440 protein-coding genes, 2 tRNA genes, 1 other RNA gene, 5 pseudogenes and 1 riboswitch (2 of these 449 cut by a window edge) are annotated in these 461,373 nt (G+C 42.0%); of the genes and pseudogenes, 349 read left to right on the forward strand and 99 right to left on the reverse strand.

Annotation, left to right across the window (positions count from 1 at the left end; translation table 11 throughout):
* The 4 genes from MGG13_RS03085 to MGG13_RS03100 form a co-directional block, all read right to left on the reverse strand.
* Positions 1-548, reverse strand: partial view of a peptide MFS transporter gene (locus MGG13_RS03085; RefSeq protein WP_239035337.1) — the 5' end (the start) only. Its footprint begins 955 nt before the window's first position; only the first 548 of its 1,503 coding nucleotides appear in the window; its start codon is at positions 546-548; the stop codon falls past the left edge of the window.
* A gap of 133 nt (positions 549-681) precedes the next feature.
* Positions 682-2,154: a peptide MFS transporter gene (locus MGG13_RS03090; protein ID WP_239035660.1), complete on the reverse strand. Its 1,473-nt coding sequence runs from the start codon at positions 2,152-2,154 to the stop codon at positions 682-684.
* A 116-nt stretch (positions 2,155-2,270) separates the two neighbouring features.
* Complete coding sequence (gene queF / locus MGG13_RS03095; RefSeq protein ID WP_239035338.1) at positions 2,271-2,765, reverse strand: preQ(1) synthase; 495 nt, start codon at positions 2,763-2,765, stop codon at positions 2,271-2,273.
* Between the two features lie 49 nt (positions 2,766-2,814).
* Positions 2,815-3,663 carry a DMT family transporter gene (locus tag MGG13_RS03100; RefSeq protein WP_239035339.1) on the reverse strand — a complete coding sequence of 283 codons (849 nt, stop codon included), beginning with the start codon at positions 3,661-3,663 and terminating at the stop codon, positions 2,815-2,817.
* A 306-nt stretch (positions 3,664-3,969) separates the two neighbouring features.
* On the opposite strand from MGG13_RS03100, the gene nrdI reads away from it, so the two are divergent.
* The 3 genes from nrdI to nrdF are packed head-to-tail and all read left to right on the forward strand — an operon-like array spanning position 3,970 to position 7,414.
* Positions 3,970-4,347: a class Ib ribonucleoside-diphosphate reductase assembly flavoprotein NrdI gene (nrdI, locus tag MGG13_RS03105; protein ID WP_133430845.1), complete on the forward strand. Its 378-nt coding sequence runs from the start codon at positions 3,970-3,972 to the stop codon at positions 4,345-4,347.
* Positions 4,319-6,424, forward strand: coding sequence for a class 1b ribonucleoside-diphosphate reductase subunit alpha (gene nrdE / locus MGG13_RS03110; RefSeq protein ID WP_239035340.1), 2,106 nt, complete (start codon positions 4,319-4,321; stop codon positions 6,422-6,424). Before nrdI ends, nrdE begins: the two co-directional genes overlap by 29 nt.
* 24 nt (positions 6,425-6,448) lie before the next feature.
* Positions 6,449-7,414, forward strand: coding sequence for a class 1b ribonucleoside-diphosphate reductase subunit beta (nrdF, locus tag MGG13_RS03115; protein ID WP_239035341.1), 966 nt, complete (start codon positions 6,449-6,451; stop codon positions 7,412-7,414).
* A 175-nt stretch (positions 7,415-7,589) separates the two neighbouring features.
* Here the strand turns inward: nrdF and rpmG are convergent, their stop codons facing one another.
* Entirely contained in the window at positions 7,590-7,739 is a 150-nt protein-coding gene (gene rpmG, locus MGG13_RS03120; RefSeq protein WP_096076614.1) for a 50S ribosomal protein L33, read from the reverse strand.
* 17 nt (positions 7,740-7,756) lie between these two features.
* A complete protein-coding gene (locus tag MGG13_RS03125) occupies positions 7,757-8,950 on the reverse strand; it encodes a GTP-binding protein (protein ID WP_239035342.1) in 1,194 nt (397 codons plus the stop codon).
* Positions 8,951-9,148: 198 nt separating this feature from the next.
* Here MGG13_RS03125 and MGG13_RS03130 point away from each other — a divergent pair, with 198 nt between their 5' ends.
* Positions 9,149-9,862: a FixH family protein gene (locus tag MGG13_RS03130; protein WP_239035343.1), complete on the forward strand. Its 714-nt coding sequence runs from the start codon at positions 9,149-9,151 to the stop codon at positions 9,860-9,862.
* A 24-nt stretch (positions 9,863-9,886) separates the two neighbouring features.
* Here the strand turns inward: MGG13_RS03130 and MGG13_RS03135 are convergent, their stop codons facing one another.
* The 3 genes from MGG13_RS03135 to MGG13_RS03145 are packed head-to-tail and all read right to left on the reverse strand — an operon-like array spanning position 9,887 to position 12,299.
* Positions 9,887-10,834 carry a cation diffusion facilitator family transporter gene (locus MGG13_RS03135; protein WP_420827903.1) on the reverse strand — a complete coding sequence of 316 codons (948 nt, stop codon included), beginning with the start codon at positions 10,832-10,834 and terminating at the stop codon, positions 9,887-9,889.
* A gap of 35 nt (positions 10,835-10,869) precedes the next feature.
* Positions 10,870-11,790 carry a UDP-N-acetylmuramate dehydrogenase gene (gene murB, locus MGG13_RS03140; protein WP_239035344.1) on the reverse strand — a complete coding sequence of 307 codons (921 nt, stop codon included), beginning with the start codon at positions 11,788-11,790 and terminating at the stop codon, positions 10,870-10,872.
* Between the two features lie 44 nt (positions 11,791-11,834).
* Entirely contained in the window at positions 11,835-12,299 is a 465-nt protein-coding gene (locus tag MGG13_RS03145; RefSeq protein WP_239035345.1) for a GrpB family protein, read from the reverse strand.
* 77 nt (positions 12,300-12,376) lie between these two features.
* Between MGG13_RS03145 and MGG13_RS03150 the strand changes: the two genes are divergently transcribed.
* Entirely contained in the window at positions 12,377-13,267 is an 891-nt protein-coding gene (locus MGG13_RS03150) for an EMYY motif lipoprotein (protein WP_239035346.1), read from the forward strand.
* A gap of 9 nt (positions 13,268-13,276) precedes the next feature.
* On the opposite strand, the gene MGG13_RS03155 is transcribed toward MGG13_RS03150, so the two are convergent.
* Entirely contained in the window at positions 13,277-13,477 is a 201-nt protein-coding gene (locus MGG13_RS03155; protein WP_239035347.1) for a hypothetical protein, read from the reverse strand.
* A gap of 101 nt (positions 13,478-13,578) precedes the next feature.
* Between MGG13_RS03155 and ytxJ the strand changes: the two genes are divergently transcribed.
* Positions 13,579-13,899: a bacillithiol system redox-active protein YtxJ gene (gene ytxJ / locus MGG13_RS03160; protein WP_239035348.1), complete on the forward strand. Its 321-nt coding sequence runs from the start codon at positions 13,579-13,581 to the stop codon at positions 13,897-13,899.
* 54 nt (positions 13,900-13,953) lie between these two features.
* Entirely contained in the window at positions 13,954-15,021 is a 1,068-nt protein-coding gene (locus MGG13_RS03165) for a glycerate kinase (RefSeq protein WP_239035349.1), read from the forward strand.
* A 28-nt stretch (positions 15,022-15,049) separates the two neighbouring features.
* Here the strand turns inward: MGG13_RS03165 and pepT are convergent, their stop codons facing one another.
* From pepT to MGG13_RS03190, 5 genes are read right to left on the reverse strand one after another with little or no spacing between them, the layout of a single operon-like run.
* Positions 15,050-16,273, reverse strand: coding sequence for a peptidase T (gene pepT, locus MGG13_RS03170; protein WP_239035350.1), 1,224 nt, complete (start codon positions 16,271-16,273; stop codon positions 15,050-15,052).
* Positions 16,274-16,300: 27 nt separating this feature from the next.
* A complete protein-coding gene (locus MGG13_RS03175) occupies positions 16,301-16,783 on the reverse strand; it encodes a threonine/serine exporter family protein (protein WP_208001740.1) in 483 nt (160 codons plus the stop codon).
* Entirely contained in the window at positions 16,765-17,514 is a 750-nt protein-coding gene (locus tag MGG13_RS03180) for a threonine/serine exporter family protein (RefSeq protein WP_239035351.1), read from the reverse strand. Before MGG13_RS03180 ends, MGG13_RS03175 begins: the two co-directional genes overlap by 19 nt.
* Positions 17,515-17,561: 47 nt before the next feature.
* Positions 17,562-18,623, reverse strand: a complete 1,062-nt coding sequence (gdpS, locus tag MGG13_RS03185; protein WP_239035352.1) for a GGDEF domain-containing protein GdpS — start codon at positions 18,621-18,623, stop codon at positions 17,562-17,564.
* Complete coding sequence (locus MGG13_RS03190) at positions 18,616-19,485, reverse strand: YitT family protein (RefSeq protein ID WP_239035353.1); 870 nt, start codon at positions 19,483-19,485, stop codon at positions 18,616-18,618. Before MGG13_RS03190 ends, gdpS begins: the two co-directional genes overlap by 8 nt.
* A gap of 165 nt (positions 19,486-19,650) precedes the next feature.
* Between MGG13_RS03190 and MGG13_RS03195 the strand changes: the two genes are divergently transcribed.
* Positions 19,651-20,694 (forward strand): glycosyltransferase family 4 protein, encoded by a 1,044-nt coding sequence (locus MGG13_RS03195; protein ID WP_133430826.1) that lies wholly within the window; start codon positions 19,651-19,653, stop codon positions 20,692-20,694.
* Here MGG13_RS03195 and MGG13_RS03200 read toward each other — a convergent pair whose 3' ends face one another.
* Positions 20,695-21,324 (reverse strand): YigZ family protein, encoded by a 630-nt coding sequence (locus tag MGG13_RS03200; RefSeq protein ID WP_133430825.1) that lies wholly within the window; start codon positions 21,322-21,324, stop codon positions 20,695-20,697.
* A gap of 122 nt (positions 21,325-21,446) precedes the next feature.
* Here MGG13_RS03200 and MGG13_RS03205 point away from each other — a divergent pair, with 122 nt between their 5' ends.
* From MGG13_RS03205 to whiA, 21 genes are all read left to right on the forward strand, one after another.
* Positions 21,447-22,304: a DegV family protein gene (locus MGG13_RS03205; RefSeq protein WP_133430824.1), complete on the forward strand. Its 858-nt coding sequence runs from the start codon at positions 21,447-21,449 to the stop codon at positions 22,302-22,304.
* A gap of 69 nt (positions 22,305-22,373) precedes the next feature.
* Entirely contained in the window at positions 22,374-23,588 is a 1,215-nt protein-coding gene (locus MGG13_RS03210) for a DEAD/DEAH box helicase family protein (RefSeq protein ID WP_239035354.1), read from the forward strand.
* A 176-nt stretch (positions 23,589-23,764) separates the two neighbouring features.
* Positions 23,765-24,244, forward strand: a complete 480-nt coding sequence (locus MGG13_RS03215; protein WP_239035355.1) for a ComF family protein — start codon at positions 23,765-23,767, stop codon at positions 24,242-24,244.
* A gap of 65 nt (positions 24,245-24,309) precedes the next feature.
* Positions 24,310-24,864 (forward strand): ribosome hibernation-promoting factor, HPF/YfiA family, encoded by a 555-nt coding sequence (hpf, locus tag MGG13_RS03220; protein ID WP_133430821.1) that lies wholly within the window; start codon positions 24,310-24,312, stop codon positions 24,862-24,864.
* 114 nt (positions 24,865-24,978) lie between these two features.
* Positions 24,979-27,510, forward strand: coding sequence for a preprotein translocase subunit SecA (secA, locus tag MGG13_RS03225; RefSeq protein ID WP_239035356.1), 2,532 nt, complete (start codon positions 24,979-24,981; stop codon positions 27,508-27,510).
* Positions 27,510-28,611 (forward strand): peptide chain release factor 2 gene (gene prfB / locus MGG13_RS03230; protein WP_239035357.1). Its coding sequence is split into 2 segments (ribosomal slippage): positions 27,510-27,581 and positions 27,583-28,611, totalling 1,101 coding nucleotides; the frame shifts between segments, so codons are not numbered across the junction. Before secA ends, prfB begins: the two co-directional genes overlap by 1 nt.
* A 51-nt stretch (positions 28,612-28,662) precedes the next feature.
* Complete coding sequence (gene cccB / locus MGG13_RS03235; RefSeq protein WP_239035662.1) at positions 28,663-28,983, forward strand: cytochrome c551; 321 nt, start codon at positions 28,663-28,665, stop codon at positions 28,981-28,983.
* 109 nt (positions 28,984-29,092) lie between these two features.
* Positions 29,093-30,025 (forward strand): C40 family peptidase, encoded by a 933-nt coding sequence (locus tag MGG13_RS03240; RefSeq protein WP_239035358.1) that lies wholly within the window; start codon positions 29,093-29,095, stop codon positions 30,023-30,025.
* Between the two features lie 159 nt (positions 30,026-30,184).
* A complete protein-coding gene (locus tag MGG13_RS03245) occupies positions 30,185-30,619 on the forward strand; it encodes a CHAP domain-containing protein (protein ID WP_165983029.1) in 435 nt (144 codons plus the stop codon).
* Between the two features lie 81 nt (positions 30,620-30,700).
* Positions 30,701-31,240, forward strand: a complete 540-nt coding sequence (locus tag MGG13_RS03250; protein ID WP_239035359.1) for a TlpA family protein disulfide reductase — start codon at positions 30,701-30,703, stop codon at positions 31,238-31,240.
* Between the two features lie 9 nt (positions 31,241-31,249).
* On the forward strand, positions 31,250-31,480 hold the full coding sequence (locus MGG13_RS03255) for a DUF2198 family protein (protein WP_239035360.1): 231 nt from the start codon (positions 31,250-31,252) through the stop codon (positions 31,478-31,480).
* Positions 31,481-31,584: 104 nt separating this feature from the next.
* Positions 31,585-33,561, forward strand: a complete 1,977-nt coding sequence (gene uvrB / locus MGG13_RS03260; protein WP_239035361.1) for an excinuclease ABC subunit UvrB — start codon at positions 31,585-31,587, stop codon at positions 33,559-33,561.
* 4 nt (positions 33,562-33,565) lie between these two features.
* Entirely contained in the window at positions 33,566-36,394 is a 2,829-nt protein-coding gene (gene uvrA, locus MGG13_RS03265) for an excinuclease ABC subunit UvrA (RefSeq protein WP_239035362.1), read from the forward strand.
* A gap of 89 nt (positions 36,395-36,483) precedes the next feature.
* The gene (gene hprK / locus MGG13_RS03270; RefSeq protein WP_133430812.1) at positions 36,484-37,410 is read left to right on the forward strand and encodes an HPr(Ser) kinase/phosphatase; all 927 of its coding nucleotides are present in this window, start codon (positions 36,484-36,486) and stop codon (positions 37,408-37,410) included.
* 1 nt (position 37,411) lies between these two features.
* Positions 37,412-38,254 carry a prolipoprotein diacylglyceryl transferase gene (gene lgt, locus MGG13_RS03275; protein WP_239035363.1) on the forward strand — a complete coding sequence of 281 codons (843 nt, stop codon included), beginning with the start codon at positions 37,412-37,414 and terminating at the stop codon, positions 38,252-38,254.
* Positions 38,232-38,705, forward strand: a complete 474-nt coding sequence (locus MGG13_RS03280) for an acyltransferase (RefSeq protein ID WP_239035364.1) — start codon at positions 38,232-38,234, stop codon at positions 38,703-38,705. Before lgt ends, MGG13_RS03280 begins: the two co-directional genes overlap by 23 nt.
* An 8-nt stretch (positions 38,706-38,713) precedes the next feature.
* Positions 38,714-40,126 (forward strand): tetratricopeptide repeat protein, encoded by a 1,413-nt coding sequence (locus MGG13_RS03285; protein ID WP_239035365.1) that lies wholly within the window; start codon positions 38,714-38,716, stop codon positions 40,124-40,126.
* Positions 40,127-40,180: 54 nt separating this feature from the next.
* Positions 40,181-41,116, forward strand: a complete 936-nt coding sequence (gene trxB / locus MGG13_RS03290) for a thioredoxin-disulfide reductase (RefSeq protein WP_133430808.1) — start codon at positions 40,181-40,183, stop codon at positions 41,114-41,116.
* An 81-nt stretch (positions 41,117-41,197) separates the two neighbouring features.
* Positions 41,198-42,100, forward strand: coding sequence for an RNase adapter RapZ (gene rapZ / locus MGG13_RS03295; RefSeq protein WP_133430807.1), 903 nt, complete (start codon positions 41,198-41,200; stop codon positions 42,098-42,100).
* Entirely contained in the window at positions 42,087-43,067 is a 981-nt protein-coding gene (locus MGG13_RS03300; RefSeq protein ID WP_133430806.1) for a gluconeogenesis factor YvcK family protein, read from the forward strand. The genes rapZ and MGG13_RS03300 overlap by 14 nt, the downstream gene beginning before the upstream one ends.
* A gap of 14 nt (positions 43,068-43,081) precedes the next feature.
* Positions 43,082-44,032, forward strand: a complete 951-nt coding sequence (gene whiA / locus MGG13_RS03305) for a DNA-binding protein WhiA (protein WP_133430805.1) — start codon at positions 43,082-43,084, stop codon at positions 44,030-44,032.
* An 18-nt stretch (positions 44,033-44,050) separates the two neighbouring features.
* On the opposite strand, the gene MGG13_RS03310 is transcribed toward whiA, so the two are convergent.
* The 3 genes from MGG13_RS03310 to clpP all read right to left on the reverse strand — a co-directional run bounded on the left by MGG13_RS03310 (position 44,051) and on the right by clpP (position 46,955).
* Positions 44,051-44,779 carry a hypothetical protein gene (locus MGG13_RS03310; RefSeq protein WP_239035366.1) on the reverse strand — a complete coding sequence of 243 codons (729 nt, stop codon included), beginning with the start codon at positions 44,777-44,779 and terminating at the stop codon, positions 44,051-44,053.
* Between the two features lie 64 nt (positions 44,780-44,843).
* Positions 44,844-46,223, reverse strand: coding sequence for an alkaline phosphatase (locus tag MGG13_RS03315; RefSeq protein WP_338041222.1), 1,380 nt, complete (start codon positions 46,221-46,223; stop codon positions 44,844-44,846).
* A 138-nt stretch (positions 46,224-46,361) separates the two neighbouring features.
* Entirely contained in the window at positions 46,362-46,955 is a 594-nt protein-coding gene (gene clpP / locus MGG13_RS03320) for an ATP-dependent Clp endopeptidase proteolytic subunit ClpP (RefSeq protein WP_239035367.1), read from the reverse strand.
* Between the two features lie 147 nt (positions 46,956-47,102).
* Between clpP and MGG13_RS03325 the strand changes: the two genes are divergently transcribed.
* From MGG13_RS03325 to ssrA, 14 genes are all read left to right on the forward strand, one after another.
* Positions 47,103-47,174 (forward strand) — tRNA-Arg (locus MGG13_RS03325).
* A 106-nt stretch (positions 47,175-47,280) separates the two neighbouring features.
* Positions 47,281-47,583, forward strand: coding sequence for a hypothetical protein (locus MGG13_RS03330; RefSeq protein WP_239035368.1), 303 nt, complete (start codon positions 47,281-47,283; stop codon positions 47,581-47,583).
* Positions 47,570-47,815, forward strand: coding sequence for a glutaredoxin family protein (locus MGG13_RS03335; protein WP_239035369.1), 246 nt, complete (start codon positions 47,570-47,572; stop codon positions 47,813-47,815). Before MGG13_RS03330 ends, MGG13_RS03335 begins: the two co-directional genes overlap by 14 nt.
* A gap of 113 nt (positions 47,816-47,928) precedes the next feature.
* On the forward strand, positions 47,929-48,969 hold the full coding sequence (locus MGG13_RS03340; protein ID WP_239035370.1) for a sugar-binding transcriptional regulator: 1,041 nt from the start codon (positions 47,929-47,931) through the stop codon (positions 48,967-48,969).
* 16 nt (positions 48,970-48,985) lie between these two features.
* Positions 48,986-49,999 carry a type I glyceraldehyde-3-phosphate dehydrogenase gene (gap, locus tag MGG13_RS03345; protein ID WP_239035371.1) on the forward strand — a complete coding sequence of 338 codons (1,014 nt, stop codon included), beginning with the start codon at positions 48,986-48,988 and terminating at the stop codon, positions 49,997-49,999.
* A 100-nt stretch (positions 50,000-50,099) separates the two neighbouring features.
* Positions 50,100-51,290 (forward strand): phosphoglycerate kinase, encoded by a 1,191-nt coding sequence (locus MGG13_RS03350; RefSeq protein ID WP_239035372.1) that lies wholly within the window; start codon positions 50,100-50,102, stop codon positions 51,288-51,290.
* Positions 51,291-51,302: 12 nt separating this feature from the next.
* Positions 51,303-52,052 (forward strand): triose-phosphate isomerase, encoded by a 750-nt coding sequence (gene tpiA / locus MGG13_RS03355; protein ID WP_239035373.1) that lies wholly within the window; start codon positions 51,303-51,305, stop codon positions 52,050-52,052.
* Positions 52,049-53,584, forward strand: coding sequence for a 2,3-bisphosphoglycerate-independent phosphoglycerate mutase (gene gpmI / locus MGG13_RS03360; protein WP_239035664.1), 1,536 nt, complete (start codon positions 52,049-52,051; stop codon positions 53,582-53,584). Before tpiA ends, gpmI begins: the two co-directional genes overlap by 4 nt.
* A 72-nt stretch (positions 53,585-53,656) precedes the next feature.
* On the forward strand, positions 53,657-54,961 hold the full coding sequence (gene eno, locus MGG13_RS03365; protein ID WP_133430795.1) for a surface-displayed alpha-enolase: 1,305 nt from the start codon (positions 53,657-53,659) through the stop codon (positions 54,959-54,961).
* A 98-nt stretch (positions 54,962-55,059) separates the two neighbouring features.
* Complete coding sequence (gene secG / locus MGG13_RS03370; protein ID WP_133430794.1) at positions 55,060-55,293, forward strand: preprotein translocase subunit SecG; 234 nt, start codon at positions 55,060-55,062, stop codon at positions 55,291-55,293.
* A 93-nt stretch (positions 55,294-55,386) separates the two neighbouring features.
* Positions 55,387-56,127: an alpha/beta hydrolase gene (locus MGG13_RS03375; protein WP_133430793.1), complete on the forward strand. Its 741-nt coding sequence runs from the start codon at positions 55,387-55,389 to the stop codon at positions 56,125-56,127.
* 15 nt (positions 56,128-56,142) lie between these two features.
* Positions 56,143-58,452, forward strand: a complete 2,310-nt coding sequence (gene rnr / locus MGG13_RS03380) for a ribonuclease R (protein ID WP_239035374.1) — start codon at positions 56,143-56,145, stop codon at positions 58,450-58,452.
* A gap of 10 nt (positions 58,453-58,462) precedes the next feature.
* Entirely contained in the window at positions 58,463-58,924 is a 462-nt protein-coding gene (gene smpB / locus MGG13_RS03385; protein WP_133430791.1) for an SsrA-binding protein SmpB, read from the forward strand.
* Positions 58,925-59,009: 85 nt separating this feature from the next.
* Positions 59,010-59,369: a transfer-messenger RNA gene (gene ssrA / locus MGG13_RS03390) on the forward strand.
* A 110-nt stretch (positions 59,370-59,479) separates the two neighbouring features.
* Here the strand turns inward: ssrA and MGG13_RS03395 are convergent.
* Positions 59,480-59,821, reverse strand: a complete 342-nt coding sequence (locus tag MGG13_RS03395) for a DUF1801 domain-containing protein (protein WP_239035375.1) — start codon at positions 59,819-59,821, stop codon at positions 59,480-59,482.
* A gap of 197 nt (positions 59,822-60,018) precedes the next feature.
* Here MGG13_RS03395 and MGG13_RS03400 point away from each other — a divergent pair, with 197 nt between their 5' ends.
* The 3 genes from MGG13_RS03400 (at position 60,019) to MGG13_RS03410 (ending at position 62,446) form a co-directional block, all read left to right on the forward strand.
* Positions 60,019-61,017: a M23 family metallopeptidase gene (locus MGG13_RS03400; RefSeq protein WP_239035376.1), complete on the forward strand. Its 999-nt coding sequence runs from the start codon at positions 60,019-60,021 to the stop codon at positions 61,015-61,017.
* A 96-nt stretch (positions 61,018-61,113) separates the two neighbouring features.
* On the forward strand, positions 61,114-61,839 hold the full coding sequence (aroD, locus tag MGG13_RS03405) for a type I 3-dehydroquinate dehydratase (RefSeq protein WP_165983027.1): 726 nt from the start codon (positions 61,114-61,116) through the stop codon (positions 61,837-61,839).
* A 67-nt stretch (positions 61,840-61,906) separates the two neighbouring features.
* Entirely contained in the window at positions 61,907-62,446 is a 540-nt protein-coding gene (locus MGG13_RS03410) for a nitroreductase family protein (protein ID WP_239035377.1), read from the forward strand.
* 25 nt (positions 62,447-62,471) lie between these two features.
* Here MGG13_RS03410 and MGG13_RS03415 read toward each other — a convergent pair whose 3' ends face one another.
* Positions 62,472-62,795 (reverse strand): thioredoxin family protein, encoded by a 324-nt coding sequence (locus tag MGG13_RS03415; protein WP_133430786.1) that lies wholly within the window; start codon positions 62,793-62,795, stop codon positions 62,472-62,474.
* A gap of 135 nt (positions 62,796-62,930) precedes the next feature.
* Here MGG13_RS03415 and MGG13_RS03420 point away from each other — a divergent pair, with 135 nt between their 5' ends.
* The 13 genes from MGG13_RS03420 (at position 62,931) to MGG13_RS03480 (ending at position 73,638) form a co-directional block, all read left to right on the forward strand.
* Complete coding sequence (locus MGG13_RS03420; protein ID WP_239035378.1) at positions 62,931-63,284, forward strand: Spx/MgsR family RNA polymerase-binding regulatory protein; 354 nt, start codon at positions 62,931-62,933, stop codon at positions 63,282-63,284.
* 67 nt (positions 63,285-63,351) lie between these two features.
* Positions 63,352-63,732 carry a glycine cleavage system protein GcvH gene (gene gcvH, locus MGG13_RS03425; RefSeq protein ID WP_133430784.1) on the forward strand — a complete coding sequence of 127 codons (381 nt, stop codon included), beginning with the start codon at positions 63,352-63,354 and terminating at the stop codon, positions 63,730-63,732.
* Positions 63,733-63,802: 70 nt separating this feature from the next.
* Positions 63,803-64,186 (forward strand): toprim domain-containing protein, encoded by a 384-nt coding sequence (locus tag MGG13_RS03430; protein ID WP_133430783.1) that lies wholly within the window; start codon positions 63,803-63,805, stop codon positions 64,184-64,186.
* Complete coding sequence (locus MGG13_RS03435; RefSeq protein ID WP_239035379.1) at positions 64,146-64,445, forward strand: thioredoxin family protein; 300 nt, start codon at positions 64,146-64,148, stop codon at positions 64,443-64,445. The genes MGG13_RS03430 and MGG13_RS03435 overlap by 41 nt, the downstream gene beginning before the upstream one ends.
* A gap of 36 nt (positions 64,446-64,481) precedes the next feature.
* A riboswitch (SAM riboswitch) is annotated at positions 64,482-64,582 on the forward strand.
* Between the two features lie 67 nt (positions 64,583-64,649).
* Positions 64,650-65,675 carry a methionine ABC transporter ATP-binding protein gene (locus MGG13_RS03440; RefSeq protein WP_133430781.1) on the forward strand — a complete coding sequence of 342 codons (1,026 nt, stop codon included), beginning with the start codon at positions 64,650-64,652 and terminating at the stop codon, positions 65,673-65,675.
* Positions 65,668-66,363 (forward strand): methionine ABC transporter permease, encoded by a 696-nt coding sequence (locus MGG13_RS03445; protein ID WP_420827904.1) that lies wholly within the window; start codon positions 65,668-65,670, stop codon positions 66,361-66,363. The genes MGG13_RS03440 and MGG13_RS03445 overlap by 8 nt, the downstream gene beginning before the upstream one ends.
* Positions 66,364-66,388: 25 nt before the next feature.
* Positions 66,389-67,210, forward strand: coding sequence for a MetQ/NlpA family ABC transporter substrate-binding protein (locus MGG13_RS03450; RefSeq protein WP_133430780.1), 822 nt, complete (start codon positions 66,389-66,391; stop codon positions 67,208-67,210).
* 207 nt (positions 67,211-67,417) lie between these two features.
* Positions 67,418-68,191: a Fe-S cluster assembly ATPase SufC gene (sufC, locus tag MGG13_RS03455; protein ID WP_133430779.1), complete on the forward strand. Its 774-nt coding sequence runs from the start codon at positions 67,418-67,420 to the stop codon at positions 68,189-68,191.
* Positions 68,192-68,203: 12 nt separating this feature from the next.
* Complete coding sequence (gene sufD / locus MGG13_RS03460; protein ID WP_239035380.1) at positions 68,204-69,499, forward strand: Fe-S cluster assembly protein SufD; 1,296 nt, start codon at positions 68,204-68,206, stop codon at positions 69,497-69,499.
* Positions 69,500-69,517: 18 nt separating this feature from the next.
* Positions 69,518-70,753, forward strand: coding sequence for a cysteine desulfurase (locus MGG13_RS03465; RefSeq protein ID WP_239035381.1), 1,236 nt, complete (start codon positions 69,518-69,520; stop codon positions 70,751-70,753).
* Positions 70,743-71,177 carry a Fe-S cluster assembly sulfur transfer protein SufU gene (gene sufU / locus MGG13_RS03470; protein WP_239035382.1) on the forward strand — a complete coding sequence of 145 codons (435 nt, stop codon included), beginning with the start codon at positions 70,743-70,745 and terminating at the stop codon, positions 71,175-71,177. Before MGG13_RS03465 ends, sufU begins: the two co-directional genes overlap by 11 nt.
* A 12-nt stretch (positions 71,178-71,189) precedes the next feature.
* Positions 71,190-72,587: a Fe-S cluster assembly protein SufB gene (gene sufB / locus MGG13_RS03475; protein WP_133430775.1), complete on the forward strand. Its 1,398-nt coding sequence runs from the start codon at positions 71,190-71,192 to the stop codon at positions 72,585-72,587.
* 124 nt (positions 72,588-72,711) lie between these two features.
* Positions 72,712-73,638: a magnesium transporter CorA family protein gene (locus MGG13_RS03480; protein WP_133430774.1), complete on the forward strand. Its 927-nt coding sequence runs from the start codon at positions 72,712-72,714 to the stop codon at positions 73,636-73,638.
* Positions 73,639-73,668: 30 nt separating this feature from the next.
* Here the strand turns inward: MGG13_RS03480 and MGG13_RS03485 are convergent, their stop codons facing one another.
* The gene (locus MGG13_RS03485) at positions 73,669-74,427 is read right to left on the reverse strand and encodes an ABC transporter permease (protein WP_239035383.1); all 759 of its coding nucleotides are present in this window, start codon (positions 74,425-74,427) and stop codon (positions 73,669-73,671) included.
* Complete coding sequence (locus tag MGG13_RS03490) at positions 74,424-75,140, reverse strand: ABC transporter ATP-binding protein (protein ID WP_239035384.1); 717 nt, start codon at positions 75,138-75,140, stop codon at positions 74,424-74,426. Before MGG13_RS03490 ends, MGG13_RS03485 begins: the two co-directional genes overlap by 4 nt.
* Before the next feature lie 63 nt (positions 75,141-75,203).
* Between MGG13_RS03490 and MGG13_RS03495 the strand changes: the two genes are divergently transcribed.
* The 5 genes from MGG13_RS03495 (at position 75,204) to MGG13_RS03515 (ending at position 79,621) form a co-directional block, all read left to right on the forward strand.
* Entirely contained in the window at positions 75,204-76,052 is an 849-nt protein-coding gene (locus MGG13_RS03495; RefSeq protein WP_239035385.1) for a DUF72 domain-containing protein, read from the forward strand.
* A 10-nt stretch (positions 76,053-76,062) separates the two neighbouring features.
* Positions 76,063-76,881 carry a sulfite exporter TauE/SafE family protein gene (locus MGG13_RS03500; RefSeq protein ID WP_239035386.1) on the forward strand — a complete coding sequence of 273 codons (819 nt, stop codon included), beginning with the start codon at positions 76,063-76,065 and terminating at the stop codon, positions 76,879-76,881.
* A gap of 13 nt (positions 76,882-76,894) precedes the next feature.
* A complete protein-coding gene (locus MGG13_RS03505; protein ID WP_239035387.1) occupies positions 76,895-78,208 on the forward strand; it encodes a bifunctional metallophosphatase/5'-nucleotidase in 1,314 nt (437 codons plus the stop codon).
* A gap of 61 nt (positions 78,209-78,269) precedes the next feature.
* The gene (gene lipA, locus MGG13_RS03510) at positions 78,270-79,175 is read left to right on the forward strand and encodes a lipoyl synthase (protein ID WP_133430768.1); all 906 of its coding nucleotides are present in this window, start codon (positions 78,270-78,272) and stop codon (positions 79,173-79,175) included.
* Entirely contained in the window at positions 79,175-79,621 is a 447-nt protein-coding gene (locus tag MGG13_RS03515; RefSeq protein WP_239035388.1) for a YutD family protein, read from the forward strand. Before lipA ends, MGG13_RS03515 begins: the two co-directional genes overlap by 1 nt.
* A gap of 22 nt (positions 79,622-79,643) precedes the next feature.
* Here MGG13_RS03515 and MGG13_RS03520 read toward each other — a convergent pair whose 3' ends face one another.
* On the reverse strand, positions 79,644-79,907 hold the full coding sequence (locus MGG13_RS03520; RefSeq protein WP_133430766.1) for a DUF3055 domain-containing protein: 264 nt from the start codon (positions 79,905-79,907) through the stop codon (positions 79,644-79,646).
* A 76-nt stretch (positions 79,908-79,983) separates the two neighbouring features.
* Here MGG13_RS03520 and MGG13_RS03525 point away from each other — a divergent pair, with 76 nt between their 5' ends.
* From MGG13_RS03525 to MGG13_RS03535, 3 genes are read left to right on the forward strand one after another with little or no spacing between them, the layout of a single operon-like run.
* Positions 79,984-80,421: a DUF86 domain-containing protein gene (locus tag MGG13_RS03525; protein ID WP_133430765.1), complete on the forward strand. Its 438-nt coding sequence runs from the start codon at positions 79,984-79,986 to the stop codon at positions 80,419-80,421.
* A complete protein-coding gene (locus MGG13_RS03530) occupies positions 80,408-81,196 on the forward strand; it encodes a TIGR01457 family HAD-type hydrolase (RefSeq protein ID WP_239035389.1) in 789 nt (262 codons plus the stop codon). Before MGG13_RS03525 ends, MGG13_RS03530 begins: the two co-directional genes overlap by 14 nt.
* Positions 81,193-82,146 carry a 2-hydroxyacid dehydrogenase gene (locus MGG13_RS03535; RefSeq protein ID WP_239035390.1) on the forward strand — a complete coding sequence of 318 codons (954 nt, stop codon included), beginning with the start codon at positions 81,193-81,195 and terminating at the stop codon, positions 82,144-82,146. The genes MGG13_RS03530 and MGG13_RS03535 overlap by 4 nt, the downstream gene beginning before the upstream one ends.
* Before the next feature lie 43 nt (positions 82,147-82,189).
* Here the strand turns inward: MGG13_RS03535 and MGG13_RS03540 are convergent, their stop codons facing one another.
* The 4 genes from MGG13_RS03540 to MGG13_RS03555 all read right to left on the reverse strand — a co-directional run bounded on the left by MGG13_RS03540 (position 82,190) and on the right by MGG13_RS03555 (position 87,318).
* Complete coding sequence (locus MGG13_RS03540; protein ID WP_239035391.1) at positions 82,190-82,861, reverse strand: helical membrane plugin domain-containing protein; 672 nt, start codon at positions 82,859-82,861, stop codon at positions 82,190-82,192.
* Positions 82,861-85,818 carry a formate dehydrogenase subunit alpha gene (gene fdhF / locus MGG13_RS03545; RefSeq protein ID WP_239035665.1) on the reverse strand — a complete coding sequence of 986 codons (2,958 nt, stop codon included), beginning with the start codon at positions 85,816-85,818 and terminating at the stop codon, positions 82,861-82,863. The genes MGG13_RS03540 and fdhF overlap by 1 nt, the downstream gene beginning before the upstream one ends.
* Before the next feature lie 160 nt (positions 85,819-85,978).
* Complete coding sequence (gene bioB / locus MGG13_RS03550) at positions 85,979-86,986, reverse strand: biotin synthase BioB (protein ID WP_239035666.1); 1,008 nt, start codon at positions 86,984-86,986, stop codon at positions 85,979-85,981.
* A gap of 89 nt (positions 86,987-87,075) precedes the next feature.
* A complete protein-coding gene (locus MGG13_RS03555) occupies positions 87,076-87,318 on the reverse strand; it encodes a NifU family protein (RefSeq protein ID WP_133430760.1) in 243 nt (80 codons plus the stop codon).
* 81 nt (positions 87,319-87,399) lie between these two features.
* Here MGG13_RS03555 and MGG13_RS03560 point away from each other — a divergent pair, with 81 nt between their 5' ends.
* Positions 87,400-87,717 carry a YuzD family protein gene (locus MGG13_RS03560; RefSeq protein ID WP_239035392.1) on the forward strand — a complete coding sequence of 106 codons (318 nt, stop codon included), beginning with the start codon at positions 87,400-87,402 and terminating at the stop codon, positions 87,715-87,717.
* A gap of 48 nt (positions 87,718-87,765) precedes the next feature.
* On the opposite strand, the gene MGG13_RS03565 is transcribed toward MGG13_RS03560, so the two are convergent.
* Positions 87,766-88,830 carry an NAD(P)/FAD-dependent oxidoreductase gene (locus MGG13_RS03565; RefSeq protein WP_239035393.1) on the reverse strand — a complete coding sequence of 355 codons (1,065 nt, stop codon included), beginning with the start codon at positions 88,828-88,830 and terminating at the stop codon, positions 87,766-87,768.
* Between the two features lie 110 nt (positions 88,831-88,940).
* On the opposite strand from MGG13_RS03565, the gene MGG13_RS03570 reads away from it, so the two are divergent.
* From MGG13_RS03570 to MGG13_RS03600, 7 genes are all read left to right on the forward strand, one after another.
* Entirely contained in the window at positions 88,941-89,177 is a 237-nt protein-coding gene (locus tag MGG13_RS03570; RefSeq protein WP_133432399.1) for a YuzB family protein, read from the forward strand.
* 11 nt (positions 89,178-89,188) lie between these two features.
* Positions 89,189-89,545 carry a HesB/IscA family protein gene (locus MGG13_RS03575; protein ID WP_239035394.1) on the forward strand — a complete coding sequence of 119 codons (357 nt, stop codon included), beginning with the start codon at positions 89,189-89,191 and terminating at the stop codon, positions 89,543-89,545.
* Positions 89,546-89,654: 109 nt separating this feature from the next.
* Positions 89,655-90,872 (forward strand): NAD(P)/FAD-dependent oxidoreductase, encoded by a 1,218-nt coding sequence (locus tag MGG13_RS03580; protein ID WP_239035395.1) that lies wholly within the window; start codon positions 89,655-89,657, stop codon positions 90,870-90,872.
* A gap of 129 nt (positions 90,873-91,001) precedes the next feature.
* Positions 91,002-91,322 carry a YuiB family protein gene (locus MGG13_RS03585; protein WP_133432396.1) on the forward strand — a complete coding sequence of 107 codons (321 nt, stop codon included), beginning with the start codon at positions 91,002-91,004 and terminating at the stop codon, positions 91,320-91,322.
* A gap of 11 nt (positions 91,323-91,333) precedes the next feature.
* Entirely contained in the window at positions 91,334-92,299 is a 966-nt protein-coding gene (locus MGG13_RS03590) for a hypothetical protein (RefSeq protein WP_239035396.1), read from the forward strand.
* 66 nt (positions 92,300-92,365) lie between these two features.
* Complete coding sequence (locus tag MGG13_RS03595; protein ID WP_239035397.1) at positions 92,366-93,676, forward strand: Na+/H+ antiporter family protein; 1,311 nt, start codon at positions 92,366-92,368, stop codon at positions 93,674-93,676.
* A 16-nt stretch (positions 93,677-93,692) separates the two neighbouring features.
* The gene (locus MGG13_RS03600) at positions 93,693-94,088 is read left to right on the forward strand and encodes a PaaI family thioesterase (RefSeq protein WP_239035398.1); all 396 of its coding nucleotides are present in this window, start codon (positions 93,693-93,695) and stop codon (positions 94,086-94,088) included.
* Between the two features lie 299 nt (positions 94,089-94,387).
* On the opposite strand, the gene mnhG is transcribed toward MGG13_RS03600, so the two are convergent.
* The 8 genes from mnhG to kapB all read right to left on the reverse strand — a co-directional run bounded on the left by mnhG (position 94,388) and on the right by kapB (position 100,543).
* Entirely contained in the window at positions 94,388-94,729 is a 342-nt protein-coding gene (mnhG, locus tag MGG13_RS03605) for a monovalent cation/H(+) antiporter subunit G (protein ID WP_133432392.1), read from the reverse strand.
* A complete protein-coding gene (locus tag MGG13_RS03610) occupies positions 94,710-94,994 on the reverse strand; it encodes a Na(+)/H(+) antiporter subunit F1 (RefSeq protein ID WP_133432391.1) in 285 nt (94 codons plus the stop codon). Before MGG13_RS03610 ends, mnhG begins: the two co-directional genes overlap by 20 nt.
* Positions 94,991-95,470 (reverse strand): Na+/H+ antiporter subunit E, encoded by a 480-nt coding sequence (locus MGG13_RS03615; protein ID WP_133432390.1) that lies wholly within the window; start codon positions 95,468-95,470, stop codon positions 94,991-94,993. Before MGG13_RS03615 ends, MGG13_RS03610 begins: the two co-directional genes overlap by 4 nt.
* The gene (locus MGG13_RS03620) at positions 95,470-96,939 is read right to left on the reverse strand and encodes a Na+/H+ antiporter subunit D (RefSeq protein WP_239035399.1); all 1,470 of its coding nucleotides are present in this window, start codon (positions 96,937-96,939) and stop codon (positions 95,470-95,472) included. The genes MGG13_RS03615 and MGG13_RS03620 overlap by 1 nt, the downstream gene beginning before the upstream one ends.
* Complete coding sequence (locus tag MGG13_RS03625; RefSeq protein WP_239035400.1) at positions 96,929-97,270, reverse strand: Na(+)/H(+) antiporter subunit C; 342 nt, start codon at positions 97,268-97,270, stop codon at positions 96,929-96,931. The genes MGG13_RS03620 and MGG13_RS03625 overlap by 11 nt, the downstream gene beginning before the upstream one ends.
* Positions 97,270-97,698 (reverse strand): Na(+)/H(+) antiporter subunit B, encoded by a 429-nt coding sequence (locus tag MGG13_RS03630; protein WP_133432387.1) that lies wholly within the window; start codon positions 97,696-97,698, stop codon positions 97,270-97,272. Before MGG13_RS03630 ends, MGG13_RS03625 begins: the two co-directional genes overlap by 1 nt.
* Complete coding sequence (locus MGG13_RS03635) at positions 97,679-100,048, reverse strand: Na+/H+ antiporter subunit A (RefSeq protein ID WP_239035401.1); 2,370 nt, start codon at positions 100,046-100,048, stop codon at positions 97,679-97,681. Before MGG13_RS03635 ends, MGG13_RS03630 begins: the two co-directional genes overlap by 20 nt.
* A gap of 120 nt (positions 100,049-100,168) precedes the next feature.
* Positions 100,169-100,543 (reverse strand): sporulation phosphorelay system protein KapB, encoded by a 375-nt coding sequence (gene kapB, locus MGG13_RS03640; RefSeq protein ID WP_133432385.1) that lies wholly within the window; start codon positions 100,541-100,543, stop codon positions 100,169-100,171.
* A 61-nt stretch (positions 100,544-100,604) separates the two neighbouring features.
* Here kapB and MGG13_RS03645 point away from each other — a divergent pair, with 61 nt between their 5' ends.
* The 8 genes from MGG13_RS03645 (at position 100,605) to MGG13_RS03680 (ending at position 107,739) form a co-directional block, all read left to right on the forward strand.
* Complete coding sequence (locus tag MGG13_RS03645; RefSeq protein ID WP_133432384.1) at positions 100,605-101,198, forward strand: peptidylprolyl isomerase; 594 nt, start codon at positions 100,605-100,607, stop codon at positions 101,196-101,198.
* Between the two features lie 98 nt (positions 101,199-101,296).
* Complete coding sequence (locus MGG13_RS03650) at positions 101,297-101,503, forward strand: hypothetical protein (protein ID WP_133432383.1); 207 nt, start codon at positions 101,297-101,299, stop codon at positions 101,501-101,503.
* Complete coding sequence (locus tag MGG13_RS03655; RefSeq protein ID WP_133432382.1) at positions 101,487-101,741, forward strand: DUF1871 family protein; 255 nt, start codon at positions 101,487-101,489, stop codon at positions 101,739-101,741. The genes MGG13_RS03650 and MGG13_RS03655 overlap by 17 nt, the downstream gene beginning before the upstream one ends.
* A gap of 60 nt (positions 101,742-101,801) precedes the next feature.
* Positions 101,802-102,170, forward strand: a complete 369-nt coding sequence (ygs, locus tag MGG13_RS03660) for a S1 domain-containing post-transcriptional regulator Ygs (protein ID WP_208001775.1) — start codon at positions 101,802-101,804, stop codon at positions 102,168-102,170.
* A gap of 167 nt (positions 102,171-102,337) precedes the next feature.
* Positions 102,338-103,882, forward strand: coding sequence for an L-glutamate gamma-semialdehyde dehydrogenase (pruA, locus tag MGG13_RS03665; RefSeq protein ID WP_133432380.1), 1,545 nt, complete (start codon positions 102,338-102,340; stop codon positions 103,880-103,882).
* Between the two features lie 57 nt (positions 103,883-103,939).
* The gene (locus tag MGG13_RS03670; RefSeq protein ID WP_239035402.1) at positions 103,940-105,133 is read left to right on the forward strand and encodes an ornithine--oxo-acid transaminase; all 1,194 of its coding nucleotides are present in this window, start codon (positions 103,940-103,942) and stop codon (positions 105,131-105,133) included.
* Positions 105,134-105,234: 101 nt separating this feature from the next.
* Entirely contained in the window at positions 105,235-106,479 is a 1,245-nt protein-coding gene (locus MGG13_RS03675) for a Glu/Leu/Phe/Val family dehydrogenase (RefSeq protein WP_133432378.1), read from the forward strand.
* A 99-nt stretch (positions 106,480-106,578) separates the two neighbouring features.
* The gene (locus MGG13_RS03680) at positions 106,579-107,739 is read left to right on the forward strand and encodes an iron-containing alcohol dehydrogenase (RefSeq protein ID WP_239035403.1); all 1,161 of its coding nucleotides are present in this window, start codon (positions 106,579-106,581) and stop codon (positions 107,737-107,739) included.
* A gap of 64 nt (positions 107,740-107,803) precedes the next feature.
* On the opposite strand, the pseudogene MGG13_RS03685 reads toward MGG13_RS03680, so the two are convergent.
* Positions 107,804-108,157: pseudogene (locus tag MGG13_RS03685) on the reverse strand (argininosuccinate synthase domain-containing protein); the annotation flags it as partial.
* A 438-nt stretch (positions 108,158-108,595) separates the two neighbouring features.
* Between MGG13_RS03685 and MGG13_RS03690 the strand changes: the two are divergent.
* The 10 genes from MGG13_RS03690 (at position 108,596) to MGG13_RS03735 (ending at position 122,331) form a co-directional block, all read left to right on the forward strand.
* Complete coding sequence (locus MGG13_RS03690; RefSeq protein ID WP_239035404.1) at positions 108,596-109,942, forward strand: glucose-6-phosphate isomerase; 1,347 nt, start codon at positions 108,596-108,598, stop codon at positions 109,940-109,942.
* 91 nt (positions 109,943-110,033) lie between these two features.
* A complete protein-coding gene (locus MGG13_RS03695; RefSeq protein ID WP_133432374.1) occupies positions 110,034-110,627 on the forward strand; it encodes a TVP38/TMEM64 family protein in 594 nt (197 codons plus the stop codon).
* Entirely contained in the window at positions 110,624-111,106 is a 483-nt protein-coding gene (lepB, locus tag MGG13_RS03700) for a signal peptidase I (RefSeq protein ID WP_133432373.1), read from the forward strand. The genes MGG13_RS03695 and lepB (MGG13_RS03700) overlap by 4 nt, the downstream gene beginning before the upstream one ends.
* Before the next feature lie 10 nt (positions 111,107-111,116).
* Complete coding sequence (lepB, locus tag MGG13_RS03705; RefSeq protein WP_165983135.1) at positions 111,117-111,677, forward strand: signal peptidase I; 561 nt, start codon at positions 111,117-111,119, stop codon at positions 111,675-111,677.
* Between the two features lie 55 nt (positions 111,678-111,732).
* Positions 111,733-115,098, forward strand: coding sequence for a helicase-exonuclease AddAB subunit AddB (addB, locus tag MGG13_RS03710; RefSeq protein ID WP_239035405.1), 3,366 nt, complete (start codon positions 111,733-111,735; stop codon positions 115,096-115,098).
* Positions 115,088-118,531, forward strand: a complete 3,444-nt coding sequence (addA, locus tag MGG13_RS03715; RefSeq protein WP_239035406.1) for a helicase-exonuclease AddAB subunit AddA — start codon at positions 115,088-115,090, stop codon at positions 118,529-118,531. Before addB ends, addA begins: the two co-directional genes overlap by 11 nt.
* The gene (locus MGG13_RS03720; protein ID WP_239035407.1) at positions 118,528-119,463 is read left to right on the forward strand and encodes a hypothetical protein; all 936 of its coding nucleotides are present in this window, start codon (positions 118,528-118,530) and stop codon (positions 119,461-119,463) included. The genes addA and MGG13_RS03720 overlap by 4 nt, the downstream gene beginning before the upstream one ends.
* A gap of 14 nt (positions 119,464-119,477) precedes the next feature.
* Positions 119,478-120,377 (forward strand): fumarylacetoacetate hydrolase family protein, encoded by a 900-nt coding sequence (locus MGG13_RS03725; protein ID WP_133432368.1) that lies wholly within the window; start codon positions 119,478-119,480, stop codon positions 120,375-120,377.
* Between the two features lie 89 nt (positions 120,378-120,466).
* Positions 120,467-120,844 (forward strand): YisL family protein, encoded by a 378-nt coding sequence (locus MGG13_RS03730; RefSeq protein WP_239035408.1) that lies wholly within the window; start codon positions 120,467-120,469, stop codon positions 120,842-120,844.
* 107 nt (positions 120,845-120,951) lie between these two features.
* Complete coding sequence (locus MGG13_RS03735; RefSeq protein ID WP_239035409.1) at positions 120,952-122,331, forward strand: alpha-amylase family glycosyl hydrolase; 1,380 nt, start codon at positions 120,952-120,954, stop codon at positions 122,329-122,331.
* A 415-nt stretch (positions 122,332-122,746) separates the two neighbouring features.
* Here the strand turns inward: MGG13_RS03735 and MGG13_RS03740 are convergent, their stop codons facing one another.
* Together MGG13_RS03740 and MGG13_RS03745 are read right to left on the reverse strand one after the other, a co-directional pair.
* Positions 122,747-124,063: a CoA-disulfide reductase gene (locus tag MGG13_RS03740; protein WP_239035410.1), complete on the reverse strand. Its 1,317-nt coding sequence runs from the start codon at positions 124,061-124,063 to the stop codon at positions 122,747-122,749.
* A gap of 1 nt (position 124,064) precedes the next feature.
* Positions 124,065-124,907 carry a Cof-type HAD-IIB family hydrolase gene (locus MGG13_RS03745; RefSeq protein ID WP_275416165.1) on the reverse strand — a complete coding sequence of 281 codons (843 nt, stop codon included), beginning with the start codon at positions 124,905-124,907 and terminating at the stop codon, positions 124,065-124,067.
* Positions 124,908-124,982: 75 nt separating this feature from the next.
* On the opposite strand from MGG13_RS03745, the gene MGG13_RS03750 reads away from it, so the two are divergent.
* Entirely contained in the window at positions 124,983-125,291 is a 309-nt protein-coding gene (locus tag MGG13_RS03750; RefSeq protein WP_133432364.1) for a metal-sulfur cluster assembly factor, read from the forward strand.
* A 34-nt stretch (positions 125,292-125,325) separates the two neighbouring features.
* On the opposite strand, the gene MGG13_RS03755 is transcribed toward MGG13_RS03750, so the two are convergent.
* The gene (locus MGG13_RS03755; protein ID WP_239035411.1) at positions 125,326-126,021 is read right to left on the reverse strand and encodes a Crp/Fnr family transcriptional regulator; all 696 of its coding nucleotides are present in this window, start codon (positions 126,019-126,021) and stop codon (positions 125,326-125,328) included.
* Between the two features lie 162 nt (positions 126,022-126,183).
* Between MGG13_RS03755 and clpB the strand changes: the two genes are divergently transcribed.
* On the forward strand, positions 126,184-128,772 hold the full coding sequence (gene clpB / locus MGG13_RS03760) for an ATP-dependent chaperone ClpB (protein WP_239035412.1): 2,589 nt from the start codon (positions 126,184-126,186) through the stop codon (positions 128,770-128,772).
* A 39-nt stretch (positions 128,773-128,811) separates the two neighbouring features.
* Here clpB and MGG13_RS03765 read toward each other — a convergent pair whose 3' ends face one another.
* Complete coding sequence (locus MGG13_RS03765; protein ID WP_133432361.1) at positions 128,812-129,003, reverse strand: YjzD family protein; 192 nt, start codon at positions 129,001-129,003, stop codon at positions 128,812-128,814.
* An 82-nt stretch (positions 129,004-129,085) separates the two neighbouring features.
* Here MGG13_RS03765 and MGG13_RS03770 point away from each other — a divergent pair, with 82 nt between their 5' ends.
* From MGG13_RS03770 to fabF, 3 genes are all read left to right on the forward strand, one after another.
* A complete protein-coding gene (locus tag MGG13_RS03770) occupies positions 129,086-130,078 on the forward strand; it encodes a BMP family ABC transporter substrate-binding protein (protein ID WP_239035413.1) in 993 nt (330 codons plus the stop codon).
* Between the two features lie 67 nt (positions 130,079-130,145).
* Positions 130,146-131,087 (forward strand): beta-ketoacyl-ACP synthase III, encoded by a 942-nt coding sequence (locus MGG13_RS03775; protein WP_133432359.1) that lies wholly within the window; start codon positions 130,146-130,148, stop codon positions 131,085-131,087.
* A 9-nt stretch (positions 131,088-131,096) separates the two neighbouring features.
* Positions 131,097-132,335: a beta-ketoacyl-ACP synthase II gene (fabF, locus tag MGG13_RS03780; RefSeq protein WP_239035414.1), complete on the forward strand. Its 1,239-nt coding sequence runs from the start codon at positions 131,097-131,099 to the stop codon at positions 132,333-132,335.
* 44 nt (positions 132,336-132,379) lie between these two features.
* Here fabF and MGG13_RS03785 read toward each other — a convergent pair whose 3' ends face one another.
* Positions 132,380-132,751 (reverse strand): DUF3899 domain-containing protein, encoded by a 372-nt coding sequence (locus tag MGG13_RS03785; protein WP_239035415.1) that lies wholly within the window; start codon positions 132,749-132,751, stop codon positions 132,380-132,382.
* 433 nt (positions 132,752-133,184) lie between these two features.
* Here MGG13_RS03785 and opp3b point away from each other — a divergent pair, with 433 nt between their 5' ends.
* From opp3b to MGG13_RS03810, 5 genes are all read left to right on the forward strand, one after another.
* Positions 133,185-134,111 (forward strand): oligopeptide ABC transporter permease, encoded by a 927-nt coding sequence (gene opp3b / locus MGG13_RS03790; protein WP_239035416.1) that lies wholly within the window; start codon positions 133,185-133,187, stop codon positions 134,109-134,111.
* Positions 134,111-135,163 (forward strand): oligopeptide ABC transporter permease, encoded by a 1,053-nt coding sequence (opp3C, locus tag MGG13_RS03795; protein ID WP_239035417.1) that lies wholly within the window; start codon positions 134,111-134,113, stop codon positions 135,161-135,163. The genes opp3b and opp3C overlap by 1 nt, the downstream gene beginning before the upstream one ends.
* Before the next feature lie 17 nt (positions 135,164-135,180).
* The gene (locus tag MGG13_RS03800) at positions 135,181-136,254 is read left to right on the forward strand and encodes an ABC transporter ATP-binding protein (RefSeq protein WP_133432354.1); all 1,074 of its coding nucleotides are present in this window, start codon (positions 135,181-135,183) and stop codon (positions 136,252-136,254) included.
* A complete protein-coding gene (locus MGG13_RS03805; RefSeq protein ID WP_239035418.1) occupies positions 136,254-137,411 on the forward strand; it encodes an ABC transporter ATP-binding protein in 1,158 nt (385 codons plus the stop codon). The genes MGG13_RS03800 and MGG13_RS03805 overlap by 1 nt, the downstream gene beginning before the upstream one ends.
* Before the next feature lie 244 nt (positions 137,412-137,655).
* Positions 137,656-139,323: a peptide ABC transporter substrate-binding protein gene (locus MGG13_RS03810; RefSeq protein WP_239035419.1), complete on the forward strand. Its 1,668-nt coding sequence runs from the start codon at positions 137,656-137,658 to the stop codon at positions 139,321-139,323.
* 67 nt (positions 139,324-139,390) lie between these two features.
* Here MGG13_RS03810 and trpS read toward each other — a convergent pair whose 3' ends face one another.
* Entirely contained in the window at positions 139,391-140,383 is a 993-nt protein-coding gene (gene trpS / locus MGG13_RS03815; RefSeq protein ID WP_239035420.1) for a tryptophan--tRNA ligase, read from the reverse strand.
* 262 nt (positions 140,384-140,645) lie between these two features.
* Between trpS and spxA the strand changes: the two genes are divergently transcribed.
* The 4 genes from spxA (at position 140,646) to pepF (ending at position 144,726) form a co-directional block, all read left to right on the forward strand.
* The gene (gene spxA / locus MGG13_RS03820) at positions 140,646-141,041 is read left to right on the forward strand and encodes a transcriptional regulator SpxA (protein ID WP_133452341.1); all 396 of its coding nucleotides are present in this window, start codon (positions 140,646-140,648) and stop codon (positions 141,039-141,041) included.
* A gap of 100 nt (positions 141,042-141,141) precedes the next feature.
* On the forward strand, positions 141,142-141,816 hold the full coding sequence (gene mecA, locus MGG13_RS03825) for an adaptor protein MecA (RefSeq protein ID WP_133432350.1): 675 nt from the start codon (positions 141,142-141,144) through the stop codon (positions 141,814-141,816).
* Between the two features lie 72 nt (positions 141,817-141,888).
* The gene (locus MGG13_RS03830; RefSeq protein WP_239035421.1) at positions 141,889-142,860 is read left to right on the forward strand and encodes a competence protein CoiA; all 972 of its coding nucleotides are present in this window, start codon (positions 141,889-141,891) and stop codon (positions 142,858-142,860) included.
* Positions 142,861-142,911: 51 nt separating this feature from the next.
* Entirely contained in the window at positions 142,912-144,726 is a 1,815-nt protein-coding gene (gene pepF, locus MGG13_RS03835; protein WP_133432348.1) for an oligoendopeptidase F, read from the forward strand.
* Positions 144,727-145,110: 384 nt separating this feature from the next.
* On the opposite strand, the gene MGG13_RS03840 is transcribed toward pepF, so the two are convergent.
* The 3 genes from MGG13_RS03840 to MGG13_RS03850 are packed head-to-tail and all read right to left on the reverse strand — an operon-like array spanning position 145,111 to position 146,903.
* The gene (locus tag MGG13_RS03840) at positions 145,111-145,890 is read right to left on the reverse strand and encodes a DsbA family protein (RefSeq protein WP_239035422.1); all 780 of its coding nucleotides are present in this window, start codon (positions 145,888-145,890) and stop codon (positions 145,111-145,113) included.
* Between the two features lie 14 nt (positions 145,891-145,904).
* On the reverse strand, positions 145,905-146,273 hold the full coding sequence (locus tag MGG13_RS03845; protein WP_420827905.1) for a globin domain-containing protein: 369 nt from the start codon (positions 146,271-146,273) through the stop codon (positions 145,905-145,907).
* Between the two features lie 39 nt (positions 146,274-146,312).
* Positions 146,313-146,903: a CYTH domain-containing protein gene (locus MGG13_RS03850; protein ID WP_239035423.1), complete on the reverse strand. Its 591-nt coding sequence runs from the start codon at positions 146,901-146,903 to the stop codon at positions 146,313-146,315.
* A gap of 116 nt (positions 146,904-147,019) precedes the next feature.
* Here MGG13_RS03850 and MGG13_RS03855 point away from each other — a divergent pair, with 116 nt between their 5' ends.
* The 7 genes from MGG13_RS03855 to MGG13_RS03885 all read left to right on the forward strand — a co-directional run bounded on the left by MGG13_RS03855 (position 147,020) and on the right by MGG13_RS03885 (position 154,048).
* On the forward strand, positions 147,020-147,364 hold the full coding sequence (locus MGG13_RS03855) for a UPF0738 family protein (RefSeq protein WP_133432344.1): 345 nt from the start codon (positions 147,020-147,022) through the stop codon (positions 147,362-147,364).
* Between the two features lie 14 nt (positions 147,365-147,378).
* On the forward strand, positions 147,379-148,002 hold the full coding sequence (gene yjbM, locus MGG13_RS03860; RefSeq protein WP_133432343.1) for a GTP diphosphokinase: 624 nt from the start codon (positions 147,379-147,381) through the stop codon (positions 148,000-148,002).
* 11 nt (positions 148,003-148,013) lie between these two features.
* Positions 148,014-148,811 (forward strand): NAD kinase, encoded by a 798-nt coding sequence (locus MGG13_RS03865; protein ID WP_133432342.1) that lies wholly within the window; start codon positions 148,014-148,016, stop codon positions 148,809-148,811.
* Between the two features lies 1 nt (position 148,812).
* Positions 148,813-149,658: an RluA family pseudouridine synthase gene (locus tag MGG13_RS03870; RefSeq protein ID WP_239035424.1), complete on the forward strand. Its 846-nt coding sequence runs from the start codon at positions 148,813-148,815 to the stop codon at positions 149,656-149,658.
* A gap of 36 nt (positions 149,659-149,694) precedes the next feature.
* Positions 149,695-151,527, forward strand: coding sequence for a cation:proton antiporter domain-containing protein (locus MGG13_RS03875; protein WP_239035425.1), 1,833 nt, complete (start codon positions 149,695-149,697; stop codon positions 151,525-151,527).
* Between the two features lie 122 nt (positions 151,528-151,649).
* A complete protein-coding gene (fabI, locus tag MGG13_RS03880; RefSeq protein ID WP_239035426.1) occupies positions 151,650-152,420 on the forward strand; it encodes an enoyl-ACP reductase FabI in 771 nt (256 codons plus the stop codon).
* A gap of 179 nt (positions 152,421-152,599) precedes the next feature.
* Positions 152,600-154,048: an IS1182 family transposase gene (locus tag MGG13_RS03885; protein WP_239035427.1), complete on the forward strand. Its 1,449-nt coding sequence runs from the start codon at positions 152,600-152,602 to the stop codon at positions 154,046-154,048.
* A 132-nt stretch (positions 154,049-154,180) separates the two neighbouring features.
* Here the strand turns inward: MGG13_RS03885 and MGG13_RS03890 are convergent, their stop codons facing one another.
* Positions 154,181-154,678: a 2'-5' RNA ligase family protein gene (locus MGG13_RS03890; protein ID WP_239035428.1), complete on the reverse strand. Its 498-nt coding sequence runs from the start codon at positions 154,676-154,678 to the stop codon at positions 154,181-154,183.
* Positions 154,679-154,718: 40 nt separating this feature from the next.
* Positions 154,719-155,420 (reverse strand): alpha/beta hydrolase, encoded by a 702-nt coding sequence (locus MGG13_RS03895; RefSeq protein ID WP_239035429.1) that lies wholly within the window; start codon positions 155,418-155,420, stop codon positions 154,719-154,721.
* Positions 155,421-155,523: 103 nt separating this feature from the next.
* Here MGG13_RS03895 and MGG13_RS03900 point away from each other — a divergent pair, with 103 nt between their 5' ends.
* Positions 155,524-156,636 (forward strand): AI-2E family transporter, encoded by a 1,113-nt coding sequence (locus MGG13_RS03900; RefSeq protein ID WP_239035430.1) that lies wholly within the window; start codon positions 155,524-155,526, stop codon positions 156,634-156,636.
* Here MGG13_RS03900 and ltaA read toward each other — a convergent pair.
* Both ltaA and MGG13_RS03910 read right to left on the reverse strand, forming a co-directional pair.
* The gene (ltaA, locus tag MGG13_RS03905; protein ID WP_239035431.1) at positions 156,631-157,830 is read right to left on the reverse strand and encodes a lipoteichoic acid biosynthesis MFS flippase LtaA; all 1,200 of its coding nucleotides are present in this window, start codon (positions 157,828-157,830) and stop codon (positions 156,631-156,633) included. The genes MGG13_RS03900 and ltaA overlap by 6 nt on opposite strands.
* Complete coding sequence (locus MGG13_RS03910) at positions 157,808-158,974, reverse strand: diglucosyl diacylglycerol synthase (RefSeq protein ID WP_133432784.1); 1,167 nt, start codon at positions 158,972-158,974, stop codon at positions 157,808-157,810. The genes ltaA and MGG13_RS03910 overlap by 23 nt, the downstream gene beginning before the upstream one ends.
* Before the next feature lie 201 nt (positions 158,975-159,175).
* Between MGG13_RS03910 and MGG13_RS03915 the strand changes: the two genes are divergently transcribed.
* From MGG13_RS03915 to MGG13_RS03935, 5 genes are read left to right on the forward strand one after another with little or no spacing between them, the layout of a single operon-like run.
* On the forward strand, positions 159,176-160,651 hold the full coding sequence (locus tag MGG13_RS03915) for a UDP-N-acetylmuramoyl-L-alanyl-D-glutamate--L-lysine ligase (protein WP_239035432.1): 1,476 nt from the start codon (positions 159,176-159,178) through the stop codon (positions 160,649-160,651).
* On the forward strand, positions 160,632-160,871 hold the full coding sequence (locus MGG13_RS03920) for a YueH family protein (protein ID WP_133432786.1): 240 nt from the start codon (positions 160,632-160,634) through the stop codon (positions 160,869-160,871). The genes MGG13_RS03915 and MGG13_RS03920 overlap by 20 nt, the downstream gene beginning before the upstream one ends.
* A 10-nt stretch (positions 160,872-160,881) precedes the next feature.
* On the forward strand, positions 160,882-162,444 hold the full coding sequence (locus MGG13_RS03925; RefSeq protein WP_239035433.1) for a peptide chain release factor 3: 1,563 nt from the start codon (positions 160,882-160,884) through the stop codon (positions 162,442-162,444).
* Between the two features lie 16 nt (positions 162,445-162,460).
* Positions 162,461-163,927 (forward strand): S1C family serine protease, encoded by a 1,467-nt coding sequence (locus MGG13_RS03930; RefSeq protein ID WP_239035434.1) that lies wholly within the window; start codon positions 162,461-162,463, stop codon positions 163,925-163,927.
* A gap of 4 nt (positions 163,928-163,931) precedes the next feature.
* Positions 163,932-165,284, forward strand: a complete 1,353-nt coding sequence (locus MGG13_RS03935; RefSeq protein ID WP_239035435.1) for a TrkH family potassium uptake protein — start codon at positions 163,932-163,934, stop codon at positions 165,282-165,284.
* On the opposite strand, the gene MGG13_RS03940 is transcribed toward MGG13_RS03935, so the two are convergent.
* On the reverse strand, positions 165,271-166,737 hold the full coding sequence (locus MGG13_RS03940; protein WP_239035436.1) for an ATP-binding protein: 1,467 nt from the start codon (positions 166,735-166,737) through the stop codon (positions 165,271-165,273). The two genes, MGG13_RS03935 and MGG13_RS03940, sit on opposite strands and share 14 nt — an antisense overlap.
* A gap of 108 nt (positions 166,738-166,845) precedes the next feature.
* On the opposite strand from MGG13_RS03940, the gene MGG13_RS03945 reads away from it, so the two are divergent.
* Positions 166,846-167,634, forward strand: coding sequence for a bifunctional UDP-sugar hydrolase/5'-nucleotidase (locus MGG13_RS03945; RefSeq protein WP_239035437.1), 789 nt, complete (start codon positions 166,846-166,848; stop codon positions 167,632-167,634).
* A gap of 10 nt (positions 167,635-167,644) precedes the next feature.
* On the opposite strand, the gene MGG13_RS03950 is transcribed toward MGG13_RS03945, so the two are convergent.
* The 3 genes from MGG13_RS03950 to MGG13_RS03960 are packed head-to-tail and all read right to left on the reverse strand — an operon-like array spanning position 167,645 to position 168,921.
* On the reverse strand, positions 167,645-168,235 hold the full coding sequence (locus MGG13_RS03950; protein ID WP_239035438.1) for a hypothetical protein: 591 nt from the start codon (positions 168,233-168,235) through the stop codon (positions 167,645-167,647).
* Positions 168,228-168,407 carry a YkvS family protein gene (locus MGG13_RS03955; protein ID WP_133432792.1) on the reverse strand — a complete coding sequence of 60 codons (180 nt, stop codon included), beginning with the start codon at positions 168,405-168,407 and terminating at the stop codon, positions 168,228-168,230. Before MGG13_RS03955 ends, MGG13_RS03950 begins: the two co-directional genes overlap by 8 nt.
* Before the next feature lie 43 nt (positions 168,408-168,450).
* On the reverse strand, positions 168,451-168,921 hold the full coding sequence (locus tag MGG13_RS03960) for a sigma-70 family RNA polymerase sigma factor (protein ID WP_239035439.1): 471 nt from the start codon (positions 168,919-168,921) through the stop codon (positions 168,451-168,453).
* A 211-nt stretch (positions 168,922-169,132) separates the two neighbouring features.
* Here MGG13_RS03960 and MGG13_RS03965 point away from each other — a divergent pair, with 211 nt between their 5' ends.
* Positions 169,133-169,588, forward strand: coding sequence for a competence protein ComK (locus tag MGG13_RS03965; RefSeq protein ID WP_165983157.1), 456 nt, complete (start codon positions 169,133-169,135; stop codon positions 169,586-169,588).
* 118 nt (positions 169,589-169,706) lie between these two features.
* The gene (locus MGG13_RS03970) at positions 169,707-170,153 is read left to right on the forward strand and encodes a MarR family winged helix-turn-helix transcriptional regulator (RefSeq protein WP_239035440.1); all 447 of its coding nucleotides are present in this window, start codon (positions 169,707-169,709) and stop codon (positions 170,151-170,153) included.
* Between the two features lie 61 nt (positions 170,154-170,214).
* Here the strand turns inward: MGG13_RS03970 and MGG13_RS03975 are convergent, their stop codons facing one another.
* The 3 genes from MGG13_RS03975 to MGG13_RS03985 all read right to left on the reverse strand — a co-directional run bounded on the left by MGG13_RS03975 (position 170,215) and on the right by MGG13_RS03985 (position 175,833).
* Positions 170,215-173,916, reverse strand: a complete 3,702-nt coding sequence (locus tag MGG13_RS03975) for an N-acetylmuramoyl-L-alanine amidase (RefSeq protein ID WP_239035441.1) — start codon at positions 173,914-173,916, stop codon at positions 170,215-170,217.
* 217 nt (positions 173,917-174,133) lie between these two features.
* Positions 174,134-174,607, reverse strand: a complete 474-nt coding sequence (locus MGG13_RS03980) for a DUF2538 family protein (protein WP_239035442.1) — start codon at positions 174,605-174,607, stop codon at positions 174,134-174,136.
* A 14-nt stretch (positions 174,608-174,621) separates the two neighbouring features.
* A complete protein-coding gene (locus MGG13_RS03985) occupies positions 174,622-175,833 on the reverse strand; it encodes an LCP family protein (protein ID WP_239035443.1) in 1,212 nt (403 codons plus the stop codon).
* Positions 175,834-176,089: 256 nt separating this feature from the next.
* Between MGG13_RS03985 and MGG13_RS03990 the strand changes: the two genes are divergently transcribed.
* From MGG13_RS03990 to MGG13_RS04035, 10 genes are all read left to right on the forward strand, one after another.
* Positions 176,090-177,346: a nucleotide sugar dehydrogenase gene (locus MGG13_RS03990; protein WP_239035444.1), complete on the forward strand. Its 1,257-nt coding sequence runs from the start codon at positions 176,090-176,092 to the stop codon at positions 177,344-177,346.
* A 94-nt stretch (positions 177,347-177,440) separates the two neighbouring features.
* Complete coding sequence (locus MGG13_RS03995) at positions 177,441-178,250, forward strand: ABC transporter permease (protein WP_239035445.1); 810 nt, start codon at positions 177,441-177,443, stop codon at positions 178,248-178,250.
* Positions 178,251-178,268: 18 nt separating this feature from the next.
* Entirely contained in the window at positions 178,269-179,201 is a 933-nt protein-coding gene (locus MGG13_RS04000) for a hypothetical protein (RefSeq protein ID WP_239035446.1), read from the forward strand.
* The gene (locus tag MGG13_RS04005) at positions 179,201-181,900 is read left to right on the forward strand and encodes a glycosyltransferase (RefSeq protein WP_239035447.1); all 2,700 of its coding nucleotides are present in this window, start codon (positions 179,201-179,203) and stop codon (positions 181,898-181,900) included. The genes MGG13_RS04000 and MGG13_RS04005 overlap by 1 nt, the downstream gene beginning before the upstream one ends.
* A gap of 8 nt (positions 181,901-181,908) precedes the next feature.
* Complete coding sequence (locus MGG13_RS04010) at positions 181,909-183,633, forward strand: hypothetical protein (RefSeq protein WP_239035448.1); 1,725 nt, start codon at positions 181,909-181,911, stop codon at positions 183,631-183,633.
* 12 nt (positions 183,634-183,645) lie between these two features.
* Positions 183,646-184,998: a glycosyltransferase family 4 protein gene (locus tag MGG13_RS04015; protein ID WP_239035449.1), complete on the forward strand. Its 1,353-nt coding sequence runs from the start codon at positions 183,646-183,648 to the stop codon at positions 184,996-184,998.
* Complete coding sequence (locus MGG13_RS04020) at positions 184,979-185,896, forward strand: ABC transporter ATP-binding protein (RefSeq protein WP_420827906.1); 918 nt, start codon at positions 184,979-184,981, stop codon at positions 185,894-185,896. The genes MGG13_RS04015 and MGG13_RS04020 overlap by 20 nt, the downstream gene beginning before the upstream one ends.
* 30 nt (positions 185,897-185,926) lie before the next feature.
* Positions 185,927-188,395: a heparinase II/III domain-containing protein gene (locus tag MGG13_RS04025; protein ID WP_239035451.1), complete on the forward strand. Its 2,469-nt coding sequence runs from the start codon at positions 185,927-185,929 to the stop codon at positions 188,393-188,395.
* An 86-nt stretch (positions 188,396-188,481) separates the two neighbouring features.
* Positions 188,482-190,467, forward strand: coding sequence for an acyltransferase family protein (locus MGG13_RS04030; protein WP_239035452.1), 1,986 nt, complete (start codon positions 188,482-188,484; stop codon positions 190,465-190,467).
* A 152-nt stretch (positions 190,468-190,619) separates the two neighbouring features.
* Positions 190,620-191,795, forward strand: a complete 1,176-nt coding sequence (locus MGG13_RS04035; protein ID WP_239035453.1) for a glycosyltransferase family 4 protein — start codon at positions 190,620-190,622, stop codon at positions 191,793-191,795.
* A 29-nt stretch (positions 191,796-191,824) separates the two neighbouring features.
* On the opposite strand, the gene galU is transcribed toward MGG13_RS04035, so the two are convergent.
* Positions 191,825-192,697, reverse strand: a complete 873-nt coding sequence (gene galU, locus MGG13_RS04040; RefSeq protein WP_239035454.1) for a UTP--glucose-1-phosphate uridylyltransferase GalU — start codon at positions 192,695-192,697, stop codon at positions 191,825-191,827.
* A 229-nt stretch (positions 192,698-192,926) separates the two neighbouring features.
* On the opposite strand from galU, the gene MGG13_RS04045 reads away from it, so the two are divergent.
* From MGG13_RS04045 to MGG13_RS04105, 13 genes are all read left to right on the forward strand, one after another.
* Positions 192,927-194,756: a polysaccharide biosynthesis protein gene (locus tag MGG13_RS04045; RefSeq protein WP_338041228.1), complete on the forward strand. Its 1,830-nt coding sequence runs from the start codon at positions 192,927-192,929 to the stop codon at positions 194,754-194,756.
* Positions 194,757-194,797: 41 nt separating this feature from the next.
* Positions 194,798-195,475 (forward strand): YveK family protein, encoded by a 678-nt coding sequence (locus tag MGG13_RS04050; RefSeq protein ID WP_239035455.1) that lies wholly within the window; start codon positions 194,798-194,800, stop codon positions 195,473-195,475.
* 9 nt (positions 195,476-195,484) lie between these two features.
* The gene (locus tag MGG13_RS04055) at positions 195,485-196,168 is read left to right on the forward strand and encodes a CpsD/CapB family tyrosine-protein kinase (protein ID WP_239035456.1); all 684 of its coding nucleotides are present in this window, start codon (positions 195,485-195,487) and stop codon (positions 196,166-196,168) included.
* Between the two features lie 43 nt (positions 196,169-196,211).
* Positions 196,212-197,513, forward strand: a complete 1,302-nt coding sequence (locus tag MGG13_RS04060; protein ID WP_239035457.1) for a lipopolysaccharide biosynthesis protein — start codon at positions 196,212-196,214, stop codon at positions 197,511-197,513.
* A complete protein-coding gene (locus tag MGG13_RS04065) occupies positions 197,500-198,654 on the forward strand; it encodes an O-antigen ligase family protein (RefSeq protein ID WP_239035458.1) in 1,155 nt (384 codons plus the stop codon). Before MGG13_RS04060 ends, MGG13_RS04065 begins: the two co-directional genes overlap by 14 nt.
* Positions 198,644-199,843 (forward strand): glycosyltransferase family 4 protein, encoded by a 1,200-nt coding sequence (locus MGG13_RS04070; protein ID WP_239035459.1) that lies wholly within the window; start codon positions 198,644-198,646, stop codon positions 199,841-199,843. Before MGG13_RS04065 ends, MGG13_RS04070 begins: the two co-directional genes overlap by 11 nt.
* Positions 199,844-199,867: 24 nt before the next feature.
* Entirely contained in the window at positions 199,868-201,001 is a 1,134-nt protein-coding gene (locus tag MGG13_RS04075; protein WP_239035460.1) for a DegT/DnrJ/EryC1/StrS family aminotransferase, read from the forward strand.
* Between the two features lie 21 nt (positions 201,002-201,022).
* Positions 201,023-201,454 (forward strand): GNAT family N-acetyltransferase, encoded by a 432-nt coding sequence (locus MGG13_RS04080; RefSeq protein ID WP_239035461.1) that lies wholly within the window; start codon positions 201,023-201,025, stop codon positions 201,452-201,454.
* 2 nt (positions 201,455-201,456) lie between these two features.
* Positions 201,457-202,065, forward strand: coding sequence for a sugar transferase (locus tag MGG13_RS04085; RefSeq protein WP_239035462.1), 609 nt, complete (start codon positions 201,457-201,459; stop codon positions 202,063-202,065).
* Positions 202,066-202,082: 17 nt separating this feature from the next.
* Entirely contained in the window at positions 202,083-203,132 is a 1,050-nt protein-coding gene (locus tag MGG13_RS04090; RefSeq protein ID WP_239035463.1) for a GNAT family N-acetyltransferase, read from the forward strand.
* Positions 203,133-203,435: 303 nt separating this feature from the next.
* Entirely contained in the window at positions 203,436-204,233 is a 798-nt protein-coding gene (locus MGG13_RS04095; protein ID WP_239035464.1) for a tyrosine-protein phosphatase, read from the forward strand.
* A gap of 49 nt (positions 204,234-204,282) precedes the next feature.
* Positions 204,283-204,807 (forward strand): YdcF family protein, encoded by a 525-nt coding sequence (locus MGG13_RS04100; protein ID WP_239035465.1) that lies wholly within the window; start codon positions 204,283-204,285, stop codon positions 204,805-204,807.
* Between the two features lie 18 nt (positions 204,808-204,825).
* Entirely contained in the window at positions 204,826-205,920 is a 1,095-nt protein-coding gene (locus tag MGG13_RS04105) for an acyltransferase family protein (protein WP_239035466.1), read from the forward strand.
* Positions 205,921-205,963: 43 nt separating this feature from the next.
* Here the strand turns inward: MGG13_RS04105 and MGG13_RS04110 are convergent, their stop codons facing one another.
* The 3 genes and pseudogenes from MGG13_RS04110 to istA all read right to left on the reverse strand — a co-directional run bounded on the left by MGG13_RS04110 (position 205,964) and on the right by istA (position 208,684).
* Positions 205,964-206,629, reverse strand: a complete 666-nt coding sequence (locus MGG13_RS04110; RefSeq protein ID WP_338041250.1) for a S1 family peptidase — start codon at positions 206,627-206,629, stop codon at positions 205,964-205,966.
* A gap of 50 nt (positions 206,630-206,679) precedes the next feature.
* Positions 206,680-207,435, reverse strand: a complete 756-nt coding sequence (gene istB / locus MGG13_RS04115) for an IS21-like element helper ATPase IstB (RefSeq protein ID WP_239035468.1) — start codon at positions 207,433-207,435, stop codon at positions 206,680-206,682.
* Positions 207,432-208,684 (reverse strand): annotated as a pseudogene (istA, locus tag MGG13_RS11385) (IS21 family transposase). The gene istB and the pseudogene istA overlap by 4 nt, the downstream one beginning before the upstream one ends.
* Before the next feature lie 119 nt (positions 208,685-208,803).
* On the opposite strand from istA, the gene MGG13_RS04130 reads away from it, so the two are divergent.
* The 4 genes from MGG13_RS04130 to MGG13_RS04145 all read left to right on the forward strand — a co-directional run bounded on the left by MGG13_RS04130 (position 208,804) and on the right by MGG13_RS04145 (position 214,650).
* Positions 208,804-209,718, forward strand: coding sequence for an acyltransferase family protein (locus MGG13_RS04130; protein ID WP_275416166.1), 915 nt, complete (start codon positions 208,804-208,806; stop codon positions 209,716-209,718).
* A 381-nt stretch (positions 209,719-210,099) separates the two neighbouring features.
* A complete protein-coding gene (locus MGG13_RS04135; protein WP_239035472.1) occupies positions 210,100-210,792 on the forward strand; it encodes a WxL domain-containing protein in 693 nt (230 codons plus the stop codon).
* 66 nt (positions 210,793-210,858) lie between these two features.
* On the forward strand, positions 210,859-211,851 hold the full coding sequence (locus MGG13_RS04140; RefSeq protein ID WP_239035473.1) for a WxLIP family cell surface protein: 993 nt from the start codon (positions 210,859-210,861) through the stop codon (positions 211,849-211,851).
* A gap of 6 nt (positions 211,852-211,857) precedes the next feature.
* The gene (locus tag MGG13_RS04145; protein WP_239035474.1) at positions 211,858-214,650 is read left to right on the forward strand and encodes an Ig-like domain-containing protein; all 2,793 of its coding nucleotides are present in this window, start codon (positions 211,858-211,860) and stop codon (positions 214,648-214,650) included.
* 40 nt (positions 214,651-214,690) lie between these two features.
* On the opposite strand, the gene MGG13_RS04150 is transcribed toward MGG13_RS04145, so the two are convergent.
* Entirely contained in the window at positions 214,691-215,095 is a 405-nt protein-coding gene (locus MGG13_RS04150) for an RrF2 family transcriptional regulator (RefSeq protein WP_133431124.1), read from the reverse strand.
* A gap of 173 nt (positions 215,096-215,268) precedes the next feature.
* Here MGG13_RS04150 and MGG13_RS04155 point away from each other — a divergent pair, with 173 nt between their 5' ends.
* The 3 genes and pseudogenes from MGG13_RS04155 (at position 215,269) to MGG13_RS04165 (ending at position 217,786) form a co-directional block, all read left to right on the forward strand.
* On the forward strand, positions 215,269-216,417 hold the full coding sequence (locus MGG13_RS04155; RefSeq protein ID WP_239035475.1) for a globin domain-containing protein: 1,149 nt from the start codon (positions 215,269-215,271) through the stop codon (positions 216,415-216,417).
* Positions 216,418-216,588: 171 nt separating this feature from the next.
* Positions 216,589-216,894, forward strand: coding sequence for a DUF3243 domain-containing protein (locus MGG13_RS04160; protein WP_239035476.1), 306 nt, complete (start codon positions 216,589-216,591; stop codon positions 216,892-216,894).
* Between the two features lie 56 nt (positions 216,895-216,950).
* Positions 216,951-217,786: pseudogene (locus MGG13_RS04165) on the forward strand (manganese catalase).
* A gap of 271 nt (positions 217,787-218,057) precedes the next feature.
* Here the strand turns inward: MGG13_RS04165 and folD are convergent.
* Complete coding sequence (gene folD / locus MGG13_RS04170; RefSeq protein WP_239035477.1) at positions 218,058-218,906, reverse strand: bifunctional methylenetetrahydrofolate dehydrogenase/methenyltetrahydrofolate cyclohydrolase FolD; 849 nt, start codon at positions 218,904-218,906, stop codon at positions 218,058-218,060.
* A gap of 203 nt (positions 218,907-219,109) precedes the next feature.
* Between folD and purE the strand changes: the two genes are divergently transcribed.
* The 11 genes from purE to purD are packed head-to-tail and all read left to right on the forward strand — an operon-like array spanning position 219,110 to position 230,205.
* The gene (gene purE, locus MGG13_RS04175) at positions 219,110-219,592 is read left to right on the forward strand and encodes a 5-(carboxyamino)imidazole ribonucleotide mutase (RefSeq protein WP_239035478.1); all 483 of its coding nucleotides are present in this window, start codon (positions 219,110-219,112) and stop codon (positions 219,590-219,592) included.
* A complete protein-coding gene (gene purK, locus MGG13_RS04180; protein WP_239035479.1) occupies positions 219,579-220,688 on the forward strand; it encodes a 5-(carboxyamino)imidazole ribonucleotide synthase in 1,110 nt (369 codons plus the stop codon). The genes purE and purK overlap by 14 nt, the downstream gene beginning before the upstream one ends.
* Complete coding sequence (gene purC, locus MGG13_RS04185; RefSeq protein WP_239035480.1) at positions 220,689-221,387, forward strand: phosphoribosylaminoimidazolesuccinocarboxamide synthase; 699 nt, start codon at positions 220,689-220,691, stop codon at positions 221,385-221,387.
* Positions 221,388-221,389: 2 nt separating this feature from the next.
* Positions 221,390-221,641: a phosphoribosylformylglycinamidine synthase subunit PurS gene (gene purS, locus MGG13_RS04190; protein WP_133429445.1), complete on the forward strand. Its 252-nt coding sequence runs from the start codon at positions 221,390-221,392 to the stop codon at positions 221,639-221,641.
* Positions 221,641-222,303, forward strand: a complete 663-nt coding sequence (purQ, locus tag MGG13_RS04195; RefSeq protein ID WP_133431116.1) for a phosphoribosylformylglycinamidine synthase subunit PurQ — start codon at positions 221,641-221,643, stop codon at positions 222,301-222,303. Before purS ends, purQ begins: the two co-directional genes overlap by 1 nt.
* A 3-nt stretch (positions 222,304-222,306) precedes the next feature.
* Positions 222,307-224,484 (forward strand): phosphoribosylformylglycinamidine synthase subunit PurL, encoded by a 2,178-nt coding sequence (gene purL, locus MGG13_RS04200; RefSeq protein WP_239035481.1) that lies wholly within the window; start codon positions 222,307-222,309, stop codon positions 224,482-224,484.
* Positions 224,463-225,881, forward strand: a complete 1,419-nt coding sequence (purF, locus tag MGG13_RS04205) for an amidophosphoribosyltransferase (RefSeq protein ID WP_239035482.1) — start codon at positions 224,463-224,465, stop codon at positions 225,879-225,881. The genes purL and purF overlap by 22 nt, the downstream gene beginning before the upstream one ends.
* Positions 225,882-225,883: 2 nt before the next feature.
* The gene (purM, locus tag MGG13_RS04210) at positions 225,884-226,909 is read left to right on the forward strand and encodes a phosphoribosylformylglycinamidine cyclo-ligase (protein ID WP_239035483.1); all 1,026 of its coding nucleotides are present in this window, start codon (positions 225,884-225,886) and stop codon (positions 226,907-226,909) included.
* Between the two features lies 1 nt (position 226,910).
* Positions 226,911-227,474: a phosphoribosylglycinamide formyltransferase gene (gene purN, locus MGG13_RS04215; RefSeq protein WP_239035484.1), complete on the forward strand. Its 564-nt coding sequence runs from the start codon at positions 226,911-226,913 to the stop codon at positions 227,472-227,474.
* Positions 227,475-227,484: 10 nt separating this feature from the next.
* Positions 227,485-228,963, forward strand: a complete 1,479-nt coding sequence (gene purH / locus MGG13_RS04220) for a bifunctional phosphoribosylaminoimidazolecarboxamide formyltransferase/IMP cyclohydrolase (RefSeq protein ID WP_239035485.1) — start codon at positions 227,485-227,487, stop codon at positions 228,961-228,963.
* Between the two features lie 9 nt (positions 228,964-228,972).
* The gene (purD, locus tag MGG13_RS04225) at positions 228,973-230,205 is read left to right on the forward strand and encodes a phosphoribosylamine--glycine ligase (protein ID WP_239035486.1); all 1,233 of its coding nucleotides are present in this window, start codon (positions 228,973-228,975) and stop codon (positions 230,203-230,205) included.
* Between the two features lie 393 nt (positions 230,206-230,598).
* On the opposite strand, the gene MGG13_RS11325 is transcribed toward purD, so the two are convergent.
* Entirely contained in the window at positions 230,599-230,727 is a 129-nt protein-coding gene (locus tag MGG13_RS11325; protein WP_275416167.1) for a hypothetical protein, read from the reverse strand.
* Between the two features lie 139 nt (positions 230,728-230,866).
* Between MGG13_RS11325 and auxA the strand changes: the two genes are divergently transcribed.
* The 5 genes from auxA to ptsP all read left to right on the forward strand — a co-directional run bounded on the left by auxA (position 230,867) and on the right by ptsP (position 236,134).
* On the forward strand, positions 230,867-232,144 hold the full coding sequence (auxA, locus tag MGG13_RS04230; RefSeq protein WP_239035487.1) for a lipoteichoic acid stability factor AuxA: 1,278 nt from the start codon (positions 230,867-230,869) through the stop codon (positions 232,142-232,144).
* 168 nt (positions 232,145-232,312) lie between these two features.
* Positions 232,313-233,473, forward strand: a complete 1,161-nt coding sequence (locus MGG13_RS04235; protein ID WP_239035488.1) for a class I SAM-dependent rRNA methyltransferase — start codon at positions 232,313-232,315, stop codon at positions 233,471-233,473.
* 55 nt (positions 233,474-233,528) lie between these two features.
* Positions 233,529-234,056 (forward strand): DUF697 domain-containing protein, encoded by a 528-nt coding sequence (locus tag MGG13_RS04240; RefSeq protein WP_239035489.1) that lies wholly within the window; start codon positions 233,529-233,531, stop codon positions 234,054-234,056.
* A gap of 102 nt (positions 234,057-234,158) precedes the next feature.
* Entirely contained in the window at positions 234,159-234,425 is a 267-nt protein-coding gene (locus tag MGG13_RS04245) for a phosphocarrier protein HPr (protein ID WP_133451149.1), read from the forward strand.
* On the forward strand, positions 234,425-236,134 hold the full coding sequence (gene ptsP / locus MGG13_RS04250; protein WP_239035490.1) for a phosphoenolpyruvate--protein phosphotransferase: 1,710 nt from the start codon (positions 234,425-234,427) through the stop codon (positions 236,132-236,134). Before MGG13_RS04245 ends, ptsP begins: the two co-directional genes overlap by 1 nt.
* A gap of 189 nt (positions 236,135-236,323) precedes the next feature.
* Here the strand turns inward: ptsP and MGG13_RS04255 are convergent, their stop codons facing one another.
* Together MGG13_RS04255 and MGG13_RS04260 are read right to left on the reverse strand one after the other, a co-directional pair.
* The gene (locus tag MGG13_RS04255; RefSeq protein WP_239035491.1) at positions 236,324-237,097 is read right to left on the reverse strand and encodes a metallophosphoesterase; all 774 of its coding nucleotides are present in this window, start codon (positions 237,095-237,097) and stop codon (positions 236,324-236,326) included.
* Positions 237,090-237,314, reverse strand: coding sequence for a glutaredoxin domain-containing protein (locus tag MGG13_RS04260; protein WP_239035492.1), 225 nt, complete (start codon positions 237,312-237,314; stop codon positions 237,090-237,092). The genes MGG13_RS04255 and MGG13_RS04260 overlap by 8 nt, the downstream gene beginning before the upstream one ends.
* A gap of 173 nt (positions 237,315-237,487) precedes the next feature.
* On the opposite strand from MGG13_RS04260, the gene MGG13_RS04265 reads away from it, so the two are divergent.
* The 3 genes from MGG13_RS04265 to MGG13_RS04275 are packed head-to-tail and all read left to right on the forward strand — an operon-like array spanning position 237,488 to position 240,522.
* Positions 237,488-238,837, forward strand: coding sequence for a cytochrome ubiquinol oxidase subunit I (locus tag MGG13_RS04265; protein ID WP_133431102.1), 1,350 nt, complete (start codon positions 237,488-237,490; stop codon positions 238,835-238,837).
* Positions 238,837-239,856 (forward strand): cytochrome d ubiquinol oxidase subunit II, encoded by a 1,020-nt coding sequence (locus MGG13_RS04270; RefSeq protein WP_133431101.1) that lies wholly within the window; start codon positions 238,837-238,839, stop codon positions 239,854-239,856. The genes MGG13_RS04265 and MGG13_RS04270 overlap by 1 nt, the downstream gene beginning before the upstream one ends.
* Positions 239,857-239,859: 3 nt before the next feature.
* Positions 239,860-240,522: a potassium channel family protein gene (locus MGG13_RS04275; RefSeq protein WP_239035493.1), complete on the forward strand. Its 663-nt coding sequence runs from the start codon at positions 239,860-239,862 to the stop codon at positions 240,520-240,522.
* A 30-nt stretch (positions 240,523-240,552) separates the two neighbouring features.
* On the opposite strand, the gene rnjA is transcribed toward MGG13_RS04275, so the two are convergent.
* Positions 240,553-242,229 (reverse strand): ribonuclease J1, encoded by a 1,677-nt coding sequence (gene rnjA, locus MGG13_RS04280; protein WP_133431099.1) that lies wholly within the window; start codon positions 242,227-242,229, stop codon positions 240,553-240,555.
* Positions 242,229-242,441: a DNA-dependent RNA polymerase subunit epsilon gene (locus MGG13_RS04285; RefSeq protein ID WP_133431098.1), complete on the reverse strand. Its 213-nt coding sequence runs from the start codon at positions 242,439-242,441 to the stop codon at positions 242,229-242,231. The genes rnjA and MGG13_RS04285 overlap by 1 nt, the downstream gene beginning before the upstream one ends.
* A gap of 176 nt (positions 242,442-242,617) precedes the next feature.
* Between MGG13_RS04285 and MGG13_RS04290 the strand changes: the two genes are divergently transcribed.
* Positions 242,618-243,391, forward strand: a complete 774-nt coding sequence (locus MGG13_RS04290) for a Cof-type HAD-IIB family hydrolase (protein WP_239035494.1) — start codon at positions 242,618-242,620, stop codon at positions 243,389-243,391.
* 196 nt (positions 243,392-243,587) lie between these two features.
* Here MGG13_RS04290 and def (MGG13_RS04295) read toward each other — a convergent pair whose 3' ends face one another.
* Positions 243,588-244,142 (reverse strand): peptide deformylase, encoded by a 555-nt coding sequence (gene def, locus MGG13_RS04295; protein ID WP_239035495.1) that lies wholly within the window; start codon positions 244,140-244,142, stop codon positions 243,588-243,590.
* A 112-nt stretch (positions 244,143-244,254) separates the two neighbouring features.
* Here def (MGG13_RS04295) and MGG13_RS04300 point away from each other — a divergent pair, with 112 nt between their 5' ends.
* The 13 genes from MGG13_RS04300 (at position 244,255) to MGG13_RS04360 (ending at position 256,053) form a co-directional block, all read left to right on the forward strand.
* Entirely contained in the window at positions 244,255-244,890 is a 636-nt protein-coding gene (locus MGG13_RS04300; protein WP_165983044.1) for a YkyA family protein, read from the forward strand.
* 171 nt (positions 244,891-245,061) lie between these two features.
* Positions 245,062-246,177, forward strand: coding sequence for a pyruvate dehydrogenase (acetyl-transferring) E1 component subunit alpha (gene pdhA / locus MGG13_RS04305; protein WP_133431094.1), 1,116 nt, complete (start codon positions 245,062-245,064; stop codon positions 246,175-246,177).
* A 3-nt stretch (positions 246,178-246,180) separates the two neighbouring features.
* The gene (locus MGG13_RS04310) at positions 246,181-247,158 is read left to right on the forward strand and encodes an alpha-ketoacid dehydrogenase subunit beta (RefSeq protein ID WP_133431093.1); all 978 of its coding nucleotides are present in this window, start codon (positions 246,181-246,183) and stop codon (positions 247,156-247,158) included.
* A gap of 76 nt (positions 247,159-247,234) precedes the next feature.
* Complete coding sequence (locus MGG13_RS04315) at positions 247,235-248,536, forward strand: dihydrolipoamide acetyltransferase family protein (protein ID WP_133431092.1); 1,302 nt, start codon at positions 247,235-247,237, stop codon at positions 248,534-248,536.
* 3 nt (positions 248,537-248,539) lie between these two features.
* The gene (gene lpdA / locus MGG13_RS04320) at positions 248,540-249,946 is read left to right on the forward strand and encodes a dihydrolipoyl dehydrogenase (RefSeq protein WP_133431091.1); all 1,407 of its coding nucleotides are present in this window, start codon (positions 248,540-248,542) and stop codon (positions 249,944-249,946) included.
* Positions 249,947-250,012: 66 nt separating this feature from the next.
* A complete protein-coding gene (locus MGG13_RS04325; RefSeq protein ID WP_133431090.1) occupies positions 250,013-250,294 on the forward strand; it encodes a UPF0223 family protein in 282 nt (93 codons plus the stop codon).
* A 106-nt stretch (positions 250,295-250,400) separates the two neighbouring features.
* Positions 250,401-250,943, forward strand: a complete 543-nt coding sequence (locus tag MGG13_RS04330; RefSeq protein ID WP_133431089.1) for a helix-turn-helix domain-containing protein — start codon at positions 250,401-250,403, stop codon at positions 250,941-250,943.
* 9 nt (positions 250,944-250,952) lie between these two features.
* Complete coding sequence (locus MGG13_RS04335) at positions 250,953-252,041, forward strand: ABC transporter ATP-binding protein (protein WP_239035496.1); 1,089 nt, start codon at positions 250,953-250,955, stop codon at positions 252,039-252,041.
* On the forward strand, positions 252,038-252,841 hold the full coding sequence (locus tag MGG13_RS04340; protein ID WP_133431087.1) for an ABC transporter permease: 804 nt from the start codon (positions 252,038-252,040) through the stop codon (positions 252,839-252,841). The genes MGG13_RS04335 and MGG13_RS04340 overlap by 4 nt, the downstream gene beginning before the upstream one ends.
* Complete coding sequence (locus tag MGG13_RS04345; protein ID WP_133431086.1) at positions 252,841-253,644, forward strand: ABC transporter permease; 804 nt, start codon at positions 252,841-252,843, stop codon at positions 253,642-253,644. The genes MGG13_RS04340 and MGG13_RS04345 overlap by 1 nt, the downstream gene beginning before the upstream one ends.
* Positions 253,641-254,714 (forward strand): ABC transporter substrate-binding protein, encoded by a 1,074-nt coding sequence (locus MGG13_RS04350; RefSeq protein ID WP_133431085.1) that lies wholly within the window; start codon positions 253,641-253,643, stop codon positions 254,712-254,714. The genes MGG13_RS04345 and MGG13_RS04350 overlap by 4 nt, the downstream gene beginning before the upstream one ends.
* Positions 254,715-254,787: 73 nt before the next feature.
* Positions 254,788-255,606 (forward strand): DUF4064 domain-containing protein, encoded by an 819-nt coding sequence (locus tag MGG13_RS04355; protein ID WP_133431084.1) that lies wholly within the window; start codon positions 254,788-254,790, stop codon positions 255,604-255,606.
* 30 nt (positions 255,607-255,636) lie between these two features.
* Positions 255,637-256,053 carry a hypothetical protein gene (locus MGG13_RS04360; RefSeq protein ID WP_239035497.1) on the forward strand — a complete coding sequence of 139 codons (417 nt, stop codon included), beginning with the start codon at positions 255,637-255,639 and terminating at the stop codon, positions 256,051-256,053.
* A 31-nt stretch (positions 256,054-256,084) separates the two neighbouring features.
* Here MGG13_RS04360 and MGG13_RS04365 read toward each other — a convergent pair whose 3' ends face one another.
* Positions 256,085-256,675: a DUF1054 family protein gene (locus MGG13_RS04365; protein WP_239035498.1), complete on the reverse strand. Its 591-nt coding sequence runs from the start codon at positions 256,673-256,675 to the stop codon at positions 256,085-256,087.
* A gap of 85 nt (positions 256,676-256,760) precedes the next feature.
* Between MGG13_RS04365 and MGG13_RS04370 the strand changes: the two genes are divergently transcribed.
* Positions 256,761-257,582 (forward strand): inositol monophosphatase family protein, encoded by an 822-nt coding sequence (locus MGG13_RS04370; protein WP_239035499.1) that lies wholly within the window; start codon positions 256,761-256,763, stop codon positions 257,580-257,582.
* Here the strand turns inward: MGG13_RS04370 and MGG13_RS04375 are convergent.
* Positions 257,564-258,442, reverse strand: coding sequence for a hypothetical protein (locus MGG13_RS04375; protein ID WP_239035500.1), 879 nt, complete (start codon positions 258,440-258,442; stop codon positions 257,564-257,566). The two genes, MGG13_RS04370 and MGG13_RS04375, sit on opposite strands and share 19 nt — an antisense overlap.
* Before the next feature lie 152 nt (positions 258,443-258,594).
* Positions 258,595-258,780 carry a YlaF family protein gene (locus MGG13_RS04380; RefSeq protein WP_133431079.1) on the reverse strand — a complete coding sequence of 62 codons (186 nt, stop codon included), beginning with the start codon at positions 258,778-258,780 and terminating at the stop codon, positions 258,595-258,597.
* A gap of 95 nt (positions 258,781-258,875) precedes the next feature.
* Here MGG13_RS04380 and typA point away from each other — a divergent pair, with 95 nt between their 5' ends.
* Positions 258,876-260,720 carry a translational GTPase TypA gene (typA, locus tag MGG13_RS04385; protein ID WP_133431077.1) on the forward strand — a complete coding sequence of 615 codons (1,845 nt, stop codon included), beginning with the start codon at positions 258,876-258,878 and terminating at the stop codon, positions 260,718-260,720.
* 1 nt (position 260,721) lies between these two features.
* Positions 260,722-261,048, forward strand: coding sequence for a YlaH-like family protein (locus MGG13_RS04390; RefSeq protein WP_133431076.1), 327 nt, complete (start codon positions 260,722-260,724; stop codon positions 261,046-261,048).
* Positions 261,049-261,317: 269 nt separating this feature from the next.
* Here MGG13_RS04390 and MGG13_RS04395 read toward each other — a convergent pair whose 3' ends face one another.
* Positions 261,318-261,794 carry a hypothetical protein gene (locus tag MGG13_RS04395; protein ID WP_239035669.1) on the reverse strand — a complete coding sequence of 159 codons (477 nt, stop codon included), beginning with the start codon at positions 261,792-261,794 and terminating at the stop codon, positions 261,318-261,320.
* Between the two features lie 122 nt (positions 261,795-261,916).
* On the opposite strand from MGG13_RS04395, the gene MGG13_RS04400 reads away from it, so the two are divergent.
* The 3 genes from MGG13_RS04400 (at position 261,917) to MGG13_RS04410 (ending at position 266,956) form a co-directional block, all read left to right on the forward strand.
* Positions 261,917-262,189 (forward strand): Fpa/YlaN family protein, encoded by a 273-nt coding sequence (locus MGG13_RS04400; protein WP_133431074.1) that lies wholly within the window; start codon positions 261,917-261,919, stop codon positions 262,187-262,189.
* 46 nt (positions 262,190-262,235) lie between these two features.
* Positions 262,236-263,426 carry an FtsW/RodA/SpoVE family cell cycle protein gene (locus MGG13_RS04405; RefSeq protein ID WP_239035501.1) on the forward strand — a complete coding sequence of 397 codons (1,191 nt, stop codon included), beginning with the start codon at positions 262,236-262,238 and terminating at the stop codon, positions 263,424-263,426.
* Between the two features lie 104 nt (positions 263,427-263,530).
* On the forward strand, positions 263,531-266,956 hold the full coding sequence (locus MGG13_RS04410; RefSeq protein ID WP_239035502.1) for a pyruvate carboxylase: 3,426 nt from the start codon (positions 263,531-263,533) through the stop codon (positions 266,954-266,956).
* A gap of 28 nt (positions 266,957-266,984) precedes the next feature.
* On the opposite strand, the gene MGG13_RS04415 is transcribed toward MGG13_RS04410, so the two are convergent.
* Positions 266,985-267,896 (reverse strand): COX15/CtaA family protein, encoded by a 912-nt coding sequence (locus MGG13_RS04415; protein WP_133431071.1) that lies wholly within the window; start codon positions 267,894-267,896, stop codon positions 266,985-266,987.
* A 276-nt stretch (positions 267,897-268,172) separates the two neighbouring features.
* On the opposite strand from MGG13_RS04415, the gene cyoE reads away from it, so the two are divergent.
* The 7 genes from cyoE (at position 268,173) to MGG13_RS04450 (ending at position 274,716) form a co-directional block, all read left to right on the forward strand.
* Complete coding sequence (cyoE, locus tag MGG13_RS04420; RefSeq protein ID WP_420827915.1) at positions 268,173-269,084, forward strand: heme o synthase; 912 nt, start codon at positions 268,173-268,175, stop codon at positions 269,082-269,084.
* 31 nt (positions 269,085-269,115) lie between these two features.
* Positions 269,116-270,180, forward strand: coding sequence for a cytochrome c oxidase subunit II (coxB, locus tag MGG13_RS04425; protein ID WP_133431068.1), 1,065 nt, complete (start codon positions 269,116-269,118; stop codon positions 270,178-270,180).
* Positions 270,181-270,202: 22 nt separating this feature from the next.
* Complete coding sequence (ctaD, locus tag MGG13_RS04430) at positions 270,203-272,104, forward strand: cytochrome c oxidase subunit I (RefSeq protein WP_239035504.1); 1,902 nt, start codon at positions 270,203-270,205, stop codon at positions 272,102-272,104.
* Positions 272,104-272,733 (forward strand): cytochrome c oxidase subunit 3, encoded by a 630-nt coding sequence (locus MGG13_RS04435; protein ID WP_133431063.1) that lies wholly within the window; start codon positions 272,104-272,106, stop codon positions 272,731-272,733. The genes ctaD and MGG13_RS04435 overlap by 1 nt, the downstream gene beginning before the upstream one ends.
* A 1-nt stretch (position 272,734) precedes the next feature.
* A complete protein-coding gene (locus MGG13_RS04440; RefSeq protein WP_239035505.1) occupies positions 272,735-273,163 on the forward strand; it encodes a cytochrome C oxidase subunit IV family protein in 429 nt (142 codons plus the stop codon).
* Between the two features lie 128 nt (positions 273,164-273,291).
* A complete protein-coding gene (gene ctaG, locus MGG13_RS04445; RefSeq protein WP_133431061.1) occupies positions 273,292-274,245 on the forward strand; it encodes a cytochrome c oxidase assembly factor CtaG in 954 nt (317 codons plus the stop codon).
* 9 nt (positions 274,246-274,254) lie between these two features.
* The gene (locus MGG13_RS04450) at positions 274,255-274,716 is read left to right on the forward strand and encodes a DUF420 domain-containing protein (RefSeq protein WP_133431060.1); all 462 of its coding nucleotides are present in this window, start codon (positions 274,255-274,257) and stop codon (positions 274,714-274,716) included.
* 69 nt (positions 274,717-274,785) lie between these two features.
* Here MGG13_RS04450 and ytvI read toward each other — a convergent pair whose 3' ends face one another.
* Both ytvI and MGG13_RS04460 read right to left on the reverse strand, forming a co-directional pair.
* A complete protein-coding gene (gene ytvI, locus MGG13_RS04455) occupies positions 274,786-275,835 on the reverse strand; it encodes a sporulation integral membrane protein YtvI (RefSeq protein WP_239035506.1) in 1,050 nt (349 codons plus the stop codon).
* 50 nt (positions 275,836-275,885) lie between these two features.
* On the reverse strand, positions 275,886-276,245 hold the full coding sequence (locus tag MGG13_RS04460) for a YugN family protein (protein ID WP_133431058.1): 360 nt from the start codon (positions 276,243-276,245) through the stop codon (positions 275,886-275,888).
* Between the two features lie 119 nt (positions 276,246-276,364).
* Here MGG13_RS04460 and MGG13_RS04465 point away from each other — a divergent pair, with 119 nt between their 5' ends.
* From MGG13_RS04465 to MGG13_RS04480, 4 genes are all read left to right on the forward strand, one after another.
* A complete protein-coding gene (locus MGG13_RS04465) occupies positions 276,365-277,264 on the forward strand; it encodes a CAP-associated domain-containing protein (RefSeq protein WP_239035507.1) in 900 nt (299 codons plus the stop codon).
* Complete coding sequence (locus MGG13_RS04470) at positions 277,239-277,706, forward strand: YlbF/YmcA family competence regulator (RefSeq protein ID WP_133431056.1); 468 nt, start codon at positions 277,239-277,241, stop codon at positions 277,704-277,706. The genes MGG13_RS04465 and MGG13_RS04470 overlap by 26 nt, the downstream gene beginning before the upstream one ends.
* 11 nt (positions 277,707-277,717) lie before the next feature.
* Positions 277,718-278,254: a methyltransferase domain-containing protein gene (locus tag MGG13_RS04475; protein WP_239035508.1), complete on the forward strand. Its 537-nt coding sequence runs from the start codon at positions 277,718-277,720 to the stop codon at positions 278,252-278,254.
* Between the two features lie 256 nt (positions 278,255-278,510).
* A complete protein-coding gene (locus tag MGG13_RS04480; protein WP_133431054.1) occupies positions 278,511-279,848 on the forward strand; it encodes a sodium-dependent transporter in 1,338 nt (445 codons plus the stop codon).
* A gap of 136 nt (positions 279,849-279,984) precedes the next feature.
* Here the strand turns inward: MGG13_RS04480 and mprF are convergent, their stop codons facing one another.
* The 3 genes from mprF to MGG13_RS04495 all read right to left on the reverse strand — a co-directional run bounded on the left by mprF (position 279,985) and on the right by MGG13_RS04495 (position 284,077).
* Positions 279,985-282,480: a bifunctional lysylphosphatidylglycerol flippase/synthetase MprF gene (mprF, locus tag MGG13_RS04485; RefSeq protein ID WP_239035509.1), complete on the reverse strand. Its 2,496-nt coding sequence runs from the start codon at positions 282,478-282,480 to the stop codon at positions 279,985-279,987.
* Positions 282,480-283,079: a C39 family peptidase gene (locus MGG13_RS04490; RefSeq protein WP_239035510.1), complete on the reverse strand. Its 600-nt coding sequence runs from the start codon at positions 283,077-283,079 to the stop codon at positions 282,480-282,482. Before MGG13_RS04490 ends, mprF begins: the two co-directional genes overlap by 1 nt.
* Before the next feature lie 86 nt (positions 283,080-283,165).
* Positions 283,166-284,077, reverse strand: a complete 912-nt coding sequence (locus MGG13_RS04495; RefSeq protein WP_239035511.1) for a glycerophosphodiester phosphodiesterase family protein — start codon at positions 284,075-284,077, stop codon at positions 283,166-283,168.
* Positions 284,078-284,162: 85 nt separating this feature from the next.
* Between MGG13_RS04495 and MGG13_RS04500 the strand changes: the two genes are divergently transcribed.
* The gene (locus MGG13_RS04500; RefSeq protein WP_133431050.1) at positions 284,163-284,399 is read left to right on the forward strand and encodes a DUF2129 domain-containing protein; all 237 of its coding nucleotides are present in this window, start codon (positions 284,163-284,165) and stop codon (positions 284,397-284,399) included.
* Here MGG13_RS04500 and MGG13_RS04505 read toward each other — a convergent pair.
* A complete protein-coding gene (locus tag MGG13_RS04505; RefSeq protein WP_239035512.1) occupies positions 284,394-284,780 on the reverse strand; it encodes a DUF7147 family protein in 387 nt (128 codons plus the stop codon). The genes MGG13_RS04500 and MGG13_RS04505 overlap by 6 nt on opposite strands.
* A gap of 29 nt (positions 284,781-284,809) precedes the next feature.
* Here MGG13_RS04505 and rsmD point away from each other — a divergent pair, with 29 nt between their 5' ends.
* Positions 284,810-285,355, forward strand: a complete 546-nt coding sequence (rsmD, locus tag MGG13_RS04510) for a 16S rRNA (guanine(966)-N(2))-methyltransferase RsmD (RefSeq protein ID WP_239035513.1) — start codon at positions 284,810-284,812, stop codon at positions 285,353-285,355.
* Entirely contained in the window at positions 285,345-285,833 is a 489-nt protein-coding gene (gene coaD, locus MGG13_RS04515) for a pantetheine-phosphate adenylyltransferase (RefSeq protein ID WP_133431047.1), read from the forward strand. Before rsmD ends, coaD begins: the two co-directional genes overlap by 11 nt.
* On the opposite strand, the gene MGG13_RS04520 is transcribed toward coaD, so the two are convergent.
* On the reverse strand, positions 285,808-286,863 hold the full coding sequence (locus MGG13_RS04520; RefSeq protein WP_239035514.1) for a tRNA(Met) cytidine acetate ligase: 1,056 nt from the start codon (positions 286,861-286,863) through the stop codon (positions 285,808-285,810). The genes coaD and MGG13_RS04520 overlap by 26 nt on opposite strands.
* 123 nt (positions 286,864-286,986) lie before the next feature.
* On the opposite strand from MGG13_RS04520, the gene MGG13_RS04525 reads away from it, so the two are divergent.
* The 32 genes from MGG13_RS04525 (at position 286,987) to MGG13_RS04680 (ending at position 319,898) form a co-directional block, all read left to right on the forward strand.
* Positions 286,987-287,481: a YceD family protein gene (locus MGG13_RS04525; protein WP_133431045.1), complete on the forward strand. Its 495-nt coding sequence runs from the start codon at positions 286,987-286,989 to the stop codon at positions 287,479-287,481.
* A gap of 21 nt (positions 287,482-287,502) precedes the next feature.
* Entirely contained in the window at positions 287,503-287,676 is a 174-nt protein-coding gene (gene rpmF, locus MGG13_RS04530; RefSeq protein WP_133431044.1) for a 50S ribosomal protein L32, read from the forward strand.
* Positions 287,677-287,793: 117 nt separating this feature from the next.
* Positions 287,794-289,368 (forward strand): bacillithiol biosynthesis cysteine-adding enzyme BshC, encoded by a 1,575-nt coding sequence (gene bshC, locus MGG13_RS04535; protein WP_239035515.1) that lies wholly within the window; start codon positions 287,794-287,796, stop codon positions 289,366-289,368.
* Positions 289,369-289,504: 136 nt separating this feature from the next.
* The gene (mraZ, locus tag MGG13_RS04540) at positions 289,505-289,936 is read left to right on the forward strand and encodes a division/cell wall cluster transcriptional repressor MraZ (protein WP_239035516.1); all 432 of its coding nucleotides are present in this window, start codon (positions 289,505-289,507) and stop codon (positions 289,934-289,936) included.
* 10 nt (positions 289,937-289,946) lie between these two features.
* Complete coding sequence (gene rsmH, locus MGG13_RS04545; RefSeq protein WP_239035517.1) at positions 289,947-290,882, forward strand: 16S rRNA (cytosine(1402)-N(4))-methyltransferase RsmH; 936 nt, start codon at positions 289,947-289,949, stop codon at positions 290,880-290,882.
* A gap of 11 nt (positions 290,883-290,893) precedes the next feature.
* Positions 290,894-291,271 carry a cell division protein FtsL gene (ftsL, locus tag MGG13_RS04550; protein WP_133431040.1) on the forward strand — a complete coding sequence of 126 codons (378 nt, stop codon included), beginning with the start codon at positions 290,894-290,896 and terminating at the stop codon, positions 291,269-291,271.
* The gene (locus MGG13_RS04555) at positions 291,258-293,558 is read left to right on the forward strand and encodes a penicillin-binding protein (RefSeq protein WP_239035518.1); all 2,301 of its coding nucleotides are present in this window, start codon (positions 291,258-291,260) and stop codon (positions 293,556-293,558) included. Before ftsL ends, MGG13_RS04555 begins: the two co-directional genes overlap by 14 nt.
* 15 nt (positions 293,559-293,573) lie before the next feature.
* On the forward strand, positions 293,574-294,542 hold the full coding sequence (mraY, locus tag MGG13_RS04560; protein ID WP_239035519.1) for a phospho-N-acetylmuramoyl-pentapeptide-transferase: 969 nt from the start codon (positions 293,574-293,576) through the stop codon (positions 294,540-294,542).
* Position 294,543: 1 nt separating this feature from the next.
* Positions 294,544-295,896 (forward strand): UDP-N-acetylmuramoyl-L-alanine--D-glutamate ligase, encoded by a 1,353-nt coding sequence (gene murD / locus MGG13_RS04565; protein ID WP_239035520.1) that lies wholly within the window; start codon positions 294,544-294,546, stop codon positions 295,894-295,896.
* Positions 295,878-296,768: a cell division protein FtsQ/DivIB gene (locus tag MGG13_RS04570; RefSeq protein ID WP_239035521.1), complete on the forward strand. Its 891-nt coding sequence runs from the start codon at positions 295,878-295,880 to the stop codon at positions 296,766-296,768. Before murD ends, MGG13_RS04570 begins: the two co-directional genes overlap by 19 nt.
* Positions 296,769-296,869: 101 nt before the next feature.
* Entirely contained in the window at positions 296,870-298,219 is a 1,350-nt protein-coding gene (ftsA, locus tag MGG13_RS04575; protein ID WP_133431035.1) for a cell division protein FtsA, read from the forward strand.
* 29 nt (positions 298,220-298,248) lie between these two features.
* On the forward strand, positions 298,249-299,412 hold the full coding sequence (ftsZ, locus tag MGG13_RS04580; protein WP_239035522.1) for a cell division protein FtsZ: 1,164 nt from the start codon (positions 298,249-298,251) through the stop codon (positions 299,410-299,412).
* A 67-nt stretch (positions 299,413-299,479) separates the two neighbouring features.
* On the forward strand, positions 299,480-300,235 hold the full coding sequence (gene pgeF / locus MGG13_RS04585) for a peptidoglycan editing factor PgeF (RefSeq protein ID WP_239035523.1): 756 nt from the start codon (positions 299,480-299,482) through the stop codon (positions 300,233-300,235).
* Positions 300,232-300,882: a YggS family pyridoxal phosphate-dependent enzyme gene (locus MGG13_RS04590; protein WP_239035524.1), complete on the forward strand. Its 651-nt coding sequence runs from the start codon at positions 300,232-300,234 to the stop codon at positions 300,880-300,882. Before pgeF ends, MGG13_RS04590 begins: the two co-directional genes overlap by 4 nt.
* Before the next feature lie 9 nt (positions 300,883-300,891).
* On the forward strand, positions 300,892-301,383 hold the full coding sequence (locus MGG13_RS04595) for a cell division protein SepF (RefSeq protein WP_133431031.1): 492 nt from the start codon (positions 300,892-300,894) through the stop codon (positions 301,381-301,383).
* Positions 301,380-301,673 (forward strand): YggT family protein, encoded by a 294-nt coding sequence (locus MGG13_RS04600; RefSeq protein ID WP_239035525.1) that lies wholly within the window; start codon positions 301,380-301,382, stop codon positions 301,671-301,673. Before MGG13_RS04595 ends, MGG13_RS04600 begins: the two co-directional genes overlap by 4 nt.
* 58 nt (positions 301,674-301,731) lie before the next feature.
* Complete coding sequence (locus MGG13_RS04605) at positions 301,732-302,502, forward strand: YlmH family RNA-binding protein (RefSeq protein ID WP_239035526.1); 771 nt, start codon at positions 301,732-301,734, stop codon at positions 302,500-302,502.
* A 20-nt stretch (positions 302,503-302,522) separates the two neighbouring features.
* Entirely contained in the window at positions 302,523-303,026 is a 504-nt protein-coding gene (locus MGG13_RS04610; RefSeq protein ID WP_239048057.1) for a DivIVA domain-containing protein, read from the forward strand.
* 216 nt (positions 303,027-303,242) lie between these two features.
* Entirely contained in the window at positions 303,243-305,966 is a 2,724-nt protein-coding gene (gene ileS, locus MGG13_RS04615; RefSeq protein ID WP_239035528.1) for an isoleucine--tRNA ligase, read from the forward strand.
* 257 nt (positions 305,967-306,223) lie between these two features.
* A complete protein-coding gene (gene lspA, locus MGG13_RS04620; RefSeq protein ID WP_239035529.1) occupies positions 306,224-306,715 on the forward strand; it encodes a signal peptidase II in 492 nt (163 codons plus the stop codon).
* Entirely contained in the window at positions 306,702-307,607 is a 906-nt protein-coding gene (locus MGG13_RS04625) for an RluA family pseudouridine synthase (RefSeq protein ID WP_239035530.1), read from the forward strand. Before lspA ends, MGG13_RS04625 begins: the two co-directional genes overlap by 14 nt.
* Before the next feature lie 190 nt (positions 307,608-307,797).
* Positions 307,798-308,322 (forward strand): bifunctional pyr operon transcriptional regulator/uracil phosphoribosyltransferase PyrR, encoded by a 525-nt coding sequence (gene pyrR, locus MGG13_RS04630; protein WP_239035531.1) that lies wholly within the window; start codon positions 307,798-307,800, stop codon positions 308,320-308,322.
* A gap of 99 nt (positions 308,323-308,421) precedes the next feature.
* A complete protein-coding gene (locus MGG13_RS04635) occupies positions 308,422-309,729 on the forward strand; it encodes a uracil-xanthine permease family protein (RefSeq protein ID WP_239035532.1) in 1,308 nt (435 codons plus the stop codon).
* 11 nt (positions 309,730-309,740) lie between these two features.
* On the forward strand, positions 309,741-310,619 hold the full coding sequence (locus MGG13_RS04640; RefSeq protein WP_239035533.1) for an aspartate carbamoyltransferase catalytic subunit: 879 nt from the start codon (positions 309,741-309,743) through the stop codon (positions 310,617-310,619).
* A 1-nt stretch (position 310,620) separates the two neighbouring features.
* Complete coding sequence (locus MGG13_RS04645) at positions 310,621-311,901, forward strand: dihydroorotase (protein WP_239035534.1); 1,281 nt, start codon at positions 310,621-310,623, stop codon at positions 311,899-311,901.
* Positions 311,894-312,988: a carbamoyl phosphate synthase small subunit gene (locus MGG13_RS04650; RefSeq protein WP_239035535.1), complete on the forward strand. Its 1,095-nt coding sequence runs from the start codon at positions 311,894-311,896 to the stop codon at positions 312,986-312,988. Before MGG13_RS04645 ends, MGG13_RS04650 begins: the two co-directional genes overlap by 8 nt.
* The gene (gene carB / locus MGG13_RS04655; RefSeq protein ID WP_239035536.1) at positions 312,981-316,154 is read left to right on the forward strand and encodes a carbamoyl-phosphate synthase large subunit; all 3,174 of its coding nucleotides are present in this window, start codon (positions 312,981-312,983) and stop codon (positions 316,152-316,154) included. The genes MGG13_RS04650 and carB overlap by 8 nt, the downstream gene beginning before the upstream one ends.
* A gap of 9 nt (positions 316,155-316,163) precedes the next feature.
* The gene (locus MGG13_RS04660) at positions 316,164-316,922 is read left to right on the forward strand and encodes a dihydroorotate dehydrogenase electron transfer subunit (RefSeq protein WP_239035537.1); all 759 of its coding nucleotides are present in this window, start codon (positions 316,164-316,166) and stop codon (positions 316,920-316,922) included.
* A complete protein-coding gene (locus MGG13_RS04665) occupies positions 316,919-317,839 on the forward strand; it encodes a dihydroorotate dehydrogenase (protein WP_239035538.1) in 921 nt (306 codons plus the stop codon). The genes MGG13_RS04660 and MGG13_RS04665 overlap by 4 nt, the downstream gene beginning before the upstream one ends.
* Positions 317,839-318,537, forward strand: a complete 699-nt coding sequence (gene pyrF, locus MGG13_RS04670) for an orotidine-5'-phosphate decarboxylase (protein ID WP_133431016.1) — start codon at positions 317,839-317,841, stop codon at positions 318,535-318,537. Before MGG13_RS04665 ends, pyrF begins: the two co-directional genes overlap by 1 nt.
* Positions 318,531-319,142 (forward strand): orotate phosphoribosyltransferase, encoded by a 612-nt coding sequence (gene pyrE / locus MGG13_RS04675; RefSeq protein ID WP_133431015.1) that lies wholly within the window; start codon positions 318,531-318,533, stop codon positions 319,140-319,142. The genes pyrF and pyrE overlap by 7 nt, the downstream gene beginning before the upstream one ends.
* Positions 319,143-319,202: 60 nt before the next feature.
* Complete coding sequence (locus tag MGG13_RS04680) at positions 319,203-319,898, forward strand: hypothetical protein (RefSeq protein ID WP_239035539.1); 696 nt, start codon at positions 319,203-319,205, stop codon at positions 319,896-319,898.
* A 36-nt stretch (positions 319,899-319,934) separates the two neighbouring features.
* Here MGG13_RS04680 and MGG13_RS04685 read toward each other — a convergent pair whose 3' ends face one another.
* Together MGG13_RS04685 and pulA are read right to left on the reverse strand one after the other, a co-directional pair.
* Entirely contained in the window at positions 319,935-321,581 is a 1,647-nt protein-coding gene (locus MGG13_RS04685) for a phospho-sugar mutase (protein ID WP_239035540.1), read from the reverse strand.
* Between the two features lie 12 nt (positions 321,582-321,593).
* The gene (gene pulA / locus MGG13_RS04690) at positions 321,594-323,630 is read right to left on the reverse strand and encodes a type I pullulanase (protein WP_239035541.1); all 2,037 of its coding nucleotides are present in this window, start codon (positions 323,628-323,630) and stop codon (positions 321,594-321,596) included.
* Positions 323,631-323,823: 193 nt separating this feature from the next.
* On the opposite strand from pulA, the gene glgB reads away from it, so the two are divergent.
* From glgB to MGG13_RS04720, 6 genes are read left to right on the forward strand one after another with little or no spacing between them, the layout of a single operon-like run.
* The gene (gene glgB, locus MGG13_RS04695) at positions 323,824-325,761 is read left to right on the forward strand and encodes a 1,4-alpha-glucan branching protein GlgB (protein WP_239035542.1); all 1,938 of its coding nucleotides are present in this window, start codon (positions 323,824-323,826) and stop codon (positions 325,759-325,761) included.
* Complete coding sequence (locus tag MGG13_RS04700) at positions 325,758-326,906, forward strand: glucose-1-phosphate adenylyltransferase (protein WP_239035543.1); 1,149 nt, start codon at positions 325,758-325,760, stop codon at positions 326,904-326,906. Before glgB ends, MGG13_RS04700 begins: the two co-directional genes overlap by 4 nt.
* Positions 326,906-328,012 carry a glucose-1-phosphate adenylyltransferase subunit GlgD gene (glgD, locus tag MGG13_RS04705; protein WP_239035544.1) on the forward strand — a complete coding sequence of 369 codons (1,107 nt, stop codon included), beginning with the start codon at positions 326,906-326,908 and terminating at the stop codon, positions 328,010-328,012. The genes MGG13_RS04700 and glgD overlap by 1 nt, the downstream gene beginning before the upstream one ends.
* Positions 328,013-328,025: 13 nt before the next feature.
* Positions 328,026-329,423, forward strand: a complete 1,398-nt coding sequence (locus MGG13_RS04710) for a glycogen synthase (protein WP_239035545.1) — start codon at positions 328,026-328,028, stop codon at positions 329,421-329,423.
* Positions 329,424-329,434: 11 nt separating this feature from the next.
* The gene (locus MGG13_RS04715) at positions 329,435-331,837 is read left to right on the forward strand and encodes a glycogen/starch/alpha-glucan phosphorylase (RefSeq protein WP_239035546.1); all 2,403 of its coding nucleotides are present in this window, start codon (positions 329,435-329,437) and stop codon (positions 331,835-331,837) included.
* Positions 331,838-331,888: 51 nt separating this feature from the next.
* A complete protein-coding gene (locus tag MGG13_RS04720) occupies positions 331,889-332,257 on the forward strand; it encodes a YbaN family protein (protein ID WP_239035547.1) in 369 nt (122 codons plus the stop codon).
* A gap of 153 nt (positions 332,258-332,410) precedes the next feature.
* On the opposite strand, the gene MGG13_RS04725 is transcribed toward MGG13_RS04720, so the two are convergent.
* Positions 332,411-334,072 carry an Rqc2 family fibronectin-binding protein gene (locus tag MGG13_RS04725; protein WP_239035548.1) on the reverse strand — a complete coding sequence of 554 codons (1,662 nt, stop codon included), beginning with the start codon at positions 334,070-334,072 and terminating at the stop codon, positions 332,411-332,413.
* 130 nt (positions 334,073-334,202) lie between these two features.
* Between MGG13_RS04725 and gmk the strand changes: the two genes are divergently transcribed.
* From gmk to MGG13_RS04785, 12 genes are all read left to right on the forward strand, one after another.
* Entirely contained in the window at positions 334,203-334,826 is a 624-nt protein-coding gene (gene gmk / locus MGG13_RS04730) for a guanylate kinase (RefSeq protein WP_133431005.1), read from the forward strand.
* On the forward strand, positions 334,826-335,020 hold the full coding sequence (rpoZ, locus tag MGG13_RS04735; protein ID WP_133431004.1) for a DNA-directed RNA polymerase subunit omega: 195 nt from the start codon (positions 334,826-334,828) through the stop codon (positions 335,018-335,020). Before gmk ends, rpoZ begins: the two co-directional genes overlap by 1 nt.
* Before the next feature lie 73 nt (positions 335,021-335,093).
* Positions 335,094-336,284, forward strand: coding sequence for a bifunctional phosphopantothenoylcysteine decarboxylase/phosphopantothenate--cysteine ligase CoaBC (coaBC, locus tag MGG13_RS04740; RefSeq protein ID WP_239035549.1), 1,191 nt, complete (start codon positions 335,094-335,096; stop codon positions 336,282-336,284).
* Complete coding sequence (gene priA / locus MGG13_RS04745; RefSeq protein ID WP_239035550.1) at positions 336,274-338,652, forward strand: primosomal protein N'; 2,379 nt, start codon at positions 336,274-336,276, stop codon at positions 338,650-338,652. Before coaBC ends, priA begins: the two co-directional genes overlap by 11 nt.
* A 98-nt stretch (positions 338,653-338,750) precedes the next feature.
* A complete protein-coding gene (gene def, locus MGG13_RS04750) occupies positions 338,751-339,236 on the forward strand; it encodes a peptide deformylase (RefSeq protein WP_133431001.1) in 486 nt (161 codons plus the stop codon).
* A complete protein-coding gene (fmt, locus tag MGG13_RS04755) occupies positions 339,229-340,155 on the forward strand; it encodes a methionyl-tRNA formyltransferase (protein ID WP_239035551.1) in 927 nt (308 codons plus the stop codon). Before def (MGG13_RS04750) ends, fmt begins: the two co-directional genes overlap by 8 nt.
* Complete coding sequence (gene rsmB, locus MGG13_RS04760) at positions 340,148-341,452, forward strand: 16S rRNA (cytosine(967)-C(5))-methyltransferase RsmB (protein ID WP_239035552.1); 1,305 nt, start codon at positions 340,148-340,150, stop codon at positions 341,450-341,452. The genes fmt and rsmB overlap by 8 nt, the downstream gene beginning before the upstream one ends.
* Positions 341,452-342,543: a dual-specificity RNA methyltransferase RlmN gene (gene rlmN / locus MGG13_RS04765; protein ID WP_133430998.1), complete on the forward strand. Its 1,092-nt coding sequence runs from the start codon at positions 341,452-341,454 to the stop codon at positions 342,541-342,543. Before rsmB ends, rlmN begins: the two co-directional genes overlap by 1 nt.
* Positions 342,544-342,548: 5 nt before the next feature.
* Entirely contained in the window at positions 342,549-343,286 is a 738-nt protein-coding gene (locus MGG13_RS04770; protein ID WP_239035553.1) for a Stp1/IreP family PP2C-type Ser/Thr phosphatase, read from the forward strand.
* Positions 343,286-345,238 (forward strand): Stk1 family PASTA domain-containing Ser/Thr kinase, encoded by a 1,953-nt coding sequence (pknB, locus tag MGG13_RS04775; protein ID WP_239035554.1) that lies wholly within the window; start codon positions 343,286-343,288, stop codon positions 345,236-345,238. The genes MGG13_RS04770 and pknB overlap by 1 nt, the downstream gene beginning before the upstream one ends.
* A gap of 128 nt (positions 345,239-345,366) precedes the next feature.
* Entirely contained in the window at positions 345,367-346,275 is a 909-nt protein-coding gene (locus MGG13_RS04780) for a hypothetical protein (protein ID WP_239035555.1), read from the forward strand.
* Positions 346,268-347,548 carry a cytochrome P450 gene (locus MGG13_RS04785; RefSeq protein WP_239035556.1) on the forward strand — a complete coding sequence of 427 codons (1,281 nt, stop codon included), beginning with the start codon at positions 346,268-346,270 and terminating at the stop codon, positions 347,546-347,548. The genes MGG13_RS04780 and MGG13_RS04785 overlap by 8 nt, the downstream gene beginning before the upstream one ends.
* A gap of 37 nt (positions 347,549-347,585) precedes the next feature.
* On the opposite strand, the gene MGG13_RS04790 is transcribed toward MGG13_RS04785, so the two are convergent.
* Positions 347,586-347,891 (reverse strand): rhodanese-like domain-containing protein, encoded by a 306-nt coding sequence (locus MGG13_RS04790; RefSeq protein WP_239035557.1) that lies wholly within the window; start codon positions 347,889-347,891, stop codon positions 347,586-347,588.
* Between the two features lie 142 nt (positions 347,892-348,033).
* Here MGG13_RS04790 and MGG13_RS04795 point away from each other — a divergent pair, with 142 nt between their 5' ends.
* Positions 348,034-350,037, forward strand: coding sequence for a KUP/HAK/KT family potassium transporter (locus tag MGG13_RS04795; RefSeq protein ID WP_239035558.1), 2,004 nt, complete (start codon positions 348,034-348,036; stop codon positions 350,035-350,037).
* A gap of 37 nt (positions 350,038-350,074) precedes the next feature.
* Here the strand turns inward: MGG13_RS04795 and MGG13_RS04800 are convergent, their stop codons facing one another.
* Together MGG13_RS04800 and MGG13_RS04805 are read right to left on the reverse strand one after the other, a co-directional pair.
* On the reverse strand, positions 350,075-350,767 hold the full coding sequence (locus MGG13_RS04800) for an ABC transporter ATP-binding protein (RefSeq protein WP_239035559.1): 693 nt from the start codon (positions 350,765-350,767) through the stop codon (positions 350,075-350,077).
* Position 350,768: 1 nt separating this feature from the next.
* Positions 350,769-351,788 carry an ABC transporter permease gene (locus MGG13_RS04805; protein WP_239035560.1) on the reverse strand — a complete coding sequence of 340 codons (1,020 nt, stop codon included), beginning with the start codon at positions 351,786-351,788 and terminating at the stop codon, positions 350,769-350,771.
* An 80-nt stretch (positions 351,789-351,868) separates the two neighbouring features.
* On the opposite strand from MGG13_RS04805, the gene MGG13_RS04810 reads away from it, so the two are divergent.
* From MGG13_RS04810 to MGG13_RS04830, 5 genes are read left to right on the forward strand one after another with little or no spacing between them, the layout of a single operon-like run.
* Positions 351,869-352,525, forward strand: a complete 657-nt coding sequence (locus MGG13_RS04810; protein ID WP_239035561.1) for a response regulator transcription factor — start codon at positions 351,869-351,871, stop codon at positions 352,523-352,525.
* Entirely contained in the window at positions 352,518-353,840 is a 1,323-nt protein-coding gene (locus MGG13_RS04815) for a sensor histidine kinase (RefSeq protein WP_239035562.1), read from the forward strand. Before MGG13_RS04810 ends, MGG13_RS04815 begins: the two co-directional genes overlap by 8 nt.
* Positions 353,841-353,871: 31 nt before the next feature.
* Positions 353,872-354,744, forward strand: coding sequence for a ribosome small subunit-dependent GTPase A (rsgA, locus tag MGG13_RS04820; protein ID WP_239035563.1), 873 nt, complete (start codon positions 353,872-353,874; stop codon positions 354,742-354,744).
* Positions 354,741-355,388 carry a ribulose-phosphate 3-epimerase gene (gene rpe, locus MGG13_RS04825; RefSeq protein ID WP_239035670.1) on the forward strand — a complete coding sequence of 216 codons (648 nt, stop codon included), beginning with the start codon at positions 354,741-354,743 and terminating at the stop codon, positions 355,386-355,388. The genes rsgA and rpe overlap by 4 nt, the downstream gene beginning before the upstream one ends.
* 2 nt (positions 355,389-355,390) lie before the next feature.
* On the forward strand, positions 355,391-356,029 hold the full coding sequence (locus tag MGG13_RS04830) for a thiamine diphosphokinase (protein WP_239035564.1): 639 nt from the start codon (positions 355,391-355,393) through the stop codon (positions 356,027-356,029).
* Between the two features lie 47 nt (positions 356,030-356,076).
* Here MGG13_RS04830 and rpmB read toward each other — a convergent pair whose 3' ends face one another.
* The gene (rpmB, locus tag MGG13_RS04835) at positions 356,077-356,265 is read right to left on the reverse strand and encodes a 50S ribosomal protein L28 (protein WP_133451977.1); all 189 of its coding nucleotides are present in this window, start codon (positions 356,263-356,265) and stop codon (positions 356,077-356,079) included.
* Positions 356,266-356,463: 198 nt separating this feature from the next.
* On the opposite strand from rpmB, the gene MGG13_RS04840 reads away from it, so the two are divergent.
* From MGG13_RS04840 to ffh, 14 genes are all read left to right on the forward strand, one after another.
* Positions 356,464-356,838: an Asp23/Gls24 family envelope stress response protein gene (locus MGG13_RS04840; RefSeq protein ID WP_239035565.1), complete on the forward strand. Its 375-nt coding sequence runs from the start codon at positions 356,464-356,466 to the stop codon at positions 356,836-356,838.
* 14 nt (positions 356,839-356,852) lie between these two features.
* Complete coding sequence (locus MGG13_RS04845) at positions 356,853-358,490, forward strand: DAK2 domain-containing protein (protein WP_239035566.1); 1,638 nt, start codon at positions 356,853-356,855, stop codon at positions 358,488-358,490.
* 168 nt (positions 358,491-358,658) lie between these two features.
* Positions 358,659-360,695, forward strand: coding sequence for an ATP-dependent DNA helicase RecG (gene recG / locus MGG13_RS04850; protein WP_239035567.1), 2,037 nt, complete (start codon positions 358,659-358,661; stop codon positions 360,693-360,695).
* A gap of 10 nt (positions 360,696-360,705) precedes the next feature.
* Positions 360,706-361,326, forward strand: a complete 621-nt coding sequence (locus tag MGG13_RS04855) for a class A sortase (RefSeq protein WP_239035568.1) — start codon at positions 360,706-360,708, stop codon at positions 361,324-361,326.
* A 94-nt stretch (positions 361,327-361,420) separates the two neighbouring features.
* Entirely contained in the window at positions 361,421-361,990 is a 570-nt protein-coding gene (gene fapR, locus MGG13_RS04860; RefSeq protein ID WP_420827907.1) for a transcription factor FapR, read from the forward strand.
* Positions 361,987-362,964 (forward strand): phosphate acyltransferase PlsX, encoded by a 978-nt coding sequence (gene plsX / locus MGG13_RS04865; protein ID WP_239035569.1) that lies wholly within the window; start codon positions 361,987-361,989, stop codon positions 362,962-362,964. The genes fapR and plsX overlap by 4 nt, the downstream gene beginning before the upstream one ends.
* Positions 362,957-363,850 carry an ACP S-malonyltransferase gene (fabD, locus tag MGG13_RS04870; RefSeq protein WP_239035570.1) on the forward strand — a complete coding sequence of 298 codons (894 nt, stop codon included), beginning with the start codon at positions 362,957-362,959 and terminating at the stop codon, positions 363,848-363,850. The genes plsX and fabD overlap by 8 nt, the downstream gene beginning before the upstream one ends.
* Positions 363,850-364,584 (forward strand): 3-oxoacyl-[acyl-carrier-protein] reductase, encoded by a 735-nt coding sequence (fabG, locus tag MGG13_RS04875; RefSeq protein ID WP_239035571.1) that lies wholly within the window; start codon positions 363,850-363,852, stop codon positions 364,582-364,584. The genes fabD and fabG overlap by 1 nt, the downstream gene beginning before the upstream one ends.
* Before the next feature lie 21 nt (positions 364,585-364,605).
* Positions 364,606-364,839, forward strand: a complete 234-nt coding sequence (locus MGG13_RS04880; RefSeq protein ID WP_133430970.1) for an acyl carrier protein — start codon at positions 364,606-364,608, stop codon at positions 364,837-364,839.
* 89 nt (positions 364,840-364,928) lie between these two features.
* Complete coding sequence (rnc, locus tag MGG13_RS04885; RefSeq protein WP_239035572.1) at positions 364,929-365,654, forward strand: ribonuclease III; 726 nt, start codon at positions 364,929-364,931, stop codon at positions 365,652-365,654.
* A 1-nt stretch (position 365,655) separates the two neighbouring features.
* Positions 365,656-369,180 carry a chromosome segregation protein SMC gene (gene smc, locus MGG13_RS04890; RefSeq protein ID WP_239035573.1) on the forward strand — a complete coding sequence of 1,175 codons (3,525 nt, stop codon included), beginning with the start codon at positions 365,656-365,658 and terminating at the stop codon, positions 369,178-369,180.
* Positions 369,177-370,364 (forward strand): signal recognition particle-docking protein FtsY, encoded by a 1,188-nt coding sequence (gene ftsY / locus MGG13_RS04895; protein ID WP_239035574.1) that lies wholly within the window; start codon positions 369,177-369,179, stop codon positions 370,362-370,364. Before smc ends, ftsY begins: the two co-directional genes overlap by 4 nt.
* The gene (locus tag MGG13_RS04900; protein WP_239035672.1) at positions 370,351-370,680 is read left to right on the forward strand and encodes a putative DNA-binding protein; all 330 of its coding nucleotides are present in this window, start codon (positions 370,351-370,353) and stop codon (positions 370,678-370,680) included. The genes ftsY and MGG13_RS04900 overlap by 14 nt, the downstream gene beginning before the upstream one ends.
* Before the next feature lie 11 nt (positions 370,681-370,691).
* The gene (gene ffh / locus MGG13_RS04905; protein ID WP_239035575.1) at positions 370,692-372,044 is read left to right on the forward strand and encodes a signal recognition particle protein; all 1,353 of its coding nucleotides are present in this window, start codon (positions 370,692-370,694) and stop codon (positions 372,042-372,044) included.
* Between the two features lie 85 nt (positions 372,045-372,129).
* Here ffh and MGG13_RS04910 read toward each other — a convergent pair whose 3' ends face one another.
* On the reverse strand, positions 372,130-373,089 hold the full coding sequence (locus tag MGG13_RS04910) for an IS30 family transposase (RefSeq protein ID WP_239035576.1): 960 nt from the start codon (positions 373,087-373,089) through the stop codon (positions 372,130-372,132).
* Positions 373,090-373,574: 485 nt separating this feature from the next.
* On the opposite strand from MGG13_RS04910, the pseudogene MGG13_RS04915 reads away from it, so the two are divergent.
* From MGG13_RS04915 to MGG13_RS04930, 4 genes and pseudogenes are all read left to right on the forward strand, one after another.
* Positions 373,575-373,694 (forward strand): annotated as a pseudogene (locus tag MGG13_RS04915) (Signal recognition particle GTPase); the annotation flags it as partial.
* A gap of 211 nt (positions 373,695-373,905) precedes the next feature.
* Positions 373,906-375,384 (forward strand): aldehyde dehydrogenase family protein, encoded by a 1,479-nt coding sequence (locus tag MGG13_RS04920; protein ID WP_420827908.1) that lies wholly within the window; start codon positions 373,906-373,908, stop codon positions 375,382-375,384.
* A gap of 166 nt (positions 375,385-375,550) precedes the next feature.
* Positions 375,551-376,354 carry an SDR family NAD(P)-dependent oxidoreductase gene (locus MGG13_RS04925; protein WP_239035577.1) on the forward strand — a complete coding sequence of 268 codons (804 nt, stop codon included), beginning with the start codon at positions 375,551-375,553 and terminating at the stop codon, positions 376,352-376,354.
* Between the two features lie 93 nt (positions 376,355-376,447).
* Positions 376,448-377,497: an LLM class flavin-dependent oxidoreductase gene (locus tag MGG13_RS04930; protein ID WP_239035578.1), complete on the forward strand. Its 1,050-nt coding sequence runs from the start codon at positions 376,448-376,450 to the stop codon at positions 377,495-377,497.
* Between the two features lie 139 nt (positions 377,498-377,636).
* On the opposite strand, the gene acsA is transcribed toward MGG13_RS04930, so the two are convergent.
* Positions 377,637-379,349, reverse strand: a complete 1,713-nt coding sequence (acsA, locus tag MGG13_RS04935; RefSeq protein WP_239035579.1) for an acetate--CoA ligase — start codon at positions 379,347-379,349, stop codon at positions 377,637-377,639.
* Positions 379,350-379,450: 101 nt separating this feature from the next.
* On the opposite strand from acsA, the gene MGG13_RS04940 reads away from it, so the two are divergent.
* The 14 genes from MGG13_RS04940 (at position 379,451) to MGG13_RS05005 (ending at position 393,114) form a co-directional block, all read left to right on the forward strand.
* Positions 379,451-380,083: a GNAT family N-acetyltransferase gene (locus tag MGG13_RS04940; protein ID WP_239035580.1), complete on the forward strand. Its 633-nt coding sequence runs from the start codon at positions 379,451-379,453 to the stop codon at positions 380,081-380,083.
* Positions 380,084-380,093: 10 nt separating this feature from the next.
* Positions 380,094-380,729: a CBS and ACT domain-containing protein gene (locus MGG13_RS04945; RefSeq protein ID WP_133432023.1), complete on the forward strand. Its 636-nt coding sequence runs from the start codon at positions 380,094-380,096 to the stop codon at positions 380,727-380,729.
* Positions 380,726-381,865, forward strand: coding sequence for an acetoin utilization protein AcuC (locus tag MGG13_RS04950; protein WP_133432024.1), 1,140 nt, complete (start codon positions 380,726-380,728; stop codon positions 381,863-381,865). Before MGG13_RS04945 ends, MGG13_RS04950 begins: the two co-directional genes overlap by 4 nt.
* A 105-nt stretch (positions 381,866-381,970) precedes the next feature.
* A tRNA-Leu gene (locus tag MGG13_RS04955) sits at positions 381,971-382,053 on the forward strand.
* A gap of 241 nt (positions 382,054-382,294) precedes the next feature.
* Positions 382,295-383,878, forward strand: coding sequence for a ribosomal protection-like ABC-F family protein (gene abc-f / locus MGG13_RS04960; protein WP_239035581.1), 1,584 nt, complete (start codon positions 382,295-382,297; stop codon positions 383,876-383,878).
* A 152-nt stretch (positions 383,879-384,030) separates the two neighbouring features.
* Positions 384,031-386,871 (forward strand): YhgE/Pip domain-containing protein, encoded by a 2,841-nt coding sequence (locus tag MGG13_RS04965; RefSeq protein ID WP_239035582.1) that lies wholly within the window; start codon positions 384,031-384,033, stop codon positions 386,869-386,871.
* A 94-nt stretch (positions 386,872-386,965) separates the two neighbouring features.
* Positions 386,966-387,493 (forward strand): tyrosine-type recombinase/integrase, encoded by a 528-nt coding sequence (locus tag MGG13_RS04970; protein ID WP_239035583.1) that lies wholly within the window; start codon positions 386,966-386,968, stop codon positions 387,491-387,493.
* Between the two features lie 11 nt (positions 387,494-387,504).
* The gene (gene mbhE, locus MGG13_RS04975; RefSeq protein WP_239035584.1) at positions 387,505-389,850 is read left to right on the forward strand and encodes a hydrogen gas-evolving membrane-bound hydrogenase subunit E; all 2,346 of its coding nucleotides are present in this window, start codon (positions 387,505-387,507) and stop codon (positions 389,848-389,850) included.
* Entirely contained in the window at positions 389,837-390,262 is a 426-nt protein-coding gene (locus MGG13_RS04980) for an MnhB domain-containing protein (RefSeq protein WP_133432029.1), read from the forward strand. Before mbhE ends, MGG13_RS04980 begins: the two co-directional genes overlap by 14 nt.
* Positions 390,259-390,588 (forward strand): Na(+)/H(+) antiporter subunit C, encoded by a 330-nt coding sequence (locus MGG13_RS04985; protein WP_133432030.1) that lies wholly within the window; start codon positions 390,259-390,261, stop codon positions 390,586-390,588. The genes MGG13_RS04980 and MGG13_RS04985 overlap by 4 nt, the downstream gene beginning before the upstream one ends.
* Positions 390,581-392,026 carry a proton-conducting transporter transmembrane domain-containing protein gene (locus MGG13_RS04990; RefSeq protein WP_239035585.1) on the forward strand — a complete coding sequence of 482 codons (1,446 nt, stop codon included), beginning with the start codon at positions 390,581-390,583 and terminating at the stop codon, positions 392,024-392,026. Before MGG13_RS04985 ends, MGG13_RS04990 begins: the two co-directional genes overlap by 8 nt.
* Positions 392,026-392,511: a Na+/H+ antiporter subunit E gene (locus MGG13_RS04995; RefSeq protein ID WP_239035586.1), complete on the forward strand. Its 486-nt coding sequence runs from the start codon at positions 392,026-392,028 to the stop codon at positions 392,509-392,511. The genes MGG13_RS04990 and MGG13_RS04995 overlap by 1 nt, the downstream gene beginning before the upstream one ends.
* Positions 392,508-392,792: a Na(+)/H(+) antiporter subunit F1 gene (locus MGG13_RS05000; RefSeq protein ID WP_239035587.1), complete on the forward strand. Its 285-nt coding sequence runs from the start codon at positions 392,508-392,510 to the stop codon at positions 392,790-392,792. The genes MGG13_RS04995 and MGG13_RS05000 overlap by 4 nt, the downstream gene beginning before the upstream one ends.
* Positions 392,770-393,114: a Na+/H+ antiporter subunit G gene (locus MGG13_RS05005; protein ID WP_133432034.1), complete on the forward strand. Its 345-nt coding sequence runs from the start codon at positions 392,770-392,772 to the stop codon at positions 393,112-393,114. Before MGG13_RS05000 ends, MGG13_RS05005 begins: the two co-directional genes overlap by 23 nt.
* Before the next feature lie 34 nt (positions 393,115-393,148).
* Here MGG13_RS05005 and nagA read toward each other — a convergent pair whose 3' ends face one another.
* On the reverse strand, positions 393,149-394,288 hold the full coding sequence (gene nagA, locus MGG13_RS05010) for an N-acetylglucosamine-6-phosphate deacetylase (RefSeq protein WP_239035588.1): 1,140 nt from the start codon (positions 394,286-394,288) through the stop codon (positions 393,149-393,151).
* 120 nt (positions 394,289-394,408) lie between these two features.
* On the opposite strand from nagA, the gene nagE reads away from it, so the two are divergent.
* The 9 genes from nagE (at position 394,409) to MGG13_RS05055 (ending at position 403,108) form a co-directional block, all read left to right on the forward strand.
* Positions 394,409-395,857, forward strand: coding sequence for an N-acetylglucosamine-specific PTS transporter subunit IIBC (nagE, locus tag MGG13_RS05015; protein WP_239035589.1), 1,449 nt, complete (start codon positions 394,409-394,411; stop codon positions 395,855-395,857).
* A gap of 496 nt (positions 395,858-396,353) precedes the next feature.
* A complete protein-coding gene (gene rpsP / locus MGG13_RS05020; protein ID WP_133429287.1) occupies positions 396,354-396,629 on the forward strand; it encodes a 30S ribosomal protein S16 in 276 nt (91 codons plus the stop codon).
* Positions 396,630-396,634: 5 nt separating this feature from the next.
* Entirely contained in the window at positions 396,635-396,862 is a 228-nt protein-coding gene (locus tag MGG13_RS05025; protein ID WP_133432037.1) for a KH domain-containing protein, read from the forward strand.
* A 42-nt stretch (positions 396,863-396,904) separates the two neighbouring features.
* Entirely contained in the window at positions 396,905-397,405 is a 501-nt protein-coding gene (gene rimM / locus MGG13_RS05030) for a ribosome maturation factor RimM (RefSeq protein ID WP_133432038.1), read from the forward strand.
* On the forward strand, positions 397,402-398,127 hold the full coding sequence (gene trmD / locus MGG13_RS05035; RefSeq protein ID WP_133432039.1) for a tRNA (guanosine(37)-N1)-methyltransferase TrmD: 726 nt from the start codon (positions 397,402-397,404) through the stop codon (positions 398,125-398,127). The genes rimM and trmD overlap by 4 nt, the downstream gene beginning before the upstream one ends.
* Positions 398,128-398,266: 139 nt before the next feature.
* A complete protein-coding gene (rplS, locus tag MGG13_RS05040) occupies positions 398,267-398,614 on the forward strand; it encodes a 50S ribosomal protein L19 (protein WP_224184546.1) in 348 nt (115 codons plus the stop codon).
* Between the two features lie 134 nt (positions 398,615-398,748).
* The gene (locus MGG13_RS05045; protein WP_239035590.1) at positions 398,749-398,943 is read left to right on the forward strand and encodes a hypothetical protein; all 195 of its coding nucleotides are present in this window, start codon (positions 398,749-398,751) and stop codon (positions 398,941-398,943) included.
* A gap of 158 nt (positions 398,944-399,101) precedes the next feature.
* Positions 399,102-401,294: an ABC transporter ATP-binding protein gene (locus MGG13_RS05050; protein ID WP_239035591.1), complete on the forward strand. Its 2,193-nt coding sequence runs from the start codon at positions 399,102-399,104 to the stop codon at positions 401,292-401,294.
* Entirely contained in the window at positions 401,291-403,108 is a 1,818-nt protein-coding gene (locus MGG13_RS05055; RefSeq protein WP_239035592.1) for an ABC transporter ATP-binding protein, read from the forward strand. The genes MGG13_RS05050 and MGG13_RS05055 overlap by 4 nt, the downstream gene beginning before the upstream one ends.
* Before the next feature lie 41 nt (positions 403,109-403,149).
* Here MGG13_RS05055 and MGG13_RS05060 read toward each other — a convergent pair whose 3' ends face one another.
* From MGG13_RS05060 to MGG13_RS05075, 4 genes are read right to left on the reverse strand one after another with little or no spacing between them, the layout of a single operon-like run.
* On the reverse strand, positions 403,150-405,753 hold the full coding sequence (locus tag MGG13_RS05060) for a YfhO family protein (RefSeq protein WP_239035593.1): 2,604 nt from the start codon (positions 405,751-405,753) through the stop codon (positions 403,150-403,152).
* Positions 405,750-408,326 (reverse strand): YfhO family protein, encoded by a 2,577-nt coding sequence (locus tag MGG13_RS05065; protein WP_239035594.1) that lies wholly within the window; start codon positions 408,324-408,326, stop codon positions 405,750-405,752. Before MGG13_RS05065 ends, MGG13_RS05060 begins: the two co-directional genes overlap by 4 nt.
* A complete protein-coding gene (locus MGG13_RS05070; RefSeq protein ID WP_239035595.1) occupies positions 408,316-408,699 on the reverse strand; it encodes a GtrA family protein in 384 nt (127 codons plus the stop codon). Before MGG13_RS05070 ends, MGG13_RS05065 begins: the two co-directional genes overlap by 11 nt.
* Positions 408,692-409,627, reverse strand: a complete 936-nt coding sequence (locus MGG13_RS05075) for a glycosyltransferase family 2 protein (protein WP_239035596.1) — start codon at positions 409,625-409,627, stop codon at positions 408,692-408,694. Before MGG13_RS05075 ends, MGG13_RS05070 begins: the two co-directional genes overlap by 8 nt.
* Before the next feature lie 87 nt (positions 409,628-409,714).
* On the opposite strand from MGG13_RS05075, the gene ylqF reads away from it, so the two are divergent.
* The 27 genes from ylqF to MGG13_RS05210 all read left to right on the forward strand — a co-directional run bounded on the left by ylqF (position 409,715) and on the right by MGG13_RS05210 (position 440,162).
* Positions 409,715-410,590, forward strand: a complete 876-nt coding sequence (gene ylqF / locus MGG13_RS05080) for a ribosome biogenesis GTPase YlqF (protein WP_239035597.1) — start codon at positions 409,715-409,717, stop codon at positions 410,588-410,590.
* Positions 410,577-411,332: a ribonuclease HII gene (locus MGG13_RS05085; RefSeq protein WP_239035598.1), complete on the forward strand. Its 756-nt coding sequence runs from the start codon at positions 410,577-410,579 to the stop codon at positions 411,330-411,332. The genes ylqF and MGG13_RS05085 overlap by 14 nt, the downstream gene beginning before the upstream one ends.
* An 81-nt stretch (positions 411,333-411,413) precedes the next feature.
* A complete protein-coding gene (sucC, locus tag MGG13_RS05090; RefSeq protein WP_239035599.1) occupies positions 411,414-412,583 on the forward strand; it encodes an ADP-forming succinate--CoA ligase subunit beta in 1,170 nt (389 codons plus the stop codon).
* Between the two features lie 17 nt (positions 412,584-412,600).
* Positions 412,601-413,509, forward strand: a complete 909-nt coding sequence (sucD, locus tag MGG13_RS05095; RefSeq protein ID WP_133432049.1) for a succinate--CoA ligase subunit alpha — start codon at positions 412,601-412,603, stop codon at positions 413,507-413,509.
* A gap of 156 nt (positions 413,510-413,665) precedes the next feature.
* Complete coding sequence (dprA, locus tag MGG13_RS05100; RefSeq protein ID WP_239035600.1) at positions 413,666-414,511, forward strand: DNA-processing protein DprA; 846 nt, start codon at positions 413,666-413,668, stop codon at positions 414,509-414,511.
* Between the two features lie 70 nt (positions 414,512-414,581).
* Positions 414,582-416,657, forward strand: a complete 2,076-nt coding sequence (gene topA, locus MGG13_RS05105; protein WP_239035675.1) for a type I DNA topoisomerase — start codon at positions 414,582-414,584, stop codon at positions 416,655-416,657.
* 88 nt (positions 416,658-416,745) lie between these two features.
* Entirely contained in the window at positions 416,746-418,050 is a 1,305-nt protein-coding gene (gene trmFO / locus MGG13_RS05110; protein WP_239035601.1) for an FADH(2)-oxidizing methylenetetrahydrofolate--tRNA-(uracil(54)-C(5))-methyltransferase TrmFO, read from the forward strand.
* A 60-nt stretch (positions 418,051-418,110) separates the two neighbouring features.
* Complete coding sequence (gene xerA / locus MGG13_RS05115) at positions 418,111-418,983, forward strand: site-specific tyrosine recombinase/integron integrase (protein WP_239035602.1); 873 nt, start codon at positions 418,111-418,113, stop codon at positions 418,981-418,983.
* Between the two features lie 14 nt (positions 418,984-418,997).
* On the forward strand, positions 418,998-419,522 hold the full coding sequence (hslV, locus tag MGG13_RS05120; protein ID WP_133432054.1) for an HslVU peptidase proteolytic subunit: 525 nt from the start codon (positions 418,998-419,000) through the stop codon (positions 419,520-419,522).
* Between the two features lie 9 nt (positions 419,523-419,531).
* A complete protein-coding gene (hslU, locus tag MGG13_RS05125; RefSeq protein WP_133432055.1) occupies positions 419,532-420,917 on the forward strand; it encodes an ATP-dependent protease ATPase subunit HslU in 1,386 nt (461 codons plus the stop codon).
* 13 nt (positions 420,918-420,930) lie between these two features.
* On the forward strand, positions 420,931-421,704 hold the full coding sequence (gene codY, locus MGG13_RS05130; RefSeq protein WP_133432056.1) for a GTP-sensing pleiotropic transcriptional regulator CodY: 774 nt from the start codon (positions 420,931-420,933) through the stop codon (positions 421,702-421,704).
* A 153-nt stretch (positions 421,705-421,857) separates the two neighbouring features.
* Positions 421,858-422,628 (forward strand): 30S ribosomal protein S2, encoded by a 771-nt coding sequence (gene rpsB, locus MGG13_RS05135; protein ID WP_239035603.1) that lies wholly within the window; start codon positions 421,858-421,860, stop codon positions 422,626-422,628.
* 126 nt (positions 422,629-422,754) lie between these two features.
* Positions 422,755-423,636: a translation elongation factor Ts gene (tsf, locus tag MGG13_RS05140; protein WP_133432058.1), complete on the forward strand. Its 882-nt coding sequence runs from the start codon at positions 422,755-422,757 to the stop codon at positions 423,634-423,636.
* Positions 423,637-423,785: 149 nt separating this feature from the next.
* The gene (gene pyrH, locus MGG13_RS05145; RefSeq protein ID WP_239035604.1) at positions 423,786-424,505 is read left to right on the forward strand and encodes a UMP kinase; all 720 of its coding nucleotides are present in this window, start codon (positions 423,786-423,788) and stop codon (positions 424,503-424,505) included.
* A 17-nt stretch (positions 424,506-424,522) separates the two neighbouring features.
* Positions 424,523-425,080, forward strand: a complete 558-nt coding sequence (gene frr / locus MGG13_RS05150; protein ID WP_133432060.1) for a ribosome recycling factor — start codon at positions 424,523-424,525, stop codon at positions 425,078-425,080.
* Positions 425,081-425,191: 111 nt separating this feature from the next.
* On the forward strand, positions 425,192-425,941 hold the full coding sequence (locus tag MGG13_RS05155; protein WP_239035605.1) for an undecaprenyl pyrophosphate synthase: 750 nt from the start codon (positions 425,192-425,194) through the stop codon (positions 425,939-425,941).
* Positions 425,938-426,726 carry a phosphatidate cytidylyltransferase gene (locus tag MGG13_RS05160; protein WP_239035606.1) on the forward strand — a complete coding sequence of 263 codons (789 nt, stop codon included), beginning with the start codon at positions 425,938-425,940 and terminating at the stop codon, positions 426,724-426,726. The genes MGG13_RS05155 and MGG13_RS05160 overlap by 4 nt, the downstream gene beginning before the upstream one ends.
* An 8-nt stretch (positions 426,727-426,734) precedes the next feature.
* Entirely contained in the window at positions 426,735-427,865 is a 1,131-nt protein-coding gene (dxr, locus tag MGG13_RS05165) for a 1-deoxy-D-xylulose-5-phosphate reductoisomerase (RefSeq protein WP_239035607.1), read from the forward strand.
* A gap of 3 nt (positions 427,866-427,868) precedes the next feature.
* Entirely contained in the window at positions 427,869-429,149 is a 1,281-nt protein-coding gene (gene rseP / locus MGG13_RS05170) for an RIP metalloprotease RseP (protein ID WP_133432064.1), read from the forward strand.
* A 14-nt stretch (positions 429,150-429,163) separates the two neighbouring features.
* Positions 429,164-430,867, forward strand: a complete 1,704-nt coding sequence (locus MGG13_RS05175) for a proline--tRNA ligase (RefSeq protein WP_239035608.1) — start codon at positions 429,164-429,166, stop codon at positions 430,865-430,867.
* 30 nt (positions 430,868-430,897) lie between these two features.
* Positions 430,898-435,250 (forward strand): PolC-type DNA polymerase III, encoded by a 4,353-nt coding sequence (locus tag MGG13_RS05180; RefSeq protein ID WP_420827909.1) that lies wholly within the window; start codon positions 430,898-430,900, stop codon positions 435,248-435,250.
* A 113-nt stretch (positions 435,251-435,363) separates the two neighbouring features.
* Positions 435,364-435,831, forward strand: a complete 468-nt coding sequence (gene rimP / locus MGG13_RS05185; RefSeq protein WP_239035610.1) for a ribosome maturation factor RimP — start codon at positions 435,364-435,366, stop codon at positions 435,829-435,831.
* Positions 435,832-435,846: 15 nt separating this feature from the next.
* Positions 435,847-436,908 carry a transcription termination factor NusA gene (gene nusA / locus MGG13_RS05190; protein ID WP_133432068.1) on the forward strand — a complete coding sequence of 354 codons (1,062 nt, stop codon included), beginning with the start codon at positions 435,847-435,849 and terminating at the stop codon, positions 436,906-436,908.
* Between the two features lie 11 nt (positions 436,909-436,919).
* A complete protein-coding gene (rnpM, locus tag MGG13_RS05195) occupies positions 436,920-437,204 on the forward strand; it encodes an RNase P modulator RnpM (protein ID WP_239035611.1) in 285 nt (94 codons plus the stop codon).
* Positions 437,201-437,530: a YlxQ family RNA-binding protein gene (locus tag MGG13_RS05200; RefSeq protein WP_133432070.1), complete on the forward strand. Its 330-nt coding sequence runs from the start codon at positions 437,201-437,203 to the stop codon at positions 437,528-437,530. Before rnpM ends, MGG13_RS05200 begins: the two co-directional genes overlap by 4 nt.
* A complete protein-coding gene (gene infB / locus MGG13_RS05205) occupies positions 437,527-439,698 on the forward strand; it encodes a translation initiation factor IF-2 (protein ID WP_239035612.1) in 2,172 nt (723 codons plus the stop codon). The genes MGG13_RS05200 and infB overlap by 4 nt, the downstream gene beginning before the upstream one ends.
* A gap of 104 nt (positions 439,699-439,802) precedes the next feature.
* A complete protein-coding gene (locus tag MGG13_RS05210) occupies positions 439,803-440,162 on the forward strand; it encodes a hypothetical protein (RefSeq protein WP_239035613.1) in 360 nt (119 codons plus the stop codon).
* A gap of 36 nt (positions 440,163-440,198) precedes the next feature.
* Here the strand turns inward: MGG13_RS05210 and MGG13_RS05215 are convergent, their stop codons facing one another.
* Genes MGG13_RS05215 through MGG13_RS05225 form a run of 3 tightly spaced genes read right to left on the reverse strand, consistent with a single transcriptional unit; the run spans position 440,199 to position 442,581 of the window.
* Positions 440,199-441,089 (reverse strand): metal ABC transporter solute-binding protein, Zn/Mn family, encoded by an 891-nt coding sequence (locus tag MGG13_RS05215; protein WP_239035614.1) that lies wholly within the window; start codon positions 441,087-441,089, stop codon positions 440,199-440,201.
* Positions 441,086-441,904, reverse strand: coding sequence for a metal ABC transporter permease (locus MGG13_RS05220; RefSeq protein WP_239035615.1), 819 nt, complete (start codon positions 441,902-441,904; stop codon positions 441,086-441,088). Before MGG13_RS05220 ends, MGG13_RS05215 begins: the two co-directional genes overlap by 4 nt.
* Positions 441,901-442,581: a metal ABC transporter ATP-binding protein gene (locus MGG13_RS05225; RefSeq protein WP_239035616.1), complete on the reverse strand. Its 681-nt coding sequence runs from the start codon at positions 442,579-442,581 to the stop codon at positions 441,901-441,903. Before MGG13_RS05225 ends, MGG13_RS05220 begins: the two co-directional genes overlap by 4 nt.
* Before the next feature lie 111 nt (positions 442,582-442,692).
* Here MGG13_RS05225 and MGG13_RS05230 point away from each other — a divergent pair, with 111 nt between their 5' ends.
* From MGG13_RS05230 to pgsA, 19 genes and pseudogenes are all read left to right on the forward strand, one after another.
* A complete protein-coding gene (locus tag MGG13_RS05230; protein ID WP_239035617.1) occupies positions 442,693-443,328 on the forward strand; it encodes a metal-dependent transcriptional regulator in 636 nt (211 codons plus the stop codon).
* Positions 443,329-443,436: 108 nt separating this feature from the next.
* Entirely contained in the window at positions 443,437-443,856 is a 420-nt protein-coding gene (locus MGG13_RS05235; RefSeq protein WP_133432077.1) for a hypothetical protein, read from the forward strand.
* A gap of 133 nt (positions 443,857-443,989) precedes the next feature.
* Positions 443,990-444,664 (forward strand): nuclease-related domain-containing protein, encoded by a 675-nt coding sequence (locus MGG13_RS05240; protein WP_239035618.1) that lies wholly within the window; start codon positions 443,990-443,992, stop codon positions 444,662-444,664.
* 475 nt (positions 444,665-445,139) lie between these two features.
* Entirely contained in the window at positions 445,140-445,484 is a 345-nt protein-coding gene (gene rbfA / locus MGG13_RS05245; RefSeq protein ID WP_239035619.1) for a 30S ribosome-binding factor RbfA, read from the forward strand.
* A gap of 62 nt (positions 445,485-445,546) precedes the next feature.
* Entirely contained in the window at positions 445,547-446,443 is an 897-nt protein-coding gene (truB, locus tag MGG13_RS05250; RefSeq protein ID WP_239035620.1) for a tRNA pseudouridine(55) synthase TruB, read from the forward strand.
* A gap of 19 nt (positions 446,444-446,462) precedes the next feature.
* A pseudogene (locus MGG13_RS05255) lies at positions 446,463-447,426 on the forward strand (bifunctional riboflavin kinase/FAD synthetase); the annotation flags it as partial.
* Between the two features lie 81 nt (positions 447,427-447,507).
* Positions 447,508-447,777, forward strand: a complete 270-nt coding sequence (gene rpsO, locus MGG13_RS05260; RefSeq protein ID WP_099577738.1) for a 30S ribosomal protein S15 — start codon at positions 447,508-447,510, stop codon at positions 447,775-447,777.
* A gap of 101 nt (positions 447,778-447,878) precedes the next feature.
* On the forward strand, positions 447,879-450,008 hold the full coding sequence (gene pnp, locus MGG13_RS05265) for a polyribonucleotide nucleotidyltransferase (RefSeq protein ID WP_239035622.1): 2,130 nt from the start codon (positions 447,879-447,881) through the stop codon (positions 450,006-450,008).
* Positions 450,009-450,056: 48 nt separating this feature from the next.
* Positions 450,057-451,205 carry a M16 family metallopeptidase gene (locus MGG13_RS05270; RefSeq protein ID WP_239035623.1) on the forward strand — a complete coding sequence of 383 codons (1,149 nt, stop codon included), beginning with the start codon at positions 450,057-450,059 and terminating at the stop codon, positions 451,203-451,205.
* A gap of 57 nt (positions 451,206-451,262) precedes the next feature.
* Positions 451,263-451,514, forward strand: coding sequence for a hypothetical protein (locus tag MGG13_RS05275; RefSeq protein WP_133432084.1), 252 nt, complete (start codon positions 451,263-451,265; stop codon positions 451,512-451,514).
* 105 nt (positions 451,515-451,619) lie between these two features.
* A complete protein-coding gene (rnjB, locus tag MGG13_RS05280; protein WP_133432085.1) occupies positions 451,620-453,293 on the forward strand; it encodes a ribonuclease J2 in 1,674 nt (557 codons plus the stop codon).
* Between the two features lie 59 nt (positions 453,294-453,352).
* Positions 453,353-455,578, forward strand: a complete 2,226-nt coding sequence (locus MGG13_RS05285) for a DNA translocase FtsK (RefSeq protein ID WP_239035624.1) — start codon at positions 453,353-453,355, stop codon at positions 455,576-455,578.
* Positions 455,578-456,288: a GntR family transcriptional regulator gene (locus tag MGG13_RS05290; RefSeq protein WP_239035625.1), complete on the forward strand. Its 711-nt coding sequence runs from the start codon at positions 455,578-455,580 to the stop codon at positions 456,286-456,288. The genes MGG13_RS05285 and MGG13_RS05290 overlap by 1 nt, the downstream gene beginning before the upstream one ends.
* A gap of 4 nt (positions 456,289-456,292) precedes the next feature.
* The gene (yfmF, locus tag MGG13_RS05295; RefSeq protein ID WP_239035626.1) at positions 456,293-457,519 is read left to right on the forward strand and encodes an EF-P 5-aminopentanol modification-associated protein YfmF; all 1,227 of its coding nucleotides are present in this window, start codon (positions 456,293-456,295) and stop codon (positions 457,517-457,519) included.
* Entirely contained in the window at positions 457,516-458,787 is a 1,272-nt protein-coding gene (gene yfmH / locus MGG13_RS05300) for an EF-P 5-aminopentanol modification-associated protein YfmH (protein WP_133432089.1), read from the forward strand. The genes yfmF and yfmH overlap by 4 nt, the downstream gene beginning before the upstream one ends.
* On the forward strand, positions 458,780-459,466 hold the full coding sequence (gene ymfI, locus MGG13_RS05305; RefSeq protein ID WP_239035627.1) for an elongation factor P 5-aminopentanone reductase: 687 nt from the start codon (positions 458,780-458,782) through the stop codon (positions 459,464-459,466). The genes yfmH and ymfI overlap by 8 nt, the downstream gene beginning before the upstream one ends.
* 7 nt (positions 459,467-459,473) lie before the next feature.
* Positions 459,474-460,259, forward strand: coding sequence for a YmfK family protein (locus MGG13_RS05310; RefSeq protein ID WP_208001765.1), 786 nt, complete (start codon positions 459,474-459,476; stop codon positions 460,257-460,259).
* A 14-nt stretch (positions 460,260-460,273) separates the two neighbouring features.
* The gene (locus MGG13_RS05315; RefSeq protein WP_239035628.1) at positions 460,274-461,092 is read left to right on the forward strand and encodes a helix-turn-helix domain-containing protein; all 819 of its coding nucleotides are present in this window, start codon (positions 460,274-460,276) and stop codon (positions 461,090-461,092) included.
* A 14-nt stretch (positions 461,093-461,106) separates the two neighbouring features.
* Positions 461,107-461,373: the 5' portion of a CDP-diacylglycerol--glycerol-3-phosphate 3-phosphatidyltransferase gene (gene pgsA, locus MGG13_RS05320; RefSeq protein ID WP_239035629.1), read on the forward strand. 303 nt of this gene lie beyond the right edge of the window; the window shows 267 of its 570 coding nt (coding positions 1-267); its start codon is at positions 461,107-461,109; its stop codon lies beyond the right edge, outside the window.

A 461,373-nucleotide genomic window follows, 5' to 3' on the forward strand; every position in this document is an offset into this window, starting at 1 on the left:
TTGTAGTTTTTCTGCAGAGCACCTACAATGAATGGTGAAACAAGTGCGCCCATATTAACGGACATGTAGAAGATAACAAATCCCGCATCCATACGGTCGTCGCTCTTATGATAAAGACCGCCTACTACGTTCGAAATATTGGGTTTCATCAACCCGGAACCAATGATAATCAGGAACATAGAGGCTAAGAATGACGGCACACCAAACGGCAGACTCATGGCGATGTGTCCTGCCATTATCAGAACAGCTCCGTACATCAGTGAGCGTCTTGATCCTAGTACACGGTCAGCGAGCCAGCCACCGAAGATACCCGTCATAAAAATTAGTGCACCATACATCGATGCAATACTCGATGCAGTCGTCTGATCCATTCCCAGACCGCCGTTCACTACTTTGTCGTACATATAGTAGACGAGAATGGCGCGCATACCATAGTAACTGAATCGTTCCCAGAATTCTACGAAAAATAGAATGCCAAGTCCTTTTGGATGACCAAAGAATCCCGTCTGAGGGACACTGTTGACCATTTCTTCTCTAGTGTGTTTCATACTTCCAACCCCTGTCTTTATGATTAATCATATTGTAGCGATGAACTATCGAAAGAACAATAGTTGTGTAAAAAGTTGGAATACTGAAATAATTTAAGTCAAACTAAAAAGAGCTCTTTTTGAGCGCTTTAAATTAGTGGATACCATGCATGAGTTTTTTTATAAATGGACTGAACAGCATAACGATGATGCCGAGTCCAATTGCAATAGCACCGAAATAACCGAAGTAATGGGCAGAATCAATGCTTGTATAGACGTTAACGAGCTGAGCGTTCAAGCCTTGCGCCATCGTATTAGACAAGAACCAGATACTCATCATCTGAGCAGTGAAAGCTTGAGGCGCGAGTTTAGTCGTCGTTGATAATCCGACAGGTGACAGGCAGAGTTCTGCTACAGTAACAAGGAAGAAGCTGAGAACAAGCCAGAACGGATTGATGAGCTCAATACCTGAAATCAACGGGAAAATCATGACCAGGAAGCTTGACCCGGCAAGTAATAACGCGATACCAAACTTGATAACTGTCGGTGGATTGTAACGGCCGAGGCGTACCCAGAGTGATGCAACAAGTGGTGCCAGCGTCACAATGAACAATGGATTGAGTGACTGGAACCAGGCTGCAGGAATCGTGAAGTCAATCAGACCATTTGTGACAATCCCAAGGTCAAGCTGTGTTCGTTTATCAGAGAAGTTAGCGAGTACAGTCGAACCTTGCTCCTGTATCATCCAGAACATCACGGAAGCCAGGAATAACGGGATGTATGCAAGGAGACGTGATTTCTCGATTTTAGTTGTCTGACGTGAAAGAAACATCGTCGCAAAATAGATGACAGGTAAAATTACCCCTAAAATAGAGATAGTTAAGCTGATAGTCTGTAAATCCAGTTTATTGAGCTTATTTAAAACAAATAGATAAAGAATAATAGCAACAAAGAGCACACCTACATATAACCATGTTTTCTTTTTTGTTTCCGGTGTAATCGGATTCGGTACATTCAAGCCTGACAGACCGAGCGTCTTTTTCGCTGTCAGCACGTAAACGACAAGTCCGAAGAACATACCAATAGCAGCTGCCGCAAATCCGGCATGGAAGCCAATACGCGTCTGAAGGAGCCCGACAAGCAGAGGAGATAAGAATGCCCCTAAGTTAATAGACATGACGAATAACGTAAATGCAGAATCAACTTTTGAGTCGTTCTTCAGATAAAGTTCACCGACGTTGGATGAAATATTCGGTTTCAGTAAGCCGGTACCAATGATCAGAAAGAATAAAGCAACTAAAAAGAGTGTGAACTGATTAGGTAATGACAGTAAAATATGACCGATCATAATCAATATGGCACCGATTAAAATAGAGTGCCTTGTACCGAGTAAACGGTCAGCAATCCAGCCGCCGATAATACCACTCATATAAATCAGTGCGCCGTAAATAGAGACGATTTGTAAGGCTGTGCCTTCTTCAAGTCCGAAGCCGCCTTTTGAAACTTCATAATAAAGGTAGAATGCGAGAATCGCCTTCATACCATAGTAACTGAAACGTTCCCAGAATTCTGTCACCATTAAAGTGAAGAGTCCTTTAGGATGTCCGAAGAAACCCGTTCTTGGCATACTGTTGACGATTTCTTCACGCGTGTGTTGTGCCAAATCAATCTTCCTTTCCACAATAAAAAAATAAAAACAATGTATCTAATATACACTGTTTTTAATTCTCTGACAATTCAAATTTATCTATTAGTAATCGTTTCCGGATATAAATCATGGTTCATCAGTCGGTAGTTTGCTATTTCTTCATATTTAGTACCTGGGCGTCCGTAATTAGTGTAAGGATCGATTGAGATACCGCCACGTGGTGTGAACTTACCCCATACTTCAATATAATGAGGATCCATGAGTTCGATTAAATCATTCATAATAATATTCATGCAGTCTTCATGGAAGTCACCATGGTTACGGAAGCTGAAAAGATACAGCTTCAAGGATTTAGATTCTACCATCTTAATGTTTGGAATATAGCTGATATAAATGGTCGCGAAGTCAGGTTGACCCGTTATAGGGCATAGACTCGTGAATTCCGGACAGTTGAACTTGACGAAATAGTCACGGCCCTGATGCTTGTTATCAAATGACTCTAATATAGATGGATCGTATTCATATAAGTATTGATTGTTCTGATTGCCAAGCAGTGTAATATCCTGCAGTTCATCTTTAGAACGTGTCATAATATGACCTCCTTCATTAATCGTACTGATACTACTATAAATCTGTTGTTTACTCAAGCTTTGCTTTTCTGAACATATAATAGCTGGCGCCAAAGACGATGAAGTAACCGAGGAAGCTTAACATATCCGGTATTTGATTGAACAGGACGAAACTGATGATAGCGCTGAAGAGTACGGTTGCATAAAAGAAAATGGAGATATCTTTTGCGGGCGCATACTGATAGGCAATCGTGATACCGAACTGACCGATTGTCGCAAAAATACCGGACAGAATAAGATAGAACGTCTGAGTCATGGTCATCGGATGGAAGTCAGTCAGCACAAAGGGCAGCAGTACAATGGTTGAGAAGAAAGAAAAATAGAATACAGTCGTATAGAACTTTTCTCGTGGTCCCAGTACTCGTAAAGTAGTATAAGCAAAACCGGCAAACAGCGCCCCGGCTACACCAATAAGTGCATAGAACATATCGCTTGAGAAGCTCGGCTTAATAATGAAGAGAGAACCAAGAAAAGCGATGATGATGGCCGTGATCTGGTAAGGTTTGATCTTTTCTTTTAAAAACAGTGCACAAAGTAGAATGGTGAAGAACGGACTGAGTTTATTCAGCATATCTGAGTCGCTCAGCACCATGTGATCAATCGTAATATAATTCAGGACAACACCCACCAGCCCGAACGTGCTTCTTGCGATAAGAAGCGGCTGATTTTTCAGCTGGCCGAAGAGACGCTCCTGATACTTGATAACGAAGTAAAGCGGAATGATCATACCGACGATATTCCGGAATAATGTTTTCTGCAGGACGGGGATATCACCAGACAGTTTAACAAATGCACCCATCAGACTAAATCCGAGTGAGGCGATGAGCAGCGCAAGGATACCTTTTTGTATATTGTTCATGTTGACGACCTTTCAAATAGGATAATTCATTTTAACATACGCACTGTTTAAGTCTTAAATCGTGTCATCAAAATGTAATAATTTTTCAAAGCTATGTGTAGCAACAGGTTAAGAATTTCAGCTAAAAGTCAAGAGCCTAAATTAATAAATTTCTGGGTATAATCGATTGAAAGAGCGAACAAACGTGCTATAATATTTCATATATCTTGTGGTGCTTATGAGGATAAAACACAATATATTGTGTTTTATCCTTATATACCCTACATATTCAGTTTTAGAGCGTTTTTTACATAGGAAGTGATAAATGTGAAAGTAATCTACTATTCGCTCACGGGCAATGTGAGACGTTTCTTGCAAAAATCAAAATTTACTGGCGAATCATTGCTGGATATCCAGTCGATTGATGAGCCTTTTATTGTGGTAACAGGGACAATTGGTTTTGGTGAAGTACCGGATCCAGTTCGTCAGTTTTTAGAACGTAACAGCCGATATCTAGTAGCAGTCGTGAGCAGCGGCAACCGTAACTGGGGACAGAATTTTGCACGATCAGGTGATCTGATTGCAGCTGAATATCATGTTCCACTGCTTATGAAATTCGAACTCCATGGCAATGCGCATGATGTACAATTATTCAACGAAAAGGTGGATGAAGTAAATGAAAGTCTTAGACGACAAACAGTATAACCATATTGAACTTAATAACCAGGTGACAAAGCGTCGTGCAGACGGTTTCTTTGATATCGAAAAAGACCAGGACGCACTTGCCGTCTATTTAGAGGAAGTAAACGAAAAGACCATTCATTTTGATTCACCCCTTGAACGTCTTCATCATTTAGTCGACAATCAGTTCTACTATAATCTGTTTGAAGATTATTCAGAGGCTGATCTTGTAGAGATTATTGCTTATGCAGAGAGTCTGCCTTTTAAGTTTGCAAGCTATATGTCAGCAAGCAAGTTCTTCAAGGATTACTCGCTGAAGACAAATGATAAAAAATCTTACCTTGAAGATTATAAAGAACATGTGGTTATCGTCAGCCTCTACCTTGCGAAAGGTCATAAAGAGAAAGCGAAGGAACTCATCAATGCGATGGTTGAACAGCGTTATCAGCCGGCAACACCGACCTTCCTGAATGCAGGCCGTGCACGCCGCGGGGAACTCGTATCCTGTTTCCTGCTTGAAGTAGATGATTCACTGAACTCTATCAATTATATCGATTCAACAGCTAAACAACTTTCTAAGATTGGCGGCGGCGTAGCCATCAATTTATCCAAACTACGCGCACGGGGTGAAGCGATTAAAGGCATCAAAGGTGTCGCAAAAGGCGTACTCCCTGTCGCAAAAGCATTGGAAGGTGGCTTCAGCTATGCCGATCAGTTAGGTCAGCGTCCAGGTGCTGGTGCTGTCTATCTCAACATCTTCCACTATGATGTTCTTGAGTTTTTAGATACGAAGAAAGTAAATGCCGATGAAGATTTACGTCTTTCTACTATTTCAACAGGACTGATTGTGCCGTCCAAGTTCTTTGATCTGGCAAAAGAAGGCAAGGACTTCTATATGTTTGCACCACATACAGTAGAAGCGGAATATGGCCAGACACTGGATGATATCAACTTAGATGAAATGTACGACGAACTCGTGGCAAATCCTAACGTCATGAAGAAATCGAAGGATGCCCGCGAGATGCTGAACACAATCGCACAGACTCAGCTGCAGTCCGGTTACCCGTATTTAATGTTTAAAGACAATGCCAACAAAGTGCATGCGAACAGTAATATCGGACAGATTAAGATGAGTAATCTCTGCACGGAGATCTTCCAGCTGCAGGAGACGTCTGTCATCAACGACTATGGCACAGAAGATGAGATTAAGCGTGATATTTCATGTAACTTAGGCTCACTCAACATCGTCAACGTCATGGAATCCCGTAAAGTGCGCGAATCAGTGCATACGGGGATGGATGCATTGACAACAGTCAGTGACGAAGCGGACATCAAGAATGCCCCCGGTGTCGCAAAAGCGAACCGTGAACTGCATTCTGTAGGCCTTGGTGTCATGAATCTGCACGGTTATCTTGCAAAAAATAAAATTGCTTATGAATCAGACGAAGCAAAAGATTTCGCCAATACATTCTTTATGATGATGAACTTCTATTCAATTGAGCGTTCTATGGAAATTGCAAAAGAACGTCGGGAAGTCTATGCAGACTTTGAAAAGTCAGATTACAAATCAGGACAGTACTTCGATAAATATGTCAGCGCAAGCTTTGCACCGAAATCAGAGAAAGTACAGGCACTTTTTGAAGGCATGCATATCCCGACTCAAGAAGACTGGCAGGCATTAAGCGAACAGGTTAAAGAACATGGACTCTTCCATGCATACCGCTTAGCGATTGCACCGACACAAAGTATTTCTTATGTTCAGAACGCGACAAGTTCTGTTATGCCGATTGTGGACCAGATTGAACGTCGTACGTATGGTAATGCTGAAACGTTCTATCCGATGCCGTTTTTATCACCGGAGACCATGTGGTTCTACAAATCAGCATTCAGTACAGACCAGATGAAACTGATCGATTTAATCGCAACAATCCAGCAGCATATTGACCAGGGTATTTCGACGATTCTGTTCGTCAACTCTGAGATATCTACGCGTGAACTCTCACGACTATACGTTTATGCCCATCATAAAGGACTTAAATCACTTTACTATACACGTAACAAATTACTGAGCGTTGAAGAATGTACAAGCTGTGCGATCTAACTAATTAATGCAAGGATGGATAAGATGAAAGCAGTAAACTGGAATACGCAGGAAGACATGACCAACATGTTCTGGCGTCAGAATATCTCACAGATGTGGGTGGAAACAGAATTTAAAGTCTCAAAAGATATCGCCAGCTGGAAAGAGCTGACGGAAGATGAAAAGTATACATTCAATCATGCTTTAGCAGGTCTGACGGGTCTCGATACACAGCAGGCAGATGACGGCATGCCGCTTATTATGATGCATACAACTGACCTTCGTAAAAAGGCAGTCTACTCATTTATGGGCATGATGGAGAATATCCATGCGAAAAGTTATTCTCACATCTTCACGACTCTTCTGCCGACGAATGAAACAGATGAACTATTGAACGAATGGGTACCAAGTGAACCTCATTTAACTTACAAAGCGAATCGCATTTTAGAGAAATATCATAAACTGTGGACAAAAGAAGCGAGTATTTATGATCAGTACATGGCACGTGTAGCATCTGTATTCCTGGAAACATTCTTGTTCTATAGCGGTTTCTACTATCCGTTATATCTGGCAGGACAAGGTCGCATGACAACGTCAGGTGAAATCATCCGTAAAATTCTGCTGGATGAATCTATTCACGGTGTCTTTACAGGACTTGATGCACAGAGCTTACGCAATGAGCTGTCAGATGATGATAAGCTGAAAGCGGACAAAGAAATGTATGCGATGCTGGATGATTTATATCGAAATGAAGAGTCTTATACACGTGAATTATATGACCGTGTCGGGCTGATAGAAGATGTACTGAATTATGTTCAATATAATGGTAATAAAGCACTCGCTAACTTAGGATTTGAACCTTACTTTGAAGAACGCGGCTTCAATCCGATTATCGAGAACGCACTGAATACAAGCACGAAGAACCATGATTTCTTCAGCGTTAAAGGCGACGGTTACGTGCTCGCGTTAAACGTCGAAGCGCTGACAGACGAAGACTTTATATTCGAATAAAAATGAACCCATCACAACGAAGCAAGTTGTGATGGGTTTTTGGTTATAGAGAAGAGTAAAGTCCAGCAAAGTGGATCTGCTGGACTTTACGCAGTACAAAGAGGCTCCTTAAGAAGAGCAAAGTCCCGCAAAACGGATCTGCTGGACTTTACTCAATCTAATCTTATTACTTTTCTTATTTTGTTTCTCTGTGCAGCGTGTATTTCTTTAAGCGTGGGCTGTATTTCATCAGTTCAATACGTTCAGGGTTATTACGTTTATTCTTTTTCGTGATATAGTTGCGGTCTCCACATTCTGTACAAGCTAAAGTTACATTTACTCTCATTTTAATTGCTCCTTTTTTTATAATGTTAGATCTGCATTTGTTTCTTCTACGGTATAAGCAGGCAGAGGGTCTGGCATCTGTGACCAGTCCTGTGCCATCTCTTCATCTGTCAGAAGGGCAGCATCCAGCGCCTTCGTAATGGCTGACTGGTCCATTTCAATCCCGATGAAGACGAGTTCAGTCTGACGGTCACCATAGACCTTATCCCATCTCGCAGCTAAAGTAGGGTCTTCCTGCATTTCAAGCGCGATATCTTCATCGCTATATGTCGCTATCCATTCACCAGCACCTTGCAGCTGAATAGAGCTCCCTGCCTGTGATAGTAAGCCGCACATCTCATTTCTTGTCGCGAGCCAGTAAAATCCTTTAGAACGCACGACAGTAAGCGGGAAGTTCTTCAGAAATGCCATAAAACGTTCGGCATTGAAAGGTCTCTTCCTGCGATATACAAAAGAGGCGATGCCATATTCTTCTGTCTCTGGTGTATGTTCTTCGTTCAGTTCATTAATCCAGCCGGCGCTCTGACTTGCTTTCTCAAAGTCAAAAAGTTTCGTATTCACTATGAGATTAAGGTCGATAACCGAGTTCTGTGTCTCATAAACCTGTGCCTCTGGATTCAGCTGCTTAAGTAGTCTTTTCAATTCTTCGCGGTCATCTTCTGATATTAAATCAATCTTGTTCAGCAGGATGACATTCGCAAATTCTATCTGATCGATAAGTAAATCGATGACTTCGCGGTCATCTGTTTCATTATTACCTAGTTTGCGGTCTGCGAGTGATTCTCCTGACGCAAAATCATGCCAGAACTGATTCGCATCTACAACTGTTACCATTGTATCAAGTACAGTGTTCTCTGATAATTTGATGCCGAGTACCTCGTCTTCAAGTGTCAGTGTCTGGGCGACAGGTAATGGTTCAGAAATTCCGGTTGATTCAATAACGATATAATCAAGCTGATGCGACTGCACAAGTTTATCTATTTCAATCAATAAATCTTCGCGTAGTGTACAGCAGATGCAGCCATTCTGGAGTTGAATCATTTTTTCGTCACTTCGTTTCATAACGGCAAGTTCAGCATCGATATTGACTTCACTCATATCATTGACGATGACGCCGATACGCATATCCTGTGTGTTGGTCAGAATATGATTGAGCAATGTCGTTTTACCTGCTCCGAGAAAACCGCTGAGTACTGTAATAGGGACAGTCATTTAACCACCTCCAATTCGTAATAGTTACGATTTATTATATTACGCTATATCTTTGTAAAAGTAAAGAGACTGTTTTAATTTTGTCAAAAATGGAAACAATCCCATTTATGCCGGCTACTGTCACGATTTCGACATTGATTAATAGGAGCTGAATCAAGATAATAGGAATTGACTGACAAACAGAAAGGAAGTTATGAAATGAAGAAACTAGCAGTAATTCTCTCGGCGGGCCTTGTACTTGCAGCTTGCGGCCAGACAGAAGAAAAGCATGACCACGCCAAACAGGAGACCGCATCAGTTGAGCCTGTTAAAGTAGACTTGAGCGTCCCTGAAAAAGGAAAAGCAGGCGAGGAAGTTAAACTGACAGCAAAAGTCACTCAGGATGGAAAAGCGATCAATGATGCAGACGAAGTCATGTTTGAAATCATTAAAGATGGTGACAAAGATAAATCTGTGAAAAAAATGGTGAAAGAAGCTAAAGACGGCATCTATGAACTTTCTTATACATTTGATGAAGACGGCAGCTATCAGGTCATCAGCCATGTCACAGCTAAAAGCCAGCATACAATGCCGGACAAGACAATCACAATTGGCAATGCGAAACATAGTGAACACGCTCACCACGAAGGGTCTGTTCATGTGATGCCGATTAAAGCAGTGAAAGGTGAACCCGCTGACTTAATGATTCATGTTAAAGATGAAGAGGGTAAAGCGAAAGAGAAACTCATGACACGTCTGGAAGTGATGATGCCTGACGGTAAAGCCAAATGGGTTGATTTGAAAGAGACAAAAGCAGGACAGTATGAAGGTCAGGAGACATTTGACCAGGCAGGGAAGTACACAGTGACTGCACATGCTGAGAATAAAGAAGGTTTCCACGTCCATTCAGACGCTACTTTCACAGTAAAATAAAGAGACAGGCAGCTGCCTGTCTCTTTATTTGATTTGTTCGAAATAAGGATCATCTAAATGATTGGCCTGCAGGTGTTCGACCTGCAGCGTTGTGTGATCAAGGCTGTAAGTTTCTTTCAGCATTGCAGCCAGTTCATTGATGACTCTGTAGTTTTCAGCGTCACTTCTATTATCCACGACGACGTGAGCTGATAAATTGTAGTGACCTGTTGTAATCGCAGATAAATGGAACTCGTGAACATCCAGGACATTCGGATGCTCTTTCATGCGGGCAATAATCTCATCTGTGTCTAATTCATCAGGCACTTTTTCCATCAGAATATCCCAGGCGTTTTTAACAATCTTGTATCCGCCACGGAAGATGATCAATGAAATCAAGATACTTAAGATAGGATCGATCAGAACCCAATGCGTGAAATAAATGACCACGACTGCGACTATGACGCCGACAGAATTTAAAAGGTCTCCGATAAAGTGCCAGAGCGCACTCTGAACATTGATATTGTCTTCGCCTTTCAGGGAACGTGCGAGGATAATCGTCAATATGATGTTGACTACGAGGCCGATAAGAGAAATGGTCAGCATCAGTTTCACGTCGACATCCTGTGGATGCAGAATACGCATAATACCTTCGTAACAGATTCCGAGAGCGATGACGACAAGGGCAAGACCATTGAGCAGGGCCGCCAGAATTTCCAGTCTTAAGTAACCGAACGTATAGCGGGCAGTAGGTGCTTTTGCTGCAAAATAAATCGCGATCATCGACAGCCCGAGCGCCAGAACATCGCTTAACATGTGTGCAGAGTCGGACAAAAGCGCAAGTGAGTTCGACAGGATACCGCCGACCACTTCAACAATCGTAAAAAATAAAGTAATTAAAAGAGACGCCCAAAGGGTCTTTTTAGACCCTTGCTGTTCTTTCAGATGTTCAACGTGATGATAATACTGAGGCTGACTGTATGTTTTTCTCATCGTTATTCTCCTTAATTTTGAAGAAAAGCAGCAGATTAGTCTGCTGCTTGTTCACCTATAATTCTGACTTCCGGCTGCAATTCTACGCCAGCGTGTTCAAGTACGGTTGCCTGGACATACGCAATCATCTCTTCATAATCCGTTGCGGTGCCGTTGTCGACATTGACAATGAAACCAGCGTGTTTTGTACTGACTTCGACACCGCCGATACGATGACCTTGCAGTCCAGCCTGCTGAATCAGCTGACCGGCGAAATGCCCAGGTGGTCTTCTGAAGACACTGCCGCATGAAGGATATTCAAGAGGCTGCTTTTCTTCACGTCGTTGAGTCAAGTCATCCATTTTAGCCTGAATAACGGTTAGGTCGCCGCGTTGTAAGTTAAAGGTAGCTTCAAGGACGACAAGATGCTGACTCTGGATGGAACTTGTTCTGTAATCCAGTTCCAGTTCTTCTTTAGAGAGAGTCAGGATGTCACCTTCTTCGTTCACGACTTTAGCATGATCGATGCAATCCTTTATCTCACCACCATATGCACCTGCATTCATATAGACAGCACCGCCGATAGAACCGGGTATGCCACAGGCAAATTCAAGACCTGTCAGATGATGGTCCCGCGCAATTCTTGAGACATCGATAATAGCTGCACCGCTTCCTACGATGATCTGATCATATTCAACTTGGACATCTGTGAAGTTGAGGAGACTAAGAACAATACCGCGGATACCGCCGTCGCGGATAATGATATTTGAACCGTTTCCGAGAAAAGTGACCGGGATATCGTGTTTTCTGGCAAACTTCATAACGGCACTGACTTCTTCGTAACGAGTAGGTGAGATATAGAAATCGGCATGGCCACCGGTTTTAGTATAGGTATATTTCTTCAGGGATTCGTTTACTTTGATCAGCTCACCTGGAATGAGCGTAGACAGTTCTTCTAGTAATGTATTTTCAATCATGGCGTTCGCCCTTTCGTACAATCTTAATAATCATTATAGCAATTTTAATGCTTATTTGCGATATGTAGTCTAAACCAGTCTGCTTTAGCGGATTCATAGTCTTTCTGAGAAAGATGTCTGACACTTTCTTTGAATGTTCTGAATGCCTCCGCTAAAGTCTCGGACTCGGTCAGCATGTTCTGAGCCTCCAGGTAAATGCGGGTTTTAGTACTTTGATCTTCTACGATGTGAAGTCGGCATTTTTCCCTTAAAGAAACCAGATCATGGAATTCACTGAAGACGCATTTTTTGTGATAAGGGTGGTGGAGTCGATAAAAACCCGATTGGTTGAGTCTCTTCTCATCCAGTGTGGTCATAGCATGTAGATTTGGTACAATGACCAGTATGTCCATAATGCCTTCTTCGCCTAAAGCAGTACTGCCGATATGTCGCACATCTATTACTGGAGAATCAAGAAGATTCAGCAGCAAGCGGCGTTTATCATTAAATTGTTTCTGAATATCAGTCATGAAATAACCTCTGTCATAATTTAGTATTTATATTGCTGAACGGTTTAGTTATAATAGGGAGAGCAAGGAGTAGATATATGAATATAAAATTCTATGGTCTTATACTGTTCGCTATTATTTTTTTAGTGGGATGCGGCAATAGTCTGCATGCCGATATAAAAGATTATAAGATGCAGATGAAAGATGTTCAATCTGAAGAAAAGAAATTAGTGAAATATATCGATGCGCTGGCACTGGATAAAGTCGATCAGCTGATGGGTTCAGAAGTAACAGACCAGAAAAAGAAAAATTTGCAGGAAAAAGAGCAGGCCATCGAAGAAAAAGTCCTGCCGCAACTCGCAGTATATGAAAATAAGATGAATAAAGTAAAAGTGGATAATCCTGAAATACAGGAGGTCCATGATATTTATATCAATAACTTTGATGAGAAAAAGACGTTTATCAACAACATCCATGCTTATATCTCACTTTATAATGATTCAATAGAGTCTAACGAAGAAATTCTGGGTTATACTCAAATATTTGAAAAAAATAAAAAAACAAGTGAGAAATATGCTGCACTCGCTTCAGAGAATAAATCGGAATCGAAGGACTATAATAAACTCACTCAGACCATCAATAAAAACAATGAAGAGCTAAAAACACATGTAGAAGAATTGATGAATACTTCAGATACATCAAAGCGGATGGCCTTTATTGATAGCAAGCTGATTCCGTTGATCAACGGTCATATCCAGATGCTCAATCAAATGCATATGACTTCTGAGAATACGCTGCATTTAAGACAGGCACAGCTTGAGATCTATTACAGCTTAATCAGCTATTATAAAGAGCGTAAAACAGCGATGCAAATAGAAGAAAAACTGAGAAAACTACCTGTTCAGACCATCCTGTCAAAAGCCAGGGAAATTAAGACGGTAGATGATAAATACTATCAGACATTAAAAAAACTTGAAGAGCAGAACTAACTCTTCAAGTTATTTATTCCTTAAGTTAGACAAGTAAATATTGCGAGCAATCACAGTTACAACCCAGATACCGAACGCAATAATAATCACCCATGATAAAGTGGCGTTTTTCTGAAAGTCTATGACGAACAGGCAGACCGCAATCAGCAGACATGTATTAATCGTGTCAAGCATACTCCAGCGTTTAACAGGAAGTGGGGGCTTGGCCATAATATCCCTCCTTTTTTATTTAGATTATAACATGACTATTTAAAGCGACGTGGGGTATTAAATAAATAAGATAAAGAGTTAACCAATGAAGAGGTGAAAGAATGGTTATTAAATTAAATAGTATTGAACAATTCGAACAGACCATCCAGGATCATGATAAAGTCTTTGTGATAAAGCATTCCCTGACATGTCCGATTTCCTTGAATGCTTATGATCAATTTAACAATTTTCTGTATGAGCGTGATATGGACGGGTATTATCTGACCGTGCAGGAAGCGAGAGAACTTTCAAATTATATCGCTGAAAAGACCGGTATCAAACATGAATCACCACAAGTCTTCTACTTTGTAGACCAGCAGGTTGCATGGCATGACTCACACAATCATATTACGGTGTCTTCATTATCAGCAGCAGAAGAATAAAAAGGGATAACTGATAGCTTAGCTATTGGTTATTTATTTTTAAAGGAGATTATGATGAATATATTAGTTGCGATAGATCGTTTCGAAGATATATTAACTTCAGGAGAAGCGTCCAGTTATATTGAAGAAGGTGTGAAAACAGTATATCCTAATGCAAATGTGATCAGTGTGCCTTTGTTTGATGGTCAGAAACACTTAATAGAAGGAATATTATCCTGGCAGCAGGGCATCAAGTACAACTGGCAGATTCAAGATGCCAATCTCAGACAGCGAGAGGTGACAGCAGCCGTTATCCATGACTGTCTCTATATTGACTGTTCGCGTGTATTCAGCCAGACAGCTGATCTGCTGGATACTTCTTCGTATGGACTCGGTCAGATGATATTAAATGGTCTAGATCTTGGCTATCGTTCTTTTACCATTGCGCTAGGGGAGTCACAGGTTTATGACTACGGTATCGGAATGCTTGAGAAACTCGGTGCTGTTTTCTTTGATATAGATGACCATAAAATGACGGGTCCGCTTTCTTCAGCACATATCAAACACGTCAGAAGAATAGATTTGAGTGGACTGGATGACCGACTGTCAGAGAGTACATTTAAAGTCATCAGCGATCTTGATTATTATCTTTTTGGTAACAAAAGCCAGGTGGCAGATTCTATACTAGAAGATGCTGTAAAAATGACCATTGATAATAACATCTGGTATTTAAATGAGCAGTATAAAAAAGCGGGTCTGTCTGTTAATCCGAAAAATGGCGGCCATGCAGGTGGACTGAGAAGTATTTTTGAAAGTCTGTTTGATGCACGGATTCTATCGTCAAAAGACATGATTTTTGAGGAAACCAGTCTGAAGGACCTTCTTGATGAGGCAGATGCTGTCATATACGGCGGAGGAACCGTCAGACCATCTGAAAGTTCACTTGTCGCCCAGGCGATCACTCAAAAAGCAGGTCCTCAGCTTTATATTTACTTATCGGCCGGACAGCAGTTTGCGCCGCCGAGTGAAGCCGTGCATTTTCTGAATATCTATCCGGATATGTCAACCGACACGGATAAACTAAAGCTTGGGATACAGCTGCAGAACAGTATTAAAACAATACTTGCTATAGCAAAAAAATAGAAGCCACTGACTGATCAGTGGCTTCTTTTTATGCGCGTTCTTCAAATTTTCTGATGATACCGACGATATGATGAACTGATTTCTCCATATCATCGATTGAAACGTATTCGTAAGGGCCATGGAAGTTTTCAGCCCCTGTGAACAGGTTAGGGGTCGGCAGTCCCATATAAGAAAGCTGTGAACCATCTGTTCCACCGCGAATCGGTTCGACAATCGGTTCAATATCAAGTTCCTTCATCACTTCAAGCGGGATGTCAATCAACTCTGGGTAAGGCTTGATTTTCTCACCCATATTGAAGTACTGGTCGTGAATGTCGATCTGAACAGCATCTTCTCCGTATGTCTCTGCAATTGTTTTAGCTGCTTGTGTCATTGTTTCTTTACGTGCATTGAATTTTTCTTTATCGTGGTCACGGATAATGTAAGAGAGAGAAGCAGCCTCGACAGAACCAGTCATCTCAACCAAATGATAGAATCCTTCGTAGTTCTCTGTCCGTTCAGGTACTTCGTCTTCTGGCAGCTGGTGATGAAAGGCCATAGCCAGTGCTTGTGCATTCACCATCTTATCTTTCGCAGAACCCGGATGCACATTAACGCCTTTAAATTGGACGTCCACACCCGCTGCATTAAAGCTTTCAAACTGCAGTTCACCACGACGACCCCCGTCAATCGTATAGGCAAATTCAGCGCCAAAACGTTCAACGTCGAAGTGGTGAGGACCACGACCGATTTCCTCATCTGGTGTAAAGGCGAAGCGGATAGTCCCATGCTTGATTTCTGGATGATTCTGCAGGTAGATAATGGTTTCCATGATTTCCGTGATACCTGCTTTATTATCAGCACCGAGTAACGTTGTGCCGTCAGTTGTCATCAAAGTATGGCCAGTGTAGTACTGAAGTTCTGGAAACTTATCTTTAGAGATGACTAATCCACTTTTTAAGGTGATATCAGCGCCGTCATAAGACTCGATCATCTGTGGTTTAACGTGTGTACCTGTAAAATCTGTCGCTGTATCCACATGTGCCAGGAGACCGAGAACCGGTACTTTTTTATCGGTATTCGACGGCAGTGTCGCCATCAAATAGCCTTGATCATCGACTGAGACTTCAAGACCTAGCGCTTTAATCTCACTTTCCAGTAAGCGCAGTAAATCCCGCTGTTTCTCTGTAGATGGTGTTGTCGTGCTTGCGGCATCTGATTGTGTATCGATTTGAACGTAACGACTTAGACGGTCGATTAATGCTTGTTTCATTTGAACCCCTCCCTTGTTATCCCCTTATTATAACGAATTTTGTCTTCTGCGAACATATCTGCGCGCTCTGAAGAAGGAATGGAAAATCATTTCAGCGACGATCAGCCCGAAAGCGATAGCACCGGATATCAGTGCAACCTTAATACCATTCTGAATGGCTGTATCATAGTCATTGATGATCAGATTTTTTGTTGCGTCATAAGCAAGGCCACCTGGGACAAGAGGAATGATACCGGCCACATAGAAGATGATGACCGGCTGTTTATAATACCGGCTCATCAGATGGGCCATGACGCCAAGAAGAAGCGCTCCCGCAAATGAAGCGGTCACAGCTGAGACGTCGTAAGTGAAGAGGACATAGTAGACTATCCAGCCGACTGCACCAACAAAGCCACATGGCAGCAGGAGCTTCCTAGGTGCATTGAAAACAATTGCGAAGAAAATAGTCGCAAAGAAGCTCGTGATAAACTGCAGGATGAACCAGAGAATTTCTAAAGTAAAATCAGACATACTGCAACCCCCGTTCCTATTGCGAATGCGGTCAGACTGGCTTCGACGCCTTTAACGGCACCGGCGAGAAGGTGCGCTGCCATGAGATCCCGAATGGCGTTCGTAATGAGAACCCCCGGCACAAGCGGCATCACAGCAGAAATAATCACTTTATTCAAGGAGACACCGCCTAAAAAATTGACTGCGAGTAGAGCGGTCATCGCAATAACAAATGCGCCGGCAAATTCAGCGAAGAATTTCAAGCGGGTATGCTCCTGAATGAATTCAGCAACCATCAGCCCGATACCTCCCGCTATAACACTTGGAACGATATCTCTGAAATCTCCGTTGAACATAATCAGAAACAGGCCGCTGACAATAGCCGCTGATAACATGCGCAGCCAGTAAGGAAAGTGCTTATTGGAGTCAGATAGATCCTGAAGCGCATCATGTGCGGTCTCGAGTGACAATATATCCGCTGTAATGGCACGTGATATTTCATTCGTTTCTACGATTTTTTCGAGGTCTGTCGTTCTTGATAAGACCCGAAGCAGCCTTGACGGAGACTCTGTAGAAGCAGAGAAAATGATGGCGGTAGGTGTGACAAAGCTATGGGTGGAATGAAGCCCATAGTGTCTCGCAATTCGTGTCATAGTATCTTCGACGCGGTACGTTTCTGCACCGCTTTCAAGTAAGATCTTACCGGCGAGTAAAACAACGGCGACCACTTTGTTTTCATCTATCTGATTCATTTTGACCTCCTTGTTCATAAAAAAAATAACAGAAAGGAGACTTTCTGTTATTTAATAATTGGATTGAACATCACTGTGTCGCGTCCTTGTTCTTTAGCAGCATGAAGCGTATCATCTGCATCTTTAAAGATTTTGCGATGCGATTTGATATCCTTTTCTTGAAGATACCCAACACCGATGGATACAGTCAAGGAAATTGTTTCTTTATTGGGTAAATGAAAGGCAGAATTTTTGACGCCTTTACGAATACTCTCAGCGAGCTTGATCGCAGCGTCAAGAGTGACATCTGTCAGAATAACGGAAAATTCTTCACCGCCGTTACGATAAGCTTTCATGGTTCTAGGGATATAGTTTGTCAGGACCTGTCCCATCTGTCTTAAAACGGCGTCTCCTGCATTATGGCCGTAAGCATCATTAACGTCTTTAAAGCCGTCGATGTCTATCAGTAAAAGAGCAATCGTGCGGTGCTCAGCTTCGTAGCTCAGTTTATTAAGTGAGCGGTCAAATTCTCTGACGTTGCCGAGCCCTGTCAAATAATCCATCGTCTTTTCATTTTCATAGCGCTGAATCAATTGAGAAATTCGCCATATATCCACAAACATCAGGCTGCTGCAGATTGACAGAATAAAAGAAGAACAGAATATGAGAATGAAATACTCTAACGGGTTATTTAAATCTCTGAAATACAGACTTGCTGCAATAATAGCGAGACTGATAGCTGTCAGCCACTGGATGCTGACAAAGTGTGAATAGGACAGAAACGGGCCTATCATCCCTGTGACAGCTGCAATGATAAGGAGGATGATCGCAATATCCAGATCGTAGCCGAGCCAGAAGACAGCAACCAGACTAGTCACGACAGCACCGACCATCGTATAGACAAAGTTAGTGTAGCGAGCAAGAAATAATAAAGGAACAAATGCAAGAACAAAAGTGACCTCATCGAACTGAAGTGGATTAGTCAATAACAGACAGCTGATAAATGTCATCAGCATGGTTATATAGTTTTTTGAAAAGACGATTTCTTTTTCTTCAAAAAACTGCAGGCGGTGAAAAAGATAGAATCCACTGATTGTAATGGCAACGTTAAATATCAGGCTCTCAATCATGTGGCACATCCTTAGTCATAAAGTTTTTCTCTTTTGAGAATCCACGGCCGATGATATCAGAGGCACTGAGGAAGACGGTGAAGGCATCAATGCTTTCGTCATTGATGACCTGCTTGAAATAAATCGCTTCCCGTTGCTCCATGACAGAAAACAGTAACGCTTTCTCTGCACCGGTGAAACCACCCATGGAATTGATTTTCGTATAACCCCGTTCTACAGTGTCATAAATCAGCTGGCCGACAACAGCTTCCTGGTCTGTGATGATGAAGACGAGCTTGTTATCGCCTGCTTTCAGTTCGACGAAATCAATGACCTTGCTTGTCACATAAATTGACATCAAAGCATAAAGGGCAGACTCAAAGCTCAGAACAAATGCACTCATCAGTACAACGACCGCATCAACGATCAGCTGGCAGAAACCGCTGGATAACGACGTATATTTTTTGACGATCTGAGCAAGGGTTGCGGTGCCTCCTGTTGAGCCTTTACCCCGGTAAACGAGGCCGAGCCCAATACCGAGAACGATACCCCCGTATATCGCACCAAGCAGTGAATTATGCACTCCGTGAACAACAAAATCTTTCGAGATAAAAATAAAGAAGGGGATCAGGAAAGTCGCAATAGCTGTCTTCAGACTGAACGAACGTCCGAGAATAATCCATCCGGCAATAAAGATGGGAATATTAATGAGAGCCTGTGTCAAATAAGGCTGAATATGAAACGCATTATAAAGGATGGTACTAACACCAGATATACCACCTGCTGCTATCTCAGAAGGGAGCAGGAAAAAGTTATAGCTGATACCGACTAAAATAGAGCCCATAATCATATAGAAGTAATCTCTTAAAACCGGATTTTTCATATAATCCTCCTTCTTAAAAATTGTATTTTTTCATTAACCGTCTTATTATGAGTCATAAATGACCATTCGTCAATGTGGCCAGGCGTCTTAATAAATATTTAATATAATTCCTAGTTGAATACGATTATGCTATATTTAAAGATAAGATAAACCTCGAGGTGGTCTATGTTTACCTTAAAGCTGATTCTTATTACAGCAGCTATTTCATTCTGTCTGACACCGCTTTTAATCTGGGTCTCGCCCTATATCGGTGCAATGGACAAACCTAATATACGTAAAGTTCATAAAGCGCCTGTTTCCGTTATCGGTGGACTGGCACTTCTTATCTCATTTTTAATCGGTATTAAAATTGCGCAGCCGATAGAAGAGGAGATCGTACCGTTAGTGATTGGTGCTATCCTCATCAATTTGCTCGGCCTTATTGATGATATATTTGATTTAAAACCTATCGTTAAACTGATCGGTCAGATTTTAATCAGTCTGGTCGTTGTCTATCACGGGATTACGATTGACTTGATCACGTTACCGTTTGGTGTCATTATCCAGTTCGGTGTTCTCAGTGTCCCTGTGACGATTCTCTGGATAGTCGCCGTGACAAATGCCATCAATTTAGTGGATGGACTCGATGGACTGGCGTCGGGTGTCTCCATGATTGCACTTGGTACTATCGGTCTCATTGCTATTTTTCAGGGCAACATTTTTATTTTAATGATCTGTAGCGTACTGATTGGTTCTCTGCTCGGTTTTATTCGCTATAATTTTTATCCGGCTAAGATCTTTCTAGGTGACAACGGCGCTTTGATGCTCGGCTTTATTATCGGTGTCCTCAGTCTGCTTGGGTTCAAGAATATCACGCTGATCTCGCTCTTATTCCCGATTATTATTTTAGGTGTGCCGTTCATCGATATGGTATTCGCGATGATCAGACGTTACATGAAAGGACAACCGGTCATGCAGGCGGATAAGTCTCATCTGCATCATAAATTACTCGATCATGGATACTCACATCCACAGACCGTTATCCTGATTTATTCTATAGCACTGCTATTCAGTTCGGCATCTGTCATTCTCTATCTATCAACTAATGTGGGCGCTATAGTCATGACACTACTTATTTTATTTACAATTGAAATGATTGTTGAGTTTACCGGATTAATTGATGATAACTATAAGCCGTTCATCAAGCTCTGCCGAAAAATCATTAAATAGCTAGATTGGAAAAGGAAGCATGAGTTCTGCTTCTTTTTTTATTTGCCCTTGTCCCTGTGTATTCTCACTGACAAAGTTTTCGAATTTTTCTGTGTCTTCAGCAGTCACATGGATGCTGTAAGTCACTTTGTCTGTATACGTCTGACCGACAACTTCATAAGGCTGGTCCGCTATATCGTATTCAAAACGGCCCGTCTGATCATAGTTTAAAGTCACTTCATAAAGTATGGCATTCTGGATTCTTACTTTACCGGCTGCTTTGATGGCGTCTGTTACACCTGACTGATAAGCACGAATGAGCCCGCCTGTACCGAGTTTGATGCCGCCAAAGTAACGCGTGACAATAGCGACAACATTATGGACATCTTCTTTTTTGAGTGTCTCAAGCATAGGAACGCCTGCTGTACCAGAGGGTTCACCGTCATCACTTGCCTTCTGTATCTGATGCTGATCACCTATTGTGTAGGCAGAGCAGTTATGATTCGCGGACTTATGCAGCGATTTGATTTCAGCTATTCGCTTCTTCGCTTCTTCCTCGTCCTCTACTTTAAATAAGTAAGTAATAAAACGTGATTTACTGATCAGTTCTTCTGTTTCAAAGTCCTGTTTAATCGTAATATAGTTCTCCATTAAGCATTCCTCCATATTCTTTTTCAGTATAGTCAACTTGCAACACATCAACAATGCTTTAACTTTATTTTTAGGATAAAAATGGTATGATACATTTGTGGGGAACTGTAAGGAGGGAAGTCATGAAGATTGCAGTATTAACAGATTCAACCGCAAATATCAGCGACGAAATGAAAGAACGTTATCACATTCATGAAGTTTATCTGAATGTCTTATTTCATGGACAGGCTTACCGTGAAAATGTAGATATGTCCAAGGAGGAATTCTACAGCAGAATGCGTACAGAAAGTGAACTGCCGACGACCAGCCAGCCAGCGGTCGGTGAGTACGTGGATAAACTGGAAGAACTGAAAGCAGCAGGTTACACAGATGTTATCGCTGTGCATTTATCCAGTGGTATCAGCGGTACGTATCAGAGTGCTATTACAGCAGGTGATATGGTGGAAGGCATCAACGTTCATGCCGTGGATTCAGAAATTTCATTGACACCACAGGCTTTTCTGTGCTTCAGAGCTGCTCAGATGATTGAAGAAGGCGCTTCTATTGATGAGATAGTGGCAGAACTTCAGTCGATGGTTAGAAATCATGTCGCCTATTTCATGGTCAATGATCTGAAGAACCTTAAAAAGGGTGGCCGTTTAACAGGGGCTCAAGCCTTTGTTGGCAGTATGCTGCAAGTTAAGCCGATTCTGCATTTTGTAGAGACTAAAATAGTTGCTGCAGAAAAAGTCAGAACGAAAAAGAAAGCACTGAAACGCATTGAAGAATTGATGGCGGAATTTCTGGACGGTGAAACAACAGCAACAGGGTGTGTTCTACATGCGAATGCAGAAGAAGAAGCGCTTGAATGGCTGAAAGATGTTCAGAAGAGATTCCCGGATATTCATTTCATCGTAGCAGATGTAACGCCGGTTATCGCGACTCACTTAGGTGAAGGTGCGATGGCACTTGGCATGGTTAAACGTGATTTAAAATTGTAAACTGTTTTTATTCTTAATATTTTATGACAGCACACTTATTTAAGTGTGCTTTTTTATTTGGAGGAGAAAATGGGCTTGCTTATAGAAGGGAAAGCAATTCAAGGTGTAAAAGATGAACGCTGTCACTACTGTATGAATGAAGAAAAGGAACTGTTTCATCAGTTCTATCATCACCGCTTTGAAAAAGAAGTCATTTACTGCCGGGCCTGCATTCGCATGACATACTCTTCAACGGAGACATTCTATGATTTACTAGAGCTGCCTGATGTTGTTGATGATGTCGAATATCAGCTGGACTTTGAGCTGACCGACCAGCAGCAATACGCCAGTCATGAAATAGTGGAAACAGTGATAAAAGGAGGCAGAAAGCTACTTCATGCGGTCACGGGTGCAGGGAAGACGGAGATGATTTTAGAAGGAATAAAAGTAGCGCGGCAGAACGGGCAAAGCGTTGCACTGGTCTCTCCGCGTGTAGATGTCGTCAAGGAGCTTTTTCTGCGGATGAGTGATTACTTTAATACAGAGATAGATGTTCTTTATCAGGGACAGACACTTAAGTACAGCAGTACTTTTGTCATCAGTACCGTCCAGCAGCTGGTCAAGTATCAGCACCATTTCGGACTGGTGATTGTCGATGAAGTGGATGCATTTCCCTTACCGATGGATGAACGACTTCAAAAGACGATAGAACGTGCCGCTGAAAAAGACGCCGCTATTATTTATCTGACAGCGACGCCCCCAAAGAAGATGCAAAAGGATATGCAAGATGTGACAGTTGTTCTGCCCGCAAGATATCATAGGAGACCTTTGCCTGTTCCGAGTTACAAATATCTGTCGAAGAGGCGGCTGATGAAAGGAGGATTGACTCCTTTTCTGAAACGACGGCCTGACACTTATCTGCTGGTCTTTTTCAACAATATCTCGGATATGGAGAAAGCAACAGAAGTATATAGCGACTTTAGTCCGGTGACAGTTTATGCTTCTGATGCCTTGAGACATGAAAAAGTTGAAGCCATTCGGGCTGGACATCACGCCATCATATTTACGACAACCATCCTGGAACGCGGCTTTACGATGGCAAATCTGGATGTCTACGTCATAGGGGCAGAATCCTATACAGCTGAATGTCTGGTCCAGATGTCCGGACGGGTCGATCGCAAGTTTATACCTTATGACGGAACGGTCAAATTCTTTCATGATGGTGTCTCAAGAGATATGCAGCTAGCTGTAAAGGAAATCAGGACGATGAATCTGAATGCGAAGAAAAGAGGGTGGATCGACTGAGGTGCCTGATCTGTTTTCAGCAAGTAAATGAAACCTTGTTCCTTAGCAACTACTTTCAAGCGCCGCAAATCATCTGCAGTGAATGCGAAGCATCTTTTGAAAAAATACAAGGACCGCGTTGTACGCACTGTCATAGACTCCTGATCGATGAGGAAACCTGCAGAGACTGTCTGTTCATGCATCAGTATTTTCAGCCGCTGGACCGGATTCAGGTGTTATATGATTACAATGATTTCATGAAAGAGGTGATCCATTCATATAAAGGTAGAGGGGATATTAAGCTCGCTCAAATATTCGCCTATTTGCTTCGTGGCCATGTATCCTACATGAAATCGTTTGACGCCGTTATCGCATTACCTACTAGCGCGGAGAAACTAAAGACGCACGGCTTCAGTCAAATGGAAGAAATTCTGTCACATCTGCCGGTGACACTTTGTCACTCTCTGACAATGGCAAGTCGGATAAAGCAGTCTGAACTGACTAAAAAAGAACGGCTGAAACAAGTGAATCCTTTTACGGTCTCGAGCCAGATCCACGGTCGTGTTCTTCTTATCGATGACATCTATACGACAGGCCTGACTGTGCATCATGCAGCCGAGATTCTTCGGTCACAAGGTGTTCATACGGTTGAAGTGTTAGCGCTTGCAAGACCTTGATAATATGCTAAAATAAAGGTAGGAAGAAACACCACAGAATAGGTTTCATAAGGAGTTGTTTCATTATGATCAGATATGAAATTCACGGAGAGAATATTGAAGTAACAGATGCAATCCGTAACCACATCGAGGAGAAATTGAGTAAACTTGAGCGTTACTTTGCTAATGTGCCGGATGCGAATGCACATGTCAAAGTTAAGACTTACCAAGATTCTCGCTCTAAAATTGAAGTCACTATCCCGCTTAAAAATGTGACGCTTCGCGCAGAAGAACGTCATGATGATTTATATGCGGCAGTCGATCTGATTGTTGAAAAATTAGAACGCCAGGTCAGAAAACACAAAACAAAAGTCAATCGTAAATTCCGCGAAAAAGGAATTGAAAAAGATGTTTTCCCTGTCTTCCCTGAAACAGAAAAAGAAGAGGAAGAACCTGAAATCGAAATCATCCGTTCTAAACAGTTCGATTTAAAACCGATGGACTCTGAAGAAGCGGTACTTCAGATGAATATGCTGGGTCATGATTTCTACATCTTCAATGATGCAGAGACAAACGGAACTAACATTGTCTACCGTCGTAAAGATGGTAAGTATGGTTTAATCGAAACATCAGCTGAATAACTTGAATCCCCTCTTAATTGTAAAGAGGGGATTTTTCATGCCGTTATGTTTTTATAACAATTAAATAAATGGTATTATTAATTGTTGTAGATGGTAACTAAAGGAGAGAAAAACATGGGATTCATTAAAAAGATGTTTGACGGCAATAAACGTGAAGTAAAATCATTGTCTAAAATTGCAGATCAAGTTGATGGTTTCAAAGATGTCATGGCAGCAAAAACAGATGATGAACTGAAAAACATGACCGTTATGTATCAGAATGAACTGAAAGAAATAGAAGATTATAGAGCACAGCAGGATTATCTCGATCGCATTTTACCGGAAGCTTTCGCGGTGGTGCGCGAGGCATCGATGCGTGTCCTTAAAATGTTCCCTCACCCTGTACAGATCATGGGTGGGACTGTTCTTCATCGCGGGGATATCGCAGAGATGAAGACCGGTGAAGGTAAGACACTGACGGCTACAATGCCCGTCTATTTAAATGCACTGACAGGACGAGGTGTGCATGTAGTTACCGTCAATGAATACTTATCAAGCACGCAGTCTGAAGAAATGGCACAGCTTTATAATTTCCTCGGCCTGTCTGTCGGTCTTAACTTAAATAGTAAGACAACGGCTGAGAAACGTGAAGCTTACGCGGCTGATATTACATACAGCACGAATAATGAACTCGGCTTCGACTACTTACGGGATAACATGGTGACGTATAGTGAAGAACGGGTCATGCGTCCACTTAACTTTGCCATCATCGATGAGGTCGATTCTATCCTGATTGATGAAGCGAGAACGCCTCTGATTATCTCTGGTCAGGCTGAGAAGTCAACAGGTATGTATATTCAGGCAAATGTCTTCGTTAAGATGCTGAAACCTGATGTGGATTATAACTATGATGAAAAAACAAAAGGCATCCAGTTATCAGAAAGCGGTATTGATAAAGCAGAGAAAATGTTCAAAGTGGATAACTTATATGACGTGAAAAATGTCAGCCTGATGCATCACATCAATATTGCACTGAAAGCTCATCGCTCTATGCTGAAAGATGTGGATTACGTCGTTGAAGATGGTGAAATTGTTATCGTCGACCAGTTCACTGGACGTACAATGCCTGGTCGCCGTTTTTCTGATGGTGTCCATCAGGCCATTGAAGCAAAAGAAGGCGTGGAGATTCAAAACGAATCTAAAACGATGGCTTCAATTACATTCCAGAACTTCTTCCGTATGTATAACAAACTGTCCGGTATGACAGGGACAGCGAAAACAGAAGAAGAGGAATTTATCAGTATTTACAATATGGTTGTCACACAGATTCCAACGAATAAACCAATTGCGCGTGAAGATAATGCCGATTTAATCTTCGCATCAGAAAAAGGGAAACTTGGAGCTGTAGTTGAAGAAGTGATTGCCCGTCATAAAGCAGGACAGCCCGTTCTGTTAGGTACTGTAGCAGTTGAAACGAGTGAATATATTTCAGATCTGCTTAAAAAGCGTGGCATCCGTCATAATGTACTGAATGCCAAAAATCATGAGCGAGAAGCAGAGATTGTAGCGAACGCGGGCCAAAAAGGCGCTGTGACGATTGCAACGAACATGGCTGGTCGTGGTACAGATATTAAACTCGGTGAAGGTGTTCAGGAAATCGGTGGGCTCGCAGTTATCGGTACAGAACGTCACGAATCTCGTCGTATCGATGATCAGCTTCGTGGTCGTGCAGGTCGTCAGGGAGACCCAGGTTTCAGTCGTTTCTATCTGTCACTGCAGGATGAACTTATGGTCCGTTTCGGTTCTGAGCGTATGCAGAATATGATGACGCGTCTCGGCATGAATGACGAGGTACCGATTGAATCTAAAATGGTGTCACGTGCTGTAGAATCTGCTCAGAAACGAGTAGAGGGGAATAACTATGACAGCCGTAAACGTGTCCTTGAATATGATGATGTACTGCGTAAACAACGTGAAATTATCTATAAAGAACGTAATGACATCTTAGAGCAGGAAGACTGTTCAGCTCAGGTTCATTCAATGATTCAGGAGTCAGTCCGTCGTGCAGTTAACGCGCATTTCACAGGGGAAGACGGTCGGCAGGACTACGAAACATTCATCAATTACATTGAAGACATGTATATTCCTGAGGGCGACTTAAAAGAAGAAGAAATTGCCCGCCGTGATAACGATGAAATATATAATGTCGTCATGGATCATATTGATGTACAGTATAAACGCCAGGAAGTTCAACTGGGCGAACAGATGCATGAATTTGAGCGCATGATTCTCCTTCGTACGATTGATATGAAGTGGACAGATCATATCGATACGATGGATCAGCTGAGAACAGGTATCCATTTACGTTCATACGGTCAGATCAACCCGCTACGTGAATATCAGAATGAAGGTCTCACAATGTTTGAAGATATGCTTGATAACATTGAAGATGACGTTTCTAAATATGTACTTAAATCCATCATCGATAAAGGTGAGCAGGTAGAGCGTGAACAAGTGGCTCAAGGCGAAGCCATGGTCGCAAATGATGGTAAAGAAAAAGTGAAGAAACAGCCTAAGCAGGCTGAGCCGACTATCGGACGAAATGAACCTTGTCCATGCGGCAGCGGCAAAAAATACAAAAACTGTCACGGAAGAGATGAGAATTAATGGAAGCATTCGAAATCAAGAATACTCTTTCATCAATAGATGAAAAATTAAATAGTTTCAGGGGGTCTCTTTGACTTAGAGGAAAAAGAGACGAATATACAGGAATACGATGAAATGATGGCTGATCCAGGCTTCTGGGACGATGCAAACAAAGCTCAGGACATCATCAATAAAAGTAATGCCTTAAAAGAAGTGGTCAATGGCTATCAAGCGCTGGCTGAAGAAAAAGAAAATATTGAAGTCATGCTTGAGATGGTTAAAGAAGAAAGTGATGAAGAGATGGAAGCGGAAATCGCTGAAAACTTAAGAAGTCTCAGCGAGGATGTCGATCAGTTTGAACTGAAGATGCTGTTAGATGGTGAATATGATGCTAACAATGCCATCCTTGAACTTCATCCAGGTGCCGGAGGTACGGAGTCGCAGGACTGGGGTGCCATGTTATTACGCATGTACCAGCGTTTCAGCGATAAACAAGGTTTTAAAGTAGAGACCATTGATTACCAGCCGGGAGACGAGGCAGGTATTAAAAGTGTGACGCTATTGATCAAAGGACACAATGCTTATGGTTATTTAAAAGCCGAAAAAGGCGTCCATCGTCTTGTGCGTATATCACCATTTGATTCATCTGGCCGGCGTCATACATCTTTTGCTTCATGTGAAGTGGTGCCTGAATTTGATAACGATAATATTGAGATCGAGATTAATCCGGAAGATATCAGTGTGGACACGTACCGTGCGACAGGCGCAGGTGGGCAGCACATCAATACGACTGACTCCGCCGTTCGTATTACCCATCAGCCGACCGGTATTGTGGTGACTTGTCAGAACGAACGTTCACAGATCAAAAACCGTGAACAGGCGATGAAGATGCTGAAAGCGAAGCTCTACCAGCGTAAACTGGAAGAGCAGGAAGCAGAGATGCTTGCTATACGTGGTGAACAGAAAGAAATTGGCTGGGGTTCTCAGATTCGTTCATACGTCTTCCACCCGTACTCAATGGTCAAGGACCACAGGACAAACGCTGAAACAGGAAACACATCAGCCGTCATGGATGGCGACATCTCACTTTTTATTGATGCTTACTTAAAAAGTCAGCTGTAATGGTTTAGCAGATGTATTATAATGGTAAGTGTAAATAATAAGGGGGAATTGCTGATGAAAAAATGGTTAGTAGGTACAGTTTTAGCAGGAACGCTAGCTCTTGCAGCGTGTGGCAACGGAGAAGAGACGAAAACAGCAGATAATAGTAACGCAGATTCTGGATTAACAGCGTTCCAGAATAATTCATGTGTCGGCTGTCATGGTAAAGACTTAGAAGGTGCAAGCGGCCCGAACCTCACTCAGGTAGGCGCTAAATACTCTAAAGCAGAAATTGCAGATATCATCAAAAATGGTAAAGGCAATATGCCTAAAGGTCAGGCTCAGGGCGAAGACGTCGATAAAATTGCTGAATATTTAAGCAAACAGAAGTAATATTACAGTTATATAAAGATATCATTGAGTCTATATCTTTACAGGTTCCCCTGTGCTATATTTGAATCAAATTTGTGAATTTGATTTAAAGGCGGGGGAATTTTTTTATATGAAGAAAGTAATCTTAACACTGACTTTAGCAACAACATTATCAGTGACATCTATAGCCGGCGCAGATGCAGCTGAAAAAGCGCATGCCGGAGAATATAAAGTGAAAAAAGGCGATACATTATTAAAAGTAGCTGATAAATATGAAATTTCTACGTTACGTCTCAAAAAATGGAACAACCTTAAATCAAATCAATTAAAACCAGGTAAAATCTTAATCGTTGATGAGAAAAAAGTGAAAAAGTCACATGAATTTAAAACGATGCTGGATCCAAAAATCGATATTGTCAGAACTGAAAAAAAGTCTGAAGCTAAAATTACAGAACCCGCTGCAGAAGGACGATACCAGGCCGCTGAACCAACCATCACCGTTAAATCAGAACCTGAACAAGCAGCAGCGCCTGTTATGAGACCGCATGATGAAGAAGTCAACGTCATCTCCCCGGAAACTTATGATTTTGAATCAGCAGAATCTGACTCACCGATCATCAGACCACACGATGAAGAGAACAATTTTATCTCACCTGAAACATATCATTTTGATGCCACAGATACTGAAACAAAACTCGAACGGTCAGAAGTCAAAATAACTTCTTCAAACCGCATTGCTCAGATTGCACTGAAAATTGCAGCCAATAAGTCTTATGTCTATGGTGCCAATTCATCTACACAAGTCGATTGTTCTTCTTTTGCTCAACAAGTTTTCGCTGCTATGGGTAAATCTCTGCCACGGACGACTTACCAGCAGATGGCAGTTGGAAAACGAGTCACTTCTCCAGTTGCAGGAGATCTTGTCTTCTTTAATGAGGGCAGTCACGTAGGTATCTATATTGGCAACGGCCAGATGGTGGATGCTCTAAATTCGAAAGAAGGCGTTAAGCAGCGTGCAGTCAGTTATATTAACGGTAGTGTGACAGGTTATTATAGATATTAAAAGACGGCGAAAGCTGTCTTTTTTGTTTAATTTTATAGAAATATGTCTATAAGTATATATTAGGTAACAGTTATATTACGCTTAAGTAACATCGGATTTTGCTCTCATTTTCTATGCTATTATCATCTTACTAAGAAAATGTTGGAGGAACAATTCACGATGAAAAAAATGATGCTGTCGATCTTAACTGTCCTTATGTTACTGACTATCTCTACTGCTGTTGAACAGCCTACTGCTCAAGCTTATTCAAATCCTGTAAAATATAAAGCGGCTAACTACTACACATGGGGCAGCTGTGCATACTACGCATTCAATCGTCGTGCTCAACTCGGACGCTATGTTTCCAACCAATGGGGCAATGCAAGAAACTGGGCATACAATGCATCACGCTACGGTTATACGGTGAGCCGTAAACCTATTAAAGGTTCTGTCCTTGTTTCACAATTAGGCTACTATGGTCACGTAGCAGTTGTTGAGAAAAAATATACAAATGGTTCAATTGTTGTATCAGAAATGAACTATCCACGTCAGGGCGTTAAAACATACCGTACAATTCCTAGCTATCAAGTACGTAATTTCCAATATATCTATTAATTTTTAGAAAGGATAAACGAATTTGTTTATCCTTTTTTTTATGGATTCTTGTTATAATAGCGAAGGAGAAGGAGGCAGAATATGAAAAGAATCTTGATGTGGGTATTGAGCGGTATTTTTATGCTGCTGGCGGCATACAGTGTATATACTGTCATCAATCAGGATACGACAGAGTTGAAAGTCAGCGGACAAGCGCATTACATAAACGACCGCAATATCAGCAAGGAGCCGGTGCAGAGTTTGGAAGGAGAGAAACTGAACTTAGGCCGTGAACTGACAGCTGACATTAATATCATTAATTTCTGGGCCTCCTGGTGTGAACCATGTAATAAAGAAATGCCTGAACTGATCAAATACAATCAGCAGAAGCCGAATCACATTAAGCTGATAGGAATGAACGTCCAGGATAAAGAAAAGGGACGAGACGCGTTTCTTAAGAAGTATCAGCCTGATTACTCGATTGTTACTGGTATTGAGGATATGGTCAAAGATTACAAAATCTATAATATACCGACAACTATTTTTGTGAGTAAAGAGGGTAAGGTCCTCTCGACTTATGTCGGCGAACTGGATGCCAGTAAACTGGAGACTCTTGTTCAGGAAGTGGAAGGGAGATCATAGATCAGTATTATGATATGGTATATACTTGCTTCTTTTCTGCCGGCTATCATGGTGATTATGTTCAGTATGATGATAAAAAATAAATATACAGGATTAGCGTTAGCCGCTTTAGTGATAGGGGTATCTGTCTACAAAGGCTTTTTTCATTCAGAAATGATTGTGTTTCTTGATACTCTCTCGCTGATGCTGGGCTATTTTGCAGTTGATCAGCTGAAGCTGGATCAAACGATTCATTATTAATAGACACGGTCGCAAATGCGAACGTGTTTTTATTTTGAGAGCGAACAGATGTTTGTATTTTTAAGGTTATATTTGCTAAAATAGATACGTTAAGGAGGGGTTACATGGAACATCATCCATTTAAACTACAGTCAGAATTTAAGCCCGGCGGGGATCAGCCGGCAGCGATTAAAAAGCTTGTAGCCGGTATTAAAGAAGGTAAACGTTATCAGACATTGCTCGGTGCAACAGGTACAGGTAAGACGTTTACAATGAGTAACATCATCCAGGCAGTCGGCAAACCCACATTGATTATTGCGCATAATAAGACGCTTGCAGGTCAGCTGTACAGTGAGTTTAAGGAGTTTTTCCCTGATAACCGCGTTGAATATTTTGTCAGCTACTACGATTACTATCAGCCGGAAGCGTATGTTCCCTCTACAGATACATTTATAGAAAAAGATGCCTCAATTAACGATGAAATCGATAAATTACGTCACTCAGCGACAAGTGCACTTTTTGAGCGGGATGATGTAATCATCATTGCATCGGTGAGTTGTATTTACGGTCTCGGTAACCCGGAAGAATACAAGGATATGGTGGTCAGCGTAAGAACAGGTATGGAGATGGATCGTAATGCGCTGCTCCGTAAGCTTGTAGATATTCAGTACACAAGAAACGATATTGACTTTCAGCGCGGGACATTCCGTGTACGCGGGGACGTCGTCGAGATATTTCCTGCCTCACGTGATGAGCAGTGTGTGCGCGTCGAGTTTTTCGGTGATGAAATAGATAGAATACGTGAGATCAACTATTTAACAGGTGAAGTGCTGAAAGAGCGTGAACACTTCGCTATCTTCCCGGCCAGTCACTTCGTTACACGAGAAGAAAAAATGAAAGTAGCCATCGAACGTATTGAAAAAGAGCTGGAAGAACAGCTGAAAGTATTTCGCGCCGAAAATAAACTGCTGGAAGCCCAGCGTCTCGAGCAGCGTACAAACTATGATATTGAGATGATGCGTGAGATGGGTTTCTGTTCAGGTATCGAGAACTATTCTGTACATTTAACACTGCGCCCAAAAGGCTCGACGCCTTATACACTACTGGATTATTTCGGAGATGACTGGTTGATCATGGTCGATGAGTCGCACGTCAGTCTGCCGCAGATTCGCGGTATGTATAACGGTGACCAGGCGCGTAAAAAGGTACTGGTGGATCATGGTTTCAGATTGCCAAGCGCACTGGATAACCGTCCTCTTAAATTTGATGAATTTGAAGAAAAAGCACAGCAGTTTGTCTATGTTTCTGCGACGCCCGGTCCATTTGAAATTGAACATACTGACGAGATGGTTGAACAGATTATCCGTCCGACAGGATTGCTTGACCCTATTATTGAGGTTCGACCTTCACAGCATCAGATTGATGACTTGATGGAAGAAGTTCGCGTGCGTATCGAACGCAAAGAACGTGTCCTGATTACGACACTGACTAAAAAAATGAGTGAAGACTTGACCGCTTACCTGAAAGAAGCAGGCATTAAAGTCAACTACCTGCATTCAGAGATTAAGACGCTGGAACGAACAGAGATCATCAGAGATTTGCGTCTTGGTGTCTATGATGTCCTCATTGGTATCAATCTGCTTCGTGAAGGTCTGGACATACCGGAAGTGTCACTGATTACCATTCTGGATGCTGACAAAGAAGGATTCCTGCGTTCAGAAAGATCACTTATTCAGACAATTGGACGAGCTGCGCGTAATGAAAACGGGAAAGTCATTATGTATGCAGATAAAATCACTGACTCGATGCGTACAGCTATAGATGAAACACAGCGTCGACGTGATATTCAGGAAGCCTATAATAAAGAACACGGTATTACACCAACAACAATTCATAAGAAAATCCGTGATGCTATCAGCGCTTCTGTTGAAACCGATGAATCAGTGAAAGAAACTAAACCGAAGAAAAAGCTGACGAAAAAAGAACGTGCAACCCGTATGGAACAAATCGAACACGAAATGAAAGAAGCGGCAAAAACACTGGACTTCGAACGTGCGACAGAGCTGCGTGATATTCTATTTGAACTGAAAGCAGAAGGGTGAACTTATGAAAAATAAAGAAATTGTCGTTAAAGGAGCAAGAGCTCATAACCTTAAAGATGTAGATATAAAAATACCGCGCGATAAGCTTGTCGTGATGACAGGCTTATCTGGCTCGGGTAAGTCCAGTCTTGCATTCGATACAATTTATGCAGAAGGCCAGCGTCGTTATGTAGAATCATTAAGTGCTTACGCCAGACAGTTTTTAGGACAGATGGATAAGCCTGATGTTGATACGATTGAAGGCTTATCCCCAGCTATCTCAATCGATCAGAAGACGACTAGTAATAACCCGCGAAGCACAGTATCAACCGTGACAGAAATCTATGACTATCTACGTCTGTTGTTTGCTCGAATCGGGACACCTTATTGTCCGGTCCATAACATCAAGATAGAATCTCAGACCATACAGCAGATGGTAGACCGTATTATGGAGCTTGAAGAACGTACTAAAATACAAGTGCTGGCTCCCATTGTTTCCGGTCGTAAAGGTGAACATAAGAAGCTGATTGAAGACATCGGTAAGAAAGGTTATGCCCGTCTACGCATTGATGGTGAGATGGTGGAAATCGGAGATGACATTAACTTAGCGAAGACATCAAATCATGATATCGATGTCATCATTGACCGATTAGTCGTCAAACCGAATATTGAGAGCCGTTTAGCGGACTCTCTGCAAAATGCACTGGAACTTGCTGAAGGCAATGTGGTGATAGATGTCATCGGCGAGAAAGAAATGAAGTTCTCTGAAAATCATGCCTGTCCTAAATGTGGTTTTTCTATAGATGAGCTGGAACCAAGGATGTTCTCGTTCAATAGCCCGTTCGGTGCCTGTCCTAGCTGTGATGGTCTTGGGACAAAGCTGACGGTCGACCTCAGTCTCGTGATACCGGATGAATCCATTAGTCTCGCTGATGGCGCTCTCGTACCTTGGCAGCCGATCAGCTCGGAATATTATCCGTCTCTTCTTAGACAGACAGCCAAGCATTTCAAAATTGATATGAAGAAGCCGTTTAATAAACTGACCAAAAAAGAGCGTGACATTATCTTCTACGGTTCACCGGAGCAGATAACTTATAAATTCAGACAAGATAATGGTGTCAGCCGTTCAAGAACAATGGCCTATGAAGGAATCGTCAACAATATCGACCGTCGTTTCCATGACAGTCCTTCTGATTTTACACGTGAGCAGATGCGTAAATATATGACAGAAGAGGTCTGTGAGACATGCGAAGGCTACCGTCTGAATGAACAGGCGATGGCTGTTAAGATTAACGGCGAGCATATTGGCCAGGTTGTTAAACGTTCAATCGGTCAGGCTCTTAAATACTATGAAGAGATTGAACTGACAGAAAAAGAGAAGATGATTTCCAATTTAATCATCAAGGAAATCACTTCCCGACTTTCTTTTCTGAATAATGTCGGACTGGAATATTTGACGATGGATCGCCGTGCGGGGACATTGTCAGGTGGTGAGGCGCAGCGTATCCGCCTTGCAACGCAGATTGGTTCACAGCTGACAGGTGTCCTTTATATACTGGATGAACCGTCTATCGGCCTGCATCAGCGCGACAACGACCGACTCATCTCTTCGCTCGAATCTATGCGTGATTTAGGTAATACACTCATTGTTGTTGAACATGATGAAGACACGATGCTTGCCGCAGATTACCTCATTGATATCGGACCGGGTGCGGGTGTTCATGGCGGACAAATTGTAGCGGCCGGCACTCCAAAACAGGTGATGAAGAACTCAAAATCACTTACCGGTCAGTATTTAAGCGGTAAGAAACAGATTGATGTGCCTGATACACGCCGCGAACCAGACGGACGATATATTAAAATCAGAGGTGCACGTAGTCATAACTTAAAAGACATCGATGTTGATATTCCGCTAGGTGTCATGACAGTAGTGACCGGCGTATCCGGATCAGGAAAAAGTTCTTTAGTGAATGATGTATTATTTAAAGGACTGGCACAGGAAATCTATAAGACTAAGGGAAAACCTGGTGCCCACGATTCGATAGAAGGCATTGAACATATCGATAAAATCATCGATATTGATCAGTCACCGATTGGACGTACTCCGCGTTCAAATCCTGCCACTTATACAGGTGTATTTGATGACATCCGTGATTTATTCAGCCAGACAAATGAAGCGAAGCTCCGCGGTTATCAGAAAGGCCGTTTCAGTTTCAATGTCAAAGGTGGACGATGTGAAGCTTGTAAAGGTGACGGTATCATTAAGATTGAGATGCACTTCCTGCCTGACGTCTACGTACCTTGTGAAGTCTGTCATGGTAAACGTTATAACCGTGAAACTCTGGAAGTCACATACAAGGATAAAAGCATCGCAGATATTCTGGAGATGACAGTGGAAGACGGCTATCATTTCTTCGAGAATCATCCGAAGATCAGTCGCAAATTGAAGACAATAGTGGATGTCGGACTAGGGTATGTGGCGATGGGTCAATCAGCCACGACGTTATCGGGTGGTGAAGCACAGCGCGTTAAACTGGCATCAGAACTTCATCGTCGTTCAAATGGGAAGACGCTGTATATTTTAGACGAGCCGACAACAGGTCTTCACGTCGACGATATTGCCCGTTTACTTAAAGTCCTGCATCAGCTGGTCGAAAATGGTGATTCTGTCATCATCATCGAGCACAATCTCGATGTCATTAAAACGGCTGACCACATTATTGATCTAGGACCAGAAGGAGGCGACGGCGGGGGTACGATTCTCGCAGAAGGAACGCCTGAGATGATAATGGAAGTGAAGGAATCCTACACCGGTCAGTATTTGAAAAAAGCAATAGAGCGCACGAAGAATTAAGTATAAATCCGCATTGAACGATGCGGATTTTTTGTTTGATTGTATTTCAGTTGGAAGTTCATTAAAATTAAAGCATGGAGGATTATCAAATGAATAGTGCTGAACTACAGAACCATTTTAATTTTAAATTAGTAGCCGGAGAAAAAGGGCTCGGTCGAACCATCAGCAACACGGATATTTCAAGACCCGGACTCGAGATGGCAGGGTATTTCTCCCATTACTCATCTGACCGTATACAGCTCTTAGGGACTACGGAAACTTCTTTCTTTGAGATGCTCAGTAAAGAAGATAAAGCAGAGCGCATGAACAAGCTTTGTCGTAAAGAAACACCGTGTATTATCATTGCACGGGGCATAGAAGCACCGGAAGAGCTGGTTGATGCCTGTAATCGGCGCGATACACCTCTTTTCAGCTGTGAAGATGCGACAACGAATTTAATCAGTCGCTTAACAAGTTACCTTGAAACACAGCTTGCGCCTGCGACAAGTCTGCACGGTGTACTGGTCGATGTATATGGTATTGGTGTCTTAATCACGGGTGACTCGGGCGTCGGTAAAAGTGAAACTGCACTGGAACTTGTTAAAAGAGGACATCGTCTTGTAGCCGATGATAATGTAGAAATCAAAGAAGTATCGCGTAATATTCTGATGGGCAGTCCGCCAAAACTCATTGAACATCTGCTTGAAATCAGAGGACTCGGAATCATCAATATCATGACATTGTTCGGAGCAGGCTCTATTCTGCCCGAGAAACGTGTGATGCTGAACATCAATTTAGAGACTTGGGACCGTGACAAGATGTATGACCGGGTAGGACTAGTAGAGGAGACTTTATCTATTCTTGATTCTAAAATCACCAAGAAAACGATACCGGTTAAACCTGGGCGGAACCTCGCAGTCATCATTGAAGTAGCGGCTATGAACTACCGTCTGAATAAAATGGGTGTGAACACGGCAGAAGAATTCAACAATCGTCTGAATCAGCAAATAAAAAAACAGTCATTGAAGGAGAACTAATATGTTATTTTCAATCGATCCTATTGCATTTCATGTCGGCTCATGGCCGGTGCGCTGGTATGGTATCATCATTGCGGCAGGTATCCTGCTGGGCTTTCTAGTCGCAAATCGCGAAGCGAAGAAACATGGTATGGCAGAAGATGACCTGATTGATTTAATTGTCTGGCCGATTATCGTCGGCATCATCTGTGCCCGCATTTATTATGTCGGTTTTGAGTGGCACTACTATAAAGAGCACCTTGCGGAGATACCGATGATTATGAATGGTGGGATAGCGATTCACGGCGGGTTGATCGGTGCACTGACAACCGGATATTTCCTTGTCAAAAGACGCAACCGCTCATTCTTCCATATGGCAGACTTGATTGCACCAAGTATTATTCTCGCGCAGTCTATGGGTCGCTGGGGTAACTTTATGAACCAGGAGGCACATGGGGGACCTGTATCTCGTTCGTTTCTTGAGAACCTGATGATTCCTGACTGGATCATCAATCATATGCAGATAGACGGTCTCTACTATCAGCCTACTTTTCTGTACGAATCACTGTGGAGTCTGCTTGGCTTTATCACGCTGCTACTGATCAGAAAACATCTGAGAATCGGTCAGACTTTCTTACTCTATGCCATCTGGTATTCAGTCGGTCGTTTCTTTATTGAAGGCTTAAGAACAGACAGTCTGATGCTGACAGAGCATCTGAGAATTGCTCAAGTGATTTCCCTTGTCATTATTGCGGTCAGTATCATCACATGGATTTACAGAAGTATGAAATATCGTCTGCCGAAATATGGCGACCTTAACTATATTTTACGGAGCAGTAACGATGAGACGCACCGAGCGTCATAAAGTCTCGGGGCCAAATCCGTTATGGAATGTCTATGAAAGACTGCCCTTTGGTCGTACTTTCTTCAATACATTGATCATAGAAATAGGGAGATACTGTCCTTCGATGTCATTGAAGAAGAAATTGTATAAATTAACGGGAATGACGATTGGACATGAGACTTCGATTGCCTATAAAGTGACCCCTGACATTATGTATCCCGAAAAGATTACAATCGGTACAAACTGTGTCATTGGCTTTAATGCGACGATTCTCTGTCATGAATATCTCATAGATGAGTACAGGATAGGTGAAGTCATCATCGGCAATGAAGTCTTGATTGGTGCTGGGGCACTGATACTACCCGGTGTGACAATCGGTGATAGAGCTGTAATAGGCGCAAATACAGTCGTGACAAAAGATGTGCCCGCTAGAACCTTTGCATATGGTAATCCGATGCAGATAAGAGAGTAGGAAACAACATGAACGAAAAAATAGTCAGTCTACCTGTAGATGCGGACGACTACGCACATATTGCTCAAAAGAAAATAAGGCAGCAGTTATATCAGGATGCGATTCCTTATCTGGAGAAAGCCATTAGACTGAACAGCCGGCAGGACTATTATATCGACCTAGCGACTTGTTTAGTGAAAGCAGGAAAGACAGAGGAAGGCGTCCACATCCTGTTCGAAAGAATTGTTAAAGAAGAGGACTTTGCAGTTTATTTTTATCAGCTCAGTCAGATTTACACGGAAATACGTGAACCGAATAAAGCATTTCTATACGGTTTATACTATGTTCAGCTGACAGATGATCAGGATTATTTTGATACACTTAAAACAACATTTGAGGTCACTTATACGAGTCAGACAGCTGTGGAAGCGGAAAGTACGCTGTATGTCGCACAGCAGTTATTTCAGTATTTGTTTTCACATGGACGAATTGATGAATCAATCGACTGGTTAAGCAGCCAGCCGGTCCATATTCAGGAACGTAAAGAGATGCGCAATCTAAAAGCAATGGCCTATCTTTTTATGTCAAAGTACAATGAGGCAGAAGCACTTCTGGAACAACTGCTGACCGAGGACGAAACCGATATTCATGCGCTTTGTCACTATACACTGCTTCTTTATAATACGCATCAGCATGAGAAGTTTAATCATTATCTGCAGCGACTGAATAAGCTGCATCCTATCAATGAGGATGAGTCATTTAAACTGGGAATCGTCCTTAGTTTCCTGAAACAATATTCCGCATCGCAGCAACTGTTATTGCCTATCTATAAGAAAAAGAACTTAAAGAATGCACAGCTGCTTCACGCGCTAAGCTTCAATTATTTTGCATTAGGTCAGGAAAAAGAATCTGAAGAAATGTGGCGTAAATTACAGTCCTTTTCGAAAGCTTCTCCAAGTCCGAAAGAAGTTCATGAAACCAGCCAGTTCATAGAAAAGGATATCGTACCTTTACTTCACAGCGATGACAGACATGCTAGAATAGTCGGCCTTTTCAAGTTGTCACAGCTGCCTTATAAAGAAGCGATTATTTCAAAGGAACTGTGGGATCAGCTGGAACAGATGGGCGATTATGAAAAACTGTATTTGTCCTATATATTTAGCGAACTACAGCTTGTAAAACTTGATTTTATTCATCAAGGGTTAGTGTTGTTATGGCAGCTCAACCAATCTACAGAGCTGCTTCTCAGCTGGGTGGATAAGGCACAGGCATTGATTGAACTGAACGAGCTGAAGGAAGTTTCGGCGTATACAGCTGCGTGTTATTACTTATACATGAAAAGAACGGCTGCGATATCCGTTCAGCACTGTGCAGAACTCTTTCATCTCACCCGTTATCGCTTAAATAAAGCACTCAATTTCTATAAGCAAAATAATATTTAAATCAATGAATTTAGTTTATTCTTATATTACTAAACAAACTTTAAGGAGGATATTATGACTGAACAAAAACAATACGATGTAATTATTATCGGAGCAGGTCCAGCTGGGATGACAGCAGGCTTATACGCGGCACGTGCCAACCTTTCTGTTGTGATGGTGGAACGCGGTATGCCTGGCGGACAGATGGCCAACACAAATGATGTGGAGAACTTCCCAGGTTTTGATCTGATCACTGGTCCTGATCTCTCAACAAAAATGTTCCAGCATGCACAGAAGTTCGGTGCGGAATACGCATATGGAGATATTAAAGGAATCCGTGTAGAAGGCGATAACAAAATTGTCTCACTAGGCGACAAAGAACTTGTTGGTAAAGCAGTGATTATTGCGACAGGTGCAGAATACAAAAAAATTGGTGTACCAGGTGAAACAGAACTGGGTGGCCGCGGCGTTTCTTATTGTGCAGTCTGTGATGGTGCATTCTTTAAAAACCGTAACCTGATTGTAATCGGTGGCGGTGACTCAGCTGTTGAAGAAGGCGTCTACTTGACGAAATTCGCAGATAAAGTAACGATCGTCCACCGTAGAGACGAGTTACGTGCACAGAAAATTCTGCAGGAACGTGCTTTTAAAAATGAAAAAGTCGATTTCATCTGGAATTCAACTCTGAAATCAATTAATGAAAAAGACGGTAAAGTAGGTAGTGTTACTCTTGTTGATAAAGAAGGTACAGAGTCTGAAGTTCAAGCTGATGGTGTCTTCATTTATATTGGTATGCAGCCGCTGACAGGTCCGTTCGTTGACCTTGGTATCACAAACGAAGCAGGTTATATTGTTGCGAACGATCAGATGGAAACAGCTATCCCAGGCATTTATGCAGCAGGCGATGTACGTGTAAAAACATTACGTCAGATAGTGACGGCAACAGGTGATGGCAGTATCGCAGCGCAAAATGCACAACATTACATCGAAGAACTTAATGATAAAAAGTAAATGATTCAGTTCAGATGCGTCCGAATGGGCGTGTCTATTTTTATGAAATTGTGTAAAATGAATAAATAAGGAGGGGACGGCTTGAACTCAGAAGAAGGCATTAAAAAACTGATTGTAGTGACAGGTATGAGCGGGGCAGGTAAATCGGTAGCAATCCAGAGTCTGGAGGACCTGGGTTATTTCTGCATTGATAATTTGCCGCCTATCTTACTGCCTAAGATTGTAGAACTGATGCATGAAAACAATGATTCACTATCTAAAGTGGCGATCGGCATCGATTTAAGAGGTAAAGATTTCTTCGACAACTTATCAAATGAACTGCAGCAAGTGACGAATCTAACGGATATTGTCGTCCAGATTCTTTATTTAGATGCAAAAGACCGTGTCCTCGTCACACGTTATAAAGAAACGCGACGTAATCATCCTTTATCAGAAGGGGGTTCGCCGCTGCCAGCTATTCAGCAGGAACGTCAAATGCTGGCAGATTTACGTGGCATGGCCACTCATATGATAGATACTACAGAAATGAAGCCTAAGGCACTTCGCAGTCATATACTAGAGCTTTTTAATAATGGCAAAGACAATATCTTTAAGATTAATGTCATGAGCTTCGGGTTCAAGCACGGGATTCCGATAGATGCAGATCTTGTATTTGATGTCAGATTCCTGCCGAACCCTTACTATATCGAGACGCTAAGACCATTAACTGGATTGGATGCGTCAGTTTATGATTATGTGATGAAATGGAAGGAGACGACTATATTCTATAATAAACTGATGGACTTGCTGAAGTTCATCATGCCCGGCTATATGCGGGAAGGAAAGTCACAAGTCGTCATCGCAATTGGTTGTACAGGAGGACAGCACCGCTCAGTGGCTCTCGCAGAAAGAATCAGTCATGATTTAAAGGAATTCTTTGATTTTGAACTCAGTACATCTCACCGTGATGCGATGATAGAAGGTAAGATCAATGAGAAGGCTTAGAATTTGTCTGATCGGAGGAGGGACAGGTCTGTCTGTTCTTGCTCGTGGTCTAAAGGCTTACCCAGTTGATATCACGGCTATTGTGACTGTAGCTGATGACGGAGGAAGCACCGGGAAAATAAGGAATGAGATGAATATACCAGCACCCGGAGATATTCGCAATGTCCTGGCGGCTTTAAGCGATGTCGAGCCGTTACTTGAAAAACTGTTCCAATATCGATTTGATTCTGATAATCTGGGGCGACATCCCGTCGGTAATCTCATGCTGGCAGCGATGACTGATATTACTGATGACTTCGGTCATGCAGTAAGAGAGCTAAGTAAAATACTGAATGTTAAAGGAACGGTTATTCCTTCTACTAATACAAGTCCTATTTTAAATGCGGTAATGGAAGATGGCGAAATCGTAGTCGGAGAGTCATTGATACCGACCAAAAATAAAAGAATTGATCATGTCTTTTTGACACCTGCTAAAATACAACCAATGGCTGAAGCAGTAGAAGCGCTGTATGATGCTGATTTAATCGTAATGGGTCCAGGCAGTCTTTATACGAGTATTATGCCTAATATACTCTTGCATGAGATAGCAGAAGCACTTATCAAAAGCACAGCTAAAAAACTGTATGTGTCGAACATCATGACGCAGCCAGGAGAAACAACAGATTACACGGTTTCTGATCACATCAATGCAATTCATAAGCACGTCGGAGCGAGTTTCATTCAGTTTGTCATTGCGAATCAAAAGACATTGAATGAAAAGATATCCTCAAATTATGAACGCCGGAATTCTGCTTTCGTCCATTGTGATACAGAGAAAATTGAAGCACAAGGTATCGAAATATTGACTGATGATCATCTGGTCCTCGTCAATGAGGATTATGCAGTGCGTCACGATAACTGTGTCCTTGCAGAAATGATCTATGAACTGGTTCTATCTGAAGTAAGTACAATTCAGGTAGATGAATAGAAAGGAAGAGTAACGTGTCATTTGCATCTGAGATGAAAAATGAACTGACAAGAATAGAAGCAGATGACTGCTGTAGCAAGGCGGAGCTTGCAGCACTCATTCGCATGAATGGTAACTTAAGTATTTCAAACCGTGAATGGGTGATCAATGTTCAATCAGAAAATGCAGCGATAGCACGCCGCGTATTTTCTTTGATTAAAAAGATATTTGGAGTTGAAATCGAGCTCCTGGTCCGCAAAAAGATGAAGCTGAAGAAAAACAATGTCTATATCTGTAGAATCAAGACAAAAGCTAAAGATATCCTGGGAGAACTCGGAATACTTGTGGACGGCAGCTTTACACATGAGATAGAAGATCACCTTGTCAAAAATGACTGCTGTAAGAGAAGTTACTTAAGAGGAGCTTTTCTGGCGGGAGGATCAGTCAACAACCCTGAAACTTCGTCTTATCATCTGGAGATTTTCTCGTTATATGAAAGTCATTCACGTGACTTAACGAAACTGATGAATGAGTATCAGTTAAACGCCAAAACATTGGAACGTAAAAAAGGCTACATTTCCTATATGAAAGAAGCGGAGAAGATTTCTGACTTCTTAAGTCTGATTGGGGGATACCAGGCACTCCTTAAATTTGAGGATGTACGTATCGTGCGGGATATGCGTAATTCAGTTAATCGACTCGTAAACTGTGAGACGGCTAATCTGAATAAAACTATTAGTGCAGCGATGAGACAGGTTGAGAATATAGAATTGATTGAGCAGGAGATTGGACTGGAAGAATTGCCGGACCGTTTACGTGAAATTGCTAAACTGCGTATTATCCACCAGGATATCTCTCTCAAAGAGTTAGGAGAAATGGTCTCAACAGGCGTGATTTCGAAGTCCGGCGTTAATCATCGGTTAAGAAAGTTAGACGAAATAGCAGAGAAACTTAGAAGTGGTGAACAAATAGACCTAAAAAAATAACAGATGCCGAAGCATCTGTTATTCTTCTTTTCTAAAGACATCGAAAGGCTTGAAGTGTTCTTCTGGAATCGTCAGACTACCTGGTGTTTTATTGTTAACAGAATGAATAGCGGTATGCATGAGCATCTCACGTTTATAGTCATATTGTCTTTTACCAAAACTATTGGCATACTTCACGTAATCCTGATATTTAGGATCTTTTTTATCCAGAGAGTTTAAATATTTCTGATCATCTTCATGCATTTTAAATACTGGATACTTGTTTTCGTTATCACCTGTCTTGATAACATCAACATGTTTAGGATCTGCAGTGATAAAAGTACCGTTTTCCAGCATGTACATTGTCATATTGTCGAACTTCACATCGAGAATGGCATGAAATTCCTGGCCTTCTCCTGCTGGTTTAGTAGGAATACCATGTCCTGTATCTTCTGTGTATAAAACAGTATCGTTATCTTTGACTTTTATCGTCTTATCGATTGTTTCTATTGTCAGTTTAGTCATCGGATATGTTTTTTTAACGCCCGGCTTCAGACTTTCAGTATCCTTGAAGGCTTTGTCTTCATGGTCATGAATATCTTCTTCCTGTGTTTTCTTTGTTTTTTCCTCGGTAGAAGGTTGTTCTGTTGTTTCAGAAGTCGCTTTTTCTTCAGTTGACAGTTGATCCTGTTTGCTTGTAGAATCATCTTTTTGAGCGCAGCCTGTAAGTAATCCCGCCGCGAGCAATATGTATAAATACTTTTGCATCATAATACTCCTTTAAAAAGAAATAGCCCTCTATTACTTCAATAGAGGGCTTTTTAAATATTGATTATTTAATCAGCTTGAAGATTTGTTTAGCGTTGTCTGTATTCTCGATGTTACCTCTCCATAAGCTGCTTGATGGACCGTAACCATATACGTTTACGTCTTCACCAGTATGACCACCAGTAGTCCAGCCAGTTAAGCTGCGAGCATTGACAGGTGCTTCAATCGCATTTTCGATTTTAGTAGCATCTTTAGCAGCAACAGCATCTTTGATAGCTGCCATTTCTTCTGCTTTTAATTCAAAGCCAACATTTGCTTTAATGATTTCTTCTACGTTAGCGCCGTCTTTCATTAATTGAGCACGTAAGTATTCAGGTGTATGTTTCATTTGTTTGATTGGTTGAGTGAACCAGTTGTAGATACCGTTAGCACCGATTGAGAAACCACCAGTAGAGTGGTCAGCTGTAGCGATTACTAAAGTGTTACAGTCTTTTTTAGCAAAGTTGATTGCTTCTTGGAATGCTAAGTCAAAGTCTCTCATTTCGCTCATTGCACCAGTTACGTCATTAGCGTGACCTGCCCAGTCAATTTGAGAACCTTCTACCATTAAGAAGAACCCTTTTTTGTTTGTGTCTAATTTTTTGATAGCTGTTTTAGTCATGTCTTTTAATGAAGGCATGTTAGCATCCCGGTCGATCATTTTAGGCATACCACCTGGTGAGAATAAACCAAGGATCTGCTTATCTTTAGAGTTAGACGCTGCTTTTAATAAACCTTTTTTATTACCAACATATTTGTAACCATCATTTTTGAATTCTTTGATTAAGTTTCTGTCTTTACGTTGGAAGTAATCTTTACCACCACCGAGGATGATATCTACTTTATGTTTACCGTTAACCATTTCATCATAGTAATCATCAGCGATAGCTGGCATGTTTTTACGAGATTCATCGTGTGCACCGTATGCAGCTGGAGTTGCGTGTGTTACTTCTGAAGTTGCAACTAAACCAGTTGATTTACCGACTTCTTTAGAGCGTTCAAGAACTGTCTTAACTTCGGCTTTGTTGTTATCAACAGCAATAGCGTTGTTATAAGTCTTAACACCAGCACTCATTGCTGTAGCAGCAGAAGCAGAGTCAGTGATGTTTTCGTGATCGTCTTCAGCGATAGTACGTTGAGTACCTACTAAATAATGGTCGAATGATACAAGATCCATTCTTTTAGTTGTCGGGTTATCCATCATATAACGGTGAGCAGTAGTAAATGAAGGACCCATACCATCACCAATCATGAAGATGATGTTTTTAGGTGTTTTCTGCTGGCTACATGGAGTTACTTTCTTCGTAGCAGCTTCTACAGTATGTACACCAGTAGAAGTTGGCATTGATGATAAGAAAAGACCTGCAATTACAGATGAAGCAATAACTTTATTAAATGATTTCACAATGAATCCTCCTAAATTAAAATTACATTCTAAATTTATCAGTAAAATGTAAAGCTAAAAGACTATTCTTGTAAATTATATGTAAAGTTAATGTAAATAAAAAAGCACTGAGCATTTGCTCAGTGCTAAACTAAAATTCTATTTTTCGTCTGCTGTTGGATGCATTACGTCATCAATCAGACCATATTCTTTTGCTTCTTCAGCGCTTAAGAAATTATCGCGATCTGTATCTTTCTCGATTTTTTCAATCGGTTGACCTGTACGTTCTGAAAGAATACGATTTAATTTTTCACGTGTCTTTAAGATATGACGGGCAGCGATTTCAATCTCAGTCGCCTGACCTTGTGCACCACCAAGTGGCTGGTGGATCATCACTTCTGCATTAGGAAGTGCAAAACGTTTACCTTTCGCACCTGCAGCGAGTAAGAATGAACCCATCGAAGCAGCCATACCGATACAGATGGTCTGAACATCTGGCTTAATGTGCTGCATTGTATCGTAGATTGCCATACCTGCAGTCACACTGCCGCCTGGCGAGTTAATATAAAGGTAGATATCTTTTTCAGCATCCTGCGCCTGTAAGAATAATAATTGAGAAACGATAGAGTTAGCAACGTTGTCGTCAATCTGAGAACCGAGCATGATGATACGGTCTTTCAGAAGGCGAGAGTAGATGTCATATGCGCGTTCACCGCGGTTAGTAGATTCAATAACTGTTGGAATTAAATTCATAAATAAATCCTCCTTTAAGGTTTGATAATAATATACTATAGATGGTCAAAAATAGTCAAAAGATAGAGCTTATTTTTAATGAGATGTAAGACTTGTATTATTTCATATTTAAATATATAACAATACACGCTATAATATAACTTACTTGCCCTCGTGGTGTAATGGATAACACGTAAGATTCCGGTTCTTGAAATGGGGGTTCGATTCCCTCCGAGGGCGTTCATATTTTAGTATTAAAAAATCTGTCTTTTGCGGCAGATTTTTTTGTATATATCACTGAATAATAGGGTATATATGAGCTAATAGATTCTAGGAGGACAGCCATATGATAAAAGACCGTTTAAAATTTATCATTTTATATGAACTTAAGAAAGGTACTGTACTTGCAAATTTCTTTGGCTGGATTGATACAGACTTGATTAAAGAGTCTTTTATTGAAATGAAAAAAGATGGATTTATTTCTGGTGAAGTAATTGTTGATGATCTTGTGGTTCTTAAGGATATAGAAATTACAGAAGAAGGACGACTTGAACTTGAAGAAATGCTTAAAAATCCTGACTATGAGGAAGGCTACCATCTCTGCTGCGAAAATAACCGCTTGAAGGACTGGGTTTATGGCAAAGCATAAATATGAATTAAAATTATATACTCAGCCGAACTGCTCTTTATGTGAAGAAGCAAAACGACAACTTGAGTTTGTAGATTTAGATATCACATATGAAGAAATTGATATAATTGAAGACGATGAATTAATGATGGCCTACCAGATACGTGTACCGGTTCTGACTTATCAGGATAAAGTAGTGCAGGAAGGAATCATTGATTTTGTCACAGTAACTGAAAACCTCGAACAATATTAAATATTGTTCGAGGTTATTTCTTGCAAATAAAAGTTTATCTTGCTAACATATAGGTGTAACATACTTTGTCCCAACTGGGACGTTTTATGTCTCATTAAGTTGGAGGAAGTCGAATGGATCAAATTTTCGCCGTTCAACAGAGACTGGTTCCAGATTTGATTGAAAAAATGCAACGTCGTTTCAATGTACTGTCTATGATTCATCTTGAACAGCCTATTGGCAGACGTGCTTTAGCAGAGCGACTCCATCAGACTGAAAGGACTTTAAGAAGTGATGTTGAGAGCCTTAAAGCTGAACATCTGATAGATATTCATCCTAAAGGCATGACCATTACGACTGAAGGGCTGGAAGTTTTAACGTTACTCTCAGGGCATATGGAAGTTTACAATGATTTGTCTGCTCTTGCAGCAGAAATCGGTAAACTGACAGGCATCAGAAAATTGATTGTTGTTAAAGGTGATGCAGATGACAGTCAGGAAACTTCGATTAATCTCGGAGTTGAAGCGGGCCGTTATCTCCAGTCATTGCTCGGACCGGATACGAAAGTAACGGTTACTGGAGGATCCAGTACAGCGAGTATGGCGAGCCATCTTGCACATGTTCCATATGATGTCACCTTTACACCTGCAAGAGGGGGTCTTGGTGAAGATATGATTCATCAGGCTAACTTTATCGTCGCTAAAATGGCGGAATCAACAGGTGGTCATTATGAGGCTCTTTATGTGCCGGATCAAGTCAGTGAACAGACTTATCGGAACTTGATTGAAGAACCTTCAATACGTTCAGTGCTCAATCAGATTAGATCAGCAGATATCGTGGTTCATGGTATCGGTAACGCAGCTAAAATGGCAGTCAGAAGAAAAACCGATTCAGATATTCAGAAATTACTGCTTGAAAATGAAGCAGTCGGTGAAGCTTTTGGTTACTATTTTGATAAAAAGGGTAATATTGTGTATAAGGTGCGAACAATTGGTCTGCAGCACGAGGATGTCATCAATAAGAAACATATTATTGCAGTGGCAGGTGGGAGCAGTAAAGTCGATGCGATTGCAGCCTATTTAAAAAATGCACCGAAACAGACAACACTTATTACAGATGAAGCAGTAGCAAAACAGTTATTAAAGGCATTTGCCTTTGACAATAATATAAATTAAAAGGAGGCCATTATTCATGGCAGTTAAAGTAGCAATCAACGGTTTTGGACGTATCGGTCGTTTAGCATTCAGAAGATTACAAGAAGTAAAAGATATCGAAGTCGTAGCAGTAAATGATCTGACAGATGACGATATGCTTGCACATCTTTTAAAATACGATACAACACAAGGCCGCTTCAAAGAGGAAGTACGTGTCGTTGAAGGTGGTTTCCTTGTCAATGGTCGTGTAATCAAATCATATGCTAACCCTAAAGCAGAAGAACTTCCATGGGGAGACCTTGGTATTGATGTCGTATTAGAATGTACAGGTTTCTACACAAGTGAAGAAAAAGCACAAGCGCACATTAAAGCAGGCGCTAAAAAAGTATTAATCTCAGCACCGGCAACTGGTGATCTTAAAACAGTTGTATACAACGTTAACCATGACATTTTAGACGGTTCTGAAGAAATCGTTTCAGGTGCTTCTTGTACAACAAACTGTTTAGCACCAATGGCTCAAACTTTAAATGATAAATTCGGCATCATTGAAGGTTTAATGATGACAGTTCACGCATACACTGGTGACCAGAATACACTTGATGCACCACATGCTAAAGGTGACTTCCGTCGTGCGCGTGCAGCTGCACAGAACATCGTCCCTAACTCAACAGGTGCTGCTAAAGCGATCGGTTTAGTTATCCCTGAATTAAAAGGTAAATTAGATGGATCAGCACAACGTGTACCAGTAGCAACAGGTTCTATCACTGAGTTAACAACTATCTTAGAAAAAGAAGTAACGGTTGAAGAAATCAACCAGGCAATGAAAGAAGCATCTAATGAATCATTTGGTTACACAGAAGACCAAATCGTATCTTCTGACATCATTGGTATCACTTACGGTTCATTATTTGATGCGACACAGACTCGTGTTATGACTGTCGGTGAACACCAAATGGTTAAAACAGTTTCATGGTATGACAACGAAATGAGTTACACTGCTCAATTAGTTCGTACTTTACAACATTTAGCTGAACAAGCACAGCAAGCTTAATCTAGTTAAGCGTAAGCAGGAGAAGATACGCTTCTCCTGCTTATTTTTTTCTAATAAATTGTTATACTGATACTGACACCAATTTTGAGGAGGAATAGTAATGGCAAAGAAGATTGTTTCAGATTTAGAATTGAAAGATAAAAAGGTTCTGGTTAGAGCAGATTTTAACGTCCCTATGAAAGACGGCGAAATCACGAATGACAATCGTATCGTTGAAGCGTTACCTACTATTAAATACATCATTGAGCAAAGCGGTATTCCTGTTATTTTCTCTCATTTAGGTAAAGTAAAAACAGAAGAAGACAAAGAAAAATTATCACTTCAACCTGTTGCACGTCGTTTAGCTGAGTTACTTGGTACAGAAGTCGGATTTACGAACGTCACGCGTGGTGAAAAATTAGAAGCTTCTATTCAGAATCTCACACCTGGCGATGTATTCTTAGTTGAAAATACACGATTTGAAGACGTTGATGGTAAAAAAGAAAGTAAAAATGATCCTGAACTCGGTCAATACTGGGCATCTCTTGGCGATGTATTCGTTAATGATGCTTTCGGTACTGCTCACCGTGAGCATGCCTCTAACGTAGGAATCGCCGCTCATTTAGAATCAGCTGCCGGCTTCCTGATGGAAAAAGAAATCAAGTTCATCGGTGGCGTTGTAGAAAATCCTGAGCGTCCGTTCGTCGCGATTTTAGGTGGTGCAAAAGTATCAGATAAAATCGGTGTGATCGAGAATCTGTTACAAGTAGCGGATAAAGTTCTGATCGGTGGCGGCATGGCGTATACGTTCTTTAAAGCACAAGGAAAAGAAATCGGTAAATCTTTACTGGAAGAAGATAAAATTGAACTTGCTAAAGATTTATTAGAACGCGGAGAAGGTAAGATTGTTCTGCCAGTAGATGCGAAAATCAATGCTGAATTCTCGAATGAAGGCGATATTCAGGAAGTATCAGTAGACGAAATTCCAGCAGATAAAATGGGACTGGACATTGGCTCTAAAACAGTAGAACTTTTCAAAGAACAGCTTGAAGGGGCTAAAACAGTTGTATGGAACGGGCCGATGGGTGTGTTTGAAATGAGCAATTTCGCTCAAGGTACAATCGGTGTTTGTGAGGCCATTGCGAACTTAGAAGGAGCGACAACGATTATCGGTGGTGGCGATTCTGCAGCAGCAGCAATGGAACTCGGCTTCGCTGACAAATTTACGCACATTTCTACAGGTGGCGGCGCGTCGCTTGAGTATTTAGAAGGTAAAGAATTACCAGGTATTAAATCGATTTCAGATAAATAGGAGTGTTTAATAATGAGAAAACCAATTATTGCAGGTAACTGGAAGATGAATAAAACAGTAGCGGAAGCTAAAGATTTCGTTCAGAACTTACCGCAGTTACCTTCTGCAGAAGAAGTAGATACTGTAATATGTGCGCCTGCTATCCAGCTGGATGCGCTTGTAAGTGCGAACGTTGAAGGATTAAATATCGGGGCACAAAATGCTTACTTCGAAGAAAGTGGTGCATTCACAGGAGAAACGAGTCCAGCTGCGCTTAAAGACTTAGGCGTTAAATACGTTGTGCTTGGTCACTCAGAACGTCGTGAGTACTTCCACGAAACAGATGAAGATGTGAATAAAAAAGCGCTTGCTGTTTTCAAAAATGATATGACACCGATTATCTGTGTCGGTGAAACGTTAGAGCAGCGTGAAGGAAAAGAGTTTGAAACAGTCATCTCTAAACAGGTTTCTGCAGCACTTAAAGGTTTTACTGAAGAGAAGGTTAAACAGGCTGTAATTGCCTACGAACCTATCTGGGCAATCGGAACAGGCAAATCGGCAACATCACAGGATGCACAGGACAGTTGTCAGTTCGTACGTTCAGTTGTAGAGAAAGACCTCTCTAAAGAAGCAGCTGAAGCAGTGCGTATTCAGTATGGTGGTTCTGTAAAACCTGACAATGTTAAAGAATATATGGCACAGCCTGATATCGACGGAGCTTTAGTCGGTGGTGCTTCTCTTGAAGTAGATTCATTCGTTAAATTGTTAGAAGGTGCAAAATAATGACTCAACCAACAGCGCTTATCATTTTAGATGGTTTTGCTAATCGAGACGAAATCAAAGGGAACGCTGTTAAGCAAGCGCATAAACCTAATTTTGATCGCTACTTCAACAAGTACCCGCATAATCAGCTGAAAGCTTCAGGTCTTGATGTTGGACTGCCTGAGGGTCAGATGGGTAACTCTGAAGTAGGACATCTGAATATCGGTGCTGGTCGAATCGTCTATCAGTCTTTGACGCGTATCAATAAATCGATTGAAGATGGCGACTTTTTTGAGAATCAGGTACTGCTCGATGCGATGAAGCACGTTAAAGAACATGACAGCGTTCTGCACTTAATGGGACTGTTATCTGATGGCGGCGTACACAGTCATTATCATCATCTCTTTGCCCTGTTAGAAATGGCTAAAAAGCAAGGCGTAGAACATGTCTACGTCCATGCCTTTCTTGACGGTCGTGATGTCGGTCAGGAAACGGCGCTTCAATACATTGAAGATACTGAAGCGAAGTTCAAGGAACTCGGAATCGGACAGTTCGCTTCTGTTTCTGGCCGTTATTATGCGATGGACCGTGACAAACGCTGGGAACGTGAACAGCTGGCATACGATGCGATGACTTACGGTAAAGGTAAAGAATACAAGACTGCTGCAGAAGGTGTTAAAGCAAGCTATGCAGAAGGTGTGACAGATGAATTCGTTGTACCTTTCGTTGTGAAAGATCACGAAGTGGGACATGAGAATACAGGAGTCAATGACGGTGATGGTATGATTTTCTTCAACTTCCGTCCTGACCGTGCGGCGCAGTTATCAGAAGTCTATACGAACGAAGAATTTGTCGGATTTGAAATGGACCGTCGCTTAATCGGTATTAAATTTGTGACGTTCACTAAATATAGCGACACAATTAAAGCAGATGTAGTCTTCGAAAAAGAAAATCTGGTCAATACAATCGGTGAAGTGGTGGCGAATGCAGGTAAAAAACAACTGCGTATCGCTGAAACAGAAAAATATCCGCATGTGACTTACTTCATGAGTGGCGGGCGAAACGATGAGTTCGCTGAAGAGCGTCGTGTACTGATTAATTCACCAAAAGTCTCAACTTATGATCTTAAGCCTGAAATGAGTGCCTATGAAGTCAAAGATGCACTGCTTGCTGAACTGGATAAACAAGACCTTGATCTGATTATCCTCAACTTTGCTAATCCGGATATGGTCGGTCACAGCGGTAAACTTGAACCGACAATCAAAGCGATTGAAGCTGTAGACGAATGCCTGGGTACTGTAGTGGACAAGATCATTGAACAAGGTGGTCGTGCCATTATTACAGCAGACCATGGCAACTCAGATGAAGTGATTACGATGGATGACCAGCCGATGACAGCTCACACAACGAACCCGGTTCCGGTTATCGTCACAGATGAAACGATGACGCTTAGAGAAGGTGGTCGCCTTGCGGATCTCGCACCGACGTTACTTGATCTGATGAATATCGATCAACCAGCTGAAATGACTGGAGAATCACTGATTCAGAAGTAAAAGATATTAGTTGATTAAATACAGTGAATATTCAATAATATAAGAGAAAATACATTCAAAGGAGTTTTAACTATGCCAATTATTACAGACGTATATGCACGCGAAGTCCTTGACTCACGTGGTAATCCGACAATCGAAGTAGAAGTATTAACTGAAAGCGGTGCATTTGGTCGTGCACTTGTACCATCAGGTGCATCAACTGGTGAACATGAAGCAGTTGAATTACGTGACGGCGATAAAGAACGCTATTCAGGTAAAGGTGTAGAAAAAGCTGTTGAAAATGTAAACGAAATTATTGCTCCAGAAATCATCGAAGGTGAATTCTCTGTACTTGAGCAAGTGTCTATCGACAAAATGATGATCGCGTTAGACGGCACGCCGAACAAAGGTAAACTTGGTGCCAACGCAATTTTAGGTGTATCTATGGCTGTTGCTCGTGCAGCTGCTGACTATTTAGGTCAGCCATTATACAAATACTTAGGCGGCTTCAACGGTGTTCAGTTACCAGTTCCAATGATGAACATTGTAAACGGTGGTTCTCACTCAGATGCACCAATCGCTTTCCAGGAGTTTATGGTATTACCAGTAGGCGCTGAAACATTTAAAGAAGCTTTACGCTGGGGCGCTGAAATCTTCCATAACTTAAAATCAATCTTAAAAGAACGTGGACTTGAAACTTCAGTGGGCGATGAGGGTGGTTTTGCACCTCGTTTCGAAGGAACAGAAGATGGTGTTGAAACAATCTTAGAAGCAATCAAAAAATCAGGTCTTGAACCAGGACAAGATGTTTACCTTGGCTTTGACTGTGCAGCTTCTGAATTCTACGAAAACGGTGTTTATGACTACGCGAAGTTTGAAGGCGAAGGCGGCGCGAAACGTTCTTCTGCAGAACAAGTAGATTATTTAGAAGAATTAGTTAACAAATATCCAATCATCTCTATTGAAGATGGTATGGATGAAAACGACTGGGATGGCTGGAAAGCTTTAACTGAACGTTTAGGCGACAAAGTACAACTTGTAGGTGACGATCTCTTCGTTACTAACACTGAAATCCTTGCTCGTGGTATTGAACAAGGTGTCGGTAACTCTATCCTCATTAAAGTGAACCAGATTGGTACATTAACAGAAACATTCGAAGCGATTGAAATGGCTAAGAAAGCTGGATATACAGCTGTTGTTTCTCACCGTTCAGGTGAAACAGAAGATACAACAATTGCAGATATCGCTGTAGCGACAAATGCAGGTCAGATTAAAACAGGTTCTTTATCAAGAACAGACCGTATTGCGAAATACAATCAATTACTTCGTATCGAAGATGAGTTATATGAAACTGCTAAGTTTGAAGGCATTAAATCTTTCTACAACTTAAATAAATAGTCATGCTTAAAGACACGGGACGCCGTGTCTTTTTGTGTTTTCATTTTGAGAGTTTCATGGTAAAATAGGGCAAGTGACTATTAGTAGGAGGACCCTATATGCATACAGTGCTTACCGTTTTATTGGTCATCGTTTGTATCGGATTGATTACTGTTGTTTTACTGCAGGAAGGTAAGAGTAATGGTTTATCTGGTGCTATCAGTGGCGGTGCAGAAACATTATTCGGCAAACAGAAGACACGTGGTGTCGACTTAATTTTACTGCGTACAACGATTGTTCTGTCAGTATTATTCTTCTTAATTATGCTGGCATTAACTTATTTCAACATGTAGATGATAAGTCCGGTGATTCACCGGGCTTTTTTATTTTGAATAGGACTTAAAAACACATACAATAGAATTAATACATTAAAAGGAGTTATCATCATGAAAATTCGATTACCTGAACCATTTTTCTTTGAGGAAGGCCCACGTGCTGTGCTTCTTTTGCATGGCTTTACAGGCAACTCTTCTGATGTCAGACAATTAGGGCGTTATCTGCAGAAGAAAGGGTATACGTGTTATGCACCGCACTACGAAGGTCATGGCGTACCACCTGAAGAACTGCTTGCTTCTAGTCCGCATGTCTGGTGGGGACAGGTGCTTGATGCTTATGACTTCCTGAAAGAGAAAGGGTATACTGATATTGCTGTAGCAGGACTTTCTTTAGGTGGCGATTTTGCACTTAGACTTTCTCAGAATAGAGATGTCAATAGTGTCGCTACAATGTGCTCTCCAATGTATATCAAGACAACCGGTAACATGTTTGAAGGCGTCCTTGAATATGCCAGAGAATTCAAGAAACGTGAAGGCAAAGATGCTGAGCAGATAGAGAGAGAAATGGCCGCTTTTCATCCGACCAGTCTGCTTGAGGATCTTCAGCAGACCATCGTCAAAGTTCGTGAAACAGTCGATAATGTCTTTGCACCGCTCTTTGTCGCACAAGGCCGGCTGGATACAATGATTAATCCGGACTCTGCTAATATTATTTACGAGGAGTCATCGAGTGACGTGAAAGAGATTCACTGGTATGAAAACTCAGGGCACGTCATTACTATAGATAAGGAAAAAGAACAGCTCTTCGATGATTATTTTGCATTTTTAGAAGGGCTGGAATGGTCTCACTAACGAAAGGGGAAGACTATGACACAAACAGATATTTTAAACATTTTACAAACAAGAAAAGGCGAGACACTTGCAATCAGCGATATCGAGCAGGCGCTTGCGCTTTCTAATGCAGATGAATTCAAGGAACTCGTCAAGATGCTCGTTGAACTAGAACAAAAAGGAAAAATTAAACGGACGAAAGAAGATCGTTATATGCTGATTGACTCTGAGTATGTTGAGGGGATTGTCAGTCAGAATAAAAAAGGTTTTGCTTTTGTGCGTCCGACAACTGAAGGAATTGAAGATATTTTTATTCCACCCAATGCGATCAATCAGGCAATGGACGGGGATACGGTACTTGTCAAAGTTTCTAAAGGGCGTGACGGCCGTGAAGAAGGCGTTATCAAGGAAATTACCAACCGCGCGATTACGACTGTAGTAGGTACGTATACGGAAGCAAAGCACTTCGGTTTTGTACTGCCGGACGATAAACGGATTACACAGGATATCTTCATTCCGAAGAAACGTAACTTAGGCGCGGTTGAAGGGCATAAAGTACTGGTCGAACTGACTGCTTACCCTGACGGCAACAGTAATCCTGAAGGACATGTCACTGCAATCCTGGGACATAAAAATGACCCGGGCGTCGATATTCTGTCCATCATCTATCAGCACGGAATCAATATAGATTTCGCACCAGATGCCATTAAGGAAGCAGAACGTGTGCCGGACGCTATTAGTCCTCAAGATATCAAGGGACGCAGAGATTTAAGAGATAAACTGACAATTACGATAGACGGCGCTGACGCAAAAGATTTAGATGATGCCATCAGCCTTGAACGGAAAGGTGAGAACTATCTTCTGACAGTCAGTATTGCTGATGTCAGTCATTATGTGACAGAAGGTTCTGCACTGGACAGAGAAGCTTATGAGCGTGGTACTAGTGTCTATTTAGTGGACCGCGTGATTCCGATGATTCCGCATCGCCTGTCGAACGGTATCTGTTCACTTAATCCGCAGGTCGATCGTCTGACGATGAGCTGTGAGATGGAGATTACGCCGCAAGGTGAAATCATTAACCATGACATATTCCAAAGTGCCATCTATTCAGATGAACGTATGACTTACAGTGATGTCAACGAGATTCTGGATGGAGATAAAGAACTGCGAGAGAAATATGCTCATATTGTTCCGATGATTGAAGATGCACAGGAACTGAATACGATTCTAGCTGCCATGCGTAAGCGCCGCGGTGAAGTTGACTTCGATTTCAAGGAAGCGAAGATTCTGGTCAATGAAGACGGTGTGCCATTTGATGTAGCGATTCGTGAACGCGGCAAAGGTGAACGTCTGATTGAGTCGTTCATGCTGGCAGCAAACGAAACGATTGCTGAACACTTCCATCATATGAAAGTTCCTTTTATCTACCGTATACACGAAGAGCCGAAAGCGGATAAAATTAAACGTTTCTTCGAGTTCATCGCGAATTTCGGTATCATGGTGCGGGGTGGTACAGAGAACATTCATCCGAAAACACTCCAGACCATTGCTAAAGAAATCAAAGGAAAGCCAGAGGAAATGGTGATTTCAACGCTGATGCTTCGCAGCATGCAGCAGGCGAAGTATTCTGAGCAGTCTCTCGGCCACTTCGGTCTGTCAGCCCAGTATTATACCCATTTCACATCGCCGATCCGTCGTTATCCTGACTTGATCGTACATCGTCTGATTCGTAAATATCTCATTGAAAAATCAATGGACGATGCTGCACAGGATAAGTGGGAAGATCTGCTTGTCGAAATCAGTGATCACACGTCTAAACGTGAACGTCGTGCAGTAGATGCAGAACGTGATACAGATGATCTCAAAAAAGCGGAATATATGCTGCAGCATGTCGGCGAGGAATTCGAAGGCATCATCTCATCAGTTGCGAACTTCGGAATGTTCGTGGAACTCGAGAATACCATTGAAGGTATGGTTCATAATACGAACATGACTGATGACTATTATCACTTCGATGAACGCCAGATGGCATTAATCGGAGAACGTGGTGGTAAAGTCTTCCGTATTGGCGATAAAGTGAAAATTAAAGTGCTCAGTGTCAATATTGATGAGCGCATGATTGACTTCAGCATCGTCGGAATGGAACCAAGACAGGTTGAACGTAAATCACGCGGTACAGTTATACGCACTGAGAAAAAAGCTGGTCGTGATGACAACCGTAAACCTCGTGGCAAAGGACGAGGTAAAGGAAGAAATAACAGAAGCGGCAGCAGTAATAATGGTAATAAAAAACCATTCTACAAAGCGAAAGCTGTAAAAAATGCAGGACGTGGCAAGAAGAAATAGAGGTGAAAGTATGCCAAAAGGTGACGGCAAAACACTCGCTCAGAATAGAAAAGCGAGCCATGACTATACGATAGAAGAAACAATCGAAGCGGGCATTGAACTGAAAGGGACAGAAATCAAATCTATCAGACGGGGCAGTGCGAACTTACGTGATTCATATGCACGTGTGTATCAAGGTGAAATGTATGTCTACAACATGCATATTGCGCCTTACGAAGAAGGAAACCGTTTCAATCACGATCCGCTTAGAACGCGTAAACTGTTGCTCAAGCGTAAGCAGATTGATAAACTGTTCGGAGAAACAAGAGAGCAGGGGTATGCGCTCGTACCCTTAAAACTCTATATCAAGAACGGTTACTGCAAGATGCTTCTAGGACTCGCTAAAGGTAAAAAAGATTATGATAAACGTCATGCCTTAAAAGCGAAAGAAGCTAAGCGCGAAGTAGATCGTGCAATGAAAGGAAGATACTAAAAAAGTGTGATGCAAGTTATTTGCATCACACTCTTCATTTTGTTACACTATATGTTGCTAGTTTAATATAACAACTTTCTATCCAGGGGGCGTTACGGATTCGACAGGGGTCACTTGGGTTAGTATAGCGTGCCGGAGGGTTGTCTTCGTCATCAACACAACAGTTATAATAACTGGCAAAACAAACAATTTCGCAGTAGCTGCCTAATCGCACTCTGCACCTCTCTCAAGCATCGCCTATGTGCCTGATGTAGAGGTTCAACCTTAAGTAGGATACGCTGTTCACTTCCGCCTGGAGTCTGAACAGAAGAGATCAATCGGGCTAGCCATCAAGTCGGGTGTCCATTCTCAGCTTGCTGGCGAACAAACAATAATGTGACTACGCACGTAGAAGTATTAACTGCAGGATCTTTGGACGCGGGTTCGACTCCCGCCGTCTCCATTACTTAAGTCGCTCATTATGAGCGGCTTTTTTTCATGGTGTCATAACGTACAATCCATTCCTCTGCAGACATCTTGCCAGCAAGTTCACCTATTAAATCGTAAGGAATCTTTTTAACGTTCGTAAAGCGAATGCAACTTTTTTCCCATATTCAGTTTAGTGGGGTCTCTCTTAGCATATTCATCCTGGAACCATTTCAGAAGATCAACATCTGCATAGAGACCCATATGATAGATGGCGATATGTTTCTTTTGTGCGACAACGTAAAGAAACGGTAATGGTTTTTCAGGCGTACAGTGGTAACCAGGTGGATAGATGGAGTGAGGTACGACATAGCTAACACCTCCATAATCTTCCATTTTAGTGAATTCACGAGGGATGTGCTGATCGATTTTTTCAATTATTTTAGTAAATGCTTCCAATCTATCAACATCAACCATATGATAATAATCCATAAATGTCTCCTTCTCTCCTTTAGTATACTTATTATACTTTTATTGTCTGAATAATTACAGCTTGTCATTCTGTTGTTATGTTTTTAACGGCTTTGTTACGATTTTAAGAGATGGCTACAAAGCAATTACATGTGTTTATTTCAAACTGTTATACTGCTAAAGTTAATTTATCACGAAATTCGAAAGGAAATGAACTTATGAAAAAATTAATGGCAGCTTCAGCTCTTGGTGTAGGATTCGCACTTTATTCAGCAGGAGGTTATGACGTTCAGGCAGATGAAATCGTTCACGAGGCCGTGAAAGGATATTCATATGAATACGGTTCGTACTATACAAAAGATATGCAAGGAGATTATCACCATACTAAAGATGGTAAATGGGACCAAAGTATGTTTGATGATAAAGAATGGTATTTCTATTTAACAGATCACAATAATAAAAAGCATTATTTTTATTTCCCGAAAAGCGAACTGAAAATGTTTATTCCGGATAATAACTATTCAGCATCTCAATCTTATCAATCAATCGAAAAAGAGGGCTACGATATTACGCAGCCGAGCCGTAATGTGAATATGACTCAGATTCCGACTTCTGTGAATGTCAATGAAGAAAAAACAGAACAACCAGTGGCTGAACGCCATACAAACGTAAGTCCTTCAGCTCAGTCATATAATGAGTCTGCAGCCCGACCAACAACTCAAACACAAAACACTGCTTCAACACAAGCAAACGCAACTCAACCACAATCTCAAGCTTCTTCATCACAGAAGACAGCTGAAACAGCTCAAACTGATAACGCAAAAGCAACGAGCAGCTGGCTGAAGAGCTATAGTAAAATGCAGCCATACGGTCAATATTACGGCGGCGGGGCACATTATGGTGTTGACTATGATATGCCTGTGAATACACCTGTTTACTCTCTGACTGACGGCACGGTTATTCAAGCGGGCTGGAGTAACTACGGTGGTGGTAACCAGGTTACAATTAAAGAAGCGAACAGCAATTATTACCAGTGGTACATGCACATGAATTCACTGAATGTCTCTGCAGGACAATCTGTCTCTGCAGGGCAGCAGATCGGTTTATCAGGCAGCACAGGTAATTCTACTGCACCGCATCTGCATTTCCAGCGCATGGCAGGTGGGGTCGGCAATGAGTACTCAGTCGATCCGACAAACTATGTCAATCAACAATAAAATGATCAGAGCTCTGAACTTAGTTCAGAGCTCTTTTATTCGTTTACTTCATGTATTTGAATGGTATATATTTATAATGAGAACGGAGGGAACGTTATGGACAAAGTGAATGTGAAATCTAAAATAGTGGTGACCTTATCCGCTGATAAGAACCAGTGGGAAGACCTGTACAAAAAAGTAGAAGATAATGAACTCTTTATTGACATTATCGAGTATAGAGCGGATTTATGTGGCGGAGAAGAGACTTCAGATTATCTGGAAGACTTGCAAACATTAAAAGAGAAATTCAGTAATCTGCCTATCATCTTTACTTATCGCACACATGGCCAGGGGGGTAAAGGCGAGCTCGAACCTAATGAATACTACGCACTCAATCGTTCCATTATTGAAGCGGGTGGTATCGATATTATTGATATCGAACTTTTCCTGTATGAAGATTTACGTAACGAACTGATTGAACTGGCGCATGACAAAGGTATTCAGGTGCTGGTTTCTCATCACGAGATGGATCACACCCCTAGCTTAAAGGAAATGAAAGCTCTTTATCAGCATATGCAGCAGCTGAATGTGGATTACAGTAAGCTTGCGGTCATGCCTGAAGACGGGCGAGATGTCCTTAAGCTTCTGACAGCTGTCTACGAAACAAAGCAAGACTCTGATCATCACATCGTCGGAATAGCGATGGGTGAACAAGGCAAACTCAGCCGTTTGGCAGGAGGCGCATTTGGCTCTGCCCTGACTTATGGCCATATCGGTCAGGAAGCAGCTCCGGGACAGCTTCATGTTCAGCAGCTGAAAGCACTGATGGAGATTTATCAGTAAGCATTTACAAAATAATAGCCCTTCTCTATAATTGATAATAGTTATCAACTAGGGGAGGGCTTTTCTCATGTCTATTCAAGACTTTATTATCAATAGAAGAAGTATCAAGAAATTTGAGCAAGATAGTTATTTTGAGGATGCACAGATTCAGCAGGCGATTGAGCTGTCAGCTTATGCGCCTAACCATGGTATGCGTGAACCATGGCGCATTATATGGGTGAAAAAAGACCGCTTATCAGAATATGGGCGACTCTTTGCTGAAGTCAACTTTAAAAATGATAATGAAAAAGGACAGGCTTTTACGGCGATGGCTCAAAAGCTCGGTGGTATACTCATTATTGCAGGTCCGGTAGACCGCAGACAGAAACAGCGCCTTGAAGACGTGCTCGCTATCGGGGGCTATATGCAGACATTATCGTTACTGCTCTTTGACGCAGGAATCGGCAGCTGTATCAAGACACCGGCCAGTATGTTTGAGCCTAAGTTTAATGCAGCGCTTGGCATTCATGATGATGAAATGATCTATGGATTAGTGTATTTGACAGAACTGCCTGAGCAACTGGAAGACAAGCCACGTAAAAACAGTAACTTAATCAGTGAGTTCTAATGAAAAAAGCCGGCATAGCCGGCTTTTATTTTTCGATATGTTCTGCTAAGAATGCTTTAACTTCTTCAGGTGTCTTCGCATTGGCTGAGTGCAGGTGCGCTTGTTTTACGCCATTCTTAAAGATCAAAAGGCTTGGAATGCCCATGACATCATTTTCTGTAGCTGCTTCAGGTACTTGGTCGCGGTTAATTTTATACCATGTAATATCGTGGTACTCATCAACGATTGGATCAATCCAGTAATCCATTCTTGAACAATCCGGGCACCAGTCAGCAAAGAATTTTACGATAATCTGTTCATCCTGGTTAATAATCTCTTCGAATTCTGCATATTGACTTATTGTTCTCATAGTCATGCTCCTTTTTGTATTTGTATTTAGTATATACCATCATCACTCAAAAAATAAACGATGAGCTTAAGAAGCATTTGTTCTATTGTCAAAATATTGGTACTATTGTTTTATCTTACTGTATGGAGGAAGACGATGCTAAAATTTTATCAGTTACCTAATTGTTCAACATGTAGAAAAGCAGCTCAATTTCTTCAGGAGCATGGTGTCAGTTTTGAACCGGTCAATATTGTTGAACTGACACCGACTGCTGCTGAATTCAAGAAGTTGGTTGACGATACAGGTGTTGATGTCGATCAGTTATTCAATCGTCAGGGCGCCAAGTTCCGAGAGCTTGAATTAAAAGAAACATTGGAAACGTTATCACTGGAAGAAAAATTAAATCTGCTTGCATCGGACGGTATGCTTGTTAAAAGACCCCTTGCGACTAACGGGAAGCAGATAACACTTGGATTCAAGGAAGAACAATATCGTCAGATTTGGCTATAAAAAAAGTTGAATAACCCGTCATGCTATGTCATTATTAGAGTGTAATCATTATTAGGAGGGGATTTTTGTGGCAACTATTGAAGGCTTAAAATATTCTAAAGATCACGAATGGGTAAAATCAGAAGGAAACGTAAAAACAATCGGTATTACTGACTTCGCTCAATCAGAACTTGGAGACATCGTATTCGTTGAACTTCCAGAAGTTGGCGATGAAATTTCAGCAGGACAACCTTTCGGTAGCGTTGAATCTGTTAAAACAGTATCTGAATTATACGCTCCACTTAGTGGTAAAGTTGTAGAAGTAAACAGCGAACTTGAAGATTCTCCAGAATTCGTTAACGAATCTCCATACGAAAATGCTTGGATGATCAAAGTTGAGACTGAAAGTGACGATGAATTAAATGAGTTACTTGATCAAGCTCAATATGATGAAATGATTAACGCTTAAATGCTATAATTTCCTTGATAAGATTCTTATCAAGGATTTTTTTTATAATTGCATATGAAAAGGTGATGAGATGTCTGTAATCAGTAAAGTCATAGTTGTGGAAGGCAAGTCTGACAAGAAAAAGTTACAACAAGTTTTATCTGAACCTGTACATATTATTTGCACGAACGGCACGATGGGAATCAGTAAAATGGATGAAATGCTCGATGAACTGACAGGTCATAATGTCTACGTGATGACCGATGCTGATAAAGCTGGAAAGAACATTCGCAGCTGGTTCAAACGTCATTTAAGTGAATGTAAGCATATCTATATCGATCCGACTTATGGTGAAGTCGGCCGCTGTCCTGTTGATTACCTTGCCAAAAAATTAATGAAACATGAGTTTGAAGTGAAAGGTCTGGAAGTAGAAGATGAAAGTCAGCGAGTATTTGCCTTCAGCCCCGTCTGGTGATTATGTGATATTCGGCTACACGCCGCTCTGTGGCACTTGTAAAGTTGCAGAGCGCATGATAGATATCATTCCAGAGCTGATTGAAGTCAATATCATGAAAGTAGATTTAAATTTTGCGGAGTCTCTGGCGCAGAATTATCAGTTGATAAGTGTCCCTGTTCTTCTCATTGTCAAAGATGATGAAGTTGTGGAGACAGTCTACCGATTCGAATCTGTCACAAATATTTATGAAATTATTCGGAAAGTATTGACGATTTAAATATTGTAGTCTAATATGTATAACAATTGAATATAACTCTTATCAAGAGTGGTGGAGGGATGTGCCCTATGAAGCCCGGCAACCGTCTTATGACATGGTGCCAATTCACATAAAGCATGAGCTTTAGAAGATGAGAGACGATGAACTCATTGCGTCTTTCTCTTTACGGGAAAGACGCTTTATTCATTTAAAGGAGGTACGTAAGTGATTACGTTAAATCAAGTAGTTAAGCAGTTTGCAACGAAGAAAGGAACGATTACTGCCGTTGATGATGTCAATCTGACGATCAACGAAGGTGAAATATATGGTGTCATTGGTTTTTCAGGCGCAGGTAAAAGTACGCTAATCCGTATGTTTAATGGTCTTGAAAAACCGACGACAGGTGATGTGGTTGTCGGTGGCGATAACATAGCAGAACTCAGTCCGACTGACCTTAGAAAGAAAAGACAGAAGATCGGTATGATTTTCCAGCATTTCAATCTGCTCTGGTCACGTACTGTATTCGATAATATCTCATTTCCACTTGAAATCGCCGGCGTCTCTAAATCGGAGCGTACGGCACGTGTCAATGAACTGATTCGTATGGTGGGGCTTGAAGGACGTGAAAATGCTTATCCTTCTCAGTTATCAGGTGGACAGAAGCAGCGTGTCGGTATTGCCCGTTCACTTGCGAATAACCCGACTGTCCTGCTCTGTGATGAAGCGACGAGTGCACTCGATCCGCAGACGACAGACGAGATTCTGGATCTGTTAGTCAACATCAATCGCCAGCTCAACCTGACCATTATTCTGATCACGCACGAGATGCAGGTCATCCGTAAAATCTGTCATCAAGTCGCTGTCATGGAAAATGGTCGTGTCGTGGAACAGGGACCTGTCATGCAGGTGTTTGAAAACCCACAATCCAGCGTCACGCAGCGTTTTGTCAAAGACGATCTGAAAGATGCTGAAGTCGAAGCCTCTATCGATGAAATCATGGCGCATTATCCGACAGGTGCAATCCTTCGACTGAAGTTTGTCGGTTCTTCTACGGGGCAGCCGATTGTCAGTCGTATGATCAGAAAATACGATCTGGATGCGAATGTACTTGCAGGGAACATCAAGCATACGCAAAACGGCTCTTTCGGCCATTTGATTGTACATGTTCCTGCACTGACTGCAGACGTCGAGAGAATGTTCGATGAGTTAAAGGTGCATGGTGTAGAAGCGGAGGTGGAAAGACGTGGATAATACAATGATGGACACGCTGAGAGAAATGTTCAGCTTTGAAAATGTGGTCTGGCCGGATGTCTGGGTCGCAGTCTATGAAACTCTTTATATGACGATTATCTCGGCCATCTTTACGTTTGTATTTGGTCTGATTATCGGAACGGCGTTATTCCTTGCGTCACGCAGTAAATCAAAAGGTGCTAAGATTTTCTATAACATCATGGCATTTTTCGTCAACTTGTTCCGGGCGATTCCGTTTATTATCCTGATTCTGCTCCTCATCCCGTTCACAAATGTCCTGATGGGCACGATCAGTGGGGTTAAAGGTGCACTTCCAGCCTTGATCATCGGTGCTGCACCGTTCTATGCTCGTCTTGTTGAAATCGGTATGAAAGAAATCGATAAGGGTGTCATTGAAGCAGCAGAAGCGATGGGCGCAAGCCGCTGGACATTGATCTGGAAAGTACTGCTTCGTGAATCGATGCCTGCACTTATTTCAGGTATCACTGTCACGACGATTTCGCTTGTCGGTGCAACGGCTATCGCCGGCGTCATCGGTGCAGGCGGACTCGGTAACCTTGCTTATTTAGTTGGTTTTACCCGCAGTCAGAATGATGTGATTTTAGTCTCAACTGTCTTTATTCTGCTGATTGTCTTTGCAATACAGTTTATCGGTGACTTCCTTGCGAAGCGCACGGATAAACGTTAAATATAAAAAACAAAGGAGAAAAACGATGAAGAAATTTTTAGTATTTGCACTCACTCTGTTATTCGCTGTTGTTCTGACAGCATGTGGTTCAGACTCAAAGGAAAGTGGTAAAGAAGATAAAACAATTAAAGTAGGCGCTTCACCAGCCCCTCACGCAGAACTGCTTGAACAAGTTAAACCAATCCTTGAAAAAGAAGGCTACAAGCTTGATATCAAGATCATCAACGACTACACAACACCTAACCGCCTGTTAAATGATGGTGAATTAGATGCTAACTTCTTCCAGCACACACCATACTTAGATACTGAAACAAAAGAAAAAGGCTACAAATTAGAATCAGCTGGTAACGTGCACATCGAACCGATGGCTGTATACTCTAAAAAGTATAAATCATTAGACGAATTACCAGATGGCGCTGAAATTTTCGTATCAAACAACCCAGCTGAAGAAGGTCGTTTCTTATCATTCTTCACTAAAGCAGGCTTAATTAAATTAAAAGAAGGAACAGACCCGGTTAAAGCGACATTCAAAGATATCGCTGAAAACAAAAAGAATCTGAAATTCAACAACAAGCAGGCAGCTGAATTCTTACCGAAATCATTTAACAATGGTGAAGGAGATGCGGTCATCATCAACTCTAACTTCGCTCTTGATAACAAACTGAACCCGGTTAAAGATTCTATCGCACTTGAAGATAAAGACTCACCATATGCTAACTTAATCGCTGTACAGAAAGGTCATAAAGACGATGCTAAAATCAAAGCACTTGTCAAAGCCCTTCAATCTGATGACGTTAAGAAATTTATTGATGAGAAATATAAAGGTGCAGTTATTGCTGCAAACTAATAGTTAACACTCAGCCTTGTGCTGAGTGTTTTTTATTTTCAATCACTCCACCACGATTCTCAATGAAATGGTCTCAATCCATTTAACAATCATTCTATTTACGTTATAATAATTGAGTAAATGAATTTAAGAGTCTTTGACTGTAAATTAAAATCATTATAAACTATTAAGAGTTTAAAATAATTATAATTCGTGGAGGGTACACAAATGGCATCAGTATTAGAGATTAAAGATTTACACGTTTCAATCGAAGGAAAAGAGATTTTAAAAGGTGTAAACTTAACAATCAAACAAGGTGAAGTTCACGCTATCATGGGACCAAATGGTACAGGTAAATCAACTCTATCATCAGCGATCATGGGTCATCCAAAATATGAAGTCACTCAAGGCGAAGTCTTACTTGATGGCGAAAATGTTCTTGAAATGGAAGTAGATGAACGTGCGCAGGCAGGTCTTTTCCTTGCGATGCAATATCCATCTGAAATCTCAGGTGTGACAAATGCAGACTTCTTACGTTCAGCGATTAACTCTCGTCGTGAAGAAGGTCAGGAAATCAACTTAATGCAGTTCATTAAAAAAATGGATAAACAGATGGAATTCCTTGAAATGGACCCTGATATGGCAACACGTTACTTAAATGAAGGATTCTCTGGCGGGGAGAAAAAACGTAACGAAATTCTTCAATTAATGATGTTAGAACCTAAATTTGCTATCTTAGATGAAATTGACTCAGGACTCGATATCGATGCGCTTAAAGTCGTATCAAAAGGAATCAATGAAATGCGCGGCGAAAACTTCGGTTGCTTGATCATCACTCACTATCAACGTCTTCTGAACTACATCTCACCAGACTTCGTACACGTGATGATGCAAGGTCGCGTCGTTAAGTCAGGCGGAGAAGAACTTGCTCAGCGTCTTGAAGCAGAAGGTTATGACTGGATCAAACAAGAATTAAACATTCAGGATGAAGCAGCTGAATAAGGAGGAACTGAAATGAGTGACATCAACTTAGAACAAATCAAAGGTTTATCACAATCAAAAAATGAACCTTCATGGATGACGGCTATTCGTGAAGATGCGTTTAACCGTTTAGATTCTATCGATATGCCTAAACCTGATAAAACGAGACTGGACCGCTGGAATTTTGACGTGACTTACCACGCAACAGATAGCGATACTTTTGACGGGACAGACGCTCTGCCAGAAGAAGTGAAATCAATCATTGATGTTGAAGCGGTAGAAAACCTGTACGTTCAACATAACAACACGCCTGCTTTCCTAAAAGTAGACGACAAATTAGCAGAGCAGGGTGTCATCATTAAAGACATTCATTCTGCGATGGCAGAGCACTCTGAACTTGTTCAGAAGTACTTCATGACTGAAGGCGTTAAAGTCGATGAACATCGTTTAACGGCTCTTCATGCAGCACTGCTGAACGGTGGACTCTTCATCTACGTACCTAAAAATGTGGTCATTGAGTCACCCATTCAGATGGTTGTCTTACATGATGATAAAGAAGCGAACCTTTTCAACCATTTACTGATTGTAGCGGATACAGGTTCTGAAGTGACTTATGTCGAGAACTATTTATCAACAGTAGAAGAAGCAGCTGGACAACTGAACGTGATTTCTGAAGTTATCGCGAATGATAATGCTAAAATCACTTACGGCACGGTTGATTTCTTAGCGAAAGGCTTTACTGGACATGTTATCCGTCGCGGTATTGCACATAAAGATGCAACGATTGACTGGTCACTTGGTCTGATGAACGACGGTGACACAATCAACGATAATACGACTTACTTAATGGGTGATAACTCAACAAGTAACTTAAAAACTGTTGTAGTCGGTCGCGGTGAACAGAAACTGAACTTTACCACTCAGATTATTCAATATGGTAAAAACTCTGTCGGTCATATTCTGAAGCACGGTGTCATGAAAGATGCCGCATCATCAATCTTTAATGGTATCGGTTATATCAAACATGGTGCAACTAAAGCAGATGCTCAGCAGGAATCTCGTGTACTCATGTTATCAGAGAAATCACGCGGGGATGCGAACCCAATCCTGTTGATCGATGAAGATGATGTAACAGCAGGACACGCAGCATCAGCAGGACGCGTGGATCCTATGCAGCTCTTTTATCTTATGAGCCGCGGTATCTCTCAAGCAGAAGCAGAGCGTTTAGTGATTCACGGTTTCTTAGCACCGGTTGTTAATGAATTACCGATTGAAGCGGTACGTCGTCAGCTGACAGATGTTATCGAGCAGAAAGTAGCGATTAAATAACAGAAAGGTCCTGATCTAATGGCACCATTCGATATTAATAAAGTTAAAGCGGATTTTCCAATCTTGAATGAAACAGTGAATGGACAACCGCTCGTCTATCTTGACTCATCGGCGACTAGTCAGAAGCCGGTGCAGGTCATTGATAGAATCAACCAGTATTACAATCATGAAAATGCGAACGTTCACCGCGGTGTTCACACACTCGGCACACGTGCAACAGATGGATACGAAGGTGCACGTGAAGCGGCCCGCCGTTTCATCAATGCACAGTATTTTGAAGAAGTCATCTTCACTCGTGGCACGACGACAGCGATCAACACAGTCGCACATAGCTATGGTGATATGGTGGTTGAAGAAGGCGACGAAATCGTTATTACACAGATGGAGCACCATGCGAATCTTGTACCATGGCAGCAGCTTGCTAAACGACGTAAAGCCGTCTTAAAATATATTCCGATGCAGGAAGACGGCACACTTGATTTACGTGACGTTGAAGCGACGATTACAGACCGAACTAAAATTGTCTCTGTTGCGCATGTGTCTAATGTGCTCGGTACTATCAATAACATTAAAGCGATTGCTAAACTCGCACATGATAAAGGCGCTATTATGGTCTCAGACGGTGCTCAGGCTGTCCCTCATATGACAGTAGATGTGCAGGATTTAGATGTTGACTTCTATGCATTCAGTGGCCACAAAATGGTCGGTCCTACAGGTATTGGCGTCTTATACGGACGTAAGTCATTACTGAACAAAATGGAACCGATTGAATACGGCGGCGATATGATTGACTTCGTAGGTCTGCAGGACTCAACGTGGACCGAACTGCCGACTAAATTTGAAGCAGGAACACCTTTGATTGCTGAAGCAATCGGTTTACATGCAGCAATCGACTATTTGGAATCAATTGGTCTGGATGAAGTTCTGAAATATGAACATGAACTGACTTCTTATGCCTATGACAAAATGTCTGAGATTGAAGGACTTGAAATCTATGGGCCTGGTCCAGATAAGCGTGCAGGGTTGATTACTTTCAACCTTGCAGGCGTTCATCCTCATGACCTTGCGACAGCACTTGATTCTGATGGCATCGCTATCCGTGCAGGCCATCACTGTGCACAGCCTCTTATGAAATGGCTGAATCAGTCTTCTACTGCACGTGCAAGTTTTTATATTTACAACACGAAAGAAGAAATTGACCTGCTAGTGGATAGCCTGAAAAAAACAAAGGAGTTTTTCAGCTATGAGTTTTAACAATTTAGATCAACTTTATCGCTCAGTGATCATGGATCATTACAAAAATCCTCGTAATAAAGGGGTTATTGAAGATGGTTCACTGACGATTGATATGAACAACCCGACTTGTGGAGACCGCATTCGTCTGACGCTTGACGTGGAAGGCGATATTATCAAAGATGCAAAGTTTGACGGCGAAGGATGTTCTATTTCAATGTCCAGCGCTTCAATGATGACCGAGACGATTAAAGGTCATACCATCAGTGAAGCATTAGCAATGGGGCATGAATTCAGTCAGATGATGCTTGGCAACGATTATGAAATTACAGAGGAAATGGGTGACATCGAAGCATTATCAGGTGTCGCAAAGTTCCCTGCGCGAATTAAATGTGCCACTCTTGCCTGGAAAGCACTTGAAAAAGGAACAAAAGAAGAAGAATAAGGAGTGAACCAAATGGCTAAAAAAGCACCAGATGTGGGCGATTACAAATATGGTTTCCATGATAAAGATGTATCGATTTTCCGTTCAGAACGTGGTCTGACAGAAGAAATCGTGCGTGAAATCTCTAAAATGAAAGAAGAACCTGAATGGATGCTCAACTTCCGTTTAAAATCTTTAAAACAGTTCTACAAAATGCCGATGCCGATGTGGGGCGGCGATTTATCAGAGCTGAACTTTGATGAAATCACTTACTATGTTAAACCATCAGAACATACAGAACGTTCTTGGGATGAAGTACCTGAAGAAATCAAACAGACGTTTGATAAATTAGGGATTCCTGAAGCAGAACAGAAATATCTTGCAGGTGTCTCTGCACAGTATGAATCTGAAGTTGTTTACCATAATATGCAGGAAGACTTAGAAGCGCAAGGCATTATCTTCAAAGATACTGACTCAGCATTACGTGAGAATGAAGACATCTTTAAAGAACACTTTGCATCAGTTATTCCGCCTGCAGATAATAAGTTTGCAGCGCTGAACTCAGCAGTATGGTCAGGTGGATCATTCATCTATGTACCGAAGAATGTTAAACTTGATACACCGCTTCAAGCTTACTTCCGTATCAACTCAGAAAATATGGGGCAGTTTGAACGTACGCTGATTATTGTAGATGAAGGCGCAAGTGTACATTACGTAGAAGGCTGTACAGCTCCTGTTTATACAACGAATTCATTACACTCAGCTGTCGTTGAGATCATCGTTAAGAAAGACGCATACTGCCGTTATACAACCATTCAGAACTGGGCAAACAACGTCTTCAATCTCGTTACAAAACGTACATTCGTTTACGAAAACGGTACGATGGAATGGATTGATGGTAATATCGGTTCTAAACTGACGATGAAATACCCGGCATGTTATTTACTTGGCGAAGGCGCACGTGGTATGACGTTATCAATCGCTTTAGCAGGTAAAGGACAAGTTCAGGATGCGGGTGCGAAAATGATTCATAAAGCACCCAATACATCTTCAACAATCGTCTCTAAATCAATTTCTAAACAAGGTGGTAAAGTCGTTTACCGCGGTATCGTTCACTTCGGCCGTGATGCTGAAGGTGCACGTTCTAATATTGAATGTGACACATTGATCATGGATAACGCGTCAACTTCTGATACCATTCCTTACAACGAAGTCATGAACGACAACATCTCTTTAGAACATGAAGCGAAAGTTTCTAAAGTATCTGAAGAACAGTTATTCTATCTCATGAGCCGTGGTATCTCAGAAGAAGAAGCAACTGAAATGATCGTTATGGGCTTCATCGAACCATTCACAAAAGAATTACCGATGGAATATGCAGTAGAGATGAACCGTCTCATCAAGTTCGAGATGGAAGGGTCAATCGGTTAATCCATACAAAAAAGACGAGTATCCTACTCGTCTTTTTTTAGTTTGTGAAAAATATGGTATCTTTATTAGCGAAATTGCGTTAAGATTTTTATGTTAACGACGACAGAAAGAAAGGAGACATCTTATGATTCAAACATTTATTAATTCAGAAGAGGGAACAATCATTAAGGCAGAACGATTCCAGCCGAATAACTGGATCAACATGACACAACCATCCCGAGATGAGATGGAAGAAGTAGCGGAGTATTTTAATATCCCGATAGAATTTCTGGAAGATCCGCTTGATCCTGAAGAAAGTGCCCGTATTGAATATGATGAAGAAACAAATAGTACATTGATCATCAATGACTTCCCGATTATAGATGAAAACATCAAGCAGACTTTATCATATATCACTGTACCAATCGGGATTATCTTAAGTAAAGGGTATATCATCACGATTTGTTCTCGTGAACATGAGATGTTCAACAAACTGATGAATCGTCGTTTTGATCTGCGCATGAAGTCGAGATTCCTGCTGGAAGTGCTGTTCACCGTCGCGACGATGTACAATAATACACTGAAGCGTCTGAACCGTGAACGTCTCCGGATTGAGAGTAACTTAAGAACGTCACTGACGAATAAGCAGCTCTATGAACTGATGGAGCTTGAGAAAAGTTTAGTATACTTCCTGACCTCACTGACGGCCAACGGAGATACGATTAAACGGATATTCCGTTCCCGTTCAATCAAGCTTTATGATGATGATAAGGAACTCCTTGAAGACTTGATGATTGAGAATACACAGGCTTTAAGCACAACCGAGCTGTATACGAATATCCTTGAGAGTATCGCTGGCTCTTATTCTTCACTTATCGGTAATGAAATGAATAATATCATGCGGCTTCTCACTTTAGTGACAGTGTTCCTGACTTTACCGACACTTGTCTTCAGTTTCTTCGGTATGAACGTTGATCTGCCGGAGTTGACGTGGTTAGGCACAGTATCAGTTGCACTCATTCTGATGGCGTTGACTTATGTATTTCTCGTCAAGAAGAACATCTTTAAATAGCAGAAGGACTGAACAAAATAGTTCAGTCCTTTATTTTTGATATTCACCTAGATATTGTTCTTTTTCATTGAACAGTGTCGGATAGCTTAAGAAGCCAACCATCACACTTGATAAGGTGGCTGCAGTTAACAGCAGGAAAAGAATGAGCAGCTGGAACTGAACGGCTACAATAGGGTCTGCCCCACCTATAATCTGCCCGCTCATCATACCCGGAAGTTGTACAAGACCCATCGTTTTCTGGCTTTCAATCGTCGGTATCATCGAGCTTTTAATAGCGGACAACAGACTTCTATGAATCGCCTGTTTATTCGTACCTCCGAGTGATAAGATTAGTTCAATCTGTTCATCGTTATTGCGAATTTCACTTAAGAAGCGATTCAGGAACAGAAGAGATAGAACCATAGAGTTACCGATAACCATACCGCTGATAGGAATGACATATCGTGCTTCAAACGGAATGATATGGAAGCCGAGCATGATGCCCATCGTTATCACTTCCACCGTGACCAGTGTCACAACTATTTTCCATGTGATGCCTTTGATGCCCTTGCCTTTTTTAATGATATTCTGGGTCGCTGCTGTGATCATCAGCAAAATCATCAGCAGAATATAGATGGGATGATTACCTTCAAAGACAAATGTCAGAATATAGCCGACGATAAAGAGCTGAATAGTACTGCGTATAGTTGCAATGACAATATCTTTTTCAAGACCGAGTTTCAAGTAAGCGCTCAGGACTAAAGGAATAATGACGAAGATGATCGTCAGACTAAGCTGTAGAATGGTCATAGTTCTTCTCCTTCAATAAATTCTCTGACCGCTGGAACGTCACTATGCAGCAGCGTATTAGAGTCACCTGTATGTTCTACACGACCGTCTTTCAGCATAATATAGCGGTCTGTCGCACGGACTGCCTGATCAACGTCATGCGTAATCCAGATAATGGTGACTTGCTGACTCTTATGAATAGAATGGATAAGTTTTTCCACTTCTTTCACACTTCTTGGATCCAGGCTCGAAGTGATTTCATCGAGCAGAAGAACGCGTGGTTGATTGACGAGTGTGCGTGCGATAGACAGACGCTGACGCTGGCCCCCTGATAATGATTTGATGTCCTGTGTCAATGGCACATCTTCTAAATCAACCTGCGCGAGGAGACGGACCGCTTCTTCTTCTTTTAGTGCATCTCCAGCAATGGTTCTTGGGAGATTAAGATTATCAAAGACAGTACCTGGCAGCATCGGCGCACTCTGCAGAGCCATGCCGGCATGGCGTCTAAGGTCCAGCAGGTTCATAGTGGATACAGGTTTGTCATTGAAATAAATTTCTCCTGAAGTCGGGCTATGCAGTCCGTTCAGTAGTTTAAGTAGAGTCGTTTTGCCTGCACCTGATGGCCCGATGAGTGCGGTGATTGTAGCGGAAGGAAACAGGCAGGAAATGTCATGCAGAATATGATGATCATTACGAATAACATTAATTTTCTCAAGTTGGATGGTCGTCATTTTAAGGTTCCTTTCTAGGGAGTGTCATGCCTACTTATGATATGATTAGGCTAGGTGATAATGATGATAAATATAGGATTAACCGCCTGGTCGGATCATGATACATTATATCCTGAACTGGCGAATAAAAAAGATAAATTATATACATATGGCAGTTATTTTCCGACTGTAGAACTGGATGCGAGTTATTATGCCGTGCAGCCAGAACGAAATATACGTAAATGGATCAGTGAGACGCCGGACCGTTTCAAGTTCGTCGTTAAAATCCACCAGGCATTGACTGGACATGCAGAAGTAGAGCAGTATGCAGATTCAAGAATCCAGCTGATTGAACAGTTTAACTTGATGGTGGGTCCGTTGATTGAAGAAGACCGGCTCGCTATGGTACTGGTTCAGTTCCCACCCTGGTTTGACTGTAATACCCAGAACATTAATTATATACTATATTTGAAGCAGCACTTGCGAGAAATGCCTATCGCTATCGAATTTCGTCATGATAGCTGGTTTACGGGGGAGATGACAGAAAATACACTGCATTTTCTTTATGAGAATAAACTGATTCATTCTGTCTGCGACGAACCGCAGAGTGGTCACGGTTCAATTCCGATGGTGAATAGGGTGACGCACCCGATTTCGCTTGTCAGACTGCATGGCAGAAATGTTGCAGGCTGGACAAAGAAAGATATGTCGGATCAGGAATGGCGGGATGTTCGCTATTTATACGAATATAATGAGGAAGAATTGCAGGGTCTGGCAGCGAAGTTCAGAATACTCGATCAGAAAGCAGAAGAAGTGTATGTCATCTTCAATAACAACTCAGGTGGACACGCAGCAGGTAATGCCTTGCGGATGAAAGAGATTCTGGGAATTGATTATGATCATTTGAATGCACAGCAGCTGTCGCTGTTCTAAGGAGGACAAGATGTCTATCGTACTACTTATATTACTTGGCGTCGGCTCAGCTATTCTTGGCTCTTTAGTTGGGCTTGGCGGTGGCATTATTATCGTACCGTCTCTGATCTTTTTAGGAGGGGCAAGGCTCTTAGCGGGCATCACCCCGCAGACAGCGATTGGGACGTCGACCGTCATCCTCATTGCGACCGGATTATCTGCTTCAATCGGTTATATTAAAGCAAAACAAGTCGATATCAAGTCAGGATTTCTGTTTTTAATTGGTATTATTCCAGGCGCAATCGTAGGTGCATACCTCAGTCATTTTCTGACATTAAAAAGCTTTAATCTCTACTTCGGATTGTTGATGATTTTCATGAGTATCGTGCTGATGTTCCGGGATAAAATTAAACCGATCAAGCTTTTTCAGAATCCAGAACGCATGCGCACGTTCACTGATGCGAAAGGGCAGACCTATGAATACAGTATTGCATCTGTTCCTGCGGTCATTGCAACGTTTTTTGTCGGCTGTCTGACCGGTTTGTTTGGTATTGGGGGCGGCGCACTGGTGACACCGCTGATGATTATCGCGTTCAGATTCCCGCCGCATATCGCAGTCGGCACCAGTATGCTGATGATCTTATTCTCCAGTCTGTCTGGTGCTATCAGCCATATCGTACTGGGCAATGTTATCTGGCATTATGCGATTATTCTGATCATTTCCAGTTTTATCGGTGCGACAATTGGTGTACAGATCAATAGACACGCAAAATCAGAGACAGTCGTTCTGATGCTGAGACTTATCATGCTGGCACTCGGTGTCTATCTGATCATAAAAAGCATGATTTAAAGGGGAGATTAAAATGGAAATCAAACTTTATCATACAAATGATATTCACAGTCATCTATCGACATTCAATAAAATCATCCGCTACTTGAAGGACCGGCCAGATGATAGTTATTATGTCGATCTTGGTGATCATGTAGACAGAAGTCATCCTTATACTGAAGGGACACTTGGTAAAGGAAATGTTGAGCTGCTGAATGAAGCGCATGTCAAAGTAGCAACTGTCGGGAATAATGAGGGCATCACGTTGACGCATGATGACTTCAATGCGCTTTATGATCAAGCAGACTTTGAAGTGACATGCTGCAACTTGTTCGATATGGAAGGACGATTACCCCGTCATATCAAACTTAATGTCATCGATGAGTTTAATGGAATTAAGCTCGGTTTTATCGGTGCGACAGCAGAGTTCACACCTTTTTATAAGGCGCTCGGCTGGCAGGTTACAGAGCCGCTGGAAGCCATTCGCGAGCAGGTAGAAGCAATTCGTAGTGAATGTGATGTTGTCATCATCTTGAGTCATCTGGGTATGTTCGCTGATCGTCGTATTGCTGATGAAATCCCGGGTATTGATCTCATTCTTGGTGCTCATACCCATCATCATTTCGAAAAAGGTGAACGGGTCAATGGTGTCCTGATTGGTGCGGCAGGTAGATATGGTGAATACATCGGTGAAATCAAGCTGAAATTTGAGGAGGGTCATCTTGTTCAAAAGGACGCGAGACTGATTGAAACAGATGAACTGGCGAATAGTGAAGATCATTATTATGAGGATGGCCGTGCACTTCTCAGCGAAGTCATCCATCAAAGTCCGGTCAGTCTGCCGAGACGACTGTATAGTGCATCATACGCGACAGCACTCCTGGCAAATGAGCTGAGAGTGGAACTGGATGCAGACTGCGCATTGATTAATTCAGGGCTGATCGTGCAAGGTTACGAAGGCGGCAGTTTAACCAAATATGACCTGCATAAGATGCTGCCGCATCCGATCAATCCTGTTAAAATCACGCTGTCCGGACGAGAACTGAAAGAAGTCATCGCCATGAGCAGTAAGCATGAGTTCCGTGATGAAATCGTCAAAGGATTTGGCTTCAGAGGCGACGTCTTCGGTATGTATGTGACGGATCATATCGGTTATATTCAGTCTGAACGAAAGTTTTTTGTAGGCGATCAGCCAGTAGATGACCACAAGTCTTATACACTGGCGACCCTTGATATGTACACGTTTGGACGTTTTTTTCCGCAGTTCGTTCAAAACGAAAAAGAATACTTTATGCCTGAGTTTCTGCGGGATGTCATGGAGCTTGCACTTAATAGAAGATTTTCATGAGCCGGACATTTTATTTTAAATGACTTTGAGTTATAATTAATGGATATCGGAGGGATGTATTGTGGCGACAAGAAATGAAGAGATTTTGAGAAAACCTGAATGGTTAAAAATAAAGCTTAATACGAACCAGAACTATACAGGACTTAAGAAAATGATGCGTGAGAAAAACCTGCATACGGTATGTGAGGAAGCAAAATGTCCGAACATCCATGAGTGCTGGGGTGAACGTCGTACTGCGACTTTCATGATTCTCGGTGCAGTCTGTACACGTGCGTGCCGTTTCTGTGCAGTTAAGACGGGTCTGCCGAACGAACTTGACTTAAATGAACCGGAACGTGTAGCAGAATCAGTAGAACTGATGAACTTAAAACACGTGGTTATCACAGCGGTTGCCCGTGATGACTTAAAAGACGGTGGTTCTGAAGTCTATGCAGAGACGATTCGTAAAGTACGTGAACGCAATCCTTATACAACAATCGAAGTGCTTCCATCAGATATGGGCGGCAGCTTTGATAACTGGGAGCGCCTCATGAATGCGCGTCCTGATATTCTGAATCATAATATCGAAACAGTCCGCAGATTGACGCCAAGAGTTCGTGCGCGTGCAACATATGACCGCTCTCTTGAAGTACTGCGTCGTTCTAAAGAACTGCAGCCGGATATTCCGACTAAATCAAGTCTGATGGTCGGCTTAGGAGAGACTTGGGACGAAATCCTTGAAGTAATGGATGACCTGCGTGCAAATGACGTGGACATCATGACAATTGGTCAGTACTTACAGCCTTCTCGTAAACATATCAAAGTTCAGAAATATTATTCACCGCTTGAATTCGGTAAACTGCGTAAAATCGCGATGGATAAAGGTTTCAAACACTGTCAGGCTGGTCCTATGGTACGTAGTTCTTACCATGCAGACGAGCAGGTAAATGAAGCAGCGAAACAACGTCAGGCACTCGGAGAAGCTTAATGAATGTGAGAGCAGGCGATCACTATTTTGAGATAATGGTCGATCATAAGAATGCTTTCAATCAGGAACAGTTTGAGACGCGCTATTCAGAAGTACTTGATAAATATCCTATTATAGTAGGAGATATCGGTTATGAGCAGCTGCGTCTGAAAGGTTTCTATGAAGATAAAAATAAAAAAGCGGATATCAACCGTAGATTTTCAAGCATCCAGGATTATCTGCTCGAATACTGTAACTTCGGCTGCGCCTATTTTGTCTTAAGACGACTGACGGCCCATGAAGTGGTTCGTAATGAAGCTGAAGATGTCGAAGTTGAAGTTAAGGAAACTTCAGTAGAAGAGCTGGAGATGGATGCAGTCAAAGTAGAAGAGCCGGTGGAACATACACCGGCTCAGGAGACTGAGGATCTATCGACTGGTAAAACACTAAAAGATTTTTTAAAGTAACTGCCTAGGCAGTTACTTTTTTTTAATGTATGACGTCATTTAAAAATTCTGTTACTTCTTCGGCTTCAGCTTCACTGATACCGAGCACATAAGCAATATAACCTTCTTCCTCCAGATCATCACGACCGATTATACCGAATTTATTGGACTGTGTATTCAACACAATGGTTTTGCCATAATGCCGGTCAGTCTGGATAAGTGTTAAATCGTGACGAGATTCGCCGAGAAAACTGACGAAGCGGACATTCGCCTTCTCTGAGTCATCATATAAGAACATATCTATCATAATATCCCTCCGTCTCAAGTATATCAGTAATGAAGGTGATAAGAAAATTTGTTAAACTAGGGATGGAGGCGATAACATGTATTTTGTAGACAGAGATGAACTCGCATTAAAACTCAATTATATTACCCGGCTGACAGCTGATTTCACCGCTGCAGAAGGCTACGCGCTTGAACGTATCTGTCATATGCTGATTGAAAGCACGGTCGATGTCGGCAATATGATGATAGATGGCTTTATTATGCGTGACCCGGGCAGTTACCAGGACGTGATTGATATCATGGAGATGGAGAAAGTGATCACAAGTGAGGATGCTAAGAAGATATCAGCGACGTTGCCGATGAGACAGTGGATGGTTCGTGACTATACACAAATTGACCATAGCAGACTGAAGTCAGCTTTCAGTGACAATCTTGACGCTTATCAAAACTTTCAGCATGCCGTAGAATCATTTATTGAACGCGAACTTGGACCTGTGTCGGCATTCGGAAAAGGAGGCAGCCATGAAAAAGTATAAAGGGTATCTGCTGGATCTTGACGGGACGATGTATGCGGGAACACGCGTGATAGAAGGGGCAAAGGAATTTATTGACTATCTCTATCAAAATGAGCTGCCTTATTTATTTGTGACGAATAATGCTTCAAAAACACCAGACGAAGTAGCAGCGAAACTGACAGGCATGGGTTTCCCGTGCACGGCTCAGAACGTGGTGACGTCTGCCATGGCAACAGCGATGTATATTGCTGATGAAAAGCCAGGCGCTCGCGTTCACTGCGTCGGCGGAAAAGGAATCAGACAGGCGCTCACTGACGAGGGGCTTGAAATAGTGGACGACATCGAAGCAGATTATGTGGTCATCGGTCTCGATGTAGATATCACTTATGACAAGCTTGCGAATGCAGCACTTGCCATCCGTAATGGTGCGACATTTATTTCAACAAATCCGGACCGTACTTTGCCGAGCGAGCGAGGACTGCTGCCTGGGAATGGTGCACTAACCAGCGTGCTGACAGTAGCGACAGATGTAGATCCTATCTTCATCGGCAAGCCGGAAGTGCATATCATGGATAAAGCGGTAGAGATGATTGGACTGCCAAAAGAAGATCTCGTCATGATAGGGGACCTTTATATGACAGATATTCTGTCGGGTATCAATAGTGGGATTGATACGCTGCATGTCCAGACCGGTGTCTCTACATATGATGCGGTGATGGCAGAAGAAGTGCCGCCGTCATATTCTGTCAAAAACTTGAATGATGTCATTAAGATCTATCAGGAGGGAACAGAATGAAAGTTTTAGTTACGAGACAAATACCAGAGCGTTTTATTGAAGACCTGAAAACAGTCGCAGATGTTGAGATGTATCATGAAAAACTCAAGGCGATGCCAAGAGAAGAACTGCTTAATGAAAGTCAGGACGCAGATGTAGTGATTACGATGATGAGTGACCAGATTGATCAGGAGTACTTGGATCATTGTCCTAAGCTGAAGGCTGTCATTAATCTCGCAGTCGGTTACGATAACATCGATGTAGATTATGCCAGGGATAAAGGCATCATCGTCTGCAATACGCCTGATGTTCTGACTGAAACTACAGCGGAGCTCGGTTTTACCCTGATGCTTGTAACAGCGAGACGCATCATTGAAGCGGCACATTTAGTGGAGTCAGGAGAGTGGAAAGGCTGGGAGCCGTACTTGATGGCAGGAAAAGATGTCTACAGAAAATCAGTCGGTATATACGGCATGGGTTCTATCGGTACTGCCTTTGCCAGACGCTGCAAAGGATTTGATATGGATATTATGTATCATACCCGTTCAAGACATGAAAAAGCTGAAAAAGAACTGGGCGCGAAATATGTGTCATTCGATGAGCTCTTAAAGGCAGATTATGTCGTCTGTACAGCACCCCTCACAAAAGAAACAGAAAATATCTTCAGTAAAGAAGCATTTCAGAAGATGAATGATGACACAATCTTCATCAATATTGGCCGCGGCGGCCATGTCGTCGAAGAAGATTTACTCGAAGCTGTCCAAAATGGTGAGATTTTAGCGGCTGGACTTGATGTGCTGCGTCAGGAGCCGATCAAAGAAGGACATCCTTTCTTGAAAGAAAAGAATATCGTTGTCTTACCGCATATCGGCAGTGCGACCGTGGAAACACGCGACGCCATGATTCAGCTTTGCGTGGATAATGCAAAACACATTGTAAACGGCGAAGAACCTAAAACGCCTGTAAAATAAAAATAACCTGGAACTTAAAGTTCCAGGTTATTTTTTATGACTATTATTTTTTAAGAAGTAATGCACCGACAGAAAGTGCAGCACCTGCAGCCATGCCGAGCATCTTCACTTTAGGATTTGCAGCAGTGCGGTTGTCTTCACGTGTGCGGGCAGCCTTGCTTGGAAGTTCAATAGATGATGCTTTGTCTAAATCACCGACATCTGTCTGAACTGGATCGATGATACCTTGCTCTTTTTTGAGCTGTTCAAAGCTTGTACCGAATCCTTTAACAAACTTCGTTAGAACGATAGACCCTTCAACGAAATCTTTATTTGTCAGTACATTGAGAAGGCCTAACCAGCCGAGTGGTTTACTCTGGTTATATTCAGTCGATAATTTCAGACCTTTATTGAACTTTAAGATCATCGGTTCAATCTCATCAAAGTTGAATTTACCGAGTCCTTGAACAAGTAAGAGACCATTACGGATCGCTTTATCTGTTTCTGTCTCGTTAACTGCTTTTAACACACGAGTCAGAATCGGATCGCTTTTAGCAAGTCCAGCATTTAAGGCGTTGATGACTTCGTGGTCATCCAGCTGGTCAAGAAGGCGGAACAGTTTGTGCAGTGTGTCTTTATGCATGATCAGCTGATCTTTTAGTTCACGTAGTTCTTTTGCGCGAACGGCTTCAACATCGACTTCTGTTCTTCTGATTACTGTAGTAGCTTGAGCCATTACTTACCACCTCTTCTTTCTTTAACGATTGTACCAGGGAAGACATAATCACGACGTTCCCATTTCTTCTGAACATTGACGCCCATCTGAGGTACGCGATGACCATAACGGAAGTTTGTTTTAGGGAGTGGTGATTTACCACCTTTATCTAAAATAATCAATTTCGCTTTTGTTTCTTTGTATGCTGGTGTTGATGTATCTTTATCAGCGATAGAACTTGAAAGTAAGTTGATGGCTGCGTCGCCTGAATCGTTCATTGGTAAGTAAACCTCTTTACCATAAACGCGGTCAGTGACAATTGTCTTCACATCGACACGGCCGTATGGAGACTGCAGACGTACTAGTGTACCATCTTCTAAGCCGCGTTCTGCTGCAAGTTCATGAGAGACCTCAAGGAAAGCACCGGGTGTTTCAAGTACAAGTCCTTCGACTTTATAAGTCATATTACCTTCATGGAAGTGTTCAAGCAGACGTCCGTTGTTGACGTGAATATCATATTCTGCCGGATATTCTGTTGGTTCTGTCCAGTCAACTGGTGCGAAACGAGCTTTCTTATCATCGAACGGGAAGCCGTCTGTGAAAAGAAGAGGTGAGTCAGTACCATCTTCGTGTACTGGCCATTGTAAACTCTTGAAGCCGTCAAGGCGTTCATAGTTAACACCTGAATAAATAGGTGTCAGTGCAGCGATTTCGTCCATAATCTGACTTGGATGTGTGTAGTTCCAGTTTGCACCGAGTAAGTTAGCGATTTCCTGGATGATAATCCAGTCAGGTTTAGAACCTTCAAGCGGCTCCATGACTTGATACAGACGCTGAATACGACGTTCTGTATTAGAGAATGTACCTGTTTTTTCGAAACTTGGTGCAGCTGGTAAGACAACATCTGCATATTCTGCTGTTTTAGAGAAGAAGATATCCTGTACAACCATGAACTTCAGTTTTTCGAAACCAGCACGGACGTAGTTGACGTTAGAGTCAACGATACCCATGTCTTCACCTTTTAAGTACAGGATATCAAGTTCGCCGTCATGCATCGCATCAACCATCTGGTGGTTGTTCTGTCCTTTTTCAGGATTCAGTTCACGACCCCATGCTTTGCTGAACTTAGCAAGCGCTTCTTTGTCGTCAATTTTCTGGTAGCCTGGTAAGTGAGTTGGCATACTACCCATGTCACTCGCACCTTGTACGTTGTTGTGGCCGCGAAGCGGATAAGCACCAGCACCTGGCTTCATGTAGTTACCTGTTGCAAGTAAGAGGTTAGAGATCGCTGTAGAAGCGTCACTACCGCCACGTTGCTGTGTGATACCCATTGCCCACATGACAACTGTTGATTTTGCTTCATGAATCATATTAGCGACTTTAATAATTTCTTCTTTAGTCAGACCTGTATGCTGAACCGCATAGTCTAATGTATATTTCTCAAGACCTTTAACCAGTTCATCAAAGTTGTTGACGTGTTTTGCGATGAACTCTTTATCATGCCAGTCATTGTCGATGATATATTTAGTGACCGCATTTAACCAGACTAAGTCAGAAGCTGGGTTAGGACGGATGAACATATCAGCACGTTCAGCCAGTTCATGTTTACGGATATCAGAGACAAGAATCTTAGACCCGCGCACTTTTTGTGCACTTTTCACACGCGTTGCGATTACTGGGTGAGCTTCTGCAGTATTTGTACCGATACCGATGATCAGTTCTGCACTGCCGATATCTGTGATAGAACCAGAGTCACCGCCGTAACCGACTGTACGCCATAAGCCCATTGTAGCTGGAGACTGACAGTAACGTGAACAGTTATCGACGTTATTTGTACCGACAACAGCACGAGCGAGCTTCTGCATTAAGTAAGATTCTTCGTTTGTACATTTAGAAGAAGTGATAAACGCTAAACGTTCTGGTCCGCGTTTTTCAATTGTTTCTTTGAAGTTCTTAGCAATCAGCTCGTAAGCTTCTTCCCAAGATGCTTCGCGGAATTCGTTGCCTTCACGTACTAAAGGTTTTGTTAAGCGCTCACCTGAGTTGACGAAATCCCAACCGAATTTACCTTTGACACATGTAGAAATCTGGTTTGCAGGAGATTCAGGCGTTGGTTCTACTTTTAGAATGTCACGGCCTTTAGTCCAGACTTCGAATGAACAGCCGACACCACAATAAGTACAGACTGTCTTTGTTTTTTTGATGCGGTCTTCACGCATTTCTGCTTCGATATCAGAAATAGCCATAAGAGGTGTGTAACCCGTTTCAACGGCTTTAGTGACTTCTACAGCCGGGCGGAATGCATCTTTCAGCATGCCCGTTAAGAAACCAGCTTCGCCTTCCATGCCGACTTCCATCATGGCATTACATGGACAAACAGTTGAACAGTGCCCACAGTTGACACAAGATGATTCGTCGATAAGTGTAGAACCGTTTCCGTCCCAGATGACGCGTGGACGTTCAAGTTCCCAGTCAATCATTAATGTTTCATTAACCTGTACATTTTGACAAGCCTGTACACATCGACCGCAGAGGATACATTGGTCAGGATCATAGCGGTAGAATTTACCGCGATTGACAGGTGCACCTTTAGGAGACTGATGTGTCGCCTGGTGATCGATTTTTAATTTTTTAACCGTATTATGGACTGTACAGTTACCGTTGTTAAAATCACAGACTGTACAGTAAAGTTCGTGGTTGCGTAAAACGCGGTCCATTGCGATCATCTGTGCTTCGAATGCTTCGCTTGTACCTGTTCTGACGACGTCGCCTTCATTTAACTGAGTACTACATGAACGCACGAGTTCCCCGTTAACCTCAATAATACATGCGTCACATGTTTCGATTGCTCCAAGATCCGGATGATAACACAGAGCAGGTACTTCAATACCTTTGAATCTTAAATAGTCTAGAAGATTGGCTTCCGCTGGCACTGCCATTAGCTGGCCATTTAAAGTGATTTGGATTGTTCCAGTCATAACTTCACTCATGTAATAACCCCTCTCAAAATTGATGAAAAACTTTATGCCTACCTTAATTATAAGTTTTTACAGGATTTATACAATGTAAACCCTTAAATTAATTAAAATTTCACCAAATATATGGATTCAAAAGAAAAAGAATGGAACATTCCATTCTTTAAAGGGTTTTAACTATAGAGGGGTCTGTATGAAAAGCATTGGTTTCTATTTCAAAACCTAAGTCCTGAATCATCTGGTAATCCTCTTCATTAGGCTGACCATTTGTCACAAGATAATCGCCTACAAAGATAGAGTTGGCGATATAAAGACTGAGAGGCTGCAACGAACGTAAGTTCACTTCACGGCCGCCGGAAACGCGGATTTCCTTCGTCGGATTGATCAGACGGAAAAGTGCCAGGATCTTCAGACAGCGGTTAGGTGTCAGTTCATCTTTATCCTGGAACTTCGTCCCTTTAATGGCATGGAGGAAGTTCACTGGAATACTGTCTGCGTCTATTTTTTTAAGTGCAAAAGCCATATTGACAATGTCTTCATCTGTTTCACCCATTCCGCAGATGACGCCGGAACAAGGAGAAATGTGATGTGCCTTCATGATTTCGATCGTCTTGACCCGGTCCTGATAACTATGCGTCGAAACAACCTCATCGTGGTAGCGTTCGCTCGTATTGATATTATGATTGTAGCGGTCCACACCTGCATCTTTCAGTTTCTGCGCCTGGTCTTCTGTCGACAGTCCGAGACAGGCACATATTTTCAGCGAAGGATGGAGTGACTTGATCGATTTCACTGCATCTGTGACCCGGTCGACTTCCCGGTTCGTCGGTTTACGGCCGCTCATAACAATGCAGTATGTACCGATCTGGTTGTTGACGGCCGCTTCAGCACCTTCTATTAACTTCTCCTCATCCACAAGTGCATACTGACTGCAGCCGGTATCAGCTTTGACAGACTGACCGCAATATCCGCAGTCTTCAGCACAAAGCCCGCTTTTTGCGTTTAAGATCATATTCAATTTAACAGCATTCCCGTAGTAGTGGTGACGAATCTGATAGGCATCATCAATTAAAGCAAGTATTTTTGAATCAGGTGTCTGTAGTACGTTGAGTGCTTCTTCCTTTGTTAAAGTGTAGCCATTCATTACTTTTTCAGCATATTGCATCATAATCCCCCTAAATGTAAACATAAAATAATAATAGGTTAACATTTAGTGTTTGACAATAAGAGAATAAAAAAAGACCACTCCGAAGAGTAGTCTTAAAATACTTGTTCAACTTCTACGATGCCAGGCACTTCTTCTAACAGCGCACGTTCGATACCTGCTTTAAGCGTAATAGTAGAAGAAGGGCATGTACCACATGCACCTAGTAAACGTAGTTTAACGATACCATCTTCTACGTCAACAAGTTCGCAGTCACCGCCGTCACGTAAAAGGAATGGACGTAATTTATCAAGCACTTCACTGACTTGATCAAATTGAGTTTGTTGTTCAGTCGTCATAGTAGACTCCTTTCTTTATTCACTTACTGTATAGTATAATCACTATAGCATAGTTTATACAATTATTTAAGGGGGTTGCACATGGAACAAGTAAAAGTAAATATTTACGGTGCAGATGTTGTCTGCGCAAGCTGTGTCAATGCACCAACATCTAAAGATATCTACGACTGGGTACAGCCGAACTTAAAGCGTAAGTTCGATCATCTGGATTTTACTTTCAACTATATCGATATCAATGATACTGAAACTCACTCAGATTATGATCAGTCTATCGTTGAGCGAATTCAGGACGATGAACTTTTCTATCCACTCATTACAATGAATGATGAAATTGTTGCGGATGGCTATATTCAACTGCCACAGCTGACGAAGTATGTTGAGCAGCATTTCGTGAAATAAAATATAAAAGCATCGGCTCTTTTGATAGGAAAAGAGCTGATGCTTTTTTTAACCGTTATGATACTTGTAGAGCCATAGGACGCCTGACTTCATTAAACGAGCGATACGACCTGTGACTGTACGGTCCATCAGGAATGCGAATCCTTCTTTTTCACCGAGGGAACCCAGGAAGCCCTGCAGTTTCAGTTCCGGCATGGTTTCAGGTAATTCTTCACCGTTCCATTCTTTTTTGAGGATATCTACAATTTGTTCTGCCTGCACTTCTGCAAGCTGTGCACTTGGTGCATGAGGGAGCAGCGCACAGTCACCAACCACATAGACATTGCGATGAGTCGGAATCTGATGATATTGATTGATGCGGACGCGACTGCCTTCGCCGAATTCGACTGGCAGATTGCGGACGATTTCTACCGGCTGGATACCTGCTGTCCAGACACAAAGGTCGACATCATATGTCTCATCGTTGTTATACAGTTTTCCAGGCTCTACTTTTACGACATTAGAATGAGGAATGACTTCAACATTATGCTGATCAAACCATTTCTTGACGTAATTACTCAGTTTTTCTGGGAATGCTGGCAGGATACGTTCACCGCGGTCGAAGAGTTTGATATTCAGGTCAGAACGTGATTCTCTCAACTCACTTGCAAGTTCAATACCGCTTAATCCAGCACCGACGACGCCTACAGTGTTTCCTGAAGGAAGGTCGGCGATTGCGCTGTAAGTGTCACGCGCCTGCATGATTGACTGAATACTATATGTAAATTCATCAGCGCCCGGCACATTATGATATTTATCCTCACAGCCAAGACCGATAATCAGTTCATCGTAATCGACGTGGGTTTCGCCCATAGAGACGATCTGTTTATCCAGATCGATAGAAGTGATTTCTCCGTATGCAAAATTAAGGCGTGCATCTTTAGGAAACTCCACACGGACGTCTTTATCAGATTCAGTTCCTGCTGCCAGCGCGTAAAATTCTGTCTTTAAACCATGGAAAGGTGCGCGGTCAATCAGTGTGATTGAATATTCGTCTGGTAAGGCATCTGGAAGCAGACGCTGCATCACGCGCATATTGCCGTAGCCGCCGCCAAGTAAAACAAGATTCTTCATTTATAATCCCCTTTTCTTACATGAGTCAAAATCCTATTTTTTTATGTACGCTTAAATTATAATATATTATACGATTGAATAGTAGAAATATCTGAAAATAGAGGTGAGCCATGAATCCGATCGTCGAATTCTGTATCTCAAATCTTGCTAAAGGCGGTCAGGTTGTATTTGATGCGCTCGAAAAAGACCCTAATATTGACTGTCTGGAGTATGGATGTCTGACTTACTGCGGACAATGCAACAACGAACTTTATGCATTGGTGAACGGAGATTATGTAGCAGGGGAGAACCCGGAACAACTCCTTGCCAATATTTATAAACATATAGAAGAAACATGGATGTTTTAGGAGGTAGAAAAATGTCAATTACATTAACAGAAGCGGCTGCTTATGAAGTGAAAGATATGATGGAGAAAAACGGTATGCCGGACGGCTATTTAAAGATTTCAGTAAAAGGTGGCGGCTGTACAGGTCTGTCGTATGGTATGAGCGCAGAAGAAGCGCCAGGAGAAAATGACGAAATTTTGACATTTTATGGTGTTAAAGTACTCGTTGATCAAACAGATGCACCCATATTAAAGGGGACAATTGTCGACTTTAAACAATCACTCATGGGCGGCGGTTTTGCCATTGATAATCCGAATGCCATTGCTTCATGTGGCTGTGGCAGCTCTTTTAGAACTCGTGAAGTAGCGGGAACACCGGAAAACTGTTAGTTTTATATGTTGAATATTCCAGATTTTAATATTATCATTATAGTGGAATGATTTAAATTCAATATGTGATGAAAATCACAATAAAATAAAAATAAGATGGGTGAATATAATGGGCTTTGAAAGAAAAAAAGTTGTTGTACTTGGTGCGGGTTACGCCGGCTTACAAACAATCACAAAATTACAGAAAAAAGTTTCAGCACAGGATTGTGATATCACTTTAATCAACAAAAATGATTATCACTACGAAGCAACTTGGTTACACGAAGCATCTGCAGGTACATTAAAAACTCAAGATGTACTTTATCCGATTGCTAGCGTAGTAGACGCTTCTAAAGTTGATTTCGTAAAAGCAGAAGTGACTAAAATCAACCGTGACGAAAAAACTGTTGAAACAACTAACGGTATCTTCCATTTCGATATCTTAGTTGTAGCACTTGGTTTCGAATCAGAAACGTTCGGTATCAGCGGCATGAAAGAACATGCATTCCAAATTGAAAACGTGAATACTTCTCGCCGTATCGCAAAACACATTGAAGAACGTTTTGCTCATTACGCACAAAGCACAGACAAAGACGACAAAGATCTTGCTATCCTTGTAGGTGGTGCTGGTTTCACAGGTATCGAATTATTAGGTGAGTTAACTGACCGCGTACCTGAGCTGTGCAAAAAATATGGTGTTGACCCAGCTAAAGTTAAATTAACTTGTGTAGAAGCAGCGCCTAAAATGTTACCAATGTTTTCAGATGAACTGGTTAACTACGTTGTAGAATACCTTGAAGCTCGCGGTGTTGAGTTCAAAATTGCAACACCAATCGTTGCTGCAAATGAACATGGTTTCGTTGTGAAAAACGGCGAACAGGAAGAACAGCTTTATGCTAACACAGTCATCTGGGCTGCAGGTGTACGTGGTAGCAAATTGATGGAAGAATCATTCGAAGGCGTAAAACGTGGACGTATCGTTGTACGTGAAGATAACCGTATCGATGGTTACGATGATATCTTTGTTATCGGTGACTGCTCAGCAGTTATGGCAGGCGAAGGCGACAACAAACGCCCTTATCCGACAACTGCTCAGATCGCTATGCAGCAAGGTGAATTCACTGCTGACGCAATCATTAAGTTACTCAACAACCAGCCGCTTGGTACATTCGTCTATAACGAAAGAGGTACAGTTGCATCTCTTGGCGCTAACGACGGCGTTGGTGTTGTAATGGGTAAAGAAATCACTGGTAAAAAAGCAGCATTCATGAAAAAAGTAATCGACACACGTGCTGTTTTCAAAATCGGTGGTGCGGGCTTAGCGCTTAAAAAAGGTAAATTCTTATAAGTTCCAGTGAAACAGGACTCTTTCTAAGTGTCCTGTTTTTTTGTTTTGAGAGAAGTCTTTTAAATACCTCATTAATATTTCATGCTATAATAGGTGCAATGACTTTTTTTGTAACATGAGGAGGAAACAATGACTGCCTTAGTCCAGTTAATTATCAGTGTCGTACTATTTTTCGTATTATTCTTCGGGATTGCCTTTATATTAAACATGCTGCTTAAATCAACATGGATCATGACTGCTTTTTATCCATTTGTGGTCTTCGCTATTGTGGATAAGATTTCGACAGCAGACTACATCTTGAAACCACGTTATGCGTTCAGCCAGCTATGGCGCGGTCTGACTCATCTTTTACCAGCTGATATCATCATGCTTTCTGCAGGATTAGTAGGTGCTGTCACAGCCGGTATTGTAATCAGAAACTTACGTCGTAGCGGTTATACGATGTTCTAGGAGTGATGAATATGACTAACCCACAGGCACATATAGAGTCAGTCTATATGTGCTTTTTACCTTTTCAATATAATCAGTGGCAGCAGACAGGTATTCACTGGATTGATGAACAGATAGAGCGCGCTTATCACAACAAGGAAAAAGAACTGGATGTCCATTGTGACAAGATGCGACTTATAGGTATTGCAGCGGGTAATCCAAAACGATACACCACTGAAGATGAACTGCTCCTGCATGACAGAATCATGACATATCCTTCAGATATAGAGCTGACTGCTGATTTGTCGACTCTTGCTCATTATATGGATGTATCAGGATTGTACTGGACGATTAAGAACAAGTGGCCACATGCAGAAGTCTTAGGTTATCACGAAGAGCTGCCTGAACAGAAACTTGAAGCTCATGAACTTAGCGAGCATGAGATGTATCAGATGTTACCCCTGACCTATTATCACCATAAAGTCAAAATCACTGAATGGCGTACAGATGAACATGCAAAACAGGTCGTGATTGTGCTGCATCCTGATTTATTTCAGTCCGTGCTGCTCGCAGCAACTGCAGATACAGTTGTCCTGACAGTAGAGTATGAAGACCAGGTGAGTGAAGAAAGACGTATCGCACGAAATGGTAAAAACGTTACCCTTCAGTCAGTGCGACTGGCCATCCTTGATGATTTGATTCATTACGGTCTGCAATATAACACTCAGCCTGTCGTGCTTGAATATTTACCTGAGGATAGTCAGAAAATCACGTTTTACGGCATGAAACGTCCGAGCAGTGCAGCGCTCCGATATCGTATGCAGAATCCTCACTATCAGCTCTTTGCATCAAAATATCGTCAGTCATCTATTCTTTCTTATGACTATTTAGCAGATCAATTTGGAGAAACATTCACTATAGCAGAAATGACACACTTACTACCCCTTAAATATCAGGTCGAACTGATCCGAGAAATAATAACAGTTGACAAAGTATAAATTTTCATTTACTTTAGTATGGTAGTACTTTACCAAGATAAAGTAAATCATAAAAGGGGTGTTAAAATGAATGCTGTTTTAATAGCAGTTATTGTGATGATTGTCCTCAGTCTCTGCAGGCTGAATGTCGTGTTGTCATTATTTATCGGTGCATTAGTAGGGGGTCTGACTGCCCATATGAGCCTTGCTGATACCATCAGCTATTTTACGGCAGGCATTGGCGATGGTGCAGAAGTGGCACTCAGTTACGCCCTTCTGGGAGGCTTTGCTGCCTTAATCTCATATAGCGGTATCACAGATTATTTCGTAGAACGCATTATCCGCGTGATTAAGCAGGACAGTACAGTCAAAACGAGAGTCTGGACAAAAGTAGTGATAGTGGTCAGTTTACTGATTCTTGCATGTATGTCACAGAATATTCTACCTATCCATATCGCATTCATACCGATTGTCATTCCGCCGCTCTTAAGTTTATTCAATGAACTGAAGCTGGATAGAAGAATGATAGCTGTAGTTCTGACATTCGGACTTTGTTTTCCTTATACATTGCTGCCGTTTGGTTTCGGTCACATCTTTCACGAGATTATCAAGAAGGGGTTTGATCAGGCAAATTATGCCATCCAGTTTGATGATATCTGGAAAGCCATGCTGATTCCGTCTATGGGCTTTGTGTTCGGTTTAGTGACTGGAATTTTTCTTTACCGTAAACCACGCGATTACAGGCAGTCTGCCAGTGAAACTTTTGAAGTGAAGGAAATCAGTCGCTATACGGTCTTTGTTACTATCTTTGCCATTGTCACGACATTCATTGTTCAGCTACTGACTGAATCGATGATCTTCGGCGCATTAGCGGGAATTCTTATATTTTTCCTGTTCCGTGTCTATGACTGGAAAACCCTTGATAATGAACTCGTTTCAGGGATTAAGATTATGGCTTATATCGGTGTTGTGATGCTGACAGCGAACGGCTTCGCCAATGTGATGAATCATTCCGGCCAGGTAGAATCTCTTGTGCATGGCATGGTGAATATCACGAATGGTGACAAATCGCTCAGTATTATCTTCATGCTGATTGCAGGACTCATCATCACATTGGGTATCGGTTCTTCATTTGCAACGATTCCCATTATTGCAGCGCTGTTCATTCCTTTTGGTCAGCAGATCGGGCTCAGCCCGCTCGCACTGATCAGTATTATCGGGACAGCAGGTGCACTAGGAGATGCCGGCAGTCCGGCCAGTGATTCTACACTTGGTCCGACAGCAGGACTCAATATGGACGGTCAGCATGACCACATCTGGGATACATGTGTACCGACATTTATGCTCTTTAATATCCCGCTTCTTGTTTTCGGCTATATTGCAGCCATGGTACTATAGTAGATGAGGTGAGAGGATGAATTTTGAAGCATTGTTTGAACAGCAGAATATGCTTTCTCATTTTGAGATGCAGCTGGAAGAAAGACAGCCCGGTGAACTCTGTATCAGCATGCCTGTCACAGACAAAGTGAGACAGCCATTCGGCTTTCTGCACGGCGGTGCGACAGTCGCTTTATGCGAGACAGCAGCTTCTCTAGGCGCAGCTGACTTAATAGATTTGAATCAGTCGCTTGCCTTCGGACTTGAAATCAATGCGAATCATATCTCTTCAGTGAGAGAAGGACGAGTCTATGCGAAAGCGACCGTACTGCATCATGGAAAATCGACTCAAGTATGGGAAGTACGCGTGACTGCTGAGGAGCGCTTAGTATCGATAGCGCGCTGTACAATAGCTGTTAAAGATAAAAGATAAAAAAATGCGATTCACCATGATGGTGAATCGCATTTTTTGTTGTTGATATAGGTGATCAGAGAAAGTTATCAGCGATAAAAGAGGTTTATCGCCAGTAACTCCATGAAAAGGCATCAAATCATCAAGTTATCAGCGATAAGAGAGATTTGTCACCAGTAACTCCATGAAAAGGCATCAAATCTTCAAGTTATCAGCGATAAAAGAGAATTATCGCCAGTAACTCCATGAAAAGGCACCAAATCTTCAAGTTATCAGCGATAAGAGAGATTTGTCGCCAGTAACTCTTCAACTAAAAAATCCTACTCTGCATCCTTTAAGTCATCACGAACTGTTTTATCCGTATATTTGACGCCGTCATGATAAGCCGTCCGCATAAGCAGGTGTCCACCAATCGGACCAGTCATAAAGATAAACAGGACGGCCAGCAGAAGAGCAGGCTGAAAGAAATGATCTTTTGCCAGAAAGAAGAACATGACACCAATCATGATGAACATGACGCCAAGCGTTGCGGCTTTACTCGCAGCATGCGCGCGTGTATAAACATCTGGCAGGCGGAATAAACCGATAGCAGCGACTAAACTGAGTAATGAACCAATCATAATAAAAACTGCAGCTATGATGTTAAGAATCATCTCGTTCATATTCAATGATCTCTCCTTTATCCATGAATTTGGCAAACGAAACAGTTCCAAGGAATGAAAGGACAGCAAGCAGCATGATGATGCTGATATAGTACTGCGTATTCAGTATAATCGAGAAAAGTGCGACAACCGCCATAAGTGCAATGCCTATTGCATCAAGCGCTACGACACGGTCAGCCATCGATGGGCCTTTAATCGCACGATACAGAAATCCGAGTATACTGACTGATACGATGACGAGTCCAATTGCTGCGATATAGTTCATCTTACACCGACCTCCTTGATAGCAGCTTCAAATGAAGTGCGTATTCCTTCTATTTCGTCCTCAAGATTTGAGAAATCTATCGCATGAATATACAGTGTCTTTTTATCGTCACTGACTGCTGTCACGACTGTGCCTGGTGTTAAGGTTATAAGGAGTGACAAAAGCGAGATTTCCCAGTCTTTCGTCAGTTCTGTCGGATAGGCGAAAAATGCAGGTTCGATATCGATTTTTTTAGCCAGTACAATTTTCAAGACATCCAGGTTAGCCTTGAACAACTCGACCAGGAATATAAACCCTAAGCGAAGTGCTTTTGCAAAAGGTCTTAAGTAAAAGCGGCCTGGCAGGAACTTACGCATGACATAAACAGCAAATAAGCCGAAAAGGTAACCAAGTACGATATTGCCGAACGAAAATGATAATGTAATCAGGCACCATAATACGGTGAGAAGTATATTGATCAATGCTTGTATAGCCATTACTTCACCTCCAGTATTTTCGTATATTCAGATGTGTCCGTCAAAGTGACTGCAGCCTGATGGAAGAGCGGGAACAGTTGGTCCGCATAGAAGCCAAAAGCAACCGCAAGCATTGTTACAAGGAAGCTGACGACCATCATTTTCATATAAGGAGGATGCTGAATAAGAGCGCCCGGTTTTCCCCAGAATACGTTGATGAAGATTCTGATGACCGAGTAGAGTACGACAAGACTACTCAGTAGTACGATAACTGCCGCTATAATGTGCTGCTCCTGGAACAGTGCTTTGACGATATAATACTTACCATAAAAACCACTGAGCGGCGGTATTCCTGCAAGCGATAGTGCTGCGATGAAGAAAGTCCAGCCGAGTAATGGATATTGTTTAATCAGTCCGCCTGTTTTATCAAACGTCGTCTGCCCCGTGATACGTATAATCACACCGACGAGCATAAAGAGCGCCGCCTTGATGATAATGTCATGGAATACGTAGTAAATCGCACCGAGCATACCGTCAACTGTTAAGAGGCTGACGCCTGTGATAATGACGCCTATCGCGATCATGATGTTATAAATAATGATTTTCTTCATATCGCGGTAAGCAAGCGCACCGATACAGCCTGATATGATAGTCAGGAGCGCCAGTACTAAAAGGATATTTCCTACTGTCTCCGTCGGGAAGAAAAGAGAGTAGGTTCTCATAATGGCGTAGACACCGACTTTAGTCAGCAGCGCACCAAATATCGTCAAAATCGCGATAGGTGGCGCATAGTAGGCGCCCGGCAACCAGAAATAAAGAGGGAACATACCCGCTTTAGTTGCAAACACAAAGGTAAAGAGTATCGCACAGATCGTGATAATTGAATGATCGCCTAACTGAGCAAGCTTAACGCTGATATCAGCCATGTTCAAAGAACCGACAACCGAGTAAAGCATCGCTACAGCCAGTACAAAGAATGACGAGGAAATAACATTGACGAGAATGTATTTAATGCTTTCCTGCAACTGAATCTTTGTGCCGCCGATAATCATCAGAACATAAGAACTCATCAGGAAGACTTCAAAGAAAACAAATAAGTTGAAAATATCTCCTGTAGAGAATGCCCCATTCAATCCTGCCAGCATAAACATGAGAGAAGAATAATAGTAATAGCGTTCTCTTTCAAATGACACAGATTGATAAGAATAGACGATGATAAAAATCATCATGAGTGAAGAGGTAAATACAAATGCCGCTGACAGATAATCGACAGTAAGCGTAATGCTGTAAGGTACTGGCCAGCTGCCGAGTTCCAGAAACTGAATGCCGTGCTGCATGACATTCCAGAGGTTAAAACTGGCACAGACAAGAGTGATTAAAGCCCCGGCAAAGACCACCATTCGTTTAGTGAGCGCTTGTTTGCCTAGAAAAATCAGAATGATGGAGATAATAGCAGGGATGACGATCGGTAGTACGAGACTATTGCTCATCTGGCACACCTCGCATTTCTTCCAGATTATCTGTACCCAGTTCCTTGTAACTTCTGAACGCGAGCACGAGTATAAATGCTGTTATCGCGAAACTGATAACGATGGCCGTCAGAATGAGAGCCTGAGGAATAGGATCAACATATCGTTTAATCTCTTTACCATAGATCGGAATCGCGCCTTCTTTCAGTCCACCCATAGACAAGAGGAGCAGATTGACTGCATGGGTCAGAATAGACGTACCGATAATGACACGTAGCAGGCTTCTGGACAGAATCAGATAAACGGCCGCTGCAACTAAGATGCCGGCTAATATAATCATGACTATTTCCATTATTCGTTCTCTCCAATCGTCAGGATGATGGTCATGCAAGTACCGATAACAGCCAGCATGACGCCTAAATCAAATAGCATCGCTGTGTGCCAGTGAATCGCCCCGAATACAGGCAGATGCAGATCACCGTAATAGTGTTTAAAGAAAGGATCACCCTTTAATACAGCAATAAACGGTGTAATAAAGCAGAATGTTAACCCCCATGCGATGACAATTTTAAAGTCAATAGGGAGAAGCTGGTTCAGCGTCTTAATATCATAGGCAATTAATATCAGCAGGAGCGCCCCAGAGACAAGTAGACCGCCTACAAATCCTCCGCCGGGTGAATAATGGCCACCCAGGAAGATTGAAAGACTGAACATGATGATGATAAAGAAGATGACGAGCGTGCTGAACTGCAGAATGACATCATTTCTCTGTTTGTTCATGCGAGTCATCCTTTCTGTAACGTAATTTAATCAGTGTATAGATTCCGATGCCCGCTATACCGAGTACCGTTGATTCGAAGAGTGTATCAAAACCGCGGAAATCTACGAGTATGACATTGACCATATTTTTTCCTGCGGCGAGGTCATAGACGTGTTTAATATAGTATTCATTGATTGAAGGATAGAAGCGATGACCGTAAGAGACCAGTCCTATCACCGTAACGGCTAAACCTGTCATAATGGCGATTAGTGCATTGCTCAGTTTAAAGCGGGCAGTCTCACCGTAAAGCTTAAGTTTAGGAAGGTGATAGAAACACATCAGAAACAGGGCAGTCGAAATCGTTTCAATCGTCAATTGTGTCAATGCAAGGTCAGGTGCATTGAAGAAGACAAAGAATAATCCGATAGAATAACCGATGGTGCTCAGCATGATAATGCTGAAGATACGTGATTTTGCTTTTAATATCATCACTGTGGCAATCAGGATGATGGCCACAAGAAACATCTCATAGATACGAATATCTGCGAGCTGCCACTTGCCGAAATCAATCGGCTGAAGGACGAATGTGACAGCCGTCAGAATAGTCAACGTGCAGAAAATGAGAATGACATGGAACCTGCTGCCAGATTTAATGACTTTATGATTCAGATAATAAGTAGAAGTTTCAGTTTTCTTCAAGGCTGCCTGATAAAGGTGGTTAAAAGTGACATGCTCAGGCTGAAGCTGATAGATACGCTTCCATTTAGAATAGAAGTAGACCATGGCACTACCAAGAAGAATAATCACAAGGGTCGTCAGCAGTGCAGGATTGAACCCATGCCAGTGTGTAATATGAATATGTTCAACCGGTTTATTTAAGATAGCATGACTGGCTGATTCTATTATCGGCGTCAGGATATTCGGCATAAGTCCGGTAATCACGACGATAGTCACAAGGACAAGAGGTGACAGCAGCATCATAATCGGTGCTTCATGTACTTCTTTTGGCAGGTCACGTCTCTCGCCGAAGAAGACATCTTTAATCATTTTGACTGAGTAGATGAACGTGAACAGACTGCCGATAATAATGAGTGCCAGCAGAACGAATACCATCAGAGGATTGAATAAATCCGTATAACGTGTATCGAACATGCTGGTTAAGAACATTTCTTTAGACAGGAAGCCGTTAAAAGGAGGCAGACCTGCCATACTGAGCGCACCAATGACTGCTGCTGTAAAAGTAATCGGCATCACCTGCAAGAGACCGGACAGCTTACGTAAGTCACGAGTCCCTGTTTCATGGTCGATAATACCGACAACCATAAACAGCGCGCCTTTGAATGAAGCATGGTTAAAAATGTGGAAGACACAGGCTGCGATACTGAGATAGAAAATTTCGTCATGCTGGAAATGCAGGCTGATGCCTCCTACTCCGAGCAAGGTCATCATCAGTCCGAGCTGGCTGACAGTACTGTATGCGAGAACACCTTTTAAGTCACGCTGCTTCACAGCATTGAACGATGCCCAGAAGAGTGTCACAGCACCCGCAAAAGTGACCGCATAGATCCAGAGCGATGAGACAGCAAATATAGGAGTGAAGCGAGCCACTAAATAAATCCCGGCTTTAACCATCGTCGCTGAGTGCAGGTAAGCACTGACGGGCGTCGGCGCTTCCATCGCATCTGGCAGCCAGATATGGAACGGGAACTGTGCTGATTTCGTAAAGGCCGCAAGCAGGATGCAGCACAGTGCAACCGTAAACAGCGGAGAAGCAGCAATCGTTTCCCGCATTGTAAACATTTCACGGATGCTGAAAGTATGTGTAATGGCAACGAGTGACATCAAACCACCAAGAAGCATGAGACCCCCAAAGACAGTGATCAGCATTGATTTCAGCGCGCCCTGAATGGATTTTTCTTTCTGATTCCAGAAAGCGATGAGCAGAAAACTCGAAATACTGGTCAGTTCCCAGAACATATAAAGTGCGAGAACATTGTCGCTTAAGACAACACCGAGCATGGCACCCATAAAGAGCATCAGATAACAGTAGAAATGACCGAGCGCTTCTTTACGTCCGAGATAATGGATGGAATAGAAGACGACGAGTGTACCGATCACTGTGATCAGCATGGTAAATAGAAAACTGAAGCCATCAAGATTAAAGTCGAGGTTCAGTCCTACTCTCGGCATCCAGTTAAATGAACTGACGGTCTGACCTGTCAGTTTTGCGCTGATCAGTATAAGCGCAGCTGACATCGGAAACAAGAGCGCGATATAACCTGGATGGAGTCTTTTGAGATAAGAATAAATAATAGGTACGATAACGGCACCTAGAAAAGGCAGAAGAACTGCGAGCTGTAACAAATGCATATTTGACCTCCTTAGCATAGTCATCAGTATACAGAAAAAAGAGTCGCCTTCAAACAAGGGGGAAACGAATTATCCGCTGTTCTTAAATAGGAAGAAAGCGAATGGACGTTCACAAAAATGTCAAAAAGTAATGTGGTTATAATGATGATATTCTTCTTTAAGATTGCTTAACGCTTTGAGCGCCTGCTGATTGTAATCACTATTTTCAGCTGTTAGTTTTTCCTCAAGACGACCGACAGCTTCCTTAAGTGATAAGTTATAATCAGGAACCTCTCCGTCGTATGGTTTAAGTAGATTAGGATGCACGATGCGTTTTTCTTTAAAAGCGAGCGCTTTACGTTCATGGAAGAAAACATCGGTCTCACCAGGCGCATGCAGGTCTCCTTGTTTAGGGTGGTGGACAACCGCAAGGACTTGAACGAGTGCCCCATTCGGATGTTCTCCAATCTCTTCTACTATATAGCGTCCTGTTTTGAACGGGAGTTGATAATACATATTCATCATCCTTTATGTTAATATATTATGGTACTTATCATATCACGAAGGAGTGTTCATCATGACACAATTTCCGCAATTAAATACTGAGATTGCAGAAAACGAACGCGCAGTTAATTTAGTAACTTCAATGGGAACAATGAAAATCAAGTTATTCCCTGAACTTGCTCCTAAAACTGTTGAAAACTTTATCGGCCTTGCTGAGAAAGGTTATTACGAAGGAATTACTTTCCACCGCGTCATCAATGATTTCATGATTCAAGGTGGCGACCCATCTGGTACAGGTATGGGCGGCGAAAGCATCTACGGTGATTCTTTTGAAGATGAATTCTCGATGGAAGCATTCAATCTTTACGGCGCACTGTCAATGGCAAATGCTGGACCTAACACAAATGGTTCTCAGTTCTTCATCGTTCAGATGAAAGATGTCCCAGCTCAAATGTTATCACAATTAAAGCAAGGTGGCTGGCCAGAAGAAATCGTTGATGCTTACGGTGAAAAAGGTGGTACACCTTGGTTAGACCAGAAACATACTGTTTTCGGTCAAGTTATCGAAGGATTAGACGTTTTAGAAGCCATTGCTGCTGTTAAAGTAGGACCACAGGATAAACCGGTTGAAGATGTAACAATTGAAAAAGTTGAAATCCTCAAGTAATCCCGAGTAAATCAATAAGTCATGAAATGTTCATGACTTATTGATTTTTTTTTAATTATAGCGTGCTATAATTTTTAGGGATTAGGAGATGATGAATCATGATGGAATTTCTATATTTTCCGGAAAATAAAATGGAATATATCCCTGCAGTCATTACACTGGCTATTTTTATGATACTGGCATACGTTACATTCCGTTATTTTAGAAATCATGCTTCAAAAGAAGAAGCAAAGATGGAAGCATTCGAACAGGATGTCCTGAGAAAACTTGAGAACAAGGAACTGAAAAATGAACGCAGTATTTAATATCGAACTTTATAAATTACTTGCAGACTGGAATCCGATGCATTTCGAAGATCCGACGATGGGTGACCATGAAATCTATGACTGTATGGACCTGATTCATCAGAAAAAGAGCAGAGAAGAAACGATTGAAGGCATTCAGTCCATTTATCGTTATGCGTTTGATAGTGCACCAGCTGAAGCAGACGTGAACCGGGTTCTTGACCGTGTCGAGCTGCTTAACCAGACGTGCGAACTCTAGTTACTTCCGTCCTCTTTATGATACACTGATAGTATTGATTAAAGAGGTAAAGGAGGGATGATGATGACGAAATATCACAAGGGTCAGTTCGTCAAAGTGAAAGTCACGGGAATCCAGCCGTACGGTGCATTTGTAGAAACTCTGGACCACGTTGAAGGACTTATTCACATCTCAGAAGTCATGAACGATTATATCCATAATTTAAACGTCTTCTTATCAGTAGGGCAGATTGTGAAGGCAAAAGTACTTGATGTGTCGGCTGATGGTAAACTCAATCTGACACTCAAAGAGAATGACTATTTCAGACGTCAGGAACGAAAAAAAGAAAAGAAATCTGTTCTGGATGAAATCAATCAGGAACAGACGATTGGTTTTGAATCACTGCGGCAGAAGCTGCCAGAATGGATTAACAAATCAGATAAATATTAAGGACATGACTGAATATAGGTCATGTTCTTTTTTTGTATGTTTAACCTAAAATAAGCATAAATATTTTTCTTCACAATTTATTGCAAAGGACTTGAAAGTAAGACACTTTTTGTTCATTATTAAGGATGTAAGGGTTTTCTATGAACCTAATTTTAGGAGGGACAATAATGATTCCATATAAACACGAACCATTTACTGATTTTACTGTTGCAGAAAATCAGGAAGCAATGAAAAAAGGCCTTGAAACAGTTAATAACTACTTAGGTCAGGACTATCCACTGATCATTGGTGGCGAACGCATCATGACAGAAGATAAAGTTCGTTCATACAACCCATCTAAAAAAGATGAAACAATCGGATACATCTCTAAAGCAACACAAGAACATGCTGAAAAAGCAATGGCTGTCGCTAAAGAAACATTCGAAACTTGGAGAAAATCTTCTCCTGAATTCCGTGCAGACGTATTATTCCGCGCAGCTGCAATCATCCGTCGCCGCAAATGGGAATTCTCAGCACTTCTGATTAAAGAAGCAGGGAAACCTTGGAACGAAGCAGATGCTGATACAGCAGAAGCAATCGACTTCCTTGAGTTCTATGGCCGCGAAATGTTACGTCTTAAAGACGGCGTTAAAGTAGAAAGCCGTCCAGGTGAATTCAACCGTTATGATTATATTCCATTAGGTGTAGGTGTTGTTATCTCACCTTGGAACTTCCCGTTCGCAATCATGGCAGGAACAACTGTAGCGCCGCTTGTAACAGGTAACACAGTACTTCTTAAACCATCTTCAAACACATTAGTGGTTGCTTACAAATTCATGGAAGTGTTAGAAGAAGCGGGTATGCCTAAAGGTGTTGTTAACTTTATCCCAGGTTCTTCACGTGACATCGGTGACTTCATTGTTGACCATGTTGACACTCGTTTCATCTCATTCACTGGTTCACGTGATGTAGGTGTCCACATCTATGAACGCGCTGCAAAAGTACACGAAGGTCAATTAAACCTTAAACGTGTAATCGCTGAAATGGGCGGTAAAGATACAATCGTTGTTGACTCAGAAGCAGATCTTGAACTGGCAGCTGAATCAATCGTGAAATCAGCGTTTGGTTTCTCTGGTCAGAAATGTTCAGCCTGCTCACGTGCTATCATCGTTGAAGATGTCTACGATGAAGTAGTGGCTAAAGTTAAAGAAAAGACAGAAAAATTAACAGTGGGTAATACTGAGACAAATGAACACTTCATGGGTCCAGTTATCGATGAATCTTCTCTTAACAAAATCAAAGAATATATTGAAATCGGTAAACAAGAAGGTGAACTTCTTGTCGGTGGTACAACAGACGAAGAAGAAGGTCACTTCGTTCATCCAACAGTCTTTGTTGGACTCAATCATGATGACCGCATCATGCAGGAAGAAATCTTCGGACCTGTTGTCGGTATCGCTAAAGCGAAAGACTTCACAGAAGCGATTAAATTCGCGAACAATACAGATTACGGTTTAACAGGTGCTGTTATCACAAATAACCGTGAGCATTTAGAAGAAGCACGTCGTGACTTCATGGTAGGTAACCTTTACTTCAACCGTGGCTGTACAGGCGCAATCGTTGGTTACCAGCCATTCGGTGGCTTCAAAATGTCAGGTACGGACTCTAAAGCGGGCGGTCCTGATTACTTAGTCCTTCATATGCAAGGTCGTACATCATCAGAAATGCTTTAATAAAAAAACTACAGTAGTGCTTTTTGAGCACTACTGTTTTACTAAAAGGGGATTATTATGACTAAATCAACTGAAATCATTGAACAGACAAATCATTACGGCGCACCTAACTATCATCCACTTCCGATCGTTATTTCTGAAGCTGAAGGTGTCTGGGTAAAAGATCCTGAAGGCAATAAATATATGGATATGTTATCTGCTTATTCAGCAGTTAACCAAGGTCACCGTCATCCAAAAATCATCCAGGCTTTAAAAGATCAGGCCGATCATGTGACACTGACTTCTCGTGCATTCCATAGTGATCAGCTCGGACCATGGTATGAAAAGATCTGTAAACTGGCAGGTAAAGATATGGTACTGCCGATGAATACAGGTGCTGAAGCAGTTGAGACTGCGATTAAGGCGGCACGTCGCTGGGCATATGATGTCAAAGGTGTAGTGAAAGACCAGGCAGAAATCGTAGCGATGAAAGGTAACTTCCACGGTCGTACAATGGCTGCAGTTTCTTTATCAAGCGAAGCAGAATATCAGCGTGGTTATGGCCCGTTGCTTGGCGGCTTTAAGCTTGTAGACTTCGGTGATATCGAACAGATTAAAGCAGCAATTACACCGAACACAGCTGCAGTTTTACTTGAGCCTATCCAAGGTGAAGCGGGTATCAATATTCCTGCTGACGGCTTCCTGAAACAAGTGCGTGAAGTTTGTGACGCTAATAATGTTCTGTTTATTGCTGATGAAATTCAGGCAGGTCTTGGTCGTTCTGGTAAACTTTTCGCGACGGACTGGGATAATGTCAAGCCTGATATGTACATCTTAGGTAAAGCACTTGGCGGCGGTGTCTTCCCGATTTCATGTGTATTAGCTGACAAAGAAATCCTTGAAGTCTTCAATGCGGGATCACACGGTTCTACATTCGGTGGTAATCCACTTGCTTGTGCCGTTTCTATCGCAGCACTTGATGTCTTAGTTGATGAAAAATTATCTGAGCGTTCACTTGAACTGGGTGAATACTTCAAAGCAGAACTTCAGAAAATTGATAATCCAATCATTAAAGAAGTACGCGGTAAAGGACTCTTCATCGGTGTTGAATTAACTGAAAATGCTCGTCCATACTGTGAACAGTTGAAAGAACTAGGTCTCTTATGTAAAGAAACACATGACACAGTGATCCGTTTTGCACCACCTCTTATCATTTCTAAAGAAGAACTTGACTGGGCATTAGAACGCGTGAAACAAGTATTTGCTAAATAGGTTGGTAGCGTTTTCAAAAAATATGAGTTAAGCCTTTTATTGTGAATTAAATATGTTACAATAATTGAGAACTAAAGTATTGAAAAAGAGGCGAAGAGGATATGGCAGAGCACGAAAACTTAGTAAAATCATCACAGATCATCATAAAAGATGCACTTGATAAATTAGGTTTTGATGAGGGAATGTACGAATTAGTGAAGGAACCGATGCGTTTATTAACAGTACGTATACCGGTCCGTATGGATGATGGGACAGTGAAAACTTTCACTGGTTACCGTGCGCAGCATAATGATGCTGTAGGTCCCACTAAAGGGGGCGTACGTTTCCACCCTGACGTAGATGAAGATGAAGTAAAAGCATTATCAATGTGGATGACATTGAAGTGTGGTATCGTCGACTTACCTTATGGTGGGGGTAAAGGCGGTATCGTCTGTGATCCTCGTCAGATGAGTATTCATGAGGTAGAACGTTTATCACGTGGTTATGTCCGCGCGATTTCACAGATTGTAGGACCGACTAAAGATATTCCAGCGCCAGACGTCTTCACTAACTCACAGATCATGGCGTGGATGATGGATGAATACAGCAAAATGGATGAGTTCAACTCACCAGGATTTATTACAGGGAAGCCGATTGTACTGGGTGGTTCTCAAGGTCGTGACCGTTCTACAGCACTTGGTGTAGTCATCGCGATTGAAGAAGCAGCTAAACGTCGAGGTAAAACGATTAAGGATTCACGTGTTGTTATCCAAGGGTTTGGTAACGCAGGTAGCTTCTTAGCGAAATTCCTCTACGATGCAGGTGCTAAAGTCATTGCAATCTCAGATGCACACGGGGCACTTCACGACCCGAATGGATTAGACATTGATTATTTACTCGATCGTCGTGACAGCTTCGGAACAGTCACTAATTTATTTGAAGATACTATCTCAAACAAAGAATTATTTGAACTGGACTGCGATATCTTAGTGCCGGCTGCAATCTCTAACCAGATTACAGAAGACAATGCACATGATATTAAAGCGGAAATCGTTGTAGAAGCGGCTAATGGCCCGACAACGATGGAAGCGACTAAAATCCTGACTGAACGCGGCATTCTGCTTGTTCCGGACGTACTGGCAAGTGCAGGCGGCGTCACGGTTTCTTACTTCGAGTGGGTACAGAATAATCAAGGTTATTACTGGACTGAAGAAGAAGTAAACGAAAAGCTACGCGAAAAATTAGTGCGTGCATTCGATAACATCTACTCTCTTGCGCAGACTAGAAATATTGATATGAGACTTGCTGCTTATATCGTCGGTATCAAACGTACAGCTGAAGCTGCACGATACCGCGGATGGGCATAATATAAAAGGACTCCTTTTGGGGTCCTTTTTTTGAGCAGTTTATTTCTTAGTTTAAGGTGAACCGTCTACAATAGAAGTACTTATTAGAGGAGGTTTATGATGAATTCATTTACATTTTACAATCCGACACAGCTTGTGTTCGGTAAAGACAGTATCGAAAAACTGCCACAAATGATCAGTCAGTTTACTGAAGGCAAAAAAATACTGGTGACTTATGGCGGCGGCAGCATCAAAAAGTCGGGACTACATACGAAAATGTTGAATTTACTGGCAGACTACGAAGTATATGAATTCGGAGGCATTGAACCGAATCCACGTCTCTCTACAGTGAAAAAAGCAGTAGCGATTGTTAAAGAAAAAGAGATTGATTTTATCCTTGCTGTAGGGGGCGGCAGTGTCATTGACGGCACAAAATTAATTTCTGCTGCAAGCAAACTGGACAACGATCCATGGGATATCGTGACGCGTAAAGTCACACCGACTGCAGTAGTGCCATTCGGTACTATCCTGACGATTTCTGCAACAGGCTCTGAGATGAACTCAGGATCAGTGATCACAAACTGGGAAACGAATGAGAAGCTAGGCTGGGGTTCGCCTCTTGTCTTTCCTAAATTCTCACTGCTGAACCCTGAAATTTTGTATACATTACCTGAAAATCAGACGGTAAACGGTATCGTCGATTCAATGAGTCATTTGATTGAACAGTACTTCAATGAAGCGGATAACAGTGCGATTGGCGATGCGATGATTGCCGGTGTGATGAAACAAATTATGTCAGCAGGACGTACTGCCTTATCACAACCGGATAATTACGAAGCGCGTGAGACATTAATGCTCGGCGCGACAGTCGCTTTAAACAGCTTTATGCGTATGGGTTATAACGGTGACTGGGCAACGCACAACTTAGAACATGCTGTCAGTGCGGTACATGACATTGCCCACGGTGCAGGACTAGCGATTCTATTCCCGGCATGGATGAAGTATGTCAGTCAGCATCAACCTGCGCGTTTTGCACAGTTTGCAGAAGATGTCTTTGACGTCGATCAGAATCTTTCTGAAAGTGAGAAAGTTGAGGCAGGTATTAAAGGACTTGAAGATTACTGGCAGTCTATCGGTGCACCGAGCAGACTCAGTGATTTTGAGATTACTGCAGAGGATTTTGAAACCTTTGCAGATAAGACCTTATTCAATGGACCATTCGGTAACTTCTATCAGTTAGATAAAGAAGCAGTGATGGAAATCTATAAGCTCGCTGAATAAATTAAAAGGGAAGGCACTATAAGAGTGCGTTCCCTTTTTTGAGTTGTGCTAACACAGCCTCTGTGCCTGTACATCCATGTGCAATATAGGTCGCACCTTTCTCCTGCGCCACTTTCACGAGCTCCTTAGCAATAAGGGGGCGGCTCAAGGCAGAGACGAGCGGATAAGTCTGCTCATACAGGCTGTTTCCTTTAATGGCGTAGCTTAAATAATCCTGAGCAAACGTTTCTACTTTATCGTGCATGATTGATTCTGAAGCGCCTACCTTTAAAGCTTTCTCCTTAATAAGTGTCAGATCTTTATTTTCTCCGACATTCAGGCAGCAGGCGATGACCTCATAGCCCTGATTGACTAACCACTGGATAGCGACACTAGTATCAAGACCTCCGGAATAGGCAAGTACAACTTTTTCAGACATAAATAAAACCTCCATACATTTTTATAAGTATTAATAATAATGATTTATTATGCAATAATGACTAACATATTATATTGTTTTAGTTCAAGTATTTTTATTCTAATTTATGAATATATATTAGTTTTAATCATGTTGATGGCGAATATTATAAGAGTGGTGTCAACCGCGCCACTCACGGACATAATCCAGATTGAGTGTCGTCAACCGCGCCACTCACGGACATAATCCAGATTGAGGGGCGTCAACCGCGCCACTCGCGGGCCAAATTCTATTTGAGTGGCGCTAACCGCGCCACTCACGAACAGAATCCAGTCTGAGTGGCGTCACCTAAGTCAATCAATCTGTTACCAAATCGCCATATTCTCGTTCTACATTCATTGAGAAGTCCATAAGTTTCAAGTAAAATGAAAGGGAATTCAATTACAGGAGGCTATTCAGATGACACATATCAAATTTGATTATGAAACAGCTCTAACATTTCTCGGCCAGCACGAACTGGATCAGATGAGAGACCTTGTCAAAAATACGCATCATACCATTCACGAAGGTTCAGGTGCCGGTAGTGACTACCTAGGATGGGTAAACCTGCCCGAGGATTATGATAAAGAAGAGTTTGCACGCATCAAAGAATCTGCAGAAAAAATCAAGTCAGATAGTGAAATCCTGCTTGTCATCGGTATTGGTGGTTCTTACTTAGGAGCCCGTGCCGCTATTGAGATGTTATCAGGTACATTTGATAACTTTGCACCTCAAGAAGGTCGTCCGCAGATTATTTTTGTCGGTCATCACCTCTCTTCAACTTACGTCAGTGACCTGATTCAGTATATCGACGGAAAAGATTTCTCAATCAATGTCATTTCTAAGTCAGGCACAACGACTGAACCGGCTGTCGCATTCCGTATCTTCAAGAAAATCTTAGAAGAGAAATACGGCAAAGAAGAAGCTAAATCCCGTATCTATGCGACAACTGATAAAGCGAAAGGCGCTCTTAAATCACTGGCAGATACAGAAGGATATGCAACGTTTGTTGTACCGGATGATGTCGGTGGCCGATACTCTGTTCTGACAGCTGTAGGCTTACTGCCAATAGCGGCAGCAGGTATCTCAATCGATGAGATGATGCAAGGTGCAGCAGCTGCTCGTGCAAATCTCTCTAGCTCAGAACTTGAAGATAATATCAGCTATCAATATGCAGCGATTCGTAACATTCTGTATAACAAAGGCTACACGATTGAAATGCTGATCAACTATGAACCAAGCCTGATGTATTTCAATGAATGGTGGAAACAGTTATTCGGCGAATCAGAAGGTAAAGACTTTAAAGGCATCTATCCATCAAGTGCGAATTTCTCTACTGATCTTCACTCACTTGGTCAGTATGTTCAGGAAGGACGCCGTGATATCTTCGAGACTGTCGTAAAAGTCGCATCACCACGTGCTGACATCACGATCGAGAAAGACGAAAACGACTTAGATGGACTGAACTTCTTAGCTGGTGAAACACTGGACTTCGTTAACACGAAAGCTTTCCAGGGTACGCTTCTTGCTCATACTGATGGCGGTGTACCGAACTTAGTAGTGGAAGTACCTAAACTCGATGCTTTTACTTTTGGTTATCTTGTATACTTCTTCGAACTCAGCTGTGCAATGAGCGGTTATCTGCTCGGTGTGAATCCATTTAATCAGCCGGGTGTGGAAGCATATAAACAGAATATGTTCGCACTCCTCGGGAAACCTGGATTTGAAGATAAGAAAAAAGAACTTGAAGAACGTCTCAATCAATAATATTCATCAGAAAACCGCGTATAGCGGTTTTCTTTTTATTTTCAGGTGGATAGTATAAACTAGTAATAAATACTTAAAAGAAGGTCAATTCATGTTTCATGATTTATTTACACCTGAGACGCTGCAGTTCTGGGTAGAACAGCATCCGCTATGGGGCTTGTTTCTCGGTTTTTTCCTGCCTTTTGCTGAAGCCTTTCTGCCTGTCCTGCCGATTGTGGTATTTGCCGTAGTGAATGCCAATGCATTTGGGCTGCCGCTCGGATTTTTTCTGACTTGGTCAGGTGCTGTATTAGGCGCTTATGCTGTCTTCATGGTTGTCAGGCGATATGGTCAGAGTCGTTTCGTTAAAAAACTGAATCGTCATCCGTATGTTGAAAAAATGATGTGGCGGATTAATGAGCAAGGCGTCATACCCCTTTTTGTACTGCTCTGTTTTCCGTTTACCCCATCGTTTTTGATCAATATTGTCGGCGCACTATCTAACATTAAGCAACGTCATTATTTACTGGCAACGATGACTGGAAAAGCGGTTATGCTTCTGCTTCTGAGTTACATCGGTTCTGATTTAAGATCATTTATTACTCAGCCGCTTAAATCTGTTGCCGTGATTGTGATACTTGCTGCACTCTGGTTCATCGGTAAGAAAGTAGAAGCGTATTATCATGCGCATGGGGGCCGGAAATGAAGAAATGGCTCTGGACTATCATCAGCTTTCTCATCTTCCTCGTGATTTTTCGTTCTTTTCTTCTGACATCGTACATAGTGGACGGCCAGTCCATGGAACCTGCACTTCCGGACGGTGAACTGGCATTTGTAAATGTGATAGGTGATGTCGTAAAGCCTGTAGAAACCCATGATATTATTTTTTTCAAAGTCAACAATCAGACGTTTGTCAAAAGAGTGGTCGCAACGCCGCATGACTATCTGTCTGTTCATCGTCAATATCTGTATGTCAATGGAGAAAGGTATTCAAAGCAGCGTGCAGATTATCAGGACCTGCTGAATATCAATGGACAATACGGGCAAGTCCTCCCTGAAAAATGTTATATTGTATTAGGAGACAATCTGAAAGAGAGTGTCGATTCAAGAACATTTGGCTGTGTGAATGAAAATGAGATTATAGGTAAAGTCATAGGTCACTTTGACCTGAAATTTAATGAATGAGGTGTCTTGTTTGAAAAAGGAGATTTTTGAGTGGCTGATTGCGATCATTGTTGCGGTCGCACTTTACTTTGTCATCCATCAGTTTTTATTCTTAGTTTATACGATTAATGGGGATTCGATGCATCCCACACTGAAAAATGGTGAGAAGGTCATCGTCAATAAAATAGGTTATACAATCGGAGAGATACATAAAGGTGATGTCGTTGTCTTCCATGCGGATAAGACAGATGATTATGTTAAACGCGTTATCGGTACAGGTGGCGATAAAGTCAGCTATAAAGACGATGAGCTCTATGTCAATGGTAAGAAAGTAGATGAGCCTTATTTAGATGAAAATAAGCTATCTAAGACAAACGTTCAGCTCACTGAAAACTTCTCTGTGAAGGATATTACTTCTCCGTCCGTAGATACGATTCCAGACGGTAAGTTACTTGTCCTGGGTGATAACCGTGAAGTCAGTAAGGATAGCCGGTACTTCGGTCTGATTGATGAAGATCAGGTCGTCGGTGAAGTAGCGCTTCGATTCTGGCCGTTCAATGTATTTCATTACAATTTTGATCCAGCTCAATAAGAACCAAACACTTTTTATATCCGTATAAAAAGTGTTTTTTAATAAGGGGGATATTATGTCAGTTCAGTTATTACTCGGTCGACGAGGCAGCGGCAAAACACATCGCATCATGGAATCGGTTAAAAATGCGATCCGTGAAGTGCCGCTCGGAGATCCGATTATTATTATCACACCGAAGCAGAGTACTTATACTTTTGAACAGCAGTTAGCCCGTGACCCTGAAATCAAAGGGAGTCTTCGCGCCTCAGTATACGGTTTTGACCGCTTATCATGGCGTATTTTAAGTGAGGAGGGCGGCCTGACTGAAGATATGATCTCAAGCTCCGGCGTTGAGATGCTGGTGCATATGATTTTAAAAGAACAGCAGGAACATTTAGAGTTGTTCCGTTCATCTGCACGTTTTTATGGTTTCAGTCAGAAAGTGACAGAAGCCATCAAAGACTTTAAGAAGTATGATGTCAGCGCAGAGATGCTTGAAAACTTCAGTATGGACGATTCATTTCCAGTCAGAACGCAGCACAAATTACATGATATATCATTGATATACAAGTTGCTTGAGACTGAACTTTCGGGACATTACACACAGGCAGAAGATATCCTGCATTTTCTTTATGACAGAATCCCGAATTCTGAAACGATTCGTAAAGCTGATATATATATCGATGGGTTTCATAACTTTACTGCACTTGAATACCAGGTCATTCAGCAGCTCGCTAAATATGCTAAATCAATGACGCTGACATTGACGGTTGATTTAACAGCCATGAATGAAACGTTCAGAAAGACATTTGAGACCTATAACTTACTGACAGAAACCTTTCATGCAGCGGATGTCACCGTGCATGTTGAGCAGCTGGCGGACACTGCACGGTTTAAAAACCCTGCGCTCGCTCTGATTGAAAAGCAGTTTGATGCGCTCCTCCCTGCAACAGGTCAGGCAGAAGGTATGACGATTAGTGAAGCGGCCAGTATGCGCAAGGAAGTTGAACATGTCGTCAGAACCATCCATAGACAGGCACGAACAGGCCGTTATCGTTATGCGGATACAGCAGTCCTTTACCGGGATGACAACTATATCAATCTCTTTAAAGAATATTTCTCAAAATACCATATTCCATTTTATACAGACAAGAAAGAACAGATGATTCATCATCCGGCAGTCGAACTGGTGCGCTCTTTACTCGATTTCATCAGTCAGCCCTGGCAGACGGAGCATCTGTTCAGAGTATTAAAAACGGGACTTCTGTCGCGCCGTTTTGATATGGAGAATGATCAGCTGCTGATTGATATGCTTGAGAATACAGTCATAGAACGCGGACTGTCTTTTAATCGCTGGCTTGAAGACGCGCGGTTCTTCTATGATAAGCGCAAACCATACGGCGAAGAAGAATGGCAGCAGATGAATCAGTTCAGAACGTATATCACACCGCTGATGACCCGGATTCTGAGTCTTCAGGATGTGACGAATGCGCATGATTTTGCGCTCGAGCTCTATCAGTTTTTAGAAGAAATTAAGCTGCCTGATTATTTGATGGCTGAAAAAGACCGACTTGCTAAACAGGGTCTGAATAGTGAAGCACTTAAAAACGAGCAGGTTTATACAGGTATTATCAGTCTTTTAGATGAACTGGTGGAGATGCTTGCAGATAAAGCGACCGACTTTCAGACGATGAAGGACATGCTGGATGTCGGTCTGACGACGCTTGAGTTTTCCAGTATCCCGCAGGCACTGGACGAAGTACAGCTTCTCAATATGGATCTTGCGCGTATTGAAAACACGCCATGTGTCTTTGCTGTCGGATTCAATGAGGATGTTCTTCCTAGAGCGAATAAAGACAATGCACTGATCACGGATCAGGAAAAATCATTTGTGGAAGCAGCAGCTGACGTCAGACTGGCGCCATCAAGTCTTGCGCTGACAATAGATGAAAGTTTCGTTGCGTATCAAGTGCTGACCCATGCGTCAGAAGCGCTGCATATCACTTACAGTCTGATGGATGAAGGCGGAAGTGCGAGACAGCCGTCCAGCTACATCAGTCAGCTGAAGGCCATATTCCCTGACCTTAAAGTAAGGCATCTAAGCGCTGAACAGGACCCCGAAACGTTAATTGAAACGATTGCAGCTGGCGTCAGTCACGTTATTGAACAGCAGGATAATCCTGAATGGCAGTATGTACAGGAATGGATGAATCAGTTTGCTGTCTTCCGCAGCATCATCAGTCTGCGGGATTATCGTAATCAGACTGTTCAACTGGATGAAGCGCGGACTCAAAAAATATACGGTAACGAAATCAAGGCAAGCGTTTCTCGATTTGAGACCTATAACAATTGTCCGTTTAAACATTTTGCAGCACACGGGCTTGCACTCAACATCAGACAGCCCTTTGAGTTCCAGAACTTCGAGCTCGGTAATATTTTCCACCATGCACTTAAAATGATTTCCGAGGAAATCAAGGACAGAATTGTCACAATGGATAAAAAAGAGCTGCAGCAGTACGTCGAAGTGACCTTGCAGAGTCTAATTCCGGATGTTCAGTACCAAGTGCTTTATTCTAAAGCATATTATCAGTATATGGTGCGTCAGATCACTAAAATTCTGACGGAGACTCTATCTGTTATTCAGCTGCAGCAGTCCCGCACACATTTCCGCATGTCGCGTTTTGAGCAGAGTTTCTCAGGCGATCCAGTACGAAAAGAACAGTTCCGGGCAGCTAAAATATATACGGAGCAGGGTGTGCCGATTTCTATCAGAGGACAGATTGACCGCATTGATCTTTTAAAGGGAGATGACCGGGATTATGTCAGTATTATTGACTACAAATCGTCTGGACATGCGCTTCATTTAAACGAAGTTTACTACGGGAAGCAGATGCAGATGCTGACTTATATGGATGTTGTGCTGCAAAATGCTGACCAGCTGACGCCTCATACGCTGGATCCAGCGGCGATGCTTTATTTCCATGTTCAGCAGCCCTATCTGAAGTATGGACTTAAAAACGAGACTGCGGAACATGCGAAGCGCTATATAGAAGCTTATAAGCTGGAAGGATTTGTCGTGGACGATCTGGATATAGCTGCAAAACTGGATACTGAACTGGAGGCAGGCGTTAAATCGAGTGTCATTCCAGTCACTATGACAAAAAAAGGTGTTTTCGACAGTCGATCAAAACGTCTGACTAAAGAAGAGATACATGCACTTATTGATATCAATAGAAACAATTACGTCCAGACAGCGACTGCAATTATGGACGGTGAGACTAAGGTAGCACCACTTGAATTCAATAAGCAGCTGCCTTGTCAGTTCTGTAACTTCAGGTCAACGTGTCATATCGATCCATTAGTCAACGGTGACGATGTCAGACATGTCGATGAAAAGATAGATGTCAAAGCACTTTTGAAAGGAGAGACAGATGAGAACTAAACCAATCGATGCCCAGTGGACAGATGCACAGTGGCAGGCCATTATAGCTGGCGAGTCAGATGTCCTCGTTGCAGCAGCAGCGGGAAGCGGTAAAACAGCTGTACTCGTCGAAAGAATTATCCAGAAGATTATTCATGAAGAGATGGGACTGGATGAACTTCTCGTCGTCACATTTACAAATGCCAGTGCCAAAGAAATGAAGGAAAGAATCCATCAGGCGATCAGGCGGGAAGTCATCAACCATCCGACTGATCATCTCAAAGAACAGCTTGTTAAAATCCATGCCGCCGAGATTTCAACATTGCATAGATTTTGTCTCAATCTGATTGAACAGTATTATTATACGATAGATTTAGATCCTGTATTCAGGACGGCGAGTGATGAAGAAGGAACACTTCTTTTGATGCAGTCACTCGATGAAGTCATGGAGAAGCACTATGAATCGCCAACTGATGCTTTTCTGAAGACGAATCTTCATCTGTCAAGCGACAGGAGTGATCAGTCTCTCCGGGATGCAGTACAGAAGCTCTATTATTTTGCAGTGGCAAATCCAGCACCGAAAGAATGGCTGATGCACCTGCCGGACCTTTATAGAGAGATATCACTCAGTCATCCGATAATCGAAGCAATGCAGGCATCTGTCATTACAGAAGTCGAACGTGCACTGACGCTTTTCAGAGAGGCGGCAGCTGAACTGGATAGTCCGGTCTACGAAAAACAATATTTAAAAGCTGAAGCTTATATTGATCAACTGGAGCAGATCAGCGGCGGGTTTACGCAACTCTATCACCGTCTGACTGAACTCGAAAACTGGTCGACGCCGCCTTTCAGATTTAAAAAAGATCTTGAAGATATGCGTCTTGATGCGGATGAAGAAGATCGCATTAAAGCACAGTTCAATCAGGCGAAGGAAATTTTGAATGCGGTTAAGACAGATTATTTCTTCGCGCTGCCTGAAGACATGATACAGGACATACATGAGATGGCAGATGAGATGACATTGCTCGGTCAGCTGACGAATGAGCTGATTGAGACATTCAGCCGTAATAAGCGTGAGCGGAAGATACTGGACTTCACAGATTATGAACATCTGGCGCTTGATATCTTACTGAAAAACGGACAGCCGACGCCGATTGCCCTTAACTTGCAGCAGAAGTATCAGGAGATTCTGGTCGATGAGTACCAGGATACTAACCGCGTGCAGGAAACGATTCTGCAGAGCATCAATAACGGGCATCTATTTATGGTAGGGGACGTCAAGCAGTCCATCTATAAATTCCGTCAGGCAGAACCCGGTCTTTTCCTTGATAAATATAAACGTTTTGATGGAACAAATGGGCAGGTCATCGATCTATCACGTAACTTCCGTTCACGACGTGAAGTGATTGAAGACACGAACGGCGTGTTCAGCAGAATAATGGACGAGGCAGTCGGTGAAGTCGATTACGATGAACGCCAGCAGCTGTACTTCGGTGCAGCATTCGATGACGCGCCTCATCAGACGGAACTGAATGTCATCATCAAGAATGATGAACCGCTCGAGAGTGAATGGATCGCCCGCAAAATTATGGATATAGTCGCGCATGGCGAAGTTTATGATAAAGGACAATATCGACCGGCGTCTTTCCGAGATATTGTCATCCTGCAGCGGCAAGTCTCAAATACTGCAGCACTGCAGCAGACCTTTAAAAAATACGATATTCCGTTTCATGTCAACAGCCGTAGCGGCTATTTTGAAACAGATGAGATACGGACGATAATCAGTCTGCTACGCATCATTGATAATCCGCTGCAGGATAATCATTTAGTTGGTGCCCTGCGTTCACTCCTGTTTCAGTTCAATGAAGAAGAACTCGTCGACTTGAGACAATCCAGCCAATATTTTTACCAGGATATGCTGGAGTACGCAGACACTTACCGGACCCCCCTTGCTGAAAAAGTAAAACACTTTATCAAGTTGCTGGACCATTATCGCAGTGCAGCCAGAACGATAGGTGTCAGACAGCTGCTTGAAATGATTTATGAGGAACAGTATGTCGTCGAAAAATTCTCAATGCTCGTCGGTGGTGAGCAAAGACGCGCCAATCTGTTAGGACTGCTGGCTAAATCTGAGGATTTCGAACGCTCAAGCTACAGGGGTCTGTTCCAGTTCATCAGATATGTGGACAATATGATTGATAAAAATAAAGATTTCGGTGAAGTGAACATCTTATCTGAAGAAGCGGATGTCGTCAGACTGATGACGATTCACTCGAGTAAGGGACTGGAATTCCCGTACGTCATCTATTCAGAGCTCGGTAAAAAATTCAATATGATGGATTTATCAGGAGCTGTCATCCCTAATCAGAAGCTCGGCGTTGCGATGACTTATTATGATCAGACGCATCATTACAGCTATCCGACGCTTTTCAGTCAGTACTTTAAGAAGGAAGGACGCCGCGAGAGCATCTCTGAATCAATGCGACTGATGTATGTTGCGTTTACACGTGCGAAAGAGCAGCTGATTCTGGTCGGTTCAGCGACAGAAAAAGAACTTGAAGCGTGGCAGCAGCAGGATGCAAAAGATGAGTTTTTCAGACTGAATGCGACGAAACCACTTGAACTGATTGTGGCAACACAGGCACTGGATATGAAGATTATTCGTGAGCTGGATGATGTAACGCATGACGCAGTGGTCACTGATACCATTACAACACCGCGTTCACCTGACTGGCTCGTTGAAAGAGCAGATTATCAGTATCCTTACCTTGAACTCAATAAGCTGCCGACGAAAGAGTCTGTCTCAGATATTAAGCGTCAGACTGAAGTCGATGATGATGCGACCACCTGGACACTCGTCAACCAGTATCAGCTGGAGCGTGCGAGCTACGAGCGGCCAAAATTTATGTCTGAAGTGAAGAAGACGGCAGCAGAACGGGGTACACTGATGCATACGGTCATGCAGCATTTTCCATACGATGGTGCTGTTAAAAATAAAGCTGATATTGATAGTCTGCTGCAAGCGCTCATTGATAAAAAAATCATCTCAGAAGATGATAGCAGACTCATCGATCAGGAAGCGCTTATTCGTTTTTCTGCGTCAGAACTATACCAGAAGATGTCTGAAGGAGAACGCTATACTGAATTACCGTTTGTTATCGGCAAATCCTATCTGACGGGGCAATTGATAGAAGGAGCGCCGGTCGAACCGCTTGTTCAGGGGATGATTGACTGTGTCTATAAGCTTGAGGGGCAGTACTACTTTGTCGATTTTAAGACAGACCGTCTGATTCCGAGACTGGGCGGCTCTATGCATGATGCAGCACTAGAGGCGCGAAAACGATATGCGGTTCAGATGTATTACTATCAGAAAGCTCTTGAAGAAATGCTGAAACAGCCGGTTAAAGGCTATCTTTATTTCTTCGATTACATGGAACTCGAGGTTGAATCATGAAACATGTGTTAGTGTTAATCGGTTTACTAGCTTTAATATTAGAAGGCAGCCTGAAAATGGCGCACCCTTTTATGATGACGGTACCTGCTGAATACTTTGAGCAGCCTGAACGCTCGACGTTCCTGCTCACTGTTATTCTGGCATTTGGGGTTGGACAGGCCGTTATTCCGCTTGTCTTGAAACAGATAGACGTGTCTATACGCATGATTTCCATGATCATTGCGTTCGGATTATTAGATAAATGGCTGTTCAGCTCGATGGGCTATATACTTGCACTCGGTCTTGGACTACTGCTTGCACGGTTAATCAAAAAAAGCTGGGTGGGCTATTTGCTTCTTGGTATCGGCGTTTTTATAGTCGCAGTCCCTTTGCTGATTTTATTCTTTTCAAGTGAAACCTTTATGGACGCGGCAAAGTTCCAGGAGATTGTCTCACTTTACAGGTCTCATGACTATTTAAGTTATGTGACGCATAGCTTGATGACGGATTACACAGTCATCATTGCGACGGCTTTATTTATCATCACGCCTTTACTGCTGATTGATTTCAGCAGCATGAAGTACAGAGTCTTACCTGGAATTGTCCTGTTTTCTGCCGGTACGATACTGAAGACACTGATGACCCAGACGGAATCTGTTCTTGCTTTCTCTATATTGGCCATGATCGGTGGCCTTCTACAGGGGATTGCGCTTTATCTGATTCTGCGCGGGACTGCTAATCTGGCTGTTGTACCCGCTATCATCATTAGTTCCCTTATGATGATGCTTGCCTTTACAGCGCTCGGTATCGGAGACTATAAAAATCTCGCAGTAGAAGTGGTTCTGATGCGTGGCGTCGTGATATTTGTTGTCGCTGTCATTATCTATTTTGTATTTCAACGGAAAATGCATGCGAATAATTCAAATATTCTGTATAATGAAGAACAAACATAGAAGGAGTGACCACAATGAAATTTCTTTCATTCGAGTATCAAGGTAAAGAAACATACGGCGTTAAAGTAAAACGCGAGGAAGCAGCATGGATTTTACCGAAAGTGTTTGAAGCATTTGGGGATGCTGACTATCCGAAAACATTGCTTGAAGGGTTACAGAAAAATGCAGAAATAGATTTTCAGGAAGCGGTACGCCAGGTGGTATCTAAAGCAGAAGAGCAGGGCGATAAAGAGAGCTACAAAGCACCGTTTGCTGATATCAAATTCCTGCCTCCAGTAACACCGACGAACAACGTCATTGCGGTCGGTCGTAACTATCAGGAACATGCGAAAGAGCTGAATAATGAAGTGGACCGTCTCTACGTATTCACTAAAGCACCATCAAGCTTAGTAGGTGATGGGAACACGATTCCACTACACGCAGATGTGACAAGTCAGCTGGACTACGAGGGCGAACTTGGTATTGTTATCGGTAAATACGGTCACAAGATTCCAAAAGGTCTTGCACTTGATTATGTTTATGGTTATACCATCATCAATGATATTACAGCACGTGATCTTCAGAAGGAGCATCTGCAGGCTTTCTTAAGTAAAAGTTTAATTGGCGGCTGTCCGATGGGTCCATACATCGCTACAAAAGATGAACTGCCGAATCCTGAGAACGTCAACATCGTAACGAAAGTCAATAACGAGATTCGTCAGGACGGTTCAACTTCAGATATGATTCTGAAGATTGACGATCTGATTGCAGAAGTTTCTAAATACGTAGCGCTTCACCCGGGTGATATTATTGCGACAGGTACACCAAGTGGCGTGGGCGCAGGCATGAATCCGCCGGTCTTCCTGAAGTCAGGAGATGAAGTCAAAGTTTCTATTGATGGTATCGGCACATTAGTCAATACGATTGCTGAATAAGTGAGAAGAAAGAAAAGAGCGTTTAGCTCTTTTCTTTTTTGGACATGAATATGTTAAACTGATAGTAAATACATGAAAGGAGGATACAGATGTTACATCTTCATATTTTAAGCTGGATTCTAGCTATCATTCTTTTCTTTGCTGCTTATCAGAACTTCTCTGATCGTCAAGGACCAAGTCAATACTTCAAACCGCTTCATATGGTACTGCGAGTCTTTTTATTACTGACACTGATCAGTGGCGGTGTCGTGTTCTTCCAGACAATGGGCGGCGGTATGGCAGCTCAGTATGGCATTAAATTTCTGCTGGGTCTGATTACAATCGGTCTGATGGAAATGACACTCGCTAAAAAGAAAAAGAAGAAACCTTCTCGTACTTTCTTCTATTTAGTTATTTTATTCGCATTACTGACAATCGGCATGGGTATCTGGTTACCTATGGGACCTATTTCAGCAATGTTCAACTAAGCTGATTCTTCGGAATCAGCTTTTTCTTATGAACTTTTTATGAATTAAGCCACAATTTCTGTCTCTTCAAGTATAATTTAAAGTATTAAGCGAATAGAGGGATAGAAATGAAGAAAATGATATTACTGCTGATGGCAGGCCTAATGGTTGCGCCGGCTGCACAAGCACAGGAGAAATCGCAGCCGAGAGTTTATAGTTTAGTCGTTGACCGTTTCTTAAATGGCACAGAAAAAAACAATGCACACATACATAATAATGATGACGATCAACTGCCCTATGGGGGGGATTTTCAAGGGATTGAAAGCAAACTGGATTATATCAAAGATATGGGCTTTAACGTCATCCATATCTCACCGATATTCAAGCATGAACAGAATGATTATCTGGGTTACAAAGTCACGAGCTATGACAAGATTGATGATGTCTACGGCGGCGATCAGCACTTCAAGGAGCTGATCAAAAAGATTCATGAGAAGAAAATGAAAATCGTTGTTGATATGCCGGTCGTCGCAACTAATGATTTTACTGCAGTAAAGACGCCTGTGATGAATGATATCCAGAAAGAATATTACGGCGATACTAAGATTATTGATCTGAAGAATGCTGCTAACCAGCAAAAATATAAGGCAAAAATGGCTGCCTTCGTCAAAGATTATCAAGTAGACGGTCTATCTATGTATACGCTGCAGGATGGCATTGACGCGGATAAAGTGATGCCTGACCTGCCGATGAATATGGCTATTCTGAACAAAGACATGACAGCAGAAAACTTTGATTATGTACAAAAAGAAGAAACGACTTTAAAACTGGCAAACGGATTTAAGAAAACAGATCAGCCATTACCGGATTCATTCGCTCAAAATGAACTGCTCGCAGCAGATAACTTCTTTATGCCACGTTTTACAAAGTATGCCGCGGATGAAAACATGTTTCCGGGTACACGCATTAAGTTACTGCTCAGCTATCTTCTCAGCCAGAAACAGCCGATGAGTATGACTTACGGCACAGAGATTGCGATGAATGGTGGCAAGATGCCTGAAATGCACCAGCTGCTGGATTTCCGAACAGAAAAAGAAGTGACCGACTATTTGAAGGCAACTTCAGGAGTATTTGATAAATACCGTGAAATGTTTGAGGGTAAGATGCAGGTACTCATGAATAAAGCTGGTCATCAGGTCATTCACTATGATACGGGGAAAGTGGACTTTATTTATAATCTGAATAACACAGATAAAGCGACTAAAGTTGAGCTTGGCACTGATGTCGTACCTAAAGGGAAGATGTTAAGTGGACTCTTGATCGGTGACTCCATCCATGAAAAAGAAGGTAAGTTTGAGCTCATCACAAACCGTGAAGAAGCAGAACTGTATGCGATCATTGATGATAGAGGACTGAACATTGGTTACATTATTGCTTCAATCGGTGTCGTTGTTGCATTTACCCTGTTTATCATACTGGCCGCAAGAAAACCGAAGCGGAATAGATAGGTGTTTAGTAGGAGTTACTGGCGATAAACAGGATTTTTCGCTGATAACTAAGGCTAATCGTTGAAAATACATGAGTTACTGGCGATAAATGTGATTTATCGCTGATAACTATGGCTAAACGTTGAAAATACATGAGTTACTGGCGATAAACAGGATTTATCGCTGATAACTATGGCTAAACGTTGAAAATACATGAGTTACTGGCGATAAACAGGATTTATCGCTGATAACTATGGCTAAACGTTGAAAATACATGAGTTACTGGCGATAAATAGGATTTATCGCTGATAACTATGGCTAAACGTTGAAAATACATGGGTTACTGGCGATAAATGTGATTTATCGCTGATAACACCCCGCACAACAAATTGAAGACCGCGAGCCCTCACCGGACTCGCAGTCTTCTTCATATCTATTATTTTGCACGATAGCCTATCATATTGACGATATCTTTAGGTGCTGAGAAAGGCGGTGCATAGGCGATTTCGATATCTTTTAAGTCGTCAATCGTCATTTTAGCAATTATCGCAGTTGCTATGACATCCACTCGTTTATCAACACCTTGCTTACCGAAGAAGCAGGCACGTAAAATCTGACGTGTCTCTTTATCGTAATAGACTGATATATGCATCGGATGTGAGCGCGGCATGTATCTTGCCTGTGGATATTGATCGAAGGATACATGTGCTGCACCATATTCTTTCGCTTCTGCTTCACTGATACCTACACTTGCAATGGCATGGTCAAAGAAGCGGATAATATTTGTGCCAAGAAGGCCATTGAATACTTTCATTTTACCCGCAAGATTTCCCGCGATCAGATTTGCTGCGCGGTGCGCTCCCCATGCAAGTGCGACGGTTGTTTTGGCGCCAGTATGCATATAGAATGTTTCAATTGCATCTCCAAGTGCATAAACATCCTGACTGGATGTCTGGAAATACTCATCTGTCACAATATAACCTTTGTCATTCAGGACAAGGTGACTATTTTCTAAGAAATCGGTATTCGGCGTAATCCCTACTGCTTCGATGACGAGGTCATAGTCTTCAGAAAAACCGGATTTAAATGTAACAGTCCTGCCTTCTATAGTAGCTACTTCATCATTTAACTGGGTCTTAATGGACTCTTCCTTCAGACAGTTCATTAAGTGCGGTAAAAACTGTGCATCCATCGTTTTAAGCAAGCGTTCACTTCGGTGGAGAAGTGTAACGTCAAGTCCGCGATTTTTTAAGTTCTCAATCATTTCGAGACTGATATATCCTGCACCGATGACAAGTGCTTTTCGAACATCATATTGCTCAATATGCTGTTCAATGATATCTGTATCTTCCAGTGTTCTCACCGGGAATGTGATGTCAGAACCTTTAAGCTGAGGTAAACGAACGGCTTTACAGCCGGGACTTAGGATGAGTTTGTCATAGTTCTCTTCTGTCGTAGCATTTGTCAGATGATTGTGAACGATCACAGATTTATTCGCTGTATCAACAGCGGTTACTTCATGGTAGAGATGAACCGCAATTTCTTTTCGTTCCTTGAAAGAATCTGCTGAAGCCTGTACAAGTTTCGAACGGTCTTCGATTTCATTGCCGAGATAATAGGGGAGTCCGCAATTGGCAAAACTCATATCGCGACCCTTTTCATAAACAACGATCTCTGCGTCTGGCAGCTCACGTCTAATCTGTGAGGCCACGGTTGCGCCACCTGCGACTGCGCCTACTACGATGATTTTCATATTAAGTTCTCCCTTCAAGATTAAAGTAACGAGCTAAAAATACACCGATGCCATCTTCATTGTTGGAAAGTGTGACTTCATCAGCCCGCAACTTCAGTTCCTGGATGGCATTAGCCATGGCAATACCTGTGCCGGCATACTCTATCATCTCGAAATCATTGTCTTCATCGCCAAACGCGATGATATGTTCCTGTTTAATACCTAATGTTTCAGAAACATATTGAATACCGACAGCTTTATTGATTCCTTTTTTGACGATCTCGATGACAGGGTAAGGTGCACCCCAGCGACGATGTTCCAGTTGTTCTGCATAGACATCGCTTAAGTGCTCACGGATAGCAGGGACATGTTCTTCTTCTGCCTGGATCAGAATACTAGTTGGTTCCTCCTGCAATGTGAAATTTAAGTCACCATTTTGAACGACTGGATTACCCATCGTGAAGCCGTGGAACAAGTATTCATCGTGGTAATGGAAATAAATATGGTCTTTCACTTCAGCGATGATATTCTGGATGTTCAAGTCTTCCAGCTGTTCGAATATAGCTTTTGCGATTGATAAATCGAGCGGTTCATGCACAACTTTAAAAGTATCGTCTTTTGGATGATGGATAAAAGCACCATTGAAGTTGACGATCGGTGAATCCAGGCCGAGTTCATTGTAATAAATTTCACTGGCGCGATAGGGGCGACCGGTTGAGATCATCACTTCATGCCCTTGCTCTTTTAATTGCTGAAGAATATTTTTAGTATAAGGTGAAACAGTTTTTTCATCTGTAAGTAAAGTGCCATCGAGATCGAGGCAGATTAAGTGTTTAGCGTTCATCAGTTCAATCCTTTCTGCCATCTATCATATCATTTAATTGGCGATAGTTAAGGAATTTGTTATAGTTAGAGAAAGTGAATGGAAGGAGTGAATAGCATGGAAGAAGCAATGAAAGATAGTATTCTCGGTGCACTGGAAAACGTTATTGATCCAGAGCTTGGAATTGATATCATTAATTTAGGACTTGTTTATCACGTCGATATGGATGATGACGGTATCGTCACTGTTGATATGACTTTAACATCTATGGGCTGCCCAATGGGACCTCAGATTATTGATCAGGTGAAGACAGCACTCGGCGAATTACCAGAAATTAAAGGTGTCGAAGTGAATATCGTCTGGAATCCACCTTGGAATAAAGAAATGATGAGCCGTTACGCTAAGATTGCACTTGGTGTCAGCTAATCAGAAACCCGCAGATTATTTTCTGCGGGTTTTTTTATTCGATTCTGCAGATATTAATTGGACAGCTTTCACAGCTGATTTCATCTTTGAGGTACTGGATGTTTTTAAGCATAATGTACTTACCTTTAACACTGATGATATCATCAGTCTTCAGCTGACTGATGACCCTGTTTACACCTTCTCGGGTCGTGCCGCACAGATTCGCAAGGTCATTATTTGTCATTTCAACATTCAGCAGAATACCTTCTTCTTGCTTAACGCCGTACGTATTGCTGAGTCTGATCAATGTTGAATAGAGCGCTCCTTTTTTGCCGAGGGTAAATAAATCACGCATCTTATATTCATTTTTGCTATTTTCATTCTGCTGCCAGAGCATCCATTCATACTTCATGACTTCATCAGCTAGTAAAGCGGTCTCGAAAGTCTTCAGTTCAATTTTGCGGACAGTGGCAGCTGACTTCACTTTAGCGAAGAGTGAATGTTTCTTAGGACCACATAACAGCGTCACAGCGCCAAAAATAGAACGGCTTGACAGCATCTTCATGGATAGTTCCTTACCATCTTCGACCATACGGTTAATGAGGACGATGCCGCTTTTGATGACATAGATATAGTCCGCCGGGTCTTCTGCCTGATAAATATACTGCCCTGCTTTAAAGGATTCTTCTTTACCGTTATCCAGAATATAGTTGACGACGTTCGTGGCTTCATGAAAATTGATTTGTACCATACTATTCATCCTTGTCCGCTTTTTTTCTATTATAGCATAGACGTTTTTCATAATATGGCACGATTTAAATTTTTCCGATATGAAAAGCATGATGTTTGTCACACGCATAAAATGGATATATAATATTATTAAAGGTCAAATATAGTCAAATGAGGTGGCAATATGAACGCAGATAAAATGACTTACAATGTCCAGACCGCTGTTGAAGCAGCCCAAAGTGATGCCGTAGAACGGAAAATGCAGACCATTGAACCTGAAAGTATTTTACTGCATTTTGCTAAAGATACGGATAGTATGCTGTCCACGGTTTTTGAAAGAGCGAACCTGAACTTAAAAGAATATACCGCTAAACTGGAAGAAAGATTGAATAGTCTGCCCGCAGTCAGTGGTGATAATATGCAGTACGGTCAGTATTTAAGCAATGACTTGAACCAGCTGATACAAAAATCTGAGCAACTGCAAAAAGAAATGTCAGATGACTATTTATCAGTGGAACATCTCATACTGGCAGCCGTTCAGTCTCATGGACTGACACGCGAGTTTGTCGGCAGCAAATCAGAAGTCATTAAAGAAATCATTAATCAGATCAGAGGAGGAAACCATGTGACATCACAAAATCCTGAAGTTCAATATGAAGTACTGAAAAAATATGGGAGAGACTTAGTTGAGGAAGTCCGTAACGGTAAAATGGATCCGGTTATCGGACGAGATGAAGAAGTTCGTAACGCGATTCGTATTTTAAGTCGTAAGACCAAGAATAATCCTATCTTAATCGGGGAACCGGGTGTCGGTAAGACTGCCATAGTCGAAGGACTGGCACAGCGTATCGTTCGTAAAGACGTGCCGGAATCACTTCTGAACAAAACTATTTTTGAACTGGATCTCAGTGCACTAGTTGCAGGCGCTAAATTCCGCGGTGAATTTGAAGAACGTTTAAAAGCCGTGTTAAAAGAAGTGAAGGAAAGTGAAGGACAGATTATTCTGTTCATTGACGAGATTCATATGATGGTCGGCGCCGGTAAAACAGAAGGGGCGATGGATGCCGGCAATATGTTAAAACCGATGCTTGCACGCGGAGAACTTCACTGCATCGGTGCGACTACGCTGAATGAGTATCGTCAATATATCGAGAAGGATTCTGCTTTAGAGCGTCGTTTCCAGAAAGTACTGGTAGCAGAACCGGACGTTGAAGATACTGTCTCTGTTCTTCGTGGCCTGAAAGAAAGATACGAAGTATATCACGGTGTTCGTATTCAGGATAGAGCACTCGTTGCGGCAGCTGAACTGTCAGACCGTTATATTACTGATCGATTCCTGCCGGATAAAGCCATCGACTTAGTTGACCAGGCCTGTGCGACGATCCGTACAGAGATGGGATCTAATCCGACTGAACTGGATGCAGTCAATCGTCGAGTACTGCAGCTCGAAATTGAAGAAAAAGCATTGAAAAATGAAGAAGACAGTGCCAGCCGTATGCGTCTTGACGAACTGCAGAAAGAGCTTGCTGATGAGAAAGAGAAACAGCAGATTCTTGCGGCTAAAGTGGAAAAAGAGAAATCACAGATCCAGGTCTTACAGGAAAAACGCTCTGAACTGGATCAATACCGTACACAGCTGGAAGAAGCGCAGAATAACTATGATTTAGCGAAAGCTTCAGAGCTCCAGTATGGTAAGATCCCAGAAATCGAAAAAGAACTGGCACAGCTTGAAGAAGATTTTCAGGAAGAGACGAAAGGTAAGGACCGTCTGATCCGTGAAGTCGTGACAAATGAAGAGATCGGCTACATCGTATCGCAGTGGACAGGTATCCCAATCTCTAAACTAGTGGAAACAGAAAAAGAAAAACTGCTGAAACTATCCGATATTCTGCATGAACGTGTTGTCGGTCAGGACGAGGCAGTCGATTTAGTGGCAGATGCCGTCGTGCGTGCACGTGCTGGCATAAAAGATCCAAACCGTCCGATCGGCAGTTTCCTGTTCCTGGGTCCTACTGGGGTCGGTAAAACAGAGCTTGCCAAAGCACTGGCTAGTACGATGTTTGATTCAGAGAAACATATGATTCGAATCGATATGAGTGAATATATGGAAAAACACGCAGTGGCGAGACTTATCGGCGCGCCTCCAGGTTACATAGGTTATGAAGAAGGCGGACAGCTGACTGAAGCGGTTCGACGTCAGCCCTATTCAGTGATTCTGCTTGATGAAGTCGAAAAAGCCCATAGTGATGTCTTCAACGTACTTCTGCAGCTTCTGGACGAAGGCCGTCTGACAGATGCTAAAGGGCGTATCGTAGACTTTAAAAATACGATCATCATCATGACGAGTAACATCGGTTCACAATACTTGTTGAATGGTATTGAGGACGGTGAGATTACAGATGAAGCGCGCAGTCAGGTCGATGAAGCGCTGCATAGTTACTTCAAACCGGAAATCTTGAACCGTATGGACGATATCGTGCTCTTCAAAACACTCAGCGCAAATGATATCACTTTCATCGTCGACAAATTTGTTGATCAGCTGAACCGTCGTCTGATGGATCAGCACATGTCAGTGACAGTGGATCGATCCGTTAAAGAATGGGTGGCAAAAGAAGCTTATGCGCCAGAATTTGGTGCTCGTCCACTTAAGCGTTTCGTGCAGAGACATATTGAGACGCCTGTCGCTCGTCTTTTACTGCAGAACAGTCTTGCAGAAGGCGCACATATCAATATCACGATGAAGGAAGGCCAACTTGATTTAGAACTTCAATAAAAAAAGCACAGTAGCTTAAAAATAAGCTACTGTGCTTTTTTAGTGATGATCGGTTGGAATCGGATCATTTGGAATTAATGCAGCTACGATAAGCGCCAGAACAGCGAAAACAACCGCCATGACATTTGCAGTCATCAGATGAAGTTCATTGCCGCCACCTAAGCTCATCAGTACGAAATTGATCATATGGACGAGGATAAAAGCCCATACAAACGTCATAATATAATGCATGTTAAAATCCCCCAATAATTGTTATACTATTGATTATAGAAGAGTTTATAGAAAAAGTATACCCTTACATGAGAGGCGAAATATGAAAAAAATAAGTCTGTTGGTAGCACTAGTTGCTATACTTTTGGTCACCATCTTTTTTTACAGTCGACCCCAGCATCGATTGACGACAATTGGGTTTCTATTTCCGGATTCCATGTATGACCAGACATGGGGAACAGAAGGATACAAAGGAATGCTTGAAATTGCTCAGTCATATGAAACAGCATTCTTTTATGAACAGAATATCAATACGAACGAAGAAATCAAGACTGCTGTCAAACGGATGGCAGACCGAAATGTCCAGGTTCTCTACGGACAAGGTATGGAATTTTCGGATGCATTTAATGAGGTCGCTGCAAAATATCCTGATATTCATTTTGTCGTATTTAACGGTGAATCTAAAGCGGACAATGTCACCATCATTAATATTGATGCCTATACAATGGGCTATTTCGGTGGCATGACTGCAGCACATCATTCTAAGACAGGTCATATCGGTGTCATCGGTTCTTTTAAATCTCAACCAGAGATAGAAGGCTTTAAAGACGGTGCGATATTTGAAAATAAAAATATAAAACTGCATGAATATTACGTCAAGACCTTCAGCTACGACAGCCGGGGTACTGATATTGCAGAGAATTTCATCAAAAATAAAAAAGTAGATGTGCTGTTTCCAGCTGGCGATGGCATCAATGCCGATATCATGTCATATGCAAGAGATCATGATACCAACGTCATCGGTTTTATCAGCGATCAGAGTAACTACGGTCCACAAGTATTGATGAGTACTCAGGTGAAGATCCCAGCCGCTTATGTCAAAGTAGCAAAACTATATGAAGAAGGAAACTTAAAAGGTGGAAAACTGAACTGGGGCATTAAAGAGAACCTGGTGGGCGTGGGTAAACTTTCCAGACGAATGGATAATCAGTTTACGACCCAGTTAAAGAAAGACCTTGCACACTACAAAGAAACAAACTTACTGCCGAGTGGAGAGACGCCTCCTGCTGAACATGATGCCTACCGTCAAGATTGAAATTCAGCTAATTCTGTGATAAATTAGTACCTGGTTATAATAACAGATTATAAGTAGGTGGATAGCGTTGGATATAGGTATAGTCGGTATTGGTGGCTACGTTCCAGAAAAACGGATGACCAATCAGGATTTTGAAGCGTTTCTAGATACATCAGATGAATGGATTACCAAGATGACGGGTATAAAAGAAAGACGGTTTGCAGCAGTGGACGAGGATACGAGTGATCTCGCTTTTATCGCTGCAGAACGAGCGATTAAAGACGCAGGTATCGCTAAAGATGAAATAGATATGGTGCTCGTTGCGACGGCAACAGGTGACCACAAGTTTCCTTCAGTTGCTTGTCAGCTGCAGGAACGTTTAGGACTGAGACAAGTACCTGCAATGGATCAGCTGGCCGCCTGTACAGGATTCATCTATTCGATGGTCACAGCACAGCAGTTCATCCAGACAGGGGTCTGTAAATATGTCTTAGTCATCGGCGCAGAAAAATTGTCGAAAATTGCAGACATGACAGATCGCAATACTGCGATTCTCTTCGGTGACGGCGCGGCTGCAGTCGTGATGGGCCAGGTCAGCGCAGGACGCGGTATCCGGAACTTCCAGCTCGGCAGTGATGGGATAGGTGGGGAATATCTATATGACAGAAAAGAAGACCACCTGCTCGAGATGAACGGCCGGGAAGTCTTCAAGTTTGCTGTCAGAATAATGGGGGACATGGCGCAGAAGACAGTCAAAGAAGCGGGACTTGAACCAGAGGATATCGATATGTTCATACCCCATCAGGCGAATATCCGAATCATGGAATCAGCACGCCAGAGACTCGGAATTGATAAAGAGAAAATGAGTGTGACAGTCGACCGTTATGGTAACACATCTGCTGCATCCATCCCTCTGTCCTTGATTCATGAACTCGAAAAAGGTACGGTAAAAGAAGACAGTAAAATTGTACTCGTAGGATTCGGCGGCGGACTCACATACGGCGCCATTACACTGGTCTACGGTAAATAGGAGGATAATATGAAGAGAAGAGTAGTGATTACTGGAATAGGTGCTTTAAGTCCGCTAGGTAACGATGCATCAACCACTTATGAAAATGCGATTAAAGGTGTAAATGGGATTGATTATATTACAAGACTTGATGTCTCAGATTTCAGCGTTAAGATTGCCGGAGAATTAAAAGATTTCAATATCGAAGACCATCTGGAGAGAAAAGAGGCACGTAAGATGGACCGCTTTACACAGTACGGTGTGGTAGCTGCTCGTGAAGCGCTTAAAGACAGCGGGCTTGAAATAACAGATGAAAACAGTGACCGTATCGGTGTATGGGTCGGTTCGGGTATCGGCGGGATGGAATCGTTTGAGACCGCTTATGATCAGATGTTAAAACGTGGACCGAACCGGATCAGTCCGTTCTTTGTGCCGATGCTCATCCCTGACATGGCTGCAGGACAGATTTCGATTGATCTGGGCGCAAAAGGACCGAATGGCTGTACAGTTACAGCGTGTGCGACAGGGACGAACAGTATCGGTGACGCCTACCGCATCATCCAGTACGGTGATGCAGACGCAATGATCGCAGGCGGAGCCGAAGCCCCGATCACAAAAATGGGCATCGCAGGCTTTATAGCCAATAAAGCACTGTCAACAAACAATAATCCGGACGAGGCATGTCGACCTTTCCAGGAAGGACGAGACGGTTTCGTGATGGGGGAGGGTGCAGGTGTTGTCGTTCTAGAAGAACTGGAACATGCGAAAAAACGTGGCGCGCACATCTATGCTGAAGTTGCTGGCTACGGCAACAATGGTGATGCCTATCATATTACAGCGCCCGCACCAGAAGGAGAAGGCGGCGCACGTGCGATGAAAATGGCGATTAAAGATGCAGGCATCACACCTGACCAGATCCAGTATTTGAATGCACATGGTACAAGCACACCGATCGGTGATCTATATGAAACAGAAGCGATTAAAACTGTATTCGGTGAAGCAGCGAAGAATCTGAAAGTATCCTCGACGAAGTCAATGACAGGTCACCTGCTCGGTGCGACTGGTGCAATCGAAGCTATTCTGACAGCACTGGCGATTCATAATGGAACCGTTCCACCGACAATACATCAGGACCAGCCAGATCCGGCATGTGATCTTGATTATATTCCGAATGAAGCGATTGAGATGGACATTGAATATGCTCTATCCAACAGCTTAGGCTTTGGTGGTCATAATGCAGTCCTTGTACTGAAGAAATATCAAGACTAATTTAAAAAGCGAAGCTGCAAGTCTAGACTTGCAGCTTCGCTTTTTTATTTGATGAGATATGACAATGCGAGTGAAATAACAATACCTACCAGGGCGGTTAAAATCATCGGCACAGTAAACGCATATTTTTCATTACGGATTCTGACTTCCTTCTGGTTATATAAGTCATCATCAGCCATCGTATCTTTCAGACGCTTCGGCGCAGTGACGTAGTGGAAACGTCTGAAAGAATGCCCCATAATACTGAATGCGCCGTCTGAGAACAAATATATGAGTAAACCTATACAGAACATCAATAGCGCATACATGAACAATGTATCAAAAAAATGAATCATACTGAAACCATAAAAAAACAAAGAAACAATACTTAAAAACAATAATATCGAAATAAATAAACTATAGAATTTGAACTTCACTTATAACCCTCCACTTATATCCTCATTAGTATTGTACAGTAAAATCGGATTGATGTATAACAGATAAATATTTCATTTACCAAATCATTGAAAATAGCCGACTATTTTAGTATGAATATGTATTAATAAATATAATAATGAATATTAATAAATTCAACATCGCTTTAACGCAATGAAATAGGATAATTTTATACATATTAAAGAGAATTCTGAATAAAAAATGTATTGCAAAAAGTAAGAAATTATCATTATAATGATGCTAAGGCTTTAGAGAAGTAAAGGTTAAGAGGCAAATTGTATTATAACAATAAGTGTGATTTGCAATAAATTATCAGAATAATTTTTTTATTTTCAAAAAGTTATATGAATTTTGTGAAAACTTAGTTATGATAATTGTTAAGTAAAGCTTAACCTAAAAAAAGGAGGAAAAATAATGTTAAAGTTTGTTCTAAAAAGATTAGGCTACATGTTTATCACTTTGTTCATAGTAGCTACTGCAACTTTCTTCTTGATGAAGTTAATGCCAGGGTCTCCCTATAACGATGAAAAACTGACGCCTGAGCAAAAAGCAATTGTTAATGAAAAATACGGCCTTAACGATCCGGTTGGTGTCCAATATGTCAACTATTTAAAAAATGTGGCAACAGGTGATTTAGGAAATTCATTCCAATATGATAATCGTTCTGTTACTGAACTTGTTATTCCACGTTTAGGACCCTCAGCAGAAGTAGGGCTTTATGCACTTATATTAGGGGTTGTCGTCGGCATCATATTAGGTGTAGTCGCAGCCGTCAAACAGAATACATGGATCGATTATCTCGCGACTATATTCTCTGTTATTGCTATTTCAGTTCCTTCATTCGTATTAGCAGTTCTTCTTCAATATTTCTTCGCTGTAAAATGGCAGATCTTTAAAGTTGCGGGTTGGGAAGGACCAATGTATGCGGTCTTGCCTGCTCTAGCACTATCAGCTGGTGTTACAGCAACCATCGCCCGTTATATCCGTTCTGAGATGATTGAAGTACTGAGCTCAGACTATATCACGCTTGCAAAAGCAAAAGGGAATTCAACTAACAAGGTTTTATATGGTCACGCATTACGAAATGCTTTAATTCCAATCATTACATTAATCGGACCGATGACTGTCGGTATCCTTACCGGTGCACTGACTATTGAAACTATTTTTGGTATCCCGGGTATTGGTGACCAATTCGTACGTTCTATTCAGATGAATGACTATCCTGTCATTATGGGTCTGACAATCTTCTTCAGTTTCTTATTTGTAGCAGTCTTATTAGTAGTTGATATTCTGTACGGCATTATCGATCCACGTATTCGTGTACAAGGAGGTAGAGATTAATGGTAAACGAAAGAGAAACTTATACGCATGCTGATGTTGATCAAAATTTATCAACAAGCCGCGCTCAGCCTTTTGTACTGGCGAATCGTGACGAAATCTATGAAGACAAGATTGAACGTGAAAGTCGAACATTCTGGCAGGATGCATGGCTGCAGTTAAAATCCAATAAAGCAGCTATCGCGGGTCTGATCGGCCTTATCTTAATTCTTTTAATGGCGCTTATCGGTCCAATGATCAGCGGCCATACTTTTAAGGCACAAAACGTCGATCATGCGAACTTACCACCTAAAATTGAAGCTTTAAAAGATATCCATTTCCTACCGTTTGATGGTCGTGATAAAGATAACTTTGATATGTATGAAGCGAAAAATGTCAAAGAAAGCTACTGGTTCGGTACAGATGACCTTGGCCGTGATATCTTCACTCGTGTCTGGGAAGGAACAAAAGTATCGATACTGATTGGAGTTGTTGCAGCATTCCTTGATGTGGTCATCGGTATCACTTATGGTGCGATTTCCGGTTTCTTTGGAGGTACAGTTGATAATGTCATGCAACGTATCATCGAAATCATCGCCTCTATACCTAACCTGATTATCATGATTTTATTCGTTATCATTTTCGATGCAAGCATCATGACCATTATCCTGGCCATGTCTCTGACAGGCTGGATAGGGATGAGCCGTATCGTTCGTGGACAGTTCCTGAAACTGAAGTCACAGGAATACGTTCTTGCTTCTCGTACTTTAGGGGCATCTAATTCAAGCTTAATTTTCAAACACATTTTACCTAATACACTAGGCCCTATCATTGTTACTGCAATGTTCTCAGTACCTGGTGCGATTTTCTTCGAAGCTTTCTTAAGCTTTATCGGTTTAGGTATTCCTTCACCGGCAGCGTCTTTAGGTTCATTAGTCAATGATGGACGTAAAATGTTATTAATCCATCCATATCAGATGTTTATTCCATCAGCAGTATTAAGTTTATTGATTCTTTGCTTCTACTTATTTGGTGATGGTGTACGTGATGCACTCGATCCGAAAATGCGTAAATAATAAAGGAGGAAATATAAATGGCACAAAGAATTTTGGAAGTGAGAAACCTGAAAGTTTCCTTCGATATCCATGCAGGAGAAGTGCAGGCTGTACGTGGAGTAGACTTTCACCTTGATAAAGCGGAAACGCTGGCAATCGTAGGCGAATCAGGTTCGGGTAAGTCAGTTACAACTAAAGCTATTATGCGATTATTGCCTACACCACCAAGTCGTATTAAAGAAGGACAGATTCTTTTTGATGGTAAAGATTTAGCGAAGCTATCAGAAAAAGAAATGCAAAAAGTACGTGGCCGTGACATTTCAATGATTTTCCAGGATCCGATGACTTCATTGAATCCGACGATGAAAATCGGTAAGCAAGTGATGGAACCCTTAATCAAGCATCAAAAGTTATCGAAAGCAGATGCTAAAGCTCGAGCAATTGATATTTTAAACTTAGTTGGCTTACCTAATGCAGAAGGTCGTTTTAATAACTATCCTCACCAATTCTCGGGAGGTCAGCGTCAGCGTATCGTTATAGCGACAGCACTTGCATGTGACCCGAAAGTGCTAATTGCTGACGAACCGACGACCGCACTTGATGTAACGATTCAGGCACAGATTCTTGAACTGATGAAAGACTTACAGAAAAAAATTGATACTTCAATCATCTTCATTACTCATGATTTAGGCGTCGTTGCTAACGTTGCTGACCGCGTAGCAGTCATGTATGGTGGACAGATTGTTGAAACAGGTACAGTTGACGAGATTTTCTATGATCCGAAACATCCATATACATGGGGCCTGCTATCTTCTATGCCAAGTCTTGACACTGCACAGGATACACAGCTTAAAGCGATTCCAGGTACTCCACCAGACCTCATCAAACCACCTGTTGGAGATGCATTTGCACGTCGTTCTGATTATGCACTTCAGATTGATTTTGAACAGGAGCCACCTTGGTACCAGGTATCACCGACTCATTTCGTCAAATCATGGTTAATGGATCCACAGGCACCTCAAGTGGACCCGCCAGAAATGGTTAAAATGAAGCAGAGAAAACTTCCTGGCCAGTTCGATCAGCCAAGACAAGTAGAGGGGGTAAGCTTCTAATGAGAGAAGAATATAAACAGGATCTGCATCCTGATACACTTAAAGAACACAGCATTGAAGATGGGCCATTAGTCGTCGATGAATCTCAGATTACTGAAACGACAGCTCAGTACTCAGATAGAGAGCTGAACAAGACTGAACTGACTGAAGATGAACTCAGAGCATCTGGTTACACAACGCATTACGGTGCTAATAAGGAAAAACTGATTGAAGTTAAAAACCTGAAGCAATATTTTAATGTGGGAAAATCTAATGAAGTTAAAGCGATTGATGATATTTCATTTGATATTTATAAAGGGGAGACACTTGGCTTTGTAGGAGAATCAGGCTGCGGGAAGTCAACAACAGGGCGTTCTCTCATCAAACTTTATGATGCAACAGGTGGTAAAGTGTACTTTGATGGCACTGATATCCAGTCTATTAAACGCAAGAAAGACTTGCTGCATTTCAATCGTCGTATGCAGATGATCTTCCAGGATCCTTATGCATCTCTTAATCCAAGACTTAAAGTCATGGATATTATTGCTGAAGGCATTGATATTCATAAACTTGCTAAAAATAAACAGGACCGTGCAAACCGTGTCTATGAATTATTACAGACAGTTGGACTTAATAAAGAACATGCCAACCGTTATCCACACGAGTTCTCTGGTGGCCAGCGTCAACGTATTGGAATTGCCCGTGCACTCGCAGTTGAACCTGATTTTATCATAGCTGACGAGCCGATTTCAGCACTAGACGTGTCTATCCAGGCTCAAGTTGTCAACTTGATGCAGGAGCTCCAAAGAGAACGCGGCATCACATTTATGTTTATTGCTCATGACTTATCGATGGTAAAATACATCTCTGACCGTATTGGTGTTATGTACTTCGGTAAATTAGTTGAAATTGGTCCAGCAGATGCTATCTATAACAATCCACTTCATGAGTATACAAAATCGCTGCTTTCAGCTATTCCACTTCCAGACCCTGAAAGTGAACGTACGCGTGTCAGACATACTTATAATCCGGATGTTCATGCCTATTCAGCGGATGATGTGCTTGAGCTTCGTGAAGTAGCACCTGATCATTATGTCTATTGTTCACCAAGTGAATACGAAAAACATAAGGCTAATTATAATCATCATAAAGGCACAACAGCTGTCGGCCAGTTATAAGATCGAAACCATACTTTGAGTATGGTTTTCTCTTATAGGTTTATTAACTATTTTATATAAAAATTAAAATTTACAGATGTTAATAGAGTAAAACAGTGTAAAAAGTGAATTAATATAAATTATTAAAAAAGTCAAAATATTTAAAAAAAGTATTGCAACATGTAAGTTATTAAAATATAATTAATAAAAATCTTCTGAAAATTCAGTACAGATTGATTTTCATTAAACAATAGGGGGCAAATTCATGAAGAAGCAAAGTTCATTATTCTTAGCATCATTAATCGCAGTTTCAGGTTTTACAGCAGCTTGTACAGGTGGTGGCAACGATTCTAAGGATAGCAAATCCACTGGGGATTCTGGTAGCGGCGGTGGAGAAGAGCAAGTATTAAACTTTTCTTCTAGTTCAGACATCCCATCACTTGATTCGTCATTAGCGACTGACCAGGTTTCTTTTGATACATTCAACCAAGTAATGGAAGGTCTCTACACTTTAGATAAAGATGATAAAGCGGTACCAGGTGTAGCCGAAGGGGACCCTGAAATTTCTAAGGACGGCAAAACCTGGACAGTTAAACTACGTAAAGATGCTAAATGGTCAAATGGAGACCCTGTAACAGCTAAAGATTTTGTTTATGCGTGGCAACGCACATTAGATCCTAAGACAGCGGCAGAATATGCATATATCATGATGGACCTTAAAAATGCTGCTGCAGTCAATGAAGGTAAAATGAAACCTTCAGAACTCGGCGTTAAAGCAGTAGATGACAATACACTTGAAATTCAATTGGAAACAGCTGTCCCATACTTCAAGGAATTACTCGCATTCGGTTCATTCTTACCGCAAAACGAGAAATTTGTTAAAGAGCAAGGTTCTAAATACGGAACGACTAAAGACACAACTCTTTATAACGGACCTTTCGTCTTAAGCGAATGGAATACAGAGAAAAACTTCCAATTTAAGAAAAATGATAAATATTGGGACAAAGATAAAGTTAAATTAACAGAAGTCAACTATCAGATTGTTAAAGATGCTCAAACAGCGCTTAACATGTACACAACTGGTGATATTGATGCAGTTGGTTTAACGGCTGAGAACGTTGATAAATACAAATCAGACAAAAACTTCTCTACGGAACTTGATGCCTCAACATATTTCGTTCGTATGAACCAAGGTAAAAATAAAGACTTGGCAAACAAAAACTTACGTCTTGCTTTAGCGAAATCTATCGATAAAGAAAAGTTGACAAAAACAATTCTGAACAATGGTTCTGTTGCCATTGATACATTGATGCCTAAGGATTTCGTGAAAAATGAAGCAGGAGAAGACTATATCTCAGGTGTTAAATCTCCACTTAACTATGATAAAGCAGAAGCACAAAAATATTTAGAAAAAGCGAAAAAAGAACTTGGGAAAGATAAATTCGAATTTGAATATTTAACATTTGATGCTGACACAGCTAAAAAAGCTGGTGAGTACGTTAAAGAGCAAGTTGAAACTTCATTACCAGGCGTCACGCTCAAAATTAAACAGCAACCATTCAAACAGAAACTTGAGTTAGAATCTAAAGGTAACTACGAGCTTGCGTTCGGCGGCTGGGGTCCTGACTATCCAGACCCAATGACATTCCTTGATATGTTCGTCACTAAAGGTGCTCACAACCAGACAGGCTGGTCTGATAAAGAGTATGATAAAATGATTAATGATGCTAAAGGTCCATTACTGCAGGATACTGAAAAACGCTGGACAACTTTACAGGAAGCTGAAACAAAATTCCTGGATAATGCTGTTATCATTCCGATGTATCAGGCAGGAGTAGCTCGTTTACGTCAAGATTACGTTAAGAATCTTGTCACTCATAAATTCGCTGGTGACACTACACTTAAAGAAACTTACATCGAAGGCAAAAAATAATACGAAAAGGAGCAATCAGCTGATTGCTCCTTTTTTAAATGAAAAAACACGGTCAGTTGACCGTGTTTTATTTTCGTTTACGTCCGAGTCCCATCGCATTTTCCATTTTCTTCAGCATCTTGTTTGCTTTAAAGCTTGCTTTTTCAGCACCGCGGTCCAAGATGGTATCCAGTTCTTCCGAGTCCATATAATACTGATATTTCTCCTGGAACTGAGTGATGAAGTCTGCAACGACTTCAGCGAGATCACCTTTGAAGTCACCATAGCCTTTTCCTGCGTATTTTGCTTCAAGTGCCTCAATCGTTTCACCACTGAAGATGGAGTAGATAGTCAGTAGATTTGAAATACCCGGTTTATTCTCTGTATCAAATCTGACGATACCTTCAGAGTCTGTGACAGCACTTTTAATTTTCTTCGCAACTGTTGCCGGTGGATCAAGAAGGGAGATAAAGCCTTTTGTGTTGCTGTCAGACTTACTCATTTTCTTAGTCGGTTCCTGCAGGCTCATGACACGTCCGCCTACTTTTGGCATACGTACTTCCGGAATTGTGAAGATATCGTTATAGCGCGCGTTAAAACGTTCAGCGAGATCTCTCGTGAGTTCAAGGTGCTGCTTTTGATCATCGCCGACAGGAACGATTTTAGTGCCGTATAATAAAATATCAGCAGCCATCAGTGGCGGATAAGTGAGAAGACCTGCAGGGATGCCTTCTTTACGGTCTTTTGCTTTATCCTTATATTGCGTCATACGTTCCAGTTCTCCGATAGTCGAAATAGAAGTCAGCATCCAACCTGCCTGAGCGTGTGCCGGTACTTCTGACTGGATAAAGAGTGTCGCTTTATCAGGATCGATACCGCTTGCGAGATATAGTGCAGCAAGGGAACGGATATTTTTGCGTAGTGCGAGTTTATCTTGAGGTACTGTTATAGCATGCTGGTCGACGATGCAGAAATAACAGTCATAATCGTCCTGGATATCGACGAACTGTTTTAATGCACCAATATAGTTACCGATAGTCGGTATACCACTCGGCTGAATGCCTGAAAATAAAGTTTCCATAGAGAGTCTCCTTTTCAAACTGTTTGTTATATTGTACACTATTTCAGCCTGCCGTTAAATATGACGACTTTGCGAAATATTCTCAGGAAAATGAAAATTAATTCATTTTTCTCATTTAATTCTCATTTTCGTTCATTATAATAAAGTCATAAGGTTAGCAGATGAAATTTCTAACATCAGGTTTAATCACTTGACACAAGGGAATAGAGAATTAATTGATTCATCACTAATCTAAATTAAAATTATTAGGAGTGTGAGATGTATGGTAACATTATTTACTTCACCTAGTTGCACATCTTGCCGTAAAGCGAAAGCATGGTTACAAGAACATGATATTCCGTATACGGAGCGCAATATTTTCTCAGAAAATTTATCAATTGATGAAATAAAAGCAATTTTACGCATGACAGAAGACGGGACAGATGAGATTATCTCAACGCGTTCTAAAACGTTCCAGAAATTAAATGTAGATATCGATGCACTTCCTCTGCAGGAACTTTATCAGATTATTCAGGACAACCCAGGATTATTACGTCGTCCGATTATCTTAGATGAAAAACGTCTGCAGGTCGGTTATAACGAAGATGAAATTCGTCGTTTCTTACCACGTAAAGTCCGTACATTCCAGCTTCTTGAAGCTCAACGTATGGTTGACTAAGCTACCTCTTTAGAGGTAGCTTTTTTTAATCAAATTGTTAGGTTTTTACGGATGAGTATAATACAATAGTGATACTACTCATCAGTAAGGAGGTATTGGGATGAGAATAGAACGCATTAATGAGTCAACGATTAAATTTTATCTGACTTACCGTGATATCGAAGAACGCGGTTTCAGGCAGGATGACCTGTGGATGAACCGTCGTAAAGGGGAAGAGTTCTTCTGGTCTATGATGGAAGAAATCAATGAAGAAGAGGAATTTGTTGTAGAAGGACCTCTATGGATACAAGTCCATGCTTTCGACAAAGGAATTGAATTCGTTGTGACGAAGTCAAAACAGGACGATTTCATGCATCTGCCTGAAGAAGAGACAAGTGATCAGCTTGAATATCAAGTCAATGAATACTTAAATAAAGCGCTGGAACATGACCACGGCGTTGCAGATTTATTAGATAGAGCTTCACAGGATAACAAACGTAAGAAAAGCCGTGAATTAGTCGCGGAGTTTGCCAGTCTTGAGGAAGTCATCCAGTTCAGTCATGCAGATAGTATAGAAGTAGATATGGAAGACCTGCTCTATATGCATGACAATAAATATTACTATTACGTTCATTTTGACAGCCGTGCAACGGAAGATGCCATGGACAGCTATGTCTCCCATCTTTTTGAATATGCGAATCCTTCTAAAATGAATCATCCAATGCTGGAGGAATACGGTAAAGTCATTATGAGTCATAATGTTCGTCGTCAAGTGAGACACTATTTCTCAGTGTAATTTACACAAACTATAGAATCTTTAAAAATAATATTGTCCACTCTCTACGATTATTTAGTAGGGGGTGTTTTTATGTTGATCGCTGTCACAGAAGAAGGAATCTACACTCAGGCACATCAGGCAGATTTAAAACTGCATTACCGCTGTCCTGTATGTTTGAAACCCGTGACTTTAAAACAAGGACGTTACAAAATTGCGCATTTCTCGCACCAGCGTGTCATTGACTGTCATAAATCAACTTATAAGACAGAGTCGCTTGCTCATCTGCAGGGAAAGCATCATCTCTATGATATGGCGAGAGCTTATCAGGTGGATATGGAATATTTTCTAAGTGAAATCGAACAGATACCGGATATCCTGGTGGACAGGACACTCGCTTTAGAATTGCAGCTCTCTGTCATTCCAGTCGATGCAATATTACGTAGAAGTGCAGGTTACAGGCGATTGAACATGGATGTCATCTGGATAGCAGAAGATGAGGCTCTATCACGGAATGACTGCATGCTGAAGCTGACGGCATTTCAACGTGCGCTGGTCCAGACTGAGCGTATGCAGCTTTTCAGTTATAACAAAAGCGAGGATCAGTTTTACTGCTATCAGTTAGGTGATATAACACCGACACTTTCTGTCACATATGAGAGGTACAGTGTCTCGTGTTTTGAAGCATTCATGATAGACCGGGTAGTTACGAGACAATCTCATCAGCTGACGAAACAGCAGCAGAATATGTTTATCAGACGATGTCTGCAGCTGAAAGATGTGAGGGAACCAACACTGAGTGCTCTGTACCAGTTAGGTATCAATCACCGCACGCTGCCTCAGTCTATCGGAATCGTCGTGCCACATCAGTTCTATATCAGGACGCATCCGATTACATGGCAGAGTATGCTCCTGCTGCTACTGAAGAATCAAACATATACGGTAGAACGTTTAGCTGACAAACTGGATTTTTACGGTGTTCATACGCTGTTATCTGAGTATGAGATTGTGTCTGAACTGGTTGCACAGTATTTAGCTGCTTATAAGAAATTATACGTGCATTAATGACTGAAAAGTGAGAAAATTATAATAATCTAAATTTTTGGAGGAAAGTATATGGCTGAACTAATTACTAGAGCAGAACAGAAGTTAGAAAACACATGGGACTTAACGACGATTTTTAAAGACGATGCCGCTTTTGAAGCTGCATTTAAAGATACTGAGAGTTATATCGGTCGTGAGGAGGAAGTAAAGGGTCGCCTGGGAGAGAGTGCAGAGACATTGTATCAGGCCCTTTTACTCGATAGTGAAATCGATGAGAAGTTAGGCAAGGTCTATACATATGCACACTTAAAGCACGATCAGGATACATCAGATGCGCATTATGCAGGGATGGAACAGCGTGCGGCATCACTTGCTGCAAAGTTATCAAGTGCCTGGAGTTTTATGATGCCTGAACTGATGACAATCGATGAAAAAACGATTGAGAGCTTTGTAGAAGAAAAGCCGGAACTCGAGCGCTACAAATTTGATTTAGAACGCATCATGAAGAAAAAAGCACATGTCCTTTCTGATAAAGAAGAAAAGATTTTAGCTGAAGCAAGTGAAGCACTGTCCACACCAAGCAATGTCTTCGGTATGTTCAATAATGCTGACTTGAAGTTTGAAGATGTCGCGGATAAAGATGGTCAGCTGCATCCGTTATCTCAAGGGACCTACAGCAAGTATATGGAATCAGAAGACCGCGTGCTCCGAAAGAATGCATATAATGAAGTCTACCGTGCGTATGGTCAGTTCAACAATACATTGTCACAGACATTAGGAGGTAAAGTGAAGTCTGCTTTATTCTCAAGTAAAGTCAGAAACTATGACTCACCACGCCAGCAGGCACTGAGCAATAATGATATTCCTGAAGCAGTCTATGATAATCTGATCAAAACGATTCATGATCATCTGCCGCTATTACATCGTTATACAAAACTGCGTAAAGAACTGCTCGGCTTAGAAGACATGAAAATGTATGACATGTATACACCACTTGTGCAGGATGAGAAGTTTGAAGTCACTTATGAAGAAGCGAAAAAATGGGTGCTGGAATCACTTGAACCGATGGGGAAAGAGTACACAGATGTCATTGAAGAAGGCCTGAACAATCGCTGGGTAGATGTTTATGAGAATAAAGGCAAACGAAGCGGTGCCTATTCATCTGGAACATATGGTACAAATCCTTTTATTCTGATGAACTGGACAGATACAGTAAACAATACATTTACATTAACACACGAATTCGGTCACTCAGCACATAGCTATTTCTCTCGTAAAAACCAACCGTCCAATATGTCCGGATATTCTATCTTTGTAGCTGAAGTAGCATCTACTTGTAATGAAGCGTTACTCGCACATCACATGTATCAGAAACTAACAGATGAGAAGAAGAAACTGTATCTCCTCAACTATCAGCTGGAAGGCTTTAAAGGAACAGTTTTCAGACAGACAATGTTTGCGGAGTTTGAACACTTGATCCATACACTGGCACAAAATAATGAACCGTTGACAGGTGAACGCCTCAATGCTGAATATGCCAAGTTAAATCAGAAGTATTACGGTGAAGCCGTAGAAACAGACGACAATATTTCTAAAGAGTGGAGCCGTATCCCGCACTTCTACTACAACTATTATGTCTATCAGTATGCAACAGGTTATAGCGCTGCATTAGCATTAAGTAACCAGATATTATCAGAAGGAAAGCCTGCAGTAGAACGTTACATCAATGAATTCTTGAAAGCTGGTAGTTCAGACTATCCGATTGAAGTATTAAAGAAAGCAGGCGTTGATATGACAACGAGCGAACCTATAGAACAGGCCTGCAAAGTCTTTGAAACACGCTTGGATGAGTTTGAAAAATTAATCAAAAAAATGTATAACAGATAATAAAACGTTTTCATTATGACAATAATGTGAAGTTGGATATATATCGTTGCGATGATTTAAAAATCATGATATATTACCAATATGAAATTTATCACATACCAAACATACCCCTTTGTTTGAGTGAAAATTTCTCCCATCCCCTTTGTTTAAAATGCCGTGTATACAGACACGGTATTTTTTTATGGCTTTTTTTAAGAGGGAGGTAGTGGGGTGACTTAATATAAGCAAAAAGCAATGTAGCGCATGAGCAACGTCCCGGAAACAGGATCTGCGGGACGATACGTAGAAAATAAGCAGTGAATCACATGAATAAAGTCTAGCAAACAAGATCTGCTAGACTTTACAGCCTCTTCATACAAAAAGAGTGACCTCTCATCTGAAAGGTCACTCTTTTTTTCGCCAGTATTTATTCTCGTTATAACAGATTTCTTCTATTTTACTCATTAACTTCAGTTTCTTTAGTTCACGGTCGAGTATTTTCTTTGGCCATTCGTAAATAATCTCAAGTTCTGTTTCACTTACAAGTTCATGCTGTGTGATATAGTCGAAAATAGTAGGAGGCAGCTCCTTCTCGATATCCATTTCGATGAGCTCATTGATAATATACGTGTAAATGGCGTAAGGCTGGACCCCTTCTACTTTAAGTCCATCGTCCTCGTAATTCTCATTGAAAAACACGAGAGTAGGAGACATCGTCACTTCCATTTCACGCGCGATATGCTGATCGATTTTTAATGAGTTCGTGACGTGTGTACTTCTTATATCCTCGGCATACGTATCCAGATCAAGTCTGGCTTTTTCTGCCGACTGCATCAGAAGGTCGCGCGTAATAATATCATTCTTTGTCATCGTCTCGTTTTGCAGGTAACGCAGAAACATGGATGCTTTTTTACGTCCCTGTAGTTCTGCTGCCTTATAAGCGAGTGCGATATTATCGTCTTCCGTCGTACTCTGTGCCTGACATTTCGTCAATATACGCAGAGTAGGCAGTAAGATATGTTTAATCTCAATATACTGGTTATATTCAATTTGCAGTTTACGAAGAATACACTTCAGTTCCCAGCTGTCCTTACAGAATGGATCGAAAAAAGAATAGATTTCAATCTTCTTTAAAGGCTGAAGCGGAATATTCGTCTGACATTCTATAAGCTGTAAAGGTTTCATGCTATCACCTACATTTAGTCTTCAGAATTCACCATATGTGTGGCTGTCATTTCGAGACGCTCCAATATAAATGCTCTGAGTTCACTGTCCATATCGAAATCATTCAGTGCTCGGGTCATATTGTCGACCCAGGCATCACGTTCGAATGTCGTGATTTTAAAAGGAAGATGGCGCATTCTGAGCATAGGATGACCATGCTCTTCGGTATAGAGCGCAGGTCCTCCTAAAAACTGTGTTAAAAATTGCTTCTGTTTGCGGGCAGTCTCTGCAAAGTCACCTGGGAAAAGGTGGTTGATTCTGGAATCAGCCTCTACATAAGAGTAGAAACGATCGATTACAGCTTCAAGCGTTTCCTGTCCGATTGCTTCATAAGGTGTGACCATAATTTTCGTCCTTTACTTTAATATATCACTTATATGGAATTATGAAAGTGATTTGCTTGTAAGCGCTTTATGTCTCGCATAAAACCGCTGTATTTTATTAAGTGGTTTCTTCGACTGAATGCCTTGCTGAGAAAGGAATGTCTCAAATTTCTCCAGGCCACTTTCGTAATCTGACACTTCATATTCAAGCTCAAAATCTTCTGTATCGAGGTAGTGGCTGGCATCTAGAACGAGCAGACCGCCGTCATATGGAATTTCGCGACGTTCTGTCGACAAAGCACCGACAATGTAAAGAGAGTCTACATCAATCCCGCGTGATTCCAGCTGCTGTCTGATATTATCAGGAAGTTCATGCTGGTTGATATGCTCATCATCCAGCATGGTCGGATTAATCTTACCATGGTATTCCATAATGCCCACTTCCTGCGGGACTTTCAGCGTCATCATCAGGCTGTCACCTGTATCGCGTATACGAAGAGCTATACGAGCTGCAGCAATCTCTTCATGCGTATTATCAATATAAAAATTCGTCTGTGTAATCACAGCTGCTTCTTTAAAGTAAGTATTTCTGAGACGATCGTATACAGGGTAATCGATTAAATTTTTAAATTCGATTTCTAATTCTTCCACGTTATCCCCTCCAACAATTATTATGGCGGACAATCTATTTGAAGTAAAGTCAGAGGGATTCTCTATATTGAAGCGCTTTTTTATGATAAAATATGTTTGTCAAAGGAGAGATTATAATGAATTTACATGTTAATGAAATCAAGTTAGTGAATGACCAGGTTCATGTCTTTACAGCAGAAGAACCACTTGAACTGACCGCAACAGGTCAGATGATCACAGATAGCGACCATTTTCAGTTCGTCTATCAGCTGGATGATGGTGAACGCTACCAGCATCTCCGTTTCGTAGAAGAAACATGGGAGATGATGAACCAGTATAAGGACAAGGACTGGTATTTATACGGAACGATTGAACTTGTGCGCTTCACAGAAGAGTTTGAGCTGCTGCTCGACAACATTAAAGATAACCATAACTACGGCAAAGCGTTTACTGAAAAAGTAGAAGAGGTATTCGCGTTATAAAGGGGTGAGCCCGTATGAATCAATGGGACATATTTTTAGCGCCTTATAAACAGGCGATTGATGAACTTAAGATGAAATTAAAAGGAATCCGGAAGCAATATCATTCTGCAGGGTTATCTTCACCGATAGAATTTGTGACAGGTCGTGTGAAGCCGATTCCGAGTATTATCGAGAAAGCCAACCAAAGGGGAATTCCATTCGATAAACTGTCTGAAGAGATGTATGATATTGCTGGACTCAGACTGATGTGTCAGTTTGTTGATGACATCGACACGGTTGTTCAGCTGCTTCGTGACCGCAAGGATTTCGAAGTGGTTGAAGAGCGTGACTACATTAAAGAAACGAAGGAAAGCGGCTATCGTTCTTACCATGTCATCATCCGGTATCCGATTGAGACGCTTGACGGGCAGAAGTTTATTCTGGCTGAGATTCAGATCCGTACACTTGCTATGAATTTCTGGGCAACGATTGAGCATACGCTCCGTTATAAATATGATGGTGATTATCCACCGCAGATACAGACACGTCTGGAAAATGCGGCTGAAGCGGCCTATCTTCTGGATCAGGAGATGTCTGAGATTCGCGAAGAGATCATTGAGGCACAGAAGTTCTATACCGAACAACGAAGTGAACGATAAGGAGAACGCATATGAAATTTGCGATATTATCTAAAGGCGATTCGAAAAGTGATGCCCTTAAACAGAAGATGATGAGTTATATGAAGGACTTCGAAATGATTGAGGATACCGAGGCACCGGACATCGTCATCTCTGTCGGAGGTGACGGTACACTCCTCCAGGCATTCCATACATATAGTCATCGTCTGGATGATTGCAGTTTCGTCGGTATACATACCGGCCATCTAGGGTTCTATGCAGACTGGCTGCCGCATGAAGTGGAAAAACTGGTCATTGCGATTAAGAATGAACCGATGCTGCGAATTGAATATCCGCTCATCGAAACGATTGTGCGTTATGAACAAGGCCGTGAGACCCGTTTCCTGGCTCTGAACGAAGCCACCATCAAAACACATAATGGTGCCACACTGGTCGTTGATGTAGATATCCGGGGTCAGCACTTCGAACGTTTCAGAGGAGACGGACTCTGTCTGTCTACACCAAGTGGTTCTACAGCCTATAATAAAGCGCTGGGCGGCGCACTGATGCATCCGTCACTCGAGGCAATGCAGATGACAGAGATAGCGTCTATCAACAACCGGGTGTTCAGAACAGTGGGTAGTCCGCTGATTTTACCGAAACATCATACATTGCACGTTACGCCGGTCAACAAAGGGAAGTTTATGTTGACGATTGATCACATTACAAGTGAACATCAAGGTATTAAATCCATTCAGTACCGCGTTGCAGATGAAAAAATCAGGTTTGCTCGTTTCCGCCCATTCCCGTTCTGGAAACGCGTGCACGATTCCTTTATAGCGAGTGAATAATATGGAACTTAAATTTCAAGTAACTGAACAGATGCTTCTGCGCGCCTTTTTAGCAGAGCAGTCTATATCAAAAAAAAGTCTGAGCGCCATCAAGCTGAATGGCGCTCTTTTAGTTAATGGTGATAAAAAAACTGTGCGTGCGACTGTTATGCCGGGTGATATTGTCACCGTCCGATTACCGGCAGAAACACCGAGTGCAAGTCTCGTGCCCAGCACGGGGCCATTAACGATTCTTTATGAAGACGAAGCGCTTTGTATGGTCAACAAGCCGGCCGGGGTGTCGACGATGCCTTCACAGCTACACCCGCACGACAGCTTACTGGAACGCGTGTTATTTCATTTCGAGCAGACAGGCACAACTGGCATCCCGCATATCGTCACGAGACTCGACAGGCAGACAAGCGGTGTCGTTATATTTGCCAAACACCAGCTGATTCATCACTGGATGACGGGTATCATCGATAAGCTGTATCTATGTGCGGTAACAGGTCAGCTGCCTGTACGCGGAACCATTGATCTCCCAATCAGACGCAAGTCAGAGTCAATTATCGAGCGTGTGACAGCGCCTGACGGCAAACCTGCGCTGACGAGTTATCTGACGCTGATACGCCATGATTATTCTGTCGCACTTGTCAGACTGCATACAGGCAGGACCCACCAGATTCGCGTTCATTTTAAAGCGATCGGTCATCCGCTATTAGGCGATACGCTTTATGGGACTGATCATTCATTAAAGCGCCAGGCACTCCACGCTTTTCAAGTGACATTTAGACATCCAGTTACCAAACAGATAATGACTAGTCAGGCACCAGTACCACATGATTTAAGTTTTGTCATACCAATATGATATAATAAATTGATTTTTTATAAATAGGAGGTAAATATGGAACATCATCATATGTTATCGCTTGTCATCATCGTGATGACAGCGCTTATTACGCCTTTACTGGTCAATCGTCTGCATCTGAATTTTCTGCCGGTGGTCGTAGCAGAGATTCTGATGGGGATTCTGATCGGTAAATCTGTGCTGAATCTCGTTGAACCGAACGAAGTTTTAAATATCCTGTCCACACTCGGCGTCATCTTCCTGATGTTCCTAAGTGGAGTTGAGATTGACTTCTCTGCATTTAAGTCAAATAAGGACAGTAAGTCTAAATCCAAGGAACCAAATCGACTCCTTCTGACCTCAACGATATTTGCAGCGATATTTCTGCTCTCTCTTCTGGCAGCTTACATTCTGAAATGGGTCGGGCTGGTAGATGATGTCTTCTTGATGGTCATTATTATCTCGACTATTTCGCTCGGTGTCGTCGTACCGACATTGAAAGAAATGAATCTGCTGAAAACGTCAATCGGGCAGATTATTCTGTTAGTTGCTGTTATAGCAGACCTTGCTACGATGCTGCTACTGACCGTCTACGGGACACTTCACGCTAAAGGAGATTCTCCTATCTGGCTGATCGGTATCCTGGTTGTCTTTACAGCGATCTTCTATTTCATGGGTGGCTATTTCAAGAAATCTAAACTTATCCATAAATTGCTGGAAGGGACAACTCAGATCGGTATCCGTGCGGTCTTTGCCATGATTATTCTGCTCGTTACATTAGCGGAAGGGGTCGGTGCAGAGAATATTCTCGGTGCATTCCTAGCAGGGGTCGTCGTCAGCTTACTGGGTCCTGATAAAGATATGATTCATAAGCTTGATTCATTCGGCTATGGTTTCTTTATACCGATTTTCTTCATCATGGTCGGTGTCGACTTAAATATTCGTGAACTGCTGAAGGATCCATCGATCTTGCTCATCATTCCGATTCTTTTCGTCATCTTCTTCCTGACGAAAGTGATTCCACTGAGTGTTTTAATGAAATGGTATGACAAGAAGACGGTTTTAGCCTCTTCTTTCCTGCTTACTTCAACACTCTCACTCGTTATCGTCAGCGCTAAGCTTGCTGAACAACTGGGGACTATTTCCAATACATTGTCCGGTACATTGATTTTAAGTGCCATCATTACATGTGTCATTGTGCCTGTATTCTTCAAGAAGCTGTTTCCGGTTGAGATCAGTGAAGAAAGAATTATTAACATCGCATTTATCGGCAAGAACCAGTTATCAGTGCCGATTGCTCAGACGTTTAACACTGAACTTTATCATCCGACGCTGTACTATCTAGAAAATAACAACTATAAGCAGGAAATTACAGACTTAGATGTCATTGAAATTGAAGAGTACGCACCTGAGATTCTTGAAGCAGCAGGACTTTTTGATAATGATATCGTCGTCTGCTCGGCAAACGATACACATATTAATGTCAAAGTTGCTTTAATGGCGAAAGCACATGGTGTTGAGCGCGTCATCTGTCGTCAGGCGAATGCCGGCGAAGATGCCGAGTTACAGGCAGCAGGTGTTGAAATCTTCAATGAGTTTGACAGTACTAAAACATTGCTGAAGAGCATGATCGAATCACCGAATATGCTCAGCCTGTTATCAAACGTCGAGTCTTCACTTTACGAGATCGAAATGCTGAATACGCGTTATCACGAGATGACACTCCGCGAATTCCCGTTCGGCGGCAATATCATCTTCGTCCGTATTCTGCGCAATAATAATTCTATCGTACCGCATGGTGACACTGAGCTGCACTTTAAAGACCGTCTGATTGTGACGGGTAGCAGACAGTATGTGGACCAGCTGAAACGAGAACTGGAACTCTTCTGAATAAAATGAATGAAAGTGTCGCGACTGGATTAAAATTCGCGACACTTTCACTATTTCTTGCAATATGAGCGTATTATCGATAAATTAGTAGTAGGTACTAATTTAAGAATGAGAGGGATAGTATGTTAAATTTAGAAAATCAGCGCTTTGTCATTATGGGTGTAGCCAACAAGCGCAGTATCGGATACGGCGTAGCACAAGTGCTGGACGCAGCAGGAGCAGAAGTGATCTTCACATACCGTAAGGAGCGTTCAAAAGAAGCGATTCTTAAGCTGCTGCCTGACTTGAAAAACAATAGTGAGGCACTCGTAGTTCAATGTGATGCAGAAGATGATGCTTCTATTATTCAAGCATTCGAAGAAATCGGTCAGACAGGAAAAATCAACGGGGTATATCACTCAATTGCCTTTGCTGATCCTGAAGACTTACGCGGACGTTTTTCAGAGACATCTCGTGAGGGTTTCTTAAAAGCACACAGCATCAGTTCATATTCACTGACGATTGCTGCGCGTGAAGCAAGCAAAATCATGGCAGAGAACGGCAGTATCGTTACAACGACTTACCTGGGCGGCGAAATCGCAATTGAGAACTATAATGTCATGGGTGTGGCAAAAGCATCACTTGAATCAAATGTCCGCTATCTGGCACTAGATTTAGGCGCTCAAGGTATTCGTGTCAATGCTATTTCAGCAGGTCCTATTCGTACAGTCAGTGCGAAAGGTGTCGGCGGCTTAAGCACTATTCTTCATCAAGTAGAAGAACGTGCCCCGTTAAAACGTAATGTCGATATCATTGATGTCGGACGTACGGCAGCTTATTTACTCAGTGACCTATCCAGCGGTGTTACAGGTGAGAACATTCACGTGGATTCCGGTTATCATATCGTCCGCTAAAAAAGAGACCTTCTGCTGAAAGGCCACTGAAAATCCCCTTTAATAATCTACGATTATTCTGATGATTAAAGAAGAATCGCAATTGAATAAAAATCTTTTAGAGAACATGAATTTTGAAATTCATGTTTTTTATTTTGTTCTCATCATTTAAACTTAAGGAAACAGGGGGGAGTCGTTCGATGATCAGACCGGATTCACAGAAGATGAACAGTAATTATTCAGACCTTTATGACAGAGTTGTACCTAAAAATAACAAACTGAGAAGAGTGAAAGACATTATCGATTTTTCATTCATCTACGATGAAGTAATAGAAAATTATTCGATAACGAAAGGAAGAAGTGCCGTAAGTCCTGTCAGAATGTTTAAATATCTGCTTGTGAAAGTTATTTTTGATTTATCAGACGTTGATGTGGTGGAACGCTCACGTTATGATATGTCTTTTAAGTTTTTTCTGGATATGGCGCCTGAAGAAGAAGTGATTCACTCCAGTTCTCTCACAAAGTTTAGAAAGCTTCGTCTCAAGGACATGAACCTGCTGGATCTGCTGATTAAAACTTCCGTTGAAACAGCACAAAATCAGGGCGTTCTAAATGGGTCCACCTTAATCGTTGATGCCACCCATAGTCAGTCGAGGTACAATGCTTACCTCCCGAAGGATATTCTTCAGAAACGTTCAAATCAGATTGTAGATGCCGCAGGCAAAATAGATGACACGAAGATAAAACCTCTAAAGCTTAATGATTGTTCTACAAAAGAAGCACTGGATCTGTCGAAATCTTTTCTGGATGATCTGTTAAAAGAAGAAAAGTATCTGTCCATTCCATCCGTGAAAGAAAAAATAAACTATTTCAAAGAAACAATTGAGGATTGTGAGTCAACCTATACAGTATCGGTGGATGAAGATGCACGTGTTGGGCACAAATCAGAAGATAAGTCGTTCTTTGGCTATAAGAACCATCTCGCAATGAACACCGACCGTATCATCACAGCGGCTGTTGTAACTACCGGAGAGAAATCCGATGGATGTTACCTGTCGCAGTTGATTGAGAAATCACGTGAAAATGGTGTAGAAGTGGACACCGTTATAGGTGACACAGCCTACTCATCAAGAGACAATCTTGATTACTGCTTTAATGATAATATCGAACTGGTTTCAAAGCTCCATCCCCATATTGTTCATGGTGTCCGTAAAGAGAATCAGGCCTTTGAATATAATAAGGATGCAGGTATGTTTGTATGTCCGGCAGGACAGTTAGCCGTTAGAAAAGCGCGTCAGGGAAAAAAGCAGGGTCAAAACCAGACGGATACTTATTATTTTGACATTGATAAATGCCAGATCTGCCCTCTCAAAATAGGATGTTATAGAGATGGCGCTAAATCTAAAACATACAGCGTGACAATAAAATCAGAAACCCATAAACATCAGATGAATTTCATGGATTCTGAAAGATTCAAGTTAATCTCAAGAAAACGATATATGATTGAGGCAAAGAACTCTGAATTAAAAAATAGACACGGTATGAAAAGATCAAAATACGCGGGTCTATTAAATATGGAAATGCAGACGGCTGCGACAATATTCGTAGTGAATATCAAAAGAATCATAAAACTTATAGATGAAAAATAGTATAAAAGAACCCGTTATTTCCTAATGTTGAGGAAATTGACGGGTTCTTTTATACTATTGAGTTGTTGGAATTAGTGAGCTTATAGAAAATCGTGAGATTTTCAGTGGCCTCTCTGCTGAAAGGTCTCTTTTTTACTGGCCTAGTTTAAATGTTTCGTAGACGTTCCAGTGGCCGTTTTCCAGCTGATAGCAGAGACTGATCTTGTCAATCGTCTCACTGTAATTCACACTTGTCATCTGCAGCTGGCCAAAGACATCCTCAAATTCCTGACCTGTCAGATCCTGTGCAATCGTAAAGTGAGGCACAAATGGATGTGGATCTTCGCCGAAGACTTCAGCTAACTTGCTATGTAAATGTGAGAGCTCATCATTTTTCTCCACTTTGAAATAAATCACATTTTTTAGCGGTGCAAAATTCGATACTTTATTGATCTGAATATCAAAGTGAGAGACTTGATGCGCAACATCTGCTATTTTCTGAGCAACATCATCTATATCATTAGCCTCAAAATGACTTTTCAGTGTCATATGCGGTGCGATGACGGTATAGTGCGAATCATAGCGCTTGCGGTAAGAATTGATTTTCTCCTGCAGTTCTAAAGTAGGGAAGATAGCGATACCTAAGTTCATATTGTTGCCTCCTTATCGTTAATACTGCAATTATAACAAATTACTCTCCTAAAAAATATAAAAGAGTGGAAGCGATTTCTGGTTTCCATGTCTTCCACGTATGGCCGCCGTCCAGTTCCCGGTATTCATGTTCGATACCTCTATTATTCAGTTCAGAGTGAAAAGAACGGTTAGGCGTAAGAAAGTCTGCGATCTCTCCTGACATCAGCTTAAATGCATCTTCCTCTTTACCGATCAGCTGAACGTACTTCACAGGGTGCCGTAACGCCTCAAGTTCCTGGTGGATTGCCTCTGTTATCATCGGACTGAATAATGCCGCTTGATTAAACTGTGCGTCATGCAGGGAGATAGATAAGGCGATACTCGCTGCCAGGCTGTCACCCATTAACAGTCGCTGATCAGATACGGCAAAATGTTCAGTTACGAAACTCTCCAGCTCTGTCGTGACAAAATCAATCATTTTCATTTTATGCGGGCTGTCTGGATGATATTCTTTCGAACGAGTCGCCACATCCGGATAATGAATAAAGATGATGATACTCGCAGTCACATCAGTACTTAGCTTCTCGTACTGTCTATGCAGCTGGCCCAGCTGGCTGAAATCCTGACCATCAAATGCCATGATAACGGCATGTTCTTTGAGCGCTGAGTAGTTTTCAGGCAGGTAGATGCCAAGCTTGACCGAACGGTTGAGAGAAGGGCTATTTATTTCATAAGGCGTAACCAGTCCACGTTTAAACATATGATCATTCATTTCTTTTTCTTAATTTTAGCATAAATGAATTTAAGGCAATAAATTAGGGGTAATAGAGTATAATGAAAATATCAAACAGAAGGAGGACTCTATGTTTAATAAAGTCTGGTTCAGAGTAGCGGTCGGGCTGCTGCTTGCATTTTTAATTATTAAATATTTCCTTGAAATCAATCATATCTTCTATCCGTTGATCGTGATTGTGCAGTCAATTGCACTACCCCTTATTCTAGGTGGTTTCCTCTACTACATTACGGTGCCGTTTCAAAACTATCTTGAGCGAAAACGTAATATGTCCCGCGGGAAAAGTTTACTGATCATTATTCTACTGATGATTATATTAGTCGCTATCTTTGTATTGATGATTGCGCCTATACTGACAAATCAGGTGTCATCATTTATCAATAACTTCCCGACTATCCAAAAAGAGTTTCAGTCTTATATTAGTTATGCGCTTGACCAGCGTGACAAGCTGCCGGATGATGTCAAACAACGTATCAATGATATGATTCAGAAACTGAATAATATGACGGGGACATTACTGACAAACAGCGTTCAGTATTTAACTACATTTGTCTCCACGTTATTCTTACTGATTCTTGTACCATTCTTCCTGATCTATATGCTGAAGGACCATGACCGTTTTATTCCTTTTGCCTCTATGCCTTTTACAGGAAAGCGTAAAGAGTTTATCGTTAATCTGCTTAAAGATATCGACAAAACACTTCGCAGTTATATTCAGGGTCAGGTGACAGTCAGTATCATTTTAGGTACATTACTGTTAATCGGTTATCTTGTGATCGGGCTTGATTATGCACTTGTTCTTGCTTTATGGGGGATGGTGACGAACCTCATTCCGTTCCTTGGGCCTTATTTAGCGATAATTCCGGCACTCATCATCGCACTGATTCAGGATCCTGTAATGGTGATTTATGTCATCATCATTATGACAGTCGCACAGCAGCTGGAAGGGAATGTCATTACGCCGAACATCATGGGTAAGACACTCAATATACATCCTCTAACGATTATCACTGTAATTTTAGCAGCTGGTAATCTCGGTGGATTTGTTGCTATTTTGGTAGCGGTACCGACTTATGCTGTACTGAAGACGATTGTGACGAATATTTACAGACAGCGTCAGAACATTACGATACAGGCCAATAAAGTAGTAGAAGATGAGAACGAAAAAAAGAACCCTTTATAAGGGTTCTTTTTTTTGCTTCTGATGCTGGTTGATGAAGAAGAAGCTGTAAAATAGGACAAGTAATGCGAAGATGAGAGCAGATACATAAAGTGTCATATTGACGTTCCTAGCTATTTCAGCGACAAAACCGCCGACAACGGGACCAATCATTGTTCCGACTCCTTGCAGGCTGTTAAAGACGCCCCATGACTCTTCCTTCTGTTCCTCGTGAACATTTTCGGCGACAAATGTATTCCAGCCGGGTAAGAGCATGCCGTAGAAAAGACCGATAATCAGCCCGATAATGAGTGCCAGCATAAAGAGATGAAGCTGGCTTAAAACGAAAATACTGATACCAAAGACCAGAAATCCCAAGATAATAATGATATGGCTGACAAAACGAGGCAGACGATCCATGATTTTAGAAATGAAAAGCATAGCTATCGTACAGCCTACGCCACCCGCGATTAACAGATACGTATATTCAAGCGTCGTCACATGCAGATGTTTGACTGCATAGGATGGTAATATAGGTACCAGCATCCCGATAGCGATACCTTGAAAGACAATACCGGGAAACAAGACTAAATGTCGTGTCATGACATGTTTAATTAATTTAAGCTGAGCGCTCATGGATTTCTTTTCGATATAAGAGACTTCAGTCTTAACGAAGAAATAAAGAATCCATGAAATAAAGGCAACAAGTGCCATTAAAAATGTATAGCGCGTCGGATGGACTTTAAAAATCAGGTTCATGCTGATCATACCCGAAAGCATACCGACGAGCCAGGCGAAGTAAACGTAACCCATCTGCTTGGCGCGCGCATCTTCATTAACTGAGCTCAGCATAACAACCCATATCGGACAGACCGCCACACCGAGCAGAATAGCGGCTAAGAAATAGACAACGATATGATGGCTGAAGACAATCAGACTGAGAGAAGCGACGGCGAGCAGAAAGCATAGGTTTAAGACTTTCTTCGTACCGAAGCGTCGCAGCAGAAACCCTGTCGAGAAATTCATCAGCGCATCGCTGATGAAATGAAGTGAGATACAGACAGAGGTCACACCAACTGAAATTCCGAGCGCCGTAGTTGGCAGGATAGGCAGATAACTCAAGATGAACATCCCTCTGGCAAATTCCATCAGAAATAGAATGACCAGCATCTTTGAGAAATCTGAACCGTGCATCTTACCTTGCAAAGATTCTCGCATAGAGCGAAGCTTTAGACTGCAACTGCTGTGTGAGAAGGGATGTATTCAGCATTTCCACAAGGTCCTGACAGATGACTTCAGAAGAATGTGCACGATAACCTGCTTGCATGGCATTTTTCATCTGTGCAAGTTCGCGTGAATCAGTTAATAGGGAGGTGAGGACGTGCAATGTCTCATCGACCGTATGCGTTATTCGTGCGTAGCCCATACGACTGAAATAAACAGCATTCTCACCTTCCTGGCCAGGTGCCGGATTGAAGAAGACAAGTGGAATAGCCTGACTTAAACTCTCAGAGATAGTGATACCGCCTGGTTTCGTCAGCATCAGGTCACAGGCATTCATCCACTCATCCATATCGTTCGTATACCCAAGTATCTTCATATTCGGCTCTGCGTCGAATACACTGAGTTCACGCTGTAATTTCTTGCTGCTGCCACAGACAACAACAAACTGGATATCATGTTTATTGAGATCACTCAGCATTGCACTGAAGCCTTCTACAACACCGAATGCACCAGCCACCATCAGCAGTGTCTTTTTATTCGGGTCAAGACCCTGAGACTTCAGCCAGGCTGCGCGGTCACGTCTGACTTCGAATTTAGGATGGATCGGGATACCTGTCACTTGAATATCTTCAGCATCAATGCCGATAGAGGTCAGCTGTTCTTTCGTATGTTCGGCAGCGACATAATACTTTTGAGATCCTGGTGTGATCCAGTTTTTATGCATATTGTAATCAGTGATGACAGTCGCAATCGGAATCTTCAGTTTTAACTGCTGAGTGAGCAGTGAGACAACAGGCGTCGGAAAAGTCAGTAGAATCAAATCAGGTTTTTCATTCGACAGAATATTAATAAGACGGTTCAGGCCGTAATATTTATAAAAACATTTATTAATTTCATCTGGATTAGAGTAGTAGAACGCTTTGTAAGTTGAGCGGAAGTATTTGTAGCTGTTGATATACCATTTCTTTAATGCGGACGTCACAACAGGATGCGCTTCAAGAAACAGGTCGTGCTGAATAAGTGTCAGGTTACTGAGGTTCATCTGATTGAACTGATTAACGATGCTGTTCGTAACCGACAAATGTCCATTACCGAAAGAACCAGTGATAATAAGGATTTTTTTATTCTTTATCAACATTAACACGCTCCAGGAGTATAATTGTACTTAGCTAGTTTATCTCATTATAGAGACTTTGGGCAAAAAATTCGAGTACATTACAAAAAAATTACAAATACTGGACAAAAATTAATAATCAGAGCCTGAAGGGAATTCTATATTTTTCAGACTCCCACTCTAAAAAAGTGTATAATAAAGAATTGAATTAAAGGAGGTATTCCTATGAAAACTGAAGCACTGCTTGACCTGATAAAAGTAAAAAAAATAAAAGGTGAACTGCCTGAAGAAATCACCGATATTACGACAGATTCACGTACTGCCGGTCCGAACAGTCTATTCGTTGCATCAAAAGGTTATACGGTCGACAGCCACCGTTTTATCCCGAACGTCATCGAACAAGGATGCCGGCTGGTCGTGACAGAGCATGAAGTCGATGCCCCTGTTGCCCAGATTATTGTTTCTGATACATTGCGCGTGGCAAGTTTATTCGCACAGGCGATCTTTGATCATCCGGCAACGAAGCTGAAGACGTTTGGTGTGACCGGTACAAACGGCAAAACAAGCGTTGCGACTATGATTCATCATCTCCATCGTGCGCTTAACCTGCATAGTGCTTATCTGGGTACGAACGGATTACAGATAGATGAGTCAGTGACTAAGGGGGCCAACTCAACACCTGAGACCGTCACACTGACGAAAAGTATCGTCAAGGCACTGGAACAAGAAGCTGAAGCCATGAGCTTTGAAGTATCGAGTCATGGGCTCGTACTCGGACGTCTGAACGGTGTGGACTTTGACGTTGCTATATTTACAAACTTAACACAGGATCACCTGGACTTTCACGGAACAATGAAGGATTATGGTTATGCAAAATCACTCCTCTTCAGTCAGCTCGGTAACCATCAATCTTATGCCGTACTGAATAGTGATGATGCATTTTCAGAGACGCTTCGCACGGTCACGAGCCGCGAAATCATCAGTTATGGTATTGACCATCCAGCTGATTTCAGAGCATCGGATATCAATGAAACGATTTACGGCACAACGTTCACCCTTGAATCACCGGAAGGCGATTTCAAAGTAGAGAGTCCCTATCTCGGCAGATTCAATATTTACAATATTATGGCTGCTATTGCTGCGCTTTTTGCTGCTGGTCACGACATTCAGACAGTCGTTCAGGCAGTATCTAAAATGCCGCCTGTTGAAGGACGGCTGGAAGTGCTGGATCGCAGTCTGCCGATTGATCTGATTATCGATTATGCCCATACACCGGACGGTATGAATAAACTCATTGACGCTGTTCAGCCATTCGTAAAAGGTAAGCTCATTTTCCTGGTCGGCATGGCAGGGGAACGTGATTTAACGAAGACCGCTGAAATGGGGGCAATTGCCTGTCGCGCGGATTATGTCATCTTCACACCGGATAACCCGGCGAATGACGACCCGAAGAAACTGACAGATGCACTGGAAGAAGGGGCAACGCATCAGAACTTCAGATCATTCACTGACCGCAAAGAAGGTATCCTGCATGCGATAGACATGGCTGAAGAAGGCGATATGGTGGTCCTTGCTTCAAAAGGACGCGAACCTTATCAGATCATGCCGGGTTACGTTAAAGTACCGCATCGTGATGATCTAATCGGTTTAGATGCTGCTTACAAGAAATTTGGAGGTTCTCATGAAAATCAGACAAAGTAACAGTGATAACCTGACCTGTAAAGTCTATATCCATGAAAATAAGAAAGAAGAGAACTTTATCGTCAGTATTCCTGACATTTTCTTTTCGATTCAATATGACTATGACTTGTACGGTGAATCACTGATTGAACATTTATATTTACACTTATTCAATATTTTAGATGAAAAAGAAGCAGGCGAACTGGCGATGCGTATCGCACAGTGGACAAGCGAAGTTTAAGGAGAACATTATGACATTAAAACAGGAAGTAGAAATTAGAAAGACCTTTGCCATCATCTCTCACCCCGATGCCGGTAAAACAACACTGACAGAAAAACTCTTGCTTTTCGGCGGCGCCATCCGTGAAGCGGGGACAGTCAAAGGGAAGAAGACAGGGAAGTTCGCAACAAGTGACTGGATGGACGTAGAAAAAGAACGTGGTATCTCGGTAACGAGTTCTGTGATGCAGTTTGACTACGACAATTATAAAATCAATATCCTGGATACACCCGGTCACGAAGACTTCTCAGAAGATACATATCGTACACTGATGGCTGTCGATAGCGCCGTCATGGTCATCGATGCGGCAAAAGGGATAGAGCCACAGACACTGAAACTGTTTAAAGTCTGTAAAATGCGCGGTATTCCTATATTCACATTTATCAACAAACTGGACCGTGTCGGTAAAGAACCATACGAACTCCTCGAAGAAATTGAAAAGACGCTTGAAATCGAGACTTATCCGATGAACTGGCCGATCGGTATGGGGCAGTCATTCTTCGGAATCATTGACCGCGAGCATAAGACGATTGAACCGTTCCGTGATGAAGAAAATGTGCTCCATCTGAACGAGGATTTTGAACTTGTTGAAGATCATCCGATTAAAGACGACATTGCATTTGAGACAGCAGTTGAAGAACTGATGCTGGTAGACGGTGCCGGGGAAGATTTCGATGAAGAGAAACTTCGTGCGGGCGACTTAACACCCGTCTTCTTCGGTTCAGCACTCGCGAACTTCGGTGTTCAGAACTTCCTGAATGCCTACGTTGATTTCGCACCGATGCCGTCAGGACGTACCACAGCAGAAGGAGACATTGTCAGTCCGTTTGAAGAGCAGTTCTCTGGTTTTATCTTCAAGATTCAGGCCAATATGAATCCTGCTCACCGCGACAGAATCGCCTTTATGCGTATCGTGTCAGGTGCGTTTGAACGCGGCATGGATGTCACGCTCACTCGTACAGGCAAGAAGATGAAAATCTCCCGTTCAACGACTTTTATGGCAGATGATACACAGACCGTCAACCATGCTGTCAGCGGAGACATCATCGGGCTTTATGATTCCGGTAACTATCAGATCGGTGATACATTAGTCGGTGCCAACCAGAAGTTCCATTTTGAGAAACTGCCGCAGTTCACACCTGAAATCTTTATGAAGGTCAGCGCGAAAAACGTCATGAAGCAGAAGCATTTCCATAAAGGGATAGAACAGCTTGTGCAGGAAGGGGCAATTCAGCTCTATAAGACGCTATATACGAACCAGATTATTTTAGGTGCGGTCGGACAACTGCAGTTTGAAGTATTCGAGCACCGCATGAAAAATGAATATAACGTCGACGTTATTATGGAGCCAGTGGGTCGTAAGATTGCGCGCTGGATTGAGAACGAAGAAGCGATTACAGATGCGATGAACTCAAGTCGTTCGATTCTTGTGGATGACCGCTATGAAAATAAAGTCTTCCTGTTTGAGAATGAATTTGCAACACGCTGGTTCCAGGATAAGTTCCCTGAAATTAAGCTCTATAGTCTGCTGTAGTTAAAGGGGGAGCAAGATGGGGAAAATTAAAATACTGAAAAAGGAATACTTCAGACCGAAGCGTCGTTTCAGACATCATAAAGAAACACTTAATCAAGAAGACGTTGCTGAAGAAACGCACGAAGAATCAGTTCCAGATGATAATTCTGAGTTGGTTGACAAAGTGACGATTACAACGGATTCAGTTCAACATGAGGAAAATAGCGATCAGGAATCTTCTGATGAAGCTGCAGCTTCTTATCAAGAAAAGACACCTATAGAAGAACCTGTAGTCGTGCAGGAGCCTATTGTCGAAGAAACAGCGGTCAGTCAGGTTCCTGTTATCGAGCATCAGGAAGACCAGGTAACGCCTGAACCGAAATCTCAGCCTGTTAGACAAAGGGAATCTCCTCACTTCAGCTGGTTATACTTGATTCCTGCTGTTCTCTTCGGTATAGCACTCGTGATGCTCTGGAATCTCTTTACCGATACACCTGAGCATGAGAAACCGAAACCGGTTCAGGAAACGCTGACGAAGACGGAAAAAGCGATTAAACTGACAAGAGATCATGTGGTCAGTGTCGTCAATCTGCAGAAAGCCAATAATCTGTTAAACGAAAGTGAAGTACCTGAAGAAGTAGGGATTGGCAGCGGCGTCATTTATAAGGTCACTGCTAAAGAGGCCTTTATCGTGACAAACTATCATGTCATCAAAGATGCACAGAGCGTTCAGGTCACGCTTAGTAACAACAAAAAAGTAAAAGCTAGTATCATCGGCAGTGATGAATGGACGGATTTAGCAGTGATTAAGGTGCCTAAAGGACAGCTGACCGGTCAGATGAAGTTTGCTGACAGTGATAAGATTATCGTCGGACAGACAGCTATTGCAATCGGCAGTCCACTTAGTCAGACTTTTGCCGGCAGTGTCTCACAAGGCATTATCTCCGGGCTGAACCGAGCGGTGCCGGTTGATTTAGACGGCGATGGGCTCTATGACTGGGAATCGAACGTCATTCAGACAGATGCAGCAGTCAATCCAGGTAATTCTGGTGGTGCACTCGTTAACGACCAGGGAGAACTTGTCGGCATCAATGCGATGAAGATCTCTCTGGATAATGTCGAAGGCATCAGCTTTGCTATACCGAGTAATGATGTGAAGAAAATAACGGCTATATTAGAAACAAAACATAAGATAGTCAGACCTGAACTCGGTATCCAGGCGCAGGATATCAATAATCTGCAGCTGGATGCAGTGCGGCAGCAGCTGAACATTCCTGCTGATATGACGCAAGGTGTCATTGTGATGGGGGTAGAAGGCGGTTCGGCAGCCGAAGCAGCCGGTCTTCAGACTCAGGATATTATTACATCGATGGACGGCAAAAAACTTGAAAGTCTGGTGCAGTTCAGAAAAATTCTGTATTACGATCATCAGAAGGGTGATACATTGACGATGACCGTAACGCGACAGGGTAAAACAAAGCAGCTGAAAGCAATTTTAAAGTAAAGGTGTGAATCCAGTGAAGAAAAGAATATGGCGGCTGACACCCCAGCAGTGGATTGTAGTTTATTACATCATCGCTATGCTGGTCTCCTTCCTGCTGCTACGTCTGCCATATGTCCATAAACCAGGCGTTCATGTCTCTTATGTTGATTCGATGTTTCTGGCTGTTTCAGGTATCAGTGTCACTGGACTTGCCCCTATGTCAATCGTCGATACTTACTCTCTTTTCGGTCAGGTTATTATTCTGATTGTCCTGAATATTGGCGGCCTCGGCGTCATGGCGATGGGTACGCTCGTCTGGGTTATCCTCGGGAAACGAATCGGTATGCAGGAACGTCGTCTGATTATGGTAGATAATAATCAGGAACAGATGACAGGTGTGGTACAGCTTCTGAAAGAAATTGTGAAGGTTCTGCTGACGATTGAAGCGGTAGGTGCACTGCTTTTAGCCTTCTATTTTTATAAAGATATGCATTCTGTTAAAGAAGCCCTGTACCAGGGATTATTTGCGAGCGTAGCTGCGACAACAAATGGGGGTCTTGACATCACCGGGGCGTCTCTCAACCCTTACGCAGATGACTACTTTGTTCAGTCCATTGTGATGATTCTGATTGTTCTCGGCGCAATCGGTTTTCCAGTCATCATTGAGATCAAGACTTATATCATGAACAAAGTGCCTAACTTCAGATTCAGTTTATTTGCGAAACTGACGCTAACAACGTATGCACTCTTGCTGATAGTCGGAACGATTGTCATCTATTTACTTGAAATGGGCAATGCATTCAAAGGATTGACATGGCATAAGAGTCTCTTCTATGCCATGTTCCAGTCTTCGACAACACGTAGTGCAGGTCTGACGACAATCGATCTGACGACTCTGACAGAAGCGACGCAATTCTTTATGGGCGGACTGATGTTCATCGGTTCTTCTCCGAGTTCTGTCGGCGGCGGGATCAGGACGACCACTTTTGCTATATTAGTCTTATTTATTATCAACTTCAGTAATGGTCGGACAACGATTCAAGTCTTTAACAAGGAAATTCATCCAATCGATATGCAGCGGGCATTTGCAGTCATGATACTCGCTATAATCATCTGTTTCACTGCGTTAGCCGTCATATTAGGCTTTGAAAATGGTAAACATCAGTTCCTTGAAATTTTCTTTGAAGTGATGAGCGCCTTTGGGACGTGCGGACTGTCTCTCGGAATTACTTCTGAGCTGGCCGTACCATCGAAAATCGTCATCATGATTGTCATGTTCATCGGCCGTGTCGGACTGATTACATTCGTCATCATGCTCGGCGGTAAAGCAGAGCCAGTGAAGTATCATTATCCGAAAGAACGCATCATGATTGGATAATCGGCAGACGGATAATGAAAGTAGTCCCTACATCGACCGTACTCTGTGCGTCTATCGTTCCACCAGCCAGTTCAATCATATTACGGGTAACAGGTAAACCAAGTCCTGTGCCCGTTATTTTTGTGGTATAAAACGGTTCATATAGACGTTTGATCGCACTTTCTGACATACCGATACCATTGTCAGTAATCGTGATGATAATCATATCCTGCAGCTGAACTTTAATTTCAATGACACCGCTGCGACCGTCTGGTATCGCTTCTTTAGCATTCTGCAGCAGATTGATCAGCACCTGCTTGAGCTGATCTGCTGCCATCAATGTATAGAGTTCAGGTTCCTGATAGCTTGAAATCAGGCGCATCTGGTGGACATCAAAGTCATATTTCATGAAGTTTAATGTATCCTTGACTACTTTGACGACTTCAGTCGGCTGGTCATTTTCTTCAGTCGGACGGCCGAGCAGTAAAAATTGACCGACGATATCTGTAATACGGTCGATTTCTGTCTTAATGATAGCAAAATGAGGGTTTTCTCCCTGACGGTCATATTTCAGTTCCAATAGCTCTACAAATCCTCTGACAGATGTCAGGGGATTTTTAATTTCATGCGCAGTATTGGCAGCAAGCATTCCAATCAGTTCTTTTTTCTGTGCATTGATCTCTTCAATGAGACGGAGCTTTTCTTTCTGCCGTTCGTAAACATTATTAAATAGCTGGATGGTCGCGACGACAAGTGTCAGCAACAGGAAAAGAATCGCAGTGGTTCTTAATGCATCGAGTGCGAGATTACGGTTGGAGATAATTTTAAGACGCCAGTCTACATTCTGCAGCGTTTTACTGTTGGAAATACCATTTTCATTCAGCATCTTGGATTTAAAGATCATATTATTATTGAGATCGGTCAGTTCAACAGATTTAGCGCGCTGAACAGCATCGATAGACGTCATCAGTGTATTGATATTCATTTCCGCCACTATCACAACAGGTTCGCCTTTATAGGTCATAAACTTGGAGATATAGATGTCATCAACCCCGTTGAATTCCTCAGTGCTGAAGTTGATGGAAATCTGATGCGGGTCTTTATGCTGCTCGTAGAAAGCATATGAATGTTCAAGCTGTCCGATTAGATTTTGATTGGATGAGATCATGACTCGTCCGTCCTTATCGACTATACTGATGCTTTTATAGCTGCCATCTTTGCTTCTGGAGCTGCTGATGGCAGTTTGAAGCGCCTCTGTTTTAGGTGCAACTTCCATAACAGTTGCAATGGTCTGAACCGTGCTGATCGCATCATCTATGAAAGTAGCGATTTGTTGCTCATGAATACTTAAACTGCGGTCTATCGAGCTTTGTTCGATATCTTTTTCATGCTGCAGAATAAAAAAGTAACTGAATACACTGAGTGTTAAGGTGATGAGCAGATTGACAAAAATATAGCGCTTTAAATGTTTCATAGAGACTCCTGACATGAATTTGATATAATAAAAAAGGGTGATTGCATGCATAATTTCGATATACATATTATAATAACAAATAACATACGTGGCATGCTCTTCTCGGATATGAATCTGCTTAAAGCTGCAAACTATATACAGAAAGTCAGGCGTAATACTTCGCATCTGCTCGTGCTTAACAATGCCGGTACGTTATGTGGTTCCAGCGACAGCGCGTTTATAGCGTCGCAAAAGCACAGAAGAAATCCTGTGATCGATGTCATGAATCATATCGGCTACGATGCAAGCGGCATCAGTTATGAGGATTTTGAAGAAGGACCGCGCTTTTTCAACCAGGCAGAGGCAATGGCACAGTTCCCTTTTCTATGTGCGAATATACTGCATGTCAGAACGAAAGAAGCTTTCTTTAATACGCCTTATATCATCAAACAGTTCGGCGAGATGAAAGTGGGTATTCTTGGATTGACTGCTACTAAACAGTTCCGGGAGCACTATAGTGATGCTTTTCATATGGAGAAGACGGTAGATGCTGCGAGGCGCTGGATTCGGCACATGCGGGAAAGAGAAAATCCTGATTTTGTGATCGTGATGTATTATGGCGATATTGCTTCTATCTCTGCACAGGAAAAGATGCTCCGTTCAACAGAAGGTGTGGATTTGATGCTGTCTAATTCAGGATTAAATGAAGTGATTGACGGCACATGGCATGTGAATACACCAGAGAATATCTCTGAGCTGAGTCATATTCAAGTACAGTTCAGACAGCGGACAACGACTTATGAGCTGATTGACTATCATGCTGAGACCATTAATCTAAAGGGGTTCAGAGAAGACCACTGGCTGCAGGATGAACTTTATTATGTTCAGCAGGAATTTAAAAAGAACAGCACCCATTAGGGTGCTGTTCTTATGCGTAGAGCAGTATTAAAATGATGACTGCGCCTATAACGGTTGTAATCGGTGTAATCAGGCGCTTTGAATACTGGAAGGCGGCTGCAGTGATCAGCTGGATGCCGACGAGTGTCACCAGCTGTTCAGGACTGAGCACCCATATAAATAAACTGACAGATGCAAGACTGGTTAAAATCACGGCCAGCACAGGATGTGTGATAGTCTCCTGCAGCATCGTCCGAAAGTAAAGTTCATGAAGTGCGACAGTCACTGCGAGTGATATCATCAGCTGCCAGCGGTAATGGACACCCATTGAGATAAGTGTTTCCATAATCGCCTGATAACGAATATCCGGCAGAAACTGCACCAGTATGGAATACAGCACGACGATAGCAATCACTCCGATGATGCTTGCAAGCAGTGACTGACCAATCCTTCTGGAAGTCAGATGCCGCTTATAGACAAGGTAACTGAATGTGGTCAGTAAAAAGATGCCTGTCATCATATGCCAGAAGACCTGATCTTCATTTCTCATCAGGAACAGCAGGATATGAAATAACACAAACGATATCAGAAATAGAGAAGGTTTAGTCGTCCACTTAGTCATTGATAATCTTATAGCGTTTATGATTAATGACAGTTTTTTCAGGCTGTTCAAGTTCTTCGAAGTTATCCATAATTGTCAGATCGACAATCACAGAGTTTTCGTTCACTTTCTCAACTCTGCCGCGTAGTCCTTCGTGGAATTCTACAACGTTTCCAACTTTAGCGATATCCATATTCATGACCTCCTCTAAACATACTATGCGTCATTATACTAAATTACGACTGGTTTTGAAATGGCAAATCATTATTTTCTTGTAATTTGATTCGTGCCTTCTTGCGAATATACTTTACCTGGGAGACTGTGAGTGTCATTTTGTCTGCAATTTCGGCTAATCTAAAGCCTTGATGCGTGTAGTTCAGCCACTCCAGTTCATCTTTCGTTAAATTGTCGATACATAATAAATCAGGTTCCAGGATTTCTACTTCTGGCAAGGTCTCATCAGTCATTAATAAAAACCTCTCCTGATAAGTCATCCGTTTCCTGATTTCATCTATCAGACAGAATTTCAGCTGCAGATAGACATACTGTGATTCATTAGGTGTCTTTAGACAATCATAGTTCTCGGCGATACGCCACAGTCTGATTAGAGCGAGCTGATAGTAATCTTCGCGGTCGTAAGTGATGTGATATTGATGGAGCAGGTGATGAATCATGCGGTCATACTTTACAAACCATTCTTCAAACATCTATATGTCCTGACGCGATCGATCGACAAATTATTTCCGGATGACTTTATCTTAAAGGGACTTGATTCGTAATAAAAATCGAGAAATAAGACAAATTTGTAGATTATATTAATTTAAATGCTTATTTTGTTATTTTTTAGTATTTTAAACCTCTTTTTGTCAACAAAACCTTATAATGTTCGAGAAAGACAAATTAAAAGGAGGTTCTGTTATGCAACACTATTTGAGTCAACAGGTTGTCTATATCCGCCGTACTAATCAAACACGAGGTCAGACTGAAATTGCGTATTATAATGGTGAAATCGAATGGGTGGATGTTTCACCGGATTTTCTGCTCAACCAGACGCTTAAGATGGTGAACAGCAGTCTGACTGCCAGCCGGAAATCTGTAAAAGAAAGTTTGAAATTTGCACAGTATACGCCTGTCATCATTGATGCCTCTCAGAACCTTGTTTTCTTTCCGCTGCATCCGAAAGATAGCTACGAAATGTGCTATATCAACAACCAGCATTACTTACAGGCAGTTGACCATGCAGAAACAATGATCTATTTTACAAATGGCAGGTCACTGACTGTCAAAGAGAAGTCTGCTCATGTCGTTAAATATTATAATCGAGCGCTACAGGCAGCAGATTTCTACAGTAAAATGAAAAAGAGATTTCTTTAGTAAGTCATACTTAAATAGATAGTGAACTATTAATTGTAAAATTAGCTCTAAATATATTGCACATGTTTTATACATCGATTATAATTTGTGTAACTGTTATATATTAAGGAGAAACTCTATGGAAGACCATCGCTTAAAAAGGTTTGGACAACTGATTTATTTCGTTAACACAAAAATCGATGAAATTACTGGAATTGAACTCGCTGATTACAACGTATCTCGTGAACAGATTTATATGCTGGAACTGATTCAGAATGAAGACAATATGACGCAGAAGAAACTGATTTTCAAGATGAGTAAAGAGCAGACGGCTGTTTCCCGTTCTATCAAAAAACTGGCAGAGTTCGGCTATATCACGAAGGAACAAAGTATGTATGATTTACGTTCTACAGTTCTTAAGCTGACACCTCAAGGCCAGGAGATTGTAGAGATGGCTGATGGTATTAAAGCAAAAGTCGTCCGCAGCTTTATGAAAGAACTGAACAAGACAGAATCTGAAGAGCTGATCAATATTTTAGAGAAAATCTATCATTCGTTCAGCATCAGAGATCCATTTAAATTTTAACGCGACACGACATGAGTCGTGTTTTTTTGTACAAAAAAACAGGCTCATATGAGCCTGTTTCTTATTTATACTGATCGATTAAATATTTCAGTCCTGTCAGTTCGATACGACGATAGAAGTCAGCGATGCGCATCGCATTCTTAGACGCCCATTTAATATCCGTTGCATACTGGTGAGTTGCAGGGTTAGCCGGGTTCCAGCGCATCTCATAAAGCGTGAACTGTTTGTTGCCGAAATAGTTCTGAGCGACGTACTGAGCACCGCCGATAATGGCTTTAGCAGGTGTGTTCCAGCCTTGCTGATAAGCATACTGTATACCGCTGTTTAATGCATTGTTGTCGACTGCGCGTGTACCGTACATGTTGTAATATTTTGTGCCGTAAGTTGTAGCCTGTCCTGTAGAAGTGTTATAGCCCATACCATTACTTAACTGGCTCGTACCATTGCCAGTCTCCCAGAGCGCATGACTGATCAAGTAGATTTCATTGATGTTATACAGTTTAGATGCTTCAGCAAAAGCTGTACCTTGATTAGCAAGAATGCCTTTGTTCTGAAGTAATGTATTAAGAGTAGAAGCGGCTATTCCTTGCGAACTGTTTAATCTTAGGAATTGATATTTCTGTACTTCATCATTCTTAAAAAGGTTAGGATCGATGCTTGCTCGGACTTCGGTTGCTGTAGCATTGCGTGTTAATGTATTACCATATTTATCGCTATAAACAACTTTTGGAGCAGAACTGTATGTTAGTGCCATTTGCTTCGATATTGCTGTTTCTAAAGAGGTCGATGCTGGCACAATGACTTCAGATAAGCGACTTAAGAAACGATCCGCAATCCACCCGTAACTCGTACCATTATCAAGTAATCCTTTATGCCATAAATCAGTTCCTATACGTTCAGTTCGTATAACATTAAATTTGTTACCTACCTGGTTATTTAAAGGTTGAAGACGCTGAGGTTTTGTACCAGCTGGTATACTGTATAAGTAAGAAACAGGATTAGAAACTATATAAGTTTTTTTAGACGTACTGATAACACGTCTCGAAACTTCCTGAATATCAGCATCGCTTATCCATCCGATAGGTTTACTCAAATGGTCAACAGCGTAGTAATAAATTGTATCGCCCTGCTTAGCTCGAATCTGCACAAAGTAGTTCATATTATAACTTTTTGTCGCACGTTTCGTCTTAAGATCATTATCCATGTATACAGTCGAACCTTTAATTGAAGTTTTACCCATCATACTTACACGTTTCATTTCCTCGAGGACAGATGATTGTTTGGTAAGGTAGTCAGCTGCTATCCATCCAGTCGTGTTGTTAGATGAAATAATACCTTTCATCCATAGAGAGCCACCGATTTTTTCTGTTTTAACTACATTGAAAAATTGATTCTTAAGATTTTTGTCTTTAATTAACTGCTGAACGCTACCACCAGAAGGCATCGTAAAAATTTTAGCAGTCGATGCATTAACTTTATATGGTATTTTAGCAGTGCTCACGAGTTGAGCAGATGTTTGCCGGATTTGATGGTCATTAATCCAGCCCATTGCTTGGGAGGATTCGTTGAGTACATGATAATAAGTTTTACCATCTGCAGTTCCTTTTTTAGTAATATATAGCTGACGATAAGGCGTATTATCTTTATACGAATTAGTGAGTGTAATATCTTTAAAGACTGTTGAACCATTATATAATGTTTTACCATACATTTTAATTGTGCTTATGTTAGTAAGAGAACTAGTCACAGGTGTGAGATGTTTACTGTTCATCCAGCCACTGAAGCCATTAATAGTACCAAAGTAATAGTCTGTCGAATTGATAGTCACTTTTTTTGTTGGATTGAAAGCCTGATTGATCTGGCTCGCAAGGTTATCATACTTCTGGCTTTCCATCGCCCAAGGTATGCTGTAGATTCCAGTAGCAAGTGAATTGACTTTGAACTTAGAAGTTACTGCTTTTTCACCACTGCGTGTCGCTTGAGTTAACTGTCCGGATTCAACCCAGCCACGTGGAACACCTGTCTCATCTGAAATGAGATAGAATGATTTTCCGTTATAGTCAGCTTTTTTGTTCACATAATACGTGAAATTGGCTTTCTCTGCTGCAGGTGTGGCCGTTGTGCTTGTTACAGTTGAATAAACAGGTGCAGTTGTTGTTTTGATGCGTGCCATTTTAGACTGAGCAGTTACAACAGGTGCTGATGGTGTCGTTACAACAGGTGTCTGAGTGACTGGAGGCTGAACGGTAACAGGCGGTGTAGTTGTTCCAGCCAGCGCCTGTACTTTCTGGTTATATTTTAATGTAACTAGTTCGGCTAATTCGTCCATCGTGTAGCCATTTTCCTGGAACCAGCCATAAGGATCGGCATGGTCAGTACCTCCAAGGAAATTAGAAACGGCTTTATGTGACCATAATGTTCCTGCACCATCATATTCTGCTGAATCTACAGGCAGGTCGTAGTAATGGAGGTTGGTCGCAATATAATCAGCATAGTTATTGATAGCTTTAGCGAAGCGTTCTTTGCCGTAGACTCGTACCAGTTCCACATGAATAAAACGAGCGTTACCCGCTGGACCAGCGCCCCACGCCACATAATCAGTATTTGCTGTCTCAATAATTTCGTTATCATCAACAAACGCATGAACAAACGCATTATTCCAGTTACGTTTCATATAAGCAACTTCACCGTAAATAGTAGAAGTCGGGTTCGCTGTTTCGTGAGCCACAACACCTTCAGGTTTAGCTACACCATTGCGATAAGGCATTTTTGGCAGGTCAGGTGCAAAATCCTGTTTATAAGTTGGCACTGTATAGTTCTGTGACAGGATAAAGCTGTTGATTGCAGAAGTTGAAGCAGCAAGTGTGCGAGTCTGCGTAGTAGGTGACATTGATAACGTTAATGTTTTTGGTGCAGTGCGCTGTAGTGTCACTGCACGTTTTTGGGTCAGAAGACTTGAAGAAGTTTGAGCTGTTAAAGTTTGTGTCGGGGCAGTAGACTTCTCACTTTGAGTTGTCGTAACACTCTGTGCAGAAACAGGCTGAGCTTCTTCAGCTTTTACAGGTTCTGACGTAACTGTGTTATTAATAGGTGTTTCTGTAGGAACTGTCTTATTAACTTGAGTAGTAGTAGAAGTGGTTTTTTCTATCGGTTCTTCAGTAGAGGCAGTTGTGTCTTGAGCTGGAGCTTCATTAGTAGGGACTTCGGTCTGTACTTCTGTAGCTTGCACTTCAGTTTTAGGATCTTCAGTAACGGTAGTTGTGTCTTGAGCTGGAGCTTCAGTAACAGGTTCTTCAGTCTGTACTTCTGTAGCTTGCACTTCAGTTTTAGGCTCTTCAGAAGAGGCAGTTGTGTCTTGAGCTGGAGCTTCAGTAACAGGTTCTTCAGTCTGAACTTCTGTAGCTTGCACTTCAGTTTTAGGCTCTTCAGAAGAGGCAGTTGTGTCTTGAACAGGCTCTTCAGTAACAGGTTCTTCAGTCTGTACTTCTGTAGATTGCGCCTCAGCTTTAGGCTCTTCAGTCGATACAGCTGTGTCTTTTACGGGGTTTTCAGTAGTTTCAAAGTTATAAGGTGTAGCAGAAGCATCTATGGTCTGTTTAACATCATAAACTTGAGTCTGCTCGGTAGTTGATGCATTTTGATCGATGTCATCATTCTTTTCAGTTTCAGTTGTAACTTGAGTTTCTGCTGCCTGCGCAGTTGAATGTGCAGCTAACATCATGAATAGAAGGGAAGAAGATTTGTAGAAGAATTTAGAATCCATATAGAGTCCTCTCATTTGCATTAGTCTGAATCTTTTTTCAGTATAAATTGATTGAACAATGAAGTATAGGGTGATTTCGACTTTGTAACGTGACTTTAACATTTGAACATATTATTTACATTTCACTTAACCATCTATCTATCCTATATATCGATTCGGAAGTAATTGGGAGTTAAATGGATTCCTAAAAAAAACACCTATTCGAGTGGATAGGCGTTTAATTTGCTTCTCGTCTGATAATTGCTGTATATTGCCAGAATATTTTCATCTGGCTGATATTCCAGTGATTCATTCCGAGTGAGTAGCCAGAGGGATTGAATATCTTGATATTTGATACTTCAAGCGCTGCTGCCAGCATATACTGATAAAAAATATCCAGCTGCTGAAAAGTTGAACTTAACTGACCATTATCAAAGATAAAATCAAAAGGTACTTCATAGTCAAATATATTAATGACATTAAAAATTTCTGGAATTGCTATTAAATAACATGCGCCATCGATAAGTGGGCTGTCATCTGCCTGATGATAATAAACTCTGAGTGACTCATAATTCTGACGATGAAATTCATCGATAAAATAGAATTGCTGTCGCATATAGGACAGATCACCTGAATGAATGATCTGCTCTTCGAGTTTGTCGAACATACCGTTAATCTGTTCATATTTCTCATAAGTATTACGTTTTGACATCTAACCATCCTTTTTTAATAAGATTGGACTGAAGTATGGTCTGGACTTAGGAATGGTGCTTCTGTAGTAGCCGTTTCAGTTGATGGTACATTAGGTAATTCTGACTGTGATGCAGGTGCTCCGGTCGTCGGTGCTTCTGTAGATGCTTGCTCTTTTACTTCTTGTTCTTTTTGTCCGGACTGGTCTTGATAGGCTTTGTCTATTTGGTTAATTTTCATAGGTTCAAGTGGAATAAGGTCTCCATATAATCTTGATACTTTATAGCTTAAAAGTTCTTTATAGGATTGTGGGGGCAACCCTAAATCTTTGCGTAAGAGACTTGCGGTCTTAGCAACATCTGAGAAAACAGGATTAAAATAATAGACACCGTTATACATGTAGTCTGTCCCTGTTAACTGTTCACGTTCAAACTTAACATTATCCTTGGAATAAGTCGTCGCCAGTGAGGTGATATCGTTAAAGCTTAAATTATGTTTCGCGTTGTTGCCAACAATATTGACCAGTTCATCTATCTTATCCAGAGAATCAGTCTGTTTCGCTTTTTTGATGATAGCTTCAATCATCTCAGCCTGACGTTTACCACGTCCGAGGTCAGTATCAACGTGACGGCTGCGAACGAGTGCGAGAGCCTGGTCCCCGTTAATTTTCTGATATCCTTTTTTGACTTTGATACGGCCAATATCATTTTTAGTCGGCTCATTTAGATCAAACGGAACCTTGAAATAAATACCGCCGAGTTCATCAATGATGTCAACAAAAGCCTGCATATTGATGCGGGCATAGTAATCAACTGGAACATCAAAAAGGGTTTCAACTGCCTGCATCGAAGATTCCGGACCACCATCAGCATGAGCATGCGTAATTTTATCGTAGTAGCCGACTGATGGGATGTAGCTGAGCGTATCTCGCGGGATACTGACGAGACGAATCTGCTGTTTGTCTCGGTTGAATGTCCCTAAAATCATCGCATCTGTTCTCGCTTTTTCCATGGTCTGACCATCGCGACGACGCGTCAGACTGTCATCAATACCGAGGAAGAGAATAGAAACATGGTTCATATCCGGATTGACAGCACCGTCTCTTAATGAAGACTGACTCGTATTATCTGTAAAAGATTTATCTACTGCGTTCTTCGCCTGGAAGTAGAGAATTGCCGCATAAGTAGAGGGTGCTATAATCAGACAAAGGCTGAGGAGAATCAGAATTATCTTCATGGGTTTTTTCATTATTCGTCACCTGTCTTCTTCTATTTAAACTACACAATTATACTCGATAGCTATCAGGACGACAACTTTTTTGAACATATTACACGTTATGACCTTTTGGTTTGAAAAGATTTTTGAAATAGGATACCTTTACTGTGTTTCACTATATCTTGATTCTTTAATCAGGATTGATTATAATTATAATGTTTATAATGGATATAAAGCTAATGAAAACATTAACTTATATCCTACTAACTTAATTGAAGGCGGGATTATTTTGAAATTAACAACAGTAGGACTTGGATACATCGGTTTACCGACTTCTATCATGTTCGCAAAACATGGTGTAGACGTTGTCGGTGTCGACATCAATCAGAAAGCTGTTGACTCTTTAAACAGCGGAAAAATTCATATCGAAGAGCCGGGCCTTCAGGAAGCATTTGAAGAAGTCATCGCAAGCGGTAAATTCAAAGCGACGACTCAGCCTGAACCAGCTGACTGCTTTATCATTGCAGTGCCAACACCAAACAACGCAGATCAGTTCAAGTCATGTGATATCTCTATGGTCATGACAGCAGTTGAATCTGTTTTACCTTTAATTGAAAAAGGCAACGTCATCATCGTGGAATCAACTATTGCACCACGTACTATGGATGATTTCGTTAAGCCACTTGTTGAATCTAAAGGATTCACGATCGGTGAAGATATCTTCCTCGTACACTGTCCTGAACGTGTATTACCAGGTCAGATCATGCATGAACTTGTTTACAACAACCGTATCATCGGTGGTGTGACACAGAACTGTATCGAAGCAGGTAAAAAAGTTTACGGTACATTCGTTCAAGGTGAAATGATTGAAACAGATGCGAAGACAGCTGAAATGAGTAAATTAATGGAGAATACATACCGCGATGTCAACATTGCACTTGCTAATGAACTCGCTAAAGTATGTAATCAGCTGGATATTAACGCACTTGATGTTATCGAAATGGCGAATAAACATCCACGCGTTAACTTACACCAGCCAGGACCAGGTGTCGGCGGCCACTGTTTAGCAGTTGACCCATACTTCATCATCGCAAAAGACCCAATCAACACAGATATCATTCAAGTGGGTCGTAAAATCAACAACCAGATGCCACATTACGTTGTAAACAAAGCGAAAGAAATCTTAAAAGCAGTAGACGGTAAAAAACTGACGGTCTTCGGTTTAACTTATAAAGGGGACGTTGATGACATTCGTGAATCTCCGGCATTCGATATTTATGAAATGCTGAAAGATTTGGACTACGATGTTGTCGCATACGATCCACACGTTGAACTTGATTTCGTTGAGAAAGATATTAAAACAGCTGTAAAAGACAGCTCACTTGTTCTTGTCTTAAGCGATCATTCAGAATTCAAACAGTTAACAGACGCTGACTTCGAAGGTATGAAAGATCAACTGATTTTCGATACGAAAAACGTCGTGAAATCAAACTTCGAAACGACGAAGTACTACAACTTCGGTAACCTTTACACTTTCAATCAATAATCAACAATATAAATTAGAGGTGAAACATTAGCGCCAAATGGATAATGCTTAAATAATCCTGGAGTTAATGTTTCACTTTTTTATAGGAGTGCCTATGAAAGACTTAATTCAATTATTCAAGGAACAGTTCTCACATTTAGAACTGATCTATAAACTCGCCATCTTTAATATTAAAAGTGAGTATTCCAATCACTATTTAGGAATTTTCTGGAATGTTCTACAACCTGCTCTTCAAGTAGGACTTTACTATCTGGTCTTTGGTTTAGGTTTACGTAGTGTCCGTGCAGATGTTGATGGTATACCATTCATTATTCATTTAATCAGCGGTCTATTTCCGTGGCTTTTTATCTCACAATCAATTAATAGAGGATCAAATGCCATCCTTTCAAAACTGAGTATCGTAACGAAAATGAAGTTTCCTTCCAGTACGCTATTGTCAATTAACTTTTTCAATTCCCTGATTAATTTAATGATTACAACAGCATTCCTATTTGTTTTGTCAGTTTTTCATCATTATGTACCTTGGTGGCATTATTTTATTTTCTTCTATTTTGTATTTGCTAGTTATGTTTTTATCTTTGGTATTTCACTCATCATGAGTACTTTAACTGTGCTTGTACGAGATACGCGTAATCTTCTACAGAACTTTATTCGAATGTGTTTCTTTTTAACTCCAATATTTTGGACAGTTGAGCATTCAACACCACTGATGCAAAAAATAACAGGACTGAATCCTTTTACATATTTAGTAGGGATATATCGTAGTGCCTTCACACATGCAGAAGTTCCAATGTACGGTACTTGGCAGGATCATTTGTATTTTTGGTGTTTAAGCCTGTTAATGCTGTATTTTGGTTCTAAGATCCACTTTAAATTCAGAAACAGATTAGTCGATTATTTATAAAACTTTATGAGGTGAAGTATGAACACAGAATTTATTAATGATAATTTTCAGTTCGTTGAATATATACTTGTCAATGAGAAAACTGAAAATGAAATTTTTGTTGACAAGAAAATGACAGAAGCAATTGGCAGAATTAAGGACTATAACAATAAAATTGTTAAAGTTGTATCGCATGATTTCAATGATGAGAAGAAAATGGTGCTTGTCGAATATAAAGATGTACTCGTCGGCTGGTTTGAACTCGTCTCTTCTATTCCTCTCTTCAATAAGAACAATGAGAAAATTGAAGTCAAATATGAAGATTTCTATTCACCTGAAATCAACAGTCTGATCAACAAAAATGGTGACTACAACTTGTACTTCCAGCGTTATCAGGTCTTCAGTCGTTTCTTTGCTTATCACAACGATCAGTTACTGGAAGCTATCTTCAGAAAGAATACGTTTGTGGCATTCGCACCTTCAGAAGTCATCGACCGTATGGAGAATGTCGGCAAGAAAACATATCTGAAGCATGATGATACGGATCTTTATGCAACATCTAAGATGGACGAAAAGATTCTGATGAATCAGCTTGACCGTGAAGAAGAAGTGTTTGTACAGTCTGTATTTCCTAGATTGAAGCGTGCACGTATTAAACAGAACGCGGTCGCAGGCTGGGTATCAACAGATGACTTAGTCGACTTTGAGACGGTTACGCCGACTGAACAGGACTTCAGCGAACAGGCCATCATCGCTCATCATAAAGATATGATCTATGTCAATGAACAGGCGACAGTTAAAAACATCATGATGAAACTGCTGAACGAAAACATTGCACTCGAGAAGAAACTGTTAAAGCAGAAAGAACTGACGAAGAAAGTGACAAAACGTTATGCCAATCTGCGTAATTCAAAACTCGGCAAGCTGCAGCTTGTCATCTGGGAACGACGTTCAAAGCGAGGTAGAAAATAATGGTATTTAGTAGAGAACATAATTTTCAGGACAAAATTGTCAAAAGAATCTTGAATCCTGATGAAGTGCTGGAGACAACAGAAGAACAGGGCGCGAAGAGTCTGAATGATGTATCGACACCTGTCGACTACGATGTACTTGAGACAGAACGAAAAATAGAGCGCTACCAGCAGTATCAGGATGTACTGTCACGTGATTATCAGCTGGCCTTGTCATTACTCGGCAACATGAAAGAAAACGAATCATTTGTTGACTTCCTGGAGAAATGGCAGCGCGAAGGGAAAACAGATTTCTTCAGTAAACTTGAACCTTATCTGGCAACACTGCCTGAATCTAACGGCAGCCGTGTCTTCAATAAAATTAAAAAACGTGTCGGTATCATCTGTGATGAGTTCCTTTACAACAGTTATAAAGACGTCGTGGACCTCGTTTATATTCCGCATGACTACGAAGACATCGATCTTAACTTTGATTTTGTCATCGTGGCAACTGCCTGGACAGGAATCGAAAAGAGCTGGTCAGGACTTGCTTCATTAAACGGGGCAGTCAGACAGCGTGCGATTGAACTGATTTCACTGCTAAAAGCAAAACAGATTCCTGTTATCTTCTACTCTAAAGAAGACCCTGTGAACTATGATGTCTTCAAAGATTTAGCCACACACTGTGACTACATCTACACGTCGGCCATTGAGATAGAAGATACTTACCGTGAATATACAGAGAATGACAATGTCAGCACATTATCATTCGGTATCAACCCGCATTATCACAATCCTGTCGGGACACGTACAGATTTAAGCTGTCGCTATAAAGATGAAATTATCTTCGCCGGCAGCTGGATGGTCCGCTACCCGCAGCGTAACAAAGAAGCGGCTCATATCTTTGATGCCATCATCAAGAATGATACAGAACTGACGATCATTGACCGTAACTTAGAACTCCAGCGTTCTCGTTACTATTTCCCGTTACGCTATATTCCGAATGTAACTGGACCTCTTAGCCACGGCAACCTGCAGAAGATTCATAAGATCTTCCGCTGGGCGATCAACGTCAACTCAGTGAAATATTCTGATACGATGTATGCGAACCGTATCTACGAGCTGCAGGCCTTTGGTAATCTGCTCTTGTCTAATTACTCTGTCGGCGTCAACAACAAGTTTCCGAATGTCTTCATCCTGAATCATCAGACAGACTTCAAGACTATCTTTAACAACTTATCAGAAGATGACTTGAAATCTATTCAGGCAAAAGGTATCCGTAACGTCATGAGAAGTGAAACAACTTATCACCGTATGCTGCAGATCATGAATGATATCGGTATCTACTATACAGATACGTTTGAACACGAGGTTTATGTGGTCGTACCTGAAATCACAGACAGTATCCAGAAACAGTTTGATGCACAGTCTTACGGCAATAAACATTTGATGACTGAAAGAGACTTTAAAGAGGCGAACCTGACAGAAGGCTTCGTGACTTACTTCAAGAATGATTACTATTACGAGGAATACTATCTTGAAGACCTTTACAGTGCATTCAAATATACGGATGTTGACTTCGTCACTAAATCAGATAACGAATCAGAGCACCATAACTATACAAATACACAGAACGACGGCTTAACGATGTATGACATCAGCACGATGAAGCAGTCAGGCTTAAAAGGCTATGCACTTGACCGTGTTGAAGTGACAACACCTCAGACACTTGGTGCGAAGCCGATCAATCGCAACAAAAAACTCAGCGTCATCATTCCGATTCATAACAATGGAACGTATCTCGAAGATAAATGTATGTCTTCACTGAAGCGCTCCAGCATGTATGATGATATGGAAATTATTTTCGTCAATGACGGCAGTACCGATGAACTGACGATTCAGATTATCAACCGTCTGCGCAGACAGAACCCGTCCATTGTCTACTATGAATTTGAAAGCGGCAGTGGCAGTGCGTCTCGTCCACGTAACAAAGGAGCGGAACTCGCGTCAACTGATTTCATCACTTACCTGGACCCAGACAATGAAGCGATAGGAGACGGCTATAAATATCTATATGACAAGCTGCAGGAAAACCCAGATCTTGATATGGTTGTCGGTAATATCTTAAAAGAAGACAATAAAAAACGTTCAGAGTTCAATTTCTATGTGACAGGTACGAAGTATAATAACGGTGAAGCACTGATCACTGACCCGCATGCCTTTATGGAACGTTGCGGCTTACGTGCACAAAGTATCCAGGCACTCGTTGTCAAGTCAGATATTATCAAGAAGAACAACCTGCGCATGGTCGAAGGTGCAGCAGGTCAGGATACGATGTTCTTCCAGGAACTGGTGCTGAATTCCAGACAAGTCCTTCTTGTGAAAGAATATATTCATATGTACTACGCAGCAGTATCAGGTTCTGTGACGAACACGATTTCTAAGAAGTTCTTTGACAAATACTATAAACTCGAAACAGAACGTATTCCATTCTTGCTTGACAACAAGCTGATGGATACGTATATGGAAAAACGCTTTAACTTCTATGTCAAAGGCTGGTACATTGTCAGACTCGATCGCATCAATCCGGAAGAACGCGAAGAAGCCATTACACGTTTCCTCGACATCTATAGTCTGTATGATGAGTATGACCGTCCTGAAGATAAAGATTTAAATGATGTCATCAAGAGTCTTAAAGAAGAAGTCAATTATCATAAGTAGGTGAATATATGCAGGTTGATCAACAGTATTTTAAGGGGTACCTACTGACAGAACAGCCTTTGAAGGCAGACAATATAAATACATTACATTTAGGACGATATGTTCTGTCTTATGCCTGCGACTTGCAGATAACAGAGTATAAGGGTCAATCACACTTTGTATTGCTCGGTTACGCTGTTCTCGCAGAAAATATTAATTTAACAGCGCTACAAATTCTTCAGCAATTAGATAGTCTTGATCAACAAGAAAGGCATTCTCTTCTAAATAAATTGAACGGACGTTATATCATTTTAGTATATGAAGATAATGTCCATGTCTATCCGGATGCGACAACGATGCGGTCTGTCTTCTACAGTGCAGATTATCCTGTTATCGCTTCTCACAGTGCACTTGTAGCAGAAGCATGTCAAAAGCTGTATAATAGAAAACTAAAACGATACAGCGGAGAAATTAATGGTTTCCTAGACTATTCAAGATACGAAAATGTCTTTAAATTAAATCCAAATACATATCTATCTTTAGGTAGTCAGCAAACGACGCGATTTTTTCCAAATGAACCATTTAAGACCAATGATTTATCAGAGGTGCTGGAAAAATCTAACAAGTATTTTTCCCAAATGAGAGAATGGCTAAAGTTACAAAATACCTACATGACGCTTACAGCAGGGATAGACTCACGTTTGTCTCTGGCTATCATGCACAATAGTTCGATACCACTTCTCACCTACTATAGTCTGGGCAAGTTGTCATCATTTGCAAAACTTACTTATGACAATGATGTGCGTACTGTCAAATCAATGGTTGAGGATCTGGGTTTAAATCATACACTCATGCACATCGACAGTAATGAAAATGTGAATGAGGAGACCAGGAACTATTGCAGGCAATTTGAATCAACTCACTCCTATAGTTTAAGCGAGAAGATGGCTGAAAGTACGCTGAAGGGTAAACTGCATATTAAATCAAATATATTTGAGCTAGCTAAGCTTCCTGTGGTCATTAAATATTATATGACTAAGGATTTTAGTTTTATGACGAATATTATGAGTAAAAAACCGAAAGCACTGCATGACATCGCAGATGAACTAATGATTAAAAACTATTTGAGACGTGCTGATCTATCAGAAAAAAAGGCGTATGGTCATTACTTTGCAGATCTTTACTATCAGGAACAACGTTTGGGAAACTGGCATAGCAATGTCACTCAGGAGACTGATAACAGTGTAGACGTCTTCATTTTCTTGAATACACGAGAGATGCTGAAACTAGTGACAAGTGCTCCAATCAGTGATAGAAAAAATAGAATTTTGCACAGAGAGTGGATTAATCATTTTTGGCCGGTTTTAAACTTTTATCCTATTAATGATGAAAAAAATCTTTATGAGTTATACAAAAAAGAAAATGATAAACTGGTAATAAATGGAGATGGTATCCATTTAACAGAAGGGGATATAATTCCTAAGTGGCCGCTATCACAGACTAGTATTCAATTTTCTGTGACTAATAAAGGCGTAGATATGCGTATAGTCAGTTTCAGCAGCTATTATAATAACCCAAATGCGATTGGGACGATTAAACTGAAAGTGGGTTCCCTGATATATAACTACCAGGACTTAGTTAAGGGACATACTTTTAAGCTTGATGCAGGCGAAACTATTGAGTGTGCTATCATTTTTAACAAGCTTTATGACCGTGAGTCGTGGCAGAAAGCCGCGCGACTGACGATAAAATAAGAAGGTGAAACAATGAAGAAAGTAACTATGTTTGTCTGGAACCATTTCACAAATGATGCGCGTGTCAACCGTGAGTGTACAGCGCTGTCAGAGAAATACGATGTCAATCTCATCGCAATCGATGATCCGAAGGACGATTCAGTCAAACCATACGAAGAAATCAATCCACATTTTCATGTGACGCGTGTCAGACGTTATCCGCTTGTCATCACTTGTTACCAGCATGATAAAAATCGCTTCCTGATTACAGTAGGTGCTGTCTCAACAGTGATCAGTGCAGCATTCCTCTATATCAACTGGATGCTGTTGATTTACTTTGCGTCAGCGATGCTGATGGCTGCGATGATGATGAAGATCCGTAAGTTCCGTAAGAGTTTTGTCAACGGTGCTGTCATCATGCGCATGATTAAAGAAGGCTACAAGCAGAACGCGGATATTTATCATTCAAACGATTTAAATACATTACCGCAAGGCATTGTCTGCTCCAAACTGAGACTTAAACCACGAAAACTCGTCTACGATTCTCATGAAGTACAGTCTTCACGGACTGGCTATAACCCGAAGAAAATCAAACGAATTGAACGCTTCCTGCTGAATTTCGTTGATGAGATGATGGTGGAGAACCATACACGCGCGAAGCATAACGAAGATATTTATGGCTTCTACCCGCGTACACTCTATAATTACTCAGAACTGTACAATATTGACGAAAAACCGGCTGTCAATCTGCACGATAAGCTTGGTCTGCCGGATAATGAGAAAATACTGCTCTATCAAGGCGGATTACAGCAGGGCCGCGGTCTGGAACTGCTTATTGAAGCGATGCCGCAAATTACTGAAGGAACCCTCGTCTTCCTCGGCGCAGGCAAACTTGAGAAGAAACTGAAAGAACTGGCGGCAGAGAGTCCAGCCAAAGACCGTATTAAGTTTATTCCAAAAGTCCATTTCAAAGAACTGCCGTTCTATACACGAGAAGCTTACCTTGGTTTCCAGGTACTGCAGAACGTCTGCTTCAACCATTATTCTGCATCGTCTAACAAGCTGTTTGAATATATTATGGCGCACGTACCTGTCGTCAGCTGTTCATTCCCTGAAGTGAAGAAGGTCGTAGAAGGCGAAGAGGTTGGCATAGCCGTAGACAGCCACTCAGCATCAGAAATTGCTGCAGCGGTCAACCAACTGCTGAAAGACCCGGCGCTTCGTAATAGAATGTCAGAAAACTGTAAGACAGCGAAACTGAAATATAACTGGGACGTCGAACAGCAGAAACTCTTTGACACTTATAAAGCCGTTGAAAATAAAGAAGTGAGCTGGCTGTCGACAGATAGCTCACGTTTTACGAAAGATGGTGAGGCACTTGTCTAAAGTCAAAGTCAGTCATATCTCTAAAGTCTATGACTTGAATAACAGTAAGAAAGATAAGATTATCCAGCTCTTCACGTTCGGTCTTTTTTATAAAGAGAAACCCTACTATGCATTAAGGGATGTAACATTTGAAGTACAAGCCGGCGACTCAGTCGGCATAATCGGACTGAACGGTTCAGGAAAATCAACTTTGTCCAATATTCTTGGTGAAGTCACACAACCCACAAACGGCACTATAGAAATCGAAGGACGCAGTTCACTGATCGCCATCTCCGCAGGACTTAACAATGACTTGACAGGTGTTGAGAATATTAAGATGAAATGCCTGATGCACGGCATGAGTGAAAAAGAAGTTGAAGAAAAATTTGAGGATATCGTGCAGTTTTCTGAACTTGATGATTTCATCTACCAGCCGATAAAGTCCTATTCCAGCGGTATGCGTTCTCGTCTGGGTTTTGCAATTGCAATCCATACAGAGCCCGACGTCCTGATTGTCGATGAGGCATTATCTGTCGGCGATGAGACCTTCTCTAATAAATGTATTACTAAAATGCGTGAGTTCCAGAATAAAGGTGTAACAATATTCTTCGTCTCACATTCTACTTCTCAGATCAAACAGATGTGTAATAAAGCATTATGGCTGCAGTTTGGTGAAGTAAAGGATTTTGGTGACTGTGAGCGCGTTGCTCATGATTATACGATGTACATGCGTAACTATAGACAGAAACCTAAAGATGAACAACTTGCCTATAAGAAGGACATGATTGCACGACAACAGGAGAAGGGCGAAGAATTTATTAACAAACAGCAAGAAGGAAGAAACTTTGTGGACCCTTTAATTGGCGCAGTGCTGTTTGGTATCACCGCATTCAGCGCTTGGTTACAGATAATGGGATAGATTAGAATGGTCAAGGGAGGAATTAATACAATGAGTAGAATAAATTTTACAGATTTAAACCTGAAGTTTCTTCAGGACCATAGCGATGAAGCTATCATAATAGATAAAGAAGGAATTGACTTTCATTTTAAATTGAGCTTGAAACAGTTAACAAATAAGCTTGTAATCTTCTCGAACGGCGCTGTGGATCCATCTAAGAGAAAACCTCCGGTATTCATGCGCTCAAACTGGGTAGATGATATGGATTATAATGCTTTATTTATTGATGACCGTACAATTCATGGTAACAATTTACGTCTCGGCTGGGGAGTAGGTGAACAAGAACGTCATTATCTGGCAGATTATTCAGCAGTTGTACATAGAATTACTGAACTGCTCACGATCAGTTCAAATAACACCTTCTATTACGGTTCTTCTGCCGGCGGATTTATGTCAATGGCACTTGCCTCTATGCATAAAGGCAGCACAGCGATTGTAAATAACCCTCAGACTTACGTCTTTAAATATTTTGAGTCAGCAGTCGATGCACTCTATTCAACCGTATTTCCTGGAATGACACATGCAGAAGTTAATAAGAATTATAGTAACCGTCTTTCAATAACTAATATTTTCCGCCGTTCGAAACATACGCCAAAAGTCTTATACTTTCAAAATAGACTCTGCAACGGTGATATGGAAAATCATTTAACTCCTTTCATTAAGACATTAGAGAAGTATCAATTTAATATGCAGTCGATTCAGTTTATTCTTTACAATGATAAAAAGGCAGGTCATAATCCGATGTCTAAGGATAAGACTCTTGAACTGCTGGATTTAATTGTTAATGGTAAAGAGGATGAAATAAAGACAGTCCAGCAGGTAGTGGACTACTCTCCTGAAAAAGAAGCTGATTTGAAGCTTACAGAGCAATCTGTATTTCCTTTACTTCCTTATTCTAATCACACTGTACCAATGGCGGATGCGGCAATAGAGAACCGTATTATCCCATTCCCGACGTTTGAAGCGGTGCCTTTAAGCGATTCTATCTGGGACATCCAAAAAGGGGCAGATACTGTTAGCTATCAGTTATATTTACATTCATGGCGTGTAGTGAGTGAATTGTTGAATCAGTACACTGCAACAAAAGATAAGAAGTATATTGATAAAGCAACTGAAATCATTCATTCATGGATGGACAACTCAGAAGCTCGTATGACTACGATGACTTGGTATGATCATCCAACGGCAAACCGTACACAGGTGCTGATTGAATATATGCATATTATAAAGACTATCAATCCGGAAGCAGATTTTTCTCGCTATATCGAACAGCTTAATAAACATTGCCATTTCTTAATGGATGATACAAACTATCGCCCGAACAATCATGGACTAATGATGGACCGTACGCTTATGGTGGCGGGTATTGTGCTTTCAAATGAGCTTTTCCTGCTGAAAGGAAAAGCACGCGCCCAACAATCTTTCTGGATTAATTACAGTCCGAATGGAGTACATCTCGAGAATTCTCCAGAGTACCATCGCATGGTAACACGGATGTATCATTCTATTGAAGATTATTTAAAAAAGAACGATGAGACACTCGGCCCAGAGATTATTCAGCTTCTGACTCTGGCAGATGCTTATCTTCCGAAAATTGCCAAACCAGATAGAAGAATTCCTGCAATTGGTGATTCTTCTGAGATGGGGTCACCAAGCAAAGTAACACTATGGGAGAACTTCCAGGATATTTCGGCTGGCATAACGGTGTTGAAAGATAAACCTAATCAGTTGTATCTGGCATTTATATGCGGATTCTCGACAGCAACACATAAACATCCAGACGATTTAAGTATAATTTTGAACTACAAAAATCAGGATTTCTTCATAGATGCAGGAAAGTTCAATTATTCACGTAGTCCAGGGCGCTCATATGTCGTTTCTCGTCCGGCACACAGTTCCTATCAGCTCCACCGTAACTATAAACGCACACATGATAATCGCATCATACAAGCGATTAAGACAGATCATTTCTTTGATACTGAAGATTTTTCAATTGTTTCCGGTTACCATCATGGATATGAAGGAGCTAAACTGAGACGCACTATTTATTTCTTGAAGAAATTTCATCTTATTTTTATCGAGGATGTCGGGGAATCAGAGACAGAAGTTAACTTTATCAATCGCTTTAATCTCTGTGAAGGACTAACAATTGAAGAAGGTCAAAACAGCATTAAACTATCTAAAAATGACGCGAGCATCGAGGTGCTGAATTTGACGGGTCAACCTTATGAGATAAACGACAAGGCACATGTTAAAGGTGTGAAACAGCCTTTTAATGCTCGTAAAGTCAACCAGAAACTAGCTACGAAGCAAATTGTTATCACGGATCAGGCAAAAGTGGAGAACAAGTTCCTGACATTGATCAGGCTTGAAGAAGCAATTGATGTGAAAATATACGAGAATGATAATGAATATATTTTCAACAGCGAGACAAATCAGATAAAATTGCCAAAGATTTAACAGAGAATAGTTGAGATGAAATCTTTTTTACATCAAGTAAAAAAGATTTTATTTTGCTAAAAAAGTGTGAGGAGAAAATAATAAAAATGGATTCTGTGCAAACAACCCCAAAAAAATTCAGACCAGAAATAGAAGGGTTAAGAGCAGTTGCTGCTCTTCTAGTGGCTGTTTATCATATCTGGCTCAATAAAGTCTCAGGAGGTGTAGATGTCTTCTTCGTAGTTTCAGGATTTTTGATAACGACAAGTTTGCTCTCCAGAGTCAGAAGGAATGGTAAAATCAATTTCTTTGATTTTATATTCGGGCTGCTAAAGAGACTAATGCCATCAGCGTTTTTTGTTCTTCTTACTGTAATTGTTCTCAGTTTCTTCTTCTTGGACCAAAACAGATGGCTACAGACCATACGGGAAGTTTTCGCGTCAGCACTCTATTTTGAGAATTGGCAGCTAGCTATCAGTTCAACTGATTATTTAGATCAGTATAATGCCAAGAGCCCTATCCAGCATTTCTGGGCCATGAGTATACAAGGACAATTCTATATTATATGGTTTCTAATTTTTGCGACAGCATTGCTATTTTTTAAAAAACAGTTTAGAAGGGCACTTCTCATTATCTTCTCAGTTCTCTTCGCTGTATCGTTTATTTATTCTATTTATTTGACTTCAGTTAATCAACCATTTGCGTATTTCGACACACGTACGCGTGTATGGGAATTCGCGTTCGGTGCAATTCTCTGTCTGACTATTAACAATATAAAATTACCACCTGTAGTCGCTGCAGCATTCGGATGGATTGGACTGTTGATGTTAATATTATGCGGGCTATTGCTGAACGTTTCATCAGCATTTCCGGGTTATGTAGCACTTATACCGACATTAGCCGCTGTTTTCATTCTAGTCTCAGGTGAAAACCAGTCTGGTTACGGCGTGGAGAAGTTCCTTGGTCAGCGTTTCATGGTTAAACTCGGTGGCTTTTCCTACGGGTTCTATCTATGGCATTGGGTCATACTTGTCTTCTATAAAGAATTATTTAAAGCGGACACACCGTCATTAACAGATGGTCTTGCAATTATGCTGTTCTCTTTACTGCTCTCATGGTTAGTGACAGCTGTTATCGAAAAACCCATCAGAAAAATAAAGTTCAGCAACCAATCTTGGCAGATGGCTGGCGTGTTATTAATAATTTTACTGCCAGTACTGCTAGTGAATACAGCTTGGCAGCAATATCTGCTTCAGCATGAGAAACAGGCAGATATATTAATCGGCTCAGAAAGTTATCCAGGTGCTCAAGCAGCGAATAAGGATAATATACCTGTCAAGCCTTATTTGCCTGATGACGCAGCTGTGGCAACAGATAAGGCAAAACCATTTCTCGATGGTTGCCAACAGGCAATCAAGTATCAGACCGTAAAAATCTGCGAATATGGTGTGACAGAAAATTATGAGTATACAGTAGCATTAGTAGGCGGTTCACATTCGACACATTGGTTCAGTACACTTGAGGAAATCTCTAAGAAGTATCCGATTCGCATTGTCAATATGACGAAATCAGGCTGTAGACTGACGACAGAGAAGTTTAACTACGCATTATGTGATGAGTGGAATGAAAAAATTATCGATAAAATAGCAGATGTGCAACCGGACATTGTCTTTGCACCTGCTGAAATTTCACATTTCAATGTCAAAGAAGTCCCAGAGGGGTATCTAAAGCAGTTTGAAAAGCTGAATGCTCTCGGTATTCATGTATTTGGCGTCCGTGATACACCTTATTTCAAGATAGATATTCCTGATTGCCTAGTGAACTACGGACGGGATAGCGAAAAGTGCACTGTTGCTAAGAATCTTGTGGTTCCTGAAGAAACAGACTGGTCAAAAGTTGAGAAAAAACCGACTAACGTCCATTACTATGACTATACAGACTACATTTGTCCCGATGATCTCTGCAGACCAGTCATAGGGAATGTAGTAGCATATTTTGACAAAAATCATATGACAGATTCATTTGGACGAACACTTGCGCCTACTGTAGAAAAAGATTTAATACCATTGTTGGAAGATGTGAAGAAAGAATAATACAAAAACTTGAAAGTACTTAATATGGCTTATAATTACCAATAATACATATATAAACAGCTTTCCCTAAAACACGTTCAGCTTTTTTATATTCTGAAGAATAGCTGCGGTCATGCTATAATAAACGGACTATACTAAAAGGTGAGAGACACATGAAGATATTACTCGTAACGCAGAACTTCTATCCGGAGATCGGCTCAGGCGCCAACCGTTTCAGAAATCTGTATAATCATTTATCTAAAAACCATCAAGTTGATGTGCTGACGACAGAACCGAGCTATCCGAACGAGAAGATGTATCAGGATCAGAAGTTCTGGTACGATGAGCGCATTAACCAGTCAAATGACATCAAACGTATCAAAATGAGAACATCCAAACAAAGCAAGTCCATGGCGATGCGTCTCTTATATTACTTTGAGCTGGGCTATAAAGTGAGACGTACAATTAGAGAACAGCAGCAACATTACGATATTCTCTATGTCACGACGCCGAATATCTTTATGCCATGGGCGGCCTTCTTCGGCCAGAGGCATGAGACGAAAAGAGTGCTCGAGGTCCGGGACCTGTGGCCGGATTCACTGATCGGCATTGACAAGCTCAAGTCATTCAAGTTCATCTTCCCGGCACTTAAATTTCTGGAGAAACGGATGTACCGAGTATCAGATACCATCATCATCAATAATGAAGGCTTTAGAAGTCATATCAAGAAACTCGCGCCGAAAATCAGCCAGTACTACTTCCCGAATGCCTTCAATCAGGAAGAGCTCGCCTTCAGTGAAGTGAGCGAGGCCTTCAAGGTCATCTATACCGGTAATATCGGCTTCGCCCAGAGCTATGACCAGCTGATAGAAGTTGCAGAAGGGCTGGAGAAAAAAGGCATCTACTTCAACGCCGTCGTCTACGGTATGAATGCCCATAACTTCTTCAACTATATCAAGGACCATGACTTCAAGTATGTGACCGCCTATCATGAGAAGAGCCGCCAGGAATGTCTCCAGATGATCCGCACGCACAATATCCAGCTGTCCCTCTTAAAGGAGACGGATACCTTCCTGACGGTCCTGCCCGGTAAGATCATCGACGGCATCGGCTGCGGTGTCCCGGTCGTCACGAATCTCGGCGGCTATGCCAATCAGCTGATCAATGACAACCAGGTCGGCTACGCGAAAGAACGCGCGACAACAACAGAGATACTCGATGCGATTGAACAGATTAAAAATAACCATGCACTCGAACAGCAGATGCGGGAAAATGCACGGACGCTCGTACAGGAGGAGTTTCTGTGGGAGAAGAATATTAAGAAGCTGGAAGAAGTATTGAAACGATAAAAAGCGATCCGCCAAATGCGGATCGCTTTTTATTGATGGCGTTTAATTAAATCCTCCATAAAGGGAAGCAGTTCATCTTTTAAATCTGACCGCATGGCATACTCTAGTGTCGTTGTTACAAATCCTAGTTTATCACCGACATCATAACGGTTGCCCTCGAAGTCATAAGCATAGACGCTTGTGGCTTCGTTGACTTTCTGGATGGCGTCCGTCAGCTGGATTTCTCCGCCTGTGCCGATTTCCTGTGCATCCAGATAGTCGAAGATATCCGGTGTCAGGACGTATCTGCCCATGATGGCGAGGCGGGAATCCGTCGTGCCGAGTTTCGGTTTCTCGATCAGGCGGTCCACTTTGTACATGCGGCCTTCCTGTTCTGAACTCTCGATAATACCGTAACGCTCAGTATCCTCCCTGGTGACCGTTTTGGCGCCAATCACTGAAGTACCCGTCTGCTCGTAGACATCCATCAGCTGTTTGATGGCAGGGACCTCAGCGTCCACAATATCATCACCGAGCAGCACAGCGAACGGTTCATCACCGATAAACTGTTTAGCAGTCCAGATGGCATGGCCCAATCCGCGCGGTGATTTCTGTCTGACGTAGAAGATGTTCGCTAAATGCGTCGAATGTTCAACCTTCTCAAGCAGATCAGTCTTGTTCTTCTCCTTCAAGTTCAGTTCAAGTTCCAGCTGAGAATCGAAATGGTCTTCAATTGCACGCTTATGTTTGCCGGTGACGATAATGATGTCTTCAATACCGGCAGCGACCGCTTCTTCGACAATATACTGAATGGTCGGTGTATCAAGAATCGGCAGCATCTCCTTCGGCATCGCTTTAGTGGCAGGCAGAAAGCGTGAGCCGAGGCCTGCTGCAGGAATAATGGCTTTCGTAATTTTCTTCATCTACATTTCCTCACACGTTTATTTACTCATATCATAACAGAAGGGACGCTGGCATGTCATTCATACATACCAGGGATGCATGTCATCGTATAATAGTACACAACATTAAACATGAAAAAAACATAGGTAATTTGTATTTTTTTAGAAAATGGACTAGTAATTCAATAATTCTTTAGTAAAATAATTATAAGAGTATTTTCAAGATTTTGATGAGGAGTGCATAGCGTACATGAAGAAACTGAAAACATTGAGTTTAGTGGCGGTTGATAGTTTTATTATTATCTTCGCCATTTTTTGTGGGCGTCTGATTACAGAACGGCCGGATCTGCCGCCCGCTTTATTCTATATTGTTACATTAGCGTTGTTATTATTCACTTTCCAGTTATTCGCATACATATTCAATCTCTACCAATGGATGTGGCAGTATGCCTCCATCAGGGAGGTCGTTAACGTCTTCTATTCAGTGTCATTCAGTGTGCTGACAAGTATAGTCGGTGTCGTGCTGTTTTTCAGATTACTGCATTACAATTTTGATATCCCGGTCAGTCTCTTCTTCATTGCCTGGCTGATTGAGCTGGTGTTTATAGGCGGGCTCAGACTGGTCGGCCGTATCATGTATCTCGACCGTATGGACCACACGGATAATGAACGTGTGCTGATCTTCGGTGCTGGTAGGGGCGGCGCCATCCTCGCGCGTCAGATGAACCACGTCCAGCGCATGAAGATGACGCCTGTCGTCTTTCTGGACGATGATCCGGACAAATGTAAGAGGGTCATCAACGGCGTCAAAGTAGTGGGCGACCGGACGAAACTGGAAGAAACCATTCAGAAGTACAATATCGATAAGGTCGTTATCGCGATGCCGTCCCTTGCCCGTAACAAAGTGAAGGAGCTCTACGACAAATCCAGTGCCTGTGACGTCAAGGTGCAGATTATGCCGGACATCGATGACATCCTCGCCGGCCGTAAGGAAGTCTCTATGCTGAAGAATATCGACCTCGAGGACCTGCTTGGTCGTGACCCGGTCGTACTGGACTCAGAAGAGGTCTCCAATGCCATCAATAATAAGACCATTCTCGTCACAGGTGCCGGCGGTTCCATCGGTTCTGAAATCGTCCGTCAGATCAGCAAGTTTGGCCCTAAACAGGTGATTCTCCTCGGACACGGTGAGAACAGCATCTATCTGATTCATCAGGAGATGATGAATCTCTACAAAGACGGCGCTATCAAGTATATCCCGGTCATCGCAGATATCCAGGACCGCGATAAAATCTTCAGCGTCATGGCGCAGTATCAACCGGCTATCGTCTATCACGCAGCAGCACATAAACATGTGCCGATGATGGAGGCGAATCCACGGGAAGCGGTCAAGAATAATATCCTAGGGACGAAGAATGTCGCAGAAGCATGTGCTGCAGCGGGTGTTCAGACATTTGTCATGGTATCGACAGACAAAGCAGTGAACCCACCGAATATCATGGGGGCGACGAAACGCTGGGCAGAGATGATCATCCAGAATATGAATGGCCGCAGCGCGACGACATTCGTCGGTGTCAGATTCGGCAACGTCCTCGGCAGCCGGGGTTCAGTCATCCCGCTCTTCCAGAAACAGATTGCAGCAGGCGGTCCTGTCACCGTCACCCATCCGGACATCACCCGTTACTTCATGACGATACCTGAAGCTTCGAGACTCGTCATTCAGGCCGGTGCACTGGCGCAAGGTGGTGAAATATTCGTCCTTGATATGGGACAGCCGATGAAGATCGCAGACCTGGCGAAGAATGTCATTGAACTGTCAGGTAATACAGTGGAGGATATCGGTATCGAATATACGGGGCTCAGACCAGGTGAGAAGATGTACGAGGAACTGCTGAACGAGAATGAAGTCTCAAATAAGCAGGTCCACGACAAAATCTATGTTGGTAAGGCAGTGCCGAAAGATTATCATGAACTCCTTAAAGATATCAATCAGTTGCTCATGATGGATAAGGAAGAGATGAAGACACTGGTCATTTCGGAGGCCAACAAGAAATTTTACAATTCCCAAATGAGTCATTAAAAGTTATGATAAAGGTAAAATAATTTATATTTGGAGGCATTATGGAAGAAGTAATCGATTTAAAGGAAATATTGGAGATTTTAAAGAGGAACTTAAAGCTTATCTTAGGACTGGGTATTACGTTTGCGTTATTAGCATTTCTTTATTCTGCATTTTTAAAGACCCCGATTTATCAGTCTGAATCACAAGTGATCATCAACCAGAAAGGGAAAGATACCAACGTCTATAATCCAGGCCAAGTGCAGACAAACTTGCAGCTGATCAATACATATAGTCAGATGGTCAATTCTAAAGTGGTGCGTCAGCAGGTTGTTGATAATTTAAATCTGAAAACTGACGAAGAAGCACTCGCTTCAAGAATCAGTGTGACAAGTGAAGCGGACTCACAGCTGATGAAAATCAATGTATCAGGCCCACAGACTAAAAACAATGCACGTATTGCAAATGAACTTGCAGCAGTCACACAGAAAGAAGTTAAACGGGTGATGGGTGTCGACAACTTATCTGTCTTCTCTAAAGCAGATGAAAATGAAAAACAGTCACCGGTCAAGCCGAAACCACTTAATAATGCGATTATCGCAGGGTTATTAGGTCTTATCTTAGGAACAGCGATCGCCTTTATGAAGAAATTATTAGACAACCGTATGAACACAGAAGAAAAAGTAGAACAATACTTAGGTTTACCGACACTCGGCAAAATCTATAAGATTGAGGAGTAGGAGTTTACTATGGCTAAGAGAAGAAAAGCGAACATTAATCAGTTAGAAATACTTAATCGTCCGAAATCCGTTATCTCAGAACAATTTCGAACGTTAAGAACGAATATTCTTTTTACCTCATCAGATAATGCAGTTAAACGCGTCATGATTACATCATCTGAGCCAGGAGAAGGAAAATCCACGGTTTCAGCAAACACTGCTGTCGCTTTTGCGCAGGCAGGCTACAAAACAATTCTGATAGATGCTGATATGCGTAAACCGACACAGCATAAGATTTTTTCCGATACCAATGCGATGGGGTTATCAAATCTGATTGCAGGACAAGCGAAATTAGCTGATGTGTTGAAACAGACTGAAGTCGAAAAACTTCATTTAATCACTTCGGGTCCTGTACCACCCAACCCTGCGGAACTGATAGGTTCTAAAGTGATGGAAGACTTATTGAACCATCTAGATCAAGAATATGATGTGATTGTTATCGATACCGCACCTGTACTTGCTGTTACCGATTCAAAAATCATTGCGAATCTGGTTGATGGCTCATTATTGGTTGTTAATGCTAATCATGGGCATAGAGATAAAGTGATTAGTGCAAAGAATGAGTTAGAAAAAAGTGAGGCACATATACTTGGCGTTGTGCTTAATGAACTTGATGTTAATGAAGCAGGATCAGACTATTACTATTATGAGTAAATAAATCAATATAAGTTTTTATGTCAAAGATTAGTAGGAATTTATGAAAAATAAATTTGAAAATAAGTTTGTAAAAAATGTATTAGCGTTGTCATCAGGAACTTTTTTAGCTCAGTTATTGTTATTTTTGACTTCCCCATTACTCACTAGGTTATTTTCACTTGAGAATTTTGGACAACTAGCTATTTTTACATCATTCCTTTCAATATTCATGTACTCTTTATCTCTAAGGTATGAATTAGCATTTATTAATATTTCAGTATTAAAAGAAAAACTAAAGTTGCTAAAATTGTTGATTCTATTGGTTATAATAAATGCATTATTGGTTGTAATAATTTTAATGTTATTGGAGTTTTGGAGTATTGTTGAATATTTCAATAATACATTTATGTATATATTATTATTATTAAGTCTAGTTGGTATTGGTATATTCAATGTATTTGAGCATTTTGCAATTTCGGAAGGTAAGTTTAAATCATTGTCAATTTCTACAATCCAACAGACACTCACGTTAGTAGTTGTTCAACTATTAGGCGGAGTATTATCTTTAAATAAGGGTTTAATATTAGGAGATTCAATATCTAGGTGGTCAGGAATAACTGTATTAGTTAAAAGTTTGACTAAAGAACAATTTATATATTTATTAAATGTGAAATTAAGGGAGGGCATAAAATATTTAAAAATATACAGTGATTATGCAAAATACAGTTCTATTTCAGGTATAACGAATAATTTTGTAATGCAATCGCCTCCAATAATCTTAGCTCTATATTTTCAACAACCTCTTATAGGATTATTCACTATATTACAAAGAGTTCTTGTGGTTCCAATAAAACTTATTAGCCAAGCTGTTAGACAGGCATACACTAATCGTTTAAAAGAATACATAACGAATCATAAATATAGTGATTTAAAAATATTTATGAAAAAAATAGTCCTTATTCTTTTTGCTCTCAGTATATGTCCATCAATATTGTTATATCTGTATGGAGAAAATATTCTAATATTGATATTTGGAAATAATTTAGAAAATAGTGAAAGAACTTTAAGGATTTTATTAATATATTCTATTAGTCAGTTTATATTCATACCAATTGCTAATACTTTAGAATTTTTAAATAAGCAAAAAATAATATTTTATTGGCAATTAGTAAGATTTATTTTTGTGGTTGTTATTTTAATAGGTATGCCGTACTTCAATTTTAATTTTCAACAAACTTTACTAGGATATGTTTCAATCATGAGTTTATTTTATATAATGTTATTTATAATTAATTTGCTTTTATTAAACAAAATTGAAGGATCTTCAACTATTTCAGAAGGGGGTACATATGAAAAACAGTGAAAAGTATAATTCATTAATTGTATCAATTTTTCTATTTCAGTTTGGAATATTACTCCCCTTTAATAAACTAATAGAAGTAGAATATTTATATATCGTATGTACTGCGTTATTGCTACTTATAAGTTTAATTATTAATCGACTTAAAATTTCTTTATATTTAACGATAATTTGCATATTTATTTTCATTATTTTTCTTAGCAGTTATTTTATTCATAGTGTAGATTATAGTACTTTTATTTTTATTACTATCAGTTTTGTAGTGAAAAGTTTATCAGCATTTTATGTTGCTTCAAATAAAATTTCTATTCACAATTTGATAAATTATTTGAAAAAATTATCTTATATTAATCTATTTTCTATCATAGTCGGCATATTTATCTTTCATATTAATCAAGAAATAAATTATATGAGAATTGGTTATGCTTTAGTACCTTCAGCACTAATATTAGGTTATGACGTAATGCGCAAAGAAAATAGGATAATTAGTCTCATTTTCTATTTGATAACCTGTGCATTAATGATTCTTTATGGTAATAGAGGAGTATTTATTGTATTAATTTTATTTTTGATACTTTATATAATTTTTATCGTAAAAATTAATTTTAGAAATTTTATATTATTGACCGTTTTAATAATCAGTGGATATTTCCTTTTGATTTCTGAATTTTTTAAGAGTATTGTGCATCTTGTATTCGTTAATTACTTTAATGGATCTTATGTCCTTTTAAAATTTAATAAAATGATAGAGGAAGGTTTTGTATCTAGTCTTTCAGGAAGAGATGATATTTATAAAGATGCTTTAAATTATTTCATAGATAGTCCTATAATAGGCAATGGATTTGGTTATAGCTTCTCAGTCTCTGACACTTCATTTCATAATTTTGTTCTACAAATTGCAGTTGAATTCGGAATAGTAGGGCTAATTCTATTTTGTATAATATCTCTTATCATTTTAAAGATTCTACTTCAATGTAATTCTAAAGAATGGAAAATTACTTTTCTGTTATTCTTGTCGCTGGCAATGGGTAGATTACTTGTTAGTTCAGATATTTGGTTAAGAACTGAGTTATGGATTTTTTTTGGATTAGTTATAAACTACCTTACATTTAATAATAAAGCAGGAGGAAAGAATGAATACTAATACTATAGTAATTTTAAATCACCATGCTTCTATAAATAAATACGGTAGTAGAGGGAGACATTATCTTATTGCTAGAGATTTAAGTAAAATGGGGTATGATGTAAAGTTAATTGCTTCTTCATTTAATCATAGTACAAAAAAATATATACATAATGATAAGTTAAGAAAGGACTATGTGAATAATCTTTTCAATTTTATATCAATTAAGACATTGCCAAGATATAAAAACGATTTAGGAAGATTAATAAATTATTTCCATTATGTATATAAAACAATAAACTTAAAATTCTATCAATCTCCTGATGTAATTGTAGGTTCTTCAGTTCATCCATTTTGTTGGATATCTGCATATCAGTTATCAAAAAAATATAATAGTAAATTCGTAATTGAAATTCGAGACATTTGGCCACTAAGTATTTATGAAGATGTTCCGAAATTAATGTGGCCCTTTATTAATATTAGTATAAAATTTCTTGAGAGAAGATATTATAATAAAGCAGATTCTATTATAGTGACAGCGCCTAAAGCAGATAAATATCTTCTAGATAATTTTAATGTAGATCAGGATAAGATTCACTATGTTCCTCATGGTATTAATATTGAGGAATTTGATAATAACAATAAAATATTTGTCAGAAAACTACCCGATAAGTTTAACATTACTTATATAGGTTCACTCTCCAAAAGTGAAGGATTAGAAAATCTATTAGATTTAGCTAAACAACTAAGGAATAATAAAGAAATTAATATTAATATTTTTGGTGACGGTACTGAGAAAGGAAAGTTGGAAAATATCATTAAAAGCAATAACTTGATAAATGTAAAATTATATGGGGCTATTGATTCTAAGTATGTGCCTAATATTCTGTCTAATTCAGATATATTATGGTGCGGATTAAAAGAAAGAGAAGTTTTCAAATATGGAATAAGTAAGAATAAGTTTTTTGACTATTTAGCAGCAGCGAAACCTATTATTTTTCATAGTAATGTTAAATATACACCTATAGACAATATTCAGTCAGTCCATAAAATTCCTTTAAATAAATCTTCTAAAGAGGAGGTATTAGAACTTTATAATCTGTCAAAAACAGAAAGAATAAAGTTAGGAAATATAGGAAGAAAAGTTTTAGAGACTAACTTTACTAGTTTAGTTATAAGTGAAAAATATTTTAATTCTTTTAATTTGTAAATTAAGTAGAAAGGATGAACGATATTGAACAATAAAATACACTTATCTATAGCAGATATAGGAAAAAGCGAATTGAAATATGTTCAATCTGCTTTTGATGATAACTGGGTGGCACCTCTGGGGCCAAACGTTGATCAATTTGAGGAAGTAGTCGCTAAATATGTAGGGCGTCAGGCATCCACTGCACTAGCAAGTGGGACCTCAGCTATTCATTTGGCACTTAAACTATTAGATATTCAGCAAGGTGATACTGTCTTCTGTTCATCTCTCACATTTATTGCGAGTGCAAATCCGATTCTCTATGAGAAAGCCGAGCCCGTATTTATTGACAGTGAATTTGATACTTGGAATATGTCACCTGTAGCCTTGAAAAAAGCATTTGTTGAGGCAGAAGCAAGAGGCAAGTTGCCAAAAGCAGTTGTCATTGTCAACTTATACGGCCAGGTTGCTAAGATGGATGAATTGCTTGAAATCTGTAATGAATATGGTGTCCCGGTTATTGAAGATTCAGCTGAAAGTTTAGGTTCATCGTATAAAGGTAAAAAGTCTGGAACATTTGGTAAGTTTTCAATCTTCTCATTTAATGGCAATAAGATTATCACGACATCAGGTGGAGGGATGTTACTGTCTGACGATCAGGAATTGATTGCAAAAGCTAAGTTTTTGGCTACTCAGTCAAGAGATCAAGCTCTGCATTATCAGCATAGCGAAGTGGGTTACAACTATCGCTTAAGTAATGTCTGTGCTGGTATCGGTCTAGGACAGATGGAAGTATTAGACCAACGTGTTAAGCGAAGAAGGGAAATCTTTGATATTTATGCTGTAGAATTAGCAGAAATCAAAGGACTTCATTTAATGCCTGAACTTGAAGGGACTTTCTCAAATAGATGGCTAACTGCGATGACGCTCGATCCTGAAGTTGTAAGTGTTACAACAGTCGATTTAATTCATCATTTAGCAGAATTCAACATTGAATCTCGCCCTGTATGGAAACCGCTTCATCTCCAACCTTTATTTGAGGGGGCGAAATATTTTAAACATAACGAGGATGTTTCTAAATATCTATTTGATAATGGTATCTGTTTGCCATCAGCATCGATTATGTCAGATGAAGACGTTAGACTTGTCTGTGATAAAATTAAAAGTTTCCTTAAATAAAATTATTAATATGGAGAAGATATGGAAAGATTAAATATCAATCTTATTACAAAAAATAGAGAAGAAATTATTAGTCTTTTAGATGATGTTATAAAAGAAAAAAGCATAGCAGAAGAAAAATATCAGCAATTATGCGATTACATTTCTTCGAAGAATACATATATCTATGGTCATATAAAAGATGAAAAGGTTGTATCTTTAATTTGGTTTTATAAACGTTTATTTGCCGGTCAAAATAGAATTCATATCTCATTTATATCGGTAGATGAAAATCATAGAAAAAAAGGGTACGCTAAACAATTAATAGACTTTTGCATGGAGACAGCAAAAGAAAATGACATTGAGTTAGTAGATTTAAACGTTGATTCCGATAATGTGATTGCACGTAAATTATATGAAAAACTCTGTTTCCAAGAAGAAAAGGTTTTACTTTCACGAAAGGTAAGAGAATAATCATGTATGCAAATTTTTTGAAAAGACCTTTAGGACTGCTCATCTCACTTTTATTATTAATCATGTTATGGCCAGTTATGTTAATAATCTCAATATTAGTTTTAAAATATCATGGCCGCCCTATACTATTCAAACAGAAGCGACCAGGTAAAAATGGAAAGATATTTAACATGTATAAATTTAGAACAATGACAAATGAAAAAGATAAAGAAGGAAATCTGCTTCCAGATGAGCAGAGATTAACAACATTTGGTACAATGCTTAGACGTACGAGTTTAGATGAATTACCTGAACTATTTAATATTGTCAAAGGTGAAATGAGTTTTGTCGGCCCTAGACCATTATTAATAAAATACTTACCTTATTATTCAGATATTGAGTCTCGAAGACATGATGTTCGACCTGGTTTAACAGGTTTAGCTCAAGTTAATGGAAGAAATTTGTTATCGTGGGACAAACGTCTTATGTTAGATGTAGAATATGTGGAAAATATATCTTTTTCTAATGATTTGAAAATATTACTTAAGACTATTGGAAAGGTAGTTAAGCAAGAAGATATAGTTGAAGGCAACAATCATATTTTACAAGATCTTGATATAGAACGTCAGTAATTATTGGGGGTCATAACATGTTTAAAGTCATTTCTTTTAAACAAAGAGAGGAATGGGAAGGCTTTATTGAGGAGTCTAATCAGGCTGATGTGTATCATCAATGGGGCTATGTAGAATCATATAGAATAAATGGGGACGGTGACCCTATTTTATTTACTTACAAATCAGAAACTACCGAAATTATTAATGTAGTTTTAAAACGCGATATATCTAAAAATCCTAACTTTAAAAGTTTACCTAGAAATAAATATTTTGATTTTGTTTCTCCTTATGGCTATGGTGGAACTTTAATTCAAGGCGATAATAAGTTAGAGATTGAAGAATATTTTAGACTGTATAATGAATATTGTACTAAAAAAAATATAGTAAGTGAGTTTGTAAGATTTAATCCTATTCAAAATAATATTGAACTTTTAAAGAATTATTATGATGTAACTACACTGGGCGAAACTGTTGCAATTAATCTTCATTCTACCAAAATGGTATGGGAGAATATGCAAGCAAGACATCGTTCAAAGATTCGACAATCAAGTCGAAAAGGTATAGAAGTATTTTGTACAAATTCAAAATCAATACTCCCTAAATTTATAGAAATATATGAAGAAACAATGACTCGAGACCAAGCTGATTCTTACTACTTTTTTAAGAATGATTACTATAGTAGTTATTTTGAAAATTTAAAACAAAATTTTTTAATTTTCTATGCAGTTTTGAACGAGGAGATAATTTCTGCAGCTATTATTTTGCTAGGTAATAGAAAATTACATTACCATCTATCAGGTACTAAAGATGAATATCATTCTCTCGCCCCCAATAATCTTATACTGACAGAAGTTGCATTATGGGGTGCTAAAAATGGCTATGAAACTTTCCATTTAGGGGGCGGGTTAGGCTCTAGGGAAGATAGTTTATTACAATATAAAAAAAAGTTTAATAAAAATAGTAACTTAAGATTTTCTATTGGAAAGAAAATTTTCAATCATGAAGTTTATAATGATTTACTGGAAAAAAGAGGATTTGAAGAAGAAGTTTCATTTTTTCCTGAGTATCGAGCTGCAAATATTTAAGTATATGATGCAATGTTTGATTATAATAAATTTGTGATTATAAGTTAAATAATAAAGCGATAAATAATCAAGGGATTAAATGATGTCAACTCTTGGTTCTTCTATGTTACATATAGTTTTTAATAATTTTATCCATTTAAGAAAGCAAATCATTCTTCATTTCTGGGTTCTTATTCTGTTTTCAAGCCTAGATTATTAAATTTAAGAGTAACTTGTTCTTTTAAACAGATTGTTCTATCTGTTTCTCTCATAATTATTAAAATGATATAGCTAGATGAAGAGTTAATATATGGAGGGAATTGTATGATAGATATCCACAACCATTTATTTATCGGTGTCGATGATGGGCCGAAGTCTGAGGGAGATGTCATTGAATTATTACATCAGGCTGAGGATCAAGGCATCACTGATATTATTGTTACACCTCATCACTACTCGGGTGATTGGCTGAATCCACAGGAAACGGTTCTGCTGAATATTAAGGATATTGAGCGTATTATTAATGAACAGCAGATCGATATCAAGGTTTACCCGGGTCACGAGATTCGCGTCAATGAGAAGGTCATCGATGAGCTGAAGTCAGGCTATAATATGCCGCTGAATGACTCTAAGTATGTGCTAATTGAGTTTCCGTTCTCTGATTATCCGCATTTCGCAGAACAACTACTGTACCAGCTTCAGATGAATGGTTATGTACCGCTAATTGCGCATCCTGAACGCTGTAAGCCGCTGATCAAGAATCCCGATAAGTTATTCGATGCGATTGAAAAGGGAGCCATTGCACAAGTTACGTCAGCTTCTGTGACCGGTGATTTGGGTGACAATCTGCAGGAGACATCGCTTGAGATGATCAAGCATAATCTCGTTCATATCATCGGCAGCGACGCCCACAATGCTGAGACGCGTCCATTCTTGCTTAAGGAAGCCTATGATGTTGTTGAACGGGAATTAGGCTCGGAATACGTTGAGCGTCTGAAGGCTAATGCTGAGGCTATTCTCCATAATAAAGATGTTCGAGTGAAGCCACCCCAGAAGATGGAAACGCATTATACGAAGAAGTCCAGCTCAAAAAAGAGAAAGAAATTCCTGGGATTGTTCTAATATGATGAAGACGACCAAGCAGGCTGTGTTGATTATCCTTACACTCCTCATGTTGTTCTCATCATTCGTATTAGTAGAAAGTTTACAGACGACTAAAAGCGATGTGCCTATTAAGAGTGATGTAATTGTCGTATTGAACGGAGATACAGGACGGATTGAGAAGGCGGTTGAACTCTATAAGCAGGGGCTTGCACCTTATCTGATTCTGTCCCCTGCCGATACGACGAAGTCTGATGATATCTATCAGCAAGCCATTCGTCTAGGTATCCCCGCAGATCGGCTGCTTGTCGATAATCAAGCGACGAGTACTTTTACAAATAGTACGATTGTGAATAACCTAATGAATCGCTATCATATGCAATCTGGTATCGTGGTGACAAGTGATTATCATCTGAAACGAGCGAAGGAAATTTTTGAGCGTTATAAAGGTAATAAAGTTTTCTTCTATGTTAGTGCGCCTGATGCCAAGGGTCGCTCCTGGTATGAGAGACCGGATGCCTTGAATCTTTGGCTATCTGAGTTGAAAAATAATATCGGCTATCGTCTCGGCTTATTCAGATGGATAGATGAATAGTGATAGGACAGAGATGTTATGAATAAGAAAATTGAATATCTTGATGCTCTCCGTGGCCTGGCGATATTAGGGGTTATGACGACTCATGTAACAGTAGCTTTCCCAGAATTACTTCCTATTACCTTTCATATTGGCAAGAATGGTTCACGTGGCGTTCAATTGTTTTTCATTGTCAGTGCCTTTACGTTGATGCTTTCATTGCAACGTGCAGGGAAGCTTGAATTAAAGTCATTTTATATCAAACGGTTTTTTAGAATAGCACCAGCATTTTATATGGCCTTCCTTTTTTATTTCCTGTTTAACGTGATTAAATATATTCTGCATCAGGATCATGCCTTAAGTGCTTATCTCACCTCTAATGTAATAGGTACACTCGCCTTTTTGAATGTGCTAAGGATGGACTGGTTGTTCAGTCTCGTACCTGGAGGTTGGTCTATTTCCAATGAATTTCTATTTTATTTAGTGTTGCCGCTTATTTATGTTACGTGCCGGTCCTTGAAGCAGGCTTTTATCTGGCTGATTTTAACGATGATGGCAGGTATTGCTCTTACTATGTTATCTCTTCATTATTATACTTATAATCCCAAGCTTTATATGTACTATTTCTACTGGTTTCCTAATCAGCTGCCTATTTTTTGCATGGGCATCCTTTTGTTTTTCATTGTTTCTTATAGTAAGGAAGCACGGTTCTCTCCTCAAATGGCGAATATTTTTTTATGGCTCAGTGTCTTTTTAATGATAGCCTTATCCACTATGAAGTTTGAAGGCTATCTCTTATACTTCAATCATTATCTTTATGGCTTATTGTTCAGTTTATTTGCATTTTGTCTCTCTGTGACGCAGACGAAAATATTTGTTAATCATTTTTTAGTCTATATCGGACAAATCAGTTTCAGCATGTATTTAATTCATTTCTTCTTTGTAGAAATGTTACTAAAATGCCTGAAAGCTCTCCACCTTTATGAGCCCGGTAATATATTAAGTTATGTCTTGATGTTATTAAGTGTCTATATTCTTTCTATAATCGCAGCACATTTTAGTTATCATTATCTGGAATGGCCAGGCATACAGCTCGGTAGGAAATGGATTAAAAAATTAAATCGTCAATCATAGAAAAAGAAGCAAGGATGAGTAACACTTCATCCTTGCTTCTTTTTTAATAGCTATATTGCAGTACTTTAGCACCTGAATAGCCATAAAGTGACTCGGCACCTGCAAGTTCCACGTAGCCATATTTATCATCATTGACATTGTAGAGTTTATGACTGTATGTTCTGACCCCGTAGACATTGAAATTACTGTCTACAAGTTGAGAGCCTGAGGCACCTGCTCTGAACTTATCTTTCATGATTAGTTCAGTTTTATTGGCACTTTGCGCCAGGAACATCGCCTGATTCCAGTAGCGTTGTGTATAATCATCCGTGCCATGATAAGGATAGCCCACTGAATAAAGAGGGGTGCCTTTCTTCAGGCTCATGATCTTCCAGTCAGGAGCCAGGGGAAGCGGTCGGACGTAATTCGAGAGCTTCGTGTAAGTATGGAGGACAGCGAGATCAGCATAAGGAATCTTAATGATATCTTTGACCTTAAAGTTGTAAGGGATATGGGCACCGTCCCGGTTCATCATGAAGCGGACATAACTGACATTTGATTTTGTGCCATTTTTATTATCGATAACGTGCGCATTGGTCAGAATCGTATAGTCATCAATGACGAAACCGGCACCCATCGACTCAATGCCGCGACCGGCCCAGCCATCTTTATTGGAGATATAACCGACAGCTTTGTAGCGGGATGTATTGCTGTTTGTTGTCCTGTCAATAACGACTTAAAAATCCTCAAAAACAACGGAATAAAATTCCTCACTTATTGCTAAAGTTGAACCGGGACGATACCCGCCTGTTTCTTCTCTTTCATTCTGAAAGATTCCCCTTTGATGTTGAATGTGACTGAATGATGAAGCAGGCGATCAAGAATAGCTGTTGCCAGTACATCATCACCAAATACTTTCTCCCATTCGACATAGGATTTATTTGAGGTGAGTATCATGGCGCCACGTTCATATCTTTTAGATACAATCTGAAAGAACGTATTGGCAGTCAGTTTATCGAAGGGAAAATAGCTTAACTCATCAACGATGAGTATATCTGGCTTACTCATTCGATTGATGAAATAATGTAATGTTTCTTTTGCTGATGCCTTACGGCATTCACTGACGAATTCGTCAGCTGTTATAAATTTGACAGTATACCCCTTAATCAGTGCCTCCATACCGAAGCTGATCGCCAGATGTGTTTTTCCCACTCCGGGGGGACCAAGCAGTATTCTATTCTCCCCGTTGTCAATAAACCGGCATGTCAGTGTCTCCTTCACCCGTTTCTCATTGACGCTTGGTTGAAATTCGAAATCGAAATCACTGATACTTTTACTGAAAGGAGAACGCGCTTTTTGAATACGTTTTTCAAGCAGCTGCTTTTCCTGCTGCTCCCACTCATCGTCAACCAGATTTATTAGGAAATCTAAATATGATATATTATCTCTGGAAGCATCCCCCACCAGATGATCAATGTGTAGAGCTGTGTATTCAAGTCCGAGGAATTTAAGACGGTGTTCCAGCTGTTGTTTCATCGATTGTACTCCTCCTCATATTGGATATACGAAGACAGTGGACGATTTTCTATTTCCGGGACAGGAACAGTCTCCTCTAACTCCAGGGTCGGCAAACCAGCGGAGTGATGGTGAGACTGTTCTTTTTTTGTTCCTGGGAGTCCGTGGTAATGGCTGTCATCCATTATCATCTTCTTGCCGGCGTTTACTTTGTGCACTGCGACACATTCAATTCCATCAAAAACTTCAAGGAAACCATCCCTGAATCTGAGCTTAAGCTGTGCACCTACGAATCGATGGGGAACTGAGTAAAGCCTGCCGCGGAAAGAGATGAAACAGTCCTTCGAAACCGTTCTTTGTTCCCATTGCTCCATACGGTAGAGAGGTCTGACGCCCCATTTCCTAAGTGCCTTATGCTCAACATCAAACATTTCATTCGGACTCTTCTGTGTTGTCTGATTGACTTTAATATGGACCATGCGGTCCAACCAGCTGATCACTTCCTGATTCAACTCCGCCAGGTTATCGGGCAGGTTTTTCCGCTGAAGGAAATTTGATTTTAAGTAGGAGACGGCTCTTTCAACCTTACCTTTCGTCTGGGCTCTGAATGGTTTAAAGGCCTTGGGGCACACTTCGTAATAGTTGAGAAAATCCTCGAATTTCTTATTGAATCTTATCTGTTTGACACTATGTCTGGTGACGACGGTCTTCATATTGTCATAAAGAATCTGTTCCGGCACCTCGTTGAAATAGCTGAATGCATTCATATGACACTTCATCAGTGTCTCCTGGGTCATATATCGATAGTAAATTCAATGTACCTTTTCTGGGAGTAACTGAGCACCATAAGAAATGCGTGGATTGTCTGTCTACTGCCATCTACGATGCATGTTCCCACATTGACAGCCCAGTCAACTTGAGCCTGTCTTCCTGGTACTGTTTCATATCTGACTGTACCCTGGACACCTTTCTTCGACCTCAGTGGTCTGACAAAATCTCTGAGGATTGTCGTCTTTCCGTCATAGCCAAGTGCTCTGATTTCCTCGATGAGCACATTACAGTTAGTTGTTCCTTCACTGATTCTCTTCTCCAGATATCCTTTGTAGGGATCAAGCTTACTTCCTTTTGATTTTCGTTGGGTCACCGTAGGTGCAGCCCCGCTGTTCAGATACTTTGATATCTTCTTACGATCAAATCCTGTTTCCTTTGAAATGGCTGACACTGTCCAGCCTTTATTTCTTAACTCCCTGATTATAAAAAAATCCTCCATTAATAACGTCATCTTCAAAATCACTTCCAATCTACACCAATTGATATAGATTATCCGTTAATTTTGGGGAATTTTAAAACGTTATTATTGAGGATTTTAACACCGCTACTAACACACTCATGCTTTCGATTCACCGCAGCGGTAACTTGAATCTGAAAGCCTTTTATATGAAACGTTTTTTCAGAATTGCGCCTACTTTTTATGCTGCTTTTCTGTTCTATCTGATCTTTAACATGCTGAAGTACGCGCTAGGCATGACTCATGCACTAGGCACCTATAGTCTGTCTGCTATCTTCGGGACACTGAGCTTTATGAATATCATCCGGATGGACTGGCTGTTCAGTCTTGTGCCGGGTGGCTGGTCGATTTCTAATGAAGTGCTGTTCTATCTATTACTGCCGATCCTTTTTTATATGATAAGAGATGTCAGGTCAGGAATCATTGTGACGCTGCTTATCGTGGTGCTGGGTATCGGTGTAACAATATTATCTTTGCAGTACTATGATTATGATCCGCGTCTATATATGTATTACTTCTACTGGTTCCCTAATCAGCTGCCGGTGTTCTGTATGGGCATTCTTCTTTACTTCATAGTAGAGTGGTCTGAGCAGCATCTGAAGTGGCGTCGAAGTGCTCTTAAAGTATTAATGGTCATGACAATCAGCATAGTGATGGTGCTGTCTACTTTTAGATTCACCGGCTACTGGCTTTATTTTAATCATTATCTCTACGGTCTGCTGTTTTCATTTTTTGCTTTTCAGTTATCCCAATATCAGTCCCGTCTTCTGGTGAATAAGTTTCTGGTCTTTTTAGGGAAAATCAGTTTTAGCGTCTATCTCATTCACTTTTTCTTCATTGAAATAGCGATGACCGTACTACGTTATCTTCATGTGTATCGAGCAGATAGTATGCTGCAATATCTAGGGGTGCTGCTCACTGTCTCTGTCTTAAGTATAATGACTGCAGCTTGGAGCTACCGCTATATAGAATTACCAGGTATACGCTTCGGCAGAAAGTTGAGCAGCAAATGCTGATGTTCTTCAGGATAATCTAAGAAATAGCGGTGCTATTGATATGTTGTTTTTGTTAAATAAAAATGACTTCTGTACTTAATATGTTACATTTGACAACACAATCATGTTGCCACACTCTAATTTTCGATCTGTCTATATTTACTAGACAATAGGGCGGTAACTATTATATTGAAATATAAAAAAAGTTTGGTTAATAAGGGTTTTTATAAGATATCATTATTATATTAAAGCATTAATTTACTATTTAAAAGTTTTTATTTTTACTACGGGGAAATTAAATTAAAAAGAAAATTAAAATAATGCTTTTATTTAAATCTTACATGATATAATTCTCTTTGTTAAAACGTCCAGCATAGAGGCGCTAATTAAAAGGAGAATATGATGAAAACTAATAAAATTTTAGCTACTACATTAATCGCAGGTTTAGCCGTTGCTCCGTTCGTAAGTACAAGTGCATTTGCAGCAGATTCTACTGCTAAAGTCACTTTTACAGCTCCGACTGATACAGTGACACCTAAATTACCTACTGCACCCGGTACAAATAATCCGGATGCGCCTACGCAAGGTACCGTGAATACGGTTGGTGGCCCCCTCACACTTGACTTTGTATCAAATATCGAGTTCGGTACACATGCAATCAATCCGGCAACAACTGTATATCAGTCTACAACACTTCAACCTTATATTCAGGTTTCAGACCGCCGTGGTACAGGTGAAGGATGGAATGTCACTGCGCAAGCGAGTGCATTCACTGATGGCAGTGCATCAACATTACCAGGTTCAACAATCACTTTGAACAATGGTGCTGAAGCTTCTACTTCTTCGACACCTGCGCCTCTGCCAAATGCTTCAATCGTCTTACCGACAGCCGGCGCAGCAGCTCCAGTTGTAAATGCAGCGGCAAAGACAGCAGACTTGAAGACAGCGCAAGGTCTTGGTACATGGTTGACAAGCTGGATATCTTCAAACGCGACAAATGAAAAAGTAACCTTGACAGTCCCTGAGGCAGCAGCGACGCCAGGAACTCATACATCAACAATCACTTGGACCTTGAGTGCCTCACCTGCTCAATAGTATAATGACATTAATGGCTCTAGGCTTTCAGCCTGGGGCACTTTTATTATAGAACGAGGTAATTAAATGAAAAAAACAGTCCTATTGTTATTGCTGCTTATGGTTGTGCCGACAGTTGCTTTTGCTGAAACAGGCGAAGTGCCTTTTTCAGTTGAACCTTTGCTTCCAGAAAACCAGTCTGCAGATGTGCGGGGATACTATGACCTGGCCGTCGAAGCGAATCAGAAACAGGATCTTCAGGTCAGGCTTTATAACAGCACGACTAAAAAAATTGAGATTGAAGTATCTGCGAGTTCTGCCGCTACGAATGCTAATGGTTTACTGATTTATGATGGTTCTTTGAAAGAGAAAGGTGTCAAATATCCTTTCAGTAAAATAGCAGATGTGCGGGAAAAACATATCAGTCTTGATTCAGGTGAAACTTATACAACGACTATCCCTATCAAGGTTCCTAAAAAGGGATTTGATGGTGAGATTCTCGGGGGATTACATTTTCTGCAGAAGTCTGATGATGAAGCGACTGACAGTTTGACGATTAAAAATAATTATGCTTATGCTATTGCGGTGCGACTGCACGAGAAGGCGAACCATAAAAAACTCAAGCCTGAGCTTAAGCTTAAATCCGTGACACCCAAGCTGGTTGATGAACGTACAGCAATCGTTGCACAGTTTGTTAATAAGCAGCCGCTGCTTATGGGTAAAATGAAGTTCAAAGAGCAGGTATTCAGAGAAAAAGGTAAGAAGCCTTTATTTGCGCATCAGATTGATAATTTCGCTATTGCGCCTCAAGGCATTTTTGATATTCCGCTGATGTTTGATAATAAACCGCTGGAACCCGGGAAATATATTTATAAAGCTTCTTTTAAAAAAGGAAAAGAAAATTACCAGTTTGAGAAATCATTTATGATCGATGAAGTACAGGCTGAAAAGGTTAATAATGCAGCCATTGAACTTGAACAGGAATCCAACTGGTGGTATTATGCAATCGCTGCTCTGATGTTCATTATTGGTGGATTAATTTACTATGTAATGAGGTTGAAGAGAAAAGTGAAGGAGTAGATGGTGATGAAAGATCAGCTGATTAAATATATGATGGTCCTGTTGATTTTAGTGACACTCTTCCCCTATAGCGGGCAAGCAGTAGCCGCTACTTGTGAGCAGACTGTCTTTAAACTTACATCACCTAAGACTCAGGATAAGAAAATCATGGGTTCGGCTCTTGCAGATAAAATGTTGGTTATAAAAGTCAATGAGACTGAATATCCGCTAACTGTTAAAAGCGATGGGACTTATGAACTGTTACTCAGCACGCCTCTTCTTGCTGATGATAAAGTGCAGGTTGAGCAAGGTATGAATAAATTAACTGCAGATGTGGTCACTGAATCTGCTGAAGAGGAAATCGTACTGGACGGTCCTTTTGACTGTACTGGGCTAGTTGACGAACCGACGACAGAGACGGCGATGACAGAAGCGGGTTTAACAGAAGAGCCAACAACAGAGACAGCGACGACAGAAGCGGGTTCAATAGAAGAGCCGACAACAGAGACCGTGACGACAGAAGAATCAACAGAAGAGCCGACGACAGAGACCGCGACGACAGAAGAATCGACAGAAGAGTCGACAACAGAGACCGTGACGACAGAAGAATCACCAGAAGAGCCGACAACAGAGACTGTGACGACAGAAGAACCAACAGAAGAGCCGACGACAGAGACCCCAACGACAGAAGAATCAACAGAAGAGCCGACGACAGAGACCCCGACGACAGAAGAATCAACAGAAGAGCCGACAGTAGAATCAGTGGTTATGCAAGAGGAACCGCTGATGCCACGGACTTTCTCTCTTTCTTTAGCGCCTTCAACCACGGTCAGATCTCTGACCACTTCGTCAACTTGTCCGACTGTAAGTGAATATAATGCTGCCAATAACACGGGTGTTTTCAGTAAAGCGGTGACCGGTAAGATTGCCTGTGTATCGACAGCAGCTGAATTCGATTCAGCCGTCAGAGATGCAACTGTCGAAGTGGTTATCCTGAAGAATAATATTGTCAATTCAAATGCCAATAATGTAAACGGCTCAACAGGTATGAAAGTGATCGATGTCAATAACTATTCGCTTGAACTCGGTAACTCAGACAGTTTACGTGTACCAGCGGCATCAGCTGTCAATGAGCTGATTATTCAGAATGCAGCTAACCTGATCAATACAGATGCAGGGATTGACCGCGGATTTGCCAGTTTTGAAGATGGTAAAGTAGGACAGCTTAAATATTCAAATGTGACTTATAACAGTGCGAACCGCAGCAGCAGCCACTTAGGTGCCGGCTATGACAGCACACTGCATTTTTACGGTAGAAACACGGTCACTATTGCAGGACCTGAATTTATGGCGCGCTACAGCAATATCATTGTGCATGACGGTGCTTCCCTTGATATTACGAATCCGAAGAACGGTTTCCTTTTTAAGAATGTCAATGTTTCGTCAGTAGCGAATACAGGGCTTAATATCGGCAATAATGCGACAGTCAATATTAAAGCGACTTCAGGTGACGTGCTGCATTTTGACTCAAATCGTCCTTATAAAGTCCGTGTAGGCCAAGGCAGTACGATGAATTTGAGTGGGAACAAAGGGATTTATGTCAATCTTTCGAATGCAGCCGCTTCACAGATGAGTAATATTATTTTTGATGCAGGCTCAACAGTCAATATTAACACTAATGCGAATGCGTTCAAGTTCAACAATGATCCTGTGACTATAGATGTGAATAGCAGTGCAAATGTCACATTGAAGTCTGCCAGCGATGTGATTTATGCGAATGCCAGCAGCAACCCTGTCACTGTCAATGTCAAATCGAATGGTAAGCTGATATTCGAAAAAACAGGGACAAGCACTTCTGAAGCGATCAACGTCTCAAGACCATTCACTTATAATATCGATAGTGCTGCTAAAGTCGACTTTATCAACCCGACCGGTCAGATATTCACAAAGTCAGACGTGATGACATTCAATATCACCAATATGGCAGTCAGAAGCTGGCTGACAGATGTCAGTAAAACGACACCGGATAAACAGACTGCTATCATTGCAAGCGGTTCATTTAAAATGCAGTCTGCGACGACTGCTATCTCCGGTATGCCTGCGAACTTCAATACAGATTTTGCGCCGACCATGCGTCGTCTGCAGTTCGTGCCCGAGACGGCTGTTCCTAATCCGCAGCAGACGATCTATGATGATGCAAAGACGATAACAGGCACTGCGCCAGCTGGTTCAACGGTGACGATGAAAAACACACGGACGAATGCCACTCAGACAGTGACAGCTGACTCTAGTGGTAACTTTACATTCACTGTGCCAGCCGGTTCACTCCTGAAAGATGATGTCCTGCAGTTCACGGCGACGCAGAACAGCTATACGTCATCTGCTGTCTCCCGTACAGTAAACGGTACAGTTCTTGAACTGGTTCAGCCTGCTGATATCATATTCAAGACAACAACGATCCAAAGTAATCCGGGCCTGATTATCCCTAGGCTTTCTCCGGTTGATTTCAGTCTGCGTGTCAAGGATACCAAGACAAGCGGCAGCTGGAATGTCACTGTTCAGGCGACAAAGCAGATGACAAGCACGAAGGGCGATGTTCTGGATGATGCGCTCGTCTTTAAGGAAGGTTCATCGATCAGTTCTCTAAAATCTGCTGTCAAAGTCACAGATAAGACGAAAGCAGCTGCGACAGCGACGGCTGGAGAAGTAGAAACAAAATGGACAAGTGAGAATGGCATTCTGCTCAGAACCAATCCGCTTCAGGCAGCTGCTGATACTTATACAGGTACACTGACCTGGACTCTGACTGCCGGTCCGTAAATAAGACACCTGCGCTACTCTCATGAGTGTCGCAAGTGTCTTATTTAGTGCAGGGTGTTATATCCTTCAATGTATACTGATCCAGCACCTGCAGATAAGCGAAAAGCGCCTGACTGAGTACAGGCTGCAGTCCGCATTTACCGATGATCGGACAGGTGTTGGTCTCCGGGTTGAAGCACTCCACGAGATCAAAGTGCTCTTCTGTCTTACGGATGAGCTGACCGATGTTGATATCTTCCGGCCGTCTGTTCAGTTTAATGCCGCCGCCGCGGCCTCTGACAGATAAGATATAGCCTTCTAGTGCCAGGTTATGGACAACCTTTGTCAGGTGGTTCTTTGAAATATTGTAGAACTTTGCAATTTCGTCTATCTGAGTCAGTTCTGACTGCGACGCGAGATACATGAGCACGCGGAGTGAGTAATCTGAGTATAAGGTTAGTTTCATGTTCAGACCTCCTTGCTTTTATTATAGTGCAGAAATGAGTATCAGTGCCATGACAGTTTTTTAACAGATAGAATGTGACAACTTTTTAAACAAAATTATTAGGCATTGTCTATAGAGTATTTTAACGTTAAGATTAAAGATGTATTTAAAATATATCTTTTAGGAGGCGCTATATGTTATCACAGGAAACGAGAGATATCGTCAAAGCAACGGTACCCGTACTGGAACAGCATGGTACTGAAATCACATCCGTATTCTACGCGCATATGTTTGAAGAACACCCGGAACTATTGAATATCTTTAATAAGACCAACCAGAAACTGGGGCGTCAGCAGACCGCGCTCGCACAGACTGTCTTAGCGGCAGCGAAGCATATCGATCATTTAGAAGCGATTATACCGAACGTCAATCAGATTGCACATAAACATAGAGCGCTTGAGATCAAGCCGGAGCACTATCCGATTGTCGGCGAGAACTTGATCTATGCCATCAGGAAAGTGTTAGGTGAAGCAGCGACACCTGAGATTATCAATGCCTGGACAGAAGCCTATGGTGTCATTGCCGATGTCTTCATCCAGATGGAGAAAGCACTGTACGACGAAGCAGAGTGGCAGGGCTTCAAGCCGTTTAAAGTCGTACGAATCAAGGAAGAGGCGACACACATCAAATCATTTACTGTGCAGCCGGCTGACAACGTCCAGCTGAAACCTGTCACTGCCGGCCAGTATATCACAGTGAAAGTTCATCCGGAAGGTGATCCGAATGATATGCTCCGTCACTACTCCATCTGTCATACCGATATAACTAAAGGAATTGAGTTTGCCGTCAAGCGTGATGTTCACGGTGAGGTAAAAGGGGCTGTCTCCAACTACCTGCATGACACGCTCAAAGAAGGGGATGAGATTCTGGTGTCTGCACCGGCAGGAGAGTTCACAGTCAAGGCGACAGACCGTCCGCTCGCTTTCATCAGCGGAGGAGTCGGGATGACACCTTTAATGGCGATGCTGCATGAGCAGGCGGCTAAAGGAAAAGACATCAAATTCATTCATTCTGCATATAATTGTGCGGAAGTACCGTTTAAGGATGAGATCACTGCATTTCATAACCAGGAGAATGTGCAGTTCTACTTCAATTATTCAGAATCTGCAGGCCGTCTGACGAAAGAAAAGCTTGAAGGTATATTAACAGGCGAGGAAGAAATCTACATGTGCGGCAGCGTCAGCTTTATGGAAGTGATGCTGAAGACACTCACTGCCATGGGTATTGCACGCGAGCAGATTCATTTTGAGCCTTTCGGACCGAAAATGAGTATCACTATGTAACGCAGGAGCTGATGCTTCTGCTTTTTTATGGACAGAATCAGTGCTATAAGCGCTGAACTCTTGTGCAGCATCAGACATCATTATTCATAGTGAATGTTTATTACATGATATTTCCGGTTATCGTTACCGGTTATAAATAGAGACCACGTGTCTGAAAAAGGAGCGCTAATCATGTCAAATCTTAATCCAGAACAAGCAGTCAATAACTTGAGCCAGGAAGAGAAAGACCAGATTTTAGAAAGCTTCAATCAGTTCACAAGCTATTTAGGCAGCAAAGTCGAAAAAGCTGAGAAACTCGGTTTCAGTGAAGAAACAGTTGCGAAAGCTGCTGAAAAAGTAGCGGATCACTTAGCGAAAAACGAAGAACCGAAAAACCGTGAAGAAAAAGTGCTGAACGAATTATGGAACAATGCTGAAGGCGAAGAGAAATCAGCAATCGCTCGTGCTTTAGTCAGAATGGTATCAAAAGAAGCATAATAAAGACAGGCTGCCCGTGCAGTCTGTTTATTTTTTAATCATTGAGGAGGCATACTATGTTTTTACACGATAAACATTTACAGTTTGAAGCAAAGCCAGTTAAACCGGATCCGCTGATGGCTAAACGTGTACAGGAACTGATCGGTGGTCAGTACGGCGAGATGAGTGTCGCGATGCAGTACCTGTTCCAGGGCTGGGGCGTCAGAAAAGGTAATGAACATTATAAGGACTTGCTTCTTGATATCGGTACTTCGGTACTGAGGAATTAGGCCATATCGAGATGCTGGCAACGATGGTCGGACGTCTGCTAAATGGTACTTCGATTGAACATCAGGAAGCAGCGATGAAAGATCCTGCCACGGCAGCTATTCTCAGCGGCATGAACCCGCAGCATGCGATGGTCTCTGGCATGAACGCCCGTCCGGCTGACAGTGTCGGCAATCCTTGGATGGGTAGCTATATCATTTCAAGCGGTAACTAACTTGCCGACTTCCGCGCTAACTTAAATGCAGAATCACAGGGCCGCACGTAGGCTGTCCGTATCTATGAGATGACAGATGATCCATGACTGAAAGATATGCTCGCTGTGCTGATCGCTCGTGACTCTTATCACCAGAATTTATGGCTGCAGGCTATCGCAGAACTTGAGGCCGCTGAAGGTAAGATTACTCCAGGTTCGTTTGACCGTAAACTGGAACGTGAAGACATCGCTTTCTCTCTTTATAACCATTCAGCAAGCTCAGAAGAGAGTGCACAAGGTTCTTGGGCTAATGGCGCAACACCAGCAGGCGATGGTCAGTTCAAATATGAATCCAAAGTCTATGTAGAAGGCACAGTGCCTGAACTGGAGAACCCGCATCCATCACTGCACTCAACAAAGCCACAGAAATAATAGAATCCCGGCAGACGTCTGCCGGGATTTTTTGTGTGCGGCTTATCGGGATGTTTGCCAGTGATGAACATCTTGCTCATTTAGTTATTCAGACTCTCAAGGATGAATAACCATCTGAGAGTCTAAATAATAGGATAATTCAGACTCTCAAGGATGAATAACCATCTGAGAGTCTAAATAATAGGATAATTCAGACTCTCAAGGATGGATAACACCCTGAGAGTCTCAATAAAAAATCCGCTTCCCAAATAGGAAAGCGGATTTTCTGCTCTTACTTCACGGAACGCTGTGCAGCGAGTAACGTATTGTTCAGCACCATTGTGATAGTCAGAGGACCGACACCGCCTGGCACAGGTGTGATGGCATCTGCGACTTCTGAGACTTCGTCATATTTCACGTCGCCTGTCAGCTTACCATCTACGACTGTGTTGCCGACGTCTACGATGACAGCGCCCGGCTTGACATCGTCTTTAGTGACAAGACCTGGCTTACCCACTGCTGAGACGATGACGTCTGAACGTCTCAACGTTTCTTTCATGTTCGTGCTGCGAGAGTGGAGCAGTGTCACTGTTGCATTTTCATTCGTCAGCAGTTTAGCGACGGGCTGACCGACGATGTGTGAGCGTCCGATAACTGCAACTTCTTTACCTGTTAAATCGATATCCGCATTTTTCAGGATTTCCATGATGCCGAGTGGTGTACATGGAATGAATGTTTCCATTCCCGCATACAGACGGCCGATGTTGATTGGGTTGAAACCGTCGACGTCTTTTTTAGGATCGATGGCTTCTAAGACTTTTGCTTCTGAAATCTGTTTTGGCAGCGGTACTTGTACGAGGATACCGTGTACGGACGGGTCTTCGTTCAGACGCTTGATTTCTGCCAGCACTTCTTCTTCTGTCGCTGTTTCATCCATCTTGACGATTTCTGAAGACATACCGATTTTTTCAGCCGATTTTTTCTTGTTGTTGACATAGCTCTGGCTCGCACCGTCGTTACCGACAAGGATAACCGTTAAATTAGGCGTTGTGCCCTGTGCTTTCAGTTTCTCTACTTCCTTCTGCAGACCTGCACGGTACTCCTGTGCGATTGCTTTACCATCTAAAACTTTTGCTGTCATGCTGACTCCTCCTGTAAATCGAACATTTTTGATTAATTTCAACTTAAGTTCCTCGAAAATACGAACTAAATTCGTACAATTTAGCTAAAATTAATTAAAATGTTCGTTTATTTTCTTGAAATCTCATAGCACTACTGTTATGCTACTACTGTAATCATCTCAATTTATGTAACGGTTTTCAATAGATATGGAGGTAATTTTTGATGAAAGTTGCTGTAGTAATGGGTTCATCATCTGACTGGCCGACGATGAAAGAAGCCGTCACCATCTTAGAATCATTTGATATTCCAGTTGAGGCTTCTGTGGTCTCGGCACACCGCACGCCGCTTCAGATGGTCGACTTCGCTCGTGATGCTAGAAAAAACGGTATTGATGTCATTATCGCAGGTGCTGGTGGGGCTGCTCATTTACCAGGTATGATCGCTTCTATGACGACATTGCCTGTCATTGGAGTTCCGATTGAAACGAAGACGTTAAAAGGAATGGATTCATTGTTATCCATCGTCCAGATGCCTGGCGGAATTCCTGTCGCAACGACGGCAATCGGTTCTGCAGGCGCAAAGAATGCCGGAATCCTCGCCGCACGCATGTTAAGTCTGAAAGAAGAGACTTTAGTACAGAAACTGGACGACTACGAAGCATCACTCGTCAAGAAAGTAGAGGCTATGCAGAATGACTTATACTAAACTGAAACTTGGCTCAACAATCGGTATCATCGGCGGCGGTCAGCTCGGTAAAATGATGGCACAAAGTGCACAGGCACGCGGCTTTAAAGTGGCTGTCCTCGATCCGGATGATACATGTCCTGCACGCTACGTCAGTCACCACTTCATCCACGCACCTTATAACGATGCACAGGCGCTGCTTGAACTCGGTCAGCTGTCAGATGTCATCACATATGAATTTGAGAATATCAGCGGTGAGGAACTAAAGAATATCACGTCGCAGTTCAATGTTCCGCAGGGCGCGGATACAGTGGTGACCCTGCAGAACCGTCTCGCTGAAAAAACAGCCCTTAAAGAAGCAGGCGCAGCTGTTGTTCCGTTCGTCTCTGTGACGAATGAGGCAGAACTGAAAGGAGCAGCTGACATACTCGGCTTCCCGTTTATGCTGAAGACGACGTTCGGCGGTTATGACGGCAAAGGTCAGATTGTGATAGAAAGCGAAGAGGACTTTAAAGAAGCGGATGAACTTTTAGCGATCCGTCCTTGTGTCGCTGAAAAACGTATCAACTTAAAATCAGAAATCTCTATTACAGCTACAGCTGCTCCGGACGGCAAAGTCGTCTTCTTCCCGGTCCAGGAGAATGAACACCGCAATCAGATTCTCTATAAGACGACCGTGACAGGTGAACATCCGCATCAGTCACAGGCGATAGAAGAAGTGAAGAAAATCATGCAGGCGATTTATTTCGTCGGTACTTTCACAGTGGAATTCTTCATCGACCAGGATGACACGCTGTACGTCAATGAGATTGCACCACGTCCACATAATTCCGGACATTATTCGATCGAAGCATGTGATTATTCGCAGTTTGATACCCATATACTTGCTGTTGCAGGCTGGCAGCTGCCGGAAGAGATCACGTTGCTGAAACCAGCCGTCATGTTCAATCTGCTCGGTCAGGATCTGGATACGATGGAAGACATCTTCAGCGACCATGCTGACTGGCACGTCCATGTCTACGGTAAAGAAGTGCGCAAGGAAAACCGCAAGATGGGTCATGTAACGATTCTTGATTTAAATAACGACTATGAAGCGATTTATAAGGAGAGAATGTAGATGTTAGTGTATGAAGGTAAAGCAAAACGCGTTTTTTCAACAGATGATGACCAGGTCTACCGCATCGAGTACAAAGACGAAGTGACTGCAGGTAACGGTGCGAAGAAAGATGCGATGGCAGGTAAAGGCCGTCTGAACAATATGATCACGAGTCGTTTCTTCGAGTTACTGACAGAAGCAGGCTATGAATCACATTTCATCAAACGCTTATCTGAGACAGAACAGCTTGTCAAAAAAGTCGACATCATTCCACTGGAAGTCGTCGTCCGTAACATCGCTGCCGGTTCTATTACGAAGCGTCTCGGTTTTACAAAAGGCGAAGCGTTCAAAGCCCCTTTAGTCGAGTTCTACTATAAGAAGGATGAATTGAACGATCCGATTGTCACAGACGACCACGTTAAATTGCTCGGTATCGCGGATGATGCTGATATCGCTGAACTGAAACGTCAGGCGCTCAATATCAACAACAAACTGGTAGACATCATGAATCGTATGAACCTCGATTTAGTTGATTTCAAGATTGAATTCGGTAAAGATAAAGACGGTAACATTTTACTCGCTGATGAAATCTCACCTGACACATGCCGTATCTGGGACAAAGACACAAAAGAAAACTTTGATAAAGACGTTTACCGTGAAGACACAGGTTCACTGATTGATACTTACACTAACTTTTACAATAAAATGGAGGCTTTATAATCATGAAAAACATCGAACTTTACATCACATTACAGAAACAGGTATTAGACACACAAGGTCAGACATTAACTCGTGCCGTTCATGATTTAGGCTATAACCAGGTCAACGATATCCGTGTCGGGAAAGTCCTTTATATGACAGTTGACGAAGCGACTGATGAAGCAGTTGATAACGTGGTCCGTACACTCAGCGAAAAATTATTCGCGAATACGGTTATTGAAGAATACAGCTACAAAGTCGTGGAGGCGGAATAATGAAGTTTGCGGTCATTGAATTTCCAGGGTCTAACTGTGACCGGGACATGCTGAATGCAGCGCTCATCACAGGGATGGAAGCAGAATACGTGGATTACCGCAAGACATCTCTTGAAGGATATGATGGTGTGCTGATTCCAGGCGGTTTCTCTTTCGGTGATTACTTACGCTGCGGAGCGATGGCACGTGTGGCACCGATTGTCGATGAAGTCAGACGTCTTGCTGCTGAAGGCAGACCGGTTCTCGGTGTGTGTAATGGTTTCCAGATCTTAACAGAGATCGGCTTACTGCCAGGCGCGCTTCTGCATAACGAAAGCCATAAATTCGTCTGCCGTAATGAACACTTAACCATCGTCAACAATGAGACGAAGTTCACGCATTTATATGATCAGGACGAGACAGTGGTCTATCCGATTGCGCACGGCGAAGGTTCATATTACTGCTCACCTGAAACAATGAAGGAACTGCAGGATAACAAACAGATTATTTTATCTTACTCAGAGAACCCGAACGGTTCTTTAGAAGATATTGCCGGCATCGTGAACAAGGAAGGTAACGTCTGCGGAATGATGCCTCACCCGGAACGTGCGATGGATACATTACTCGGTTCTGAAGACGGTAAACGCTTATTCCAAGGTATTCTAGAAAGCTGGGGGAAATAACAGATGAGATTTTTAGAGCCAACAATCGATGATATTAAAAATAACAGATTATACGCAGATATGGGTCTGTCAGATGCAGAATATGATAAAGTCTGTGATATTTTAGGCCGTATGCCGAACTACACAGAGATTGGTATCTTCTCTGTCATGTGGAGTGAGCACTGTTCATATAAGCACTCAAAGCCGTTCTTAAAACAGTTCCCTGTAACAGGTGAACGTGTACTGATGGGTCCTGGTGAAGGTGCCGGTGTTGTTGATATCGGTGACAATCAGGCTGTCGTCTTCAAAGTCGAATCACATAACCATCCAAGTGCGATTGAACCGTATCAAGGAGCAGCGACAGGGGTTGGCGGTATCGTCCGTGACATCGTCTCTATCGGTGCACGTCCTGTTCAGCTGTTAAACAGTTTACGTTTCGGAGAACTGGATTCTAAACAGAACCAGCGTCTTTTCTCTGGTGTTGTCGCTGGTATCGGTGGCTACGGTAACTGTATCGGTATCCCGGCAGTGGCAGGTGAAATCGAGTTTGACTCTCAGTATGATGGCAATCCGCTTGTCAACGCGATGTGTGTCGGTGTCATCGACCATGATAAGATTCAAAAAGGGACAGCAAAAGGTGTGGGCAACCCGGTGATCTATGTCGGCCTTAAAACAGGTCGTGACGGTATCCACGGTGCAACATTTGCATCAGAGGAACTGAACGAGGAATCAGAATCTAAACGTCCTTCTGTACAGATCGGTGACCCATTCGTCGGTAAGAAACTGATGGAAGCAACGCTTGAAGCTATCACTTACCCGGAGCTTGTCGGTATTCAGGATATGGGTGCAGCAGGTCTGACGTCTTCATCATCTGAAATGGCGGCTAAAGGTGAATCAGGTATTCATTTACACCTTGAGAAAGTACCGACGCGTGAAGAAGGTATCTCTCCTTATGAAATGATGTTATCAGAGACACAGGAGCGTATGCTGCTCGTTGTCGAAAAAGGGACAGAACAGAAGTTCCTTGATCTATTCGATCATCACGAATTAGACAGTGCTGTTATCGGTGAAGTAACAGATACAGACCGCTTCGTCTTAAGCTATGAGGATGAAATCTATGCAGATATTCCAGTGCAGCCGTTAAGCGACGAAGCACCTGTCTATGTCCTGGACGGTAAAGCAGCAGAATATGCTGCGGTCGACCATGACTATTCTGCTATTGACGCAAAAGATGTCTTCACACGTCTTTTGAATCATCCGACGATTGCGTCTAAAACATGGGCGTATTCACAGTACGATCAGCAGGTCGGCGCCAACACGATCATCAAGCCTGGATTATCAGCAGGGGTGACACGTGTCGAAGGAACAACGAAAGCGGTCGCTTCGACTATTGACGGTGAAGCGCGCTACGTCTTCAACAACCCTTACGAAGGCGGTAAGATGGTCGTTGCTGAAGCGTATCGTAACTTAATCGCAGTCGGTAGTCTGCCACTTGCGATGACGGACTGCCTGAACTACGGTAACCCTGAGAAACCGGAAATCTATCAGCAGCTTGCAGATTCTACGCGCGGTATGGCTGAAGCTTGTGCAGCACTGAATACACCTGTTGTGTCTGGTAACGTTTCTCTTTATAACGAGACAAAAGGCGAAGCCATCTTCCCGACACCAGTCGTCGGTATGGTCGGCTTAATTGAAGATATCGAATATTTACGTGACTTCACACCGACAGAAGGCGAATCGATCTATTTAGTGGGTGCAACTCATGCTGATTTCAGTGGTTCTCAGATTGAAAAGCTGTTATTTAATGAAGTCGCACACGAGGAAGTCACAATCGATTTAGCGCTGGAAGTTGAACGCGGAGAAGCCATTCGTGAACTGATTACAAGCGGCAAGTTATCTCACGTTCAGGCAGTCGGTAAAGGCGGCGTGGTGATCAAACTCGCTCAGATGGCGGCTTACCTTGAAACAGGTATTGAAGCGAAAATTGAGGTACCTGTCGAACAGTTATTCAGTGAATCTCAAGGTCGTTACCTCTTGATTGCTAAAGAAGATATCGAACTGAAAGACGCTGTTAAAATCGGTACATTTGGTACTGACAGCTTTAAAGTAGAAGCAAGTAACGGTGTAATTGAAGAGGATGTGAACAGCATCATCGCAACTTGGAGAGGAGCAATCGGTCAATGTATGACATCCGCGGTCTAAACGAGGAATGTGGTGTATTCGGTATTTGGAATCACCCGAACGCAGCGGAACTGACTTATATGGCACTGCACAGCCTGCAGCACCGGGGTCAGGAAGGAGCAGGGATTGTCTGCTCAAATGGTGAAAACCTCTTTGGTGCACGCGGTATGGGCTTACTCCCGGACGCGATCAGTCAGGTGCAGCTGGATTCACTGCGAGGCTATCGCAGTGCAATCGGTCATGTACGCTATGCGACGACAGGAGCTTCTGAACTGTCAAATGTCCAGCCATTCTTATTCAAACATTCGAAAGGTGACCTAGGTCTTGCACATAACGGTAACTTAACGAACGCGAGACAGATTCGTCACGCGCTGGAAGAAGAAGGCGCGATTTTTCAGACGTCTTCTGACTCTGAAGTATTAGGCCACCTGTTGTTTAAAGCAAAGTCGCCAAGCTTCAAGTCAAACTTAAAAGCAGCGCTTAATCAGATCAAAGGTGCATTCGCTTATCTTGTTCTGCAGAAGGACAGTTTAACAGCAACACTGGACAGCCACGGCGTGCGTCCTCTGATGCTCGGTAAAGTAGACGGTGCTTACTGCGTTGCGAGTGAATCCTGCGCCCTGATGGCGATCGGTGCGGAATATATCCGTGACGTTGAGCCGGGCGAAATTCTGACATTTAATGATGCCGGAATAGAAGAAGATAACTACGCCCTTGAGACGAAGCATCGCATGTGCTCAATGGAATATGTCTATTTTGCGCGTCCGGACTCAGAGTTCAGACACCACTCCATCTATAACGTACGTAAAGCACTTGGTGAACAGCTGGCGAAGGAGATGAATATCGACGCGGACATCGTGATTGGCGTACCGGATTCATCTCTGCAGGCGGCAAAAGGCTTCTCAAGCTATTCGGGTATCCCGAATGAGCAGGGGCTTTTAAAGAACCGCTACGTCGGACGTACATTCATTACACCGGACCAGAAGATGCGTGAGCGTGCCGTGCGCATGAAGCACGCACCGATTCGCGACGTCGTTGAAGGGAAACGTGTCATCGTCATTGATGATTCAATCGTCCGTGGTACAACGAGTAAATATATCGTCAAGGCGCTTCGTTCAGCAGGCGCTAAAGAAGTGCATATGGGCATCTCATCACCTCCACTGAAACATCCTTGTTATTACGGTATCGATGTATCGACACACGCAGAACTGATTGCGGCTTACCAGACAGTAGAAGAAATCCGTCAGGAGATAGAAGTGGATTCACTGACTTATCTGTCTGTTGAAGGCATGCACGGTGTCTATAAGCAGTTTGAATCTAAAGGCGAATGTGATGCTTGCTTTACAGGCAACTATCCGATTGAAATCGTGGATCATCTGTTACCGGAAGAAAAAGAGAAGAAGACGAAGGGAGTCTAATTATGTCAGAAGCATATAAATCGTCAGGCGTGGATATCCATGCCGGTTACGAATCTGTAGAACGAATGAAAAAACACGTCACGCGTACGATGCGTCAGGAAGTACTCGGAGGTCTCGGTGGTTTCGGGGCAGCATTCGATCTCTCTCAGCTGGGCATGAAGGCACCGGTCTTAGTTTCAGGGACAGATGGTGTCGGTACGAAACTCCGTCTAGCGATAGATGCAGACCGTCACGATACAATCGGTATTGATGCGGTGGCAATGTGTGTCAACGATATTCTGACAACAGGCGCTCTGCCACTCTACTTTCTAGATTACCTTGCCCTAAACAAAGTAGATCCTGCAATTGTTGAACAGATTGTCAAAGGTGTTGCAGAAGGCTGTGTACAGTCTGAATGTGCACTGATCGGCGGCGAAACAGCAGAGATGGGCGACATGTATCATGCTGGTGATTACGATATCGCCGGCTTCGCAGTCGGAGCAGTTGAAAAAGAGGACTATATCACGGGTGACAAGATTCAGGCGGGCGATGTGATCATCGGTCTGAAATCAAGCGGGATTCATAGTAATGGCTATAGCTTAGTAAGAAAAATTATTCGAGATAATAATATCGACTTAGAAAGTAAAATCGGAGATAAAACTGTTCTTGATACAGTGATTGAACCGACTCGTCTTTATGTCAAAGCAGTCAAAGACATCATCAAGTCGAAGAAAGCACACGGTATGTGCCATATTACAGGTGGCGGCTTTATCGAAAACATCCCGCGTGTACTGCCGGAAGGCTTATCAGCACGTATTGACGTGGCAGAGATTCCGGAGCAGCCGGTCTTCAAATGGCTCGAAGAACAAGGGCAGCTTGACCGCTTGGAGATGTACAATGTCTTCAATATGGGCGTTGGTTTCGTCATCATTACCGCTGAAGCGGATCAGCAGGCAGTTCTTGATTTACTGAAGGCGAGCGGTGAAGAAGGTATTGTGATGGGAAGGATTGAAGAAAACTCAGAACCAATCACGATTACAGGTATTTAGTATGAAAAAAGTGGCGATATTTGCGTCAGGCAGTGGCTCAAATTTCGAAAAGATAATGGCTAATATAGAGGCGGGTTACCTGGACAACATCCAGGTGACAGGTCTTTATGTCGACCAGGCGGACGCATACGCCATTGAACGGGCAAAGCGCTACGCAGTGCCCGTTTATCTTTTCGAGCTGAAAACATTTGCCTCAAAAGAACAATATGAACAAGCGATTTTGGCAAGACTGAAGGCGGATAAGGTCGAATGGCTGATACTTGCCGGTTATATGAAACTCATCGGCCCGACCCTGCTTAAGCCTTATGAAGGGCGCATCCTGAATATCCATCCTTCTCTTCTGCCAAGCTTTCCGGGCAAAGATGCCATCGGTCAGGCAGTCCGCTATGGCTGCCGGGTATCCGGTGTGACTGTTCACTATGTCGATGCCGGCATGGATACCGGGACGATTATCGATCAGGTGGCCTGCCCAGTCTATGCAGACGACACAGCTGAGTCTCTGCAGCCGCGCATACAGGCGATAGAATACGAACTTTATTCCAGAGTTATCAAAAATATCATTTAAGGAGTCAGTCATGAAAAAAGCATTGTTAAGTGTATCAGACAAAACAGGTATCACTGAATTTGCAGCTCAGCTGATTGAGCAGGGATTCGAAATTTTTTCTACAGGTGGCACAAAAAAGACATTGGTCGACCATAACATCGCGGTAAAATCAGTCAGTGAACTGACACAGTTTCCGGAAATCATGGACGGTCGTGTCAAAACGCTTCATCCGAATATTCACGGGGGTATTCTGGCAAACCGTGATATCCCTGAGCATCTAGAAGCACTCAGTGAACATGGCATTGAACTAATCGATCTTGTAGCGGTCAATCTTTATCCATTCGAAGAGACAGTCGCTAAACCGGATGTCACTGAAGCTGACGCCATCGAAAACATCGATATCGGCGGTCCGACGATGCTCCGCGCGAGTGCGAAGAATTTCAAGCATGTTTTAACAGTGGTGGACCCTGCAGACTATACAAGAATCATCGACAACCTGAAGTCTGGACAGGTAGACGAAGCATTCCGTAAAGAGCTGATGATCAAGACATTCAGTCATACAGCCAAATATGATGCTGCTATCGTGGAGTTTTTCAGTGGAGAGAGCACGTCTCTTCGCTACGGCGAGAACCCGCAGCAAAAAGCGAAATTCGTTAAAACATCTGACGCTCCGAATACAATAGCAGGCGCTAAGCAGTTACACGGTAAAGAGCTCAGCTATAACAACATTAAAGATGCGGATGCGACACTTCAGCTTGTGAAGAAATTCAGTGAGCCTGCAGCAGTGGCAGTGAAACACATGAATCCTTGTGGTGTCGGCATCGGTGCAACGATTGAAGAAGCATTTAGTAACGCATACGCTGCAGACAGTCAGTCTATCTTCGGTGGGATTGTCGCTTTGAACCGCGAAGTAGACAAAGCGGCAGCGTCTGCGCTCAGTGAAATTTTCCTTGAAGTAATCATTGCACCAGGCTACAGCGACGAGGCACTTGAATTGCTGACGAAAAAGAAGAACATCCGTCTACTTGAAATTCAGATGGATGCAGAAGCTGAGACAGAAGAATTCGTCTCTGTGTCAGGCGGCTATTTAGTTCAGGACAAAGATACAGCAGTGCTGACGCGTGACGACATGACGGTCGTTACAGAAGCGCAGCCGACAGAAGAACAGTGGCAGGCGATGGAACTTGGCTGGACAGTCGTAAAAAGCGTGAAAAGTAATGCTATTGTGCTGGCAAATCCGAAGCAGACAGTCGGCATCGGTGCGGGTCAGATGAACCGTGTCGGCGCAGCGAAGATTGCGATTGAACGTGCAATTGAAATGAACGACAATGTGATTTTAGCGAGTGATGGTTTCTTCCCGATGAGCGATACAGTAGAGACAGCTGCAGCAGCAGGCATCAAATGTATCATCCAGCCAGGCGGCTCAATTAAAGACCAGGATTCGATTGATGCAGCAAATAAACTCGGCATTGCTATGGTAACAACCGGCATGCGTCACTTCAAACACTAGGAGGCTCTTATGAAAGTACTTGTAATCGGTTCAGGTGGTCGTGAGCACGCACTTAGCCATAAGCTTAAGCAGTCTGAACGTGTAGACGAAGTTTTCGTGATACCAGGTAACGATGCGATGGTCAATGTAGCAACAGTCGTCAGTGATATTAAAGAGACAGAGCATGACCAGATTCTGAACTTCGCTAAAGAACAGGGTATAGAATGGGTCGTCATCGGGCCGGAACAGCCGCTGACAGAAGGACTTGCGGATGTACTGACGCAAGCAGGCATCAAAGTGTTTGGTCCGAATCAGAAGGCGGCCCAGATTGAAGGTTCTAAGTCATTTGCGAAGGAACTGATGGCGAAATACGATATTCCGACAGCGGAGTATGCAGTCGTAACAACGAAACAGGAAGCACTTGACTACTTAGACAGTCATCCTGCGCCGATTGTGCTGAAACAGGACGGCCTTGCTGCCGGTAAAGGGGTCATTGTAGCGATGACACACGAAGAAGCAGTCGGTGCGATTGAACTCTTCTATCAGAATGGTGACGCTGAAGTGGTATTTGAGGAGTTTCTGGCAGGTGAAGAGTTTTCACTCATGGTCTTTGTCAATGATGATTTCATCATTCCATTTGATGTGATTGCACAGGACCATAAGCGTGCCTATGATGGTGACTTAGGCCCTAACACTGGCGGTATGGGTGCCTATTGTCCAGTGTCACATATCAGCGATGATGTATTAAAAGTGACGAACGAGACCATCGCCTATCCGATAGCACGCGCGATGCATGAAGAGGGGCTGAATTATTTCGGCTTACTCTATATTGGTGCCATCATTACAGAAGACGGACCAAAAGTCATCGAATTCAACGCTCGTTTCGGTGATCCGGAATGTCAGGTGCTGCTGACGAAAATGGAGAGCGACTTGATTGAAGTGCTTGAAGCACTTGAGAGAAAAGAAGATATTCAACTGCAGTGGTCTGATGATGCGGTCGTCGGTGTCGTCCTTGCTTCAGAAGGTTATCCAGGCAGCTACGACAAAGGTCATAAAGTCTATGGTTACGACGGTTCGCTTGATTATTACATCAGCGGCCTGAAAAAAGAAGAAGACTGGGTGACGTCAGGTGGCCGTGTCATGCTGGCCGTCGGTAAAGGGGCTAGTATCCAGGAAGCTGTTGAAAGAAGTTATAAAAAAGTAGGACAGATTACAAGTGACGGCTTGTTTCATCGAAAAGATATCGCACATCGTGCATTGTAGTAGGAAGCGAGACTTGCAAGAGCAGGTCTCGCTTTTTTATCGTTTTGAGTAAGTTACCAGCGATAAACGTGAAATATCGCTGCTAACTCGTGTTGAAGCAACGATTCCAGGTAGCTATCAGCGATGAACGTGAAATATCAATGCTAACTCGTGTTAAAGCATCGATGCCAGGTAGTTATCAGCGATAAACATGAAATATCGCTGCTAACTCGTGTTGAAGCAACGATATCAGGTAGTTACCAGCGATAAACGTGAAATATCGCTGCTAACTCGTGTTAAAGCATCGATGCCAGGTAGTTATCAGCGATGAACGTGAAATATCGCTCGTAACTACTACATAACCCTCATCCCATTAAAAAAAGCGAGGCCGCAGCCTCGCTTATGCTATCTATATTATTCAAATGTATTCTGTACGTCTTCGTGAGTTGCTTCTTTACCTGTTTCGTGTTGATCGTTTTGTTCTACTGGTTCTTTCGCTTTTTCAGCATCTTCTTTATGTTGTTCGATTTTATCGTTTGTCATGATAAATTCCTCCTTAATGATGATAGTCTGTTATTCCCGGAAAAAATCGCTCCTAAACATCTAATACTTAAGTCTGATATTTCCATTTATAAGGGACAAATGTCCTTGTTTTCACTATAATAAGGCGTGAGGTGAAATCATGAAATGGTTTAAAAATAACATAGAAGTCCTGATCGGCTATCTGCTTGGCGCATTGCTTCTTGGCATGGGTCTTTTTATATTTTTCAATGCTGATGAGATTGTTCATTTTAAGGAGATCGCCATCAACCGTCTCCATATGGCACAGCTGTCTGACTTCATCAATATTTATAGTTATGCCTTTATAGAACTGCTTAGTCATTACATCATAGCTTATCCCTACATCTATAGCTTGATATTTGTCCTTTACGGACTAGGTCTTTTCTATATCAGTCGTACCCTGAAGAAAACAACGGCCCATGATTCGCAGATTTCTATTTTTTATCTGATGACGGCTATTTTCTTATTTTTATTGACGGCGCTCTTTATGTTCAAGGTCTACCATATTTACGCGCTGTTTTATTTTGCAGCATTTCTACTGCTCGTCTTCTTCGTGCTGAACCGTCGTCACTTAAATAGTGAGTTCCGCAAGCTGCATTACCTGATTCTGATTTTCATCTTCGGTCTGGCATATATCGTGACGCAGAATCATGTCTATGACCAGCTTGTAGATGAAAAGGTGACGCCACTCGATTTGATGGCACTGAATTTCTTCTTTATTCTTTTCTCCGGCATGGGAGCACTTGCGTTAGGCAATTACGTTTTTCTGCACCGTGCGAAGAAGATAGATCCGGCAGAACATGCGATGCGTCGAGCCAATAAACGTAAACGGGATAAAAAATTCAGTCGTGCCATCAATCACCAGACAAATGATGCACTGCAGCAGTTATCTGAACAGTCGATGAAGATTGATGAAAGACTGATGCTCAGCTGGAATCGTTTCAAAGAAGGCGTCCGCCGTAAAATCAATCTACAGGATGAAGATATCCCGCGCTGGATGCGCAAGCCGAAATGGTTTAATTTCTTCCAGGTTGAAGTCATCTTCGGTGTACTGATTCTGATGCTGACCCTGATTGAACTCAATAACCGTAATATTCTGTTCAATGTCAGCAAGTTTAATGTCGTGAAGATGCAGTACTTTTATGAGTGGCTCAGTCTGTTTCTGCTTTTTGTAGTGGGCGTTCTCTATTTAGTCTTTACGATTCTGATTCATATCCGCCACCGAGGCTACTTCGGGCAGCTGTTCACAATCTCGATTCTCTTTATTGAGATCATCACGAGTTTCTATTTGATGCTCTTTAAAGGAATTTCAGTATCACTGTTTATTCCACCTGTTATAGTACTGCTTGTTCTCCTTGTCACACCACTGTTTTTCAATCATTTACGTAAAAATTACTAATTGCTATTGTATAACAGTTTGCAGTCCATTATAATAAAGATGTGCAGTGATGGGAGAATAGCACTTTGGGGAAAGTGCTGTGATAAAACAAGAGCGTTTCATTAAGGATGCCTGGGGAGGCATCCTTTTTGTGTTATAGTGGAGAAAACAGAAAAAGAAGGTGCAGACATGAAGAAAGTAGTTTTAAAACATAAGCACGATAAAAAGTATCGCGACGGTTACCTCGTGCTGGAAGAAGCGGATATTTTCGATATGGATACAATGAACGAGGGTGAACGCTTTGTTTTGAAGGCGTCAGACGGCACTGACCTCGGTCTTTTTTATTTTGGTCGCCAGAATCGCGGGGCAGGCTATAAAATCGGTGACAATCTTGAGACTAAACTAGATACGCATTTCTTTAAGCTGCTCTTTGAAGCGGCAAAAGAAGAACGCGAGTCACTTTACAATTCTGGGCATACGAATGCTTTTCGTGTCTACAATGGTGAAGGAGATGGCCTTGGCGGATTTACGGTTGATGACTACGATGGGCATTTTCTGATTCAGTGGTACTCAAAAGGCATCTATCATTATAAAGATGTGATTGTTGAAAGTCTGCAGGAGATCTTTGACTACAAAACGCTTTATGAGAAACTCAGATTCGATAAAAATGTCCCGACTCATCGTATCAGTGAAGAAGCGGTGGAGTTTCCGATCATCATTACAGAGAATGATTTATTCTATACGATCAACTTTGAAGAGGGGCCGATGACAGGAATCTTCCTTGACCAGCGAGATGTCCGCAATAAAATCATGTCACTCGATCTGAAGAAACCGATGCTGAACTTGTTTGCTTATTCAGGCGGTTTCAGTGTAGCGGCAGCGAAAAATGGTCTTGAAACAGTCAACGTTGATATCGCAAAGCGCTCACTGGAACTGATTGAGCAGAACTTCGCCTTAAACGAAATCAATATCGACAAACAGCTGCTCTATACGATGGATGTCTTTGATATGCTGAAATACTGTGCACGTAAGAAAATGCTTTTTGACCTGATCGTTATTGATCCACCTAGTTTCTCGCGTTCCAAGAAGAAGCGTTTCAGCGTCAAGGATAACTATCATGAACTCATTGAAGGCGCTCTGCCAATCTTAAATCGCGGCGGCTACATGGTACTGAGTACCAATGCCAGCAATTATTCGCTGCCACAGTTCAAAAAAATGATTCACGATACATTGGCAGGCAGAGAATATGAAATTACTGATGTCATGGGGCTGCCGAAAGACTTCAAAACAACGAATTCATACAAACCCTCTAAGTATCTGAAAGTGGTCTTCGTTAAAATTCTTGATTAAAACTGACCATTTCCGGGAATAACACATTAACTTTATAAAAAAGGACGTGTCATTAATGGGAATTTTAGATACAGTAATCAACCAAGTCGGTAAAACCATCAATAAGGACGAAAAAACGGTTCTTTATTCACTGCCGACTTCAGAAGCAGAACTGATTGAACGACGTCAGCAGGCAGACAAAGTCATCCAGAACAAAGCGCTGATGAGTTCGGCTGCTTCTGTCGTACCGATTCCGGGTATTGACGTCGGGGTTGATCTGAAACTGATGAAAGATATTATTGAAGACATCAATAAAGTCTACGGACTGAGTCATAAACAGGTCAACAATATGGCTGCAGATATGAAACAGCAGGTCATGTTTACAGCGGCGAAAAAGGGTAGTGACTTTATCGGACGTAATATCACAACGAAGCTGCTGACAGTCGTATTGAAGGCTTTTGCTAAACGCGAGGCAGCGAAACAAGTCAGATGGATTCCAGTTGTAGGACAGGCAGTGGCTGCGGGTATCAGCTATAAGCTGATGAAGAAACTGGGCGAAGATCACGCGAAGAAATGTGATCAGGTCGCACGCAGTTTAATGTAATTGTCTAAAAATTTGAAGTATCGGCTATGATTTGCTATTCTAAATCTGTATAGACATAAGGTTTATATATAAAATTATGCAACCTAAAGGAGAAGATGAACGATGGAACAACAAAGCTATGTCATTATCGACGAAACAGGTATTCACGCACGTCCGGCAACAATGCTGGTACAGACTGCAAGTAAATTTGATTCAGATGTGCAATTAGAATACAACGGTAAAAAAGTGAATCTTAAATCTATTATGGGCGTAATGAGTTTAGGTGTCGGTAAAGACGCTGAAATCACTGTATATGCTGAAGGTACTGATGAAAAAGAAGCGATTCAGGCAATCAGTGACGTATTATCTAAAGAAGGTCTGACTAAATAATGTCAATGACTTTAAAAGGAATCGGCGCTTCAGATGGCGTTGCAATTGCAGAAGCTTATCTGCTAGTTGAACCCGATTTATCTTATAATGATCAGAAAGTAACAGATACTGAAGCAGAAGTAGCAAAGTTTAAAGCAGCTCTTAATGAATCAAAAGTAGAACTCACGCAGATTAGAAACAATGCGGAAGTCGCTCTTGGTCCAGATAAAGCAGCTATCTTTGATGCCCATTTACTTGTGCTTGAAGATCCTGAACTGATCAATCCGATTGAAGAAAATATCCGTAACAACCAGACAAATGCACCGAGTGCTTTGATGGAAGTTGCGAATAACTTTATCACTATTTTTGAATCAATGGATAATGAATATATGAAAGAGCGTGCCGCGGATATCCGTGACGTTTCTAAACGTGTGCTTGCGCATCTGTTAGACGTTACTTTACCTAATCCAAGTACGATTGATAAAAATGTAGTCATTATCTCTCATGACTTAACACCATCAGATACTGCACAGCTGAACAAAGAATTTGTTAAAGGGTTCGCAACTAATATAGGTGGCCGTACAAGTCACTCTGCTATTATGAGCCGCTCTTTAGAAATTCCGGCTGTAGTGGGTACTATAGATGTGACGAAGTCAATCAAACAAGGTGATATTGTCATCATCGACGGTTCTACTGGAGATGTTATCATCAATCCTGATGAAAACATGATTTTTGCTTACAAAGATAAACAAGCGAAGTTTATTCAGGACAAAGAAGAGCTGAAACAGCTTGTCAATGACAAAACAGAATCAGCAGACGGTGTTCACGTTGAACTTGCTGCTAATATCGGTACACCTGACGACTTAGAAGGTGTTATAAATAACGGTGCTGAAGGTATCGGTCTTTACCGTACAGAGTTCCTTTATATGGGTCGTGAGTCAATGCCGACTGAAGATGAACAGTATGAAGCTTATAAACGCGTTCTTTCAGAAATGAAAGGGAAACGCGTCGTTGTCCGTACACTGGATATCGGTGGCGACAAAGAGCTGCCATACTTAAACTTACCGCACGAAATGAATCCATTCCTTGGTTACCGTGCGATTCGTCTCTGCTTAGACCAGCAGGACATCTTCAGAACACAGCTTCGTGCGTTACTTCGTGCATCGACTGAAGGTCATTTAAGCATCATGTTCCCGATGATTGCGACAATCAATGAATTCCGTCAGGCGAAAGCGATTTTAGAAGAAGAAAAAGCGAAGTTAAAAGATGAGAAGGTTAAAGTCGCAGATGATATCGAAGTGGGTATCATGGTCGAAATTCCTTCAACAGCAGCTATGGCTGACATCTTTGCTAAAGAAGTGGACTTCTTCAGTATCGGTACGAATGACCTGATTCAATACACGATGGCAGCTGACCGTATGTCAGAACGTGTCTCTTACCTGTATCAGCCGTATAACCCGGCTATCCTGCGTCTAGTGAAACAAGTCATTGACGCCAGCCATAAAGAAGGCAAATGGACAGGTATGTGCGGTGAAATGGCCGGAGATACAACAGCAATTCCTTTATTATTAGGACTTGGCTTAGATGAGTTTTCTATGAGTGCAACAAGCATCCTGAAAGCACGTCGTCAGGTCAAGAACTTAAATAGAGGTCAAATGGAAAAACTGGCAGAACAGGCGCTTAACTGTGCGACACAGGAAGAAGTCGTTCAGCTCGTTAACAACCAGTAATATAGAAATTTTAACAGCGATAGCTCTGATTAAATTCAGAAGTTATCGCTGTTTTTATTTTAAAAGACTGCTGTAAGTAAGGAGGAAAGTCCCGCAAACAGGATCTGCGGGACTTTGCGCTGTGGCCACAGTCTTTAAATAGTCATTCATAGTTAAAAAGCCATATCCTGTCCCGGGATATGGCTTTTATCACTTAATATTAAATAAAGTTATTTCTGGTGGGCAGAAGAGACGGATAGGCAGATGAGTCGTTCCGAGACCGGGCGATACATGAAGCGTCATCTTACCTACTTTGTAAAGACCCCTGACGTATTTTCGTCCAAGTTGCGGTCTGACAGGTGCACCGAGTAACGGAATCCGAATCTGTCCACCATGACTATGGCCGGAGAACTGCAAATCGATGCCAAATTGTTCAACAAAATCTGCATAGTCAGGCTCATGGACAATCATCATGGTCATCATGTCCTCTGGACGGTTTTTCAGCGTCTGATAGACATTCCCTTTACTATTGATGACATCGTCCAGACCTCCTAAGAAAATTGGCTCAGAATCATAATTGAGTAGCACACCTGTATTCGTCAGCAGCTGAATATGGCTTGCACTGAGTATACGATTGATCCTCGGTGTCTGATGAATACGCTGATCATGGTTGCCATAAGAGAAGAAGACGCCGAGTGGTGCTTTCAATGTCTTAAGAAGTGGAATAAGATGCTCCGGGTTCTGGTAATAGTCTATATTATCAAACAGGTCGCCTGAAATAATGATAAGGTCAGGGTGCAAGTCATTGATGATCTGGATATGGTAAATAAGGTCATCATAACTATAGTGAAAGCCGAGATGCAGATCAGAAATATGGATGACTTTAAGTGGTTCTGCATGCGGCTGTCTCAATAATTTGAGTGAATGCTTTTTGATGACAACATCTTCTTTTTTAGACTTAAAAGGCAGCCACTTCTTATTCATGTATCAGCGCTTCTATTCTATCCATATCGACTGAATGGATGACTTCGCCATTAATGATGATCAGCGGTGTACTGAATGCATCCATGTCCATCATTTCCTGACGATATGCACTGTTCTTAATATTCTTTTCGGTAAAAGGGAGATTCTGCCCTTTAAAATAGTTTTTGATATACTGGCACGGTGGGCAGCTATCCTGTGTATAAATGGTAATATTCATTCAATCATCTCCAAGTTGTAATCTTTATCATCGTAGCGTTTTCTGTATAAAATTTCAAACTTTGTTCACTAAATCTTTACAAAATAAATGAGCCATCTATTAGAATAATAGGGAATGGTCTAGTATAATAAAACTATTAAATTTGTGATAAAAATCACATAAGGAGGAAATTAATGGATGCTGTTGTTATCAGCAGATTACTGACAGGTATGACGCTGGCATTTCATATTATTTTTGCAACGATAGGTGTTGCTTTACCATTTATGTTCATGATTGCGGAAGGGCTCGGCCTTTACAAGAAAGACCCTGCGTATCTCGCTATGGCAAAACGCTGGGCGAAAGGTTTTACGATTACAGTCGCAGTGGGTGTTGTTACCGGTACAATCATTGGTCTGCAGTTATCACTCTTATGGCCATCATTTATGCGTATCGGTGGACAAGTCATTGCACTGCCACTCTTCATGGAAACTTTCGCATTCTTCTTTGAAGCGATTTTCTTAAGTATTTATCTATATACATGGGACCGTTTCAAAAACCGCTGGCTGCACTGGTTACTGACGATTCCAATCATCATCGGTTCTACGATGAGTGCCCTGTTCATCACAAGTGTGAACTCATTTATGAATACACCGGAAGGCTTCGATATGGTTAACGGCCAGCTGGTTAATATCGATCCGGTTGCGGCCATGTTAAACAGTTCTTTCTTCGTGCGTGCATTCCACGTAGTGACAACAGGCGGCATGACAATCGCCTTTATGTTAGCCAGTATTGCTGCTGTTAAGTTACTGCGCAATAAGTTTGACAGCGACCGCGCTTATCATAAAAAAGGCTTAAAAGTGACGGTACTGACAGGTCTTATTTTCTCACTTTTTGCGATGATGGCAGGTCACGCTTCAGCACAGTTCCTGCATCACGAACAACCTGAGAAATTAGCTGCTATGGAATGGCATTTTGATACGAGCAGCCGTGCTGACCTTGTTCTGTTTGGTACGGTCGATGAAAAAGCACAGGAAATCAAAGGGGCTATTAAAATTCCGGGCATGCTGAGCTTCCTCGCGGATAACAGTATTGATACTGAAATCAAAGGACTGAATGAAATACCAGTAGACGAACGTCCACCGCTTGTCATTCATTACTTTTTTGACTTAATGGTGTTCTTCGGGGTCTTCTCGTTCGCGATTTCTGTTCTGTACTTTATACTGAAGAAATTCAAGAAAGACTGGGCGCACCATTCCTTCATGCTCTATATGATTGCACTGACTGGCCCTATGAGTATGCTGGCGATTGAATTCGGCTGGTTCTTAGCAGAGATGGGTCGACAGCCATGGATTTTAAGAGGCTACATGAAAGTAGCAGAAGGTGTGACACAGGCTAACGGGGTTTCACTGACACTCGCAGCTTTTGCCCTCCTGTACTTAATTCTTGGCTTCTCATGTGTGTATGTACTGATTCGTATCTTTAAAGATAAACCCGCGGTCATCGATATTGAAAATAACCGCGCTAATGTAGGAGGAGAAGCTTAATGGACTATCAGCACATAGGAATCACTGTACTGTGGACATTTCTCTATGGTTACATCATAGTTGGCGCCGTCGATTTCGGCGCCGGTTTCTTTATGCTTTATGCAAAAATCATCAAAAAAGATCATATCATCAATGAACTGGTATCCCGGTATTTGAATCCGGTATGGGAAGTGACGAATGTTTTCCTCGTCTTCTTCTTTGTCGGTATCGTCGGATTCTTCCCAGATACGGCCTATTACTTCGGAACCACTTTACTTATTCCTGCTTCCATTGCATTGATTTTACTGACCATCCGTGGCGCATTCTATGCATTTGAGACGTACGGTAAAGATACGAAGTTCCAGTGGGTCTTTCTATACGGTATGACGGGGCTTCTGATTCCTGCGTCATTCTCTACTGTACTCACTATCTCTGAAGGTGGTTTTATTGAGAAGACTAAGAATGGTGTATCACTGGATTATTTTGAACTGTTGATGAGCCCGTATGCATGGGCAGTCGTCTTCTTATCTATCGTTTCTGTGCTGTATATCTCATCAGCATTCCTGACTTATTACGCACATAAAGCAGATGATAAGCCGGCCTATGAACTGCTTAGAAAATGGTTTATGATCTGGGCAGGTCCAATGATTGTCATCTGTCAGTTCGTTTTCTTAAGCTTAAGACAGCATAATGCTGAACACTTTAATACTGCTGTTACACATTACTGGTGGCTCTTCGGCTTAAGTATTGTTTTCTTCCTGATCGGTTTCGTCCTGATCTGGCAGCGCCGCAACCACGGTATCGCGTTTATTGCTATCATGATTCAGTTCGCATTAGCGTTCTTCGGCTATGGTATCAGTAAGATGCCTTATATTCTCTATCCTTATATCGACTTAAATCATGCAGTGGTAAATGATTCGATGGCACTTGCACTGGTGATTGTATTTATTGCAGGTTTACTTTTACTTGTTCCTTCTTTAGTATTATTACTGAGATTATTCATCTTTGATGCAGATTACGTCTCAGGAAAACGGAGGTAGGGAATGGAAAAGGAATTTGTAGTCATCGGACTCGGTCGATTCGGTGGCAGTATCGTCAGAGAACTGAATAAACTGGACATCGATGTCATGGCCATTGACAGCGATGAGGCGCGTGTCAACGAATACGCAGACATCGCAACCCATGCGGTCATCGCAGATTCTACAGACGAAACTGTTCTGAAGAGTCTGGGTATCCGGAACTTTGACCATGTCGTCGTCGCTATTGGGGACAATATCCAGGCCAGTATTCTGACGACCCTGATTTTAAAGGATTTAGGGGTTGCGAAAGTAACCGCTAAAGCACAGAATGACTATCACGCGAAGGTGCTGGATAAGATAGGAGCAGACACGGTTATCCATCCTGAAAGGGATATGGGCAGACGACTCGCTCACAAACTGTCTAACTCTTCTATCATGGATTATCTGGAACTTGCTGATGAGCATTCAATCGTTGAGATTATTGCAGGTCCTAAACTTGAAGACATGTCTTTACTGGATTTAGATCTTCGTGCAAATTACGGACTGAATATCATAGCGATTAAGCGTAATGGGCATATCACAGTCTCACCGGATCCAGGTGAGTACATCCAGCGTGGAGATATCCTCATTGTTATCGGTCATGATAATGACCTCGGCCGATTTGAGAGTAAATTAGAAGATAACTAAAAAGCTGAACAGCATTTGCTGTTCAGCTTTTTAGTTATCGACGTTCATAATCATCGGCAGAATCATCGGGCGACGAGCTGTCTTATCATAAAGATAAGGCGAGAGGCTTTCCGTGATTGCATTTTTGATATGATGCCATTCAACGTTTTCTGTATTGTTCAGTTTCTCGATAACTGTTTTCTTGATCATGCGCTGTGCGTCGTAAATCAGATGACCGGATTCACGCATATAGACAAAGCCGCGTGAAATGATGTCTGGTCCCGATAAAAGTTGCCCAGTTCTGAAATCGATGCTGACAACGACAATAACAAGTCCATCTTCAGACAGAATCTTACGGTCTTTAATGACGACATTACCAATGTCACCAATACCGCTGCCGTCAACAAGAATATTACCCGACTGGATCTTACCTGCATGGCGGGCTGAATCATGTGTCAGAGCGAGCACGTCCCCGTTTTCATGGATAAAGACATTATCAGGATTCACGCCGCAGTCGATACCAAGTTGACCATGCAGCTTCTGCATACGGTATTCACCGTGAATCGGCATGAAGAACTTCGGCTTAATTAAACGAAGCATCAGTTTCTGTTCTTCCTGAGAACCATGACCTGATGTATGGATGTTAGACAGTTTACCATGAATCACATCTGCGCCTGCTTTATAGAGTGCATTGATCGTTCTGTTGACACTCTTCGTATTACCCGGAATAGGGGAACTTGAGAAGATAACAGTGTCATCAGGAATGATGCTGACCTGACGGTGTGTACCATTAGCGATACGTGACAGTGCAGCCATCGGTTCACCTTGAGAACCTGTACAGAGGATGAGCAGTTTGTGCTTCGGAATACTGTTGATCTTGTTCGCTTCTACAAATGTCTCAGGGGGTACTTTAATATAACCAAGTTCTGTACCGATTTTGATATTGTTTTCCATAGAGCGGCCGAAGATGACAATCTTGCGGTCGAACTTAACCGCTGCTTCGATAGCCTGCTGTACACGGTAAATATTTGACGCGAAAGTAGCGAAGATAATACGACCTGTACATTTACGGAAAATCTGTTCAACGCTTTGACCGACCGCACGTTCACTGATTGTAAAGTTCGGTACTTCTGCATTCGTTGAGTCAGAAAGCAGGCAGAGTACGCCTTCTTCACCAAGAGCAGCCATACGAGCGATGTTCGCAGGTTCACCGACTGGCGTAAAGTCAAACTTGAAGTCACCTGTATGAACGATTTTACCTTCTGGCGTGTGTACGACGACACCGTATGCTTCCGGAATGGAGTGAGTCGTTAAATAGAACGTCACTTTCAGATTATCAAATTCAAAGACACTGTCTTCTGTAATCGGATTCAGTGAAGCCGTACGCAGAAGGTGATGTTCTTCAAGCTTGTTGCGGATCAGCCCAAGTGCGAGCGGACCGCCGTAAATAGGTATATTCAGCTGTTTAAGTAAGAAAGGTACACCACCGATATGGTCTTCGTGACCATGTGTGATGAAAAGACCTTTAATCTTGTGCTGATTCTGCACAAGGTAAGTGTAGTCCGGAATCACATAGTCGATTCCGAGTAAGTCATCATCCGGGAACTTAATCCCTGCATCGATGACGATAATTTCATCTTTATATTCAATAGCATAGGTGTTTTTACCGATTTCGCCCATTCCACCTAGCGCGAATACGCCGACTTCATTTTTTTGCAGGAGATTCATTAGATAGTCTCCACTTTAAATGCAGGTGATTTCTCTTCATATTCGAGATGTGCACCTTCAAGTTTTTGAACGAATTCAATGTTGTAAGGGCGATCTGCTAATGATTTACGGACTTGTTCTTCCGTTTCAGCTTCAACATATAGAACTTTCGTGTTTTCGCGAATGATAACTTCGCTTCTGTCTTCCTGATAAAATACTTTAAAAATTGCCATATATATATCCTCCTAAATGAATAATTAACATAAATAAGGCCCTAGCTGCTCTAGGGCTCTTCACCGTACAGATTGTATGAGTATCTTTATTTTACATGAAGTCGAGTGGGAGTGCAAAGTAAAAACTAGAGTTTAGCAATAAAGTGAGATATGGTTAAAGAAAAGGAGGAATCACTTTGACACAAAAACTGATTTTTTTCGATATAGATGGCACACTTTATGACAGACAGCATCATATTCCGGAAACAACACATGCGACGATCCGTCAACTGAAAGAAGCGGGGCATACACTCGCTATTGCCACAGGTCGTGCGCCTTATAATATGCAGCAGGTCATGGCGGATACGAAGATTCCGAATTTCGTTGCTTATAACGGTCAGTACGTCGTTTATAACTCTGAAGTGATCTACCGTAATCCACTGGACACGCAGACACTGACGAAACTTGAGAAGCTGGCAAGAGAGCACGACCATCCGATGGTATTTTTAGGAGAAAAAGAAGCGGTATCCAATATTGAACATCACGACCATATTACAGAAAGTATGGGTTCTATTAAGTTGGAGCATCCAAGATTTGAGGATGGTTATTTTCAGCATCATGAGATTTTTCAGGCACTCCTCTTTCAGGTAAGCGAAACGGATGCTGTCTATAATGACAAATACCCGCTTATTAAGTTCTATCGCTGGCATGAGTTCAGTCGGGACGTCGTGCCATCCAACGGTTCAAAAGCAGAAGGAATCAAAAAGTTTGCTGAGAAGCTGGGATTCAGTCAGGCAGATGTCATTGCAGTAGGTGACGGCAACAATGACTTCGAAATGATAGAATGGGCTGGAACAGGCATTGCGATGGGTAATGCAGTCGAAGGACTCAAGCAAGGTGCAGATTTTGTGACCACTGATGTAGAGGATAATGGGATACAGAATGCATTCAAGAAGCTGGGGTTAATTTAATAGAGAAGTGAGTAGTGATTTGGATTGGTATTCTGCAGCAACGTCCCGGAAACAGCTCTAGCGGGACGTTACGCAGGAGAATCCAGCGAAACAAGAGGTGCAACGTCCTGGAAACAGAATCTGCGGGACGATACTCATGCCGCTTCCAACTCAGACTCAAAAAAAGAGTTGCCAGTAAAACTACTGGCAACTCTTTTTATTCGACTGCTGTCGCATTCGCTTCAGGTTTAAATGGATCAACCTCATTGATGTGGTCATAGAACATGACACCATTCAAGTGATCAATCTCATGCTGCACGACAATAGCAGCGAAACGGTTAAGACGAAGCTTGACTTCTTCACCTTCACGATTAATAGCTTTCACTGTAATACGGGCATAGCGGTGAACGAGTCCTGGTATGCTCTCGTCTACACTGAGGCAGCCTTCACCTTGAGGGAGGTAGGCTTTCTCCACGCTGTGACTGACAATCTTTGGATTGAACAGCTGGTGCGTAATGTAATCCTCTTTCTGTTCATCATAGAAATGAATGACGAGCAGACGTTTCGCAATATTAAGCTGAGGTGCGGCGAGTCCGACGCCACTTCTCAGCTTATATTTTTTAGCTATCTTGTCATCCTGACTGTTTTTCAGGAATTCAAGCATGTCATCAGCGAGCTGAACATCTTCCTGTGATAATGGTAGACTGACTTCCTGTGCTTTCTCTCTTAACGTCGGATGTCCGTCTCTGATGATGTCTTTCATGGTTAACATGTAATCACTCCTTTTTTATAATATAGCAGAAACAACGCACTAGGATAAACATTGAATCACTTTTTAAAAAAGGCTACTATAAAACTGAATGATAAAGGAGGAAATAATAAATATGAAGAAACTAGTAATAGCAGGACTGTCAGTGATGATGCTTGCAGGCTGCGGCAATAAGACTGAACAGTTAGAAGAATTCTACACACAGATTGATACGGTCAACGCTAAAGAAAAACCGGTAGTAGAAGTCAATAAAAATCTGCAGAAGCTCGAATCTGAAAAAGTGGAACTGTTCAATAAAATCAGCAAAGCTAAAAAACAGGAAATTAAAGTCATCAATAATACAGCAACAAAACTGGTTAAAAATGCATCTGCAAGAAGTGCAGCAATCGACAAAGAGATTAAAGCTTATGATGAATCTGAAGCTGAATTTAAAAAAGCGAAAGATTTAGCAAGCGAAATTAAAGATAAAGATCAGAAAAAAGAAGCGTCTGACCTGACGAATGCACTTGAAAAGAAATACAAAGAGCATGATGGTCTGATGACTGCATACAAAGATGTACTGAAGAAAGAAAATGATTTATTCAAGTACTTAGAGGGTAAAAGTCCAGAGACGAGTGAAGTCAATTCTAAGATTGAAAATCTGAATAAATCAACAAGTGCTTTCCAGAAAAATATGACGACTTTCAATAAAACGATGGAACAAGTTCAAAAGGAATCCGGCGACATCGTCAAATTATTAAACGATAAATAATTGTTTTATAACAGCAAGTGTTAAATGAGTATTACAGAGTGTTAAAACCTACTTAATACAGTAAATACACCCTTGAAATTGTTATGGAATTTTTTTGTTTAACACTAGAACAGTTTTGTGTTAGAATGATTCAAGTAAATATAAATATATCCGAAAGGTTTGGTGAATTGAATGGCTTCGAAGAAACAAGCACCATTCGATGCAGTATCAGTACTCAATGAAATTGAATCTAAGTTTGAAGTAGTTCAAGTTTTAGATTTAGATGGTAATGTCGTAAATGACGCATATATGCCTGACTTAACTGACGAACAGTTAGTAGAATTAATGGAAAGAATGGTATGGACTCGTGTACTTGACCAACGTTCTATCTCATTAAACCGTCAAGGTCGTTTAGGTTTCTATGCACCTACAGCAGGTCAGGAAGCTTCTCAGCTCGCATCTCAGTATGCGCTTGATAAAGAAGACTGGATTCTTCCGGGTTACCGTGATGTTCCACAATTAATCTGGCATGGTCTTCCACTGACTAAAGCATTCTTATGGTCTCGTGGACACTTTGTAGGTAGCCAGTTCCCAGAAGGTATGAACGCACTTGCACCACAAATCATCATCGGTGCTCAATATGTTCAGACTGCCGGGGTTGCGCTTGGTCTTAAGAAAAAAGGCAAACAGAACGTTGCAATCACTTACACAGGTGATGGCGGATCTTCACAAGGTGACTTCTATGAAGGTATCAACTTTGCATCTGCATTCAAAGCACCTGCAATCTTCGTTATCCAAAATAACAACTATGCAATCTCTACACCACGTGAAAAACAGACAGCTGCTAAAACATTAGCGCAGAAAGCTGTTGCAGCAGGTATCCCAGGTACTGTTGTAGATGGTATGGATGCACTTGCTGTTTACTTCGTAACGAAACAAGCTCGTGAACGCGCTATCGCTGGCGACGGTCCATCATTAATTGAAACAATGACATACCGTTATGGTCCACATACAATGGCAGGGGATGACCCAACTCGTTACAGAACTTCTGATGAAGATTCTGAATGGGTTAAAAAAGATCCACTTGTACGTTTCCGTAAATTCTTAGAAAACAAAGGTCTTTGGACTGAAGAAAAAGAAAACGAAGTAATGGAACGTGCTAAAGAAGAAATCAAAACTGCACTTAAAGAAGCAGATGGCACACCTAAACAGACTGTTTCTCAATTAGCAGAAATCATGTACTCAGGTGAAATGCCTGCTAACTTAAAAGAACAATATGAAATCTACAAAGAGAAGGAGTCGAAGTAAGTCATGGCACAAATGACGATGATCCAGGCAATAACAAATGCACTTCAAACTGAACTTAAAAATGACGAAAATGTCTTAGTATTCGGTGAAGACGTTGGTGTCAACGGTGGTGTATTCCGTGCGACTGAAGGACTTCAAAAAGAATTCGGCGAAGACCGTGTATTCGATACACCACTTGCTGAATCAGGTATCGGTGGTTTAGCTGTTGGTTTATCTTTAACTGGTTTCCGTCCAGTTATGGAAATTCAGTTCTTCGGATTCGTATTCGAAGTATTTGACTCAATCGCAGCTCAATTAACTCGTCAGAACTTCCGTTCAGGCGGTACTAAACCAGCTCCTGTTGTTATCCGTGCACCATTTGGTGGTGGTGTTCACACACCTGAACTTCACGCAGATAACTTAGAAGGTTTAATGGCTCAGACTCCAGGTCTTAAAGTTGTTATTCCGTCAAATCCTTACGATGCTAAAGGTCTTCTGATCTCAGCTATCCGTGACAACGATCCAGTTGTCTTCTTAGAACATATGAAATTATACCGTTCATTCCGTGCTGAAGTACCTGAAGAAGAGTACACAGTTGAAATTGGTAAAGCGGCGGTTGTTCAAGAAGGTACAGATCTTTCTATCATCACTTACGGTGCAATGGTTCAGGAATCAGTCAAGGCAGCAGAAGAACTTGCAAAAGACGGTCACTCTGTAGAAATCGTTGACTTACGTACGGTTCAGCCGCTTGACATTGAAACTATTATCGCTTCAGTTGAAAAAACTGGCCGTGTTGTAGTGGTTCAGGAAGCTCAAAAACAAGCGGGTGTTGGTGCGAACGTTGTTTCTGAAATCTCAGAACGCGCTGTACTTAGCCTTGAAGCACCTATCGCACGTGTGGCTGCAGCAGATACTGCTTACCCATTCACACAAGCTGAAAATGTTTGGTTACCAAACAAAGATATGATTGTTGAAGCTGCAAAACGTACTTTAGAATTCTAATTTCAGTAATTCGTGAAAAGTACGTAAGTACTTTTCACTCCCATATATAATTAAGATTATTTAGGAGGAACTTATAGTGGCATTTGAATTTAAATTACCGGCACTTGGTGAAGGTATTTTCGAAGGTGAAATCGTTAAGTGGTTCTTTAAAGCTGGCGACACTGTTAATGAAGACGATATTTTATGTGAAGTACAGAACGACAAATCTGTTGTTGAAATCCCATCACCAGTATCTGGTACTGTTACAGAAGTAGTAGCAGAAGAAGGTACTGTTGCAAACCTTGGTGACGTAATCATCAAGATTGATTCTCCTGATGCACCTGCTGACTCTCATGCTGAAGAAGCTAAAGAAGAGCCTCAAGCAGAAGCAAAAGAAGAAACTAAAACAGATGCTCCAGCACCAGCTGCTGCAACACAAGCAACTGATGTTGAAGTTGACGAAAATCGTCGCGTTATCGCAATGCCATCTGTACGTAAATTTGCTCGTGAAGAAGGCGTTAACATTAAAGCCGTTCAAGGTACTGGCAAAAATGGTCGTGTCTTAAAAGAAGATATCACAGCTTACAAAAATGGTGGTGCTGCATCAGCATCTGCAGAAGTGGCTTCAGCTCCAGCAGCACAAGCGACAGAAGCAGCTGTTACTCCAGCTCAACCAATCGCTTCACCGGAAGGCGACTTCCCAGAAACTCGTGAGAAAATCCCTGCAATGCGTAAAGCAATTGCTAAAGCAATGGTTAACTCTAAACATACTGCGCCTCACGTAACATTAATGGACGAAATCGATGTTCAACAATTATGGGATCACCGTAAAAAATTCAAAGAAGTGGCTGCTGAACAAGGTACTAAACTGACATTCTTACCTTATGTCGTTAAAGCGTTAGTTTCAGCTCTTAAAGCATACCCAGCACTTAACACATCTCTTGATGATGCAACTGAAGAAGTTGTTCACAAACATTACTACAACATTGGTATCGCAGCAGATACTGAACGTGGATTACTTGTACCAGTCGTGAAAAACGCTGACCGCAAATCAATCTTCGCTATCTCTGATGAAATCAACGAACTTGCTGTTAAAGCACGTGACGGTAAACTGGCACCTGCTGAAATGAAAGGTGCATCATGTACAATCAGTAACATCGGTTCTGCAGGTGGTCAATGGTTCACTCCAGTTATTAACCATCCAGAAGTTGCTATCTTAGGTATTGGCCGTATTGCTCAGAAGCCAATCGTTAAAGACGGCGAAATCATTGCGGCTCCAGTACTTGCGTTATCACTCAGCTTTGACCACCGTCAAATCGATGGTGCTACAGGTCAAGCAGCGATGAACCACATCAAACGTTTATTAAATAATCCAGAATTATTATTAATGGAGGGGTAAAGAATGGTAGTAGGAGATTTCCCAATTGAAACAGATACTATTGTAATCGGTGCAGGTCCTGGTGGTTATGTTGCAGCAATTCGTGCAGCACAACTTGGACAAAAAGTAACAATCGTTGAGAAAGGCGCTCTTGGTGGTGTATGTCTTAACGTCGGCTGTATCCCATCAAAAGCTTTACTTGCAGCTTCTCACCGCTATGAAGTAGCAAAACACTCAGAAGATATGGGTATTTCAGCTGAGGGTGTTAAAGTAGACTTCTCTAAAGTTCAAGAATTCAAAAACAGCGTTGTTAACAAATTAACAGGCGGTGTAGGTTCTTTACTTAAAGGTCGTAAAGTTGAAATCGCTGAAGGCGAAGCTTACTTCGTTGATGCAAACAACTTAAAAGTGATGACTGATAAAGCGTCACAAACTTACACATTCAAAAATGCAATTATCGCAACAGGATCTCGTCCAATCGAAATCCCTAACTTCAAATTCGGTAAACGTATTATCGATTCTACAGGCGCTTTAGCATTACCTGAAGTTCCTAAAAAGTTAGTAGTTGTCGGTGGCGGTTACATCGGTTCTGAGCTTGGTACTGCTTACGCTAACTTCGGTACTGAAGTCACTATTTTAGAAGGCGCTAAAGACATCTTAGGCGGATTCGAAAAACAAATGACTCAAATCGTTAAAAAAGGCTTAAAAGCTAAAGGCGTTACAATCGAAACAGAAGCAATGGCTAAATCAGCTGAAGAAACTGAAAACGGTGTAACAGTGACTTATGAAGTAAAAGGCGAAACTAAAACAGTTGAAGCTGATTACTGCTTAGTAACAGTAGGTCGTCGTCCTAATACAAATGATATCGGTTTAGAAGAACTTGGTGTTAAATTAACAGATCGTGGTTTAATTGAAGTTGACAAACAAGGTCGTTCATCAGTTGAAAACATCTTCGCTATCGGTGATATCGTTGCTGGACCACCACTTGCTCATAAAGCATCTTATGAAGCGAAAATCGCTGCTGAAGCAATCGCAGGCGAAAAATCAGAAGTGGATTACCTTGCAATCCCTGCTGTATGTTTCACTGAACCTGAACTTGCAACAGTAGGTTACACTGAAGCAATGGCGAAAGAAGAAGGTCTTGAATACAAAGCTTCTAAATTCCCATTCGCAGCTAATGGTCGTGCGTTATCAATCAATGCATCTGAAGGTTTCGTAAAATTAATCTCTCTTAAAGAAGATGGATTATTAATCGGTGCTCAAGTTGCTGGTTCTGGCGCATCTGACATCATCGCTGAACTTGGTTTAGCAATTGAAACAGGTATGACTGCTGAAGATATGGCAATGACAATCCACGCTCACCCAACATTAGGTGAGATCTCAATGGAAGCAGCTGAAGTTGCGCTTGGTCACCCTATCCACACTATGTAATACTTTTCAATCAGATTCAAAAACGCTATTCTATTTATAGAATAGCGTTTTTTTATGGAGGTCAATATGGAATATAGTTATCCACTGGATTTAGACTGGACACCAGATGAAATGGTCGCTGTTGTCGATTTTCTAACAGCGATTGAACAGAGCTATGAAAGTAAAATTGAGATCAATGAACTCAAGAAAAAATACGATCTCTTTAAACAGGTCTGTCCTGGCAAAGCACAAGAAAATAATATTTATAAGGACTTTAAGAAAGTATCAGGTTACGATGGTTATCCCGTCATCAAGAAAATGCGAGAAGAACTCGGTACACAGACGCAATTGATTTCTATGGCAAAATAATAATGAATATCCCCCTTCGTGTTGTTTAAATGCATTAATTTTGATAAATTATAAGTAATGTTATTAAACTTATTGTTTATTATTTTTAAACAGAAGGGGGTTTGTTATGGATATTGGTAAAAAAATCAAGGATCTCAGACGTCAGAAGAATCTGACCCAGGAAGAACTCGGTGAGCGCACAGACTTATCAAAAGGCTATATCTCACAGTTAGAACGTAACTTAAGTTCTCCTTCTATGGAGACATTCTTTAATATACTGGAAGTACTCGGCGCTAAACCAGCTGACTTCTTCAGTGATGCGCTTTATCAGCAGCAGATTCATTATCCTTTATCAGAACAGACATTATATGATGAATATGATAATGGTTATCTGATTAACTGGCTCGTACCCGAATCAAATGACTATGATATGGAGCCTGTTATTATTACTTTAAAGCCGGGAGCTGAATACAAAAAGTTTGAGCCTTCTCCGTCAGAGAGCTTTATGTATGTGATGGAAGGTCGAGCTTCTATCAGAATAGGTCGTAAAGTTTATACGGCTGAGCAGCACGAATGTTTTTACTTTAAGGCGAATGAATCTCATCAGCTGTTTAATCAGGAGAAAGCAGAAGCGAAAATTCTCATTGTCGCAACTGAATCTTATTTATAGGAGGAATATATGGACAAGTTTATTGCATTTCAAGATGTGACGAAAGTTTATGATGGTAACCCGGTACTCAAAGGGGTTAACTTTGAGATTGAGGAAGGCAAGTTCTATACGTTACTTGGACCTTCAGGATGTGGTAAGACAACGATTCTGCGCCTGATTGCAGGTTTTGAGAAACCGACTTCCGGTGATGTTTATTTTGCAGGTAAACGTATCAATGATGTGCCGGCGAATAAACGTCAGGTCAATACCGTCTTTCAGGATTATGCGCTTTTTCCACATCTGGATGTCTTTGAGAACGTCGCATTTGGTCTCCGTATCAAAAAGATGGATAAAGCAACAGTCGAAACAAAAGTACTGGAAGCCTTAAGACTGGTGAAGCTTGAAGGATACGCGAAGCGTCGTATTTCAGAGATGAGTGGGGGTCAACGCCAGCGTGTTGCTATTGCGCGTGCTATCGTCAATGAACCTGAAGTGATACTGCTGGATGAACCGCTTAGCGCACTGGACTTAAAACTGCGTACAGAGATGCAGTATGAGTTGCGTGAACTGCAGCAGCGTCTTGGTATTACCTTTATCTTTGTCACACATGATCAGGAAGAGGCACTTGCGATGAGTGACTATATCTTCGTGATGCGTGATGGTCATATTGAACAAAGTGGGACACCGCTTGATATTTACGATGAGCCGGTCAACCGTTATGTCGCTGACTTTATCGGTGAATCGAATATTATTCCTGGCCGCATGGTGCGAGATTATGTCGTGCAGATATACGGCAAGGAATATACATGCGTAGACAGAGGCTTTAAGCCGAATGCCGAAGTTGATGTGGTTATCCGACCAGAGGACTTAACGGTCACATCTGCTGCTGAAGGGAAGCTTCAGGCACGTGTAGACTCCCAGCTGTTCCGAGGGGTACACTACGAGATCTGTCTGTTTGATGCAGAGGGCAATGAATGGATCTGTCACTCTACGAAACCGGCGCCAGTCGGAGAAGTAGTCGGTTTAACTTTCTCTGAGCAGGCGATTCATATCATGCTGCCGGGAGAGACTGAAGATGAGTTTGATGCACGAATTGAATCTTATGAGGTACAAGCATGAGAGAAGCAAAAAAATATTTTCTGATTCCTTATCTGATATGGATCATCTTCTTCATCATTCTGCCTCTTGTCTCGATATTTTATTCCAGCTTTATTGGTCTCGATGGCAAGTTCACGCTGGAAAACTATGCTGATTTCTTTACAGGAACATATCTGCAGATGACTTTGACGTCATTCTTATATGCCTTTATCATCACGTTTTTCTGTTTAGTTATTTCATATCCAGTGGCGCTTGCTATACGCAACACGCGCAACAAGCAGTTCTGGCTGCTGCTGATTATTCTGCCGACGTGGATTAACCTGCTGCTTAAGACTTATGCCTTTATCGGTATCTTAAGTAAGGAAGGGACATTTAATGATATCCTGTCATTCCTGCATCTGCCCCATACGCAGCTGCTGTTTACGAGCACAGCCTTTATCATCGTCTCGATTTATATTTATATTCCATTCATGATTCTGCCGATCTTCAACAGCATGGATGCGATTCCTGAGAACCTGATTCAGGCGTCACGGGATCTTGGAGCAGACAGATGGACCACATTTAGAAAGGTCATCATGCCGCTGTCGTGGGAAGGCGTGAAGACAGGTATTCAGATTACCTTTATCCCGGCGCTCAGTCTCTTCATGATTACGCGTCTGATTGCCGGTAATAAAGTTGTGAACCTCGGTACAGCCATTGAAGAGCAGTTCCTTGTCACACAGAACTACGGCATGGGTTCAACGATTGCCGTCTTCCTGATTCTTTCTATGGCACTTGTCATGATCTTGACCAAGCAACGTGAAAGTGAGGGCAGAAGCTAATGAAACTACAATCTAAAATCGTCTTAGCGATTACAATGCTGCTCTTATATTTCCCGATTTTCTTTTTAATGTTTTATTCATTTAACAGTGCGGGTAATATGAACCATTTTGAAGGATTTACGCTCGACCATTATAAAGCCGTCTTCCAGAACAAACGACTGATGGTCATCATCTTTAATACGATTGCTGTGGCACTGATTGCGGCCAGTATTTCAACTTTGATCGGCGTCTTTGGTGCACTCGGCATTCATTATATGCGTAACAAGAAACTGAAGATTGGCTTACTGACTTTAAATAATATTCTGATGGTGAGTAGTGACGTCGTAATCGGCTCTTCGTTCCTGATTTTATTCACAATCATCGGACATTTTACAGGTCTCGGTCTTGGATTCTGGTCAGTCCTTATCTCACATATTGCGTTCTGTGTACCGATTGTCGTACTCATGGTCCTGCCGAAACTCTATGATATGAATGAGTCACTTATCAATGCAGCGACAGACCTTGGTGCTTCTACTTACCAGACGTTGTCAAGAGTCGTGATACCGCATTTAATGCCTGGCGCGATTGCAGGGTTCTTTATGGCCCTGACATATTCCTTAGATGACTTCACTGTCAGTTTCTTCGTGACCGGCAATGGCTTCAGTGTGCTATCTGTTGAAATTTATTCAATGGCGCGTAAAGGTATCTCTATGGAAATCAATGCATTATCAACCATTCTATTTGTTGTCGTCATGGCGATTATTGTCGTCTATTACTTCATCACGAATAAAAGCGAAAATAAACGAAGAGGAGCGATCCGATGAAAAGATTATTGCAGTTAGTGGGTGTTTCTCTTCTTATAGCGGTTCTTCTCCTCGTTTCGACAAGATTTATCGATCCACCGCCTAAAGCAGGCAAAGGCAATGTGCTGTATGTCTACAACTGGGGTGAATATATGGATCCTGACCTGCTCAAGAAGTTTGAAAAGGAAACAGGTATCCGTGTTATTTATGAAACATTTGATTCGAATGAATCCATGCTCGCAAAAATCAAGAATGGGGGTACACACTATGACGTCGCTGTCCCAAGTGAGTACGCCATTCAGAAGATGAAAAAAGACAACCTGCTTATTCCGATTGATCATCAAAAACTGCCGAACCTGAAAAATATAGACCCGGACTTTCTTGATAAAGACTTCGACCCAGGCAATGAATACTCAATTCCTTATTTCTGGGGAACAGTCGGCATCCTCTTTAATCCGGAGACGACTAAAGGCATCGATTTCTCCAGCTGGGAAAGTCTGTGGGATAAACGTCTGAAAAATAACGTGCTGATTGTAGACGGTGCACGTGAAGGTATCGGCTTTGCACTTAACAGTATGGGAGAGTCATTAAACGAAAAAGATTCTGCTAAACTCGTGAAAGCAGAGGATAAACTGAAGTCTCTTGCACCTAATGTTCGCGGTGTCGTCGGTGATGAGATCAATACGATGATGGTTCAGAAAGAAGCGGACGTGGCCGTCGTCTGGAGTGGTATGGGTGCTGATATCATGACAGAGAATGAAAACCTGGATTTTGTCGTGCCAAAAGAAGGTTCCAATCTCTGGTTTGATAACATCGTCATTCCAAAGACTGCTCAGAACGTCGACGGTGCACATCAATTCATCAACTTTCTGTTAGATGCGAAAAATGGTAAACAGAATACGGAATGGGTCGGTTATGCAACACCGAACAAAGCGAGTTACCAGCTCCTTGATAAAGAAACACGTGAAGATGAACGGTTCTACCCAAGTCCTGCTGTCAGACAGAAACTCGAAGTCTATGAGGATTTAGGACCAGAAAAAATCGCAGAATATAACGAAAGATTTCTGCGCTTCAAGATGTCACTTAAGTAGTCTGCAATTTTATATGATTATCATTGCTTCATGAGGGTATTGAAATATTAAATACAGTTAAGGAGATGAAAATATGGCGAGAAGAGAGTATACACAGACAGTGAAACCTGTCAGCAGAATTCCGGAGAAAATCTTTGGATGGTTAGGCTGGTTATCACTGCTCGGATTATTAGGACTCGGTCTTTATTCATTACTTGTATCTGGTAATGATCCGAACTTTATGAATGAGATGGAACGTCAGTTGAGTGAAAACCCTCAGCTATCAGATTTCCGTGATTTGATGGCTCAGAATAACATGACAGTACCTGAGTTTGTCAGCTACATCATGAAAATTGCCTGGGGCATCATGGCTTACTTAGCGTTACCTCTTATTTTAGGTCTCATTGGATTATTATCAATGAAAAAACGTATTTTAGCAGGGGTTATGTTATTACTTGCTGGATTACTGACTGCGCCTTTATTCGTGACAATCGCTTTATTCTGGATTCCTTTATTCTTCTTCATCGCAGCAATTCTGCTGTTTGCACGTAAGGATAAAGTCATCCGCAACGAAGACTATTATCACGATCATGAAACAGTGTCTTATGACCGTGAGCGCGAGGCAGCACCTGTCTATGTAGACCGTGACGCTGACATCGAACGTGATCGTTATAACGACATTGATCGTACAGAACGTGAAGGTGTGTATGTAGACCGTACGGAAGAAGTTGAGCGTCCTCAGGAAACAGTTGTGACAGAAGAGCGTACTGTTGAAACAACACCTGTTGATACAGACGATACTGTAACTTATCACCGTTCTGAGGGTGACCGCGTGAAGTACGTCGACAAAACAGTTGATGCGACAGAAGAGCGTCGCCAGAACTACAATAACCGTATGAACAACAATGACTAAAAAGAGCTGAAAAGCTCTTTTTTTGTAAGTATGAAGAAAATCTTACTGGTTATTTCACTTATCATTACTGGAGCGGTTATGCTCTTCCCGCTTAAAATAATGATTCTGACTTTTGACCCCGGTTTTATCAATGAGTTTACAGGCGGCTGGAATCACCGTATCAGAGAAATGATACAAGAAGAACGAATCTCTTATTCACAAGGCATGCTGCTGATTTTTAATTACGAAATGACGGTCAGTGTTATGCGAAGGGCGGTACTTGGCCTGAGCATCTGGCTGGTGAGTTTAGCAGCTGTACTTATAACAGCATTGAATGTAACACGAAAAAGTCTGTTAAATATTTTGCTTGTGGTTGCAATCGTCATCTCTCTTCCGCTAGTGATTGTACCCGTTCTTTTGATCGGAGTACTCATCGTAGTGAATATGAAAAAGTCTCTGACTGATTAGGTCAGAGACTTTTTAAATTGAGGGAAGTGAGTTATGTGAGTTCTATCAGCTTCAAGAAAGTATCTTCTACTTCTTTCAGAAATACTTTGTCAGATTTTAAAGCCGGATGTCCAGGCTCGTATATTTTACCGAAAAGAAGCTCACCTTTTTTGACATTTTTAAGACGAAGAATATTGTCATGAAGTGCTTCTTCTTCTATGGCTTCACTTGCTTCTTTCATATGGTCTCGCCTCATGATGAAGTCTTCCAGAGCAAGTATTGTCTTTTCTTTTTTCAGGAAAGTTTCTGCTGTTTTATCTTTCTCAGGTGATTCATATATGACGCCATATAAAACAAAGACATGGGATCCGAATAAGCCTATCTGGAAATGAGGCAGCATTTTATAGCCGCGTTTATGAGTTGAAAAAGCGACCCACGTGTCATTGGGTGGATTTGTTGTTCGTCTTAAATGTTTGGCTACATGTGGATAGTAAGTTTCTCCTGTATGGGCTGTTAAGAAATCACTGAAATACTCACCTAGATTTTCAAGTTTCGGGCGAGTAGTTTCAATGAGGGCGGCCATTCGATTTTCAAGACCGTCTATTTCAAAAACGTTGAAGTCTTTTTTTGTAAAGTGATACATCTTGTCCTCCTACTTTTGTTAAACCAATTAATTTTGATTGAATGGTGACTCATGTATAATAGAATTAAATCAAGGAGGAACGCTTATGTCAATTTATCAATTCGCAAAGTCAATCGCGCTTCTTGCAGGACAGAGAATACGAGAAGAACTGTCTCAGGAAATTATTATAGAAACAAAATCCAATCCTAACGATTTAGTGACCAATATGGATAAAGCGACAGAAGCTTTTCTGGTCTCACAGATCAATGAACAATATCCGGATCATCGCATCATCGGTGAAGAAGGACATGGCCAGGATGTGACGGATACGGAAGGGTATCTCTGGGTGATCGATCCAATTGATGGTACACTGAATTTTGTTCATCAGCAGCAGAATTTCGCAATTTCCATCGGTATTTTTCATAATGGTGAAAAATATGCAGGCGTCATCTATGATGTGATGAACGATAAACTTTATCATGCTGAAGCGGGTCACGGTGCATACTTAAATGATCAGCAACTACCTGCACTAAAAGATACAAAGCTTGTCACATCCATTATCTCCATGAATCCGAACTGGCTGACAAAAGAGCGGACACGAGATATGTATGTACCGATTGTGCAGGCAGCACGCAGCGCCCGTAGTTACGGCTCAGCAGCACTTGATTTTGCCTATGTTGCACTAGGTATTATTGATAGTTACATTACACTTAGACTACACCCCTGGGACTTCAGCGGTGGTCTGATAATCGCTGAAGAAGTGGGCGCAGTTGTATCTAACCAGTTAGGCGAGAAGCTTGATCCGCTGCATTCCAATTCTATACTTGTTGCAAATCCAGGTCTGCACCAGGAACTGCTTAATGATTATTTAGGGCCATACCGTTCCCGTTTAAGTGAAATTCATCAAGGTCAATTCTCTAACAGATAATAAGTGCCTTTCGTTTTACCTGCTGTATTAAAGTGCTTCTTTAACAGAGAAGCCACTTTTGCAGCAGGTATTTTTTTGTTGCACCACTTGTACATAATATCCTTTGTCAGTCTATTTTCAGGATAGAGGGACATGTATTCATGTGCAGCTCTTATAAATGCCTGCTCAAGCTGAGAAATTTCACGGCACTTCAGACAAAGGATGAGATGATGGTGAAAATTAAATTCTGATAGTTGTTCACAATGAGGACAGCGAAGTCCGTTTTTAATGCTCGCGGCTACTTTGTAAGGTACATCCGTCGTTTCAGCAAGCTGTATAGCAGAATAGCTTAAGTTTATTTTAGATGTCGTCATCTGAGTCAAATAGTCAGGTAGTGTTTCTGCTGTCAGAATCATTCTGTTCTGACTATGCGCATCCAGTTCAAAATCAGGACTGAGACATACTGCCCGCATCTCGATGTTCAGTGTTCGGTCCATCAGATATTGAAGGCCAAGTTTGATGCTCATCAGCTGTGCTAAGTCTTCATGGATTCTGCCGGAAAAAAACTCTGTGAGCATCCCTTGATGATTAATGGTGTGTAAGCCCTGATAAGTGTTTAGTTTTAGCAGGTGAATCGTATCAGATTCGACTAGAATGACATTTAAATGAATGTTACGGTGATAATCCTGATAAGTATAATGCCAGATGACATCAACTTTAGCGATCACTTCCGGCGTTAAAAATGCTTCAAACTGTTCTTCCATTGATTTCTGATGGGTGAGTGACTGTAACATGTGCAAGTCATTTTCAGATAAAGTAGAACGATGGCGAAGCGCCTCTAGACGGGCAAGTACAGGATAAGTTCTTTTTTTGACAATCATGACCTCTCTCCTTTCATTCTTAATTTATAATGGAAGGACAGGACTGACAAATCGCAGAAAATGCTGAAAATAAATAAAAGACCAGCAGTTTTTGATAAACTGCTGGTCTTTCATCATTTTTAGTGATAAAAGTGGATGGTTTTGAAGAAAATTTACAGCCAGTGATTTTCGCGGTATTTTTTCTTCAATGTAAATCCATAACCAAGTATGACGACAAAAAGGATAATGCTGATCAATATTGTTAAGACACTGCCTTCAGCAAGACCGGCACTGATACCGATCATGCAGACGACTGCAAGAAATGCAAGCAGCAGAAAAATGGCTTTACTTTTTTTCATATGATTCCCTTCGTACAGCTATATAGTATAAATTTCTGATATATGCTATAATATCACAGTTACATAATAAACTGTAGATGTGAAAGGGACATAACATGACAAATTACAGAGAAGATGTGCGTAACATTGCCATCATCGCCCACGTTGACCATGGTAAAACAACATTAGTAGACGAATTATTAAAACAATCAGGTATTTTCCGTGCAAATGAACATGTTGAAGAACGTGCAATGGATTCTAACGCGCTTGAAAAAGAACGTGGAATCACGATTTTAGCGAAGAATACAGCTATTGACTATAAAGGAACACGTATCAATATCCTGGATACTCCAGGCCACGCCGATTTCGGTGGGGAAGTAGAACGTATCATGAAAATGGTAGACGGTGTAGTTCTTGTTGTAGATGCTTACGAAGGTACAATGCCACAGACTCGTTTCGTACTGAAAAAAGCGCTTGAACAAAATCTGAAGCCAGTTGTTGTTGTTAATAAGATTGACAAACCATCTGCGCGTCCAGAAGCAGTTCTTGATGAAGTATATGATTTATTTATCGAACTTGATGCCAATGATGACCAGCTGGAATTCCCGGTTGTTTATGCGAGTGCAATCAACGGTACAGCAAGTCTTGATGCAAGCACACAAGATGAGAACATGCAGTGCTTATATGAAACAATTCTTGAATATGTTCCGGCACCGATCGATAACCGTGACGAGCCGCTTCAGTTCCAGACAGCTTTACTTGATTACAATGACTATGTAGGGCGTATCGGTATCGGACGTGTCTTCCGTGGTACGATGGAAGTCGGTCAGCAAGTTGCGTTAATCAAGATTGACGGTACAGTGAAAAACTTCCGTGTGACGAAAATTTTCGGTTTCTTCGGCTTATCACGTGTCGAAATCGAAAAAGCATACCCAGGTGACTTAATTGCCGTTTCTGGTATGGAAGACATCAACGTAGGTGAAACAGTGACACCTGTTGATCACCAGGAGGCATTACCAGTTTTACGTATCGATGAACCGACATTACAGATGACTTTCTCAGTGAATAACTCACCATTCGCTGGTAAAGAGGGTAAGTTCGTAACGGCTCGTAATATTCAGGACCGTTTAGAATCTCAGCTTGAAACAGACGTATCATTACGCGTTGAATCAGTTGGGCCGGATTCATGGACAGTATCAGGTCGTGGTGAACTTCACTTATCTATCCTGATCGAGAACATGCGTCGTGAAGGCTTTGAACTTCAAGTCTCTAAACCAGAAGTCATCATCAAAGAAATCGAAGGCAAAAAATATGAGCCTTATGAACGTGTACAGATTGACGTACCTGAAGAGAATACAGGTTCAGTCATCGAATCACTTGGAACACGTAAAGGTGAAATGGTCGATATGAGCACGTCTAACGGTCAGACTCGTCTGATCTTCAATGTGCCTGCACGTGGCTTAATCGGTTACCGTACTGAATTCATGTCTATGACACGTGGTTATGGTATCTTAAACCATACATTTGATGAATACCGTCCGTACCTTCGTGGTCGTATCGGTGGCCGTCATAATGGGGTTCTTGTCTCAATGGATAAAGGGGTTGCAAGTACATATGCAATCTTAGCATTAGAGGACCGCGGCGTTAACTTCATGGAGCCTGGTACAGAAGTATACGAAGGGATGATTGTCGGTGAAAACTCTCGTGACAATGACTTAACAGTTAATATCACAAAAGTAAAAGCAGCGAACAATATCCGTTCAGCGACTAAAGAACAGACAACAACAATGAAAAAACCAAGAATCATGACGCTTGAAGAAGCGCTTGAATACATCAATGACGATGAATTACTGGAAGTTACACCTGAGTCTATCCGTCTCAGAAAGAAAACTTTAGATAAAGCACAGCGTGAACGTGAACAGAAGAAAGCAAAAGCTGCTGCTTTAGCAGAAGAGGAATAAGATGCTCGGCTTAAGTAAAGGTGTCAGCACAAATCCGTCCGAACGTCTTTCTTTCCTTGCGAAGCTTTTCCAGGTGGATACACATCCACAGCAAGGTATGTGGATGCTGTTGATTGCGATCTTTATCTTAAGCGCCATCGTATATCACCTCGGTTTTGCACGTAAATTGAAGCTGTGGCAGAATATTGTGATCTATATCCTGCTTTTCCTGGGCTGTATCTTACTGACATTCCTGGCTGTCTTTTTGCCAGTCGGCGAAAGTCTGATACTGGCAGCTATCGTCTTCGGTCTTTATCGACTGAGACTGCATAATGAACGTAAACAGTAAAAATGAACCCGCACAGATTATCTGTGCGGGTTTTGTTGTGGAGTGAAAGAGGTGTGTGTGGTGGTTACGGTTGATAACGGCGATTTATCGCTGGTGACTAGGTTTAGGCGGGTGAATTCGGTGAGTTACGGTTGATAACGGCGATTTATCGCTGGTAACTAGGGTCAGGCGGATAAATTCAGTGAATTACCGTTGATAATAATGATTTATCGCTCATAACCCAGCTAAAATAAAAAAAGTGATGAACAATTCCGTTCATCACTCGTATCTTATATCACTTCAATTGCATTGACATGCTCAATCTTCTGACGATATTCACTGTCATAGATAAAGGCATCGACCATACCGTCTTCATAAAGACGTTTACCATTCTTAGAAAACTGGAAGAACAGCTTGTCGACGTCGGCAAGCTTAATATCTTCGTGTTCACTGCCATTCGATAATCTGATAACTTTAGCATCTGCATTCGGTTCTGTAATCGCGAAAAAAGGCGCCAGATTGATGACATATGTACTTTCAAGCAGCTGCTGTTTCTTGAACTTTTTCTCTGAATTTAATGTCGGTGGTTTTGCGCCGCCTTCTAATATATCACGGTTCCAGGCTTTATTATCTTTGAATGAAATAGGCTCAACGCCTGTCGTTTTACCTGCTTCCATCTCTTCAATCGTAATTTTACGATCATCAAAAATCCACGTCGATGGATCAAGCGTGATTTTAAATTTAACATTCCCTTGTATTTGTATAATCAAGTCCCTCACTCCTTTGATATAATTCTATCACAAGCCCCGTCCGTCATGTACTTTTGCTTGATTTTTATACAGGGCTACTATAAACTTTTAAAGTATAGAAGAAAAAGGGGTGTATGTCTATGGAACCAGTCGATTACAAACAACAGGCATATGACCAGCTTAATCAGGATGCAGAAAAAATACTGCAGCTGATTAAAGTTCAGATGGATAACTTAACGATGCCCCAATGTCCGCTTTACGAAGAAGTCCTCGATACGCAGATGTATGGTCTGAGTAAAGAAGTGGAGTTTGCCGCGAAGATTGGATTAATAGATAGAGAATTTGGAAAAACTCTGTTATCCGGCCTGGAAAAAGAACTTTCCAAGTTACATGATGCATTTACCAACGTCTAGAGCAGGTGCTTTAGACTATTTTTTATTAGAATTGAGTGGTTGAGTTGTGAATCAGTTAAGAAGGTTCTCTAAATACATAAAAGATTATTCCAAGTATGTTGATTTTTCGCTTTTGATTACCTACATCGTTTTATGTACAATCGGTCTCGTCATGATTTATAGCGCAAGTATGGTCGGCGGTCCTCGTGGGATGCTGTCTGGTGCAGGGGCTGTCAGTTCAACTTACTTCTACAAAAGACAGCTGTTTGCAATTATCTTAAGTTTCGGCATCGTCTTCTTTATGACTTACTTTATGCATATCAATATCATTAAAAATAAGCGTGTCCAGCAAAGTTCAATCATCGGTGTACTGATTCTTCTGATCGCGACGATGCTTTTCGGTACAGAAGTCAATGGTTCGAAGAGCTGGCTGAATACGGGTATTATGATGATACAGCCAGCTGAATTTCTGAAGATCGTCACGATCATCTATTTAGCTTATATTTATGATAAAAAGAAAAATCTGAATCAGATGAGCCTGGATCTGGTAGCGCCTATTATTCTGATAGGTTTCTGTTCAGGACTTGTCATGCTTCAGCCGGATATGGGATCAACGCTCCTTATATTTATGATTATCATCAGTATTTTGATGTACTCAGGAATTGCTTTCTATACGATGTTAAAAACGGCTGCAGTCATTTTTGGGGTTGCCTGCGTTTCTCTTCTTTACAACTTAATGGCTAACGGCAGTCTCTTATCTCCTCACCAGGTCGCGCGTTTCGAAGTACTGAAGAACCCTTTTAAAGATGAGAGTGGTATTGGTTATCATCTCTCCAATTCTCTGATGGCAATAGGTAATGGTGGCTTATTCGGCCGTGGTCTCGGTAACGGTATTATGAAGCTTGGTTACTTGCCTGAACCGCATACCGATTTCATCTTTGCGGTTATTTCGGAGGAACTCGGATTAGTGGGTGTTATTATCATTATTTCACTCCTGTTCTTTATCGTTTATAAAGGGTTTATGTATGCAGCACTTGCAACATCTATGTTCTATCGCCTGATCTGTATTGGTGTGGCAAGTTATATCGGGATACAGACTTTCATCAATCTGGGTGGTGTAGTGGGGCTCATTCCATTGACAGGGGTGCCTCTCCCGTTCTTAAGCTACGGTGGGTCCAGTATGCTGAGTCTTTCTATTGCAGTCGGTTTGCTGCTGATGGCTTCTAAGCACGTTAAACAGGAGCGCTTAAACCGTTAAATAACTATATCGTCACATCTTGAAATGTCAGAGTGATTGTTCATATTGTATAATAAACGTGTCAGCAGGGCTGGCATGTTTTTTTTATTTTGAGGAGGATGACTATGCGCCAAATTACGAAGATTTTAGCAGCAAACCGCGGAGAAATTGCGATCCGTATTTTCAGAGCGGCTACTGAACTGGGTATTCCGACAGTTGCCATCTATTCCAAGGAAGACAGCCGGTCCCTGCACCGTTACAAAGCGGATGAAGCTTATTTAGTGGGTGAGCACTTAAGTCCAACTGAAAGCTATCTCGATATTGAAGGCATCATCAGTATTGCTAAGAAGTGTGGTGCTGATGCGATTCATCCAGGCTATGGTTTCCTGAGTGAAAACGAAACATTTGCACGCAGATGTTTAGAAGAGGGTATCATCTTCATTGGACCTGAACTGCGCCATCTTGATATGTTCGGTGATAAAGTGAAGGCTAGGAGTCAGGCCACTGCTGCTGAACTGCCGGTTATTCCCGGCACAAAGGAAGCGGTCCAGTCTTTTGATGAAGTGACATCATTTGTAAAAACACATGGCTTTCCGATCATCATTAAAGCTATCTCCGGAGGCGGAGGTAAAGGGATGCGGATCGTCGAACATGCAGATGAACTGGAAGATGCCTACACAAGAGCAAAATCTGAAGCACAGAAGTCATTCGGCAACAGCGAAGTCTATCTGGAGAAACTGATCAAGAATCCGAAGCATATCGAAGTTCAGATCTTAGGTGACCAGCACGGCAATCTCGTCCATTTATTTGAGCGTGATTGTTCTGTACAGAGACGTCACCAGAAGATTGTGGAAGTGGCACCTTCTGTCGGATTGTCCGAGGAGATGCGAATGAAAATCTGCGATGCGGCTGTTCAGCTGATGAAGAAAGTCGGCTATGTTAACGCCGGGACAGTCGAGTTTTTAGTCGCTGATGACGCATTCTATTTCATTGAAGTCAATCCTCGTGTACAGGTTGAACATACGATTACTGAGATGATTACAGGCGTTGACATCGTCAAGACACAGATTCTGATTGCTGACGGTGAAGCACTTCATGACACGCGTATAGAGATGCCGCAGCAGGAAGAAATTCAGACTTTAGGCTATGCCATTCAGTGCCGTATCACAACAGAAGATCCACTCAATAACTTCATGCCGGATTCAGGTACCATCATGGCTTACCGTTCAAGCGGTGGTTTCGGTGTCAGACTGGATGCGGGAGACGGATTCCAGGGGGCAGAGATTTCTCCTTATTATGACTCGCTGCTGGTTAAAGTATCCACTCAGGCGATCACATTCAAGCAGGCAGAAGAAAAGATGATTCGCTCATTAAAAGAAATGCGTATTCGCGGTATTAAAACGAATATCCAGTTTTTAATCAATGTGGTGAAGCATCCTGTATTTGTCAGCGGCGAATATAACACAAACTTTATAGATGCGACACCTGAATTGTTTGATATTCAGGAACCGAGAGACCGGGGCACAAAGACACTTGAATATATCGCTTCAGTCAGTGTGAATGGTTTTCCTGGCGTATCACATGAGAGACCTGATGTACTGATTCCACAGTTGAATTATGAAAAATCATTGACGGGTTCAAGACAGCTCCTGATGGACGAGGGTCCAAAAGCTGTAGCGAAATGGCTGAAAAGTCAGAAGGACGTATTAATCACTGATACGACCTTCCGTGATGCCCACCAGTCACTTCTCGCAACACGTGTCCGCACAAAAGACATGATGGACGTTGCACCTGCGACCAGCAGACTGCTGAAAGATGCATTCTCACTTGAGATGTGGGGCGGTGCAACGTTTGATGTGGCCTATAATTTCCTGAAGGAAAATCCGTGGGAAAGACTGGAACAGTTAAGAGAAGCCATTCCCAATGTGCTATTCCAGATGCTGTTACGAGCGTCGAATGCGGTCGGTTATAAAAACTACGCCGATAATGTCGTCGAGAAATTTGTAGCTGAAAGTGCAGCTGCAGGGATTGATGTCTTCCGTATCTTTGATTCACTTAACTGGCTGGACCAGATGAAAGTCGCTAACGAAGCGGTACAAAAAGCAGATAAGATTTCAGAAGGGGCCATCTGTTACACAGGTGATATTTTAAATCCACAGCGTTCTGACATTTATACGCTGGACTATTATGTCAAGATGGCTAAAGAAATGGAGCGAGCAGGTTTTCACATTCTTGCGATTAAAGACATGGCAGGACTCTTAAAACCGGAAGCGGCTTATCAGCTGATTGGTGAACTGAAAGCGGCAGTTGATATGCCGATTCATCTTCATACCCATGACACAAGTGGTAACGGGATAGCCACTTATTCGAGAGCAATCGATGCAGGTGTGGATGTTGTTGATACAGCACTCGGTGCGATGAGCGGACTGACGAGTCAGCCGAACGCCGGCACTCTTTACCATGCAAGACTTGGCACAGAGCGCCAGATTGCTGCAGACATTGAAGGACTGAATGAACTGTCTCATTACTGGGAAGCTGTACGTCCGCTGTACACCAGCTTTGAAAGTGATATCAAGTCGCCTAGTGCTGAAGTCTATGCACATGAAATGCCGGGCGGACAGTATTCAAACTTAAGACAGCAGTCAGCGAGTCTGGGTCTTGGGGAACAGTTTAATGACGTCAAGGATATGTATCGCCGTGTGAATTTAATGTTCGGGGATATCGTCAAAGTAACACCGTCATCTAAAGTGGTCGGTGATATGGCGCTTTATATGGTGCAAAATGACCTGGACGAGGAATCTATCTTTGCCAAAGGGGCAGCACTCGATTTCCCGGAATCTGTTGTCCAGTTCTTTAAAGGTGAAATCGGACAACCTGTCGGTGGTTTCCCGGCAAGACTGCAGCAGCTGATTTTAAAAGGACAGCCTGCACTTAAGAGCCGCCCGGGCGAAACCATTCCGGATGTTGACTTCGCGGCGCTTGAGGAAGAGCTGAAAGAACTGCTGAAAGCAGATGTCTCAGCACAGGATGTCATCAGCTATGCGCTCTATCCAAAAGTCTTCCTGAGCTTTAAAGAGACAGAGAAACGGTTCGGTAATATTTCAAAACTTGATTCTAGACTCTTCTTCTATGGCATGCAAAAAGGAGATATTGTGGCGATAGAAATCGATAAAGGTAAAACATTGATCGTTAAACTGATCAATATTGGTCATGTCCATGCAGACGGCTATCGCTGGGTTTATTTCGAAATGAACGGTATGCCGCGTAAAGTCTATGTTAAAGATGCAGCAGTAGAAGTCACTTCAACTGCTGCACGTCAAGCCGATCCCTCAGACCCGACTCATATCGGTGCACAGATGCCGGGCACAGTAGGAGAGGTGAAAGTGAAAGCTGGCGAGAAGGTCGTTAAGGGGCAGGTTCTTCTTGTTACAGAAGCGATGAAGATGGAAACGTCTGTCCAGGCTCCTTTTGCAGGAACAATCAAGGAAATCAATGTTGAAGCAGGAAGTACGGTTAAGACAGGAGATTTATTAGCAGTGATAGAACAATAAAAAAGGAAGGTCAGCTGACCTTCCTTTTTTATTGTCTTAATTTAGCTCTGGATATCAGTAAGATGAAATAGCAGAGTAAGCCGAATAGTAAAGTGATGAAGAGTGCGTGTAACAACGCGATATAAAGATTGACGCCGCTGAAAACAGTAAGTGCGCCGGTCGTGACCTGCAGACAGATCAGAATAAAGGCAGTCAGATAACCATATTTAATGACGCGGTACTGTGCGTAATTCTTAACGGCATGATATGTGATGTACGCAAGCCAGATAAAGAGTATCAGTGCCAGTGTACGGTGACTCATCTGTACCCATTCATAGAAATTCTGAGGCATCTGAAACTTACCGGGCTGACAGAGCGGCCATGTAGAGCAGGCAAGACTTGCTTTTGTATGTCTGACGAGAGCGCCACTATATATTACAAAGTAGATAAAGCTCGTAAGCCCGACTGTATGATAGCGCAGTGGGTTTTTGATGATCAGCTTTGTCGCATCAAATTTCTGGTCTACTTCGAAGATCAGAAGCATCAGCAGAAACACGGAACTGTAACTGATCAGCGAAATACCGAAATGAAGCGCTAAAATAAAACTATTCTGCTGCCAGACAACTGCCGCAGCTCCGATTAATGCCTGAGCAAAAATAAAACCAATACTCATGATACAGAGAAATTTTGTTTCTCTTTTATGGCCGATATGCTTCATGCTGAGTATGACGAGCCAAGTCACTGATAAAAGTGCAAGTCCTGAAACACCTCGATGCGCAAGTTCGATCAGTGTTTCCTTTGGAATATAAGTGGGCATGATTTTACCATGACAGAGCGGCCAGCTTCTACCGCAGCCATCTGCTGAACCCGTCTTTGTAACCAGTGCACCTCCTATTTGTACGAAGAGCATCAAAATAGTCGTAAAGACTGAAAGCCATTTTAAGTTTTTTTCTTTTAACAACCTGTTCACCTCTGAAGTTCTAGTGGTCACGAAATTCGAAAACAATTCTTTCAATATATATGTTAAAATATTTCCGGATTATCATTTCATGTTTGAGTCCATATGTTATAGTATAACAATGTTTAGTAACTGTAAATGTGTCACATATGTGAATACTCTCTCTCATCAGTTACAGTAAAATGTTATCATTTTATTTCTGAAATATATAGAATTTGTGTCAACTTTGATTTATTATTGTTATTATATGCGTCAGGTGTGTAAAGGAGGTTGGAAATGCTGAATGAAAATGTCATCATTCCGATTGATGATAGCAGATTAACAGCAAAAGATATTAAAGCTGTGATCAAACTTGGACTGGTGCAAGGTAACTTAATTCCGACATTTGTCGGGGGCTGGCTTGCAATTATTCTGACGGGTCAGTCGTTCCTGGGTAGTATGCCGGAACTCATTGCAATGCTGGTAGGCTCTGTTTTAATTATGGGCGGTAGTTGTGCATTAAATAATTTTTACGATCAGGATATTGATGCTTTGATGCCGAGTAAGATGAACCGACCAAGCGTAACAGGTAAAATCAGTAGTAATCAACTGCTGATGCTTAGTCTGATACTGATCGTTGTCGGACAGGCGCTTCTGTTTTCTATTAATATGACAACGGGTATCATTGGTTTTCTTGGCATATTCGGTTATGTCATTCTCTATTCTGTATGGTCTAAACGTCATTTAGTGTCAAACACGATAGTAGGGAGTTTTCCTGGAGCAGTTCCGCCGCTTATTGGCTGGGCAAGTATCGATCCTGACTTATCGACAACAGCCTGGATGCTCTTTATCATCATGTTTGCCTGGCAACCCGCTCATTTTTATGCACTTGCAATTAAGCGTAAGGATGAATACGGCTTAGCCAATATCCCGATGCTGCCAACTGTCAAAGGCTTCAAGCGTACAAGGCTTGGCATGCTCTTATGGGTACTCGCATTATTGCCGACTCCATTCTTTATGGCAGAGCTAGGTAACGTCTTTGTTATACTGGCAACAGTACTCAATGTCGGCTGGCTGCTGCTTGCATTATCAGGCTTTCGCGCGAGCGTTAAAGAAGCAAAATGGGCTATGCAAATGTTTATCTATTCTTTAAACTATTTAATGATATTTTTTGTTATGATAGTGGTAGTTACTTTAATTCAAATGATTTAATTATGAATGAGTGAAAGAGGGGTTATTTTTAATGAACAAATTGAAGAACACAAAATTGTTTGGCCTGTTTTTTGTTCTGGCAATGGCTTTATCAGGTTGCGGTAAGCCATACTTATCCGCACTTCGTCCAGCAGGGGAAGTGGCACAGGAGCAGTTCAACCTTATGATGCTTGCTGTGTACATCATGATTGGCGTTATTTTAGTCGTTTTTATTATCTTCATCCTGGCTGTTCTCAAGTTCAGACGTGGTAAAGTCGGCGAGAACTTTATGCCTAAACAAGTTGCAGGTAATCACAAGCTTGAAATCATCTGGACGACAATTCCAATTATCTTACTTCTTATCTTAGCGATTCCAACAGTATCTCTTACATTTAAGTTAGCAGATACTAAAGCGATGGATAAAGTCGATGAAAAAGGTAAAAACAAAGAAATGATCGTCAATGTTACAGCGAACCAATACTGGTGGGAATTTGAATATCCAAACCAGGAAGTTGTGACTTCTCAGGAATTAGTGGTTCCAACTGACACTAAAGTTTATTTCAGACTTCATGCAGCAGATGTAAAACACTCATTCTGGATTCCAGCTGTCGGTGGTAAGCTTGATACAAACGTTGATAACATCAACAAGTTCTACTTAATCTTTGATTCTAAAAAAGCAAAAGAAGCAGACAATGTCTTCTACGGTAAATGTGCTGAGTTATGTGGACCTTCACATGCTCTGATGGACTTCAAAGTTAAAGCAATGGACAAAGCAGACTTCGATACTTGGATTAAAGATATGCAAGGTACTAAAAAAGCAGTAGCAGCTACAAGTGATCAAGCTAAAGAAGGGGAAAAAGTCTTTAAGCAATCATGTATCGGTTGTCACGCTGTTACACCAACAGGTAAAGGCGCTAAAGGTCCTAACTTAACAACATTCGGTGAACGTACACGTATCGCAGGTGTATTAGAGCACAACGAAGAGAACCTTAAAAAATGGATCAAAAATCCTGACAGTGTTAAACCAGGTAACAAAATGACGGGTCAGTACAAAGTTTCTGACAGCGACATTGATGCACTTGCTGCTTATTTAATGGAACGTAAAGTCGAGAACTAAAGTTTAAAGGGAGGTTACACAATTGTCTACACAAGCTAAAAGAGGTTTTGGTGCAACAATTAAAGAATATTTAACAACTGTTGACCATAAAAAAATCGCGATTCTTTACTTGATTATGGGTGGTCTGTTCTTCGCAATGGGTGGTCTCGAAGCGATGTTCATCCGTATCCAGCTCGCTGTACCTGAGAATGATTTCTTATCAGCGGGTCTTTATAACCAAGTACTGACAATGCACGGTACTACGATGATTTTCCTGGCAGCCATGCCACTGTTATTCGCATTTATGAATGCAGTTGTGCCATTACAGATAGGAGCGCGTGACGTCGCGTTCCCATTCTTAAACGCACTTGGTTTCTGGTTATTCTTCTTCGGAGGAATCTTCCTGAACTTATCATGGATTTTAGGTGGCGCACCTGATGCAGGTTGGACATCTTATGCATCATTATCACTTGCTTCAACAGGTCATGGTATTGACTTCTACGCACTTGGACTTCAGATTTCTGGTGCGGGTACATTAATTGCCGGTATCAACTTCTTAGTCACTATCATCAATATGAGAGCACCTGGTATGACTTACATGCGTATGCCATTAATGACATGGACAACATTCGTTGCTTCAGCTTTAATCGTCTTCGCATTCCCACCACTTACAATCGGTTTATTCTTACTGATCTTCGATAGAATGTTCGGTACAGGATTCTTCATCGTATCTCAAGGTGGTAACACAATTATCTGGGAACACTTATTCTGGATCTTCGGTCACCCGGAAGTATATATCTTAGTATTACCGGCGTTCGGTATCTTCTCTGAAATTATTCCGACATTCTCTAGAAAACGTCTGTTTGGTTACTCAGCGATGGTATTCGCAACAGTATTAATCGGTTTCTTAGGCTTCATGGTATGGGCTCACCACATGTTTACAGTAGGTCTTGGACCAACAGCGAACGCGATTTTCGCGATTGCGACTATGGCAATTGCCGTACCAACAGGTATCAAAATTTTCAACTGGTTACTGACAATCTGGGGCGGTAGTATCGAATTTACGACTCCAATGCTTTACTCTTTAGCCTTTATTCCATCATTCGTTATGGGTGGGGTAACAGGGGTCATGCAGGCATCAGCACCAGCTGACTACCAGTATCATGATTCTTATTTCATCGTGGCGCATTTCCACTACGTGATCGTCGGTGGGGTTGTATTCGCTTTACTTGCGGCACTGCACTTCTACTGGCCACTGATGTTCGGTAAAATTTTAAGTGAAAAATTAGGTAAGATTGCATTCTGGATCTTCTTCTTCGGTTTCCACTTAACATTCTTTATTCAGCATTTCCTTGGTTTAATGGGTATGCCACGTCGTATCGCGACTTACTTACCAGGTCAAGGTTATGATACATTCAACTTAGTTTCTACAATTGGTGCTTTACTGATGGCTGTAGCGGTTATCATTACATTAATCAACGTAATCTGGACGACTGCTAAAGCACCTAAAGTCGGACGCGATGCATGGGGAGATGGACGTACGCTTGAGTGGTCTTTACCACAGCCAGTTCCATTCTATAACTTTGCTCAGACGCCACTTGTACGCGGCTTAGATGCATTCTGGTTAGAGAAAACAAAAGGGGATGGCGAAATTTTACCAGCTGAATCTTTAGGTGATGTACACATGCCTAACAATTCAATCCTGCCATTCATCCAATCTTTAGGATTATTCGTAGCAGCATTTGGTGCTTTATACTTTGCTGATGGTAAAGAATGGGCGATCGATGCAGTAAAAGATTTACCAGTTCAAGCTTGGTCTCCATATGTTCTTGGATTAGGTCTTCTGATTACTGTGGGTGCTATGATGGCACGTTCACTGAAAGATGACCATGGTTACCACATCACTAAAGAAGAGTTGATTGAGTACGAAAGAGGTGTGAAATAATGGCACATGTTGAAGAAAAAATGACAGTTGAAAGATGGCCAAGTCACCCTGAGACTGCATCACTTGAAGGTAAAAACAAGTTAACTGGTTTCTGGATTTTCCTTGGCGGTGAAACAGCGCTCTTTGCTTCATTATTTGCAACTTACTTAGCACTTAAAGACCATGTGCCAAGTGAAGAACATTTAAAAGCAGAACAACTATTCCATTTACCGCTTGCATTTGTAATGACGATGTTACTGTTAACATCGTCTCTCACAAGTGTCTATGCGATGTACCATATGAAAAACTATGACTTCAAGAAAATGATTACATGGATTGTCATCACTATCTTACTTGGACTTTGTTTCTTAGGACTTGAGATTTATGAGTTTGTAGAATACGTCCATCAAGGTCATACATTCCGTTCTAGTGCATTCGGTAGTGCGTTCTACTTCTTAGTAGGTACACACGGTCTTCACGTTTTAATCGGTCTTGGATGGGCAACACTGCTTGTCATCCGTAACATGAAGCGTGGTTTATCAGTTTATAATGCAGCGAAGTTTAATACTTTCTCATTATACTGGCACTTTATTGACGTAGTCTGGGTATTCATCTTTACAGTAGTTTACTTGTTAGGGGTGTTAGGATAATATGGCTAAGACGAATGAACATTACGTATCAGAACATGTTAAAGTGAGAGATGTAGATTCTGTAAGTACGCACACTACTCATGAAGTTCATGAATCTCACGCACCACGTTTCAACCGTGCACGATTTGACTACGACCGTCGTAATCGCACAGCAGAAATGAGACAACAAGTAACGACATTTGCTGTCATGATCTTTCTGACTTTCATCGCATTTGCGATGGTGGCAGCAGGTCTTGATAAAGCGATTGTCTTACCGATATTGATTCTGCTGGCATTCATTCAAGTTATTCTGCAGTTCTTCTACTTCATGCATATGAAGCATGAAGGACACGGCGTCGCTAAAATATTCATGCTATCAGGTATCTTCCTTGCCCTGTCATTTATGGTGACAGCACTTTACTTAGTATGGTTAGGCGATCCACTTAAATAATTGATGACACCACTGATTAAGTTCAGTGGTGTTTTTTTAAAAAGACATAAAACGTTCGTTATTGGAAGGTTTGTCCTTTTCCTTTGTATTTTATAATTAAACTAAGATTATATTTTTGGAGTGATTATATGCATAGTCTCAGTTCGGTCTCTATATTTGGTTTCTTTGCGAACTGGAGTCCGTTTTACATTGTTGCACTGCTGTTTGTAACAGTTGTCTATTTTTTAACGGTTACGAAATGGCGTCATGAAATTCCCGGCAATCGGCCATTAAAACGAAGTGAAGTGATTCTTTTTATTGTCAGTATGATATTGATGTATATCGTTAAAGGAAGCCCGATTGATTTACTCAGTCATATCATTTTCAGTTTTCATATGCTGCAGATGGCTGTACTTTATTTAATGATTGTGCCGATTCTTTTCTTTGCGATACCGAGTTATTTTATTGATTACCTTGTTTCCCGTCCTTATATTAAACCTGTATTTGATGTTGTTTCCCGTCCTGTGTTCGCCATTATTCTTTTCAATGGTCTATTCAGTGTTTATCATTTACCCGTTGTCCTGGATTTCTTAAAACAGAGTGCGACTTTGCATTCACTGTTTACGATACTGCTCTTTGTAGCTGCATTTAATATGTGGTATCCAGTATTCAACCGTACTGAACTTCCACGCAAGCAGCTGACAGGATTACTTAAGCTGGTCTACATCTTTATGATCGGTGTTCTACTCACACCGAGCTGCGGACTGATCATTTTTGCACAGCATCCGATGTATAAGACTTATACTGATCCAAAAGCCTGGCTCGGTGCAATGGCTCTCTGTGTACCACAAGGGACGCTGGACAGTGTGATGAGTGCAACGAATATTTCAGGACCACAGTACTTTACGAATATGTCATCTCTTGAAGACCAGCAGACGGGTGGGGTCATCATGAAAGTGCTGCAGGAGATATTCTTCGGTTTTATGCTTTTCTATGTCTTCTTCAACTGGCGCTGGTCAGAAGGCAGAAATGAAGAAGAAACTACTCAGAGAAGTCTGGAAGCTCGTCAGAAAGAACAAGCTTACTATAATCAATTCAGATAGGAGAATAATATGAATTTACCGATTTTACCGACTATCAGTACATCCTTTATTGTTATCAGTGCGATTCTTGTCGCTATAGGCTGGTATAGAATCGCGAAGAGAGACTACGAAGGACATAAGAAAGTGATGCTTGCAGCTGGGGCGAGTGCACTGACGTTCTTTATCATCTATGTCTCACGGACATTATTTATCGGCAATACCTCTTTCGGCGGGCCGGACAGTATTAAACTGTACTATACGATTTTCCTTGTCTTCCATATTACACTTGCCACGACAGGTGGTGTTTTAGGACTGATTATGATCTGGTCAGGACTGAAAGACAGATTGAATATCCATAGAAAGCTGGGGCCGACAACTTCAATCATCTGGTTCTTTACTGCAATCACAGGGGTTGCGGTTTATCTACTCCTTTATGTCTTCTATAAAGGCGGCGAAACAACGTCTGTATTTAAAGCGATATTAGGCATTTAATGAAGAGCAGCGGATTATCCGCTGCTTTTTTGCATAAAAAAACACACTTACCGATGTAAGTGTGTTCAATCAGATTTTAAAGTCCGTTTTAATGGCACCGGATTCTATGAATGTCACAATGACAAGAAGGATAATAGGACCGATGAAGAAGCCGACAAATCCCATCAGCTTTAATCCGATGTACATAGAAATCAATGTAGCAAGAGGACTCAGTCCAACACCGTTACCCATAATCTTTGGTTCCAGCACTTTACGCTGTACAAGCAGGAACACTGACAGCAGGGCCAGTTTAATCGCTGTTACATTATCGCCTGTAATCAGCTCATACAGAGTCCAGGGAATCGTGATACCTGTTGCACCGATAATAGGCAGTAAGTCTACAATACAGATGATCAGACTCAGGACGAGTGCATTTTCAGGGACGATAAATAGTAGACCGATAAATGTAAATACCCAGGTGATGAAAGAGAGAATAACAGCAGCTCTTAACATACCGAAGACAGATGTTGATACTTTTTTCCAGATGAGCAGACCCCGATAATAAGTTTTCTCATATGTATGTTTGCGTATCAGTTGCTTCATGCGGGGGACTTCCAGCATGAACAAGAACAGAGCAACAAGAAAAACAAGGCCAGAGATAATCAGCTCAGGTAACATGGAGACAAAATTTGTGATGTTCTGAACACTGAAATAGTCCGCTATACTGTCGCGCATAGAAAGGAGAAACTTCTGGACTTCATCATTAAGTGACGCAGTAACACTTGAAGGTAGCAGCTGATTCAGTTTTACCTCTACACTGGACCATGCATCAATCAAGGTGTCCGCTTTAGTGGGCAAGGTTTTAGCGAAATCAAATAGCGCTTCTATTACTTTTGTCAGTATCAGATAAAGTAATACGAGTAAGATAAGTAGTATACCTGAATAGAGCGCTGTAACACTCCATTTACGACTGCCAAATTTAAATTCCAGCTTCCTGACAGCAGGTTCAAGCACAAGTGCGAGAATTAAAGCACTGACGATTGGAATAGAAATGGGTAATATAAAGTAGAAGAAGAGTATCGTCAGCAGAATAAAAATCATAAGAGTGATATTTTTTTTAGTTAAAAGTCGCTTGAACAAATTCTGTCCTCCTTATCGCTATTAAAAAAGACGTGGCAGATGCCCACGTCTTAAGCAAGGATTTCTCTGAGATCGTTGCTGATGCTGATGATTGTACGTTTGCAATGTTCAACCACTGCTGGTGGGAAGTATTCATCCTCACCATATTCAATGCCTGTTGGATAGTAATGCTTACCTAAGTAAGGATCCATCATCTGGATTGTAGCGTTACGAGCGCCCACATCGCCTTCAACGGCATAACCTGGAATACGAAGGTAGTAAACACCTTCTTCAATCTGATATTTTAAGTCGTAAGTGACACGTTCGTAATCCCAATGTCCACCCAGATTAAGACCATGTTTATTCATAACGTGCTGAATCACATTTTGATCAGCAACGATGTTTTCAATACCTGAATTGTCGAATACCATTTTATTTACCTCCCTCAATATGCTCAACTCTAATTTTATGACAAAAAGAGGATTGTTGCAATCAGTTATTTACTTAAGTGCAAATAATGTATAATATGAAAAAACAGACGGAGATAATAATGAAGAATATTGTAATTAAAATGCTGCTCGTCCTGGCAGCTTTAATAGGACTCTTTCTGCTGTTCTATTCACTAGGCGACTTTAACAGCCTGGAAGAACCCGAGCAGAAGAATAAGACAGAAGAAAAACAGAAGAATAGTGCGCTTTCGAGTGGGCCCGGCACCTATGTAGGGGGTTCGATTGACGACTGGACAGAAGACTACGGTTATCCTGAACGTATTTATCAGGCTGACAATAAATATCAGCATTATATCTATAATGAAAAGAATGCACTCTATGATGTCAGAGTACGAGATGGACAGATAGGTATGATTTATGCGACGGGACCTGAAGCGGATATAGAACCATTCAGGATTAATCAACAGGCGGCAGAGATTTTTAGAGGTACTTCTATAGATACTGAGCCTGTTGTCTCTTCTGAAGATGGCGACTACCATTTTGAATTGACAGAAGTCGACCTGAAAACCCAGCTGCTCGTTCAGTATGATGATATTTATGCACAGGTCTATATTGATCGTCAGACAGGCAAGGTGATGGCTGCAAGATTTATGACGGCACCACTGCTTGTTCAGATGCTGCCATACACAGCCCACTTGAACGGTCAGCCGCTAGAGCGTACAATGAGAATAGAGCAGTCGGTTCTACAGGAACAGAATGCTCAGCAGACAGTCGTTGAACTCATCAATATGATGCGGGCAAATTATGAAATACATCCGCTGGACAAAATAGAGAACAATGCACCCTGTCAAAAAGAGAATAGTATTACAGCTTATGATTCAGCTGAAGCAGTTAATCAATGGCTGAATCAAGAACAGCGCGAAAAGATGCTTAACAATCATTATAACAGTATAGTCGCTGCAGTAAGTGATTGTTATGCTGTCAGCTATAGAAAGAATTAAATGGGGTATGATGATGATTTATGATGACCAGCTGTTCAATCTGCTGGACCAGGCAGATGAACTGAACAGCATGATTCTGGAAAGTGAATGCTTTAAACAATATAGACAACACCAGCTGGCTCTCCAGCAGCATGCAGAAGTCAGCGCAATGAGGAAGAACTTACTTAAATTGAAAGAGCGTTATGACGAAGTGATGCGGTTTGGACGCTATCATCCTGATTATATGGAGACGCTACTCACCACAAGAAGAGCAAAGAAAGAATACGATCTGCATCCAGTCGTCGCAGAGGCGAAGAAAAGTGAGATGGCATTACAGACGTTACTAGATGAAATACTTATCATTATATCCCGTTCCGTATCGGATGAAGTGAAAGTAGAAAGCGGCAATCCATTTTTTACTACTGAACATAGTTGCAGCGGAGGCTGTTCCTGTTCAGCATAAGAGGTGCTCGTGTGGGTAAAAAGAAAGAACGTAAACTGAGAAAAGACTGGCAGAAACGTTATACTTTTTTTGAACAGCCAGTAGAACAAGTCTACCGGACTGGTTTTGTGACTTCATTTTATTTCAAACAGTATGCACGATTTGTTTATCATCTGCCTGTTAAGAAAAAGGTACTTGCGATCGGCTGTTTTCATGGTACTCTGCTTAGTACGATTGATCGCCAGTCACCGATAAAAGGGTTTTATATCGACCAGGCCCCGAGAGATATGGAACAGGCCATTCATCTTTATCCGCACTTTTCCTATAAGCAGCTTAAACGCACCCATATACCTTACAAAGAAAATAAATTTGATGTGATTTATGTCAGTATACCATTTCATCTCTTTTACGAACCGGAAATAATGATTGCTGAATTGATTCGAACAGGGCATTCATTCGTCCTATTTGATCTGAGACGTTATGACTGGCTGCTCGTACTCGTCGCTGCCGGTCTATTACCGAAAGTCACTATAGAGCGAGCTGTCAAGTTCTATCATGTCGAAATTTAGAGTTGCCTATTATCAGAATATTTGATAAAGTATAGTTATTCTAAGAAGAGGTGTTTAACCATGAAGAATCCAATGACGCAACTGAAAAGCTGGCAACTGTCATAGGACTTATATCCGTCATAGATATAAGTCATCTATGACGGTCTCTTCAGGTTATTATTTACCGAGGCCGTGTATCTTACATCGGCTTCTTTTTTTCGGCCGATGTCTATACATCGGTCGTTTTTTTAGGAAAAAAATTTAAGGAGGCAACAATATGGAAACACGTGCATCATGGAATTCAAAACTAGGCTTTATACTAGCAAGCGCAGGCTCAGCGATAGGACTTGGCGCTATATGGAAGTTTCCATATGTGATGGCGGCGAATGGAGGCGGCGCATTTTTAACCATCTTTATTCTTTTCACGCTGTTGATAGGTCTGCCCCTTCTTTTATCCGAGTTTGTGATTGGCAGACACGCACAGACAAACAGTACAAATGCGTTCAGTAAAGTAACGGGTAAAAATATGTATGATGGCATCGGTCACCTAGGGAATATCGGGGTATTTTTATTACTTAGTTTTTACAGCGTTATTGGCGGCTGGATTATCATTTATTTTGTACGGACTATTTATTCACTGGTTACCGGCAATCAACATGCACGTTATGATGAACTCTTCAATACACTGATCAGTCAACCGGTTTATGCTCTCTCCGGACAATTCATCTTTATTGCACTGACAGCATTTATTGTTGCTGCAGGGGTTGAGAAGGGCATCGAGCGTGCGTCAAAAGTCATGATGCCGTTACTTTTTATCTTCTTTATGGTCATTATTATACGCTCAGTCACTCTTGAAGGCAGTATGGCAGGGATTGTCTATTTCCTGAAACCTGATTTTCATGCTTTGAATCGAGATAGTATCCTGTTTGCTTTAGGACAATCATTCTTTTCACTGTCAGTCGGTTTTGGAGGCATGCTGACCTATGCCTCTTACTTGAAGAAAGACACTGATCTCGTGCAATCCGGGTTCTCTATCGTCGGACTCAATATTTTAGTGACCCTATTAGCTGGACTCGCTATATTTCCAGCGACGACAGCCCTTCATATCGACAATGCAGAAGGTCCAGGACTGTTATTTGTTGTTCTGCCTTATGTCTTTGACCAGCTGGCGTTTGGACAGTTGTTCTATTTGATATTTCTGCTGCTCTTTATGTTCGCGACAATTACGTCTTCGATTAATCTGATGGAAATCAATGTGGCAAATATCATTAAAGGTAAAGACGCAGGTCGAGGGCGAGCTGTTACCTTTATCTCAGTTTTACTTTTTGTAGTGGGGGTACCATCTGCCTTATCTTTTGGACTCCTAGGAGATGTGAAGTTTTTAGCGGGCACATTCTTCGATAACATGGATTATCTCGTATCGAATATACTCCTGCCGATTGGTGCCCTCGCTTTTTCGCTGTTTTCAGGATATGTACTGGACAGAAGAATAGCGGAGGAAGAAATTGTTATCGGCATGCGTTACCGAGGCTTGTTTAAGGTCTGGATTGTATTGCTAAAGTATGTGATACCCGTGATTATCGTACTTGTTATGGGCACGTTGATATTTAAGTAAATGAGTTACGAGCGACAAACGGGATTTATCGCTGATAACTGCAGGAAATAGACGCTGAACAGAGAGTTACGAGCGACAAACAGGATTTATCGCTGATAACACAAATTAAAAAGGGGCCACATATGTGGTCCCTTTCTTATTTCTTATTGATGGTCAGTCCGATTCGCATCAGATTCCAGACGAGTGAGGTATATGTCCGGTAAACGACGAATCTTTCATTCCATTCCGGATTATATTTCTGTTTATATTTTCGTAATCCTTGGAAGCTGTACAAGTTATTGAAATGATTGAAAACATGTCCTGCGACACGTTCACGGGCATAGCCATATCGATTCTGTCCGACATTTGATAGTGTTGCCATACCCATATTAAAGTAGTCGTAGCCCTGCTCCTTAGAATACAGCAGCATGTTTAAGTAAAGTGCATCCATTGCTGGGATATCGAGGTCCGGCAGCCAGCGTATCAGATCGACGGACAAGGTATTGTTGTAGTGAGTCGGCATCAGTGTGCTGAATGCAACGATATGGTTTTCTGTGTCTTTAATCACAGCAATAGGTGCCTGCTCAAGGTAATGTCTTGTAAATGCGCCGACAGAGAACTGCATTTCCTGCTTGCCATTCAGCCATGCATCACTGACCCGCTTCAGTTCTTCGATAAATTCATCTTCAAATGGCGCTTCTACTATAGAGAAGGTATAGCCTTCTTTTTCCAGCTTATTCAGCGTTGCGCGAAAAGCTCGCTGCTTTTTACCGCTGACTGTAAAGTCCTGAAGCGGAATAAGCGCTTCTTCACCGATTTTGAAGAAATGATTACCGAAGCCATGATAAAGCGGTAAATATTTGGACTGTACCTGATAAAATATGACGTCATGACCAAGGTAAAAGGCTTTGTCGTAGAAATCCATCAGGAGTTGTTCAAAGTGTTCATGATTCCCGACAGGATCACCCATTACTATCAATGCATTTTTCGTTTTATGGAACATCAGGAAAGCATCCCGTTCCTCGTTCAGGAAAAATGATTTATCGCCTGTGAAAGCGAGGTGACTGACATAGCTGCCTTCTATTTCAATGATTGATTTCAGTTCTTCTTCTGTCACTTCTTCAGTAAGTAAGTGATTATATTTTCTTGAATAATAATAAGTTAAAAGTGCACTGACTACGGCAAAGATCAGTACCGTGCCCCACATTAGTGCGCCTAAAAGCTGATCATCGAAATGAGTCGCTTTATGAGGATAAATCTCAAGCATATCAATGGTCACCCAGTGATTGACCGCTAATAAAAGTGTAATTAATGTTGCACTGATGACTATTTTTAAAGGGGTCAGACTGCGTTTGATCATTGTCGTCTTACGGTATTTATAAATCAGTAAAGCAAGGATGGTCGTCAGCCAGACATATGAAATAATCGTTCCGTATGATAGGAATGTCGTGACTAATAGAACAGCCGTCGACAGAATACTGAGCATCGTCGCACGTTTCGTACCATGCATGACCCCGTTTGCACTGATTAACAGTGTCAGACTGGCTGCAACATGGAAGATGATGATGACTGCATAATACGTATAACGTCTCTCAGCAATCGCGTCATAGACAATCAGAAAATGGTTGAAGTAATAGACGAGACTGGTGATAATGGTCAGCAGCGCGACAATCAAGCCTGAAAACTGATAAGGTGAAGCTTTTTGCATCGCCCGAATAAATGAGCCCGTCATGGCCGCTGAACTTAACAGCTTATTATCTTCTATATATGTTTTCGCGCTTTCTTTATATTCAAAGACTGACAGCAAGAGAGCGACGAGAAGCGGGAAGAAATAATAGACTGTGCGGTAAAGCAGTAGGGCTAGTAATCCTTTTTCTTCACTGATGCCTAATGTGCCGAGCCCTGTTAACATCACTAAATCAAACGCACCGAGTCCGCCTGGAATCATGCTGATAATACCGGACAGTGACGCAATAATGAAAAGTCCTGCAACAGCGGTAAGTGGCACTTCGATATTCAGTTCATGCAGAATAAAATAAAATAAAAGAATCGCTGCAATCCAGTCAATGATAGAAACGAGCGTAAAATTGACACCGAGTAACCGCTGATCTTTGCTGATCGGCTTGATGATGCTGAACACGATATAAGCAGGTGCATAAATACAGGCAAAAAGGACGATCCAGTTACCATAAGGAACCGCTTTAATATCAATCAGGCCATATGCGATATAACACAGGACGCTGAGTCCACTGATGGTTGATAATAAAAGCAGACTGATGGCACGCTTTAATGGTGCCTGGTCAGGTGATTTTGGCTGATACTGAAATATTCTGAGACCGGCACCGAATAATCCGCCAAGACCGAGAATATTGTTGAATGCATTAGTGATAAAACTGACCGGCAGTAAATGACGGAGAGAAATGTTCACGTTCAACTGACGTGTCAGTACATAGTCATAGAGTGACAGCGACAGAACAGCGAGGAGACCTGCAACAATAATCAGTATGAAATTGAGAGTCGGCAGCTGTCTGAATAAGTGAATAGTCTCCTTGAAATTGACTTGCGCAAGTTCACGCGACAGAATGACCATTGCTGCAGTAAAAAATATGAAGATCAATGCTGTTTTCAAATAAGATAAAGTACGGGAATTCATCATACACCTTCTTTTTTATAGATACAGAGTCGTCCAGGCGTTTCGTAGCTCTTTTTAAATCGTCGTCTGGACATTTTCATGACCTGTCGTCTGGACGGGAAGAGTGCCGGTAAGAGGAGAGGTCCTATCTTCATCCAGAGCGGATCGATATAATAATAATTTTTTTCGTCGTAACCGATAAGCAGGGTGATGTGAATATTACTCACCCAGTGCTTCTTGCCGTCTGAAGTATGAAATATACGCTCAAGGGCTGTGAAACCGAGATGTGTATGATAAATCAGTACAGGTTGATTGTGATCAAGCAGCGTCTCCAGTTCAGATAACGAAGCCCCTGTACCATCCGCGATGTTTGAATCAAACTGCTTCAAATAAGGGACAAAGGCGGACGGAAAAATAGTCTGATGACTGTTTAAGCTGATAGAAGAAGGGTGACCGACATAACCTTTTTCTGGATTAGAGTCATGCTTCGGCCAGTATTTCATCAGTTTTTCCGGGCTGACAGCACCATTTAGAAGCATACTCGCCGCAACACCTTCACAACCCATGATCATCGGTTTCGGAAACCACTGACTCTGAGGTTTAACCGGGATGAGTTTCATCTGAAACACCTCACTTTATAATATAGTTTACTTGTTAAAAAATGGCAAATGAATAAAAATCGTGCAGATGGTCTGCACGATTTCTCTTATTTGCGATATCGTTCTTTGATTAAGTGATAAGCAAGGTCAGGTCGGTCAGTCACGATGGTGTGTGCCCCTTTCTGGAGCAGGTCATCCATTTCGTCTATACTGTTGATGACCCAGTAGCCGACCGCGATATTATGGCTGGCAAGGAAGTTCATCCAGCGAGCGGAATCCAGGCGGATACCCCGGAATGAAACAGGTATCTGGAATGTATCAGCTTGCGGCTGATAGAGATGACCGTAACCACTTGTATAGAGCGCATAGGCTTTTCGGACTTCATTGACGCCGGCACCTGTCGCGACACGTGAATTAAGGGCAGTAAAACGCGCCGTCTGTTCATCGTGGAAACTCGTTACAAGGACGCGGTCTTCAGCGTGAAGTTTCGTAATAAGTTCGTTCAGAAGTTCCGGTGCTTTCATACCTGCTACAGTCTCCGGTCTGTCTTTGATGTCAATGTTGATACGTTTGTCCGGGAACTTGGTAATCAGTTCTTCAAGCGTGACGATACCTGCATCTTGTTGTCCTCTAAATGGATAGTCACCATTGATATCTTTGAAATAGTAGCCAAAGTCAAGCGTCTTCAGTTCTTGAAGTGTTTTGTCTGCAATAAGACCAGTACCATTAGATACGCGGTCGACATAGGCATCATGGAAGACCACGATCACATCGTCCTTTGTCACTCGGATATCTATTTCAAAGCCGTCTACTTCAAGACTAGCGGCTTCATTAAAAGCAGCCATCGTGCTCTCCGGTGCCAGTTTCATGCCGCCACGATGAGCAAACACGTACGGTGCACGACCTGTAAAATAAGGGCGGATTGCACGTTTTTCATTTTTAGCAAGTTGCTTAGATACAGCAATACTAGTACCGTAGGCAGCGAGGAGCATTGCGCCTGTTTTTACTGTTTTATTCATATCATTGCCTCCAGTTATTTTGATACATTTTATTTTACCAAATAACGTGATACTATAAAAGAAACTGTAATAATGAGGTTGAACGATGACTTTAACACCTAGAACAAATTTAATTATTTATATGAAAAGCAGTAAGAATGAGCGGCAGCTGAGAAAATACGGCCATATCGCTTACTTCAACCGCAAGGACAAATGGCTGTCTCTTTACATCGATACAGAAAAAGTCGATGAAGTACTTGAGCAGTTATCACGTCTGAAATATGTACTGAATGTCGAGATTTCTCCTTATCAGACGCTCGAGACCAACTATGAATCCTTATAGCGGAGGCAGTTGTCTCTGAAGTCTTAAGACACCAATCAGATAATTATAGAAAAGAGCCTGTTCATGGAAGTGATGCATCGCTTTTGTCTCGAATTCGAGAAAAGGCAGCTGATAGTTCTCTGCCCAGCCTCTGATCAAGTCGAAACGCTTGTTGGAGTCCGGGTAAGGATAGGGTAGAGATTCAAAAGTAGAATAAATCCCTTGAAAATGGCCTTGTTTAGTCGGATTCATGATCACGAGGATACTTGTCTTTGGTGTCTTTTCAAGTGTCGTATGCAGGGCGACCACACTTCTGATACGTTCATGGTTATAACGGATCAGTTCTTCAAATTCAAAGAAATCACTGAGGCCGGGGCCCAGTTCGATAAATGATTGTGACATAATTAATCTCCTTTTAGGTAGGTGTAATCGTGCGAGTAATAGCAGGAAAATATAAGAAACTTAAAATAGAAGCGGCGGCAGGGATGACCTCCAGACCGACGACAGATAAAATTAAGGAAAACATATTCAATATTTTAGGACCGCTTGATGGCATCGGCCTGGATCTTTTTGCAGGCAGTGGCGGCCTGGGTATTGAAGGGTTGAGCCGCGGCCTCGAGTCTGTTATATTCGTAGATGGCTCGAAAGAAGCGGTTATCGCCATTCGAAAGAATATTGAAGCAATTGATGAACAAGTAGAAGTATATCGCAATGATGCGTTCCGTGCATTAAAAGCATTGAAGAAACGCGATATTAAATTTGACATCATCTTCCTGGATCCGCCTTATCAGAAAGGACTTCTGAATAAAGCGCTGGAACAGATTGAAGAATTTCAGCTGCTCAAGCCAGATGGACTGATGATGTGTGAATGTGGCAAAGATGAAGCAGTGAATCCTCGTTCTTTCTCAGTCATTAAAGAAGAAGTATATGGCACGGTTAAAATCAGTATATTAAAAGGAGTTCAACATGACGATTAGACGAGCAGTCGTACCTGGTAGCTTTGATCCGATTACCCTCGGACATTTAGATATCATAGAAAGAAGTGCTAAAATATTTGACGAGGTCCATGTCTCTGTATTGAATAATTCCAGTAAAGTAGGCCTGTTTTCAATGGATGAGCGACTGGAACTCATCAAGGAAGCGACTGCTGCATGGCCAAATGTCCAAGTGCACTATTTCTCAGGTCTTCTGATTACGCATTGTGAAAATATAGGAGCTCAGACTATTGTCCGTGGTCTGCGTGCAGTCAGTGACTTTGAATATGAGATGCAGCTGACAAGTATGAACAAGAAACTGAACGATGATATAGAGACACTTTATATGATGACGAATAATCACTATTCATTTATCAGCTCAAGCATAGTGAAAGAAGTTGCTAAATACGGTGGTAATGTGAGTGAAATCGTACCCGCACACGTTGAAGAAGCACTTAAAAAGAAGTTCGCTGATAAATAACAGGTGTGTTGAAATCGTTTCTTTTATCACCTGATATGAGATTATAGATCTGTGTCGCTCGAATTTCCATTGCGAAGAGCGATGCATTTTTTTTGTTGATATTGGTGTGAAGGTGAGGGATACCTTTGATATACGCACGTCCTTTATCATTCATCGCCAGCACGCGTATATCAGTGATAGGCTGTCCTTCCTTAATATTAAGCAGTGTATAGGCCAGGAGACGCTGCAGGCGGGTATAAGTATAGCGCTTTGTCTTGATGGTCTGCATATAGCTGCTGAAGTCATGTGAGTTGTCGATACTTGACTTCAGTCTGTTTTCAAGGCCTTCAGTCATCATGTAGATATTTCTGAGTTCTTCAGGCGTATGGCTGAGGATTTTGTACTTAAGGAGCGGAAAGAAATCCTCCCAGCTGACGGCAAGTGCTGTATCGATAGACGCGGGTACTGATTCAGAAAAATCATAACCGGCGCTAATGGCTTTACGGATAGCAGTTGCGCTGGCAATACGCCCTGTCAGCTCTGTATCATGATAGTGATTCTGTATACGCTTAATAGGTATCAAATCTAGCATTGGGTCAGCCGCTTTAATATACTGCATAGCGAGAATATTATTGGGCTGTGAGAAAGTTTCGTCACCCATCATCACTGCATAGCTTCTGCCGCTTTTAATGTCAGCTTCTCTGACGCGGTTTGCCTCAGCTTTAAGTAAGTCGAGATCATCGCATTCCGCCCCGAACGCCAGCGCATCAGCGCGCAGAATCTGGGCTGTTTTGACACCGCCATAAGCGAAGTCGTCAGCATAACTCATTGCATAGAACTGAGGTAGTTCTACGACGAGGTCACAGCCGTTAAGAGCCGACTCGGCACGCGCGAATTTACTGAAGATAGCGGGTTCACCGCGCTGGGTGAACTGGCCGCTCATAATAGCGATGACGATATCAGCATGACTTTTTGCACGTGCCATCTCTGCATGGTACTGATGACCATTATGATAAGGGTTATATTCAGCAATGATAGCGACTGACTTCATTGATATTCACTCCTGTTGTCGTTATAATGAACATTGTAGCAGAATATACTGTTAAGAAAAAATCTTGACAAAGTATATAGTTTGAAGTTAAAATAAATTTTGTGTTTGTAAGAGGTGAAACCTATGAAATGGTCTATAAATCAACTTCGTAAACACCAGGATGCACCACTTCAATTTGAGAATGATGTTGAATTTCCACATCTTATTGATAATCTTCAGTTGATTGACTTATCGCCGATTCATGTAGAAGGCTCTTTAACCACTAAGTCCAAGGAAGTTTATGCAGATATTCTGATCACAGGTCATTATGTGATGGAAGACGCTAGAACGCTTGAACCTGTTGAAGTTCCGATTCATATTGAGTCGATGGAAGTATTTGATATGAATGATTTTGATCTGGACGAGGAACTCAACCGTCATGAAATCATCAACGGGATGATTGATCTGAAGCCCGTCGTTGAAGAATTGGTTGTACTCGAAAAGCCTGTCCGCGCCGTTAAAGAAGACTCTGAAATGTCTCTGACGCAAGGAAAAGGCTGGGAAGTTGTTAACGAGGATCAGCTTCAGCAGAAACCTGCTGTCGATCCGCGTCTCGCTAAATTGCAGGATCTGCTTTAATATGTAGAGGAGGAGAAAAACATGGCAGTACCAAAAAGAAGAACATCTAAAACAGCAAAAAGAAAACGTCGTACTCACTTCAAAATTTCAGTACCAGGTATGGTAGAATGCTCAAGCTGTGGCGAAATGAAATTATCACACCGTGTATGTCCATCATGTGGCGCTTACAACGGTAAAGAAGTAGTCGCTAAGTAATACATTCCCTTATTTCTGAATAGAAATAAGGGCTTTTTTATGTTTAAGCAACTACATTGTAATATGTACTTTAAATCTTTATAATTGTGAACAGAATAATATGAAGGAGTTCGACTCATGAAGATATCAACAGTTCAAGATGACCGTCAGAGTTTTCTAGGCAAATATGCAGCAGGTGACTTTTCAAGCTACGACTATGCGATACAGGAACCTGGCATCTATGAGTTGCGTCATCAGACTGCGCCTCATCCACATACAGAAAAACTGAGTCAGGTCATTGAAAACTATATGTCTGACCTTGAACTGACTGCCCTGCAGCGGGATAATATCCAGGCCCTGCGCTCAGGTCATCAAGTTGTCATCGGAGGTCAGCAGGCAGGCTTATTTATCAGTCCGCTCTATACGATACATAAAATTATCTCAATCATCGTTCTGGCTGAAGAGCAGTCAAAAGCGCTTAACACTCAAATAGTGCCGGTCTTCTGGATAGCGGGTGAGGATCATGATTTCAGTGAAGTCAACCATGCTTACCTCTATAATAGTGATAAAAATAAGATGCAGAAGTTAAAAGTAGCTTCTAAGCGTGAAGCGGAAGATTCTGTTTCACATTTCGAGCTGACAGAAGGTGAAATGACAGCCACTATTACTGCATTCGTCAGTCAGCTGCTTGAAACAGAACGCACAAAAAGCATCTATGATCAATTGATGAAGCTGCCTTTAAACTGGACCGCGCATTTTAAACAACTCATACATGAACTATTTAAAAGCTATGGTCTAATATTAATTGACAGTGCAGATGCAGAACTAAGACAGCTGGAAAAAGAACAGCTGCTCTGGATGTTTGACCATCATAGAGACATCAATGCCGCTTTCCATGAAGGGCAGCAGAAGATGGATTCCTACTCTATCGAGACAACGACTAACGTTCACTTGTTTATGTCTGTAGACGGGAAACGTCAATTATTGAATGAAGAAGACGGCCGTTATTATCCAGGCAAATCAGATGACAGCTATTCAAAAGAAGAAATCCGTGCAATGATCGAGTCGTCACCTGAACGTTTCAGCAACAATGTCGTGACACGACCACTCATGGAAGAACTGATGTTTAACACACTTGCTTTTATCGGTGGGCCGGCCGAAGTCAGATACTGGGGCGAACTGCATGCAGTCTTTCAGTTTGCGGAGCGCGAAATGCCAATCGTGATGCCTCGTATGCGCATCACTTATCTCGATGCACGTATCCGTAAGCTAATCGAACGTTATGACCTCCCACTGGCAGAAGTTGTGACACATGGACTACAGGAGGAGACAGACCATTTTCTGCAGCAGGATGCAAATATAGCTCTCTTTGAAACGTTATATCAGACGACTCAGAAATTAGAATCGCAGTACGGTGAGATGATGAAACTTGCTGAGAGTGAACAAGTCAGCCGGTTGATTGCTTCTAATTTAAAGCATCATTTAAAACAAGTGGATTACTTCAAAAAAGCTTACAATAAAGAACTCCACCAGCGTAACAAAACAGTGCTTAACCACTATAATGAAATCGAAGCTCATCTTCATCCGAGGGACGGTCTGCAGGAACGTACATGGCATCCTTTAGTCATGCTGAATAATTATTCACTTAATCTTTTTGATGATGTTATTGAAAGCGTTCAATATACTTTAGAACAGCAGATTTTAGAAATTTAATACTTTTGTATAAACCATTTTACTTATATGTAAAATGGTTTATTTTTTTTATTAAAATAGTTGTGGGATTTTTTATATAAATTGTGGTGAAAAGTGGGGACGTATGGTAAATTATTAGTGAGGCGGGGTGATAGCGATGTTCATGGGAGAATATTCACACCAGATGGACGTTAAGGGACGATTGATAGTCCCGGCCAAATTTCGTGATGAATTATCAGAACATTTCGTGATTACTCGCGGTCTTGATCGCTGTCTGTTCGGCTATACACTTGCTGAATGGCAGAAGATCGAAGAGAAACTTACTGCTCTCCCGATTACGAAAAAAGACGCTCGTAAATTTATGAGGTTGTTTTTCTCAGGTGCAGTTGAAGTTGAACTGGATAAACAGGGACGCATTAATATCCCGGCTAACTTGAGAGCGTATGCGGGTCTATCTAAAGAATGTATTGTCGTCGGTGTGTCATCCCGTATTGAAGTGTGGGACCGCGCTGAATGGCAGAAATTCTATGAGGAAACTGAACCCCATTATTCAGAAATTGCTGAAGAGCTGGTTGACATAGATTTTTAGGAGGTAGAATATGTTCCATCACATCACCGTATTGTTAAATGAAACAGTCGATATGCTGGATATCAAGAAAGACGGCGTTTATGTCGATTGTACGTTAGGTGGTGCAGGCCATAGTCTCTATCTGGTTAAGCAGTTATCGGATTCAGGCAGACTGATTGCAATCGATCAGGATGATACTGCATTGAATAATGCTAAAGAAGTACTTAAAGAACATTTACATAAGGTAACACTCGTTAAAAATAATTTCCGTAATTTACGTACGGTTCTCGATGAACTGAATATCGATAAAGTAGACGGCATTCTATATGACTTAGGTGTCTCTAGTCCGCAACTTGATGATGCTGAGAGAGGATTCAGTTATCACCAGGAAGCAAGACTGGATATGCGTATGGACCGCACCCAGGACTTATCAGCTTATGAAGTAGTCAATGAATGGCCGTACGAAAAACTCGTTTCTATCTTTTATCGTTACGGAGAAGAGAAGTTTTCAAAACAAATCGCTAGAAACATTGAAAAAACAAGAGAAACAGAGCCGATTGAAACGACGGTACAGCTCGTTGAAATCATTAAAGAAAGCATCCCGGCCCCGGCACGACGTAAAGGCGGTCATCCAGCCAAAAGAGTCTTTCAGGCTATCAGAATAGCCGTCAATGACGAACTGGGCGCATTTGAATCATCGATCGAACAGGCGATTGATTCAGTTAAAGTAGGCGGACGTATCTCCGTCATCACGTTCCATTCCTTGGAGGATCGGATGTGCAAACAAATTTTCCGTGAATACGGAAAGGGACCTGATATTCCGCGAGGATTGCCGGTTATACCGGAAGAATTCAAGCCGAAGCTGAAACTTGTCAACCGCAAACCTGTTGAATCTTCTGAAGAAGAATTGACTGCCAATAATAGAGCGAGAAGTGCGAAGCTCAGAGTAGTGGAAGTATTAAAATAAGAGGTGACAACATGGCAGCTGAATATGTAAACAGTAATGTCTTTGAAAGAGCGTATGACACACCCGTAAAAACTAAAACAAAAACGGCAACAAAAACCCATGTTGTTTCATTATCCAAATTAGAGAAAATGGTCTATCTGGTCCTTGTGGCATTAATTGCACTGGTCAGTAGTTATATGCTATCTTTAAAGTATGATGCGTATGATATGAATAGCAAAATTGCAACAACACAGTCTGAAATTATTCACCAGAAAGATGTTAACGGCGAATTAAAATCTGAAGCAATGAAGCAATCATCTTACGAACGTATCTATAGTAAAGCACAAGGTTACGGCCTGAGCTTGAAAAATGATAACGTAAAGGTCGTGCAAAAAGATGGCAGCAATTAAAATAAAGAAAAATAAAATAGGAGCAGTCCTTCTGGTTTTGTTATTCGGACTGCTCTTTTTTCTGTTGATTTTTAGATACTCCTTTGTGATGCTGACAGGAACCTCATCCGGAGAGGATCTTGTTCTTAAAGCGAGTGAAAAATATGCAAGAAATATTATTAATCAGCCTAAGCGGGGCAATATTTATGACCGTAACGGTCAAATACTGGCTCAGGATGTCAACTCTTACAAGCTTATTGCAGTGCTTGATAAAAATATGAAGAATACGGATCAGTCACCGGCGCATATCGTGGATATCAAGAAGACGTCTCGTGCGCTTGCAAAGATCATCGATATGCCGGAGAAAGAAATACGTGCTAAATTATCGACAAAAAAGGCCTTCCAGGTTGAATTCGGTAAAGCAGGTCGAGATCTGACTTATGCTCAGAAGAAAAAAATTGAAGCATTAAAGTTGCCCGGCCTGACATTCTTCGCCGAGAAGAAACGTTTCTATCCAAATGGTAACTTCGCATCGCATACGATTGGTTTCGCCGAGAAGAATCCGGATACGGGGCAGATCGACGGTATGCTAGGTGCAGAGAAGGTCTTCAATACTTATCTATCTGGCCAGCCAGGTAAGACGTCATTCAATCAGGATATCTGGCAGTATGTACTGCCTAACTCAGGAAATGTTAAGCCGGCAGTCGACGGTGATGATGTTCATCTGACTATCGATAAAAATATCCAGATATTTGTCGAAGATGCGATGGATAAAATGGTGAAGCGCTATAAACCAAAAGATGTATTTGCTGTGGTAGCAGATGCTAAAACGGGTGAAATTCTCGGCTTCAGTCAGCGCCCGACCTTTAATCCGGAGACACGGGAAGGTTTTGGTGATAAGTGGCAGAATGACTTATTCCAGAACACTTATGAACCAGGCTCTACGTTTAAGACATATGGACTGGCTGCTGCTATACAAGAAGGAAAATATCAGCGTCAGAAAAAATATATGTCAGGTACGCGAGAAGTCGAAGGGCATGAGATTTCCGACTGGAACGATGTCGGCTGGGGCAAGATTTCCATGAATAAAGGATTTCAGCTCTCTTCAAACGTCCTGATGATGAAACTGCAGGATGAAGTCGGTATCGATAAAATGAAACAATACTACGAAAAGTTTGGATTTGGCAAAAAAACTGGCGTGCTCTTTGACGGGGAACCTGCAGGCAATATTTCTTGGGGAGATCCACTGAGCCAGAAAGTTTCAGCTTTCGGTCAGTCAACAACAGTGACGCCAATACAGATGGTCCAGGCTGAGTCCGCTATACTTAATGAGGGCAAGATGCTGAAACCTTATATCGTCCAGTCAGTGACTTCCCCTGATCGTTCAGTGGTGATTAAAGGTAAAAAAGAAGTGGTCGGGCAGCCGATTACAGCGGATACGGCTAGAAAGACAATGCGTGAACTGAAAGATGTTGTCTACGGTTCTGAGATGCATGCGTTTAACTACCGTATTGATGATTATCAGATTGCGGGTAAGACCGGAACTGCACAAGTGGCTGATACGGAAAATGGGGGCTACGTACAGGGAGCTAACCCTTATTTTGTCAGCTTCATGGGTTATGCGCCGGCAGATAAACCGAGAGTCATCGTTTATATGGGTATGTCTCTAGCACAAAAAAATGATGCAGAAGCGTATAATATGGGTGTATCAAGAGAGTACAAGCCTTTGATGGAAAATACACTTAAATATCTGGATGTTTCTTCAGGGTCACAGAAAAAAGTGAAGCCGACGACGACTGAAGTGCCATCAGTCATCAATGAGACAACAGATAAAGCAGTATCTGAAATCGAATCCAGAAACCTGGAGCCGATTGTACTGGGAAGTGGTGATAAAGTGATTGCAAGTCAACCTGCAGCAGGCCAGTTACTTGATGGAAGTAAGGTGCTCTTACTGACTTCGGGCGATGTCACCTTGCCTGACCTCTCCGGCTGGTCGAAGCGGGAGCTTAATGCACTTGAAACCTTGACTGGTGCAGCGATTAAATTTGATGGCAGTGGCTATGTCGTTAAGCAATCTGTTCCAGCAGGTACCGCCATCAAAAAAGGTGTCGATATTGTCGTCAATATGGATTCATTAGATCCTTTAAAACAATCTCCGGCTTATGACCAGATTATTGATGCAGAACGAAAAGACGAGGAAAATGCCTTGCAGAAAGAAGTCGACCAATCAAAGACCCAGCCTAAAGAAAAGAAATCCACTCAGGAAAAAGAATCACAAACTACAAAGGAGAAAGCGGCTAATAACTAGCCGCCTATAACAATTATGCAGACAATTATTTTTACACTCAGTGCTTTTATTCTGACCGCTATCCTGGTACCGCTTTTCATTCCGTTGTTAAAACGCTTGAAATTCGGCCAGTCGATTCGTCAGGAAGGACCTAAAAGTCATATGAAGAAAAGTGGGACACCGACTATGGGAGGTCTTACTTTTCTGCTCAGTACTTTGCTCTTAAGTCTGATCGCTCTTCTATTTGTAGAAGACCGTGGACCGATCATCTTGCTGATTTTAGTGACGCTTGGATTTGGTCTTATCGGCTTTATCGATGACTACATCATTGTGGTGAAAAAGAATAACCAGGGACTTACATCAAAGCAGAAGTTTCTCTTTCAGATTCTGATTGCGGTACTGTTCTATTCGGTCAGCCGTTTTCTCGGACTGCTGGATATCAGTACGACTGTCAACATTCCATTCACTGATGCAGGGTTACCTTTAGGTCTTCTGTACATTGTGTTCATCATTTTCTGGCAGGTCGGATTCTCGAATGCGGTCAATCTGACAGATGGTGTAGATGGTCTTGCGACAGGGCTCTCAATCATTGCATTTGGTTGTTATGCCTATTTAGCCTCTATACAGAATCAGTCAGGTATCATGCTTTTCACGCTGATCCTTATAGGAAGTTTAGCTGGATTCCTTCTCTACAACAAAAATAAGGCTAAACTCTTTATGGGAGATACTGGATCACTTGCACTTGGTGGAATCATCGCTACTGTATCTATTATGCTGAATCAGGAACTGACGCTTCTTTTCATCGGTCTAATGTTTGTTGCTGAAACGTTGTCAGTTATGCTGCAGGTGGCCTCATTTAAATTAACAGGTAAACGTATTTTCCGTATGAGTCCTCTTCATCATCATTTTGAACTGGGTGGCTGGAGCGAGTGGAAGATTGTCCTTGTCTTCTGGGCTGTAGGTTTAATCAGTGGATTGATCGGCATTTATTTAGGAGTGAACTAATATGAAAAACGTGACAGACTATCAAGGTAAACAAGTTCTTGTTCTTGGACTCGCAAAAAGTGGTTTTGAGACAGCAAAGCTGTTATTGAAACTAGGGGCGACGGTGATCGTCAATGACGGCGGCTCGCTTGAAGCAAGCGAGGATGCGCAGGCACTTCGTACGCTTGGCGTCCGAGTGTTCGACCAAGGCCATCCATTAGAGCTTTTAGAAGGTACAGAGCTGATTGTTAAAAATCCGGGCATCCCGTATCGCATTGAAATACTGCAGGAAGCGCTTAAGCGAAATATACCTATTATAACGGAAGTGGAACTTGCCTACCGAATCCATGAAGGCAGAACCATTGCAGTTACAGGTACGAATGGCAAAACAACAGTCACTTCTCTCATAGGTGATATGTTCAAGCATAGTGACTTAAAAGGACATCTCAGTGGCAATATCGGATATGTCGCTTCTAAAGTCGCTCAGGAAACTGACGAGAAAGATTATATGCTGACAGAACTGTCGTCTTTCCAGCTGATGGGGATACAGACATATCGTCCACATATCGCTGTTATCACAAATATTTATTCTGCACATCTTGACTATCATGGTACACAGGATGAATATGTCCGCGCTAAAATGAATATCTTTAGAAACCAGACAGCTGAAGATTTTCTTATTTTTAACTCTGCACAGAAAGAGTTGTTAAGCGATTATGAAGTCAATGGTCAGATCATTTATTTCTCGACAACAGAAGAGACTGACGGCAGCTATATTAAAGACGGAAAAGTTTATTTTAGAAATGAGTTCATCATTGATGTAAAAGATATTGTTCTGCCAGGGAAGCATAATCAGGAGAATGTACTGGCCAGTGTAGCAGCCTGTAAACTAGCAGGTATTGCGAATGAAGCCATCATCAAAACGCTGACAACATTTAAAGGCATCAGCCACAGGTTAGAGTTTGTGACAGAACAACAAGGGGTCAGATACTACAATGACTCAAAAGCGACGAATACGCTTGCTGCCTCTTTCGCATTAGATGCGTTTAAAGAACCAATTCACTGGATCTGCGGCGGTCTGGACCGTGGAAATGGGTTTGAAGATTTAGACCAGCATGTCCAGTCAGTTAAGCGTATGTATATAGTGGGTGAGACGACAGAAAAGTTAAAGGCGTTTGCAGAGCAGCACGACATTGATTACACGATCTGTCACGACGTGAAAGATGCGGTCAATCAGACATCTGAATATACTGAGGACGGAGATATCGTTCTGCTGAGTCCTGCCTGTGCCAGCTGGGATCAATATAAGACATTTGAAGTGCGCGGTGATGAGTTCATCAGACAGGTCGGTGTCATATGTCAGATGAACGATTAAAGCAGCTGAAACAAGGCGGACGGCAAAAAAGAAAACGCAAGCATAGAATACAGTTCGCCATTTTTATGACTGTAATTGCCCTCGTGACATTAATACTGCTCTATATGTTTACAGGTATCAGTTATGTCAAGGATGTAAAAATTGAAGGCAACTATCTCATTACGAACAAGAAAGTAAGTGAAATACTGAATATAGGGGATAAGAGTCGGATTTATACTTTGCCGGTATCTGAGATGGAGCAGAATCTTCGTCTGCAGGACGGCGTCAAAAAAGTGGAAATCAGCCGTCATTTCCCGAATCAGGTCAACGTGAAAATACAGGAGTATGCGGTACGTGCGATAATTGCTGATGGCAGCGACTATCGACCGGTGCTGGAGAATGGTCAGATTCTGAAAAATCAGCAGGCCGAAAAATCAGGTCCTATCTTAAATGATTTTGAAGGCAGTGACCGTGTAAGGATGATTGATATTCTTAATCGAACAGAAGAATCGATAAGAAATAATATGTCCGAGATTAATTTTCTGCCTAACCGTGAGGCTTCTGCGCGTGTGCAGATTTTTATGAATGACGGGCTGGAAGTGATCGGTGATTTAAGAACGATGGGTGACAAGCTCAATTATTATCCGGGAATGGTCAAAGATATTCCCCGGGACCAGAATGGTAACCTAGTTAAACCGGGTATTATTGACCTTGAAGTAGGAGCTGTCTTTATTCCGTATGAATCAAAGAAAGCAGAAGAAAAACGGCTTGAAATCGAAAGTGAGATAGAGGCGAAGAAAGAACGGGATAAAAAAAAGCACGATGCAAAAATGCAGTCTCTCAAAAAGAAATTAGAAAGCAAGAAAGCGAAAAAGTCTGATAAACAAGTATGAAGCAATATATTATGAGTAAAACCGTTTTTTTGTTCACAATGACGAATGAATCATGTAAACTTAAAATAGTGTAAAAATTAGAAAAAAGGGGTGCCTATTTGATGGAAGAACATTACTATGTAGCCATAGATATCGGCTCAGCGAGTGTAAAGGTGGTTGTCGGCGAGAAGTTTCATAACGGAATTAACGTCATAGGCACAGGCCAGACTTTTACAGATGGAATTAAACGAGGCGTTATCGATGATTTTGATGTAGCGAAGCAGGCGATTTCAGAAGCACTTAAAAAAGCTAAAATTGCTTCTGGCGTTGACATTAAAGAAGTTTTTGTCAAGATGCCGGTTATTCATACAGAAATACTCGATATTGAGAATGCGATTCAATTCAGCGGAGAATCTACTGAAATTACTGGACAGCATATAGAAGATGTCCTTGATTCAGTTCGTGATAAATACAAAGCAGACAACTCTGAGATTATCGGTGTCTATCCAAAACTTTTCATTGTCGATGATATTCATGAAGTCAGCGATCCTAAAGAAATGGTAGCGACTCAAAGTCTCGCTGTTGATGCAGGCGTCATCACTATCAATCGCTCTTTACTTGTTAATACTTTAAGATGTGTGGAATCATGTGGCGTTGAAGTGCTGGATGTGTTCTCAGATGCCTACAACTATACGTATATTCTGACGCCTACTGAAGTTGAGCTCGGTGCTTGCGTCATCGATATCGGAGATCAGCTGACACAAGTCGCTTTCTATGAGCGTGGTGCTTTATTTGATGCAGACAGTATCCCGGTTGCGGGCAGCCATATTACGAACGATGTCGCACAGGCACTCAACACTTCTTATGATAAAGCAGAGCGCATCAAAGAGCAGTATGGGCATGCGTTTTATGACAACGCAAGTGAACAGGACGTCTTCCACGTTACTCAAAACGATAAAGACGAAGAAGCGGCATTCAATCAGAAAGAACTGAGTGATTTCATCGAAGCACGTGTCGAAGAAATCTACGAAGAAGTCTTTGAGCTGCTGCAGGAGATGGGCATCGACAAAGTCAACGGTGGTTTCGTGATTACCGGTGGTACTGCTAATATGCTCGGCATCAAGGATTTACTGCAGGATATGGTCAATGAGAAAGTCCGTGTCCACGTTCCAACTCAGATGGGTATCAGAAAGCCTGAATTCTCTTCAGCAATCGCTACCATTTCAAGTGGTATTAACTTTGATGAACTTCTTGATTATGTTACAATTAATAATCATGAAACACCTGTGGAAGAACAGTACACAGTTTCTGAAGAAAAACCTAAGCAATCCAAAGGCTTATTTAAACGTAAAAATCAAGTAAATGTCGAACCAGGCGAAACAGTTACTGTTAAACCTGATGATATCGACGAAGAAGTAAAAGAAGAACAACCAGGATTAATGAAAAAAATCATGAAATCATTATTTGAATAATGGCCATTACAGTATAGGAGGAAAAGGGAATGTTGGAATTTGAACAAGGATTTAATCATCTGGCTACATTAAAAGTCATTGGTGTCGGTGGAGGCGGTAACAACGCGGTTAACCGAATGATTGAACACGGCATGAACAATGTTGAATTCATCGCAATTAATACTGATGGCCAGGCATTAAACTTATCAAAAGCTTCATCAAAAATTCAGATCGGTGAAAAATTAACACGTGGCTTAGGCGCAGGTGCTAATCCTGAAATCGGTAAAAAAGCAGCTGAAGAATCTCGTGAACAGATTGAAGATGCGATTCAAGGTGCTGATATGGTATTCGTGACTGCTGGTATGGGTGGCGGTACTGGTACTGGTGCAGCTCCAGTCGTAGCAAAAATCGCTAAAGAAATGGGCGCACTGACAGTCGGTGTTGTGACTCGTCCATTCTCATTTGAAGGCCGTAAACGTCAGACACAGGCAGCAGCCGGTGTTGAAGCGATGAAAGCAGCAGTAGATACACTGATCGTTATCCCGAACGACCGCTTACTTGATATCGTTGATAAATCAACGCCGATGATGGAAGCATTCAAAGAAGCGGATAATGTATTACGTCAAGGGGTACAAGGTATCTCTGATTTAATCGCAGTATCCGGCGAAGTCAACCTTGACTTCGCCGACGTGAAAACAATCATGTCTAACCAAGGTTCTGCACTGATGGGTATTGGTGTCGCATCAGGTGAGAACCGTGCAATGGAAGCTGCTAAAAAAGCGATCTCTTCTCCACTTCTTGAAACTTCTATCGTAGGTGCTCAAGGTGTCCTGATGAATATCACAGGTGGCGAATCCTTATCACTGTTCGAAGCTCAGGAAGCAGCGAACATCGTTCAGGATGCAGCAGACGAAGATGTGAATATGATTTTCGGTACTGTTATCAATCCTGAACTGCAGGATGAAATCGTAGTGACAGTTATTGCGACAGGTTTCAATGATAAACCAGTTCGTCCGACAACAAGCGCACCAGTCAGAGAAACACAAAGAGAAGAGCGTTATGAGTCTCAGCAGACTTCATATTCTCAGCCTACTTATTCACAGTCACAACCACAGACTCAATCACAGCCTAAACAGACTGAATCACGTGACAGTGACCTTGATGTACCTAGCTTTTTACGTGACCGTTCACGCTCACGCCGTACAAGAAGATAATCAGACTATTCAATCGGTCCTATCGCCACTCAGGTGATCGTAGGACCTTTTTTGTTAGGAGAAGCTTATGTATACAGAACTTAAAACAGTAGCAAATAAAATAATCGGTATCACGAACAGACAAGGCGGAGTCAGTCCCTATCCTGCAGATGCGATGAATATGGCGCTCTATATCGATGATGCTCCGGAGAATGTCATCACTAATCAGCAGCGTCTGGCAGAAGCCATAGATTTCAGTCGTGATAACTGGGTTTTTCCGATTCAGACACATGACAAAGAGGTAGCTGAAGTGACACAGGATGACAGAGGCACGAATATCAGCGAACTGACTGAAAAACTTCATGGCATCGATGGTCTTTATACATATGACCGAGATGTACTTCTGACGATGTGCTTTGCAGACTGTGTCCCAGTCTATCTTTATTCGGATCTGGATAATTTCATCGCACTCGGTCATGCAGGATGGCGTGGCACGAAAGGGGAAATCGTCAAGAAACTGGTTGAGGCATATCCGTCACCTGAGCATTTGCACTGTGTGATAGGTCCTTCGATCTGTGAGAACTGCTATGAAGTGAATGCAGATATCAAATCCCAGTTTAGTTCTGATGCCGAGCCTTATTTTGAACTAAAAGACAACGGCAACTATAAGATTGACTTACAAGGAATCAATAAAATGTTAGCAGTTAAAGCAGGCGTACCGAGTGAGCAGATTGAAATCAGTGGTATCTGTACTGCTGAAGACGAGCGGTTCTTTTCTTACCGTACAGAAAAAGGCAAGACCGGACGCATGTTAGCTTTTATAGGAACGAGGAATCAATCATGAATGTAAAAGATAATCTCAAGGTTATACAAGATGAAATAGAGTCAGTCACAGCGCATGCTCCGACTATTATCGCAGTGACAAAATATGTTACAATAGACCGAGCACAAGAAGCGTACGATGCGGGTCTCAGACATTTTGGCGAGAACCGGATTGAAGGGTTTCTTGAGAAAAAAGCAGCACTTCCCTCTGAGGCAACGTTTCACTTTATCGGCTCCTTGCAGACACGAAAAGTAAAAGAGGTCATCAATGAAGTAGATTACCTGCATTCACTGGACCGCCAGTCGCTTGCTGATGAGGTGGAGAAACGTGCAGAACATACGATCAAATGCTTTATACAGGTCAATGTAGCAGGGGAAGATTCTAAACATGGTTTTGCACCAGAAGAAGTCATTGCTTTTGTAAAAGGCCTGCAGGGGTTTGAGAAGATAGAAGTTGTAGGTTTAATGATGATGGCACCTCATATTGAAGATCAGATACAGTTACGTACATACTTTGCTGAACTGAAAGAGCTGCAGCAGCAGGTTGCAGCACTCGGTCAGTCAAATGCACCTTGTAAGGAGTTATCAATGGGGATGAGTAATGACTATTTATCTGCCATCAGTGAAGGTTCAACATTTATTAGAATTGGGACTAAGTTAGTCGGATAGGAGGCTGTCATGGCGATTAAAGATGTATTTAAAGGGTTCTTTGTCATTGATGATGAAGACAATGACAATGAAATTTATAGCAGTGAAGATACGAGAGAAGAACGGTTACGCGCGCAACCTGTGCAGAAGCAGACAGCGCCTGCACCCGTGAAACAAGTGAAGACGACGACTGAAAAACGTGTCGTGAAACCGAACGTCGTCAATATTAAACCGGAGCCTGCATCAGCAAGTTCGAAGATGTGTCTGTTTGAGCCTCGGGTATTCTCAGATACCCAGGATATCGCGGATGAGCTGAAAAACAGAAGAGCGACTCTCGTCAATCTGCAGCGTATCGATAAGATATCAGCGAAACGTATCATCGATTTCCTGAGTGGTACTGTCTATGCAATAGGCGGCGATATACAGCGTATTGGTCAGGATATCTTCTTATGTACACCAGATAATGTGGAGGTCGCAGGCAGCATCACTGAGATGCTGGATGCACCAGAGGAGGAAGAATGAGTTTAGCAGTTATTGATATGATTTTTAATGGTATTTTAGTTCTCTTGAATATCTATTTCTATGCCATTATCATCTACATCTTTATGTCATGGATACCGGGATTAAGAGAATCATTCATCGGTGAATGGATCGCGAGATTTGTAGAGCCGTATCTTGAAATCTTCAGGAAGATTATCCCGCCGCTCGGCATGTTTGATTTCTCACCGATTGTAGCGATTTTCGTTCTGCGGATGTTTGAGCAGGGACTTGTTGCTATTTACTTACAGTTTATTAGATCGATGTTTATGTAATTAATAAAAATAATCTCATGTAGGTGAGATTATTTTTTTATCTGAAAGGACAGTTAAAATGAATATCATGCAGCACTTCAGAAATGAGGAGCAGGATGTCATTAAGAGCGCGATGCAGTACTGTGATCGTGCTGAACAGACTTATGCTCCTGTTCTGACACCGTTTCTCGATCCTCGCGAACAGTATATTTTTTCAGTGGTAGCGAAACAGGCGGGCGTTAAAATCACGATGTTCGGCGGCGATGACCAGAGTGAACGTAAGCGGGCTATTTTAGCACCTGACTATTTCGAGGCAACTGAAGAAGATTTTGAATGCCGTCTTGTTGAAGTTCATTATCCGGATAAATTCGTTTCACTGTCTCATCGCAATTTATTAGGATCCATCATGCAGACCGGCATCAAGCGTGAACAGCTCGGGGATATTAGAGTCAGCGCGCGGATACAGTTTGTCGTCACAACTCAGATGGCACTCTATCTGGAAAGAGAACTGACAAAAATTAAAGGTGCAACTGTTAAACTTGAAACGGTGCCTTTCAATGAAATAGTACAGTCAGAAGAGCAATATCAGGTAGTGGCCACAACAATTGCAAGTCTAAGACTGGACGCTGTCATACAGCAATTGACGCGTAAATCACGTGCAGTCGCTCAGAAGATGATAGAGGCAGAACACGTAAAAGTCAATCATACCGTGATCACCAAAACGAGTTTTACGATTGAAGAAAGTGATTTAATTTCTATTAAAGGCTATGGCCGTGCTAAAATAGCATCAATAGGCGATCGTACAAAAAAAGACAAAATCAGAGTGACGTTTGAAACGTTATTCAATTAGAGGTGAAAATAGTGGAATACATGCCAAAAGATATTGAAATGAAACAGTTTAATATTGTTCATAAAGGACTCAATGAAAACGAGGTCAGAGATTATTTGCGTGAACTCAGTAATGAACTGGAAAAACTGCGCGAGGAAAAAGCAATGCTTCAGCGTATCATTGACGATAAAGATGAAAACATCAGCCGATTCCGTGCTGTAGAGAATACAATAGGCGAAGCGCTTGTCGTTGCTCAGCGTGCCGGTGATGAAATTAAAGCGTCAGCAGGGATGCAGGCAGACGTCATCATTAAAGATGCTCAGAACCATGCGGATATGCTGGTCAATGATGCGATGCAGAAAGCACGGGAAATTACATTCCAGACTGAAGACATGAAACGTCAGTCCAAAATATTCCGTGCGCGTTTCCAGATGCTTGTGCAGGCCCAGCTTGATTTACTGCAGAATGAGGACTGGGATTATCTCCTCAACTATGATTTAGAGACTAAACCTATTGAACAAACACCTCAGGATGAGGTAGAATAGATTTAATATTGATAGAGACGGTATGAATTCATTCATATATCAGCGAGCTGAAGGCGGTGAAAGTTCAGCATATGAAGATTGATACGGATCACTTTATCTTTAATTAAATACAATTAATGAGTGAACTCCAGGAGTTAAGCAGGGTGGTACCGCGGATTTTTCCGTCCCTGTATAATGCCTGGTGTTTTTTTATTATAACGAAATGGAGCTGGAGAAATGGATTATAAAGAGACATTATTAATGCCGAAAACAGATTTCCCGATGCGCGGGGGACTGCCGAACAAAGAACCACAGATTCAGGCCCAGTGGGAGAAGCAGGACCTGTATCATCGAATTTTAGACAAGAATGCCGGAAAACCCGATTATATCCTGCATGACGGTCCACCATACGCCAACGGACAGATTCATATGGGTCATGCCCTGAATAAAATCATCAAGGATTTTATTACACGTTATAAGGCGATGACGGGTCACCGTACACCCTATGTACCAGGCTGGGATACGCATGGTCTGCCGATTGAGCAGGCACTGACGAAAAAAGGTGTCAACCGTAAGGAGATGTCTGTCGCTGAGTTCCGTGAATTATGTAAGCAGTTTGCACTGGAACAGGTCGAGCTGCAGAAGACTGATTTCAAGCGTCTCGGCTTAAATGCGGACTGGAATAAGCCTTATGTAACATTACAGGAAGTCTTTGAAGCTGAACAGATCCGACTTTTCGGTGATATGGCGAAAAAAGGCTATATCTATAAAGGAAAGAAGCCGGTCTACTGGTCCCCTTCAAGTGAATCATCTCTTGCTGAAGCGGAAATCGAATATCAGGACAAAGTATCCCCTTCTATCTATGTGGCATTTGACACAAAAGACGGCAAAGGTATCGTGGAACCGGGCGTGAAATTTGTCATCTGGACAACAACGCCTTGGACACTGCCGGCAAACGTGGCGATCGCTGTCAATCCTGAACTGACTTATGTACAGGTCAATGTGGAAGGTAAGTCTTATATTGTTGCACAGGCACTGCTTGACTCAGTATGTGAAGCAGTCGGCTGGGATAAGGAAGCGGTTACCATTGAGAAAGAATTCAAAGGCACTGAGCTTGAACGTCTCACTGTACAGCATCCGTTTATCGATCGTGAATCACTGCTGATTCTAGGTGACCATGTTACGACTGATGCAGGGACAGGCTGTGTTCATACAGCACCTGGCCACGGGGAGGATGACTTTATCGTCGGTCAGAAATATGACCTGCCAGTTATCTCGCCTGTCGATGATAAAGGGGTCTTCACTGAGGAAGCAGGCGAGTTTGCGGGGGTCTACTATGACAAAGCGAACAAACTGATTACAGATAAACTGACAGAAATCGGTGCACTGCTTAAACTTGAATTCTTCACCCATTCATATCCGCATGACTGGCGTACAAAGAAACCTGTTATTTTCCGTGCAACACCGCAGTGGTTCGCCTCAATCAACAAAGTCCGTCAGGATATTCTGAATGCGATTGAAGAGACTGAATTCAAAGTGGACTGGGGTAAGACACGTATCTACAATATGATCCGTGACCGCGGTGACTGGGTCATCTCACGTCAGCGTGCCTGGGGCGTCCCACTTCCAGTCTTCTATGCAGAGAATGGTGACATCATCATGGAAGAAGAGACGATTGAACATGTCGCAGCACTTGTAGAACGGTTCGGTTCAAACGTCTGGTACGAAAGAGAAGCGAAAGATTTATTGCCTGAAGGTTACACGCATCCGGGCAGCCCGAACGGTGAATTCACGAAAGAGAACGACATCATGGACGTCTGGTTCGACTCCGGTTCTTCTCACCGCGGTGTACTGGAAGCACGTCCAGAACTGTCATTCCCGGCAGATCTTTACTTCGAAGGGTCTGACCAGTATCGTGGCTGGTTCAACTCTTCTATCACGACTGCTGTTGCAACTCGTGGTCAGTCACCTTATAAAAAATTATTATCACATGGTTTCGTTATGGATGGTCAAGGCCGGAAGATGAGTAAATCACTGGGCAATACGATTCTGCCGGAGAAAGTCGTCAAGCAGATGGGTGCAGATATTATCCGCCTCTGGGTCATGTCAGTTGATTATCTGGCAGATGTCCGCATCTCTGATGATATCCTTAAGCAGGTATCGGAAGTCTACCGGAAGATCCGTAACACGTTCCGTTTCTTACTCGGAAACGTCAATGACTTTAATCCTGCTGATGCTGTCGCTTATGAGGACCTAGCAGAAGTTGACCGCTATATGCTGAACCGTCTCTATGACTTTGTGGCTAAAGCACGTGACCATTATGAAAACAATGACTACTTGTTTATGTATCAGGAGCTGCAGAACTTCATCAATGTCGAACTCAGTAATTTCTATCTCGATTACGGGAAAGATATTCTTTACATTGAAGCGAAGGATGCCGACATCCGCCGTAGTATGCAGACGGTCCTTTACGAGATTCTGGTTTCGCTGACGAAGCTGCTGGCACCGGTCATTCCGCATACAGCAGAAGAAATCTGGAGTCATACACCGCATGTCACTGAAGACAGTGTGCATCTGACTGATATGCCGGAAGTCCACGAAGTGGACAGTGATCTTGTCGCGAAATGGGACCGCTTCCTGACATTGCGTGACGATGTCCTGAAAGCACTCGAAGAAGCGCGTAAAGAGAAGACAATCGGTAAATCACTCGAGGCAAAAGTGACGCTGTACGTAGAAAATGCTGATGATAAAGCGATTCTTGACTCAATGGATCATTTGCACCAGCTGTTCATCACGTCACAGGCTGAAGTTGTTGACGAGAAAGTCGGCAATGACTATGCGGAAGCTAGCGTCTTAGTAGAAAAAGCAGACGGCGAGAAATGTGAGCGCTGCTGGAACTACTCAACAGAGCTGAATGACGATCATCTCTGCCCGCGCTGTGCCGCAGTTGTCGCTGAATAATAGAAACGCCGCATCCTGATTACGGGAGCGGCGTTTTTTAGTTTAAGAGGAGCGGATTGACTAGATAGAAAAAGCAAGCTGTCATGAAAAGACTGATCTATCTCAAAGGGATAGCCGGCACGACGAATTAAGTCATTATTCACTAATCATTATCTTTTTCAAAATTATTTAACTACTTTAAAAATATTATGTAAACTTCAATTATATAAGACGATTTTCTTATTCTATGGTAGAATAATTGAGATTGGAGTGAAAATATGAAAAGAAAATATAATCTGCATCTGATGGTGCCGCTTGCTTTTTTTCTCATGGCAGCTGATCAGTTAACGAAATGGATGATTGTGAAAACGATGAATATCGGTGATTCAGTGTCAGTCATCGGTGATATTTTAGAAATTACATCTCACCGTAATCACGGTGCAGCGTGGGGCATGCTGCAGAATCAGATGACCTTCTTCTATATCATTACCCTTATCGTACTGGTTGCTATTATTTATTTCTATAGAAGTGAAGCGCCCTTCAAGCCTGTGATGCAGCTCGGTCTGACGCTCATTTTTGCGGGTGCTGTCGGTAATTTTATCGATAGATTGTTCAGAGGAAATGTCGTCGATTTTATCGATACAAAGATTATTAATTATGATTTTCCGATATTCAATGTCGCTGATGCGTGTCTGACTATGGGTGTGATTGTACTGATTTATGAGATTTTAGTGAATGAGAGTAAGGAGAAAAAGAATGCAAACATTTAACTTTGAAGTACAGGAAGAAGAGATCGGTCAGCGTATTGATAAATATCTGACAGACTCAAATAGTGACTGGTCACGTAATCAGATTCAGGACTGGATCAAGAATGGATTAGTCGTCGTCAATAATAAACAAGTTAAAGCAAACTACAAACTTCGTATGGATGATGAAATTGTGGTGACTGAAAAGCCGGTTGAAGAAGTCGATTTAGTAGCAGAGGATCTTGGCATTGAAATCTATTATGAAGATAAAGATGTCGCGATTGTCTATAAGCCTAAAGGCATGGTCGTTCATCCTGCCCCCGGCCATCCAAATGGCACACTGGTCAACGGTCTTATGTATGCGATAAAAGATTTATCGGGTATCAACGGTGAAATCAGGCCAGGTATTGTCCATCGTATTGATAAAGATACTTCCGGACTTCTGATGGTCGCTAAAAATGATATTGCCCATCGTGGTTTAGTCGAGCAGCTTGTCAATAAAACAGTGACACGTAAATATACAGCGCTTGTCCATGGCATCATTCCGCACGAATTCGGTACAATCGAGGCACCGATCGGCCGCAATCCACGTGACCGTCAGGAGATGTCAGTGCAGGATGACGGTAAACAGGCAGTGACACATTTCAATGTGCTTGAGACATTTGATAAATATACGTTAGTGGAATGTCAGCTTGAAACAGGGCGAACGCATCAGATCCGTGTGCACATGAAGCATATCGGTTATCCGCTGGCCGGTGACCCGAAATATGGTCCGAAGAAAACAATGGACATCGGTGGACAGGCACTGCATGCTGGGGTGATCGGCTTCGATCATCCTGTGACAGATGAATATATCGAACGTACTGCTGAGCTTCCGGAATATTTTGAGGAACTGATCCGTAAACTGAGAAAATAATCTTGAAAAGCAACGTTGCTATGACGTTGCTTTTTTAAATGGTAAAACTTGCATTTGACATCAATCTTCATTGTGGTAAGATGTAGTTAACTTAATCACGTTGCTTTTAACTGAGTCCAGAGAGGCTCATAAGGCGTTGAGCAGGATAACCTCACGTCTATTTGATGTGAGGTTTTTTAGGAGGGTTAAGATGAAAAAGCGAGTCATATTGGATGATAAAGCAATTGACCGAACATTGACACGTATCGCGCATGAAATTCTTGAGAACAATAAAGGGACTCAGAATCTAGTGCTGTTAGGTATCCGCACACGCGGTGTTTTTCTTGCACAGCGCATTCAGTCAAAAATCGAGCGAATTGAAGGCATGATTGTGCCTACAGGCATACTGGACGTCACTGAATATCGTGATGATGTGACTGACCGTGTCAGTTCAGATATCCAGGCTTTTCAGATTGAAGCCGATCTGAATGGCAAACATGTCGTGATTGTTGACGACGTGCTGTATACAGGTCGTACTGTGCGCGCGTCTTTAGATGCTATTTTGGACCATGTACGTCCTAACCGTATCAGTCTCGCTACACTCGTCGACCGTGGTCACCGTGAACTGCCGATTCGTGCAGATTTCATCGGTAAAAACATTCCCACTGCTTTAAGTGAAGAAATCATCGTCATGCTGGACGAAGTGGACGAAAAAACACAAGTCTATATTAAATAGCTCTTTTAAATCGGTACGAGAGACCGGCAAAGGGTAATTAAGTGAAAACTTAAGCCTCTTTGCATACGCAGAGAGGCTTTTTTTAAAAGGAGAATATATATGCAGATGAATGAAGAAATTTATGAAAGAACAGTCGAACCGATTTATGATGTTCACGAAAAACCTAAATCAAGTGAATGGCTGCTGCTCAGTTCACAGCACTTATTCGCGATGTTTGGTGCGACAGTCCTTGTGCCGTATTTAACAGGCCTACCTGTATCAGCTGCCTTGATTGCATCTGGACTTGGAACGCTGCTCTACATTTTGATTACAAAAGGGCAGATACCTGCTTATCTCGGCTCAAGTTTTGCATTTATCACGCCGATTATTGTTGGTTTAAAAACGCATGATTTAGGCGAAATGCTCGTCGCGCTCTTTATGTCAGGGTTGATGTACGTCATCATCGGCTTCCTGATTAAACTGAGCGGTACAGACTGGCTGCTGAAACTGCTGCCACCCGTTGTCGTAGGTCCTGTCATTATGGTTATCGGTCTTGGTCTTGCACCGGTTGCAGTCAATATGGCGATGTATACAGACAGTGGGGCCGCGACCGGCTATAACGGCAAATATCTGATTATCGCAGGGGTCACTTTACTGACAGTGATAGCGTTTAATATATTTGCAAAAGGCTTTTTTTCCATCATTCCGATCCTGATGGGGATTATTGCAGGTTATATCACTGCTGTGATGTTAGGTGTCGTTGACTTCACCGGAATTGCTAAAGCGCACTGGCTGCAGCTGCCTGAGATCTACATGCCTTACCGTGACTACACGCCGACGTTTGACTGGGTGCTGATCATGGTCATGATTCCGATTGTCTTTGTGACGGTCAGTGAGCACATTGGTCATCAGGTTGTCATCAATAAGATTGTCGGTCGTAACTTCTTCAAGAACCCTGGACTTCACCGCAGTTTAATGGGCGATGGTATTTCGACGATGGTTGCCTCATTAATCGGTGGACCACCGAGTACAACGTATGGTGAGAATATCGGGGTACTGGCCATCACAAGAATCTACAGTATCTGGGTTATCGGCGGTGCAGCAGTACTCGCACTCATCCTCGGTTTTGTCGGTAAATTTACTGCACTTGTTTCAAGTATTCCGACACCAGTAATGGGCGGGGTGTCCATCCTGCTCTTCGGTATCATTGCAGCAAGTGGTTTACGGATGCTCGTTGAGTCAAAAGTCGATTTCGGTAACAAACGTAATCTGATTATCGCATCTGTTATTTTAGTTCTCGGTATCGGTAAAGCACACATTGATTTCACAGTACAGAACATTCATCTGAACATTGAAGGTATGGCGCTTGCTGCACTCGCAGGCATCCTGCTGAACCTGATTTTACCTGAAGCAAAAGTACACGAATAGGAGCGGATATAATGGATAATTTCTTATCAATCGCACATCTCTCTAATGAAGAAATCATGTCAATCATCACGCAGGCACAGCGTATCAAAGCAGGTGAAGTCGACCGCTTTGAAGGCTATGCCGCTAATCTTTTCTTTGAGAATTCGACCCGTACCAAATGTTCATTTGAAATGGCTGAGCGTAAACTTGGGCTGGATGTCATTCCATTTGAAACATCAACTTCTTCTGTCACTAAAGGTGAAACACTTTATGATACAGCGAAGACACTGGAAAGTATCGGTGTCGATGTACTGGTCATTCGTCACCCGGAGAACGAGTATTATAAAGAACTCGTGAACCTCGGCATTCCAGTCGTTAATGGTGGAGACGGTAGTGGGCAGCATCCGAGTCAGTGTCTGCTTGACTTGATGACAATTTACGAGGAGTACGGTACTTTTGAAGAGCTGAACGTCCTGATCTGCGGGGACATCTTAAACTCGCGTGTTGCACGCAGCAATCAGGAGGCATTGACCAGGCTCGGTGCGAATGTTCGCTTAGCTGCCCCGGATTACTGGCAGGACAAAACGATTGATGCAGAGTACGTTAAGATAGATGACGTGATTGAAGAGCTTGATGTCTGCATGCTCCTGCGTGTCCAGCATGAGCGCCATAATGGTGGTAAGACGTTTGAAGAAGCACATTATCACCATGAGTTTGGTCTGACAGCTGAACGTTACAACAAGATGAAAGAATCAGCAATTGTCATGCATCCGGCGCCTGTCAATCGCGGTGTTGAGATAGAGACACAGTTAGTGGAAGCAAGTAAATCACGTATTTTCAGACAGATGGAAAATGGTGTCTACACGAGAATGAGTATTTTAAGTCATATTCTGAAAAAGGGAGAGAAATAGCATGAGTACATTACTGCGAGGCGGCCAGATTTTAGAGAACGGCCAGCTTGTTGAAAGAGACATCAGAATAGAGGATGGTAAAATTACAGAGATCGGAGAACGCTTAAATGTTTATAACAGCGATATCATCGACTTAAAAGGACAGTTTGTATCAGCAGGCTTTATCGATGTACATGTCCATTTACGTGAACCAGGCGGTGAGCACAAGGAGACGATTGAGACAGGTACAAAAGCTGCAGCCCGCGGTGGATTCACAACGGTCTGTCCGATGCCGAATACACGTCCAGTTCCTGATACTGTTGAAAACTTAGATAAACTGAACAAAACGATTCAGGACAGTGCTGTTGTACGCGTACTGCCATATGCTTCTATCACAGAGCGCCAACTGGGTGAGAACCTGGTGGACTTCTCAGCACTAAAGGAACATGGAGCTTTTGCATTCACTGATGACGGTGTTGGTGTCCAGACTGCTTCAGTGATGTACGAGGCTATGCAGCAGGCAGCGAAGCTCGATATGGCGATTGTCGCCCACTGCGAGGATAACTCACTGATTTACGGCGGAGCCATGCATGAAGGTCAAGTATCAAAGAAGCTCGGGATCCCAGGTATTCCTTCTATCTGTGAAGCGGTACAGATTGCACGTGACGTTCTGCTTGCAGAAGCGGCGGACTGTCATTACCATGTCTGTCACGTTTCAAGCATTCAGAGTATCAGAGCGATCCGCGATGCGAAACGTGCAGGTATTAAAGTGACAGCAGAAGTCACACCGCACCATTTACTGCTGAACGAAAATGTCATCACTGAAGATGATGCGATTCTCAAGATGAATCCACCGCTTCGTTCTAGAGAAGATCAGGAAGCATTGATTGAAGCACTGTTAGACGGCACAATCGATTTCATTGCGACAGACCATGCTCCACATGCGGCAGATGAAAAAAATCAGCCGATGGTCAAAGCACCGTTCGGCATTGTCGGCAGCGAGACAGCATTCCCATTACTTTACACGCACTTCGTTAAAAACGGCGACTGGACACTTGAACAGCTCGTTGAATACTTAACAACTAAACCGGCAGATGTCTTTAAACTGCCATACGGCCGACTCGCAGTCGGGGAACCGGCAGATATTGCTGTTATTAATTTAGATGAAGAATATGAGATTAAAGAAGAAGACTTCTTATCAAAGAGTTCAAACACACCGTTTATCGGAGAAAAAGTTTTCGGTAATGTGACATTGACACTGGCAGAAGGAAAAATCGCTTATCAGGAGGGGCAACATGCGTAAACAAAGATTTTTAGTACTGGAAGACGGCACGATTTTTAAAGGCTATCGTTTCGGCAGCGATAAAGAAACACAAGGTGAAATCGTTTTTAATACAGCGATGACTGGTTATCAGGAAACATTATCTGATCCTTCATATACAGGACAGATCATTACATTCACTTATCCGCTGATCGGTAACTACGGTATCAACCGTGATGACTATGAGACGTTGAATCCTTCATTAAAGGGGATGGTCGTGCGTGAGGCGTGCGAACTGCCAAGCAACTTCCGTAATATGGCTTCACTTGATGAGACGCTAAAAAACTACGATATTCCGGGGATTGATGGTGTAGATACACGTAAACTGACACGTATTATCCGCCAGCACGGTGTACTTAAAGCTGCATTTGTTAACGAAGAAGCAGATGTAGAAGCGACAATTGAAAGTTTAAAAACAGCTGAGTTTCCGACTGATGAAGTAGCGCAAGTTTCGACAAAGACAGCCTATGTTTCAACTGGTAACGACTTACGCGTTGTGCTGATTGACTTCGGTAAAAAAGAAAACATTGTCCGAGAACTGAACTTACGCGGCTGTGACGTTACAGTGATGCCTTGGAATACAACAGCAGAAGAAATCCTGCGTTTACGTCCGGACGGCGTGATGCTGTCAAACGGTCCAGGTAACCCGGAAGTCGTACAGGACGGCATCAATATGATTAACGGTATCCTCGGTAAAGTACCGTTCTTTGGTATTTGTCTCGGCCATCAGCTCTTTGCACTTGCATGCGGGGCTTCCACATTCAAGATGAAATTCGGTCACCGCGGTGCGAATCATCCGGTGAAGAACCTGGCGACCGGCAAAATTGAAATCACTTCACAGAACCACGGCTACTCAGTAGACCCTGAAACAGTGAAGGATACAGATTTAGTGATCACACACGCCGCACTGAATGACGGTACTGTCGAAGGTCTGCGTCATAAAGAACTGCCGGCATTCTCTGTACAGTATCACCCTGAAGCAAGTCCAGGTCCACACGATCCAAACTACTTATTCGATGATTTTATTCAGATGATGAACGAAAATAAAGGGAGTGTCATGAATGGCTAAACGTAATGATATTAAGACTATACTCGTAATTGGTTCAGGACCGATTATTATCGGACAGGCAGCAGAATTTGACTATGCAGGAACACAGGCCTGCCTCGCTCTTCGCGAAGAAGGTTACCGTGTTATCCTCGTCAACTCTAACCCGGCGACCATCATGACTGATACTGAGATAGCTGATAAAGTTTATATCGAGCCATTAACACTTGATTTTGTTGCACGTATTATCCGTAAGGAACAGCCAGACGCACTGCTGCCAACTCTTGGTGGTCAGACAGGGCTGAACATGGCAGTCCAGCTGCATGAAGCAGGTATTTTAGAAGAGAATAACGTTACTTTACTCGGCACAAAACTGTCATCGATAGAACAGGCAGAAGACCGCGACTTATTCCGCAGCCTGATGAATGAACTCGGTGAACCTGTACCTGAAAGTGATATCGTCAATGATGTTCAAGGAGCGGTTGATTTTGCGAATGACATCGGCTATCCGGTTATCGTACGTCCTGCATTCACGATGGGTGGTACAGGCGGCGGTATCTGTCATGATGAACAGGAACTGATTGAAATCGTGACGAACGGTCTGAAATACTCACCTGTGACACAGTGTCTGATTGAAAAATCAATCGCTGGCTTCAAAGAAATTGAATACGAAGTGATGCGTGACTCTAATGACAACGCAATCGTTGTATGTAACATGGAGAACATCGATCCGGTCGGCATCCATACGGGTGACTCAATCGTTGTGGCACCTTCACAGACATTATCAGACAGAGAATATCACATGCTGCGTGACGTTTCGCTGAAAATTATCCGTGCACTTAAGATTGAGGGCGGCTGTAATGTTCAGTTAGCGCTCGATCCGCATTCATATAACTATTACATTATCGAAGTCAACCCGCGTGTATCCCGTTCTTCTGCGCTTGCTTCTAAAGCGACAGGCTATCCAATCGCTAAACTCGCTGCGAAGATTGCAGTCGGTATGACGCTTGATGAGATGCTGAATCCTGTAACAGGGACAAGCTACGCTGCATTTGAACCGGCACTGGACTATGTCGTCTCTAAAATCCCGAGATTCCCGTTCGATAAATTTGAAAAGGGTGAACGTGTACTCGGTACGCAGATGAAAGCGACAGGCGAAGTTATGGCAATCGGCCGTACTTACGAAGAATCATTACTGAAAGCAATCCGTTCACTTGAATACGGTGTACACCACCTCGGTTTACCTAATGGTGAAGAATTCGAGCTGGATTTCATCGAGAAACGTATTTTAGAACAGGATGATGAACGTCTTTTCTTCATCGGTGAGGCACTGCGCCGCGGTGTGACACCAGAACATATTCATGAGCTGACTAAAATCGATCTCTTCTTCCTGAATAAAATGCAGCATATCATTGATATCGAGCATGACTTAAAAGATAACCCGGGCGATATTGATCATCTGATCTGGGCTAAAAAATATGGCTTCAGTGACCGTGTGATTGCACACCGCTGGAACATGACAGAACGTGAAGTATATGATTTAAGACAACAGCACCAGATTTTACCGGTCTACAAAATGGTGGATACTTGTGCTTCTGAGTTCGAATCGAGCACGCCTTATTTCTACGGCACATATGAAACAGAAAATGAATCAATCGTAACAGATAAGAAGAAAGTCATCGTTCTTGGATCTGGTCCAATCCGTATCGGTCAAGGGGTCGAGTTTGACTATGCGACTGTACACGCTGTATGGGCGATTCGTGAAGCAGGCTACGAGGCAATTATCATTAACAACAACCCTGAAACAGTCTCTACTGACTTCTCTATCTCAGATAAACTGTACTTCGAACCGTTAACAGAAGAAGAAGTTATGAATATCATCAACCTCGAGCAGCCGGAAGGGGTTGTCGTGCAGTTCGGTGGTCAGACGGCGATCAATTTAGCAGATAAGATCGAGAAATACGGTGTCAAAATCTTAGGAACATCTCTTGAGAACTTAGATAAAGCAGAAGACCGTAAAGAGTTTGAGGCGCTGATGCAGGAAATCGGTATCCCGCAGCCGCTCGGTAAAACAGCGACATCAGTAGAAGAAGCAGTAGCCAATGCGAACTATATCGGCTATCCGGTTCTCGTCCGTCCTTCATACGTCCTCGGGGGCCGTGCGATGGAAATCGTCTACGATGAACAGGAACTGACGAATTACATGACACAGGCTGTTAAAGCGAGTCCGGAACATCCAGTGCTGATTGACCGCTATCTGACAGGTAAGGAAATTGAAGTTGACGCAATCTGTGACGGTGACACAGTCGTGATTCCTGGTATTATGGAACATATTGAACGCGCGGGTGTTCACTCAGGTGACTCTATTGCTGTCTATCCGCCGCAAAGCTTATCACAGGAACATATCGACACACTGGCAGATTACACAGAACGTCTAGCGCGTGGTCTTGAAATTATCGGTCTACTTAACATTCAGTTTGTTATTGCTGATGATAAAGTCTATGTACTGGAAGTGAATCCTCGTTCAAGCCGTACAGTGCCGTTCTTGAGTAAGATTACAGAAGTACCGATGGCGAACCTCGCAATGAAGGCTGTACTGGGTGAGAAGCTGACAAATAAAGGCTACACAAATGGCTTAGTACCATTTAAAGAAGGCGTCTTCGTTAAGGCACCGGTCTTCAGCTTCAGCAAACTTAAAAATGTTGATATTACACTTGGACCAGAAATGAAATCGACAGGTGAAGTGATGGGTAAAGACATCACTTTAGAAAAAGCACTTTACAAAGGACTCGTAGCAAGCGGCCTGCAGGTCAAAGACCATGGTACAGCACTTGTGACTGTCGCTGATAAAGATAAAGAAGAAGCGACAGAGCTTGTTAAACGACTGCATAATGTCGGCTATCGCATCATGGCGACAAAAGGCACTGCGCAAGTCTTAAAAGACGCTGGCATTCCAGTCGTTGAAGTCAGCAAAATCGGTGACGAACTGAACTTGCTGGATGTCATTAAAGATGGCCGTGTACAGCTCGTCATTAATACGATGACAAAAGGTAAACAGTTTGAACGCGATGGCTTCCAGATCAGACGTGAGTCAGTGGATAATGGCGTACCATGTCTCACATCTTTAGATACTGCGCGTGCGTTGATCGGTGTCATTGAGAGTATGACATTTAATATGAATCAGATGTAGGAGGGTAACATGCAGGAAAAAATGACCGTTGTCAGTCACAATCTGATTGCACGTAATATATATGAACTTGTAATGCACGGTGACATCACTCGCAATATGAAGACACCAGGACAGTTTGTTCACATCAGAGTCGGAGATTCTTCTGAGTTTATGCTCAGAAGACCGATCTCTATCTGTGAAGTCAACATTGAAGAAGAGACACTCACTTGTCTGTACCGTGCAGATGGTAAAGGAACAAAGGCTCTGTCCAAAGCTAAAGCAGGCGACCAGATCGATATTTTAGCACCGCTCGGCAATGGTTTCCCTGTAGAAGCGGCGAAAGAGACAGCGCTACTCATCGGTGGCGGTATCGGAGTTCCTCCTCTGTACGAACTTTCAAAGCAGCTGAATGCAAGAGGCATCCGGACAATCCATGTGCTTGGATTTAATTCTAAAGATGATATCTTCTATGCCGACAAGTTTGCAGCGCTCGGCGAGACACATATCGCGACAGCTGATGGCAGTTACGGCACAAAAGGTTTTGTCACGGACGTCATCAAGAGTCTGCCGAAAACCTATGACACGTTCTATACATGTGGGCCAATCGTGATGATTAAAGCGATTCAGGAGACATTGCCGGATACTGAAGGCTATGTTTCACTTGAAGAACGCATGGGATGCGGCATTGGGGCATGTTATGCTTGTGTCTGCAAAGCGGATAATGACCACGGCTATGTCAAGATCTGTACAGATGGACCGGTCTTTAAGAAAGGGGAGCTGGAACTATGAGATTGAATGTAAAACTGCCTGGCCTCGACTTAAAGAACCCGGTGATGCCGGCATCCGGCTGCTTCGCTTTCGGTCAGGAATATGCTCAGTTTATGGATCTGAATAACTTAGGGGCTATTATGATTAAAGCAGCAACAAAAGAGCAGCGTTTCGGCAATCCGACGCCGCGTATAGCAGAGACGTCCAGTGGGATGATCAATGCGATCGGTCTGCAGAACCCAGGCGTCCATCATATTATTGAGCATGAACTTAAATGGCTTGAACAGTTCGAGACACCGATTATTGCTAACGTAGCAGGCTCTACAGAAGAAGACTATGTCTATGTAGCAGAACATATCTCACAATCACCGAATGTCAAGGCGCTGGAACTAAACATTTCCTGCCCGAACGTTAAAGAAGGTGGCATTCAGTTTGGGACAGATCCTGAGACAGCTGCACGGCTGACACGTAAAGTAAAAGAAGTATCCAGTGTTCCGGTCTACGTCAAGTTATCACCGAATGTCACGAATATTGTGCAGATGGCGCAGGCTGTAGCACCTTACGCTGACGGTCTGACGATGATCAACACACTCGTCGGCCTGCAGCTGAACAGCAGGACAGGCGCGCCTATCATCGCTAATACAATCGGCGGTTTAAGCGGTCCAGCTATCAAACCGGTAGCGATGCGTATGGTCTATGAAGTACGTCAGCATCTGGATATTCCAATCATTGCGATGGGCGGAGTGACTTCAGCTCAGGACGTTATTGACTATATATCTGTCGGTGCAGATGCAGTGGCTGTAGGAACTGCAAACTTCCAGAATCCGACTGTCTGTCAGGATATTATCGATGAACTGCCTGGACTGCTGGATGCACTTGGTGTTCAGCACATCCATGAACTCAAAGGTCGTACACTTGACATCCTGGGGGTAAAATAATGAACACTAATCCAATCATTGCACTTGATTTTAGAAATATGGAAGAAGTGCTGACTTTTCTGAAACCATTTGATGAGCAGCTTTTTGTTAAAATCGGGATGGAACTTTATCTGCAGAATGGTCCCACTATTGTTAAGGAGGTACGTGACCTTGGTCATGATATCTTCCTCGACTTGAAATTGCATGATATTCCGAATACAGTCGGTCAGGCGATGAAAGGTCTGGCGGGACTGGACATCCAGATGATCAATGTCCATGCAGCAGGTGGCAGCAAGATGATGACAGCAGCGCTTGACGGCCTGAAAGCAGGCGGTAGCCAGGCACAATTGATCGCCGTCACTCAGCTGACGAGTACGTCAGAAGAGATGATGAACGAGGAACAGGGCATACCTGGAAGTATTAACGACAGCATCGTGAACTACGCAAGGGTGACGCGTGATGCCGGTCTCGCCGGCGTCGTCTGCTCTGCAAATGAAAGTGCGCTGATTAGAGAAGCGCTGGGTGAAGACTTTCTCAAAGTGACACCGGGCATCCGTACGCTGGCAGATGCCAAAGGCGATCAGGTCAGAATTGCAACACCTGAATTTGCACGTCAGAATGGTTCGACGCATATCGTTGTCGGACGTTCTATTACGCAGGACAGTGATCCTGTTGCAAAATATCATTCTATTAAGAAAGCGTGGGAACAAGGATGTTAAAAGAAGAAATTGCAAAACGTTTACTGGAAATAGAAGCAGTATCGCTGAGTCCGGATGAGCCGTTTACATGGGCATCGGGCATCAAGAGTCCCATTTACTGTGACAACCGTCTGACAATGTCTTATCCTGAAGTTCGTGATGAAGTAGCCGCAGGACTTGTTACGCTTATTAAAGAACATTTCTCTGATGTAGAGGTCATTGCTGGAACAGCGACTGCAGGTATACCACATGCCGCGTTCGTTTCACAGAAAATGGCACTGCCGATGAGCTATGTACGGTCATCAAGTAAGAAGCACGGCAAAGGAAACCAGATTGAAGGTCTCGTCAAGCCTGGTCAGAAAGTGGTGGTCGTTGAAGATCTCATTTCAACAGGTGGCTCTGCAATTGATGCAGCAGATGCGCTGAAAGAACATGGCGCAGAAGTGCTTGGCATTGTTGCCATTTTCAGCTACCAGTTGAAAAAAGGTCAGGAGCGCTTACAAGCAGCTGGGTACCCGTACTTTACACTGAGTGATTTTGATTCACTGATCAAAGTAGCGGCAGACATGAAGAAAATTAAAGAACAAGATATCGCGACGTTAGTGGATTTCCGCGATAATCTTTAACCCTTAAAATACTCGTTTATTGTATACTACAATAAACGAGTATTTTTATGGAGGTGACGTATGAGCAAAAAGTGGGATCACATCAATTCATTCATTAAGGATACGACTCCCGCAAAGAGAGTCAGACAATTTAATCAGTTGCCAGATAAAAAATCGAGCCTGAAAGCACTGGTGATCAGACCAGCTGCAGAGTTTGAATATAAGATTGAATCGTTTCAGAGTTTTTTGAAATATACGTTATCAAGACCACAGATTGTTGCAGATGATCAGACAAGCGGCAGATATTTTCTCTGGGCACTTCTTAATCTCCTGCTTTATATTGCCATTCTCTTCTTCATAGGTGCAACCGGCGAGCAGTTTGAATGGCAGGATGGTCTGCAATATGCAATATCAGGGCTTATATTTACGCTTGTCCTGATTATCTTTACGTTTTTTACTCAGTTGATTTCAATCAATTCCAATATCACGATCTATAAAGTTTTCGTAGATATTTTGAGTTACTATACATTAGTGTGTGTCTTCGGTTTTATACAGCTTGGTTTTCAACTGCTGTCTTTACCTTATAATCATGCATTAGAAATACTGACTTTTTTAGTCGTGCTCAGTATACCGACGCGGCTCTTTATTTCTTATCATCATGACCATAAGTTTGAAGTGGATATCTTTAAAATGAATCTGTTGTTACTTGTGCTGATCGTCCTTTATATGATGTTCACACGCCATATCAGCTGGTTAAATTTTTTCAGCGGAATTTAAAAAAGCACCTGACAACTTGTCAGGTGCTTTTTTGAGTTAGCTGAAGAACAGCTGATTAATTTTTTCTGCAATCGCATCGATGTCATCAGTGATAAGTGAAACATATAGCTTAATCTTCGGTTCTGTACCAGAAGGGCGAAGTGCAATCCAGCCATCATCAAAGAAGAATTTGAGCACATCTGCCTGTGGAAGGTTTATAGCGTGACTGTCATCAGCATCCACACGTTCCTGTTTGAGGTAATCTTCAGTTGCAATGACCTTTAATCCGGCAATCTCTGTCGGTGCGTTATCGCGCGCTTCTTTCATGATAGTCTGTATCTTTTCTTTACCGCTCTGTCCTTCAAAAGTATGCGCGAACAGTTTCTCCTGATAATGACCATAGTCACGGTAAATTTCATTCATCTGGTCAACTAATGTTTTTCCTTCATTTTTCAGCTCACTCGCAAGTTTGATGATTAATGGCACAATCTGTACTGCATCTTTATCACGTACAAAAGGAGTGGCCATGTAACCATAACTTTCTTCGTAACCGAAAATATAATGGTAGTTTTGATCTGTTTCAAATTCTGCAATTTTTTCTGCGATAAACTTGAATCCAGTCAGGACATCAAACATTTTAACGTTATTTTTCTCAGCGATGACTTTACCCAGTTCACTTGTCACGATAGATTTGACGGCTGCACGGTCTGCAATGTCTTTTGTCTGATTGATGCGGTAGTTGAGAAGCAGGCTTCCGAGCTGGTTACCGTTGAAGTAATGGTATTCTCCCTCATGGAGTGCAACGACACCCATACGGTCAGCATCAGGATCCGTTGCAATCAGTAAATCGGCATTTGTTTCTTTACCCAGTTCTACTGCCATATCAAAGGCATCATGGTCTTCCGGATTTGCAGATTTTACACTTGTGAAGTCTGCATCTGGTACACATTGTGCTTCTACAAGCTGATAGTTGTTAAAGCCGACAGCATCAAGAATTTCCGGGACAATCGGGACACTTGTTCCATGTAAACTTGAGAAGACGATTTTTAAATCAGATTGTGGGATGTCACCAATTAAGTTGATCACTTCTTTTTTATAGTCTGTGACAACTGAATCAGGCACAGGTACAATCAGTCCTGATGCTTGAAGTTCTTCTTTATTTTTGACTTCAATATTTAGTTCATCTTCCACTTGTCCGATGTACTGACTGACTTTCTGGGAACCTTCAAGAGCCATCTGTCCACCATCCGGACCATATATCTTGATACCGTTATATTCAGGTGGGTTATGACTTGCTGTAATCATTACACCCGCATCTGTTTGAAGATGACGGACTGAATAAGACAATTCCGGTGTTGTATGGTAACGATCATATATATATGTTTTAATACCATTTGAAGCGAGTACGATAGCAATCTCATCACAGAATTCAGGTGAGAGATGACGGGTATCATAAGCGATTACAACCGTCGGGTCCTGTGTGATTTCATTCAGATACTGACTCAGACCGAGTGCAACTTTTTGAACAGTAAAACGGTTCAGACGATTGGGTCCAAGACCGAGTTTTCCTCTTATACCCGCTGTTCCGAATGCAAGCGCACCTTCAAATCCTTCATTCTGCTGTTCAGAAGATAATGTATGAAACTGAGAGTCAGAGATTAAACTTTGTGACAATTTTTCTTCCCATTGCTGTCTTGTTGGCATATTGACCGCTCCTTAGTAAATTGTTTTTCTAAGTATAAGACATTCAAAAGGTTTTAATGTGACAGTTTTTGATACTTGACCTGCTGAATGTACATTACTGAGTTCTATATTAAATACCCCTAGTCTCGGCAGTTCAATCGTATAATTGAGCGCAGTAGGATTGAAGAAAAGAATAAATTCATCGTACAAGTCAAAAAGAAGAATACCGAGAACAGGGTCTGGTGCTTTTATTTCGATAATACGCGTCTTGATTGATAAGGCATCTTGAAGGTGAAAGACTTCGTATGCTTTTTTTAGCTGAATGGCTTTTCTGATGATCGTGATATCTTCATTGTATTTGATACGTCGATTCCAATCAATGCGATTGATGAAATCGCTTAAATTATAAGTGTTGCCATGACCATACTTAGTTCTATAAAATTCCTGGCCGGCATGAATGAATGGGATACCTTGACTGAGTATGGTGAAAACAGTGGTCATCTGATGAAGTTTCAGCACGTTTTCAGGATGCTGCTTAGAAGTATAGCTTAAACGGTCAAACAAGGTATGGTTATCGTGGACTTCTGTGTAGTTAATCGTCTGTTCGACCGGCAGACCATAGTCTCCTTGGAAGAGCTTGAAAACCCGTTCTCTGAAACGTCCTGAACCATTGATATAGCCAGTGTCACCAATATCAAAGTTATTGCCTTTTAAGGTATCTCTGAAATAATCATTGAAAAAGTGGATTTGTGGCACGAGATAGGCCTGGTCATGTGTTGTCTTCTCGTTATCGGGCAGTGCCGTATTTAAATGCCAGCCTTCACCAAGAATAAGCATGTTCGGATTGAGAGCAGTCAGCATTTCTTCAACCTGCTGCATCGTCTTCACATCGATTGCACCCATCAGATCAAAGCGAAATCCATCCACCTGAAAATTCTGAGCGTAATAGTGAAGAGTGTCGAGAATAAACTGACGAGCCATCTGTCGTTCGCTGGCAAAGTCATTACCGACCCCTGTCCCATTACTAAGTGATAAATCAGAATAGTAACGGAAATAATAACCGGGAACAAGGCGCTCAAATGATGAAGTGGGCTGATGAAAGACATGATTAAATACAACGTCCAGAATAACACCTATATGTGCTTTGTGGTAACGCTGGACAAGTGACTTCAGCTCAAGCACTCTTTTGACGGGATCCTTTGGGTCAGTAGAGTAGCTGCCGTCAGGTGTCTGGAAATACATCGGGTCATAGCCCCAGTTGTAGCTGGTCGTAAAATGGACATCATCGACTTTGGCGAAATCATTGACAGGCAAAAGTTCTATATGAGTGATGCCAAGAGACTTTACATAATCAAAGCCAGTACTATAACCATGTTTAGTCGTAGTACCTGATAGGGTCATCGCCTCAAATTTTCCTTTAAGGTCTTGTGGAATCCCGCTGTTTGGATGCATGGAGAAGTCACGTACATGAACTTCATAAATGATGCTATCAGCAGGAGGCAGAATAGGCCGTGAGTGTATATTAAACCCATCAGGTGCGACTTCAGGATTGACGACCACACCGGCAGTCGCGTTGATCGTCAGTCCTTTTGCATAAGGGTCAATCACTTCATGATACTCATGGTTTACTTCAACGCCGTAAAAATAAATGGCACCGAGATAGTCTCCTTGCAGTGTAATGGACCAGTTACCTTTATCTTCATTCATTTCATATGGTTCATGATTAACGAAGAGAGTGATTTTGCTGGCGACAGGGGACCAGACCTTAAATGTTGTATACGCCTGGTTGTATTCAGCACCGTAACGATCTTGTCGTGCAAAGCGCTCATCAAATTCTGCCGTGCGAACGACCTGACCGGATATGACCGGTAATCGGACGTCCCCGAACTCTAACCACCATTTTTTATTCAGTACAATGGGCGACTGTGCGATGAGTTCATATAGTTCAGATGAACGCTGATTCACTTGAAGGGGTATTATATCGTCATCACTCACTAAATAGACAGGTTCAGTGATAGGATTTGTATACTCTAATGAAATTGTCGTAAATGTATCGATGTAACCACGCATTTAAAAACCTCCTGCTCGGAATAGTTTTATTATAAGGATTTCAGGCTTATTTTTCTTCTCATTTGCTGTTGAAAAGAAAATATTGTCTTAATTTTTGTATTATTCATAATTTATAAAAGAATTTCGCTTTTATTTTGCGGTTAAAAGAGGATATGGACTATAATGGAAATAAAGTGACAGAGGGGAAATGATAATGTTGCAACCTATTACAGATTTAGATCAATATCTTTTTCATCAAGGCACGCACTATGAATCCTATCAGTTCCTAGGCGCTCATTACGACCCGAAAAGTGAGATGACGACATTCACTGTATGGGCACCTCATGCGTATAAGATTAGTTTAGGGCTGGACGTGAATAACTGGACAGGTGCTGATTATCCACTGAACCGCGTGACTGATGCAGGATTATGGCACGCAGAATTCAAAATCGCGCCAGGTACGACATACAAATATGTCATTGATACAGAGAATGGCCGACTTTTAAAAGCGGATCCTTATGCGAGATACGCCCAGAGAAGACCACGTACTGCTTCAATCGTTGAAGCACCTTCCAGTTATGAGTGGCAGGATGAAGAATGGTTGACCCAGCGTGAGAAGACCGATCATTTTAAGTCACCTATTAATATTTACGAGGTGCACTTAGGAACATGGCGTAAACATGAAGTGGATCAAGGCGATTTAAGTGTGGATGAATATACGGATTTGACTTATTACACATATAGAGAAATGGCAGAAGAGATGGTACCTTACGTTAAAGAGATGGGCTATAGCCATGTCGAAATATTACCCGTGACAGAACATCCCTTTGACTTATCATGGGGTTATCAGGTGACAGGTTATTATGCGCCGACATCACGTTTCGGAACACCGGATGATTTTAAGTATTTAGTGGATTCATTTCACCAGGCGGGCATCGGTGTCATCATGGACTGGGTGCCAGCGCATTTCTGTAAAGACGAGCATGGATTAAGACAGTTTGATGGTAAGCCCCTCTATGAACATCAGGATATTAAAAGAGCAGTCAAAAAAGGATGGGGCACTCTGACATTTGATTACGGGCGACCGGAGATACAAAGTTTCTTGATTTCTAATGCTAATTACTGGCTGACGGAATTTCATTTAGACGGACTTCGTGTAGACGCTGTACATAGTATGACAGACTTGAATTTTGAAAATCATACTCCAGATTCTAAAATATACAATGATGATGGTACAAGCGTCCATAAAGAAGGCGTTGCCTTTATTCAGAAACTGAATACTGTTATTTTTGAATATCATCCTCATGTGCTGATGATGGCTGAAGATTCGTCTGATATCCCGATGATTACAGCACCAGTCGACAAAGGTGGACTAGGCTTTAATTACAAATGGGATCTCGGTTTTATGCATGATACCCTCGATTATTTCGAACTACCGCAGGAGGCGCGGCAATATCATCATCAAAATCTGACATTTCCGATGATGTATCGTTATAACGAAAATTATATTCTGCCGTTTTCGCATGATGAAGTCGTCCATGGCAAATTATCGATGCTTGACAAAATGCCGGGTGACCAGTGGCAGAAGTTTGCGAACTTACGAGCATTATATGGCTACCAGATGACGCAGCCGGGCAAAAAGCTCTTGTTCATGGGAAGTGAGCTAGGACTCTACTCCGAGTGGAAAGATAAAGAACAGATTGACTGGTTTATTCTTAAATATCCTTATCATCATGGCATGCAGAAATATGTACGTGCGCTCAATCATTTCTACCTGAGTCATCCTTCATTATTTGCTGATGATTATGAACCAGAGGGCTATGAATGGATTGATCCAGATAACAATAAACAGTCTGTTGTAACTTATTTGCGTAAAAGTGAAGAGGAAGAACTGATTATAGCCATCAATATGACTGGACAAGTTTATTATGATTTCGAAATAGAAGTACCAGAACAAGCAGGCTACAAAGAAATATTCAGTTCTGATGCAGAAGAATTCGGTGGCAGCAATCAATTAGTATCAGATGAGCTTTGTGCAGTTAAAAGTGAAAAACAAGGGTATAAGTATGTTATTAGAACTAAATTACCGCCGTTCGGTATTTCAATTTACCAGCAGACGGCTCAAATCAAAAATGTGGGGGAATCCAGATGAGTACAGAAGTAGTAGGGATGTTATTAGCAGGAGGTAAAGGGACACGTTTAGGTCAGCTGACTAAGAAAATTGCTAAACCAGCTGTTCCTTTTGGAGGTAAATACAGAATTATCGATTTTACACTGAGCAATCTTTCAAATTCAGAAATTTCTACAGTTGGCGTACTTGTTCAATATGCACCCTTACTTCTGAATCGTCATATCGGTATGGGTAAACCTTGGGGACTGGATCGTCAGGAAGGCGGTATTTCTGTACTGGCACCATTTGCGAATCAGGAAGGTGCTTCTTGGTTTGAAGGGACTGCAGATGCAATCACGAAGAACATCCATTTCATCGATCAATATGATCCGGAATATCTGCTGATTTTATCAGGTGACCATATCTATCAGATGGATTATCAGCGTATGCTCGACTTCCATAAAGAAAAAAATGCAGATGCAACCATATCTGTTATTGAAGTACCGATGGAAGATGCTTCTCGTTTTGGGATTTTAAACACAGAAGAAGACTATAAGATTTATGAGTTTGACGAAAAACCAGAAGTGCCTAAAAACAATCTTGCATCAATGGGTATCTATATCTTCAACTGGAAACTGCTTCGTGAATACTTAGTAGAAGATGAAAAAGATCCTAACTCAGAGCACGATTTTGGTAATGACATTATTCCTAAAATGCTCGACAATGATAAACAGCTTTATGCTTACCGTTTTGACGGATACTGGAAAGATGTAGGAACAATCCAGTCTTACTGGGAAGCGACCATGGATTTATTAGAAGAGGACCTAGCAGAACTGCTGAACAGTAAAACTTGGCCGACTTATTCACATGAGCTGAACCTGCCGCCGCAATATATTGGTGAAGAAGCAGAACTGAAAGATTCACTCGTGTGTCCTGGTTCTTTTATTTTTGGTAAAGTGAATCACTCTGTACTTTTCAGCGAAGTATCTATCGGAAAAGATACTCTTATCCAGGATGCAATTATTCAGCCGAGAACAGAAGTCGGCGAAAATTGTGTGATTAAAAAAGCGATCATCATGCATGATTTGGAGATTCCGAATGGCGTAACGATTGACGGTTCAAATGAAGCGGAACCGATTGTAGTCGGTCCTGAAAATATCGATGACTATATCAATGGAGGTAAATAATGATGCGTTCTTTAATGGGTTTAATTAACTTAGAAAATGAACATGACTTTTTAGAGGAGCTGACTTACTTCCGTAACGGTGCGAGTGTACCGTTCGCTGGCCGTTATCGTCTTATTGACTTCAGTATCTCTAACATGGTGAACTCTGGTGTGGATGAGCTAGCACTATTTGTTAACCAGAAATATCGCTCACTGCTTGACCACCTTGAAAACGGTGAAAACTTTGGGCTGAATGATAAACATTCACGACTCTTCGTCCTGCCGCCAGACTGGCATGACCCGACTGATATTTCACGCGGTGATTTAAGACATTTCCATAATAACCGTGATTTCTTCAGTCGTTCTAAAGCGACAGATGTTATTATTTCAGGCTCCCAGTTTATCGCAAACGTGAACTACAAAGATGCCTTTAAATATCACGTTGAATCTGATGCAGATATCACGTTGATCGGTGAGATTGAAAATGAACTGCATGAAATGCATGGACCTGTTCAGCGAATTAATGAAGAAAATGGTAAAGTCACGTTCTTAAACCATGACCAGAGCAATCCTCATCTTTATACGGGCGTCTACATCATTAAAAAAGAGAAGTTAATTGATATTCTGAATTTCTGTATCGGTAACTATAAAGACAATTTCTTCATTCAGGGAATTCAGGAACGCTTAGGTGAACTGAACGTCAAAGTTTATAATATCAATACACGTTCTTTCTATATCAATTCACTAAAAACGTTCTATCATAGTAACCTGGCAATCTTGAATCCGACGATCTATAAAGATTTGTTTATGCAGGATTGCCGTGTACGCACTAAAATTTCTAATCAACCTCCAACTAAATATAAAGAAGACTGTACAGTGAAGAACTCTATGGTAGCAAACGGCTGTGTAATTGATGGCTCTGTTGAAAACAGTATTCTCTATCGCGGAGTAACCGTTGGTAAAGGCACAGTTATTAAGAACTCAATCATCATGACAAACAGTAAAATTGGTGAAAATGTAGTTCTTGAGAATGTTATACTGGATAAAGACGTAACAATCAATGACGGCCAGCATTTAGCGGGATCTAATGATAAACCGTTTGTTGTGGCTAAACGTCAAACAATATAAAAGAGGTATAAAAATGAAAAAAGTATTGTTTGTAGCTTCTGAATGTACGCCATTCTTTAAATCGGGTGGACTCGCTGATGTAATCGGCAGTCTCCCGCAATATTTAAATGACACGGATGACTGTGAAGTCCGTGTCATTCTGCCGTTATACTCCAAGTTAAAATCTGAATATCGTGCGCTCTTAACAGAAGTCATGATTTTCGAAACAGAAGTAGGGTGGCGCAAGCAATATACAGGTATTTACGAGATGATCTATGAAGGCGTCCACTACTACTTTGTCGATAACGAACAGTATTTCAAACGCGATAATCTATACGGCTATGAAGATGACGGTGAGCGTTTCGTTTACTTCTCCAATGCTGTCATTGAATTTATCTATCGCGGAGACTTTAAACCGGACGTGCTCCATGGCCATGACTGGCAGGCAGGTGCCGCTGTTGCGATTGCGAAAATTAAGCAGCCAGTACCTGGTATCCGAACAATCTTTACGATTCATAATATTCTCTACCAAGGCTGGATGGAACATGCTGCATTTGGTGACCTTTTCAACCTGGATATCAGCCATTTTTCTGGATTTGAATGGGGCGGCATGCTGAACTTAATGAAAGCAGGTATTTTCCACGCAGATAAAATAACAACAGTCTCTCCGACTTATGCTGAAGAAATTAAGACAGCGCATTACGGTGAAGGTTTAGAACCGATGCTGAGTATGCGCAGCTGGGACCTGCTTGGTATCATCAACGGACTGGATGTAGATGACTATAATTCTATGAAAGATTCCAATTTAGATGTGCCTTTTAAAACTTCTATTATTAAGAAACGTCAGAATAAAAAGCGTCTGCAGCGTGAGTTTGGATTACCGGTTAAAGAGGTGCCGATGTATTCTATCATCACCCGGATGGTCGAACAAAAGGGACTTCATTTAATCACACATATCCTGGAAGAATTTATTCAGCAGGATGTTCAAATCGTTATACTGGGCAATGGTCTTTATGAGTTTGAATCCTTCTTTAATTACTTAGCTGAGAAGTATCCAGATAAAGTCTATGCTTATATTGGTTTTAGTGAAGGCTTATCACGTAGAATTTATGCAGCGAGTGACTTCTTTATTATGCCATCACTCTTTGAACCATGCGGTCTATCTCAGCTCATTGCTCTCCAGTATAAAGCGATTCCGATTGTCCGTGAGACAGGCGGTCTGAAAGATACAGTCATGCCATTCAATGTTTATACAGGAACAGGGACCGGCCTCACGTTTGCCAATTACAATGCACATGAATTACTGGATCGTCTGAACTATTCTCTGACAATCTATCACGACGCGGAACTTTACAAAAGGATGTTCACTAACATAACGAAGGTCAATCATAGCTGGTCACAATCTGCGCACCAATATCTTGACATCTATTAAGGAGAATAAAAGTGAAAACATTTTCTAAAGAAGAATTTCGTGAGTTGCTGGAAAAGAAGGTAAGGGATAAACGGACTAAGACTCTGGAAGAAACGACTGATAAAGACTTATTCTATGCGATTGCATCAATTATAAAAGATTCTATCAATGAAGCAAGTATTGAAACAAAACAGCGTTATATTAACAACAAGAAACGTCAGGTCTCATATTTATCGATGGAATTCTTAATCGGCCGTTTAATTGAAAGTAACCTTATCAATACTGGCTTTAAGAAGGTCTGTGATGAAGTTTTAGCAGATTTAGGACGAAAACCGAGAGACGTTTATGGAGAAGAGCAGGATGCGGGTCTCGGTAATGGTGGTCTCGGCCGTTTAGCGGCTTGTTTCCTCGATTCAATTGCAAGTCTGGGCTATGCAGGCCACGGTTTTGGTATCCGTTATCGCTATGGACTATTTGAACAGCGAATTGTTTCAGGCAGCCAGATCGAACTGCCGGATAACTGGCTCCGAGAAGTTTACCCGTGGGAGACACGAAAAATCGATGAAGCTATTGAAGTCAAGTTTGGCGGAGAAGCTGATTTTACGGTAGAAGATAATCATTATCAGTTCCATTATCGTGATCAGGAAGTCGTATTAGCAGTTCCATATGATGTCGGAATCGTCGGTTATGAGAATGATGTCGTGAACACACTTAGATTATGGAGTGCTGAAGTACCAGAAAACGCAGTCAGCCCTGAGCAATATAAAAATCAACTTGAATATATGCAGAGTGTAGAGAAAATCTCCGGCTTCCTTTACCCGGATGATTCAACAGAAGAGGGTCGTTTCTTAAGACTGAAACAGCAGTATTTCTTAGTTTCTTCTACGATTCAGACTTTAATCCGTCGTTTTAAATCTCAGTATGATATGCCGATTGAACAGTTCCATGAGAAGAATGTCATCCAGATCAATGATACTCATCCGACATTCGGAATCCCCGAACTGATGCGTATACTGATGGATGAGGAGGGACTGAGCTGGGAAGAAGCATGGTCTATCACTTCTCATACTTTCGCCTATACGAATCATACGATTATGCAGGAAGCGCTTGAGAAATGGCAAGTTGAAATGGTTAAACGTGTGAGCCCGAGAATTTATATGATTATTCATGAAATTAATGAGCGATTCTGTAAACAAGTCTTCGATGAACATGAAGAACTACGTGACCGTATCAGTGAGCTCGCTGTGATCAGTGATGACGTGATTCATATGAGCAAGCTTGCCATCGTCGGCAGCTACAGTGTCAACGGCGTAGCGGCACTGCACTCAGATATTATTAAAGACTATACGTTCCATGATTTCTACCGATTAACACCCGAGAAGTTTAACAATAAGACAAACGGTATTACGCACCGTCGCTGGCTGATGGGTGCTAATCCAGGATTGACTGACCTGATTACAGATGCTATCGGTGATCACTGGATTAAATCACCTGTAGAACTTAATCAGCTGCTGCGTTATCAGAATGATAATGGCTTCCTTGACCGCTTAGCAGAAGTAAAATTACAGAATAAAAAAATACTGCAGGATGTCATCTACAAGAAAACTGGTATAGAAGTGAATGAACACTCTATATTCGATGTCCAGGTCAAGCGTCTGCATGAGTATAAACGTCAGTTGCTTAATATTTTCCATGTCATTCATCTGTATAATGAAATCAAGAGAAATCCGAAGCTGAAAATGGTGCCGCAGACATTTATATTTGGTGCAAAAGCGGCGCCAAGTTATCACCTCGCGAAGGAAATCATTCGTCTTATTCATCTTGTCGGTGACTTAGTCAACGAGGACAAAGATGTGGCAGGCCGTATTAAAGTAGTCTTCCTCGAAAATTATAATGTCACACTCGCAGAATACATTATGCCGGCTGCTGAGATTTCAGAACAGATTTCTACAGCCTCAATGGAAGCATCCGGTACCGGCAACATGAAGATGATGATGAATGGTGCAGTCACTTTAGGTACGATGGACGGCGCCAATGTTGAAATTGCTGAACTGGTAGGTAAAGAAAACATCTTAATCTTCGGTTTATCAAGCGAGGAAGTCATTAGTTATCAGAATGAAGGCGGCTATCAGGCGAATGATATTTACCAGACAGATGACCGCCTCAAGTCTATTTTAGATGGCTTAAAAGACGGTCGTTATGCAAAAGGCGAAACATTCAGCGATATTTACTACCGCATTTTAACGAATAACGATCCATATTTTATCTTAAAAGATTTTACTTCATATCTTGAGACACATATCAAAGCTGTGACACTTTACGAAAACAAACAGACTTGGAACAAAATGAGTCTCGTGAATATCGCACAGTCAGGTAAGTTCTCAAGTGATCGCACCATAAATGAATATGCAACAGATATCTGGAAATTGATTTAATTGATTTAAAAGACAGTCTGCCAGCTGTCTTTTTTTGACAAGGAGGCAGACATGCGAATATTTTTAATCTCGATTGGTATCGTTTCGACGGTATTAGGCCTGATAGGCGTCGTTCTGCCTCTTCTGCCAACGACACCATTCGTGCTTCTCGCGGCTATCTGTTTCGCCAGAAGTTCAGATCGTTTTCATGACTGGCTGATTTCGACAAAAGTGTATAAAGCCTATGTGCTGGAGTTTCAGAAGAATAGAGGATTCACTTTAAGACAGAAGTTTAAGATGCTTCTTAGTCTCTATATCGTTGTCGGGTTTTCATTCTGGATGATTGATCATCCATATATCAGAATGGGACTCGTCATTATGGTTATCCTGCAGACAGTAGTTTTGTTTACATTGATCAGAACACTACCGGATAAAGGATGAATTAGAAGGTGAGTTATGAGCGATAAGCGGCATTTATCGCCAGTAACTGAGCGAAAAGCAGAGAATCATGTGAGTTACGAGCAATAAATCACATTTATCGCCAGTAACACCACACAAAACAAGACCATACATCAAGTGATGTACGGTCTTCTTTTATTTCACTCTCATCTGATCAACAGTCTGTTTTTCTGGATCTACATAAATAGTAGACTGATCGGTATAAGTCACAAATCCAGGCTTCGCGCCACTTGGTTTATGCACATGTCTGATCAACGTATAATCGACTGGCACACTTGCCGATTGTCCTGCTTTTGAATAATAAGCGGCTAGCATTGCTGCGTCCATTAAGTCGCTGTCACTCGGGTCTTTCTTCATGATGACCACATGTGAGCCGGGTATATCTTTCGTATGGAACCATGTATAGTCTTTACGTGCCACTTTATTGGTCAAGTAATCATTCTGCAGGTTATTTTTACCGACCAATATTTCAGTGCCTTCTGATGACTGATATTTTTCCAGGACGATTTTATCTTTACCTTTACTTTTTTGTTTCTGTCGTTTTCTGAGAAGACCTTGTTCCATCAATTCTTCGCGCATGCCTTCTATATCTTCATAAGTGATATATGAGAGCTGGCCTTCCAGATTCTCTAGATAGTCAATCTCTTCTTCTGTCTCTTTGATCTGACTCGCTGCATGGACTTTACGAGTCTTCAGTTTATTGTACTGTTTATAATAATACTGCGCATTTTCAGCAGGAGTTTTGCGCGGATTGAGCGGAATCGTAATATTCTCATTTGTATAATAGTTGAATGCCTCAAACTCTGTCATACCATTTTTCAGCTGGTACATATTAGCTGTGATCAGTTCGCCGTACAGCTGTGCGTCATCCAGTGAATTGGCTTCCTCGAGTTCATTGACGAGTTTCTCCAGTTTCTTTCTGTCCTTATGCAGAAGCTGGGTAATGTGACGACTGAGATCGATACTGCGTGATTTGATACGCTCTCGTTCGCCGCGTTCATTGAAATAGTCGTCGAGTAACTGTGACAGAGTGTCAAAGGTTTTAGCTGGCGCGCCGAGCGTTTCAAGCGGCATAAAGTAGAAGAATTCCTTCGGTGCACGGTTGTAATAGATGGGCACCACTTTTTCTGTTTTCGCCATAAACTTCTGGAAAGCAGTATCAATATCATCATCCATCGACAGTAGTTCATCTATCGCAAGTGGACTGAATCCCTCAAGGACGTTCAGCAGCTGACGTCTGACAGGTGCCGCATCTAAAAGATTTGAAACATGTTCCAACGTATAAGGATTTTCTTTTGTCGCTGTTGGCGGTTCCTCGTACTTAAAGCCGGGCATAATCGTACGTGCAGCATTCGTGTTAGGTGTCAGATGTTTCATACTTTCTAAAATCTTATCATCATGATCCGTTAAGATAACGTTACTATGTTTACCCATCAGTTCGATGACGAGACGACGTTTCACGGGATCGCCGATTTCATCTGTATTGTCGATATCGATGAAAACAATACGGTCATTACCTTTTTGTCGAAAGCCTTTAATAATGCCGCCTTCCAAGTGTTTACGCAGTACGCGCAGAAACATCGGCGGTTCAAAAGGATTCGGCGCCTTGTTATCCGTTAAATGCAGACGCGCAAAATTGGGATGTGCTGAAATCAATAACTGCTGATTCCTGCGGTTCGCGCGGACAGTCAGAATAATGGTCTGTGTATCCGGCTGTGTGATTTTATTGATACGTCCTGAGACGAGAAATTGTAGTTCGTCGAGCATCTTGCCCGTAAATAATCCATCAAATGCCATTTGTTTCACCTCTATATGATATTTATATAGTTTACCACTCGATGATGAGAATATGAAATGAAGCATGTATTTTTCAAAAAATATATGTTACTCTTAATAATAATCATTTTATTGTAGAAAGGTCGTAATGATGGATAACGAAAAAGGTTTATTAATTGTTCTATCGGGTCCTTCCGGCGTAGGAAAGGGCACTGTCAGGAAAGCAATATTTGATGACCCGGACACGGATTTCGAGTATTCTATATCTATGACGACACGTAATATGCGACCGGGTGAAGTAGACGGACGCGATTATTTCTTTAAGAAACGTGAAGAATTTGAAGCCCTGATTGAAGCGGATGAATTTATTGAGTACGCTGAATATGTCGGTAACTACTACGGTACACCTGTGCAATATGTTCGCGACACAATGGATGCAGGCAAAGATGTATTCCTCGAGATAGAAGTAGAAGGGGCGAAACAAGTCCGTAAGAAATTCCCTGAAGCGCTCTTTATCTTCCTTGCACCGCCGTCACTCGCTCACCTTGAAGAACGTCTGATTGGTCGCGGTACAGAATCCAAGGATGTGATCGCTTATCGCATCTCTGAAGCACGTAAAGAAGTTGAAATGATGAACCTTTATGATTACGTTGTGGTCAATGATGAAATTGAGCAGGCGAAATCACAGATTCAGACCATCGTTGAAGCAGAACACTTAAAAAGAGAACGTATTGAAGCACGTTTTAGAAAAATGTTACTGGAGGCAAAAAAATAATGTTATATCCACCATTAGATAAAATCAAAGACAATGTGAACTCAAAATACTTAGTCGTGACGCTCGCGGCAAAACGCGCACGTGAACTTCAGGACAATCCTGATTCAAACTTACTTGAACGTTATGTATCTTATAAACCGGTTGGGCAGGCTTTAGAGGAAGTAGCTGCTGGTCGTATCCACGTAGAAGAATAAGTCGGCAGTCGCCGGCTTTTTTGTTTGGAGAAGAATCATGTATAATAAATGTACTATCATTTAGGAGGACGTCATGAAGATTTTATTAAGTGTAACAGGTGGTATCGCAGCCTATAAGGCGATTGACCTGACTAGCAAACTCGTGCAGCGTAACCATGAAGTGAAAGTCATGATGACACCGTCTGCGAGAGAATTTATTACACCATTGCCGTTTCAGGCACTAAGCCGTAACGAAGTCCATATCGATATATTCGATGAAACTAAGCCCGAAGTCATCAAGCATATCGATCTTGCGGACTGGGCGGATATCAACATCATTGCACCGGCAACCGCTTCTACAATCGGTAAACTGGCGCATGGCATTGCAGACAATATGGTGACGACGACACTGATTGCGTCGACTAAACCAACCTTTATCGCACCGGCGATGAACAGCAATATGTACAGTCATCCGGCTGTTCAGGAGAATATGCAGAAGCTCAGTGATATGGGCTACCATTTTATCGATGCGGGCAGTGGATTTCTTGCGTGCGGCTATATTGCAAAAGGGCGCATGGCTGAACCGCTCGACATCATTGAGGCGGTCGAATCGTTTCAAGTGACAAAACAATACAATAATGACTTATTCGGCAAAAAAATACTGGTGACAGCAGGTCCGACCATTGAACGGATTGATGCGGTACGTTACTTGACGAATAATTCAACTGGCCGTATGGGTTATGCCATTGCTGAAGCGGCACAACTGCGCGGCGCTGATGTCACGCTTGTGAGTGGTCCTGTTCAGCTGAAAGTGCCGAACAATGTGCGCTTTGTTCAGATAGAAAGTGCAGCTGAGATGTTCGAAGCAGTGACGACGCGTATGAATCAGGATATCATCATTAAAGCGGCTGCGGTTGCAGATTATACGATAGAGAGACAGCACGGGAAGATGAAGAAAAAAGATGAAGACTTCACGTTGACTCTGAACCGTACACAGGATATCCTGAAATATTTAGGAGAACATAAGACAACGCAATATTTAGCAGGTTTTGCAGCAGAAACAGAGCAGGTGGAAACATATGCACGCGGCAAGCTCGTCAAGAAAAATGCAGATGTCATCATTGCCAATAATGTCGGCGATACATCAATCGGCTTCAAGTCAGATCAGAATGCTGTCGAGATGTTCTTTAAAAATGGCACAAGCCGTAAAATAGAGAAGATGCCTAAACTGGAGATCGCCCATGAAATACTGACATCTATTAAGCAGGATATGCATGTACGCTAGAATTGTCGTCGATGTCAACGCGAAACGAGTCGACAAGCTATTTGATTATTCAGTACCTGAACAGCTGGAAACGGTTGTTCAGATCGGCATGCGGGTTGTCGTTCCTTTTGGTCCGAGAAAAATACAGGGCTACATCATTGAACTCGTCGATGCAGATCATGACAAAAAGCTCAAATCTATTCTTCATATTCAGGACATGACACCCGAACTGAACGAGGAACTGAGCGCTTTAAGTGAATGGATGCAGACCACGCATATCGCAAAGCGGATTGCGATACTGGATATCATGCTGCCACGAGCTGTCAAAGGAAAATATCACAAAGTCTATCGATTAGAGGAGCCTGAGGAAATCAGCGACGAACTCTATCCGCTTTTCAAAAATCAGCAGGTCCGTATCAGTTCGCTATCGGCGGATAACATCATAAAACTGAAGCCTTATGTTGTGTCGGGTGTCGTTACTGAAGATGTGGAAGTCAATCAGCAGCAGCGGGTTAAAACGCAAAAAGCAGTTGAACTATGTGACGTCAATATAGAAGAGACACTCGCATCTCTGCGCAGTGATAAGCAGAAGGACTGTCTGCTGACACTGGCAGACGCAGGCGTACTGACTCTGAAGGAACTAAAAGAACGTGATTTTTCAGCAGCCGTGATAGCTGGCCTCGAGAAAAAAGGTCTTGTCAGAAAGATCGACATAGAGGACACGCGTGATCCGTTTGCCCACCGCTTAATCCAGTCTGATGCTAAAAAAGTCCTCCTGCCTGAACAGCAGGCAGCTTATGATAAAATCAGACGGTCCATCGATGGGGAAGAACATCGCGTCTTCCTGCTGCACGGCATAACAGGGAGCGGTAAAACGGAAGTGTACCTGCAGACGATTGCTGATGTGCTGCAGCAGAACAAGACGGCACTCATGCTCGTGCCGGAAATTGCCTTGACACCTCAGATGGTCGAGCGATTTAAGGCACGATTCGGTGATGAAGTCGCCGTCATGCACTCAGGACTCAGTATAGGCGAGCGTTATGATGAGTGGCGGAAAATCCGAAGCGGTAAGGCACGAGTATCTGTCGGGGCACGTTCAAGTGTCTTTGCACCATTTGAAAACTTAGGGCTTATCATTATTGATGAAGAACACGAGGCGAGCTATAAGCAGGAAGATTATCCGAGGTATCATGCACGTGACGTTGCTTTCTGGCGTGGCAATTATCACAACTGTCCAGTGATCTTGGGCAGTGCGACACCGTCTCTTGAGAGTTATGCCCGTGCTGAAAAAGGTGTCTATGATTTACTGACTATTAAGACACGTGCCAATCAGTTCCCGGTGCCGACTGTGAATGTCGTCAATATGCGGGACGAACTTGCTGCAGGCAACCGCTCGATGTTTTCAAGAGAACTGACTGAGGCCATTAATGACCGCATTCAAAAAGGTGAGCAGATCGTCCTCTTCCTGAATAGACGTGGGCATGCACAGTTTCTTCTCTGCCGCGACTGCGGGCATGTGCCGAACTGTCCGAATTGTGATATCAGTCTGACCTATCATAAGGTAACAGATGAACTGAAATGTCATTACTGCGGCCATAAGGAGTATAAACCGCTGACTTGTCCGAACTGTGACAGCGAACATATCCGTGAAATGGGAGTCGGCACCCAGAAAGTTGAAGAACTCATCTATCAGCATTTTGAAGGTGCTAAAGTTATCAGGATGGATAATGACACAACGTCTCGAAAAGGTGCACATGAACAGCTGCTTTCGAAATTTAAAAATCACGAAGCGAATATACTGCTCGGGACACAGATGATTGCAAAAGGACTGGATTTTCCGAATATCACTTTAGTCGGTGTTCTGAATGCAGATACGATGCTCAATCTGCCGGACTTCAGAAGCAGTGAGCGGACATTTCAGCTGCTGACTCAAGTGGCAGGGCGTGCAGGACGTGCGGACAAAGAAGGGCATGTGATCATTCAGACCTATAATCCCGAGCATTATGCCGTTCAGTACGCGAAGAATAATGATTATCTCGGCTTCTATAAAGAAGAGATGACTTACCGGAAAATCGGAAAATATCCGCCGTACTATTATTTAGTCAATCTTATTTTCAGTCATGCAGATATGAAGGAAGTGCTGCTGGAGAGTAAGCACATCCACCAGACGCTTCTGCAGCATCTTTCGCCGTCAAGCTACGTACTGGGACCCGCTCCGTGTACGATTGCACGTATCAATAATCAGTACCGCTTCCAGATTATTATTAAGTTTAAGAGTGAGCCCGCACTTTTAGCGGCACTTACTTATCTGGATGACTATTATTATGAAAAGTTTGTTAAGAACAAGTTTTCCTTGAGTATCGATATTAATCCTCAGATGCTGATGTAAAGTTCCTTATTCTTTAGAATAAGGAACTTTTGTTTGCTTACAGAGTGTATGTTCCTTTATACTAATATGATGCATATAAAAGAGTAGGAGGTCTTATCATGACCGTTAAAAAACTAATTGATCAACAGCATGAACTGCTGCACCGCGAAGTTAAGAATGTCTCAAAATTTGATGATTCCCTGCGACAGCTGATTCTGGATCTGGAAGATACGATGTTTGAGTCAGACGGTGTAGGTATCGCAGCCCCACAGATTGGTGTGGATTTAAAAGTGGCTATCGTTGATATGGAAGAAGACGGTATTCTGCAGTTGATTAATCCTGTGATCACCCACTATTCAGAAGAGACAGAAGTAGATATAGAAGGCTGCCTCAGTCTGCCGAATGTATTTGGTGAAGTACCGAGAAGTGTTAAAATAGAACTGACGGGTAACGACTTAAAAGGGAACACAGTGGAAATGACCGCTTTTGATGATATCGCCCGAGTGATACAGCATGAGGTGGACCACCTGTATGGACACCTGTTTACAGAGAAGATGACACGAGAAATCAGTCCTGAAGAACTGGAGGAGATGTATCATGACTAGAATCGTTTTTATGGGAACACCTGATTTTTCAGGTCCTATTTTAGAAGCAGTTGCAGCAAATTATGATGTGGTGGCAGTTGTGACACAGCCCGATAAACCAGTGGGACGTAAAAAAGTACTGACACCGCCACCGGTTAAAGTGGTTGCTGAAGCGCTAGGCATCAAGGTCCTGCAGCCTGCTAAACTGACCGGTTCAGATGAACTCGCTGCCATTACCGCCATGCAGCCCGACTTGATTGTGACTGCCGCATACGGTCAGCTGCTGCCTGAAGAACTATTGAACGCTCCAAAGCTCGGCTGTATTAATGTTCATGCGAGTCTGCTGCCAAAATATCGCGGTGGTGCACCGATTCATTATGCTGTAATGAATGGTGAACAGGAGACGGGTGTCTCCATCATGTACATGGCGAAGAAACTGGATGCAGGTGATGTCATCAGTCAGCGCGCCATTACTATCGAAGAGACCGATAATGTCGGCACTCAGCATGATAAGCTGTCAGCGCTCGGCGTTAAACTGTTGTTAGAGACGCTTCCTTCTATTATTGCAGGGACTAATGATCGTACACCTCAGGACGAGAGCAAGGTCACTTTTGCGTCTAATATCAGCCGTGAAGACGAACTTGTGGCGTTTGACCGTCCGACGACTGAAGTCCATAACCATATTCGAGGTCTATCTCCGTGGCCGGTGGGTTATGCCAAGCTGGACGGTCAGAATATGAAGTTCTGGTCCGCAAGTCGTGCAGAAGGTCACGGAAACCCAGGTGAAATACTGCAGGCAGATAGAGATGGGCTGCTCGTTGCGACATCTGATGGTGCCGTCCTTCTGACAGAGATTCAGCCTGCAGGTAAGAAACGGATGGCAGCCGGAGATTTTGCTTCCGGCCGTAAAGACTTACTCGGGAAGGTGTTCAATGGATAAGAACGTCAGATATGTTGCACTTGAAATTCTGGATGATGTCCTGACTGAGGACGGCTATAGTAACTTGCTCATCAATGCTGCTATCAAGGAAGATAAAGTAGAAGAGAAAGACCGGGCACTTCTGACTGAGCTTGTCTACGGTACATTGCAGCACAAGCTGACACTAGAATATTATATAGAGCCTTTTATTAAAGCGAATCTAAAAGGCTGGATGAAGCGACTTTTAATGATGAGTGTCTATCAGGCTGTCTATTTAACCAAGATTCCAGACCATGCCATCATCAATGAAGCGGTGGAGATTACTAAGCGCCGGGGTTCTTATTCAGGTGCTAAGACAATCAATGCGATTCTCCGAAATTTTCAGCGAAGTGAATTGCGTTCACTGGATGAAATAAAAGATGATTTAAAACGTCTCAGCATTGAGACAAGCACCCCACTCTGGCTGGTCAAGCACTGGAAGACACATTTCGGGCTTGAAGTGACGCGTAAAATCTGCCAGAACCTGCTTGAACGTCCTGATACGAGTGTGCGTGTTAATACGACAAGAATGACGGTTGAGGATGCTATTAAGCGTCTTAAAGAAGAGGGTTATACAGTCAGACAATCAGACGTTGTACCTGAATGTTTGTTTATTGAAGGACCGCCGATTGTTCAGACGCGTCTTTTTAAGGATGGGCTTGTTTCTGTGCAGGATGCGTCCAGTATGCTGGTCGCACATATCATGAATCCAGAGCCAGGTGACACGATTCTTGATACATGCAGTGCTCCAGGCGGTAAGACTTGTCATATGGCAGAGAAACTGAACCAGACGGGTCACATCGATGCGCATGATATTCATGAGCATAAACTTGAACTGATTGATTTCAATTTACGCAAACTACGCCTGACTAACGTAGATATTTCACTTCATGATGCACGAGCGCCGTTCGATAGACAGTATGATAAAGTGCTGGTTGATGCACCATGCAGTGGGCTCGGTGTTGCGAAACGTAAACCGGAGATCAAATATGACAAGACTACAAAAGATATAGATAACTTATGGCCGCTCCAGCTGGATATACTGCGCAATGCGGCGGAAGCTGTCAAGCCGGGCGGACTGATGATATACTCAACTTGTACAATCGAACAGATGGAAAACGAAAATGTCGTCTACTCATTTATAAAAGAAAACAATAATTTCGAGATAGAACCGATTGAACTTGCAGGAGAAACACATAAAACACTGCAGATTCTACCGCATGACTTTAATGCTGATGGCTTCTTTATCGCGAAATTACGAAGAAAGGATGTGTCTTAATGGCACTGCTTGAGAAAAAGAAAAATAAATTTATGCCTAATTTTGATAAGCCGTCTATTTATTCACTGCAATTAGATGAACTGAAAGACTGGCTCGCTGACCATAGTCAGCAAGGCTTCCGTGCGAAGCAAATCTTCGACTGGCTGTATGTCAAACGTGTCTCTTCATTTGAAGAGATGACCAACTTATCTAAAGAACTGCGTGAGCTGCTGGAAGCAAACTTCGTCATGACAACGCTCAAAACAGTTGTTAAACAGGAGAGTAAAGATGGAACGATCAAGTTCCTTTTTGAACTGCAGGATGGCTATACAATTGAAACAGTCTTGATGCGACACGACTACGGTAACTCGGTCTGTGTGACGACACAGGTAGGCTGCCGTATCGGCTGTACGTTCTGTGCTAGTACACTTGGCGGCTTAAAGCGGAACTTAGAAGCAGGAGAAATCGTTGCGCAGGTGCTGAACGTACAGATGGCTCTTGATGCAACTGAGGAACGGGTCAGCCATGTTGTTATCATGGGTATCGGTGAACCATTTGAAAACTACGATGAAATGATGGATTTCCTGAAAATCATCAATCATGATAATGGTCTGAATATCGGTGCACGTCATATCACAGTCTCTACGTCAGGCGTCGTTCCACGTATTTATGACTTTGCGGATGAAGAACTGCAGATCAACTTTGCACTCAGTCTTCATGCAGCAGACAATGATGTCAGATCCCGTCTGATGCCTATCAACCGTGCCTATAATCTGGATAAACTGATGCCGGCAATCGAATATTACACAGAGAAAACAGGCCGTCGTATCACATTCGAATATGGCCTGTTTGGTGGGGTCAATGATCAGGTACAGCATGCAAGAGAACTTGCTAAACTCATTAAACATTTAAATTGTCATGTTAACTTAATACCTGTCAATCACGTACCTGAGCGAGATTATGTTCGTACGCCTAAAGAAGATATCTTCAAATTCGAGAAGGAATTAAAGCGTAATGGCATCAATGCGACCATCAGACGTGAACACGGCTCTGATATCGACGCGGCATGTGGTCAGTTAAGAGCAAAAGAACGACAAGAAGAAACGAGGTAAAGAGGATGGAGGCACGCTTTTTCACAGATGTAGGTCATACCCGTGAAAATAATGAGGATGCGGGTGGCATTCTGACAAATCATACAGGGCAGCAGCTGCTCATCGTCTGCGATGGCATGGGTGGTCATAACAGCGGAGAAGTGGCGAGTCATTTCGTAGCTACGCGTCTTAAGCAGATTTTTGAACAGGAAAATCTGATTGAGTTCAATCAGGCAGAGGACTGGCTGAAAAGCAGAATCTCTGAGATTAATCGTGAATTATACGATAAAAGTCAGCATGAAAAAGTGAATCAGGGAATGGGGACTACACTTGTTGCTGCCATGCTGTTCGACAAAAAAGTCATCATTGCCAATGTCGGAGACTCTCGCAGCTACTTAATCAATGAGCGCGAGATGAGACAGCTGACAATTGATCATACGTTTGTTCAGCATCTTGTCATGGCGGGCGAACTGACGAAGGAAGAAGCGGCTCAACATCCTCAGCGTAATATCATTACTAAAGTAATCGGCACAGACCGTACAGTGATTCCGGATATCTTTACTTTTCCGTTGTCTCGCTATGACTATCTGTTACTCTCATCTGATGGACTGACAGATTATGTGCCTGAAAATCAAGTGCATGACATCATCATGCAGGAAACGTCTCTAACAGATAAAGGCGAACGAATGATAAAGCTGGCGCTCGAGAGTGAAGTGAGAGACAATGTCTCATTTGTGCTTTGTAAACTCGGGGGTGTCTTTTAATGCTTGGCAAGATAATCAGTGAACGTTATCGTCTGACTCGATTAATCGGCGGTGGCGGTGCAAGTCAGGTTTATCTGGCTGATGACTTTATTTTAGATCATCAGGTGGCAGTTAAAGTCATCACCATACCGGCACATGATAAAGAGCGTGCGGTTAAACGTTTTGAACGTGAAGTAGAGAATGCCACGACGCTCAGTCATCCTAATATAGTTAAAGTGCTCGATGTAGACGAGGATGACCAACATTATTATTTAGTGATGGAATATATAGACGGACCGACTTTGTCAGACTATATTCAGGATAAAGACCGCCTTTCTGTTGAAGAAGCGATTTTCTTTACAAAACAGATCTTGAGAGGCATTGGCCATGCGCATCATCATATGATCATTCACCGTGATATTAAACCGCAGAATATTTTGATGACTCATGATCATGTGCTGAAAATCACGGACTTCGGGATTGCTCGTCTATTAAGTGAGACAGCGATGACGCAGACCAATCACATCATGGGATCTGTCCATTACTTATCACCTGAACAAGCTAAAGGCAAAGCGATAGATGAATCTTCTGATATATACGCGATCGGTGTTGTCCTTTTTGAGATGCTGACCGGCAAACCGCCGTTTGAAGGTGAATCAGCCGTCAGTATTGCAATCAAACAGATTCAGGAAGCCCTGCCGCTTGTCACTGACGTACGGGATGATGTTCCACAGAGTCTTGAGAATGTCATAATCAGAGCGACGATGAAGGACAAATACAGTCGTTACCGTACAACAGATGAAATGTACAACGACCTCGCGACTGTCTTAGATGAAAAACGAAAAGAAGAAGCGCTTTATACAGTAGTGGAAGACAAGACAATGGTCATGCCTGCTGTTCAGACGGAAGAAGAGACGAGACCAGAACCGAAGAAGAAAAATCGTTTTCTGCTGATCTTTCTGCCGCTCCTTTTTACACTGCTGATTTTAGGCAGTATAGCAGCATATATGTTGATGCCTAAATCAAGTTTTGTCCCTGATCTGACTGGACAGCAGCTGACGGATGGTGTAAAGATGCTTGAAGAGGAAAATCTCAGGAAAGGCCGCGTCATCAATGAGTTCTCTGACCAGTACGATGATGGCATGATTATCTCAGCCAATCCTTCAGTAGGTGAGAAAGTTAAGGAATACACTAAAATCAATCTGACCGTCTCTAAAGGCAAGGAGACTTTCAAAGTCAAAGACTATGTAGGTCAGAATATTGAAACCGTTAAAGAAAATCTATATAAGGCGGGCTTCGATAAAGTAAAAGTTCAGGAAGTTGAAAGTGATAAAGCTGTCGGCAAGATTCTGAGTCAGAATCTTGCTGAAGGAGAAGAAGTAGAACCTCGCAATACGACGATAGAATTTAAAGTCTCTAAAGGTCACGATGACATCTATGTCAATGATTATAGAGGTCAAGATTATCAGGTTGTGAAAGAGCAGCTGGAGTCACAAGGCTTTATTGTGACCGTAAGCGGTGAGACTTATGATAGTGAGATTGAAAAAGGGAAGATTCTAAGTCAGAGTGCGCTTAACTTAGCATTGCCTTATGGCTCAGCAATCAGTTTTGAGTTATCTAAAGGTAAAGACCCGCAAAGTGAAAAACCGACGACCGAAAAGCCGACAACAGAAGATCAGCCTGATGATCAGTCTGATAACAATCCGGCAATGGTTAAGAACTATACCTCTACGATTATTGTGCCATACGGTGGCAGCTTTGAAGGTCCGACAAGCGGCAAAGAACAGCGTGTTGAGGTCTTTGTAGAAGATAAGGATCATCAAATGACTGATGTTTATCAGACCATTTCAACTAATAAAAATCAGACCGTGACGATTCCCATGATTATTGAAGAAGGAAAATCCGGTTCTTATGTCATTAAAATCAATGGGAAAGTTTTCGAAAAAGAAACGATTAACTATGATGACATTTAATAAAGAGTGAAAACCATGCTGTTAGCTTTCATAGCTAATCACATGGTTTTTATTTTTTTAATCGATGGGATGCGTGAAAAGATTCATTTTAGGGTAGTAAATGATTGTGAGAGGATGGGGGGACAGCCATGTACGAATATGTCAATACATTTAAGGAAGTTAGGTCAATTCTAGAGGATCTTGGATTGAAAGATGATGCTATAAGTGATAACTATCAATCTGTCTTTAACAAACTCAATCCAAATCCATTTACTTTTCAGCAGGTGATGGTTGATTACCTGGCAGAGTTTAATCTGAAGTCTCTGGATTTTGTTGATCAGAGATACTGGTCAAACGGTATTCGTGTCAGACGAACGGGAGATGTTCTGATTGTCACGGCAGTGACGGCTGATAGAAGATTTGTCGTCGGCGACCGCATTACTCATCTGTCAGGCGATTCTATTGCCATGCTCGGAGAACGTTATCAGAAACTTTTATTTAATGAGCAGACAGATAGACAGGACTGGCATCCTATTTTGAAGAAACAGCATGAGGCAACAGTTCTGCGCGGCGATCAGATTTATACATTTGATTTAAAGGCATTTGAAGAAGAGGGCACATCGGAAGTTTTCGAACGTGATGGATTTACGGAAGTCATCGTGCACCATATTAGAGGTCTTTACCAGCTGGCAGACTTAAGAAAACCGCTGCTGATTGATTTACGGGATGCTTATGGTGTGGTTCCGGAAGAGCGGATCAATCATATGGCTGAGCGTTTTTCAGAGTCTGTATTCCTTGTTGATGGTATGACTAAAGGAAGTGCAGAACGACTGGCCGCTAAAATCAATAATCAGCAGCTGGTCGGTCAGGAGACATACGGTCAGGCTGAACGACTCAATAAACAATCGCTGGGTGAGCAGTTCTTCATCTATTCAGAAGGTAAAGATATGACGATTATACCGGGGACTGTGGTAGAATTGAATTACGAGACAGATATTGTCAGAGAAACTGCTATTCAATTATTAAAACAACTTAGAGGGGGAAATATCAATGGCTAAACGTATGCCGAAGGTTAAAGGACTCGATCAGACACTGACTGTTTTAAAGGAAGGTTATGAGTTTATACCCAGTCGTACAAAAGAATTAAATACAAATGTTTTTGAAATGAGAGTATTAGGCGGTAAGAAAGCCGTTGTCATCAGCGGTAAAGAAGCTGCTGAATTATTTTACGATAACGACAAGACAGAACGGTCTGGCACATTGCCGAAACGACTTGTAAAAACATTGTTTGGTAAAGGTGCTATCCATACAACAACAGGTGACAAACATAAAAACAGAAAGACATTATTTATGTCACTGATGACGGATAACAACCTTGAATATCTTCGTAAACTGACTCGCAACTACTGGTTTGAAGATACAGCACGTCTGCAGGCGATGGATCAGACTAACGTGTACCTTGAATCTACTCTTGTGTTATTAAAAGTTGGATTCCGTTTTGCTGATGTACCATTTGATACACCTGAACGCATGGAACAATATGCAAAAGATATGAATGCAATGGTGGATTCATTCGGTTCCATCGGGACAGCTTACAGTGGTTACAAACGTGCACTGAACGCGCGTGACCGTGTAGAAGACTACCTGGAGAAACAAATCATCGCGACACGTAAAGGTAAACTTTTCCCTGAAGAAGGCTCAGGTTTATACGAATTCAGTCACTGGAAAGATATGAACGGTAAACAGATGGATTCACGTCTTGCTGCAGTTGACTTAATGAATACGATTCGTCCGCTTGTAGCGATTAACCGTTTCATTTCATTCGGTGTACTGGCCATGCATGAATATCCAGGCGAACGTGCTCGAGTGGCGCAGAATGATAACAGCTATGCTTATAAATTTGCTCAGGAAGTCCGTCGTTATTATCCGTTCGTGCCTTTCCTGCCAGGTAAAGCGAAGAAAAATATCACGTTCGATGGCTATAAAATCGAAAAAGATACGATGCTTATTCTCGATATTTTCGGTACACTTCATAGTGAATCTTTATGGCAGAATGCAGAACAGTTCTATCCGGAGCGTTTTGAGAACTGGGACGGCAGCCCATTTGATTTAATCCCTCAAGGTGGAGGCGATTACTGGACAAACCACCGCTGTGCAGGTGAGTGGATGACTGTCATCATCATGGAAGAATCAATGAAATACTTTGCACGAGAAATCCAGTACGATATACCCGCACAGGACTTCACAGTGGACCGCACTAAATTACCAGGTCAGATCAACAGCGGTATGATTATTGAGAACATCCGCAATAACTTTGACCGTCGCCGTTAAAAAAAGCAAATCCGCAAACATCAGTTTGCGGATTTTTTTATTGTTCTATTTCACCGTGCCACTTATCCATGCCGCCTTCGACATTCGTCACATCGTAGCCTAGGTCATGCAGATAACGCGAAGCTTTCTCAGAACGCATACCTCGCTGGCAGATGACATAATAACTTGTATCTTTTTTCAATGAATCTGCACGTTCTTCCAGTTCAGATAAAGGGTAGTTAAACGCTTCTTTAATATGACCGGCAGCAAATTCTTCTTTTTCGCGGACATCTAAGACAACATCATCTGTGCCGACTTGAAGTGTTTCCTGCAATGCATCTGTTGTAACTGATTTAATTGTCATCAAAATCACCTCTAGATATTATTCTGTTTCTAAATTATTATACCCTGATGTGTTTACAATTATCCAAGATAGGGGATTGAACATTGTTTGCACTAGGCGTATGATATGGAAGTCAATTTAAATTAAACAAACGAGGTCGACTATGAAAACAGAAAATACGAGCAACCGTTTTAAACTGGCAATGATGCTTGTCGCTATAGGCATTGTTTATGGAGATATTGGGACATCACCCCTTTATGTCATGAAGGCTGTGGTCGAGACAAACGGTGGCATGGAAGCCATGACAGAACAATATATTATTGGCTGCCTGTCACTCATTATCTGGACGATTACGCTTCTGACGACGATTAAATATGTACTGATTGCAATGCGTGCTGATAACCACGGTGAAGGTGGTATCTTCAGTCTTTACACCCTCGTCCGTAAGAGACGGAACTGGCTGATTGTCCCTGCTGTCATAGGGGGTGCGGCGTTACTTGCTGACGGCATTTTAACGCCTGCTGTAACCGTGACATCAGCTATAGAAGGGATTCAGGAAATACCGGGTCTTAAAGATTCTCTCTTATCAGAGCAGAAATATATACTAGCAATTGTTATCACGATTATTACATTGATTTTCTTTGCACAGCGTTTTGGTACCGGCAGTATTGGTAAAATATTTGGACCTTTTATGCTTGTCTGGTTCAGTATGCTGGGTATCTTTGGCATTTTTAATCTGACTACGGACTTAACTGTGTTAAGAGCCCTTAATCCGCTTTACGGGATTGAGATTCTGTTCGATGACAGCAATAAGATGGGTCTGATGATTTTAGGGACGGTTTTCCTTGCTACAACAGGTGCAGAAGCACTGTATTCTGATATGGGGCACGTCGGTAAAGGGGCTATCTACCGGACATGGTCATTTGTTAAGCTCATGCTGTTACTGAACTATTTCGGTCAGTGTGCATGGATTATTGAGCGCGTTAAGACACGTGACTTTAAAGCGGGAGAAGTCATTAATCCATTCTTCCAGATCATGCCTGACTCCTTTATCTTTATCGGGGTAATGATTGCGACAGGTGCAGCCATTATCGCATCACAGGCACTGATTTCTGGTTCATTCACGTTAGTATCAGAAGCGATTCACTTACGTCTCATGCCTAAAGTGGATATTAAATATCCGTCGACCATTAAAGGACAGATGTACATCCCTTCTGTCACATTCTTTATCTGGTTACTCTGTATCATGGTCGTCCTTTACTTCCAGACATCTGTGCATATGGAGGCAGCTTACGGTCTAAGTATCACGGTGACGATGATGATGTCAACTATTCTTCTCTGGCACTATTTGATTCAGCGAAAGCACAATGCAGCAATTGTCACTTTAGTGATCGGCTTCTTCCTGATGCTTGAAGCGGCATTCTTTATTTCTAGTCTCGCAAAGTTTATGCACGGAGGCTATATTGCTGTACTGATCTCACTTGCAATCGCTCTCCTGATGGTGGTCTGGTATAAAGGTTATCAGATTAAAGATCGCAGAACATATGATATCAATGTAGATCTTTTTAAAAGACAGCTCGAACAGTTGTCGCAGGATAAGCGTTTTCCTAAATATGCTAGCAACCTTGTCTACTTATCTACCACAGCAGATATGAAAATGGCGGAAAAGCAGATTTTTAAATCTATTCTGGACGGTATTCCTAAACGTGCTGATATTTACTGGATAGTCAATGTCAAAGTGTCAGACCAACCATTCCAGGCTAACTATCAGATAGAAGACTTTGGTACGGATAATGTTTTTAAAGTGCAACTGATACTCGGATTCAGAATGCACCAGAACGTCAATCTCTACATCAAGCAGATTGCCGCTATGATGCTTAAAAAAGGCTGTATTCCTGAGCAACACAGAACATACGGTACGAACCCAACTCTTAAACTTGCAGACTTCACTTATATCATTCTGCAGGATGACCTGCCAATAGATGCTAAAATAGCTTGGCGAGACAGACTGATTGTTGAGACGAAAATCTTTATAAAGAAATTTACCGCTTCACCAATACGTTGGTTTGAATTACCTTCAAATGAAGTACATTATGAGACTGTTCCTATTTCTATGCCGGTCAATAAAGTGCCGACGATTAAACAGATAAAAAATATGAAGAAATAGAATAAGCCCGGTATCTTTCAGGATACTGGGCTTATTTTTAATTGAAAGTAGAAATCTGAGCAGTCTGATCGATGAGCTTACCATCATCAAGAATAAACAGGCGGTCTGCTTTAGAGAAAAGGCGCTGGTCATGGGTGATCATGATACAGACTGTATTTGATGATTTGACCCGTTTCTTCAGCATATCGACGACTTCTAGTGCCCGTTCCTTATCAAGACTGGCTGTCGGCTCATCAGCTAGTATCATCTTCGGTGCATTCATAAAAGCACGGGCAATTGCTGTCCGCTGCTTTTCACCACCTGACAGACGATTTGGATAGGCTTTAGAACGATGCTTCAGACCGAAATCCTCTAAAAGAATATCCGCTCTTTCTGAAGCTTCTTTAGCTGCCATACCGTTTTCTGTAGCGACAGCAGTCAGCTGATCTTTGACGTTTAAGTAGGGTAATAGATGTGAGGCCTGAAAAATAAAGCCGATATCACTTAAACGCATCGCAGTCATCTGCTGATCACTTAAAGAATTCCATGAACGGCCGTCCAGTAAAATTTCTCCTGAAGTAGGTGATAGCAGTCCGCCGATAATGGTCAGTAATGTACTTTTCCCGGAGCCTGACGGGCCATATAGAATAACAATCTCTCCGTCCTGTACATCAAGATTGACACCCTTTAGAACTTCCGTTGCTTGTTCGCCAGTGCCATAAGTTTTTGTGATTTCTTTGATTTGCAGCATATTATTCGCCTCCTAAAGCAAGTTGCGGATCTATACGAATGACTTTAATAAGTGACAGTAATGCGCCGATCAGTCCGACGACAAAGAATAATGCAGCGAGTATAGCAATAAGCTGATTATTTAAGAAGAACGGCATTGTGACAGGCAGCTGACTTGCAATCAGGAAAGTCAGACCGATAGCGACGGCTACACCGATTGTCGTGATGATCAGGATTTCGAGCAGTATCATGCCGGCAATTTTAGAGTTCTTGAAACCAATCGCTTTTAAAATACCGTACTCTGTTGTTTTCTGGATGGTGATGACATAGAAGAAAGCAGCGATCACTATAGCCGAAATGACAAAAAGAAAGATGACCATTAAGTTTAGAGGCATCTGTTCTGCTTCATAACTAGCGATTCCTTTTTTCAAGTCATCCTCTGAAATGACTTTAGCGTCTTTCAGACCCTCTACAGAATCTTGACTGACAAGAGCGATATTAGGCTTGATAGCAGGGTTGATTCGTTTGATTCCTTCTTCTGTCATATAACCTACAGCAGTGTGAGCATACATATTGTCTTTGACATAACCTGTTACTTTATAGTCGATATCTTTATTTTTGACTTTGATTGTATCGCCGATTTTAATATCATTCTGGAGATAATCATCAATTGCGACTTCATTTTTATTGGCCGGCATTTTCCCTTCAGTCACTTCAGGCTTGGCATCTTTCATGTAGACAGCAGCAATACCTGTATTGTTCTCAAAGGTCGCAAGCTGCATGGAAAGCAGCGGAATGTTATTTTCTGTTAATGTTTTAATGTCTTGCTCCGATAACTGTGAAGCAGTAAGAGAATTGTTGGCATCATCACTGATGACGTAATGGCTGCTGTTCAGCTCTTCAATCAGTGAGATATTATCTTTTCCAAGACCTTGTGCTAAACTTGAAACAAAGAGAACGAGAAAAGCGAGTAAGAAAAGAATCGCTGTAATCATGGCATATTTAAATTTGTAATATTTCAGTTCCTGCAGTGCAAGTTTCATGTGTATACATCCTTTCGTTGTTTGAATATATACTGATTATAGAAGTGTTATATGAACGGAATATGAACAGGAGGAAAAAGATGAAAAAAATATTAGTGGTAGATGATGAGCGTGCTATTCGTGAGATGGTAGAACGAGGGTTGAAACAATATGAAGTGCGACTCGCAGCAGATGGTGACGAAGCGGTCCGCATACTTGATCACGAAAAAATTGATCTTTGTATAGTGGATGTCATGATGCCCGGGATGGATGGTTTTGAGTTGTGTGACCATATCAAAACGTATTACAAGAAGCCGGTGATCATGCTGACAGCCCGGAGTGAGCTGAGCGATAAAAGATCTGCTTTTGAAGCTGGGACAGATGATTATGTGACGAAGCCGTTTCTTGTCGAGGAACTTGCGTTCAGAGTCAATGCCATATTGAATCGTTATCAAGCGCAGTCAGCACTTACTTTTGGACGTATGAAGCTGGATGTTGACAGCTATGAGGTGGTAGTCGAAGAGGATACCCTTTATCTGCCGCGAAAAGAGTTTGAGCTGCTTGCAGAACTTGTCAGGCTATCCCCTAAAGTGGGCACACGGGAACAGCTGATTGAGCATGTCTGGGGATTTGACTTTGAAGGTGACGAACGGACCATCGATGTGCATATCAAACGGCTGCGCAAGAGACTCTCCAACTATCCTGAATTCGAAATATTGACCGTAAGAGGTGTGGGTTATAAGGTGCAGCATGTTTAAGAAGCTGTCGACTCATTTTGTTGTTTCTACTCTTTTCACATTCTGTTTAAGCGCGCTTCTCAGCTTTATAATCGCCAATGTCTACTATCATCTATTTCTTAAGCCGTTGAATGATGACCGCATCACTCAGATTGTTGAAGAACAGAAACATTTTATAGAATCACATCCTGAGATTAAACCTGAGACTTTTTTCTCACAGATGGCTTCTCTGAATTTTCAGGTGATGACGGTGCATGATCAAGAGGTGGATTATTATGGTACCCCTTTTCGTGTCAAAAATCTGAAAGACAATCATGCTGGCATCTATCATGGTATTAAAGACCGGCCATTCAATTTATTCATCACGGGCTTCTTCGACAATGAGACGCGCAATACGGTCGGTATTGATATGCAGGTAGCAGGGGAGCATTATCGTGTCTATATCAGACCGGACGTCGGACAGAGTATGGGAGAATTTAGAATATTTCTGGCCATCTTACTCGTTTATATCTTAATTTTCACTGTATTTTTCATTATATTAAGTGCTGATTACTTTGTGAATCCGGTCAAGAAGCTACAGCAGTTTGCGAAGCGTATTCGTACCGGTGACTATAGCGACCAGTCTTCGATTACAAGACGCGACGAAATCGGTGAACTGGCTCGCGAGATGGAGGAGATGTCGAAAGCGATTCGTCATCATCAGGCGGTCAACGAGCGATTTGTAGCAAATGTCAGCCACGAAATTCAGTCACCTATCACTAACCTGATCGGTCTGACTGATCAGCTGGCAGACAACTACAACAGTGAAACGATAAAAGCCATTCAGCATCAGTCCAGACGACTTAGCGGACTGACTAAGCAGCTGCTGACACTTGCATCTATTGAAAATGAAGGCAACAGATTGCAGCTGAAAACATTTAATGGTAAGGATATGATGAAAGAAGTCATCAATACTTTCATGTATCAGCTGGATGAAAAAGAACTGCTGCTGACGACACATTTCGATGACAGCGAACTGACTGCACACAGAGCCCTACTGATGCAGCTGGTGACCAATCTGCTATCCAATGCGATTAAATATTCAAAACAGGAAGGTTCTATTGTGATTACGTTGAAGAATCAGGTTATCACTATTCAAGATGAAGGTGTCGGAATGGATGACAGGACGCAGAAGCACCTGTTTGAACGTTTCTTTAAATCAAAAAGCAACGAAGATCATGTGCCGTCAAATGGACTCGGGATGGCTATTGTCAAAGAGATAGCAGATCTTCACGGCTTCATAATAGAAGTGGATAGCACAGTGAATCAGGGGACGACTATTACAGTTATATGTTAAAATAGGACTAATTTAATGAAGAGGTGACTCAGTGAGAGAAGGATTAATCTATAAAGCGTTAAGTGGATTTTATTATGTAGAAAGTGCAGGAGAGAGCTTTCAATGCCGAGCGCGAGGTGTCTTCAGAAAAAAAGGACTCTCCCCGCTTGTTGGTGACAGAGTGAAGTTTCAGATAGAAAATGAGATTGAAGGCTATATCACGGAGCTTCTACCTAGAAAAAATGAACTCATACGACCACCTGTTGCCAATATCGATCAGGTATTGATTGTGATGAGTGCAAAAGAACCTGACTTCAGTCTTAACTTGATTGATAAGTTTCTGGTCATTGTTGAAAGTTATGATATCATGCCGAGCTTGATAGTGACGAAAAAAGATCTGTTGACTGAGAAAGAAGAAGCCGTCATTCAGGGCAAATTGGAATATTATCAATCTATCGGCTATTCGACACATCTGATTTCGAATCTGGAGGACCAGTCAGAGCTGCTTCATCTGCTTGTACCAGGCATCAACGTACTCTCCGGTCAGTCAGGTGTCGGTAAATCCTCTCTGATCAATGCGGTGCGCCCGGAATCGAATCTTGAGACCGGTGTCATTTCGAACGCGCTTAACCGAGGAAAACATACGACGCGCCATGTTGAACTTATTAGAACAAGCGAAGGTTATATTGCTGATACTCCAGGCTTCAGTTCCCTTGATTATGCGCATATCGACAAATATATGCTCAAGAACTGTTTTCCGGAGTTTGTCGCTGCGGCAGAAGAGTGTAAATATCGTGAATGCCTGCATGTCAATGAACCTAAATGTGCAGTCAAGTCGAGCGTGGGCGAGACGATTCTTCAGTCCCGTTACGACCATTATCTGCAGATGATGAATGAAATTGAAACAAGAAAGGTGAGATACTGATGAAAATAGCGCCTAGTTTACTGTCTTGTGACTTTACTGAATTGAATCAGGAAGTCAGACGATTAGAAGAAGCAGGTGCAGACTATCTGCATTATGATGTCATGGATGGTCGTTTTGTGCCCAACATCTCTTTTGGGCTGCCTATTTTAGAACAGCTGAGAAAAATAACGGATCTGACCATTGACAGCCATCTGATGATTGAAGAACCGGAGCGCTATATTGAAGCTTTTGCCGCGGCAGGCAGCGACATCATCACGGTTCATGTTGAAGCGACTCGTCACTTACATCGAGTGATCCAGCAGATTAAACAGACAGGCAAGAAAGCAGGTGTGACGCTGAATCCAGGTACGTGTATAGAGCAGCTGATGCCGGTGCTGCAGGATGTTGACCTTGTTCTTGTCATGTCCGTCAACCCGGGATTTGGTGGCCAATCATTCATCACAAGTATGGTTGATAAAATTCAGTTTTTGAATGATTACCGTATGCAGCATCAACTTGCCTTTGAAATAGAAGTGGATGGCGGGATAAATGAACATACAGCGCAGCTTTGCCGACAAGCTGGTGCAGATGTTCTGGTAGCAGGCTCATACTTCTTCAAACATGAAGACTATAAGACGCCGACATCTATTTTAAGAGGTGAATGACGATGGACTTACATCTATTATGTACAGCGCATAATTTTAATATGAAAACGATGGATGTCCTGAAACATGAAGACTGGATCGGTATTGATTACGGCGTCCTGATGCTTGTTGAAGCGGGCATCACACCTATTGCTGCATTCGGAGATTTCGATTCTCTGACTGAAGTACAACTTAAAAGAGTACAAGCTGAACTGGAAGTCGATGTGCTGCCGACTGAAAAGAATGAGACAGACCTTGAAGTGGGCATTCAATATGCACTGACGCTTGATTATGACCGGGTTTTCATACACGGTGCGACTGGTGGCAGACTGGACCACTTTCTCGGTAACCTGCAGACACTGCTGAACAAAGAAGTGGTGCTGTCCTCAAGCGAGTTCTTTATCGTAGATGACGACAATGTGATCCAAGTGCTAGCGACAGGCACCCATATTATACGGCGTCATGAGAATATGACATACGTCTCTTTTATACCGGTTGAAGCAGGTGTCGTTCTGACGATTCATGACTTGAAATATACATTACCCCGCACTCAGCTGGAAATGGGGACTACACGTACGGTTTCGAATGAATTTGTCAATGACCGTGCAGAAGTCATCGTTGAGAATGGTATGGTTTATATGATTCAAAGTAAAGATGCATAAAAAAAAGACCTTCCACACAAAGGTCTTTTTTCGTATCTATATATTCATTAAACGCGAGTGACTTTACCTGATTTAAGTGCACGAGCTGATACCCATACACGTTTAGGTTTGCCGTCCACAAGGATTCTAACTTTTTGTAAGTTAGCGTTCCAGCGACGTTTGTTCGCATTCATAGCGTGTGAACGGTTATTACCAGTCACAGCTTTACGACCTGTAACGTGACATACTTTAGCCATGTTATTTCCTCCTTTAATGACATATAGAGATACACTTATCTTTCTACACCATAGTAATTTAACACAATATGAAGGGCGATGCAACGATTTTATCGTCATTTCTCAATCTATCATTCTCATTTTTGCCACAATACTTGTATATGAAGGCGTTTATTGCTTATAATAACATGATGAATCAATTAAATGAGGAGGTTCCTTATGACTTTAGAAATCAACAACGAATACGGCAATATTGATATTTCAAATGATGTCATCGCTACAATTGCAGGCGGTGCTGCTGTTGAATGTTACGGAATCATCGGGATGGCCAGTAAACATCAAGTAAGAGATAATATCGCTGACATTCTAAGACGGGACAATTATTCTAAAGGCGTCATCGTCACGCAGCATGATGGTACACTCGCTGTAGATATGTACATTATTGTCGCGTACGGTACGAAAATCTCTGAAATTGCCAATAATGTGCAATCAGTTGTGAAATACACGCTAGAAAAAACACTTAATCTTAAAGTGAACTCAGTGAACATATATATCCAGGGCGTTCGTGTCATTAAACTGGATGAGGAAGAATAGGGAGGATCTTATTAATGAACAAAATCGATGGCAAGCTATTTGCTGAAATGATTGCTGCGGGGGCAAATAACTTATCACAGAATGCAGAGTATGTAGATTCTCTGAATGTTTTTCCTGTACCGGATGGTGACACAGGAACTAATATGAATCTATCAATGTCATCAGGCGCTAAAGAGACTAAAGAGCATATCGAAGCGCATATTGGTAATGTAGGGAAAGCTTTTTCAAAAGGGTTGCTGATGGGTGCGCGTGGTAATTCGGGCGTAATCTTATCTCAGCTGTTCCGTGGTTTCTCGAAATCTATTGAGTCATGTGAAGATATAGATGCGAAGAAATTTGCGAAAGCCTTTGATTCAGGCGTGAAAACTGCCTACAAAGCGGTGATGAAGCCTGTTGAAGGTACGATTCTTACAGTCGCCAGAGAAGCGAGTGAACACGCTACTGAAATTGCTAAATCGACAGATGACGTCATTGTAGTGATGGAAGCGATTGTTGAAGCGGGAAATGCTTCACTTAAACGTACACCAGACCTGTTGCCCGTCTTAAAGGAAGTCGGTGTCGTGGATAGTGGGGGTCAGGGACTCGTTTATGTTTACGAAGGATTTTTAGCAGTCATGAAAGGTGAAAAAATCGCTGAACCAGTTAATGTGAAAATGGACGAGAATTTCATCAATGACGATCACGATTTCGGAGATGTCGTTAAAACGGAAGATATTGTGCCGGGATTCTGTACTGAATTTATGGTGCGCTTCAAATCAGGCATGAAACCATTTGACGAAGATGAGTTTAGAAATGATATGGCAAACTTTGGTGACTCACTGTTAGTCATTTCTGATGATGAAATCGTGAAGACGCACGTACATTCAGAAACACCGGGTGAAGCCCTGACTTATGGAAGTCAGTACGGTGAAATCATTAAGATTAAAGTAGAGAATATGCGTGAACAGCATCGTGAAGTACTGCGAAAACGAGACAACAAGCAGAAAACAAAAGTCGTCGATCAAGCAATTATCACGATTTCAATGGGTGATGGAATTACTCAGCTCTTTGAATCAATCGGCGCGACACATGTCATCAGCGGTGGTCAGACGATGAATCCTTCGACAGAAGATATCGTCAAAGTGATTGAATCTTCAAAATGTAAAGAAGCTATTATTCTGCCGAACAATAAAAATATCATTATGGCAGCGGAACAGGCAGCAAGTGTCGTCGACATTCCGGTAGTCGTGATTCCAACAAAAACGATTCCTCAAGGCTTATCAGCACTTCTCAGCTATACGCCTGAAGCAAAGCTCGAAGATAATGAAGCAGCGATGGCTGAGGCAATCAGTCATGTGAAGTCTGGATCAGTCACTTATGCTGTACGTGACACTTCAATTGAAGGTGTTGATATCGCAAAAGGTGCATATATGGGTCTTTTTGAAAGCAAGATTAAAGTATCTGACTTTGATCAAGCTAAAGTATGCCAGCAGCTTCTGGATGCTATGATTGATGAGGATAGCGAAATTGTCACAATCATCACGGGAGAAGAAGCAGCTGAAGAACAGGTCACTGCTTTAACGGAATATATTGAAGACCGCTATGAAGATGTGGAAGTGGAAGTTCATCAAGGTCAGCAACCGATTTACAGTTTTATATTTGCTGTTGAATAGTTGATTATGAAGAAGCTGTTTCTTAACGGAACAGCTTTTTTCTGTTGTTCCTTCAATAAGTGTTCTTTTTACGGTAAATAAGAACTGAATAATCCTTTTAGACTGATCGTGATGATTATGTCATAATGGGCATAAGATTAAGGACAATGATGCATAAAGAGGGATAGCATGACAAAACAACATCTAATTGAAACAGAACGACCGCTGACGGACCTTAAAGGGGTGGGGCCTCAGACAGTCCTGAAACTTAATGATCTAGGACTTTTTACGATGAGTGATTTGATTATGCATCTACCTTATCGGTATGAAGATGAGACAGTAATCAATATCAATGAAGCAGCTGATGGTGACAAAATAACGGTCACAGGAGAAATTTACAGTATGCCCCGCATCAGCTATTTTGGGCGCAGCAAGTCCAAGATGATGTTCCATATGTTAGTAGACGGTGTCGCTATCCGAGTTGAATACTTTAATCAGCCATATATCAAACATCAGGTCACTTTAGGAGAGACGGCGACAGTAACAGGTAAATGGCAGCGATCCAAACAGATTCTTCAAGGAACAAAATTCAGCAAGGAAGTCGCTTCAAGTGAAAATGCGCTTGTCCCTCAGTATAGCCTGAAAGGTTTAGTGAAGCCCAAGCAGTTTCAGAAGTTTGTCCAGCAAGCATTTCAGTCGACAGAAATCACACCGATGATACCCGGATATCTGATGGATAAATATAAACTCTGGGATTTAAAAGAATCACTCGAGACTCTGCATTTCCCGCATGATTATCATTCACTGAAGCAGGCGAAGCGGACTTTCGCCTTTTGTGAGCTGTTTCTTTTTCAGCTGAAAATGCGGATGTTGAATCAGACAGAACATGCAGCAGGTCTGTCTGTCAGCATTGACTATGATATCCAGGCAGTCAGAGCCTTTATTGAGACATTGCCATTTGAACTGACAGATGCTCAGAAAAATGTGGTGAACGAAATTTTCCGTGATATCAAACTGCCGATGCGGATGAACCGGCTGCTGCAAGGAGATGTAGGTTCAGGTAAGACGGTCGTTGCAGCAATCGCGATGTATGCGCTTCTCACTGCTGGTTATCAAAGCGCCCTCATGGTACCGACAGAGATACTAGCGGAGCAGCATGCAGAGAGTCTGGCAAGTCTCTACGGTGATCAAGTACGCGTCGCACTTCTGACGAGTTCTGTCAAAGGAAAAAGACGGCGAATTCTGCTTGAGCAGTTAGCAGCTGGTGACATAGATGTCATTGTCGGGACTCACGCATTAATTCAGAACGAAGTCATCTTTCACCGGCTAGGACTGGTTATTACAGATGAACAGCACCGCTTCGGCGTCAATCAGCGTAAGAGGCTGCGTGAGAAAGGGGATGACGCAAATGTTCTCTTTATGACGGCGACACCTATTCCTAGGACACTCGCTATCTCTGTGTTTGGTGAGATGGATGTCTCAAGTATCAAGGAACTGCCTAAAGGACGAAAACCGATTAAGACATCGTGGGCTAAACATGAAGAAATGAGCACAGTTCTTGCACAGACGAAAGAGGAAATCGCTAAAGGTCATCAGGCATATGTGATCTGTCCTTTAATCGAAGCGTCCGAGAAACTGGACGTTCAGAATGCCGTTGAGATTTATGAAACCTTTAAAAATCATTTCGGTGAACGTGTCGGCCTCCTTCATGGTAGAATGTCTTCAGAAGAAAAAGATGAAGTCATGGAAAAGTTCAGCCGCCATGAACTGGATATTCTGGTTTCAACAACCGTTGTTGAAGTGGGCGTGAACGTCCCTAATGCGACAATGATGATGATTATAGATGCAGAGAGATTCGGTCTGTCAACATTGCATCAGCTGCGCGGGCGTGTGGGACGTAGTTCACACCAGAGTTACTGTGTGCTGATCAGCAATCCTTCTACTGAAACCGGAATAGAGCGTATGCAGATCATGTGTCAGACGACAGATGGTTTCCTATTGTCAGAGAAGGACCTTGAAATGCGGGGTCCCGGGGATTTTTTCGGCATTAAACAAAGCGGTCTGCCTGACTTTAAAGTTGCCAATATAGTGGAAGACTATCGCATGCTCGAAGTCGCACGTGACGAAGCGAGTGAAATCATACTGAGTGGTAAAATCGATGAACCTGAGAATATCTGGTTGAAGAAAAGAATGATGCTGGAAGTCAGTGCACTCGAAATTGATTAGGAGATGAAAAATGAGGATTTTTTATAGAATTTTAGGCGTATTATTAATCGCTGCTGCTGTCATCATGTTTTTCTGGCAGGATATACGTACGTTAGTCACTGATCAGGTTAATGATAAAATCATTCAGGCCTATCAAAAGAATGAAGCAACTCCTGAGGTCAACGATCTGGAGAAATGGATCACAAAAACAGAACCAGATAAACTGAAACTGACTGAAGACATGCTCGGCTACCTGAAAATACCGGCCGCAGATATTAACGAGCCCCTTTTAAAAGGACCGGCCACCCAAGCCAATCTAAAAAACGGTGTAACACTCGTTGAAGAAGGTGAGCAGCTTACTGAACAGAATATTGCGATTGCCGGTCACCGAGTGGAAGGCGCGGGTATCCGTTTTAACTATTTAGACCGAGTGAAAATAGGGGATGTTGTGACCATTCTGACGCGTAACAGTAAGAAAAACTACAAAATATATCAAATTTATGATGTGAATCCTTCTCAAGTAGATGTATTGAAAGAAAATAAAGGCCAGCCACAGGAACTCACGCTCATCACTTGTGACAGCTATAATCCGGAAACTTTATTGTTTGAAAAAAGAATGATTGTTAAAGCGCGTATCATAACAACGACTTAAGCTCCTTTATAGGAGCTTTTTTAGTTATTGATTAACAAAAAGCAGCAAGTTATGATAGACTAATTAAGACCAACTACTAAAAGGATGTCCTAGTATGAAAAGAATGATTAAAACAGATCGTCAGAATCAGCTTGTGTCAAAACTTCGAGACAATCCATTTTTGACTGATGAAGATTTAAGTGAAGCGTTCGGAGTCAGTATTCAGACGATACGTCTGGACAGACTTGAGCAGAATATCCCTGAACTTCGTGAGAGAATCAGAGGCGTTGCGGTTCAGCACCATGATGAAGTTAAGGCGTTACCTCTCGATGAAGTCATCGGTGAGATTATTGAACTGCAACTGGACAAGGTGGCTATTTCAATACTCGATATTCAGGAGGAACATGTTTTTCATCGCAATCAGATTGCACGAGGACATTTTCTTTTTGCTCAGGCCAACTCACTCTGTGTTGCGCTGATCGATGATGAGCTGGCATTGACTGCTTCAAGCGAAGTGAAGTTCATCAAGCCTGTTAAACTCGGTGACCGTGTCGTGACTAAAGCAGTACTGATAGAGAAACGGAAGAAACGTGCGACAATCGAAGTAGAGAGTTCTGTTCAGCACCAGCAAGTATTTAAAGGCCGTTTTGTAATGTATTACTTTGGTGAAGGAGAAGAGCAATGATTAAAATAGCAGTAGATTTGATGGGTGGCGACAATGCACCTGATATAGTTGTAGAAGGAATTAAGCAGTTTCTTGATCAAGATCCGGATGTTGAAATTCTGTTATTCGGTAATGAGAAATATGCGTTTCAGCATGAACGTGTGAAATTTCAGCACTGTACAGAAGTGATTACGATGGAAGATGAACCCGTTCGTTCAATTCGTCGTAAGAAAGATGCTTCCATGGTGCGCATGGCTGAAGCAGTTAAATATGGTGAAGCTGATGCTTGTGTATCAGCAGGTAACACTGGGGCATTGATGTCTGCTGGACTTTTTATCGTTGGTAGATTGCCTGGTGTAGAGCGTCCTGCCCTAGCGCTGACTTTGCCGACTATTGATGATAAAGGGTTTATACTGTTGGATATGGGGGCGAACGCAGATGCGAAGCCCGAACATCTTGCACAATATGCACAGATGGGCTCTATTTATGCCAAGTCTATCCGTAAAATTACAAATCCGACTGTAGGACTACTGAATATCGGAACAGAAGATAAAAAAGGTAATGCGCTGACAAAAGAGACTTTTAAATTACTTTCTGAGCAGAACACCATTAATTTTAAAGGCAATGTTGAATCAAAAGCATTGCTTCTGTCAGCAGCCGATGTTGTGGTGACTGATGGCTTTACTGGCAATATGGTCTTAAAGACTCTGGAAGGTACGGCAACGAGTATTTTCAGGATGCTGAAGCAGGAGCTGATAAAGAATCTGAAAAATAAACTTGCGGCCGGTGTCTTAAATAAGGATCTGCAAGGCATTAAAGGCAAGATGGATTATGCTGAATACGGTGGAGCCGTCTTATTTGGTTTAAACGGTATCGTTATCAAAGCTCATGGTTCATCAGACGCACGTGCTTTCTATAACGCACTGCGTCAGGCAAAGGAATCTGTAAAGGAAGGTGTCGTTGAAGCAATGAGAAAAGAGGTGTCACATGACTAAGCGGGTGCTCATGTTTCCGGGACAAGGTTCGCAGAAACTTGGAATGGCTGGCGATTTAAAAGAATCCGTGACTGCATTGACACAACAGCTGGATTTTGATGTTGCTGATATTATGGCTAATGATGAAGCCAGACTCAACTTAACAGAATATACGCAGCCGGCTATTGTCAGTCACAGTGCGGCGCTTATTGAACGGTTCAAAGGTGATTTTGACTACACAATCGGTCACAGTCTCGGTGAATATGCGGCGCTTGTCGCAAGCGGTGTAATTCGTGCAGAAGATGCTGTTCAGATTGTCGCAAAACGAGGTCAACTGATGGCGACTGCTTTTCCAAAAGGCGCTGGTTCAATGGCAGCTGTACTCGGCCTTGATATTGCTGAAGTCGAGGCACTCTGTCAGGAGATTTCTACAGAGGATGCAGTGATTGAGCCTGCAAATATCAACTGCCCAGGTCAGATTGTAGTATCCGGTCATCAGTCTAAAATTGATGAACTTGTGAAGAATGGTAAGGCACTCGGTGCAAAAAGAGTGTTACCACTCAATGTGTCAGGACCTTTTCACTCTTCAATGATGAAAGTCATAGAAGCGGAATTCAGTGAGTTTATTGATGGATTTGAATTTCAGGATGCAAAAATACCTGTTGTCCAGAATGTGTCTGCAGCGCCTGAAACAGATGCAGTGATTATAAAACGTCAGTTGATTGAACAGCTTTATTCACCGGTGCGTTTTGAACAATCTATAAAGAACCTCATCGATGCGGGTGTCACTGAATTTGTTGAGATTGGTCCAGGTAAAGTGTTGGGTGGATTAGTGAAAAAAATCAGTCGTGAGGTTACTATATCGTCAGTTGAAACAGTAGAAGATTTAGAAGGGTGGAATGATTAATGGCTACAGCACTCGTAACAGGTGCATCGCGCGGCATCGGACGTGCAATTGCACTGCAGCTTGCTGAAGACGGTTATGACATTGTTGTCAATTATGCCGGCAGCAAAGATAAAGCGGAAGCAGTTGTCAAAGAAATCGAACAGTTAGGACGGAAAGCTGTTGCGATACAGGCTAACGTCGCGAATAAAGAAGAAGTACAGGACATGATCAAGACTACAATTGAATCATTCGGTTCTATTGATGTCGTTGTCAACAATGCCGGGATTACCCGCGATAATTTGATGATGCGTATGAAAGAACAGGAATGGCAGGATGTCATCGATACGAATCTGACAGGGGTTTTCAATGTTGTGCAAAGTGTAACACGTCAGCTGCTCAAACAGCGTGCAGGTACCATCATCAACGTCTCCAGTATCGTCGGTTCTATCGGTAATGCCGGGCAGGCCAACTATGTTGCAGCAAAAGCAGGAGTAGAAGGTCTGACCAAGACATTCGCCAGAGAACTCGCATCACGTAATATCACTGTCAATGCAATTGCACCAGGTTTTATCGTCTCTGATATGACAGATCAGCTGAGTGAAGAACTGCAGAACGGTATGAAAGCGCAGATTCCGCTTGGTAGATTCGGAGATGTGTCAGATATTGCGCATGCCGCTAGCTTTTTAGCGTCTGATAAGGCAAAATATATGACAGGCCAGACCATTCACGTCAATGGCGGCATGTTCATGAACTAACATTTCAAGGAGGTGAAAACAATGGCAAATTTCGATAAAGTAAAAGATATCATCGTTGACCGTTTAGGCGTTGACGCTGACAAAGTGACACCAGAAGCATCTTTTAAAGATGATTTAGGTGCTGACTCTTTAGACATCGCGGAACTCGTGATGGAACTTGAAGATGAATTCGGTATGGAGATTCCTGATGAAGAAGCTGAAAAAATCAACACAGTTGGTGATGCAGTGAACTACATCGAATCATTAGAAAAATAAGTGGAAGTGGTCTCTTATGAGACCACTTTTCCTTTTTTTTCAGGACTTTTTAACGTAAAATAGGATAGATAACATAAAGGAGGCCCTCAATGAACCGAAAACAGACAATCTTAAATCAATTCCATCTGAAATTGAACCAGAAGATGAATGAACTTTCAATCAAACCCGTTAACACACAGCTTTATGAACAGGCTTTTTCACATTCTAGTTTTATCAACGACTTTAAGCTCAACAAAATAATGGATAATGAACGCCTGGAATTTCTAGGCGACGCGGTGTTAGAATTGGTGGTTTCTCAGTATCTCTACCGAGAACATAGCGACATGTCTGAAGGACAGCTGACTAAATTACGGGCGGCCATCGTCTGTGAACCATCACTTGTGACATTTGCTACGCATCAGCAGTTTGCAGACTTGATTCTGCTGGGCAAAGGGGAGGAGAAGACAGGCGGCAGAACGCGCCCTTCTTTGATTGCAGATGTATTTGAAGCTTTTATCGGTGCGTTATATCTTGACCTCGGCTTTGACGCTGCAGTCCGCTTCGCTGAGATTGCAATATTCCCATACATCGCGGATGAACTTCTGACAGGGACAATAGACTTTAAGACCTATCTGCAGGAGTATATGCACAAAAGAGGACGTGGACAGATCACTTATCGACTGGTCAATGAGAGCGGTCCTGCACACTTTAAGGAATTTACTTCTGAAGTGCTGTCAGATACTGACGTGATTGGTATCGGTACAGGCCGGACGAAAAAAGAATCAGAACAGCAGGCGGCGAGAATAGCGCTGGAGTCCGTACAGTTAGGAGAATAAAATGGTTTATTTGAAGACAGTCGAAGCTTACGGTTTTAAATCATTTGCTGATAAGACAAAAGTAGAGTTTGATCAGGGACTGACCGCTATTATTGGGCCGAACGGTTCAGGTAAGAGTAATATAACAGACGCTATTCGCTGGGTGTTAGGTGAGCAGTCGGCGAAAAGTCTGAGAGGTGCCCGCATGGAAGACGTTATCTTCTCAGGCACTGAAACTCGTCAGGCTCTGAATTATGCAGAAGTGACACTGAAACTGGATAATAGTGAGCGACAGATAGATGCAGACCCACAGCTGAACATTACGAGAAGACTTTATCGTTCTGGTGAAAGTGAATATTTCATCAATCAGACGAAAAGCAGATTAAGAGATATCACAGAACTTTTTCTCGATACAGGACTCGGGAAAGAATCGTTCAGTATGATTTCTCAGGGCAAAGTCGATGAAATATTAAATGCGAAACCAGAAGACAGGCGTCACTTGATAGAAGAAGCAGCAGGCGTCCTCAAATACAAGAAGCGTAAAAAAGAGACAGCTTCCAAGCTTGATGAGACGAACCTGAATCTGTCACGTGTTAATGATATTATCTTTGACCTGCAAGCACGAGTGGAACCACTGGCGATTGAATCGGCAGCAGCAGAAGAGCATCAGGCACTCACACAGGAGATGACGGAAGCAGATATTCAGGTGACAGTGACTGATATCAAGGCACTGAAAACAGAATATGCTCGTCTGGATACTGAAATCAAAGAATTCAGTGACATGATTCTGATCAAAAAAGAACGGGCTGATAAGCTGGAGTTACAACTCAGCAGTCTGAATGACAGAAATTCTGTCCTGAATGAGAGTCAAGCTCGTCTGAATCAGCAGAGGCTGGAATTATCTACGCAGCTTGAACGGCAGCAAGGCAGGTTATCTGTCCTGTACGAAAAACAGGAAAATCAATCGCAAGCAGAGGCAAGGCAAAAGAAGGAACTGCAGAAGCTCGAGGCAGAACGAGAAACTCTTCAACAAGCATGTAAAAAACTGTCCGATGAAACAGCTGAACTACGAGCAGAACTGGAACAGGTGCGTCAGGAGGAACGAAGTGCTGAGAAGAAACTGGCGGAACTGAACAGTGACGTTGCTGGTTTAATTGAGACAGCACGCGACCAGTATTATCAAGTTTTAAGTGACCAGACAGCTGCAAGAAATGAACTGAAGTATATTGAAAAAGAACTGACCGCTTTAGAACGATATTTCACAGAGAATCAGCCAGACATTCATCATTATCAGGACATGCTGAGTGAACAGAAAGTATTTGAGGATAAACTGGAACAGGTGGAAAGAGAGCTGACCGCTAAACGGACCGCCTATAAAGAATCTTTCGCTAATATTCAATCAAAGCAGACGCGTTATCGTGAACTGGATGACCAGTTGCGCCAAGGTCATCGTTATCTGGATAAGCTGAAATCAAAATATCAGAGTCTGACCGCAATGCAGTCGGAATATCAGGGATATTATCAAGGTGTTCGGCTCATATTGAGAGAGAAACTTGGCGGTATTCACGGCGCTGTGGCAGAACTGATTGATATCGACTCAAAATATCAGACTGCCTTGGATATTGCGCTTGGCGGCCAGCTTCAGAGCATTGTCACTGAAGATGAAGCGAGTGCCCGGGCAGCCATCCAGTTTCTGAAGAAACGAAAAGGTGGACGTGCCACTTTTCTGCCGCTCTCAACTATTCAGCCAAAAACGATGGCAGAGAGTATCATCGATAGAATGCAGCAGCTGGAAGGCTATATCGGTCAGCTATCTGATCTGATTACAGTCGATTCAAAGTATGCGTCTATCGTGCGTAATCTGACTGGGCTGGTGGTTGTTGCTGAAGACCTTGAGGCAGCGAACACTATTGCCAGACAGACAAGCTATAATTTTCGTATCGTCACGCTTGACGGCAATATTGTTAATCCGGGCGGTTCCATGACAGGCGGCAGTGTAAGTCAGCCCTCTGTCCTTCTTAGACAGAAAGAAGAGCTGGAACAAGTGGGTGTACAGTTATCGTCATATCAGGAGCAGTTATCGGTCCTTGAGGCCGAATTCAACAGCTTAAAATCAGAGATTACTGATGCTGAAATTGAAGCTCAGCACTTACAAAGTGCCGGCGAAGAACTTGCAGAACAAGAACACATGCTTAAACTGCAGCGTGATGAATTTCAATCACGTCTTTACACTTTAAAAGCGATGAATCAGCAGCAGGAAGAGCGTCTCAGACAGAAAAATGAATATGAGGCGACTCATCAGCGACTTCTCAAGTCGATTGATGAAAATGATGTGCAGCTGAAGGGAATTGAACAGCAGATTGCAGGTTACCAGCTCCTTCAGACAGATGCGCAATCTATTGAGAAGGAAGTCAATCAGACACTCGCAGAGTTACGTCAGAAAAAAGTCATGATTGAAGAACGTCTGAAGTATCAGCAGGACAAACAACAGACAAATGAAGAGCGACTGGAGCAAGTGAAAACTGCGCAATCTGATTTAGAAGCGGTTGATGAAATTGATCATATCGAAGAAAAAATCACTGCTCTTAAAGAAGAAATCAAGCATAGCGAAGAGAGATTATCGGATGTCATCCGTCAGTTTGATCAAGATAAAAGTGAGGCTGAAGAAGTCGCAGCAGATATAAAGGAACAGCAGGTGAAATATAACGAACTGATGCGCCAGCTGAACAACCTTGAAAACGGGGTTGGAGAGATGAAGGGGCAGTATTCACGCATAGATGTCCAGCTGGAATCATTGATCTATCATTTGATGGAAGACTATCATATGACTTTTGAAGCGGCAGAAAACCTTTATCCTGAACCTGCAGATATTGATGCGGCACGCCAGCGTGTGAAACTGACGAAGCTCGCTATTGAAGAACTGGGTCCGGTCAATCCTAATGCCATCCAGCAACATAAAGAGGTCAAAGAACGTTTTGATTTCCTTTCAGAACAGGAAACAGATTTACTATCAGCTAAAGAAACGCTGGAGACGATTATGAAAGAGATGGACCATGAAGTAACAGCCAGGTTCAATAAAACCTTTAGTCAAGTTCAATCTAATTTTGCGCAAGTCTTCAGCGAACTTTTCGGTGGAGGTAATGGTGAGATTAAACTGAATTCTGACGATGTCCTGACAGCAGGTCTGGATATCGTAGTGGAACCACCTGGCAAGAAACGTCAGCATTTGACACTCTTATCAGGTGGGGAAAGGGCGCTGACGGCTGTCGCACTTCTATTTGCCATTCTGAAAGTAAGAACGGCCCCTTTCGTTATTCTGGATGAAGTTGAAGCGGCACTGGACGAAGCGAATGTACTACGTTTTGGTCATTACGTCAAAACACTCAGTCACGATACACAATTCATTGTGATTACACATAGAAAAGGTACAATGGAAGCAGCAGACAGGCTTTATGGTGTGACCATGCAGAATTCAGGCATCACGCAGATGGTCAGTGTCGATTTAAATGAATTAAATCATAATGAAATAAAGGAGCTTACAAAATGAGTTTTTTCAAAAGACTGAAAGATAGATTTGCACCTACAGAAGAACCGCGCGAGGAACTGCCGTCAGAACAACTGGAAGATGAGCAGGTGCAGCCTCTTCCTGAAAGACAGGTGGAACCTCCAGCAAAGAAAAATAACGAATGGACATTTGACTTTGATGATGATGATCTGATGTCCATCGAAGAATTTGAGGAACTTGAAGCGCAGCAGATCGGCGCTAAATTCCGTCAAGGACTTGAAAAGTCACGTGAAAATTTCCAGAACAGATTGAATGATCTGCTGGCCCATTATCGTACAGTAGACGAGGATTTCTTTGAAGCACTGGAAGAGATGCTGATTCAGGCCGATGTCGGCTTCAATACAGTGATGGAGCTTGTCGAATCATTAAGATTTGAGGCAAAACGACGCAATATCACGGAAACTGCGGATCTACGTGAAGTCATCGTTGAAAAGATTGTTGAAATCTATGAGCAGGAAGATGATGAACTGCAGGCTATGAATATTCAGGAAGATGATCTGACAGTCATCTTAATGGTCGGCGTCAATGGAGTCGGTAAGACCACTACAATCGGTAAGCTGGCCCATCGTTACCGTCAGCAAGGTAAGACAGTTATGCTTGCGGCAGGAGATACATTCCGTGCAGGTGCAATCGAACAGCTCCAGATCTGGGGTGACCGTGTCGGAGTAGAAGTCGTCAAACAATCTGAAGGCTCTGACCCTGCTGCTGTCATGTATGATGCAATCAATGCTGCCAAAAACAAAGGCGTCGATATCCTGATCTGTGATACAGCAGGCCGTCTGCAGAACAAAGCGAACCTTATGAACGAACTCGAGAAAGTGAAGAAAGTGTTAGCTAAAGCAGTAGCAGGGGCTCCGCACGAAGTACTCCTTGCACTTGATGCGACAACCGGACAGAATGCACTTGTGCAGGCTAAAGCCTTCAAAGAAGTAACGGATGTAACAGGGATCGTTCTGACTAAGCTGGATGGTACAGCTAAAGGGGGTATCGTCCTCGCTATCCGTAACGAGCTTCATATTCCAGTTAAATTTGTCGGGCTCGGTGAGAAACTGGACGACTTGCAGCCATTTGACGCGGAAAGTTATGTTTACGGTTTATTTGCAGATATGATTGAAAACAGTGATGTCGAAATAACAGAAGACGAAGAAGAAAATCATGCAGGCTAATATTGATAAAACCATGCGCATGAATTATCTCTTTGATTTTTATCAGGGCCTTCTGACGGATAAGCAGCGCAATTATTTAGAACGCTACTATCTGGATGATGAGTCTCTATCTGAAATCGCAGAGACTTTTGAGGTGTCGAGACAGGCGGTTTATGATAATATTAAACGGACTGACGAACTGCTGGAAGATTATGAAGTAAAGCTCGGGCTTTACCAGAAATTTGAGGAAAGACAGCAGCTGATAACAGAGATGAAGGCAATGACTGAAGACAAGGCCTTGATTACTAAATTAGAACAGTTAGAAATGATTGAATAGGGGGTCATCGCGTGGCATTTGAAGGATTATCAGACAGACTCCAGGCGACCATGCAAAAAATTAGAGGTAAAGGGAAGGTAACAGAAGCAGACATCAAAGTGATGATGCGGGAAGTGCGTCTGGCACTTCTTGAAGCCGATGTTAACTTCAAAGTCGTAAAACAATTCGTTGCGACTGTATCAGAGCGTGCGCTCGGCAGTGATGTAATGACATCACTGACACCTGGGCAGCAGGTCATCAAGATTGTACAGGATGAGCTGACTCAGCTGATGGGCGGTGAAAATACACAGATCAATATGAGCAAGAAGCCACCGACAGTTGTCATGATGGTCGGTCTGCAAGGGGCAGGTAAAACAACAACTGCCGGAAAACTCGCACTCTTAATGCGTAAGAAATTTAATAAAAAACCGTTACTTGTTGCGTGTGATATTTACCGTCCAGCCGCTATCCAGCAGCTGCAGACAGTCGGTAAGCAGATTGATATTCCTGTCTTCACACTTGGCGATCAAGTAAAACCGGAAGAAATCACACGTCAGGCGCTTGCGCATGCTAAAGAAGAGCATCTCGATTTTGTCATTATCGATACCGCCGGCCGACTTCACATTGATGAAGCACTGATGAATGAGCTGGTCGACGTTAAAGAAGTATCTAAACCGGATGAAATCATGCTCGTCGTTGATGCCATGACCGGTCAGGACGCAGTTAACGTTGCAGAAAGTTTCGACCAGCAGTTAGATGTCACAGGTGTAACCTTAACTAAACTTGATGGCGATACACGTGGTGGTGCGGCACTTTCTATCCGTAGCGTGACGCAGAAACCGATTAAATTTGTCGGTATGAGTGAGAAAATGGATGGACTTGAACCCTTCCATCCAGAACGAATGGCATCCCGTATCCTTGGTATGGGTGACGTTCTAAGCTTGATTGAAAAAGCACAGGCATCCGTCGATGAAACAAAGGCGAAGGAACTTGAACAGAAGATGAAGACTTCTTCATTTACGTTCGACGACTTCCTGGAACAGCTGGATCAGGTTCGTAACTTAGGACCACTGGATGATTTACTGAAGATGATTCCAGGTGCCAGCAAAATGAAAAATGTTCAGTCTCTGAATATGAATCCGAAGCAGATTGATCATGTCGAGGCGATTATCCGTTCAATGACAGCAAAAGAAAGAAAAGATCCGTCAGTTATCAATGTCTCGCGTAAGAAGCGTATAGCAGCAGGATCTGGACGCAGCATGGCTGAAGTCAACAGATTGATCAAGCAGTTCGATGAAATGAAAAAAATGATGAAACAGTTCTCTGGCATGAAAAAAGGCAAAAAAGGCCGCAATCCATTCCAGGGTATGAACTTACCGTTTTAAATGATAACCGCTAATACAGATGTATTGGCGGTTATCTTATGTTTTATATAAAAGAAGCTATAAATATTTAAAAATTTTTCGTTTGTCAAAATAAGCTAGACAACTTCTCATCTTCGATGAAACTCATAAATACTTCCAATGGTGTCCTGTAACCAAGAGATTTTCTTGGCCGATTATTGAGGGAATGTGCAACTTGAATAATATAATCGTCTGTAACTGTGTTGAAATCCATATCTTTGTCGAGACCGTTTCTTCTAAGCATACCATTTGAATGTTCATTAAGACCACGCTGCGAAGGTGTGCCTGGATCAGCAAAAAAGATAGATATATCGTGTTGGTTACTGATTGACTTCCAGCTGGAAAACTCTTTACCGCAGTCGAATGTAATGGATTTAAAGAGACGATAAGGTAAAGCTGCGAACATACTGTTTAATGCTTTTTCAATGTCGGATGCCTTGCGGCCTTCCGGTCGTAGGGTGATGATCATCTTAGAAACGCGTTCAACAAGGGTGATGACTGCGCTGCCATGATGACGCCCGACAATCGTATCTCCTTCAAGATGACCGAACTCTGTATCAAAGTCAGGAAATTCAACTGTTCTTTCTGAAATGTGACGTTTGAAAGTCTGACGACCTCTTTTCTCATGATGACCGTTAGGTTTTCTTTTCCCTTTCATCGGAAGTGATTGAACAGGAAGAATATCTTCCCTGAACATTCTGTACAGAGTTTTGACAGAACAGCTGATAGGTTCTTCATTTCTGCCTATGATGGTGTCAGGTGTCCAGCCGTCGGCTATCCTTTTTTGAATATAACTGATCTGATGCTTAGGAAGGACGATTCTACGTCTTCCGCAAAGAGATTTTCTTTTCTTATAGTTCTGATAGAATTCCAGTGCAGATATACCTGCTTTGAGTGCATTAATCACATTATAGACGGTCTGTCTTGAACGCTTAATTCTCCGGCAGATCTCACTGACCGAAATTTTCTGGTGGTAATATGATTCTATGAACGCAAGTTCATCCGTGGTAAGATGTGTACAGGCCATTTGTGCTAACTCCTTATGTTTTCTTTAGACGGAAATACATATTGAGTTTAGCACAGAAGGCTTTATTAGTTGTCTAGCTTAATTTTACAATCGGCGAATTATAGAATGACAGATATTATGGTATTTGATTCAATAGATATATACGTAACGCTTAGCTGGTTAAAATACTGTAAGCATGAGTACACTATCGATATCGAATTTGGTAAGCTGCCAAATGCATTAATAAATTACGTTAATAAAATGATATGAAAATAGTGTATAATTTTCACTAGCGGTTTTAGTACTCTGTAGTTTTAGGTATGAGTGAGATATGTAGTCGGTAAGAATGATGTCTACGCGCGTTTTAGTACTCTGTAGTTTTAGGTATGAGTGAGATAAAATTTCAATCCACGCACCTGCGTGAGGTGTTTTAGTACTCTGTAGTTTTAAGGATGAGGAAAATTTAAAAGAATTAATGGATAGTAAAAGCAGAACACAGCATGGCGGAAGTCAACAGACTGCTCAAGCAGTTTGAGGAAATGAAGAAAATGATGAAACAGTTCTCTGGCATGAAAAAAGGCAAAAAAGGCCGCAATCCATTCCAGGGCATGAACTTACCGTTTTAGTGAAAAACCAGCTATGTGAGTAGCTGGTTTTTTTTCGCTAATTTGTATATTTTTCTGATTCAACAATAGATTGATGCTTTATTGCTTCAGAAGATAGAGAATTATGTGATTAATGGATGGGGTTTTGACTGAATATTCAAGCATTTCATTTGCTATTATTTTCCTTGATTCTCTATAATTAAATTATATCTAAACTGAGGAGGTAATTTTATTGGCTAATGAAGTGATTAAAGAGTCTTATGGTCTATTTATCAACGGTGAATTTGTAGAAGCAGAAGGCAATGAAACACTCGAAGTTTCCAACCCGGCAACAAGCGAAACATTAGGCCGCGTCGCTAAAGCATCTGAAGGCGATGTGGATCGAGCGGTTCAAGCTGCAAAAGAAGCATTCAAGACCTGGCGTTACACTTCTCCGGTAGAGCGTGCGGAGTACTTGAATAAGATTGCTGATGCGATTATTGAACATAAAGACGAACTTGCTCAGATTGAATCGCTTAATACAGGTAAGGCACTGCGTGAATCTTCCATGATTGATATTCCGACAGCAGCAGACCACTATCGCTACTTTGCGAGTGTCATCCGCTTAGATGAAGGTTCTGTCCAGGATATGGATGCGAACACAATGAGTATCATCCGTCATGAACCGATTGGTGTCGTAGGTGCTGTTGTTGCCTGGAACTTCCCCTTCTTACTCGCAGCATGGAAATTAGCACCGGCTCTAGCTGCAGGTAACACAATTGTTATTCAACCGTCATCTTCAACACCATATAGTATGCTGAAGCTAGCAGAAATCATTAAAGACATTCTGCCGGCAGGTGTTGTCAATATTCTGACAGGTAAAGGTTCGGAATCGGGTAATGCCATCTTCAATCATGAAGATGTAGCGAAATTATCATTTACAGGTTCTACTGAAGTCGGCTATTCAGTGGCTAAAGCAGGTGCAGAACGACTAGTTCCTGCGACACTTGAACTGGGCGGTAAAAGTGCAAATATCGTCTTCAGTGATGCCAATATTGAACAGGCGATTGAAGGGGTCCAGTTAGGTATTCTATTCAATCAAGGGGAAGTATGTAGTGCAGGTTCAAGACTATTTGTTGAAGATAAGTTCTATGATGAATTCATCAGCAAACTAAAAACAGCGTTTGAGAGCGTTAAAGTCGGCGATCCTATGGATATGGAGACGCAGATGGGGTCGCAGACAGGTCAGGCACAGATTGATAAAATTGAAAGCTATATCCAAGTTGCCAAGGAAGAAGGACAGAATATCGTTACAGGTGGCGAGCGTATCACGGATAACGGTTTAGATAAAGGTTACTTCTTCCAGCCGACTATCATTGAAATTAATTCTAATGACAGCCGTCTTGCGCAGGAAGAAATCTTTGGACCTGTACTTGTCGTTCAGAAGTTCAGCGATGTGGAAGAAGTCATTAAACTTGCTAATGACTCAGAGTATGGCCTCGGTGGTGGCGTCTTCACTAAGGACATCAACCGTGCGCTTAACATTGCGAACCGTATTGATACGGGTCGTGTCTGGATCAATACTTATAATCAGATTCCAGCGGGTTCACCGTTCGGCGGTTACAAAAAATCAGGTATCGGTCGTGAGACATACCGAGAGACAATCCGTAACTATCAGCAGGTCAAAGGCATTTATATTGATCTGACAGATAAACCGAAAGGATTATATTAAATGAAATGCCCTGCTTTGGCAGGGTTTTTTAAATCTTATTATGCCTTTGTCATATACCATGTTATGTCTTTAAATGAGTTTTAGCATAAAGAGGTACAGTTAGAAATATTGTGCAAAACATATTAATATGACAGGAGATAGTGAAAACTGATGAGGAGTTAATGGGATGAGCGGTCGTAAAAAAAGGATATTAGTAGCAGGTGGCATTAATGGAATGGGGCGTCTGGTTGCTTTAAATCTGGCTGAACATCAGATTGAACTTATCATTCTGGGAGATGATGCTAAAATAGGACAAGCGCTCTGTGATGAAATAATTGCTGACAGTATTTTAACACACGATGATTTATTTTATTATCATGCAGACCTTTCTTCTGAAGCGAAGGTAAAGGAACTGGCTCGTGAACTGAAAAGGGATTTCAGTCATATTGATGCAATGATTATTACAGAAGGACAGATCTATCCTAAGCAGTCATTGACTGCTGAAGGACTGGATAGAAATTTAGTAGCTAATTACTTTTCTCACTACTGGCTGATACAGCAGTTCCGACCTTTACTTAAAGGAGGGAGAATCCTGCTGCCTGCCAGTCATCCACATATTGTGAACCGCTCAAAAGTCACTCTGCCGACTGAACAGCAGACGAAACGATATCGCGGGATTGTCGCAGCCAGACAGGCGCTTGTTGCCCGGATTCTTCTGATGCGTTACTTAAATCAGCCTTTAAAGAAACAGAATATTACTATTAATGTCTTCAATCCAAGGATGAGCAGTAGATTGAGTCTGTTTGCAGCGAATCACTCAGGAGAACACATTCATACAGCTTCTCAACTGGCTTTGGATGATGATGTTGAAGGGTTAACAGGTCAGTTCTTTGATAATAATAAAAAAATTATCAAGCTGTCTAAAAATTATTCACTTTTAAAAGCAGATGAATTTTATAAATGGTCTAAAGAGCAGAACCGTAGAATATAATTCTATGGTTTTTTTTCTGTATAGGCTTGCATTTAATATAGAAAACAATATAATTAATATATCAAATATAATAAATATAGTAGGTGTTCTCGTATGAAAATAGAACTTGGATTAACTTCTTTTGGTGATAACTCAGACATTTATACAGAAGAAGGGGTTATACCGAAAATATCTGCAGCAGAACGTATGCGAAATATTGTGGAAGAAATTAGACTGTCTGATGAAGTCGGACTTGATGTCTATGGGTTAGGGGAGCATCATCGTCCGGACTATGCGGTCTCTGATCCAGTGACAGTACTCGCCGCTGCGGCTATGCAGACCGAACGTATCCGCCTGTCTTCAGCGGTCACTGTACTATCTTCAGATGACCCTGTGCGTGTTTATCAGCGCTTTGCAACATTAGATGCTCTATCTGGTGGTCGTGCTGAAATCATGGCAGGCCGCGGGTCTTTCACTGAATCTTTTCCGTTGTTCGGTTATACCTTGGATGATTATGATTTGTTATATCAGGAAAAATTAGATCTCTTGCTGCAGATCAATCAGAATGAAAAAGTAACTTGGAATGGACAGACACGGACAGCGATTTATGACCGCGGTGTTTATCCTCGGGCGGTACAGGATAAGTTGCCGATTTACCTGGCGACAGGTGGTTCACCGGAATCTTCTGTTCGAGCAGGACACTTAGGACTGCCCATCACCTACGCAATTATAGGAGGTAATCCCGGACGCTTCCGTTATAATGTAGAGGTTTATAAAGCAGCAGCCAGAGAAGCAGGTCATGACTTAAGTCAGCTCTTTATCGCTAATCATTCATGGGGATATATCGCTGACACAGATGAACAGGCATTCAAAGAATATTATCCTTCGACTGAAGCGAGTCATAATGTCCTTGCAAAAGAACGACACTGGGCGCCTTATAATGAGACAGCCTATATATCGGAAATAGAACACGGTTCGTTATATGTCGGCAGTCCGGAACGAGTCGCAAGGAAAATAATCAGTACAGTTGAAACACTCGGTCTGAACCGCTTCATGGTTCATCTGCCGATGGGTTCGATGGAGCACGACAAAATCATGCATGCCATTAAATTATATGGTGAAAAAGTCAAACCGATAGTGGATGACTATTTTAAAGATAAATAAGAGTGAGGAGTCCGTCATATGATAAATGACGGACTCCTTTATACGTTGAAAGGGATGGGGAGCTGAAAAGAGTCCGTTAGTAAGCTGATTTCGGACTTTACAGATTAATCTGCTGTCAATAATGCAGCAGAACTATGACCTAGTCTTCCATCGTACTTAAATCGCCTGTCGGTAGCTCCAGTTCCCATGCTTTCAGCACGCGGCGCATAATTTTACCGGAACGGGTTTTAGGCAGTTTATCTTTAAACTCGATTTCTCTAGGTGCCGCATGAGCTGCAAGACCATTTTTAACGAAGACGCGTATCTCTTCTTTCAATTCATCGCTTGGTTCATATCCTTCACGCAGAGCAATGAATGCCTTAATAATCTCGCCGCGAATCGGATCCGGTTTACCGATAACGCCTGCTTCTGCGACTGCCGGGTGTTCGACAAGTTTAGACTCCACTTCGAAGGGACCGACACGTTCACCCGCTGTCATGATGACATCATCGACGCGCCCCTGGAACCAGAAGTAACCGTCCTCATCCATATAAGCGGAATCACCTGAAACATACCAGTCACCCGGCAGGAAATAAGATTCATATTTTGCTTTGTTGTTCCAGATAGTCCGCATCATAGATGGCCAGCCTTTTTTCATGGCCAGGTTCCCCATACGGTTCGGCGGCAGCATATTACCGTCGTTATCGACAATCGCTGCTTCGATGCCTGGCAGGGGTTTACCCATCGAGCCTGATTTAATAGGCATGCTTGGGAAATTGACAATCATATGAGCGCCAGTTTCAGTCATCCACCATGTGTCATGGATGCGTTTGCCGAATACTTTATAGCCCCATTTAATCACTTCTGGATTCAGAGGTTCGCCGACAGATAAAATATGACGAAGATGCGTGAGGTTATAATTTTTAATCATCTCATCGCCGGCACCCATCAGCATACGAAAAGCAGTTGGTGCCGAATACCAGATGGTCACTTTAAATTCTTCAAGAGTCTGATACCAGCCCTCCGGGGAGAAGCGTCCGCCAGCTATAACATTCGTTGCGCCGTGCAGCCATGGTGCAAAGACACCATAACTTGTACCTGTGACCCAGCCTGGATCGGCTGTGCACCAGTAAATATCGTCTTCCTTTAAATCGAGCACGAAATAGCCTGAAATATAGTGCTGAAGCATGGCGTTCTGAACATGGAGAACCCCTTTAGGCTGCCCCGTTGAGCCGGAAGTATAGTGCAGAATCAGACCGTCTTCACGGTCTAACCATTCTATGTCAAATGTCTCGTCCGCTTTCTTATATAACGTATTGAAGTCAATGTAATCTGCCCTTACGTCTTCGTCTACAATTACAATATGCTTGAGGTGGGGCAGTTCATCAACTGGAATACGTTCAACAAGACTGTTAGTCGTTACAATAACGCTTGCTTCACTATTTTCGAGGCGGTCTTTAACTGCTTTTTCCATGAATGCTTCAAATAAAGGCCCTACAATGGCCCCTGTCTTTAGAGCCCCTAATAACACGAAATAAAGTTCAGGTGAGCGGGGCATAAAGATGAATACACGATCTCCTTTTTTGACATCAGCCGCTTTTTTGAGTACATTCGCAGCTTTATTGGAATTTAATTTCATATCACTGAATGTGTACTGCTCATGCCGTTCTTTATCTTTATAATAAAGTGCGACCTTGTCCCCTTTGCCAAGATCGACATGCCGGTCAATACATTCATACGCCATATTCACTAGACCTGTCTCATGCCACGAAAAAGCTTTCTCTACTTCTGTCCAATCAAAATTTGCATAGGTCTGGTCATAGTCAGATAGATGATACTGGCCGTGCTCTACTTCATAGATTTCACTTTTCATCATTACATCCCCTTTGTATGCGTTTTCATATGTACATTTTTATTATATAATAAAAATAAGTAAATTTTCAAAATAATTTGAATCTTAAGAGGGAGAATCATATGAATCACACCAAAACTTATTACAGGCGTGATGTTCAATATCAAGCGCGGACTTTTGTTATTGAAGGTCCAGTGTCAGGTGATGAGTTATCCCACTATTCGTTTGATGACGGTCTCAGTGCCTTTAGACGACCGGCGGAACAATTTGCAGCAATTAAAGAAATAGCGGATCTGCCGGAAGGTCGTATCATCATCTGCAGAGATCATTCTCAAATCATTGCCTACGTGACTTTTCTTTATCCGGATCCTTTAGAGCGATGGAGCGAAGGGAATCTGCCTTTTCTGATGGAACTCGGCGCTATAGAGGTTGCGCTTCCATATAGAAGTCTTGGAATAGGTAAGGAGATGCTGAAGCTTGCGATGCTGGATGACCAGATGGAGGATTACATCATCATCACGACTGAATATTATTGGCACTGGGATCTGAAAAATAGCGGGCTCAGTGTCTTTGAATATAAAGACGTCATGAGAAAAATGATGGAGGCTGGTGGGATGGAAGTCTTTGCAACGAATGACCCTGAAATCACCAGTCATCCTGCTAACAGTCTGATGGCACGCATCGGTAGCAGAATTAACAATGAGCAGATTGAGCAGTTTGATAACATCCGGTTTATAAACCGATTCTTTTTTTAGGGGTGAAGCTATGTTAGTAGAACGAATCATGACTAGTCCATGTATCACTATCAATGAAGAACGAACAATTGATGAAGCCATCAAATTGATGCGCGAGGAAGATATCAGACATTTGCCTGTTGTCGATGAGCTTTTAAGAGTAAAGGGGATTATCACCGACCGGGATGTCAATCTCGCTCTCCCGTCGATATTAGGTGAAACAGAAGTAAAGTTAGACGCGCCTGTCGCTGATATTATGAATCGTGATGTTATGACCTGCCATCCGCTAGATTTTGTTGAAGACATCGCTATCGATTTCCATGAGCTTTCAATCGGCTCTATCCCAGTTGTCAAAAAAGGCCGCTGTATCGGAATTGTCACACAGAAGGATATGCTGAATACATTTCTTGAGCTGACGGGCGTTATGACACCAGGTTCTGCTGTTGAAGTGGCAGTACCTGATGTGCCAGGCATTATGCACGAAGTCACAAAAGTATTTTATGTACATCACACCAGCATCGAGAGTATTCTGGTCTATCGGGATAAAGAAAACCCAGGACAGAAGCTGGTGCTGATCCGTATGCAGTCCATGAATCCGCGTCCCATTATTGATGCACTGAATGAAGCAGGATTTACTGTGCGTACCCCTCTGGACATGCGCTTATGAGCCGATATGTCTATACAGAAGAACTGCTTAAATACCGTTTTTCAGATCAGCATCCTTTTAATCAGATGAGACTTGTTCTGACCACTGATCTGTTGAAAAAATTGGGGGTCCTGTATGATGATGAAATCGTTGCCGGAAGAAAGGCCACGGATGAAGAACTGGCACTCGTTCATCATGCTGGTTATATCGATGCGGTGAAGGCCGCTTCAAAAAACGAACTGCCAGCTGATAAATGTGAAAGTCATGGACTGAATACAAATGATACACCAAGTTTCCCTGATATGCATGACAGTGCAGCGTGGCTCGTAGGGAGTACTTTGACAGCCTGTGACGTCGTGATGACAGGTGTTGACCAGACAGCCTGCAATATAGGCGGCGGTCTCCATCACGGGTTTCAGGGTAGAGCATCCGGATTCTGCATCTATAACGACAGTGCAGTTGCCATCCAGTATATGATAAAGAAATACGGAGCACGTGTTCTTTATATTGATACCGATGCGCATCACGGTGATGGTGTTCAGTTTACCTTTTATCATACAGATGATGTCTTTACATATTCCATTCATGAGACCGGACGTTATTTATTTCCTGGTACTGGTCATTATAATGAAAGAGGTGAAGGGGAAGGCTATTTATACAGCATGAATCTGCCCGTCGACGCTTATACAGAAGATGATTCTTTTCTCGAGTGTTTTAAGGGAAGTCTGGAGACAGCCTGTGCTTTTTTCAAGCCTGATGTCATCTTAAGTCAGAACGGTGCGGACGCTCACTTTTTAGACCCGCTGACGCATCTACATTGTACGATGCGGATATTTGAGGAAATTCCGCGTTTCGTCAAATATCTTGCGAATACATACTGTAGTGGCAGATGGATTGCTGTCGGCGGCGGTGGCTATAATATCTTTCAAGTTGCGCCGCTTGCCTGGAGCCAAGTATGGCTGGCGATGAAAGGATTACCGGCACCAGCTGGCGCTCTGCCGGTGCACTGGATCACTAAGTGGCAGAAAGAAACAGAGCTAGAGCTGCCGAAGTCATGGCATGATGATCTGAAATCATATCAGGAGATACCCCGTCGTTCAGAGATCACTGAAAAGAATCAGCTGATGTTGAAACGAGTGCTTCAGCATTATATTTAGAGGACTGAAGGACAGCGCCGAGCAAAATTTACAAATTTAATATAAGTTTTACACAAAGACTTTTCTTTTTTTAAATTACTGTTATAATTAATTTATTGCTTTAGAGCGGTCGTGGCGGAATGGCAGACGCGCTAGCTTCAGGCGCTAGTGCCCGCAAGGGCGTGGAGGTTCAACTCCTCTCGGCCGCATACTGGAACTTCTGATCAGTCAGAAGTTCTTTTTTTATTTGCTAAATTATAGGTGTATAGTAAAATGTAACCAATATATTAAAGGAGGCATCTACATAGATGATTATTCGATAACATGCTAAACATATCATGTGAAATGTTATCGGGATAAATCTGTCTATTTTTAAATGCCTTGGCAGGTCTCTCTTTGCCGATTTCTCTCACATGATAAGTGAGAGATTTTTTGATGGGGAGAGATTCGATGAAAACAATTGTTAAGCAGTTAAAAGTAGAACATAAAGTACTATGTGAACAGGTTCATTTTACAGTTTCTGAAGGAGAGCATATCGCGCTTATTGGCCATAACGGTGTCGGCAAATCAACGCTACTTTATCAACTAAGGGACGATTATGATGCCGTTATTCTGGAACAGGAGACGATGTCAGATGATGTCGTCATGGATTACATTCTCAGCGTCCGTCCTGACATTTATGCAGTGAAGCAGAGAATAGTAGATGATTATGAGGCCATCAGTGACTATATTGAACTCAGTGGATACGAACTGGAAAACACGGTTATAACTTATATTAAAAAGTTCGGCATGGCGGAGTCACTGATAGAAAGAGCTGTGAATACATTGTCAGGCGGAGAACAGACTAAAGTTTCATTAATTCGGCTATTGGTCAGTGGCAAAGACTGGTTTCTCTTCGATGAGCCGACCAATCATATTGATCAGGAGACAAAAGCCTGGCTTATAGACTGGATGCAGGAGGCCGGGCAGACGATTCTTTTTGCCTCTCATGACCGGGATTTCATTAATCAGACTGCAACAAAGATCATAGAGATGACAGCGGATAGAACATACACATATCAGATGAATTACGATGATTATGCAGTAGAAAAAGAACGGCAGGACCGGGAGAATGCGGCACTGATTCAAAAAGAAAATAAAGAAAAACAGAAAATGCGACGCATGATTCAGGAGATGAAAGAATGGCATCACGAGGCAAGTGCTAAAGCGAGTGTCAGGAACGTGGGAGAACAGAAGAAAGTTGCTAAAATAGCGAAGCGTTATAAAACAAAGGAACATCAGCTGGAGCAGAAGCTAACTGGCTTCACGGCGCAGCGCGACAAACAGCCTCGTACAGAATATGACTTGAAACATAGTGGTTTCAGAGGAAGATACTTAGTTCAGGCAGAGAATATCTCACTTAAGTTTGGAGAAAAAGTGCTTTTCACTGATGTCTCCTTCCAGATTAAGCCGGGTGATAAGATAGCCTTGACCGGTAAAAATGGCAGTGGTAAAACGAGCCTGCTTAAACTTTTACTGAATGAGCTGGAGCCAGACACAGGTTCTCTTCAGCTGAATCCGAATGTGAAGATCGGTTACTTTTCTCAGCAGCTGGAAAATTTAAATGATGCCAATACAGTGCTTGAAGAAGTGCAGTCTCTCAATATCGCTTCAGCTAGTGAGGTACGTACGATTCTCGCTTCATTCAGATTCGGCGCAGACCGTATGGATGATCAAGTTGCTTATCTGTCGATGGGAGAAAAATGTCGTCTGTCATTTATTAAGCTGTATTTCTCAGAAGCGAACCTGTTATTGCTGGATGAACCGACCAACTATTTCGACATAGAAATGCAGGGACTGATTGAAGCGATGCTGCAAAAATTTGAAGGTGCCATACTTTTTATCAGTCATGATCCTTACTTCTGCGAGGCAGTCAGCACGAGACAATGGAAAATAGAACAACAATCTTTGATTGATCTCAATCTAGTGGGAGAAAAGGCAGAAAATGAAGAACTATTAAACAACTTCTATAAACTTGATGATATTTTAGAATAATAACATCTTTATCATTTAAGGCTACATATAACTGGTAAAATCTTTTTTAACTAATAACAAGTTATATTGATATAAATTCAAGTGTATTATTTCCTTGAAAATGATGCGTCAATGAAGTAGAATAGTAGAATCGAAAAAACGGGAGGACTACTATGAAAAAGATCTTCAGCTTATTTATTAAGGATGTTCAGCATGCGCTCAAAACGCCTATGGTACTCATCGTCATACTTGGACTGTGTATTCTCCCATCATTTTATGCATGGTTCAATTTAAAATCCTCATGGGATCCTTATTCCAATACAAAAGGCATAAAAGTGGCAGTTGTCAATTTTGATGAGGGCGCGACTGTTCAAGGTAAACACGTCAATGTCGGCAAATCGCTTGTCAAAGAACTGAAGACAAATGATCAGTTCGGCTGGGTCTTTGTCGATTCCCTTAAAGATGCGAAACAAGGTGTAAGACTAGGGAAATACTATGCCATGATTCATATTCCGGAACACTTCTCGGAAGATATGACAAGTATTTTCGATAAAAAGCCAAAACGAGCGCATATCGATTATCAGGTCAATCAGAAAATCAATGCCATCGCACCTAAGATGACGACAGCGGGCGCGACAGCTATCACAAAGACTTTAAACGATAAGTTTGTTGAAGCGGCGACTCAGGCTTTCCTTAAAGAAAGTAATTCGCTTGGTATCGATTTAGAGAAGAAACTGCCGCTATATCACAAGATTGAAAATGCTGTGTTTCAGGCTGAAGCCGCCATCCCCAAGATGGAAAAGTTCAGTGCTGCAGTGCAGAAAATAGATGCACATCAAGGTGATATCAATCAATATGCAGAAGAATTCTATGCACTTGAATCCTATAAAGACGAAATTAACAGTGGAGCCGCTAAACTGATCAAAGCCAATCAGCATGCCGGTGAAATCAATGAAGCGGGTCAGATGATTGTGGGTCTTAACAGTAAGATGAGCAATATAGAGGCTGCACTGAATAAGGCACAGCAGTTCGAGGAACGTTTTCCGGAGATCAATGCGGCTGTCGCTAAAGGGATAGATGCCACTAACAAAGCAAGTGAAGTTCTTTCAACCGCGCAGAACAGAATGCCTCAAGTCCACGCTCGGTTAAACCAGGCACAGGACGCGACAAGTAAAGCGGATACTAAAGTAGAATCAGCTGAAGAAAAAGTATCATCTGAGGAAGTAGATACTGAAGAAAAGGTGACTACAGAAGGCAGTTCAACACAGGAAAATCAAACAACGTCATCCGAACAAAAAATAGAGATTCCAGATTCTACTGAAGCGGTAACGACTGAATCAGTGACGACTGAATTGCCAAGTACAGAAGCCAAAAAGACAGCGACCATGCAGACGGTTGCTAAAACCAAGGATGAACCACTGACACAATCCGATCTGGAACCTGCTAAACAGGCACTGAGTGAAGCGCTGCGGGCAATGGCCGGCCTAGTAAAAGATAATGCAGCGGCTCAGAAGGATACGCTTAGTGCCTTGAAAGACCACCAGCCTTCTAAAGATAATATGAAGGTGATTGCACAGAATATTGGACAGACGATTCAGCTTCAGAAAGAAGTCGCAGACGTACTCCAACAGTCATCGATTGATACGAGTCAAATAGAAGAAGCACTCAATAATAGCAACAATGCCCTGGCAGTCGTGCAAAAACAGCTGGAAAACGGTCAGATCGATGCGTCCAGCATCAGTCGTGCTGAAGAAGCACTAAGTGTCATTCAAAATATGGATATGCAGTCTATTTTATTACAAGGACTTGAAACAATAGATTCAGGACTTGATACAGCAGCAATGAAACTCAGAGACGCAGAGCAATTTGCAAACAAAGTCGACGGCATCCTGACGGAAGCTCAGCAGGTGACTTCTGCAGCAAACGAAAGACTGGTGACGATAAACAATGAACTGCCTGCACTAGAAGAACGCTTCAAGGAAGTCAATGCGAATGTGCAGTCTAATTTTCCTGCATTCAAAGCACGAGTTGCAGAAGCAAGTCAGTTTGTACAGAATGAACTGCCTGGTGTGCTGAACGATTTAAGTCGCATCAGTCATTTTGCCCAGAATGATCTGCCAGGCGTCATGTCTAAATACGATGAGACCGCAGATCTTCTGCGTAACAATTTGCCAGGAGCAGAAAAAGGGATTCATGATTTAGCTGAGTTTTCACGCAATGACTTACCAGGCATCGAAAAAGATATCAAAAAAGCTGCAGATAAGTTCAGAGAACTAGACAAAAAAGATGTCATGAATAAACTGATCAAACTATTACGTAATGATCTTCAGGGGGAAGCGGATTATTTTTCTGATCCGATACAGTTAGACGAAAAGCAGATGTTCCCGATTCCGAATTATGGTTCTGCCAGTGCGCCTTTCTATACAGCACTTGCACTCTGGGTAGGTGCCTTATTATCAAGCAATCTGTTGACGACAGAACTGAAAGACCAGTCGCTTAAAGGCATCTATTCACTTAGAGAACTGTTTGCCGGACGACTGCTCTTATTCCTGAGTATCGGTATCATACAGTCTGTAATCGTCGTCATCGGTAATTTCTTTATACTGGATGCTTATGCTAAACATCCTGTCATGAATCTGTTGTTTGCCGTACTGGTCTCTATCGTCTTTACATCCATTGTCTACACGATGGTCAGTTTACTGGGTAACGTCGGTAAGGCACTGGCCATTATTTTGATGGTGCTCCAGATTTCTGGTGGAGGTGGTACGTTCCCGGTACAAGTGACGCCACATTTCTTTCAGATGATTCATCCGTTCCTGCCGTTTACGTATGCGGTTGATCTCCTGCGAGAAGCTGTAGGTGGAATCGTGCCGGAACTGGTGACACTCAACATCAGCAGACTGCTTATATTTTTCACTGGCATTCTGACCATTGGATATGGTCTTAAACCAAAATTCGAGCCGATCAAAAATCGCATGATCAAAACTTCAGAAGAAAGCACAATTGTCGAATAGAGCATCCTCGGATGCTCTATTTTTTTATGAGCATGTTGATGGAATGTTTCTTAAATGTAATATATTATAAATGTGTAACTTCAAGGAGGTTAGTATGCATAAAGTTGATCCGATAAAAGACATAGAAGTGATTAAACAGATTGAAACCCATTTAAAAGAAAGAAGTTTAACCTATTATTTTATATTTAAGATAGGAATCAACGCACCTCTTAAAACAGAGGAGCTCGTTCAATTGACTGTTTCATCCGTTCAGTCGCCAGTTTTTCTTGAGATGAATGGGTTTAAGATTTTGCTGTCGGAGGCGCTTGTACATGAGCTGAATGATTATATCGCTGACCATCAGCTCGCGCCGGAAGATTGTCTTTTCTGCTCAAAACGGACAGGAAAACCTTATACGCGTCAGCATCTGCACCGCGTATTAGCTGAAACAGCAGAAGCATTAAACTTAGACTGCCATATTGGTGCGCAGTCGTTGAAAAAAACATTTGCTTATCATGCTTATCAGCAGGGAATGGAACTTACATACTTACAGCATCTGCTAGGTCATCAGTCTAAAAAAATGACTCTCAGTTTTATTGATGTCCCACCTGAAACAGTCTGTTCAATACAATTAAATTTATAAGGAAGTGAATTATGCTCATCTTATTTCTGTTATTTGGACTCGTCATGATGGCTCTTACTTTATTCCATTATTCGTTGACTCGTCGAATTCCTTTAGGTGTTACGGTTCTTTTTTATCCGCTGGTGGGCGCAGTTATCAGTCTTTATGCGCTCGTCACTAAACAGACCTTCAGTCAGACGATTCCGTGGATTCCCGCTTTTGATATTAATTTTTCCTTCAGACTTGACGCTTTAAGCCTCATCTTTTTTGCGCTTATTTCATTTATAGGCGTGCTTGTTGTCATTTATTCTATTTTCTATCTCTCATCACGTGAGAACCTGCCTAAGTTTTATAGCTATTTACTGCTCTTCATGATTGCGATGTACGGTGTTGTTTTGTCCTCAAATACAATCGTTCTTTACTTGTTCTGGGAGCTGACTAGTATATCCTCTTTCCTGTTGATCAGTTACTGGAATAAAAAGTCAGCTGCCCTTCAAGGCGCGCTTAAGTCATTTCTTATCACTGTCTTTGGCGGCATGATGATGCTGCTTGGTTTTATCGCACTTTATGTTATAACGGGGACAAATGACATTGTCGCTATAGCCGAATTAATGAAAGGCACCGATAAAAATGTGCTTTATTATTTTGCGCTTGCCTCTATATTACTGGGTGCATTAACTAAATCTGCACAGTTCCCGTTCCATATCTGGCTGCCGGATGCTATGGAAGCGCCGACACCTGTCAGTGCATTTCTCCACTCAGCGACAATGGTTAAAGCAGGTATTTATCTATTGCTTAGAATGATGCCGGTTTTCAGCGGGGATCCGATTTTTCAGTGGATACTGGTGATTGACGGTTTGATCACCATGCTTGTCGGCAGTCTTTTTGCGGTCCGTCAATCAGACTTAAAAGGGCTGCTTGCTTATTCAACTATCAGTCAGCTGGGCATGATTGTGACTTTGATCGGACTCGCTGCATTTGACGGTATGAACCCAAATTATCAGCCTTTTATTGTCATGGCACTTATTGCAGCACTGCTTCATATTATCACGCACGGTATATTTAAAGCGGCGCTCTTTATGGGGGCAGGTATAGTCGATCATGCGGCGCATACGCGTGACATGAATCAATTAGGCGGCTTAAGAAAAGCTCTGCCTGTCACTTTTATCGTGATGACGATTGCAGCACTTTCTATGGCAGGGATACCGTTTCTGAACGGCTTTTTAACGAAAGAGATGTTCCTGACTGCTTTAGTAGATCTCAGAGAACTGAATATAAATGGTGTATTCTGGCTGATTGCAGCTGGGGTCATCGCAAGTGTCGGTACTTTTGTTTACAGTTTGATTGCGATTGCACGTACATTCTTCGGCCAGCAGACAATTGAAATTGAAAAGGGTGAGTCTAAAGGCATTCTGATATCGCCGACGATTTTAGCTGTTCTGGTTATTTTGTTGTTCTTTATACCAAATGTACTACTTGTGTATATGATTGAACCTGCATTATCTGTCATACTCGACTTTAATCCGGGCACTTATGTGAAGCCGATTCATGCATGGCATGGATTTAATTTACCTTTGATGCTGACGATCGTGATTATTATAAGCGGCTTGGTCATTGTTCTTACTGGTGTCTACCGTAAACTGTTTCCTAAATATAAAGAGATGCCTCTAAACAAAGTATATAGAAAGACGTTGCATGGCCTGGATGTTGTCAGCCATCAAATGATTCGCCGGATTATGACTGATCGTCTCAACCATTATCTGATGTTTTTATTCGGGGTTGTACTGGTATTGATATTGCCGGTCACCTTAAAAGTACTGTTCGATGTTTATCCGGCTTTTGAACTGACCGAAGCAGGCATCTATCCGGTTATTTTATTACTGGTTATCAGTGTCGCTTGTTTAGCGCTGCTGCAGGTGAAGTCCAGAATGACAGCGACCATCTTGACGGGTGTCGTCGGTTACGGGACGTCTCTGATCTATGTGCTCATGTACGCGCCTGACCTTGCACTGACACAGTTTGTGATAGAGACCATTACAACTGTCCTCTTTTTGAGCTGTTTCTACCATCTGCCTAATCTCGAAAAAGAAAATAAGAGTCGGCTCAATCGAACTGTCAGCTTAACCATTGCATTCAGTATGGCGATTCTCATGATGACGATGATGGTCATTTCTCAGTCTGCTGAAAGCTTTGAATCTATTTCAGAGTTTTATGAACAGGCTTATGAATTAGCGGGCGGTAAAAATATAGTCAACGCCATTCTTGGAGACTTCCGCGCGTTTGATACGTTACTAGAGGGAATTGTTCTTTTAATTACGGGTCTAGGGATTTATGCATTAGTTAGAAAGAGAGGAGAGGTCAAGCATGAGAGAAAATGATGTACTGCTGGTGACGATTTCTAAAGTCGTTATTGTCATCATTTTGACGTTCGGATTTTATATCTTCTTCAGTGGACATAACGGACCAGGTGGGGGATTTATCGGAGGTCTTGTCTTTACTTCTGCCTTCATTCTGATGTTTCTCGCTTTTGATGCTGAGAAAATACGTCAGTCATTACCTTTTGACTTCAGATATCTTATAGTGGGGGGAAGTGTGATATCCTTATCAACTTTGTTTCTGCCGCTTTTTCTTGGTGATGAATGGCTGACACAATATGATGAATATTATCAGCTTCCTGGAGTCGGTGAAATTCACTTTACGACGGTAACTGTCTTCGAATTTGGGATATTACTGACAGTACTCGGCGTCGTGATGACAATATTATTAACGATTAGTGGTGATCAAAAATGAATTTAGTGATGATACTCATGACAGGTATTCTTACCTTTACAGGTGTTTATCTCGTGCTGTCAAAGAACCTGATTCGGATTGTTCTGGGTACGAGCATTCTAAGTCATGCCTCAAATATCTTCCTGCTTTCGATGAGCCAGGCAGGTAAAAATGTACCGATCATAGGAAATGGTGAAGAGTATGTAGATGCAGTTCCGCAGGCTCTTATTCTGACTGCCATTGTCATCAGTTTTGCGATTACCGCATTTCTGCTAGTCATCGTATACCGGACTTATCGGCATACCAATCATAACCATATTGATGCGTTAGGAGGTCATGATGAATAACTTGATATTACTGCCTCTTTTAATTCCACTTTTAGCCGGTTTAGTGACTGTGCTCTATAAGCCTTATCGACGTGAAATCACCATAATAGCAAGTGCTGTAGCAGGTGTTATAGCGTTGACGCTGTCTTTTCATGCTGTTAACGAAATGATGGTCATCAATTTTGGTGGCTGGCAGTCGCCTTATGGTATTCAGTTTGCGGGTGATTTTATCAGTCTGTCACTCTCAGGCATCAGTCTTATTCTGACTTCGCTTATTCTGATGTACGGCTTACATCGGCCGGAATATGAAAATGATAAACTGCCGTTTATTCTTTTCCTGCTCGTGGGCGTCAATGGGTCATTTCTTACCGCTGATATCTTCAATTTGTTCGTGCAGTTTGAAGTGATGCTGCTTGCATCGTTTGTCCTTATGGCGATTGGTAATCGGGCTGCGCAGTTTAAGGCGAGTATTCCATATATCGTCATCAATATTATTGGTTCATGGATTTTCCTCGCTGCTATAGCGATGACCTATCGATTGTATGGCACATTAAACTATGCACATCTATCCATCCGAGTGCAGGATCATGGCATGTCTGATCATGCGATTTTGATTGCATTGCTTTACCTGCTTGTTTTCGCCTTAAAGTCAGCGCTTATTCTGTTTATGTGGCTGCCGAAATCTTATGCGGTTCTGTCGACTGAGAATTCTGCTATATTCAGTGCGTTGCTGACGAAAGTTGGTGTCTATGCGATGATCAGATTCTTCACCGTTATTTTTTCTGTTCATGCTGCTGTCACCCACGAAGTATTATTAGTCGGCAGTATCTTCACGATGATCATCGGTTCAATAGGTGTACTTGCCTATAGAAGCATTAAATATATGATCTGTTATCAGATCATATTGTCAATCGGCATTATCTTATTTGGTCTTTCGACTCATACAGACGCGGGACTACAGGGTGCGCTGCTTTATCTGATGAATGATATGTTGATCAAGGGATTGTTGTTCCTGGTTGCAGGTATTATTATACGTGACCTTCACATCAGTACGGTCCACGCTCATCATGGTGCTATCAAACAGTATCCGCTGCTTGGTACTATTTTTCTGTTAGTGACGCTGACGATAGGAGGCGTTCCGCCGTTTGGTGGATTTGCAGGCAAGTTGCTGATAATCGAAGGCGGACTGCACGATAGATCATACATCGGCACAATCGTGATGATTATAGCGAGTCTTATTGCACTCTATACTCTGATTAGAATGTTCCTTAAAATCTTCTTCGGGGAAGTCGATAAAATGAGGACACATGACATTCCTAAACATCAGTATGGCGTCATGGTCGTTATTCTCATCTTGTCATTTTGCATTACCTTGTTTGCTCAGCCGATTATCGATATGCTGAGTCACTTCGATGTAGATCAGTATAACCAGTTTCTAATTAAAGGAGATGAGAAATAGTGGCACAGTTTCTGCTTAATATTCTGATAGCTATATTATGGACGTTATTTGGAGACCAGGATCGCTTTTATTTCTCAACTTTCTTTAAAGGCTATCTTATTGGACTTATTATTGTCTGGCTGATTCATCAGTTCTTCGGAGGTAAGTTCTATCTCTACAAGTTTTGGGCTCTTTTCAAGCTGTTCATGGTCTTCAACTATGAGCTGCTGACTTCCAGTCTGTCAACAAGTCGTTATATTCTCTTTAAGTCGTCTGAGGTAAATCCTGGGGTGGTACAATATCAGACAAAACTCACGACTGACTGGCAGATCACAGTTCTGACGATGCTGATTATTCTGACTCCGGGTTCTGTTGTGCTGAGAATTTCTGATGATAACAGCACACTGTTTATCCATGCCTTAAATCAAACGGAAAAGGAAAATAAAAAATTACTGAGTTCTATTAAAAACTATGAAGCATTGATAAAGGAGGTCATTTATTCATGAGTGTGATCATCATAAAAGTGGCATTAATTTTTTATGGTGCTGCGATGTGTCTGGCATTATTTCGGCTTCTGAAGGGACCTTCGCTGCCAGATAGAGTCGTAGCGTTTGATACGATTGGTGTCATCACGATGTCTTCTGTTGCCATCATTGGTGTACTGTATGAAACACAAGTCTATCTAGAAGCGGTTCTTATTATCGGCGTCCTGGCTTTCATCAGCACGATAGCGACTTCACGGTTTATAGAAAGGGGCGTTATCTTTGAACGTAAACGACATAAGTAACCTTATTGCGGCCTTCGTTATTCTGCTCGGCAGCATCATGACGTTGATCAGTACAATCGGAATTGTGAAGTTCAAGGATGTTTATACGCGGAGCCATGCTGCAACAAAAAGTTCGACATTAGGTGTCCTGCTTACTCTTTCAGGCGTGTTCATCTACTTCTGGGTCAATGATCATTATTTCAGCGTACGGATAATATTAGGTATCGTCTTTCTTTATATCACCAGTCCAGTGGCCGGTCACCTCATTACGCGTGCCGCCTTTAATTCTGGTGTCGAGATGTATACGAAAGAAAAAGGTAAAAAAGGAAAACGACTCAACTAAAAAGACATACAGAGCAGCTGCTCTGTATGTCTTTTTAGTGTCTATAGCCATTTTTAATGGTCATCTGGACATGACAGTCGTCATCCAGAATGACGAGGTCTGCATCACTTCCAGGGGCGATACTGCCTTTTTGGTCTGCTATGCCTAGTGCCTTAGCCTGGTTAAAACTCGTAACAGGCCAGAGTTCTGCTAAAGGACGTCCTGTGTACTCTTTCAAAAGCCGAAGTCCATCATTCATCTTGAGTATACTGCCAGCTAGTGTGCCATCACTAAGACGCGCTGTCTGATTTTTGACGATAACATCCTGTCCGCCAAGATCATAGGTGCCCTCAGACATTCCTTTTGCCCGCATAGCATCTGTGATGAGGTAAAAACGCTCACGTCCTTTCATACGATAGGCAATCGCCACAGAAGCGGGATGAGAATGCACGCCGTCGACAATCACTTCAGCAGATAACTGGTCGTTCAGCCAGGCGGCACCGAATGCACCTGGGGCACGGTGCTGAAAAGGAGTCGCAGCATTATAAAGATGGGTGATATGCTTCGCACCGAGGTCTGCTGCCTGGTTCAGCTGATCAAAATCAGCTGTTGTATGCCCGATAGAAAAAATGATATCATCTTTGAAATGCTGCAGGACTTCCTCTGCGCCAATGACTTCTGGTGCAAAAGTCATCACTTTGATCAGACCATTTGCTTTGTCCTGCAGGTCATTAATGGCTTGGATAGTCGGTTTTTGAACATAAGCCGGATTCTGGGCGCCTACTTTACTAGGAGAGATAAACGGACCTTCTAGATGGATGCCCAGCATCTCGGCATCTTCAGGCAGCTGTTTAGAGTGGTACGATTGAAGTGTTTCAAGCGCTGTCATAATAGCATCACGTGACTGTGTCATTGTCGTTGCCAGGTAACTGGTTGTACCTTCAGAGAGCAGAGACTTGGATAAGTGATGAAGACCAAGTGCATTGGCATCCATGAAATCTTCGCCGTACCCCCCGTGTATATGAATATCAATGAAGCCTGGGAGGACATGTTTGTCTTCTAGATCGATTGTCTCAAGAGGACCTGAATAGGGGCCTTCCTGAACAGATTTAATATGACTTTCTTCTATTATAATATGGCCCTCTACCGTACCGTTTTCTGTATGAATCGTGCCATTCATCAGCACATAACTCATGGGATCACTTCCTTATTAGAATGGTTACATTATAGCATAAATAGACGCTTGCTTTAGTCTATGAAAACGGTTAAAGTAATTAGGTGAAAAGTTTAACAAACTATAAAGGAGAATCAAAATATGTTAGGTTTCTTACAAAAACTGGGACGTTCATTAATGCTCCCAGTTGCAATACTACCGGCAGCGGCAATTATTATTGGTATTGCCAATACAATGATTGCTATTCAGGAAAAGCCGAATGCAGTGTCTTCATTTATTCTGAATGCAGGTGTTAGTATATTAGGTCTAATGGGCGTCCTGTTTGCTGTAGGAACAGCGCTTGGCATGGCGAAAAAGAATGACGGAGCGGTGGCGCTTGCTGCTGTTGTTGGATTTTTCATGGTATCAACTATTCTCAAACCTGTAAATGTAGCACTTTATCTAGGAATTGATGTCGCTAAAGTGAATCCGGGTTTCGAAAAACTTGATAATTCAAATGTCTTTGTTGGTATTTTAGTCGGATTGATTGCAGCATATATGTACAATCGATTTTCTGAAACAGAACTTCCTATGGCGCTATCGTTTTTCAGTGGTAAGCGTCTTGTACCGATTATGACTGCGTTCGCTAGTATGCTACTCGCATTTATACTGCTGTTTATCTGGCCTATTGTCTTCAGTGGTCTTGTTAATTTTGGTAAGATGATTTTAGGACTTGGCCCAGTGGGTGCGGGGCTTTACGGATTTTTTAACCGACTGCTGATACCTGTAGGTCTTCACCATGCCTTGAACTCTGTATTCTGGTTTGATGTCGCAAATGTCAATGACATCATCAACTTCCAGAAAGGGCACGGAACTGAAGGTATTACCGGGCGCTATATGGCTGGTTTCTTCCCGGTTATGATGTTCGGTATGCCGGCTGCTGCACTCGCGATGTATCATACAGCGAAGACAGATCAGAAAAAACGTGTTGCGGGACTACTACTCGCAGGTTCAGTCTCTGCGTTCTTTGTGGGTATTACAGAGCCCATTGAATTTGCATTTATGTTTGTCGCACCCGTTCTATTTGTCATTCATGCAGTACTGACTGGTCTTTCGATGTTCATCGCTGCTTCATTCCAGTGGACAGCAGGATTTTCTTTCAGTGCTGGCTTGATTGACTTCATACTTTCATTACTGAATCCAATGGCGCATCAGCCAATGATGCTGATGATACAAGGCGTCGTATTCTTTGTTCTTTATTATGTCATTTTCAGAGCAGCTATTCAGTTCTTTGATTTAAAGACGTTAGGGCGTGAAGATAATGTTACTGAAAGTATGAGTGAAGAAGTTGCTGCTGGAGAAGGTAAATATTCAGCAATGGCACATCATATCATCGATGGATTAGGGGGAGAGGACAATATCGTCACTCTGACGAACTGTGCCACTCGTCTTCGATTGGAAGTAAAGGATAATTCAATGATCGATGATGATAAAATTAAACAGGCAGGTGCAGTAGGGGTCGCTAAAAGTGGGCGCACACAAGCTCAAGTTATTATCGGCACACATGTTCCGCAAGTAGCTGATGAAGTAGAACGACAATTAGAATATTAAGACGAATCTATCCAGGCGAGTACTGGATAGATTTTTTGTTATGAGCGGTATCTGGCGTTTATTGCTGGTAACGTGGTGGAATCGCTTGAATACACAGAGTTACCGTTGATATTTGCTTTTTATCGCTGGTAATGTGGTGGAATCGCTTGAATACACAGAGTTACCGTTGATATTTGCTTTTTATCGCTGGTAGTATGGTGGAATTGCTTGAATGCACAGAGTTACCGTTGATATTTGCTGTTTATCGCTGGTAGTATGGTGGAATTGCTTGAATACACAGAGTTACCGTTGATATTTGCTGTTTAACACTGGTAACTTGAAGGAATTGATTATTTGCATGAAATTACGAGCGATATTTGGTGTTTATCGCTCATAACGCCAGACACCATTCAAGCCTCAAAAAAAATTCAAACTGTAAAGAAAAAATACTTTACAGTGATTTTGTTATCTGTTATAGTAAGTACTTGAGAAAAGAACTAAAGGAGAGAATTAAATTATGGCAGTTAAAATTCGTTTAACACGTATGGGTTCTAAAAGAAACCCTTTCTACCGTATCGTTGTAGCTGACGCTCGTGCGCCACGTGACGGTCGTATCATCGAAGCAATCGGAACTTACAATCCAGTTGCTAAACCAGCAGCAGAAATCAAAGTTGACGAAGAGTTAGCTTTAAAATGGTTAGCTGATGGTGCGAAACCAACTGATACAGTACGTAATATCTTGTCTACACAAGGTATCATGGAGAAATTCCATAACCAAAAAATCGCGAAGTAATCGCGATGGAACAATTATTACAAACGATTATTGAGCCACTCGTTGATTTTCCGGAAGATATTCATATATCTAAAGAAGAACATCATTCAAGTGTCACTTATCATATAAGCGTCAACAAAGAAGATACTGGCAAAGTCATCGGTAAGCAAGGTCGTCTGATTAAGGCGATTCGTACGCTGACGATGGCGGGCCAGCACGAGTCAGGTAAAAAAGTGTTTGTAGAAATTGATTAAGGGGTGCCTGTTGGTGCCCTTTTTTTATTAGGAGGCGATCTAATGTCAGTCAATGTAGGTAAGATTGTGAATATGCATGGTATTAAAGGTGAGGTGCGTGTGCTGTCTGCTTCAGACTTTACACAGGAGCGTTTCAAACCGGGCAATGAAATCATCATTAAGCAGAATAATGAGGAAACAACTGTTAAGATTAAAAGTTACCGTACGCATAAGAACTTCCATTTACTGCAGTTTGAAGGGCTGGAGAACATTAATTTTGTCGAGAAGTTTAAAGGTGCCGATATATTTCAGGACATCGATGAGATAGAGATTCCACTCGCAGAAAATGAGTTCTACTACCATGATATTATCGGCTGTACAGTCTTTAATGCAGATGAACCGATCGGCCGAGTGATAGATATCTTTGAAACAGGTGCGAATGATGTCTGGGTCGTGAAAGGTAACAAGGAATATCTGATTCCCTATATCGAGGATGTCGTGAAAAAAGTAGATGTCGCGAATAAAACAATTATAATAGAAGCAATGGATGGACTGTTATCGTGAGAATTGACTATCTGACACTCTTCCCTGAGATGTTTGAGACCCTCAATCATTCCATTATGAAGCGTTCTCAGGATAAGGGGATTGTCTCTCTTAATCCGGTGAATTTCCGTGAGTTTTCGAATAATAAGCATAATCAGGTGGATGACTACCCGTACGGTGGCGGGCAGGGTATGGTGCTGAAACCGGAACCTGTCTTCAGTGCGATCGAGTCGCTTGAAGTGTCCGATCAAACGCGTATTATATTAATGTGTCCGCAAGGTGCACGTTTTGATCAGGCGAAAGCAGAAGAACTGGCTCATGCAGAGCATCTGATATTTATCTGCGGTCACTACGAGGGATATGATGAACGGATTCGGACGGAGCTGGTGACCGACGAGATTTCGCTCGGGGATTTTGTCCTGACTGGTGGTGAGCTTGCTGCGATGACGATGACAGATGCGATTGTACGTCTGATTCCTGATGTGCTTGGAAACGAAGTCTCTCACGAAGATGATTCATTTTCTTCCGGTCTACTGGAGCATCCGCAGTACACTCGCCCTGCAGACTTTAAGGGAATGCAGGTACCTGATGTGCTGCTCAGTGGTAACCACAAGCTGATAGAAGAATGGCGGCATCAGGAAAGTCTGAAACGGACATTTGAAAGACGACCGGATCTTTTAGAAAGTTATCCACTGACACAAGCGGATATTCAGTATTTACAGACGCTCGGCTACCAGGAATAAAATTAATTTATAAACTGTCAAGATTTTTTCTTGTCAGAAGCGTTCAATTGTGATAATATTCTATGAGTGTGAAAACACATAATCACTATGGTCCGCTGAAATTATTATTTTAAGAACATAGGAAGAAGGAGAAGGAAAAATGAACAACAAATTAATCGATGCAATTACTAAAGAACAACTCCGTACTGACATCCCGGCATTCCGCCCTGGTGATACTTTAAAAGTACACGTACGTATCGTTGAGGGAACTCGCGAACGTATCCAGGTCTTTGAAGGTGTTGTAATCAAACGTCGTGGTGGCGGTATCTCTGAGACTTTCACGGTTCGTAAGATTTCTTACGGTGTGGGTGTAGAACGTACTTTCCCAGTACACACTCCAAAAATCGAGAAAATCGAAGTATTACGTCGTGGTAAAGTACGTCGTGCGAAACTTTACTACTTACGTAGCTTACGTGGTAAAGCTGCTCGTATTAAAGAAATTCGCTAATAAAAGCGTGAAGCATCCTGAGTATTCAGGGTGCTTTTTTTATTGTCTACTGTAAATTCTTATTTTTAGATATATTGTAAATTATTGACTTTGATAAAAATGCTCATTAGAATGAATTAGAAAAGAGGTGCATAGTGATGGGATTTTATTATCTGATAATATTACTAATAGGCGTTACTAGTTTAGTTTTAGGTCTGAGAAGCCAGTCTTTAAACCAAAAAGTAATTTTAGTTGTTGCTGGTGTACTAACTATTACAGGATCTTTGTTGTTATTTCTGCCAGGCAGTTCTGAGATTTTAGCAATTTTATTTGATATTAAGAGTGCCTGAGTTCTTCAAGTGCTATTAACTTCTCATGTTTGACATGAGTCTGTTAATAGGGCTTTTTTTGTTATCCAACATTTCTACGAGTTTTGTTCATTGACTCAACCAGTCGTACGCTATATGATTTACCAAGTAATGAAAAAGAAATGTAAAGGAGTGAAAAAATGTTATATATTTTCAGATATTTAAAAGCCTTCATCATTCCACTTCTACTGGCGATTGTTTTTCTATTTGTACAGGCATTTAGTGATCTGAGTCTGCCGAACTATATGTCAGATATTGTTGATAACGGTATACAGCAGAATGGTGTGACGGATGAGGCACCAGAAGCCATCAGTCAGAATGGAATGAAGCTGATGCAGACCTTTATGACCGATAATCAGAAAGATAAGGTCAAAGCTTCTTATCAATTAGTCGACGCTGAACAGTACAAAGATACATATAAAAAAGCAGAAGGACAGTTTTATGTAAGACAGGATGTATCGAGTAGTGAGCTGAAAGATTTAAATAGTACGTTCCATAAATCAAGTCTTGGACTGTTCAATGCGCTCAGTGATGCTTCTAAGTCACAGAACAAAACAGCTCAACCGACTGAGAAAAAACTGGATGTGACTCAGCTCTACAAGATTCAGCCAGTTCTCGATCAGCTGCCTGAAACGAAAAAAGAAGCATATCGCAACCAGAAAGCAGATAATGATATCATGACGAAACAGCTCGGCGTTAGTCTGACTCAATCATTTTATAATGAACTGGGACTTGATATCACAAAAATTCAGACATCCTATATCATTAAGATGGGTCTTTTCATGTTAGGCATTGCGCTGATCGGTGGTATCGCGACGATTATGGTGAGCTTACTGTCATCTCGTATAGCAGCCGGCTTAACACGTAACTTGCGTCGTGATGTCTTTAAGAAAATTGAAAGTTTTTCATTTAAGGAGATAGACAATTTCTCAACCGCGTCATTAATTACCCGCTCTACAAATGACATGACGCAGATTCAGCAGTTCTTTATGATAGGAATCCGTATGATCTGTTATGCACCGATTATGGGGGCAGGCGGGGTCATTATGGCGATCAATAAATCAAACTCTATGAGCTGGATTATCGTGATTGCTGTGGTCATTTTACTGATCTTTATCGGCATTATTATGGTGCTCGCCATTCCAAAGTTTAAAATCATTCAGAAACTGGTGGATAAGGTCAACCTCGTGTCACGTGAATTTTTAAGTGGCTTAATGGTTGTCCGTGCATTTGGTACAGCGGAGTACGAGAAAAAACGTTTTAACGTCGCTAACAGAGATCTGACAGATACTAATTTATTTATCGGGCGGGTGATGTCACTCATGTCGCCTGTTATGACACTGATTATGAATGGTGTGTCGCTTGTTATTGTCTGGGTAGGGGCGCACCGTATTGCTGATGCTTCCATGCAGGTGGGTGATATGATGGCGTTCATCCAGTATACGACACAGATCATCATGGCTTTCCTGATGCTATCGTTCACGTTTATCCTGATTCCGCGTGCTGCTGTATCAGCTGGTCGGATCAAGGAAATACTGGAAACAGATTTATCAATAGATGACCACCAGAATACGAAAGAATTTACAAATCAGAGTGGTCTTGTTGAATTCAAAAACGTCAGCTTTAAACATGACGGCGCGAAGGAATATGCGCTTAAAAATATCGATCTAGTGGCAAGACCAGGAGAGATGACTGCGATCATCGGTTCAACAGGCGCAGGGAAATCGACTCTGATTAATCTGCTGCTCAGATTCTATGACACAACGAACGGGGAAGTGCTGTTAGACGGCGTAAATATTAGAGATGTTAAACTAGAGAGCCTGCGGGACCGCGTTGCACTTGTGCCGCAAAAAGCAGCACTCCTAAAAGGGACTATCCGTTCTAATCTGCGGGTCGGTAAGGAAGACGCAACTGATGAAGAGATGCTTCTTGCCTTTGATATTGCTCAGGCGACTGAATTTATCTCACAGATGGACGGACTTGATACAGAAATCTCGCAGAACGGCAGTAACTTATCCGGTGGTCAGAAACAGCGTCTGGCTATTGCCCGTGCAGTATTGCGCGATGCTGAAGTTCTGGTATTTGATGACAGTTTCAGTGCACTGGATGCGAGAACAGAGAAACAGCTGAGACAGGCTCTTTTCAATCAGCAGATAGGGAAGACGATTATCGTCATCGGCCAGCGTGTAACTTCTATCATGGGTGCTGAACAGATCATCGTTCTAGATAAAGGCGAAGTGGTCGGCAGAGGTACACATGAAGAATTACTTCGAACAAACAAGGAATATTTCGAGATTGCATCATCACAATTATCTGAGGAGGAGTTAGCATGAAACAGGATAAACCCAATAATATGAAACAAGCGCTCATGCGACTCTTCAGGTATATCGCCGCATACCGTCTGATGATTCTACTGGTCATTATTTTAGCGATGGTTTCAACTGTCTTTATGATTTTTGGACCGAAGATTCTTGGTAACGGGATTGATGTCCTCTTTAAAGGGGTTATCGCACAGACAAATGGTACCGGCAGTATTGATTTTGGTGAAATAGAGCGTGTCTTACTCTTACTCACAGCATTTTATCTGGTCAGTGCACTCTTCAACTATCTGCAGGGATATGTTATGTCTGGTGTTACCGCCAAAATAACTTATTCTTTAAGAGAAGATATCAATAAAAAACTCCATCAACTGCCGCTCAAATATTATGATAAAACGTCACAAGGTGATGTCTTAAGTCGTATCACTAATGATATCGATACCATCAGTCAGACGTTAAATCAAAGTTTAGCGCAGATTATTACTTCCATCACGATGCTGATCGGTATCTCGATTATGATGTTCACCATCAGCTGGCAGCTGACTCTCGTCGCACTATTGACACTGCCACTGTCAATGATTGCAGTTGTCATGATTATGAAGAATTCACAGATTCATTTTAAGAACCAGCAGGAATCACTCGGGCTAGTCAATGGTCACGTTGAAGAAATGCTCAGCAATCATACAGTCATCAAAGCATTTAACCGCGAGACAGAATCCGGCAGAACATTTGAGGCATACAATGATACACTTTACAAGTCAGCCTGGAAAGCGAACTTCCTGTCCAGTCTGATCATGCCGATTACGATGTTTATCGGTAATATCACTTATGTCGTCATCTGTATACTCGGCGGCTACTTTGCAGTAAAAGGCACGATGACTGTCGGCGGCATTCAGGCATTTATCCAGTATATCCGACAGTTCAATCAGCCGATCTCTCAGATTGCAAGTATCAGTAATACGCTGCAGCTGACAGCAGCTGCGACAGAACGAGTATTCGCAATTATTGATGAGCCAGAAGAAGTAAAAGATGATGTCCATGCATTATCGGTCGCAGATCATCGTCAAGACGTGAGTAGAGAACATGTTTATGTTGAAGGTTCAGTGGACTTTGAAGGCGTGAACTTCGGTTATAATGCAGATAAAACAATCATCAATCATTTTTCAACACACGTTAATCCTGGGCAGAAAGTCGCCATTGTCGGTCCGACAGGTGCCGGGAAATCAACTATCATCAAGCTTCTGATGCGTTTTTATGATGTGAACAGCGGTGCCATCAAAATAGATGGCATCAATATACAGGACTTTAAACGTGATGAACTACGTAAACTGTTCGGTATTGTGCTCCAGGATACATGGTTATTCAACGGGACGATTCGTGAAAATATCCGCTACGGTAAACTGGACGCTACAGTTGCAGAAGTAGAGCAGGCAGCACGTGATGCGCAGGTTGATCACTTCATCAGAACATGGCCGCATGCTTATGATATGGTCTTAAATGAGGAGACGAGCAACGTGTCACAAGGTCAGAAACAGTTACTGACCATCGCCCGTGCGATTCTATCAGATCCTAAGATTCTGATTCTCGACGAGGCAACCAGTAACGTCGATACACGAACAGAAGTCCTGATTCAAAAAGCGATGGATAAACTGATGGAAGGACGGACCAGCTTCGTTATTGCACACCGTCTATCTACAATTCGGAATGCTGACTTGATTCTTGTCATGAAGGACGGGGATATCATCGAGCAGGGTACACACGATGAACTATTGGAGCAGGACGGCTTTTACAAAGGATTATATGAAAGTCAGTTTGACGAGGCAGTATAAGAAAAATCCCGTTATATCTTTTAAGATATAACGGGATTTATTTATTCAGCAGGGGGCGCAAATGTTTCGATTTCTTCTTTATTGGTTACAATGCTGTGTTTTCCTCGACTCACTTTTCGCGTATACCAGATAGCAATGACCAGACCGATAAGGCTGATGAACTGCATGAGGTGGAAGTAGGGCGGTGTGTAGGAAAGTTCTATTTTCCTGGCACTTTCGTCTATTTTGACAGCAGTCATTAAATAGTTGCCTTCAGAAACTTCAGCTTTCTTACCGTCCACTTTAGCTGACATCCCTTTTAAATAAGGGGTGGGGATAACGGCGTACCCTGTGTCATGCGGACTCAGTGTCGCGACGAGTTTACTGCCTGTCTGAGTCAGCTGATGTTTCTGCTGCTTTGTAGCTGATTCCAGTGTCTTATAATCTTCACCGTAAATACCGTTGATCTGATACGTATAGGTGCCTGACATGAGCTTCAGCTGAATTAAATCAGACGCTTTGATACGTAGAGTAATGGTCGGGTTAAAGCGACGGTAGTCATCATCAAGCGGTTTACGTGACTGATAGATTTCATTGATCCAGACGTAATGATAGCGACTCGGCGTTTTTAATTCGATGCTTAAGTCCACGTACAAATCTTTATAGCGGTCAGCCAGACGCCTAGGAAGCTTGTAAGTGATGCCGCCCTGGTCCTGATTGACGATCAGCTGTTTACCGTTATAGGTCGCATTATTCAACGACATCGATGCCTTGGATAGAAGATTCTCAGCAGGCGTCACTTTTCTGTTTGATGGACTGTCCAGTACAACACCGTCAAGCATCGCATGCTCACGGTCAATCGGTGTCTTCAGTTCATTCGGATTAAACACTTTATCAGTGACTCTGACAAGTGGCAGCTCATTGGTGTTGTGATAGACAGAATAACTTTTGTCTTTGCCTTGTCTCTGGTCAGTCAGTTCAAATCCATAAGGCAATGTCGCAACGTTATCTGTCCGGATGGAATGGTTGACGTTAAAGAGACTGTACAAATTGGCACGTTCACCTAAACGGTAGTAAATACTGTTGCTGTCTGTGTCCATCGTAATATTTAGTTCCTTGTCATAGAACTGATAGATATCTTTATCGAATATACTTGAGTACAGTTTAATGCCATTGAAATGCTGATAAAGCGGTGTGTTATGAGTCGCTGACGTCTGCCAGTCTATCCGGGCAGCAGGTGATGCTTCTGTAATATCATTGATGATTGAGCGCTGCGTCTCGCTGTTGTATTTATCTGACTGGACAAACGCTAAGTCGTGCTCATAGAAAGGGTGCAGTGTATCCATCTGTTCACGGATATAGTCATAGACAAAGAAAAGATTCATAATGACGATTGTGACGGCTAAAAACTGATAAGTGGCGACCTTTGGTCTATTGATATAGAGCATGATAGTGACTGCGATGACCGGAATAAATAGCAGCCAGACGAGCGATTTACCGGCACCGATAATGGACAGACTATAAATGATGGAGACTGGAATCAGTGAAATAGCAATGTCCTTTAGGTTCAGGTTCTTTAAATGATGCAGGTAGGTTGCTATCAGCCCGGCTGATGAGAATGCGAGCATATAGACCCAGCGTCTCTGATCGATAGAAAAGCCATTAAAGAAACTGTCGAACAATGGCGACAATGAACCCGCCATAAAGAGCCAGGTAATGACGGCGAACAATCGGAATGTATAGTTTCTGTATAGCTTGAAAGTAAACAATGCCATGACCGCAATAAAGGGGATGACGATATAGTAGCCATCATAAAACAAATTATAGTGGATAATAAAATCGATAAAAGGCTTCAGTTTAATCGGCGGTAGTGTCCGGTCGTTCAACACATAACTCGTGACACCGGTCGAAAAACCGACAGCACTGACCATCAGTGCAATAACAGACGAGATGACGATCACTTTGATCTTAGTCGGGCGTGAGACGCTGTCGCTCTCTTTTTTGTAAACAGTCCGGTAGACGAAATAGAACATCACAAAAATGAACTGATAATAACTGAAATAAAAATTGGAATGAAGCGTCAGTGCGATTCCTAAAATATAGATACCGATCTTTCGATCAGCAAAAAATCGTTCCATGCCAAGTATAGTGAGCGGCAGATAGAACATGACGTCACTGAAGAAACTCCAGGTAAACGTAAAAAAGAAATAGACGGTCGAGTAGCCGTATAGAAAAGCACTTGCCATGCTTGCATATCGATTGATGCCGAGATATTTAAAGAGACGATTAGTGACATAAAGTATTGCCGTCAATTTAAAAACAGAAACGATGATTTGATTGACAAACCAGAAATCGGGACTGCCAGTGTTCAGCGGCAGCAATAAGTCGAGCAGATAGACTACACCGAAATTGATATAGGCAATCGGTGAAGTCGAATAATAATAGGCAAGGCTGCGAAAGAAATCGCCGCCAATACCAAAGCCCATATCATAGAAAAAGTTGAACTTTGAGAACTGCTCATATAAATAAAGCTGGAAAGGAATCATCTGCGCGATACTGTCACCTTTACCCGAGAAGAGAATGCCTTCAGTGACGAACCTGTAAATGACAACACTATGGGCCAGAAGCGACAGAACGAGACAAGTCGCTAATGTTTTGAATTTCATGATTTACGCTTCCTTTGCACCGGTTTTAAGTAAAATATCGCAGCAATGAGTGACAGAACGGATATAAGAACAGTCAGATAGAAATAAGGCGGCACATACTTGAAGTCGACGACTTTAGCATCAACAGGTATTTTAACGACCGCCTGCAGATAATTACCTCTTTCAACTTCTGTTTTCTTACCGTCAACTCGAGCTGTCAGACCATCGCGGTAAATAATCGGCGTGACGAGGTAGCCTGCCTGATGAGTGTCCAGTTTCGCCTGCATACGATTGCCACTTTCAGTAAACTGGATGCCATTATCTCGTTCTGCTTTTTTTAGAGTCTGATAATCTTCGCCGTAAATTCCCTGTACTTTAAAGCGATAGGCGCCTTTTGTCATGCCGACCAGAATCTTGCCATTTTTAGGTTTGACCCTGTATAGCAGATCATCCTGATGCGTCCGGTATTTACTTGACTTAAACAGACGGTTATTGGCATAACCATTGACATTAATCTGAATATTGCTTTCAGCTGAAGTCAGTTCAGCATGGAGCTCAACGTAAAAATCCTGATACTTCCTGAGTGCATCTTCAGGTAATGTGATCACCACACCGCCGCTTGGAGGATTAACGATTAAAGATTCATTATAGGTCTGCCACTTGGCACCTGAAGCCTGAATAGTGCTTCTGCTGAGTAAGTTTTCAGCGGGATTTATTGCAGTGTCTGAATCTGTATTCATCACAACACCCTTCAACATCGCATGTTCCCGGTCGATCGGCGTCTTTAAGTCGTCAGCATCAAAAATGGTGTCTGTGACTTTAGCGACTGGCAGAGGCAATGTATTCTCATATATTTTATACTTGCCTTTTGTCTCAATCAGCTTGAAGTTTTCAGGGATGTCTGTCTGATAATCTTTTCTGACGAGATAGCGTACATTAAAAAGCGACTCCAGATTACTGCGCGACTGAAAAGTAGAGTAACGGCTGATGGATTCTTCTTTTAAATTGATTTTCAGCTGATTATAGTAGAAGTCAATGAGAGAACCGTCAAAAATACTGGAATAAAGACTGACGCCAGGGAAACTCTGATAAAGCGGGGTGTTATCCTGTTCCAGGACACGCCAGTCGATGCGTTCTCCTGGTTTAAGCTTTGACTTCAAGCTATCAATAATTTCCTGCTGCAGCCCTGAGTTATAGACGCTGGACTCGATATAAGACATCTTCGCACGGCTGTCGATACCCGGATTGTAGTTATCATACAGATTGTGTTCTTTAACGATATGCCAGTTGAGCAGCATAATCGCAGCAATCTGAGCATAGTACAGGTAGTGCTGAGCCGGTTTATTTTTAAGTAGCAGAATGAAGAGACCGATAATCGCAATAACTGGCATATACCAGATCCATTCTACTTTTTTATCAATATAGATATAGCTCAAGCTGACAATAATGAAGCCTGGCAGTAATGAATAGAGATAGTTCTGAATAGAAATCTGACGGAACTTCGCTATATACATGGCAATCAGGCCACTTGAGAAAAAGGTCAGCAAGTAATGCCAGCGTTTCTGAGGGGCTGAAAAGCCATTAAAGACAGAATCGATAAAAGGCATAAAGCTTAAGTAAATCAGTGCAATCGTCAACAGTGCAAAGAAACGATAGAAATAAGAACGGTAGAACTTGAAAGTGAAGAGCGCCTGCAATGCAATATAGAGCACGATCACTAAATAGTTGTCATAAAAAATATTGGCGTGCTGGTCAAATGTATTGAACAATTTCATCGGGTCCGTATAAGGCGCACGGTCGTTCTGCATAAATCCTTTGACCCCGTAGAAAAAGCTGAACATCGAAATCCCTGTGCCGAGTAGTGTCATCGTTAAAAATGCTTTCCACTGTTCGAGTCGCGTTGCACGGTCACTCTCTGATCGGAAAATCATGCGCAGAACGAAATAGATGACACCGAACAGCATCTGATAATAAGCGAAATAAAAATTATTGATCAGAGACAAAGCAACGGCCGCAATAAACCAGATTTTTTTCTTGTCCTGAATGTACTTCTCTATCCCGAGGAGGAGAAGGGGTAGGAAGATAAAGACATCAGAAAAGAAAGACCAGTAAAGCGTAAAGCGGAAGTAAATCGCTGACGTCAGAAACAGAAATGCACCAAGTACAGCACTTGCACGATTCACCTTCAGATAAGTGAAATAAAGATAGGTGAAGTACATGGCTGCAGCAGACTTAAAGATGGAAATATAAAATGCATTGACTGCCCAGAACTGAATGGTGTCTGTCTTAAAATGAAAAAGAAGATTCAGCCACCAGACAGCTACCATATTGAAATAAAAGACGACGGATGTTGAATAATAATAGGCGAGGTCAGTATAATAATCGCCGCCAAGACCAAAGTTCATGTCATAGAAAAACTCGCCGTGTGACCATTTATCATAGAGGAACAGCTGGAAAGGCAGCATCTGTTCAAGACCATCATTAGGTCCAGTGAAGATAGTGCCATCTTTAATGAAACGATAAATATAAAAACTGTGACCGAAAACAGCGAGCAGCAGAAAAAGAAAAGGAAATAGATACTTTTTATTTTTCATGATTGTCCTCAACAAAAATATATTTTGCGATGAAATAAGTGACAGGTACTGTAATAATAAGTGCCGGGAACGGGGCGAGTCTTTCGTCCAGTCCCATTTTAACGAAAAGCATCAGCAGTAAGGTCTGCAGTCCCATGTTGATGACTTGAGTCAGCGGGAACTTCAGGAACGTTGACCATTTCGGCTTAACATGATAAACAAAATAACAGTTCAAATAGTAGGAACAGATAAACGACCAGAGAAATGCGGTGATATGACTGACCATATAAGGTGCAATATTCAGCAGCAGTAAATACATCACATAATAGTTGACCGTATTGATAACGCCGACGATGACAAAACGGATAAATGCAGAGCTGAACAGTTTAGTCATGTTTCAGCGCCTCAACATTCGTCCGCTCAACAATAAAGTGAGGTCGTCTCTTGCTTTCAGAGTAAATACGGCCGATATATTCACCGATGACACCTAGACTGAAGAGCTGAACACCGCCGAGAAAGAGGATAGCAGAAATGATGGTGAAATAGCCTGGTTCATCGATGCCGTGGAAGATGATCTGAATCAAAGTCGTCAAAATATAGAGAAGACAAATGATTAAAGTTACCGTCCCGAAATAAAAGCAGACCCGAAGCGGTTTGTTGTTATAGCTTAAGACGCCGTCTATCGCATAATCTAATAGAGACAGGAAATTAAATGATGATTGTCCGGCTTCACGTTGAACATTCTTAAATGGAATGGTTTTTTTACTATAACCGACCCATTCAAAAATTCCTTTTGAGAAGCGGTTGTATTCATCGAGTGACAATATTGAGTCAATCACGACACGAGAGATAAGTCTGAAGTCACCTTCACCGTCAACGAGATCGACATCTACATTAAAGTTGATCAGTTTATAAAACAGCTGACTTGGAATTTTTCGAAGTATATGTTCACCGTCACGGTCACGACGAGCGACGACCTGATCATATCCCTCCTTGTAAGCCGCGACAAACTGTGGAATTAGTTCGGGCGGATGCTGAAGGTCGGCATCCAGTATAATCGCAGCATCTCCTGTGGCAGATTTTAAGCCGGCTAGCATAGCAGATTCTTTACCAAAGTTACGTGAGAATGAAACATATTTGATATGCGGATCCTGTTTACTAAGCGCTTCAATCATCTCAATAGAACGGTCGCTTGAACCGTCATTGATCATAATAAGCTCATAATTATAATCATTTTCTGTCATGGTTTGTGTGATAGAATGATGAAGTCGACTGATATTTTTTTCTTCATTATAAATAGGGATGATTAATGATAATTTCATGATGACTCCTTTTTAATGCTGATTAATGATTTCAGACTTTATCATAACATGAATTAACTTAAAGAATAATGAAAGAAGGTAATGACTTTGACAATACAATGGTTTCCCGGCCACATGGCCAAAGCAAGACGCGAAGTAACAGAACAGCTGAAGATGGTGGACTGTGTCTTTGAACTACTGGATGCACGAATTCCATATTCCTCCAGTAATCCGATGATCAGTGATATCATCAAGGATAAGCCTCGCGTCGTTTTGCTCAATAAAATGGATATGGCAGACCCGAGAGAGACAGCGAAATGGATGAAGCACTTTGAAGCTGAAGGCGTCTATCCGGTTGCGCTGGATGCGAAGAACGGCAAGAACTTAAATATGGTCATCAAAGCAGCAGAAGCGGTGACGAAAGAAAAGTTTGAAAGACTAGCTGCAAAAGGACTCCGACCACGTGCGATACGTGCCATGATTGTAGGTATTCCAAATGTCGGAAAGTCAACTCTTATCAACCGTCTTGCTAAAAAATCACTTGCTAAGACAGGTAATATGCCGGGTGTCACAAAGAAACAGCAGTGGATCAAAGTCGGTAAAACACTTGAACTGTTAGACACACCGGGTATACTCTGGCCGAAATTTGAAGATCAGGTTGTCGGTAAAAAGCTCAGTCTGACGGGTGCGATTAAAGACAGCATTGTCCATCTTGACGAAGTGGCTATTTACGGACTTGAATACATGCAGATGCACGATCTTGAAACGCTTAATAAACATTACAATATTACAATAGAAGAAAATGATCCATATCTGGAAATCTTCGATCAGATCGGCAGAAGCCGCGGTATGAAAAACAAAGGAAATGAAATTGATTATGAATCTGTCATTGAACTTGTCGTTCGTGATATTCGGAATGCGAAAGTGGGCCGTTATACGTTTGACCGGGTAGAAGAAGTAGGACAACCGGATGAAACTGAGTGACCTTAAAAACGAGCTGCAGGACTATCATGTGGCGGAAGATATTTTAAATGATTTTGGGCAGGACACGCGGACCGGTGCCAAAAAACTGGTCGCACAGAGACTGAAGCAGCTGGAACAGGCTGTCAAAATCAAAGAAAACTATTTGCAGGCGATGGAGTTTGAGAATCGTTATCCAGGTGAAATTATCTGCGGTATAGATGAAGTAGGGCGAGGACCACTCGCTGGTCCCGTTGTTGCCTGTGCCGTCATATTGGAAGAAGGTCATTATTATCCGGGTATGACAGATTCGAAAAAACTGTCTGCGAAGAAACGTCAAAGTATTGAAACAAGTCTTCTCAGTCAGGTGCGGGATTATGCCATTGGGATAGCCTCTGTAGAAGAAATCGACGACATCAATATATACGAGGCGTCAAAGCTTGCGATGCGACGTGCTGTAGAAAGTCTGAAGGTTAAGCCGACTGTTCTCTTGATCGATGCCATGACGCTTGATACCGGCTTAATCGAAGAAGCGATTGTTAAAGGAGATATGCGCAGTGTCTCCATCAGCGCAGCGAGTATTCTTGCAAAAGAATACCGCGATAGATTGATGGCGGATTATGACAAGATATACCCCGGCTATGATTTCAGTCAGAATGCCGGCTACGGGACTGCAAAACATTTAGCGGGCATAGAGGAACGAGGAATCTCTCCGATACACCGCCGGACATTCGAACCCATTAAGTCAATTATCAGCAATGTCTGACAATTATCGTTTACAATAACGCTTACATTTTCTATAATTGAACCGTAAGCTGAATTTAACCCGTATTTAGGAGGATGGAAGATGAATATCCATGAGTATCAAGGGAAAGAAATTTTTCGCTCAATGGGTGTAGCTGTACCTAATGGTTCAGTTGCTTATACACCTGACGAAGCAGTAGAAGTAGCAAAAGGATTAAAAGAGGGCGTTTACGTCGTTAAAGCTCAAATCCACGCAGGGGGCCGCGGTAAAGCGGGTGGCGTTAAAATTGCGAAAAGCTTAGATGAAGTGAAAGGTTATGCTGAAGAACTTTTAGGTAAAGTACTGGTGACACATCAGACGGGCCCTGAAGGTAAAGAAGTCAAACGTCTGTTAGTAGAAGAAGGCTGCGATATTCAAAAAGAATATTATCTTGGTTTCGTTTTGGACCGTGCCACTGACTCTGTTGTTTTAATGGGGTCAGAAGAAGGCGGAACAGAAATTGAAGAAGTAGCTGAATCTAATCCGGAAAAAATCTTTAAGGAAGTCATCGACCCTGTAACAGGTCTTATGCCGTTCCAGGCGCGTCGTTTAGCGTTCAACATCAATATTCCTAAAGAATCTGTGAATAAAGCAGTGAAAATTATGATGGGTCTTTATGATGTCTTCATCCAGAAAGATGCTTCTATCATTGAAATCAATCCGCTTGTCACAACAGGTTCAGGCGATGTACTTGCGCTTGATTCAAAAATCAATTTTGATTCTAATGCACTCTTCCGTCATAAAGACATCGTTGAACTTCGTGACTTAGAAGAAGAAGATCCAAAAGAAATCGAAGCATCTAAATATGACCTTGCGTATATTGCACTCGATGGCAATATCGGCTGTATGGTCAACGGTGCGGGTCTTGCGATGGCAACGATGGATACTATCAACCATTTCGGCGGCAATCCGGCAAACTTCCTGGATGTAGGGGGCGGTGCGACGAAAGAGAAAGTAACAGAAGCATTCAAGATCATCTTAGGTGACGATAAAGTAGAAGGTATTTTCGTCAATATCTTTGGTGGTATTATGAAGTGTGATGTTATCGCTGAAGGTGTCGTTGCGGCAGCTAAAGAACTTGAACTGACGATTCCTCTTGTGGTGCGCTTAGAAGGTACAAACGTTGACCAGGGTAAAGAAATTCTGGAGAACTCAGGCTTAGCGATCACACCTGCCGGTACAATGGCAGAAGGGGCACAGAAAATCGTTGAATTAGTTAAACAAGCTAAATAGGAAGCGGGGAGAAATTCGTGGGAGTATTTATTGATAAAAATACGAAAGTATTAGTACAAGGGATTACAGGATCAACAGCTCTTTTCCATACTAAACAGATGATTGAATACGGTACACAGATCGTAGCCGGTGTTACACCTGGTAAAGGCGGCATGGAAGTTGAAGGCGTGCCTGTTTTTAATACAGTAGAGGAAGCAGTTAAAGCAACAGGCGCTACAGTATCTGTTATCTACGTGCCAGCTCCATTTGCAGCTGATGCCATTGTTGAATGTGTAGATGCTGAACTTGAACTTGCCATCTGTATTACAGAACATATTCCAGTTCTCGACATGGTTAAAGTGAAACGCTATATGAAAGGCAAGAAAACACGCCTCGTTGGACCTAACTGTCCGGGTGTTATCACAGCTGACGAATGTAAGATTGGTATTATGCCAGGCTATATTCATAAAAAAGGTCACGTCGGTGTTGTTTCCCGCTCAGGAACACTCACTTACGAAGCAGTTCACCAGTTAACTCAGCTCGGTATCGGTCAGACGACAGCTGTCGGCATCGGTGGTGACCCGGTTAACGGTACAAACTTCATCGATTGTTTAGAAGCATTCAACAATGACCCTGAAACTTATGCTGTCGTGATGATTGGTGAAATCGGTGGAACAGCTGAAGAAGAAGCTGCTGAATGGGTGAAAGCGAACATGACAAAACCTGTTGTCGGCTTTATCGGTGGTCAGACAGCGCCTCCAGGTAAACGTATGGGTCACGCAGGTGCGATTATTTCAGGCGGTAAAGGTACAGCTGCAGAAAAAATCAAAGCGATGAATGCTGCTGGCATTAAAACAGCTGCGACACCTTCTGATATCGGTTCTACATTAGTAGAACGTATTAAAGAAGAAGACGGCTTATACGAAAAATGTTTAACAGTTAAATAATATGTTAAAAGGCGGACTGATGTCTGCCTTTTTTTGTTAGTTGTAATTATAATCAACTTTTTTTCTCGATAAAATTTACATAATGAATGTTTAAAGTTCATAGTTCTGTTACTGATTCTTTATCAAATACATTTAAGATGAAGTTGAGGTGAAGACATGAATGATCTGATTCTAAAATTAATTTATGCAGGTTTTACTACGAAACAGCTTCATCAGTATTATCGTCAGTTTGGCTGTTTTGACTTCGTCACTGAAAAATATGAGATGCTGCTAAGAGAAGGGCAGGATGAGCGTCTACGTGCCAAGCTACAATGCCTGAAAAAACTTGATAGCACACAAATCAGACAGAACTTGAGCCGTGATCAAATTCAGACGGTGTTTTATCATGAATCTGATTATCCTGTTTTATTAAAAGAAATCTACGACTTTCCTTTCGTCCTCTTCTACAGAGGGGATATTAAACTTGCACAGAACAAGGCGCTTGCAATCGTAGGTGGTCGTGAGCGGACAGATTATACAATACAGGTTCTCACGCGTTTGATGCCTGAACTACGTGACCTGACTATCGTAAGTGGTCTGGCTAAAGGAACTGATGCTGATGCGCATCTAGCTGCCATGGAACACGGCAGTCGGACAATCGGCGTACTCGGCTTCGGCCACCTGCATCATTATCCGAGCGAAACTGCTTTACTCAGACGCTATATGGAAGAACATCAGCTGGTGGTCAGTGAATATCCCCCGTTTGCGGGACCAAAGACATGGCAGTTTCCAGAACGCAATAGGCTGATCAGCGGACTTGCTGAAGGGGTGCTGGTCATTGAGAGTAAAAAACGCTCGGGTAGTTTGATCACACTGGATCAGGCGCTTGATCAGAACCGAAACGTCTACTGTATCCCGGGGCCGGTTACAAGTCAGTATTCTGAAGGCAGTAATCTGAAGATTTTTGAAGGGGCAAAGATGTGTTTAAAGGCGAGTGATATCCTCGAAGATTTTATCGTCTGAAAATTTAATAATTGACAGCACTATCCTTGACCGTTATCATTTACACTTGAAAACGAGTTAAGAAGGGGAGATACAATTGGCAGAGAATCTTGTCATTGTTGAATCGCCTGCAAAAGCAAAAACCATTGAAAAGTATTTAGGAAAGAAATTTAAAGTCATTGCTTCTATGGGACACGTCAGAGACTTACCGCGTAGTCAGATGGGCATTGATGTTGATAATAATTTTGAACCTCGATATATTACGATCCGCGGTAAAGGTCCTGTTGTACAGGATTTAAAAAAACATGCGAAAAAAGCGAAACACGTCTATCTCGCAAGTGACCCGGACCGCGAAGGTGAAGCGATTGCCTGGCATTTGGCACATATACTGGATATAGATCAAACAGCAAAATCACGTGTTGTTTTTAATGAGATAACAAAAGATGCTGTGAAGGAGAGTTTTAAATCTCCGCGCGAAATTAAACATGAACTAGTGGATGCACAACAGGCACGTCGAGCACTCGATCGTCTCGTCGGCTATAACATCTCACCTGTATTATGGAAGAAAGTCAAAAAAGGACTGTCAGCAGGACGTGTTCAATCTGTGGCACTTAAGCTGATTATTGACCGTGAGGAAGAAATCAATGCGTTCAAACCTGAAGAATACTGGACGATTGATGGCACATTTAAACATAATGGTGTCACTTTTAAAGCGAAGTTCCTGCATGAGAATAATAAACCGAAGAAACTGAAAAACAGTAATGATGTCAAAGCGATAGTCAGCCAGTTATCTGGTGATCAGTTCGATGTCACAGACGTTTCTAAAAAAGAAAAGCTCCGTTATCCTGCTAACCCGTTCACAACTTCATCCCTGCAGCAGGAAGCAGCACGTAAACTGAACTTTAAAGCACGTAAGACGATGATGCTCGCTCAGCAGCTGTACGAAGGGATTGACCTTAAAAAACAAGGAACGGTCGGTCTGATTACTTATATGAGAACAGACTCCACACGTATTTCTGAGACTGCTAAAAGTGAGGCAGCAGGTTACATCAAAGAACAGTACGGTGACAACTATTTATCTAAGCGTAAGGAAGGCAAACAAAAAGAAGGCGCGCAGGATGCCCATGAAGCTATCCGACCAACTTCAGCGCTTCGCACACCGAATGCAATGAAAGACTACCTGTCACGAGACCAGCTTCGTTTATATAAGCTGATCTGGGAACGCTTTATGGCGAGTCAGATGGCACCCGCTGTCATCGATACAGTAGCCGTTGACCTCACTCAAGGCAACATCAAATTCCGTGCCAATGGTCAGACGATTAAATTCAAAGGTTTTATGAGCGTTTATATTGAAGGCCAGGACGATGCGGAAGAAGAAGGGGAAAACCGACTACCTGAACTTGAGGTCGGTGATCAAGTTCAGGCGACAGATATCGCTGAAAATCAACACTTTACTCAGCCCCCGCCACGATATACCGAGGCACGTCTCGTCAAGACACTTGAGGAGAAGGGCATCGGTCGACCTTCTACTTATGCACCGACACTTGATACGATTCAGAAGCGTAACTACGTGAAAGTGGATCAGAAGAAGTTTTATCCGACGGAACTTGGGACTATCGTCAATGACAGTGTCAAAGAATACTTCCCAGAGATTGTCGAAGTTGATTTCACTGCCAATATGGAAGCTTTACTTGACCGTGTCGCAAACGGTGAGATGGAATGGAAAAAAGTCATTGCTGCTTTCTATGACAACTTCAAGATTGATTTAGAACGTGCAGAGGCAGAGATGGAGAAGATTGAAATCAAGGATGAGCCTGCTGGAGAAGACTGCGAAAAATGCGGTTCTCCGATGGTTATCAAGATGGGACGATACGGTAAATTTATGGCTTGTTCCAATTTTCCGGACTGCCGTAATACAAAAGCAATCGTTAAAACAATCGGAGTGCCTTGTCCGAAGTGTGACAATGGCGAGGTAGTCGAGCGGAAATCGAAGAAAAATCGTATTTTTTACGGCTGCACCAACTATCCAGAATGTGACTATATTTCATGGGATAAACCAGTGCCAAGAAAATGTCCGAAATGTGAATCACAGCTTGTTGAACGTAAGAAAGGCAAGAATATTCAAGTGGTCTGCACGAACTGTGAATACGAAGAAAAACCACAATAAACTGACGATGTGCTTAAGCACATCGTTCTTTTAGTTTATTTAATTATCAGAATATATTACAATCAGTAAGGATTAAGGAGGAATTATAATGACGACAGAAGTAAATGTAATCGGGGCTGGTCTTGCCGGCTCTGAAGCAGCTTATCAGCTGGCAGAACGCGATATTAAAGTGAACTTATATGAAATGAGACCGGTGAAACAGACACCTGCTCATCATACTGATAAATTTGCTGAGCTTGTCTGCTCAAATTCATTAAGAGGTAATGCACTGACAAATGGTGTGGGTGTTCTAAAAGAAGAGATGCGGAGACTCAACTCGCTGATCATGAAAGCAGCAGATGCAGCAAGTGTTCCTGCCGGCGGCGCATTAGCAGTAGACCGTCATGAATTCAGTGGCTACATCACGGATACATTAAAAAAACATCCCAATATCACTGTATTTAATGAAGAAATTCACTCGATTCCAGAAGGACCGACTATCGTGGCAACTGGACCTCTGACAACTGAAAAACTTTCTAAAAGCATTCAGGAACTGACAGGACAGGATCACCTTTATTTCTATGATGCAGCAGCTCCGATTATAGAGAAGGACTCTATCGATATGAATAAAGTTTACCTGAAGTCCCGTTACGATAAAGGAGAGGCCGCTTATCTGAACTGTCCGATGACGGAAGAAGAATTTGACCGCTTCTATCAGGCCATTCTGGATGCAGAAGTGGTGCCACTTAAAGAATTTGAAAAAGAAATCTATTTTGAAGGCTGTATGCCATTTGAAGAGATGGCGAAACGTGGCCGTAAAACATTATTATTCGGACCTATGAAGCCAGTTGGACTGGAAGACCCTGAAACAGGTAAACGTCCTTTTGCGGTTGTCCAGTTACGTCAGGACGATGCAGCAGGTACGTTATACAATATCGTCGGTTTCCAGACGCATCTGAAGTGGGGCGCACAGAAAGAAATTCTTCAGCTGATTCCGGGTCTTGAGAACGTGGAAATCGTCCGTTATGGTGTGATGCACCGTAACACATTTATCAATTCTCCGACTAATCTGCAGCCGACTTATCAGTTTAAAGGAAAAGACGATTTGTTCCTGGCAGGTCAGATGACAGGTGTCGAAGGATACGTGGAAAGTGCAGCAAGTGGTTTGATTGCAGGCATTAATGCCGCAAAGATAGCGACAGGGATTCAGCCGATTGTATTTCCGCAATCAACAATGATTGGTGCGATGGCACATTACATCACACATACGAATGCGAAAAACTTCCAGCCAATGAACGCGAACTTCGGTCTGTTACCAAGCCTTGAAAAACGAATCAAAGATAAAAAAGAACGGTATGAAACGCTTGCGCATAAAGCACTTGAAAGCCTTGATCAATTTAAAGTCACATTGTAAAGCTATGAATTGATAATAATTTCTGAATTGTGATACAATTCGGATAAATGGGGTGCTATAATGAACAAGGCCATAGAAGATTTCAGCCGTTATCTGCTGCTTGAAAAAGGATTTTCACCTCATACTCAGACGGCTTACATTCAGGATGTTGTACAATTTGAACAGTATTTAAAAGAACAGCATCTACAGATTGAAACGTTTCAATATCGAGATGCGAGAGGCTATCTCGTGTACTTATATAACCAGAAACTGACGCGTGCCTCTGTTTCCAGAAAGATTTCCAGTCTGAAGACCTTTTACCGGTTTTTAAATCTGGATCAGGAAGAGACGAATCCATTTGACAGCCTGATTCATCCGAAACAGGATAAATATCTGCCTCAGTTTTTTTACGAGGAGGAAATGGAACGACTCTTTGCTGAAGTTGATCAAGGAAAACCATTTCACAAAAGAGATCGCTTTATTCTTGAACTGCTGTATGCTACGGGTCTCCGGGTATCTGAACTCGTCAGTCTTAAGCTGACGGATATTGACGAAGAGATGATGGTGCTCAAAGTGCTGGGTAAAGGGAATAAAGAACGCATCGTCCCATTTGGCCACTTTGCGCTTGACAGCTTAAGGGATTACCTGCTGCTCAGACGAAAGTACGCGAAAGATCATGATGGGCTCTTGATTAATCAGCAGGGCGGTATACTGACAGCGAGAGGTGTCCGTTATATTCTGACTGATATCATAAAGCGAACAGGTCAGGTGTCGCATATCCATCCCCATATGCTGCGTCATACGTTTGCGACACATCTCTTAAATGAAGGCGCTGACCTCAGAACGGTTCAGGATTTACTGGGACATGTTAATTTATCGACAACAGGCCGCTATACGCATGTGACAAAAGAACATCTCAGACAAACTTATTTAAGTGCACATCCTCGTGCCTAAAGGAGAGAAATGAATTGACTACAATATTTGCAATCAGACACGACGGCCACACGGCTATGACGGGCGATGGTCAGGTGACACTCGGGGAACAGGTTATTATGAAAGCGACAGCCAAAAAAGTACGTCGTCTTTATGACGATAAAGTAGTCGCTGGCTTTGCCGGAAGTGTTGCAGATGCTTTTACTTTGTTCGAGAAGTTTGAATCGAAACTTTATGAATATAATGGTAACTTATCACGTGCTGCTGTAGAACTGGCAAAAGAATGGCGCGGTGATAAAATGCTTCGTCAGCTTGAAGCCATGCTCATCGTCATGGATGATAAAGAGCTGCTCCTTGTGAGTGGGACGGGAGAAGTCATTCAACCGGATGACGATATCATCGCTATCGGTTCAGGCGGCAACTACGCACTGAGTGCCGGTCGCGCTCTCAAAAAACATGCACCTCATCTATCTGCCAGTGAAATTGCACAGGCAAGCCTCGAGACGGCGGCGGATATTTGTGTGTTCACGAACCATAACATTATTCTTGAGGAACTTTAGGGGGAGACTATGAATCAAAAACTGAAATTGACACCTAAGGAAATCGTAGCTGAACTGAATGCGCATATCGTGGGTCAGGAAGAAGCGAAGAAAAAAGTAGCGATTAGTTTACGCAACCGCTATCGTCGCTCGAAACTGGATGACCAGCTGCAGCAGGAAATCATCCCGAAAAATATTTTGATGATGGGACCAACCGGCGTGGGTAAGACTGAGATAGCCCGCCGTATTGCCCGCCTGGTCGGTGCACCCTTTGTTAAAGTAGAAGCAACGAAGTATACCGAAGTAGGATACGTCGGACGTGACGTCGAAAGCATGATCAGAGATTTAGTTGAAAATGGAATTCGACTGGTCAAAGAAGAGAAGAAGAAAGAAGTTTTAGATGAAGCCACTAAACAGGCAGATGAACGCCTCGTTCAATTACTGGTACCTGCTATCAAGAAGAAGAAACAGAGTGGTTCAAACCCATTTGAAGCACTTTTCAGTGGTCAGATGCCAATGATGGATCTGCCTGAAGAAGAAGAGGTTACGCCTGAAGTATCAACGAAGCGACAGGACATCAGACGCCGCCTGTTAGCAGGTGAATTAGAAGAAGAAGTCATCAAGATTAAAGTCGAGCAGGAACAAAGTCTGCCGTTTGGTATGGATATGCCTGGTAACAATATGCAGGATATGCTCAGTCAGATGATGCCGAAGAAAAAAGTGGAAAGAACACTGACCGTTCAAAAAGCGCGTCCGATTCTAATTGATGAAGAAGCGGGTAAACTGATTGACCAGGAATCCGTCAATCAAGAAGCAGTCCAGCTGACAGAACAGCTCGGTATTGTTTTTATCGATGAGATCGATAAGATTGCCGGCAGCTCTGAAAGAGGACAGGATATTTCCCGCCAAGGCGTACAGCGCGACATTCTGCCGATTGTAGAAGGCAGCGTGGTACAGACTAAATATGGGGCGGTCAATACAGAACATATTCTCTTTATAGGTGCTGGCGCTTTCCATGTCTCTAAACCAAGTGACCTGATTCCAGAATTACAAGGTCGTTTCCCGATCAGAGTCGAACTGAACAAATTATCAGTAGAAGATTTTGAAAAGATCCTGAGAGAACCTAAACTCTCGCTCTTACGTCAGTACGAGAGTTTACTAGCGACGGAAGACGTGACGATCTCATTTACTGACGAAGCGATTACACGTCTTGCTGAAATTGCATTTGAAGTCAATCAGGAAACGGATAACATCGGTGCAAGACGTCTTCATACGATCATGGAAAAAATGCTTGAGGATTTATCATTTGAAGCACCTGAAATGCCGAATGCTCATGTTGAAATAACGAAGCAGTATGTTGAATCAAAACTTGGTTCGATTGCAAAAAATAAAAATCTCAGCGAATTTATACTCTAAAGGAGAGCATAAAATGTCTTTATTAAAGAAAACACGTGATATCAACAAATTATTACAGGAACATGAAGGACTAGCAGTCGATTTTAAAGAAATGGCTGATCAGCTGGGTAGCGTGATGCAGTCGAATGTCTTCATCATCTCTCGTCGCGGTAGAATTCTTGGCTTCGGTGTCAACGAACTTCTGAAGAATGAACGCATCATCAAAATGCTTGAAGAGCGTCAGATTCCTAAAGAATATACTGACTACATTCTTAAAGTAGAAGAAACAGAATCCAATATTCCTCTCGAAAATAAATTGACCGTCTTTCCACCTGAAAATGAGAATCTCTTTAAAGAGAGTATGACTACGATTATTCCTATTAAAGGTGGCGGCACTCGATTAGGTACACTTGTACTGGGTCGTGTGGACAAAGATTTTGTCGAGAATGATTTAGTGCTCGGCGAATATGCCGCAACAGTCGTCGGCATGGAAATCCTGCGTGAAAAACATACAGAAATCGAGCAGAAAGCCCGTGACAAAGCAGCGATTACAATGGCCATCAATTCTCTGTCTTACTCTGAGAAAGAAGCGATTGAGCATATCTTCGAGGAACTGAATGCGAATGAAGGGCTGCTTGTCGCTTCAAAAGTAGCGGATAGAGTTGGTATTACACGTTCAGTAATCGTCAATGCACTGCGTAAACTTGAAAGTGCAGGCGTCATTGAATCACGATCACTTGGTATGAAAGGAACATTCATTAAAATCAAGAAAGAACAGTTCCTGAAAGAACTTGAAAACAGCCATTAATATGGTTGTTTTTTTTTGTTCAATGTGATATATTAGTAAACGGCTTTTAAAAAAGCTAATTCACACACTATAGCTAAGTATTTCAGTGGTGCAGCATCATGCTGTTCTGGAATTGCCTGTAGTGGCGGAATAAACCAATAGGAGGAAAATAAAATGGCAGTTATCTCAATGAAACAATTGTTAGAAGCTGGTGTACATTTCGGACACCAAACTCGTCGCTGGAACCCAAAAATGAAGAAATATATCTTCACAGAAAGAAACGGTATCTACATCATCGACCTTCAAAAAACAGTGAAGAAAGTTGAAGAAGCTTACAACTTCATGAAATCTATTGCTGAAGAAGGCGGTACTGTATTATTCGTTGGTACTAAAAAACAAGCGCAGGAAGCAATCAAAGAAGAAGCTGAGCGTTCAGGTCAGTTCTACATCAACCAACGTTGGTTAGGTGGAACATTAACGAACTACAAAACAATCAACAAACGTGTAAAACGTATTGCTGAAATCGAAAAAATGGAAGCAGACGGTACTTTCGAAGTCCTTCCTAAAAAAGAAGTCGTTGAGCTTAAAAAAGAATACGATCGTCTGATCAAATTCTTAGGCGGTATCCGCGATATGAAATCTATGCCCTCAGCTATCTTCGTTGTTGACCCTCGTAAAGAGCGTAACGCGATTGCTGAAGCTAAAAAATTACACATTCCAATCGTTGGTATCGTTGATACAAACTGTGATCCTGACGAAATCGATTACGTTATCCCAGCAAACGACGATGCTATCCGTGCCGTTAAACTTTTAACAGGTAAAATGGCAGATGCGATTCTTGAAGCGAAACAAGGCGTTTCAGATGAAGAAGTTGCAGCTGAGCAGAACATCGACTTAACAGAAGCAAAAGCTCCAGCAACATCTGAAGAAACGACTGAAGCATAATAAACTAAGGTGATAAGTTTACTTATCACCTTTTTTAAAGAAATCATGTAAATATTTCGCCTTTTGGCTGACAATTTAGTATGATTAATGAGTGAAGAACATTACTTTTATCTGGAGGAATTATTCATGGCAATTACAGCACAATTAGTAAAACAACTTCGTGAAAGAACTGGCGCAGGTATGATGGACTGCAAAAAAGCATTAACTGAAACAAATGGTGACATTGATGCAGCAGTAGACTACTTACGTGAAAAAGGGATCGCTAAAGCAGCTAAAAAAGCGGACCGTATCGCAGCTGAAGGTACAACTTATGTAGCTTCTAAAGGTAACGATGCAGTTCTTTTAGAATTAAACTCTGAGACTGACTTCGTTGCACGTAATGAAGGTTTCCAAGCATTAGTAAAAGAAATGGCAGATCACATCTTAACTTCTAAACCAGCTGATGTTGAAGCGTTAATGGCTTCAGAAATGTCAGACGGTAAAACAGTTGAAAATAAAATGAACGAAGCAATTTCAACAATTGGTGAAAAATTAACGTTACGTCGTTTTGTTCTTGCAACTAAAACAGATGCTGACACATTTGGTGAGTACTTACACATGGGCGGCCGTATCGGTGTTCTTGCTGTAGTAGAAAACTCAACTGACGCTGAAGCAGCAAAAGACGTTGCAATGCACATTGCAGCACTTAACCCTAAATTCGTTTCTCGTGAGCAAGTTTCTGCTGAAGAACTTGAGCATGAAAAAGATATCTTAAAGCAGCAAGCATTAAATGAAGGTAAACCTGAAAATATCGTTGAAAAAATGGTTGAAGGTCGTCTTCGTAAATACCTTGAAGAAATCTGTGCAGTCGATCAGCCGTTCGTTAAAAACCCTGATCAGACAGTTGCTGAATTCCTTAAATCAAAAGGTGGCTCTTTAAAATCATTCGTTCGTTACGAAGTGGGTGAAGGTATCGAGAAACGTCAAGATAACTTCGCTGATGAAGTAATGGGTCAAATCAACAAATAATATTAGACAGACACGATGATTCAATAAGATGATTCGTGTCTTTTTTTAAGCATTAACAGATCAGTCATTAACTGATATAATACATATAGTTTGTGCGCTTCTTTCAATAAAGAAGAGTTAAAATAAACGAGCGAAAGGGCGGAATAACAATGGATACATCTAAATATAAACGAGTCGTACTGAAATTAAGTGGAGAAGCATTAGCAGGAGATACGGGATTCGGTATCAATCCCGTTATCATTAAAAATATTGCGAAGCAGGTCGCTGAAGTGGCAACAATGGACTGTGAAGTGGCTGTTATTGTCGGTGGCGGCAACATCTGGCGTGGTAAAACTGGCAGTGACCTTGGCATGGACCGTGGTACAGCCGATTACATGGGGATGCTTGCAACAGTGATGAATTCACTTGCCCTGCAGGATAGTCTTGAGCAGCTTAATTGTGATACACGTGTTCTGACTTCAATCGCGATGCAGCAAGTAGCAGAACCTTACATCAGACGCCGTGCAATCCGCCATCTGGAAAAAGGACGTGTCGTTATTTTTGCAGCCGGCATCGGCAATCCATACTTCTCAACTGATACAACTGCCGCTCTTCGTGCAGCAGAAATGGAAGCAGATGTCATTCTGATGGGTAAAAACAATGTAGATGGTGTGTACTCAGCAGATCCGAAACTCGATCCGACAGCGAAAAAATATGAGAAACTGACGTATATTCAGATGCTGCAGGAAGGTCTGCAAGTCATGGATTCAACGGCAAGCTCGTTCTGTATGGACAACGACATCCCGCTCGTGGTATTCTCAATTATGGAGGATGGTAACATTAAGCGTGCCATCATGGGAGAAGAAATCGGTACAACGATAACAAAATAAGTGAGGAGTTATTTCTTATGACGAAAGAGATCATCAATGAAACAAAAGACAAAATGCAGAAGAGTATTGACAGCTTAACTCGTGAGTTTGCAGGCATCCGTGCAGGACATGCCAGCGCAAGCTTACTTGACCGCGTGTCTGTTAATTACTACGGTGCAGATACACCTGTACAACAGCTTGCAGGTATTTCAGTACCTGAAGCAAGAATGCTTGTAGTGACACCTTATGACAAATCTTCTATCGATGATATCCTAAAAGCAATCAATATGGCTAATTTAGGTGTCAATCCAACTTCTGACGGTACAGTAATCCGTATTACAGTGCCAGCACTGACAGAGGAACGTCGTAAAGAGTTCGTAAAAGAAGCGAAAAAAGAAGCAGAAAACGCAAAAGTGGCTATCCGTAATATTCGTCGTGATGCCAACGATGAACTGAAAAAAGCTGAAAAATCTGGTGAACTGACTGAAGATGATCTTCGCAGCTACACAGAAGATGTTCAGAACTTAACGAATGACCATATCAAGAAAATTGATGACTTAACAGCGGCTAAAGAACAGGATATTATGGCTGTCTAATAACTGGGGGCTGATGTTTCACTTATTGTGAGACATCGGCTCTTTTTTTGTGGTTAAATAGAAGAGTAGATATGTTAGAATGAAGTTTAGTATCAAAGTTGGAGGACCGCTATGTTTAATATATTTAAGAAGAACGCTTCTCAAACCATCGAACATGACGTTGTGCCGGAACATATTGCCATCATCATGGATGGCAATGGCAGATGGGCTAAAAATAGAAAGATGCCTCGTGTGAAAGGGCATTATGAAGGCATGCAGACGGTCAAAAGAATTACGACTCATGCTAGTCAGATTGGGGTTAAATACCTCACGCTTTATGCGTTTTCGACTGAGAACTGGTCGAGACCGAAAGAGGAAGTCAATTACTTGATGAAATTACCGGTTGATTTTCTGGCTTCGTTTCTACCGGATTTAATGAAAAATAATGTGAAAGTAGAATCTATCGGTTTTATCGAACAGCTGCCAGAGCATACGAAAGAAGCACTTTACAAAGTTCAGCGGGAAACAGAGAATAATACGGGAATGAAGCTGATCTTCGCATTGAATTATGGGGGGCGGAAAGAAATCGTCGCTGCTGTGCAGCTGCTGGCAGCTGCCTATAAAAACAATGAGATTCAACTGGATGATATCGATGAGGAACGTGTCGGACAGGCACTCTTTACACGAGATTATCCCGATCCGGAGCTATTGATCCGCACTTCTGGAGAAGAACGTCTCAGTAATTTCATGCTCTGGCAGACTTCATACAGTGAATTTGTTTTTGATGAAAAACTTTGGCCGGATTATGCACCAGAAGACCTTGATCACGCGATTCATACCTACTGCAAGAGACAGCGGAGATTCGGAGGGCTGAATGGATGAAGACTAGAACAATAACAGCGATTATCGCAATGGCAATTTTCTTACCGATTGTCATTTACGGCGGAATTCCTGTGCTGCTGCTCTCATACTTACTCGCAATCGTCGCGCTTAAGGAAGTACTGAACATGCAGCGTATCAAGCTCTATTCACTACCTGGTCTGATCAGTACTGCAGCGCTCTGCCTGATTATGTCGCCTGCGCGCAGTCGAATTGTAGAAAGTGACTACCAGGTCCCTTTTTTGATTATTATCAGCCTGATTCTGCTAAGCCATACAGTGATTTCTAAAAACCGTTTCTCATTCGTTGATGCGGCATTCTGTATGCTGGCGGTAGCTTATGTCGCTATCGGCTTTATGTATTTCTACGAAACAAGACATCACGGGCTGCATTATCTCCTTTTTGCGCTGCTTGTGGTATGGTTAACAGATACAGGTGCATACATATTTGGACGTTTATTCGGCAAACGTAAACTATGGCCGGAAATCAGTCCCAACAAAACGATAGAAGGCTTTATTGGTGGAATAGCGAGCAGTACGATCGTCGCAATTGTCTTTGCACTTAACTATGAGATGCCGCTCGGACTGGTCCCGCTCATCTTTGTAACATGGTTGTTCAGTATAGCCGGTCAGTTAGGTGATTTAGTGGAATCTGCATTGAAACGAAATTTTGGTGTGAAAGACTCAGGGACATTGCTGCCAGGTCACGGTGGTATATTGGACCGTTTTGACAGCCTGATATTTGTACTGCCGTTGATCAATATCTTTTTAATTAACTTTCAGAGTTAGGTGATGACATGAAAAAAATAGGAATTTTAGGTGCGAGTGGTTCAGTCGGCATGCAAGGATTGGATATTATCCGTCAGCATCCGGAAGAATACAAGCTTGTAAGTTTTGCTGTAGGGCGTAGTATAGACCTTGCAATTAATATTATCGAGGAGTTTAAGCCCGCTATCGTCTCTGTCCAGAACGCAGAAGACAAAAAAGTATTGGAGAAATACGACATTGAAGTTGTGCACGGTGAGGAAGGACTTCTTGCTGTAGCCGGCTATTATGAAAACGATATGCTGCTGAATTCCATTTTAGGCAGTGTGGGACTACGACCCACTCTGCATGCGATAGAACAGGGGATTGATATTGCGCTAGCCAATAAAGAGACACTCGTTGTTGCAGGGGAAATAGTCATGCAGCATGCGAAAAAGTACGGCGTCAATATTCTGCCTGTTGATTCTGAGCATTCAGCGATTTTTCAGTGTTTAAACGGTGAGGACCCGAAAAATATTGAGAAGATCATCATTACAGCAAGTGGTGGTTCTTTCAGAGATAAAACGCGCAGTGAACTCGAGAATGTCACACTTGAAGATGCGCTTAACCATCCGAACTGGTCGATGGGTCAGAAGATTACGATTGATTCTGCGACGATGATGAATAAAGGACTGGAAGTCATCGAGGCGAAATGGCTCTTCGACTTGCCGGTTGAGAAGATTGAGACTATTCTTCATAAAGAGAGTGTCATTCATTCGATGGTTGAGTTTAATGATACGAGTGTCATGGCTCAGCTCGGCACGCCGGATATGCGGATGCCGATTCTTTACGCATTCAGCTATCCAAATAGACTCCCTCGTCAAGGTGAACGTCTTAACTTAGCGAAGTTCGGGACTTTGAACTTCAAGGAGATGGACTTCGAGCGCTTCAGATGTCTGAAGTTCGCCTACGATGCGATTAAGATCGGTGGCACAATGCCTGTTGTCATGAATGCTGTCAATGAAGTCGCCGTGCAGATGTTCTTAAACGGAGAGATCAGTTTTCTTGATATCGAGCGACTGATTGAGCGAGAGATGGAGCAGCATGAAGTCATCCAGCATCCTGACCTGGAAACGATACTGAAAGTCGACGCGGATTATAAATCACGTCAATATGAGGTGTAAAGTATGATAGGGATTATCGCATTTATATTTGTCTTTGGGTTATTAGTGACTGTCCATGAGTTTGGGCATTTATACTTCGCTAAAAGAGCGGGTATTATGTGTCCTGAGTTTGCGATTGGTATGGGACCCAAAATATTCTCTTACAAGAAAAACGAAACACTTTATACGATTAGAATGCTACCGGTCGGCGGATACGTTATGATGGCCGGAAGCGGTATGGAACAGAATCCATTGACAGCAGGACAGACGGTCAGCATTAAACGTAATACTGCAGGTGAAGTGACGCATGTCATCTTAGATGATCAGCATCAGTTCAGACAGATTGAACAGCTGGAAGTGGAAGATAGCGATTTTGAAGATGGTCTCTTTATAGAAGGTATAGACAGTTATACGAATGAACGCGTGCGTTATACACTGGCTGATGAAGCTTACTTCGTGCGTGAAGGTGACCTCGTGCAGATTGCACCACGCCACCGCCAGTTTAAAAATAAAAAACCGTGGCCAAAATTTTTGACGCTTTTTGCTGGGCCGCTGTTTAACTTTTTACTGGCGCTTGTTATTTTCATTGGTCTCGCGTTTGTATCTGGTACACCGACAGATAAACCGATCATCGGTGAAATTTTAAAAGACAGCCCGGCAGATAAAGCAGGGCTCGTGATGAAAGATAAAGTTCTGGAGATTGACGGTCAAAAAATCGATAAATTCGAAGATATGGGTCCACACTTAAAAGATGGAGAGACTCATGAATTTCTGATTGAACGAGACGGTCAGAAACTGACTAAGTCAGTGACTCCGAAGAAGATGGAGTACCGTGAAAAAACTAAAACACTTAAAAAGTATGCTATCGGTGTGAATCCGATGATGACACATGATAATTTCCTTGCACCATTTAAATATGGTTTTTTCAAAACAATTGAGATGATGTCTCTTATCTTCATGCTGGTAGGTCAACTCTTCTCCAGTATATTCACGGGACACTTCAGCTTCGATATGCTGAACGGACCGGTCGGTATTTATAAGAATACAGAGAAGGTTGCATCGCTGGGTATCCTGTCACTATTATCATGGGCAGGAATGCTGTCTGTGAACTTAGGGATTATGAACTTATTGCCGATTCCAGCTCTTGACGGCGGCCGCATTCTCTTTGTCATCTATGAGGCAATCTTCAGAAAGCCTGTCAACAAAAAAGCGGAAGTGGTCATTATTACTGCTGGTGCTGTTTTCTTATTCTTTGTCATGATCATGGTGACATGGAACGATATACAACGATATTTCTTTAATTAATAGGGGGTTAAGACATGAAACAATCAAAAATGTTTATTCCGACATTACGTGAAGTGCCTAATGATGCGGAATCTAAAAGTCATCAGCTGTTACTGAAAGCAGGTATGATTAAGCAGATCGCGAGCGGGGTCTACAGTTATTTACCCATTGCTAAACGCGTACTTAATAAGATAGAAGCGATTGTGCGTGAAGAAATGGAAGCTATAGACGGCGTCGAGATTCTGATGCCGGCGTTGCAGCCATCTGAGCTGTGGCAGGAAAGTGGACGCTGGCCAAGCTATGGTGCTGAACTGATGCGTATGACAGACCGTCACGGTCGTGAGTTTGCGCTCGGACCAACGCACGAAGAGATCATCACGTCCTTAGTGCGTGATGAACTGAAGTCTTATAAGAAGCTTCCGGTGACGTTATTCCAGATCCAGAATAAATTCCGTGATGAAAAACGTCCTCGATTTGGTCTACTGCGTGGACGTGAGTTCATCATGAAGGACGCTTACAGCTTCCACGCGACAGAAGAGTCACTGGACGAGACTTATCAGGATATGTATCAGGCATACAGCAATATCTATAACCGCGTCGGTCTTAAGTTCCGTCCGGTCATTGCAGATAGTGGTGCGATCGGCGGCAGCCATACACATGAATTTATGGCGCTTGCTGAAATCGGTGAAGATACGATTGCTTATACAGAGGGCAGTGACTATGCTGCAAACATTGAAAAAGCTGAAGTTGTTTATACTCCGAATGTTCAGCATTCAGCAGAAACGGCACTTGAAAAAATTCATACACCAGGTGTCAAGACAGCGGAGCAGCTGGCAGACTTACTTGGTAAACGACTTGATGAGATCGTTAAGTCGATGATCATCAAAGTAGACGATCGTTTCGTCATGTTCCTGATACGCGGTCATCATGAATTAAACGACGTCAAAGTGAAATCTTTCTTTAGTACTGAAGTGGTTGAAATGGCGACTGAAGCAGAGATTGAAGGCATTATGAACGCGAAGCCGGGTTCACTCGGTCCAGTCGGCGTGACGAAGATTGATATCTATGCAGACAATGCGGTACAGGATATCAACAACCTTGCAGTAGGTGCCAATGAGACAGATTACCATTATATCAATGCGAATGCAGGTCGCGATTTTAAGGTTAAAACTTATGGCGACTTCCGCTTCATCTTAGAAGGTGAAGAAGCGGCTGATGGTAGTGGTCCTGTTAAGTTTGCAGAGGGGATTGAAGTCGGTCAGGTCTTTAAGCTGGGCACAAAGTACTCTGAAGCGATGAAGGCGACATTCCTGAACGAACAAGGGAAAGCACAGCCAATGATTATGGGCTGCTACGGTATCGGCGTCTCCCGTACACTGAGTGCTGTCATTGAACAGCATCATGATGACAACGGCATTATCTGGCCGAAATCAATCACGCCATTTGATATCCATGTAATCTCAGTCAACCCGAAACAAGAGGCTCAACGACTGCTTGCAGACCAGCTTTACACGGACTTCTCTAAAAACTATCAGGTTCTTTATGACGACCGTCAGGAACGTGCAGGCGTTAAGTTTAACGATGCAGACTTGATTGGGGTACCGCTTCGTATCGTCGTCGGCAAACAGGCGGCAGATGAAATTGTTGAAGTGAAAGTTCGTCAGACGGGTGAGTCATTTGAAGTCCCTGTCAGTGAACTGGCTACTAAAATTGAAACTTTATATCAAGACTTAGCTTAAAAATTTGCTATAATAGAACTAACTTAAGTAATGCGCTTTTGGCGCGTTACTTTTTCATTTTATAAAGGTGGTCATGGCGTGAATAAAGAAGAAAAATTTAAGGTTTTGCTGTCTCAGCTGAAAATGACAGAGGCCTTTCCAGCTGAACTGGATGGATGCACGCTTGAACGTCTGGACATCTCAGAAAAAGAACGCCAGTGGTTCTTTCATATCAAGAGTCCGGTCATTTTTCCGGCAGATGTCTATATGCATTTTCTGAATGAGATGAAGAACGCGTTCGGCCATATTGCGACTGTTGACTTTCAAATATTAGCAGCTGATCAGTCTGATAAACTTGATAAAGTTAAAGACTATCTCCATCACTGCGTTGAACAGACAGCCTTAAGCCCGAATCTTAAAAGACAGCTGAAACAGAAGAAATATACCTTTTCAGGCGACGTCATCAGATTCATCGTCAATAATGAAGTCGAGCAGCAACATCTTGAAAAATCTTGCAATGGTTCTCTTTTGAAAGCATTTAAGAAAGCAGGCTTCCATTTCGACAAGATTGTATTCGAGATTGACGATATGGACCAGCAGCGTGAACTGGAATCCCTGGAAGCAACCATCCAGGAAGAAGATACGACAAGTGCTATTCAGACTCGGGAACGGGTCGCAGAAATGCAGAAACAACGTGCTGAAGAAGATAGTGATGAAGTGACAGAAGCATCTATCGGTAAGGATATCAACATTGAGTCCATCCGGCCGATTTCATCCATTATCGAAGAAGAATATAAAGTGGCGATTGAAGGGGTCATCTTTGATGCAGAGATCAAGGAACTGAAAAGCGGACGTTACATCCTGCAGCTCAAAATCACTGATTACACGGATTCTCTGACACTAAAAATGTTCAGCCGTAATCGTCAGACGAAGAATGACCTTGAACACTTTAAGGCATTGACACCTGGAAAATGGGTACGTGCGCAGGGGAAAATAGAAGAAGATACGTTTATCCGCGATCTGGTGATGATGATCAACGACATCCATGAGATTAAACGCTCTCCTCGTAAAGATAAATCAGAAGAAAAACGTGTGGAATTTCATCTGCATTCCAGTATGAGTCAGATGGATGGTATCACGCATATCGGAAAATATGTGGCGCAGGCTGCTCAGTGGGGACATAAGGCGATTGCGGTGACCGATCATAACGTCGTGCAGGCTTATCCGGATGCTCATGCCGCAGCTGAAAAGAACGGCATTAAAATGATCTACGGTTTAGAAGGCATGCTCGTTGATGAAGGAGTGCCTATCACTTATCATCCGATAGATCGAAACTTGAACTCAAGCAGCTATGTGGTGTTTGACGTAGAGACGACCGGTCTCAGTTCGCAGTACGATAAAATTATTGAGCTCGCAGCAGTCAAGGTTCAGAACGGTGAAATCATCGATAAATTTGAAAGTTTCAGTAATCCTGGTGAACTGTTGAATGAAACGATTAAACAGCTGACTGGCATTACTGATGATATGCTCGTCGATGCACCGCCGATAGAGGACGTGCTGCCGCGTTTTAAGGAGTGGGTCGGCGATGCGATTTATGTCGCTCATAACGCGAGTTTCGATATGGGGTTCATTGATACAGGTTATGACCGTTTAGGACTTGGAGCCAGCGAGAACGGGGTCATTGATACGCTCGAACTGTCACGGACGATTAATACAGAGCTCGGCAAACATGGTCTGAACTTCCTGGCGAAGAAATACGGTGTTGAACTGACACAGCACCATAGAGCGATTTATGATGCGGAGACGACTGCGCATATCTTTGTGAAGATGCTGAAACAGATGGAAGAACGCGGTGTGACTAATCATCAGGAAATCGATCAGAAGTTGTCTAATCAGGAAGCGTATAAACGTGCACGTCCTGTACACGTCACGCTTATCGTGCAGAATCAGACAGGACTTAAAAATCTGTTCAAGATTGTTTCGGAGTCTCTCGTTCATTATTATTACCGCACGCCGCGTATAACGCGCAGCCTGCTGGAAGAGAATCGTGAAGGGATACTGGTCGGCAGTGCCTGTGACAACGGTGAGATATTCACCGCTGTCATGAACAAGGACCAGTCAGAAGTTGAGAAAGTGGCCCAGTTCTATGACTATATAGAAGTTCAGCCGAAAGCACTCTATCAGCATCTTCTGGCACGTGATTTAATCCGTGACAATGAAACGCTTGAAGAAATTTATCACCGTATTATTGATGTAGCAGACAAACTGGATAAACCGGTTATCGCAACAGGGAATGCCCATTATCTGCATCCGCATGACAAGATTGCGCGTGAGATACTCGTCGCAAGTATGCCGGGGAATCCGCTTAATAAAAGTGGTTTTCCGGATGCTCATTTCAGAACGACAGACGAAATGATGGACGACTTCATGTTCCTCGGTGAAGATAAGGCTTATGAGATTGTCATCAAGAATACGAATGAGCTTGCAGACCGCATTGAACGCGTCGTTCCAATCCGTGATGAACTTTATACACCGTCAATTGAAGGCGCAAATGAAGAAATCCGTGAAATGTCATACGCAAATGCACGTAAACTTTACGGGGATGACCTTCCTGAAATAGTCGTCGCAAGACTTGAGAAAGAACTCGCCAGTATCATCGGTAACGGTTTCGCCGTTATTTATCTCATCTCACAGAAACTCGTTAAAAAGTCTCTGGATGATGGCTACCTGGTCGGTTCAAGGGGGTCCGTCGGCTCAAGTTTTGTAGCGACCATGACAGAAATCACTGAGGTCAATCCACTGCCGCCGCATTACATCTGTCCAAAGTGTAAGGAAAGTCATTTCTTCGACGACGGGTCTGTCTCCAGTGGCTATGATTTACCCGATAAAAAGTGTGAGAAATGTGATGTTCCTTTTATCAAGGAAGGACAGGATATCCCGTTCGAGACTTTTCTCGGCTTTAAAGGTGATAAAGTACCCGATATCGACTTGAACTTCAGCGGGGAATATCAGCCTCAGGCTCATAACTATACGAAAGTGCTGTTCGGTGAAGATAAAGTATTCCGTGCCGGAACGATTGGTACTGTAGCCGAGAAAACGGCGTTCGGTTATGTCAAAGGCTACCTGAATGACAACAGTATGCACAAGCGGGGGGCCGAAGTTGACCGGCTTGTGCAGGCCTGTACAGGTGTGAAACGGACGACGGGTCAGCACCCGGGTGGTATCATCGTTGTCCCTGAGAACATGGATATCTACGATTTCACGCCGATACAATTTCCGGCAGACGACCAGAACTCAGCCTGGAAAACCACACACTTCGACTTCCACTCGATTCATGACAATCTTTTGAAGCTTGATATACTGGGTCACGATGATCCGACGATGATCCGCATGCTGCAGGACTTGTCAGGTATTGATCCGAAGACGATTCCGATGGATGACAAAGAGACGATGAAAATTTTCTCTGGACCGCAGAGTCTCGGCGTCACAGAAGAAGACATTATGTGTAAGACCGGCACATTCGGTGTACCGGAATTTGGTACAGGATTCGTGCGTCAGATGCTTGAAGATACTAAACCGAGCACATTCTCGGAGCTTATTCAGATTTCAGGACTGTCGCATGGTACAGACGTCTGGCTTGGCAATGCGCAGGAACTGATCAGAACCGGTACTTGTGACCTGTCTGGTGTAATCGGTTGTCGAGATGATATCATGGTTTACCTGATGTATGCAGGGCTGGAACCATCACTCGCATTCAAAATTATGGAGTCAGTACGTAAAGGTAAAGGACTGTCAGAGGACTTTGAAGCAGCGATGAGAGAAAATAAAGTACCGGAATGGTATCTCGAATCATGTAAGAAAATCAAATATATGTTCCCGAAAGCCCATGCCAGCGCCTATGTGATGATGGCACTCCGTATCGCCTATTTTAAAGTGCATCATCCGCTGTATTACTATGCTGCATATTTCACTGTCCGTGCTTCTGACTTTGACCTGCTCACGATGACAAAGGACAAAAATACGATTAAAGCGACTGTGAAAGATTATTATGCGCGTTACCATGATCTGTCGAAAAAAGAAAAAGATGTTCTGACTGTACTTGAACTCTCTAACGAAATGGCGCAGCGCGGTTTTCGCATGCAGCCAGTCTCGCTTGAGAAAAGTCAGGCATTTGACTTTATTATTGATGGAGATACGCTCATTCCACCTTTCAATGCAGTACCGGGACTTGGTGAGAACGTTGCTAAAAGAATTGTAGCGGCACGCGATGAAGGTCCGTTCCTGTCTAAGGAAGAGCTGAACAAAAAAGCAGGGGTCTCTCAGAAAATTATCGACTACTTGACGATGCTTGGCTCTCTTGAAAATATGCCGGATAAAGCTCAGCTCAGTATCTTTGACTTATAGAATTGAAGCATTTTATGACATGTGTTATAATAATGTTGCTTAACAAAATACTCTATTGACGAAAAGAGTGGGATATCCCGCTCTTTTCTTCTTGTCAGACTAAGGAGGCATATATGAGCAAAATAACAGAACGTGTAGAAGAGATTGTGACACCTATCATTCAGGATTTAGGTTTTGAGCTTGTTGACGTTGAATACGTGAAAGAAGGCCCTGACTATTATCTCCGCATCGCTATTGATAAAGAAGGTGGCATTGATATTTCAGACTGTGCACTTGCCAGTGAGAAAATCAGTGAAGTGATGGACAAAGAAGACCCGATTGCTGAAGCTTATTTTATGGATGTATCATCACCAGGTGCTGAACGTCCGCTGAAAAAAGAAGCCGATTATACAGCAGCAGTCGGTCATCCGGTTTACGTCAAATTATACGAGGAAATCGGTGGCGACAAAGAGTGGCTCGGTGAACTTGTTAAATTTGATGCAGAGACGGTAACGATGTCTGTCAGAATCAAAACACGTACAAAGGAAATTGAACTGCCACGCAAAAAAATTGCAAAAATCAGACGTGCAGTCATTCTTTAATTAACGGAGGACAAAATGAAAAACAATGAATTATTAAACGCTATTGATTTTCTTGAAAAAGAAAAAAGTATTCCACGTGAAGTGCTGATTGAAACGATTGAAGCGGCACTGATTACCGCTTACAAAAAGAACTACAACTCAGCCAATAATGTTCGCGTTGAACTGAATATGGATAACGGCAGCTATGCGGTCTATTCCCGTAAAGATGTAGTAGAAGAAGTTGAAAACCCACGTGATCAGGTTTCATTAGAGATGGCGCTTGAAACAAACCCTGCATATGAAGTAGGCGACATCTTCGAAGAGAACGTAACCCCTTCAGACTTCGGCCGTGTCAGTGCGCAGGCTGCAAAACAGGCCGTGATGCAGCGTCTGCGTGATGCAGAGCGCGGTATTCTGTACAATGAATTCATCGATAAAGAAGATGATATCATGACAGGTGTCATCGACCGTGTCGATCATCGTTATGTCTATGTCACACTGGGCAAAACAGAAGCGGTCTTATCAGAAGCAGAACGCAGCCCGAATGATGTTTATCGTCCGACTGAACGCATCAAAGTCTACGTTAATAAAGTAGAACAGACAACTAAAGGACCACAGATTTTCGTGTCCAGAAGTCATCCAGGGCTGTTAAAACGTCTCTTTGAACAAGAAGTACCGGAAATATTTGATGGTACTGTTGTCGTGAAGTCAGTTGCGCGTGAAGCAGGCGACCGTTCTAAGATCAGTGTTCACTCAGAAAATCCTGATATCGATGCAGTCGGTGCATGTGTCGGTGCTAAAGGTGCACGTGTCGGTGCTGTTGTGGATGAACTGGGCGGCGAAAAAATTGATATCGTTGAGTGGAGCGCAGATCCGAAGACATTTGTTAAAAATGCACTCAGTCCGTCACAAGTGGTGGATGTGCTCGTTAACGAGGAAAATCAGTCTACTACTGTTATCGTTCCTGACTATCAGCTGTCACTTGCTATCGGCAAACGTGGCCAGAACGCCCGTTTAGCAGCTAAACTGACAGGCTGGAAGATTGATATCAAGAGTGAGACAGATGCTAAAGAAGCGGGTATCTACCCAGTCGAATAAGGGGGAAGATGATGAAACAGAAAAAAATTCCCATGCGTAAATGTATTTTAAGCCAGGAGATGAAACCGAAACGTGATATGCTGCGTGTTGTTCGTTCGAAAGAGGGCGATATTGCAGTCGATCCGACCGGTAAAGCGAATGGTCGCGGTGCATACGTATCTATGGATCTACCAGTTATCGAAGAAGCGCGCAAAAAGAAAAGACTTGAACAATTTTTTGAAGCAGATACAGAAACATTGAATCCGATATACGATGAACTGATACGTCTCGTCTATCGTTCGATGATACCTAAATGAGTCTGAAAGATCGTATCTTAAACCTGCTCGGGCTTGCCATGCGTGCGCGCAAACTTGTGACAGGTGAAGAACTGGTTATAAATGAAGTGAGACGGGGTAAAGTCAGATTAGTGATTTTATCAGAAGATGCTTCAGCGAACACACAAAAAAATATCATGAATAAATGTCAGTCATACCATGTGAAATGTCTGCAGTTCGGCTCGCGACATGAACTTGGATGGGCTATCGGTAAGGATGAACGTGTCATCATCGGTGTGCTTGACTCAGGCTTTGCGAAAAAGCTGAAAGACATGATTCATGAAAGTGATGAAGGAGAGAACCTATGAGTAAACAAAGAATATATGAATATGCTAAAGAAGTAGGCAAAAGAAGTAAGGATATTATCGACGAACTTCAGAAAATGGGTATTGAAGTAACGACTCATATGAAGACTTTAGAAGATAAAGAAATCAATGATCTGAATAAAATCTTCAAAAAAGATGCAGTGAAAGCTGGATCTAAACCAGAGCAGCCTAAAAAAGCGGAGACAACTCAAAATAAACCGCAGAACACTCAGAATAAACCTGCTCAGAACAACCAGAATCGTAACAATAAACCGGGACAGAATAAACCGAACAATCGTCCGGGACAGAACAACAAACCGAATAACCGACCAGGTCAGAAAAATAATAAAGGCAAAAAAGGTAAAAATCAAAAACCTCAGACGCCACCACCAGCACCTGTCGTGAAGGAAACACCTTCTAAAATCACTTACACAGAAGGCATCACAGTCGGTGAACTTGCTGAAAAATTGAACAAAGATGCTTCAGAAATCGTTAAAAACTTATTCATGGTGGGCATCATGGCGAACATCAACCAGCCACTGACTGAAGAAGCGATTGAACTGATCTGTGACGAATACGGTGTCGAAGCAGAACTAGAAGTCATCATTGATGCAACAGACCTTGAGACGTACTTCGAGGATGTTGACGCGGATGATGCTGATAAAGAAGAACGTCCACCTGTTGTTACAATCATGGGTCACGTCGACCACGGTAAAACGACACTTCTTGACTCTATCCGTAATACACGTGTCACTGCTGGAGAAGCAGGCGGTATCACGCAGCATATCGGTGCGTATCAGATTGTCAATGAAGGCAAAAAAATCACGTTCCTTGATACACCTGGTCACGCGGCTTTCACTACGATGCGTGCGCGTGGTGCTCAAGTAACAGATATCACGATTCTAGTCGTGGCAGCAGATGATGGTGTAATGCCACAGACGATTGAAGCAATCAACCATGCGAAAGCAGCAGAAGTACCTATTATCGTCGCAGTTAATAAAGTCGATAAACCAACAGCTAACCCGGACCGTGTTATGCAGGAACTCGGTGAGCATGGTCTCTATCCAGAAGACTGGGGCGGCGACACAATCTTCGTTCAGCTGTCTGCATTAACTGGTGACGGTATCGATGATTTACTTGAAATGATTCAGCTTGTAACAGAAGTTGAAGAATTAAAAGCTAATCCAAAACGTACTGCTTTAGGAACTGTTATTGAAGCAGAACTTGATAAATCTCGTGGACCAGCTGCATCGCTGTTAGTTCAGGATGGTACGCTTGAAATCGGTGATTCTATCGTTGTCGGTAACACGTACGGTCGTGTCCGTGCGATGGTCAATGACTTAGGTAAGCGTATTAAAACGGCTGGCCCGTCTACACCGATTGAAATTACAGGTTTACAGGATGTACCACTTGCCGGTGACCGCTTCGTCGTCTTTAAAGATGAGAAAAAAGCTCGTCGTATCGGTGAAGCCCGTCAACAGCAGAACATCATGGCTCAACGTCAGGAAAGTCAGAAAGTTTCTCTTGATAATCTCTTTGAACAGATGAAACAAGGCGAAATGAAAGACTTAAATGTTATCATTAAAGGGGATGTGCAAGGTTCTGTAGAAGCACTTGCAGCGTCACTCATGAAAATTGATGTAGAAGGCGTTAACGTTCGTATCATTCATACAGCAGTAGGGGCGATCAACGAATCAGACGTTACATTAGCATCTGCTTCTAACGGTATCATTATCGGTTTCAATGTACGTCCGGATGTCAATGCGAAACGTGCAGCTGAAGCAGAGAAAGTAGATATGCGTCTCCACCGCATCATCTATAAAGTAATCGAAGAAATCGAATTTGCGATGAAAGGGATGCTGGATCCTGAATTTGAAGAGAAAGTGATTGGTCAGGCTGAAGTACGTCAGACAATCAATATCTCTAAAGTCGGTACAGTAGCCGGTTCATACGTGACAGACGGTAAAATTACGCGTGACGCTAGCGTCCGCATCATCCGTGACGGTATTGTGGTCTACGAAGGAGCAGTTGATGCACTTCGTCGATTCAAAGACGATGTAAAAGAAGTCACAGCTGGATACGAATGCGGTATCACGATTGAAAACTTCAACGATATCAAGGAAGGCGACATCTTCGAAGCCTTCGTGATGGAAGAGATTAAACGCGTATAAAACATTAAAAGCTATCTTCTTAATGGAAGATAGCTTTTTTTAGTACATACATTTAAATGTAAAAAGAGTATAATAGAGCAAAGTAAAGTTTGACGGAGGGGTATATGGCATATATTAATTTTATTATGGGATGGAAGAATCAGGACCTTCAGGTTCTAAAAGAGATTTGTGACCCGGGCCTTAAAGTCTTTTTCGTGGACAGTGATAATCAGCAGATTGAATATGATTATCATCAGTTTATTAATCTGCTCGATATTCGATTTCAAAATGTACAGGACTGGCAGTTTGATATTATCAACAGATATAATCGTTATGATGAGGAACTGATATTGTCAAATGTCACGCGAGAAAATAGTCAGCAGGAATTGATTGAGCCTTTGGCGTTCTGTATTTTTACGTTCAAGAAATCTAAGGAACCGAAACTGATCAGGATGTATATGGAAACTAAACTGAATCAGCAGTAATATTGAAACCCTCCACTTTACAAGTGGAGGGTTATGTTATTTCATACCATCATGAATCGTCACAATATTATGCTCCATCATTTTATAGTAGGAATTCGTAGCCTTATCCTGTCCTATAGAATCGGTCAGTACTTCACCGAATATTTTTTTGCCGGTTTCATCACTTAAAGCATTCATGCTGCGTTTATCGACACTTGTTTCAACAAAAAGGTGTTTGACAGAATGTTTCTTTACGTAGTCGACAGCCTGTTTCATCTGTTCAGGTGTACCCTGTTTTTCAGTATTGATTTCCCATATATAGTGATGGTGGAGACCATAATCTCGACTGAAATACTTGAATGCGCCTTCACTCGTAATCAACTGCTTTTGGTCTTCGGGTATGTCGTTAAACTTAGCGGCATATTTTTTATCGAGTGACAGAAGTTTCTCTTTATACTGCTCTGCATTTTTAGCATAATCCTGCTGATGAGACGGATCTTGTTTGATCAACGCATCCTTGATGACATCCACGTAAAGAACACCATTTTTAATACTGAGCCAGGCATGTGGATCGACTTCCCTGCCATGTTCCAGTCTGATAGTATCAACATATTGACTTGCCGCTACGACAGTATCGTCTTTGATTGACTTTCCTGCCTGGTCAAGGGCCTGATTGAACCATCCATTGCCTGTTTCCAGATTAAGGCCGTTATAAATGATAACATCTGCCTGTTCCAGTGCTGCAATGTCCTGTGGCTTAACTTCATACTCGTGCGGATCCTGTCCGACTGGAACAATAGATTTTACATCCGCAGCCTGTCCTGCTATTTGTCTCGTCATATCATAGAGTATCGAATTGGTCGTTGTTACTGTCAGTCTATGCTCTGCTTGTTTTCCGCAGGCTGTCAGAGTAAGTAATAGAGTCAAAATAAGAATTATTTTTTTCATGCAAATTTCCTCCTGATGGTTTGTGTTATAAAGATAATGGCATAAATACTGCATGCCACTATGACAATTGCTGCACCGCTCGGTACATTATAGATAAAACTGAGATAAATGCCGATAATGGCGCTGATCAGTCCTATGGTTGAAGCAGTTATCATCATGGCGTGCAAAGATTTCGTGATGAGATAGGCTGCTGAAGCGGGCGTGATCAGCATGGCCACAACCAGGATGATTCCGACTGTCTGAAGACTGACCACTGTGACAAGCGCCAGCATCAGCATGATGATGTACTGCCAGAGTTTTGGACTTAAGCCATTCATTTCAGCGAATATGGGATCAAAAGTTGTCAGTTTTAGGGGCGTGTAACAGGCGATGATGAAGGTGAGGACAACCAGGCTGACAGTCAGCGTCATCCAGAAATCCTGCTTTGAGACAGTCAGTATATTACCGAAGAGCAGATGATAAAGATTGGTTGCTGAATTGACCATACTGATGATAATGACGCCGATAGAGAAAAAGGTCGTAAAAGTGATGCCGATTGCAGCATCTCTTTTTGTTTTTGAGTATTCAATAAGAGTACTGATCACTGTACTTGTCAGTAGACCACTTATCAGGGCACCGATGAAAGTGGGGATACCGAGTAAGTAACTGATTGCAACACCCGGCAGTACAGCGTGACTCATAGCATCACCCATCAGACTTAAATTCCTAAGAACGATGAGGCAGCCGACTGCACCTGATACTATACCGACGACAGCTGCAGTGATCATTGCACGACTTAAAAACTGATAAGACAGAATCGCATCGAGAAAAGTCATCGTTTTTCCTCCTCTGGAAAATAGACGGTTTTCAGGTTGGCATCTGTCAGAATTTCAGGACCGCCTGTCTGAATCAGTTTCTTGTTGAGTAAGAGTATTTCATCAAAGAGTGTACGCGCACTTTCAATATCATGATGAACAATGAAAACTGTTTTGCCGTCGTTCTTTAGTTTGAAAAGCATATCTGTGATGATGGCAGTACTCGTATAATCGATGCCTACAAAAGGTTCATCCAGAAAGTAGACCTCACGCTCTGCCATAAGGGCCCGTGCAAACAGAACACGTTGCAGCTGACCGCCACTTAAAGTGTCCAGCGTGCGAGTTTTTAAATCCGTGAGTCTGAACTGTGCAAGCTGACGCTCCAGGTTTAAGCCTTTTTCTGCTCGATAGGCCCCTGAACGAACGACTGCTTCAACTGTTATAGGAAATGTGACATCGATACTCGACCGCTGTGGTATGTATGAGAATAATCGTCTGCACTCCTTCATTTCTTTCTGATGATAGGTCGCTGTTCCCTGGTGTTTAAGGAAACCTAGCATGCTTTTGATGAGTGTCGACTTACCCGCACCGTTTGGTCCCATGATGCCGATGATTCCAGAAATATTCTGCTGATAGCAGATGTCATCAAGTAGTCGCTTTCCATCAATAGTGACCGTCAGATGATTAAGATGAATCATATTTTTTACCTCCTTAATTCGTAATTTAGGTTAACCTAAAAATATAATGAGGTCAAATAAAATGTAAGGATAAAATGAAATATAGTATGATATAGGAGAGGGGGCTAGCTAATGCTGACAGAAGAAAAAGAAGATTATTTAAAAGCGATATATTCTCTAGGAGGCGCTACAGAATATGTTTCGAATAAACAATTAGCACAGTACTTAAAGATAAAACCGCCATCCGTATCAGAGATGATGAGCAGAATGCAAAAAGAAGACTTAGTGGAACTGAAAGCATATAAAGGTGTGAAGCTGACTCATCAGAGTCAGCTGCTTACTTTGAATCTAATAAAAAGACATCGACTGATTGAATGTTTTCTGATTCAAAGCCTGAATTACAGCTGGAATGAAGTACATGCAGAAGCGGAAGTTCTGGAGCATCGGGTTTCTGATCGGTTTATTGAACGACTTGATGAGATGCTTGATTTTCCCAGATACTGTCCGCATGGCAGTCTGATACCGCGCGGAGAAATCACTGAAGAAAAGATGACACCTGTTAATGAGCTGACAGAAGGGACTTCGTTTGTGCTGAAAAAAGTACGAGATGAATATGAGCTGCTGGCTTACTTATCCAAACAGGATGTCAGCATAAATGATGAGCTGCAAATTGAAAAGATTGATCATGCCAATAAAGTGATTTATCTGAAGAAGAAAAAGTCTTTTATCATCAGTTTTGAAAATGCGGAGAAAATGTTTACCCGTTAATATTTGAACATTCTGAAAAATTTATGAATTAGCATTGTTATACAACAGAAAAGTTGTATAATAAGACTATAGAAACAGAAAATTCAATTAATTAAAGGGGTGTTGATAATGGCTAGAGATGCAAAATTATCACATATGCGTATTGATGAGTTGATCAATGTGAATACAACAATGAAAATGAAAAGTGAATTTGTATATGCAAATACATTTAAAGAATATCTTGAGACGATTTACCGTGAAGAGATTCTTGTAAGAGACTATGAAAATGTATTGCTCGCGTATGATGACAACTGTGCCTATGCATACATCAAAGAAAATGATAAATTTCACTTCATAACTTGCTCTAAGAGCGATTCATCAATCAGTCACACATTCTATAAAGAACCTGTCGAGAAAATGAAGGTCAATATTAAATCAATTGACCCATTAGTGATAGAATCAGTCGATATTTCAATTCGTGGTGAACATCTGACACTCATCAATTCAAATAATGATGTCATGTTTAACAGATTTATTTCAAAACTATAAATGACAAGCCCTGACAGCAGTCAGGGCTTTTTAATTTGTAAAGATTATATCAAATGGAAAATTTTAATAATTAATAGCAGTCGATGTGTTATATTATAGCGGGTGAGTGAGAAGACTAATGACAGGAGAAACCATGTTTATTGAATCTCACGAAAGAAGTAACTATTATTGTTATTTGCAATCGGTTGAAGGTAGACAAATGCTAGATGAAGTGGATCAGCTGAACTATAGGAATTATATAAAGGGTTTTGAGGGTGAAAAGAAGTTTGAGACGATGCTGAGCAAGTGTGGCGGTATAAAGTTGTGGGATGTCGCATTAAGAACGCCTGCGTTGTCACAATATGATTTTCTAGTCATATACAATCATACGCTTTTTCATTTTGAAGTTAAGAACTTTTCAGGGCAATACAGGATTCTGAATAATCAGTTTGTAAGTGATAGCGACTATGTCCATCACGATGTGCTGAGTCAGTTGAACCGAGCACATTATAACCTGACAAAGTTTTTAGTAAAACATGGTATTGATTTTAAGGTAGTCAGTAAAATCATTTTTATTAACGACGGATTCACTTTAATCGGTGGAGTAGAGCATCAGGATATCGTCACGAGCAGTAGTGTTGAGAAAATAGGTCATTATTTTGATGATGCGTATATTCCTGATATCACTGAGAAAAAACTAGGTGACCTATTAGTATCTAAGCATGAAGGTAAAAATATTTTTGAACGCATTTATTATTATGATTTTAGTAAGATGAAAAAAGGAATGAGATGTCCAGACTGCAGAAAAATTGGAATTGAAGATCACTAAAAAGGAAGAAATCTTAAATGTGAGTGTGGCAGTATTCTTAACAAAGCCAAAATACTTAAAATCACTATTGAAGAAATAATGATGCTGAAAAGAGCAGGAGTCAGCACACGAGAAGTTGTCAATTGGACCGGATTAAATGAAAGAGTCGTAAGGAGATGCTTAGTTGAACATTTTCATGCAGAAGGTAAAGGCAAAGCACGTAAATTCACGATAAAATAATAGAGAAGAGTCCGGCATTCTTAAGATAACGGACACAAATAGGTTGTTGAAAAGTTATTCATAAGTGATGAGTCCGTCATCCACCGAATAGCGGACATAACTATACCGAAGCCAGGATATGCATGCGTGATGAGTCCGTCATCAATCAAATAACGGACACATCAACTATGGCGACTCTAATCCCCTTCAATTGACATGAATCACTTAAAAATTTTATAATAAGTATCACGAATAAAGTTCGACAGAGGTGAATAAAATGAGCATGAGAAGTGAACGTGTTGGTGAACAGCTGAAGAAGGAACTCAGTGAAATTATCAACCAGAAAATGAAAAATCCTAATATTGGTTTTGTGACCGTTACAGAAGTTGAAGTGACAGGCGATTTATCACAGGCGACTGTTTATGTAACGGTTCTAGGTGAAGAGAAAGAACGCCAGAAATCTCTTGAAGCACTTGAAAAATCTAAAGGCTTCATGCGTTCAGAGATTGCACATCGCATGGATTTACGTATTGTACCTGAACTGAAGTTTCAGTATGATGAGTCTATTGATTACGGTAACAAAATTGAACGTATGATTGCTGACCTTAATAAGGGTCACTAAATAGACGACAGACACTTTTTCATGTAAACTCGATTATGAGTTTACTGGAAAGGTGTTTTTTTATGGATGGAATTTTAGCGATTAATAAACCGCGGGGGATGACAAGTCATGATGTCGTCTTTAAATTGAGAAAAATCTTAAAGACTAAGAAGGTCGGACATACAGGTACTTTAGATCCTGCTGTAGACGGTGTTCTACCCATCTGCGTTGGCCGTGCCACACGGGTCAGTGATTATATGATGGATAGCGGTAAAACTTATATCGCAGAAGTAACGCTTGGCAGTCAGACGACGACAGAAGATCAGACCGGTGAAACCATTTCTGTAGAACCCATCAGTCCGAATGCCTTTTCTATAGAAGATATGGATGCAGTGCTCCAGTCTTTAGTGGGACCTCTTGTGCAGACACCACCCATGTATTCTGCTGTTAAAGTAAACGGCAGAAAATTATACGAGTATGCACGAGAAGGGAAAGTGATAGAACGTCCGTCACGTACTGTTCAGATCTATGCTATCAAGAGGTTGTCTCAACCTCGGTTTCAAGATGACAAAGTCATCTTCGATATAGAAGTCGCATGTGGTAAAGGCACCTATATCCGGACGCTTGCAACGCAGATAGCAGAACGTCTTTCTACGGTAGGTCATATGTCTAAGCTGACACGTACTTCTTCCGGCGGCTTTCAGTTAGAAGAGAGTCTTACTTTAGAAGAACTTGCAGCTATGCCGCTTGATCATGTTCAGGCTCATTTATTACCGCTTGAAAGAGGCTTAAAAGATCTGCCTCATCTAGAGGTTTCTGCCGACTTAAAGGACCGCATATTGAATGGTCAGAAACTGAAGCAGTTCAGTACACCTTTAACAGAAGAAACCGTGCTGACCTATCAGCAACAGGCACTGGCTATCTATATGCCGCATCCGGAACAAGCTGGTATCATTAAAGCACGAAAAGTATTTAACTAAACTAAAAGGAGTCTCCTACATGCATACTATACATATCAATCGAATTGAAGAGATGTATGATCATCCAGACATTGCGCTTGCGATCGGTTTCTTCGATGGCATTCATCTGGGGCACTTGACCGTTATCAATCAGATGATTGAAATAGCGGACAAAAAGAGTCTCAAAAAAGCAGTGATGACGTTTGACCCGCATCCGTCAGTTGTTCTCAATCCGGAAAAAAAACGGACGGATTATTTAACACCTTTAAATGAAAAAAAACGTATCTTCGAAGCATTAGGTGTGGATTATCTCTTTATTGTTCCTTTCACATCTAAGTTTGCGGCGATGACAGAAAAAGATTTCATCCGTGACTACTTAACGAACAATCACGTCAAGGAAGTAGTCGCAGGTTTTGATTTTACTTACGGCAAATTTGGTAAAGGCAATATGCTGAAGCTCGCTGAAGATAGACAAGGCTTTAATGTGACGACAGTATCTAAGAAAGCCCTTAATGACGAAAAAGTATCAACGACCGATATCCGCCGCATGTTAATGGAAGGGGAAGTCGTGCATGCGAATGAACAGCTTGGCCGTCCTTACAAGATTGCAGGAATCGTTGTACAAGGTGAAAAACGAGGGCGTACTATCGGTTTTCCGACTGCGAACGTCATGCCTGATGAAGATTACGTCATGCCGAAACTAGGTGTATACGCCGTTACGCTGAAACAAGTGGCGACTGGCGAGACATTTAAAGGGGTCTGCAATATTGGTTATAAACCGACGTTTCACGATCCGTCTAAGTCGGCCGTCTCTATTGAAGTCCATATCTTTGATTTTAACGACTCCATTTACGGTGAACGCGTAGAAGTCTTCTGGCACGAATTTCTGCGTCCCGAACAGAAGTTCAGTGGCATCGATGCACTGATCGCCCAGATAAACCTAGATAAAACTCGTGCAGAAGAAATTCTGCGTGACATCGAACTCTAGTCTGTGCTATAATATTTCAGTACCTTTCCTTGGCTTGTCGACACTCCGACGACGCGCTCGGGTTACGGTGAAAATTATAATAGGAGGTCATTTAATTATGGCAATTACACAAGAACGTAAAAACGAAATCATTGCACAATACCGTGTACATGATACAGACACAGGATCACCAGAAGTACAAATCGCGGTTTTAACTGCAGAAATCAATGCATTAAACGAACATTTACGTACTCACAAAAAAGACCACCATTCACGTCGTGGACTTTTAAAAATGGTTGGTCGTCGTAAAAACTTACTGACTTACCTTCGTGAAAACGATGTTCAACGTTACCGTGAATTAATTAAATCATTAGGTTTACGTCGATAATAAAAACAGTCGAAAGGAACTCATGTTTCTTTCGATTTTTTTATGACTAACTTTTTAATAAATGATATGATGAAAGATATAAACTTGAGAGGAGCATTTTAATGTCTCAGAAAAAAGTATTTACAACTGAATGGGCAGGCCGCCCGCTGACAGTTGAGGTGGGTCAGCTCGCTAAGCAGGCGAATGGATCAGCTCTTGTCCGCTACGGCGACACGGTTGTCCTGTCTACAGCGACTGCATCTAAAGAACCGAGGGATGTCGATTTCTTCCCGCTGATGGTGAACTATGAAGAAAAACTCTATGCAGCTGGTAAGATTCCAGGCGGTTTTAATAAACGTGAAGGTCGTCCGGGTGAAGACGCGACTTTAACGTCTCGTTTAATTGACCGTCCGATCCGTCCGCTATTCCCGAAAGGTTATCGACATGACATTCAAGTCATTTCAATCGTTATGAGTGTTGACCCGGACAACTCACCTGAGATGGCAGCGATGCTTGGTTCTTCTGTGGCATTATCAGTTTCTGATATTCCTTTTGAAGGGCCAATCGCAGGGGTTAACGTCGGGTTAATTGATAATGAGCTCATCATCAATCCTAACGTCGAACAGCGTAAGGCGTCACTGCTCGACTTACAGGTTGCGGGTCATAAAGACGCAGTCAACATGGTTGAAGCAGGCGCAAAAGAAGTCACTGAAGAAAAAATGCTTGAGGCGATTATGTTCGGTCATGCGGCTATCAGGGAACTTGTAGATTTTCAGGAGAAAATCATTGCAGACGTTCAGCCTGTGAAAAAAGAATTCGTGCCGGTAGAGCCGAACTTAATCGTAGAAAATGAAGTGAAAGACTATGCGGAAGCACTTGAACTTTCTAAAGCGATTCAGACGAAAGACAAACTCGAACGTGAAGAGAATATCACAGCAGTGAAACTGCAGATTATTGAGAAATATGAAGGACACCCTGAAGAGACGATGACTGTCGTCAATAAAACTTTCGACAGCCTGATCAAAGAAGAAGTCCGCCGTTTAATCACTGAAGAAAAAGTACGTCCGGATGGTCGACGTCCTGAAGAAATCCGTCCACTTGACAGTGAAGTGGGCTTACTGCCTCGTGCTCACGGTTCAGGTCTTTTTACTCGTGGACAGACTCAGGCATTATCTGTTGCGACACTTGGCGCACTCGGTGAACATCAGATTATAGACGGCCTCGGTATCGAAGAAGAGAAGCGTTATATGCATCACTATAATTTCCCTAACTTCTCAGTCGGTGAGACAGGTCCAATTCGTGCACCAGGTCGCCGTGAGATCGGTCACGGTGCACTCGGGGAACGTGCGCTTCTGCAGGTTATCCCAAATGAAGTGGACTTCCCGTATACAATCCGTGTCGTCTCTGAAGTACTTGAGTCAAATGGTTCTTCTTCTCAGGCTTCCATCTGCGGTTCTACACTTGCACTGATGGATGCAGGTGTCCCTATCAAAGCCCCAGTCGCAGGTATAGCGATGGGTCTCGTTAAAAAAGGTGAAGACTATACTATTCTGTCTGATATTCAAGGAATGGAAGATGCACTCGGGGACATGGACTTTAAAGTCGCTGGAACGAGCGAAGGGATTACAGCGATACAGATGGATATTAAAATTGATGGTCTGTCTGAGGAAATCCTGCGTGAGGCGCTTGAACAAGCCCGTACCGGACGTATGCACATCATGGATCATATGCTGCAGACGATTGCAGAACCAAGAAAAGAATTAAGTGCTTATGCACCAAAAATTGAAGTGATTCATATCAATCCTGACAAAATCCGCGACGTCATCGGACCAGGTGGTAAGAAAATTAATGAAATCATTGATGTAACGGGCGTTAAGGTTGATATCGAACAGGATGGAACGGTCTTCATCGGTTCAAGCGATGCAGCGATGATTAAAGAAGCAGTACAGATCATTGAAAATATCGTGCGTGAAGCAGTCGTCGGAGAAGTTTACCATGCGACAGTAAAACGTATCGAGAAGTTCGGCGCATTTGTTGAAATCTTCCCAGGGAAAGATGCTCTCGTGCATATCTCTCAGCTTGCTCACGAACGGGTGAATAAAGTGGAAGATGTGATTAAAATGGGCGATCAGTTTGATGTCAAAGTGACAGAAATTGACCGTCAAGGTCGTGTCAATGCGTCACGCAAAGTGCTTCTTGAAAAACCGAAAGAAGCGCCTAAAATAGAAACAGAACCTAAAAAAGAAGATTAATTTTAAAGACTGCCTATGCAGTCTTTTTTAATAGAAAGAGGGCCATATTTGAATAAAGATCTGACAATTACGACTCGATTATCACCACATGAAACTGTTCATATCGCAGTCTATATTAAAGCAGGAACGAACCATGAAGAAGGCTACCCGGCAGGAATTGCGCATTTTGTCGAGCATATGTTGTTTAAAGGAACTAAAAACTTTACAGCAAAAGCCTTTAGTGAAGAAATTGATGCCATCGGTGGAGATGTCAATGCTTATACGACAAAAGAATATACGTGCTATTCTGTCAAGACGCTTAAACGTTTTGAGCATCGTGCTGTTTTACTCCTGCAGGAAATGCTGACAGAGGCTGAATTTCCAGCTGAAGAAATAGAACGGGAGAAACAGGTTATATTAGAAGAAATTAAAATGACAGAAGATGATCCTGAGGATTATATTTATGATCTGATGCAGGAGAAGACATTTTCTGATCGCTACCGGTCTCCTATACTGGGTTACCGGGCGTCACTTAATGAAATGAACCGTGACAACTTGATACGCTTTTATCAGTCTCATTACACAAAGGATAATATCATCATCTCTTATGCGGGTCAGCAGCCGGAAATCATTCAGACTCTGAAAATCTTTGACCAACCGTCTATAAAAACGAAACCTGCCTTTTCCTTTAAGCCCGTCTCTCTGACGATGGACCGTTCACTTGAACAGTCACACTTTCTGATAGGTTTTGAGGCTGTCGGTTATCATCATCCGCTGTACGACGCATTCAGTTTGTTCAGTTCTTACTTCGGTGAATCGATGTCATCGCCGTTATTCAGAAGGCTGCGAGAAGAACTGAGTCTCTGTTATAATGTCTATTCATCACTTGAATCATTTATTGATGGAGGACTGTTCACAATTTATATCGGCTGCGATGAACAGAATGTACCGGCGGCTGAAGAAGAGATTATAAAGCTGCTGACAGCACCTCTGACACATGTCAACCTGACAAAAGCACAGGACTACCTGATCACCTCTGCTTATATGGATAATGATTACGAAGGGCATATCATGGCAAGAGATGGCAGGAGTCTGATGTATTATGATAGATTGATCACGCTGGAGGAATTTGAATCGCGTATCAGAGCGGTCACACTTGAGGAGATAGCACAGGTACAGGAAATGCTGAAAGCGCCTGCAAAGATTCTCTTTAAATAATTGTACTATTTGCTGAATTGGTATAAAATTCAAGTATAAAGAGTAGGAGGCGGTTGTATGGTATTTGATAAAATAGCAGTGAACAATCATATTATTGAAGCAGAGGGCCAGTTTACGCAGGAAGAAAGAGCGATTAGACTGACAACATCTGACGGCAGTATCGGCCAGTATTTCAATCAGCTCGAATCATCACAGGAAGCTGTGAATCTTGTCATTTTCAAGGATGATGAAGAACGTTTAAATGAAAAAGAACTGAAACTCGATAATATTACTGTAGATGGTGGCAATTACCGTATACAGCTTGTTTAAGGGGTAAGGCGCTGCGGCGCCTTTTTTTATTGTCTTATTCCTTTCAAATAGCTTATAATAGAATCAATATGGATTGAACGGGAAAAGATTTTAGGAGGAACTATTTTGAATTTAGTTAAAAAAGAGAATAATCAAGTAAGAATCACACCGCTCGGCGGTGTCAGTGAAATTGCTAAGAACATGTATATCGTTGAAGTAGACGAAGAAATGTTCATGCTGGATGCCGGACTGATGTTTCCGGAAGATGAAATGCTTGGAATCGATGTCGTGATTCCTGACATACAGTATGTCATCGAAAATAAACATAAATTAAAAGGGATTTTCTTATCACATGGTCATCTCGATGCAATCGGTGCATTAAAATACATCATGCCAAAACTAGACGTTCCTATCTACGGATCACGATTAACACTTGCTCTTGTAAAAGACCAGATGAAAGACGTTAAACTGGAAAAGAAAATCAAGTACTATACAGTCAATAATGATTCAGTTATGCGTTTTAAAGGCGTGAATATCACTTTCTTCAATACTACTCACAGCATCCCGGACGCACTTGGGATCTGTATTCATACATCTTACGGTGCCATCGTCTATACAGGTGAATTTAAATTCGACCAAAGTGTTCAAGGCGCTTATCGTCCAGATATCAGCAAAATGACAGCTATCGGTGAAGCAGGCGTGCTCGCACTTATCAGTGATTCGACTGAAGCTGAGAAACCTGGCTACAATACGCCGGAGAATGTAATTGAAAGTCATATCAACGATGAATTTGCACGCGCTAATGGGCGTATTATCGTTTCATGCTACGCTTCAAACTTTATTCGCATCCAGCAGGTCATCAATGCAGCAGCTAAAAATAACCGTAAAGTCACTTTCTTAGGAAAGTCACTTGAAAGTTCGTTTAATATCGCTAGAAAAATGGGCTATTTCGATATCCCTGAACAGTTGTTAATCCCGATTAAAGATGTTGCAAAATATCCGAAAAATGAGCTGATTGTGATCTCAACCGGCGCTCAAGGCGAGCCGATTGAAGCATTAGGGCTGATGGCTCAGCAGCGTCATAACATCATGAACATCGAAGAAGGCGACACGGTCTTCATTACGACGACGCCCTCATCAGGCATGGAGGTCATCTTAGGTTCTACCATCAACCATCTCGTTAAAGCGGGTGCTCATGTAGTATCACCTGACAAGAAAATTCATGCTTCCGGACATGGCTGTATGGAAGAACTGAAAATGATGCTGAATTTTATGAAACCTGAATATTTCATCCCTGTACAGGGTGAATTCAAGATGCAGATTGCGCATGCGAAGCTTGCAGCTGAAACGGGTGTCCTGCCTGAACACATCTTCCTGCTTGAAAAAGGCGATGTCGTGACATATGACGGCAAAGAGATGCGTGCGAACGATAAAGTCATCGCAGGAAACGTCCTCATTGATGGTATCGGTGTTGGTGATGTCGGGAACATCGTGCTTCGTGACCGCCGACTGTTAGCAGAAGACGGTATCTTTATCGCAGTCGTGACACTCGACTCCAAAAACAGACGAATTGTTGCAGGTCCTCAGATTCAATCGCGTGGCTTCGTCTACGTTCGTGAAAGTGAAGAACTGCTAAAAGAAGCTGAAGATAAAGTACGTGCTATCGTTGAAGAAGGCTTGATGCAAAATCGTATCGAGTGGTCAGAAATCAAACAGGATATGAGAGACAAACTCGGTAAATTCCTCTATGATTCAACAAAACGCCGTCCGATGATTATCCCTGTGATTTCTGAAATTTAATGAATAACCTATAAACAAGCTTTTTAAAGCTTGTTTATTTAGTTTTAAGAGGTGAAGACATGGCAATCACTAAAAAAAAGACCACTAAAAAAAGAAGAACCAAGAAAACAGCGAAGCGGACAGATCAGCCCTATATTTATCTTGTGGCACTTATTCTGCTGAGTCTGCTCCTGCTCGGATTATTTCAGTTCGGGTTGATCGGCCTGGGTATCGACTGTCTGATGGTACTTTTCACGGGCACAGCCCGCTACTTTACATATCTGCTGTTATTTTTAACAGTCATTTATTTTACAATCAACAAGAAGATGATGCCTTTAAACAGAAGGCTGGCAGGCTGGCTGACACTTCAGCTTGCTTTAAGTCTGCTGTTTGAATTTGGGAATCGATTAATAGACAACAAAAGTCGGCCGATGTTCGACCGCATCTATGAATTAGAATCTGATTCTCATTTTCATTATCAGGGTGGAGGATCTCTTGGATTTTACTTGGAAAATATGTTGTCAGCCCTCATCAGCCCTGTCGGGACGTTTATTCTGATCGTTGCCTTGTTCGGTCTGACCGGCATTCTGATAACAGGGCGTTCTGTCCGACAAGAAGCAAGAACACTTTTTATGACTTTGATGTCAAGTTTTGCTGCAGTCAGACAAAAATGGATGGAACGTGAGAAGCCTGAGCCGAGAGATGTGTCGTCACTTGTCGAAATAAAAGATGAAGAAACGACCCAAAATATACCTGGACCAGAGAAGATAGAACGTGAAACGCAGCATGAAGAGATTCCGGTCTATGAGGAAAATCGTAAAGTTAAAAAAGAACAGCAGCTGGAGGAGGCCGTCACCGAGTCTGAAGGTATAGAGATGGTCATTGAAGAAGATTCGGACTATCAGCTGCCTCCTATTACCTTACTTGACCCACCTGCTCAGTCTGTTAAGTCTGATACAAAGTCAGTCAAACAAAGAGGGCAGCTTCTTGAAAATACACTGAGAAACTTTGGCGTAGATGCGAAGGTCAGTCAGATCCGTATCGGGCCAGCTGTTACGCAGTACGAAGTCCATCCGGCGCTAGGTGTCAAAGTCAGCCGTATCGTCAATCTGTCGAGTGATATCGCACTGGCATTAGCCGCGAAAGATATCCGGATAGAAGCGCCTATCCCGGGTAAATCTGCTGTTGGCATAGAAGTTCCCAACAAAACGACGTCTATGGTCACGCTGCGTGAAGTACTGGAAGAAGAACCGGTCACAACAAATAAACTGAAAGTTGTCCTGGGGCGCAATATTTCGGGAGAAGCGATTACTGCTGAACTTAATAAGATGCCCCATCTTCTCGTCGCCGGATCAACAGGAAGCGGTAAATCAGTCTGCATCAATGGAATTATCACGAGTATTCTGATGAATGCCAAACCACATGAAGTCAAACTGATGATGATTGATCCGAAGATGGTTGAGTTGAACGTCTACAATGGAATTCCGCATCTGCTCACACCGGTCGTGACGAACCCGCAAAAAGCGAGTCAGGCCTTACAGAAAATTGTTGCTGAAATGGAAAGACGTTATGACCTCTTCAGTCATACAGGTACACGTAATATTGAAGGCTATAATCAGTATTTAAAACGTCAGAACCAGGAACTGGATGAAAAGAACAGTTTACTTCCTTATATCGTGGTGATTGTCGATGAGCTGGCAGACTTAATGATGGTGGCCAGTAAGGACGTAGAGAGTGCCATCATGCGAATCGCTCAGATGGCGCGGGCTGCCGGCATTCATCTGATTATTGCGACGCAGCGACCTTCTGTTGATGTCATCACCGGGTTAATCAAAGCGAATATTCCTTCACGTATTGCCTTTGCTGTAAGCTCACAAGTGGATTCGCGGACTATACTGGATTCACAGGGAGCCGAGAAACTACTCGGTCGAGGAGATATGCTGTTTTTACCTTCGGGACAATCAAAGCCGACCCGTGTTCAGGGGGCTTTCTTGTCTGATAGTGAAGTGGAAGCAGTCGTCAATTATGTCACCGAGCAGCAATCAGCGAACTACATGAAAGAAATGGAGCCGGAAGAAGTCGTTCAGTCTGATTCACCTTCTGACGATGCGCTTTATTTCCAGGCCTACGAATTTGTGGTGAGAGAGCAGAAGGCAAGTGCTTCTCTTCTGCAGCGTCAGTTTAGAATAGGCTATAATAGAGCTGCAAGGCTTGTGGATGATTTAGAGCTCAATCAAGTGATTGGTCCGGCGCAAGGAAGTAAGCCGAGACAAGTATTAATAGCACCAGAAGAAGGAGGAGAATAATGTCTGCCAAACAAGCTGTAGTAGAGATTAAAGACTGGATTATCGAGCGCATTCAAGACGCGACTTTTACGACTGATAGACCACTGCCAAGTGAATATGAGATTTCACGCACTTTGAATGTCGTTCAGGACGATGTTGAAGAAGCCCTGCAGGAACTTGTCACAGAGCAGCTTTTATCAGAACGGTTCCATCAAGGCTACTTTGTCAAACATGAACCGACTTTTTTCTATCCTATACATAACTTGAAAAGTATTACGGCCATGATTGAAGAGAAGGGGTATACGGCAGGCTCTATCATCATCAGTCAGGATCCGGAAACACCTTCTATTGATGATAAACGGATTCTTGAAATCAATGATGATCGTAATATCATCGTTCTTGAGCGCATCCGTACCGCTGACCATGAACCTATTGCCTACTGCCTGGATAAGATTGTTGATGAATCCTTGATACTCGATCATTCCAACAAGATTTCACTGTTTGAATTTTTGAAGGATCGTCCGGAGTTTCAGATTACCTCTGCTACTTGTGAGATAGAGTCGATCAGCTACGAACCTTATATTTCAAATATGCTTGAGTGCGCACCGGAAGAAAGCCTGGTCCTTGTGCGTCAGATTCATAAAAATAGAGATGATAAGCCAGTCCTGTATTCACTCAATTATTTTAAATCCAGTCAGATTAAATTCCAAATTAAGCGAGAGTTGAAGTGATTTTATGATACCTATTTACATAAAGAACGAGAAGAAGTTTAAAACGATCACCCTGGCGCTTAAGTTTAAAGCTCCAATAGATGCCGACCTTATCACAGAACGTTCATTGCTTGCGAAGCTGATGACCAAGTCTACTGCAAACTATCCTACCGAGCAGAAACTCTATGATTATCTGTCAGATCTCTACGGTGCACATTTATCAAGTTACGTGACGAAACAGAAAACAGCTCATGTTATGACGTTCAGTATTGAGTTCATCCATGACAAGTTTATCGATGAGCCGCTGTTTGATGCATGCTGCCAGCTTCTGAGCGATGTCATTAAACATCCCAATGTTAATGGGGATTCATTTAATGAACAGAAAGTCGTACAGGAGAAGCAGCTGTTAAACGCGCGCTTTGACAATATGAAAGATAATAAAGCACAGGCAAGTTTCCAGCGTATGCTGAAAGAGATGTTTCAGACGAGCTATCGGTACCCGAGTATAGGAATTGAAGACCGTCTGCCTGATGTGACACCTGCCTCTTTATATGCGGCTTATGAATCAATGCTGCAAAAAGACGAGAAGGCCTTATATGTCATCGGTGACGTAACAGAGGAGATTCGTTCGAAGCTTGAACATTACTTTGATTTTAATTCAGAAGATGTGACACTAGAGCCTCTTGAATTAGAACCGAAGGCTAAACCTGTCTATGTCACTGAATATACAGATACATCACAGGCACGTATCAATATGGGTATGACAGTACCCGTCGAATATGGTACAAGCGATTATTTTGCATTGATTGTCATGAATCAAATCTACGGCGGTGATGCAACGAGTCTGTTGTTTATGAATGTTCGTGAAAAAATGAGTCTCGCTTATCAGATTCACTCGCAGGTAGATGCAAGACTTGGTTTGATGTATGTAGTAGCAGGTGTTCAGAACGCGACTTATCAGCAGGCTGTGGACACGATTCTCAGCCAGCTTGAGATGATGAAACAGGGTGAATTTTCGGAAGAACTGCTGATTATCGCTAAGAAAATGCTCATCAGTCATAGACGGGAGAACTTCGACCGCCCTAGAGGATGGATTGAAGTCAGCTATGCGTCGTCATTCGACACGGCACAACTGTCGACTGAGGAATGGATAAAAGGCATTGAAAGCGTGACAAAAGAAGAAGTGATGGCTATTGCAGAGCAAGTGAACGTTCAGACCATCTATTGTCTCGCAGAAGAGGTGAAAGCATGAAGAAACAATATTATAAGGAAATAGATGAGACACTATACGAAACTAAGCTTGATAATGGGCTGCAGCTTTTTATCATTCCGAAAGCAGGGTTCCAGAAAACTTACGTTACCATGACGACAAAATACGGCTCTTTACATACTGATTTCATCCCTGCAGAAGGAAATGATATGATCAATACGCCGGCCGGTGTCGCTCATTTTCTTGAACATAAGATGTTCGAAAAAGAAGCAGGCGATATGTTCAATGTCTTTTCTGAACAAGGCGCTTCCGTCAATGCATTTACTTCTTATGACCGGACCAGTTATCTCTTCACTGCTGTCGATCATGTTGAAGAAAATATTAAGTTGCTGATAGAGATGGTACAGAAACCTTATTTTTCTGAGACGTCTGTGCAAAAAGAAATCGGTATTATCGCTGAAGAAATCAAGATGTATCAGGAACAACCGAACTATAGACTCTATTATCAGACACTGCAGGCGATGTATCAGAATCACCCAGTGCGTCAGGATATCGCGGGGACTCTCAATTCAATTAACGAGATTACTGCAGAGACACTCTATACTTGCTACCATACTTTTTACCGTCCTGAAAATATGGTCATGTTTGTAGTCGGTAATGTAGAGCCGGCTGCTATTGCTGAGTTCATCAGTGAAAAGCAGATGATTAAGAATCAGCCCGTCTATCAACCGGTGACAGATGATATCAGAGAACCGAAAGAAGTGAAGGAGCGGTTCGTCTCAACACCTACAGATATCACACGGCCAAAACTGATGCTCGGCATTAAAAGCGACTGTCATCTGCAGAACCGACCGCTTATTCAGACAGAGTTTGAGATGATGTTTATACTGGAGCTTCTTCTAGGCGAGCAGAGTGATTTCTATCACGAACTGCTGGCTGATGGTCTGATAGATGATTCATTTGGTTATAGTTTTATACTGGAACCGACTTTCTCTCATATGCTGATCGCAGGTGCGACGCCTGATCCGGAGATATTGAAACAGCGTATCATTGAACGATTTGAGACGGCTGAATTTGATGAATCCGCGTTTAGACGACTCGTGAAACAGACAACGGGTGAATATATTGCAAGCTTTAATTCACTTGAATATATTGCGAACCAGTTTACACGCTATTATTTCAACGGCGCTATTTTGTTTGATATTGTCCAGGTCCTCCAGCAGATTAATCTGAGAGACGCTTTAACTACATTCCATCAGGCGGTTGATATGACGAACATGACAGACAGCAGACTGGTGCCACGTGGCTAATTATTTAGTGACAGGTGGCAGCGGAGATATCGGTCGTGCGATTGTCACGGATTTATTAGAAGCTGGACATTCAGTCGTCTGCCAGTATTTTAAGGCTGATATAGAAATACTCAAAGAAACGATGTCTGGTGACGTGACCTTCTGGCAATGCGACTTAACAAAGCTTAAAACCAAACCTACCTTTATTGATACACTTGACGGCTTGATCTATGCTGCTGGAACAGAGAGCTTCGGTCTGGTCCAGGATTTCACTGAAGAACAAATTGACCAGCAGTATCATGTTCACTTAAAAGGTCTGATTCAACTGGTACAGTGGATGGTGCCTGTTCTCTGCCAAAAACAATATGGTAGAATAGTAGTCATCAGTTCAATATGGGGTGAGACAGGCGCCAGTATGGAAAGTGTCTATTCTGCGATGAAAGCAGGCCAGATTGGTTTCGTGAAATCAATGGCTAAAGAGCTTGCCTTGAGCGGGGTGACGGTCAATGCGATTACACCAGGAGTCGTACGGGGACGGATGACTGACCAGCTGGATGCGGAGTTGATTCTGGAAGATATTCCGCAAGGAGAGCTTGTGGAAGTAGATGAAGTGGCATACTTAGTCAGCTATTTATTACATAAGAGAGCACAGCATATGACAGGACAAGTTTTACGTCTAAATGCAGGGTGGCTCATTTAGGGGGCTTATGATGAGAGAATGTTATCTTGAATATGAAATCAAAGTGAACCGGCCAGGGCTGCTCGGGGATGTCTCCAGTCTGCTCGGCACACTCGGTATTAGTATCATCACGATTAATGGTGTAGACGCAGGACGTCGGGGCATGCTACTGCGAGTTGATAATGACGAGAAAATCATGCGCTTTGAAAATATTGTTCGTGAACTGGATGAGATTCGTATCATCAAGATTCGGACGCCGCTTCTGCAGGATAGACTGGCTGTCAGACATGGACGGTATATTCAGCGTGACGTCACAGACCGCAAAACCTTCCGATTTGTCAGAAATGACCTGGGGATTTTAGTAGATTTTATGGCTGAACTCTTTAAAGAAGAAGGACATTGTCTAGTCGGTATCAGAGGGATGCCTCGTGTCGGTAAGACAGAGTCCGTTGTAGCAGCCAGTGTCTGTGCCCATAAGAAATGGCTCTTCATCTCATCGACTATGATTAAACAGACAGTCCGTAACTCTCTTTTCAAAGGAGAATATGATAGCAGCTACATTTATATCATCGACGGTGCACTGACTTCTAAACAGCAGGATATGCGCCATATGCAGCTCGTTAAAGAAGTGATGAGTCTGCCCGCTGTAAAAGTGATAGAGCATCCAGATTTATTTGTCGCAAATAGTGACTATACATTAGAAGATTTTGATTATATCATTGAACTGCGTGAGACCGATGATCAGGAAATCACGTATGAGCAGGTCCATAAAAACAATCTCTTTGATACAGATGGTTTCGGATTTTTTGAATAATGGGAGGCGTATCAATGAAACCCATTGGTAAGATTTTAAAAAGTAAACGAGAATCACTCGGCATGACGCTTCTGGATATGGAAAAACGCATCAAAATTAAAAGAGAATATATCTCTATGCTTGAAAAAAATGAGTTTGATCAGCTGCCGAACCCTGATTATGCAGTGGGTTTTATTAAAAAGTATGCCGAGAGCGTCAACCTGCATGCTCAAAAACTTATAGAGGAGCATCAGACTGAACTTCCTGTCCATAAAATGACTGCGAAAGAAGCGAAAAAATCACTGCAGTCACCAGTTATTCAGGAAACCCAGTTGCTGTCACCCCTTTTCAGGCTGATCCTTTTAGTGGCCGCGCTCTGTACATTGTTATGGCTCGCATCGGTCTATTTATTTCCTCATCATCATGAGTGGAATGCTGCTACGATTAATCCAAGTCGAAATGTTGCAGTTGAGACTAAAAAAGTTGAAAATATGCCAGACAAGAAAAAAGAACCGGAAAAACCGGTTAAAAAAGAAGAAAAAACGATTGTCAGCTATAAGTCGTTTGACGGTGCAACACTCAGTTATACGGTTAAAACGAAAGAGCCTGTATCGATACGTGTGACATCAAAGACACCAACCTGGCTACAGCTACGTAACGATAATAATCAGTCTGAAAATTATCAGAACGTCAATGACCGTACTTTAAAGGTAGATAAAGGCACTCGAACTGTTACACTGATAGCAGGTTCAACAGCCGATCTGACTGTTTATCTCAATGGCGAAAAAGTAGATGTACCCACTAACGCAGATACATTAATTACTCGAACTTATCAATTCAATATTTCAAAATAGAAAGGAGCTTTTAAATGAACATTCCAAATCAGATTACAGTCGCACGAGTCCTGCTCATACCAGTCTTTCTTGTTTTTTTACTGGCTGATTTCAATATGGGACACGTGCAGTTCCTAAACAGCATGAATATGCGTGCCGAACAATTTATTGCGGCACTCATCTTTATCTTAGCATCTATGACTGACTGGATTGACGGCTATTTGGCACGCAAGTGGCAGCTCGTCACTAATATGGGTAAATTCCTGGATCCATTAGCGGATAAATTACTCGTCGCATCCGGT

It is taken from the genome of Macrococcus brunensis (assembly GCF_022343725.1).
GTDB classification, from domain to species: domain Bacteria; phylum Bacillota; class Bacilli; order Staphylococcales; family Staphylococcaceae; genus Macrococcus; species Macrococcus brunensis.

Coding starts and splice junctions, on each gene's coding strand:
- MGG13_RS03250 (WP_239035359.1), top strand. CDS start 30,701: ATGAAAAGAATCTTGATGTGGGTATTGAGCGGTATTTTTATGCTGCTG.
- MGG13_RS04325 (WP_133431090.1), top strand. CDS start 250,013: ATGGAATATAGTTATCCACTGGATTTAGACTGGACACCAGATGAAATG.
- rpoZ (WP_133431004.1), top strand. CDS start 334,826: ATGTTATATCCACCATTAGATAAAATCAAAGACAATGTGAACTCAAAA.
- MGG13_RS03690 (WP_239035404.1), top strand. CDS start 108,596: ATGACACATATCAAATTTGATTATGAAACAGCTCTAACATTTCTCGGC.
- MGG13_RS04500 (WP_133431050.1), top strand. CDS start 284,163: ATGACTTTAACACCTAGAACAAATTTAATTATTTATATGAAAAGCAGT.
- MGG13_RS03410 (WP_239035377.1), top strand. CDS start 61,907: ATGTCTATTCAAGACTTTATTATCAATAGAAGAAGTATCAAGAAATTT.
- dxr (WP_239035607.1), top strand. CDS start 426,735: ATGAAAAAAATAGGAATTTTAGGTGCGAGTGGTTCAGTCGGCATGCAA.
- MGG13_RS03555 (WP_133430760.1), bottom strand. CDS start 87,318: ATGACGACTGAACAACAAACTCAATTTGATCAAGTCAGTGAAGTGCTT.
- def (WP_239035495.1), bottom strand. CDS start 244,142: ATGTTAACCATGAAAGACATCATCAGAGACGGACATCCGACGTTAAGA.
- folD (WP_239035477.1), bottom strand. CDS start 218,906: ATGACAGCAAAAGTTTTAGATGGTAAAGCAATCGCACAGGAGTACCGT.
- MGG13_RS05055 (WP_239035592.1), top strand. CDS start 401,291: ATGAAACAGGATAAACCCAATAATATGAAACAAGCGCTCATGCGACTC.
- MGG13_RS04380 (WP_133431079.1), bottom strand. CDS start 258,780: ATGAAAAAAAGTAAAGCCATTTTTCTGCTGCTTGCATTTCTTGCAGTC.
- MGG13_RS05085 (WP_239035598.1), top strand. CDS start 410,577: ATGAAACTGAGTGACCTTAAAAACGAGCTGCAGGACTATCATGTGGCG.
- MGG13_RS04045 (WP_338041228.1), top strand. CDS start 192,927: ATGAAGAAACTGAAAACATTGAGTTTAGTGGCGGTTGATAGTTTTATT.
- rsmH (WP_239035517.1), top strand. CDS start 289,947: ATGTTCCATCACATCACCGTATTGTTAAATGAAACAGTCGATATGCTG.
- MGG13_RS03515 (WP_239035388.1), top strand. CDS start 79,175: ATGAATGTGAGAGCAGGCGATCACTATTTTGAGATAATGGTCGATCAT.
- pnp (WP_239035622.1), top strand. CDS start 447,879: ATGTCTCAGAAAAAAGTATTTACAACTGAATGGGCAGGCCGCCCGCTG.
- MGG13_RS04605 (WP_239035526.1), top strand. CDS start 301,732: ATGAATATCATGCAGCACTTCAGAAATGAGGAGCAGGATGTCATTAAG.
- gmk (WP_133431005.1), top strand. CDS start 334,203: ATGGATAACGAAAAAGGTTTATTAATTGTTCTATCGGGTCCTTCCGGC.
- MGG13_RS04610 (WP_239048057.1), top strand. CDS start 302,523: ATGCCAAAAGATATTGAAATGAAACAGTTTAATATTGTTCATAAAGGA.
- MGG13_RS03720 (WP_239035407.1), top strand. CDS start 118,528: ATGAAACATGTGTTAGTGTTAATCGGTTTACTAGCTTTAATATTAGAA.
- MGG13_RS04035 (WP_239035453.1), top strand. CDS start 190,620: ATGAAGATATTACTCGTAACGCAGAACTTCTATCCGGAGATCGGCTCA.
- mecA (WP_133432350.1), top strand. CDS start 141,142: ATGAGAATAGAACGCATTAATGAGTCAACGATTAAATTTTATCTGACT.
- fabG (WP_239035571.1), top strand. CDS start 363,850: ATGGCTACAGCACTCGTAACAGGTGCATCGCGCGGCATCGGACGTGCA.
- mbhE (WP_239035584.1), top strand. CDS start 387,505: ATGCTCATCTTATTTCTGTTATTTGGACTCGTCATGATGGCTCTTACT.
- MGG13_RS03575 (WP_239035394.1), top strand. CDS start 89,189: ATGTCAATTACATTAACAGAAGCGGCTGCTTATGAAGTGAAAGATATG.
- MGG13_RS04625 (WP_239035530.1), top strand. CDS start 306,702: ATGCAAACATTTAACTTTGAAGTACAGGAAGAAGAGATCGGTCAGCGT.
- MGG13_RS04480 (WP_133431054.1), top strand. CDS start 278,511: ATGGAAACACGTGCATCATGGAATTCAAAACTAGGCTTTATACTAGCA.
- MGG13_RS03970 (WP_239035440.1), top strand. CDS start 169,707: ATGGAAGACCATCGCTTAAAAAGGTTTGGACAACTGATTTATTTCGTT.
- MGG13_RS05180 (WP_420827909.1), top strand. CDS start 430,898: ATGCGCTTTTGGCGCGTTACTTTTTCATTTTATAAAGGTGGTCATGGC.
- MGG13_RS03655 (WP_133432382.1), top strand. CDS start 101,487: ATGAACGCAGTATTTAATATCGAACTTTATAAATTACTTGCAGACTGG.
- MGG13_RS03395 (WP_239035375.1), bottom strand. CDS start 59,821: ATGGATTATTATCATATGGTTGATGTTGATAGATTGGAAGCATTTACT.
- rpsP (WP_133429287.1), top strand. CDS start 396,354: ATGGCAGTTAAAATTCGTTTAACACGTATGGGTTCTAAAAGAAACCCT.
- purL (WP_239035481.1), top strand. CDS start 222,307: ATGAGATTTTTAGAGCCAACAATCGATGATATTAAAAATAACAGATTA.
- murD (WP_239035520.1), top strand. CDS start 294,544: ATGAAAAACGTGACAGACTATCAAGGTAAACAAGTTCTTGTTCTTGGA.
- MGG13_RS03800 (WP_133432354.1), top strand. CDS start 135,181: ATGGCACAAAGAATTTTGGAAGTGAGAAACCTGAAAGTTTCCTTCGAT.
- nusA (WP_133432068.1), top strand. CDS start 435,847: ATGAAAAACAATGAATTATTAAACGCTATTGATTTTCTTGAAAAAGAA.
- rplS (WP_224184546.1), top strand. CDS start 398,267: ATGAACAACAAATTAATCGATGCAATTACTAAAGAACAACTCCGTACT.
- MGG13_RS03910 (WP_133432784.1), bottom strand. CDS start 158,974: ATGTTGATAAAGAATAAAAAAATCCTTATTATCACTGGTTCTTTCGGT.
- MGG13_RS04365 (WP_239035498.1), bottom strand. CDS start 256,675: ATGTATCACTTTACAAAAAAAGACTTCAACGTTTTTGAAATAGACGGT.
- MGG13_RS03650 (WP_133432383.1), top strand. CDS start 101,297: ATGATGGAATTTCTATATTTTCCGGAAAATAAAATGGAATATATCCCT.
- MGG13_RS05070 (WP_239035595.1), bottom strand. CDS start 408,699: ATGACTAAACTGTTCAGCTCTGCATTTATCCGTTTTGTCATCGTCGGC.
- kapB (WP_133432385.1), bottom strand. CDS start 100,543: ATGTATTATCAACTCCCGTTCAAAACAGGACGCTATATAGTAGAAGAG.
- MGG13_RS03960 (WP_239035439.1), bottom strand. CDS start 168,921: ATGTTTGAAGAATGGTTTGTAAAGTATGACCGCATGATTCATCACCTG.
- MGG13_RS03895 (WP_239035429.1), bottom strand. CDS start 155,420: ATGTTTAAACGTGGACTGGTTACGCCTTATGAAATAAATAGCCCTTCT.
- fdhF (WP_239035665.1), bottom strand. CDS start 85,818: ATGACTGGAACAATCCAAATCACTTTAAATGGCCAGCTAATGGCAGTG.
- MGG13_RS03280 (WP_239035364.1), top strand. CDS start 38,232: ATGAGACGCACCGAGCGTCATAAAGTCTCGGGGCCAAATCCGTTATGG.
- MGG13_RS05000 (WP_239035587.1), top strand. CDS start 392,508: ATGAGTGTGATCATCATAAAAGTGGCATTAATTTTTTATGGTGCTGCG.
- rpmB (WP_133451977.1), bottom strand. CDS start 356,265: ATGGCTAAAGTATGTCACGTTACAGGTCGTAAAGCTGTGACTGGTAAT.
- glgB (WP_239035542.1), top strand. CDS start 323,824: ATGTTGCAACCTATTACAGATTTAGATCAATATCTTTTTCATCAAGGC.
- nrdE (WP_239035340.1), top strand. CDS start 4,319: ATGAAAGTCTTAGACGACAAACAGTATAACCATATTGAACTTAATAAC.
- MGG13_RS04950 (WP_133432024.1), top strand. CDS start 380,726: ATGAGCCGATATGTCTATACAGAAGAACTGCTTAAATACCGTTTTTCA.
- ygs (WP_208001775.1), top strand. CDS start 101,802: ATGATGACGAAATATCACAAGGGTCAGTTCGTCAAAGTGAAAGTCACG.
- trmFO (WP_239035601.1), top strand. CDS start 416,746: ATGACGACAGAAGTAAATGTAATCGGGGCTGGTCTTGCCGGCTCTGAA.
- pgeF (WP_239035523.1), top strand. CDS start 299,480: ATGTATACAGAACTTAAAACAGTAGCAAATAAAATAATCGGTATCACG.
- MGG13_RS03155 (WP_239035347.1), bottom strand. CDS start 13,477: ATGGCCAAGCCCCCACTTCCTGTTAAACGCTGGAGTATGCTTGACACG.
- MGG13_RS03480 (WP_133430774.1), top strand. CDS start 72,712: ATGATTCAAACATTTATTAATTCAGAAGAGGGAACAATCATTAAGGCA.
- MGG13_RS05285 (WP_239035624.1), top strand. CDS start 453,353: ATGGCAATCACTAAAAAAAAGACCACTAAAAAAAGAAGAACCAAGAAA.
- opp3b (WP_239035416.1), top strand. CDS start 133,185: ATGTTAAAGTTTGTTCTAAAAAGATTAGGCTACATGTTTATCACTTTG.
- MGG13_RS03495 (WP_239035385.1), top strand. CDS start 75,204: ATGATAAATATAGGATTAACCGCCTGGTCGGATCATGATACATTATAT.
- sufU (WP_239035382.1), top strand. CDS start 70,743: ATGAGTTTTAACAATTTAGATCAACTTTATCGCTCAGTGATCATGGAT.
- MGG13_RS04790 (WP_239035557.1), bottom strand. CDS start 347,891: ATGACAATTAAATCAGTTACAACAGATGCATTGCAGGAAACACTTCAA.
- MGG13_RS05240 (WP_239035618.1), top strand. CDS start 443,990: ATGTTTATTGAATCTCACGAAAGAAGTAACTATTATTGTTATTTGCAA.
- ftsZ (WP_239035522.1), top strand. CDS start 298,249: ATGTTGGAATTTGAACAAGGATTTAATCATCTGGCTACATTAAAAGTC.
- MGG13_RS03350 (WP_239035372.1), top strand. CDS start 50,100: ATGGCAAAGAAGATTGTTTCAGATTTAGAATTGAAAGATAAAAAGGTT.
- MGG13_RS04830 (WP_239035564.1), top strand. CDS start 355,391: ATGGACTTACATCTATTATGTACAGCGCATAATTTTAATATGAAAACG.
- MGG13_RS04990 (WP_239035585.1), top strand. CDS start 390,581: ATGAATAACTTGATATTACTGCCTCTTTTAATTCCACTTTTAGCCGGT.
- MGG13_RS05225 (WP_239035616.1), bottom strand. CDS start 442,581: ATGATTCATCTTAATCATCTGACGGTCACTATTGATGGAAAGCGACTA.
- sufD (WP_239035380.1), top strand. CDS start 68,204: ATGAGTGACATCAACTTAGAACAAATCAAAGGTTTATCACAATCAAAA.
- MGG13_RS03175 (WP_208001740.1), bottom strand. CDS start 16,783: ATGTCTGATTTTACTTTAGAAATTCTCTGGTTCATCCTGCAGTTTATC.
- MGG13_RS03195 (WP_133430826.1), top strand. CDS start 19,651: ATGTTTACCTTAAAGCTGATTCTTATTACAGCAGCTATTTCATTCTGT.
- MGG13_RS03165 (WP_239035349.1), top strand. CDS start 13,954: ATGAATATATTAGTTGCGATAGATCGTTTCGAAGATATATTAACTTCA.
- MGG13_RS04930 (WP_239035578.1), top strand. CDS start 376,448: ATGAAAATAGAACTTGGATTAACTTCTTTTGGTGATAACTCAGACATT.
- nagA (WP_239035588.1), bottom strand. CDS start 394,288: ATGAGTTATGTGCTGATGAATGGCACGATTCATACAGAAAACGGTACG.
- MGG13_RS04555 (WP_239035518.1), top strand. CDS start 291,258: ATGGCAGCAATTAAAATAAAGAAAAATAAAATAGGAGCAGTCCTTCTG.
- mnhG (WP_133432392.1), bottom strand. CDS start 94,729: ATGAACGAGATGATTCTTAACATCATAGCTGCAGTTTTTATTATGATT.
- rseP (WP_133432064.1), top strand. CDS start 427,869: ATGATAGGGATTATCGCATTTATATTTGTCTTTGGGTTATTAGTGACT.
- MGG13_RS03285 (WP_239035365.1), top strand. CDS start 38,714: ATGAACGAAAAAATAGTCAGTCTACCTGTAGATGCGGACGACTACGCA.
- MGG13_RS03920 (WP_133432786.1), top strand. CDS start 160,632: ATGAAAATCAGACAAAGTAACAGTGATAACCTGACCTGTAAAGTCTAT.
- MGG13_RS04005 (WP_239035447.1), top strand. CDS start 179,201: ATGGTATTTAGTAGAGAACATAATTTTCAGGACAAAATTGTCAAAAGA.
- MGG13_RS04590 (WP_239035524.1), top strand. CDS start 300,232: ATGAATGTAAAAGATAATCTCAAGGTTATACAAGATGAAATAGAGTCA.
- MGG13_RS04970 (WP_239035583.1), top strand. CDS start 386,966: ATGCATAAAGTTGATCCGATAAAAGACATAGAAGTGATTAAACAGATT.
- queF (WP_239035338.1), bottom strand. CDS start 2,765: ATGACACGTTCTAAAGATGAACTGCAGGATATTACACTGCTTGGCAAT.
- MGG13_RS04450 (WP_133431060.1), top strand. CDS start 274,255: ATGAATTTACCGATTTTACCGACTATCAGTACATCCTTTATTGTTATC.
- MGG13_RS03755 (WP_239035411.1), bottom strand. CDS start 126,021: ATGGTACAAATCAATTTTCATGAAGCCACGAACGTCGTCAACTATATT.
- purQ (WP_133431116.1), top strand. CDS start 221,641: ATGAAGTTTGCGGTCATTGAATTTCCAGGGTCTAACTGTGACCGGGAC.
- MGG13_RS05200 (WP_133432070.1), top strand. CDS start 437,201: ATGAGTCTGAAAGATCGTATCTTAAACCTGCTCGGGCTTGCCATGCGT.
- truB (WP_239035620.1), top strand. CDS start 445,547: ATGGATGGAATTTTAGCGATTAATAAACCGCGGGGGATGACAAGTCAT.
- MGG13_RS03430 (WP_133430783.1), top strand. CDS start 63,803: ATGTCTGTAATCAGTAAAGTCATAGTTGTGGAAGGCAAGTCTGACAAG.
- MGG13_RS03985 (WP_239035443.1), bottom strand. CDS start 175,833: ATGAAAAAACCCATGAAGATAATTCTGATTCTCCTCAGCCTTTGTCTG.
- MGG13_RS04310 (WP_133431093.1), top strand. CDS start 246,181: ATGGCACAAATGACGATGATCCAGGCAATAACAAATGCACTTCAAACT.
- MGG13_RS05210 (WP_239035613.1), top strand. CDS start 439,803: ATGGCATATATTAATTTTATTATGGGATGGAAGAATCAGGACCTTCAG.
- MGG13_RS04060 (WP_239035457.1), top strand. CDS start 196,212: ATGAAAAATAAATTTGAAAATAAGTTTGTAAAAAATGTATTAGCGTTG.
- lepB (WP_133432373.1), top strand. CDS start 110,624: ATGAAGAAATGGCTCTGGACTATCATCAGCTTTCTCATCTTCCTCGTG.
- MGG13_RS04980 (WP_133432029.1), top strand. CDS start 389,837: ATGAGAGAAAATGATGTACTGCTGGTGACGATTTCTAAAGTCGTTATT.
- hprK (WP_133430812.1), top strand. CDS start 36,484: ATGAATAGTGCTGAACTACAGAACCATTTTAATTTTAAATTAGTAGCC.
- priA (WP_239035550.1), top strand. CDS start 336,274: ATGTACGCTAGAATTGTCGTCGATGTCAACGCGAAACGAGTCGACAAG.
- secG (WP_133430794.1), top strand. CDS start 55,060: ATGCATACAGTGCTTACCGTTTTATTGGTCATCGTTTGTATCGGATTG.
- MGG13_RS04245 (WP_133451149.1), top strand. CDS start 234,159: ATGGAACAACAAAGCTATGTCATTATCGACGAAACAGGTATTCACGCA.
- MGG13_RS11325 (WP_275416167.1), bottom strand. CDS start 230,727: ATGACAAACGATAAAATCGAACAACATAAAGAAGATGCTGAAAAAGCG.
- sufC (WP_133430779.1), top strand. CDS start 67,418: ATGGCATCAGTATTAGAGATTAAAGATTTACACGTTTCAATCGAAGGA.
- MGG13_RS03135 (WP_420827903.1), bottom strand. CDS start 10,834: ATGAGAAAAACATACAGTCAGCCTCAGTATTATCATCACGTTGAACAT.
- MGG13_RS04650 (WP_239035535.1), top strand. CDS start 311,894: ATGCGTAAACAAAGATTTTTAGTACTGGAAGACGGCACGATTTTTAAA.
- spxA (WP_133452341.1), top strand. CDS start 140,646: ATGGTAACATTATTTACTTCACCTAGTTGCACATCTTGCCGTAAAGCG.
- MGG13_RS03615 (WP_133432390.1), bottom strand. CDS start 95,470: ATGGCTATACAAGCATTGATCAATATACTTCTCACCGTATTATGGTGC.
- MGG13_RS04095 (WP_239035464.1), top strand. CDS start 203,436: ATGATAGATATCCACAACCATTTATTTATCGGTGTCGATGATGGGCCG.
- aroD (WP_165983027.1), top strand. CDS start 61,114: ATGGACAAAGTGAATGTGAAATCTAAAATAGTGGTGACCTTATCCGCT.
- MGG13_RS04680 (WP_239035539.1), top strand. CDS start 319,203: ATGAGCAAAAAGTGGGATCACATCAATTCATTCATTAAGGATACGACT.
- fabF (WP_239035414.1), top strand. CDS start 131,097: ATGAAGAGAAGAGTAGTGATTACTGGAATAGGTGCTTTAAGTCCGCTA.
- fmt (WP_239035551.1), top strand. CDS start 339,229: ATGACTAGAATCGTTTTTATGGGAACACCTGATTTTTCAGGTCCTATT.
- MGG13_RS03870 (WP_239035424.1), top strand. CDS start 148,813: ATGGAACTTAAATTTCAAGTAACTGAACAGATGCTTCTGCGCGCCTTT.
- MGG13_RS03505 (WP_239035387.1), top strand. CDS start 76,895: ATGGAAATCAAACTTTATCATACAAATGATATTCACAGTCATCTATCG.
- MGG13_RS03335 (WP_239035369.1), top strand. CDS start 47,570: ATGGCAAAGCATAAATATGAATTAAAATTATATACTCAGCCGAACTGC.
- pyrH (WP_239035604.1), top strand. CDS start 423,786: ATGGATACATCTAAATATAAACGAGTCGTACTGAAATTAAGTGGAGAA.
- MGG13_RS03255 (WP_239035360.1), top strand. CDS start 31,250: ATGATATGGTATATACTTGCTTCTTTTCTGCCGGCTATCATGGTGATT.
- MGG13_RS05160 (WP_239035606.1), top strand. CDS start 425,938: ATGAAGACTAGAACAATAACAGCGATTATCGCAATGGCAATTTTCTTA.
- dprA (WP_239035600.1), top strand. CDS start 413,666: ATGAATGATCTGATTCTAAAATTAATTTATGCAGGTTTTACTACGAAA.
- purK (WP_239035479.1), top strand. CDS start 219,579: ATGACTTATACTAAACTGAAACTTGGCTCAACAATCGGTATCATCGGC.
- MGG13_RS03630 (WP_133432387.1), bottom strand. CDS start 97,698: ATGAACAAACAGAGAAATGATGTCATTCTGCAGTTCAGCACGCTCGTC.
- MGG13_RS03150 (WP_239035346.1), top strand. CDS start 12,377: ATGAATATAAAATTCTATGGTCTTATACTGTTCGCTATTATTTTTTTA.
- bshC (WP_239035515.1), top strand. CDS start 287,794: ATGAAGATATCAACAGTTCAAGATGACCGTCAGAGTTTTCTAGGCAAA.
- trxB (WP_133430808.1), top strand. CDS start 40,181: ATGACTGAACAAAAACAATACGATGTAATTATTATCGGAGCAGGTCCA.
- carB (WP_239035536.1), top strand. CDS start 312,981: ATGGCTAAACGTAATGATATTAAGACTATACTCGTAATTGGTTCAGGA.
- MGG13_RS04495 (WP_239035511.1), bottom strand. CDS start 284,077: ATGAATAAAACAGTAAAAACAGGCGCAATGCTCCTCGCTGCCTACGGT.
- MGG13_RS04965 (WP_239035582.1), top strand. CDS start 384,031: ATGAAAAAGATCTTCAGCTTATTTATTAAGGATGTTCAGCATGCGCTC.
- MGG13_RS04595 (WP_133431031.1), top strand. CDS start 300,892: ATGGCGATTAAAGATGTATTTAAAGGGTTCTTTGTCATTGATGATGAA.
- MGG13_RS04285 (WP_133431098.1), bottom strand. CDS start 242,441: ATGGCAATTTTTAAAGTATTTTATCAGGAAGACAGAAGCGAAGTTATC.
- MGG13_RS03090 (WP_239035660.1), bottom strand. CDS start 2,154: ATGCCAAGAACGGGTTTCTTCGGACATCCTAAAGGACTCTTCACTTTA.
- MGG13_RS03520 (WP_133430766.1), bottom strand. CDS start 79,907: ATGATAGATATGTTCTTATATGATGACTCAGAGAAGGCGAATGTCCGC.
- MGG13_RS03770 (WP_239035413.1), top strand. CDS start 129,086: ATGAAAAAAATAAGTCTGTTGGTAGCACTAGTTGCTATACTTTTGGTC.
- MGG13_RS03585 (WP_133432396.1), top strand. CDS start 91,002: ATGACTGCCTTAGTCCAGTTAATTATCAGTGTCGTACTATTTTTCGTA.
- MGG13_RS03375 (WP_133430793.1), top strand. CDS start 55,387: ATGAAAATTCGATTACCTGAACCATTTTTCTTTGAGGAAGGCCCACGT.
- ptsP (WP_239035490.1), top strand. CDS start 234,425: ATGTCAATGACTTTAAAAGGAATCGGCGCTTCAGATGGCGTTGCAATT.
- MGG13_RS04105 (WP_239035466.1), top strand. CDS start 204,826: ATGAATAAGAAAATTGAATATCTTGATGCTCTCCGTGGCCTGGCGATA.
- MGG13_RS03450 (WP_133430780.1), top strand. CDS start 66,389: ATGAAGAAATTTTTAGTATTTGCACTCACTCTGTTATTCGCTGTTGTT.
- MGG13_RS03885 (WP_239035427.1), top strand. CDS start 152,600: ATGATCAGACCGGATTCACAGAAGATGAACAGTAATTATTCAGACCTT.
- coaD (WP_133431047.1), top strand. CDS start 285,345: ATGACGATTAGACGAGCAGTCGTACCTGGTAGCTTTGATCCGATTACC.
- MGG13_RS04785 (WP_239035556.1), top strand. CDS start 346,268: ATGGCTAAACGTATGCCGAAGGTTAAAGGACTCGATCAGACACTGACT.
- MGG13_RS03845 (WP_420827905.1), bottom strand. CDS start 146,273: ATGGTCACACCTTATGAAGCAATCGGACAGGAAACGCTTGAAGCTGTA.
- trpS (WP_239035420.1), bottom strand. CDS start 140,383: ATGGAAACTTTATTTTCAGGCATTCAGCCGAGTGGTATACCGACTATC.
- tpiA (WP_239035373.1), top strand. CDS start 51,303: ATGAGAAAACCAATTATTGCAGGTAACTGGAAGATGAATAAAACAGTA.
- MGG13_RS04065 (WP_239035458.1), top strand. CDS start 197,500: ATGAAAAACAGTGAAAAGTATAATTCATTAATTGTATCAATTTTTCTA.
- MGG13_RS04000 (WP_239035446.1), top strand. CDS start 178,269: ATGAACACAGAATTTATTAATGATAATTTTCAGTTCGTTGAATATATA.
- MGG13_RS03610 (WP_133432391.1), bottom strand. CDS start 94,994: ATGAACTATATCGCAGCAATTGGACTCGTCATCGTATCAGTCAGTATA.
- auxA (WP_239035487.1), top strand. CDS start 230,867: ATGAAATGGTTTAAAAATAACATAGAAGTCCTGATCGGCTATCTGCTT.
- MGG13_RS03240 (WP_239035358.1), top strand. CDS start 29,093: ATGAAGAAAGTAATCTTAACACTGACTTTAGCAACAACATTATCAGTG.
- MGG13_RS03215 (WP_239035355.1), top strand. CDS start 23,765: ATGCATCAGTATTTTCAGCCGCTGGACCGGATTCAGGTGTTATATGAT.
- MGG13_RS04090 (WP_239035463.1), top strand. CDS start 202,083: ATGTTTAAAGTCATTTCTTTTAAACAAAGAGAGGAATGGGAAGGCTTT.
- MGG13_RS05155 (WP_239035605.1), top strand. CDS start 425,192: ATGTTTAATATATTTAAGAAGAACGCTTCTCAAACCATCGAACATGAC.
- MGG13_RS03190 (WP_239035353.1), bottom strand. CDS start 19,485: ATGAAAAATCCGGTTTTAAGAGATTACTTCTATATGATTATGGGCTCT.
- MGG13_RS03900 (WP_239035430.1), top strand. CDS start 155,524: ATGTTTAATAAAGTCTGGTTCAGAGTAGCGGTCGGGCTGCTGCTTGCA.
- MGG13_RS04645 (WP_239035534.1), top strand. CDS start 310,621: ATGAGTACATTACTGCGAGGCGGCCAGATTTTAGAGAACGGCCAGCTT.
- pdhA (WP_133431094.1), top strand. CDS start 245,062: ATGGCTTCGAAGAAACAAGCACCATTCGATGCAGTATCAGTACTCAAT.
- MGG13_RS04160 (WP_239035476.1), top strand. CDS start 216,589: ATGTCAAATCTTAATCCAGAACAAGCAGTCAATAACTTGAGCCAGGAA.
- MGG13_RS05235 (WP_133432077.1), top strand. CDS start 443,437: ATGGCTAGAGATGCAAAATTATCACATATGCGTATTGATGAGTTGATC.
- recG (WP_239035567.1), top strand. CDS start 358,659: ATGACAAAACAACATCTAATTGAAACAGAACGACCGCTGACGGACCTT.
- MGG13_RS03210 (WP_239035354.1), top strand. CDS start 22,374: ATGGGCTTGCTTATAGAAGGGAAAGCAATTCAAGGTGTAAAAGATGAA.
- ftsY (WP_239035574.1), top strand. CDS start 369,177: ATGAGTTTTTTCAAAAGACTGAAAGATAGATTTGCACCTACAGAAGAA.
- MGG13_RS03980 (WP_239035442.1), bottom strand. CDS start 174,607: ATGTCAAAACGTAATACTTATGAGAAATATGAACAGATTAACGGTATG.
- yjbM (WP_133432343.1), top strand. CDS start 147,379: ATGAATCAATGGGACATATTTTTAGCGCCTTATAAACAGGCGATTGAT.
- xerA (WP_239035602.1), top strand. CDS start 418,111: ATGAACAAGGCCATAGAAGATTTCAGCCGTTATCTGCTGCTTGAAAAA.
- MGG13_RS03725 (WP_133432368.1), top strand. CDS start 119,478: ATGAAATTTCTTTCATTCGAGTATCAAGGTAAAGAAACATACGGCGTT.
- MGG13_RS03245 (WP_165983029.1), top strand. CDS start 30,185: ATGAAAAAAATGATGCTGTCGATCTTAACTGTCCTTATGTTACTGACT.
- MGG13_RS03125 (WP_239035342.1), bottom strand. CDS start 8,950: ATGACTGTCCCTATTACAGTACTCAGCGGTTTTCTCGGAGCAGGTAAA.
- MGG13_RS03745 (WP_275416165.1), bottom strand. CDS start 124,907: ATGGCAGAAAGGATTGAACTGATGAACGCTAAACACTTAATCTGCCTC.
- MGG13_RS03855 (WP_133432344.1), top strand. CDS start 147,020: ATGAATTTACATGTTAATGAAATCAAGTTAGTGAATGACCAGGTTCAT.
- MGG13_RS05175 (WP_239035608.1), top strand. CDS start 429,164: ATGAAACAATCAAAAATGTTTATTCCGACATTACGTGAAGTGCCTAAT.
- MGG13_RS03340 (WP_239035370.1), top strand. CDS start 47,929: ATGGATCAAATTTTCGCCGTTCAACAGAGACTGGTTCCAGATTTGATT.
- MGG13_RS04815 (WP_239035562.1), top strand. CDS start 352,518: ATGTTTAAGAAGCTGTCGACTCATTTTGTTGTTTCTACTCTTTTCACA.
- MGG13_RS04910 (WP_239035576.1), bottom strand. CDS start 373,089: ATGGCCTGTACACATCTTACCACGGATGAACTTGCGTTCATAGAATCA.
- MGG13_RS04270 (WP_133431101.1), top strand. CDS start 238,837: ATGGACTATCAGCACATAGGAATCACTGTACTGTGGACATTTCTCTAT.
- MGG13_RS04460 (WP_133431058.1), bottom strand. CDS start 276,245: ATGGTATTCGACAATTCAGGTATTGAAAACATCGTTGCTGATCAAAAT.
- infB (WP_239035612.1), top strand. CDS start 437,527: ATGAGTAAACAAAGAATATATGAATATGCTAAAGAAGTAGGCAAAAGA.
- MGG13_RS04150 (WP_133431124.1), bottom strand. CDS start 215,095: ATGAAACTAACCTTATACTCAGATTACTCACTCCGCGTGCTCATGTAT.
- MGG13_RS04710 (WP_239035545.1), top strand. CDS start 328,026: ATGAAAAAAGTATTGTTTGTAGCTTCTGAATGTACGCCATTCTTTAAA.
- smc (WP_239035573.1), top strand. CDS start 365,656: ATGGTTTATTTGAAGACAGTCGAAGCTTACGGTTTTAAATCATTTGCT.
- MGG13_RS03130 (WP_239035343.1), top strand. CDS start 9,149: ATGAAGAAACTAGCAGTAATTCTCTCGGCGGGCCTTGTACTTGCAGCT.
- MGG13_RS03570 (WP_133432399.1), top strand. CDS start 88,941: ATGAATCCGATCGTCGAATTCTGTATCTCAAATCTTGCTAAAGGCGGT.
- MGG13_RS04795 (WP_239035558.1), top strand. CDS start 348,034: ATGAAAACAGAAAATACGAGCAACCGTTTTAAACTGGCAATGATGCTT.
- MGG13_RS04240 (WP_239035489.1), top strand. CDS start 233,529: ATGGGAATTTTAGATACAGTAATCAACCAAGTCGGTAAAACCATCAAT.
- MGG13_RS03955 (WP_133432792.1), bottom strand. CDS start 168,407: ATGGATATCGCTAAAGTTGGAAACGTTGTAGAATTCCACGAAGGACTA.
- MGG13_RS04435 (WP_133431063.1), top strand. CDS start 272,104: ATGGCACATGTTGAAGAAAAAATGACAGTTGAAAGATGGCCAAGTCAC.
- rpmG (WP_096076614.1), bottom strand. CDS start 7,739: ATGAGAGTAAATGTAACTTTAGCTTGTACAGAATGTGGAGACCGCAAC.
- MGG13_RS04145 (WP_239035474.1), top strand. CDS start 211,858: ATGAAAGATCAGCTGATTAAATATATGATGGTCCTGTTGATTTTAGTG.
- rlmN (WP_133430998.1), top strand. CDS start 341,452: ATGGCACTGCTTGAGAAAAAGAAAAATAAATTTATGCCTAATTTTGAT.
- yfmF (WP_239035626.1), top strand. CDS start 456,293: ATGATACCTATTTACATAAAGAACGAGAAGAAGTTTAAAACGATCACC.
- MGG13_RS05050 (WP_239035591.1), top strand. CDS start 399,102: ATGTTATATATTTTCAGATATTTAAAAGCCTTCATCATTCCACTTCTA.
- MGG13_RS04845 (WP_239035566.1), top strand. CDS start 356,853: ATGAACAAAATCGATGGCAAGCTATTTGCTGAAATGATTGCTGCGGGG.
- def (WP_133431001.1), top strand. CDS start 338,751: ATGACCGTTAAAAAACTAATTGATCAACAGCATGAACTGCTGCACCGC.
- purN (WP_239035484.1), top strand. CDS start 226,911: ATGAAAAAAGTGGCGATATTTGCGTCAGGCAGTGGCTCAAATTTCGAA.
- MGG13_RS04525 (WP_133431045.1), top strand. CDS start 286,987: ATGAAATGGTCTATAAATCAACTTCGTAAACACCAGGATGCACCACTT.
- MGG13_RS05215 (WP_239035614.1), bottom strand. CDS start 441,089: ATGAAAAAAATAATTCTTATTTTGACTCTATTACTTACTCTGACAGCC.
- MGG13_RS04840 (WP_239035565.1), top strand. CDS start 356,464: ATGACTTTAGAAATCAACAACGAATACGGCAATATTGATATTTCAAAT.
- MGG13_RS04030 (WP_239035452.1), top strand. CDS start 188,482: ATGGATTCTGTGCAAACAACCCCAAAAAAATTCAGACCAGAAATAGAA.
- purM (WP_239035483.1), top strand. CDS start 225,884: ATGTCAGAAGCATATAAATCGTCAGGCGTGGATATCCATGCCGGTTAC.
- pyrR (WP_239035531.1), top strand. CDS start 307,798: ATGAAAAAGCGAGTCATATTGGATGATAAAGCAATTGACCGAACATTG.
- MGG13_RS03830 (WP_239035421.1), top strand. CDS start 141,889: ATGTTGATCGCTGTCACAGAAGAAGGAATCTACACTCAGGCACATCAG.
- MGG13_RS04855 (WP_239035568.1), top strand. CDS start 360,706: ATGAGGATTTTTTATAGAATTTTAGGCGTATTATTAATCGCTGCTGCT.
- MGG13_RS04945 (WP_133432023.1), top strand. CDS start 380,094: ATGTTAGTAGAACGAATCATGACTAGTCCATGTATCACTATCAATGAA.
- MGG13_RS03950 (WP_239035438.1), bottom strand. CDS start 168,235: ATGACTAAGTGGACGACTAAACCTTCTCTATTTCTGATATCGTTTGTG.
- fabI (WP_239035426.1), top strand. CDS start 151,650: ATGTTAAATTTAGAAAATCAGCGCTTTGTCATTATGGGTGTAGCCAAC.
- pepF (WP_133432348.1), top strand. CDS start 142,912: ATGGCTGAACTAATTACTAGAGCAGAACAGAAGTTAGAAAACACATGG.
- MGG13_RS03890 (WP_239035428.1), bottom strand. CDS start 154,678: ATGAACTTAGGTATCGCTATCTTCCCTACTTTAGAACTGCAGGAGAAA.
- MGG13_RS05060 (WP_239035593.1), bottom strand. CDS start 405,753: ATGAAATTCAAAACATTAGCGACTTGTCTCGTTCTGTCGCTTCTGGCC.
- MGG13_RS04235 (WP_239035488.1), top strand. CDS start 232,313: ATGAAGAAAGTAGTTTTAAAACATAAGCACGATAAAAAGTATCGCGAC.
- rnpM (WP_239035611.1), top strand. CDS start 436,920: ATGAAACAGAAAAAAATTCCCATGCGTAAATGTATTTTAAGCCAGGAG.
- MGG13_RS04340 (WP_133431087.1), top strand. CDS start 252,038: ATGAGAGAAGCAAAAAAATATTTTCTGATTCCTTATCTGATATGGATC.
- gdpS (WP_239035352.1), bottom strand. CDS start 18,623: ATGATTGAGAGCCTGATATTTAACGTTGCCATTACAATCAGTGGATTC.
- purH (WP_239035485.1), top strand. CDS start 227,485: ATGAAAAAAGCATTGTTAAGTGTATCAGACAAAACAGGTATCACTGAA.
- MGG13_RS03810 (WP_239035419.1), top strand. CDS start 137,656: ATGAAGAAGCAAAGTTCATTATTCTTAGCATCATTAATCGCAGTTTCA.
- MGG13_RS04260 (WP_239035492.1), bottom strand. CDS start 237,314: ATGAATATTACCATTTATACACAGGATAGCTGCCCACCGTGCCAGTAT.
- MGG13_RS03300 (WP_133430806.1), top strand. CDS start 42,087: ATGAGAAGGCTTAGAATTTGTCTGATCGGAGGAGGGACAGGTCTGTCT.
- rpmF (WP_133431044.1), top strand. CDS start 287,503: ATGGCAGTACCAAAAAGAAGAACATCTAAAACAGCAAAAAGAAAACGT.
- MGG13_RS05025 (WP_133432037.1), top strand. CDS start 396,635: ATGGAACAATTATTACAAACGATTATTGAGCCACTCGTTGATTTTCCG.
- MGG13_RS04010 (WP_239035448.1), top strand. CDS start 181,909: ATGCAGGTTGATCAACAGTATTTTAAGGGGTACCTACTGACAGAACAG.
- MGG13_RS03400 (WP_239035376.1), top strand. CDS start 60,019: ATGAAAAAATTAATGGCAGCTTCAGCTCTTGGTGTAGGATTCGCACTT.
- MGG13_RS04350 (WP_133431085.1), top strand. CDS start 253,641: ATGAAAAGATTATTGCAGTTAGTGGGTGTTTCTCTTCTTATAGCGGTT.
- coxB (WP_133431068.1), top strand. CDS start 269,116: ATGAACAAATTGAAGAACACAAAATTGTTTGGCCTGTTTTTTGTTCTG.
- MGG13_RS03530 (WP_239035389.1), top strand. CDS start 80,408: ATGAAAAAGTATAAAGGGTATCTGCTGGATCTTGACGGGACGATGTAT.
- mprF (WP_239035509.1), bottom strand. CDS start 282,480: ATGAATTCCCGTACTTTATCTTATTTGAAAACAGCATTGATCTTCATA.
- mraY (WP_239035519.1), top strand. CDS start 293,574: ATGCAGACAATTATTTTTACACTCAGTGCTTTTATTCTGACCGCTATC.
- MGG13_RS03535 (WP_239035390.1), top strand. CDS start 81,193: ATGAAAGTTTTAGTTACGAGACAAATACCAGAGCGTTTTATTGAAGAC.
- MGG13_RS04390 (WP_133431076.1), top strand. CDS start 260,722: ATGCTCGGCTTAAGTAAAGGTGTCAGCACAAATCCGTCCGAACGTCTT.
- clpB (WP_239035412.1), top strand. CDS start 126,184: ATGAACGCAGATAAAATGACTTACAATGTCCAGACCGCTGTTGAAGCA.
- MGG13_RS03560 (WP_239035392.1), top strand. CDS start 87,400: ATGGAACAAGTAAAAGTAAATATTTACGGTGCAGATGTTGTCTGCGCA.
- galU (WP_239035454.1), bottom strand. CDS start 192,697: ATGAAGAAAATTACGAAAGCCATTATTCCTGCAGCAGGCCTCGGCTCA.
- MGG13_RS04360 (WP_239035497.1), top strand. CDS start 255,637: ATGAAGAAAATCTTACTGGTTATTTCACTTATCATTACTGGAGCGGTT.
- MGG13_RS04470 (WP_133431056.1), top strand. CDS start 277,239: ATGCTGTCAGCTATAGAAAGAATTAAATGGGGTATGATGATGATTTAT.
- MGG13_RS04050 (WP_239035455.1), top strand. CDS start 194,798: ATGGAAGAAGTAATCGATTTAAAGGAAATATTGGAGATTTTAAAGAGG.
- addB (WP_239035405.1), top strand. CDS start 111,733: ATGTCAGTTCAGTTATTACTCGGTCGACGAGGCAGCGGCAAAACACAT.
- MGG13_RS03600 (WP_239035398.1), top strand. CDS start 93,693: ATGAATTTTGAAGCATTGTTTGAACAGCAGAATATGCTTTCTCATTTT.
- rnc (WP_239035572.1), top strand. CDS start 364,929: ATGAACCGAAAACAGACAATCTTAAATCAATTCCATCTGAAATTGAAC.
- MGG13_RS04660 (WP_239035537.1), top strand. CDS start 316,164: ATGCAGGAAAAAATGACCGTTGTCAGTCACAATCTGATTGCACGTAAT.
- MGG13_RS03925 (WP_239035433.1), top strand. CDS start 160,882: ATGACATTAAAACAGGAAGTAGAAATTAGAAAGACCTTTGCCATCATC.
- MGG13_RS04400 (WP_133431074.1), top strand. CDS start 261,917: ATGGAACCAGTCGATTACAAACAACAGGCATATGACCAGCTTAATCAG.
- rpsO (WP_099577738.1), top strand. CDS start 447,508: ATGGCAATTACACAAGAACGTAAAAACGAAATCATTGCACAATACCGT.
- MGG13_RS03645 (WP_133432384.1), top strand. CDS start 100,605: ATGACACAATTTCCGCAATTAAATACTGAGATTGCAGAAAACGAACGC.
- MGG13_RS03740 (WP_239035410.1), bottom strand. CDS start 124,063: ATGAAAATCATCGTAGTAGGCGCAGTCGCAGGTGGCGCAACCGTGGCC.
- MGG13_RS04375 (WP_239035500.1), bottom strand. CDS start 258,442: ATGATTGTCAAAAAAAGAACTTATCCTGTACTTGCCCGTCTAGAGGCG.
- coaBC (WP_239035549.1), top strand. CDS start 335,094: ATGAAGATTTTATTAAGTGTAACAGGTGGTATCGCAGCCTATAAGGCG.
- MGG13_RS04685 (WP_239035540.1), bottom strand. CDS start 321,581: ATGCCAACAAGACAGCAATGGGAAGAAAAATTGTCACAAAGTTTAATC.
- MGG13_RS04080 (WP_239035461.1), top strand. CDS start 201,023: ATGGAAAGATTAAATATCAATCTTATTACAAAAAATAGAGAAGAAATT.
- MGG13_RS04255 (WP_239035491.1), bottom strand. CDS start 237,097: ATGAATAAGAAGTGGCTGCCTTTTAAGTCTAAAAAAGAAGATGTTGTC.
- MGG13_RS03420 (WP_239035378.1), top strand. CDS start 62,931: ATGCTAAAATTTTATCAGTTACCTAATTGTTCAACATGTAGAAAAGCA.
- ftsA (WP_133431035.1), top strand. CDS start 296,870: ATGGAAGAACATTACTATGTAGCCATAGATATCGGCTCAGCGAGTGTA.
- MGG13_RS03415 (WP_133430786.1), bottom strand. CDS start 62,795: ATGAGAACAATAAGTCAATATGCAGAATTCGAAGAGATTATTAACCAG.
- MGG13_RS04805 (WP_239035560.1), bottom strand. CDS start 351,788: ATGAAACTTGCACTGCAGGAACTGAAATATTACAAATTTAAATATGCC.
- secA (WP_239035356.1), top strand. CDS start 24,979: ATGGGATTCATTAAAAAGATGTTTGACGGCAATAAACGTGAAGTAAAA.
- MGG13_RS03205 (WP_133430824.1), top strand. CDS start 21,447: ATGAAGATTGCAGTATTAACAGATTCAACCGCAAATATCAGCGACGAA.
- MGG13_RS04780 (WP_239035555.1), top strand. CDS start 345,367: ATGTACGAATATGTCAATACATTTAAGGAAGTTAGGTCAATTCTAGAG.
- MGG13_RS05230 (WP_239035617.1), top strand. CDS start 442,693: ATGCTGACAGAAGAAAAAGAAGATTATTTAAAAGCGATATATTCTCTA.
- MGG13_RS04085 (WP_239035462.1), top strand. CDS start 201,457: ATGTATGCAAATTTTTTGAAAAGACCTTTAGGACTGCTCATCTCACTT.
- MGG13_RS05290 (WP_239035625.1), top strand. CDS start 455,578: ATGTCTGCCAAACAAGCTGTAGTAGAGATTAAAGACTGGATTATCGAG.
- acsA (WP_239035579.1), bottom strand. CDS start 379,349: ATGAAAAGTGAAATCTATGAAGTAGAGCACGGCCAGTATCATCTATCT.
- MGG13_RS03145 (WP_239035345.1), bottom strand. CDS start 12,299: ATGACTGATATTCAGAAACAATTTAATGATAAACGCCGCTTGCTGCTG.
- MGG13_RS03995 (WP_239035445.1), top strand. CDS start 177,441: ATGAAAGACTTAATTCAATTATTCAAGGAACAGTTCTCACATTTAGAA.
- MGG13_RS04725 (WP_239035548.1), bottom strand. CDS start 334,072: ATGGCATTTGATGGATTATTTACGGGCAAGATGCTCGACGAACTACAA.
- rsmB (WP_239035552.1), top strand. CDS start 340,148: ATGGATAAGAACGTCAGATATGTTGCACTTGAAATTCTGGATGATGTC.
- MGG13_RS03465 (WP_239035381.1), top strand. CDS start 69,518: ATGGCACCATTCGATATTAATAAAGTTAAAGCGGATTTTCCAATCTTG.
- MGG13_RS03875 (WP_239035425.1), top strand. CDS start 149,695: ATGGAACATCATCATATGTTATCGCTTGTCATCATCGTGATGACAGCG.
- MGG13_RS04100 (WP_239035465.1), top strand. CDS start 204,283: ATGTTGTTCTCATCATTCGTATTAGTAGAAAGTTTACAGACGACTAAA.
- MGG13_RS03200 (WP_133430825.1), bottom strand. CDS start 21,324: ATGGAGAACTATATTACGATTAAACAGGACTTTGAAACAGAAGAACTG.
- ftsL (WP_133431040.1), top strand. CDS start 290,894: ATGGCAGCTGAATATGTAAACAGTAATGTCTTTGAAAGAGCGTATGAC.
- clpP (WP_239035367.1), bottom strand. CDS start 46,955: ATGAATTTAATTCCAACAGTTATTGAATCTACTAACCGCGGTGAACGC.
- MGG13_RS03540 (WP_239035391.1), bottom strand. CDS start 82,861: ATGGCTCAAGCTACTACAGTAATCAGAAGAACAGAAGTCGATGTTGAA.
- MGG13_RS04700 (WP_239035543.1), top strand. CDS start 325,758: ATGAGTACAGAAGTAGTAGGGATGTTATTAGCAGGAGGTAAAGGGACA.
- MGG13_RS03865 (WP_133432342.1), top strand. CDS start 148,014: ATGAAATTTGCGATATTATCTAAAGGCGATTCGAAAAGTGATGCCCTT.
- MGG13_RS03945 (WP_239035437.1), top strand. CDS start 166,846: ATGAATCTGCTTAAAGCTGCAAACTATATACAGAAAGTCAGGCGTAAT.
- MGG13_RS04665 (WP_239035538.1), top strand. CDS start 316,919: ATGAGATTGAATGTAAAACTGCCTGGCCTCGACTTAAAGAACCCGGTG.
- pyrE (WP_133431015.1), top strand. CDS start 318,531: ATGTTAAAAGAAGAAATTGCAAAACGTTTACTGGAAATAGAAGCAGTA.
- MGG13_RS04505 (WP_239035512.1), bottom strand. CDS start 284,780: ATGTCACAATCATTTATCGAACTGGGCCCCGGCCTCAGTGATTTCTTT.
- MGG13_RS03100 (WP_239035339.1), bottom strand. CDS start 3,663: ATGAACAATATACAAAAAGGTATCCTTGCGCTGCTCATCGCCTCACTC.
- MGG13_RS04020 (WP_420827906.1), top strand. CDS start 184,979: ATGGTGAGGCACTTGTCTAAAGTCAAAGTCAGTCATATCTCTAAAGTC.
- MGG13_RS04770 (WP_239035553.1), top strand. CDS start 342,549: ATGGAGGCACGCTTTTTCACAGATGTAGGTCATACCCGTGAAAATAAT.
- fabD (WP_239035570.1), top strand. CDS start 362,957: ATGACTAAGCGGGTGCTCATGTTTCCGGGACAAGGTTCGCAGAAACTT.
- MGG13_RS04275 (WP_239035493.1), top strand. CDS start 239,860: ATGGAAAAGGAATTTGTAGTCATCGGACTCGGTCGATTCGGTGGCAGT.
- MGG13_RS04490 (WP_239035510.1), bottom strand. CDS start 283,079: ATGAAACTCATCCCGGTTAAACCTCAGAGTCAGTGGTTTCCGAAACCG.
- frr (WP_133432060.1), top strand. CDS start 424,523: ATGACGAAAGAGATCATCAATGAAACAAAAGACAAAATGCAGAAGAGT.
- codY (WP_133432056.1), top strand. CDS start 420,931: ATGTCTTTATTAAAGAAAACACGTGATATCAACAAATTATTACAGGAA.
- rnr (WP_239035374.1), top strand. CDS start 56,143: ATGACACAAACAGATATTTTAAACATTTTACAAACAAGAAAAGGCGAG.
- gap (WP_239035371.1), top strand. CDS start 48,986: ATGGCAGTTAAAGTAGCAATCAACGGTTTTGGACGTATCGGTCGTTTA.
- MGG13_RS03735 (WP_239035409.1), top strand. CDS start 120,952: ATGAAGAAAATGATATTACTGCTGATGGCAGGCCTAATGGTTGCGCCG.
- MGG13_RS04810 (WP_239035561.1), top strand. CDS start 351,869: ATGAAAAAAATATTAGTGGTAGATGATGAGCGTGCTATTCGTGAGATG.
- MGG13_RS03765 (WP_133432361.1), bottom strand. CDS start 129,003: ATGCATTATATTATGACGTTTGTATGGGCTTTTATCCTCGTCCATATG.
- ileS (WP_239035528.1), top strand. CDS start 303,243: ATGGATTATAAAGAGACATTATTAATGCCGAAAACAGATTTCCCGATG.
- opp3C (WP_239035417.1), top strand. CDS start 134,111: ATGGTAAACGAAAGAGAAACTTATACGCATGCTGATGTTGATCAAAAT.
- MGG13_RS04465 (WP_239035507.1), top strand. CDS start 276,365: ATGAAGAATATTGTAATTAAAATGCTGCTCGTCCTGGCAGCTTTAATA.
- rimP (WP_239035610.1), top strand. CDS start 435,364: ATGAGCAAAATAACAGAACGTGTAGAAGAGATTGTGACACCTATCATT.
- MGG13_RS03695 (WP_133432374.1), top strand. CDS start 110,034: ATGTTTCATGATTTATTTACACCTGAGACGCTGCAGTTCTGGGTAGAA.
- MGG13_RS04025 (WP_239035451.1), top strand. CDS start 185,927: ATGAGTAGAATAAATTTTACAGATTTAAACCTGAAGTTTCTTCAGGAC.
- MGG13_RS04410 (WP_239035502.1), top strand. CDS start 263,531: ATGCGCCAAATTACGAAGATTTTAGCAGCAAACCGCGGAGAAATTGCG.
- MGG13_RS04370 (WP_239035499.1), top strand. CDS start 256,761: ATGTCAATTTATCAATTCGCAAAGTCAATCGCGCTTCTTGCAGGACAG.
- purD (WP_239035486.1), top strand. CDS start 228,973: ATGAAAGTACTTGTAATCGGTTCAGGTGGTCGTGAGCACGCACTTAGC.
- MGG13_RS03805 (WP_239035418.1), top strand. CDS start 136,254: ATGAGAGAAGAATATAAACAGGATCTGCATCCTGATACACTTAAAGAA.
- MGG13_RS03580 (WP_239035395.1), top strand. CDS start 89,655: ATGGGCTTTGAAAGAAAAAAAGTTGTTGTACTTGGTGCGGGTTACGCC.
- abc-f (WP_239035581.1), top strand. CDS start 382,295: ATGAAAACAATTGTTAAGCAGTTAAAAGTAGAACATAAAGTACTATGT.
- MGG13_RS05075 (WP_239035596.1), bottom strand. CDS start 409,627: ATGAAATTATCATTAATCATCCCTATTTATAATGAAGAAAAAAATATC.
- MGG13_RS04330 (WP_133431089.1), top strand. CDS start 250,401: ATGGATATTGGTAAAAAAATCAAGGATCTCAGACGTCAGAAGAATCTG.
- rbfA (WP_239035619.1), top strand. CDS start 445,140: ATGAGCATGAGAAGTGAACGTGTTGGTGAACAGCTGAAGAAGGAACTC.
- MGG13_RS04440 (WP_239035505.1), top strand. CDS start 272,735: ATGGCTAAGACGAATGAACATTACGTATCAGAACATGTTAAAGTGAGA.
- uvrB (WP_239035361.1), top strand. CDS start 31,585: ATGGAACATCATCCATTTAAACTACAGTCAGAATTTAAGCCCGGCGGG.
- lgt (WP_239035363.1), top strand. CDS start 37,412: ATGTTATTTTCAATCGATCCTATTGCATTTCATGTCGGCTCATGGCCG.
- yfmH (WP_133432089.1), top strand. CDS start 457,516: ATGAAGAAACAATATTATAAGGAAATAGATGAGACACTATACGAAACT.
- rpsB (WP_239035603.1), top strand. CDS start 421,858: ATGGCAGTTATCTCAATGAAACAATTGTTAGAAGCTGGTGTACATTTC.
- MGG13_RS04640 (WP_239035533.1), top strand. CDS start 309,741: ATGGATAATTTCTTATCAATCGCACATCTCTCTAATGAAGAAATCATG.
- MGG13_RS03310 (WP_239035366.1), bottom strand. CDS start 44,779: ATGCAAAAGTATTTATACATATTGCTCGCGGCGGGATTACTTACAGGC.
- purF (WP_239035482.1), top strand. CDS start 224,463: ATGTATGACATCCGCGGTCTAAACGAGGAATGTGGTGTATTCGGTATT.
- rnjA (WP_133431099.1), bottom strand. CDS start 242,229: ATGAATCTCCTGCAAAAAAATGAAGTCGGCGTATTCGCGCTAGGTGGA.
- MGG13_RS04635 (WP_239035532.1), top strand. CDS start 308,422: ATGCAGATGAATGAAGAAATTTATGAAAGAACAGTCGAACCGATTTAT.
- istB (WP_239035468.1), bottom strand. CDS start 207,435: ATGAAACAACAGCTGGAACACCGTCTTAAATTCCTCGGACTTGAATAC.
- MGG13_RS04155 (WP_239035475.1), top strand. CDS start 215,269: ATGTTATCACAGGAAACGAGAGATATCGTCAAAGCAACGGTACCCGTA.
- MGG13_RS05065 (WP_239035594.1), bottom strand. CDS start 408,326: ATGAAAAATAAAAAGTATCTATTTCCTTTTCTTTTTCTGCTGCTCGCT.
- smpB (WP_133430791.1), top strand. CDS start 58,463: ATGCCAAAAGGTGACGGCAAAACACTCGCTCAGAATAGAAAAGCGAGC.
- MGG13_RS03940 (WP_239035436.1), bottom strand. CDS start 166,737: ATGAAACATTTAAAGCGCTATATTTTTGTCAATCTGCTCATCACCTTA.
- MGG13_RS03930 (WP_239035434.1), top strand. CDS start 162,461: ATGGGGAAAATTAAAATACTGAAAAAGGAATACTTCAGACCGAAGCGT.
- MGG13_RS04800 (WP_239035559.1), bottom strand. CDS start 350,767: ATGCTGCAAATCAAAGAAATCACAAAAACTTATGGCACTGGCGAACAA.
- eno (WP_133430795.1), top strand. CDS start 53,657: ATGCCAATTATTACAGACGTATATGCACGCGAAGTCCTTGACTCACGT.
- MGG13_RS04355 (WP_133431084.1), top strand. CDS start 254,788: ATGGCGAGAAGAGAGTATACACAGACAGTGAAACCTGTCAGCAGAATT.
- MGG13_RS03590 (WP_239035396.1), top strand. CDS start 91,334: ATGACTAACCCACAGGCACATATAGAGTCAGTCTATATGTGCTTTTTA.
- pepT (WP_239035350.1), bottom strand. CDS start 16,273: ATGAAACAAGCATTAATCGACCGTCTAAGTCGTTACGTTCAAATCGAT.
- sufB (WP_133430775.1), top strand. CDS start 71,190: ATGGCTAAAAAAGCACCAGATGTGGGCGATTACAAATATGGTTTCCAT.
- hslU (WP_133432055.1), top strand. CDS start 419,532: ATGAATCAAAAACTGAAATTGACACCTAAGGAAATCGTAGCTGAACTG.
- MGG13_RS04985 (WP_133432030.1), top strand. CDS start 390,259: ATGAATTTAGTGATGATACTCATGACAGGTATTCTTACCTTTACAGGT.
- pruA (WP_133432380.1), top strand. CDS start 102,338: ATGATTCCATATAAACACGAACCATTTACTGATTTTACTGTTGCAGAA.
- MGG13_RS04600 (WP_239035525.1), top strand. CDS start 301,380: ATGAGTTTAGCAGTTATTGATATGATTTTTAATGGTATTTTAGTTCTC.
- MGG13_RS03670 (WP_239035402.1), top strand. CDS start 103,940: ATGACTAAATCAACTGAAATCATTGAACAGACAAATCATTACGGCGCA.
- purC (WP_239035480.1), top strand. CDS start 220,689: ATGTTAGTGTATGAAGGTAAAGCAAAACGCGTTTTTTCAACAGATGAT.
- MGG13_RS04570 (WP_239035521.1), top strand. CDS start 295,878: ATGTCAGATGAACGATTAAAGCAGCTGAAACAAGGCGGACGGCAAAAA.
- plsX (WP_239035569.1), top strand. CDS start 361,987: ATGATTAAAATAGCAGTAGATTTGATGGGTGGCGACAATGCACCTGAT.
- ytxJ (WP_239035348.1), top strand. CDS start 13,579: ATGGTTATTAAATTAAATAGTATTGAACAATTCGAACAGACCATCCAG.
- glgD (WP_239035544.1), top strand. CDS start 326,906: ATGATGCGTTCTTTAATGGGTTTAATTAACTTAGAAAATGAACATGAC.
- MGG13_RS04055 (WP_239035456.1), top strand. CDS start 195,485: ATGGCTAAGAGAAGAAAAGCGAACATTAATCAGTTAGAAATACTTAAT.
- MGG13_RS05275 (WP_133432084.1), top strand. CDS start 451,263: ATGGTATTTGATAAAATAGCAGTGAACAATCATATTATTGAAGCAGAG.
- hpf (WP_133430821.1), top strand. CDS start 24,310: ATGATCAGATATGAAATTCACGGAGAGAATATTGAAGTAACAGATGCA.
- MGG13_RS03525 (WP_133430765.1), top strand. CDS start 79,984: ATGTATTTTGTAGACAGAGATGAACTCGCATTAAAACTCAATTATATT.
- MGG13_RS04720 (WP_239035547.1), top strand. CDS start 331,889: ATGCGAATATTTTTAATCTCGATTGGTATCGTTTCGACGGTATTAGGC.
- MGG13_RS05315 (WP_239035628.1), top strand. CDS start 460,274: ATGAAACCCATTGGTAAGATTTTAAAAAGTAAACGAGAATCACTCGGC.
- MGG13_RS05220 (WP_239035615.1), bottom strand. CDS start 441,904: ATGACTTTTCTCGATGCGATTCTGTCTTATCAGTTTTTAAGTCGTGCA.
- nagE (WP_239035589.1), top strand. CDS start 394,409: ATGTTAGGTTTCTTACAAAAACTGGGACGTTCATTAATGCTCCCAGTT.
- sucC (WP_239035599.1), top strand. CDS start 411,414: ATGAATATCCATGAGTATCAAGGGAAAGAAATTTTTCGCTCAATGGGT.
- fapR (WP_420827907.1), top strand. CDS start 361,421: ATGAAAAGAATGATTAAAACAGATCGTCAGAATCAGCTTGTGTCAAAA.
- MGG13_RS03500 (WP_239035386.1), top strand. CDS start 76,063: ATGTCTATCGTACTACTTATATTACTTGGCGTCGGCTCAGCTATTCTT.
- MGG13_RS04265 (WP_133431102.1), top strand. CDS start 237,488: ATGGATGCTGTTGTTATCAGCAGATTACTGACAGGTATGACGCTGGCA.
- lspA (WP_239035529.1), top strand. CDS start 306,224: ATGAAAAGAAAATATAATCTGCATCTGATGGTGCCGCTTGCTTTTTTT.
- pyrF (WP_133431016.1), top strand. CDS start 317,839: ATGAACACTAATCCAATCATTGCACTTGATTTTAGAAATATGGAAGAA.
- nrdF (WP_239035341.1), top strand. CDS start 6,449: ATGAAAGCAGTAAACTGGAATACGCAGGAAGACATGACCAACATGTTC.
- lpdA (WP_133431091.1), top strand. CDS start 248,540: ATGGTAGTAGGAGATTTCCCAATTGAAACAGATACTATTGTAATCGGT.
- MGG13_RS04130 (WP_275416166.1), top strand. CDS start 208,804: ATGCTTTCGATTCACCGCAGCGGTAACTTGAATCTGAAAGCCTTTTAT.
- MGG13_RS03330 (WP_239035368.1), top strand. CDS start 47,281: ATGATAAAAGACCGTTTAAAATTTATCATTTTATATGAACTTAAGAAA.
- pknB (WP_239035554.1), top strand. CDS start 343,286: ATGCTTGGCAAGATAATCAGTGAACGTTATCGTCTGACTCGATTAATC.
- MGG13_RS03435 (WP_239035379.1), top strand. CDS start 64,146: ATGAAAGTCAGCGAGTATTTGCCTTCAGCCCCGTCTGGTGATTATGTG.
- murB (WP_239035344.1), bottom strand. CDS start 11,790: ATGATTGAAAATACATTACTAGAAGAACTGTCTACGCTCATTCCAGGT.
- MGG13_RS04880 (WP_133430970.1), top strand. CDS start 364,606: ATGGCAAATTTCGATAAAGTAAAAGATATCATCGTTGACCGTTTAGGC.
- MGG13_RS04300 (WP_165983044.1), top strand. CDS start 244,255: ATGAAGAAACTAGTAATAGCAGGACTGTCAGTGATGATGCTTGCAGGC.
- MGG13_RS03565 (WP_239035393.1), bottom strand. CDS start 88,830: ATGAAGAATCTTGTTTTACTTGGCGGCGGCTACGGCAATATGCGCGTG.
- typA (WP_133431077.1), top strand. CDS start 258,876: ATGACAAATTACAGAGAAGATGTGCGTAACATTGCCATCATCGCCCAC.
- MGG13_RS03620 (WP_239035399.1), bottom strand. CDS start 96,939: ATGAGCAATAGTCTCGTACTACCGATCGTCATCCCTGCTATTATCTCC.
- pulA (WP_239035541.1), bottom strand. CDS start 323,630: ATGCGTGGTTACATCGATACATTTACGACAATTTCATTAGAGTATACA.
- MGG13_RS04335 (WP_239035496.1), top strand. CDS start 250,953: ATGGACAAGTTTATTGCATTTCAAGATGTGACGAAAGTTTATGATGGT.
- MGG13_RS03975 (WP_239035441.1), bottom strand. CDS start 173,916: ATGGATTCTAAATTCTTCTACAAATCTTCTTCCCTTCTATTCATGATG.
- MGG13_RS03595 (WP_239035397.1), top strand. CDS start 92,366: ATGAATGCTGTTTTAATAGCAGTTATTGTGATGATTGTCCTCAGTCTC.
- MGG13_RS03750 (WP_133432364.1), top strand. CDS start 124,983: ATGGAAGAAGCAATGAAAGATAGTATTCTCGGTGCACTGGAAAACGTT.
- MGG13_RS04520 (WP_239035514.1), bottom strand. CDS start 286,863: ATGAAGTCAGTCGCTATCATTGCTGAATATAACCCTTATCATAATGGT.
- ctaG (WP_133431061.1), top strand. CDS start 273,292: ATGCATAGTCTCAGTTCGGTCTCTATATTTGGTTTCTTTGCGAACTGG.
- uvrA (WP_239035362.1), top strand. CDS start 33,566: ATGAAAAATAAAGAAATTGTCGTTAAAGGAGCAAGAGCTCATAACCTT.
- MGG13_RS04140 (WP_239035473.1), top strand. CDS start 210,859: ATGAAAAAAACAGTCCTATTGTTATTGCTGCTTATGGTTGTGCCGACA.
- MGG13_RS04940 (WP_239035580.1), top strand. CDS start 379,451: ATGAATCACACCAAAACTTATTACAGGCGTGATGTTCAATATCAAGCG.
- MGG13_RS03680 (WP_239035403.1), top strand. CDS start 106,579: ATGAATTCATTTACATTTTACAATCCGACACAGCTTGTGTTCGGTAAA.
- purS (WP_133429445.1), top strand. CDS start 221,390: ATGAAAAACATCGAACTTTACATCACATTACAGAAACAGGTATTAGAC.
- MGG13_RS04925 (WP_239035577.1), top strand. CDS start 375,551: ATGAGCGGTCGTAAAAAAAGGATATTAGTAGCAGGTGGCATTAATGGA.
- MGG13_RS03625 (WP_239035400.1), bottom strand. CDS start 97,270: ATGGAAATAGTCATGATTATATTAGCCGGCATCTTAGTTGCAGCGGCC.
- MGG13_RS05310 (WP_208001765.1), top strand. CDS start 459,474: ATGATGAGAGAATGTTATCTTGAATATGAAATCAAAGTGAACCGGCCA.
- MGG13_RS04345 (WP_133431086.1), top strand. CDS start 252,841: ATGAAACTACAATCTAAAATCGTCTTAGCGATTACAATGCTGCTCTTA.
- tsf (WP_133432058.1), top strand. CDS start 422,755: ATGGCAATTACAGCACAATTAGTAAAACAACTTCGTGAAAGAACTGGC.
- purE (WP_239035478.1), top strand. CDS start 219,110: ATGAAAGTTGCTGTAGTAATGGGTTCATCATCTGACTGGCCGACGATG.
- MGG13_RS03730 (WP_239035408.1), top strand. CDS start 120,467: ATGTTACATCTTCATATTTTAAGCTGGATTCTAGCTATCATTCTTTTC.
- MGG13_RS03965 (WP_165983157.1), top strand. CDS start 169,133: ATGCAACACTATTTGAGTCAACAGGTTGTCTATATCCGCCGTACTAAT.
- MGG13_RS03635 (WP_239035401.1), bottom strand. CDS start 100,048: ATGCATTTGTTACAGCTCGCAGTTCTTCTGCCTTTTCTAGGTGCCGTT.
- MGG13_RS03180 (WP_239035351.1), bottom strand. CDS start 17,514: ATGAATCAGATAGATGAAAACAAAGTGGTCGCCGTTGTTTTACTCGCC.
- addA (WP_239035406.1), top strand. CDS start 115,088: ATGAGAACTAAACCAATCGATGCCCAGTGGACAGATGCACAGTGGCAG.
- MGG13_RS04070 (WP_239035459.1), top strand. CDS start 198,644: ATGAATACTAATACTATAGTAATTTTAAATCACCATGCTTCTATAAAT.
- MGG13_RS04015 (WP_239035449.1), top strand. CDS start 183,646: ATGAAGAAAGTAACTATGTTTGTCTGGAACCATTTCACAAATGATGCG.
- MGG13_RS03490 (WP_239035384.1), bottom strand. CDS start 75,140: ATGACGACCATCCAACTTGAGAAAATTAATGTTATTCGTAATGATCAT.
- rimM (WP_133432038.1), top strand. CDS start 396,905: ATGTCAGTCAATGTAGGTAAGATTGTGAATATGCATGGTATTAAAGGT.
- MGG13_RS03485 (WP_239035383.1), bottom strand. CDS start 74,427: ATGACCATTCTACAGCTTAGTCTGACGATCATCTTCGTCATTATTCCT.
- MGG13_RS04135 (WP_239035472.1), top strand. CDS start 210,100: ATGAAAACTAATAAAATTTTAGCTACTACATTAATCGCAGGTTTAGCC.
- MGG13_RS03915 (WP_239035432.1), top strand. CDS start 159,176: ATGAAAACTGAAGCACTGCTTGACCTGATAAAAGTAAAAAAAATAAAA.
- MGG13_RS03840 (WP_239035422.1), bottom strand. CDS start 145,890: ATGAAACCTTTACAGCTTATAGAATGTCAGACGAATATTCCGCTTCAG.
- MGG13_RS03675 (WP_133432378.1), top strand. CDS start 105,235: ATGGCAGAGCACGAAAACTTAGTAAAATCATCACAGATCATCATAAAA.
- ltaA (WP_239035431.1), bottom strand. CDS start 157,830: ATGCGAGAATCTTTGCAAGGTAAGATGCACGGTTCAGATTTCTCAAAG.
- mraZ (WP_239035516.1), top strand. CDS start 289,505: ATGTTCATGGGAGAATATTCACACCAGATGGACGTTAAGGGACGATTG.